We start from the raw sequence: 461373 nt of genomic DNA on the forward strand, positions 1-461373 counted from the left end.
TGTCCCGGAAGAGTAGCGAATATGACCTCATAGCCGTAGATACCCCGTGGATGCCGAAAATCATTCAATATCTGGAACCGATAACTCCTTACATCCAACAAACGGCATCGACCACGGGAATTGACGATTTCATCGCGAAATTATTTTTGGACACGTCGGTCTATGACAAGGACATGCCGCAAAGGGCGCCACTTGCAATGGATACAGTCAATCTGGATCGCATAACGGCAGCAGGTTTCGATGTTTGGAGCTTGCCGATCCAGTCGAACGTGCTCACCGTCAGCTACCGAAAAGATTTATTCGAGAATGAGGCCAATCGGGTCGCATTCAAGAAAAGGTTTCATCGTGAACTCAACATCCCTTCCACTCTGGACGAATATGAGGACATTGCCAAGTTCTTTACCCGCGATAACAATCAAGATGGGTTGATTGATATGTACGGCACGACTTTGATGGCCGGTAAGCATGAAGCCAATTTTGTCGATTTCAAATCGTTTCTACACATTTTCGGTGGGAAGCTGTTCAATGAGAACCTCGATCCCGTATTCAATTCCGAAAGTGGAGTAAAGGCGCTGGAGACTTACGGAAGCTGGATACTCAAGGACAAAGTGACCTCGCCAGACGTTCTTTCCTATACGTGGGATGAGGTCGAAATCGCTTTTGGTTTTGGACAAGCTGCCATGGGAATGAACGTCCATGATATGAAGCTCCATCCGAATGTGTACGGAGGGCAGGTCGGTTATTTCATGCTTCCCGGCGTGGAGCACGGCGGTACACTAGTGCGCGGACCCCATTTCGGCTCGTGGGGATTAGCTATCAACAAATATTCGGAGCATAAGGAAGAAGCCTATCAATTGGCAAATTATTTGACTAGCGCAGACGTACAGCGCGATTACTTGCGGTTTCGGCAGCACGTGACCCGGAAGTCGGCTTATGCGGCTGCCAAGACTGTACCTGAAGAGTCTGTACGCGAGTATTACGAGGTGCTCGGCCGATCCTTGAACATTGGTGTAGGAAGGCCGCGGATCAAGAATTACGACCAAATATCGGAGACCGTCCAAACGGCTGTGCAGCAGTATTTGACTGGAAAGAAAAATGCAAGGACGGCACTTGATGACGCAGCTGCTAAGGTTGGTAAATTAATGAAAGAAAGTGGCTATTAATGACGGGAAAGATGTTTTGTCTTGACCAATCGGAGGGCTGTGCGATTTAAACATCGCACGGCTCTTCTTTATATTCGGGAGATAACACCACTAAAAAATTCCCCCCTGCAGGTTAAATTCATCATCTTCTTCGCTAATCAGGTTTGCCCTATACTCAAGTTAATCGATTGTTCGTCTGATGCGAATGAATCGATCAACAACTTATAAAGAGTAAGGGGTCTGAATATGAAGAGAAGATTAACATCATCGCTCGCTTTGCTGCTTGTATGCGGCATGACGCTTGTCGGCTGCGGAAACACCGGAAAGAACATGGCGGCAGCGCCGAAGATTCATGAGGGCTACACGGCATTCGGACCGCTGACGATCAATCCGAATATCCCCGATCTGCCGGTTCAAGACATTGGGCCAAACGGCGAGAAAGCGGTATCGGCAAAGAGCCTGCAGCTCTCTGAAGATGAGTTGAAGAAGATCAAGGACGGGAAGTTTAAGGCTGCGATCGTCATGCATTATTCCGGTACCGACTATATGACAGCTGCTGTAGGCGCAATGGAAAATACGTTCGAGAAAATGGGTATTGAAGTTGTCGCGGTAACAGATGCCCAGTTTAAGGCTGAAAAGCAGGTAAACGACATTGAAACGGTTTTGGCGAAAAAACCAGATATTATGATCTCTGTACCTGTCGATGCTGTATCCACCGCAAGCGCATACAAGAAAGCCGTCGATCAAGGTGTGAAGCTGGTGTTCATGGATGGTGCGGCGCAAGGGCTTATCCCTGGCAAGGATTATATCAGTATAGTATCCGGCGACAACTACGGTAACGGTGCGTTAGCCGCAGATATTATGGCGGAGAAGCTAGGCGGGAAGGGCAAGGTCGGCATCGTGTTTCATGATGTGAACTTTTTCGTGACAAAGAACCGTTCCGATGCTTTCGAAGCACGTATTAAAGAAAAGTATCCAGATATTGAAATTGTTGCAAAAGGCGGTATTACTGATCCGAACAAAGGCGAGGAAGTCGCATCGGCTATGCTGACAAGAAACCCGGATATTAACGGTATATTCGCCCCTTGGGACGTTCCGGCAGAGGGCGTTATGGCGGCTGCAAGAACGGCGGGGCGGAGCGATCTGATTGTTACTACAGTCGACCTTGGTACTAACGTAGCATTATCGATCGCTTCCGACGGCATCGTTCGTGGTCTTGGCGCACAGCTTCCGTATGACCAAGGCGTAGCGCAAGCCATTCTGTCCGGATATGCTCTGCTTGGTAAGGAAGCCCCTGCCTATGTCGCATCGCCAGCTATCAAAGTAACCAAAGAAAATGTGCTGGAAAACTGGAAGCTGATCTATGGCTCAGACGCACCGACAAGTGTACAGGATGCAATGAAGAAATAAACATCCCAATTTACGGAGGCTGCTCATTGGCGGCCTCCAAATAAAGAAGGTGAGTGCAGTGGAACAACCCATTCTCGAAATGAAAAATATCTCTAAAGCATTTAATGGCATTAAAGTTCTGAATGATGTTAGCTTTTCGGTGAAACAAGGCGAGGTTCATGCGCTAATGGGCGGGAACGGAGCCGGCAAGTCGACGCTCATGAAGATTCTTACAGGCGTCTACACGGCCGACAAAGGAGACATCGTGATCGAAGGAAAGCCGGTTAGCATTAAAAGCTACGAAGATGCAAGAGCGAATAAAATATCGATGATTTTTCAGGAGTTTAGTTTAATTCCGACACTAACCGTTTCCCAGAATATTTATCTAACCCGTGAAGCCAAAACCTCTTTGGGGCTGCTCGATGACAAAGACAATGCGCGCAAGACCGAAAAGCTGCTCAAAGAACTAGGTGTTGATATAAAACCGTCAGATGTTGTACAGGAGCTCGGAGTCGGATATTGGCAAATGACCGAAATCGCAAAGGCCTTGTCGCAGGAAGCGAAGGTTCTCATCATGGACGAGCCGACCTCATCACTTACGAAGACGGAGACGGAAGTGCTGTTTAAATTCATTAATCAGCTTAAGGCAAAGGGTTACGCGATCATTTATATTTCCCACCGCATGGATGAAATTTTTCAGATCTGTGACCGCATTACTATTTTGCGGGATGGCCGTAAAATCACGACAGAAATTATCAAGGAAACGACGCTTGATTCGGTCATTCAGCATATCGTTGGCGCGGAGTTCGACAAAGCGTTTGAGTGGGTCGAACGCGACTATGCTACCGATGTGCCGCCCGTATTCGAGATTCGGAACGTCACAGCGGGAACGAAGGTTGACAATGTCAGCCTGAAAATCCAGCCCGGTGAAATCATCGGTGTGGCTGGACTCATGGGGAGCGGACGAACAGAGCTGCTGCGTACGATCTTCGGCATTGATCCGATGGACAGCGGCGAAGTTTATGTAAACGGGAAGAAGCAGAAGATTCGAAGCGCAAGGCAAGCGATCGATGCGGGGATTGCCTTAATTCCGGAAGACCGTCGGATGCAGGGACTAGTTTTGCAGCACAGTATCCGTGATAACATGATCCTCCCGATTCTCTCCAAAGTGAAAAAAGGGATGCTGGTCGACAACAAGAAATCCAATGAGATCAGCAAGCGTCTCGTTGAAAGGCTAAACATCAAGACCGACAACATTTTTAAGCAAAGCGGCCTGTTATCCGGCGGTAATCAGCAGAAGATCGTACTGGCCAAGTGGCTTGCCGCGGAACCGGACGTTCTGCTGCTGGACGAACCGACGATCGGCGTCGATATTGGCGCCAAAATTGAAATTATCGATATTGTCCGCGAAATGGCCGCAAACGGCAAAGCGATACTCGTTGTATCTTCAGAGCTCCCGGAGCTTCTCGCACTAAGCGATCGCGTGCTCGTCATGCACGATGGCAGGATCAAACGGGAGATGAAGCGCAAGGATATTCAATCAGAGGAGGAGCTGCAATATGCAATCCAGGGATATTAATGTAACCAAACCGACCCTGACCGGATCGATAAAAGGCTTTCAATGGCGGAACTACATCGTTTATCTGGCCTTCATCGGTGTCTTTATTTATTTCTCAGCTACGTTGTTCGATGACGGATTTCTGACATCGGGTAATTTGCTCAATATCGTGCGGCAAACGGCGACTATTTCATTGATGGGCCTTGCGATGACTTTTGTTATTAGTACGGGTGAAATCGATCTGTCGGTGGGCTCGATCGCCGCTTTATCCTCACTAACGGGCGCGCTTGCCCTTCAATCAGGCTTCGGAATTATCGGCGCACTTGTTGCCGGCGTCGGCACGGGGCTTGCGATCGGTCTTATAAACGGCATGCTCATAACAAAGGCGGCTATTCCTTCCTTTTTAGTAACGTTAGGTTCGATGGGTGCCGTAAAGGGCATGGCGATGTGGATCACGGACACGGCGCCGATTCCGATCATTAATAATCATTTTAATTTCATATTCGGCTCAGGCGATATCGGCCCAATTCCAGTGCTGCTATTATGGGTCGTTGTGTTCACCATCTTCTCGCATGTACTCTTGCGCAAAACTTCGTTCGGCAGACAGACGCTCGCAACCGGCGGTAATGAGAATGCGGCTAAGTTCTCCGGCGTGAAGACTGCGCGCATCAAGCTTCTGGTGTTCCTTGGCACGGGTGTGATGGCTGGTTTGGCAGGACTTCTCTATGCCGGACGTATGAATGCTGGCCGCTTCTCTTTCGGCGAAGGCGATGAGCTGTCCGTCATCGCAGCCGTCATTCTCGGCGGCACCAGCTTGTTCGGAGGTGTCGGAACGATTATCGGGACCGTAGTAGGTGCGCTTATGATCGGTACAATTAACAACGGTCTCATTATCATGGGCCTGGATGTCAGTCAACAAATGATGATCAAGGGTCTCATTATCATCTTGGCCGTCGTATTCGGCAAGAAAGCGGTCAAAAAATGAAAATTAAAATCAAAGCAGGTATTATCGGTACCGGTTTTATTGGACCGGCCCACATCGAAGCCGTACGCAGGCTGGAATTCGTAGAAGTTATAGCTTTGGCCCAGAACGGTGAAGAGAGCGCCAGGATCAAAGCGGAGCAGCTTGGCGTGCCGCTTGCCTACGGTGATTACAAGGATTTGCTCCGCAATCCTGACATTGAAGTCGTACACAACTGTACGCCAAATCATCTGCATAATCAGATCAATCGGGAAATCATAGAGGCAGGCAAGCATGTACTGTCCGAGAAGCCACTAGCCATGTCGAGCTCCGAATCTGCGGAACTGCTGGCACTGGCACGTAAGCATGGGGTCGTTCACGGCGTTAATTTTAACTACCGGCAATATCCAATGATGAAGCAACTGGCCGAAATGGTGAAGCAGGAGGAATTCGGCAGGATCAATGCGGTACACGGCAGCTATCTGCAGGACTGGCTGCTATATGAAACGGATTACAATTGGCGGTTAGATGACAAAACTGGCGGCAGGTCGCGGGCTATCGCGGATATCGGTTCCCATTGGTGCGACACCGTTCAATATGTGACAGGCAAGAAAATCAAGCAAGTATTCGCCGATCTATGGACGGTGCATCCAATACGTAAGAAGCCCGTATCCCAAGCGATCACTTTCGGCGTAAACAAGGGAGAGCAGATTTCGAAATACGAAGATATTTCTGTCCATACGGAGGATTATGCATCGGTCCTTATTCGCTTTGATGATGGAAGCAAGGGAGCCTTTACAGTATCCCAGGTTAGCGCCGGTCGGAAGAATGCGCTTAGCTTTGAATTGAATGGCAGCCGCAAATCCGCCTATTGGAAGCAGGAGGAGCCGGCTAGTTTATGGATAGGCCATCGTGATCGCTTCAACGAGGTGCTGATGGCAGATCCGGCTTTGTTCCTCGAAGAAGCCAGACCTTCCATTCATCACCCTGGCGGGCATACGGAAGGCTGGCCCGATTCGGTGAAGAACATGATGCTGCAATATTACACATTTATTCGGGAAGGCAAAGACCCGCTAAAGGACAAGGCGAACTTCGCGACCTTCGAAGACGGACATCTATCAATGTGTATTATGGAAGCGATTCTTAAGAGCCATAAAGACGAGTGCTGGGTTCAAGTTCAACAATAACGGAGGGAACAGAGATGACGATGAAAGCGGTTGTTTTTCCAGGTGATAAGCAAGTGGAAGTGAAAGAAGTGCCAATTCCAATTCCGGGCAGCGGCGAGGTTCTCATTAAGATGAAGGCATCGGCAATTTGCCGCAGCGACATGAGCCTCTACTACGGCAGCAACCCCGTCGTAGGCGGAGAATCAACGAAATCTGGCTGCATCCATCCTGGTCACGAGCCAGCCGGAGAAATTACACAGACGGGAGACGGGGTTACACGCTTCAAGATCGGCGATCGCGTTGCCGTTTACTTGGCGATCGGCTGCGGCGAGTGCGAGCATTGCAAGAGCGGCTATAAGATGTTTTGTCCGGAATGGAAATGCATCGGCTTCGATACACATGGCGGTGATGCGGATTACGTCGTAGTTCCAGAAGAGAACTGCATGCGTATTCCGGATGAGATGAGCTACCTCGTCGCGGCGGTTTCCACCGATGCGGTCGGTACGCTTTACCACGCACAGAAGCGAATGAACATTAACGGCAGAGACACACTCGTTATTTTCGGTCTAGGGCCGATGGGTGGAGCGGGTGTCATGATTGCTAAGGGCTTAGGCGCAACTGTCATAGCGATCGACATGCTGGATGAACGTCTTGAATTGGCCAAGGAGCTGGGGGCGGATCACGTCATTAATAGCAAAGAAAATGTGCTCGAACGCATTATGGAAATTACGAAAGGCCGCGGGGCGGATGCGGCGATAGATTGCTCCGGCAGTCCGCTTGCTCAAAACACAGCATTGAACTGTCTGCGTGCGCACGGACGTGCAGCTTTTATCGGCGAAGGCCGGGAGCTGACGATCAATCCAAGCAATCAGCTGATCCGCAAGCAAATCACGGTAATGGGCTCTTGGTACTTCCCGATTTTCGAGTACGACGAAATTACACGCTTCATTATCGAGCGTAATCTGCCTGTCGAGAAACTCGTTTCGCATACGTTTAAGCTGGATGAAGCTGCGACCGCATTCCGGATGTTCGATGAGAGATTAACGGAGAAGGCCGTGTTTATCTGGGACTAATACTAATCCGTCCATGTATGATATAAAATCGAGAGGTTGTGTTCAGTGTGAAAGGGATTTCGTTTAATACATGGGTGTACAGCAGCTTTCCGGTTTGGGTACCTTCTTACCCGTTAGAAGAAGTCATTCATCGTCTTGCTTCATTTGGCTACGACGGCATCGAAATCGGCTGCGCTAGCCCGCATGCATGGCCCGATCATGTGTCCGTACAGCGCCGCAAAGAGATTCTCCAGCTGCTGAAGAAGGAAAAGCTGAGTGTTTCATCGCTGCTGCCAGCTCCGGGAGGCGGTCCTGGCCATAATCCAAGCTCGCCGATTGCTGAAGAAAGAGCGTATACGGTTAATCACTACAAAGAAGTGCTGCGTTTGGCTCATGATTGGGAATGTCCGACCGTCATTTACTTGGCGGGCTGGGCCGTATACGGAACCTCGAAGAAGCAGGCATGGGACTACAGTCTAGAAGCGCTCGTCGATGTGGCGCAATACGCGAAGGAGCTTGGCATTACTATAGTCGTTGAACCGACGCCGACTGACAGCAACCTCATCGAATCTGCGGATGACGCACTTCTCCTTAGCGAGCAGTCTGGTCAGGATAACGTTAAGCTCATGTTTGATACGTTCCATGCATTGTACCGCAATGAAGTTGCGAGCGATTATGTGTACCGCATGGCCGATAAGCTTCATCATATTCATCTCTCCGATAGCGACCGGCTTCCGCCAGGTCATGGACGCTGCGACTTCGATGGCGTACTCCGCGCATTGAAGGACGTCGGCTACAAAGGCTATCTTACGTCGGAAATCGGGTTCCATTCGCGTCAATCCGATCCAGACTGGTACGCGAAGCAGAACATTGCCTTCTTGCAGTCCAAACTGGTCGAACTGGATTGGAAGAAAGAGCAATAAGCCATGCCAGCCAGTTGCCGAAATACCACTTGTAATTGGATGTAATGTTTGGCAACAAGAAATAGAAAATGAAATCTATCAATATGGTTTAGAGTTTACTATCTATGAAAAGGAACGAGATCGTTTAGCGCCACTATTGAATAAACTGGACATGCAGATTAAAACAAGCCCTCTTGTTCCCAATTGTAGATTAGTTAAGATGGATAAAATCAATTATTTAAAAAAATATTGTATCTAAAAAGTTACCATATATGGAGTCCCCAAACACGACATATTTATAATAGCTATAAGCTAACGGAATTCGATATCTTCGTAACCACCGGGAAAACAGAATACACCTTGGAAGTGTAAAACGAAGGAATGTATGGGCATTGACCCGTTAAGTTGTGGGAGGGTGAACCTTCATGGATCATGTGGAGTATGCGTGCAGTAGAGACAGTCTTGGAAATATTTCCTGAGTGTTCCTCTATTTCCGCATGCCCAGCATACCACTTTAACCGGCATCAACAGCGTCGCTACCTGAGATGGATTTGATCCAAGGTAACGAAATCCTGCGAATGAGTGAGTATATGTGAGATATACCCATAAAATTTAGGGATGGGTAACGATACTTCAGTACCACCTTATAGAATCCGCATTTATTGCGGGTTCTTTTTTTAATGATTAGATTATTCAAGAGTAAAACAGGGAGCATAGTTACACAGCGAGATTTCTTTCCTGAAATTATGAAAACAAGAGTAACTTTCTTACGAATGGGTAAAAATGGAGTATGTCCAATACAGTCATAACTAGGAGAGTGATTTATGAAGGCAGTTACATTTCAGGGAGTAAAAGATATCCAGGTGAAGCAGGTTGAGGATCCGACAATCAAGAAGAAGGATGATATTATTGTCCGTATCACTTCCACTGCTATTTGTGGGTCTGATCTACATATATATCAGGGTGCGTTACCCACTCACAAAGATTATGTAATCGGTCATGAGCCTATGGGTATAGTAGAAGAAGTTGGTTCGGAAGTGACTAAAGTGAAAAAGGGCGACCGCGTCGTCTTGCCGTTTAACATTTCATGTGGGACTTGTCAATATTGTTTACATGATCAAGAAAGCCAGTGTGATAACTCTAATTTAAATCCTGCTATAGACACAGGTGGTTATTTTGGTTTTACCGAACGATACGGAAATTATCCTGGTGGACAAGCAGAGTACCTTCATGTACCTTACGGGAATTTCATGCCGTTCGTAATTCCTGAGTCCTGTGAGCTTGAAGATGAAGCTTTGCTCTTCATGTCAGATGTTCTGCCGACGGCTTATTGGAGCGTGGAAAATTCTGGCGTAAAGAAAGGGGATACCGTTGTCGTTCTCGGTTGCGGTCCAATCGGCTTAATGACGCAGAAATTTGCATGGATGAAGGGTGCTAAAAGAGTAATTGCGATAGATAATCTTACTTATCGTTTAAATCGTGCCAAACAAATGAACAATGTTGAAACGTATAACTTTGAAGAGCATGATGATATAGGTGATTATATCAAAGAAATCACACAAGGCGGAGCGGAAGTTGTCATTGATGCTGTTGGCATGGACGGCAAAAAGTCCGTTATAGAAGCCATTGAACAGAAGTTGAAGCTGCAAGGCGGCACACTCAGCGCAATTCAAATCGCTCTCAAGGCAGTCAGGAAATTCGGTACGATCCAGCTTACTGGGGTTTACGGTTCATTATATAACATGTTCCCACTCGGCAATATTTTTGAACGAAACATTACGTTGAAAATGGGGCAAGCACCAGTTATCCACTATATGCCGCTTCTTTTTGAAAAGATTACAGCAGGAGAATTTGATCCCACGGAGATCATTTCACATCGTATTCCTCTAGATAAGGCAAGCGATGCATATAAAATATTCAATGACCGTGAGGATGAGTGCATCAAGGTGGTACTAAAACCATAATTATTGTGTGTAATTAGTATTTCGATTGTTTAAAAAATCACCGATCGATGTAATTGATCGGTGATTTTTTTAAATCGTTAATCTTGATTTAACATGAATAATAAGATCCGCGTGCTGTATGAATTTTTTATTTTAAGGATATATGTACTTGTCCATCAAAGCTGATAAGATAATGTTCAAGAAAAATGAAAAATTAGATTGAGAAAAACGTTTATTTATAATCAACGTAACGGTGGACAACATTACTAGTATGATTTTGTTAATGGACCAATTTGGGCGAATCCTTATTTCAACAATAATGGACAAGCTATGTCTAGAGACTATTACAAGGGGACAGGATTTCAATTATCGGTGCATAATCAAACTCTTATCGATACAATAATTGAGGGTCTAATATTGCTTACTTTCGTAAATGTAAAGTAATTCTAAACAGGATGGGTGTTATAAGCTGGAGAAATGATTAAAGTGTTATCTTTATCTGAAGAGGAAGCTATTGGAAGGTTAAATAGGCACTGGAGCCAAAATGAAAATCCTTTTGATGACGGCCATTTGTTTTTTACCTACCAAGAGATATAATCTATATTTTTTAGTGCAATTAAATCATTTTGTGCGCATGTGAGTATAACAACTCTATGTGGCTTATTTTTTTATAAAAGTTTTTACTCAATCCATATAGATGTATCGATATTTCCTCAAACAGTCTTTGAAGAAATACACAGACTCTAAACATGTATTTCAACAAGCTGTCTCCCATCTCCAATGTTAGAGTCTGAAAATGTTAATAGAATGATGATTGTAATGCGGACCACCCTTCGGGGTGGTTTTTTTGTGATAAAGAACTCATAACAGCCTTGTTATTATGAAGGCATATCGAAAGTTCATTAATATTTACTCTTAATGCAGCCGATTTCAAACTGGGAAAAACAGAAGCTAAAACAGATGCTATTTACTAGCCACACTATTGGAATTTTAAAATAAATGGAGAAACATTCTATCGAACTGGAATCGTCGACAAAACAGTACATTACGGTGATGACTATGTTTTACTCCTTATAAAAAAGCTATGTTAAATCCAAATGTTGAATCCGACCAGATAAAAACCGCCTTTGTAAAAAAGGTCGGCTACTCAACTAATGGGTAGCCTCCTACACGATTCTTACCCACACAAAAGCCTTAATGTGCTGCACTTTTCTGCCCTTATTTTCGTCCCTAGCCACTACAATACACAAATTCACAAATCCAGCATTGACAGTGATGGGGTCCTTTATTATACTTTCATTACACACGGTGTGCAGTAAGTGATCTTGGTGTAATGCGAAATGAAAATGAGAGGATGGCAAGCACGGATGATAACATCACAGAAGCCAGCTTCCCGCCCCTGGGTAAAGTGGATTTTAATTCCGGTCTATCTGCTAATGATATATCCGCTTAAATTACGAAGGTGGCTTTACCGCTATCAGCCAGAACCTGTGGAGCAGCGTTATGGCGAACCAGGGCTGCATCGTAGCAGAAGTGTGGTAATTAAGGCAGAGGATGGGAATCCGCAATACAAAATCTATTGCCCGGAGGAGATGGACGAAGCTTGTCCTGTTATTGTTTGGGGCAATGGCTCGGATGCTCAGCCTGAGAATTATGATGCGCTGCTGCTTCATTTGGCGACGTGGGGCTTTGTTGTAATCGACAGCTATTGCCGTCATACGGGTACAGGCCGGGAAGTTGCAGATACGGTGCGTTATACCCTGCAGGAGAATGCTAATCCTGCAAGCCCTTTTTATCGCAAGCTGCTGATCGATCGCATTGGTGCAGTGGGTCATTCCCAAGGCGCCACAGGGGTTCTGAATGCAGGGAATTATCTGGATGAGCCGCTTCAGACGGTGGTTACGATTGCGCTGCCTGCTCAGATGTGGTGTGAACCCAAGGATATTTATGAGATCGAAACGCAAACTGCTGCATTATTTTTCATGGCGGGAACGCATGACTTTATGATCTCGCCAAAATCCTCCAATCGGAGTGCCTACGCTGCGGTTCGATCAGGCCAAGCAGCTGTTATGGCGATGACGAGGGCGGCACATCATCTAGAGAGCATGGGGCAGGGCGGCATGCATAGAGGTTATTTGACCGCATGGCTGCGTTATCGGTTGGCTGATGATTCAGATGCAGCGGCAGCTTTTTCTGGAGAGCATCCGGAGCTGTACCGCAATAAAGGCTGGAGCGGTGTCCATTCACAAGGACTGAAGGCTGTTAATTATGAGAGAAGAGGGGAATTAGCATGCAAAGGCTGAAGCGAACATTCTTTTTTATTGTTGCAGTGGCAGTCCTTTCCATTGTCTTTGTCAGCCGTAAGGTTTTCAAAAGACCAAGCCAAAAGAATAGCTTCCGTGATACGAAACCGGGCAAGTGGAACAAGGTAAAGCTTAGCAAGCAGACAATGGCCACTGATGGTTCAACGTTTTGCTTGTATACCCGCAAAGGCAGCAGCCGAAATTTGATGGTCTATTTCTGCGGGGGCGGGGCCTGCTGGGATGCAGAGACAGCGAAGATCCCGTTGTCCCTGCGTTCTTATCTCAAGTACGGGCAATTTGGCTATTATTTCGCCCGAATTCCGTTCTATATCTTTAATATGCACCGTGGGATCTTCGATCAACGTCCAGACAACCCGTTCTCCGAGTGGAATGTCGTCTTCATTCCTTATGTCTCTGCTGACTTTCATACCGGCAACGCTGCAGTTACTTACAGCGATGAGAAGGGAAAGAAGGTGCGGCATATCCGTCATAATGGCAGGAATAATGTGGAGGAAGCGCTGCAATGGGTGTATGCTAATTTCGACACACCGGAAAAGCTTCTGATTACAGGCTCCAGTGCTGGTGGGTTTGGTTCAGCCTTCTATGCCAGTGACATTGCGAGCCATTATGCGGATGCAGAAATCTATCATCTCTCTGACAGCTCCTTTCTTGCTACCGAGCAATGGCCGAGTATTGTAAACAAGCAGTGGAATACTGATTTCACACGCCAGTTCGCATTTCCGATGGAGACAGATATGATTGGGGCGGCGTTCCGCCACAATGCGAAGGCCATGCCTGCTCATGCTGTGCTCATGCATGCTTGTACGATTAATGACAAGGTGCTCACCTCATTCCAGAACCGTCTTAATGGCAAAGGAGACGATATTGACCCGCAAAGTTTGGAGGCATGGAGCCAGCAGTTTCGAGCGGCTACCCGCCAGCTTGACGAACAACTGCCTAATTTTTATTATTTTCTTACAGAATACGGCTATGATAAGGAGAATCACACGACTCCGCATACGCTGCTGCCGATGCAAGCTTTCTATGAGGCAGAGGAGGAAGGGCAGAAATTAGTGGCATGGATGGATAGCATTATTCACAAGCAAGAACGCAGCTCTCGAGGCACACGCTTCCTGCATAACGATGCAGAAGCGAGCCCGAGTGCTGCCGAAGAGCTTAGCACTACAGGATAGGGGAGCACATGATGAAGCTTAGAGAGAAACAACTGCAGCTTACCAGAGAAATGATTAAAGAGGCGGCGCTGGCCGCCTTTTGCGAGAAGGGGATTGAGGGTGCGGATTTGGTACTCGTTGCTACCCGCTCAGGCGCGTCCAGACGTACCTTGTACCATCATTTTAAGGATAAGGAGGAACTGGCCACAGAAGTGTATGTAGATAATCTGAAGCACATGTTCGGACGCTTGCTGGTGGAGTTCGATTTTAAATCACCGCGTGCTTCAATTGAAGCTATTCTCGACAAGTATTTGTGGTTAAGAGAGCACCAGCCAGATCTTCTCTATTATGATTCGCTCTTTAGTGTGTATTACGCGAGTATGGGCAAGAATCCGGCGGAACTGGAGGCATTCAAGGAGCTGATCAGCGAGGAGACACGCTTGTCGATGAGTGCTTTTGCCACTGAGCGCGCAGCCGAAATTCCTAATGATGAGAAGTTGGCTTGGATCGAACGGACGCGAATGATTACACATTTGTACTTCATTTATTTACAAAAGTCTGTCTTGATTTGCCGGCAGAACGGTGACGCAACCAAGGCAGAAGAGCTGGAGCAGAATGCGCGTTATAAGGATTTTCTGCTTAGCCTATGGGAAAGGCAATGAATACACAGCGCAGAAGCAAGCTTCGAAATACGATGCGATTCAAACTCATTGTGGGCGTAGCCGCTATTTTGGTTCCGCTCATTGTGCTGCTCAATTTCAACCAATATTATGCCGCTCAAGTAGTACGTAAGCAAGTCGCTGAGAGCAATCAGAGCTTTATCACCCTCTATATGAATCAAATTGATGGGCTGCTCGATGAAATCGACAGCTTCTTAATTAACATGGTGGCTTCTGATCCAAACCTGCTGCTGCTCGACCGAAGGCAGCCAGAAGCAGAGACGGCACTGCTAAAGGTACAATTGTCCAAGCAGCTATGGAACGAAAACTCCCGTAATGGAGCAGTGGACGGTTTTTTTATTTATAGCACACTAGATGCAAGCTTCATAGAAGCATTCAGTCCACGCCCATCTTATATGGAAAGAGTAGCAGTATCCGATGAGGTTACCCGTAAGCTGAATGCGTCCCCCACACAGTCTGAGCTTGGGGGGCGTGACTGGCTTGTACAACAGATCGATGGCAGCTACTATATTCTCCGCTTGATTCAGGCAGCTCCCAATACTTATGTTGGCGCCTGGGTCAAGGCGGACACACTTCTCATTCCGTTTAACCTGATTAATTTAGGCGAGAGCGGTTTTTCGCTATTTTCTACTGAAGCTGGAGAGCCTATGCTGCATGCTGAAGTGGTTCGCGAAAAACAAATTGATTTAAGCTTTGCCTCTGGTGGATATAGCTTATCAGGTGGTCCGGAACGTTATCTCACGGTAGGTGAACGATCTCGGCATGGTGGTTTCCGACTGGTTGCGCTTATACCGGAGCAAGATATTTTGAAAGGTTTTTTCAATCTCTGGAGCTGGAATAGATTTGTCTCTGTGGGTTCTATATTGCTGATTCCCTTGAGTTTGGGGCTGCTTCGCAAGATGATTTTGCTCCCGATCAGAAGACTGCTATCTGCCATGAATCGAATCGGTGAAGGGCATATGCAAGGGATTCCAGAAGCTAAAGCCTCAACCGAAGAATTTCGCGTCGTTAACGATCATTTTAACCAAATGCTTTCCCACATTAGAGAGCTAAAAATCCATGTTTATGAGGAACAATTAAGCAAACAGCAGGCGGAGCTTAGGCAGCTGCAGACAACGATTAATCCACATTTTTATTTGAACTCCCTCAACATGCTGCACAGTTTGGCTGCTGTACGCAATTATGAATTAATCCAGGAGATGTCGCGTTGTCTCTCGGACTATTTCCGTTACATTTTCCGTAGTCATGTCTCACTCGTCTCACTCGGGGATGAACTGATGCATATGCGCAATTATATACGTATTCAGGAGCTGCGGTTTCCAGATCAGCTGAGCAGTGAAATTGAGGTTCCATCTTATCTACTGAACTTCGCTATACCCCCGCTTGTGATTCAAACCTTTGTGGAGAATGCCATCAAGCACGCCTTTACGCTGGAAGCGCCATTCCGGCTCTCGATTCATGGAAAGCTGGAATCAGATGGTCAGCTGCCTCGCATTCTACTAGTTATTGAGGATACCGGAGAAGGATTTACCCCAGAGCTGCTGCAGCTCTTAAATGAGAAGAGGAACTTGGAGCGGGAGGACGGGAGCAGGCATGGCATCTGGAATGCATGGCGCAGACTGGAGCTATTGTATGGCGGAAAAGCCGACCTTACCTTTCGTAATCTTCATTCAGGCGGGGCTCGAGTCGAAGTTCGTTTACCCATGAAGTCATTCCCGGAAGGAGAGGAGGGCACGCCATGCTGAACGTGCTAATCGTAGATGATGAGATTCATTTTGTGAAAGCGGTTAAAAAAATGGTGGACTGGCTGCAGCTTGGTATTTCCAACGTTTATGTTGCTTACAATCCGACTGCGGCGGAGCGGATTTTTGAGGTACAGGAGATTCATATTCTGCTATGCGATATTGAAATGCCGCAGCGGAGCGGACTAGAGCTGCTGAAGTGGATGCGGGAGAAGGGAATTCGCACCGTTCCTGTGCTGATGACCTGCCATGCGGATTTTCATTACGCCCAAGAAGCCGTACGTCTGGGCTGCTCCAATTATTTGTTGAAGCCGCTGACCAAGGAGGAGCTGGAAGCAGCACTTTGCAAGGCGGCAGACGCTGTGAAGCGCGAGCAAGAACTGGCGGATGCGCAGCGGGTTAAGAACTGGTGGTCGCGGCAGCAGGATATAAATCGCGAGCGCTTCTGGCTGGATGTTCTGAATGAAACCATTCCGGCAGTGAGTGGGATTTTTGCAGAGGAAGCGGAGACAAGGCAAGTATCTCTCCCTGCGGACTCATTGGTTCTGCCAGTGTTAATGATCATACGTGGTTGGCAGCAGGACTTCTTGGTCAGAGATCGGAAGCTGCTGGAATATGGGCTCAAGAACGCAGGCAAAGAGATGCTGGGAAGGTTTACGTTAGGCAGTGTCGTTGTACCTGCCGGGAATGACGCTTGGTTGCTTATTATGCCTATGGAACAGGAACAGCTAGAGAACGGACTTGCCATCATGTGTAACCGTTTGATTGAGTTTTGTCGTATCCATTTATACTGTGAATTGTATTGCTATGGGGGACGGCCAGTACAAGGACATGAACTCCCTGCTCTGCTGGCTCAATTACACAATTTAGACAGAGACAATGTGACCGGAATCCATTATGTAGCTCTGAATGAGGCAAAGTGTCTTGCAGCAGCGCCTCCAGCTCTGCCAGATATGAGTGGCTGGGCAGCGATGATGAGGCAAGGCGTGAAGGAGAGACTGCTGGAAGAAGCGAGAGCTTGCATCCATGGACTGCGGGATCATACGGGAATAGATGGCGATTATTTGCGTGCGCTGAAGGAGAATTTTTTGCAAATGGCCCATGCAGTCCTGCAGCAGCAAGGGGTTCAGGCACATCTCATGTTCTGTGATGGGGAAAGCTTGCGTCTGGCGGAAGCAGCTTCCCGTTCGCTTACCGATCTGGAGCGCTGGCTTGCCCATGTCATTATGAAGGCTATGAATACCACACATCCGTCCTCGATTAGCGATGTGATTGAACGGGCGACACGCTATATTGTATCCAATCTGGATCAGAATCTGTCCAGAGAAACGACAGCGAACCACGTATACTTGCACCCGGACTATTTGACCCGCTTATTTAAAAAAGAGCTGTGCTGTACGATTCCAGAGTATATTTTGCATGAGAGAATCAAGTTGGCTAGTCAGCTGCTTATTCATTCTGAGCTTCCTGTAAGCGCCGTGGCGATGGCTACGGGCTATTCAAACTTTTCTCATTTTGCAAAGTTGTTCAAGAATCAGTCAGGCTTAAGCCCAATCGAGTTTCGCCAGCACGGACGAGGTGCCTCCCTTGCAAAGTCGAAATGACGTCAGTTAAAGGTCGAATCTGAAGCAGAGGATGCGGTCCTCTTCCCGCTATAATGGCAAGAGAAAGCCAAATGATCAAGCCAGGGGGAAAACAAAATGCGCAAGAAGACATGGTTATTCGCAAGTCTAGTGAGTCTATCGCTGCTCATATCCGCATGTGGTTCGAACGGAAATTCAGGCGGATTGGCGAAAGATCCGGTTAACAGCCCCGGAACAACAGGCGAGGAATCATCGCAAAAGATCGATGAATTGAATGTCGCATTTCTCAGTGTAACCGGCACGCCACCGGATATGAAGGCAGTAGAAGATGAGATTAACAAGATTACAAAGGAAAAAATCAATGTAGCGGTTAATCTAATGCCAATCAATTACGGCGCTTATGCCCAGCAGGTTAACTTAATGCTGACAAGCAATGAGAAGTTAGATCTGATTGTCGTCGGATCACCGTTTGGATTTAGCTCCCAAGTGTCCAGAGGACAGTTGTTGTGGCTCGATGAGCTGCTGGAGAAGAATGGGGAAAATATTCGCAAGGTGCTTGACCCGGACTACTTGAACGCCAGTAAGGTTGATGGAAAGGTTTACGGCGTCACGCCTGTGAGAGACTTGGCAACAGCCAACGGATTTACAATGCGCAAGGATCTTGCAGATAAGCATGGAATCGACGCGAGTGCGATTAAAACACTGGATGATGTAGAAGCAGCGCTCAAAATCATTAAAGATAATGAACCAGACATTACGCCACTAATTCCTAGCGGAGCAGGCTTCTCCTTTTTGACCAGCTACAGCTGGCATGATGGTCTTAGCAACGGGATGGGTGTGCTTCCAGGCTACGATAATGGTCTGAAGCTTGTTAATAGCATCGAGTCTCCTGAATATGCTGCGCTCCTGAAACGGATGAGGAACTGGTATGAAGCAGGTTATACGTTGAAAGATTCAGCAACCAACAAGTCGAGTCAAATCGAATTAATGAAGGCTGATAGAGCTTTTGGTTATCTCTCTAAGCTGAAACCGGGATTTGATGCACAGGAGTCCAGATCCATTGGCAAGGAAATGATTAGTGCAACCTTGTCTAATCCTGTATCCATGACAGATCATGTGCTGAACATTATGTGGGGGATTCCGCGTCAAGCTAAGAATCCGGTGGCATCTATGAAGTTTCTGGATCTGATGTATGGGGATGCTGAGCTTGTTAATCTACTGGATTGGGGTATTGAAGGCAAGCATTATGTCAAAGTGTCCGATAATGTCATCAAATACCCAGAAGGCGTCACGATGCTGACGAACGGCTACAATTTAAATATGAGCTGGCTGTTTGGCAACCAGTTCCTCTCTTATGTATTTGAGGGTGAAGACCCGGATATTTGGCAGAAGATGAAGGATTTCAATGAGCAGGCGGTTAAATCCAAGGCGATGGGCTTTACGATGAATCCAGAGTCCGTAAAAACAGAAATAGCGGCAGTATCTAACGTCATCGCGCAATATTATCTTGTTCTGGAAACAGGTTCTGTGGACCCGGATAAGGTTTTGCCGCAATTTATTGAGAAGCTGAAGGCTGCAGGAATCGATAAGGTTATTGCGGATAAGCAGCGCCAGCTGGATGAATGGGCGAAAGCAGAGGGTGTGCAATGAGTCGTAAACTTCATGAATTGCTAAGTGGTGAGGAACGGAATTATATTCTTCCGTTCTTCTGGCAGCGCGGAGAAGAAGAGGCGGTCATTCGTGAGGAGCTGGCTCGTATACGGGAAGCGGGCATCCATGCCGTATGTGTGGAGTCCCGTCCCCACCCTGATATGCTTGGTCCACAGTGGTGGAAGGATATGGATACCATTATGGATGAAGCCCGGAAGCATGGCATGCAAATTTGGGTCTTCGACGATGATCACTTTCCAACAGGACACGCAGCAGGAAAGGTGAAGGAGGCGCCGCTGGAACACCAGCGGCAGTTCCTCTCAGAGCGTCGAATGGATGCACGCGGTCCCGATCCTGAAGCTTCATTCTTGCTGCGCCCCTGGTCGGTACTAGATGGTGCAAGACCTGTCGGTGCTGCTGCAGCTAGGCGTGATCCAGTTACGGGCGAGCTGGATGGGGAGTTTATTGCAATAGATCTCGATGCTTCTGTGCAAGACGGGGTTCTTTATTGGCCCGTGCCGGAAGGCTACTGGACGATCTGCTTGTTCGTTGTCACCCGGGAAGGCGGGGATGATCGCCGCAAAGATTATTTGAACCCGATCGTTCCGGAATCGACGCAGATTCTGATCGATACAATTTACGAAGCCTATTACGCACGATACAAGGATGATTTTGGCGTCACATTCGCAGGTTTCTTCTCGGATGAGCCTGGCTTCTATAACAGCAAAGCATCGTACGATTATGCTTCGGGTCTTGGCGATGCCAAGATGGCTTTGCCGTGGCGCTTCGATTTGCTGGAGCTGCTGGAGGCAGAATACGGTCCGAACCTGCGGCAGCATCTGCCTCTGCTCTGGCATGAGGGAGGACCTCAGACGTTTGCTGTGCGCTACGCCTACATGAACGTAGTGAGCAAGCTGTACGCAGAGCACTTCAGCAGGCGGATTGGAGATTGGTGCCGAGAACGGGGCGTAGCCTATATCGGCCATCTAATGGAGGACAATAATGTACACGCCAGACTGGGCTGCGGAGCAGGGCATTTCTTCCGTGCGCTGGAGGGGCAGGACATGTCTGGTCTGGATGTCGTGCTATGGCAAATTGTACCCGGTTTTGATGAAATGTCATTCTCATGGATGGGCGGGAAGACAGACAGTGTCTTTTTCCATTACGGGATGACTAAACTAGCTGCTTCACTGGGACATATCGACCCTAGGAAGCAAGGCAGAACTTTTTGTGAAATCTTCGGCGCTTACGGCTGGGCGGAAGGGCTGAAGCTGATGAAGTGGCTGACCGACCATATGCTGGTTAGAGGCGTCAATCATTTTGTGCCGCATGCTTTTTCTCAGAAGGAGTTTCCTGACTGGGATTGCCCGCCGCACTTCTATGCCAGAGGGTATAATCCGCAGTTCAGGTATTACCGACTGCTTAATGACTATACGAACCGGGTATGCCACTTGTTGAATGACGGGGAGCATATTGCGAGTGCTGCTGTGCTATATCACGCTGAGGCTGAATGGTCCGGGGAATACATGCTGTTCCAAGAGCCGGTGAAGCAGTTGATGCAGAGCCAAATCGACTGCGATGTGCTGCCGATCGATATCCTGGTTTCTTCGGAAGTTATCGATGGGGAGCTAGCGGTGCACAAAGAACGCTACCGCTGTCTAATTGTACCTTATGCCGAAGCGCTGCCAATAGAATGGCTGGGTAAGCTTACTGAGCTCGCATCATCTGGTTTGTCTATTATCTTCATTGACGCATTGCCAGTAAGAGCGAGTCAATCTGTACCATGCGAGGAAGTGCTGAAGAAGCTGGCGGCTTACCCTCAGGTTACGATAACACCATTGAAGCTTCTGGCAGAGACCCTTATCGACCGAGGGATGAATGAGCTAGTACTCAGGGACAAACAGCCTTATCTACGAGCCTACCAATACCGTCATGATCAATTAGAAGTTCTCATGCTGTTCAATGAGAATCCAGATCAGCCGATTGAGACTGGCATTACGCTCCCAGGCTCTGGTGTATGGCTTCGTTATGACGCATTCACTAACAAGGTGGATCGCGTAGGGGCAGGAGAAAACTATCAGCTTGATTTGCGACTGAGCACTTATGAATCACTAATTTTGCTTCGTGTACCGGATGGAGAAGAGGGGAATCTACCGGCACCAATAGGCGAGTGGCAGCGTGCTCCACTTGGGACAGATCTGAGCCTGCATGCCAGTGCGGATCGTGCTTTATCCAGACGTTTGATTGAGCATGTACAGTGGAACATTTCCCTGGCTACAGCCAAAGAATATCCAGCGTTCACACCTTGGGGGACCATGAAGGAGCTGCGTAATATGAGCTCACGCGACCTGTTGCCGAGATTTTCTGGCACGATGAAGTATGAGTGTGTTGTAACTGGTGAAACAACTGACCCGATATGGCTGGATCTGGGGCAGGTTTATGAGACTGCACAGGTGTGGGTCAATGGTCAGGATGTGGGTGTGAAGCTGTGTGCGCCTTATGTATGGAATATCGCTCGCTATTGGAAGCAAGGAGAGAATGAAGTGACTATCGAGGTGACCAATACACTAGCGAAGAATCAGCAGGACTGGTTCTCCAAGTTCGTCCAACAGGAGCCCTCTGGCTTGCTGGGTCCAGTTAGCATTATTGGTTCATCCGCGATCAGCCAGGGAAGCGGGGAGTAATATGGAACAAACCTATCGGCCCCGCCGGAAGAGCAGTGTGCGAAAGTACTATGTACTGCTACTTATGATGATACCGGGGCTTGTCTACTTGCTCATCAACAATTATTTGCCGATGTTCGGGCTAATTATCGCCTTCAAGGATTACAATTTTGCGAAGGGACTACTCGGCAGTGACTGGGTTGGCCTGAGAAATTTTGAGTATTTATTCAAAACGCAGGATGCCTATATCATTACACGCAACACGATATTGTACAATTTTTGTTTCATTATTTTAAATACTGCTTTTGCACTGGGAATTGCAATCGCACTGAATGAAATTCGCAGCCGCTTTATGTCGCGGTTTTACCAGAGTGTGTTACTGTTGCCTCATTTGATATCGATGGTTATCGTGAGTTATTTGGCTTATTCCCTGCTCAGCATGGAGACTGGATTTATTAACAAAACCGTTCTTTCCAGTCTGGGGATAGAGGGTATTTCATGGTATAGCGAATCGCAATATTGGCCATTCATTTTGACGATTATCAGCTTATGGAAAGGCGCCGGGTTCTTATGCGTCATCTATCTGGCTGCGATCATCGGCATTGATCCGGAATATTATGAGGCAGCAAAACTAGACGGGGCTTCCAAATGGCAGCAAATTCGCTATATTACTCTCCCATTATTGTATCCGATTATCATCATGATGACCTTGCTTGCCATCGGCAAAATTTTCTATTCTGATTTCGGTCTATTTTATCAAGTTCCGCTCGGCTCTGGAGCCTTAAATGATACGACACAGGTTATCGATACCTATGTGTACAGGGCACTAATGAATTTAGGCGATATTGGAATGTCTTCGGCAGCGGGGCTATATCAGTCCGTAGTCGGCTTTATACTTGTACTGTTATCGAATTACGCGGTGCGCAAATTCAACAAGGACAGCGCATTGTTCTAAGGCTTGGGACTGGAGTGTAGAAGCATGAAAACGATCAACAAGGGAATATGGCTTCATATTCCGATGATGGCCCTGGCGGTGGCCTGCGTGCTGCCGTTCCTGCTGCTTGTTATCTCATCGATCTCCGATGAGAGTTCAATTCTGCGGCAGGGATATACCTTCTTTCCGGATCAATTGGGATTAGGCGCTTATAATTATCTGTGGAATCACTCGGAGCAGCTCGCTCGTGCTTATGGGGTCACGGTGTTTATTACACTCTTCGGCACGGCAGCAAGTCTGCTGATGACCTCGATGCTTGCTTACCCTATGTCCAGACAGGGAGTGCCTTTACGTAACGGAATTGCATTTTTTGTATTTTTCACGCTGCTATTCAACGGCGGACTTACACCAACCTACTTGGTCTATGTCCAATACTTCGATATTAAAAATACCATTTTGGCCTTGATCGTACCAGGCTTGCTCATGAATGGCTTTAATGTGCTCTTAATGCGGACATTCTTCATGACGACGATTCCCCCGGCATTAATCGAGGCTGCGCAAATCGACGGATCAGGAGAATTCAAAATATTCTGGAAAATCATTGTGCCGCTATCGATGCCGATCGTAGCTACAGTAGGTTTGATTCAGACGATTATTTACTGGAACGATTGGTTTAATGGGATGATCTACGTGACCGATTCCAGGCTGTTCAGCGTACAGAACATATTGAATCGAATGCTAACCGACATCCAGTTTCTGACGGAGAGCAAGTTTAGTGCTCAGCTAGGTGAGGCTGGAGCTAACTTGCCGAGTACGACGGTGAAGATGGCGATTGCTGTGATCGGTGTTCTGCCGATTATGGTGATGTATCCCTTTTTCCAAAAGTATCTTATCAAGGGGATTACGATTGGTGCAGTGAAGGGGTAAGGGTATGTAGGGTTAAGGTGGATGAATGAATGGAACAAGTGAAAATAAAGGAATGGTTTCCTCTCATGATGGTGGAATTTGATAATTTTTATAAGAGTAAAACCTACAAGTTCAGCACAGGATACTCCACTCTTATTCAAATCTTATAGTGCGCACATCATTACGGACCACCCTTCAGGGTGGTTTTTTTTGAGAAAAATAGTGGAGCTGTAACAATAGCTATGCTCTCTCCAGTAATTATGTTAGAAATAAGGTGGAGCAATGAGACACGTTAATCATCGGTGTGTTTTTCTAGTACAAATCTAATATTCTCTTACTGCTTTAGAAATTCCGATGTTACCCATAAGTTTCAAGAAGTAGGCATATGCTCCCGCAACGCCTGTCAAGCGAGAGATAACATGCTTTTTGAGATAAATAGGAAAGTTGGTGTTATGCTCAAAAGGTAATGCCTCTCAAAACAGATCATCCTTTTGGTTGATCTGTTTTTTTGGCTAATCAATTATGCATTGTGCAAGTGAAGGGAGGCAGTTATTAAATTGGGGTTTTCAGAAAGGTTTAGTCTAAATTTATTAGGATAATAAAGCAGCAGATCATTATGGTTAGCTGCTTCTATGTTTTTATTGCTATTTTTTTCGATCATTCCTTAAACTCCGATACTTTTTTGGTGTCTTATTATATTGTTTTTTAAAAGACTGAATGTAGTGATTAACATGATTGATACCCACTTTACTAGCTACTTCGGTTATTGTGTATTCTGTGGAGATTAATAACTCAGCACTTTTTTTGATTCGATACTTAATTAAATAATCATAAGGAGTCGTATGAAGTGTTTTCTTAAAACTTCGAGTGCACTCAGAAACACTAAGGTGTGCAGAATCAGCTATTTCTTGTAGAGATGGGCTATTAACATAGTTCTGATGGATATAACTAATCATCAATTGAATTCGTTCTTGCTGCTGTTTTACGAGTTTATTTGATTCAACGCTAGCCATAGAAATATTTGTTATCATGGTTAACCATAACTGTACAGTCATAATAGAAGCCTCGTATTCCCAGCCCCAGCATCCTTTTTCGTTAAATTTATCTTTTAATCTCCAGAGTATCTCCAACATAGTGCTTCGCCAATCTGTTTCAGGTCTTATTACTAGCGATAAAAATAATGAGTTTGTATAAGGGAGTACATATTTTTGTTCCATTTGGCTATCAGAATAAAAAGCAAGTAATTTCTCTGGGAAATTGAAGCTTACGTACTCACTATTTTTATCAACTTGAGTAGATACGTGTAATACTCCCTTATTTATAAAAATTCCATGTCCAGCTTTCAGCTCATGAGTTTCGCCATTGACTTGCATTAAAATCTTTCCTTCAGTTACCAATGTAAACTGAAGTTCTTCATGCCAGTGTAGTTCATTAAAGCCTCGTCCCTTAGGAATACAGCTTAAAGAAGTTACGGTATACATAGCATACGGAAAAGAAGTATCGGGATATTGATTGATCTCATGTAATTTGTTATCCAACTATAGTTCTCCCTTTCGAAAATGACGATATATCTATATTTTTTAGCGATATAATTACAGATTACCTTTAATTATGATGATATTATTATATACCGTTAGATCTTTTCAATTCTACAAGTGGAGGTACCGATGAAACGAAATAAATCAAATGCTGCATTCAATCCGTATTTTTTGCTATGTATCAGTATTCTTGCTATTGCCATATCATCAATTATGATTAAATCCTCAAATACTCCCCCGTCCGTTGCAGGAATGTACAGGTTATTTGTATCTGTATTGATCATGCTTCCTTTCGTGTCTTGGAAAAAGCTTAAATTACTACGATTAACGAAATATGATTGGCTTCTTGTTTTAAGTGCGGGTTTTTTTCTCGGATTACACTTTCTTTTTTGGATGGAGTCTTTATCTTATACTTCAGTAGCAAGCTCGATGGTTATTTTAACTTTACAACCTCTATTTGTAATGATTGGATCTTACTTCATGTTTAAAGAACGAGTAAATAAACTAATGGTTTTATGCATGATAACTGCAGTTTTGGGTTCTATTATTATTGCGTGGGGAGATATTGGCGCCTCAAGAGAAGCACTATTCGGAGATGCGCTTTCATTATTCGGGACTATCGCCATTTCTGCTTATATGCTAGCAGGACAAAAAGTTAGCCATAAAATACCCGCTAATCTATATAGCATTATTGTTTTTTTTATTGCTGGTAGCGTCTTGTTGATTTACAGCCTAATGAACCATTTTTCTTTAATAGCTTATAGTTCCTCTGACTGGATGTATTTCTTTTTACTTGCCTTAATTCCAACTATTTTCGGCCATTTTATATTTAATCTGTTACTAAAATCAATTGGTGCGACTACTGTTTCTGTCGGTGTTATCGGTGAACCTGTGCTTGCCATAATACTTGCATACATTATCTTAGGAGAAGCTGTAAGTTTTTTTCAAATCCTCGGAGGATTATTTACAATAGCGGGAATGGGATTTTATTTTTGGGCTAAGTATAAATGATCACCTATATATTTTAATAAACAGAAGGTAACAAGGTAATTGGCTACCTTCTGATTCTATCACCACATTAATCTGACCGTTGGATAAAAGAAGTGGTCGTTCATTATCGATTTGTAAACTAAACATCTCTTGAGTGTTTTTGATTGCGAGCTGCGTTGCTTATGAAATCAGTAACTTTAAACGGCTGTGAAGCCGATTCAGGACGTCGACATCCTATATGCTAATGGCTCATATATGCCTTTATCATGAATGAATTATGATATAATAAACTGTAATCGGAGAGTGCACAAGTACGGTAAATGTATATTGGGGGAGGGCGCCCGAATGGACAAGAATGCAGTTTATAAAACAAACAGCTTCTATTGGGATACCAAAGGAAATGACTTTTTAGGGGCAATCGTGCTTCCCCTTTATGGAGCATTTGTGTCGGAAGAAAAATGCCAACTTTTTGGTGATGTCTCTGGAAAAAAGATTTTGGAAATAGGCTGTGGAAATGGACAATCCTTGCAGTATCAGGGGGAACGCAAAGCATCTGAACTGTGGGGTATGGATATATCAGAAAAACAAATTGAAAAGGCAATGCAGCATTTGACGTCATGCGGTCTTTCAGCAAAATTGATCTGTTCTCCCATGGAAGAAGAATGTGGCATACCAGAGGATTATTTTGACTATGTTTATTCGATTTATGCCATAGGCTGGACCACCGACCTTGAGGGTACTTTTTGCCGGATCGCATCTTACTTAAAAAAAGACGGCGTATTTATTTTCAGTTGGTCTCATCCTATACATAAATGTGTTGTTGCAGAAAATAACACACTTGCTTTTAATAAGTGTTATTTCGATGAATCCTGGTACTCGGTACCTCTTAATTTAGCCGGAGAAGGTATGTTAACATTGTCGGACCGTAAACTATCAACCTATGTGAATGCGTTGGCAAAAGCAGGATTTGTCATTGAGCAAATGATTGAGCAAACTGATGATGAAATAATGCAATCGCGGGACGATAAAAGCAGTGAATTTACAAAAAAAGCAAAGATGCTTCCTTTAACTTTTGTAATCAAGGCAAGAAAACTATAAGAGTTCAAGTTCAAGCGTAGAAGATGCTACTTGGGTTTCACTAATGTGCACAAATAACTTGAAGACTCTCCCGACTAGAGCTAATATCCAACAAGCACAATGACCGGTAGGGTTTTTATTATGAACGGGTTACAACCACTTAGCTTATGGAATAGTGAACCCAATCTTTTCCTTTAACAGCATTCATTTTTTCAAAAAAGATCTGAGCGCGTTTATTATCAGAAGAAGTTATCCAAGTCATGGAAGCATAACCATGATTATGTGAGTAGTTTTGACATGCTGAAAAAAGCTGTGATTCTACATCAGTACCTCTAAATTGTTCAATCACAAAGAGGTCGTTCATAACGGTGATTTTATCTGCTTTCATCGTGCTGAAAGTAAAGAATAATGTAGCAAAACCCACTAACTCTCCATTTTTTTCGGCTACAAACTGCACGCCATTTTGCTGGTCAAAAAGAGTTTGTATAAGATTATGAATTTTTTCGACAGGTGGTTTAGGATTTTGATAAAAACCGACGATGTATTCATACATTAACACGGTCAAATTGTGTAAATCATTAGGTTCAGCGTTTCGAATTAGAAATGACATTAGATAGGCTCCTTTTTTAAATGCATTTAATAATAATACAGTGAAAAGTATATTTATACAAACTTAATAATGGATGTTGAGAGTGACCAAAATTGAGCTAAATGGTTGTACATTATTATTTCAATAATAATAAGGTTATTTTGTTTGAGGTTCTAGAATGACTGATGCTAAAAAATAAGAGGAGACACCTTGTCAGGTGTCTTTTTTGCATTCTCGGAATACAGGGAGGCTAGTAAGAGGTATTCACTGAAAATGGAAAATCTAAGAGGATGCCTTCTTTTAAGCTAACAGCTCATATTCTTTATTATAACTTATATATTATGTACTAAATTTAATATATAACTTTAAAAATATCCTAAGTATAATAAACACAAATATACAGTCTTGGTATTAAAAAAATAGAAAAAGGAGGTATTACAAATAGAACTGCATATTGATATTCGGATTTTAGGGCATGTTGAGCAGAGGTTCAATACCGCAGTAAAACAAAAACGATGAGAGTTTCTTTGGACTTTTGAGAAAGCGTTTTCTATCCTAAGCATGATGAATCAGTATCATGTGAGCAGTATGACGGCAAAAATGCTTTGATTACTGCGAATGTTGGAATGGCAACAATAACCTACAATGCTTTGAACCAGTTATCTTTATTAAGCAAAGTAGAAATGATAACCTTTGACGAAATCGGTCTACCAGATGTTCATTTCATTAAACAAAATTATAAAGAAATGGGCAGACATGTTGTGCATTCTTTAATTTCTCAAATCAATGGAAAAAGTGTAGTCAAACTTTAAATAATACAGAAGAGTGGGGAATCGTATGAGCAAAACTTTTGTGAATCCATTACTAGTGCATGGCGCGGATCCTTGGATGTATAAACACGTAGATGGAACCTATTATTTTATGGTTACAAGAAGGAATCGTCTAGATCTATGGAGATCAGACAATATTACGAATATCGCCAACGGTGACAAAAAAACAATCTGGATCCCGGAAGAGACCGGAATTAACAGTAATAATCTTTGGGCTCCTGAAATTCATTATATTAATAAAAAGTGGTATGTATATTATACGGCGAATGATGGGGGCGGGGACAGTACTCGTAAAATATTCGTCCTTGAGAATGAGGAAGATGACCCTTTTGAAGGAACCTGGACGGATAAAGGATTTATTAATACAGAATATGCAGGCTTGGACGGTACGGTATTTGAACATATGGGCCGTCTTTTTTTCCTATATGCGGGATATGGCCATTTTCCGGAGTATGGGTCTGCGATTTATATGGCAAAAATGATCAATCCTTGGACAATAGAAGGAGAAAACGTCCTGCTAAGTGCACCAACGGACGCTTGGGAAATGCAAGGTGGTATGGCGATTAATGAGGGCCCTGTCATTTTGAAAAATAACGGGAAGATTTTTCTTGTGTTCTCGGCTAGCACTTGTTGGTCTGATGACTATTCACTAGGTTTGCTGACGTGCTCTGAACAGGATGATTTGATGAATCCAAAATCTTGGATAAAAACCGAAAGTCCAGTATTCCAAAAGAGCTTGGAAAACGAAGTGTTCGGGCCTGGGCATAATAGTTTTGTTAAGTCACCTGATGGCAAGGAAGATTGGATAATCTACCACGCTATTTCAGTATCAGGCGCAGGAAGTGCGCATCGAAGTACTAGAGCACAAAAATTCGGATGGGATGAACAGGGTAAACCCGATTTCGGAATTCCGGTCCCAATCGATCAGCCAATTGATGTGCCTTCTGGCGAATAATGAAATCGACTCAAATTTAGATAGGGGAGAGATAAAATGATGCGTTTGGCGCTATTTGGAGATTTGCATTTTTTTGAAAACAAATTTGTGCAAGGAAATGAAGAACTGTTAAGGGCTAAAGAATGTTTCTATGAAAAATATTTGCAAAAGCTATTCGAAATCGAGGCAGATTTACACATCTCCCTTGGCGATTTGACTCACATGGGAACGGAGGAAGAATTTGAAAGCGTATATCAATATATTCGTAGCTCCGGTGTGTCGTTTCGACAAGTACTAGGGAATCACGATGCATATGAATTACCTAAAACAAAACTTCAATCTTTGATTGATCAACCATTAAACGATGTATTTGAAACAAGTGATGCCTTGTTCGTGTTTGTTGATTCGACTAGAGAAATGGACCCGCAGGATTATAGCGGTCATCTTAATCCGGAACAATTGGAATGGTTGGAAGCACAAATGCTCGTTTCTCCATCTAAGCCAATCTTGGTATTTGCCCATCATCCCCTATATAACACGACAACTGGGTCACTGGATGAGAAGATGCATATTGATCCTACGATTGATATGCGAGCCGTATTACAAAAAAGACAAGGAAACTGTTTTTACTTCAACGGCCACAATCACGTACACTCCATTGTAAAGGAAGGACAATGGAACTTTATTCAAACTGCTGCAGGCTTGTGTCATCCTTCCATACGCATCGTGGAAATCGCTAAGTCTGAAGTTCGTACCCGAATCGTAGCCATCGAGGATGAAGAATTAGTAAGAGCTGCGCAGGTTTTATATGAAAAATTACCTCTGTATCATCGGCCATTAAATGCATATGGGCAAAACGCAGATCGGGATCAAATCATGTTGTTTTAGTGGCACAAACTAAAAAGATCGCTCTGTAGTGGAGGCAAAGCAATGAATGATGCTCTGGCAGGCGCGGATTCGATTCTGCCAGTTAAGAAATATTAGAATTTGCTTGCAGTTTCTGCCGTTTACTTTGTCAGCCGGACGCCTATTCATAAATTCATAATAACGGAGGAAAAGACTTTGAAAATCAGAGGTGTAGCGCATAGGGGTTATCCGGTGAAATTGCCGGAAAACACATTATCTTCGTTTCAGGCGGCTATTGACTTGTCCTTTACCCACTTGGAGCTGGACGTCCATTTGTCTAAGGACGGTGTGACCGTGCTGATGCATGATTTTGCCATTGACCGTATGACGGACGGGCAAGGTTTGATCCGCGATTATACGTTGGAGGAATTGAAAAGGTTCCGTGTGAAGGAAATAGAAACGATCCCGACGCTGGAGGAAGCGATGAAGTTGCTTAAGGGTAACATTTCTGTGCTTATCGAATTAAAGCAAACCGGAGACCGGTATCCGGGGCTGGAAGAAGCGGTGCTGGATGTTATTCGCCGTACGGATACATTGGACCAATCGCGGATTATCAGCTTCGACCATTTTTCCATAGCACGAACTAGAGAACTTGATCCTAATATTGAATTGGGAATGATTTGCGGTGGCAGTATGCCTTACGTTTTCCCGTTTATGAAGGAGATCCGCTGTACGTATCTCGGGGTGCATAAACAATTTATGACGCCAAAATATGCGGAGATGATTGCGGAGCACGGCATTGAATCCGGCCCTTGGCCGATTGATTCGATTGAGGATATGGAGTTAATCGCAAAAAATTATCCGACATCTCTGATCACAACTGACAATCTGGAGCTTTGGGCGGATTTTTACCGCAAACATCCCGAATTACATATTTCTTAATAAGTCATTTAGAAGTACATGAATAACAACTTTAACTGTGTAAAGGATAACCTTTTTGATGAAGGTTGTCTTTTTTTTTAGGCTTAATAACTTGCACACGCTCTATTCACTGGTTCACTTTCATTCTTAAAAATTCACAGCCATTAAGGCTGTGGAATCTTAATTAATGTTGATTATTGAACAAGGGTTCCGTTCTAAGTAAATAGTTGCCTCTAACCTCTGCAGCCCAATTTGCAAAGACCTCTCTCCATTGAACACTGTTAAAGAAATCGTCAACGGAGGAGGAGGTTCGTAAATTACCGCGTACGGGAGGAAGCTCTCTTACAATGCTTACGGGTGAAAGTTTTTTCATGGGAAATTGCTGTGCTTTATCCTTAGTTGTTTTTGTATTGCTCAATTCTCACATCTCCAATGCCAAAGAATCATGATAATCAACGCTAGTCTATGCGCATTAGCCCATTTGTGTTACTGGACAATCACGAAGGGGAGAGGAGCGGAGATGACAGCGAAAAAAATTGTTGACCCAAAAGTAATTAGGTGCCATACTATATAGATGACGAACGATAAAAAAGTATTGATGGATAGTAACGCTGTTCCTTCACTTGTCCAAACGAAACGTCAGATTGAGCGCTACGGGTTGAACGTCGATGCGCAAGCTGTACTCGTCGCGTCTAGGCTGATGGCCGCTGGTGCCAAGCTTGAACATGCCGCGGAAATTCATTTTTCCAGATTCGGTTTGTCCACAGGCCGGTATCGTTTATTGGCGGATCTTGAAGATCACCAGGGTGAAGAGCTGCCCTCGCAATTAGCAGAGCATCTTGGCGTAACGCGTGCTACCGTCACGGGGCTTATAGACAATCTCGAACGGGACGGGTACGTATCCCGCCGAACCAGTTCGGCGGATGGGCGTCAGAAATCAGTTGTTTTAACTGAGTATGGAGCAAGTAAGCTTCGCGACATGGCTTCAGAGCACTTCGAGAGACTGGAAGCGATGGTCCGCTTGCTTACGGTCGAGGAGCGCAGTGTCTTTCTCGATTTGTTAGGTCGGGTGACGCAAGGCATGTCGGCATTGACCGACGAGCCGGGAGCATCTAAGGAAAATGGTAGCATACAGAAAGGGTAAAACGGGCTAGTCATGCTAGCCCTTATTTACCGCCATATAGTTAGGCGCCTAATTATATGGCGATATAAACAGTTGGAGCAAATCATGGAAGAAAGGTGTGACAACATGAGCAATGTGAAGCATTCGCACAAAACTGATCCTGCTAATAGCCTTGCATCGAAGGGCTCCGAATTGAAAGGTTTTGTGCTATGGCGCGAAGTACTGATGGCCTATGTTTCGCCCGCCGTCATGGCAGGCATCGGGGGACTGATCACAGGCGACAAGAGCCTTCAGATTGCTGCGTTAACCACAATTGGAGGAACGTCTGCGCTGATTGCATGGCTATTGGGGCTTTGGCTGCGCAAATGGGGGAGAAGTATACGATGGGTTGTCGGGCTGCCTCGTTTGCTAGTCGTTGTCATGTTCGCGATAATCTGCGCTTCGCTCGCCTTTTACGCCGCATGGTTGACGAACAAAATGCCGGATACAGTTCGTTTGATCGACTATTCGATTTGGTTTGATCGCATATGGATCGATTTTCCGTTATCCGGCACGATTGCAAGTACGATCATAACATGGCGTTGGCGCAAGGCGTTGGAAAAAAATGATACGTTAAACGGAGGAGATAGAAGATGATAGCAATTATTGGAGCAACAGGCACGATAGGGAGCGAACTTTTGAAACGTTTGGCCGATCTTGGAGTGCCCGCTCGGGCGCTTAGCAGAGAACCGGAGAAGCTGCGCAACCGGCTCGGAGATGCAGGTAAATCCACAATCGAGGTGGCAGGGGCAGATGCCGCCGATCCCGAATCGCTTCGCCGCGCGTTTGCCGGAGTGAAGCAGCTCTTCTTGACCATATCCAACAGCCCGAGACAGGTCGAGTTGGAATTGTCGATCATTCGCCTCGCTGCCGAAGCCGGAATCGAGCATATCGTAAAAATATCCAGTCCAGCCTTCGAAGAGCTCTCGCCCGTGGCAGTCGCCGGCTGGCATCGCGATATCGAGTCGTTTTTGGACGAATCCGGTATGACTCGCACGGTATTGCGTCCCTATGCGTTCATGCAAAATTTGCTGCGCCATGTTCCGACGATTACAGCTCAAGGTGCTTTCTTCGGCGTCATGGGCGATGCGCCTTGCAATTTCATCGATTGCCGGGATATAGCGGACGTTGCAGCAGAAGTTCTGACCAACCAGGAGGCCGCCGGACGTATTTATACGCTTACCGGACCCGAGATCTACAGCTATCCGCAGATCGCGGATAAGCTATCCGATTTGCTAGGCAAGACGATTCGCTACATAAATGTGGAGCCTCAAGCGATGCATCGCAATCTGACTGAGCAAGGGCGCATGCCCCCTTGGCTCGCAAACCACGTTGTAGAAATTCAGACGATGTCTACGTTGGTGCCGGAAAGGCCAACGGACGATGTCACGCGTTTGCTCGGCAGACAGCCCCGAACGCTGGACGGGTTTCTGCAAGAGAATGTGGAAATATTTCGGTAGACATCTGTAAATAGAGCGTTCTCCAAACCAAACCGTCTGAACCGGCTGTCACAGCCTTCAGGCGGTTTTTGTGATTAAAGTTATTCCAGGGAAAGGTTCTGCTTGAAATAGGTAAACCTCTTACGCCGCTCTATTGATGTAATCGATGCTGATAATATTATAAGGGCATCATTTATTGTCGAAGAAATATATGAGAGAATTATAAATACAACATTCTCGAAGTTTACATTAAAAACGACTTGATGCTAGGGAGCAGGTAGAGAACAATGATAAATCTAGATAAATTAGCAGAGATCTTTGCTGCTGGTACCTATGAAATAGAAGATGTCTATCGTTTAGTCATCCAGCCGAAAAGTATATTGCGTGAATTTACTACCGTTAGGCATGGGTTTCTTTTTATCATCCGTGGAGAAGGTAGATTATGTGTGAACGGAAAGGAATATCAATTACTTCCCGGATCAGTTTTTCATGCGGCTCCAGGTATGCAAATGACCTCGAAAGTTATAGGACAATCAGAGTTCGTGTATTATTCGCTTTTTTATAAAATAGATAAGTTAGATGATGTAAATTGGACTCATGAATGCGACTCTCATTTCAGGCTGGAACCGGGTGCAAATCCAAGAGTGATGGAATTACTAATCATGCTTCATCAGAATGTCCATGCATCTGGAGGGATTGAAAAACTTCGTGTCAAGGAGTTATTCTTAAGCATCTTACATCAAATTCTAATTGGTTGCAGGAATCGAGAGAATGCCAGTTCTCCTAGTAAAAGGGTAGTAGAGGAAGCCATTGCATACATTAACGGACATTATATGAATCCACTTGCACTCGACGAGTTAGCTGAACTGCATGCAATGAGTACAAAAAGCTTCTCATACTTCTTTCACAAATATACCGGGTTCCGTCCAATCGACTATGTTATTAATTATCGTATGGAAAGAGCTAGTGACCTACTCAAAGCAGGCAGTTTCTCCATCCACGATATTGCCGTTAGCGTAGGTTATACGAATCCTTTATATTTCAGCCGATTATTTAAAAAGAAATTTGGTGTGTCTCCATCCGCATACACACATAAATTAGATAATCATATATATTGATTTTCCGATATAGATTAAGCCTGCAACGGATGGTGATGAGCCTGAAGTGCAGGCTTTTTGTCATTTTTCTTACTCTTTCCTACCAGTTCCCACTGCAGCATTGTTTTGATATCACTTCATCATTAATCATCAAGCATCAAGCTTGATTTAGACAATTATGCATATGGAATTTGTGATTTGTGTATTTGAAATTGGTTCAGTCCTTGCTAAACTATGTTTTGACAATGAGAATCATTATTAGTAATTTATCTGATAGAGACTACATTTAATCGAAGTGTTATCTCGAAGCAAATTTATTTCCATAAGAAAGGTTGGTAGAAATGGCTGCAAATAAACAATTATTGATTGGATTGTCCTTGTCTGCAACTTGGATGAAAGGGGACGGTTGGCGGCGTGCAGATAGTGGAATAGAAAAAATGAATTCAATTGACTATTACATTGACTTGGCAAAGATGGCGGAGAAGTCAAAGCTCGATTTTCTGTTTAAGGCGGATTATCTTTATGTTAGCCCGCAGATGATCGGCGATTCTGCTAATTACGGAAGCCCTGACCCTACTATGATGTTTGCTGCAATTGCCCATGAGACGGAGAGGATCGGACTGGTTACAACGATTTCAACGACTTTTAATCCGCCTTATGTTGTTGCAAGGCAGCTTCAGTCGTTGCACTGGCTGAGCAATGGACGAGCCGGCTGGAATATTGTCACTTCTATTGAAGGTGCTGAGAACTTCGGCGATTCTCCAATGCCGTCACCGCAAGAAAGATATGCGAAGGCAGGGGAATTTACAGATGTCGTAAGGAAGCTCTGGGACAGTTTCCCGAGTGAAGCCATTGTTATTGACCGCGAATCAGGCGTATTTTCGGATAAGGATAAAGTGACCGCTATTCATCATAATGGTGATTTTTTCAGTGTAAAAGGACCGCTTACTTTACCTTCTCATGAATCTGGTTCCATTCCTTTGTTCCAAGCGGGCGCTTCAGATATTGGAAGAAATTTTGCCTCTTCCGTAGCCGATGCTATTTTTGCTGCAATGCCGGATATTGAATCGGGTGTAGAACTGCGCAATGATCTGAGAAGAAGAGCCACTGAACATGGGCGTGATCCGAACACCATCAAAGTTTTGCCTGGGTTATATTTTTTTCTGGCAGACTCTCGCGAAGAAGCGCATGAATTGCATAAGGCTGCGCATGCACATTTAAGTATGGAGCGCAGACATGCCTCTCTCAAATCGGTGCTGGGCTTAGATTTAAGCGGTCTTCCATTGGATTCTTGCGTAACTGCAGCTATGCTTCCTAATCCTAATCAGCCCGTCCGCAGTCGGACACATGCCGAGCTGCTGCGCCGGTTTATTACAAAGTATCAGCCTACAGTGGAAGAGGTATTGGCAAGGCCGGAGGTTGTTGGATCTGCCCATTGGGTATCTGTTGGTACGGTGGAGGATGTGCTGAACGATATTATTGAGAGGTTTGAGGGTGGAGCTATTGATGGATTTATCGCCCTTCCAGGCGGTTCAGAAAAATCTATGAACATATTTTTTGAGAAGCTGATGCCGGAGTTGGTTGAAAGAGGTTTGTTTAAAAGTGAATATATGGGGTTCACTTTGCGTGATCATTTAGGGATTTCATAAGGCATTATCAATCATTAATACAGAAAGATCATTTTTGGAAGGGGTTTAGGAGAAAAATGAATAAAAAGTTTATGTTAATGGGTTTATTTTCCTTATTGCTGCTTTTTTTGACTGCATGTGGAGGAGATAAAAAGAATGAACAGGAATCACCTCCACCTGCGAGTATCGAAGAAACGGCACAACCTAGTAAGGAAAATAAGGTGGAAAATACGGGCGAAAGCGATACAAGAACGATTGAGTATCTCGGTGAAAAATATATTGTCCCACAACATGTAGAACAAATTGTGATTACCGGCGCGATGGAAGCAATGGAAGATGCGGTAGTACTTGACGTGCATCCTGTAGGGGCAATCTCGATCGGAGGAAAGTTCCCGGAGATGTTTGCTTCGGTAACAGGTCAATCGGAATCCATAGGTGAAAAGATACAGCCGAATTTTGAGAAGATATTGCAATTGAAGCCAGACGTTATTTTAGGTTCAACCAAGTTTCAGGATGATGTGCTGGTAAAACTGCAAAAAATTGCTCCTACTATTTTAGTCTCGCACATTTCTACCAATTGGGAGTCCAATCTTAAGTTAATGGCAGAACTGACTGGCAAGCAAGCAGAGGCAGAAGCGGTATTGTCTAAATACCAAACAGATACGGAAGCCATCAAAGCATCGTTGAAGGAAAAGCTTCAAGGTAAAAAAGTAGCTGCTCTACGTATTCGCGGGGCACAAGTTTACGTTTATCCCAAAGATGTATTCCTTAATCCTGTCTTGTACACAGAAATTGGTCTAGAGGTTCCGGAGCAGGTGAACTTAGCGAAAACGCAGGAAGCGATCTCTGTCGAGCAGCTTGCAGAAATGAATCCGGATTATTTGTTCATGCAATTTTCTATGAGTGAAAATGAAGATGCGCAAAAGGCTTTTGAAGACTTGAAAAAGAATCCTATTATTCAAAATATTAATGCCTTTAAAAACAATCATGTATATGTCAATGTGGTGGACCCGCTTATGGAAGGAGGACCTGCTTACAGCCGCATTAAATTCCTAGAAAGTGTGCAGGAGCATCTGGATAAGTAATGGAATGGAGCAGAACGGAATGCGCTCGTTATTAAGCCGAAGAATTGTTCAGATTGTCCTATTTTTCATATTTTTAAGTGTGACCATCGAAGTATCTATTACTTATGGTTCGAAATCTATTAGTTATGGAACTGTGTGGAACGCGCTCTTTCATTTCGATTCCGAAAATATGGATCACCTAATCGTTCAAACCTCGCGTTTCCCGCGTGTGGTTGGTGCACTGTTGATTGGCGCATTCATGGCGGTTTCAGGGGCTTTAATGCAGGGAATGACTAGAAACTATCTTGCCTCTCCTTCCATTATGGGTGTGGCTGATGGCTCGGTATTTCTCATAACATTATGTATGATTTTTTTACCGGGGGCTTCTTCTATGACCCTGATTATGTTCTCGTTGATCGGCTCAGCGCTTGGTGCCACTCTAGTTTTTTCAATAGCTAGATTGATGCCCAGCGGGATGTCGCCTTTAACTTTGGCTATTTTAGGGACAATTATAGGTACTTTCTTGAGTGGAATATCACAAGCGTTATCAACGTATTATCAAGTCTCGCAAAACATTAGCTTTTGGTATAACGCAAGATTGCACCAAATGGATCCGACGATTATAAAATGGTCGATACCATTTGCGATTGTTGGGTTGGTGCTTGCTTTTGTCGTCACTCGTTCCATTACGGCGATTTCTCTTGGGGATGATGTTGCACAAGGATTGGGCATTAATCTCATTGTTATGAAAGCTTTGACGATGTTAAGCGTAGTGATTTTAACAGGAATCTCGGTTGCTATGGCTGGGTCAATCGCTTTTATCGGATTAATTATCCCTCATATTACGAGAATTATTGTCGGGCAGGATTATAGAAAAATAATTCCTTTGACAGCCGTGTTGGGTGCTTTCTTTTTAGCATGGTCTGATATCATCAGCCGCTTTCTAAATCATCCCTTCGAGACGCCAATTGGTGTAGTCACCGCCTTGTTTGGTGTTCCTTACTTTCTGTACTTAGTTAAGACGAGAGGGGGAAGGAGCACTTGAGTAAGCACGGTCAGCAAGCTCGATTTTTGTTTGTGTTGTTATCGGCTTTGGCACTTTCCATCGCGGTGATGTACATAAACTTAACGAATGGAACGTTTGATATCTCAGTAATGGATATTTTTAAGACAATACTTCGCGTTCAGACTGACAGAGATTACGACCTTGTCATTTTTGATTTTCGCCTGCCGCGGATTGTGATTGGAGCATTAGTTGGATTTGCGTTAGGAGTTGCTGGAGCTGTCCTTCAAGGGATTACAAGAAACCATCTGGCAGACCCGGGCATTCTTGGTATTCATTCAGCTGCTGGAATGGCGATTGTTCTGTTTATGTTTTTTATCCAAGGAACGGTGAGAGGCGCTGGCAGGCTTTCCGTTATGTCGATGCCGTTTATTGGTTGGTTTGGCGGTATGGCTGCGGCACTGCTATTATTGCTTTTTGCTCGGCATCGAGGTGTGCTTGATCCGCAGAGATTAATTTTAGTGGGAATTGCGTTAAGTTCTGGATTTGGAGCCATCACGCTGTATATTTCGTTAAAGATGGATCCTAAAGATTTTGAAATGGCCACGGTTTGGTTAGCTGGCAGCATTTATAATGCAACTTGGATGCAAATTGTAGCGTTATTGCCTTGGATCATTATTCTAATTCCAATCATTTGGTGGAGATCGCACACACTTAACTTATTGCATCTGGATGAGAATACCGTCTCTGGAATAGGTTTGAATAAAAATCGGGAAAGAATGATATTTCTTCTATGCTGTGTCGGGTTGGTGAGCGCATCTGTATCTGTATCAGGGAGTATTGGCTTTGTTGGCTTAATTGCTCCTCATATCGCTAGAAGGTTGGTTGGCCTTCGCTATAAATATGTTGTACCTATCTGCGGGGTAATTGGCATGTTGATGGTATTAGTTGGAGATTTTATCGGGAAGACGATTTTTTCGCCAGCTGAACTGCCTGCAGGAATTGTGATCTCTATTATCGGTGTACCTTATTTCGTTTATCTGCTATATAAAAAAAGACATTAATAAGTGAGGCGATTGAACGATGCATGAAGAGGAATTGTTTGATGTAACGATTATTGGCGGCGGTCCTGCTGGTTTGTTTGCAGCATTTTATAGCGGCTTGCGAGAAATGAAAACGAAAATCATTGAATTTCAGCCCTTTCTTGGCGGGAAGGTGCATGTCTATCCGGAAAAAATGATCTGGGACGTTGGAGGGTTAACGCCTGTTCCTGGCTCGCAGCTGATTGATCAAATGATCGCTCAAGGACTGACTTTTCAGCCGGAGGTAGTTCTTGGGGAAAAGGTCACGTCGATTGCCAAAGATGAAGGGGGTCACTTCGTTATCCACACGGCCTCTAACCAGACGCATTGCTCTAAGACAGTGATTTTGGCTATTGGTGGAGGAATTCTGAAGCCGATCAAATTGGAAATCGAGGGTGCAGAACGATTCGAGGTCACGAATCTGCATTATACTGTCAAATCGCTAGAGCGTTTTAAAGGAAAGACGGTTCTTATATCAGGCGGAGGTAATGCTGCCATTGACTGGGCGAACGAGTTGGCGCCGATTGCCAAGCAGGTGTATTTGGTCTATCGGAAAGATACGCTAAAAGGGCATGAAGCCGAAATATCACGTCTTGAGAACAGCTCCGTCGAGTGTTTGCTAAACACATCGATTGAAAAGCTAATCGCCGCCGCAAATCATGAAAGGATCGAGACCGTCGTACTGAATTGGAATGAGCATGGTGAATTGCTTGAGCTAGATGTAGATGAGGTAATCATCAATTACGGTTATGAGCGAGATAAGGAATTGCTTGCGAACAGCGATGTTAAGATTGAGCTCCATGAACATTGGATTTCTGGATCTCCGATGAGCGAAACATCGATGCCAGGCATCTATGCAGCAGGCGATATTTTACACCATGATGGAAAGCTGCATCTCATTGCGGGGGCGTTCCAGGACGCTGCGAACGCAGTTAATAAAGCGAAGCAGTACGTGACTCCGGATGCAAACGCGAATGGAATGGTATCCTCGCATAATGACCTGTTTAGGAAAAAAAACCGTGAACTGATGAAGAGCTTATATACGAAATAAAAGTCATTTTGTGAAGTGCGTTTGGTTCATAGTAAGTATTTGAGTGAGTAGGGGACGCGAACATTCGCGTCCCCTTACTTTATTCCATCCACATTCCTATATTCGTATACAACCTTGACCATATGAATATATTTTGTAGTAAGAAATTGGATCGAGAATGAAGGAGGAAATGGGTAAATGGAGGTTTATTCATCTGGTTCTATTTTACTTACAGGCAATACAACAAGAATACAAATGGTTGACGGCTTTATCGCTTTCATCCGTGAAGTAAATGAACTTCTACAAAAAGAAGTTGATCTGTCACCTGACAATCAATTAGTTACGAACATGATTAGACGCCTTTCACTTCAATTACGTTCCCACTACTTACCGGAGGAGGTACAGGCCGTTCTTAGCAACGAATATATTCGAATGAACCAACGAAATTTGCAGGATAAGTTGTCAGAAGCCGAATTTTTAGTAGAGTTAGGGGATTCTCTTCACATTAGCAAATCAGAGGATTCCGTCTTGGATAACGTTCGTAGGCTGTCTTACTGGAACATTTATATGGCCTTAGTTAGTGAGGAGCTGTCCACTCTTCGCCGGATTACTCGAGCGGATGATCAGAAAGAAAAGTCGCGTATTGTCTTTGTTGGAAGTGGGCCGATGCCGCTAAGTCCTATTATTTTGCATCTAATCGGGGATGTTGAGGTTCTTTGCCTAGAAATTGATCCTGTGGCCTATGATGCATCATGTTTATTGCTCGAGCGAATGGGAATAGGGAATAAAGTGACTGTTGTATTGGAGAATGGATCAGATTTTGATTATAGCTCTTATAGTAGAGTATTCGTGGCTAGTCTCGTTAGAGATAAGCTTGGCGTGCTGAATCAAATTAAACGTACATCCCCAGATTCTCTAGTAGCTGTTCGAACAGCTGAGGGAATGAAGCGAATCATGTATGAAGCGGTTGATGAATCGCAGTTGAAAAAGCAAGGGTGGCGGATTCTGACGCGAACTTGGCCTGAAGAAACGCTAGTTATTAATTCGACCTTGTTTCTTGAAAGAATGACTACTCCTGCCATACCTGGTTGACATCGTATCGTGTACATAACGTCAAAGCAATCGACATTATTGGCGAAGATTTTGAGGATCTGATTTGCATGAGGAGTTTGGGATAAGTCGAGCAGTCTATACTTTTACAGACTTTTTGAGTGTGAGCCACCCTTCGAGGTGGCTATTTTTATTGCTCATTTAGTGACCTATCGGCTAAAGGCTACGCTATAAATGAGGGATGGTGGACATGCTGATACGATCAGCTCACATTATTCTCTGCCGCAGTTAAAGCGTAAGTAATTTATTCGCTGAATTTACATAAAGACCATATAGAATTAATTAAAACATCGAAGTTCTTTTATATACTTTAATGGTTAGAAATAGCGAAATAAAAGGACTAGGTGGTAGATTTAATGTTAAAAAAACGTGATTTGCAGGAATGCCATTCACTGTATGACTTAATGATGGATCCTGCGGTTTTTCCTTACGTTCGTTATAATTGCCAATTTTATGAACAATTTTTATTCATAACCAAACAGTTGATCGTTGAAGAAGAACAGGAGACATGTATTTCTAGAACAATAATAAATGAGAATGGACATCCCATTGGTATCATTGATTTATATGATATTGTTAATAAAACAGGCTTCTTAGCCACATGGATTGGAACTCCTTATTTTGGAAAAGGTTATAACCAACGAGCGAAGGAATCTTTTTTTACTGAACTATTTCTTGAGCATAATATCGAAACGGTATTTTTGAAAGTCCGTAAACAAAATATTCGATCAAGGAAGGCGATAGAAAAACTACCGTATGCCAAATTAGCAAATGATATAAACCATCAAATATATAAATCGATAAATAAAGCGCAACAGATCTATGATTTATATAAAGTGGAGCGGTTAGACTTTTTAGATTGCAATAAAGTCATGCAACATGATATTGCTACGTAACAAACTGTGAAAAAATGTATTCAAGAATGATTTTGGACCGTATTTTGTACGACGAAAAGCTTCAATGAAACCAACTAATCTCTTGTCAACAATATTCTCTTAAACTAAGTTGGCATGGCAATATACTGAAAAATAGGAGAGAACCTTCTCAGCGACTGCTGAAAGGTTTTTCTTTTGTTTACTTGTTTTATTTGAGTAAAGCGGTTCTGTACTACTTTTACTGATATCAACAATACTCTTTAGAACTGCGTTCCCGCTTGGTTTAAATACATGTTCCCACTGGAAAGGTGTGATAATATAGTGTTATTTATGTGCCAAATACGGTTTTGAGATATAAACATAGTTCCGATCTTGGCTTAAGCGGACATGACATTTTAAGATACAAAGGTGGATTCTGCATGGTTGATTTTGAATGGTATAGAAGCTTTTGCACGATTTATAAGCATCAATCCGTTTCCGAAGCAGCAAAAACTCGCATGATGACGCAGCCGGCCATGAGTCAGCACTTAGCTGCTTTGGAAGCGGAGGTTGGAGAAACTTTATTTGTTCGATCGACTAGGAAAATCACTCCGACAGAGCGGGGGAAGGAGCTGTATTCCCAGCTCGCTCCGCTCATTGAATCGTTAGAGAATACGACGATGAACTTTAAATCAACTTCTTTGCCTACGCTGAGCGTAATCAAAATCGGAGCGGCGCATGAGTTTTTTAGTGAAAAAATACTGCCGCAGCTTCCTAACTACAATGTTTGTACCATTTCGCATTTTGGAACTGCTGAGCAATTGCTGGAGCTGCTGAAGGAAGATAAGCTAGATATCCTCATTATGTCCAAAAGGTTTCAAACGCCTGGTATCGAGTATTTGAAATTGATGGATGAGGAGTTTGTTATCGTCGCTCCAAGCGATTATGAAATTGTTGAATTTGATAATTTGAAGTTTGAAGAGCAATGGCTCTCAGAACAGAAATGGATCAGTTATGGCTTGGAACTGCCAATCATAAGAAGAATTTGGAGAGAGCATTTTAAGATGCGTCCTCAAATTAGACCTATTCATGTCATTCCTAATTTACATATGATCGTGAATGCGGTTGAGCTTGGAATGGGCTTAAGTGTCATCCCTACATACCTCTTGCAAGATTCGTTAACAGCAGATAAAACAAAAGTTATTTTTAAACATTTAAAAGTAAAAAACGAGCTATATCTCGCTTATCAGTTAAAGAATAAGCATTTGCCTCTAATTAATGAAATCATGTCAGCCATTAAGGAAAATATGAAAGATCAGCCCGTTTGATTTATAAAAATAATTATTAATGAACAGTTATTTCGTAATTTGTTTTATATATGAACTGAGCCTTAAAATAAAGAAGCAGCAAAACAAAAAAATAATGGAGGCTAAAAATCATGTCAAAAGAAGTGCTGATCGTTGTCACGAACCATTCCGATATTCATGAAGGAAAAAAGACCGGCATATGGCTTTCAGAGTTTGCCGAAGCATATATGGAGTTTACGGCTCAAGGATATAAAGTAACGGTCGCAAGCCCGCTTGGAGGAAACGGCCCAATTGATCCTGGTAGTGTTGATGCTAACACACCGCAAGAAATTTTGGATGCAAAGAAATATTTGGAGAACACTATAAAACTGGATGAAGTATCCACTGAAGGGTTCGATGCTATATTTTTGCCTGGCGGTCATGGAACGATGTACGACCTACCGCATGACGAAAACCTGAAGAGGCTGGTACGTGAGTTTTATGAACAAGATAAAATTGTAGCTGCTGTATGTCACGGTCCTGCGGGGCTGGTTGGTGTAACTTTGACGAATGGACAACCGCTTGTAGCGGGTAAAAGAGTCAACGCATTTACAGATCGGGAGGAAGCCCAAACGACGCTGGACAAACATCTGCCTTTCTTGCTGGAGAGCAAGCTTCGTGATCTGGGAGCAATATTTGTGGCAGCACCGAACTGGTCTACTCATTACGAAGTGGACGGCAACCTAATTACAGGCCAAAACCCGCAATCTACGCTTGCTGTAACGAAAGCCGTTATTGAAAAGTTATCTTAATTTAAGTGATACAACGTGATTGAGGAGGGATAGTTATGAAAGTGTTTGTTACAGGAGCTTCAGGCTATATTGGTGGATCGGTGGCCAAAGCTTTGCTTGAAACGGGGCATACCGTCTACGGTCTGGTTCGTAATCCCGATAAGGTAGAAGCATTAAGGGAAATCGGTATAGAGCCTATACTCGGAACGTTGGATGATACAGATACTTTAACGAAGTATGCCAAACTCAGCGACGCGGTTATTCATACAGCCGATTCTGATCATTTAGTGGCAGTTGAGACTTTTATTGCTGCGCTGCGCGGAAGTGGGAAACCATTTTTGCATACTTCGGGTTCAAGTGTGGTTGGGGATGATGCCCGCGGCGATACAGCGAGCGAACATATTTTTGACGAGGAAACGCCGTTTGTTCCTATGGATATTAGGGAAAATCGCGTAGCGATCAACAACCTTGTGCGCAGGTCTGGGATTGAGGATTGGGTGAGAGGCATCGTGATTGTCCCGTCGATGATCTATGGTGATGCATTAGCATTGCCTGTGGAAAGCGATCAATTGCCGCAAATAATTCGCAAGTCGCGTGAGCTGAAAGGTGGCGTTCACGTTGGTAAAGGCGTAAACCGCTGGTCCAATGTACACATCAAGGATTTGGTTCAGCTGTATGTGTTGGCACTTGAAAAAGCACCTTCCGCATCGTATTTCTTTGCCGAAAATGGGGAGGAATCGTACGGGGACATTGCCAAATCGGTCAGTGAGGCGCTAGGCTTTGGCGGCAAGACGATAAGCTGGTCCGCAGACGAGGCAATTGCAGAGCTTGGGGATTGGGCACGTTTTGCCATCGCTTCGAACAGCCGTGTACGTGCGGCTCACGCAAGAAATTTACTTGGATGGGTCCCCAAGGAAGAGTCACTGCTTAGCTGGATAAAAAACAATTTACAATAGTAAATCAGTAGAGAATTTTAAGAGCAGGAACAAGAGAAGAGCTCCCGTTAATCAGAACACTTCCATTCAATCGATGACAGAAGAAAAAGGTTAATGGGAGGGAATTGTACCATTGTTGTTGGATTTAATGCTGGGAGCGGGGGAATGGAAAATATTCTTTTGTACTCTTTTTGATGGTAAGCCACCTTTTTAGGTGGCTTTTTCTTTTTGAAAAACATAAAATTCTGCGCAACCGCTGTTTAGTAGCGTCAAATAGTATTGAAAAACCAAAAAAAACCAAAATCAATATTGACACGGTTCAACATCATGCTATAATCAAACCTGTGAGTGATAATCGTAATCATTACATTTAAATTGATCGTATATCGTAATTATTACATTTTATACTTTGGGAAACTCTACATATTAAAAGGAATACCAATAAAAAATCGGAGGGTTGAGGGTAGTTGTGATGAAACAGGAAATAGATTTTATTAAGTTTAATCCAACACAAAATATGACGATTTTAGTTAAATCGAATCATCCTATTGAGGAGTATAAGCATATTGCGACTAAAATGATGTCCTATGACAACGTGAATGCGGAGCAAGTAGGTTTTATCGAAAAATCAAATAAAGAAGAAGCGGATGCACATTTGATCATGGCTGGAGGTGAGTTTTGCGGGAATGCGTGCATGTCATTGGCAGCTTTTATTGCATCAGAAAAAGGGTTGGATCAGGATGCCTTGGCGGAATTACGATTAGAGGTATCAGGAACAGATAAATTAATCATGTGCCAGGTAAAAAAAATGGCAGATGAATATTTATGTCAAGTTGCTATGCCAGTTCCTAACGAGATAGAAAAGAGAACGATTAAACATGACGGTTGCGATCTGGATGTTATTCTAGTGAGTTACCAGGAGTTTACTCATATTGTGATAGAAGTAGAGCAATTTGATAAATGGAATAGAGATAAAGCGCAAAGATTAGCTAAATTATTTGGATCAACTTTAAAAGCAAACTTGGTTGGCATTTTATTGTATAAATCACACTCTGCTGAATTAGCTCCGCTGATTTATGTTCCGCATCTAGACAGTATGATCTGGGAAAGGGGATGCGGTTCAGGTACTGCTTCATTGGGCGCTTATCTAGCATGGAAAAATAAGAGAGGAGTTGTTGCACAAATAAAACAACCCGGTGGCACGATTAAAGTAATGGCAGATTGTTATAAAGAAGTACTTGTTAGTCTTAAAATTGAAGGATCTGTTGGAATTGTTGCGCAAGGCAAAGCTTTTATAGGAGTGTAGTGAATCTTTTTAGCAGGGGGAAAAGAATGAATAAGGTGGAAAGTTTTCAAAATAAATTGATTGAATTTTCAGATGAATTCGATCGTTTAGCAGGTCGATATGACCATACGATTAACAATAGCTCGGAGATGGAAATTTTAATAGATGAATATTCGAAATTCGTAACAAACAGCAGAAACCATGAAGCTTGGGATCTACTTGGACATCATGAATCCAATGATTATCTTCAACTTGTGGTGGATTTGAGAAGAAAATCAGCATTTTGCGTTGCGATTATGGAAAAATATCGTGCATTAAAGCTTCAAGAAGGAAGTGCTGAGATAACCGATTATTTCAAAAACATAGAATCGTGCATTGAAGAAGAATTTGGGAGCTTCCAACTATCCACGAATTCAAAAGTGTTATTAATAGGCTCAGGTGCATTTCCGATGACACCTATTTTGATTGCGAAGCGCACTGGAGCGGAGGTCGTTGGCTTAGATATTGATGATGAAGCTATTGAGCTTGGAAGGAGCGTTGTGGAGAAACTTAGCAGTGGCTTGAATATTCGATTAGAGAATAGGCTGGTGGAAAATCTTTACTTTACGAAAGAGGCGACCCATATCATTTTTAGCTCAACCGTTGAAAATAAATATGACATATTGGATCAACTATATTCATTGACCAATAAGCATGTCGTTGTGGCAATGAGATATGGAGAACAAATAAAATCATTATTCAATTTTCCATTGAAAGAGGTGAATGCTCAAAAATGGAAGTTGGTTGAACAGGTAAGGCGTCTAGATCATTTATTTGATATTGCATTGTACCAAAAAGCATAGTGTGCATTTTTGACGGGAAGGATGGCCTTTATGAGTGATTTCAAACATGTTTTGCTGTTAGGCACGGGACCAGCTACGATTCAACTCGCTGTGAATCTAAAAAAATGTTGGGATTGCCGTATAGCGATTGTAGGGAGAGAATCCGTACGTTCTGAGTCATTTTTTAATTCGCTTAAACAGAGCAAGCAACTTATACGTGTAAGCATTCAGAATGAGAAGCATCGTGCTATGGAGGGTGAATGTTTTGTTGATCACGTATTTAAAGGATACGAAACGATTCCTGGTGAGTGGGATACTCTTATATTTGCTGTCACAACGGATGCCTATATCGAAGTGTTGAAACAAATTGATCCTAAGCTTCTAAGGAAAGTAAAGTGTATGCTATTAATTTCACCGACGTTAGGCTCGAATAGTTTAATTCGTCATTATATGAATGATTATAATCCGAGTACGGAAGTTATTAGTTTTTCCACCTACTTTGGTGACACAAGATGGATGGACGGTAGACCCACAAATCATGTTCTAACGACAGCGGTCAAGAAAAAAGTTTTTATAGGCTCTACAAAGTACCCATCTACTAATGTTGAAGAACTTTGTAAAGCATACAAACAATTAGGTATTGCGATAAACATCATGGAATCGCCGATTGAAGCAGAAACAAGAAATATTTCGTTATACGTTCATCCGCCGCTCTTTATGAATGACGTTTCTTTAAGCACTATATTCGGGAATCAAGAAACCGTAAAGTATGTTTATAAAATTTATCCTGAAGGGCCAATTACACCATTACTCATTCGTGAGATGTTGGCCCATTGGAAAGAAATTATGAATATTATTAGTAAGTTACATCTAAAAGGTATCAATTTACTTAAATTTATGACGGATGACAATTATCCGGTAAGACTCGAAAGTTTATCACGTCACGATATAGATAATTTCCCCACGTTCGAAACGATTCATCAAGAGTATTTGTTGTATATCCGTTATACCTCGCTATTGATTGATCCTTTTTCTGAACCAGATAAGGATGGGAAATATTTCGACTTTTCTGCAGTCCCTATCAGAAAGATGTTCATCAATAGGGAAGGTGATTTGGATATTCCAAGAATGCCGAAGGAGGATTATTATCGTCTGAAAATCATTCAGGGAATTGCAAAATTTATAGATTCGAGCTGCCCTACCATCGATAAATTCATACATACCTATGAGAATAAATTGGAAGAAGTTGCCGAGTCCCATAAGGAAATTAGGTTATCTGCTGCATTTGCTGTTCAAAGCTTTGAAGAGGACTTGAACAGAATTTGCAATGAAATTGGGAAATATTTAAAAGCGTAAATGTTGATAGCATAATGAACTTATATATTTTAGGAGGCAATATTGTGAAAAAAGGATATTTTCTTGTTGTAGTTTTAGCCATGCTGATGCTATTAATTGTGCTGGCAGGCTGCAGCGGCGCCAAAGATGCGAAATCGGATTCAACAAATAAGGAAAAGAAAACAGAACTCGTGTATGCATCGGCCAAAGACATTAATGATATGAATCCGCATCTGTATGCAGGTTCAATGCCAGCACAAGGATTGGTGTACGAATCTTTAGTCGAAAACACAAAGGAGGGAATCATGCCTTTACTGGCTGAATCATGGGAAATTTCTAAAGATGGCAAAATATATACCTTTCATTTGAGGAAAGATGTGAAGTTTCATGATGGTGAACCTTTTAACGCAGAGGCTGTAAAGCAAAATATTGAAGCGGTACAACATAATAAAGAAAAGCATACTTGGATCAAGCTGTCGACAAAAATAGTAAGCGTTAAAGCGCTAGATGAATATACAGTTGAACTCACACTGTCTGAATCCTATTATCCAACCTTAGTTGAATTATCCATGACTAGGCCATACGTATTCATCTCCCCTAAAAACTTTATTGATGGAGAAACGAAAAATGGCGTTAACGGCTACAACGGTACAGGACCATATAAGCTTACGGACCATAAAACCGATGAGTATGCTTCGTTTGAAGCAAATGACGCATACTGGGGCGGCGCACCTGAAATTAAAAAAATTACTTCTAAAGTTCTCCCAGCTGGAGAGACGACATTCCTAGCTTTGCAAAAGGGTGAAGTGAATTTTGTATTCACTGACGATCGTGGTGCAGACAGTATCGATGTTGAAGCGATGGAACAACTAATCGAAACAGGCAACTATCAGCTTATTAGAAGTGAAGCGATGAACACAAAAATGATCGTGGCCAATAGCAGCAAATCCGATCATCCCGTAAGTGAAAAAGCTGTTCGAGAAGCCATCTGGCACTCTATTGATAGAGATACGATTAGTAAGGATATTTTTAACGGGACTGAATCAGCAGCCCATTCCCTATTTTCAGCTAACGTCAATTATGCGAATGTCGATTTTAAGAAACGAGACTATGATTTGGAAACAGCGAAGCAGCTATTGGAAGGTGCAGGATGGAAACTGGAGAAAGGCGCTGCTGCTAGAGTGAAGGAAAACAAAACATTAGCAATCCAATTATATTATGACAGCAATTCTTCTTCCCAAAAAACGCAGGCTGAATTTATTCAAAGCTCTTTGAAGGAGATAGGTGTTCAATTGGAGATTATCGGTGAGGAATCAACCTCAATCGCCAAAAGAAGATCAAACGGAGATTATGATTTATTATTCAATCAAACATGGGGACTAGCTTATGATCCGCAAAGCACCATCTCTGCTTTTACTTCTGAGAATGCTTATTTGCATACAACAAGCGGAATTGCGGAAGCAAGTGAGCTTTACAAGAAAATTGATGAGGTCATGGTATCCACGGATGAGGCTGCACGGCAATCGTTATATGCTGATATTATGAAAGTCGTTCATGACGAAGCTGTCTTTATTCCCATCTCGAATGGCAGTGTTACTATCGTGGCGCCAAAAGAGCTAAAAGATATCTCGTTTAAACAAACACAATTTGAGTTGCCATTCGAGCGAATGAGCTTTGAATAAAACGTGAAAAAATTAAAGGGGAGGATTACTCCCTTTTTTATTTTGAGTAAAGAAGGATAGAGTCATTTGATATTTTTGTAGAAAGGAGATTTTTATATGGCAAAATACATCATTAGAAGGCTATTTTTAGCATTCCCTCTTCTTTTAATTATTTCGTTTATAACGTTTGTACTCATTCATCTATCTCCCCAAGATCCGGCCCAATTGATATTGCAAGCGCAAGGCATACCCAATATAACTGATGATTTAATTGCTCAGATGAGAGAAGAACTTGGCTTGAACCAGCCATTTATCATTCGCTATATGCATTGGGTCGTTGCCTGCATGCAACTAGACTTTGGAGATTCGTATGTCACAGGAAAACCGATTTGGTCATTGGTAGGTCCAGCTTTACTGAATACGTTAAAGCTAACGCTAGTTTCATCTATTGTTGTTATTGTTTTGTCGATCCTATTGGGGGTGGTTAGTGCAATAAATGAAGGGAAAATGATAGATAAATCAGTAAGGGGCATCTCATTTTTATTAACATCCATGCCGTCATACTGGCTTGCAGCTATTTTAATTTGGTATATATCCGTTAAATTGGATTTGCTGCCTACGAGCGGAATGGATTCGTATAAAAGCTATATTTTGCCGGTCACTGTGATTGCGATAAGTTATGCGGGGATTTATTTTCGAAACGTCAGAAGCTCGATGATAAGCAATCTAAATGAAGACTATGTTCTATATGGCAGGGCATCCGGCTTGTCGGAGAAAAAAATTACGATGCATATATTAAGAAATTCCTTGCAGGTTGCCATTTCGATATTCGGTATGGCTATCCCGATTATATTAGGAGGCACCGTCGTTATTGAAAATGTTTTTGCATGGCCAGGATTAGGAAGCTTAAGTATACGATCGATTCTAAGCAGAGATTTCCCTGTGATTCAAGCCTATGTTCTCATATTGGCAGTCGCATTTGTATTGTTTAATACCGTTTCAGACATCGTAAATGCCGCTTTGAATCCTAAAATGAGGAAGGAGATCTAGATGAAACGATTAAAAAACATAAGCAAAGATAAATTAGGCAGCTTATCTTTAATCGTTATTGCTGCAACGCTTATTGTCGGATTATTTCCTTCTTTTTTTGCCCCGCACGATCCTAACGAAGTCAAGATGAGCGTAAGATATGCGACCTCGTCCTGGGAATACCTGCTCGGGAACGATCACTTGGGGAGATGTATTCTATCCCGATTAATTTATGGAATTCGTCCCAGTGTCTTGTGGGTATTGGCTGCATTAGCGATATCGATAGGGATAGGCGCTTTATTAGGTTTTATCGCGGGCTACTTTAGAGGAAAAGTAGATGCCTTTATTATGCGAATTTGTGATATCATGCTTTCTTTCCCGCTATACGTTATGACATTGGCGATAGTCGGCATTCTAGGCGTAGGTCTTGAAAACATTTTGATAGCGTTTGTAGTCATGAAATGGGCATGGTTTGCTCGGGTAATCAGAACGTCTGTGATGCAGTATTCCGAACTTAATTATGTCAAATTTTCCAAAGCATCTGGCATCAGCAATGCGAAAATTATTTATAAGCACATGATTCCGGTTACATTTGCGGACATAACAGTCATTTCGAGCAGCGCGATTGGTTCGATGATTTTGCAAATATCAGGGTTTTCGTTTCTAGGATTAGGCATTCAAGCGCCCAACGCGGAATGGGGAATGATGCTGAATGAAGCAAGGGAAGTTATGTTTACAAGACCTGAGCTCATGTTAGCCCCAGGCATAGCTATTATTATTATCGTTTCGGCATTTAATTTTTTGTCGGATGCCCTTCAGGTTGCACTCAATCCTCAGTTAATGACCTCTAATGCTAAGCTTCAAGAGAAACGAATCGTGACTAAAAACAGATTTCGCGAAAAAGAGGTGACAGATTAACGCCATGATTGTATTAGAGGTGAAAAACTTAAAAGTATGGGATATGAAAACGGATAAAGTCATCATTCATAACAGCTCATTCCAGTTAAAGCAAGGCAGCTGCCTCGCTATTGTAGGGGAAAGCGGGAGCGGCAAGTCTGTCACCTGCAGGTCGATTATGGGGTTAAATAAAGCCTGGCTGCGCCAATCTGGAGATATCGTATTTAAAGGTGAACATCTAAATCATCTTTCTGAACATGAAATGAGAAAAAAAAGGGGAAAGCAACTAGGTATGATTATGCAAAATGGGATGAGCGCATTCGATCCATCGTGTGTAATTGGCGTTCATTTGAAGGAAACCCTCTATGAACATTTTGGATGGAGTACGAACGAAATCGTTGAACAAATGAAAAAAGCTATGGCAAGTGTGATGTTAAACAATCCGATTGAAATGATGAATAAGTATCCACATCAGCTATCGGGGGGCATGCTGCAGCGAGTTATGATTGCGCTCGCATTAGTACTGGAGCCCGACATTATTATTGCAGATGAGCCAACAACGGGTCTGGATACCATTTCACAATTTGAAGTGGTTGAACAATTTATGCAATTGCGTGAGCGAATGGGCTGCTCGATGATCTTTATTTCTCATGACCTCGCTGTTGTAAAAAAAATGGCTGATGACGTTTTGGTCATGAAGGATGGAGAGATCGTCGAACAAGGGAGCATCCGAGCTGTTTTTTCAGAACCAGCGCATGAATATACTAGACATTTGTTGTCTACTAGATTGGCGCTGAGTAATCATTTTAAGCTGATCATGGGGGAGGGTTGAACCATGCTGAAAATTGATCATGTGGATAAATCATATGTAAAAGGCGGTTTTTTTTCGAAAAAGAGAAAAAAAGTGTTGAATGATATTAGTTTTGAATGTGGAGCGGGTGAATGTCTCGGTATTATTGGAGAAAGCGGCAGCGGAAAATCAACATTAGGGCGTTTGTTATTAGGCATTGAAAAGCCTGATCGAGGCAGCGTTTTATTTGATGGCAAGAGTGTAGCAGATAGAAAAGTGCGCTTTGGCAACATTAGCGCGGTATTTCAAGATTATAAGTCGTCCATTAACCCTTTTTTTACGGTTGAAGATGCCATTATGGAGCCAATAAAAAGTTATAAAAAAAAACATAGTATGGTTGATACGTTGTTAAATCAAGTTGGATTACATCCATCCTATAAAAAAAAGTATCCACATGAACTATCAGGTGGAGAGGTACAGAAGGTATGTATTGCAAGAGCCATCTCCACAGAACCAAAATGCATTGTGTTAGATGAAGCAATCAGCTCATTGGACGTATCAGTTCAAACCCAAGTGCTTGATTTATTAAAAGATTTAAAAAAAATGTACAACATGAGTTATGTATTTATCACACATGATATACAGGCTGCGGCCTATATTTGCGATAGAGTCCTTATTTTTAGAAATGGTCAAATTGAAGAAATAGTGAGAATCGAACAATTAAAAGACGTTAAGTCGGAATATGCGAAAAAATTGTTGCAGATGCATATCACTTTTTAGCTGGAAAAGTTCTGGAGAATCGAATAGTTGCATGCAGAAGTTAGGAGGAAGGAAAGTTGTGAGTGGAGCATTATCTTGGCCTTTTATACGATTATATATGCTGGCTCTTCTTTATTTCAGCGGCAATTCCATATTAAATGTCATGATACCTTTGCGCGGAGAGTCGCTCGGAGCCAGCAACACAACGATCGGTTTAATCATGGGTGCGTATTTGTTCACTACCATGTTCTTTCGACCGTGGGCAGGCCGAATTATTCAAATGCACGGTCCGATAAAAGTGCTGCGCATTATTCTTATCGTCAATGGTTTTGCTTTAATCCTCTATACGATTACGGGTTTAGAGGGTTATTTAATTGCCCGTATTTTACAAGGTGTTTCAACCGCTTTTTTCTCAATGGCATTGCAGATTGGCATCATTGATTCACTGCCAGAGAAGGATCGCTCCCAAGGCATTTCACTTTATTCTTTATTTACGTATATGCCGGGTATCCTTGGTCCTGTTCTGGCTTTGGGCATTTGGCAAACGGGGGATATGAATTATTTTACGATGGTCATGATTGCGATTGCGATATTTACTGGGGTGTTCGGCTATGGTACCAAAATGGATCAAGGAAGCGAACAGACTGCTGCAAAACAGACTGGGCAGTCAGAAAGTATGTTTAAATCATTCGGTCAGTTAGTAACTAACCCATTCTTGTTTAAGTGCAGCATATTGATGTTAGTAGCTTCAATGGTATTTGGAGCAGTTACCACCTTTATTCCTTTATACGCATCGGAATTAAAAAACGGCAATGCTGGAATCTATCTTATGCTTCAAGCGGCTACCGTTGTTTTGGCTCGTTTTGCTTTAAGAAAAAAGATTCCTTCGGACGGTAAATGGCATTCATCGTTTATGATGGGGAATATGCTCCTTTTGACATTGGCGGCGCAATGTGTGAGCTTTTCTATAACGGGAGGAACAATTTTTTTCTATTTGGGTTCGATTTTAATGGGAACGGCTCAGGCGCTCATCTATCCTACATTAACAACCTATTTAACTTTTGTTTTGCCGCAGAAGAGCCGCAATGTGTTAATCGGACTTTTTATTGCTATGGCTGATTTAGGGATTTCGCTGGGCGGCGTTATTATGGGGCCAATAGCTGATTTCACCTCATATTCTATGATGTATATGATTTGTGCTGGCTTAGGTGCGACGATGATCATCCTTGCATATGATCGAGGGAAAGTGTCATAAATTAAAAGATTGACCCTTTTGTGATCCGAGCAAAAGGGTTTTTGTTGTGTTTTATTTTAGTATTTTTTCGCGTCGTTTACGCGTTTTTTTTTTTCGTTTCTTACTGGTATCTGAACAAAAGTAAAATTCTATACTTTGTTATTATTCATGAGGCTTTCGGTTGCTTCCTCGCGGTGTTAATCTTCAATCTTGCATTTTGAATTCTCTTTACAGGGGAGTGCAGGTCTGCTAGAATAGCAAAATCCGATTGTTAACCTAAATTATTAATTTAAGGTTAACAATTAAAAATAATGGATGGTGATCATTTGTGATAACAGATATCGAACGGCTTGCTGCTATGAATAAGAACCACCTATGGCATCCTTTTACTCAAATGAAAGATTACAATAACGCTGATCCACTCATCATTGAACGCGGAGAAGGCATCATGCTATATGACGTCCAAGGACGCGCTTATTATGATGGTTTCTCATCCGTTTGGCTCAATGTACATGGACACAATGTGCCGGAGCTAAATCAGGCGATTACAGAACAGTTAGGGCGAGTAGCCCATTCCACACTTCTCGGTATGGCTAATGTTCCGGCAATTGAGCTTGCAGAAAAATTGGTGGAAATTACACCGGAAGGACTAAACAAAGTGTTTTACTCCGATTCAGGAGCAACCGGTGTCGAGATCGCGATCAAAATGGCGTTTCAATACTGGCATAACAAGGGGATACGAGGTAAGACGAAGTTTGTAACGATGAACCAAGCGTACCATGGCGATACAATTGGCGCGGTAAGCGTCGGTGCCATTCCTCTGTATCATGACACTTTTCGCCCCATGTTGTTTTCTTCTTACACTATCCCATATCCCTATGCATATCGTCATGCAGGCGGTGAGACGCAGGCAATGGAAGATACGTTAGCGGCATTGCGTCATTTGCTTGAGACTAAGTCGGATGAAATTGCGGCACTTATTGTGGAGCCAATTGTGCAAGGGGCTGGGGGGATCATCGTTATGCCTTCAGGCTGTTTACGCCAGATGGCTGCGCTGTGCCGCGAGTATGGCGTACTGCTCATTGCTGACGAGGTGGCGACTGGTTTCGGTCGGACAGGCGCGATGTTCGCTTGTCATCTCGAAGATGTTTCACCTGATTTGATGGTGATTGGCAAAGGGCTGACCGGTGGGTATTTGCCTGTAGCAGCGACACTTGCAACTGACGAGGTGTATGAAGCGTTTTATGCTGATTATGAAGAGCAGAAAACATTTTTCCACGGTCATTCCTATACTGGCAACCCGCTTGGCTGTGCCGTTGCTTTGGCAAGCTTAAAGCTGTTTGAAGAGCGCAATATGATCGAAGGAGTTAGAGCAAAGGCGTCATTTGTCCAGCAAAAGCTTACAGCGCTAAAGGATTGCCAGCATGTCGGTGAAATCCGGCAAAAGGGTCTAATGATTGGAATAGAGCTCGTTCGCGACAAGGTTTCGCGAGAGCCGTATGACTGGGCAGATCGAATTGGAGTTCGCACAACCTTGCGGGCAAGAGAGCTCGGAATGCTAACAAGGCCGCTTGGCAATGTGATCGTCTTTATTCCTCCCCTCTCGAGTAATGTTGCTGAACTGGATGCCATGACAAATATTTTGATGGAATCGATACTTCACATCACGGAAGGGGTATGAGTACTTTGAACATGTTTAACGAGGATACGATACGCGGATTATTTGTGACAGGTACAGATACAGCCGTCGGGAAGACGGTAATAACGGCAGCCATTACCGCTATGCTTCGTGCTGAAGGAATGAATGTTGGGGTCTGGAAGCCGATTCAAACCGGTGCGCGTCTTGGCAGCGGACTTACCGATGCTGAGCGGCTGATTAGAAGCACGGGAATCAACGAACGACCTGAAGCAGTTGCGCCATTTACATTTGAAGCTCCACTTACGCCAATGCTCGCAGCTAAGCAAGCAGGTAAGATACTTACGATGAAGGAGCTAATTGCCGCTGGTTTACCGCTCACAAAACAATACGAAGCACTGCTCATTGAAGGTGCTGGCGGCGTTGCCGTGCCACTGACCGATGGCAACCTCATGGTGGATCTCATTGCGGAACTCCGAATTCCTGCTCTAATAGTAGCCCGTTCCAGCCTCGGGACAATTAACCATACCCTTCTGACCGCTTCATTCCTTCAACATCGGGGAGTGCCTATTGTTGGCGTCATACTGAACGATGGTGAATTAGTGGAAACAGATGACGATCCGAGTGTTGCTACGAATGCACAACTAATTGAACAATACAGCGGCCTTAAGGTTCTCGGTCGGTTTCCTCGTTTGCATACCGAAGAGACTACACAGATGCTGATACATACCTTACAAAAATCGATACAATTCGCGCCTATTAGAGAGGCACTTGCAGTTAAACCTATGGGAGGATGATAGAGATGAAAACAATTAAAGTAGAGATGGATTGGCAATCGCTTGCCCAAAAAGCATTGCATGGAGAATGTTTAACGATAGATGAGGGGCTCGCTGTGCTTGAAGCTGCTGATGATGAGCTGCTACTGCTCATGCAAGCAGCGTTTACGGTGAGAAAACATTTTTACGGCAAAAAAGTGAAGCTGAATATGATCATTAACGCCAAAAGCGGCCTTTGCCCCGAGGATTGCGGCTATTGCTCGCAATCGATTGTTTCGACGGCCCCAGTTAAAAAATACTCCCTGCTTGATAAAGACACATTGCTTTCAGGTGCACGTGAAGCGATGGCGCGTAAAGCTGGAACCTATTGTATTGTTGCGTCCGGGAAAGGCCCAACAAACAGGGAGCTAGACCAAGTGGTGGCTGCAGTAAAAGAAATTCGTCAAACGATGCCTCTAAAAATTTGCGCATGTTTGGGTATTCTTGGGGATGATCAAGCTAGGCGACTTGCAGAAGCTGGCGTACATCGATACAACCACAACTTGAACACCAGTAAAGCCAACTACCCCTCCATTACGACGACCCATACTTACGATCAACGCGTTGAAACGGTGGAGAAGGTAAAGACATACGGAATGTCCCCCTGCTCTGGCGTCATTATCGGCATGGGTGAGACAAATCAGGAAATTGTCGAAATGGCATATGCTCTGCGCGAACTAGATGCGGATTCAATTCCGATCAATTTTCTGAATGCTATACCGGGAACACCACTAGAACACGCAGGCCGCACGCCATCGATGAAAGCGTTGAAGGTACTAGCGCTGTTTCGTTTTATATGTCCTTCTAAAGAAATCCGTGTGGCAGGCGGCCGAGAGGTCAACCTTCGTACGTTGCAGCCTTTATCTCTGTACGCCGCGAATTCACTTTTTGTAGGGGATTATTTAACGACAGCAGGCCAAGACATATCGGCTGATCATCAAATTATTGAGGATTTGGGCTTTGAGATTGAATTAAATGCCCTATAAGGCGGTGCCGACAATGGATTGGATGGAAAATGAACTAGAATTATTGGCTAATGCTTCGTTGGAGCGATCTTTGCGTGCAAGCGGCTCCGTCCTCGGATCACCTGGTTATACGATGCGCGGAGAACGAACGCTGCTCAATTTGTCCTCTAATGACTACCTCGGACTCGCCCAGCATCCTGCCATATTTGAAGTGATGCGTGAGACCCTGCTTACTGAAGGAGCTGGTTCAGGTGCTTCACGCCATGTGACAGGCAACCGATTACCTTATGGTTGTCTAGAAGAAGAACTAGCAGATTGGCAAAACTGTGAAGCAGCTTTAGTTTTTGCAAATGGTTATATGGCTAATTCTGGTGTTATTAGTGCACTTGTTGGCCGAGGAGATGTTGTTTTCAGCGATCAGTTGAACCACGCGAGTATTGTGGACGGCATTGTACTCAGCCGTGCGGAGCACGCCCGGTATCGCCATAACGACATGGAACATTTACGTACGCTATTAAATAAGTATCGTGATAAACGGCGTAAGCTGATCGTTACAGACGCTATTTTCTCTATGGATGGTGAAATGGCACCATTGCGTGAACTTGTTGCGCTCAAACGGGAGTACGGAGCGATGCTTATGGTGGATGAGGCACATACTGGGGGGATTTACGGAGGGCGAGGCGAAGGATTGTGCCATGAACTCGGATTGCAGCATGACATTGATGTTCATATGGGAACATTCAGTAAATCGTTCGGTATCTACGGCGCTTATATTTGTGGCAGCCGCTTGCTAATACGATGGCTGGTGAACAAGGCTAGACCGCTCCTATATTCCACTGCGCTGCCTCCTTCTATCGTTGCTGGTATTTCAAAGGCGTTAGTTTTGGTAAAAGAGGAACACTGGCGTCGAGAAAGGCTGTATGCAGCAAGCAAATTATTTCGTTCCTCACTTAGTGATGCGGGGTTTAACATCGGTTCCGGAAATTCCCAAATTGTACCCTTAATCGTAGGCTCTAACGATATGGCTTTACGCTTCAGCGGGGCTCTTGAAGAAGAGGGAATCACAGCGGTTGCTATCCGTCCACCTACTGTGCCTAATGGAACAGCGCGTATTCGCTTTTCCTTGTCAGCTGTTCATACAGATAAGGAATTATTAAATGCAGCCGCACGCATTCATTCAATCGGACTTCGACTAGGAGTGTTGAGTCTATGATAAGTAACGATCCAGTGAAACTTAAGCGACAGACAAGCGGCACTATTTTATGGTTATGCGGATGGAGTATGCCAGATGCGGTTTTCGACCGGATTCGTGAGTTTCTTCCGGATTTTCATCATGTTTCTGTTGATTACAGTGATGCCGGTTCTTCAGATAAAATGCTGCTCCTGACTGAAATGGCAGTAGACAACGCGATGGCTTCCCATAGTCCGTTATTAATCGGAGGTTGGTCTCTTGGCGGTTTACTCGCACTGAGACTCGCGGCCAAAGGACTCGCTGATGGTCTTGTGTTATTTGGAGCAACTGCTCGATTTACTCGAACAAAAGGTGAGTCTGATCTCGGATTTGCAGATATATATGTTAGGAAGATGATTACAGGGCTCAAACAGGACCGGCAAGGGATTGAATCAAGATTCCGAGAGCTCATGTTTTCGGATGCAGAAAGGGAAGACAAGCTAGACGAAAGCCTCCCCCCGATTGGCAGCTGGACAACCCCAGCGTTAATCGCAGGACTTCAAATTTTGCGAAGCGAGGAATGTTTGTCTCAACTGAAGAGCATCACTTGCCCGGTATTTATTGTGCACGGAACCGATGATTGTATTTGTCCTTACGGCGCTGCAGTGGAGCTTATGACCCAGCTGCCGAAAGCAAAGTTATTTACGATGCCAGCCTGCGGACATGCCTCTTTCTTGGGAAGGGAAGACCTAATAGCTAATGAACTGAGGAGATGGTGGCATGAGCAGCAGGATAAATGATATCCAGCGTCAATTTAACCGCAGTGCAAATTCGTATGACGCTCATGCTCATGTTCAGCGCATGATGTCAGATCAGCTTGAAAAAGCGTTCATAGGGTGGAAGAGCAAGCGCAGCATAGCCGCGCCCAACATTCTTGAGATCGGGTGCGGCACGGGGACATTGACTAAGATTCTAGTTAAAGAATGGCCTAGTGCAAGTATTAAAGCACTTGATATAGCTCCCGCCATGATCAAGCTGGCTGAACAACGTGTCTTATCAAATGAAGCGAACTGTGATGGCATCCTAAAAAATACTTCAGATCGTATAAGCTTTATACAGGCGGATGTTGAATTATGGGCAGCTGACGCTCAGGCATCCTCTTATGATCTCATCGTCTCCAACGCCTGTTTTCAGTGGCTGAGCAATCCAAGGGAAACACTTACTCACCTTCGGCGAATGCTTCGTCCTGGAGGCTTGCTCATATTCGCGACATTCGGGCCTGCTACATTTTGCGAGATGCATTATGCATTTAATGAAGCTTATCGGGCGAGTGCAGTCGAGCCGCAACGGCACGGACTTTGGTTTCTATCGACAAATGAATGGAGCAGCTTGCTCAAGCAATCTGGTTTTTCTAGTATCCAACCCGAAAGCTCCATCCAGACGGAAAAGTATGCTTCAGCAAGGGATTTTCTTCACTCGGTAAAAGCGATGGGAGCTAGCACTTCAGAGGCTAATACGATGCGAGGTCTCAGTTCGAGGCGGTTGTTTGCCAACATGTATAAGGAATACGAGGAGAAGTTCAGCATACAGGGAGGCGTTGCTGCCAGTTATGAACTTCTATTGATTCAAGCATTAGCAAATGAGTAAATAAGTAAAATCACTAAGCGTAATAAAAGCATCCCCGTTTAGAGCATGGTATTCCATGTTATAGACGGGGCTGCTTTTTTATGAGCTTTAGGTTTAAACCCATATTTCATCAAGGACGGGTTTATTATCTTTTTCCAATCTAGTTCTAGCGATTATTATTTATTTTTCAATAAATCCCTCCGAGCAAAATACTGGTCATTGGATAGTAGAGCATAGCTCAGAACCAATAAAAAAACTAAAACTAAAAATAATACCAACACAAAATGTAAGCATTTTCGGATAGGCAATGAAAAGGACAAAAATGTATAAAGTTTGTCATAAGGCCTGATTTTATAGGGTGATATGATGAAATTGTAAAAAATTCATGGCGCATCTTGTTTAAATTGGAGGGGATTCGTTTGAATAATATGCTTCTTGTGGATGAAGAGTCAGACATAGCAAAAGAAATGAAGATGAATGTAGAGCATTATGAATACGTTCGAATTTTGCTAGAGCATTATCGAACAAGTATGCCTGTGCTTCAGGAATCATTTCTAGCATCGCTGCTTACCCGAAAACTGACAAGCCAGCAAATTGAAGAAAAATCAATGAATTATGATATTCAGCTGCGCGGCTCTCAGTATGTTGTAGCTATCATCGCTCTTTATCCTACAGAAGATGCAAAAGGATACTCCTCTTCCTTGTTAAGACACTCACGTGGTGTGGATTATTTGATTCAAGCTGTTTTGAATAGAACGCGAGAAGTATGGGAAATCAATTCGCTTGGGAAAGTGTTTATTTATCAAGAAAGCATTGCTTTGCTGGCCATCGATAATGGGCAGCACAAGGAGCATTGGTTTTCGATTATGCAAGCAGCGCTTGCGGCAATTCTTGAGCGGATTGTGCAAGAGTTGAAGCTGAATATCACGATTGGCGTTGGCTCGCGCGTTACAGATATTGCCGATGTACATCATTCTTACCGGGAGACGCTTATTGCACTAGACTATCGTCTTGTTATGGGGTCCAAGAAGGTTATCTATTTTCACAATATTGAAGATTATGAGAGCGAACAACTTCGATTCGACGATCTGAAGGGGCAAGCTTTAAGGAACAGTTTGAAGATGGGGACGACCGAAGAGCTATCTGAAGCAGTTGATACGATATTCGATGAACTGTTTGAAAGTAAATTTGCTTTGCAGGATATTCAAATCTATTTATTTGAGGTATTGACGGTAATATTGCGTACAGCGAAAGAGGCTGATATTGATCTTGACGGTCTGTTAGGTACAAGTATTCAACTGCATGCGGAAATGTATAGATTGCCGGGTTTAAGAGAGGCAAAACGGTGGATTTATGATATATGCATTGAAATGAAGATGAAGATTTCCAGCCAGCGGAAGCATGTATATAAAGATATTGTCGAAGAAGCCATTCAGTACACGAAAGATCATTTTATGAATCCAGCTTTATCCATTCAAGAGGTTTGCTCATTCCTGCACATTAGTACAGGCTATTTCAGTCGTGTATTTAAAAAAGAAGTAAAACTAACCTATGGACAATATGTCATGCACATTCGGATAGAGGCTGTTAAGCAAATGCTTCGTTTAACAGAGCTTAAAGCTTCTGAGATTGCAGATCGCGTAGGGATAACCGATCCCAAATATTTAGGTTATTGCTTTAAGAAGCATGTCGGAATTTCGCTAACGGAGTATCGAAGTAGAATTACGGAAATCCCTAGTGAAACATGAGTGATTCATCGTTGCACACCATATCCGTTTTATAACAATAGATTAGAATTTCCAGACAAGACGTGAGAATTGTGGGTTCGAATAACAATCATTCTTCTACATAATAGGTCGAGAAGTTAAAAAATGAATTTGGGGGAATTTTGGATGAAAAAGAAATGGGTTCTTGCGTTACTGACAGGTATGATGTTGACGGCTGCAGCATGCAGCAACGATGGAGGAAATACTGATGGAGAAAAAAAGGAAAGCATACAGATCGGAGCAGCTATTTACAAATTTGATGATACCTTTATGACGGGTGTGCGCAATGCAATGCTGGAGTCAGCGAAGAATGAAGCGAAATTAGATGTTGTGGACAGCCAAAACTCGCAACCGACGCAAAATGAGAAGGTGGATTTATTTATTTCGAAAAAGTACGATGCGCTTATTATTAATCCAGTTGATCGTACAGCTGCGGGCGTCATAATCGATAAAGCGAAAGACGCCAATATGCCAGTCGTATTCTTGAATCGCGAGCCGATTGCAGAAGACATGGAAAAATGGGATAAGGTGTACTACGTCGGTGCTAAAGCAGAGGATTCAGGAACGATTTCGGGGCAATTAATTAGCGATTATTGGAAAGCAAACCCAAGCGCGGATAAGAACGGTGACGGCAAGCTGCAATACGTGATGTTAACTGGTGAGCCTGGGCATCAAGACGCGGAGCTTCGTACAAAGTATTCTGTTGAGGCTATTGTGGACGCAGGCATAGAGGTTGAAGAGCTTGCTAAAGATACAGCGATGTGGGACCGAGTCAAAGGACAAGAAAAAATGCAAGCATTTCTAGCATCAAATGGAGATAAAATCGAAGCAGTTCTTTCTAATAATGATGATATGGCGCTTGGCGCGATTGAAGCGTTGAAAGCATCGGGTTACTTCAAAGGTGATAAGTACATTCCGGTTGTTGGTGTAGATGCAACAGCTCCGGCTATTCAAGCCTTGAAGGACGGAACGATGCTGGGTACGGTACTGAATGACGCGAAAAACCAAGGAGCAGCATCTGTTGCGATTGCTACAGCTCTTTCCAAAGGCGAGACGCCAACAAAAGAAAATATTGGTTTTGAAATTACAGATAATAAATATGTATGGATTGCTTATAAGAAAATCACAAATGCGAACATAGCAGACGCGGAATAATGAAATAAAGATGAGGGACAGCGGTATCCCGCTGTTTCCTCTTAACTTATTCGTTGGTTCTTGACAGGAGGATATGAAATGGAGCAGCAATATGTTCTGGATATGCGAGGAATTTCAAAAGGCTTTCCAGGGGTACAAGCGCTCAGCAATGTTACGCTAAAAGTGAAGCCTGGAACTGTACATGCCCTTATGGGTGAAAACGGGGCAGGTAAATCAACGCTAATGAAGTGCTTATTCGGCATTTATAGGCCGGATGAAGGTGAGATTTTTATAAACGGTCGTAAAACAACGATTCATAACTCGAATGAGGCTCTAAAAAGCGGTATTTCCATGATTCATCAGGAGCTTCATCCTGTACCGCATCGTAATGTAATGGAAAATATTTGGCTTGGCCGGTTTCCGGAAATAGGTTTTGGTCCAATTAAGTTTATTCATGAAAAGAAAATGTACGAAGACACATTGCATTTATTCAAAGATCTTGAGGTCGATATAGATCCTCGAGTGCGAACGGGGACGCTGTCTGTTTCAAAAATTCAAACGCTGGAAATTGCGAAAGCGGTTTCTTTTCATTCGAAGCTTATTGTAATGGATGAGCCGACTTCCTCTTTGACTGGCAATGAGGTTGAACAGCTATTCAACATTATCAATAGTTTGCGGAAACGCGGTGTATCTATTATTTATATTTCTCACAAAATGGAAGAAATCTTGCGCATCTCTGATGAAGTGACGATCATGCGTGATGGTCATTATATTGGTACATGGCCTTCAAGTGAGCTAACGACAGACCTCATTATTACGAGAATGGTCGGTCGTGATTTGAAAGAACGCTTTCCTGAACGAACGAATGTGCCTGGCGGCACAATGATGAAGGTAGAAGGTCTATCGTCCTCTAATCCCAAGTCGTTTCAGAATATTAGCTTTGAGCTTAGGAAAGGGGAAATTCTCGGCTTAGGTGGCTTGGTTGGCGCTCAACGAACAGAGCTGATTGAAGCCTTATTTGGACTTCGGAGCGTTGTCTCCGGCAAAATCTCCATAAACGGGAAGCCAGTGAATTTAAAAACACCATCTGAAGCGAAAAAGAATAAAATTGCCCTTCTGACCGAAGAAAGGCGAGTAACGGGGATTTTTCCTGTGTTATCGGTTTATGAGAACACGATTATCGCGAATTTATCTCGTTACCAAAATAGGTTTGGGCTGTTGAATGAAAGAAAAGGACGAGTTGATGCAGCGGATAATGTTGAAAAGTTTGGAACAAAAACACCGTCTGTTCATCAACAAATTCGTTATTTATCAGGAGGAAATCAGCAAAAAGTACTCTTGGCAAGATGGCTGCTTACAGAACCAGATATATTGCTGCTGGATGAGCCTACTCGTGGTATTGATGTTGGCGCTAAATTTGAAATTTATACGATTATTACCGAGCTTGCAAAGCAAGGGAAAAGCATTATTATGATCTCCTCGGAAATGCCTGAGCTGCTTGGGATGTCTGACAGAATTATGGTCATGAGCGAAGGCAAATTGACAGGCATTGTAGAGGGTAAGTCAGTAACAGAGCAAGAAATTATGCGCCTAGCTGCGCAGCAACGTTCGGTCGTATCAGGGGGTAAACGTAATGAACACGCAATTACTGTTTAAAGTGAAAGACTATTTAATGCAACGAGCGATTTTTGTGGTGTTGATTATGATTGTTATTGGCATCGCAGTGGCAGATCCTAACTTTTTAGCCTTTTCTACGCTTAGAGATATATTGCAGCAGTCTTCGACTAAGCTAATTATTGCAATTGGCGCGGCATTTATTCTAATAACTGGCGGCACAGATTTGTCATCTGGACGAGTTGTTGGACTGACGGCAGTTATTTCGGCATCGATGCTGCAAATTGATACGTACGCCAACCGATTTTACCCGGACTTGCCGCAGCTTTGGGTGGTAGCTCCGATTTTAATAGGCATTGCAGTTGGTTTGCTTGTTGGATTAATAAACGGTTTTATCGTAGCAAAACTTCATGTACCACCCTTTATTGCAACGCTAGGAACAATGGTAGGAATCTACGGTATCAATAGCCTTTACTTCGATATGAAGCCGAATCAATCGCAGCCGATTGGCGGTCTTAGAGATGATTTTAAAGCGTGGGGTTCGGGATATATCGATCTTGGAGGCGGCTATACGATCCCGTATATTGTGCTTATTGCGCTCGCTGTAGCACTTATCTGTTGGGTTGTATTTAATAAGACTCGACTCGGCAAAAACATGTATGCAATTGGAGGAAACGTCCATGCGGCACATGTTTCCGGCATTAATGTCGCTCGAAATCTCATTTATATTTATGCTATTTCGGGAGCGTTGTATGGTCTTGCTGGTGTACTTGAAGCAGCTCGAACAGGCGGAGCTACGAATAACTACGGAAACATGTATGAATTAGATGCCATTGCGGCATGCGTAGTTGGCGGGGTGTCAACTGCCGGCGGGGTGGGCAAAATCCAAGGCGTAGCGGCAGGAGTATTAATCTTTGGTGTAATCAACTACGGATTAACGTATATCGGTGTTAGTCCCTATTATCAGTTAATTATTAAAGGACTCATTATAGTTGCAGCCGTCGCTTTTGATATTCGAAAATATATGGCGAAAAAATAATTTATATATTCAGCGTATTAAAAAGGGGGTGATGAATGTATTGCTTAATAGCAAGTACACGATGAATCAAAGGAATGTTTATCACTCACAGCCTTGGCGATTGCCATGGCTATTAAAGGCATACATTCCTTAATTGATTGGTGATTGCGTTTCACAAAAATTGACAGCGCAATCATTTTGAGGTAACCAGCTTTGTGAATCGTGTGGGGCAAGGTAATAGAGGATTTATAAAAAAACGTGTTACTTGAGGATGTTACTATTTTTGGGAGGGTTGAAATTGGGTATTAAAAAACACGCAAAAAAAATGATGGTGTCCTGCTTGGCATTTTCGCTAGTAGGATCGATGTTCGCTGGCTTGCCGAATGCTGTCTCGGCAGCACCAAGTGCAACTGAAATTAAGTTAAGTCCAGACAAGATGAAGAAATCATGGGATGGCTGGGGAACGTCATTAGTATGGTTTGCTAATGCAACTGGCGGCTGGGAAAACGAGCAAGCGAAAAATGATTTGGTGGATGCATTATATGGCAAAGAGGGACTTAATTATAATATTGCCCGCTACAACATTGGCGGTGGCGATGATCCGACTCATAATCATATGCGCGAAGGGGCCGATGTTCAAGGCTTTTCAACCGAAGAGGGTCATTTCGATATTAACCGCGATGAAAAACAGCGTTGGTGGTTGCAGGAAGCATTGAAACGTAAACCTGAATTAATTATGGAGGCATTTTCCAATTCCGCGCCATACTATATGACCCACAGCGGTTGTACTGCTGGTAATCATAATGCTTGGGAGAATAACTTAAAAGAAGATTATTATGATGATTTCGCGGAATATTTAGCAGAGGTAGTTAAGCACTATAAAGATGATTTTGGAATAGAGTTTAATACTCTTTCACCAATTAACGAGCCCAATACAAATTACTGGGGGGCATTCAATCGTCAGGAAGGTTCGCATTGGGATCCTTGGGCACAGTCATGGATTATTTGGGAAGCTCGACAAAAGCTGATTGAAAAAGGTTTGAATAATGTTGGCATTTCAGCAATGGAAGAATCCGTAATCGATACTTTCCTGGAAAATTGGAGCCATTATAATGATGATGCAAAAAACAGCATTTCTCAAATGAACGTTCATGCTTATGGAGGTTCAAAAAGATTTGAAGTGCGTCAGCTTGCTGAAAAGGAAAATAAAAAGCTATGGATGTCAGAAGTTGATTTAGGACCAAGCGGTATTGCTCATAATCATGATGATATCGAACCGGCATTAGCGCTGGCTGATCAAATTATGGTAGATATTAAATGGTTTGAACCTCAGGCATGGGTAATATGGCAAGCTATTGAAAGCGAGCAAAATATGCAATCAGACAAAGAGAATATGAACTGGGGTCTGATTCACGCAGATTTTGATACAGAACAATGGTGGTATACAAAAAAATATTACGCGATGGCGCAATTTAGTAAATTCATTCCGCAAGGCTCGAAATTTTTTGAGAATAGCGACGGTGATGGAAGGTCATTAACGGCTTATAACGAAGCGACTGGGGAAACGGTTATCGTTTACCGCAACCCGGATCAAGGCAGCAGACAAATGTCATTTGATCTTTCCAAGTTTGCAAAGCCGGGAAGCGAAGTATCCACTTATGTGACAACTTCAGAAAAAGATTTACAGGAAGGTAAATTAGAAGTTTTAGGAACTAAGCTTTATGCAAATGTAGAAGGAAAATCAATTACTACTTTTGTAATCAAAAATGCTCAGTACGTCGAAGGCCAAGATGCAGACGTTGCACAGATATTAAATGATTTAAAGGTAAGTATTGAACAGCATAAAGCAGCCTTGAATGAAGATGACCCGGATATTGCAGAGTTGGAAGCGCTAATTACAAAAGCTGACGACGCGCTTCAATCTGGCAGCAATGAACAAATATCTGATGCAATTGTTGAAATTAGCCTAAAATTCAAGGCTTTATTGTCTGAAGATGTTACAGGTGTTATACCACAACAAATGATGAGGGCATCGGCGACTAGCTCACAATCTGGAGAAGGCCCGGAGCTTACCATTGACGGTGATGTAAACACAAAATGGCATACGCCATGGGGCGATGATTACCAAGAAGCGCCGCACTCCGTTACGTATGAATTAGACAAGCTGTACAATGGCATAAACAAACTGGAGTATACGCCAAGACAAGACGAAAGTACGAATGGTACAGTTACTAAGTTTGAAATTGAAGCAAGTATTGACGGTGTGAATTATAACAAAATTGCAGAAGGAACATGGGATGCTGACAAAGCAATAAAAACAGCAACCTTTAATCCCGTCGAAGCGACTCATATTAAATTCACGGCATTAGCATCGCAAAGTGATGTTGGAAAACAGTTTGCATCTGCTGCTGAAATTAATTTGTACAGGGATTCAAATTTCAAACTAAATTCAGAGCAACTGGCTAAAGCAATAACGGATGCTGAACAATTTATTGCAACTTCGAATAAAGATGAAAATCTATTAGAACTATTGAAGCAGTATGTTGATGCTGGCAATGCATTATTGAAATCGGATTCATCCACGCAAGAAGAAATGAATCGTGCTGCTAATCAAATTAAGGATGAAATGATTAATTTGCAGAGAGATAGTTTCCAAGTTGAAGGAATCACAGTAAAGTACGCCCCAGAAGCACACTGGAGCACACCTGTAGAAAGCATGTTAGATGGTAATCGTGATACATTTTATGAAACGAATTGGGAAGACTGGGGCCGCAAATACCAAACTGGCGACTTTATCGTTCTTGACCTGAATAAAAGTAGAAAAGATATTAGTCAAATCCTCTACACACCAAGACAAGGTAAAGATAAAGAAAACGGTCGTATTAGACAATTCAAAATTTATACAAGCGATAAAGACCTGTCAAACGTTGAATTGACAGGTACGCAAAATGAGTTGGATCAACACTTTGAGTTGGCAGCAGTAGGCGGCCTTGATACAGGAAAAGATTATGATCAATCCGCTACTTTCACCTCAAAAACCGCACGTTACGTAGCTATTCAAGTTATCAAAACAGGCGGCAACAGCGCTACTTTATCGATAGGCGATTTGGCTGTATATCAAAAGTATGTAGGGGATATCGATACGAGTACGGTTCAAACTGCAAAAGAAAAGTTGGCCACACTTTACGAAGATATGGTTCCATATGTAAAAAATATTATGGACAATTATTTAAATGAACTTGAAGATACAGAAAATCTAACTTTAGAATCATTAGAACATTATAATTACTGGCTTAATGAATATTATAATTTCTATTCTAATCTTGGTCATGTAAGTACTATCAAAAATGGTGAAGTGTGGCTAGATACTGACGGTGTGCCGATTCAGGCGCATGGCGGAGGTATTATATATGACGAAAACACTAAAAAATACTATTGGTACGGAGAAGATAAAACGGAATCGAACATGGGTGCTGGTTATGTTCCGATGACAGGTGTACATGCTTACTCATCTACTGATCTTTATAATTGGAAAAATGAAGGCGTTGTATTGCCAGTATTTAATAATCCGTCTCTTGGTGATAGAACATACGATGGATTGACGGATGCTTCTAACATTCCAATGTATATTCATGAAGATGATGAATTGTATAAGGAATCGGGAGTAGGATTCGAATCTTGGCGACAAGAACAAAATTATGGGAAGCTTGATGATTGGAATTTCGTTCCGGAAAATGGAGTGGAAAAACGTTTTTATAATTTCGCTGGTAACATGAAATCACCAGTTCAAACACTTAAAAAACATAATACACGGGAACAAATTGCTGATTTGAATGCACTTTATAAAGATACTTCTATCGAAGAAAAACAAAGATTATACGGGCTGTTCAATTGGGATAAAGTTGTAGAACGACCAAAAGTTGTTTACAACGAGAAATATGATAATTATGTAATGTGGTGGCATCATGACGGTCCAATGTCGGGTAAATATTGGACAGCATCAGGTGGTGTAGCTGTAAGTAAATCTCCTATAGGTCCATTTAAAGTACTTGATATCGAAAGAATGCCAAATGATGGATGGGATCCTGACAAAAAGGGTGAAGGAGATGGTATGCTCCGTGATATGACCCTTTATGTAGATGATGATAAGGATAAAACAGCATATTTGGTCTATTCATCCGAAGGAAATGGGACTACCATCGTTCTAAAGCTGGATGATACTTATACACAACCAGCTCGTGATGAAAATGAAAATGCGATTTGGGCGAAAGCTCATAGCAACGGTAGAGAAGCGCCAACATTATTTAAACAAGATAATACGTATTATTCGATAACATCTGGTTTAACAGGCTGGAACCCAAATCCTGCTAAATATCATATTACAGGACATCCATTAACGTGGTGGTGGGAAGATAAAGGCGATCCATTCTGGGATGACTACAAAGGAACGACTCATGAGAGTCAAAGCACTTTCGTGCTGCCATACAGAGACAAAAATGGAAATATTGTAAAAGATAAATTTATCTTTATGGCGGATCGTTGGAATCCTGGAAACTTGAGTGACTCCAGATATATTTGGACCCCAATACACTTGGATAGTGAGAATAAACGCATTTCAATGAATTGGCTATCGGAATGGGATTATTCACAATTTGGAGATGCGCAAATAGAAAAGTACACAGTAACATTCAATAGTAATGGTGGTAGTGGTGTAGCTAGCATTAAAGCAAACTCAGATTCACCGATTTCTGAACCAGCAGCACCGAACAAGGAAGGTTACATTTTCATCGGTTGGTACAAGGATGAAACATTGAAGGAGCAATGGAATTTTGCAACGGATAAAGTAGCAGAACAAGATATCACGTTATATGCGAAATGGGAATCTAAATCTACGAATGTATTGGTAGAATCGATCAATCTGACTAGCACAAGTGGCAAAGCAGCAATAGAAGTGAAAGGCGGAAGCCTGAAGTTGACGGCTGAGCTGTTGCCAACGAACGCTTCCAACAAGAAGGTAGCTTGGACTGTCTATGAGACAGATGGCGTAACGGCAACGGACAAAGCAACGATCGATCAAAACGGGTTGTTGACTGCCGTGAAGGATGGCGCTGTAAAAGTAATCGCTACAGCAGCGGACGGTTCAAAGGTTCAAGGTGAGATCGTGATTGTCATCACGAATCAATCTGATGTCGAAGATATTTCAGTTACGTTTAATAGTAACGGCGGCAGCGAAGTGAAAACGACTAAAGCCAAACCGGGCACCGTACTTACGGAGCCAACAGCACCAACAAGAGCAGACTACGTGTTCATTGGCTGGTATAAAGACGAAGCTTTGAAGGAACAATGGAATTTTGCAACGGATAAAGCAGCAGAACAAGATATCACCTTATATGCGAAGTGGGAATCTGAATCTACAAATGTAAGGGTAGAATCGATCAGCCTGACTAGCGCAAGTGGCAAAGCGGTAATAGATGTGAAGGGCGGCAGCCTGAAGTTGACGGCAGAGTTGTTCCCAGTCAACGCTTCCAATAAGAAGGTAGCTTGGACTGTCTATGAGTCAGATGGCGTAACGATAACGGACAAAGCGACGATCGATCAAAACGGATTGTTGACTGCCGTGAAGGACGGCGCTGTAAAAGTAGTCGCAACTGCAACGGACGGATCAGAGGTTCGAGGTGAAAAAGCGATTGATATCACTAATCAAACTTCCAGCGGAGGAAACAACGGAGGTAGCGGCGGCGGTATTACAGAACCAGCACTCGAAAACCCAGCTTTATACGAGCCGAAGAAATCTGAGCTAACGATTGATTCCGCACTAAATAGCTTGACGGCTTCGCTTGATCGCAATCAACTTGCCAAAAAGGCAACGGAGTTTTTAAAAGCGGAACAAGCTGGTTCCATTCTAACGATTGATGTTCCTGGAAATCACAAGCGTTACGAAGTGCGAATTCCCTTGGACGCTTTGAGTGGATTAGCCGCAAACAAGCCGAATACGATCCTATCGATCCGCAGCAAGTTTGGAAGCTACGAATGGCCGGTGTCTATGTTAAACAGCAAGGATATGAAAGGCAAAGTAGATGCTGAAGCTGTGTTAATTGTAAGCATGGTAAAAGCGAACGAGGATAAGCTGCAGCAATTGGATGCAGCCCTATCCGGCAATGGAATGAAGCGTATAAGCGACATTATCGACTATAAAGCAACGCTTAAAACGAAAGATGCGGAATACGATAATCATTCCATCGGTTATACCGAGCGTACTTTAACCGTAGACAAAGTAATTCGCAATTTCAATGAAGCAACAGTCGTGTCGTATGACCCTGAAACGGGAGCCATTCGATTTGTACCGGCGGTGTTTACCGTTATGGATGGCAAAACTGAAGCAACAATCAAGCATTACTCGAATGGCATGTATGTCATCATTGAAGGCAATAAAACATTCGAAGATATGCGCGGACACTGGGCACAGAAGGATGTAGAAGCACTCGCTTCTAAGCTGATCGTAAATGGGAAAACGAATCATGTTTATGATCCGGAAGGGAAAGTGACACGTGCAGAATTTGCATCGCTGCTTGTAAGAAGCTTGGGCTTAAATAATATTGGCGCTGAGCAGGCATTTGACGATGTAGCAGCTGCGAAATGGTATGCCGCAGATGTAAGTATTGCGGTTCAGTACGGCTTGGTGCAAGGAGTAGGCAACAACAAGTTCAACCCTGATGCATTCATCACAAGAGAGCAAATGGCTGTTATGATTATGAAAGCTGTTCAGCTCGTTCAAGGTGATGCAAGTGCTGGATCGAATTCATCAAGCACTTCGTTAGCTGCATTTGCTGATCAAGACCAGCTATCGGGCTTTGCCCGTGAAGCGGTTCAATCGGTAATAGATGCAGGCATTATGAATGGCAAATCGGAAAGCACGATTGCGCCTAAAGATACAGCAAGCCGTGCTCAGACAGCAGTTATGCTGAAACGAGCATTGAGCTTTCTTAAGCTGATTAATTCCTAAAGGATGTAGAATGACTTATAGCCGGCCCACAAGTTGGGCCGGCTATAAGTTTTTTGTTAGCAATTATTATAAATGCGAGTATGCACTTTCAACATTATAGAACACGGAAGTATTGTGATCATGATAGCTGTGCAGGAGGACCAATTTGTATGCGAGGTTGTCGATAACGGAGATGGCATGGATATAGAGCAGCTACTTGCGCTAAAGAGGAATCGCCCATTTATCTCCGGCAATGACGACAGAATTAAATTAATGTACAGGGAGAAGATACTAAAATTAACATTCCATTAATTAACAAATAAAGAATGTGCTAATTAACCAAAGATTGTACTAGGCAAGTCATGAAAAGTGAAAAAATGATCCAATAATAGCACCAAAGCTAGCAAATATAATACAAAAGGAAACGAATACAAAGTGATAAGATGGATGCGTATATAGAAAACGCTTTCATCTTTTTTTTAGTATTCAAGGGGGATTATTTATTGAAGAAATTATTAATTGTTCTGCTTTCTAGTGTTATTCTCCAATCGATATTGAGGATCATGCGACCTGAAAATTGGTAAGTAGATTGCGAGAGAAGATTATGATTAGAAGTAAATATTTAAATAACTAGTCTACTGGAGGGAAATCAATTGAGTAAGAAGATTTCAACGTGTATAGGACTCATCTTTGTCCTTCTTTTTATAACGGTGTCTCCCGTTTTTGCAGATACTAACGATGGAAACACAGGAGCCCAAGTTGTAAATGATATTTACACGAATCAAAAAAATTATGTGGATCTCAGATTTGGCATGTTTATCCACTATAACATGGGAACCTATCACGATCAGGAATGGGTAACACCGGGACAAAATCCTCTTTCATTTAATCCTGAGCATGTGAATACGGACCAATGGGCGCAAGCCGCCAAATCTGCAGGCATAAAATATTCCGTTCTAACAACTAAGCACCATGACGGGTTTGCCCTGTGGCCAACCAAATATGGCGATTATAACGTAATGAACAGCTCCTACAAGAAAGATATCGTAAGGCAATATGTAGATTCTATGCGCGCTCAAGGAATTTTGCCGGGAATCTATTTCTCTATCTGGGATCGTCAAGAAGGTATCGCTAAAGGTTCTGTCAGCAGAGCGGATATCGAATTTATTAAAGGTCAACTAACGGAGTTGCTGACTAATTACGGTGAAATTCCGGTTTTGATTATCGACGGCTGGGCTTGGGAAATGGGTCATAACGAAGTTCCATACCAAGAAATTCGCGAATTAGTAAAGCGCTTACAGCCTAACATTCTTATAGTGGATCACAATGGACAAACGCAGCCATGGGAAGAGGACATCATTTATTTTGAAGAACCTAAGGGCGTTTGGGCACCTTTCAACAATACGATTGCTGCAAACCAGGGCATGCCGCTAGTTTCCAATCAATGGTTCTGGCACGATTGGATGACTAATACAGAGCCGGCAAGCGTAGAGAATATTGTGGAGGATCATCTAGGTTATTTGGAACCGCGTTATACAAACTTTTTGCTCAATATTTCACCGAACCCGGATGGAGAGCTGGATGATAACGTAGTAAAACGATTGGCAGAGATCGGACAAGCATGGTCGCCGAATGAATCTCGTCCTCCACTGCCGCAACAGCCAATCGTGATGGAGCATACGATCACAGCTAATTCAGCAACGGCTACAAGCGGGAATGCGAGTGGTGCTATTGATGGACTTATGGATTATGTAGGTACTACCGTTGAGAGCGTTTGGCAATCCAACACAACTCTGCCTCAATCCATTACACTGGATTTGGGCTACACGTACAACAACATTAATATGTTGAATTACTTGCCTTCGCAAAGTGTATCACAAGGTATGATTACTTCCTATACGTTATATGTGAGCGAAGACGGAACGAACTTCGCTTCAATTAAAAGCGGCACATGGGATGGGGACAATACGATGAAACGTGTGACCTTCCCATCGCACACAGCACGCTATTTCAAACTGGAAGTGAACTCGGCCGTTGGCGGCTTCGCTGCTGCAGGCGAGCTGGCAGTCGGCTCCTACACCAATGAAGTTCCAACTCGGACGGGAATTGACTCCTTTGATGTTAACACGTTGTATCGCTTCGTCAATAAAGCGACTGGCAAAGTATTAGGAGTTGGGAATTCGTTGACGAATGGAGCGGCTGTTGCTGGGCGAACCCAATCAGATGCGCTGGATCAGCAATGGGTTATTGATGATTTGGGTCTGGGCAAATATAAGATTGTCAATAAGCATAGCGGACAAGTTATGGATGTCCCAGGCGCCAGTAAATCACCTGGAAATCCAGTTATTCAATGGACAGATTCTGAAACTGCTGCAGATCCTACAGTCATAAACCAGCAGTGGGCCATCTCTAATGTTGGCAATGGCTACTTCAAAATTACTAGCGTAAACAGCGGCTTGGCATTGGAAAATAGCAATGGTTCTGACGCTGACGGAAATCCGGTTCTTCAAAACATGTATACTGGCAGCGACAGGCAGTTATGGAAAGTGGAAAGACTGCCATCTCTGATTAAAAATGTGAAAGTGAACGGAGTGCTGGTCAAAGGCCTTAATGCTGAGAATCGTTCGGCGACACTGACCGTTTTGAGAGAGAAAAACCTGGAAGTTCCAACAGTTACAGTGGACAAAGCATCTGAAGATGTACAGCTTGTAATTGACCCAGCCGACAGCTTGCCAGGCGCGACTACCATTACAGCCACTGCCGACGGAGGGGCGACACAGGAAGTCTACACGCTGAACTTCGAACTGGTGGATCGATATGCGAGCGACCTGGAATGGTTAAATGCATCCTCAGGCTGGTCAACCGTGAAGAAGGACAAGAGTCTAGACGGAAATGCGATTAGACTAATGGGCAGCAACGGAGCAATAACGTACGAGAAAGGTTTTGGTGTGCATGCCGAGTCGAGAATTATATTTGATATTTCCGATAAAAACTATGAGTCTTTCAATGCTCTTGTCGGGGTCGACCAAGAAATGACCAAATCGTCGTCTTACGCCGACGTGGAATTCAAGGTGCTTGTAGACGGTGCAGAAAAATTCGCAAGCGGCCAGATGAAGCTTACTGATGTAGCTAAACCGGTCGATGTCAATGTAGTCGGTTCAAGCATCGTGGAGCTGGTTGTTACTCAGAGCGATAGCGATAATAGCGAGGATCATGCAAGCTGGGCCAATGCGATGTTTAGAATTGCGAATGGCAAATCCGAACTGAAGGAAGAATTGCCTGAAGTGAACTATTTGAGCGACTTGGATTGGGTAAGTGCTGAGTCCGGCTGGAGTACGGTTAAGCGTGACAAGAGCATCGACGGCAATGCGATCGTATTGAAGAATGGGGACCAAGATCTCTCCTTTGGCAAAGGCCTTGGGACTCATGCCAATTCATCGATTAAGTATGATCTTACTGGAGCTGATTATGAGACCTTCTCCGCCTTTATCGGCGTAGATAAGGAAGTGAACGGCGGAAGCAACAACGGCTCGATACAGTTTAAAGTGTCGGTAGTGAAGAACGATGACACGATCGAATCGCTTTACTCCGGAGACGTGTTGCGTGAGTCGCAAAACGCGCAATTTGTAAAGGTGCATGTTAGAGGTTATAAGCAGCTGATACTGGAAGTGACCGATTCCGGCAATGGAAATAGCGAGGATCATGGGGATTGGGCGGATGCGAAACTGACTGTTGGAGCGTCAATGCCAATATTAACACAATCGATCACGGTTTCGAGTGCATCGGACAGCCTTGGCACCAAGGGAGGCACACTGCAATTAAGCGCTGCAGTATTGCCAGCTGACGCCACGAACAAAGTAGTCACATGGGCGGTGTATGAGGCAGATGGAACGACTGTAACAGATAAAGCAACAATAAGCGCAATCGGTTTGCTAACAGCTGTGAAGGATGGTGCGGTGAAAATTGTAGCGACTGCAGCAGATGGATCAGCAGTAACCGGAAGCAAGGTCATTACAATTAGCGGTCAAAGCAAAAGTGATGGCGGCAATGGCGGAGGCAATAATGGTGGAGGCGGCAGCACGACAGAGTCGAGTGTCGGAGATCCAGCAGTATATGAATCCAAAGGTAGCGAGCTTTCGGTTGATATAGCTGACAACACAGTGAAGGCGGAGCTAGATGCAGAAGCCTTTATGAAGAAAGTTCAAGCATTCGAACAAGCAGGAGACAACGCAGGCTCAGTACTGAGCATTAAGGTTTCTGGTTCATACGCAGGCTACGAGGTAATAATTCCAGCAGAAGCAGTGAATCGTTTGGCGGGAAGCAAGCCTAATGCTGTCATTAAAGTGACTAGTTCATTAGGAAGCTATGCATGGCAGGTTTCTGAGCTGACAGGGAAAGGCCTTGATCCAAACGGACAAGTGATTGTACGCATTGGACAAACAGACCCGGCAGTGCAGAAAGTTTTGGAAGAAAAGCTTGCTGGCAGCGATACAAGGATACGAGGTGCAGTTGTTGGCTATGAAGCGGGACTGAAAGAAAAGGGAGCGACAACGGAGCTGAAACCAACAGGTTATGTAGAGCGCACACTGATCGCAGATGGTGCAGTAAGCAATCCGAATGAAGCAACGGTAGTGAAATACGATCCGGCAACAGGCGAGCTTCGCTTTGTTCCAGCCGTATTTACGGTGAAGGATGGTAAGACGAGAGCAACGATCCAACATAACGAAAACGGCCTGTATGTAATTTTGGAAGGCAAGAAGACCTTCGCAGATATGCAGGGTCACTGGGCGCAGCAAGCGGTAGAAGCACTGGCATCTAAGCTGATTGTGAAAGGGAAAACAGAAACGGCATTTGATCCTAATGGTCAAGTGACGCGTGCAGAATTTGCGTCCTTGCTCGTGAGAAGCTTAGGTCTGTCGAGCAAAGGATCGGATCAAGCATTTACTGACGTAGCAGCAAGCAGCTGGTATGCAGCAGATGTAAACGCAGCGGTACAACACGGGTTAGTACAAGGAGTAGGCAACAACAAGTTCAACCCTGACGCATTCATCACTAGAGAGCAAATGGCTGTTATGATTATGAAAGCTGTTCAGCTTGTTCAAGGTGATACAAGCGCTGAATCGAATTCATCAAGCAATTCGTTAGCTGCATTTGCTGATCAAGACCAGCTATCGGGCTTTGCCCGTGAAGCGGTTCAAGCCGTAATAAATGCAGGTATTATGAATGGCAAATCGGAAACCGCGATTGCGCCTAAAGATACAGCAAGCCGTGCTCAGACGGCAGTCATGCTGAAGAGGGCATTGAGTTTTCTTCAGCTGATTAATCCGTAATTAATAAAGCATGACATATAGTCAGCTCACCATTTGAGCTGACTATGTGTTTTTAACCAAACGGATTAGATGAGACATTTCAATTTACAAACTGATTAGGATATATTGCTAATCAAGTAGTTATTCTCACAACCCTAATTGTAAACCGTATCAAAAGTTGCATCCAAGAAAATGAAGCTGATTTTGGAAATAACCTCCAGAACGATAAAGATTGTGTCTGCCTACAACTTTAGACACTCCTAGCAATTGTACTTATATACATTAAATTACCATTATTTTCATTAAATCTCACGTCTGATCTGGACAATTATACATGAAGCGAATACATGCATACATGGATGAATATGTGGAATTCCTCTACAATTATTACAATTGCCAAGAGTGGAGGAGGGTATTTAATTGAAAGGCCAAAGCTGAATCGATATTGTATGGTCTCTTCTCTAGGAATCATTTTGTTTTCTTTAGATTTATAGACAAATATACGCTTTACACTCTAGCAATTTTCAGGGCTTTTTAGATTGAAATCAAATCGTAGCGTATTAATTATAGGTTGAAAAGCTGCAAGGGGGCAGAAATGAAACCAATATATAAGATTATGATTGTAGATGACGAGATGCTTGTTAGGCAAGGAATCAAGCACCTTCTAGATTGGGAACAGGAGGGATACCGAATTGTCGCTGAGGCTTCGAATGGTCTTGAAGCTTTGGATTTGGTTGAGCAGGTCAACCCTCATGTCATTCTAACAGACATCGTAATGCCGGTTATGGACGGTGAGGAATTTGTTAAGCGGGTGAAGGAGAGGTACCCTCATATTGAAGTTATCGTTTTAAGCAGCTTCAGTGAGTACGGCTACGTTCGCTCCACATTTCAGAGCGGTGTAGCGGACTATATCCTAAAGCCGAAGTTAGAAGCCGAATACCTGTTATCGATCTTAAATAAAACAACTGCCAAAATGATTGGGACGCAGATGGGTGATCATGGAATTGATATGGAAGAAAAACAGCTTACACGAATAATCGAGAAGCTAATGAGCGGTTACGAGGCTTCGCAAGAGCCTGGGTTGGTGCATTCGAAATTTCCATATAGACGCTATGCATTTTTCGGAACGGACATGAACCATATTAAAGATTCTGACGATAAGGTGACTTTTGCAAGCCAAATAGATAGAGGGCTGCGTAATCTCAGCAAGGACAAAGCAGCCTATATGCAGCTGAAGTTTGACAACGATTCTATTCTTTTCTTAATCAATGTGAATCCAGAGCAATGGGTCGAAATGGTCATGGAGCTCAGGTGCCTCGTCGCAGAAATGACAGAAATTAAGAGCGGTACCCAATTCGTTCTTAGTCAAAGCTTCGAGGATTTTAGCCGTCTTGGTGAGATTTATCGGAGCAATTATTTGAAGCTTACAAGATATAGCTTTTACCTACCGACACGAAGCCTGATTGAAAATGATCATTTACCGGGGCTCTCGGATGCGTATCAAGAATATGACATGGCCGAATTATCAGAACAGCTGCGACGTAAGCAATTCCAGAAGGCGTTTATGAGCTTTCTGGAATTTGTGCAATTGTGGTCGAAGGACTATCGTACCGAAATTTTCGAATTCAAATCGTTTTTGGGTAACTTCATATTTAATGTGACGACAACACTTGGAAAAATGAAGTATGAGACCCCGGGTGGGGAAGACGCTAAATACGACTACTTCCGGAAAATTGATGAAGCTAGGAATGCCAAGGACGCAATTGCTATTGCTGAAGCATTCATACACGAGGCAGAACATGTGATTCGCAAGGCGAATTCACTATTTAATCCAAATATATCTAATCTACTTGAATATATTCATGAGCATTACGCTGATCCAATCACGCTGACCGGAGTGGCGAGGCAGTTTCATTTCAACGCTTCGTATCTGTCTAGTTTTTTCGCTACTCATAATGAGGAAGGTTTCAGTGAATACCTGAACAAAGTGCGGCTGGAAAAAGCGATGGAGCTTCTCTTGACGACGGGAGAATCGATATCCGAAATCAGTGCAAATGTAGGCTATTCGGACCAGAGTTATTTCACGAAGGTGTTTAAAAAGCATACCGGCATCTCGCCAAGCCAGTATCGGAAACAATACTCGGAGGAGATAAAGGAGTCATGATAAGAAATGCTGCATTAAAGCTGAAAAAGCAGGGCTTGTTCCTCAAGTTGTTTCTCGTCACGCTCATTAGCATCGTTACCGTATCGCTAATAACTCTAGCAATTACGATCAGCATGTCGGAAAAATTATTTTTTCAAACGTTCAGCATTACTAACAGCAAGCTGCTGAACCAGATGAAGACCAACCTTGAGTCCTACAACTACACGGTAGCTACTGGCGCAGCGATGATAGCTCAAAATGCCTCCATCCGAAACTATTTATCTGGCGAAGAGACGGATGCAGTATCACTTGCCACCGAAACATACCATATGACAGAAGGCATGAAGGCGATTCGGTCCAACTTTAGCGCTTATGACGTTGGGATTATGATCATAGGCGTAAATGGTCGGAGTTATTCAACAGATGCTTATTATTGGTCCACTTTCGCCGAGGAAATGAAAAATCACACCGTTATGAAAGCAACAAATGAGCAATCTGCGCAAACCCTGTATCAGCTCTATCCAGCTGGTGATAGCAAAGGCATAGCGAAAGAGCAAGTGCTTGTGGCTTCCAAAGCTTTATTTGATCAACAGACAAATAGTTTTTACGGCACCTTGTACGTCGCGATTCGTGATCGCAATTTCAGATCTTTTTATGCTAACTTTACGAGTGAAGGCAATGACGTGCTGTTGATAGATGATAATGGATTAATTGTGTCCAGCAATCGGAGCGAGCGGATTGGTATGATGGATAAGCCGTTATATACAGAAGTAGCAGCTCAGCAGCTTGGAGAAGAAGATGAAGGATCTGCCTACGTCATGGGTAATGAACGAATCGTGTTTTCTGAGTATTTGCCGGAGTTTGATTTTTATCTGGTAAATCTAATTGACAAGAAAGCCGTGACCGGGCAGATGGTGAATGCAGAAGCAGTGACGTTGACAATCATGGTCATCGTAGCGATTTCCCTTATTATCGTATTTTTAATTACCCGAAAAATGACGAAGTCCCTGCGTGTACTCGTTAAACAGATGTCAAATATTCCAACAAGTGGATTCGATAATCATATAGATATCGCTACTAGCAGTTATGAAGTTAAAGAGCTGGGCAACGCTTTTAATTATATGCTTGATGCACTGCATGATTATGTAGATCGGCTGTTGGAGACTCAAAAGCAAGTGCGTAACGCAGAGCTGGCCGCACTTCAAATGCAAATCAATCCGCACTTCCTATACAATACGCTGGCATCAATAAAGTTTTTGGTGCTCCAGGGTAATAAGGAAAAAGCAGCAGGTACAATTAATGCACTTATCTCTCTCCTGCAAAATACAGTTAGTGATGTAGAGTCCACTATTCCTGTTTGTCAAGAACTGGAGATAATGAAGCATTATGTCTATATCAATCATGTACGGTACAGTGAGAAGATACGCGTGAATTATTTTGTGGAGCCTGACAGCTTGGATTACCACATACCGAAGCTCATTCTCCAGCCTTTTATCGAAAACGCATTCTTTCACGGATTCAATATTAAAGAACAGGGAAGTATTTTGATCATGATAGCCGTGCAGGAGGACCAACTAGTATGCGAGGTCGTGGATAACGGAGACGGCATGGATATGGAGCAAAAGCAGCTGAAAGTGGAGCAGATACGTACGCCGAAGAGGAAACGCCAATTTTTCTCCGGCATCGGCATACGTAATGTTGACGACAGAATTAAATTAATGTACGGGGAGAATTATGGGATTAACATAACAAGCAAACGGGGAGAAGGTACTAATATCAAAATTAACATTCCATTAATTAATAAATAAAGAATGTGCTAAACAACTAAAGAATGTGCTAGAGACGTCATGAAAAGTGAATAAACGATCCAATAATAGCACCAAAGCTAACAAAGAAAATACAAAAGAACATGAACACAAAGTGTTAAGATGGATGCGTTATTGGAAAACGCTTTCATCTTTTTTTATTTTACAAGGGGGATTATTTATTGAAGAAATTAGTTTTCGCTTTGCTTGCTGGCGTTATTCTCTTGACGGCATGTTCGTCTGGTGGAACGAAAGGCAGCCTAACAAGCTCGGGCGATGAAGGCACTCCCAATTCGAAAGAGATTACAGTTTGGGCGTGGGACCCGGCGTTTAACATTGCCGCCATGGGTGTAGCAAAAGAAGCATATTCACGAGTTCATTCGGATGTCATGATCAACATCGTGGAAAACGCGCAGGCTGATATCGTTCAAAAGCTGAACACCGTGTTGAATTCAGGTTCTACGAAAGGTTTGCCTAACATCGTATTGATCGAGGATTATCGAGCACAGAGCTTTTTGCAAGCGTATCCGAATTCGTTTTATGAATTGACAGACGCCGTAAAAGTCGAAAATTTCGCTGATTATAAGATTGATCCAACCAGTGTTGATGGTAAACAGTACGGCGTACCATTTGATTCAGGTGTAACCGGAATGTATGTACGGACAGATTATTTGGAGCAAGCGGGCTATAGCTTAGCTGACATGGAGGAAATCGACTGGAAGCAGTATATCGAGATCGGTAAAGCTGTAATAGAGAAGACCGGCAAAAGCATGCTAACCCTTGACCCGAACGATCTTGGACTTATTCGCATGATGATGCAATCTGCGGGGCAATGGTATACGGCAGAGGATGGCAAGACTCCGATCATTGCAGACAACGCTGCTTTAAAAGAGGCGATTGAATTGTATAAAGAAATGCTGGATTCCGGCATTGCGAAGGTGATATCGGACTGGAGCCAATTTGTTAGTGCATTCAATCATGGTGAAGTCGCCAGCGTACCTACCGGTAACTGGATTACCCCTTCAATTAAAGCTGAAGCTTCCCAGTCACAAAAATGGGCAGTAGCTCCGCTTCCTAAGCTTGCAGTAACAAAAGGTTCCGTCCATGCATCAAGTCTTGGCGGCAGCTCTTGGTATGTAATGAATGTGGAGGGAAAAGAAGCTGCTGCCGAGTTTCTCATAAAGACATTTGCTTCCGATGCTGAACTCTATCAGTCTCTAAATACAAAGATTGGAGTCATTGGTACCCTAAAGGCTGCGGCAAGTGGAGAAGCTTATTCTGCAGCAGATGAATATTTTCAAGGCCAAAAAATCGTATCTGATTTCGCAAAATGGACTGCTAAGATTCCGACCGTCAACTATGGCATGAACACTTACGCCATAGAGGATATTATCGTTGTTGCACTGCAAGCTTATTTTGGAGGGAAAGATGTGGATACCGTTCTGAAGGATGCGCAGATGCAAGCTGATACTCAAATTAGCTGAATACACACAACTGTATATCATAGTTTCTCTCCACTGCCCCCAATTGTTAGACACCATCTAACAATTAGGGGGCAGTTTTTCTATGATCAGGTCTAAAGTTGATTCACGGGGAAGTTACGATCACCAAGCTTGTGCATGACTTGGTGTGCCACGTGCTACCTATTACCGATGGAGAGCAAAAAACGAAACTCGGCCATTGGACAGCATGGTTGAAGAGATTACAAGATTAATCACAAGCGCGTACAACGAATCATGCAATGTGAGCAGCTTCAATGTCGAGTCAGAGTCAAGAAACGAAAGCACACAGGGCAGCCTGCTCAAACGATCTATCACCAACTATTCTTAATTCTAATAAGAAATTACTTATATATAGAATCTTAATTTATACGCTTATTCATAAGCGGTTGCACAATGCTCATATCGGGAATTGTGTATCCAATAGGCATTAATTGAAGAATACGATTCCAGATGTTTTTTTGTTCAATATCATGGGCTGATGAGAATTTGGAATCGATCATCTGCTGTAAATTATGAGCAGTTAGCAATTCTGGTCTTGTCAGGTTAAAAAGTATTGATCTTCGACGTGCTTTTTTAAGCACTCGTTTAATTATCTTCTTTTTGCGAGTCTTCTTTTTCTGTTTTTTCGTTTTCTTATTTTTAATGCGATTTGATATCTTCTTCTTCGTAAGATGCGCCATTTACTTCTTCCTTTCTTTTTCTTCCGTTGAACAGGTTGAACAGGTTGAACAGGTTGTATAATTTGTGTAGGTTGTGTAGGTTGTATAGGTTGTATAGGTTGTATAGGTTGCAAACTTATTCCGTTATCGATTTCTGGATGCTTGCTTTTCGCGAGATTATACAAATCGACGACACGTTCAGTCATCGCATGCAATGACCAATGTTCCTCTCCCCATCTCTTTGCATGATTTGCCAGCTCAATCAGTGATGTTGAATCATCTTCATCTAAGGCTGATCTTAAGCAATGAAACAGCTGATCTCTATCTCCAGCATGAAATACAAGTCCAGTCGATGAGTGGGTTACCATTTCTGGAATACCACCAGCGTCTGAAGTGATGACTGGCTTGCCTGCAATTTGTGCTTCGATAATGACAAATGGCTGGTTATCCTGCATGCTGGGCAGGACGACAAAATCAGCTTGTCGAAGCAATTCAGGAACATCCTCGCGGTTTCCCATAAAGATAACGTGATCAGTAAGACCGAGATTATTGGCAGTTTGCGTTATTTCTTCACGAAGAAAACCATCTCCTACGAACCAACAAATCCAATCCGTACGTTCTTCCTTTAGTTTGGCTAGTGCATAGATGAGATGGATTTGACCTTTCACAACATCAAAGCGTGCAGGGCACATAAATACTTTCTTCTCAGCAGGTCTTGTAACATTTGATTCTCGATTCATGTTTTGAAGAAACTCGTCAATGTCAAAACCATAATGGCTGACTGTAATACTATGTTCTGGAACAGAAAATTCATTTACTAAAACATCTTTTAACCACTGCGAGGGCGAGATTGTTACATCACTGACGGTTGCACCCAAATTTTCACGTATGGCCGAATAGTGCCAAAGCGGGGTATTTGTGTCTTGTTCCAGTAATCCCATTTCTTTCAACTTAACAAACCACTCTTTGGTGAGACAGCCATGAATTGTTGTTACTAAAGGAGTTCTAGGAGATTTAACACGTGACAACGCATGTGCGCTAACAATGTCCTGTGCATGGATAATATCATAATCGGATAAGTCGAAGTACAAGGCAGCTGCTTCAATACAATACCGCTCAATTTCGGTGCTAGTTATCCATGGATCAGTTCCGGGCAAATAGTGATTCATATAGAGACTAGCCTGATCGGCAATAAGAGATGTTAGTTTGCTTTTATCAATGAATAAGCTTTTTCCTGGGACATGGAATCCCTGTCCATCCGGCGTCGGGGAGAATATATCTACGTGATGCCCTGCGAGCTGTAATCCTTTTGACAACTGATTGACATACGTATTTACGCCACCTGCATGAGGTAGAGACCAGCTGCAGGCGATTAGTATTCGCATTTGTTCCCCTCCGGTCAATTTGTCTGTCATTCCACTATCATATGAGTCTATTACAATAATGTTAACGTACATCCACCTATTTTTCTCTCGTATCATTACAGGCGATTGTCAAACAACAATTGCATCCAGTCGGTATAATTCAATATCCTCAAAATCTTATAAACTTCGTGACATTCTACTATTTCTGTAAAATATAGACTTTTATCTAATGCGAGTTTGATTAATTTTCGTATGATGCTAGAAGATTAGTCAAAGGAGTTGAGAGAGTGAAAGAGCATGCTACTAATTATAAAATTGGTATTATTGGGCTAGGGTACGTTGGATTGCCATTGGCTGAGTTGTTCCTTGAGAAAGGAAATACGGTTTATGGCATTGATACTGATGAACGAAAAATCAATATGTTAAACAAGCGTCAATCCTATTTATCTGACTATAAGAAAAACGAGATTCGAGATCTTTTCAGTAAAAATAGTTTTCATGTTGGGACTACCTTCAATGTCATCGAGAAAGTCGATGTCATAATCATTTGTGTGCCTACGCCGCTAGATGATCATGATCAACCTGATTTGAAATATGTGATTGGAGCTGCACAAAATTTGCTTCCACATTTGCGAAGAGGTCAACTCATTGTATTGGAAAGTTCTACGTACCCGGGAACTTGTGAGGAGCTGCTTAAGCCGATTTTGGAGTCCACTGGTCTCCTAGTAGGCAAAGAAATTTCGCTCGCATATTCACCAGAACGAATTGATCCCGGTTCGAAATGGGAATTGGAGCATATCCCCAAAGTTGTCGGAGGCGTAACGCCATCATGCACATCCTATGCCAAGGAAGTATATGAAGCAGTGTTTAAACGCATGGTCGTCGTGTCTTCACCGCGCGTTGCCGAAATGACGAAGCTGCTCGAGAACAGTCAGCGTTATTTGAATATCTCCTTTATGAACAGTCTGTTGAAGATATGCGAGGAGCTGGATATAAGCCTGTGGGAAGTGATCGAGGCAGCAGGTACAAAGCCATATGGTTTTATGAAATATTATCCAGGTCCTGGTGTTGGCGGACATTGTATACCGGTTGACCCATTATATTTGTTGTGGAAGTCGAGGGAACACCATATTGATTTGCCTTTTATTGAGCTTTGCCGTCAGGTAAATGAGGATATGCCTAGTTTAATAGTAGAACGGGTTGCAAAGACTTTGCGTCCTAAAGAGCTAAAGGAATGCAATGTACTTGTCATCGGGGTTACGTATAAGAAAGATATAAATGATCTGCGAGAGTCCATCGCGCTGCACATTATAGAGCAACTGCTAGAATCCGGAGTTAAGGTAGATTATTTTGACCCATATGTAAATGAATTGAAAATTGGCGAAACTGTGCTTCATGCAGTCCCGCTTACGGCACGAAATATGAGAAATATTGATTGTACATTAATTTTAACGGATCATTCGAATATTCCTTACGAGCTATTTGTGAAACACACACCTGTTGTCATAGATACACGCAATGCTACAAGCAAAGTCGCAGACCGTAAAAACGTCATCTTACTTTAAAAGGGGGGAGTTCAATGAAAATAGTAGTAACTGGTGGCGCAGGTTTTATCGGCTCACATTTAGTTGAGTGTTTGCTGGAGGAAGGCCACACCGTTTGGACAATAGATGATTTCTCGAATGGGCGGCCGGAATTTTTATCTCATCTCCAAAACCATAAACGTCACACACTTATCCAAGGCTCAGTAATGGATCGAGTGGTGATGAAGAAATTGATTGCCAAAGCTGATGTTGTTTACCACTTAGCGGCTGTTCTAGGCGTTAAAAATACGGTAGATGATCCCATTAAAGTTATAGAAGGCAACATTGACGGTACACGCAATGTACTTGAATTAGCATATCCGCGCCATGTCAAAGTCATTTTTGCTTCAACATCCGAAATATATGGAAAAAATGAGGAGCTGCCTTTTCACGAAATGTCCGGACGTATCTATGGTGCCCCCTCTGTTCATCGTTGGTGCTATGCAACGGCGAAGTCGCTGGATGAGCATATGTGCTTTGCTTATGCCCAAAAGGGACTTCCAGTTACCGTGCTTCGCTATTTCAACGCATACGGACCTAGGCAAACAAATTCGCAATATGGCGGTGTTGTAGCACAATTCATTAAGGCAGCCTTGAAGGGAGAGCTACTTGAGGTTTATGGAGATGGGTTTCAAAAACGTTGTTTCACTTATGTAGAGGATACGATCTCTGGTACTTTAGCAGCACTCAAGCCGGAAGCTAACGGACTTGCATTCAATATCGGTACGAACCGCTCTATCTCGATTAGGGAACTTGCAAACTTGATTGTTTCTCTTAGCAATTCGACATCTTCTATCGTGTCCAAAACGTATGATGAAGCTTATGGCGCGGGTTATGAGGATATACCGGCACGAGAGCCGGACTTAACAAGATCACAAACTTTGCTTGGCTATAGACCTTCCGTGAAGTTGGAAGAAGGACTTATGAGAACAATAGACTGGTATCGAAATCATATATGATTTTTGTTCCTTTTGGCTGAAAGAGGGGTGACGGATGAAAATTGCACTTGTTTCATATTGGTGTGTTCCATATACAGGTGGAGTATCCACTTATGTATTGGCACTCAGGAAAGGACTTGAAGATAGGGGGCATGAGGTCGATATCCTCTCTCATAACGAAACTGGGCAGCATTACCACGTTGTCGATAAAGGTAAGTCGATTGATAAGCAAGCTGTATTAACTCCGATCATGCAGTATATGGGTCTTCGGTTCAATGAGAAATCATTGAATTATGATTCTTGGTTGGCAGCAATGGACGGGGAACGAATCGCTTTCCGTCAAGCATTATCCGAATTTTCCTTAAAGGAATATGACCTGATTCATGCGCAAGATGTAATCTCTGCAATTGGAGTATCTGAAGTTAAGCCGCGAACTACACCTCTTATTGTAACCCTTCACGGGAAACTAGAAGCCGAATGGAGGCTTCAAGGTTATATTGCTGATGATACCCTATCTGAACAATGGGGAAATGCGCTCGATCATTATGGAAGCATGGTTGGTGATTGGAATATTTACCCTTCCAAATGGCTTAAACAACAATATGAATCAACTGGGCTCATGAATGATATACAAATGGATGTTATTCCATATGGATTCGATACGTTATCTTTCCTCCATAAATCTACTAATGGAATAATAACGACTAAACCAGAAGGGGTGAAGCTGTTGGTCTGTCCCGCGCGTCTAGATCAGGTGAAAGGCCATGATGTTTTATTCCATGCACTTTCATTGCTGTTAAAGAACCGTTCGGATTGGATATGTTGGTTAATCGGAGACGGACCGCTGCGGGAGAGTCTTGAACAAGTGATGTACCAGTATAATCTGGAGGGCCATGTCAAGTTTCTTGGACATCGAAACGATATGGCAGCTCTATTAAAGGAAGCGGATTACGTTGTAGTGCCAAGCATTCATGATAATTTTCCGTTCGTGGTCATGGAATCGCAAGCAATGGGGAAACCGATCATTGCTTCAGCAGTAGGAGGTATTCCAGAGATGATAACTCATGGCGAGAACGGTTTATTAGTGCCAGCTGGTCGAGCAGATTTGTTATGCAGCCAAATTCATAAACTATTCAATGATGACTCTCTTCGAAAACGTCTGGCTAATAAAGCCAGATCTTATGGACTCAAAAAATGGTCATTGGATACGATGTGCGATCGAACTTTACAGCTGTACGAAAAGGCGCTTCAAGTCAAGCGAGGTGAAGTAAATTGAAAATTTTACTTGCAACGTACTGGCTGATCCCCCATGTTGGAGGGGTTTGGGTCTATATTCAAGATTTAAAAGCAAGCTTGGAACGACTAGGTCATGAGGTGGATGTGTACGCTAGGCATCCGGATGAAAATAGCTATTATATGGCTAATACTGGTGAGCGGGTAGAGAAAGAGAGATTTAAACGGCTCGTCGAAGGCGAAATACGAGCGATCTACGCTCCATACCAGTCGCTAATTGATCCATGGATTGTTGAACAGGAAATTGAGTTCTGCTCTTATGCCCTTGCAGCATCTTATTTTGGACTTGGAAAATATGATTTGATTCATACTCAGGACGTCATTTCATCCCGAGCTCTATGGCAAATTAAACCGGAAGGGATACCATTAATAAGTACAATCCATGGATGTCTCTCAACTGACTACTGGGTATCGCTCGAAGGGAAATTGCCGTCCGATACGATTTGGAAGTATGCATGTGCTCGGGAGTATTATGGCGCAACCTCAAGCGATTTGACTATTGTTCCGACGAAATGGCTGCATGATATGCTCGTTGGATATATGGTGCCTTCCCAGCAAATGGAGGTTATCCCATATGGGATGAACGTGGAGCTATATTTGCAACGGATGAATGAACGCTCTACCTTTACGATACCGGATGCAGCGAATGTCATCATCTGTCCTGCGCGATTTGACAAAGTAAAAGGGCACAGCTGTTTACTAGATGCTCTGTATACTCTCAAACAAATAAGAAATGATTGGATATGTCTACTCGTTGGTGATGGAAATCTTCGGTCAGAGTTAGAGTCGAAAGCAAACCGCTTGGGCTTAGCTAGTCACGTCATTTTTACGGGCAGCAGAAATGATGTTCCATCATTGATTAAGCAGTCTGATATCGTCGTGCTCGCAAGCTTAAATGACAATCATCCGTTTACTGTCATGGAAGCGCAGATTGCACATAAGCCACTCGTTGTTTCCAATGCTGGCGGTATTCCGGAAATGGTGAAACACAATCATACGGGATTGGTTGCAAAAGCCGGGGACAGTGACGAATTGTCACACTGCTTGAATGCACTGCTGGATGATCATAAGCTTCGCAATAAGCTTGCAGCAAATGGTTACAAATGGGGCGTGAAACGATGGTCACTAACGACCATGGAGCAGCTAACCACACATCTTTATGAACAGCTTTTGAATAAACAGCGTATACGAAAAGTAACACATCCTCCGAAACATGCTGGAAGACATGGGGGATGGATAAGCTCTTCACTAAGAGAAATGTACAATATGTACATCCCTCAATCCTATTCAATTGTTGATGATCATATTGTTGGTTCCATTCTGTATCAAGGAAAATAAAAAAACTACTTGAAAGGAAAGATTTCATGGCCAACATACAAATCACCCCATCAGGTCCTCAACAAGAACCATCCATCGCTCTAAATTCACTGGATCAATCTACTGTCATTGTAACAACGAATGATCTGCGTTCGGGGAATAATATGACGACGATCTACCGGTCAATCAATGGCGGTGCATCATACACCGAGATGCTGAATCCCCCTCCAGCGGGGTTCGCGGCATCAGGTGATGGTGTAGCTGCGTACGGTTATCCTAATCTGTTCCTAGTTGCAGCGACAGCTTTGAATGTGAACCCTGTAAGGGACTCGTCCATTATCGTGTACCGCTCAACGAACAATGGCGCCTCCTTTTCAACCCCAATCATTGTAAACCAGGGGTTTGGCACCGCGGTATATAACGACAAGCCGTCAATACGCATAGATACGTCGAATGGCAGTCCGTATCTTGGTCAAGCGTATATTGCGTTTACACGTTATTTCAACAATTTTCAAAGCTCGGAAACTTTGATTTCGCGATCACTAGACCAAGGGATAACCTGGTCTACTCCCTTTCTATTAACAAACCAAGTTCAAGATGTTTCGAATTTTGGATCGAGTATCGCAATTGGTCCCGCAGGTGAAATTTATGTCGGATGGATGCAATATGGTCCAGGAACGCCGCAATTTCTTATGCGCAGATCAGATGATGGGGGAGTGACTTATGGTCCTATTATTACCATATCGACAGTCTCACTAGTTCCAACCCCTCTTCCTGTACCAACCTTTGGTTTTCGCGTCTTGACGATTGCTTATTTAGCCGTAGATATCTCGCCATTTAACGGAGAAGGCATCGTCTATGCTGCTTGGCAAGACAACCGTACAGGTTCTGCACATATATTTCTCTCGCGGTCGACTGACAAAGGTATTTCATGGTCAACGCCAATTCAAGTAGATGATAGCCCGGCAGGATCGCAAAATATTTTGCCCAATTTAACGGTATCGCGTGATAATGGCGGGGTGAAGGTGATGTACTATACGAACCGTGTAAGCAACTCGTTAATCGATGTGTTTTTAGCTGAATCAAACAATGCCGGTTCGTCGTTTGCGCCAAATCTTCGTGTGACAAGCGTCTCCTTCGATCCAAATGCGGACCCGTCATTAGGCACTCCAACACCATCGATTGGTGATTATAACGACCTAATTGTAAAAGCAACTGGCGCAGCACTCATTGTCTGGATGGACACACGGACGGGATCACAGAACATCTTCGAGGATATCTAAACAAAGAGCGAATTGATTTCCAGCCTAACGGAAATCAATTCGCCATACTGCTTAGTATAGAAACGGTAAAGGTATCGGACTATTGTGTTATAGAAGAACGGTACCGTCCAAATGAACTGGACCAATAATCGTAGCAACGTTTTGACCGATATGTTCAACAGTTAATGCGTATTGCTGGAATGTGCCAACGATAGCAGGAATAGCCGTCTCGGTGTGTTGGAAAGAAGTCGTGAAATCGAGCGGTACCCATGGTCCTTCACTTGCGGTTCCTAAAAATACGGAATCAGTCGTTTGGAAGACTACCGTCGCGGGGGCACTCGTTCCGCCGCGCCGAATGCGGAAGAGAAGCTTCGGTACGATATTCAGGACGAGTAATTGCGCCTCCCAGCCAATGGTTGTTTTTAACTCAATCCTGTTGTTTACACTAGTAACTTGAAGAAAGATAGATGTCAGCAGCACTTCCGAACCGGGAGAAATAGAAAGGGGGAGAGACCCTGTTCCAACGGGAACTTCTTGAAACTGGTAGTCATTAATGATTACAGCCATAGCTTTCACCTCCTTCCTATTTAGAAAAGTATGAATGGGGATATTTAAAAGCCAATCGTTGTACCCATTAAGGTAACCGGACCAACAACCGTAATCGTTCCGAGTCCATTGCTTTGTACAGTCAAAAAGTATTGTTGAAACGAACCGACAAGGCTTTGATCAGGCGATTCTACGTGATTTAAAGTTGTTGTTATGATGTTCGAGATCAACCCGCCTGTTCCTAAAAATTCCGAATCTGTTGTTTGATAGACCTCAGGGAATGCCACCGTAGAACCCCCGCGTCGGATGCGGAATGTGAGTTTGGGTACAATCGGAAGCAAAAGTAATTCAGCTTGCCAACCGACCGTAGCTTGCAATACTAATTTATTGCTTGTGCTCGTGACATTAAGAAATACGGATGTTAATAACGTTTCGGTACCGGCAGCCAGCAATAATGGTAATGACTGTGTGTTTTGCTTCACTTCTTGTGATGCAAAATCAACTAAAAATGCCATATTCTCAACTCCTTTTTATTAGTTAATTACCCGATAATTGATCCTAATAATGTAACGGGCCCATTAATCGTCGCTCCGCCCGTACCGCTCAGTTGTGCTGTTAAAAAGTATTGTTGATAGGTACCCGCAATTGTAGGGGTATCAGGAGAGTCGGAACGCTGAAGGGATGTAGTCAAGTCAGAAGTCAGTACCGGTATCAAGTTGCCAGCTCCGAGAAAAACGGAATCTGTAGTTTGAAAGATGAGGGTGCTAGCTGGTGTGAATCCACCGCGGCGGATACGGAAGATGACTTCAGGAACAAGGGGCAGCAGTGATAGTTGAGCCTCCCAGCCGACGGTAGCAGACAGTTCCACTTCCACATTTGCATTAGCGATATTAAGAAAGATAGAGGTCAGCAAAACTTCTGTTCCAGCTGGCAAATTAAGAGGAAGCGACATTTGTCCAATAGAAACTTCTTGTGATGCAAAATCAATCAATTGAGCCATTTACGCAGCTCCTTTCCTGTTCAATTGGATATTACATTATAGTAGATTCATAGATTCATATCGCGGACACGGATAGATTTACCCGTTTAAAGGTTTAATTTTTTTGGTTATTGGAGGAAAGAGAATGGATGACGAAATTACGAAGATGGAACGAATGTACGCGACGTCCTTCCAAGATGTCATGATGGATCATCATTATCGATATCATTTTGCATTGAACTACATTCGTCGTGGAGATTATATATTGGATGCGGCTTGCGGCTCAGGGTATGGCACTCATTACTTGGCTACAAACTCTGCTTGCATACTGACTGTCGGTGTGGATCGATCGGATCATGCATTAAATTGGGCGATTGATCATTTCTACTGCGACAAAACCGTTTATGTGAAAAGCGACTTATCTGGATTGTTTCGAGAAGAACTTCCTATCCAAAAGTTCGATGTTATTACCTGCTTCGAAACCGTCGAGCATATGAAGGATGATCGGTCATTCGTCCAGAAGCTTTATGATTCTCTTAATGTAAACGGCATTCTTCTTATCTCAGCACCAAATGAAAAGGTTATTCCGCATTTGAACAATCCGTACTTCCTAGGTGGTGTAAATCCTCATCACTATCGCCATTATCAACCTAATGAATTGTCCAGCTTGTTAACGGATTGTGGCTTTCGTATCCAACAGGTATGTACACAAGATAATGAGACGTATGAGCTTATTATAGGCCGTGATGATGGTTTTACAACGGTTCTTGTTGCCATGAAATGAAAAAAAAATAGGCGATCGCTCTCAGGCTGAATGCCGAGAAACGATCGCCGCTTTAGCCTATTATTTACGGTAATACTCATAAGTTTGTGTTAATCCTTCGATCAAGCTAACTTTCGGCCGCCAAGCCAATATTTGTTCAGCTTTCAAATTATCGAGGCAGCTGTCCATAATATCACCTGGCCGCTCTGGGCCATGTGCAACATCTATGGCTGAGCCGTGAATCATATTTAATCTATGCACTAAGTTATTAATCGAAGTAGGCAATGCTGTACTTATGTTGATCGTTTCTTGATTCCCTTGACGGCACGCAGCAATATTTGCTCTTACAACATCTTGCACAAAAATAAAATCGCGATTCTGATTGCCGCTGCCATGCACAAAAAGCGGAAGCCCCTTATGCAGGTTGCTCATAAATATGGCAATAACGCCACCTTCACCTTTTGCAGTTTGACGAGGACCATATACGTTGCTATAACGTAATATCGTGTAGTTAATGCCGTTCAATTCATGAAACAATCGAATATAGCACTCGCTTGCATGTTTAGATAAACCATAATAGGAAATCGGAGAAGGTAATGCATCCTCCGATGCGCGTTCTTTTTTTGAGACACCATATACGGCCGACGTTGAGGAGAATATGATTTTTCCGACGCCAGCTTGCTTGCAAACATGAATAAGCTGCACGGTACCAACGATATTTACGTTAGCGTCGAATGCAGGGTCGGCTATCGATCGTTGAACATCAACCTGAGCTGCCATATGAAACACAACATCAGGCTTAACTGTTTGAATGATTTGAGAAGATGAATCGCTGTTTATATCTTCAATATGCAATGTTGCTGCAGGATTTACATTTTTTATTGATCCAGTTGTAAGATTGTCGATAATGTGTACCTCAGCGCCACTATCGATAAGCATATCAGTAAGATGGGAACCAATAAAACCTGCACCTCCTGTAACCAAAGCTTTCATAACACAACTCCCCACTATGACGTTTTGATTCATCATATGCATAAAAAAGGGATTGGAATATGTATTCATACCCTAGGTTATAGCCAATTTGACAGCAGAAATAATAATGGAGCGGCATATAATGCGCCCCTCCACGTGGATGACAAACCTGCCGGTATTATGAACGTTGCTCCGGGTACCAAGATTCTAACTAATGCAAATAGCTTATTTAGGTTATAGGTTTGAAATAATATTTTGTATGTTGTTGATCATTCCTGTCCATACCGTAATCTGTCTGTCGGGATATGTGAATGCAACATCAATATAGTCTCCTAAAGACGGGCAAGGCTCCCCATAACTCGGATCCGCGTTAGGATCAAATGAAGTGTCTGATAAGCGGGTATTAACAGCAAAAGTGGCGCCTGCATCTCCTGAAGTTGTACCATAAACATCAAGCATACTGGAGTCGACGCGATTCGTGTAATACACAATTTGGATGAGTCCCGTACTACGAGAAACCGCAATATTCGGATAAAAATTTTGCGTACCAGTGGGGCTGTCATCCACTTGAATCGGTGTCGACCAAGTATTTCCTTGATCGGTTGACCTCGATAAGTAGATGTGCGAAAAGCCAGTCTGATAACCTTGCCAAACGGCGTATAGTATTCCTTGGCCGAGATTGGCCGAAATATCTACCGCAAGGAAGGCGCTGGTCAAGACGCGGAAAGCGAATCCGGGTACGGGAAGGGGACTTGGGACGAGGGAAATATTCGATACTACAACAATCGGATTAAAGGTCGCACCTCCATCATCGGATCGTCGAATGAGGAATTGAGGATTACCTGGTGCATACTGCGCCCATGCTACATAGACCTGTCCCGTTGGTCCTATTGCTACATTCGTGCCGAACACGGCGGTTCCTGTCGTTTGATCTGACAAAAGAATGGGAATCGACCACGTTTGTCCTAGATCGAGAGAACGTTGATAAAAAGTGCCTGAGGTGGCGAAATTGTCATAATATCGTGTAAAGCCAACATGTGCCAGACCGAGATAAGGACTTCCGTTAGAGTTATCGAGTTGAATGAAGGGTTTATCATTATATATTTGCTGTCCAAAGCCCTCACATGTAATAACCGGAGCGGAGAAAATAACTCCATTATCTGTAGAAGTATAGACGGTGATAGAAGAATCCATGACCGGATTCGTGTTCAGTGCGGTGCAGGCTATCATAAATGTATTGCGATAGCCATAGGTGCCTATAGCATTACCTTGGGTAGTAAAACCGACAGGTAGAGTCAGCGTCGGACTGGTTGGGTACGTAAACCCGCCATCCTGCGACACATATACATTGATTCTGGAAGTTCCTGTAGAAATGCTGCTAGATGTAACAATGACGGTTAAGTTGTTCAAAGTATTAACGGTAATGGAAGGCTCTTGCTGTGATTGCGTACCCATAGTAACCGGTATGTTCGTCAAATAGATGTCCTCCTCATGGTAGATTTTATAAATGGAGAAAAACAACTTGTCACCTACAAACTGTAGGAACAAGTTGTTTTCTTCTATTATTCTAGAACTTGCCCTGTAAGGTTTATCGGTCCGGTAATGGCCACGTTTCCGAGGCCAAAATAGGAAACGGTCAAAAAGTAGGGTACAGCGACACCAATTAACGTTGGATTTGGTACTTGCGTATGAGTGAAGGAAGTGTTAAATGATACCTGAGTTATAAAGCCCATGTTACCAGGAAATAGCTCGGAGTCCGTGGTTTGAAATACGATAGGATCTGTTGGGCTGAATCCTCCCGTACGAATACGAAAAGTTAGTTGGGGAGATACAGCCTGATTGAGAAGTTGTAACGCCCAACCGACATTTCCCCAGAATTGAAGCTGGTTCGTTGAGCTTGTGGCTGTTAACCATATTGACGTTAAATGAATCTCAACCCCCTGCGTTAGTCCTAGGGGCAACGATCCGCCGCCTGCGGGAACCTCCTGTGTAGCATATTGCAAAATACTTGGCATAGGTCTATTCCTCACTTTTTTCAGATTACATCGGTGACCCTGCTTTTAACCAAGAATCATGCCAGTTAAATTGACAGGACCAATAATTGATACATTTCCGATGCCAATTTGTTGAACAGTCAAATAATACTGTTGATAACTACCTACGATTGATGGGCTAGGATTCTCAGAATGATCAAATGAAGTATTAAAGTTGATAGGCATAATGAATTGTTGGAAGTCCGGTAAATACTGAGAATCTTGTATCTGAAAGACGATGGGGGAGCTCGATCCCGAACCTCCACGGCGAATTCGGAAGATGAGTTCAGGTATGATGGTTTGATTCAGCAGTTGTACTTCCCATCCTACGGTAGCAGATATTAATAAGTTGACGTTTGTGCTGGGAATATTGAGGAATATTGAAGTCAAGGCAAGTTCGGGGCCGGGGGTTAAATTTAAAGGGAGCGACCCTGAACCAATTGGAATTTCTTCCTTGTCGAAGTCAAGGATATTGAGCATTTAAATCACAACTCCTCTATTGTAGACTATGGTGATTTCATTGGCTGTATTCTTCAATTATCCTAATACAAACCCTGTTAAATTTACAGGACCGACAATGGAAGCATTGCCAACTCCTATATTCTGAACGGTTAAGAAATATTGTTGTGCTACTCCTATTACTGACATTGGTGGGAGCTCCGTGTGATTAAATGCTGTAGTCATTCCAATATTCATACTGATAGCCGTGTTTCCAATTAGCAAAGCAGAATCCGATGTTTGAAACACAATCGGAGAATTCGTTCCAAATCCGCCGCGCCGAATGCGGAAGACAAGCTCGGGAGCAATAGACGTAGTGGTGATTTGTGCTTGCCATCCAATGGTAGAGTACATGAAGATATACTGATTAGAGCCGGTGACACTAAGCCAAATTTCAGTTAGTGGTAGTTCGGAAGCCCCTGCATTTACAGCCAAGGGCAAAGACCCACCTCCGATAGGGACCTCTTCAAATTCAAAATCAAGGATATTTAACATGAGCGACATCTCCTTTATTATGATACTAGCCTTAATGACTTGTCCGATTATGATGATAGGTACAACAACCGTTACACCTTCACATTCAGACATCTCCTTTCAGTTGAAATCTACTACCATTCCAATATATTCAAACTATTTTGAAAGAAATGTACAAAAACCCCGATACAAAAGTACAATTTTCTGAGAGGAACATCCCTATGAGTTCACTTTTGTCATGTATTGGATATTCGAATGTTCTCTATTTAATAGAAGAATCTAAAAAATATGCTGAATTTGGACCGACTGATTATAGAAGACAATTTCGAAATCATAAGTGAAAATAAGGGTCAGTCTCGAAAGTAGATACAACTACTAACTTGTGGTCGGTGGATGATTGAATCGGAAAGTGAAATTGGAGAAATGATGGGAACGATAGATCAGAATAGTAAAATGGCTGTACAGGCATAGTCTCCTGTACAGCCATTTATTCATGGTGTTCAACATTATCATTCAGAGCAGGCAATCTCGCTAGAGAGCTTACTGCTTTTGAGACAGCCCCTTATTTAATAAAATTAGTATGCCTTACGAGAGCTAGACTTGATTTTGGAGGTACTCTCCTGATCTTTAAGCTGTGCAATCAGTTTATCACCTTCGACATCCAGGTTCGGCAGCAGGCGGTCTAACCATTTAGGCAGCCACCAAGCTTTATCGCCGAAGATTGCCATGACCGCCGGGACGAGTGGCATGCGGACGATAAAGGCGTCAATAAGGATACCGATCGCCAGTGCAAAACCAATCTGCTTGATCATGAAATCATGAGCGAAAATAAAGCCAGCGAAGACGTACACCATAATTATGGCTGCTGCTACAACTACGCGGCTGGCCTGATTGGCGTTTGTTAAAGGCGCAGCAGAGATGATCTAGAACGCGTGCAAGAAGCTGCTCAATATAAAACTATCATTCGCCGTGGATGCAAACGCTTCTGGAAAACGGTCAACAGGTACATTTTTCTGTCGAATATTCCGCACTGATGAAGCTCGCGGCATCCGCTGAAGGGAAGTCAGACAGTACTAGAAGTGAAATATATTTTACGCTCATTTCTATTTTCTTATCGTACGTGAATCGATGGAAGGTTCATGAGGAAATTGGCTGAAGTGATTTTTGAGCACAAATCATCGGATCATATAGTAGATGGATGTTGTAAGTCAAGTTCAGCGTCATATCCAGCACAATGTGGCAGGCGATCTTAGCTTGAATCGAATTGCCGAGGTGGCAGGCCATAATCCGTCTTATTTATCTAGGTTATATAAACGCATAACGGGTGAAGAACTATCCGATTTTATTACGGCGGTGAAAATAACGAAGACGAAGGAGTTGCTGGGGGAAAATAAATAGCTAAGTGAATATCAACTAGTTGTCCGAAATGTGCAAAAATAAGACTTTATCTTTCAAAGACTTGAAACGATTACTTTTTGTAAAATGAAACAATAAAACTTGTGAATGCAGGATCTGTCTGTCCGTCATACCAGCCCCATTTGTCTTAAGGAATCTCTAAGGGCTAAATAACTATTTGGAGGAAAGATCGGTGAGAATAAGAAGAAAAGCACTTATAACAACAGTAATGATGTCGCTTTTAGCGTTCCCCCTATAATGTATTAGCAGGAGACTCCATGCCGCCTACAGGCGATGCAGCATATGGCAAGAATAAGATTGGTAAAGCTCACCCATATATTTAATGAAAACCTGACCCTTTGCGGTCGGGTTTTTCCAATGATGGAACGCTTCTACGGGTTCAAACAATTGATTTTTTTCTGAGAATGGTAAGTACATCATGGATATCGATGCAAACGCTCGGCAGGAGGAAATGATATGTGGTTTCAAAAGAGAAGATTTACAATTTTTCCTAAGCTGCTCCTGGGCTTCTTGATCGCGATTTTGCCTGTGTACATGTTGGGCATTTATTTGAACAAGCAGGTGGCCAGCAGTTTGCGGGATCAAATTCTGCAATCCATGCAAACCAATGTGAAATTTTATTTGTCATCACTGACGAATGAAATTGTTAATATCGAAAATTTCAAACGTTCCTTACTGGTGGACGAGGATCTTATGGCTTTAAGCACAGTAGCTCCGGCCTTGACGGAAAACGAGCTGCGAGAAGCGATTTTGCGGTTGGAGAGAAAGGTGGCTCTTCTGCAGGATTCCAGCTCTTATATAGCGAGTGCAACTCTTTATATCCCGATGATTGATAAGCAAATAAAGTCCGGAAGCTACATCGAGGGCGTATCGATCAAAGAACTGGAAACGATTCGATTCAAGATGCAGCAGCAATTATCTCCATTAGTATGGCATGGCGACAAGCTGCTGATGGGCTCCTATTACCCGGAAAGCGTGATCAAAAACAGGGCTCCCGTCTTCTTGATCGAGATCGAGATCAATCAGCGGATGATCATGGATGATTTAAGCAGTATGTCCGATCAAGGAGGAGCTTACCTCTATTTCAAGCAGGAGGGTCGTGTTATTACTAATCACGGGTTGCCCAATACTTCCGATGAAATCGAAAGATTATTATCTCGGCAGTCAGGCGGTGAAGTTGAAAGCGTCATATTCGAGAACCAAGGAAAAAAATATTTGGTTTCGCTACGGCAATCGTCAGGATATGATTTTTCGCTAGGAATATACACGCCGGAAGACGTCATTATGCGCGACTTTGACAAATATAATGCGTTGTTCTGGATCTTGTTCGCTTTGTCCATCATTGTGATGGCGCTGTTCTCGTATTGGATTTTCAAAGCGATTCGGAATCCCGTTCGCAACCTGTTAAAGGCCTTCCGAAAAGTAGAGCAGGGCCAGCTAGCGGTTCGGGTCTCACAGAGGAGTAATGACGAATTTTCGGACCTGTCGGAACAGTTCAATAAGATGGTATCTAAGCTGCAATCCTTGATACAAGAAGTATATGAGCAACAAATTAGGAGTCAGCAGTCCGAACTAAGACAGCTGCAGTCGCAGATCAACCCGCATTTTCTGTATAACAGCTTTTTTATTTTGCATCAGCTGATCGAATTCGAGGATTTGGATAATGCAAGAAAGTTCGTACACTATCTTGGCAACTACTTTCAGTTTATTACGAGAGATGCAAAGTCAGAGCTGTCACTAGGGCAAGAGATGAAGCATGCTGAAGCGTACTTGAATATCCAGATGATGCGGTTCGGCAGCAGGATCAATGTTTCGTTGGAACCGATTCCCTCGAGGTGGGAGGAATTGCTGGTACCGCGTCTCATCGTGCAGCCTATCATTGAAAATGCCTACCAGCATGGACTGGAGTCCAGAATATCAGATGGTCATTTGCGAATAACGAATGAATTGCGGGACAACTTCCTTTGTATCTATTTTGAAGATAATGGCACCGCGCTTACGGAAGACGAGCTTATGCGGCTCAAGTTCAAGCTTCAGGATGCTTCAGAACTTGAAACGACGGGAGTTGTCAATGTGCACAGGCGGCTGCAGATCAAGTTTGGCCTATCGGCTGGGCTATACGTATTCCGAAGCGAGCTAGGCGGCTTAGGCGTTGCGATGAAAATACCTATCAAGATAGAGGAGGAGTAAGATGTACCGCTTATTAATCGTAGATGATGAGCCTTTTATTCTGCAGGGGCTTACGAAATTATGCAGCCGGTTGACGGAACCCGAATTGGAAATCTATTCGGCGGGTACGTCGCAGGAGGCGTTGATGTGGCTCGGAAGAGTAAAAATAGACATTGTGTTGTCGGATATTCGGATGCCAGGCATGAATGGTCTGGAGCTTCAGGGCGAGATTGTGAAGCAGTGGCCTAGGTGCAAAGTGATCTTCTTGACCGGTCACAGCGACTTTGCTTATATTCAGCAAGCGATTCGGCAAGGCAGCGCGGACTATATTCTAAAGACGGAAGGCAATGCCAAAATCGTGGAATGCATTCTCGCTGTTGCCAATCAGCTTGATCAAGAGCAATTAGTGGATATGCAGCTCATCGAGGCGAGCCGGCAAAGGAAGGTCGCGCTGCCGTATATTCAGAAGCAGTATTTGAACGAGCTGATACAAGGGGACGATAGGTCGCTGCATTCGCTTCGTGATAAATTCGAAGATCTGCAGATTCCTCTGGATGCTGGCGTTCCTTGCTTGCTCATGATTGTGCGCATCGATGATTGGGGACAACGGGAAAGCTTGATGGACAAAACACTGTTCCAATTTGCACTGGACAATATGACGAACGAATTATTATCTCCGCTCACGAAAGTAATCTCTATGAGTTATGACAAAAACAAAATGGTTTGGTTTATTCAGCCTTCCGAAACTCCAACTGATCAAGGCGCTTTCAAAAGAACATTCCTGTTCGTTCGCGAAATGTTGGAACAAATTCAACTGACATCGCTTAATTTGCTAAAGCTGCCTCTGTCTCTGGCGCTTGCGAACAGCTTCTCGGAATGGTATGACGTTCCGCACAAGTTCGAGCGGCTTAATCTGCTCTTCCATAGCGGACTTGGATTCGGAAGCGAGCTGATTTTGCTGGAGCCTGAATTTATGCCCCAAACTAAGAACAGTAGCGCCGAGATGCGTCTTACTTCGGTGCATTTTAATAAAATTTCCTATTTGAAGTCCTGCATGGAGAACGGACAGGAGGAAGCAACAATTGAAACGCTGGAGGAGCTGCTTGCTTTCGCGTCGCATTCAGGAGCTTTCCCAAGCGCTGTGCAGATGGAGCTATACTATTTGCTTGTCGCAGTATTCCTGCCTCATGGCTTGCTGCATTCGAGTAATGACGCTCACACCGATCAGGATTTGGGACGGTTTACGCAGTTCGAAAGATACCGTTCCTGGCATCAAATTTGCGAAGAATTCACATCTTACGCCAAAAATATTTTTGAATGGCAGCATGCCGGCATGGTCGTTCAAGAGCATGAACTCATACAGAAAATCCAGCATTACGTAGCGAGCCATCTTTCTGGGGATTTATCGCTGTCGAGAATTGGCGAGGTGGTGGGGCATAACCCTTCCTATCTCTCCAGGTTGTACAAAAAACTGACGGGTAAAGGTTTGTCCAGTTATATCAACGAAATTAGGCTGGAGAAAGCGAAGCGCATGCTGGAACAAGATGGTTACAAGGTGCATGAGATTGCATCCGAGCTCGGTTTCTTGTCTTCCCAGTATTTCCATCGTTTTTTCAAAAAAGCGACGCATCTAACGCCGCAGGAATACCGCGAACTGAAGAGGGATTCAAACGTGTAAATAAAAGATACAAATGTCACGAATGGAAACTAGTTAGCGTACTCGCTTTACTTTTATAATGAAGCCGTAGCAAAGAAAACTAACTAGAAAAGGGTGTTCATGATGAAGAGAAAAGGTCAATTTAGTATCATTCTCGCAAACATCTTGGTATGTTCCGTTGTGCTGGCAGGCTGCGGCAGCAAAGACAACGGCATCGAACAAAGCGGGAGTGCTAATTCTGGAAATCAAGGGACAGGAGAAGCTGTTATTGAACCGCTTGGCAAATATGATCCTCCTATTGATGTCACGGCGGCGAAATTTATCACGCAAGACGTGGTATATCCGGAAGGTCAATCGGAGTCGAAAAACGCCTGGGAAGATCTCTATAAAGAAATGGGTATTAATCTAAAATACGATTGGATTGTAAAAGGCACAGACGCACAATATTTCCAGAAGCTTAACCTATCCATCGCTTCCGGCGAAATACCCGATCTCATGATGGTTAACTCCTCTCAATTAAAGCAATTGGTCGAATCGGATATGTTGGAGGATCTGACTTCGGTTTATGAGAAATATGCAACTCCAGCTGTAAAAAGCGTTTTCGAGCAGGACAAGCAGGCTTTGCAATCCGTTACTTTCGACGGTAAATTATATGCAATTCCGAAGACGGAGCCGATGATCGGCGCGCAAACACCGTTGCTATGGCTGCGTACGGATTGGTTGACGAAGCTGGGTCTTACCGAGCCGAAAACTTGGGAAGAAGTATTGCAAATTTCGAATGCCTTCACGACCAAAGATCCTGACGGCAATGGCAAAGCGGATACATTCGGCATCGCGCTAAGCAAAGATATCATTAACGGATATCCTTCCCTGAATGGATTCCTGAATGCTTACGGCGCATATCCTCGGATCTGGAAAAAAGATGCATCAGGCAACTTGGTGTACGGAAGCATCCAACCAGAAGTCAAATCAGCGCTTGCCAAGCTTGCGGAACTGTACAAGAACGGCGAACTGGATAAGGAATTTGGCGTAAAAGACGGCTCGAAAGTTGCGGAATCGCTGGTCGGCGACCGTATAGGGATGTTGTTTGGACCAAGCTGGGCTTCACAATGGCCGCTTCAAGATAACAAAAAGAAAAACGGTGCCGCAGAGTGGAGAGCGTTTCCGATCCCGTCCGTCGATGGCGGTAATGCCACCGTGCAAATGCCGTTTGGCGCTTCATTCTACTATGTAGTCAAGAAGGATATGAAACATCCTGAAATTGCGGTCAAGATGGCAAATCTCTTCATGGAGAAGCTGTATGGAGAAACTGCAGATTATTTGAAATATGGAGTAGACAGCAGCGGTATAACGGTTGCCAAATATTCGATGGTGGATTTGTTTGCGCCGGATAAGGATATCAACCGTTCGGTGAACGTAGCGGAAGCGATCAAGATCGGAGACCCGTCCAAGCTGAACCCGGAAGAGAAATCAACCTACGATAAAATCAAGGCATTTGAAGGCGGAGACTTGAATTTCTACGGTGAAATGTACCAGAACGGTCCAGAAGGAGCGATGATGGTGCTGAAGAAGCTGTCGGATGAAGGCAAAGTGATCGCTGAAGGATACGGCGGAGCTCCTACCGATACGATGGGTGAGAAAAAAGCTACATTGGAGAAGATGGAGACTGAAATCTTCACGAAAATCGTTTACGGCGCTGCTTCGATCGATCAATTCGATAAGTTCGTTGAGGATTGGAAAGCTCTTGGCGGCGATCAAATTACACAAGAAGTCAATGAATGGAACGCTTCACAGAAATAATCCAAGTGTGAGGGGTAAGATACTTATGGCTTGCCCCTTTTCTTCTATACAGACAAATTGAGATTCGAAATAAGGAAGTGGACATCTTGCACACAAATAAGGGACTCAGGCAGCTTCCGTTGCACTTGATGTTAATACCGGGCATCGTGATCGTATTGATCTATTGCTATTTTCCTATGGTCGGGGTATTGATGGCGTTCCAAAAGTATATTCCGTCAAAAGGTTTGATCGATTCCAAATGGGTAGAATTTAGAAATTTCGAATATTTGTTTCAAATGCCCGATTTCGGGCAGGTTCTCTGGAATACGGTTTATATCGCTGTTCTTAAGATGGTGTTTGGGCTTCTTGTACCGATTACAATCGCTATTTTGCTAAATGAGGTTGGCAAAATGTATGTGAAGAGATGGGTTCAAACGCTAATTTACCTTCCTCACTTTTTATCATGGGTTATTCTGGGCGGCGTATTCATCGATATTTTGTCACCGTCCAACGGATTGCTGAATCAGTTTTTAGGCATCTTCTCAATTAAACCTATTTTTTTCCTAGGAGATAATACTTGGTTTCCGATAACCTTGATCGTTTCGGATATTTGGAAGGAATTCGGATTCAGTACGATTGTTTATTTAGCGGCACTGACAACGATTAATCCTAGTTTGTACGAAGCAGCTATGATCGATGGCGCGGGCAGATGGAAGCAAACATGGAATATTACCCTTCCAGGTATGATGCCGGTTATCATTTTGATGGCGACATTAAGTTTAGGAAATGTATTAAATGCAGGGTTTGACCAAGTATTTAATTTATATAGTCCGCTAGTTTACGAGAGTGGAGATATTCTGGATACGCTAATTTATCGAATTGGGTTAATGGATATGCAGTACGGTGTAGCTACCGCACTTGGCTTGTTCAAATCAATTATTTCTTTTGCGCTTGTATCTATCTCGTATTGGCTGGCATACAAAATTGCTGATTACCGCATTTTTTAGGAAAGGAGAGAACCGATTTGGTAGAAGGTAAATCATTTGGACGAAGCTTATTTCACACACTCAATTATGTCATTCTTATTGGAATCGCATTATCTTGTCTGATACCACTTATTCATATTTTGGCGGTATCCCTAAGCTCAAATGTAGCAGCAAGCGCTGGGATCGTAAAGCTATGGCCTCAGGAAATGACTTTCAAAGCCTATGAATTCGTGTTATCCAAGAGTGAGTTTCTTACTTCGTTATGGATTACGGTGGAGAGGGTTGTTCTAGGCACAGTCATCAGCATGGTTTTAACCATTCTTATTGCTTATCCGCTGTCCAAAACCGGCAAGGAGCTGAAATTCAGGACGGGTTACGCGTGGTTCTTCGTCTTTACGATCTTGTTCAGCGGGGGATTGATTCCTTGGTATATGACGATTCGCGCGACCGGGCTGCTCGATTCCATATGGGCATTAGTTATTCCTGGAGCTGTCCCTGTATTCAATGTCATTTTATTATTGAATTTTTTTAGAGGGCTGCCCAAAGAACTGGAAGAAGCGGCATTTGTAGATGGCGCGACACACTGGACTACGCTATGGCGTATATTTGTGCCGCTGTCGATGCCTTCCATTGCTACGATTATGCTGTTCACGATCGTTATGCATTGGAATTCCTGGTTTGATGGACTTGTGGTCATGAATTCGCAGCATAACTATCCGCTGTCGAGTTATCTGCAAACCGTTATCGTTCAATCGAGCTTGACCAACATGTCCGCGGAGCAGCTGGCGAATTTAGCCTCCGTGTCGGACCGAACAGTAAAAGCCGCGCAAATTTTCGTAGGTGCGCTGCCGATTCTTGCTTTTTATCCATTCCTGCAGAAGTATTTCGTGAAAGGTATGGTTTTGGGCGGGGTAAAAGAATAATTAAAGGAGCGATTGCTAATGGAGACTGGAACTAAACCTTGGACAATTTACGTGATTCATCACTCGCATACTGATGTGGGGTACACGGAGAGACAAGAGAAGATCAAACAATATCACGTCGATTTTATACGGCAGGCACTTCATATTTTCCGCGAAATTCAAGCTGGACGTCGCCCTGAATGGAATGGATTTAAATGGGTCTGCGAAACGTTTTGGCCAATTGAGGCGTTCCTCGAAAAGGCTGCAGAGCAGGAAAAGTTGGAGTTTGCTGAAGCGGTAAGACGCGGAGATATCGGACTTTCAGGCACTTATCTTAATATGAGCGAGCTTGTCGGCAAAGATCTGCTTGAAGCGATGATTAATCGTGTTCGTACTTACGGAGAATCGATTGGAATGCCGGTGAAGTCTGCCATGACAGCTGATATTACGGGCTTTAGCTGGGGGTATGGCGAGGTGCTGCTCAATGCGGGTATTCAAAACTTGATCACCTGCATCCATACTCATCATTCGATGTATCCACTATGGAAGAAGCAGCAGCCTTTCTGGTGGGAGATGCCAAATGGCGAAAGGCTTCTGACATGGAACGGGGAGCATTACGTCTTCGGCAACGACTTGGGATTAATTCCAGGTATCGGTGGCTCTTATACAATTAAGGATGAATTCGATACGACCAAGGGCATTACGTTCGAGATTGCGGAAGCACGTATTCCGAGGTATTTGGAACGGTTGCGTGCGGACGGTTATCCGTTCCCATTCGCACCTGTTATGATGTCCGGGCTACCGACGGACAACAGTTCTCCGAATGCCCAGCTTATGGATTTCGTGAACCAGTGGAACAGCAAGCATAGCGAAAAAATCAAAATCGTACCGTGTACATTGGATGAATTTTTTGACGCGGTACGTGGTCATGCAGAACAGCATCCCGACGATATTCCAGTATTCCGGGGCGATTGGCCAGATTGGTGGACGGATGGCGTTGGTTCAACGCCGAAGCATGTGCAAGTATTCCGAGAGGCGCAGCGCGTCCATCGGAAAGTGAAGCAGCTTGATCCAAACGGAGAGATTGTGACTGCTGAGGCGATGAGAGCGATGGAATACGAGCTGACGTTGTTCGCCGAGCATACTTGGGGCTACCATTCCTCTGTGACAGAGCCTTGGAATCCCTTCGTGCAGGAGCTGGGTGTCCGCAAGGAGGCGTTTGCCGCCAATGCGAGCACGCTCGCACATCGTGCATTGTATGATATTTTGGAACATAAAGGGGATGCGCTGCTCGCGCCAGACCGGCCGATGCGGTTCAAGCTGCACAACCCTAATCCTTTTGCACAAGAAGACGTTGCCCATCTGATTATGGAAGGTTGGCACTATGACCTGATCAAGGACGGATTCGAAGCACGTGTCGATGGAAGTGGAGAGGTATATCCTGCCCAGCTAAGAGTTGCGCCGAGGGGTGTTATCGTTAGCATACCAGTGACACTTCAACCCGGAGAAGAGAAAATATTGATGATTCATCCTGTCCAGAATGGTCAAGTAAAGACAGCATACACGACGGATTACGTAGGGTCTGACAGGATGATGGATATCGACGTATCGCATGTAGAGAAAACTTTCCACTTCACCTCGACTTATTTGGAAACGCCATTTGTCCGGATGGAATGGAAGAAGGGCGATGGGATTACATCTTGGATCGACAAGCGTACTGGGGCGGAAATGCTGCGCTCTGACCGCAATCACCATGCCTTCTCGCCGGTATATGACATAACCCGTGCTTCCAGCGTTAAGGATATGTATGAAGTTAGACGCAAGATGGGCCGCAACCGTAAAGGAGCCGATGCGATTGTCTCGACAGGGGTACTGACGAGTGCGGAAGTAATTGCGCAGGGTGATGTGTACGGTACAGTTCAGTTGACGTTCGAGGTGGCGGGATGTTCCCATTATTCATTGTTAGTTACGGCATATACAGACAGACCTCGCGTGGATGTGGCTGTACGTATGCATAAGGACAGCATATGGGATCCGGAGAATCTGTATATTTCCTTGCCTTTCGGAGGTCCCATTATGGACGGCGAGCAGGAGTTGTGGATGGATAAAATGGATTCGCTAGCTCGTCCGCGCAAGGATCAATTGCCGGGAAGTCTGGCCGATTATTATTGCATCGGGGAAGGCGTCGCTTACGTGGGAAGTCAAGGTGGCGTGTCAATAGCGATGCCGGATACACCGCTTATTCAACTAGGTAAGCTTGAACACGGCTTCCGATTACTGAACGGGGACGAGAAGCTGGAGCAGGATCCAGGTCATCTCTATTCATGGGCAATGAACAATTATTGGGAAACTAACTTTACGGCAACGCTAGGCGGCTTCTATGAATTCCGATATTTTGTCGCATGGGGCGAAGCGCTCAATAAGCCTGAATCAGCGATGACCACTTGCGGCAGCATGAATGCGGGTATCTTGGCATGGAGATCGAAATGATGAAAGTGAAAAAGTATTTAGATGCTTCAATATCGACGGAAAAGCGGGTCCATGATCTGCTGGGCCGCATGACGCTAGAGGAAAAAATCGGCCAGCTTATCCAACCCTTTGGCTGGCAGGTATACGAACGAACGGAAGACGGAATAGAGCTGACGGAAACATTCCGTGCCTATATCGAAAGGGGGAGCGTCGGCTCACTCTACGGCGTTTTGCGAGCTGATCCTTGGACAGGTGTAACGCTGGAGTCGGGATTATCGCCCCGCGAAGGGGCGGAAGTTATTAATCTGATTCAAAAATACGCGATTGAGCATACAAGGCTTGGTATTCCAATCTTGTTCGGGGAGGAATGCTCCCATGGGCATATGGCCATCGGTGCAACGGTATTCCCAGTGCCGCTTGCGATGGGCAGCAGCTGGAATATACCGCTGTATCTAGAAGTATGCCGCGCGATTGCAGCAGAGACGAGGGTACAAGGGGGAACGGTCACTTATTCCCCTGTCCTCGACGTCGTCCGCGATTCTAGATGGGGACGGACGGAAGAGACATTCGGCGAGGATCCGTATCTTATCGGAGAGATGGCGGTAGCGGCAGTCGAAGGATTGCAAGGGGAGTCCATCGCTTCTGATGATACCGTTATCGCAACACTCAAGCATTTCGCCGGCTACGGCAGCTCCGAAGGAGGACGCAATGCGGCGCCCGCTCGAATCGGCGCGAGGGAGCTTCTCGAAAAGGATTTGTTGCCATTCGAGCGAGCGGTGCAGGCCGGTGCGCTGTCGATCATGACGGCATACAACGAAATTGATGGCGTGCCATGCACGTCAAATCATGAGCTGCTTACCCGAACTTTGAGAGAAAAGTGGGGATTCGAAGGATTCGTCATTACCGATTGCGGAGCGATCAATATGCTTTGCGGCGGCCACCAAGTAGTAGAAAGTGAAGAGGATGCGGCATGCGCGGCGCTGCTTGCGGGCGTCGATATGGAAATGTCCGGTGACAGCTTCGGCAAGCATTTACTGCATGCCGTACACAATCAAAAGGTCTCTATAGACGATATTGATCTTGCAGTGCGCCGCATCCTTCACCAGAAATTTGAGCTAGGCTTGTTCGAGCGACCATACGCGAGCCCAGACAGGGCCTCGGAGGTTATCGGCCAAGAAAGCCACATCAAGTTGGCGGGAAGGATGGCGCAAGAAAGCATAATCCTGCTCAAAAACCACAATCAGGTGCTGCCATTGTCAACAAACTTGAGCAAAATCGCGGTCATCGGACCTAACGCGAACAACATTTATAATCAATTGGGTGATTATACATCGCCGCAGGAGCGCTCCGGAATTGTGACGGTGCTGGATGGCATTCAGCGGAAATGCGTTGGCCAAAGCGAGGTCATGTATGCGCCGGGCTGCCGCATTAAAGATCCGTCGAAGGAAGGATTCGAGCACGCATTCCAAATCGCGCAGGCTGCAGAAGCGATCATAGCCGTAGTTGGCGGTTCCAGCGCAAGGGACTTCGGCGAAGGAACGATAGATTTGAAGACGGGTGCTGCGATTATTACCGATCAGTCAAGCTTAAGCGATATGGATTGCGGGGAAGGATTTGACAGAGCGGAACTGAGTTTGTCAGGCGTTCAATTGGAATTGCTGAAAGAGCTTCACAAGACAGGCAAACCGCTTATCGTCGTCTATATCAACGGACGGCCGATCGTAGAACCGTGGATCGACGAACACGCCGATGCGATTCTAGAGGCTTGGTATCCCGGACAGGAAGGCGGGAATGCAATCGCGGACGTTCTATTCGGCGATTACAACCCGTCCGGTAGGCTCACAATATCGATTCCAAAGCACTCGGGACAGCTTCCGATTTATTACAATACGAAGCGGACCAAAGGCAAGCGGTATGTGGAGACAGACTTAGAGCCTAGATATCCATTCGGTTATGGCCTTAGCTACACGTCTTTCCAGTATGACGGCATCAAGCTAAGCAAATCTAATATAAAGCCGGATGAGAGCTGCACCGTAAGCGTTGACGTCACGAATATCGGCGGAATGGCGGGACAGGAGGTCGTTCAGCTTTATGTAACGGATGTTGTCAGTTCCGTAACGAGGCCAGCTTTGGAATTGAAGGGCTTCCTGAAAATTCAATTGGAGCCTGGCGAATCGACGACCGTCCAGTTTACGATCGCAAAGGAACAATTGCAATACGTAGGAAGGGACTATCGCCGCATCGTCGAACCGGGTCAGTTCCGTATCCAAATAGGCGGCCACGCGGAGTCGCTCCTTGGGGTCGACTTGCATGTACTTCCACCCGAATAAGTATGGAGAGAGGATGAAACAACACTATGAAAAACCATCGATTGCCACAAATTGATATCCCCGAGCTGAAGCTGCCGCCTTCCATCGTAAAGGCGATGGAGGAAGCGGAGAAGCTGCTCGCTCATCGGCCGAAGCTTAACCGATTATTTCAGAACTGCTTCCCAAATACGCTGGAGACGACAACAAAGCTGCTGGAGGATGGGACTACCTTTGTCCTAACAGGAGACATCCCCGCTATGTGGTTGCGGGATTCCGTGGAGCAAGTGATGCATTATGTCCCGTTTGCCAAGGAAGACCCCGAGCTGCAGCGTATTCTGGAGGGAGTCATTAATCGTCATATGTTCTATATTAGCATTGATCCTTATGCTAACGCATTTAACGAAACCGCCAATGACTGGCATTGGAACTCCGGAGACGAAACGGAAAGTTCGCCTTGGGTATGGGAACGCAAATTCGAACTCGATTCCATGTGCTTCTCTTTCCGTCTAGCCTATCATTATTGGAAGGAAACAGGCCGGACGGGCATATTCAATGAGCAATTCAAAGCTTCTTTGCTGGCGATGCTGGACGTTTGGCAGATCGAGCAGCAGCATGGTGAGCTTTCGACGTACAGGTTCCAGCGTCATAATGGAATCATGATCGATACGCTGCGGAGGCAAGGGCGCGGTATGCTGGTCAACGAGACTGGCATGATCTGGTCAGGATTCCGTCCAAGCGACGATGCTTGCGATTTCCATTTCAACATTCCGTCTAATATGTTCGCCGCTGTAACCCTTCGCGACATGGGCGAAATCGTCCGTTACGTATACCGAGATGAGAAGCTTGCGGCTCGCATGGCTGTAATGGAAGAAGAAATCCGGCATGCTATTGAATTGTACGGTATCGTGGAACATCCGAAGTACGGACGCATGTACGCATTCGAGACAGACGGCTTCGGCAATCACGTCCTGATGGATGACGCGGGTACGCCAAGTCTGATATCTGCGCCTTATATCGGCTTCGCGGATGCAAACGATCCTATCTATTTGAACACGCGGGCTTTCATTTTGAGTGAAGATAATCCTTACTATTACAAAGGCGAGAGCCTTAGCGGTATTGGCAGCCCTCATACACCGCCGGACTTCGTGTGGCATCTCGCTTATTCAATGCAAGGTTTGACCGCCGTGGATCCGGATGAAATCAGGGAAATGATCGATATCATGGAGGCGACGGATGCTGACACCGGCTTTATGCATGAAGGCTTCCACAAGGATGATCCTACCAACTTCACGAGGGATTGGTTTGCTTGGTCAAACAGTCAGTTTGCCCATTTGGTATGGAAGGCTTTGCAACAAGGCATTATTTAGAACAGTAGTCAGTTCATTTAAACGTACAGCCCTTTTTATCAAACATATGGCGGCGATTATTGAAGGAGGTATGATCCATGTTTAATAAATATCCTATAAATCCAGTCAGGCAGCCATTCTCGGAACAGCCAATCTCAAAAGGGTACGAAGCCTTGTCGGAGCTATTAAAAGCGAGCTTGGACGAGAAGACGGACACCCCACCGCTTATTATCGTGGACGGAACGCACGGCGCTGACTTCCAGTCATTCATACGGCATGCTGCTTCTGCGATCGAAAAGCAAGGATGGAGCTTGAACGTTCAAAGCACGGCAGGTTACTTGAAATCCGGCGAAACGCTGCGTGAGAAATTCGACCGCAACATCACAGAAAATAGAGCATTCGGTTACGTGACTGAAGATGAAATCGAGGCTTATTTCGTATTAGACGCAAGAGAAACGCTCGCGAACCGATTGAAAGCACAAAATGGGAGAACGGCGTTTATCGTGTTCGGCCCAGGCGCTTATTGGCTTGCGGGAGAGCGGAGCGGCACTGTCTTATTTCTGGATGTTTCTAGGGAATATCAACAAATTCAGCATAAAAAGCAACTGCTCAATTTCGGTATGTCATGGAACCGCGATTCCGTCGAAAAGTATAAAATTAGTTATTTCGTGGAATGGCCGATACTGGAAACGTACCGTAAACGTATTTTCCAGAACATCGATCTCTACTTGGACATGAACAAGCCGGAAGAGCCTGTATTCTTGACCATCTCTGACCTTGAAGCAATGATCCGAAGCGTGGCCCAAAGTCCGCTTCGCGTCAAGCCGTTTTTCGCCCCTGGTATTTGGGGTGGACAATATTTGAAAGACATGGCCGACCTTCCTAAGGAGTGGGTGAACTGTGCATGGAGCTTCGAGCCGATCGCACCAGAGAATTCTATTCTGATTGGATATGGAGGCGACGTGATCGAAGTACCGTTCCTGATCGTCATGGCCCTTGAATATAAAGCTATCATGGGCGAACGACCGGTGTCGTTGTTCGGCGATTATTTTCCTGTAAGGTTCGATTATCTTGATACGATGAACGGGGACAAACTATCTTGCCAAGTGCATCCGAAGCAGGACTACGTGCGTGAACATTTCAACGAGTTTATGACACAGCAGGAATCTTATTACATCATGGAACAGAAAAAGGATGCCAAGGTTTACCTCGGCCTTACGGAGGGAACGGAGAGAGAGAATTTCCAAAACGCCGTCTTGCAGGCACAGGAAACAGGCGTACCGATGGAATTCACTGAATATGTCAACGAATTTGATTCAAACAAAGGGGATTTGTTCCTCATTCCGCCGGGAACCGTTCATGCTTCAGGCATCGATAATCTTGTGCTTGAAGTCTCATCTACGACTTGGTGGTTTACGTTCAAGCTATACGATTATTTGCGTAAGGACCTAGATGGCAAACCGCGTCCGATCAACGCGGATCACGGCTTCCGTAATATCGATTACGACAAAACGACATCATGGGTTAAGCAAAACCTCATCCCTGAGCCGCAGTTGCTGCAGAGCCAAGGCGGCAACGAAGAGTATTTGCTCGGTCAACGAGACGATCTACTGTTTTACGTAAGACGGATCCATCTGCAGACGGAATGGCTAGACCAGACGGACGGCGAGTTTGTTATGTACAATCTTGTGGAGGGAGATAGCGTACGCATCGTATCCATTGCGGATGAATCAATATTCGTCGAGTTGAACTACGCAGAATCTTATATTTTACCTTCCGTATTCGGTGCATACAAAATCGTAAACTTGACGGAAACGCCGTGCAAACTGATTAAAGCGGGAGTATCTCCGGAATGGAACGTGAGCCTGATTGAACGCTGATCTCATATTTGCTTTGGATGTGGGTGGAACCTATGTCAAGGGATGCGTAGTAGAACGCGGGGAAGTAAAGGAAGGCACGATCTCTCATTATGCTGCAAATGCCAAGGGATCGGAAGAAGTCATCATTGGCGGATTGGCAGCTATCCTATTAGACTTGCTTGAGAAATACAAGCGGTTTCCGCATTCATTCTCACCCGAAGCCATCGGCATCGGCATGTCCTTTCCTGGACCATTTGATTATGAAAACGGCGTGAGCTGGATTCGTGAACTGGATAAATTCGAATCGCTTTACGGTGTAAACGTGAAAGAAAAGCTCATGCAAGCATTGCGTGCAAACAGCTTCGGGAAGAATACAGATTTCTTGGACATCCGGTTCCAGAATGATGGCAGATTGTTTGGTTTGGGAACCGGCAAGCTCTATCCAAATGAGCGAATACTGGCTATTACGCTTGGGACCGGCATTGGTTCAGCTTTTATTGATTGCAGAACTCTTGTCACCGAAGGTGATCACGTACCGCCAGATGGCTATTTATATAACTTGCCTCATCAAGGCGTGGCTGCGGATGAATGCTTTTCACGGAGAGGAATTCTTAAGCTATTCCGGGATGCCGGCTGTCTGAATGATGGCATGGATGTGAAGGATCTTGCGGAGCTTGCCCGGAAGGGCGAGAATCGCATGAGCGAGCTGTTCCGGGCATTCGGGGATGAATTGGGGCAATTTCTACTGCCATTCCTAATAGATTTTAAGGCTGACCGTCTCATGATCGGAGGCCAGATCGCCAAAAGCTTCGATTTGTTCGGAGAAGGACTTATTCGTATGCTCTCACCACTCGGTATTAAAGTCGAAGCCCTCGACAATGCGCTGCACCATACCTTTATCGGTGCTTCCTGTATGTTCGACGCAGAACCACATGGGACTTCATAAAAGGACTCCTTACTAGTGGAGCCGTATAAGAAGACCGTGATTGGAGAAAGGAGCGGGAGCAATCGCTTTTCGCTAATCCTTATTATAAATAATAAAACAATATCGGTGGCTTTTATGTTAACAACGACGATAGAATGAAATAGAGAGATACAAATGTATGTTATATTATAAAGCGAAAGGTCTAGGATAGGACACTCCACTCTAATCCAAACCTTATAGTGCTCATCATAAGTATGGACCATCCTTCGGGATGGTTTTTTTTGAGAATGAATGGGATTTGTCAACACAAGGCTACATTATAATAGAAAAAAGCCAGGTTGGCGTGATGACTAAAACTATCTTTTAAGGAATAGTCAGTTTATAAGAATCATTAATGGGGGGTCATTATGAAAAAAATTGCACTTATTGGTTCTGGAGGTTCAGGCAAATCAACGTTGGCTAGCAAGCTGAGCAGAATATTATCGATTAAAGTTCATCATTTGGATTCAATTTTTTGGAAACCGGGTTGGATTAGCACGTCTAAAAACGAGCAAAAAGTTGTTCAAGAGGAGCTCATCAGTCATGATAGTTGGATTATTGATGGTAATTATGGAGGCACTTTAGATATTAGGTTACAAGCGGCTGATACAATCATATTTGTTGACCTATCAAGATGGATCTGCATTGTTCGCGTGTTGAAGAGAAGGTTCCAGTACCGCAACAAGAAGAGAATGGATATGGCAGAAGGTTGCGAAGAAAGGGTCAGTTTGGAATTTTTGAAATGGGTCTGGGAATACCCAGACAAACAAAAGCCGAAGATAACAGAAAAACTGCAAAGGTTATCGAATGAAAAGAAAATAATCATTTTAAAGTCACGGAAAGACGTACGAGAATTTGTAGCAAAACTTGAATAAAACATTGATGAGCAGGCGCTGCGGCGGCCTGCTCATTTTATTAAGTTAATAGACAGTCATGCGTAATAAGAATTGTATAATTGGTCTAGTAGATTCCAATATGTGGTATTATAATTTGGGAAGTGCTTATACATACGATTATTGAATGGTGAGTCCGAATTTGGTAACAATCGAGAGTTTATGTCAAACGGATAACTTTTTACTAGTTTCAAGGTTAGGGGGAAAAACTAATGGCTTTTTTATTTGCTATATTGGCTTTTTTATTTATGTTGTTTTTCTCAAGTACATTCCGTGCTCTTATTAATAAAGAAAACAGTACTCAATTGACTATTATTACATCATTACTTTTTGGGGGGCTATTTTGGGTATGTCTACTAATTTGGTCTTAATAGAGTTTTTGAACTAACGGGATTGAAGTTGATTCTACGTTTAAAGGAGAAATGAAACGTGACCAAACTAAATATGGATTTTCTATTGAAAGCTATTGAGCAGAAAGACAAGGAATTAAAGCAAGCAGAAAAGGAGGCATTTTCCTCAGAAATCACTGATCCAAAATTCAAAGAGCAATACAATAAACTTGAAAAAATAAGGCAGGAAGTAATGGATTTAAATTTACAGGTAAGCAATTTAAGTAGTTTAAGAATATAAAGATCAACGATTGCACAGATAACAAAAGGAGGAAAGTAAAGTCTTGATTATTACAAGAAAAGCCGGAATTTCCTGCAATATATGTAAGTGAGGTGCGAAAGCGTTTCAGACTTTTAGGAGGTAGGTTTCTATGATTACGGGCTTAAAACGTGATGTAATCGCTATTATTCTAACCGTGTTCATTATTGGTGGAATCGCCTTTAAAACCTATATGCCCGACGCATTCGCAAGCAAACCCGCACCGACTTTATCACTTGAAGAGGCAAGCGAGCGCCTAGAGCGAATTATTTCAAATGACGGAACGTTTATAACCCGCTTCGATAGCCACGCCCTTGAACCTGTCGTATATGAGGCGTTAGCACACACGGTAAATGATTACGGGGCTTCGAATGATATGTTATTTGTAGCAGAATTAGTGGAGAAATATAATGACGATGGGATCGTGGAGAATTTACGCGAAGCGTTAGTGATTGTAAACGATATAAAAGAGAGAAATTTATAAATAAGACCCAGCTACCTTATGCTGGGTTTTCGTTTTATTAGGGTATTGGTCACGAAATCTCACGCGAGTATTAGAACCTAGAGGCGGCAGTAAAACTATTTATTCCCTATCTACAGAAGTATATAGGAGTTTATTTAAAGAGAAAGACTATAACATGATTGACCACATGGAGAGCAACAACTCCATGTGGTTTTTTTGATAAAAGCGATTTCAAACTTTGCTCATCATGTTTTATTTGCATTAAACGCATTTATTAACACTTAGGATACTTTTCTGATAAGCCTCAAGAGTCGAGAAGTGCTAATTGTAAGAAATGGATTAACCTTTCCCCAAAACCGTTGTAACTTAAACTTATTATCTAAGTAAATCTGCAACTCCGGGGCTATGCTCATTTGGCATATCAGGAAGCTCTGGAACTGGAAACCCCTGAGGAGGAGGAGTTACAGATAGTGTGCCACTATTCCTGCTTGGGCTTTCACCTTGAAAAATATTAGAAATTAATGTTTCATCTAAGCGGAAATTAAATTGCATGTTGTGATAGCCCATATCTACGAACTTTCTGCACTCAGGATATTTGTTGATATCATAGTTCGGTACTGGAAACACTTTACCCCAATCCACGCCCAGTGTTTCAAGTGCTTTGGCAAAAGCGTTCTGATGCGCATTATCACGGACAATGAGAAATCCTAACGTTTCTCTGAATGTTTGATTTGAGCTCATCTCATAGATCCGTGTTTTCTGCAGAACACCAGTAGACTCAAGTACGACATTGTTTAACATGTCTGCAACAAGATTGCCATGACTATAAACCCACGATGCATTCCATGGATTTCCGCCCGCATCTATAGGTAAAGAACTTTTAGCTCCCATAATATAGTGGTGGGGGTTTCCGTGTTTAACCGCCTCGTCAATCGGAGCTTTATCAATTCCAGCATCTCCGGGATTATTTAGTCCAGATTCATTAAGTAGTTGATTGATCGTACTCTGAACGAGCTCGACATGAGCAATTTCTTCTAAAAAAACCCCTCTCAATAGATCGCGAAATTGTTTATCTTTTCCTCTGAAATTAGAGCTTTGGAAAAAATATTGCATCATGGTTCGCATTTCACCGAATTGGCCGCCTAACGCTTCCTGAAGAACTTTTGCAGCTGCTGGATCTGGTTTATCTGGTTTAATTACATTGATTAGTTCTTCTTTGTAATAGTACAAAACAATCACTCCTTTATAGTTGCTAAACAACCTGAACACGTTGATTATGATCTCACAGTTAATGTTTCATTATGCAAATTCTGAAAAGGATTGTGGAAATCATATCAATTTCAAAGAAGTGAATGGTTTATACAATTGTCCTCGTCCGATTATGTTAAATTAAGATAACATTGCTTGTTTGTTGGATTGAAATTTTAAAAAATAAGTGATTCATAATTATGAAAATGCCTCAGTTTCGGATAAATGGATCAACCGACTCATTATTGATGGTTGCTGGTTATTATGGCTATTTTCTTGTTAAACTAATAGGCAGTTTAGTGCAGCTTATTACGTTCATTTTGACACTTTACCGAACTTAAGACTATTCTTATGAGTACTTAAGATTCGTTGTATTTGGCAAAAGGCAGGCATCAAATCACAACCAATATTAATGAATATATAAAAATAGATAGAGGAGGTCCTTATGTTTGAAGTCTCATACTGCTGACCGTATTAAAATCCCGCCAGGATTTTGGATAGGACTACGTCAATTAGGAATGGCCCCTCATGACGTAGCTCGTAAAGCACGATTGCCGCTCACTATTGTTACTGAACCAGTAGTCACCGCCGCTCAATATTTCGCGATCTGGCAGGCTTATTCCGATCTCATTGGCGACACTGCGGATGGAATTATCAAGCTTGCGACCATCTATGAAACAGCGCAATATCCACCGACCGTCTTAGCTACTTACTACGCTCGCGACTATCGTGACGCTTTAAACCGAATGGCTCGGTACAAACAAATGTGCCCACCCGAAAGCCTGCGTATTACTGAGGAGGGAGAGCATTGTACAATCGAACTGGAATGGCTGCATACGGAACAAGCAGGCCCGCCGCTACTGGTGGGGATCACTTTGGCATTCCTTCTGGAGTTAGGGCGCCGGGGAACAGGTCAACCGCTTAAAGCGCGGGTTGTCGAATTTTCACAATCAATGGGCGATGTACAAGCTCTTGAAGCTTATTTTGGCTGCCCCATCCGAATGGATGCAAAATGTAACCGTTTGACGCTGCATCGAAGCGATTTGGATCGTCCTTTTGTCACGTACAACGAAGAGTTGCTGGAGATTCTGACTCCTGTTTTAGACCGATCCCTCTATGAACAGCATAGCAGCCGCTCTATTACTGAAATGGCCAAATGGATTCTAAAACGCAGCCTTACTGGAGGGCGTCCCGATATTCGAATTGTCGCGAAGGAACTCGGTATGAGCAATCGTACCTTGCAGCGCCGGCTTACCAACGAAAACACGAGTTTCAAGCATGTTTTAACACAAGCTAGACATGAGCAGGCACTAGAGTACTTGGCAGATCCCTCGCTTGATATTAAGGAAGTCGCTTTTTTGATTGGATATGAAGACCAAAATTCATTCTACCGTGCCTTCCGACTTTGGGAAGGTGAGACTCCTACAAATTGGCGTACGGAACATTTAGGTACAAACCCGTTAGCAGAATGACGGCTAGAATTGTCGATTATATAGAATTCCCAACCATATAAATTTATTGAGAGCTAGTCTTTATTGCGTTTTTTTATTTGGCGTGTTAAACGAGTACATTGGCGCGATATGCTAGTTACTATCCCATTCAGACAAGGTAATATTATCACTATCCTCATTACAAGACTGTTTTAATCATGACTATTAATCAGCTTGTCGTGAATGAATAAGTAAATGAAAAGGGAGAAATTTAATATGGATATGGGATTGAAAAATAAAACAGCTTTAGTTACAGGATCAACGAAGGGTATAGGTAAAGCAATTGCTATTGAACTTGCTAAAGAAGGTGTCCATGTACTCATTAATGGCCGAAATTACGAAGATGTGGAACAAACTGTAAATGAAATCAAATCAGATTTCCCGGCTACTTCACCTCAAAATGCTACAGCCGATATTGTGGATATTGTGCAAAGAGAAGCTTTATTCGAAAAATACCCCAATATTGATATATTAGTAAATAGTATGGGCATCTATGAAATGATGAAATATGAAGACGTTGACGATGAGATTTGGGAAAAATACTTCCGTACGAACGTTCTTGCAGCAAATGGATTATCTAAATTTTATTTACCTAAAATGTTGAAAAATGATTACGGCCGCATTATCTTTATTGCGAGTGAGGAAGCAATTATGCCTTCAGGACAAATGCCTCAGTATTGCATGACAAAATCAATGCTATTATCATTGTCCAAAAGTTTATCCAAATTAACAGTTGGAACAGAAGTTACAGTCAATACGATCCTGCCAGGACCAACACTCTCTGAAAATGTGCATCAAATCATTGAGGGCATATACTCAAATGAAGATATGACTTTTTCAGAAAAAGAGAAAGATTTTATGACTACAAACCTGCCTCAATCTGAAATACAGCGATTTATCAAACCTATTGAAATAGGTAGACTAGTTGCATTTGTATGCAGTCCTTATGCATCCGCATTTAAAGGTTCTCCAATCCGTATGGATGGGGGAATGGTACCGACTATTTTTTAATCTGTTTACGATTTGAATGATTGATTCTAATTTCATTTGGAATTGATGGAATAAAACGTTAGAATTATTTTGAGAAGATATGGTAAATACTCTTTCTTCAGAAGGTTTATAAAATAGAGAGGAGAATGAGAGATGGATCAATCTATAAGTAAACGGCATGCCTCGCTAAGAGAGGCTGAAAGCAAGGCGGAACAATTATTCAAGGCGATCGAAGATCAAGGAATTATTCGTCCTGATGTGACTGAAAAGCAAATAAATCGTGAAATCTATCAATTGGCATTCGAGATGTTTGGTATCAAGAAATACTGGCATAAACGAATCGTGCGAGCTGGCAAAAACACGTTGTTTCCATATAGAGAAAACCCGCCTGATCTGATTGTTTCCAAAGATGATATTATATTTCTGGATTTCGGCCCAATTTTTGAAGATTGGGAAGCTGATTTCGGAAGAACCTTCGTCCTAGGAGATGATCCAGCAAAAATAAAACTGAAAAATGATATTGTTGAGGCCTGGGATGAAGGGAAGGCCTATTTTCAGTCTCAATCTGCGATTACAGGCAGTGAACTTTATACCTATGTGAGTCATTTAGCTTTAAAATACGGATGGGAGTTTGGAGGGCCGCATGCGGGTCACCTTATTGGTGAATTCCCTCATGAAGTAATACAGGGAGAATCCGTTGAAAACTATATTCATCCTGATAATCATATTCCTATGAGAAATCCGGATTCGAATGGTAAGCCTCGCGATTGGATTTTGGAAATTCATTTTGTGGACAGGAAGCTGGAAATTGGCGGTTTTATTGAGCAATTATTAACCGTTGATTAACTGTAGGTATGGAAAATATAGTTGAAACTACAGAGTAACTACAAAGGCTGCCGAGCATATCGGCAGCCTTTTGTTGGTAACTTGGTGATCTTTCTTTTCAAGGATTTGTTTAGAAATCAGCTGTAAACATATTTTTTAAGATGTGTAGGTTCTTCCAAGGCCAAGTTGTGTAAGCAACTGCCTATAGGCAATTGAAGTGCGATCAGCTGGAATATGGGCTTCGGCCATCAAATCGAGTGGTAGATCTTCTGGTGTTTGGGATTCAACCATTTCTCGATCTTCCTGAAAAACTTGCAAATTAAATTTAATCGTATCTTCAATCGGAAGATCTTTATCAAAATTCCGTGAGATTGGACAAAATAAACGAGTGTAACGTGCTGAGACTGGAGTTGCACAGTTCAAAATCATGAGCTTGCCGTCATTTGGGAAATGTACAGTTAGTGAGGCCGCGAAAGGTGCAAATACACGAAACGCGCGAAGCCACATGAATCCTTCAGGAGCGGGATTATCTTGGCCTTTACCGTAATTGCTGACGGTGCTCCAATAGTCTGCCTGAAGCTGATTCCCGTCGCGCGTTACTTTGTATTGTGGGACTTCTGTGTTATTGCGGTCTCCGAACGTCTCCGTATGCACGTATGCAAAATGTGAAACATCTAAAAATCCTTCCATTTGGCGTCCTGCCGAACCGGCAATATCAAAGCTTGGAGGTAATATATTAATAAAATCCGGATCGTCCCACCCAGAGAACGGCGGAATTTGTTCGTCTACAGCGGCTAAAGATGTCCAGATCAGCCCATATCTCTCAATAACCGGATACATGATTAATTTGAGTTTGGGCGATATTTTGGAGTCAGAATGGGCTGGAACGGCAGTGCATATCCCTTCGCAGTTATATCGAAAACCATGGTAAGGACATACGATTTCATCGTTTTCAATCCAACCCTTGCTCAGAGGTGCTCCACGGTGAAAGCAGAGATCACGAGCAATTACGACTTTGCCGTGGCTGCTGCGGTAACAAACGAGCTTTACATCAAGCAGCTTCACAGCAACTGGTTTATTTGTTACTTCTTCAGCAATGGCCACAGGATACCAGAACTGAGAAAGAACATTCCAATCATTTAGAGTAAATGTACAATCACGAGGGTATTGCAATGCGGATTCAACATGCGAGTTTGACTTATTCATACACAATCGCTCCTTTAGAATGAATGATTAGGCTAAACGCAATAAAACCCCAGGCTGAAGAGGCGCGTAGTGAAATAGATCTAATTTTTCTGAAATGAAAAAATTAGAGTATCTTCACTAACGGCCTCTTGTAGCCTGGGGCAATTTACGGTTGCCTGGTCGAGACGCTCACACCAATTTATGAGCTTATACAAGAGAAGTTCATGTTAGATTACTTAACATGAACTATGTGTTTATTTTATTCCGGAAGAAGCTTTTTGTCAATTCTGTTATTTAAGGAGTTATTCTAAGCAGAGCCATTCCAATTTATGTACAGCCTAAAAGGTCGCCAACAAAATCGTTTGAATAGCTGTCTTGCATTCCTAACCCTTTAATACCAATGGATTTATTATAATAAATGGCTCTATATTAGCAAAAAGATAAACCTGTAAAGCGGCGTCATGAAAGCTTTATTGCGCATTTCTTTTGGGAAATGACGTTTTATTATAGATAGAATGTCACATTAACCAAGGGTTGATTACCCCGTCAACTCGCCATATGCTTATCTTACACTCATGTTAGGAGGGATCATTATGGAATTATCAATTATGTCTTTTAATCTTCGTATCCATGTCGCTGAGGATGGGAAAAATGCTTGGCCTAACCGTGTCGAAGCGGCTGCAGAAGCGATTAAAGCGTATGGAGCTGCCGTTATATGCACGCAAGAAGGAAGCTTGCCTATGCTTGAGAGCTTGAATGCGCTGCTTCCCGAATATGAATGGATCGGGGAGGGCAGGCTCGGCGGCGAAGAGGGTGAGTTTTGCGCGATTTTCTTCCAGAAAGATAGGCTGAAGCCAATCGAAAGAGGCACATTCGGATTGTCCGAACGGCCGGATCAGCTTGGCTTTCAAAGCTGGAACACCGCTTGTCCGCGCATTTGCACTTGGGTGAGGCTGGGGCAAATCGACGGGCAGGAATATTTGATTCTGAATACACATCTGGATCACATAAGCGAGGAAGCAAGAATAAATGGAGCTATGCTCATCTTGGATAAGATGAATATTACCAGTGGAGCATCGGCGATTCTAACAGGTGATTTCAATTGTGAACCGGAAACCAAAACGATTCAAACTCTGATCCAAGCAGGGTTGCGTCATACATACACCAATCCTAATGTACATCCGGGCCGCACTTATCATGGTTTTGAGGGCGGCGAAGAAGGTGAACCGATCGATTATATATTCGTTACGCCGAATATTCGGATCGTGTCAGCGAATGTCGACAAGGGCAAGTACGATGGCAAATACCCATCAGATCATTATCCAATTACTGCTACTCTGCAGGTATAGCACACGAACAATTAAAGAGTGGATGGACGGGAAACAGCCCAAATCCATTCTTTTTTTATATCGCTCGCTAGGAAATCATCAGTTGAAATAGAAGACTGGCATAGTTTTACGGGTGGTGTTATATTTGCTGACAGATAGAGATGTAAAAAAATTCAAGTAGTAGATTGATGATTCGTCATTAAGTTATTTTAGGGCACTTATTAAACGCTTCGTTAAGCCTGAGAAAAATCTGTTGAGAAAAAGATGGAAATCTTGTAGTGTAAATAATACCATTTATCCAGCTACCAAATAATGAGTGGTTATTCAAAACTAATATCGATACCAGCGCATAGGAGGTGAAGTGGGACACGATGGATCTCCAATATGATCCGACTGTATGGCAAATTAGTTTATTTGAGATGACGCTACGACTATTATTGGCTTTAGTACTTGGCGGTTTGATTGGTCTAGAACGTGAGCTTGGCGGACATTCCGCGGGTTTCCGGACGCACATTTTGGTTTGTCTTGGTTCGGCAGTCATTGTATTGTTATCCATGTATGGATTTTCTGATTTCGCCGCAGAACCGAATGTTCGTTTAGATCCAGCTCGGTTGGCAGCTCAAGTAATCAGTGGCGTCGGTTTTCTCGGCGCGGGTACCATTATGCGAAATGGGTTTGGTGTTTCCGGATTGACTACGGCAGCCTCATTGTGGGTATCGGCAGCAATTGGACTTTCTGCAGGTGCAGGATTTTACTACGGCGCTGTCATAGCGACCTTCTTGGTGGTGGTGAGTTTGTTTTTATTGAACAAGGTTGAGAAACTTTTCTCCAGAACGAAAAAAGTACGCGAGTTGTTAATAAAAATGGATAAAACATCAGCTGGTCTTAATCTTGTTTTGATGCACTTGAATCAAAGCGGACTGCAAATCAGCAAGCTCACGATAAACAACGACGAAGAGGAGGAGCGGCTAAGTGATCGGCATTTAACGATTCGCATTCAGTTGAAATTAAAGAAAATAAAAAACTATGAGGTATCTATCGCAGCGTTAGCTCATATGGATGGGGTAGTAAGCTTAGAAACGGAAGGCGTCTCGGCCTAATTTGAAAGCGGAATCATTTTAATTTTAGAAAGAGGAGACATGGCATGCATAACACGATGGTAGCAGCCCATACGGGATGTGGTGTTTATCCAGATAACACAATGGCATCATTTGAAGAAGGCATTAAATTCGGTGCAGATATCGTAGAAGTCGATGTGCGCATAACCCAAGATGGTATTGCTATCCTTTTGCATGATGATTCACCTTATCTTCACTCACACACCTTCGAACAGTTGAATAATCCGGATATACGGCCGCTGCTCGATCCGATTTATAAAGATCATGAAATTGCGACGTTGGAACAAGTGCTTCAACTTTCGGCTTCGCTAGGAATCAAATTGAATTTGGATATAAAAACGGTAGATGCTATTGAACCGACGGTTAGGCTAATTCACCAGTTTGAAGCGCAAAATCGGGTTTTCATTACGGGATGTTCCGATAACATTACGATAAGATACCCGGATATTCAAGTCATGCTGAATACACCGGACGATTTGTCTTTGGAACAAATGGAGCGATATGGCGACTTCGCGGAGGCTGTTTGCAGGGAAGCTAAGCAAGCTGGATACGCAGGGCTCAATATGAATGGCTTTACTTGTCTTCCGCCTATCGTAATTCGAGCGCACGCTTTAGGTTTAAAGGTATGGGTTTATACAGTGAACTTTCGCTCAGCAATGGAATGGTTTCTGAGGATGAAAGTTGACGCCATTACTACCCGTGCACCCATAGATCTAATCGCACTAAAAAAAGAATGAAATTAACTGTAGCCAAGTGAAAAAAAGTTTGGTATAATCCGTTCATGGTAAGCGCTTACTTAAAGAGGCGCACTTTATTTTAATCTTCATGGTATCGCTTCCAGAAAAAGCAGTTTCAGATTAATACGCTCATAGTCAACATGGAAGAAGGTGAATTTTGTTGCAGCTCTTGATACCAATGAGTGAATGAATCTTAACAAAATATTTACCTATAGATAACAAATAATGGTTTAATAAACAAGTTTTTGTTAATACAATCGGTTTAGGATGCAAAATTATTATTCGGATAAGAGGGTGATTGGTTAAAATTTATGTATTTGAAATTTTATATGGTATCGCTTCCAGACAGTAATCAGAAAGAAGGTGACTTTCAACTTATGAAGCAAATGACCGTACCAATGAAACGGAAAAACAGTGGCATCGCTTTATGGAGAAAAATGTTGGCTCACAAATATTTATATTTCATGTTGTTGCCATGTGTTGTATTCTTCATCATTTTCAACTATATTCCGATGGCCGGCTTGTTGTTAGCCTTCAAGGAATACAAGTTCAATGAGGGCATCTTAGGAAGCCCATGGGTTGGCCTTGATTATTTCAAGCAATTTTTTAATTCCTATCAAAGCGGAGAGTTGATTAAAAACACACTCATCATAAGTTGTATGAAATTGTTTCTATACTTGCCGTTTCCGATTATTCTTGCACTTATGTTTAATGAAGTTCGCTCAAAATGGTTCAAAAATGTTTCTCAGAGCTTGCTGTATTTGCCGCACTTCCTCTCGTGGGTTGTCGTCATCGGCTTAGTTCAACGTATACTCGCTCCCGATACTGGCTTGTTGAATCAGGTAATCACGAATATGGGCGGCGACGGAAGTACATTTTTTATGATGGATTCGGATTACTTCTACCAGATTATGTTCGGAAGCCATGTATGGAAGTCTATTGGTTGGGATTCGATCATCTATGTCGCAGCGATCTCAGGAATTAATCCCGAAATGTACGAAGCGGCTAAAATTGATGGGGCAAGCAAATTCCGAGAGGTTTGGAATATTACGCTGCCGTCCATCACACCGACAATTGTAATCCTCTTTATATTGTCTCTGGGCAGTATATTATCCGCTGGGTTCGACCAGATTTATTTGCTCAAAACACCGGGTAATGCACCGCTCTCTGATATTTTGGACACTTACATTATCCGAGTTGGCTTGCAAGGCGGTCAGTACGGATACGCGACAGCCGTGGGCATGCTGCAAGGATTAATTGGATTGATCTTGGTTGTATTCGCAAACCGAGTTTCCCGAAAGGTTTCTGAAACATCCTTATGGTAGCTTTGTTCTGATAACGTTACCATAGTTGCTATGCGAAAAGGTTTGCATGACCATCCACTTGGTGGGAGACGTCTTCTGGCGTGTTTCATAAAATCATTTTAGAAAAGGGGAACAATCGCATGAGTAAGAAATGGGCAAAGTATTTCGCAATACCTTTGGTGACAGCGCTTCTGATCGCCGGCTGCTCGAATGGCAACAAGAACAATAATGAAACACCTGCTCCTGGCGGCACAGATGGGGTTTCACCTACAACGGAAGGGAAACCGGCTACATGGATTGCTGACCGTAAAATCAAAGGTCTTGTATTCATGGGGACCGACGATTACACAGAAGATATGAACCCGGAAATTAAAGCGAAGATAAAGGAGCAAACGGGGATCGACTTTGAAATTGAAATCATGAAAGCCGAAAAATCCATCGATGGCTTGATTGCAGGCATCGCTGCAAACGACTTGCCGGATTTCGTTGCTTTCTACCTCAATAACAGTGGTAGACCGGAAATGCCCGTTGTCTTGAAAGCGGCACGCGAAGGTATGTTCACTGATTTGACTCCGCTTATGAAAGATACGAAAGTGTACAGCAAATATTTGCAAGATGACTATTTGCCGCTTGATACGAAATACGGCGTAATGTTCCGTCCTGAGTTTAACGGCTCTTCTTACTTCGTTCATATGAATATCAATCGACAAGGCGGTTATCTATCTAACAAATACGTAGGCGGCGCTTATATCCGTAAAGATATTGCTGACTCACTAGGAATCGACCCGCGCACAATCAAGACGTCGGATGAAGTGTATGAGCTGGCTAAGAAAATTAAAGCGGGTAACTTCAAAGACAACAATGGCAGTCCAGTAATTCCAATCGGTCCATCTTTTTGGGGTGGTAAAGATGTTTCAGCTGCTTTCAAGGATCTGCAGTGGGGCGAAGACGACCAACGCATCAAAAAATCGAAAGACGGTCAAATCCTTCATGAAGCAGAAACCGAATATCCGATGAAAAAAGTAGAGTATTTCCAAAAGCTGCTTAAAGAAAAACTTATTCATCCCGAGTACTTTACAATTGACGAAAGCCGCGCAACAGAGGGCGCTTTGAATGGCTCATGGGCGATTATCGGTGATGCCCACAACTATCAAGAGTTCAACCAAGATATGCATTACCTCCCGCTTGGACCAATTAACAACGTAGACGGCCCTTACCAAATGCAGGTTAGCTTTAAGTCCGGCTACAGCGCTTGGGCGATCCCGACTACTACGAAAAACCCGCAAGAGATTGTTAAATTTGCGGACTACTTAGCTAGTAAGGAAGGAAAACTTATTTGGAAATACGGTTTGGAGGGCCGCGATTATACGCTCGGCGCAGACGGTTTTCCACTTGTGAAACAAGAAGTGTTGGATCTGAAAGCAACAGATCCGAACGAAGCGAAAAAGCTCGGATTCCAAGGCGTCGGCAACTCATGGGGCGATATTCTAGGCGGCACGGACACCGATAACTTGGCTGATTTCGGGGAAATGCAGTATGGCGACAAATTGAAAAAAGAAGACAATAACGGTGCTCTAAAACTAATCGAATATTGGAACTTTGAGGAAAAGTACAAAAATGCGAAGATCGTTGACAGCTACGTACCTACTGCGTTCCTCGGTGAATTCGACAGATCTTCAGAACTTAAAGCGGCTTTGGATGCTTACAATGAAACTTTGATCCGCGCTTATTACGGCAAGAGTCTTGATGAAGCTAAGAAAATGTTGGAAAGCAACTTGAAACAATTGAAATCAGCAGGATTGGACGATTATTTGAAGCTTCTCGCAGAAAAAGATGCCGATCCAAAAACGGACGTAAACCTGAACGATTAGAGAATAGGTTCAACATTTAGAAGCAGAAAATTAGTGGAAGAGGTAAGGCGATTTTATCCGCAGCTGGGTAAAAACGCCTTTCCTTCAACGGAGGAGGGAGAAAGTGGGAAACGAATTTTATAAGCTCAGCACGGGTGAAAGAATTTTCAGAGTCATTAACTACTTGCTTCTAATCGCGCTGTGTTTATCGATCATTCTACCTTTTTTTAATATTTTTGCACTTGCTTTTAATCCCGGTAAAGACGCGGAAAGAGGCGGCATTTACTTCTGGCCGAGGATTTGGTCCTTGGAAAACTTCCAAAAAGCGTTTGAAACGTCCAATATTACAACTGCTTTTGGGATTTCAGTCTTCCGAACGGTCGTAGGAACGATCTCAAGTGTTTTTCTGACTGCAGCAGCAGCTTATGCATTAAAGAGCAAAACGTTGCCTGGCGGGAAATACATCATGATGATCATTTTCTTCACCATGTTGTTTGGAGGGGGAATCATTCCCTATTACATGCTGCTTAAGTCCATTCATTTGACGAATAATATTTGGGTTTACGTCATTCCAAGCTTATATAGCGTATGGAACATCATCATAATGCGAACATTTTTTCAACAAATTCATCCGAGTTTGGAAGAATCGGCGCGAATTGATGGGTATAACGACTTTTCGATCTTCTTGCGCGTTATTATGCCGCTCAGTCGGCCGGTTATAGCGGTTATTGGCTTGTTTAACGCCGTTGGCCATTGGAACGATTGGTTCACTGGTGCATTTTATATTCGAAAATCGTCTTTGCGCCCGCTGTCCACGCTTCTACAAGAAATGTTGATGAGTGCGGAAGCGATGCGGGATACGCTCAATCAGGCTGCCGGACTTAGATACGATTTGATCGAAAAAATGCAGGTTACAGGAAACTCGCTTAAAATGGCAACGATCATTATCGTCGTCACGCCGATTATTCTTATCTATCCATTTGTGCAGCGCTATTTTACCAAGGGCATTATGATCGGATCGATTAAAGAGTAAATCAGCCTAGGAGAGGATGGGGGAAAAATGAAAATAGTGAATTCATACGTAGAGTCGGGGACTTGGTTTAAAGGAAGCTTTCATAATCACACGACGAACAGCGATGGTTGGTTTTCGCTCGAAACGGTTTACAAAATGTACGGTGGATACGATTTTCTCGGTATTTCTGACCACGATAAAATTACGAAACACGAAGGCAAAAGAGAGATACCGAATGTTTTCGAAGCCATAGAAGTCAGCAGTCGGCAAACACATATGCTGCTCGTGAAACCGCCGCAAATGATTATGGAAAACTACAGCAATGCATTTACGATTGAGAACTATCAACGCTTTGTGGATCTAACAACGACGAATGATGGATTTGCAGTGCTCGTGCATCCGAATCGGTATTTCTCGAATTTTTGGGAACTAGAAGATATGTTTAAGATGGAACGTTATCTTGGGGTTGAAGTCTATAACGGGGACGGCAATCCGGAGTACGATATCGCGTTCGACAAGTGGGATGCTCTTCTATCCGCCGGTCGTAAATTGTGGGGTTTCGGAAATGACGACTCGCATGTATATGGACAAGAAAAGCGCGCTTGGAACGTGGTCAGAGCAAAGGCAAATACGAACGATGCTATCATTGATGCGATCAAAGAAGGCAACTTTTATGTATCAACGGGGTATGGGTTTGATGCGATCAGAGTAGAAGGCAACAAGGTTGTTGTTGATCTTCGTTCTAATGATATGCTTGATAAAATGTACAAATACGTCACGTTTTTCGGTAAAGACGGACAGGTGCTTAAAGAAACAACAGGACGAATCAAGCAAGCTGAATATGAGTGTAATGGAGACGAAAAATACGTCCGTATAGCCGTTTATTTGGAAGGCGGGTATTCCGCTTTTTCTCAGCCGTTATTTATTGAAGATTAATCAGGTTTTAGGTCGAGGAGGAGTTATGGTGGAGCACAGCAAGTTAAGATTCCGATCAGACGGGACATTTACGATCATTCAATTTACCGATATGCATATCAAGAATGGAATTGAACCTGATAAGGATGTTCAAACGTTAGCTGTTATTCAGCAGCTGATTGCGTCGCAAAAGCCCGATTTGATCGTCCTTACTGGCGATGTCATATCCAGCTATGATACAGAGGATCAAGAAGCAGCATTTCGCCGTGCGATTGCGGATGTTGTCCAGTCTGGCATTCCGTTCGCTGTCATTTATGGCAATCACGACACAGAGAAAGGTATTACGCGTCAACGATTGAATGAAGTTTTAAAGGAATATAGTAATAACTTATCTGAGGATGGTCCTAAGGACATCCATGGAGTGGGGAATTATGCACTGACTGTTGCGGGTTCTGCGAGTGAAGAAGATACGGCTGTTCTGTACTTTTTTGATTCCGGGGATTCAGCACCAGAATCCGTTGGTGGATATGAATGGATACATCCAGATCAGGTTCACTGGTATTGCAGCGAATCGAATAAGCTTGCTCAGAAGAATGGCAGCGCATTGCCTGGACTCGCTTTTTTCCATATTCCAATTCCAGAATATGAGCAAGTCTGGCAGGAAGGCAAATGTATAGGCAATAAAGGCGAGGAGGTCTGCTGTCCGAAATTGAACAGCGGTTTATTCACGGCAATGCTGGAGCAGGGTGATGTCATGGGGACTTTTGCCGGACATGATCATGATAATGATTACGTAGGAGAGCTTCATGGCATCCGATTGTGTTATGGACGTGCCACGGGCTTCAACACATACGGAGAGCTTGATCGTGGAGCAAGAATCATTACGTTATTCGAAGGAAAACGGGAGTTCGATACAAGGATAGAAATAGCGAAATTGAACTAAGTTGATGAGGATTAGTCTCTCAGCTGAATGATACTTAAGAATAAATGATGAGAAAGTTTGTCGAAGTTGAAGTATATCTTATATAATTCTAATATATGAACGAAATATACTTCCACGAAGGGTGAATAATGTGCAACCAAAAATCAAAGATGTGGCCCGGGTAGCAGGAGTTTCGGTTACGACTGTGTCCAGAGTGCTAAATGGCGAGAGGTATGTGAAAGACGATCTCAAGGAAAAGGTGAATCAAGCCATCGATCAATTGGGATACGCTCCAAGCCATATCGCCCGAAGCTTGGTACGCAACAAAACGAATCTCATTGGGGTAATTGTGCCAGACCTTACCTCAAGCTTCTATTCGACAATTTTAAGCAGCATCGAAGAAGCGGCTAGCACTAATGATTATAACCTTTTGGTATGCAATATCATCGAGGATATAGATAAAGAATTAAAGTATATCAATGTGTTTCAGGAAATGCGGGTAGAAGGTATCATTATTATGCATGAGAAAATTAATGAGGAAATCCGTGCTTTGATTCATAAGATGAACATTCCCGTTATTTTTTCTAGTGTTAAACCGATGGACCAGGAGTTCGCTTCTGTAATTATTGATGACTACAAAGCTGCTTACGATGCGACAAAATATTTGATTGAGCTTGGCCATGAGGAAATCGGGTTTATCGGCGGCGACATGCGCGATATTACATCGGGACAAAACCGTTATAGCGGATATCGAAATGCATTGTCAGACCATTCCATTAAAATCATATATGAAAATATCCGGTTCGGTGATTATAAAGTGAAAAGTGGATACGAGCAAATGAAGGATATTCTTCGCAATAAACAAACGCCTACGGCTGTATTTGCCGTAAGTGATGATATGGCTGTTGGAGCGATGAACTGCATTTGGGATCATAACCTTCGAGTTCCAGAGGATATTTCCATTATGGGCTTTGACGGAAGTCAACTGACCGAGCTTGCCCGTCCGAGGTTAACCTCAATGGAGCAGCCTATTCAAGACATGGGCAAAGTGACGATGGCAGCGCTGTTGAAACAGATTACGAATAAGGAAACGTCAAACGAGGATATTATCTTGGAGCATAAACTAGTTGTCCGTGAAAGCTGTATAAGAAGAGATTCATAAGGATTAAAGAGCACAGCACATCAGTGCATATCGGAAATAGATGGAGATGAGGCACCATTGAAAAATTACGATGTCATCGTGATTGGAGACGCGAATATTGATTTAGTTGTTGAGGGCTGCAACGAGCTGCCAGCACCCGGACAAGAGGTATTTGTTCGAAATATGACCATCCACGTCGGCGGAGGGGCAGCTTTGTTTAGTTTGGCAACAGCCAAGCTAGGTTTGAAGGTTGCCTTTAACGGGGTTCTAGGTGACGACGGATTTGGTCAGCTTATAAAAGATCAATTTTCTCGATATGGAATCGATACCAGATATATTAAAAAGAGCAGCAGCAATACAGGAATTTCCATTGCAATTAATCCGGAAAATGATCGTTCATTTATTACGTATGCAGGGTCAAACGCCGAGCTAAGCTTGCAGCAGCTTGACATGAATAGTGTTTTATTAGGACGTCATGTTCATTTGACTTGTTATAAGGGAAGCCGCAATCATGCTGAATTTTTGGAAACCGTAAAAAAACTTAAAGCACTAGGCGTAACGACCTCTATTGATATGGGGTGGGATGACACTGGGGAATGGTATCCTGGCATTTTTGAATTAATGAAGGATATCGACGTTTTTTTCATGAACGAAACCGAAGCTATACACTATACCGGTTGTACAACGGTAGAAGAAAGTCTTGAAGTTCTTTCTAAACACAGCAGCCATATCGTGCTCAAATTGGGTTCGAAAGGTGCGGTGACATCAGTAGGCGGGCAGCAGTCCTATCGTTCGAGCTTCTCCGTCCAAGTCGTCGACACGACTGGAGCGGGTGATTCTTTTAATGCCGGTTATATTTATGGATATTTGGCAGGGAAAAATCCAGAGGAATGTTTGATATATGGAAATGCTTGCGGCGCACTGTCTGTAAGTGAATATGGTGGAAATACAGGGACGACAAACATAGAGCTGCTAGAGAAATTTATCGCAGATCGAATTGGAGAAACAAAAGAAACGCTGGAAACCACACTATGAATCTAATGATTCATAGTGATGGTTTATGTATGAGACTATAAGCAGGTTTTAGGAGAGTGGACATCATACAAGTCGAGAAACTGAACGCAAATCTCGTAAAGCTGAAAACTCGTGTGTCGGATGGGCAATGGGGCAAACGCATCGTTGCGGAATTGGAATATGCGAATCGCGTCTCAAAGGTGATGGGAGGTCAGTATGATGATCTGATCGATCCCGTTGTTATCGATCTGCTGAATACATTAGATCAAGAAGGCATCATCGGGGAGCAAACGGTTCGCAGTGCAGAGCAGCGGTTGTCTGAAATGGCAGCAGCAGCGAAGTCGTACCATTTGATTTGTGCTGCTCATGCCCACTTGGATATGAATTTTCTTTGGGGCTGGGATGAGACGGTGTCCGCGACTCTTAACACGTTCCGAACAATGCTGGATCTGCTGCAGGAGTATCCTGATTTTCGCTTTTCCCATTCTCAAGCAGCAGCCTATCATATTGTTGAAACCTATGATCCTGAAATGCTAGAAGAAATAAAAGTCCGTGTACAAGAAGGACGATGGGAAGTAACGGCATCAACTTGGGTTGAAGCGGATAAGAACATGCCAAACGGTGAAAGTATGACTCGGCAGTTCTTATATGCCAAAAACTATCTTACACAGTTGTTCGGATTGCAGTTGGATGATTTGCAAATCGATTTTGAGCCGGACACTTTCGGTCATGCGCTTAATGTGCCGGAAACATTGCATCACGCGGGCATCAAATATTATTACTATTGCCGCGGTCATAACCATGAGGGACATCACCTCTATCGCTGGATGGCGCCCTCAGGGAGATCGGTAATCGCATATAAAGAGCCCCATTGGTACGATTCCCGCATTGAGGGTGAAATGGTGCTTACGGTGCCGGAGTTTTGTGAGAAAACAGGCTTGAATACGATGATGAAAGTATATGGGGTAGGTGATCATGGCGGCGGTCCGACGCGGCGTGACATAGAGCGCATACTTGATATGAAGGAATGGCCGATTTTTCCGACCATTCGCTTCGGAAAGTACGCAGAATACTTCGCGTTAACAGAGCAAATAGCCGATCAACTTCCGATTGTGCAAAACGAGCTGAACTTTATTTTTACAGGGTGTTACAGCTCGGAAGCACGTTTGAAACAAGCGAACCGAGTTTCGGAAAACCTGCTGTATGAAGCGGAAGCATTGTCTAGTGTGTCCGCGCTTTGGACTTCGTCCAAGTATTATGGCAAGCAATTAGAAGACGCTTGGAGAAAAACTTTATTTAATCAATTTCATGATATTTTGCCGGGAACAGGCATTCCAGAAACGCGTGATCATGCACTTGGAGCGTTTCAAGAAATATCGGCCATGGCTAATAGCAAACGAAGCGCTGCTATGCGCAGTCTTGCTGCGCGCATCGATACCTCACGTTTTCTTGTTGAGGGCGAGGATTTGAAAGAAAGCTTTTCCGAAGGAGCAGGCGCTGGAGTCGGTGTCAGCATAAAGCATCAGTTTCGAACGGGTGAAAGTGACCGCGGACGCGGGAAAACACGGATATTTAATGTGTTCAACAGTGCTCCAACCGCACGTAAAGAATTAGCCGAGATTACCATTTGGGATTGGGATGGAAATATCCAAAGCATCGGTTTCGAAGATGACGAAGGAAATCCGCTTGATTTTCAATTTGTGGATCGTGGATTTGCCGAGCATTGGGGGCACTTTTTCTTGCGTGTATTATTGCCTGTAAAAGTTCCAGCATTAGGATACAGCACCTATATCATGACGGAAAAAGCAGGAGATATGGCAGCTCTTACGGCAAATGATTTCTATCTCACGGGTCAAAACCTTCCGCCTGTGGAACTGTATACGTTTGTGCTCGAGAACGAGCTGTTAAAGGCAGTTCTTGATGTGCGAAAGCTTACGATTATTTCATTAATCAATAAAGAGAATGGACAGCAGCTTATCGATAGCAGCCGACCCGCAGGCGTATTCCGATTCATCGAGGAGGATACTTTTCAAGGAGGTGGCAATGCATGGCTGGTAGGTCGATACCGCAAAATTGAAGAGCTCACTGAAGGCATCAAAATCGAAAGCAGTGAGTTAGGCAGCAAGCTGCTGAGGCAATCCATTACGTTCAGCGTCCCGTTTCGAAGATCGAAATTGCAAGTTACGGTATCTCTGGATCAGGGCAGCAGCAGGCTCGATTACAATGTGGAATGTGATTGGCATGAGTACGGGAATGAAAAGGAATTTACGCCGCAGTTACAGTTTTATGCGCCTTTTGGTTATGAAAGCGATTCCTATCGATACAATATGGCTTTCGGTACGATTGAACGACCTTCACTCGACTTAGACGTACCTGCCAACAGTTGGGCTCTCGGGGTTCCTTCGAACCATGAGAAGAGTAGAGCAATTATGCTTCTATCGGATTGTAAATATGGTTTCCGAGGTACGGATCGAGCACTTTCCGTCACACTGCTGCGGGGCTCTTATGGCCCGGATGCTTATCCGAATACAGGGGTTCATCGCATTCGTTTAAGTATTTGTGTAGTTGATGCTTCTAAAAACCAGCAATTGATTGAACAATCCTCCCATTATCATCTTCCGCTGCAGTACATCTCAGCGGCTGCGAGTAATGGAGATTGGCCGACAACACAAAGCTTCTTGCAATTAATTGAAGGTACGATTGCCATATCTGCGATCAAGATGCCTGAGGACAATCAAGCTGTTAATCGTTTGATTATTCGCGTGTATGAAACCGAAGGAAACACATCCTCGGTAAAGCTGGAGTTATGCCGCAAGGTGAGCAAATCTTATTTTGTCGATACGTTAGAACGTCCTCTAGTTGAAGGGGAAGTATTCATTAATGAATCACAAATAGGTTTTGAGGTTATGGCTTTTGGCGTCGCGAGCCTATGTATTGAATTTGAACAATAAGGAGGGTTGTCCTGTGAGTATCGATCAGCAAGCAGAAAAGAATACACAAACCTTAATTTATCCGGTTTATGAACATAATGTAGAACGGATTCTGGATCTGCCGCGAGTCCGGCATCTGTTCGATGTGTCGGTATTGAGACCACATATGGGCGCCAAAGATGCAATAACGTGGTTCTATGGTCGTCTAGGACAACCGGATGTTGTTATCGTAGGTATGGGTAATGCCTCGCTAATTCACCCTGTTCGGATTAGGGAAGCAGCCGGCAACACGGGAAGAGCAGCAGCCAAAGAGAAATGTGGTCGTGTGCATGTTTCTTTTCAAGCGTTGTGGGATGCCAATATAGCATCCGATCAAGAAGCAGAAGCAATCTCGGCATGGGTGGAAGGTTGGAAACTGGGTACGTATTCCTTCGATAAATATAAGACGAAGTCAGATAAGCTGGAAATCCCGATCCTTTCTTTCGATGGACAGACCGGTTTGGAGATCCAGGAGGCTATTCGCCAAGGGGAAATTCATGCTGAAGGTACGATCTGGGCGCGCGATCTTGCGAATGAACCAGCCAACTATTTGCGCCCGTTAGTACTAACGGACAAAGTGATGGAGCGTTTTGCCGGAACTGGTGTGGAGATTAATGTCTATACTGGCGAGGAGTTGGAGAAGCAAGGTTTTGCCGGCGTAATAGCGGTTGGTAAAGGAAGTGCATATTCGCCTGCATTTATCGAACTTCGATATTGTACGGATGCGTCAAAACCGCTTACAGCTCTAATTGGCAAAGGAATTACGTTCGACACCGGGGGAATCAGCCTTAAAAAAGATTACGATATTAGCAGTATGAGGATGGATATGGCCGGAGCGGCAGGTGTGCTTGGAGCGCTGGATATCGTCGTTAAGAGCGGTGCGTCCGCCAACATAGCGGTGTTGGTGCCGACTGCAGAGAACGTTATATCAGGGAACAGCTTGCTGCCAAGCGATGTGATAAGATACGCGAACGGCCTTACTGTTCAAGTAGGCAATACCGATTCGGAAGGCCGACTCATACTCGCTGATGCGTTGATCCATGCTCATCGAATAGGGGCAGTGGAAGCGATCGATATGGCGACGTTAACTTACGCTGTCGTCGGCGCACTAGGAACGAAGATTGCAGGTATACTCGGCGACGACGAGTTAGTGGGGTTGTGTAAAAATGCAGGTGAGCCGTTTGGCGAGAAAGTATGGCAGCTGCCACTCCTAGATGAATACGAATCGTATCTGGATAGCACATATGCCGATGTCTGCAATATTAGCAGCGGTGATGGCGGAGGTGCGATTTCAGCGGCACTGTTCTTACGCAAGTTTGTCCATCCTTCATTGAAATGGGCACATATCGACATGAATGGTCCAAAAGATTCATCCTCCGCGAGTGGCCAGCAGGCTATCGGTGCGACTGGTTTCGGCGCGAGAATGTTGGCTTCGTTTGTGATGTCGAGATAAAAAGGAGGGTAATCCTCCTCTTTATTTATATTTTGTAAACGCAAACAAATACATATATAACATTAAACAACAGGTGGGTGAGCGTTGAATTTATTATTCTATCAAATGAATGTAGGAGGTTATTTATGTTACTTATGAGAAATAAGAGATTGGTTAGCATGATTTTGGTTATGAGTTTGTGGATTAGCTGTATCAGTATCGGTTTTCCTCATGCTATTGCTTATGCTGATGATAGCAGTCAACCTACGACGATTTCCGGTTTAGTTGGTGAATGGAAATTTGATGAAGTGTCGAAGGATGGCATATCTCCGGACACGTTGAAGCGGAACAATGCTATCCTTACCGATGCTGCAATAGGAAGCGGCAAGGTAGGAAGAGCTTTATTGTTAAATGGTTATCTTAGTTACGCGACTGTACCGAATCAGAATTTAATAAATACAGGCAGCGATTTCTCCATGAGCCTGCTTGTCAATTTCAATTCAACCTATACAAACAGAGACGTTGTTATTGTTCAGCAGCAAGGTGAGGGCGGAGAAACACTGCTATCACGCAGAGCAGATGGTAGATTACAATCCTCTCTTGGCGGAAAAACGACTATCGGAGCAACATTAATTGAGCCTAAAAAGTGGTACCATGTTGCCATTAGCAGAGAGGGTGACCAGGTTAAGCTTTATGTCAATGGTGCGTTCGAAGCTGCTACGGACGATACGTTATTAGTATCGAATAGTGGTGATTTTCGGATTGGAGCTGACCGAGAGCCGGAAGTGACAAATGCGTGGCCGGGGCTCATCGACGAATTCAAAATTTATGACAAGGCGCTGACAGATGAGGAAATGAAACAGGTTCCGGGTTTTAATTGGCCTATTATTTCGTTAAACGGTCATTCGGAATTGAGTTTATCTTTGAACGATACCTATGTGGAGAGCGGAGCACAAGCATTCGATTCAAAGGACGGAGATATTACGGCCGATATTCAAACGACTGGTCTTGTCGATACGAGTAAAGGCGGCATCTACAAGGTGAACTATACAGTAACTAACCAAGCAGGAGATTCGGTTACCAAAGTGAGGACTGTAACTGTTATTCCACCAAAAACGTTATCTCGCGCGAGCAGAGTTTTAATTGATAAGGGGCTGCAAATGCAGACGTGGATGACAACGGATCAATCAGGTCGGAAATACGCTAATGCAGAGGAATGGAAAAACAGTCATTTTACTACGGCTACCTATTACGAATATCCGGGCTATAACCAAACGTTCCATAACCAGGTGCCAGAAGCACAATGGTCGTTTGTAAAAGGGGCATTCGGAGATGGCTTGGGAGGCGGCCCGAAAGAAAAAGATATGACGGGATTTCTGAGTGATGCGCAAAAAGCTAATGTAGATAAGCTGATTACGATATCATTTGGAGATGAAGAAAACTACAACAATGCGATCTTGAAAACCTTTACGGATTGGTTCAAGCTAAGCCACAAACTTTATCCGGATGTCCTCGCTCACAGCAACCAACAATCGCGTCAATGGCAAAGGGACGATTATGAAACGTACATTCGTACGGCCGAACCTGACCTGCTCACTTTCGACGATTATTTATTCTCAACGAGAGGCTCGGACAACAATCTATTTACAACAATCGTCAATAACATTAATGACCAAAGAACGATTGCACTGAAAGGATATGACGGAACCGGGCAAAGTCCGATCGCTTTCGGGCAATATTTGCTTGGCTTTAAGACAGGTGAGATTCCTGCAGATGTAGGTCCATATATTATAACTGAATCTCAAATATATGGCGTTCCGTTCGCCACATTGACGATGGGCGGCAAATGGCTCAGCATGTTCCGCTGGGAGTATGACAGCAACACTTTCTTGTTTTTTGACAAGGACGGTAAACCTACAAAGCAATATGAGCAATATGCCGAAATGGCAAGGCAAATAAACAACCTTGGACCGCATCTTGTACGGCTCAATAGCACAGATGTCTCTATTTTGCCGGGGCAGCATAAGGATTCAAACGGAAGAATCGTTAAAAACCTAACACCTAGAGAAACACCAATATTTGATAAGAATACTCAGCTAAAGCATCCTTATTTAAGGAGCGTAGTTTCGAAAAACTCCAGCGTTCAAGGTGGACTTAATGGCGATGTAATGCTTGGTTTTTTTGAACCTCTGCCAGATACAGAGTCGTTTTTCAACTCCACAGACATGGAATATTTTATGGTTATGAATGGACTGACATTAGGTAACGGCAAAACGGTGGATCAGCACGGAGAGGGTGCAGATACGGAACAGACGATTACGGTGCAATTAAATCTAGCAAAATACAATAAGGATGCGATTAAGAGAGTAAGTAGACTTACAGGAGATCTGGAACCTGTTGAATTGACGCCAATTGGCGGAAACCTCTATCAACTAGAAGTCGTCCTTAACGGGGGAGTAGCGGATTTATTCCAATTGGATAAAACAAAAGTAAATCTTGACTACATTGCTGCGAATGCTATAAGCCTTCCAGAGACACTTACAATGGATGTAGGAGATACGGAAGCAATAGAAGCGGTTGTTTTACCAGCAGGAGCGACCGAGAAGAGTGTTAATTGGTACACATCGAATGAGCAGATCGCGACAGTAGACAACAATGGAAAAGTAACTGCAATAGCTGGAGGGAAAGCAGTTATTACGGCAATTAGTGTTGATGGCAACAAAAAGGCAACCACTAGCATCACGGTTACTAGTGACGTTGTTCCTGTAACTGGCATTAAGGTTTCCCCCTCAACCGGAACGCTCTATACGAATGATACGATGAAGCTGACTGCTGAGATCTTACCAAGCAATGCAACGAACAAAGCATATGAATGGTTCAGCAGCAACGCTGATGTAGCTGCCGTGGATCAGAGCGGTAAGGTATTTGCGAAATTACCGGGCTCTGCTGAGATTTCGGCCAGAACATTAGACGGAGGATTTGTCGCTAAAAGTACAATAACGGTGTTGGATGCAAACAGCGAAGCGTCATTGTCGGAGTTAGTCGTTAGTGGAGGAAAAGAGAACATTGTTTTTCATAGCGAAATCTACGATTATACAACAAGGGTTAATACAAAAGTAGATGCCATTACGATTCAGCCACGGCTGAAAAACAAAAAAGGCACGATGACAGTTAACGATATTCCTGTCGTCAGCGGACAGAAGATTACAGCGAAGCTGCCGATGGGCAATAGTAAGATCGTATTCGTTACCAAAGCAGCGGATGGCATGACAACAAAAACCTATACGCTAACGGTAAAACGAAACAAGAATGTAGCGCTTGAAGCTACGGTTGTAAGTGCGACATATTTGAATAAAGATGGAGAGCCAGCTAACTTAATTAGAAATGATTACGATAACTCAAGTGAGCATTCTCCGCTCAAGTTTGCTGACGGGGATGAGGAGACGTATTTCCAAAGTGCTGCTATTACAAACCTGAACCCAAAAGGTGAGTTTAATCCTGCGCATCGGATTATGCTGCAATGGGACGACGATAATCTTCAAGATTTTAATAAACTAGTTCTTGTCGTCAATAATGCACAGCAGCAAGGTATAACCGTCATCGATACTGAAACTTCTGTAAATGGCACCACATGGCAGGAGCTTAATGCTAAAGCCTATAAACCGACATGGCAGACAGATAGTCCAGACATTTACGAGAGTGTAACCATTGATCTTCCCAATTATAAGGAATATTACGGTGAAGGTTATAAAGGGTTGAAAGGCATTTATTTGCTGCTATGGGCAGCGAATTTAAATGCCGATCATAAATATGCGATCAGCGAGTTTGAGCTTTACAATGAGCAGGAGGCAGCAGAGCCTGTTGAACTGACTTTAGGCGAAATACCTGGCACTGATCCTGAGAATTCCGTAATTGCTGATTGGGTATTTTCCCAAGCAAATGTGCAGCCCGGAACATCTATCGAAGCAGGCAATTTGGTTATAAAAGATAGGAGCGGCATGGGCAATGATCTTAAAATGGCCGTTGCTGGAACTCCGGGAGACAATAGGCTGTCATTTACTGAAGACGGTGCTCTTGATTTTGCAAATGATAAAAAAGATGGCCAATATTTGACGACAGTAGCAGGCGCACCAATCAATAGGGAAAGCTTCGATAAAGGTTTTACGATTGAGGCAGAGTTTAAGCTTGGCTCCAGAATTAATAACTGGATGGGAATTTTGACCCGTCAAGGGAATAACACTTTTGATCCAGGGGAACAGGAGCCGCTATCAACGCTCTCCATTTCAAGCATTCGCGAAGTTCAATGGGCAAGTACGCATGGGAACTCGAGCTCGAACGAGATCCAATCGAACTGGTCGAACTCACTTTCAGCTATTAAAGCTTGGGCACAGTCAGATGGCTATACACACGTTGCAATTGTGAATGATGGCTCAAAGACTCGATTATTCCTAAATGGTGTAGAATCCATTCGCAATCCTGAAACGGACGAAATCATAAATGGAATCGCAGCCGAAGCGGGCATGGGGTGGAATGTCGGAGCTTATGAGTGGGATAAAGCGCCAAGCAGTCTCTTTTTAGGGAAAATCAAACATATCAGGGTCTCCAGTAAAGCTTTGGAGAATGACCAATTCATTAAAACGGAGTTCAATTATAAGGTAGATTACGGGACTAATAATGATCTTCCGATGTTTGCACAAGATACGTATACGTTTGCGATCATTCCAGATCCACAGTATGTGGTGCAATCCAAACCGGAAATTCTTGAGAAGCAGCTACAGTTTATTGCAGACAATTATGTTAGCAAGAATATTGCGATGACTGTAAATGTTGGCGACACGACACAAAGCAGTGCAGCCAAGGAATGGGCTTCTGCCGATAAGGCCTATAAGATTTTAGATCAAGCTAATGTGCCTTATATTGTTACTCGCGGCAATCACGATTTGAATGGCTCTGGCTATCTGGATACCATGGGCCCCAATAGATTTGCTGGCACGGAACATTTCAAGGGCGCTTCGCCTTCGGGATTAAGCACCTACTCGATCATTACAGCCGGCAGCTACAAGTATATGTTCCTTGCGGTAGACTCAGTGGGGAACAATTCGAGTAATACAAAAGAAAGAGACTGGGCCAAAACGGTGCTTAATGAGAACCCGAAAATGCCAACCGTCATCTTCTCGCATAATATTATGACGATCGATGGGAATGGCCAAGTAAGCGAAGGCGGTCAGGGCAGCTTATTTTGGCGAGACCTTGTCGAGAACTATGATCAAGTATTCATGATGGTAGGCGGACATATTAGCGGTGCTGGTCTGAATGTGAAGAAGAAGGCTAATGGAAATGAAGTCTTGCAAGTGTTAACTGACTATCAATCGGATATCGCTGGCGGCAACGGTTGGACATCTTTTTTTGAATTTGATGAAAAGTCAAAGGAGATTCGTGTGAAGACGTTCTCGCCATATGTTGATAGCATTCCGGTAGGGGAGCGTTCATACCTGGACACGAAATTCTTGATTGGTCCCGGAGATATGTACAACATTCCCTTTGATTTCAGCAGCAGATTTCGTTTTGCAAAAAATGATGTCGTTGATGTCGTCACTCCCGACGTGACAAACGACAAAGGTTTAATTAACTTAGTGCCTAAAGTTGATGCTAGAACGGGAGAAGCAAAGGCCGTGGTTGAAGAGCGAGACTGGAACAAAGCGCTTAGCACATCTTCAGCTGATGATGATGGTGTGAAAACGGTTAAAGTCGAGGTGCAGAAAGCGGATAAAGCAAAAGCGTATGTCGTTGAGCTTCCGAAAGCAGCACTCCATTCTGATCTAGCGACGCATTTGATCGAGATAACGACTGCAATTGGAACAATAACGATACCTGCCAATATGCTAAGCGGACAGGATTTGTCCGGAGCGAAGACGGTTGCGCTAGTTATTGCGAGCGTAGATAAAACATCGCTTGATCCAGCTTTACAGGAACAGATTGGCGATAGACCAATTATTGAGGTTGATGTGTATATCGATGGAGCTAAGGTTGCTTGGAGCAATCCACACGCTCGAGTGAAAATTTCAGTTCCATATACAGCATCGGATGCCGAGTTAGCCGATTCGGAGCATATTGTAGCAGGGTACATTAATAACATTGGTAAAGTGATCACAGTACCGAACAGCAAATATGAGCCAATTACAAAAACGGTTGCTTTTACGACAACTCATTTCAGCAAATATGCGGTCATGTTTGTTCATAAAACATTCGATGATCTCGAGAACGTGAAATGGGCTAAAAAGCAAATCGAAGTGCTGGCATCCAAAGGAATTATTAATGGCACGTCTGTAACAAAATACAATCCTTCAGCCACTATAACAAGAGCGGACTTTATCGTCCTGCTTGTTAAGGCGCTTGAATTAACAGCTCCAATCGATACGAATTTCGACGACGTCAGTTTTTCTTCCTATTATTATAATGAAGTGATGATCGCCAAAAAGCTTGGCATTACTAATGGCAGCGGAGACAATAAATTTAATCCGCTTCAACCGATTACGAGACAGGACGCGTTCGTTCTACTCCACAAATCGATGAAGGCTGCCGGTATGAAGCTGAACGAAGGCACGTCAGCTGGGCTGGATCGTTTTAACGACAAAGCAAAAGTTGCGAGCTATGCGATGGAAAGCTTGACGGCGTTGATTGAAAATGGAATTCTCAAAGGAAATGGGAATTCCATTCTTCCGCTGGCTCCACTTTCTAGAGCAGAATCGGCTGTAATCTTGTATAACATGATCAATAAATAATGAATGGGGGAGTGCCGCTCGAGCTCAACAGGGCGGCTTTTCCTTTTTTGCAAGGACTGAATATGCACAGTACTTCATGTTTAATGAAAGGGTTTTCAACATTTTCGGATTAGTTGAGGAAAGTAATTTTTAGAGGCTATTGTAAAACGGGGTAGAATCTATTATACTGACTTCAATTACCGTATGGTAGCGATTCCAGAAAACATGATTGTCCTTTTATGGTATCGCTACCATACAGATTGTTGAACAAAAATGATGAGCTGTTTAAAACGTTTTGTTGGAGACATTTTCGAACTTCGATTGATGCCTCTATTGAAAGAGGAAGAACAGAATAAGTGCAGCATGAAAGGAGTGTTCATATGGAAATGATGGAGATGCAAGGTGTGAACAAGCCGATGTCCCGGTTGATTATGGGAACGGGAGACCTGAGAGTATTGGACGATGCAAAACGGTTGATGCTTGATGCTTACATTGAAGCAGGCGGCAATATGTTTGATACTGCCCATCAGTACAGAGGAAAAGAGAAGATTTTGGGACAATGGCTGGCGGAGAAGAAGATCAGGGAAAAAGTAGTCATTATGAACAAAGGCGCTCACCACGATGATGGGAGTCCAGGTCCACGGGTGAATCCGCAAGCCATCCGAAAGGATCTGGACGAAAGCTTGGAGAGGTTGGGAACAGATTATATCGATCTATATGCGCTTCATAGAGATGATCCGACCGTCGAGGTTGGGCCAATCATGGAAGTGCTAAATGAGCAGCTTGAAACGAAGAAGGTTCGAGCGATTGGCGCATCGAATTGGTCGCATCAGCGCATACAGGAAGCGAACGAATACGCGGCGGCGCATCAGCTAGTAGGTTTTACGTTTAGCAGTACGAACCTGAGTCTTGCCAAAGCGAAAGAGCCGAGGTGGGAGGGCTGTGTGTCTGCTGATGAGGAAACCTGCAATTGGCATGAGCGCAACCAACTACCGCTATTGTCATGGTCTTCGCAGGCAGGCGGGTTTTTCTCAGGCCATTTTACACCAGACAATCTCTCTGATTCGGAAATGGTGAGAGTGTATTACAACGACAACAACTGGGAGCGATACCGACGAGCGGTGAAGCTAGCGGAGCTGAAACAGGTAACGCCGATTCAAATCTCATTATCTTATGTTCTTCATCAACCTTTCCCAACATGTGCAATCATCGGACCTCGAAATCTTGATGAGCTTCATGATTCGGTTATGGCTATGAATCTACCATTAACTGCTGGGGAAGTCGAATGGCTGGATTTGAAAAAGGAGGAGATTGCGGAATGATCAAACATCAATTGGCGGCTCAGCTCTACACTTTGAGAAACGAAGTTAAGAAGGATTTTCCAGCGGTGCTGAAGCAATTGAGTGAAATGGGATGGGCGGCCGTTCAAATCGATGGGCTGCACGGATATGAAGCACGAGAAATTGCTGCGGTGATGAAGGAACTCGGATTACGTACCGCTGGCATGCATGTAGGGCTGGAACGAATGAAGTTTGATTTAGATGCTGTGCTGGAAGAGGCTCGCTTATTCGATACGAAAGACTTTATCTGTCACTCCCTGCCGGATGGGCTGCAAAATCCAGAAGGGTATGAAAGCGTTAAGAAAGACTTGCTTGAAGTTGCTGCTAAAGTTAAGGGTACGAAATATCGCGTTGGCTATCATAATCATGATTTTGAATTTCATACATCCATAGATGGTAAATTTGCACTGGAGTACTTGCTTGATGATCCAGCCATTTACGCTGAGATTGATACGTACTGGGTTCGCAAAGCTGGGCAAGATCCTCTGTCCTTCATTCAGAACTACGCGAATCGTATGCCGATTCTTCATTTGAAGGACATGACTGCGGACAGCAGAGAGACTTTTGCTGAAATCGGATCAGGAGTTATTGATTTTTCTCCAATCCTGCAATGGGGATTGCGAAGCGGCGTTGAGTGGTTTGCGGTAGAGCAGGATTACTGCACAGGAAGTCCGTTGGACAGTCTGGCTGCTAGCCTGGAATACTTATTGAAATTGGAAAAAACGCTCGTTTAACCTTGAAGCCCGCATCTGAATAACCGGAACAGCGGGCTTTTCCTTATCCAATCTATAATGAATCGAGGTTTTGCTGATGAAAACGATTCGCCTTACTATGGCGCAGGCTTTGCTGCGATTTTTGGATCAACAGTATTTGTCTGTAGACGGAGAAGAGATAAAGTTCGTTCGTGGTGTTATGGGTATCTTCGGACATGGTAACGTCACAGGTATCGGCGAAGCTCTAGAGCGAGAAACTACTGAGTTATTGTTCGTGCAGGGCAAGAACGAACAAGGTATGGTTCACGCGGCTACAGCTTACGCTAAACAGAAGAACCGTCGTCAGATCTTTGCCTGCACGACTTCAATCGGCCCAGGAGCACTTAATATGATGACTGGCGCCGCAACCGCAACGGTTAACCGCATACCTGTGCTGCTTCTGCCAGGCGATAACTTTGCTTCCCGACAGCCTGACCCCGTACTGCAGCAATTGGAGGTTCCGAGTGACTACTCCATATCGGCAAACGATCCGTTCAAGGCAGTCAGCAAGTTTTGGGATCGCATCGTCCGCCCGGAACAGCTGATGTCGTCGCTTCTACAAGCGATGCGTGTGCTGACTGATCCAGTCGACACCGGAGCGGTTACGATAGCGCTGCCGCAGGACGTTCAAACAGAGGCTTATGATTATCCAGTACGCTTCTTTGAGAAGCGAATCCATTTCCTGCAGCGCCGTCCAGCGGAGCAGGATGCCATTTTACGTGCCGCAGATTTGATCATGCGCAAGAAGAAACCTTTGATCATCGCAGGGGGAGGCGTTCACTATGCGGATGCGACGAAAGAGCTTCTTGCATTTGCAGAAGCATTCGGCATTCCGATAGCTGAGACGCAGTCGGGCAAAAGCGCGGTGCCGTGGAATCACCCGCTTGGCCTCGGCGGAGTTGGTACAACCGGCACACTGGCGGCGAACCGGGTAGCTGCCGAAGCAGACTTGATCATCGGCGTCGGTACACGGTTTTCTGATTTCACGACCGCATCCAAATCGGCTTTTCGCAACTCCGATGCTGCATTTCTGAACTTGAATGTTAGTTCATTTGATTCGGTTAAGATGGAAGCGGATTCGATCACAGCAGACGCAAAGTTGGCGATTGTCGCACTGCAGTTGGAATTAACGAATCGCAGATTCAGATCCAGCTATGCTGACGGTTATATTCAAGAGTTGAAAGCGGAGTGGGACAGTGAAGTTGATCGTCTCTACGCCTTGGAGAGCGCCAATGGGTTAACCCAGACTAGAGCACTCGGTATCATTAATGGATTCATCGAATCGAAGGATGTTGTCGTTGGTGCCGCTGGAAGCCTTCCGGGCGATTTGCACCGTGTCTGGCGTGTAACTGAACCGAACACTTATCACTTGGAATATGGTTTTTCCTGCATGGGGTATGAAATAAGCGGTGCTTTTGGCGTCGCGCTAGCGGAACCGGATCGTGAAGTGTATGCGTTAGTTGGTGATGGGAGCTACCTCATGCTGCACTCTGAGCTGATTACGGCAATCCAAGAGGGCGTGAAGCTGACCATTTTACTATTCGACAACAACGGGTTTCAATGCATTCATAACTTGCAGCGCGGTCACGGCAGCGACGGCTTCGGCAATGAATTCCGCTTCCGATCCAAAGAGACGGGAAGGTTAGATGGACCGTTTATGCCTATTGATTTCTCTTTGCTTGCCCGCGGCTTAGGCGCTGCCTCATATAAAGCTGCCTCAGCGAAAGAACTGGAGCAAGCGCTGCACGACGCGAAAGCGGAACAAGGACCTGTGCTGGTGGAAATTAAGGTGCTACCGGGAACGAATACGGATGGTTATGACTCATGGTGGAATGTCGGTGTACCTGAGGTGTCTGTGAGCGACAAAGTGAGGAAGGCGCATGAGCAGATGCAGCAAAACATCAGTGCGGCGCGCCCTTATTAATTGGGAAGAAGGGATATGATGGATACGATTACTTTTGCAGGCGATAAGGATTTGGATTTTGTAGCAATCGGCCGCCTATGCATTGATTTGAATGCCAACGAAATCAATCGTCCTATGGAAGAAACGATGACTTTCACCAAATATGTGGGCGGTTCACCGGCCAACATCTGCATCGGTATGTCGCGATTGGGCATGAAAACAGCGTTTATCGGCAAGATTGCTGATGATCAGATGGGCCGATTCATTGATCAATACTTGCGAAATAACGGCATAGACACTTCAGGTATCACAACGGATCAGACCGGAGCGGTTACCGGACTTGCTTTTACAGAAATCAAAAGCCCAGAGGATTGCAGCATACTGATGTACCGCAGCAATGTGGCAGATTTGTTGCTCGCGCCTGAAGAAGTTAACGAATCGTTGATCAAGCGAAGCAAAGTGCTGCTCGTATCCGGTACGGCGCTGGCACAGAGTCCATCCCGCGAGGCGGTGCTTCTTGCGCTTCGTTACGCACGTAAACACGGTACGAAGGTGATATTCGATATCGATTATCGGCCATATTCGTGGGCATCTCCCGAGGAAACGGCCATATATTATCATTTGGCAGCGGAGAAAAGCGATATTATTATTGGCACGCGCGAGGAATTCGATATGCTGGAGCGGTTCGACGGCAACACCGAACGCAGCGACGAAGTAACTGCGGCGCAATGGTTCGGTTACCACGCCGAGATCGTCGTCATTAAGCACGGCAAAGAAGGATCGATTGCTTATGGCAAAAACGGCAGCTCACAGCGGGGTTCTATTTTCCCGGCTAAGGTTATCAAGACATTCGGAGCCGGCGACTCGTATGCAGCAGGATTTATCTATGGACTTATGCAGGGATGGGATATCAGCCGCAGTATGACATTCGGGAGCGCGTCAGCTTCCATTGTTATTTCCAGTCATAGCTGCTCGGACGCCATGCCGACAGTGGAGCAGATTGAACAATATATGCTTTCTTCCAAACAAGCGTAGTTGGAGAGGAGAACGACAATGATGACCCAAATGCAAGCACTTATACCTTTATCGAATTTTATTGGAGGCGAATGGATCGCCTCGACTTCAGGCAAGACGGAACCCGTATTCAATCCAGCAACCGAAGAAATTTTGGCTTATGTTCCGCTGTCGTCTAAGGATGAAGTTGATCAAGCTGTCCGAAATGCGAAAGAAGCGTTTAAAACATGGAGTAAAACGCCGGTACCACGCCGTGCTCGAATTCTTTTCAAATACCAACAGTTGTTAGTTGAACATTGGGAAGAGCTTGCGCAGATCATTACCTTGGAAAACGGGAAAAACTATCAAGATGCTCACGGGGAAGTGATGCGCGGGATTGAATGTGTTGAATTCGCTGCAGGGGCGCCAACGCTCATGATGGGAAAACAGCTTCCAGACATCGCTACAAATGTGGAGTCGGGTATGTTCCGATATCCGATTGGGGTTGTGGGCGGAATTACACCGTTTAACTTCCCAATGATGGTACCCTGCTGGATGTTCCCGCTTGCAATTGCTTGCGGCAATACGTTTGTCCTGAAGCCCTCCGAGCGGACGCCGCTTCTTGCGAATCGTCTGGTGGCGCTATTTAAAGAAGCGGGTTTGCCGGATGGCGTGCTGAATCTTGTACATGGCTCACATGATGTCGTAAATGGTCTGATTGAGCACCCGGACGTCATTGCGATTTCGTTTGTTGGCTCCCAGCCCGTCGCGGAATATGTGTATAAAACCGCAACTGCGCAAGGGAAACGGGTTCAGGCGCTTGCCGGCGCGAAGAACCATACCATCGTCATGCCGGATGCCGATATGGACGGAGCGGTGACTCAAATCATCAACGCGGCATTTGGCTCTGCGGGCGAGCGCTGTATGGCATGCGCTGTCGTCGTTTCCGTTGGGAAAGCGTCTGAAACGTTGATTGATAAATTGGTCGCGGCAGCTGATAAGCTAATCATTGGTAATGGCATGGATAAAGATGTTTTTCTAGGGCCGGTCATCCGCGGTCCGCACAAGGAACGTACGCTGGGCTATATTGCGACAGGTACAGAAGAGGGAGCGGTACTGCTCCGTGATGGACGTACGGATGCGGCATCAAATGGTGAAGGGTATTTCGTCGGCCCGACAATTTTTGATCATGTGACGAGTGAGATGAAGATTTGGAAGGACGAAATATTTGCTCCCGTTATGTCGATTGTCCGCGTGGATACGCTGGAAGAGGCGATTGAACTTGCCAATCGTTCAGAACTAGCAAATGGAGCGTGCATTTTCACTCAAAATGGCAGTCATGTTCGTCAATTCCGTGAAACGATCGACGCTGGTATGCTGGGTGTGAATTTGGGCGTACCTGCCCCAATGGCATTTTTCCCTTTCTCTGGCTGGAAGAAATCATTCTACGGTGACTTGCATGCTAACGGTTCAGACGGTGTCGAGTTTTTTACGAGGAAGAAAATGGTCACTTCCCGCTGGTAAGCGGCTCGTTAGCAGGAGGATCGGTTGATTCTGATCCTCCTGTTAAAATGTATGGACAATGGATCAAAATACCCGAGGGGAGGCATTTGAAAATGAGTGAACTGATTGTAAAACCGAACCAAACTCCGGATCAGGAAGGTAATACCCTTCGGATTACTCCAGAATCTGCAGGGTGGGATTATGTTGGTTTTGAAGTGTTTACGCTAGATGCCGGACAATCACTTAGCCGTCTGACAGAGGAGCGGGAAGCTTGCGTTGTCCTACTTAGAGGAAAGGCTGACGTTTCTACAGAGAAGTCAGAATGGAAGAGCATCGGCCGCCGGATGAATGTTTTTGAGAAAATTCCTCCTTATTCCGTGTATGTTCCATCTGAGGATAAGTTCACGATTACCGCATTAACAGACCTGCAAATTGCTGTATGCTGGGCTCCAGGCAGCGGTACGCACGCAGCAAGATTGATCGAACCTGGTCATGTTGGGGTTGAAAATCGTGGTGAAGGCAGTACGCAGCGGCTCGTTCATAATATTTTGCCAGAAACCGCAGATGCAGACAGTCTGCTCGTCGTAGAAGTGTTTACGCCTGCCGGTCATTGGTCCAGTTTCCCGCCGCACAAGCATGACCGTGATTTTTTGCCTGAGGAATCATTGCTGGAAGAAACCTATTATTATCAAGTTCAGCCAGAGCAAGGATTTGCGGTACAGCGTGTCTATACTGACGATCGTTCGTTGGACGAGACGTTGACTGTAGGCAACGGTGAAGTTGTGCTTGTACCTAAGGGCTACCATCCTGTATCTGCTCCTCCAGGTTATGATGTATATTATTTGAACGTAATGGCGGGGCCTGTTCGTATTTGGAAGTTTTATAACGATCCGGATCACGCTTGGCTGATGCCGAAGCCACGATAAGATCTATATAACGAGGATTAAAATGCTACAATTGAAAGAGAGCAATGTCATTTGTAATGATGGCATTGCTCTCTTTTTAATTTCGATTACTCAAAACTTGACATCCCATTCTGTAACTAATATTATTACAGTAAGTCAAAAAAGAATAGAGGACATAAAGCATGAAATGCAAAATTAATCGAAATGCAGCAACCGTTTTAAAAAAGATGTTGAGCAGTAATGAATCGGAAGGGAAGATGATTCGTGTTTTTATAACTCAGAATCATGGAGATCATGGTCATTATGATATAAAGCTGGATACACCTACTGAACATGATGAAATTGTAAAAACAGACAAAGACATTGAAATTGTATTAGATAAACGTGAACCGCTATTAGACGGGGTTTGGATTCAATATTTTTATGTGCCGGAAGAAGGTTTCTTCATAACGAACCCTTCTACAGGTTTTCTTGAGAAATAAGGTTTAAAATATTGATGGTCAACAGGGAGGATGCAAAAATGCATCCTCTTTAAGCATTTATAGAGAGTACATGATAGGATAATGATATTGTCCGATTGCTTGAAACCCTACAGATGGACAAAGTCCGGTAATGGAGTTCTGACGACTGCATAAAACGAAAATGCAGGATAGTTTAACTTCTTCGCGAATATTTAATATCAATTAATTAATCATTATGGAATCTAAAAGCAACTGGCCATTTATCTAAGTAAGGGGAAAAAAATCGACCTTATCAAGGACCAGAATGTAAGAGATGAAAGACTTCTCTGAAAGATAACTTATTATTTTTAGGAGGGCACAACATGGAAGTTTTTGAAGAGTATTTAGCAACTATCGTTAACCTAGAACATCGGAGCCGAGCGGAAGAAGTTTTAACTTGGGTAACTAAGAAATTTCCGAATTTAAAGCCGAAAATCGCCTGGAAGCAGCCTATGTTTACCGATCACGACACATTTATTATTGGCTTTAGCGTAGCCAAACAACATATGGCTGTTGCCCCTGAAAAAGCAGGCATTAATCGTTTTTCTGAGGAGATTGTGCAATCAGGTTATGACAACACCAAGGAGTTAATACGTATCCCGTGGGCTAGTCCGGTCGATTTCTTATTACTTGAGAAAATAATCGAGTTTAATATTTTGGATAAGGCAGACTGTTCGACTTTTTGGCGGTAGTATAAAACCTAACATGAAAATTAGCTTATTCGCACTCGGGATATTCAGGGCTATCCAAACTGAAGTGAAATATATTTACTAATTGGAAAACCAGTGAGCAAGAGCGTAGGCACAAATGTGCTTACGCTTTTTTTCATGTTTCAACGGGAATATAGAAATAGGAGGAAGTAATTGTCTAAGTTAAGGTATAATATGGTAGAAAACAACTTTGTTGTAAATTCATACGTAGTGGGAGTATTGGAGGGGAGCAAAGATCAAGAAGAAAAATTGGATTGTTTTATCAGTTATCTGTTTTCTCTTAGGATTGTTAGCTTGGTGGACTGATATTTTATTTGATCATATGTACAAATTGTGGTTGCTTACCTTTCTAATAAATCCTATAGGATTTTTATTTGGGCTGCTTGGAAGAAGTAAATGGGGAATGATCTCCAATGCACTAATGACCATCAGTGTTTTTATTTTTATGTTTATTGGATACTTAATTGCTGCCCTTTTTGGAGGACAGCCGTGAAATTAAAGTAATCATTTCGAAACCATTGATTTATAAAAAGGGAGGTATTGTATGAAGAGAAAGCATTTAATTTTCTTTATTTTGATCACTTCTTTATTATTTTCAGGTAATTTATCAGCAACTTCATGGGCAAATGAATTTGTTGTTTGGCATGGTTATGTTTATGTAATAAGTGATGAGTACGTAACAGATATACATAAAAAGATTGGGCATGTCACTGTATATTCAGATATGGAAACCTATACTGGCAATTACTCTAACTCATATAAGAAGGGCACTAAATATTATTCAATTAAAGGTATTAGTACAGATGAAGCGATCGCAGTTCAACATAAAGATGGGAAGTTTATAAAAGCAAACCGAGATGGAAAATTCAAAGGAGAGAATACTGATTACTCAGGTTTAGTGAGAAATGTGATTATTATTTGTCTGTTAGCCATTTTGGTTATCTTTCTCGTTAGAAACAGAAATAAGAAGCGGACTTAACTCGTATAGGCACTCTAGTATGTAGATTGTAAAAGTCAAATACGAGAGATTATAAAGGAAACAAATGCCAACCAGATGTTCTTGGTTGGCATTTGTTTTTTTACTAGCACGTGGCTGAAATCTGAGCTGCTTTTTGGACGGAAAAAGCAGCATTTACAACCTCAGGAACTTATGATAAATTGAAATTAGTTTCACATTATGAAATGGTGTTTCATACAATGAAACAAAATACTCATTTTATAAAAGGAGAAACAGCAATGGGAGAATCAATAAAAGATCAAGTACAGAAGCAATTTGGAAAAAATGCTGCAAAATATGTAACAAGCAGCCGCCATGCCAAAGGCGAAGATTTGGCTTTTCTTGTTTCATCATCCCAAGCCAACAAAGAGATGGAGGTACTTGACGTTGCAACAGGAGGCGGGCATGTGGCCAATGCGCTTGCACCGCTCGTCCGTCATGTGATTGCTTATGATCTGACAGAACAGATGTTAGAGAAGGCTGCGGAATTTATTCATGGAAATGGACATTCTAACGTCGACTTCGTACAGGGGGATGCCGAGCTGCTCCCATTTGCCGATGCATCCTTTGACTTGGTAGCTTGCCGAATTGCAGCGCATCATTTTCCGAATGTGCCTGTTTTCGCTTCAGAAGCATTTCGCGTCATTAAGCCGGGCGGCAAGCTGCTTCTAATTGACAATGTTGCTCCTGAGAATGAAGCGTTTGATGAATTTTACAATCAGGTTGAAAAGCAAAGGGACCCTAGCCATGTTCGTGCCTGGAAAAAGTCTGAATGGATTAACCTGCTGGAGAATAGCGGGTTTCGCCTTGACATCATGGTTCGTTTCCCCAAACCGTTTAAATTCCAAGATTGGTGTGAACGGTCAGATCTTCCCGAAGCGGAGCAGGCTTTACTTGAAACAAAAATGCTGCAAACCCCAAAGGAGATGAAGGATTTTTTCTTTATCCAAACTGATGAATCGGGCAGACTTACCTCATTTAGCGGAGAATCTGTATATATTCAAGCGGTCCGTTCATAAATATTTCTTAAGTAAACGTCCCGATGTAAATAGAAAAGGGCTGCTCTCAAGTCAAGTAGGTTTAACTACGATTTGAGGCAGCCTTTTTATTTGAACGGTGTTTGAACGCACATACGCTATGAACAGCTATTATTGCTGCATATTTGCTGAATAAACATCTTTCCAGCGTTGGTTCTTTAAAATTTCAGCGTCTTTGCCCATAAAGGCGGTCATAGCTTGTGAATCATTCATTAACTGATATCTCATCCATGCGGTCAGATATCCTCTATGTTGACCGCCATCTTGTTCAATCGCCGTATGTGCCGCTCCTTTAGCCATCGCCATCATTGCCTGAATATGTGGATTTGCCTTACTAATCTCCACCTTGTTGGAGGATGAAGGAGAGATAATAAAATCACGCGTTCCACTCATCACAAAAAAAGGTACCTTTATCGCGGATGTGTCATAAACATCCTCTGGATCACAATATTTCAGCTTCGGGAGCGCAATTGAGACAACCGTCTTGATGAGATCGCCATGTTCAAAGTTGGTGTGGGCGTTTATTACACCTGTGGAGCCTTGAGAATGACCTGCAGCGCCTATTTGATCTTTTTGAATTCGTTGATAGAACGGGCTGCCGGGCATATCGTTTTGTGCTAACATATAATCAATGGACGCAACAATTTCTTTTCCCGTTCCAGTTGTTGTGCTAAAAGTATCAATAACTACAAATCCCCAGCTAGCTAAGTGATGAAAAAGTTCATCGTATTGCTCAGGCAGCGCTCCTGTTCCGTTGCCCCAAGCAATGAGCGGATGAATTGATCCTTCTGAAATCGGGGAGTAGACTTTATATAGCTTTTCTCCTTGCTCATCTAAGACCTCCTGTGTTTCTACTTCAAATTCACCAGATGACGCATATTTCTCTTCCACGCTGCCCGTCTTAAAAGCAGCAGAAACGGAGTTTACCAGCAGAAAGGACACCGTAGAGAACGCAATCATCATAATTAAAACAATACCGGTCGTCCATAATAGCCATTTGCTTCTGAGAACTCTCTTAATTTGTGGCATACAAACTCCTCTCGCTATGACTAACGTGTACGTTATCCGAAATATCAGGTATAATGCCGGATGATCATGATGATGAGCCTTATTAGTTTTCATAGTTGTTTAGTAGTTTTATTATACTCTATGCTTATCGGCAATGTTAATTTTCACATCAAACCGTTCGCAGTTCATATTAAGCTAGGGAGGTTGGACTAGAATGCTATACGATTTAAAAGCTGATGCCAATAAGTCAACTATTGTGGGCATGTTATTTTCCGCTGTAAAAGAGAATAACCAACGGCTGCAACTAATTACTCGTGGCAAGTCACAAGAAGAAGTAGATTACAAGGGACCTGATCACAATTTTAATAGTACTGCTCAGTTAATCAAACACATCATGTATGTTGATCTGAATTGGGTTTATAGATTAAAGGGTCAAACACTTCCACAGTCATTAAAGGAATTATATGGCCCTATGATAGATGAAAACAATAGACTTCCAATGGTTAAAGGGATATCTTTGAACACGTTAATGTCCAAATATGATGATGTATTAAAAATGTTAAATGATTCATGTGCACAATTAACAGATGCTGATCTAGATAAAGTTGTTACATTTGGACATGAAAATGAAAAGCATGCAACGATACGTTGGGGCTTATGGCATATGGCTGACCATAGCCGCTATCATCAAGCTCATATTAATTTGCTTAGGAAATGGTATGGTGACAATTCGCTGTCTAAATAAGGGGAGAACTACAGCTATCATTTTTTTTGCACTGTAAAGATAAAAAAGAGCAAACGCTGCAGCAGCGTTTGCTCTTTTTGTTGATATAGCCCTACCTCACACTATTCAATTTTATCGAGAGATCTGTTTTTGGCGATATCTAAAACAAAATCCCCTAAATCATCATAACTCATTTGATTTAACTTCTCTTTGAGTGCTTCCGAAATCGTCTCTTTTTCAAATATTCCTTTAATAATATCAATGACCAATTCAACCCTAGCCTGATGCCGTTCCTTCGTATCCATGCGCATTCCTATATTCTCCTGTTCTCGATAGGCGTTCTTCATTATCGGCAAAACCTAAAGTGTAAACTGATGACTGCCTATTTTCTTAGTGGCTGTACGCGTCTTGAACCAAGCCGAATTGGTAATTATCGGATTAAAGAAAAACAACGCATTGCCAGTAGGATCATTCCCTTTTACAGCAGCTTTAGCGGCTTTGAATGCCGTTTGGTTTGGAATAAGCCAGTACTGTCCGTCTTTTACGGCAGAGAACGCATTGGGCTCCATAATGACTTCTTTTACTGTGTTCGGGAATTTTGAAGACTGAAGTCGATTCATGACAACCGCCCCAACCGCCACTTGACCTTTATACTCTTCTCCTCTAGCCTCGGCATAGATGACACGTGCGAGCATGGAAAGTTCCTTTTTGTTGACCGACAATTTTTTGAGCTTCGCCCAAGTTTTTGGACCTACAACGCCGTCACCCTGGAGACCGTTCTTTTTTTGAAAGACTTGAACCGCAGTGCGGGTAGCCTTTCCAAAACTGTTATCGATGGGCAAATTGTAAAAACCCATTGTTTGAAGCCGAAACTGCAGATCTGTAATGTCCTGTCCCTTGCTGCCAAGTTTCAACACGGGTGAAGCCTCAACTTTGTGATTGGATACGGTTGCGGTAACTAGTACGAGTAGGACAAATAGAGTCAAAAATCTGTTCATGATGAATAAATCCCTCCTGATGCGAATGATAGGTAATGATTGGATGGCATTGAGCGTTTATTCTAGCACAGCATGAATAGGATAATCTTGTTAAGATTTTCTCATTTACATGCCCCCCTGAAATCAATAAAACGCGACGAAACCTTATAAAAGCAATACATAAGGAGTGAATAACGATGGTGAATAATTACAAACGCTTCATTCAAAATCAATTCGAAAAAGCGAAGTCTACCGCTTCCGAGCTTATTTCTTCAAGGAATGAAGAAGAAGAAAAAGCTATTATAGAACTCAATCCACAACATTATGTTGAGCTGAAAGCAATCGCCGATAAGCAGCATACGACCGTGCAAGCGATTATCGATGGCATCATAGTCCAATACTTGGCAAGCGCTCCATACGAAATAGCCCCGATCACGTTAGGCCAGAAGGAAGATAACCCGCTTTTGTATTTGGATGGTATTTGCAAATTAGAGGATTAAGGAGTGCTGACAGATGGATAACCACTTGAATGTTCAAGATACAATATTTTTGGATGAAACAGCTTTTGCTGCATTGATGAACCCAGAGGATCCTCATTATGTGAAAGCTCGTTCCCTGTTTTTGGATTTGCATGATCTTGAACGTAATTATGTAACGACCAACTCTATTTTATTTGATCTTCACGAATGGCTTCGCAATGAATACAGCTATCAGCAGGCAGAATATTTTCTAAATGCGATTGATAAGGCAGTCAGTAAAGGCAAGCTGGCGGTCATCTCCAGCGGCCCTGAGTTTGAGGGGGAATCGCGTAGATTGCTTATCAACAGGCCTGAGCTCCGATTCTCTCTCAGCGAAGCATTAACCGCTGTGACTATGTCCTATTATCAGGTGAAACGTATCTTTACTTTCAATCACAATTACATGATGCTAGCCAATTTGGATAAGGATATTCGGATCATTCCGTCCAATTAATAAGCAATTAATACAGCCTTATTGGTAAACATCGTATTAGACTTTTTTAGTATTGATGCAGCAATTGTAAAAACGCCAAAAAGCAGCTCTTCCTCGTTAGAGGAGGGGCTGCTTTTGGTCTTTCTAATGTGAATTGCTTAAGTCGAACTGCGAACGACCAAATGTGTAGGTAAAATAACCTTCTTCGGCAGCAAGCTATTCCCATTCATTCGTTCTAATAATAAGTCAACAGCGACCATCCCAATTTCCTCGGTTGGCACATCAATGGTAGATAGAGGCGGATTGGAGTATTTGGATACTTCAATGTTGGATAGGCCGATAACAGCTACTTCATCAGGCACAGAGATCCCGTTGTTATATAAGCTGTTAAGGGTTGCCATAGCCATCAAATCACTGGCTGCAAAGAAGGCGGTAGGCAAGTTGTTTGTTTGGCATAAATGATTGACTTTATCGATACAGACAACCTCATCCCACATGCAATCAATAAGCCATTCGGGATTTACATTCATTCCAGCAGCATGCATGGTGGAATAGTACCCTTGATAGCGCCGGCTTTCCTTTAAGTTGCTTTTTAAGCCGCTTCCACCTATATAGCCAATATTCGTATGTCCTTTTTCAATAAGATGGCTCACGGCTAGAGAAGCAACATTGTAATGGTCATAACCTACATTATCAATATCCCAGCGTTCTGTATCGATGCCAACAATATGAGGTACCTGCTTGCGAACATATTCATATGTTTCGCTATTTAAGGATTCCATTAGGATAAGCCCTGTAATCGATTCACTAAACGTGTTAAACAAAATCTTCTTATCATCTAATTCAGGACCCGTCCGAATAAAGGCAATATTATAACCTGATTGAAGCAATCTCTTTTCTACACCGGATAATATAGACATGAAATACGGATCGTTATACTTGTTTTTTGTCACACTTAATACGCACCCTATTTTGATTTGAGCTTTGTTTGCCGAATGATCCTTCGTTGCTGCTTGATGCTTGGGGCTATCAGTAATTTTATAGTTAAGCTGTGTAACGGCCTGCCAGACTCTTTCTCGTGTTTCATCTGTGATTTTATACTTCGTATCATGATTTAAAACTCTAGATACGGTAGCCGTGGACACATTCGCTAATTTAGCAACATCCCTAATCGTACTCATAGCTATGCATAGTCTCCTTTTGAAAATGCTAATGATCGTTATATTACGTTGTGATTCGTCATTAGCGCTTTTATGTTTTGTTACGTGAAAATTACGTCCATACCTATTTATCTGTATGTATGCCTACTAATCTATATAGTAACATACGAATGATGCGTAGTCTCACATTAAATTTTATTTGAGAACGATGTAATTTCCTCTTGCAGGATTGGTTAGAAATGTTATAATTGCACCATAAGATTACTAAACAATCACGCATATATAACGTAACACACAACGTAACAAAATAGCAAATGTTGTTTATTTAATGAGAATACCTCGTTAGGAGATGATGAGACATGAATAAAGCGATGACCGTGTACCCGGTAATCGTGGATAGCTTACTAAGCAATCCTGGCATTGGTTTTACTTCAGCACCTGGTTTAATGGATGACATCGGTGATGTGTTTGACAATAGAGGGGAAAAGAAAGAGAAATATAAATTTACGCAAGACAGCAGGACATACAATCATCCGGATAGCAAAGTCTATTTCTGCAGTGCTCGCTGGAGGGATATAGAAATTGCAAAAGGTGTTTTCAGGTGGGAAGTGCTTGAGGAAAAGCTGGAGTATGCCAAATCCATGGGATGTACTGCGGTGGTACGTTGTTCGCCATATGCACTAAGTGAAGAAGATGATATACCGGAATGGTTTCGAGCGGAAAGTCCGGAGGAGCCCGATTTTCCTTTTTGGAGAGTAGATCCTGAGACAACGAGGTATGTGGAGTATTGGTCTGATTTTATAAAAGCTTTTGCAAAGAAGTATGACGGGCATCCCGTAATAAGCTCTATTGATTTGACAATTGTAGGAGCATGGGGGGAAGGCGGGGGCACAGAGTTTTTAGAGCCAGAGGCCATTCAATGTATTACAGATGCTTATTTGGATGGTTTTAAAATAACACCTTTGCAAGCGCTTTTACATGATCCGCTTTCAATGAAGATTATAACGGATCGCAAAGCCAAAGTAGGCTTTCGTGTCGATTGTCTCGGTGACATGGGCGGTTTTCATGGCAAACGATGGTCTCATATGACCGATTTCTACCCTCAGAATATACAGAACTTTAAAATGGAAAATGCTTGGGAGAAAGCTCCAATTTTATTTGAAGCATGCTGGCATATGAATGACTGGTATATTCAGGGCTGGGATATTGATTACATTATTCAAGAAACGCTCAAATGGCATATTTCTTCCTTCAACAACAAAGGGACAATCGTACCGGAGCCTTGGAAAGATCATGTGAAGCAGTGGCTAAACAAGATGGGCTACCGCTTTGAATTAAGAAAGTTCACTTATGATGCTGAAGTTGAGGCAGGCGGGAATCTAGATATTGCTGCTTTGTGGGCTAATGTCGGAGTTGCACCAATTTATAATCGCTATCCGCTTGTTTTGAAGCTAACAAGCAATAAACAGACTTATACACTTTATAGCAGAGAAGATATAAGAGAATGGCTGCCGGATGAAGATATTGCTTGGGAAGAGAGTTTCTCGATTCCGAGCGATGTGCCAGCAGGAGAGTATCATTTAGAAATTGGCATAGAAACAGGTGTACATGAGATTGGAAATGTTAAGCTGGCGATTGACGGAAATAAGGACGGTTATTACGAGATGGGAAAACTTTTAATAAAAGGGGATCAGTAACGAATGTCGATACGGTTGGATTTTAAAACGGCTGCTGCGTACTGCAATTTTGATTATCTACCCGAAGGTTTAGAAGACAAATATAAAAGCTACGAACCGAGTAACAAGACTATACTCATTCCACGTAAGTTTTTAAATGATATTTTTGAGCAATATCAACTTCCCGAGCATACCAAACAGTGGCTGGTTGGCGGAATTGAAGCGATAGAAAAGGATGAAATATTATTTCTATTCACAGCCTTTTTAGTAGATGACATGTGCTCGTTGCGCAATCGCTGTGATGAAGATTTTTATACGAATATGACTCCGGGATGTATGAAGCAATATGGTGATTTGTATTCCTTTCTTTTGCTGCTTGCTTGTGTAGTCCCTTCTATGGAAATGGTGGAAAAACGCGGGATTCCTAAACCATATTACGAGAATATCCCTCATCAGCCACTTAAAGCTCAGTTGGATAAATTAGTTGCATACGGTGATTCTAAAGTCCGTGACTTTCCGTGGGATATGAATTTTTATACATGTTCAATATTTCGATTAGATCGATTTCTCTTTATACCTTATCAATTTGAAGATCCTTTTACGATGTATCGTCATGTTCAAACGGAAGAGGTTATTGCACTTCGACATGCGGGAGAAGAGTTTCGCAGCGATGGGCAAAGGAATGGAATCAATGGTGTATTTGATCCTGGGGGACATTTCACTTCGAAATGGGAGGAGAATGATGATCACATTATCGCTAATCGGATTAATCCAATGGGCTACGTTGAAAGAGAACCAACTTCTATAGCAAAGAAGGAATGGGAACCGGCTCTTCAGCGAGGAGATACCCTTTTAGCGCTGCATATTCCATCTGGACCTGGCTATACACCCGAAAGGCTGAAACATTCGATGTCACTCGCAATTGAATTATATGCTAATTATTTTCCGGAGTTAAATATAAAAGGCTTCTGGAGCGCAAGCTGGCTTTATGATACGAGATTATCACTAATATTGGACAATGAAAAAAGCAATATCGTATTGGTTCAAAGGCAGTTTTATAATTATCCCACATTTGAAGGGGACAGCATGCTGCGTTATGAAGCCTTTGGAGATCGGGAGGCAGATCCTGTCCAGAACGATGTGAAGTACAAAACCTCGTTGCAAAGAGCTGCTGCAGCTTATATGAAGACGGGAGCGCGATTTAACACTTTAAGCATGATTGTTTTGAAGGAAGAAATCGAACAGATTGGAAATATGCCCTATATTTCAGATGTGGATATTGATCAATTCTTTAATACCGTTGACTGCCATTTACAGAGGAGGTAATGGGATGGGTAAATATTCGCTTGAAAACTACGAGAAGTATAAAACCGTAAAATTCCGGCCTTATCCATTACCGAGTAATGACGCTCAATCAAGAAATGGTGCTTTCCAATATGTTTCTTATTCATGGAATGAACTAGAGCCAACTAGAGGGGAATACAAACTCGAACAGCTGAAGACAGCACTTAAATCAGCAAGAAATCCAATACTTTGGATCAAACCGGACTTACCTTTATGGGTGAAAGGTCATGTTGATGAATGTTTTGCTGCTTTTATAAGAAAAGTTGGGAGTTATATAGATTCAGATAGTCGACTTGAAGGAGTTGTAATATCGACTCTCGCTGACGGTAAGGAAGAATGGAATGCCTATATGGATTCTTTTGAATTCACGACGCTTCTTGCTGATCTGCACAATGCAAGACTAATTCAATACTTAAGGGAACATGGCCGTGGGTTTGGATTGATCGTTAATTGCAGTGAAGATAACTGGATAACATGCTGTGAAGCATTTGCCAAACAGAAGCTGCAGCAGGTATGGAAGAGTTATCCGGTCGTCCTGCATTTTACCGATAATGTATGCGGTCCTAATTGTAGGCGTGAGGCGCATCGATGGCATGCAAGCCTTTCTAATTTGGAAATAGAGCTTGGGTATGACCTTACTCTAGGAAGATTGACATATCCAGAGAACGTTTCTTGCGGGGGCAGCTTGCCGCTTCGATTCTGGTTTGTTAACACAGGGACTTCAAAAATTTACCGTGAATTTCGTTTGTGGGTGAAATTAGTGCAAGGGGATGTATCGTATGAAATTCCCATCCATGCTGCAACGGAGTCATGGTTAACGGGGGATCTTGTCCATAACGAGATTATACAATTGCCGGATATGCCGCCGGGAAATTATACATTAAGCTTTGGCTTGTTTTTCGAAGACCGAACATTCATCAATCTGAATATACAAAGCAACGTGCAGGACGGTTATTACGAGGCAGGTACTGTGAACGTTGAAATCACAAGTGAAGATCCTCTTTTGAATATATGGGATACCTATTATCCCGAAGGATATTATCCATTGGAAGATCCTAAATTGCCGGAATAGTAATAGAGTGCATCTTGGATAAAAACTCATACGCTGGGGGTAGTTGATTTGAAACTTGCATTAATCGGAGCAGGGCAAAGAGGCATGATTTATTCAGAATACGCAAGCAAAACAGTAGAAATTGTTGCGGTAGTTGAACCAAATGACAATAGAAGAAAGGTAGCAGCCGATCAGTTCGGCATCCCTCGGGAGAATCAATTTCAATCTGTAGATGAATTTTATCGATTGGGAAAAATTTGCGACGCTCTTATTATTTCTTCGATGGACAGAGACCATTATACGCAAACGATGGAAGCGCTTGATCTTGGTTATGACATTCTGTTGGAAAAACCAATTTCGCCAAGTCCGGAGGAATGTTTAAGAATACAACAAAAAGCAAATGAAAAAGGTCGCAAAGTTATCGTTTGTCATGTGCTCCGATATACAAATTTCTTCGCAGAAATAAAAAAAATTATTGATAGCAATGAGCTGGGAAAGATCATAACCATTCAGCATAATGAAAACGTCGGAAATTATCATATGGCTCATTCTTTTGTAAGGGGGAATTGGAGAAACAGCGACCTAGCGAGCCCAATTATTATGCAGAAATCGTGTCATGATATGGATATATTGGCATGGCTTGTGGACAGTGATGCGAAGCGGATTTCTTCCTATGGGGACCTGACTTATTTTAAAGAAGAGAATGCACCAGCTAATAGCGCTGATCGATGCCTAGACTGTAAAGTTGCCGCAGATTGCCGCTTCGATGCCAGAAAGGCTTATCTTCCTATCAGAGGACAATGGCCGGCTACAACAATTTCAGTGGATCAGACTGAAGAGGGATTATTGAAGGCTTTGGAAACAAGCCCTTATGGACGTTGTGTTTATCGGTCTGATAATAATGTTTGTGACCATCAAGCATCCATTATTGAGTTCAAAAATGGCGTAACGGTCACCTTTAATTTAAGCGGTTTTACCAATAAGATGTATCGTACGCTTAAAATTATGTGCGAGCATGGAGAAATTAGAGGTGATGACAGCTTAAATATCATTGAAGTAACGCGGTTCACATCCAATATGTCTGAACAATATGAGCACACCGTGATCCGGCCAGCTGCCATGAATGGCGGACATAATGGCGGGGATACAGGACTGATGATCGATTTCTTGGACAATTTAGAAAATGAGGACAGCAACAGCAGATCTTCCATTGATAGATCAGTAGAAAGTCACATTATGGCCTATGCAGCTGAGAGAGCAAGGGTTACAGGTACAGTAATTGATATCGATCATTTAAAGGAAGAGCTGCAAGAAACATTACGCGATAGCCGTTCGATAACGATGCAAAGGTAGTGATGTAATGAGTTCAGTTGTGAAAGGTTTCTTATATGAGATAAAGAAAAACAGAATATTGTATCTCATGTGCGTGCCTGCGCTTGTTGTATTAATCATGTTCAGCTACATCCCTTTTGCAGGAATATGGATGGCATTTACCGACTTTAATGTAGTTGACGGCATATTTGGCAGTAAATTTGTTGGTCTTGATAACTTCACTTACTTTTTCTCTAAAAATAGCATGGGCTGGAAGGTTACCTATAACACCTTATACATTAACTTTTTCAGCCTCATTTTAGGCATTATTGTTCCAGTCAGTATCGCTGTTTTCTTAAACGAGATACGCAATAAATCGTTTAAGCGGATTGCTCAAAGCATGATGTTTTTTCCCTATTTTATATCGTGGGTTGTAGTAGGCGCTATTCTTTATGGGATCTTCTCAACGGATGTAGGTGTTGCCAACAATATTTTGGAATTTTTTGGGGCAGATCCGATTAGATGGTATTCAGAACCGAAGTATTGGAAATGGATCATTATTCTATCGAGTGTTTGGAAGTGGAGCGGGTATAGCTCGATTCTTTACATGGCTGCAATGGCTAACTTTGATGGGAGCTTGTATGAAGCAGCGAAAGTAGATGGCGCGAATAAGCTGCAGCGCATTGTTTTCTTAACGATTCCTATGTTAAAACCAACGATTATTGTCTTAACTTTACTAAGCGTTGGACGGATCTTTTATGGTGACTTTGGTATGATATACGGCATTGTCGGCAATAACCCGGTACTTATTGACGAGGTTACCGTCATCGATACTTATGTTTACCAGTCTATGCGTACGTTGGGCTTTTCTTATTCGACTGCAATCGGATTATTTCAGTCTCTAATGGGATTAATTCTAATCTCTGCAGCTAACAAATCGGCTAAGAAAATAAACGATGGAGAGGGTCTATTTTAATAATGGAAACTAATCGATTGCTTGGAGATAAACTCGTAAAGAGCTTGGCGTACTGTTTTATTGGCTTATTTGCACTCGTTTGTTTATACCCGCTTGTATTGACCTTAAGTGTTTCCTTCTCATCTGAGCAGGCCATTGTCAAAAATGGTTATTCGATTATCCCGCTGAGTCCAAGTTTGGATACGTATAAATATATCTATGTGAATAGTGGCATGAAGATATTGAAGTCTTATGGCGTAACCATCTTTGTAACTGTAATTGGTACGGTAAGCGCATTGCTGATTACAAGTATGATTGCATTCTCGATATCCGTAAAAAAGCTAAGATATCGCAATATTATCGCATTCATTAGCAACTTTACGATTATTTTCTCGGCCGGCTTGATTCCGTGGTATATGGTTAGCGTGAATTATTACGGTTTGAAAAATAGTATTTTAGCATTAATCCTTCCTTCTATTTTTAGCGTATGGAATATGTTTTTGCTGCGAACGTATTTTTCTAGCATTTCACCGTCTTTATACGAAGCAGCGGAGATGGATGGAGCTAATTATTTTACCATTTATTTGAAAGTAGCTCTTCCTTTAAGCAAGACTGCTCTGCTCACAGTGGGATTAATGTATGCGCTGAATTATTGGAATGATTGGTGGAATGCACTCATCTTCATCAACGATAAGGATCTATTTCCGCTGCAATACTATCTCTACAACATTCTATCGAATGTAAATGCGATCAGCTCCGGCCGTATTCCCTCTGGGGCTTCCGGTAACATAACGCTGCCAGCAGAAACCGTAAAGATGGCAATTACCGTAATTACAATTGGTCCTATTATTTTCCTATTTCCTTTTATTCAAAAGTATTTCGTTCATGGCATTATGGCGGGCGCAGTAAAGGAATAAGCGATACATGGTTTGTAGCCTATCTAGGCCTAACATACATTAACCATTAAATAGGGAGGGTTATCAATGAAATCCAGTAAAATGCTTATCTTTTTGGTTTTAATGCTAGTTTCTACTTCAATTCTTGCAGCGTGTAGCAACAAGGAAGAGGTTGGAGGAAAGGGGAAGCTCGAAACACTCACCATCTTGTACCCGGGGGACGAAAGTGATCGTATGACTGAATTTCTTGGAAATGAATTTTCAGAGAAAATGGCAGCCGATCTCGGATTAAAGTTGAAAGTTATTTTTGTGCCATGGGCTCAGTACTGGGAGCAAAAAGATATTATGCTCGCTGCAAATGAACCGATTGATCTTTATTGGGATGGTCTTCCCGACCTTTCTACCATTGTGAATAAGAAGCAAAGCATGCCGTTGGATGATCTAATTAAGCAGTATGGCCAGGATATGCTCAAAGTGCTGCCGATGGAACAGTTTCAGGGTGCGGTAATTGACGGCAAAATTCATGGTATTCCATCGGCGTATGCTCCGTCATCAGCCATGTATCAACTGGTTGCTGTTCGTCAGGATATACTAGAGGCTGTTGGGATGAACGAAATAAAAACAGCTGAAGATTTAAAAGAGTTTGCAACCAAAGCGAAGAAACAGTTCCCGGAAATGAAAGGGCCAGCTGATATTGTCTTTAAACCTCTAACCAGATATTTTACAGAAGAGCAGTATAACTTTATTGCAGTAGAAGATTTAATCGTATTTGGCGAAGACAGCAAAAAAGCACATAGCTATTATGAATCAGAAGCTTTCCAAAAAGTAGCGAAATTTAACCGCAGTATGTATGATGCAGGACTTTATTCAGAGGATCTGACTATCAAATACAATGAACGGGATTCTCGCATGCAGACAGGTCTATACTTATGGGTTGAAGGCTCGTTAGGCAAAGAAATGGAAATTATAGATGCAATAAAAGCAAATGCACCTGATGCTAGAGTGAAAACTTATCTATTGGCACCTGAGAAACCTCGTTATATTACTGCAACAGGAGGTGAAGTTCTTGGCGTTCCGGTAACGGCTCCTAATCCAGAGGGTGCGATAAAATTTGTGAATTGGATTTATAAATCCAAAGAAAATTATCAATTAGCGCTCTACGGCGTTGAAGGCAAGGATTACGAGATTGTAGATGGAAGAATCAAAAAGCTGACTGCAAATGAGTTTTTCTATGAATGGATGTTTAGAAACCAGAATTATCAATTGTTTGGACCGGACGTAGCACAAGAATCTATTGATCATTATAAAACGTGGGATGACGAGGCAGTAACTTCCGCTTCACTCGGCTTCCGATTTAATAATGAGAAAGTAAAATTGATTGAGACTGCCCTAAAAGAAGTAGCAGGCAAGGACTTAGCGGCTATACGCTCAGGCTTTGTTGATTTTGAAACGGAATATCCGAAAGCGATTAAGAAGCTAAAAGCAGCAGGGATTGATGAATACGTAGCTGAGATTCAGCGCCAGTTGGATGAGTTTTTGGCTAGTAAATAAACTGATATTATATTTTAAATTCATAGCATTGGCATAGGAGTAAAAGTAAGTGATGTGAAACCCCGACCTTAAAAGAGGTCGGGGTTTTTGCATTGTTTTGAGTAACGCCTATGCAGGATGTAGTACTATAGAAATAGGAACCATTCTTTCCTTTTGAGGGGTATATTTAATGAAGAAAAGTAAGCAAATTAGGGATTTAATATATGTGAGCGGGGAGCATGAGAAGAATTATTTTTGCTCCTATGGAATCGAATTTCATGAATTTATGAACTGTGTACATCATAGGCCGGAGAACTTTATACTTCTTAAACATGATTTTCATAACGTACAGACGAATCGGCATTCTAGACTTCATTATGTTTTGAAGCAAGGATTGGATGAATTAATTGAAGAAAACGTGTATGACTATGGAGATTTTTGTTGGGTAGATTTCTCCAAAGAAGAGGAATTAAATGCTTTAAGCAACAATCAAATCGCTGAATTATTGTTTTTTGGCCAAATGGGTGAGCCATTGCATCATATACCAAAGCTGAGGTTTGCTTATTTTGCACATGATGATGGCTGGTTTAACAAGCTTTATGTTACAGATTTATATGATTATGAAGTTCTTTTAGCTAAAGTGATTACTTTTAAGCTTCATAAACTAATCGGTAGGCAGGTTCAAGAAATTCCAAAGGACATATCATCGGTACTTTTAGAATGGACAAGAGATGGATTATTGATTGACTTGTCAAAAATTCAAAAAAGTAAAACTGAATTAAGAATACCGGTAACCTTTATTGGTCATGACATTGATATGGACAGCGTATACGATTTTAGAAAAAAAATTAGGGATTACAAGGTTTGGTTAGTTTATTCAAAAAAGGTATGGAAGCTTATTAAAGAAGATTAAAACGAACGTTTGCGTTATGGGGAAGTATCATCCCTGTCATTTGAGCGCGATTGTTGATATTTCTGATGGGTTATTCCTATCCACAGGTAGCCTGAAAATCAGACATCGTGGATCTTATTATATTGATTAATGTATGTCATTATATTTCTAGGGGGGATTGGATGTTTACTGAATTCAATTTGACGGATGACAGCCCTGCCTATACCCAAGTAAAAGAATACATGAAAAGATTAATTACTTTAGGTGTATTGCAAGCGAATCAGAAGCTCCCGTCCACGCGCGAACTCAGTTCTATGCTGAATGTCAGTAGAAATACGGTAGTTAGTGCATACGCAGATTTGAAAGACGAAGGTTTTGTGTATGTAGATAAAGGAAAAGGGAGCTTTGTTGCTCAAAAATTCGGTGAGGCAGCAACTGACCCTTCATGGCAGCTTGATTGGAAGCAAAATATTAGTAAACAAACGAAGATTGCTGAAGAAATGGATCTTAGCAAGCACGGGATACGTTCGAGCACAGGAGAAATCAATTTTACAAGTATCGCACCGGATGGGAAACTGTTTGATCTCGATAATGTCAAACGAGCATTTTTAGATCGGATGTCCATAGAGGGTGAAATCATCTTAAACTATGGATATGCACAAGGCTACAAGCCTTTAATGGAATATTTACTTCGATATATGGAGAATAAAGGGGTAAATCTAGAGGGTAAGGATATTCTGATTACGAACGGTTTTACAGAAGGATTAGATCTCATTTTATCGGCTTTAATTAAGAAAAATGGTCGTGTCCTTTGCGAGAATCCTACCCATCATGCGGCAATTAAACTGTTTAAGATGCATGGATTTGATTTTGAGGGTATCAAAATGGAGCAAGACGGAATTAATCTTGTGGAGCTGGAGAGAGCATTGTCAGAAGGATCCTTTGATTTAACCTATCTTGTACCTTCTTATCATAATCCAACGGGTATTGTGATGTCTCCCCATAAACGAATGGAAGTCATCAAGCTGCTCCATAAATATCAAGTCCCGCTTATTGAAGATGGGTTCAACGAGGAGCTAAGGTTTTCAGGAGACCACATTGCCCCTTTACTTGCATGTAATGGAAATGGAAATAGTGTCATCTATCTGGGCAGTTTTTCGAAAATCCTTTTCCCCGGCCTCCGGGTTGGATGGGTCTTGGCTGAGAAAGAGCTCATTTATTATCTGGAAAGTGTAAAGCGTGCGCGAAGCATCCACACCTCCACGTTAGATCAATCCTTACTTTATCAATATCTTCATAATGGCAACTTCGAGAAGTATTTGAAGAAAGCCAAATCTGAATATAAACGAAAATGTGAATTAGTCATTCGGTGCTGTAAAGCGTTTATTCCGTTAAAACGCCTTTCAGGCGACGGAGGGCTTCATGTTTTTATTGAATTCGAAGATAACTTTGATACCAATGTCTTATTAGAATACTGTCGCCACAAAGGAGTCATATTTACTCCGGGCAACATTTTTTTTACAGATAATAAAGGTCATCATACGATGCGGCTTGGTTTCTCACGAGTAGCAGATGAGGACATCATAAAAGGGATTCAAATTATAGGTGATACGGCTAAACAAATGATGAAGGAGAGACAGCTATGAGAGTTGGAGTGATAATGGGGGGTATTTCATCAGAAAAAGAAGTATCCCTTATGACTGGACGAGAAATGATTGCTAATTTGGATAGAGAAAAATATGAGTTGTATCCGATTGAAATCAATCGAAAAGATGAACTCATTGAAAAAGTGAAAAATATTGATGTAGCTCTGCTTGCGCTTCATGGGAAGTATGGAGAGGATGGAACGATTCAAGGGGCGCTTGAAACACTTGGCGTTCCTTATACGGGGTGCGGTGTTTTATCGAGCAGCTTGAGCATGGATAAAAATATATCCAAAAAGCTTTTTCGTCATGACGGCATCGATACTCCTGACTGGATTCATTTGAATAGTGCAGATGAATTATGTGTTGAAGATGTCGAACGACTGGGTTATCCGGTTATCGTGAAGCCAAATTCAGGCGGATCGAGTTTAGGAGTCAAAATAATAAAAAACAAAGAAACGTTAGTTGATGAGATATTAGAAACCTTTCGATGGGATAATGAAGTGTTGATCGAGCAATATATCGAAGGCGAGGAAATAACCTGCTCCATTTTAAACGGTAAACTTCTTCCTATCATCGCTATTCGGTCTCAATCCGAATTTTTTGATTATTCTTCCAAGTATGATGACGGTGGAGCCGATGAACAAGTGATTCAGCTGCCTCCTGAGATTTTTGAACGGGTTCGTGCTTCTGCACTAGGCTGTTACAAAACATTAAAATGCAGCGTTTACGCCCGAATCGACATGATGATTAAAGATGGAATTCCTTATGTAATGGAAGTAAACACATTGCCTGGCTTGACGAAAAATAGCCTTCTACCCAAAAGCGCCAAAGCTGCGGGCATTTCATTCAGCCAACTGTTGGATCAGATTATTGAATATTCATTAATGGAAAGAAAGAATGGGTTACTATAGATTAAAATGAACGAGGCTGCCGGTTTGAAACGGCAGCCTCGTACTATAATTGAGCAGTTAACTTCAATGATTTGTGTTAAAGTGGGAATGATCATGTATTTTATAAAGGGAGAGGAAGAAATGTCACTATCACTTATCTTTGATATGGACGGAACATTATTTCAAACAAATAAAATTTTAGAAATATCACTTGAAGATGCATTTAATCAGTTAAGGTCAATAAATGAATGGGACAGCGCAACGCCTATTGATAAATACCGCGAAATTATGGGTATACCTTTACCGAAGGTTTGGGAAACTCTCTTGCCCAACCATTCCAAAGAAATAAGGGAACAAACGGACTTATACTTTCTAGAACGATTAATTGAAAACATTAGAAGCGGGAATGGTGCTTTATATCCTAATGTAAAAGAAGTTTTTAGTTATCTAAAAGACAATGGATTTTCAATATACATAGCTAGCAATGGTTTAACGGATTATTTAAAAGCAATCGTTAGTTATTATCATTTGGATACCTGGGTTACTGAAACCTTTAGTATTCAACAAATTGAATCGCTGAATAAATCAGATTTAGTTCAAAGCATTATTGAGAAATACGGTATTACCAACGCAGCTGTAGTAGGAGATCGTCTATCGGATATAAATGCAGCCAAAGATAATGGTTTAGTTGCCATTGGATGTAACTTTGATTTTGCACAAGAAGACGAACTCTCTCAGGCAGATATCGTCATTGATGACTTAATTGAGTTAAAAACAATAGTGTCACAGTTGAAAAAATAGGTGCTAGTAAAAAATATAGTTACATATGAGTGCTTGATAAATTGATTTGTCTTTATCTGTCATGTCTTTTGAATGACTCTACTAGGAATTTACGCTCATTTTCGCGTTCTAGAAAATAGATTAGAAGGATTTTCCTCCATTGCTGTCGAAATTCGTAGAATAAGTATTTGAAATGGAGGAAAGTTAGCTTTGAGATTAAGAAATCAACTATTGGGTGGAACGATCATTCTTTCTTTATTAGCAGGGGGATCCGATTCTGCCTATGCGTCAATTCAGAACTTGTCGGCAGGAAAAAAGCTAAGTCAGGGAGTACAACAGTACGCTCAAACCGTTCAAAAGAAAGAAACAATCGCTAAAATTGTGGATACTACCAATTTGCGCAAAGGACCGGGACTGGAATATGAGATTGTTGCCAAAGCGAAGGCTGGCACTTCTTATCCAATCGTTGGATCGAAAGGGGAATGGTACAAAGTAACTCTTTCCAGCGGTAACACGGCTTATGTTGCAAATTGGGTAGTGGAGACGGTTGAGAGTAGTGGCAGCCAACCTACTTCAAATAATGGACAAAACCAGGAAAATACCAACAAGCCGAGTGGTGGTCAAGATAAGGAAGCTATAGTAAATATCGTAGATACTACTAATTTGCGCAAAGGCCCTGGTTTAGATTATGAGATTGTTGCCAAGGCGAGAGCGGGAGAAACCTTTCCTGTCGTCGGATTAGAAGGAGATTGGTATAAAGTATCGCTGCCTAGTGGAGGAACCGCTTACGTTGCTAATTGGGTTGTGAACACGGGGAGTAACAAACAAAGCGGCAGTAAAGTGTATATCTATCATACGCATAATAGGGAGTCCTGGAGAAATGTATTAGGTAATTCAAAAGGGACCTCCGTCGACGATGCCAAAGTGAACATTACGCTTGTAGGCAAGAAGCTTGCTGAGAGTCTTCAGAAAAAAGGGATAGCCTCCATTGTTGAACAGACCGACTTTACTGAAAGATTGAATGAACAGAAATTAAGCTACACAAAAGCCTACGTTGAATCGCGTAAAGCAGTCGACAAGGCGATGAAGGCTAATTCATCACTATCCTATTTCTTCGATATTCACCGTGACGCTGATGTTCCGCGCAACAAAACAACGGTTGTCATTAATGGTAAAACGTATGCGCGCATTATGTTCGTCATTGGAGACGCTAATCCTGCACATAAGGAAAACAAAAAGTTCGCCGAAGCGTTAAACGCTCTATTGAACAAGAAGTATCCTGGCATATCGAGGGGAGTTCTTATGAAAAGCGCCCACCAGGGGAATGCCGAGTACAACCAGTCCGTCTCTAATGGAAGCCTGCTTCTGGAATTTGGGGGAGTAAATAATACGCTGGAAGAAAATCTCCAAACTGCAGAGGCTTTCGCTGACGTGTTTGCGGAGTATTATAAATCAATTAAATAAAGTAAAAAAAGCAGGGGAAGTTTCCTTGCTTTTTTTGTTCCATGCTCGCATTCAGTTGTTTATCATAATGTTAAGGGTCATATAAAAAATAAAAAAACCGATTTTTACATCGGCCTTGTAGACATTGTTTTTTTAAACGAAAAATGAATTTGCTGTTCTGTGAATAATGCTTCCATCTGACATACGAACGGAATCATCGTTATATCCTGTTATGGTTGAAGCTGGTCTAATCTGCATGCCGTTTTGCATTGGTTTGATTATTGCTTTTTGAGCAATGGCAACTTCAAAATCTTTGTTCGTAATTAGTCTTTGACCTTCTTGAAGTGTAATTTTTGCTTGCATGTAAACACGTCCTCTACGGTTCTATTTTTTTGTATTCTAAGGACAAATAATACACTAATAACTTTATACAAAGCAATGGAAGTGAATGCAAATGAGAAAAAATATTTCAGAATATGTTGTAAAATATACAAAAAAGTGAATTTTAATCTCAATACGTGATAGTATACCCCAACGAATCCTCAATCATAATTTTGTCAATCTAATGGGTTCAATAATTCTTCTACAATTCCCGATGCATGAATTTGGGATTATATGTGAAAAAAGGCAAACCAGATGATCCGGTTTGCCTTTTTTGTAAATCAAATTAGCGAAAATTGAATCAATATGCTCGACGAGGTTTAGCCTTAATGTTAGCAGCGCTCTCCTGGCTCTTCAGTTCAGCTAGAAGCTTATCACCTTCGACATCCAGGTTCGGCAGCATGCGGTCTAGCCATTTCGGCAGCCACCAAGCTTTGTCGCCAAAGACAGCCATGACAGCTGGTACAAGCGCCATGCGAACGAAGAAAGCGTCAATAAGAATGCCGATTGCGAGTGCAAAACCGATCTGCTTGATCATAATATCATGTGCGAAAATAAAGCCTGCAAACACGGACACCATAATCACGGCAGCGGCTACTACTACACGGCTGGCTTGATTGTAGCCGTGAACGACACTCTCTGTTCCGTGATGACCATGTACGTAAGACTCGCGCATGGAGCTGACGAGGAACACCTGATAATCCATTGCCAGCCCGTAAAGAATGCCGGTAACCATAATTGGCATAAAGCTGAGCAGCGGACCTCCGGTATCAAAGCCGAAGAGGGAGTGAAGCCATCCCCATTGGTATACGGCCGTAGTAATCCCGAATGTAGCGAGCACACTGAGAAGGAATCCAACCGTAGCTTTGAGTGGAACGATGATTGAGCGAAACACGAGCAGCAGAATAATAAGCGATAGAATGACGATAATGCCGACGTAGAGAGGGAACACCTCAGCCAGCTTTGATGACATATCGATGTTAATTGCTGTGAACCCAGTAACGCCAACCGTGACATCATACGTTAGCGCCATGCTGGAATCAGAAGCTCGAATCTCACGAACTAGGTTTTTGGTTTCTGCATCCGTTGGACCTGTTTTGGGGATGAGGCTAATAATCGCCATATCTCCGGTTTTGTTTACGCCCATAGGTGTCACAAGCGAAACATTCTGATGCTTCCCTAGATCCTGCACTAGACCATTCAGCAATTCCGGCGTCACTTTGTCCGATGCGCCATTTGGCTTTGCTACTAGGAGCAACGGGCCATTGAAGCCTTCGCCAAAACCGTTTGAAATGGCGTCATAGCTCTGCCTTGATGGTGTATCTAAGTTAGCCGTGGCACCTGAAGGGATGCCCATTTCCATTTTTGCGACTGGTAGTGCTGCTGCGCCAAGAATGACAATAACAGCAATAATAACTAGCCAGCGTCCTTTCGCTACAGCCGTTACCCAGCGGTGTGCAAACCCTTGAGCAGTTTTATTCGTTTGGGTGCTGCTCTTTGTACGTGCTTTTGCCGAGCAGATGCGTTCACCAAGCAAACCTAGCAGAGCCGGCAGTAGAGTTAAAGCAACCAGAACATTGACGAGGACAGCCAACGCAGCAACAAGCGCCATGGCAGACAAGAAGCCAATTCCGATGACAAGCATGCCGCACAAAGCAATAATAACGGTCAAGCCAGCGAAAAACACTGCACTTCCGGCAGTGCCGACTGCTCTGCTGGCTGCTTCCCGCGCACTTAATCCCTGATCAAGAATCATGCGGCGCTGACGATTTACGATAAACAGCGAGTAGTCAATTCCGACGGCAAGCCCAACCATAAGCGCTAGAACAGGAGTGAGATCAGTCATATGGATGAATTTTGAGAAGGCGTATGCACCTCCTACGCTAATTCCTACTCCCATTAAGGCAGTTAGAAGAGGCAAGCCAGCTGCAACAACCGAACCAAGTGTCATGAATAGCACAACGGCAGCTACGGCAATACCGATAGCTTCTGTTGATCCAATGGAAGGTTTAGTTGACAGCGAGTCGCTTGGCAATGCTTGAATACCCGTTTGTTCAACAGACATGGCGGCATCAATGACGGAATCGGGTACCGATTCAGGAAGCGACATTTGCTGAACGGTGAATTGGAATTGGAATAGGGCAACGCTGCCGTCAGAGGCAAGCATCACGCCAGGTACCGGAACACCGTTGACCATTAGAGGGCCGAAGGGAGGTAATTCACCTGTGGTTGCTTGCGCTGTTCCATCCCCTTGTTGAGGTGCACTCCCTTGAGCGTTTTCTGCAGCTGAAGCGCCGGCTTTAGCTGCCAATTCAGCAGCATTAATAACATATTCAAGGTTATAAACATCATTAACAGCTTTAGTGATGGCACTCAAACGCTCTGGTGTATCTAGACGTTCGTCTTTGGGGGCCGTAAACACGATGCTGGCTTGTCCACCTGAAGCTTCTGGCAGTTCCGCTGACAATTGATCTAATACCTTCTGTGATTCCGTTCCCTCAATTTTCATATCGGACGTTACATGGATTCCATTGACCCCGAGTATAGCGAGCACAACTCCGAGAATAGCGATCCAGCTAATAATGAAATACCATGGCTTGGTATAGGCTGACTTGCCCAATCTGTACAGAAAAGTTGACATCTGTTAATGATTCTCCTTTGCATGTAGAAATAACGTGAGGCAGTGTACTAAAATCCGTTTCGCAAGTAACCAAACATGGTATCTAAATACTGATCGAACGTTACGGCCTCTGGGGTTTCGTCGGCTGATTGACCTGGTAACAGCACACTCAGGCTGCCATCCAGTATGGGAAGCATGGCTCCATAAACAGCTCCGGCGAGGAGATGGGTATACCCATCGGGATATCGTTCATGGGAAAACTCATCTAAAGTTTCCTGAGCCATAATTTGCAAACGGCGCAGTCCGCTTAAAATGTAAGGCTCAAGCGTAGGGTGCTGCCTCGAAAATGATACAAGCTGTCGCAGTTTTCCAATATGTTCTCCTGTCAGATGCAGCTTCATCAACTGGTGAAGAATGTCGAGTGGGGACATGTCCTCGTTTAAGCTTTTGATCCAATTCCCAATTTCGTCGGCGCCTTTAAAGATGAGAGCTGCCGAAGCTATCGCTTCCTCTTTACAGGAGTAGTGGTTGGCAAACGTTCTTCTGGAGTAACCGGCGCGCTGCACGACATCTTCGACGACGAAACCATCCATTCCCCTTTCCAGAGCAAGAGCGAAAGCTGCATCGGCAAGCGCATTCGCGGTTGCTTCTCTTTTGATATCGCGTAGGCTTTGTTTATTCATCATGTAACGCTTAAGCGTTCACCCCTTTTAAATAGAATGGAAGCTTTTTCAAAAATAATCCCTGCTTATATTATTGCCCAATGGGCAATGATGCACAATGAGCAAGTTGTTACGAATTTGTGGCGTTGAGCTAAACGATTTGAGCGAGAGCTTACAAATACGAAAGTGTAAAACATTGAAAATAATTAAAACAACAAGCATTTATTGTTTTGCGATAAATTTATATTGACTTACATAGATATTGACGATATTATTTTCATAGTTAGCTAAGAAGAGGGTTTTTATGAGACAGAAAGGATTATCAGCGTGGTTAAAATTAGCTTCTATCCCAATTTTTTTGGGAATCATTTGTCTAGTTATCGGAATGATGGGTAAATCTGAAGTAGCTCCAGATGGTACGCTAATAGAACCATTGTTCTTTTTAATTCCATTAAGTTATCTATTATTTTTAAGTGGAATTATTTTATTATTGTTGCTCGCTGTCATTTCTATGATCAAAAAAATAAACATAATTTATAGAACAATAAAATAAAATAAAAAACAATTTCCTGAGTAGAAAAGGAAATTGTTTTTTTATTTAACATGGCAGGAGCTCTATCTCGTAGGACAGTTGTTGAACGTTGACACTGTCGTGAAATGTTATCCTTTGGTCATGGTGAGGAGAGAAACAAATTGAAATCAATGTTACAACTACTGCATTTTGGCTACCATCAGGCGATGAGCTGCATATTTCCAATTGCGATTTTTGGAACATTAGCTCTTTCTAACATCGTAGAAATACCTTTCATTCATCGTTATGATGCCATTCTACTTGTGCTGCTTGGCGTGCAATATCTCATGTATCGCAGCGGATTAGAGACACGTGATGAAATCAAAGTAATCTGTATATTTCACATCATTGGTTTGCTGCTTGAGATCTATAAGGTCAGGATGGGCTCTTGGTCATACCCGGAGCTAGGGTTTACAAAGTTGCTTGGTGTCCCGCTCTATAGCGGATTTATGTATGCAAGTGTTGCAAGCTTTATGTGTCAGGTTTGGCGGAGACTACGAATGGACATGACGGGCTGGCCTGGGCTTGTACCATCGGCGCTGCTTGGAGGAGCCATCTATTTCAACTTTTTCACACATCATTTTATTCCTGATTTTCGCTGGTGGCTGACGGCGCTTGTATTTATTGTATTCTGGAAAACATGGATCATATTTAGGGTCAGAGCTATAACTTATCGAATGCCTTTAACCCTTTCATTTATTATTGTAGGTTTTTTTATTTGGTTAGCTGAAAATATTGCCACATTTTTTAATGCTTGGAAATATCCTGATCAGAATCAAACCTGGCAGCTGGTCAGTTTCAGTAAGATTAGCTCATGGTTCCTTCTGGCAATCATTAGTGTCATTATCGTCGCCCAGCTGAAACATGTAAAAGCGGAACGGACAAAAAACGATTCATCATTCAGCTAGGATTCATGTTCCTCTGGAAGACCGCCAATTGCTTGGAGAATGACCATACTTTCGTTTAAACAGCTTAGAGAAATGAAACTCGTCATAAAATTGCAGCTGGGATGAAATTTCCTTCACTGACAGGCTTGTTGTTTCCAGCGATACTTTGGCCGATTCTAGCTTTAAATTTTGCATATACTCGCTGGGTGATTGGCCTGTTAATGCGCGGAAGCGCGAAAAAAAGGACGTTCGCGACAAGCCGCTGCGTTCGATGAGTTCTTCGACCCGAATACCCTTATCCATATTCCGATGGATATAGATTAATATATTGTTGAGTTCGGTTTGGCGCGAGGTCTGACCTGACTCAAGCTCTCTAGCAAAGAGTACCAATAATTGTTGCAGGAAGATATTCGAAGAATAAGCGTAGCCGAAGGATTCTGCAATCAAAGTATCAATGATACGCTCGCACAGCAGTACTGCCTCTGCAACTTTTCCTGTTGATTCGACCTTGCTTACAGGGAGCTGCAGATTTCGAATGGCGTCCAGGGAATTGAAATCAAGATAATAAAATTTCCAGTTATTATCCTGACACTTGTATTCGGAGGGAATTCCCTCCTGAACGAAAAAGAAAGTGCCTGCTTGCAGCTCATAGCGGTCATTCCCTTGGGATAGGATGCCCTTACCTTCATAAGTAATAAAAAGACCGGGAACGACGAATCCTTCACTGGTTATAATGTTGTATGCATCGTCAGCCTGCACTTTCCAAATCGAATTAAATTGAGGGAAGCTGATAGGTTCTTTTCCAAGGATATAAGGAATATTCATGTAGGTCATATTAATCAACTCCATTCCATTGTTCTAATATACATTTAATTTCATAAATTACCGTGAATTCTATGTATAATATGTACAATTATACATGATGTGAATACATGTATCCATGGATGCATAGATGATTTTCCTCTACACTTAGAACAAATACCGAGTAGAGGAGTGTAATTGAAATGAAGCTTAAAGTTGGAAGCCGTGAATTAGAAATGGATGGAAAAGAGCTCACAGAGCTCAGAAGCTCAAATGATATTTTTCATGATGTTCAGGCGCTGCGCGATCGGATGGAGGAAGACGGTTATTTACTGATCCGCGGGTTTCATGATCGCGATAAGGTGATGCAGGCTCGAACAAATATTTTGGAAAAGATGAAACAGATGGGAAAGCTAGATCGGGATACGCAATTAGAAGATGGCGTAATGGCAGATGGAAGCAAAACGATTTTTTTTGGAGGAACAAACGAGGATCTACCTGCACTGCTTAATGTTTTGAATGGGGAGCACATCATGCGTTTCTTCGACGAATTTCTCGGAGAACAGTCACTGACTTATCATTACAAGTGGCTTCGTGCGGTAGGCAAAGGTGATTTTACAGGAGCGCACTACGACATTGTTTACATGGGAAGAGGTACCCCGAATGTCTATACCGTATGGTCTCCTCTTGGAGATGTTTCGTATGAAATGGGGGGACTGGCGATTTGCCTCGGCTCGCATCGATTTGAAAAGCTGAAGCAATCGTATGGTTCCAAAGATTCGGATCGTGATGGTTTGGGACATTACACGGATGATCCGCTTGTTATTACAGAGAAGTTCGGTGGTCAGTGGGCGACAACTCAGTTTCAGGCAGGCGATGTACTCATTTTTGGCATGTTTTTAATGCACTGCTCACTGGAGAATACAACCAATCAATACCGAATTAGTGTGGATGCGAGATACCAATCAGCCTTCGAAAAGGTTGACGAAAGATGGAGCGGCAAAAAGCCGAAGGGTCATTTTAAATAATTGTACTAGCCACCCATTGCGGTGGCTATTTTATTGATTGGAAGTGAAGCGTCTACTTAGAAAAGATGATTGACTAAAGTATTAATTAGTTTTATGATTTGTAACAAAATTCAAATCCGTGAAATTACTTCCATAATTAACTTCTACAAACAAAAAAATACCGATTAGACTAGAAAGGGCGGTCTGCAGCATGCTTAAATTGATGAGAAACAAGTATATTGTTGTTTTGATTGTTTTCGTAAGTTTCATCATATTTTGGATCTATAAGCCGATAGAGACTACTCGTATCACAGTTGGCACGATTGAAAGCAAGGAGAGTAAAGGCGGAAATCATTTTATAAATATTATATATGCTGACCAAACTCGTACGGATAAAATTAAAGTTCCATTAACAACTTGGAATCTAATAAAGGCAGATAATAAATATTTTTTCGTTTATAAATTCGATTTAATACGCAAGCCTTATTTAGTAGATATTAGAGAGCACTGAAGTTAATGTACTGACGAGCTTAGCAAGATGATGTACGCCGTTCGTTTATAACGATTATACATTCCTCTCCAGCAATGTCCCCAGTTGTTCTGCTAAGACATGATGGGGGACAGGCATTTCATTCATGAACCACCATTCCACTACTCCAACAAAAGAGGAAGCGACAAACCTCACAAGAAGATCTTCATTTAACCCCTCATTTTTTCCTTTCGTTACATCGATCTCATTTTTAAATTCTTCGATAAGAAATGCAAGAAATCGCCCGTGAAAGTAAGGAGCGCCTTTACTCGCCAACATCATGGAAAAAAATGAATAATGACGTTCAAAATATTCAGTCCAGATTAGTGTCGATTCGGTAAAATCCAATTCCGCAGCCGCTCTGCACGTTACCCTTAGCACATCAATATGTTCTTCAATGAGTTTATCCAGCAGATCATATTTATCCAAATAATGAAGATAGATGGTCCCGCGGCTCACATTCGCCCTGTCGGAAAGATCCTGAATTGTAATATCATCAAAATTTTTTTCTGACATCAGATCTATAACCGCTTTTTTTAACGCATCCTGCGTTTTTTGTATTCTTCGATCTACTTTAGCCAATTTCAGGTCACCAAGCTTTCGTAAATAATTAACAAATATACAGAAGTTGTTCATTAATTAACAAATCGCGTTCATTTAACAATTGCAGATGGTTTACATCTGCTTATAATTATAGACAAGTGTTCATTAATGAATCAATGATTATTATTACGTCATTGTAATTGGCCATACATTTTTACTCCGAAGCAAGTGGGATTTATGTATTGACTTGGAGTTCACTCCATGGATTAAGCTTCTTTATATCATCTGTATTTCCTGTTTATTGTTCATCAGTAAAAATCAAAACCTTTTTGCACCTAAGGAGGAATGAAATATGGAACGCCTATGGACGAAGTCGTTTATTCTCATGACTATAGGTAACCTGTTCTTATTTAATGCATTTTATATGCTGTATCCGACGCTTCCGTTGTTCATCAAACAACTGGGAGGCAATGAATCGCAGGTCGGTCTGGCGATGGGTGCGTTTATGTTGTCTGCTGTTATTTTACGGCCGCTTGTTGGCGGGCTGCTAGACCGGTTCGGCAGGCGTCCGTTTATCATTTGGGGACTGATTCTCTTCATCTTGGCAATGTATATGTATAACTGGGTTGGGGGAATTGCTGTTTTGTTGGGGCTCAGAATATTGCATGGCATGAGCTGGGCAGTATCTACAACCGCTACGATGACGGCGATTACAGACATGATCCCGTCCACCCGGCGTGGTGAGGGAATGGGGTGGTTTAGCACATCCATGACACTGGCTATGGCAATCGGCCCAATGTTCGGCATCTGGGTTGCTCAAAATCGATCATACAACGATTTGTTTTTAATCGCTGTGGTCCTCTCTGCAGGAGCACTGCTCCTAATGTTAGGTGCAAAAATGCCTTTCCAGCCAAAAGCTGACACGAGAAAAATTGAATTATTCGAAAAATCGGTTTTGCCCGTTGCGGCCTCGGTCTTTTTTCTCTTTATTGCTTATGGCGGCATTACAACCTTTGTTCCGCTCTTCGCTGAGTCGATTCAGGTTAATTCCGGAGCGTTTTTTCTAGCATTTGCTGCAACGCTTGCCCTAAGCCGTCCCATTTCGGGAAAACTATCTGATCGGTATGGAGAAATTTTTGTCATTGTTCCGGCACTTATAATTACGATTATTGCATTGATAGTATTGAGCCTCTCGAGCGGATTGATGGGCGTACTCCTGTCGGCGATTTTATATGGTATTGGCTTCGGTTCCGCGCAGCCAGCTCTTCAAGCAGCTACGATCCGTTTGGCTCACCCGAATCGTATAGGAGTCGCGAACGCCTCCATCTCAACTGCTAATGACCTTGGTATTGGGTTAGGCGCGATCATGTTAGGCTCTGTCTCTCAGTATGCAAGCTATAAAGTGTTGTTCGTCGTCAGTGCTTTGTCTGTCGCGATTTCCTTGATTCTTTTTACTCTTTTTGCGAAACGCTTGTTACAAAAGAAACCGTCTCTTCATGCAGAATCGCTTCCATTCGAATCAAGCTAATCTTATGAAAGTTTCATGGAATTTGCTAATTTAAGTTTGATCTTCAACTGCATTTCTTATAAGATTATATTGAGAATCGTTTTCATTTAAAAGTTGAAAAGGACAGTGTCTTATGCGACATCAATTTAAATTAGCAGATGTTCATGAATATATAGATCTTTTATCGGAAGGAATGGATCGTAAGCTTTCTTTCTCAAGCTGGGAACAGCGTCTGGATTTACCGGAAAGTGTGGGACGCGGTTTTATTTCACGCATGAAGATTAGACCGGGCATGGAAATTTTGGTTGAAGATTTGTTTTTACGCGAAAACTTGAAGCTGTATATTGAACAAGAATGCCAAGTTCTTGGTCTTGCATATCAGCTTAGCGGAGAGGTTTACTGTGAGTGGAACGGTACGCCGATAGCCATCTCAAATTCCCCGGGGAATACGGTATTCTTCACAGACCATACGAAGGTTTATCATGAGACAAGCTCTAATTCCAAAAGCTATGGGATTAAAGTAAGACTTCGGCCAGAGGAACTGAGCTTCTATTTTGAGGAAAAAGAAGAACGGGAGCGGCTTGTTCGATTATTGAATTACTATAAAAATACGGTTCATAATTATGCCATTTCCCCTGAAATTGCAAAAATTGTTTCTGATATGTTGTTATGCACTTATCAAGGACCACTTAAGCGTTTATATATGGAAAGTAAAGCTTTGGAGCTTATTTTGTTATTTGTACACGAACATGGAGGAGTAAGCACTTCTCTGAATGCTACAAGATTACAGGGCAGGAATGATTTAGAAAAGCTGCATATGGCTCGGCAAGTTATCGTCAATCATTTGGAGCATCCGCGCTCCATCCATGAATTATCCAAAATAGTAGGGCTGAGCACGACAAAACTAAAGAAGGGTTTTCGTGAATTATTCGGAATGACGATATTTGAGCTTGTTCGAGAGCAGCGGCTTATAAAAGGGGCCTGGCTTATGGAAACGAACCAAATGAAGGTGTGCGAAGCAGCCATAGCCGTTGGATACAGCAATCCGAGCAACTTTGCTACCGCATTTCGGAAACATTATGGCTGTAATCCCAGTGATTTTTTGCAACAGGCAAAACAAACCTATAATTAAGCTTTCCACAAAAATTCGATCTTGGCCGTTTGTAGGCTGAGGTCGTTTTTTTATTTGGTCTTCAGCAGGTGAAAAAAAATCCTCAGCAGGTAGATAGCGAGATTATCGTTTGTGATAATTATTTACAGGAAGAGGAGTGAGAGATGATTATGAAAAAGTACTTTGTCGTTATTTTCATCACAGTTCTAACGGCTATGATTTCGATCGCAACATTTAATCCCATTCTTGGGCCGCTTGCACGGAGCTTGGGCTTAACGGAAATCGAATCGGGCAGCTTGGTTACTATTACGGGAATATGCTGGATCTTAGGTAGCTTTGTATGGGGGAGATGGGCTCGAATAGGCAGAAAGCTTATTATGATTTCGGCCTTGCTGGGGTATGCAGTTATGGTTACGGCGTTTGCATGGGTCGCAGATGCAGCGCAAAGGGAGAGCTTATCAACTGAGCTGCTTTTCTGGGTTTTTCTGGGTCTTCGTGCGTTTGCCGGCTTTTTTTTCGGGGCGATTCCAGCGATGGCGCAGAGCTATTTAATGGAATGGACGACAGCGGACAATCGAGCCAAAGGGATGGCTTTATTCGGAGGAGCCAATGGACTTGGCTTTGTAGTTGGACCGGCTATAGGAGCAGCTTTAACATCCGTAGGGCTAACAGCTCCTATCTATGTCTCTGCAGGATTATTACTGATTGTAATTGTTGTATTCATGATAATCATTCCAGGCAATCAGACCGTTTCCATACAAAATAGTGCTGCGAAGCTGTCTCCGATTGATTCTCGAATTCGTTTGTACATTACGATAGGGTTGATTTTGTCCACTGTAATGATTATGTTGCAGGTGACCAGCGGATTCTACATTCAGGATCGGCTTTCTGTTTCTGTACAAGAGGCAACACGAATGACGGGATTAGGGCTCTCCACTGCAGGACTGTTTGTCGTTGCTGCACAAGTACTGATTGGTCGTTTCTTGAAATGGCAGCCAAGTCAGCTTATGAGCGTTGGTTTAAGTGCTCTTGGAGCAGGATTTCTATTGTTTTTGCTTCTCCCGCACTACTATGAGCTTGCTTTTGCTAGCTTCGGTATCGGCATCGGATTTGTAATGCCTGGTTATACGACTGCCGCTTCTCTTGCCGTTAATGAGAAGGAACAAGCACCCGTTGCATCCATCGTCGCTGCGGTTCAAGGCGTGGGATCGTTTGTTGGTCCGATTTTGGGAACCCTCTTATATTCACTTCAAATGAATCTTTCGTATATTTTATGTTTTATTCTGATCGTATCGTTTATTCCTATTATGGCGAAGAAAGCATGGTCGGTGCGTACACGAGGTGTATAACAGGAGATGGTTTTACTTCTAAATTTTTTATAAAAAATTTCTTCTTCAGCTATGTGAGTTTAGATTAAATATACAGAAAATAAAAACTGTGATAATCGCGGAAAGGCAGTCAAGATTTATTGACTGCCTTTTTTGTGTTAATCATTAAATACATAACTTTGTATATGTTGTGTAGTCTTTAACACATTTTGAAGTGACAGAAGTACAAAATTTATAGACTATGAGTAGTCGGTCATTAATGGGCATTACACTTTTCAGAAATTTATCTAGAAACATTTGAAACCTGCTTTTTCTATGAAAGGACTTTCGATATATGATGAATTGGCATTCATATTCAAAGGGAGGTTTAATAATGAATAGAAAGAAGCTTTATCCAAGCTGGAAAAATGGAATCGCTGGAAGTGTTCATGATTGCAAATTGAAAGTTCTATTATTTTCCTATACAATAACAATGAGAACAATTCTCAATAAATACACTTATATAAGGGTATATTGCTATAAAAGCAAAAAGTTTTACATTTTGATCGTTGCGAGAGTAAAGAGAGGATTTGAATCAAGCAAATGAACATTAATGACCATATCCAATTATGGGATCAGGCAATTGTAAGGGTTTTAGATGTTAGACAAAACACGTTAGAGCAAGGAAAATGCTTAAAAAAGTATACATTGCCCACCAGCACCTTTGTTTATATTGTTCGCGGCAGAGGTCGGCTTTGGCTGGATGGAGATGTCCATTTTGCCGACAGGTTTTATGTGCTGCACGGAGGGAAAGGAGCTTGCTTGGAGATCGAAGCAGAAACGGCAATTGAATACTTTCTGATTCTATATAAGGCAGTATTGCCGCAAAACTGTCTTTATGATTTTAAATTACTGATGCAAAGTGATAATCCATTTGAGAAGGCATACAGCTATACGCCATATGACGGGCTGGCACTTTTGGAATATGTGCAAATGATGCATAGAGATTGGATTCAAGCAAATAAGCTGGACATGCTGCAGGTTAGAGGGGTATTTTATCAATTCGTACATAGGCTGTTTCGTCAAATGCTGCAAAGCTCTGAGGCGATTAGTCAAAATAATCTAGCAGAGCAAGTATTGCGCTTTTTATCCGATAGATATCAAGAGCCGAAATCAATGGAATCATTATCTTTGGAGCTCAATTATAGTCCACAGTATCTTACGCGCAAATTTAAAGAGCAGACAGGATTCAGTCCGATTGAATATGTCATTAAATTGAGAATAGAGAAAGCACAATTTTTATTGCTTACGACAGATGCTACTTTACAAGAAATCGCATTGAATGTGGGATATTCAGATTTGTTCTATTTCAATCGTATTTTCAAAAAATATGCTGGTATTGCACCTGGAAAATTTCGAAATAAACATCTGTCCGATCAAGGTCAGGGTTCTAATCATACAAAAAAAGCGTTAAAAAACTCCATTGTTAATCAAACCTCTCAAAACTATATTTATAATGAGAATGAAAAACATTCTCAATTCATAGGAGAAGAGGATTACACAATGAACAAAGGCTCCAAAACGGTAATGCTGTCTACATTATGGCTCTGTTTTGCTATTATGGTTAGTGCGTGCTCAGCAGCAACTAACACCCCGAGAAACGCGAGCTCGGGCAATACGACAGGAACAGAGAAAACATCAGACAATCAGTCTGCCAATAGTTCTACAACTGCTGCGCAGTTAAATGAAACAAAAATAGTATCTACCCATTTTGGTGATGTGGAAGTTCCAATTAATCCAAAGCGAGTTGCATCTATTGACTATTTGGGCACTGTAATTGCTCTTGGCGTTGAACCGATCGGTTCCAATAATGTGCTGCTGAATAGCCCGTATTTAAAGGGACATTTGGAAGGTGTGGAAGATGTCGGTGATTCAATAGAGAAGCTCCTTTCTATAGAACCGGATATTATTATTACACATACGACCAAGCCAGAGGCTTATGAGAAATATAGTGAGATTGCACCGACGGTGTCTATCGCCTCTAATACCTTCAATAGTGTTCATGAAGAATTAACCTATTTTGGAGAAGTATTAGGCAAAGAAAACGAGGCGGCTGAATGGTTGAAACAATATGATCTCCATACAGCTGAAGCGAAGGAGAAAATTGCAGGGCTTTTACCAGAAGGTTCTACATTTTCTGTATTCCAGGAGTATGATGGACAAGTTTTCGCATTCGGCCCCAAATCAGGTCGTGGAGGCAGAAATATTTATCAGATGCTGGGCCTTGCTGCTCCAACTGCAATCCCTGAAAATATATTAGCTAATACTTATTCGAAAATATCAATAGAGAAACTTCCGGAGTATGCAGGGGACTACATCGTCCTAACGACCGAGTCATCGCTGGAAGAGCTCAAAAAAGATCCGATATGGGGTTCTCTGGAAGCGGTACGTGAAGAACGAATTTTCCTTTGGAATGAAGAACGTTCATGGTATCGTGATCCTATCGCTCTCCTCGCACAAACGAAGGAGCTGGCGGACTGGATTGTTGGTCTGGCGAAGCTTAAGTAATTTAGGTATAGGAAATACGTGTGGGTTTGGCAATAGAAAAAGTCATTATTTTGTACGGTTATCATTGTTGATCATATGAATCGGCTATTTTTCATGATACGATATAGAAGCACTAATGCTCATCTTCAAGATGTGGATTAATAGAAGGATTTATTGGGAAAAAGCTGCATCATATGCGTTTTAGAGATGCGATATTAAGTGAGTTTATATAAAATATCAGGTATCGACAATTTAGGTGAAAACTGCCTAGTTGTCGATATTTTTACAATATTAAGATCGTAATAGCGGTAAATTGCTAATAAGGGATGTGGCTCTATGGCGGGTAATATATTATACATTCCCTATACTGTTATTATGATTTTAGCTTTTATTGTTTGCGTAGTAATAATCGGAATAAAAAAAGGCAAGGGATCAACTAAAAAATTTTTAGCTTATACGATACCAATTATTGCTTTATTCCAAATTTACTTCTGGAATTTAGAATTTAACAATTATATTCATAGTTACTTATTTCCAAGTAAAATCTATGAGTGTGAATCCTATATGGAAGACCAAATTAATATTTCTATTCCACTTCCGAAAAGAACTGTGTTTCATGGGAAATCCGATGGCTGTTCTCCTTTTTACTCAACTTATGTTGATGACAAAGAATTTTACTCCTTTTACGAGAAAGAATTGAAAAGCTTACAATACAATGGGGAAATTGACAGCTATAGCTATATTGAGCAGGATGAAAATCAACAGTCAATTAATAAAGGGTTTTTAGTAGAACTAATCACTGGATCGGATATTGACATTTTTTTAAGTGGTAATATAGGTTCTAATAAAAGGTCAATATCCATTGATTACAATCCGAAAAATTAGAGTTCTCAATTTTATTTATAGTTAACGTCAGCTATGCTAAAGCCGTCCTTTCATTGTGATGTATTAAAAAGGAACTAAAAAGCTTTAAACATTAATAAAGCAATTGTCAAGAAGATATAAATTAACGACATAAAACCGCTAATAAGAAATTGTTCCGTAAAAATAGATAGAAAAAAGGTCAAGCATGGTGAAAAACCGACATGCTTGACCTTTTTTTCTTCCATAAGCTGCTATTTCACTAGCTCCAAAAACTTGCTTGCCGCATTGGATAATGGCATATTGTGCATGATCATAAAGCCTACTTGGGAAGGAGGCATTTGAATATCCAATTGAATCTCAAAGAGAGAACCTTCTTCCAATTCTTTGGCAATAAATTCTTTAGTCACATAAGAAATACCGAGGCCTTTCCGCGCGAATTCGATGAGTAAATCAACGCTTCCTACCTCAATTTCAGGCTTGATTTGATGCCCATAATTTTGGAATAGTTCGGTAATCGCCATTCGTACACGACTGTTTCGAGAGAACAGGATAATTGGATATTGAAGCAGCACTTCTAGTGAAAGCACTTTGTCCTTAAGCTCAGCATAACGTGCTCCTGCTACAAAACAATCCTGCAGCTGAATACCCTTCATAACCTCTAGCTGAGAATCGACGATGGGCATACGAACGACGCCCAAATCGATTTTGCCTTCCTTCAGAAAAGCGATGGTTTCCGGTGTCGTTCCATGATTCAGATGCAGCTTGATACCGGGATATTTTTCGTGATAGGTTTCCAAATAAGGCAGCAAATAATGCTTGAACAACGAATCGCTCCCACCGATCCGCAGCTCACCGCTGTCCAAATTTTTAAGCGCCGCCATCTTTTCTTCGGCTAGCGAGATGAGAATTTGAGATTTCTCAATATAGGAATAAAGGATTTCACCCTCTTGCGTCAGAGCAACACCCTTTGAATTCCGGTAAAACAAAATGATGCCTAAGCTGTCTTCCAGCTGTTTGATGGCATGACTAACGCTCGGCTGCGTGATATACAACGATTTTGCGGCTTGGGATAAGCTTCCCTTCTTCGCCGTCCAGTAAAAAACTTTGTATAGCTCATAATTGATCATAGACAGTATCTATAGCTCCTGTGAAAAATATGAATTACTTGTATAGGTCATATTCGTATTATAGTGGAATTAGGAAATAGAAACCAGTACTAACTACAAAGCACTGCTGGAAGGAGAAAGAACATGGAGGCTACCACGTTTGTTTTGTTTGGAGCGACAGGGGATTTAGCAAAAAGAAAAATTTACCCTGCTTTGTATAATTTATTTATTGATCAAAAGCTGCCGGAGTTCTTCTCCGTGGTCGGCCTCGGTAGAAGAGAGCTATCCGATAAAACCTTTCAGGACAATGTCGAACAATCTCTTCGTATGTTTTCCAGGCGTGAAGCAAATGATCCCGAATTGATTCAAAAATTCTTGCGAGCATTCCGCTATAGTGTATTGGATGTTGGCCGCAAAGAAGATTACCATAAGCTTCTTCATCTGATTGAGAAACGGGAAGAAGAGCTGCGCATTGCACCAAATCGCTTGTTTTACTTGTCGGTTGGACCTGAATTTTTTGAACCGATTGCAGCTAACATTCACGAGAGCGGGCTTGGTTCTGCAAATGGTTGGAAGAGGCTTGTAATCGAGAAGCCATTTGGTCATGATTTGCAGTCTGCTCGGGAATTGAATGAAAACCTGAGCAAATCGTTTGCGGAAGAAGAAGTTTTCCGCATTGATCATTATCTTGGCAAGCCGATGGTTCAGAAGCTTGAGGTTCTGCAGCAAAGCAATCCAGTCCTTCAAGCACTTTGGGACAAACGCTACATTGCCAACGTTCAAATTACGGCAAACGAAATTGTAGGCGTGGAAGAAAGAGCTGGCTATTATGATCATGTTGGTGCAATCAGAGACATGTTCCAGAACCATATGCTTCAATTGCTCATGATGTTGACCATTCACCTCCCGAACAACAGCACTTCAGAAAATGTCCGTTTCAAAAAGAAGCTGGTCATGGAATCGCTGGAGCTGCTGCAAAAAGAGGATGTCAACTCCCAAGTGATAAGGGGACAATATGGAGAAGGAGTGATCCAAGGGAAATCGGTAGTCGGTTATACCGCCGAACCAAACATTGCTGCATACTCCATGAACGACACCTTTATTGCGGCTAAACTTCAAATCGATGATTACTTCTGGCGGGGCGTTCCTTTCTATATCCGTACAGGCAAAAGAATGAAGGACAAATCGACAAGAATTGTGATCGAGTTCAAGGAACCAATAAAGCAGGCTGCAGCAAACGATGATAGTAAAATGCCTAATCTGCTTGTATTTGAGATCAGTCCCGATGAGAGCATCAGATTGCAATTAAATACGAGAGACCCTCAGCACAAGGGCGAATTCAAGCCCATGAATATCGATTTTCATGCGACGAGAGACAATGTGCCTGAAGCTTATGAGAATTTGATTCACGATGCTTTGCACGGCGACTCTACATTTTTCGCGCATTGGGACGAAGTCGAATTGTCATGGAAATGGGTTCAACCCATTTTGGAAGCCTATGAAGAAAACTTAGTTCCATTGCATCGTTATGCCGCTGGCACATACGGACCGGCTGAGTCTGATATGCTGCTCGCACAAGACGGCTTCCATTGGTGGTTCGATGAGAAGACCGAACAAGAAATCGAAACCATAAAAGGAGAACAATATGCTTAATACAAAAACAATTGAACAACTATCTATTGATACAATTCGTACACTGTCTATCGATGCTATAAACGCTGCAAATTCCGGACATCCGGGGCTTCCAATGGGAGCGGCGCCTATGGCGTACTCACTTTGGGGCAACCATCTTAATCACAACCCGAGCCATTCAAAATGGTTCAACCGTGACCGTTTCGTCTTATCAGCGGGTCATGGCTCGGCTTTGCTTTACAGCCTGCTGCATTTATCCGGCTATAACGTATCGCTCGAGGACTTGAAGCAGTTCCGTAAGCTAAACAGCAAAACGCCTGGACATCCTGAATATGGCCATACAGATGGCGTTGATGCAACAACAGGGCCACTGGGACAAGGACTTGCGATGGCTGTAGGTATGGCAATGGCCGAAGCTCACCTAGCATCAAAATTTAATCAAAACGGATACCCGGTTGTTGATCATTACACGTATGCACTTGTCGGAGACGGCTGCTTAATGGAAGGAATTTCTTACGAGGCGATGTCTATGGCTGGACATATGAAGCTCGATAAACTCGTTGTATTGTATGATTCCAACGATATTTCCTTGGACGGCGACCTCAATCTTTCTTTCGGAGAAAACATGCAGAAGAGAGCCGAATCTGCTAACTGGCAGTATTTGCGAGTGGAAGATGGCAATGATATCGAACAAATTACGAAAGCGATTGAAGCAGCGAAGAGCAATGAAGAGCAGCCGACCATTATCGAAGTTCGTACGGTAATCGGATACGGAAGCAAGGCAGCGGGAACGAATAAAGTACACGGCAATCCGCTAGGCAAAGAAGAGGCAAAAGCGACAAAAGCGGTTTACGGTTGGGATCATGAGGAAGAATTTACCGTTCCAGCAGAAGTTCAAGCTCACTTTGCACAGTTGAAACAAAAAGGCGAAGCAAAAGAAGCAGCGTGGAATCAGCTAATGGCTGCTTATAAAGAACAGCATCCAGCGCTTGGTACGGAACTTGAGCAAGTCATTGAAGGTTCTGTTGTCATCGATGCTGCAGATCTTCTTACTTTTGATGCTTCCAAAACCGTTTCTACACGTGTAGCGAGCGGTCAAGCGATCAATCATTACCTTAAAACGGTGCCTTCAATTTTTGGCGGAAGCGCAGACTTGTCGCATTCAACGATGACCGATATTAACGGTGAAAAAACCTTTGCTGTTGAATCTTATGCAGGACGTAATATTTACTTCGGCGTTCGCGAGCATGCTATGGGCGCTGCTGGTAATGGTATGGCACTGCACGGCGGCGTAAAACCGTTTGTAAGTACATTCTTCGTGTTCAGCGACTATCTGCGTCCGTCCATTCGTTTGGCTGCACTGCAGAAGCTTCCTGTCATTTACGTATTTACACATGATTCCATCGCTGTTGGCGAAGATGGACCTACTCATGAGCCCGTTGAGCATTTGACCGCATTGCGCACGATTCCTGGGCTTACAGTCATCCGTCCGACTGATGCCAATGAAACGGCTAATGCTTGGGCATATGCTTTGCAGCAAAATGAAGGACCAGTAGCGTTAGTACTAAGCAGACAAAACTTGCCTATATATGAAGAAACTAAAGGCAATATCGCTGCGGTTGCCAGCGGCGGTTATGTTCTAACAGAGACGAACGACAAGCCTGACATTATTCTGATTGGTACTGGTTCTGAGGTTTCCTTGGCAGTTGGCGCAAAAGCTGAACTTGAGAAGGAAAATATTTCAGTTCGTGTAGTAGCTATGCCAAGCCGTGAATTGTTCAACCGTCAATCGGCAGAATATAAGCAATCAGTGCTGCCTGCATCTGTTACGAAACGTTTAGCTATTGAAGCTGGCATTTCGTTAGGCTGGGATAGTTACACAGGACCAAGCGGCAGCGTATTGTCCATCGATACGTTTGGCGCTTCTGGACCAGGTGGTGAAGTTTTAGAGTTTTTCGGATTTTCGGTAGATAATGTGGTTCGAATGGCAAAAGAATTACGTTAAGCAACGCATGAAGACAATAAAAATTTAATAAAAAAAACGGAGGTTTTAATTATGAAATTTTTCATCGACACTGCGAATTTGGTAGATATCAAAAAAGCTTATAAAATCGGTGTATTGTCTGGTGTTACAACGAATCCATCTTTGGTTGCCAAAGAAGGCGTGAAATTCGAAGACCGCATAGCAGAAATTCTCCGCGAAGTGCCTGAGGTTGAATCGGTATCAGCAGAAGTAACGCCTGATGCAGAAACTGCTGAAGAAATGATCGCGCAGGCAAATGAACTGATCAAAATCAACAACAATGATAAAAACATTACCATTAAGCTTCCGATGACGCTAGCTGGTCTAGAAGCTTGCCGTTATTTGACCAAAAAAGGCGTGAAAACAAACGTCACATTGATTTTCACTGTAAACCAAGCGCTTTTGGCTGCTCGCGCTGGAGCGACTTACGTTTCTCCATTCCTCGGTCGTTTGGATGATATTTCGGAAGATGGCGTTCTGCTCGTCACGAAGATTGCTGAATTGTTCCGCACGCACAATCTGGATGCCCAAATCATCGCTGCATCTGTTCGCCACCCGGATCATGTTACTCGTGTAGCGATGGCTGGAGCACATATAGCAACGATTCCGTTCTCTGTAATCGAACAAATCTCCAAACATCCTCTAACGGATCAAGGCATGGAGAAGTTCGCAGCTGACTGGAAGAAAACGGCGCAGCAATAAGCTGCGTTTTCCAAACGTTAATCCATAAATGTTTATCTACAACAGGATAGTAATGACAGGGAGGCAGTTATCATGAAAAAACAACAAATTGGCGTGGTTGGTTTGGCCGTAATGGGTAAAAACCTAGCCTTGAATATAGAAAGCAAAGGTTTCTCGGTTGCTGTGTATAATCGTTCAGCAGAGAAAACAAATGAACTATTGGCGGAGGCACAAGGAAAAGATTTTGTCGGCGCATTCAGTGTGGAAGAATTCGTACAATCACTGGAATCGCCGCGTAAAATTCTTATCATGGTGAAAGCGGGTCAACCGACAGATGATACGATCAATCAGTTGGTGCCGTATCTGGATCAAGGAGATATTCTAATTGATGGCGGAAACGCCTATTTTCCAGATACACAGCGTAGAAACAAAGAACTTCAAGCATTAGGCTTCCGCTTTATCGGAGCCGGCGTTTCTGGCGGCGAAGAGGGTGCGCTTAACGGACCAGCCATCATGCCAGGCGGACAAAGAGACGCATACGAGCTTGTAGAGCCAATTTTGACAGCTATTTCAGCAAAAGTGAATGGTGATCCGTGCAGCACTTATATCGGTGCTGACGGCGCTGGGCACTATGTCAAAATGGTACACAACGGCATCGAATACGGCGATATGCAGCTCATCGGCGAAGCGTACCACCTGCTTAAAGATGTGTTGAACCTGAACACTAGCCAGCTTCATGACATTTTCACGGAATGGAACAATGGCGAGCTGGATAGTTATTTGATCGAGATAACGGCTGATATTTTCAAGAAAATTGATCCGGAAACAGGCAAACCAATGGTAGATGTCATTCTCGATTCAGCAGGACAAAAGGGTACTGGCAAGTGGACTAGCCAAAGTGCATTGGATTTGGGTGTGCCATTGTCGATCATTACGGAATCCGTGTTCGCACGCTTTATCTCCGCTATGAAAGAAGAACGTGTGGCTGCCAGCAAAAAATTAAACGGCCCAGCGGTATCCAGCTACGACGGTGATCCGCAGGAATTTATTGAAGCTGTTCGCAAAGCGCTGTACACAAGCAAAATCGCTTCCTATGCGCAAGGATTTGCCCAAATGAGAGCTGCTTCTGACGCTTATAACTGGGATTTGAAATATGGCAGCATTGCGATGATCTTCCGTGGAGGATGTATTATTCGTGCAAGGTTTTTGCAAAATATTAAGGATGCCTATGACCGCAACCCAGCTCTGAACAACCTATTGATGGATGAATACTTCAGCAATATTGTTGAGAACTATCAAGAGGCTTGGAGAAAAGTCATTTCCATCGCCGTAACTAGAGGTATTCCGGTACCAGCATTCGCTTCTGCATTAGCGTATTATGACAGCTATCGTACAGAAAGACTTCCTGCTAATTTGCTGCAAGCGCAACGGGATTATTTTGGAGCACATACGTTCCAGCGCCTTGATAAAGAAGGAAGCTTCCACTTTCAATGGATGGACAATAACGAATAACGTTTAAAACCAACACAAACTCCTAGCAGATAATCATGAATTCATTTTTCATGTTATCTGTGTAGGAGTTTTTTTGTTTCAGATGGCGTATGGAGACAGTGATTTTGGAGCGCGAAGGATAACAGTTGTTTTTGACAGAAGGAAAATTATACAATGGAAGTAAGGAACTGCTTGAAGTAGCCATCCTCATATTGTAAATGAAGGGAAGAGTGCCGATGAACACACGAATGAAACAACTTGAGGATCGACTTTCCAACCAGCAACATAAGGATTTATTTCTGCAAACGATGCACACGCTGAAAGCGATTGACGATCTTGCTGATCAGCACAGACGCTTTCAATCCATGCAGGCCATTAGCGGCGTCAAAATCATAGGTACGGAAGAGGCTTTGTTTTACGAAACGCTGACACAGGTTAAAGAAGAAATTGTGTCTACGCTTGAGAAAACGGTGAAGGACCTGGAGCACAAAGGTGATAAAAACTATACTAAAAACTTCAAGGACGGCGTGGAGTAACCCATGCGCAGCCCCAAAAAAGTTGAGTAGAAGGAAAACTTCCGCTCAACTTTTTTGCGTTCATGGGAGGATACAAGCGTACAGTTTCTATTTTCTTTGTAAAAGGAACGATCTGTTATGCGCAACTTTCAATCCTATTACACGTCTGTAAATTATGGGATTATTTTGAAAACATAAAATTAGAAAGAAATCTAACCTATGTAAGATCATTAATCACGAATAGGAGACAAGATGAAGCCAAAACGGTCGAGAATACTTATTTACTCTGTATGTGTATTTCTTCTCCTAGTTTATTTTGGAAATAGAAGCGGATATGTTTTTAGTGAAAGTAAAGCACTGAAAGAAGCATATGCTCGTGCAGACGGAGAAGCGGTATATCAGCAAGCATTCGGGAAGGATAAACTAGTTATATGGAAAATGGATGATCTGGATTATGTTAAGCTCGTTACGAAGAAATGGGGATTTCTATATCGCGTATCCGAGACCTCTTCATTAGCGCCAAGCGCTAACGAACCGAATACGATTCAACGAACATGGTCAGCTCAATTGAATGCCAACAAAATGTACGATATTATTTTTGCATTTTCTACGGTTAACCCAGAGATAAAGCGAGTCATTATTAGCAATGATAATTTTAGCAATGTTGAAGTGGACAATTTGGAATTTATTAAGAGCGACTCAACGGTATATATTGAATTACCTGTACGAAATGGGTATGCAGTTTCTTATCAAGAAATAAATCCTAAGGACAATAGGGGATTTGTTTTTCGGGGCATGGATAACAATGGTCATTTGATCGCAGCAACTAGATAGCAATAAAAGGCTGCCATCGGCAGCCTTTTATTCATGGAACCATTGCATCATAATCGTTCAAGTCATTATTTTTTTAAGTGATAAGGTACTGTAGTGACGATCACATTTCTTCGATATAACAAGTGAGCACGAATCAATAAACTGGATTGGTTATGCAGCATATTGTGCCAACCTTTCTTTGGAATAAACTGCGGGATGATGACAGTAACTTTGTAATTTGATTCACTCGCCTTGCGCTGAACGGTATCAATAAATTTAGTTAATGGTTGAATGATGCTTCGATAAGGCGAATGTAAAGTAACGAGTCGCACATCAGGCTGCCACATTTTCCATTTCTCTTCGAAAGTGAATTCATCCTCTCTTTCAAATGGAATATGAACGGCAATGATCTGGTGAGCAGATAGCGATTTGGCGTAATTCAATGAGTTCTCGACCACATGCGTAATACCAGCTACAGGAAGTATGATGACATTCCCCTCAATAGGAATAGCAGCCTCAGAGGTCGTAATTCGCAGTTGATCGGCTACAGATTCATAATGTTTTCTAATTCGGTGAAAGAGCAAAATGATAAGAGGTAGAAAAACTAATACGGACCACACCTGTGCGAATTTGGTTAAAAAGAACATCATGGTGACGATAAAGCTTATAACCGCACCTGTTGAGTTAATGATTAGCTTAGATATCCAGCCTTGCGGTTTTTCACGAATCCATTTTACCATCATACCCGTCTGCGAGAGGGTAAAGGGGATAAATACACCTACGGCATAAAGTGGGATGAGATGCTCAGTTCGGCCTTCAAATGCTATAATCAACAGGATTGAGAAAACGCCTAGAATAATAATGCCGTTGGAATAACCTAATCTGTCTCCTCTAATGGTAAACATTCGAGGGATGAATTTATCTTTGGCTAAGTTGACTGCCAGCAAGGGGAAAGCAGAATATCCCGTATTAGCAGCAAGGATCAGAATTAATGCGGTTGTTCCTTGAATAAAATAATACATAAAGTTCCGACCAAACGTATGTTCAGCAATGTCTGAAACAACGGTGACTTCTTCCCTCGGACTAATTCCATAGTAATAAGCTAAAAATACGATTCCAGAAAATAATATGGCAAGCAGCGATCCCATCGCAATTAACGTTTTGGAAGCATTATTTGGAGACGGGCTTTTAAAGTTGGGTATTGCGTTCGAGATAGCTTCAACACCAGTTAAAGCAGAACTTCCGGAGGAAAAAGCTTTCAGCAGCAGAAACAAACTGATTCCCGCCACTGGCGTTCCAATAGGTGTATGTAATTCTGGCGAGACATTGCCTAATAGAATGTTGTAAATGCCTACAATGATTAAAATGAATAAGGCTAAAACAAATAAATAAACCGGATAGGCTAATATTGAAGCGGACTCCGTTACTCCCCTTAAATTCAAGATGGTTATAAATAATACAAAAATAATCGCAATGATCACATTATAAGGATGCAAGCTTGGGAAAGCAGATGTAATGGCATCTGTTCCGGCAGATACACTTACCGCTACCGTTAAGATATAGTCAACTAACAGTGAGCCTCCGGCTACTAACCCAGAGTATACACCTAGATTTTTTTTGGATACAACATAAGCTCCTCCGCCATGAGGATATGCAAAAATAATCTGCCTATAGGATAAAATAAGTGCTAATAATAAAATCAATACACCAATGGCAATCGGTATGGAATACCAAAAAGCGGCGGCACTAACGGTGATTAAGACTAACAATATTTGCTCAGGACCATATGCCACAGAAGATAAGGCATCTGAAGAAAGAATGGCAAGTGCTTTTGTTTTATTCAGTTTTTGTTCGCCTAATTCCGTTGATTTTAATGGTCGTCCGATTAAAAACCTTTTTAATGAAGAGAACATTCGTTAGCCTCACCTCGCTTAATTTATTGTGTGTATATTACCCTGCAAATGAAATAATTAAACTTTATGAAATAAAACTGGAGCGACTTAACAAACCCATAATCATTCCTTCCCTTTTGAGCTTCAAAAACGTAGTATGGTACTTACTATTACATGGAATTTGTTCTTGGTTTAAATAATGATGAGTTGGCCAAATTTATTCTCCACAATGAATCAAAAACAAATGAAATGGGATTTGATTTCATTTGATGTAAACAAGGGGGGATATCGCTAACATTTACATTTTGTATTTTGAGGGGGATACATAATGATCGATGATCGCTTACTCGAATTGGAAAAAGAATTGGATTTGATAATAAAACAAATTATTTTTGATCTGCGGCCGAAGAAGAGGATAGATGAAGAACTATTCAATAAGCTTTATGAAAAATTAGGCTGTTATACAGCTTTGATAAAAGGATCAACTGTAATCAGCCGAACCGTGTCAGGGAAATTATTTTATTTATTCAGCACCATGATTGTTGAAGCTAAATATATGAAATTTGATAATAAAATAATGGGAAAGATATTTCGTCTAAGAATTTATATGTTGAATGTTTACGATGAGAATATTTTAGGATAAATCAGTAGCGAAGGTCATTTTGGAGGCTCAAGTGGTCGGAAGTATGGGATTGAGTACGAAGGAGTGATTTAATGGGTGGTCAAATTGGATTAGTAGGCATACTACTCGTTTTTGCTAGTTTATTTTTAAGAAAATGGATAGTTGGAACCGCAAAAAAAGAAACTTCAGATAAGGGTAAAAAAGTGAGTATGTGGGGAATGATCGTAGCAGCAAGCGTAGCAACAGCAATTATTATTTTTATTGATTTAGAAGGAAATGCTCTGAAATGGTTTTGTATGTTGTTCATTTTTATCATTGCGGGCTTTCAATCATTTGTAGATTGGAAGTTTCTAAAAGGATCAAAAGAATATATAGTTACACTTCTCGTTTTAGTTATTGGTGTAACTTTATCTTATTTCATCGTCTAGTGTTTTTGATCGGCTTGGCTTTTAGTGTTGATGTACAAGTTGAAATACGCGAGGAGCACCTGACGCTATTAGTGTTTAATTGAAGAAACTGCGATTTCATCACGATATTTCAATAAGGCTATGTATGAGCTTGAATGACTCACCACATCTTTTATGAAAGTTATCGACATATGCAAAAACTTTTGAGGAGAGAAATACGTTGCTGCATATGACGGATGAATCCTTCGCTGGAGGTTCTGTGTGCATGCGAACTTGAGCTGCTGCGTATAGGGTAAACAGAGGCTCCCAGTCGTAGTTTACTACTTAGAAAGCCTAGATGCATGAAAAGTGAAATCTCAAGATATTTTTTTTGCTTGAATAGGCTTTTGTGTTTTATCATTTGTCTGACCGTCAGCGCATATCATCCGATGCCCAATTCACTAACGAACTGTATCAACCTTATTATGCATAAAATTACTCTTCTAAAGTTTTAACGAACCGTAACGTCGTTATTTCATGCTGTATAGGGTGTTAGGCGTGATTTTCCACGAAATAACGATTGTGGAGTTCGTTAAATAATAAATTCACTACAAAAGGTCTATATAAGAGCTGCTGGGTTCGTAAGCGATTTATCCATTAATAATGACAGCAGTGGACAAAGGTTTTTGAGCGTCTAAATTTTAGGCTGCTTTCGTGAATTTGGATAAATGACAGTACATAATGAGTTTCAAAAGTACAAATATCGCTTCAATTCAAGTCAAAAGTTAAATAGGGGCTGTCCCAAACGTAGATAAATCTACTTTTGAGGTAGCCTTTTCTGTTTTGGCTAGAAAAGTGAAAACGAAATGAGTCAATGATTGTTTTGTGAAAGACAATAAAGCTACATCATTATCAAAATGCAGCTTTCCTTTTAAGTTAATGTTTATGGAATAAGGACTGACTGTTCTACTTTTGCGACTTCCGCTTCTTCGTATTTTTCTTAATAAGTGCCGGTAATGTCATATTGCTAATAGAGATTGTTTCAACTCATACACGTAGATGAGCAAGGACAATTGAAGAGGAATAGAATTGTTATTCCTGTAGGAATGAAAAGAGGACAGCGAAAATGCTTCAATGTGGCTATTTATCGTAAACTTTATTACAAAGATATGACTTTATCCAGCAATAGCTCTATCGAGTCATGCGTAAGCAAGTAAGTATAAAAGAAAATGATATTAAAGCAATCGATGCTTTTGAAGCTTTTAAAGCTATCAAAGCTATCCAAGCTCACTAGTACAACCTTCATGTGAATCACCGAGCCCGACTCGGCGGATAAACCTATGAAGGGGATTTATCAAAATGTAATGTTACCACGACAAAAATGAGAGGAGGCAAACCTAGAATGGGTAGTTTAAAACAGTGTTCAGTAGGTGCTGTGATTGTTTTCGTCTTGTTATTGTCTGCTTGCGGCGGGGGAACAACAGGAGAAGCGCCAAATAAGGACAACAGCGGTGAAGGTACAGAGAGCAGCGAGGCGGTGGCACTTTATAAGAAAAGGTGTATTTCTTGTCATGGCACGGAGCTGCAGGGAAGAGCCGGCCCTAATTTGCAGCAGGTCGGGGCCAAGCTGACAGAAGAGGAAATAGTGGATGTTGTTTCCAATGGTCGTAAGGGTATGCCAAAGTTCGAGAGCAGCTTAACGACGGAACAGATTCAAAGCTTGGCTGCATGGCTGGCTGAACATAAATAACTTCCAAAGAACCATTAATCAATAGATTCAGCCTATAACAAAGAAAAACAAGGGTCTACTCCACAAGTCAAAGTGACTTATAGAGTAGACCCTTTATTCATCTCTTAACATAGAGTTTCTAAACACTTTTTTTCTTTCGAGTGTTTATTTATATTTATCTAGATAAGTGGATGACCATTTCCTCGCCCAAGCGACAAGTTTTTTTGAATGGGCTGCTTCGCACCAACGAGCAGGAGAGCGGTCACCGTATAATCCAATTGTTTTTTATTAAGTTTTTTGTTGCAGCATCAAATGTGGTGTATGCTTACGAAATGACATCCTCATGAGGTGTTGATATATATGATTTCGCCATCTTATCCTGAATTACGTTGTCTTCTTGAACAAGCTTTGCTCCATTCAGCATGAGATATAAGCCGCCTGACAGAAATAATCCTCCTAAAATAATCCAATACAGCATGTTTCATTTCTCCTTTCTGAATCTATTTCGTTAGTCCTATCATTATAAAAGGAAATGGTGCCTGAAAATAATAGCTCGAAGTAGTCATTTCCTTGCTAAATGTGTCCGATATGTTTCGTTCATGTGAGCAATGTACCAATCAATTTCAGTGTAGGAGTTAGTATTGAATTTAACTATTATCAATTTTACTTAATGGGAGGATAGCTAAGCTGAATGTAGAATAGAGTAGCTATGAATTCCAGCGAGGGGTGGCGTCAATAAAAAGAAGAATTCAATTGATTTAGGTAAACGCTTTCAATGCTAAGGCAGTTGTTAAGCCACTACGAATTTTTTGTCATCATTTAATGAAACTATCGCAAACGGTTAATGGAAAAGGGTGAAGGCATGTTCAGGAAAATGATTGTTATCCTGTTATTATTTTTTACTGCAACCGCATGTCAGGGGCGTTACTCACAAAGTGAATATGACGTGATCCATTCCATTAAATCGAATTCAACCTCAGAGAAACAGGAAGATCATCGAAAGTACACCATCGGCATCGTACCAAAAGTGATGGGGATTTCTTATTTTAATGTCGCAGAAGAAGGTGCGATGGAAGCAGCTAATGATTTAGACGTTAATGTCATTTATGAAGGGCCACCAATTGCAGATGCATCAAAGCAGATTAATGTGATTAGACATCTTATCAATTTGTCGGTAGATGCGATTGCAGTTTCTGCAAACGATCCAGAAAAGCTGCTGCCCATCATTCTGGAAGCCAAAAGCAAGGGGATCAAGGTCATTACGTGGGATGCAGATACGAATCCAGAAGGCAGAGATTTTTTTGTCAACATGGTCGATACAGAGACATTAGGCCGCCATTTATTGGATACGCTTGCATGGAACACCGAGGAAACTGGCGAATACGCAATTATGACAGGAGCTTTCTCTGCTTCTAATCATAATGAATGGCTGAAATGGATCAAACATCAGCAGAGTGAGTTTTATCCCAAAATGAAGCTGATTGATATTGTAGAGACGGAAGATGATCCGCAAAAGGCTTATGAGAAAGCAAAACAACTGTTAGCCAAGTACCCGAATCTTGCAGGCATTATCGGCAATTCTTCTGTAGGGCCACCAGCTGCCGCACAAGCTGTAAGAGAAGCTGGTAAGACAGGTCAGGTCAAAGTTGTCGGTCTCTCCACGCCGAATTTGATGCGCGATTATTTAAAGGACGGCTCTGCACAAATGTCGACACTTTGGAGCCCCAAAAAACTTGGATATTTAACTGTTGTGCTTGCAAAAAATCTACTCGAAGGCAAGCTGCCGTATGATGGTCAAGACATTTATAATGTCGGCACTATTAGGGTGAACGGGGATACGGTCATTATGGGAGAACCGATCGATTTTACAGCAGAGAATGTGGATCAATATGATTTTTAAATTTCCAGAGCAACTGCGCTTCAGAAACTATCGGCTCAGCTCCAAGCTAATATTAGTTTATTTACTGCTAAGCGTTATCCCCATGTCGCTGCTCGGTACTTTTTCTTATTTGCAGTACACAAAATCAATTGAAGAACAAATTGGTGAATATATGCCCCGTTTTCTGTATCAAGCAAATGCGAATATTACGAAGCATATGGAGGATTTTGCAGAGCTGCATACGTTAATGTTCAACTCTGACAATATGATCGCTATTTTGCGTCGCGACTCCTATCAGAGCCGTTCACAGCTGAATCAGGACCAATTCGAGGTAAACAATTATTTAGCACGTACTTATTTAAATACGGGGAACCCCGATGTTATGGGTGTTTTCATATTTTCGAAAAACAGGTTTTTTTACAGTGCGAGGTCAAAGTTCACAGGTCTTAATGCGGATAATGCTTTTATCCCTTATGGCCAGGATCTTGATTTACGGGGAAAAGCGAAAATTATTCTTCCTAGCCAAATCAATCTGACATTCGAGAATAACGAACCCTATGTACTGATCATGAAACAGATGAATGATGTGGATAACCGCAAAAGCCTGGCGACGATGCTGGTTGCGGTGAAGCTCTCTTTTATTGACAACATATTGCGGGAGTTTGAACAAAATAATACAGCGGATTTATGGCTGATGAACCGTGAGGGCGAAATAATCTTTCATACAGATGAGGAGAAAATAGGAGATTTTGATCAAGAAATAAATCGATATCCCATTCTTAACGGCAGCTTTCGAAAAGGGTCAGGGAAAAAAGCGGTGATCGTCAGCCTTAGCGAATCGAATGATTTTGATTGGATACTAGCTCATAGCATACCGCTAAAATATTTAACAGAGCGTACAGATTTGGTGATGAATGTGACCATCTTTGTATTTATTTGCTTTGTCCTTATTACTTCGATCATTTCGATTTTCTTCGCAATGAATGTAACGCGGCCGATCAAGAAGCTTTCCCGTCTAATGAAGGATGTAGAAATGGGCAGGTTTCAGGTGGACCTTAAGGTCGAAAGCAATGATGAGATTGGAGCACTCGCGCGCAGCTTTAATTCGATGGTAGCTACGATTCATGAGCTGATCGAAACGAATTTTGATATCAAAATTAGACAGAAGGAAGCAGAGCTGTACGCCCTGCAGTCTCAGATCAATCCGCACTTCATGTACAATACGCTGGAGACCATTAACATGGCGGTAGAGGACGGCAGATCGGAAATGGTTGTCGAGATGGTTACACTGCTTGGCCGTATGCTTCGTTTTTCGGTTAGCAACAAAAACAAATTTGTAGCGATTGCGGATGAAGTCCAGCATATTAGTAATTATTTGACCATTCAGAAATATCGATTCAATGATCGGCTGTTGTTTGAGATCGATAAAAAAACGGACATCGAATCCTTTTATACACCCAAATTTATTTTGCAGCCGGTTATTGAGAATGCCATTAAATATGGTCTTGAAACCCGTAAAGCACTTGATATTCGGCTAAGCATTAGTCGTGAATTTGGTGCGCGTTCAGGTGAGGAAGATATCGTTTTTCGCATATGGGACAACGGTCCGGGTATCGATCATGATCGATTGGAGAAGCTCGAGAGGTCACTCAGATCGGAGACACTAGCCCACAAGGATTCTGGGTTTGGGCTAAGCAATGTAAACGCTAGAATTATGATTATGTTAGGCCAGCAGTATGGGTTGCAGCTTCATAGCATTTTTGGCAAGGGAACAGAGGTTATTATCCGTATTCCTGTCATCACCCTAAACGATGTGGCAGAAAAATCGAAAAGCAAGGAGGAGTAAGCATGCACAAGGCGATCAGAACATTGATTGTAGATGATGAAGAAATGATTCGAAACGGCATTGCTAGACTCATACGCTCTTGCGGTGAGGGGTGGGAAATCGTTGCGACGCTGTCTGATGGCAAAGAAGCAATGGATTATTTGCATCAGTCACAAGGAGCAGTAGATTTGCTTATTACGGATGTGAAGATGCCTGTGATGGATGGTCTAACGTTAATAAGCGAGGGCAAACGCCATTACTCCTTCTTCCCGCTCGTAATTAGTGGTTATGATGAATTTCAATATATTCAGACAGCGCTTCGAGAAGGAGCTGTTGATTATTTTTTAAAGCCGATTGACCGGGAACAGTTTAAGAATCGAATGGCAGAAATCAAGGTGAAAATCGAAAGCGGACGGTTTCAGCATATGAAATGGAATGAGATGGAACGAAAATCAGAGGAGCTAAAAACATCGCAGCAAGTGCAACTGTTAAGCTATGTCACTTCGGCAGGGCTCGATATTTCGCGGCTGGGATATTGGGTGGATGAGTTTCCGAAAGGCCGGTACGTCCTTCAATATGTAGGCCTTGATGCTCTTCCTGTAAAGACAAGAAGTTATACCCCAAAAGACTGGGAAGCTTATGTTTATGTGCTTGAGAATATCATCAAAGAAATGGTAGAGAAATGTTCGAATGAATCAGAAATCATAGGATGGTGCTGGAGAGGGGACGATTCGAATTTTTGGATATTGCTGCATCTTTCCGAGGCTTATGGCGAAAACAACGGTTTATTAGAAAAAACATCGATCGAGCTGTCTGGTCAAATTCGTTCAGCGATTCAGTCCTACACGCCATTTACAGTTTCGGTTTCATGCGGCAGCTCGATTGAGGATTTATATTTGCTGCCAGAAGCAAAGGATCAAGCCTTATCATTAATGTATTATCGTTTATTATATGGCGGCAATCAGTTGTTTGGCCGAGATGGCATTCAATTCAAGACGGAGAGTTCTTCAGACCAAATGGATAATGAGCTTGTACATATTGCGCAGAGAATGAAGCAGGCAGTCGAACAAGTAAATGAGCAAGCAGCGGTTCAGTTTACGAAGGAGTTTTTTGCTCGTCTTGAAAAAATGGATTCGCCAGCCGCGATTCAACGAGCAATAATGAACGCATTTATTCTTATCCATTCGGTCGGCGTTGAAATGAAAGTGAATACGCCTATGTTAGATTCGCTCGAGAGCCGACTTCAAACGATTAAACGGGCGATAAATCTTAATGAGCTCAAAGTGGAACTCGATCAGCAGATCGCTCAGCTTGTTCTGGAAATGAAGCGAATGCGTCAAAGCGGCAGCATGAAGCCGATAGAGCAGGCCAAAGCTTGGATCATAGCTAATCTACAAGAAGACTTAACGATTAAGCGTATAGCTGAGCAAGTTTATATGAATCCCTCTTATTTCTGCCGACATTTCAAGACGCAAACAGGCGAAACGATTCTCGATTACATCACGGGTCTTAGAATGGAGAAAGCAAGGGAGCTGCTCATTGATTCACAATTAAAGCTCTACGATATAAGCGTTCAGGTTGGTTATCAGGATGTGAAGTATTTCAGCAAGCTATTCAAGCAATGGTCTGGGGAGACGCCATCTAAATATCGAGAACAGAAGTTTTCGAAATGATAGTCAGTATAGTAGAGAACCCAAAGGGTAGGCCTAGCGCCTGCCTTTTTATTTTGTTCACAAACAGCGATACAATGTGGATTCCATATACAAAGCGAATACACTCCCCCATAAGTAACGAATGTCTCCTTCTTCACGATCTGCAATTTCGGTAAGGTAGAGCTAGAAGGAAGCAAGAAGCAGCAGCATGTAGAGAACAGCGAAGGATGGAGGGTGATTCGGCAATGGCCGAGTACATTTTGGAGCTAGAGGGAATTACAAAAACTTTTCCAGGCGTCAAGGCGCTTGATAATGTCTATTTTAAGCTAAAGCCCGGTGAGATTCATGCGTTGATGGGCGAAAATGGAGCGGGGAAATCAACCTTTATTAAGGTGATTACCGGTGTCCACCCAGCAGATGTCGGCGAGATCCTCTTTGATGGACAACGCGTGGATTTTAAAAATCCTACGGATGCGAAGCGGATGGGTATTGCAGCCATTTATCAGCATGTTACTTGTTATCCTGACTTAAGCGTCACAGAAAATATATTTATGGGGCATGAGAAAATTCAAAAAGGGACTAAGCGGATTCTTTGGAACGAAATGCATAAGGAGGCCGATAAGCTTCTGAAGGAGCTTGGCGCAGCATTCAGCCCCAAAACGCAAATGGGAGCATTAAGTGTAGCGGAGCAGCAAATCGTCGAAATTGCGAAAGCGCTTTCTGTTGATGCGAAGATCATTATTATGGATGAACCAACAGCTGCTCTTACCAATAGGGAAAGCGAAGACTTATACCGGATTACAGAGCGTTTGCGTGACAAGGGAACAGCTATTATTTTTATCTCACATCGCTTCGAGGATATGTATCGACTGGCCAGCAAGGTGACCGTATTCCGGGATTCCAGATACATCGGAACTTGGAATGTGGATGAAATATCGAACCAAGATCTAATTATTGCGATGGTAGGTCGTGAAATTACGCAATTGTTTCCAAAGAAGGAAGCGCAGATTGGGGAAGAATTGCTTCGGGTTGAAGGTCTGGGCAGAACCGGCTACTTTGCTGATATTTCTTTTGCGCTGCGAAGAGGGGAAATTTTAGGGTTGACTGGGCTCGTTGGGGCAGGACGGACTGAGGTTTGCCAAAGCATCTTCGGCATTGAGCGAAGCGATAAAGGGAAGGTGTTCTTCAAGGGGCAGGAAGTGAACATCCGAAAACCGATCGATGCGATGCGTATGGGGATTGGCTACTTGCCGGAGGATAGGCAGAAGCAGGGGCTCGTTCTACAGTGGAGCATCGGTAGAAATATTACATTATCATCGCTTGAGAAGATTTCAAGCAAAGGTGTTCTTAACACCGATAAGGAAGCGAGCATCGCTAAGCAGTTAGCTGAGAAGGTAAATGTTAAAGCAAAAAGCATATTTGATTTGGCCAGCTCGCTCTCAGGCGGCAACCAGCAGAAGGTTGTATTTGCAAAGCTGCTGACTGCTGATGTGGATGTCATCATTTTGGATGAACCAACCAAAGGTGTGGATGTTGGCGCCAAATCTGCCATTTATGAAATGATTAGCGATTTGGCATGTCAAGGGTATGGAATTCTGATGGTATCGTCCGAGATGCCTGAAATGATTGGGATGTGTGATCGGGTAGCCGTCATGCGCGAGGGCCGGATAACGGCTTTTCTGGATCGCGATTCGATCTCGCAGGAAGCGATACTTCAAGCATCAATGGCTGACGATCGCCCTCTTATACAACAACATTAAAGGTGGGCATGACACATGCAGGAGAGAGAACTCAGTACGAACGGTATAACCGCAGCTTCGCTTAGAGCTACAAGGCCAACGCTTAGCGCTAAGATCGCCAAATTCAGAGAGCTAGGACTACTCGGATTTATTGTTTTGCTTTCCATTGGCGTTCAGCTTCGCAACCCCAGCTTTTTGACCTTGGAAAATATAAACGATATGGTAACGAACACCGCAATATTAAGCATATTGGCTGTGGGGATGATGCTCGTTATCGTTACCCGCGGAATTGACCTTTCCATTGGTGCAACATTGGCTCTTTCAGGCATGATCGCGGCACAGACGGTCAGTGCATTTCCAGAAATTCCAGCTGTCGTCGCCCTTCTGATCGGCACTCTAACGGGACTTGTCAGCGGTGTGATCATTGGTTTTCTGGTTTCCAAAATCGGTATCCTGCCCATCATAGCCACACTTGGGATGATGAACGTGTTCCGCGGGTTTACTTATCTAACTAGTGGAGGCAAATGGGTTAGTGCACATCAAATGCCTACAAGTTTCAAAGTGATGGCAACGGGAACAACGCTCGGAATCAATAATCTTATCTTTATTGCAATCCTCATTTATTTCGTCGCTTATTATTTCGTTAATCATACCCGTACGGGCAGACAAATTTATGCTGTTGGAAGCAATCCAGATTCGGCAGTAATAAGCGGCATTAAGGTAGACAAAATTTTATGGCTCGTATATTCCATTATGGGCGGTCTATCCGGCTTAGCGGGGGTGCTATGGGTATCCAAATTTGCATCAGCGCAAGGTGATACGGCATCGGGTTATGAGCTCAGCGTAATTGCTGCGTGTGTACTAGGCGGTGTGAGCATTGCAGGCGGTTCTGGCAAAATATCGGGCATCATCCTTGGCTCTATTTTGCTAGGTATTTTGAATAATGCACTTCCTTTGATTAACGTATCGCCCTTTTGGCAGAACGGCATTCAAGGCGCAATTATTTTGATCGCGGTCCTTATTAATGCAATCGTCAAGCGGGGCGTTGATCGCAACAATCTTATGAGGAGGAAAATCTAACGCTATGGAGCCGAGAATTGTTACGAATAAGCAGGATTTTTCCTTCAAACGGTTTTTCCTTCAGTGGGAATGGATGTTGGTTGTATTGTTTCTTGCCATAACCGTCATGAATATGAATCTATCAGAGTTTTATTGGGATTACGATAATTTGCGAGATGCAACAATGGGTTTTCTGGATAAAGCATTTATCGTGCTCCCTATGGTGTTCATCATCATCCTCGCAGATATCGATATATCCGTCGCATCGATTGTGGCTCTATCGTCTGTTATTATGGCGGACTTATTCAATAATGGTGTCCCTATTGTGCTAGCTATGGTCATTTGTTTGGCAGTGGGCACCCTTTGCGGATGGATTAACGGCATCCTCATTGTGAAGTACAAGGAATTGTCCGCGGTCATCATTACTTTGGCAACGATGATTATATATCGGGGAATCGCCTACATTATTTTGGAGGATCAAGCAGCAGGATCTTTTCCAGAGTGGTTTAGCTATTTGGGCTGGGGGTACGTGGGACCGATTCCGTTTATCTTGATCGTTTTTGCGGTATTTGCCATAGTGTTTAGCTTACTGCTGCACAAAACCGTGTTCGGCCGGCAATTGTACGCGATGGGGAATAACATCAATGCGGCACGCTTCTCAGGCGTGAATGTCGATCGTGTAAAAGTAATCGTCTTTACGCTTGCAGGACTGATGTCCGCTGTGACTGCTTTGTTTCTAACTTCCCGTATGGGAAGCACGCGTCCTAATATTGCGATGGGGTATGAACTCGATGTCATTGCCATGGTTGTTCTTGGCGGCATTAGCACGGCTGGAGGAAAAGGAAGAATGGTAGGAGCCATACTAGCGGTCTTCCTCATAGGTTTCCTTCGTTATGGTTTAGGATTAGTCAACGTACAAGCGCAAATTCTGCTCATTATTATAGGCTTGCTGCTTATATTCGCCGTCGCTGTTCCGAGGCTTAAAGTAGGTCGGAGTCGTACGAAGAAAACTTAAGTTGGTGCAATACAGTCGATCGGCTGTTTTGTATATAAAGGATTGGACAAAAAAAGGGAGGAAAAACAATGAAAAGAAACAAGGTGTTATCCGTATGCTTAACTGTTTTGCTTACGATCTCGATGTTAACCGCATGCGGAGGAGGCAACAGCGGCAGCAATTCCAAAAATACGGGTAGCAACAAGAGCGAAGTTACAGAGAAAAACAAGGGAAATGACACAACGGACAGCACGAAAAAGAAGAAATATGCCATTATCTTTAAAAACACGGGCAATCCATACGGTGAGAAGCAAATGGAAGGCTACAAAAATGCTGTTGAAGAGCTCGGATATGAAGCGATTTTGAAGGCGCCTGATCAGCCGACAGCAGAAGCACAAATTCAAATGATTGAAGAGCTTATCTCGCAAAAGGTGGACGTGATCGCGATTGCGGCAAATGATCCGGATGCGCTCCAGCCGGCGCTGAAGAAGGCGATGAATCAAGGAATTAAAGTCCTTTCTTTAGATTCAGCGGTAAACGCAGCCAGTCGAATGGTTCATGTAAATCAAGCAGATCCTGAGCGTATCGGCCGCACACTAATTCAAGGCGTATCGGAAATGATTGGCGGCGAAGGCGAAATTGCGATCCTGAGCGCGACATCGCAAGCGACCAACCAAAACACTTGGATCGAATGGATGAAGAAAGAGCTGGAGGATTCGAAATACAGTAAAATCAAGCTCGTTAAAGTGGCTTATGGTGATGATTTGCGTGATAAAAGCGTGTCTGAGACAGAGGCGCTCTTGAAATCTTATCCGGATCTGAAAGGTATTATTGCACCGACGACAGTAGGAATCGCGGCTGCGGGCAAGGTTTTAACGGATAAGGGTCTCACTGGAAAAGTGCAATTGACCGGTCTTGGCCTGCCAAGTGAAATGGCGGAATATATCGTGAGCGGCGTATGTCAGTGGATGTATTTGTGGAATCCGATTGATGTTGGTTACTTGTCCGGTTATGCAGCAGATGCATTAGTGAATGGCAAGATTACAGGTGCGGTTGGGGATAAACTGACAGCTGGCAAACTAGGTGAGAAAGAAGTCGTGAAAGATGGTGAAGGCACGCAAATTATGCTTGGCGATCCCTTCAAATTCGATTCCTCTAACATCGCTGAATGGAAGGATGTTTATTAAAACAACCTTTCATCATTACACATAATCGAAGAATGAGAAGATTGGCCGGGTAGTCGTTGAAGGACCTGCAGCAAGCAGGATATCCTTTTTTGTACTCCCGGCTATTTTTTTATGGATTTATGCTTAGTTTTCCAAATTGAAAGCGATACCATTGTGATGAAAAAGGGAGTGTTTTGGCAAATGAGTAGTTTGTTCAGGAAGAAGCTGCTTGGTTTATTTTTAGCAACTGTTCTTGTCATTGCTTTATTACAGCCAGTAGTCGCATTCGGAGCAGAAGGAACGGTCCAAATGACTGCATACGACTTGCATACAGAGTATAGCCATAACCCAATCGGAATCGATAACACCAAGCCGAGACTCAGCTGGTTCCTTGAAGCAACAGAGAGAGCACAAATGCAAACTGCCTATCAAATCATTGTCGCTTCAGAAGGGAGCCGTTTGGCTGGCAATGAAGGAGACATATGGGATTCTGGCAAAATCATGTCCAGCGATTCCAACAATGTGGAATACAAAGGAGAAGCTTTACAATCTGGAAAACGTTATTTCTGGAAAGTGAAGGTTTGGGATAACAATGATCACGCTTCAGCATGGAGTGAACCGGGCTCGTGGGAAATGGGATTGCTCGCGCCAGCTGATTGGCAAGCCAAGTGGATTGCCGCCTCCACACCTGCGACCGTGCCGTCTAGCTATTCCATCGAGCTGGATTTTACAATATTAAATGATGGGGCTGCCATTTTGTTTGGCGGACCTAATGCCTCCAATAATTTTTTCTGGCAGTTTAATGTAAAAGAAAAAGCGTATGCCCAGTTTCGGCCACACACGAATGTCGGCGGTACGAAGCTTATGAAGGAATTAGATATTTCACGGGTCATTCCGAATGACAAGCAATTGAATGTTGCTTATCATCTGAAAATTGAAGTGAATGGCAAAGAAATCAAAACCTATATCAACAATGAGTTAATCGACACGATGAAAAATGACAATATTTCGTTCGGTCCTATTGGATTCCGCCAGCATAAAGACGCAAGGACGAATGAGCGCGCCTTGTTCGACAATATCATCATTAAGGATGAACACGGCAAGGAGTTGTTTCAAGCAAATTTTGATGATAAGGAAGCAGCAAGCTTTGAAGGGGGGCAATTAACGGAAGATGGAAAACTTCTCGTAGAGAACGGCACCTTTTATCAGAAAGTCGAGAGTAGAAGCTCACCTATGTTGAGGAAAGATTTTGAAATAGCGAAGCCAGTGCGTAAAGCGACTGTTTACTCGACGGCGCTTGGACTTTATGAGCTCAGCCTAAATGGGACACGGGTAGGCAGCGATTACTTTAATCCAGGATGGACGGATTACAATAAGCGTTTGCAGTATCAGACCTATGATGTAACCGACATGCTCCTTGAAGGAGGAAATGCGGTAGGGGCAATGCTGGGTGACGGCTGGTACGCGGGAAATGTGGCACATGTTGGTCCAAATCAGTACGGAACAGAGCTGTCGTTTTTATTCCAATTAAAAATTGAATACGAGGATGGCACAAGTGAAACGGTAATGACCGATACTTCTTGGCATTCAACGACTTCGGGACCCGTTCGCTATTCCGACATTCTAATGGGAGAGACATATGACGCTCGCAAAGAAATGGATAAATGGAACCGTTCGAATTATGACACTTCATCATGGAACGGTGTAAAAGAGGTCAGCCATTTCCGCGGGAAGCTGGTTGCACAGGTAGGCCCTACCGTCAAGGCGACGGAAGAATTGAAGCCGATCTCAGTGAAGCAGCCAAGTGCCGGCACTTACATTTTTGATATGGGACAGAACATGGTTGGCTGGGCAAGGTTAAAAGTCGAAGGCACTGCCGGAACGAAAGTGAAGCTGCGGTTTGCCGAGATGCTGAATGATGATGGGACGCTTTACACGGAGAACTTGCGTACAGCTAAACAAACAGATGAATATGTCCTAAAAGGAAGCGGGCTTGAGCAATATGAACCGCATTTCACATTCCACGGTTTCCGTTACGTAGAAGTGACCGGATATCCGGGTGAACCTGCTTTAGATAGCATAACGGGGATTGTTGTTCACACCGATACACCGAAGACCGGGACATTTGAAACCTCAAATCCGATGGTCAATCAGCTTTACAGCAACATCACATGGGGACAACGCGGAAATTTTTTAAGCGTTCCAACAGACTGTCCGCAGCGTAATGAACGAATGGGCTGGACAGGAGACGCGCAGGTGTTCGTTCGTACTGCTACCTATAACATGGAAGTTCCAGGGTTTTACGAGAAGTATATGCGGGATGTTGTTGATGCTCAGGGGGCAAATGGAGCGTTCCCGGACGTTGCGCCAAATGTTAGCGGGATGGGTAACGGAAGCAACGGCTGGGGAGATGCAGGCGTTATTATCCCATGGACATTGTATTTAGCTTATAACGACACTTCCGTTATCAAAGAGCATTATGATGCGATGGCGAAATGGATCGAGTTTCTCAAAACGAACAGCAACAAGCTCATTCGGTCAGCCGGTGGTTACGGAGACTGGTTGAGCGTGAATGAAACCACACCAACGGATGTGGTGAATACGGCCTATTTTGCATACAGCACGAATTTGTTGTCCAAAATGGCAGCGATTATTGGGAAAACAGACGATGCGGAGAAATATAGTCAATTATTTAAAGATATTAAAGCTGCTTTTAACACCGCGTTTGTTGGTTTGGACGGACAGATCAAAGGCAATACGCAAGCAGGTTATGTGTTTGCACTGCACATGGATTTATTGGATGGAGATATCAAGAAGAAAGCTGCTGAGCATCTAGTTAACAATATTAAGAGTAAAAACTGGCATCTGTCGACTGGTTTTCTTGGTGTAGGTTATTTGCTGCCGGTACTTACAGAAGCGGGCTATACAGAGGTTGCTTATCGCTTGTTGACGAACGATACGTACCCCTCATGGGGATACAGCATCAAAAATGGCGCAACGACCATTTGGGAGAGATGGAATTCCTATACACAGGAGAATGGATTCGGTGACGCAGGAATGAACTCTTTTAACCATTATTCGCTTGGCTCCGTTGGAGAATGGATGTTCCGCTATGCGGCAGGAATCGAGGCAGATCCTGAGCAGCCCGGATTCAAACATATTATCATTCAGCCTACACCTGGAGGTGAGTTTAGCCATGTGAATGGAGAATACAAGTCTATTTATGGCTTGATCAAGAGCCGCTGGGATCAGGAAGGCTCAGCCTTCAAGCTGAATGTGACGATTCCAGTTAATACAACAGCGACTGTATACATTCCAGCGGTAGATAAAGCATCCGTGAGCGAAGGCGGACAGCTTGCTGAAGAAGCCGTTGGTGTCAAGTTTTTGCGAATGGAAGGGGACAAAGCGGTCTATTCGGTCGGATCTGGAGCATACTCGTTCGCAAGTACAATGGCTGATTCCAACTTAAAGCTGGAAAGCATCAACTTAAGCAGCAAAGCAACGAAGCTGCAGCAAGGTGAACAAACTCAGCTCACATTAAGCGGAAGTATGGATAATGGTCTGGAAGCCGATTTCACTAACGCTGAGATCAAGTATGAGAGCAGCAACACTAATGTGATCAAGGTTGCTGATAACGGAATCGCAGCTGCAGTTGGACCCGGCTCCGCAGAAATTACAGCAACTGTAAAATCAGGAGAAGTTGTGCTTACTTCCTCTATTAAGTTGATCGTAGTTACCGGGGCGAATCTGGCGTTAGGCAAAAAGGCAACCGCACGCGAAACGTTGGAGATTTCGCCAGAGTGGGGGGCAGCAGGGCTCACGGACGGCAATTTAGCGCGAAAATATTCATCAACAGGATCTCCTTCGCAATCTCAGGAAAACAACCCGCTTTGGGTAGAGATTGATCTGGGTGCCAATCAAGATCTGAATAGTGTGGTGTTGTATCCAAGAACGGACTCCAGTACAAAAGATTCACGAACCGCTTCCTACCCTATCGATTTCCTTATTCAGGTTAAGGCTGATGGAGGAGATTATATAGAAGTAAAGAGGATGACTGGAGAGCCGAACCCGTTGATGCTGCCACAGCTGTATACGTTTGAAAACCAAACCGCTAGATATGTGAGGCTGTCGGTCAATAAGCTTGGGGATATGGCATCAGACGATATTTACTATAGGCTCCAATTAGCTGAGCTGGAGGTATTTAACAATCAAGCTGGTTTGCCCGTTACTGGCATAAGCTTGGATCGTACTTCGCTTGAAATGAAGGATGGAGAAAGCATCGAAATTGCTGCGACAGTGTTTCCGGCAAATGCTGCAAATAAGCGGGTACATTTTGAGTCAAATCTCGAGAACATTATCATCACGAACGTTCATTATGATGAAGCAAGTGATACTACCAAAGCAACTGTAACAGCAACCAATAAGGGAGCAGATCAAGTAAATGGCGTCATAACTGCGACGACAGAAGATGGCAGCAAGACGGCTTCGCTAAATGTTACGGTAACCGCAGCTTCCGCAGAAAAAGATATGGCTGTTTTATCAGGAAGTGACACTGTTGTAGCAGGACAGGGAACGGAGTGGACGGTCGGTGCAGAAAATGTTAGCTCAAGCTTCACAGCACTAGATGTTATTGTTCATTATGACCCGCAGAAATTCGAATTCCAGACGGTTGGGGAAAGTACTTACCTCTCGCTGGACCCATCGGTCATTCAGTCGTTGAAACCGAATTTCGAAGTGTTTGGAACGGCGGTTAAACCCGAGCTTGGCCAGATCCGGATCATCATGGTCACTTCAGGCCAGCAGCAAGCGGGTATTGACGGTGGCAATCTGTTCCGCCTCCACGGGAAGGTGAAACCGAGTGCGTCAGCAGGCAATACAACGGTATCGCTGTCTGATTTCCAAGTATCGGATAGTGGCAAGGGAACAATGATGAATGTATCGCGAGCTGTGCTCTCGATGGAAGTGCTCCTCGCTGACAAAACAGCGCTGAATACGGCAATCGAACAAGCGCAGGCGTTACATGATGCCGCAATGGAAGGCACGCAGCCGGGCCAGTATCCAACGGGTTCTAAGGCGGCATTGCATGCAGCAATCAACAGTGCGATTGATGTGAAGAATGATCCGAATGCGACTGTTACGCAAGTCATCGCAGCGCTTAACGGCTTGAATGCAGCAGTAAAAGTATTTAACGAATCGGTGATCCCATCAGCACCTGGTGACAGGACGGAGTTAAACCGATTGATTGCAGAAGCACAATTAAAACATGACAGGGCAATCGAAGGTACAAAGGTCGGCAAGTACGCTGCGGGATCAAAAGCGCTGCTGCTGGCAGCCATTAACACAGCCAAGAATGTAGGAAGCAGCCAGTGGCAAATAGATGAGGCTGTAACGATACTAAACAAAGTTCTTCAAGTTTTCAAAGCGAAGATTGTGACACTGATCGAGGGACAAACGAAGGTTACGATTCGAGATCTGTCGATCATAGCGAATTTCTATGGTGTCACCTCCAAAGATCCAAACTGGTTTGAAATTGAGAAAGCAGATGTAATCGGCGCAAATGTAATCGACATTCGTGTATTAGCTTCCATTGCGCAAATGATTCTTGAAGAGTGGAGCTTGGAATAGACATACGAATTTCGAATAGGAGGCAGGCACACTAACCTGCCTCATAAACTCTGCTATGAAAGGATTCATGCGATATGTCGAATGCAAAACGAATGACGATAGTATTCACAATTTTAATCAGTATGTTCAGTTTAATGCCTATTTCGGCAATGGCGGATAAGGCCGCTGCTTCTTTTGAACTAAAGATTACTAGTCAAGAAGCCAAAACTGAAATTTCAGTAGTGGGAAAAAACTTAACCGATGTATTTGCCTATGATATTTCGATGAAATACGATTCCACTCGATTGAAGTTTGTTGGAGCACGTACTGCTTTGACAGGTTTTTCTGTCGATCCGATCGTAAAGAAGGGGACCATTCGGTTTGCCCATACGAAGACAGGCAATTCAGCTGGCGAGACAGGGGACAAAGAGTTGGTAGTGTTGAAATTTGAGCGAATGGCTGAGGGGAATGCTGAGGTCAGCCTTCAAGCTGTGCAGCTTGTTAATTCGAAATTGGAGATGAATGAACTGAAACCTGTGCTGCAGGTAACTGTAGCTGGAAAATCTATTACTGTGGATTGGAAAGATATTAAAGGACATTGGGCGGAAAGTTCGATTAGGGAAGCGGCTGAGCTCGGTTTTGTTACGGGATATGCCGATGGAACATTCCTTCCTAACCGCGCAGTAACGCGTGCGGAGTTCTCAGCTATGATGGTTCGGGCGCTTCATCTAGAACCTGGAGCTGATAGTAAACTTGCCTTCAACGATAGCGATCGAATAGCTGCGTGGGCGAAACCGTATATCGCAACAGCGGTTAAGGCAGGTCTATTAAAAGGTTATGATGACGGAAGCTTCCGCGCAGACCAGTTAATTAATCGGACAGAAATGGTTGCTGTCGTCATGAGGGCTCTTGATCTAAAAGCAGACCAAAATACGAAGCTGCAGTTTGCGGATGCGTTAGAAATTCCTGTTTGGGCGACTGGTTACGTAGCTGCAGCTGTGGAGACAGGAATAATTAAAGGGCGAAATGGCAATCGGTTTGCACCTCAAGAGCATGCTACTCGGGCGGAGTCGGTAGTCGTCATCCATGCAATGCTGAAGCAAAAATAGAACGATAAACAATAACAAAGGAAAGTCGAGGGGAAAAAAAGTATGAGGAAAACCATGAGTCTTCTATTAGCTTTGGTGATTGGCTTCACATTATGCTTGCCTATGACTAGTACGGCGTATGGCGAAGCGGGTGGAACGGGAGCAATAATGGCGGTAACCGATTTAACGACGGAGTACACGAACAATCCGATCGGAATTGATGTGGTGAAGCCGAGGATGAGTTGGAAGCTTCAGTCCGATAAACGTGGACAGCTTCAAACAGCATACGCCATTCAGGTAGCCAGCACCAAACAGAAATTGCTGGATAATCAACCGGATGTGTGGAATACCGATAAAGTTGATACGAATCAATCGGTAAATGTCGTTTATGACGGCAAACCTCTGGAGTCCGGCAAACGTTACTTTTGGAGAGTAAAAGTATGGGACTTGAACAATGAGAAGGCATCAGAATGGAGTGATCCTGCTTGGTGGGAAATGGGTCTTCTCCATGATTCGGATTGGCAAGCAGAATGGATCGGTATGAGCGACGCGAACAATATGACAACAGAAGGTCTTAAATGGGTTTGGTTTCCGGAAGGGAATCCGGCTTCAAATGCTCCTGCAGGAGATCGCTATTTTCGCAAAACCATTCAATTGCCGTTAGACCGGACAATAACACAAGGGAAATTTTTATTAACTGCGGATGATGGGTTCGTGCTATATGTGAACGGGAAGCGAATGGGCAGTTCTATCAAAGCGGTCGATTCATGGAAAGAAGGCAAAATTGTAGATGTCTCAAGTGCACTCATTCCTGGAGCTAATACGATTGCAATCCAAACATCAAACGATGGCGGACCTGCTGGTCTGCTTGGCAGCTTGAAAGTGGTATTCGAGGAAGGAACACCTCTTCAATTGAATATGGATCAAGGTTTGAAAGCAGCCAAGGTAAAGATGGAGGGATGGGAGAAATCAGATTTTGATGACAGCAGCTGGTCAGCTGCGATGATCGTCGCGTCCTATGGGGAGTCGCCGTGGGGGAAAAATGTAAAAATTACAGCTTCGCCTCCTTACATTCGCAAAGGTTTCTCTTTAGAGAAGTCCATTGCAAAAGCAAGACTTTACTCCAGCGCTCTCGGAATATATGAACCTAGCATTAACGGCAAACGTGTAGGCGGAGATTTATTTACGCCAGGATGGACAGATTACACCAAGCATATTCAATACCAGACCTATGACGTAACTGATTTGCTTCAAAACGGTGACAACGTCATTGGCGCTATATTGGCAGAGGGATGGTATTCCGGACATGTCGGTTTTATTGGTCCGAACATTTATGGCGATAGCAACTATTTGTTCATGCAATTAAATCTTGAGTACACAGACGGTTCAACTGAAACGATTGGAACGGATCAATCATGGAAATTTGCAGCAGGGGCAATTGTATCTTCTAGTATTTTGATGGGAGAGACCTATGATGCAACGAAGGAATTAGACGGATGGGATACACCTGCCTTCGATGCAACGAGCTGGGATTCGGTTCAAAAATTAGAGAAAGAAGTGACTGGGAAGCTAGTCGCTCAGGATGGCCCAACGGTTCAATTAATTGAAGAAATGAAGCCGATTAAGATGACAGAGCCGGAACCTGGCAAATATGTGTTTGATTTAGGACAGAACATGGTCGGAACCGTAAGGCTAAAAGTAAGCGGTGAAGCGGGTCAAACGGTTACTCTTCGACATGCAGAGGTATTAAACCCGGACGGGACCTTCTATACAGCAAACTTGCGCGCGGCAAAAGCAACGGACCGATATACCTTGAAGGGCGGCGGAGATGAAGTATATGAGCCGAAGTTTACGTTTCATGGTTTCCGTTATGTGGAGGTAACGGGTTATCCCGGCGTGCCGAGTATGGATGCCGTTACAGGGCTGGTCATGCATACAGCAGCACCGTTTAGCGGCAAGTTAGAAACTTCTAGTGCGATGTTGAATCAACTGCAAAGCAATATTACTTGGGGACAGCGAGGCAATTTCTTGGAGGTTCCTACCGATACGCCTGCCCGTGACGAGCGTTTGGGTTGGACCGGTGACATCAATGTCTTTATTGGAGCTGCTGCTTTTAATATGGACGTGGCAAAGTTTATAGGAAGCAAATGGATGAGAGATTTGAGAGATGGACAATCAATTAACGGTGCTTTTCCCGATGTAGCGCCTAATGTTCTCGGAGAAAGAGGCAATGCCGGCTGGGGGGATGCTGGCGTTACCGTTCCGTATACCATTTGGCAGCGTTACGGAGATATTCGTGTTATTGAAGAAAATTATGATGAAATGGTTCACTGGATCGAATATATGAGAAAAAATAGCTCTGGACTTATTCGTCCGTCTTCCATGTATGGTGATTGGCTGGATGTGAATGATCCAACGCCAGGCGATTTAATTTCTACCGCTTATTTTGCGTACAGTACAAAACTGGTATCCGAAATGGCGCATGCCATCGGCCGTCAAGAGGATGCCGACAAGTACGAGCAGCTTTATGAGCAAGTGAAAGCAGCGTTTATTAAAGCCTATGTTAGCGAAGATGGAAAAGTTAAAGGAAATAGCCAAACGGGATACGTGTTAGCTTTGTACATGGATTTGGTTCCCGAATCGAAACGTCAAGCTGCCGCGGATCATTTGGTAGAGCTGATTAAAGCGCGCGACTGGCATTTATCAACCGGTTTTCTTGGCACGAGAGATTTATTGCCGGTATTGAGCGAAACGGGACATTTGGATGTTGCTTACCGATTGCTCAACAATGACACCTATCCTTCATGGGGATATCAGATCAAAAATGGTGCGACTACGATGTGGGAGCGCTGGGATTCTATTAAGCCGGATGGCAGTTTCCAAGATATTGGCATGAACTCCTTTAACCATTACGCTTATGGAGCAGTCGGAGATTGGATGTATCAAAATATTGCCGGCATTCAACAGGACCCTGCAAGTCCGGGTTATAAGCATATTTTGATTAAACCTCGACCTGGTGGAGATTTGACTAGCGCCAAAGGATCGTACAATTCTGTTTACGGCATGATTGTAAGCGATTGGAAAAAAGAAGGGGATATTTTTAGCCAGCATGTCACGATTCCAGCAAATACAACGGCTACGGTCTATATCCCTGCTGACAGCAAGTGGGCAGTAACAGAAAGCGGCCAATTTGCATTGTCGGTGGAAGGGGTACAATTTGTTGGTATGGAGGAAGGAAATGCGGTATTCACAGTAGGTTCGGGTGATTATCAGTTTGTAGTTGATCCTATTATTGGAGATTTAGGCAGTGCCCTTGATGAGGCGGACAAATTTCAAAATGAAGTAATAAGCTATTCCAATAATGGAGAGCTCACCAGCGAACAAACCCAGGCACTTTCAGGTAAAGGCGAGGCGCTTGCTAGCCGAATTGAAGCAAGTATTGAGGCGTACAAAGCCGGTGATGATGCTCTCTTTATCGAGCAAGTTCATCATGCTTTATATGAAACAGACGGTTTACAGCAATGGTTGCATGAACAAAGCGATGCTGGGTCAATAAACGATGCTATTGTTAAAAAATTAGCAAATCTCATTTCAAACGCAACAACGTTTTTGTCAGCCATTAGCAATGAAAAGCTAGGAATAAAGTGGTTAATTAGCCCTTCCGAGGTATCCGTACTGCCCGGAAACACATTTACAGTTGAAGTGAAAGCAACTAACGATGGCGATGCGAGCATTAATGATGTGCGTTATACTCTCCAGAAACCCGAAGGATGGGAAGTCACTTCGATAGGAGATAACCAAACGGCTGTCATTAAACCAGGTGAAACGTTTGCTGCTGCATTCCGTGTGAAAGTGTCGGAGCAACAAAAACCCACTAGCCTATTTAATATAGTTGGCAGCGGAAGCTACAAAATAAATGATGCAACAGTGGAAGTGCCTTTGAAGACGACAATAAAGATCGATTCGCCAATCATTATCAAAGCATTAAAGGCAGAACCAGCAACAATCGAGCCTAGCGGTACAGCAACGGTTAATACAACCATTCAAAATAAAGGAAGCTTTTCCGTTGAAGGATCTATAGAGCTCAGTGCTCCTTTAAACTGGACGGTTTCCCCTGCACGCCAAGTCTATAGCCTTAAAGCCGGTGAAGAAAAGAATATTAGTTTTGAGGTAAAATCACCGCTTCTTGCAGTTGAAACGGCTGCTGAGCTGCATGTGATTGCTTCGTTTAATGGAGCTGAAGCAGCCAAGAGCAGTACGGCCATTCAAGTGCGTTATAAAAACCCGCCGCTAGACTTCTACGATCATGTAGACGTTGGCGAACAAGGCTCTGAACAAAAACATAATGTAAAGTTTTCCGCTCAGTCCGGTGCAAATGTGGAGGAGGGATTAACGAGAAGGTATGTTAATCATGGAGACGCAAATGGTTATTTCCAATTTGATATGACCGTTGAGCCAGGCAAACCTTTCATCATTAGGGCAATCGAAACGTATGATCGGGCACAATTGAAAGATTATTATGTGTTGGTAAACGGAACGAAAGTGCTCAGCCGCGTGAATGAAAAAGATAGCCGAGGTATTGTAACCTATCAATTTGTTGTTGATGATATCTCTTTAACAAAAGATGGCAAGGTGACTGTTCGGTTCCAAGAAGATGAGGAAGGACGCAATTATGATCCTTCGATTGCCGACGTTTGGACGATGCCGCTGAACGCAGAATATGTCTCATTACAGGATATTCCTGCTAGAGTGGCTGGAGATTCCATAACGATAGCGGGGTATACGACGCTCGATAAAGTGGAGGTAAAGGTACTAGGGCCGGATCAAGCAATGTTGTTCAATAAAGAATTGCCTGGCGGTGTATTTAGCGAATCCTACTTAATAGAAAAAGATGCGTCTTCGGGAACTTATACAGTGGTTGCAGGCAATGGAACGACGCAAGCAACCAAGCGTTTCGAAGTAAGCGCAAATATCCCTGTTACTGAACTAAAGCTGGATCGTTCTTCCATCGAATTGAAGGATGGTGAAAGCATTGAAATTTCTGCTATCGTCTTTCCGGCGAATGCAACAAACAAAAATGTGCATTTTGTCTCTAATCATGAGAACATCGTAGTCACGAATGTTCATTATGATGAGGCTAGTGCAGTAACCAAAGCAACCGTTACGGCAACCAATAAGGGAGCGGAAGCATTAACGGGTCTCATAACGGCGATGACGGAAGATGGTGCAAAAACAGCTGCACTGAATGTCAAAATAACCGCATTTGCTTCAGAAAAAGATATGGCCACACTGTCAGGTCCTGCAATGGTATTAGCAGAGCAGGAGGCAGAGTGGACGATTGGAACGGACAATATAAGTTCAAATTTCACGGCTCTTGATGTTATTTTTCATTATGATCCGCAGAAGTTTGAATTCCAGACAGTGAAAGAAGGCGTATCTCAAGCGTTAGATCCGTCAGCCATTCAATCGTTGAAGCCGAATTTCGCTGTATTCGGGAGTGCGGTTAAACCCGAGCTTGGCCAAATTCGAATCATTATGGCAACCACGGGTGAGCAGCAAGACGGCATCGACGGTGGTCCTTTGTTCAGCCTCCACGGTAAGGTGAAGGCAGGTGCGAAGGCAGGCAGCACGACCGTCTCGTTGTCTGATTTCGAAGTATCATTGAATGGCAAAGGAACGATAATGAATGTGTCCCAAGCTTCGTTATTGATCGAAGTGAATCTTGCTGATAAAACGGCGTTGAATACAGCAATCCAGCAAGCGGAATCCGCTCATGATGCTGCGGTGGAAGGAACTTTGCCTGGTCAGTATCCAATCGGAGCTAAAGCAGCATTGCAAGCAGCGATCCTCAGCGCGACAGCCGTCAAGAATGATGCGAATGCGACAGGTGAGGAAGTTGCTGGTGCGCTTAATGCTTTGAATGCGGCTATGAAACGGTTTGCCGACTCGGTCATTCCATCGATTCCTGTGGACAGAACCGTATTGAACGCTGCGATTGCAGCAGCACAATCGAAACATGACAGGGCGATTGAAGGGACTAAGGTTGGGAAGTATGCTGCAGGATCAAAAGCGGCGCTTCAAGCAGCCATCAATACAGCCAAAAACGCTGGCAACAGCCAGTGGCAGGTGGATGAAGCTGTAACGTTGCTAAACAAAGCTGTTCAAGTATTCACAGCGAAGATCGTGACATTAATCGAGGGACAAACGAAGGTTACGATTCGAGATCTATCGATTATTGCGAAGTTCTACGGTGTAACCTCAGCAGATCCGAACTGGTCCGAAATTGAGAAAGCGGATGTGCTAGGCATACATGCAATTGACATTCGTACTTTAGCGGCAGTTGCCCAAATGATCCTCGACGAGTGGCGCATAGAATAGCATTTTTGTAATAGATTATGAAAAATAATGGTTATGCTTAAAGTTAAGACACAGGTTCAAAGATCAAGGAAAAGAGCAGGTTATCGAAAAGATAACCCGCTCTTTTTTCGCATTCCATTTGTATTCCAGAGCTTAACTCTGAGCTAACGTTAATGACATTGCTCAGTTCAACTGCTCTTTCTTATTCAAAATAAGAATCGTTCATGACCGCCTTAGGCCTCACTTGATGAAGCTGCTCCATTGGCGTGCGTTCCGTAACGCACTTATAGGTTCACAGAATTCTTATTGATCTTTTGGAGCAAAGTAACCAATAGCTCTATCTCTTCTGCTGATAATCCTTCGGCAAGCGTGTTATTTATTTCCGCAAGAATCGCTTGGAGCACCGGAGCAAACTCAACTGCCTTCGATGTCGGGTAGAGCAGGGAAGAGCGGCGGTCCTTAGGATCAACTCTCCGCTCGATATATCCGGACTCCTCCAGCTGCTTTACTGAACGAGCCGTTGTTGCCTTATCAAATTTCAACTCATTGGTCATTTGGTCCTGTGTAATGCCAGGTTGTTTCAGAATCAGCTTAAGGAAGCTTGGCTGCCCGCCGCTACCGATACCATAGGGCAAAAGCTCACCCGCGAGCTTTTTTTGATTCTGGCGATGAAGCTGAGAGATCAGCTTGGCGATCGGTTCATGGTTCGATTTCATCATGCGCACCTCTTTAAATAAATTTCTAAACGTCGATTAACCTTTCTTCAAACACTACATGAAATTGGTTGCGTACGCAACTACATTGTAGTACACTGGGTGTACTATTTGGTTGCGTTCGCAACTATATATCAATAAAGAGGCATGAGGTGCTAGTTATGAGTACAATCGGTGCAACCTATCAAGAGGATGAGGCGATCCAGAAAAAACGCTGGATGATCCTGATCGTATTAAATTTATTCACTTTTATGGCGACGCTTGATGGCAGCATTGTCAATATCGCTTTGCCTGTGCTGGTCAAGCAGCTGCATTTGCCGCTAGCGCAGGTAGAGTGGGTGACGACCATCTATTTAATGTCGATTTGTTCGGCCATACTTTTCTTTGGAAAGCTAGGGGATATTGCAGGCAAAATAAAAATTTTCAAAATTGGCATGGTCGTTTTCATTTTTGGATCACTGCTTTGCGGACTAAGCTCATCCCTAACCTTCCTCATCGCTTCACGGGTTATACAGGCGATTGGGGCTTCGATGACTATGGCAAACAGCCAGGGCATTGTCACCGATATTTTCCCGTCCACAGAGAGGGGTAAAGCGATTGGGCTGATCGGTACCTTTGTTTCGTTAGGCAGTATTGCGGGACCTAGCTTAGGCGGCATTATTGTCTCGACCTTAGGCTGGGAATATATTTTCTGGGTGAACGTTCCGATCGGACTGATTGCCATTATCCTCGGATGGAAGGTATTGCCTACGGACTTTATCAAGGTAAAATCTAAAATCGATATTCCCGGCAGTCTTTTGTTCGCCGTGTTCATTATCGCGCTGTTTGCTGGACTGCTGCTTGGTCAGCAATTAGGGTATGGAGACAGCCTGATTATTTTATCACTGATCGTAGCAGGTGCTGCTTTCATCGCTTTTATAGGAGTGGAGCTTCGCATTTCTCATCCGCTGTTGCAGCTTTCGCTATTTAAAAATTCATTGTTTTCACTCAGTATTGTTTGCGGCTTTCTTGTGTTTGTAGCTAACTTCTGCTTTAACATTATTGCACCTTTCTATGCGCAGAATATGCTGGAGCTGTCCCCCTTCTATGCAGGGTTCCTGCTTATGTTATTCCCGATCTGTATGGTCGTCATCTCTCCGATAAGTGGTGCTTTATCGGATAAGATTGGCTCTGAAGCACTCACCTTCGCTGGGCTAATCGTGATGGTCATTGCACAATTTGGGCTAGCCCGCCTGCATGACGGCAGCTCTGTTGTGCTCGTGGGCGTATGGATCGCTATGCTCGGCATCGGCAGCGGTTTATTTCAGCCGCCAAACAATTCTTTAATCATGTCCAAGGTTCCACGCACACAGCTCGGTTCTGCCGGCAGTGTCAACTCACTGGTCCGCAACGTGGGCATGGTTGTCGGCATTACCCTTGCCACTACTATTTTATTTCACGAAATGAGCAGCAAAGCCGGATACCGGGTAACCGACTTGATTCCAGGCCAACCTGCTATTTTCCTATCCGGCATGCATGTCGTATTCATGACGTCATCGGCCATTTGCTTAGCATGTGCAATTCTGACAGGCTGGCGACTCGTCATTATGAAAAAAGTAAAAAGAGCAACCGCCTAAAACCGCATGACTCTAAGTATTTTTTCACGTTCTTGACTGCGCAGTCAAGAACGTGGTAAGGTTAACTCATGAGCAGACCAAGAGAATTTGATGTCGATCGTGTTTTGCACCAGTCCATGGAAGTGTTCTGGTCCAAAGGGTTTAAGTCCACCTCTTATGAGGATCTAACCCGTATGACGGGAGTCAAGAAGCAAAGCTTATACTGTGTATTTCATGACAAGAGAGCCTTGTTCCTGAAGGCTTTAGCACATTATCGTGATCAGAGCATTTCGTTACTGAAAGAGCTGGAGGAGCAGAACATTTCTCCACTGGAGAAGCTCGACTCATTACGCAGATCTCTTCTAAACGATGAAGCCATGTGCCGAGGATGCTTAATGGTGAATTCGTCTCTGGAGTTCGGAAAAGAGGACGAGCAGGTCACTCGCGAAATCGAGCTCATGTTCCTTGAAGCCGAACAGGTCCTAGAGAAAATCATGAGCAGCGGTCAGCAGCTGCAATTGATCACCTCCCGTTTTTCCAGCAAAGAGCTTGCAGCTTATTTGAACAACGCTATTTCAGGCGCTAGAATTTTAGAGAAATCAGGCGCAGCTCGGGAACAAATCGAGGCGGTCTTGCGTACATCTTTTGCAATGATTTTGCCTTGATTTTTTTTGCCAAGATTTTGACCGATGAGTCAAGAATATGAAATAAATTCAGGTGATAAACAAACACTACAACCTTAAGGAGGTGGTGGGCAGGCAATTCCCTTTGGTTGAACATTCACATTTAAATCGCGATGATTGCTGCAGGCGACTGCCTGTTATATTACGTAACATTATAAAATTAATTTTGGAGGCTATCATGAACTATACTCAAACCGTAGCACCGCTGTTTAAACCTTTCAAGCTAGGAAATTTGGAATTAGCTAATCGGATCGTCATGGCACCGATGACCCGTCAATTTTCACCTAACGGCGTGCCAGGTGCAAATGTAGCTTCCTACTATCGTCACAGAGCAGAGAACGGTGTAGGACTGATTGTGACTGAAGGAACCATTATCAATCACCCGGATGCATCCAACCAGCAAAACATTCCCCATTTTTACGGCGAAGCAGCCTTAAATGGCTGGGCAAACGTGGTGACTGAGGTACATGAAGCAGGCGGAAAGATTATTCCGCAAATTTGGCATATGGGTGCACGCGGACATGTAGGCGATTATACGGAAGCTGAAATTGCTGAAATCGTCCAAGCGTTCGCACATTCAGCGCTGGAAGCCAAGCGGATTGGATTCGATGGCATTGAGCTGCACGGCGCGCATGGATATTTAATTGATCAATTCCTTTGGGAGAAGACTAACCCGCGCACGGATCGTTATGGCGGGGACATGCTGGCACGCACTACCTTTGCGGTAGAGGTTGTCAAAGCTTGTCGCTTGGCAGTCGGAGCAGAATTCCCCATCGTGCTGCGATTATCCCAATGGAAATCGAATGAATATACAGCAAAATTAGCAGAAACCCCGGAACTGCTGGAACAGTTCCTAGCCCCGCTCGTTGAAGCAGGCGTAGATATATTCCATTGTTCCACACGCCGTTTCTGGGAGCCTGAATTTGAAGGCTCTGATCTTAATTTTGCCGGATGGGTCAAAAAGCTTACAGGAAAACCAACGATTACCGTTGGATCTGTTGGTCTTGATGGCGACTTCATTAGCCTTTTCCAAGAAGGAAAAGGTGCCGCTAACGTCGGGCTTGAAGGATTGATTCAAAGGCTCGAGCGTGAAGAGTTCGACATGGTGGCTATTGGACGCGCACTACTGGTTGATCCGGCTTGGGCAGCCAAAATTCGGGACGGCCGGACAGACGAGCTGATTCCATTTACTTCAGAGGCATTAAAATCACTAAATTAAGTCAGGATATTAATCGCTCTTTCAGGTGGAAATATTAGGTGAGTAAGCATGCTGCGCAATGCAGCATGCTTTTTTACATTTCATTTAAATCGTGCATACATATTACGGGTCTATTGATGTGAAATGGGATGAAGCTCCAGATTCATGCATAATTAGGCGCGTCTAGGGTAATTATACCAAATGAAATATTGTCCGGAAAATGGAGGTGAATAACAGTGGAAGTATCCTTTTCTAGACTTCAAATCATTTTTTTATTGTTGTTATCGCTCGGAATCTCGAATCATGTACTAATCATTCCGCATCTGTTAAAAGCAGCGGGACGCGATGCCTGGATTAGCATTCTGCTCGCTTATGTTGGATTGATTGTTTGGAGCCTGATCTTATATTGGATTTTAAAATCGATGAGTACTTTATCGTTTCAAAGCTGGATTGAAGGCCGAATCGGAAAAATCGGTTTTAATGTCATTGGCGGTGGATTCGCTCTATATTTAATCGTAGCCGGCATGATGATTGTTTTTGATACAACAAAAAACGTCAATATTTATTTCCTCCCGAGAACAGCGAGTGCTATCGTTATCCTCAGCTTTATTTTCTTGGCTTACTGCGCCGCTAGAGGGGGACTCAAAACCATCGTTTATATGTCTACAGTATTATTGCCTGTCGTTTGGATATTGGGAATCGGCGTAGCTATTATGACAAAGAACAGCAAAGATTACGGCATGCTGCAACCCATTTTAACTGAAGGAATAGGTCCAGACCTGAGAGGAATAGTGGTCGTTTTTGGCGGGAGCATAGACCTCATGGTGCTGCTTCTATTACAGCATAAATTGAAGAAACCTTTAAATTATAGCACCGTTTTTGTGCTGCTTACCTTATTAGTGGGATTGATCATGGGACCTACAATAGGATCTTTAGCTTCTTTTGGTCCGATCCAAGCTGAAAATTTTCGGTTTCCCGCTTTTGAGCAGTGGAGGCTGGTGATGATCGGAAGACATATTTCGCATGTAGACTTTTTTGCAGCTTTTCAATTAATGGCCGGAAGTATCGTGAGAACGGCCCTTATCATCTATTTTTTAGCTCAACTTATTGGACGTGGTTCTGAGAAATATTCAAAAACGATTATGATTTGCATAACAGTTGTCATTTCTATACCTTCGCTATTAATGATTAGTGATATTAGCATGCAGGCGTTCATTCAGCGCTACTTCTATACCTATTCACTTTGGTTTGGAGTAGCCATAACGGCGATACTCTTTATGATCACCTATATGCCACATCGAAGAGAGGAAGCCCAATGAATCAGTTGCTTGAGGAATCAAAGCTTTTTGTTGATTTGGAAACTAGCCTGCACAGTAGAAGCCTAAGAAAGAGCCAATTGATAGATGTATTCTCCAATTACTCAGATGTACAATTTCCCGCATTGCCGCAACTGGAGATGCAGGATAAGCTGACGGCATTTTATTGTGAAGGAATGGTCGATAAAACGGAGTTGAACATCTATTTCACCCGCATGTGCCAGTATATAAACGCCATGTTAAGCGGTACGGATGAAGTAGAGGTTCAAGTGGACGAATTACCTTTATTCGCAATAAAAACGACAGCTGAAGATATGGTGTCTCATTTATTTTGCGGCAGCTTGATTATATATTGTGAAGGAGCAGTGGACTTTTGGGTTGTTCACATTTCTAAGATTCCACAGCGGTCGTTGCAGGAATCGAATACGGAAATTTCAATTAAGGGGCCCAAAGACGCCTTCACGGAAGATTTGTTTACGAATATCTCACTCATTCGGAAACGGATGCAAACGGGATTGCTGTTCAGTGAGCAGTTCGTCATTGGGAACATTAGCAAAACCGAAGTATCTTTGCTTTATCTTAGTCACAAAGCAAACCCTGAAATGATAGCCGAAGCACGTAAACGATTGAATAACATTGATTTGGAAAGTGTGGTAAGCAGTGGGCAGTTGGAGCAATGGTTATCGGATCGAACCTTCTCGCTGTTTCCATTAATTGATTATATTGGTCGTCCTGATTTTGTTATCGAAACACTTCTTCGGGGGAGATTTATCATTGTTGTAGACGGATCACCCATGGTACTGATCGGACCGAGCAACTTTTTTGAGTTATTAAAATCACCTGAGGATGTCCACTTCCCCTATTTTTATGTCATGTTTCAAAGAGCCCTTCGCATTATAGGGCTCATACTAAGTATTTTTTTACCTGGCTTCTGGATTGCTATCGCGACCGTAAATCTGGACCAAATCCCTTTTTCCTTATTATCAACAGTAGTTATATCTCGTGAAGGTGTTCCTATGCCTTCTTTCCTTGAAGCATTGCTGCTGTTATTTCAATTTGAATTGCTTAGAGAAGCGGGCGTTCGGCTGCCTAAAGCTGTTGGACAAACCATCGGTATTGTCGGCGGTTTAATTATTGGAGACTCGTTAATAAAGGCTGGGCTTGCTTCACCCACATTGCTTGTTGTTATTGCAATTTCGGTGGTAGCTACATTTAGTTTGGTCAATCAGTCGCTGTCAGGAACAGTCAGCCTGCTCAGACTTTTTATTTTGCTAATTTCCTCTATGCTTGGCATTTACGGTTTCTTTCTGTGCATGTTTCTGATTCTGATCTATTTATGCAGGCTCGATTCGTTTGGGCTTTCCTATCTAGAACCGATATCCTCCTTGCGAATGAAAGACTGGTTATCTGCGTTGCTTGCTGATCCGTTCAGAAGGTCACGTTTCTCTTCGGCGATGTTAAACAAAAGGAAAAGGTGAGAGAAATGATGCGTAATTTTCGATTGACTTTTGTTCTGATAGTCCTCTCGCTATGTATCTCAGGCTGTGCTTCGGATGTTAAGGATATTGAGAAATTGAATTATGCATCGGCAATTGGCGTGGATTATAAGGATGGAAAATATCACGGTTATATCCAGTTTGTTGATTTTCAATCGATCGCTAAATCGACTGAAGGAAAGAAGCAAACAGCGAAAATTTGGGTGGGCGAGGGGGTAGGAAGCTCTTTTGAAGAGTCCTTCTTTGCTCTATATCAAACCGCACAAGAACGAATTTATTGGGGGCATTTGACTTCTGTTATCGTGAGCGAAGCGGCTTTCAAAAGAGGATTTGGAGAAATCTACGATAGTATTGTTCGATATTATGAATTTCGTTTAACACCTTGGGTATTCGGGACAAGAGAATCGGTAAAGGATATTCTAAGCACAGGTGGTTTTCTAGGACAGTCTCCGCTGAGCACCATTCTCCATGAACCGGAAGGAATTTATGCTCAAAGCTCTACTATAAAACCGATTAAGCTCCACCGATTAATCGGAGAGATATATGAACCTGGCTATACTTCTTGTATTCCAGTGCTAGCTTTAAACAACAAGCAATGGAAGGAAAAAAACCAAGACGAGCCCAAACTGATGATTGATGGGGCTATATTTCTCAAAAACGAAGCTTATCAAAGCTATATCCCATTAAAAAAGCTGTCCGGACTGCGCTGGATGCAACAGGGTACAATTCGTGCAGGTGTATCTGTACCTAAAAATACGCAGGAAACCGTTCAAATTGTTGTTGAAAATCCTAAAACCAAGCTGAAGCTTGTAAGCGCGGAAGGAAAACCTAAATATAATATTGAGATAAAAGCGAAAGCTTATATCGTAAGCCAGACCAAGAACAGCTTTCTTGGGCTGCAGCAATTAACTGACGAGACGAAAAAAACGATCGATCAAGAAATTGTTGAGTTATTCCGTACGGGAAAAGAGATGAAGACAGATGTCTTAAATCTTGAACATGATTTATATCGACACCATTACCGTCAGTGGAAAGCCAACTCTCCGGCAGGGGAACTGCTGTTAAAAGAAAATCCAATTAATGGAGTCAAAATTGACTTGAATATTGTGCATTCGAGTTCTGAGAAGTATTCTGTTACAAACCATAAAGACCCTTCGAAATAATACAAAGCGATCTGTGTTTATTTCAAATAACCAAACTGCCGTGAAATTTCTTTAGCCGTTTTTAAGACTTTATTCGTATAGGAAATGATTCGATTTTCATCCATACGATGTATGGAGCTAATTAAAGTAAGTGCGGAAATAACCTGACCGTTCGAGTCTCGAATTGGAGATGAAATGGAAACTAAGTTTTCGTTGAATTCTCCAATTACGACGCAATAATCCTGTTTCCGAATACGTTTCAGTTCCTCTTTCAACAGGGAGGGGTCGGTAATTGTTTTTGAAGTAAACTTGCTAAGTGGTTGGTTCAACATTTTGTTCATACTTAGCTCATTTTGAAAGGCTAAAAGCATTTTTCCGGAACTCGTGCAATGAAGCGGATTTCTATCTCCCACGAAAGAACCTATGTCTTCTTTACTTGAACCCTCCCTTTGATAAATATAAGCTACTTCATTTTCCTCCAATACAGCTATTCGGAGTGCTTCGGAGGTTTCTTGCGCCAGACGCTCAATGAAGGGGCTTGCTGCTTCAGCTAAATCCTCAAAGGACATAACCATAACATGATATAACGATACGATGCGTTGGCCAAGTCTATATTTATGAGAAACTGGATCTTGAAAAACAAAACCTTCGCTAAGCAAGGTGGACAGCAGGCGGCTGGTAGTGCTTTTACCTAGTCCTAATTCTTTGGCGAGCTCCGTTAATCTTTTATCAGGTGTTTTCTCAGTAAACAATTTTAATAATCGTAGTGCGTTTTTAACAGAAGAGAGCGTCTGAGGATTTGTATTCGGCACGAGTTGAAACCCCATTTTCCGGTTTATATTTTAATTTTATAATTCCGTATACAGGAACAATTACATTGTTTGCGTCGACTTTGCCTATTATTATACATACATAAGAGCTCTTATCCAATCACGTTTGTTGAAGGAGGAATAGTTGACAAGCGGAATATTTAAATTTTGCAATCAGACTCAATTAAGTTTTGATAACGCTTACATTTTTACGTGTGGAACGAACGTCTGAATGATCTGGTTGATAAAATTAAACAGATGTGTAAACAAGAAAAGGGAGCTGAACAAATCATGGTTATAGATGAAGAGTACAAAAAATTAGTTTCTTTGATGAAAGAACGAGTTGAGGTCAATAAGCATAAAGGGCTTGATATTGTCATTAAAAAAATTCCGGATTCCGATGTAGAAGGGGATTTGGACCCAAGGGTGATGAATGTTACTTTGGATATGCTGAAGGCGATGGCTTCCGGACCTAAGATGGATTTTGGTTCACTCGCTGCAGACAACATCGGTCAAATCAGAGCTATGATGGGATGGCCAAACGTAGATGTTACCGTTACCGAAATAGAAACGGAACATAAAACGATTGATGGCAAAGACGGTCCGATTCCAATCCGTATCTATTCGCCGCAAAAGAGCGGGCCTATGCCAGCAATTGTGTTTTTCCATGGTGGAGGCTTTATCGGAGGTTCTGTAGATAGTGTTGAAAACCCGTGCAAGTGTTTGGCAGAAAAAGCAGGGGCCGTTGTGGTGAACGTGGACTACCGCTTAGCGCCGGAGAATCCTTATCCTGCCGGACTTACCGATTGTTTTGATGCGGTCAAATGGGTATATGAGCATGCAGCTGAAATTAATGTCAACCCGGAACAAATCGGAGTGGCAGGCGACAGTGCAGGCGGGAATTTGTCAGCCGTGTGCTCTCTGATGGATAGGGATTTAGGAACCGGTATGATTAAATATCAGGCGCTGCTCTACCCTACGGTTAGCATGAGCGGCGTTGCTGCCGATGATTTTGAATGGAATATGGAAGAGTATACCGTTAAACATAACCACGAACTTATTCAGGGAATCATACGAGCATTAGGCAGTTCTACGGGGCTTGAGCACATTTATTTGGATGGAAATACTAAAGTAACCGATCCTTATGTATCACCGTTGTTAGCAGACGATTTGAGCGGTTTGCCAGCAACACTTATTATTGAAGCGGAATATGATTATCTGAGATTGGAAGGCGAGGCTTATGCTAGAAAATTAATCAGATCAGGTGTCAAGACGAAGATGATCAGATACAACGGTGTAGACCATGCTTTTATGGACAAAATAGGGCTATATCCGCAAGCGGAAGATTGTATGAACGAAATTGCAAAAGGATTAAAAGAATTGTTTGCTTGACCAATGATGCTGTGACCTTGTGTAGAGGCTGTTTCAAAAGTAGAACTACTTACTTTTGATGCAGCTTTTTTTTGTTTTGTGAACAGATGATTATCCACTATAGATGACTCTTTCGAGTCATTTGGTTAAAAGTATACGTTGTTAAAATAAGAGAAGTACTTTTAGGAGAGTAGGTGAACCATTGCGAAAAATAATTATAGCAGCGGGGTTATTGTGTTTCATTCTAGTTTGCTTAGCAGCTTGCTCTGCTTCGGCTCCAGTGACAAACGACCCTGCAGCCATTGAGGTGGACTTGAGGACAGATCCTGACAAGCCAGTATCAGGCTCGCCGATAGAACTTATGGCAGATTTCACGGGAGCTGAGCTTACCGATTCCTCAGGGATGACATTTGAAGTCCGCGTGAAAGAGGAACCTGTGTTTATTGAGGCAAAAAAGAAAGGACAAAATGTATTTAGCGGCACGTACACATTTCGAGAGCCGGGTACATACGAGGTGTACATGCATCTGTATACCGACGATATCCATGTGACGAAAAAGAAGCAGGTAGAGGTGCAATGAGAGCAGCATTACAGAAATTAATGTTTGGTTTAATTGTGGCAATGCTGACAATTTTGATTGGGACAAGCAGTGTAAAGGCTGAAGCAACGGCGAAATCTTTGCAGATGTTGATTAATGAGGCCCAGGTAGGCGATATTCTGCTGCTTTCTTCAGGAACATATGAAGGGCCCATAATTATTGATAAACCGTTACAACTGGCAGCAGAGTCTGGCGCAGAGGTTACGATTAAAAATACATCTGAAAAATCAGCCATACAAATAAAGGCTAATAACGTTTCGATCACTGGAATTAACATTTTGGATGAGACGATTAAGAGAGACCCTACCATTTTAGTGCAAGCGAATGGCGTTTTACTGGATGGCTTGCAAATACACACCGGCTCCTTTGGTATCAAGATGAGGAAAGCAAATAACGGTGAAGTTCGAAACACAAGAATTGATTGGGTTGGCGTAGCTCAGAATCGTCCATTGAAACTATCTGACAAAGGAAATGGAATAGATCTGTATGAATCGAATGGAAATAACTTCAATGGAAATACGATTTCTTCTATGCACGATGGTATTTATATGGAGAACAGCGATGATAATGTAATCGAAAATAATCATTTTGAGCTGCTGCGCTATGGTGTGCATTGCATGTATACAAAAGGGACGGTCATTCGCAATAATTACGGCAATCTGAACATTACTGGAGCAATGATTATGGCTGTTCGCGATGTCGAGGTTTCTGGAAACCGATTCAATAAACAAAGTGAAAATGTTAATTCCCAAGGTATTTTATTGTTTGACGCACATGATACATCAATCATAGGCAATCATGTCGAGGGAAACCGCGTCGGGCTTTATGTAGAACAATCCACGCAAAACAAAATAGAAGACAATGATGTTATCGGTAATTTTATTGGGATACAGCTGCTTGATGCTGAAAATAATGTGATCACTAAAAATCAGTTTGTAGGTAATGTGGCAAGCGCAGAGGCAAAAAATAGTATTGGCAATGCGCTAGACGGTAACTACTGGGATTCCTTCCAAGGCATTGATACGGATGGCGATGGCAGAAGCGAAATAGCCTATGCATTAAATCCTTTTTTTCAAAGTCTTATTAAAGCGAAGCCAGGTTTTCAATTGTTTTTTCAGTCGCCAGGAATGATCTTTCTCGAAGATCTCTATCAGTCGGATAGACAGCTCTGGTCAACAGATTTTTCTCCGTTGATGCGGCCAAATGGGGAACTGAATGCTATATTACCGACCCAGACGCTGCTGCATTCTGCATTAGTTGGCGCTGGACTTTTGATTTTGGTGTTTTTTATCATTTATATGGGGGTAAGAAAAAGATGAAAACGGGACGATTAGGTGCAGCACTTTTTTTACTTGTTATTTTGATGCTGGCAAGCGCTTGTGGAGCCATGGAATACAAGCCGCAAGCAATTAACGAAGAAACGGATAAATGCGTCATCTGCAATATGGCGGTAAAGGATGATCCTTACGCAACCCAAATCATCACGACGGACGGTCAGTCTTTAAAATTTGATGACATCGGATGTATGAATAAGTGGAAAGTTGAGAACGGAACCGAAACATTAGGTGCAGAGTTTGTTAGAGATCATAATAGCGGAGATTGGGTTAAATATGAGAAAGCTTATTATGCTTACGATGCTGAGTATATTACCCCGATGGCTTATGGAGTTATTGCCTTTGAGGATAAAGCGTCTGCGCAAGCTTACATCGATGAGCAAGGTATGGGACAGCTCCTTAGCTCGGATGAGCTTGCTCATCATAAATGGGAAGTTAACCGGGAAATGATGAATATGGAAGACATGGAGAAGCACAATGAAAGCATGCATTCCGATGGAAGCAAAGATGAGATGGACATGGGCCATGAGACGGAAGGTAACCCGTCGTGATTCAGACGCTTTATATTTCAATAAGGGAATTGAAGTTAGGGTTTCGCAATCCGTGGGCCTATTCTTTTATGGGTCTTTTTGCATTATTTATGCTCTGCCTGCTCTTAATTAACGCGCAAGGCTATGTTCAGGGCTATTCTGGCATTACCGGAACAACGCTTAATCTAGTCTTATATTTATTGCCATTGATGTCCTTGCTGCTCGGCTCGTTTTCTTTGACCGCAGAGAAGGAGGACGGAAGCTGGGAGTTATTATCGACTTATCCTATCAGCACCTGGTCATTTATGCTCGGAAAATACTTAGGGCTTGCAGTTGTGCTGCTAGTTATCGTGTTTGTAGGTTTTGGCGCTGCGGGTCTTCTTGGTTTAGCCGCTGGATCAGGCTTTGGATTGCAGACATATGTGCAGCTGCTATCCTTTTCCGCCAGCATTGCTTTGTTTTTTCTTGCCATTGCTCTGCTCATAGGTACACTCGCGAAAAATCGCTGGCAAGCTTTAACGATTGGTGTAGCCATTTGGTTTTTTGCTATTATCGGCTGGCCGCCATTGCTTATTTCCGTCCTTGGCTTCATGCCATATCCCGTTATTAAGCCAGCAGTTACTGTACTCACTTTTGTTAATCCGGCAGAGCTTTCCAGGCTTTTTACAGTAGTGAAGCTTGGCGGGGGAGCCATATTAGGTCCGGAATATTATGAATGGATCAAATGGATCAAGCAGCCTGCGGGGAGTATAGGTTTCGCTTTTACAGCTGTTCTATGGATAGGATGCGTGATCACATCTGCACAGTTCATTTGGGAGAGGAGGCGATCACGTGCCTGATCCTTTAGTGAAGCTTGAAGGCGTCAAGAAATCAATAAAGAAACAAGTCGTCATTAATGCGCTTGATTTGAACGTGGAACGAGGTCAAGTTTTGGCTTTGTGCGGAGGAAATGGCGCAGGCAAAAGTACGATTTTAAGGATGATCGCAGGTATATCACAGCCTGACAGCGGTATTATTGCTGTTCAAGGCTTGCGCTGGAAAGATGATCGCAAGCGTTATGCTGAGCTTATAGGTTACATGCCGGATGATTTTCGGTTTGGTACTGGTTTAACAGCTTGTGAAACACTTGCGTTTTGGGCATCGCTGCGAGGGGTATCAAAACTAAGAGTACAGGAAGTGCTGGAGGAGGTAGGCCTTGCGGATACTGGGAAAAAATCAGTATCCTCCTTCTCGAAAGGAATGCGACAACGTGTATTGTTTGCACAGGCTTTATTGGCCAAGCCGCCCATTGTATTGATGGATGAGCCTACAAATGGTCTCGATCCTTACTGGATTGAAACCTTCGTACGTATGGTGAAAGAAATCGCAGCGAATGGCCAAACAGTTATTTTTTCAACCCATCAGCTTCATGTGGCAGAGGCTCTTGCAGACCGAATTGCTCTGTTAAGAGGCGGTCATATTGAGCTTGAAGGCTCTTCTGTACAGATTCGGGAGCAATTAGGCGCGAGAGGACTTCAGGATGCATTCGCAGAGTGGTTTGGATTAACGGGCAGCCTTAACGGATTTTAATTATTCCCTCATACACAAAACAAATCCCCCGACCTGTTTAGGCGGGGGATTTGTTGCATCTATTCTTTAATGATGATGTCCGCTCTCCACAGGTGCAGGTTCACCAGAATGTTGTGCGCTCTCCAGCATTGCTAGCTTTTCAATCGCGTCCTTGCCAATCGCAAAGCGCTTGGCCGGCATAACCTGATCGTTTGCAAAATGAATGCGAGATTGGACAACATAAAGGCCTTCCTTGGCAATTGAATGCGTGACACTATATACGCCAGGCGACAATTGTTCTGCTTGTATGGTCACGGCGGAAGACTGGTCGTCTTCCTGCCAGATGATGAATTGTGCTTGATCTGCGTTTATCATCGGCTTACCGCTCTTAAGGACTTCTACAGAGAAATGGTTTGGTTTTTCAATTTCGAGGTTCTCAGGCAAAAGAAGATTAACAGTTAGATGAGGCGGTAGACCGCTCTCGTCAACTTCAGCAGATTTGGCAGTGCAGCTACATAACAATACGACAAGAAGAAGCGGCAATGCCGACTTATACAAACGGCGGATGGTTACATTCATAAGTACATTCTCCTTAAGCTTAGACCGAGAACCAGTGCCGTAGCGACTTTATTCTGCGGAGGATGAATAAATCGAGGATAAGAACTACAAGAATCGATAAGCCAACTAAGAGCATTAAAGCGCCGCAAGCCAACATGATGATCAGTACGCCAATCGTTATTTTTCTGCTCTTTGGTTTGGCTGGAGCGCCAAGTTTGCCTTCAGGCTTACGCTTGCGCCACATGACATAAGAGCTTATGGCTACCAGGATAAGTCCCATACAGGCAATTAATCCAAGCAGCTGATTGGCTAAGCCAAATAGGGTGCCTTCATGAAAAGCGATGCCATATGAAATCGCTTTGGCCATCATTCCATAATCTGCAAAGCGTACATCTGTCAGCACTGCTCCGCTATATTGATCGATGTGAAGCGTTGCATCCTTACCCGGTGTGGGATGTGATGTGGATACAGTAAAAACACCGCTCTCTCCCATAGGGATTGTAATCGTGTAGGGTTTCAGAACATGACGCTGTTCAGCAATAGCTTCCATTTCATTTATGCTTAAAGGTACATAACCCCCTAGTACAGAAGCAGGAACGGGTAAACTTTCTGCTGCCCAAGGCAAATCCTCGGCAATATCTTTGGCGACCGTAACGGATTCAGGTTTTGCGCCGAAGATGGAAGCAAAGGGTGGCGTATTCGTGTTTGTTGAATTAGCCAGCTTATCGATTTGTCCACCCATAATCCCAGACCATGGCAGTCCTCCAGCTATAATGACTAACAAAACGAGGGATATCCAAAATGCAGGAACCGCATGCAAATCTCTCCAGAAAATACGGCTTCCGGGTTTACTGAGCCTTGGAAGAATAGTTCCCCATATGGCAGATTTATTGCGTGGCCACCAAAGGAATAAACCGGTCAATATCATGATGATCGCCCAGCATGCTGCAAGCTCTACAAGCCGGTTGGCAAAGGTACCTCCTATAACTAGCTCGCTGTGCATTTTTTTGAAAAAAGCGGAAAATGTTTTGTCACTGTTCATCATGCCAAGTACATTACCAGTGTAAGGATCCACGTACATCGTTGTGGAGGTTCCATTCCGGCTTACCGACATTTTGTAGCTTGATTTAGGATCATCGTCGAGCGTAATCGACGATACTATAGTACCTGGATAAGCTTTTGTTGTTTTCTCAATAATTCCTTCAGGCGGCATCTTGGTTGTTCCAACTTCACGAACAGTAAGCATATCTTTGTACAAATATCCCTCGATTTGCGGTTTGAATAAATAAACGGAACCGCTGAATGCTAAAACAATCAAGAAGGGTGCAAAAATAATGCCTGCGTAAAAATGCCATCTCCACACAGACTGATGAATGGCTTGGCTTATTCCTGTTGACGCACGTTTTTTCATCCCGGGTTCAGATGTGTTTAATTTTTCAACTGGCATATTGCTCATAAAACGTTACCCCGTTCCTGTAATAATAAAATCTCATTTATTATAACGTCATGAAGGATAATATCGGATGACTCAATAGAGCTATCATTTCAAATATTTCAAATCTAAAAAAGGTGTAAATATCACAATAGTATACTTTTAGATACCCTGTTCCTCGAAAGTACGTACTTCCATTACCTATTTAAAAGAGTAATAATAGGTTTATAACAAAAAGTAATTAACTTAAATTAAATAAGAGAGAGGTTGATATAGAGTGGAAAAATATCGTATTGATCAAAGCAAAGGAATAGAATTTGGGCTTTACTCTCTAGGGGATCATTTGCCCAACCCGCATACGGGTGAGCGGATCTCTGCACAGCAGCGCATTAAAGAAATCATTGAAGCGGCCAAATTATCTGAACAAGCAGGTCTTGATGTGTTCAGCGTTGGTGAAAGTCATCAGGAATACTTTGTATCCCAAGCCCACGCAGTTATTCTTAGCGCTATCGCTCAGGCAACAGATAAAATTAAAATATCAAGCTCAGCATCGATTATAAGCACTTCCGATCCCGTTCGTGTTTATGAAGACTTTGCGACGATCGATTTGATATCGAATGGACGAGCAGAAATCGTGGCTGGCAGGGCATCACGAATCGGATTGTTTCAATTGCTTGGGTATGATCTTCGTGATTATGAAGAGCTGTATGAAGAGAAATTCGAGCTGCTAAATGTAATCAATAATCAGGAGACTGTTACTTGGAATGGACAATTTCGCGCTCCTCTTAACGATGCGAAAATATTGCCGCGGCCGTTAAACGGCTCTTTACCGATATGGCGTGCAGTAGGCGGATCGCCAGCTAGTGCGATAAAAGCTGGAATGGCAGGGGTGCCAATGATGCTGGCGACATTAGCGGGTCCGTCATCAAGCTTTAAATTATCAGTTGACGCCTACCGAAGAGCTGCTGAACAAAGTGGTTTTGACCCAGCAACGCTGCCAGTTGCAACCACTAGCTTGTTTTATGTAGCGGAAACCTCACAGCAAGCGATGAAGGAAGCTTACCCTCATGTTAACAAAGGTATGGAATTTTCTAACGGACGCGGTTTTCCGAAGCAGCATTTTGCTCAAGGTGCCGATACCCGCAATGCTTTGATGGTCGGAAGTCCTCAAGAAATTATTGAAAAAATACTATATCAATATGAGCTATTTGGTCACCAGCGTTTTCTCGCTCAAATCGAATTTGGCGGAGTATCATTTGAAAAAATCATGGAGATGATTGAAACCATTGGCACTGTTATTTTACCCGCAATAAAAAAATATACAGCAGCGAAATAATAGGAGGGATTCATTATGAAAATCGTTGGTTTGTCGGGATCAATCGTGGGCTCAAAAACAAGAACAGCAATGAATTACACTTTGGAATCGGTCAAAAAGCAATACCCTGATGCGGAAGTGACGTTAATTGATTTGGCCGATTATACGATTCAATTCAGCGATGGTCGTAATTACTTGGAATATGAAGGTGATACGGGCTACGTTACGAAAACCATTATGGATGCAGATGCCGTTATTATTGGGACACCCGTCTTTCAAGCTTCCATTCCAGCTACTTTAAAAAATATTTTTGATTTGCTGCCCGTTAATGCTTTTCGCGATAAAATTGTGAGTATGCTTGTTACAGCTGGGTCATCCAAGCACTATTTAATTGCAGAACAACAATTGAAGCCAATTTTAGCTTATATGAAAGCTCAGATCGTGCAAACCTATGTGTTTATTGAAGAGAAGGACTTTCAGAGGAAAGAAATTGCGAATGACGATGTTATTTTTCGAATTGAGCGTTTGGTGGAGGATACCGTTGTATTGACCGACACATTTACCAAGATTCGTGAACAGAAAGAAGAAAAGTACGATTTTTAAGACAGCTGCTTGAAAACGTTGCAGTCGCGCTGTGCCATAGAGTAAAAAGATGAACTGCAGAGTTCATCTTTTTTACTTAAAGGCTAGTTTGATTCTTTTTTTGCATTTTATACAAGGTGTGCTTAGTGCCCCATTCGTGCATAATATCGAGAACAGGTTCTATGCTCTTGCCGTATTCCGTTATGGAATATTCTACTTTTGGCGGTACTTGAGCATATACTTTTCGAGAGATGATGTCCTCTTCTTCGAGCTCACGCAGCTGTTGGGTTAACATTTTCTGCGTTATTCCTGGTAGATTTCGTTTCAACTCACTGAATCTGTTGGTGCCCGAATGCATAAGATGCAACAAAATGAGGGGCTTCCATTTGCCTACTAAAATACTGAGGGCATCATCTACATTACATAACTCGGGCTGCTTGTCCATTTCGTTTCGTTCCACCTTACAATATTTTTTTGTATGCTATAGTACATGTAAGCATGTACTTACTATGATTGATTTCATTATTCATATTAGCATCATAAAGTGTGATTAGAAAGCCGTCATTGAAGTGTGTGCTTTTGCAGCCAAAAACCTCCATACGAATGGAGGTTATTTTGCGTTTATAATTAAGAGCATCTAGTTTCCAAACCGTAGTGTAAATGATATTATCCTAATGGTTGTACAATAAAATCAGGACTTTCAGTATCATCACATTTGTATGGTCTGAATACGCTGCAAGTGTTCACTTTTACTATTGGAGGCTTTATTTGTGAAAAAAAATGTTGACTCGGAGTGGGCAGAATCCCACTTTCCATTATATACGGCTGATAGTATTGATTCGATTTATAGTACGACGAATCGCCCAATGTATGAAATAAACGAGAGCTTAACGGTGCTGATTGCAATTGTTAGCGGCAAAGGCAGCCTTCGGATCAAGGATCAGCTCTATGAGCTGATGGAAGGCAGCGTTATCCTTGTACCAGCGAACACAGATGCAGTACTGAGTGCAAATATGATGCATCCTCTTCATATGTACAAGCTTGCTATAAATACCCGTGAGCAGGCGAATTCTCAGTCAACAGGTACAATGATGAGAAAGAGTGAGGCAGCATCAAATTCAAGCGTTCATTTTTTTCCAAATGAACCTGCAATTGCAGCATCTGTAGAGGAGCTATATATTCACCGATTGCCAGGAAATGAAATCCGCCATGTACAAAATCAAATTGTGTTTCATCAAATTATTCTCCAATTGCTGGAGGGGCAAGAGGCTAAGTTTGCTTCAAGCGAAAAACCATCTATGGAACGCAGCATTGCTTATTTAGAGAGCCACTTTAGTGAAAAAATAACGCGTGAGCAATTAGCAGAAATTGCAGGTGTAAGTCGGTCTCACTACTCCATTCTCTTTAAACAGTTAACCGGGTTTTCGCCTAGCGATTACTTATCGCGCCTTCGTGTGCATCGTGCCAAGGAGCTATTGATTAGCGGTTCGGGCACGCTAAGGGAAATTGCTCTTAAGGTTGGCTACAAGGATGAATTTTATCTCAGCCGACGTTTTAAACAGGAAACAGGGGCAGCACCTTCGGTTTACAACCGAGGCACTTTCCAGAGAGTGGCTGTATTGCTGACACCTTATGCGAGCCATTTGCTCTTACTTGGTTTGGAGCCGGCGGTAATCATCTCAGACAGCAGTGAATATTTGAATACGTCCGGACTTCAATCGCCTCAAACCATGTTGTTTATAAACGCTGACTGTTCGGCAGAACAAGTGAAATCGTTATTGCTCGAAAACAACATTGAGCTGATTATTGCGGCAAATCAGCATTTGGATGAGTATGGGCTGAATGCAGAACAATTACGGGCAGTTGCGCCTATTGTGGAAATATCGTGGATGGAACTAGGCTGGAAAGAGCATCTTCGTCTTATCGCTCAAGTTATACAGAGAAGAGATCGAGCAGAGCAGTGGCTAACAGAGTATCAGAGAGAGGAACAGCACGCGCGTTCCTTGGTTCAGCAAAGCAGAGCCGAGCAAGAAATAATAACGATTCTCGTCATTAAGCCTGAACATTTGCTCGTTTATGGAGCGCGCAATGTCGGATGTGTGATTTATCAATCGCTCGGATTACAGCCTCCTGCACGGATTAAAGAGGATATGGAGAAGCTTGGCGATAAATTTCATTCCATTCCGATTAAGATATCGGAGCTTGCACAATATGCTGGGGATCGAATATTAGTTATTGTTTTTCCTGATGCGAAAGGATCAACTGCTCATTCAGATGTAATATTCAAATCTAATTATTGGAGTCAGCTTCCTGCCGTACAGCATGGTAATGTACATCTGCTCAGCCATGATGAATGGATTCCCTACAATCCCGTTTCAATTCGTTTGCAGCTTCAACGCGCTGTATCTTTATTCACAAGCAACTAATAGTCCAAGTTAATTTCCCAACAAAAAGGCATGGATCAGAGCATTATGCATCCCTATAATAACGTTATGGTAATGAAAATGATAATTATTTTCAATACCTAAACATGATAGCAAAAGAAAAGGGAGAGAGTCATCTTATGAAAAAGCTTTTTGTTCCGTTCGTTCTATCTTTAGTTCTTATTCTGAGCGCTTGCGGCGGCAATCAAAACAATAATGCAAGCAGCACGCCTGAAGTATCATCCACGGATGCACCGAAAGATGAGGCGTCACCATCAACAACCTCAGATTCGGGCACGTTTACTTATCAATCAGAAAATGGCCCTGTGGAAGTTCCGACCAATCCACAGCGCGTCATTGTAATTACAAGGTTCTTAACTGGTAACGTTATGGCGTTAGGCGTGCCGCTTGTCGGCGTGGATGAAATGTCCAAGGATAACCCAAACTTTAAAGAAAAGCTAGCGAATACAGAAGCAGTTACAGATGAAAGTCTTGAGAAAATTATCGAGCTGAATCCAGATCTTATTATTGGACTATCCGATATTAAAAACATTGACAAGCTTAAGCAAATTGCTCCTACAGTTACTTATACTTACGGCAAAGTAGATTTCTTAACGCAACAAATTGAAATTGGGAAGCTGTTGAATAAAGAGCAGGAAGCTAAAAATTGGGTCGATGATTTTAACGCGCGTACGAAAAAAGTTGGCGAAGAAATCAAAGCAAAAATTGGTGTGGATGCGACAGTTTCGGTTATCGAAACTTTCAATAAGCAGCTTTATGTTTATGGTGACAATTTCGGCCGCGGAACGGAAATCCTCTATCAACAATTCGGGCTAGGCATGCCTGAGAAAGTTAAAGAAGCGACGAAAGCAGAAGGATTTTTCGCAGTTTCAACGGAAGTTCTGAAGGACTTCAGTGGGGATTATGTCATTTTCAGCAAAAATGCAGATGAAGACAATACGTTCCAAGACACAGAGACGTACAAAAATATTGCTGCTGTCAAAAACCAACACGTTTTTGAAGCTGATGCCAAAGCGTTCTACTTTAATGACCCGCTTAGCATGGAATATCAATTAGAATTTTTCATTCAAAGTTTTTTAGGAAAATAAAGTAAAGAAGAGAGTCCAATGAAAAGTAAACGACAATCTGTTTTAATTTCATATAAGCTCATAGGCTGCTTACTCATGCTTGTTCTGAGCTTCTTTCTATCCATGAAATTCGGAGCAGCGGATACGACATTTCGAGAGCTGTGGCTGGCTATCACGACCAACGTGAAGGACGATAATATTCTCGTCCTTCGCGAGATCCGGCTGCCTCGTGCGATAGCAGCGATATTGATCGGAGCTGCTTTCGCCGTATCCGGCGCTATCATGCAAGGGGTCACACGCAATCCACTTGCAGATCCAGGCTTGCTAGGTCTTACTTCCGGCGCCAACATGGCGCTCGCACTTGCTTTCGTGTTCATACCGGGGCTAAATTATTTCGGTATCATGATCGCTTGTTTCCTCGGAGCTGCTCTTGGAGCAGCGTTGGTCATGGCTCTTGGCGCAACTCGGCGTGGAAGATTGTCTCCGATGCGAATTATTCTTGCTGGAGCAGCCGTTTCAGCTTTTTTGTACGCGATCTCAGATGGCGTCAGCATCTTTTTCAAAATTTCCAAGGATGTAACGATGTGGACTGCTGGAGGATTGATCGGAACAACTTGGTGGCAGCTTCAAGCCATTGCGCCGGTCATTCTTATTGGCATTGCGGCAGCTTTGATTCTCTCGAACCAAGTAGGCATACTGAGTCTGAGTGATGAGGTAGCGATGGGGCTTGGACAAAAGCTGATGATGATCAAAGCGATTTTGTTCGTTCTAGTTATTGTACTTACTGGCGCTTCGGTTGCGCTTGTTGGCAATATGGCCTTTGTAGGTTTGATGATTCCGCATATTGTGCGCAGGTTCGTAGGTACCGATTATCGGCATGTCATGACCTTCTCCGCTTTTGCAGGAGCAATCTTCATGCTGCTTGCTGATATGCTGAGCCGGACGATTAACGCACCTTATGAGACGCCTGTAGCAGCAATAGTTGCTATGCTGGGTTTGCCTTTCTTCTTATTTGTTGTGCGTAAAGGAGGGAAAGCATTCTCATGACTTTGACAGCTCTCATACGCAAACAACGCTTGATCCTGCTAGCCAGTTTTGTACTGATTGTTGTTACGGCTATCATCAGCATGGGTGTAGGGTACTCTAAGCTGTCGTTTGACAGACTGCTTCCTGTGCTGCTTGGCCATGGCACCTTCAAAGAGGATTTTGTCTTGTTCTCCGTACGTTTGCCGCGGATTTTGATCACCTTGCTGTCGGGTATGGCTCTTGCACTGGCTGGTTCAATATTGCAAAGCGTCACACGCAACGATCTCGCAGATCCTGGAATAATCGGCATCAATTCTGGAGCAGGCGTGGCGATCGCGATATTTTTTCTCTACGTCCCGATCGATGTAGGAACATTCGTTTATATTTTGCCGTTAGTCGCTTTCGTTGGCGCATTGCTCACAGCGGCTCTAATCTATTTTTTCTCGTACAGCCGAACGCGCGGGCTTGACCCCATTCGCCTGGTACTAGTCGGTGTCGGTTTCTCGATGGCGCTGTCGGGGATAATGATCGTCATTATTTCCTCAGCAGAACGCTCGAAGGTCGATTTTATCGCAAAATGGATTGCAGGTAATATATGGGGGGCGGATTGGCCGTTCATCTGGGCTTTGCTTCCGTGGCTGTGCTTACTCATTCCGTTCACCTTGTATAAGTCACATCGGCTCAATCTACTTTCATTGAACGAAGAAACAGCGGTTGGTGTCGGTCTAAAGCTTGAACGGGAACGTCTCGTGTTGATTTTAATCGCTGTTGCCGCATCTGCATCAGCTGTATCTGTTACGGGAGGAATCGCATTTGTTGGATTGATGGCTCCGCATATTGCGAAAGCATTGGTTGGCCCACGCAATCAGCTGTTCATTCCTGTTGCTGTTTTGCTCGGCGGATTACTGCTGTTGGTGGCGGACACGATTGGCCGCAATATTGTCGATCCTGACGGTATACCTGCCGGTATCATGGTTTCATTGATCGGCGGCCCGTATTTTGTTTATTTACTGCTCAAAAAATAACAGTGTTCTAGCTTCATGGAAAGATTATTTGAAGAGAGCATTGCACCATTTTGGGCAAAAAACAGCATCTCGAGGACTTGTGTTAAACGGAGCACAGTTACTCAAATGTGTAATTTTTTCTACTTTTCAAAAATTATTGTTTACGTTAGAACAGATTTTTGATAATATAATCGCAACATTCAAATGCGATGAAGAGATGAGTAAATAAATGAATTCTTTCACAGAGAGCTCCGTTAGCTGAAAAGGAGTAAGAGTTCCTTATTGAACAAAGACTTAGAGCAGCACATCGGAACCGAGTTATGGGGATGGTGTGACAGGAGCTCCTGTTACAGAGCTAGAGTATAAGCATGCGCTTGCATAGCCGTACTTGAAGAGGTTGATATGGCGACATATTGACGAATCTGGGGTGGTACCACGAGCATAATAATCTCGTCCCTAAGACTTACCATAGTCTTGGGGGTGGGATTTTTTTTATTGGTGCAAAGATTGCTCAGCGTACATTGTATATAAGGTATAACAATTTAAATATTCGAATCGTTAGTTACAAAATGATTAAGATATATAGAAAGGATTGAATATCTAATGACACAAAAATTAAAAGTAGGTATTGTTGGAGGAACAGGCATGGTGGGCCAGCGCTTTGTTGACCTGCTGGATCAGCATCCTTGGTTTGAGGTTACAGCTATTGCAGCTAGCGCAAGCTCGGCAGGTAAAACTTATGAGCAGTCGGTACTAGGCAGATGGAAGCTCACCAGCCCTATTCCTGAAGCTGTAAAAAATATTGTCGTTCTGGATGCTTCGAAAGTAGAGGAAGTTGCTAATCAGGTCGATTTTGTTTTTTGTGCAGTGGATATGAAAAAAGATGAAATCAAAGCGTTGGAAGAAGCTTATGCAAAAACAGGCACGCCTGTTGTATCCAACAATTCAGCTCACCGCTGGACGCCTGATATTCCAATGGTCATTCCAGAGATTAATCCTGGTCATTTGGAAGTCATTGCAGCACAAAGAAAGCGCCTTGGAACAGAAACTGGATTTATTGCTGTTAAGCCCAACTGTTCCATCCAGAGCTATGTACCTGCACTTCATGCACTGCTTGATTTCAAACCACAAGTTGTCATTGCATCGACGTATCAGGCGATATCTGGAGCAGGCAAAAACTTTACCGATTGGCCTGAAATGTTAGACAACGTCATCCCATATATTGGCGGCGAGGAAGAAAAGAGCGAGCAGGAGCCTCTACGTATTTGGGGCAGTATCGAAAACAATGAAATCGTAAAAGCGAACGCACCTTTAATTTCAACACAGTGTATCCGCGTTCCCGTATTGGACGGACATTTGGCAACTGTGTTTGTATCATTTGAAAACAAACCTTCGAAAGAAGAAATTCTCGATCGTTGGCAGCAATTCAAAGGTCGTCCTCAGGAGCTTGGTTTGCCAAGCGCACCGAAACAGTTTATTACGTATTTCGAGGAAGAGAACAGACCGCAAACGAGACTAGATCGTGATATTGAACAGGGCATGGGCGTTTCAGCCGGAAGATTGCGTGAAGACTCTGTATACGATTATAAATTTGTAGGACTATCTCATAATACAATACGTGGAGCTGCGGGCGGTGCTGTGCTGATTGCCGAGCTTCTTAAAGCAGAAGGCTACATTCAAGCAAAGTAGAACAATGCATAAGCTTTATAAAATGATTAACAGGTTGATTATGATTAAAGACCATCCTTCGGGATGGTCTTTTTTTATATAACGAGTTGTGTTTTAATTAGCTGCTTTCAACGCCATTAGATTTACAGTAAGTTAATATGTATTTGAGATGGTGAAAACAATTCGTGCCTATAATTGTGGTATGTAGACTGTTTGTTACCGATTCGTTTTGTTTTGTTGAACAATTAAATGCTTTGAACAAGGAGTGATTGGATTGAAACGGATAGCGATTGATATGGATGAGGTAATGGCGGATACTGCGGGTGCACATTTGGAATGGTACAACAGGGATTTTAACGATAACCTGCTGATTACGGATTTGCATGGAACAACCTTGTCGCAATTGAGGCCTCAACTAAAAAAAGAAATAGACCGTTGTTTTGACAATGAAGTTTTTTTTCGTGAACTAAAAGTTATTGAACATAGCCAAGAAGTCATACGCGAGCTCAGTCAATTTTATGAGATTTATATTACGACTGCAGCGATGGAGGTTCCGGCATCATTTAAAGCCAAGTACGAGTGGTTACTCGAGCACTTTAGTTTTCTAAACAATATGAATTTTGTGTTTTGCGGAAATAAGAGTGTCATTCACGCTGATTATTTGATTGATGACAATGTAAAGCAGCTTGAACGCTTTCGAGGGCAAGGCATTCTTTACGATGCTCCGCACAATATTCATAAGACCGGGTATGTTCGGGTGCATAACTGGGGTGAAGTAAGGGACTATTTCATGGACAAGGAACGACAAACAGACGATCTTAATGTAGAGAAGGATGGATGAGCACTATGGAGCAAGGACGTGTCATGCACATTCCGCAGCGGCAGCAGCCTGTAAATGTGTTGACTCATTGGATATTTGATTCCGTGAACACATTGTCTGGTTCGATTGAGGATAGGAATTTGGTCCTAAACGATGTAAGCGGCAGCGGGAATTATATTAAGATGATTACGACGCAGGATGTTTTGGAGCAGCCTGATAAGGTTCTGCTTGGATGGATGGCAGGAAGACGTGACGAAGCGGGATTAACATTTCAAAATGATCGATGCAATAAAGGTAGCGGTAGTTATTTTCAAACAGTGGAGAATGCTCCCATTAACTTTGACCGATTAGAACATGGATACACGATTGAAGCAATCGTTCAATTGCCTGAGCCATTTCATGAGGATAAACATAGCTGGATGGGTGTGCTTACGAGACAGGGCAGGGGCGTTGACATCGGCAACTCGGGAGAAAATGAGCTGCTCGCGACATTGTCTGTTTCGAACTGCAAGGAATACCAATGGATATGTCATCCAACGAATCGGTTATCCTCGGTAACGAGCTGGTCGCGTTATTTGAATCCAGGACAATGGCATCATATCGCCATTGTGAACGATAGGGAACAAACGCTCATGTATGTGAACGGAATTTGTGATTACAGCAGTCCTTCCAAATCAATTGTCGGCGTTTCTGGCGTTGAAGGCAAAGGATGGAATATTGGAGCTTCGGAGTGGGGCGGTCAATTGGATCAATTATTTTCCGGAACCATTCGAGAAATCCGTATTGCTAATGAGCCTCTGGATAGAGCAGATTGGTTGCAAAACATTAGTCCAGAGCAAGTTCTTCAAGGCACGAATGAGCATGTTTCACTTTTGCAGCAGGAAACCAATTACAATTTCGCTTTTATTCCAGATGCTCAGAAGCTGGTCTACTTAAATCCGGAAATGTTTGAAGCACAGGTTGATTGGATTGTGAATAATGAGTTGAACAGTAAAATTGCAATGACTGCCTATGTAGGTGATATTGTTGATCATAGTGACGCCTTAGAGGAGTGGGAACGCTCTTCCAGTGCAATCTCTGCTATGGATCAGTCACGTACTCCGTATTTGATGACAGCTGGAAATCATGACTATAATGAGGAAGATACTTATTTGAATTATTTTGGCCCAGAACGTTTTCTCAGCAAAGATTATTATAAGGGCAGTTCACCATCAAGATATAGTTCATTTGGCATTGTACAGGCTGGAAGCTATCATTATTTATGGTTAATGGTAGATATGCAGCATCTTATAAAGGACTTGGAATGGTGTAAAATCGTGCTTGAAGAGCATAGCGATATGCCAACTATTCTTGTTTCGCATGATATTTTGTATACAACGGGTGATAGTCACAATTTAATTTCACATGAATCGGAAAACGGGAAAATCATATGGGATGAGCTGGTTGCACCCTATAATCAAGTATTCATGACAGCTAATGGGCATTATAACGGCAATTTTCATCAAATTAGGCAAAATAATTCAGGTCACGAGGTTATACAGCTGCTAATCAATTATCAAGACAGCTACCGCGGCGGCAACGGCTGGATGAGATTGGCTCAATTTAACGAGAACGACAATCATATTTGTTTTCATACCTATTCACCTTGGGTGGACATGTTAGGGCAAAGCGAAGCTTTGACCTATCCGGATTATCGCTATTTAACAGGAAAATATGATTCGTTTACCATTTCATTTGATTTTAAAAAACGGTTTTCCTTTGTGAATAATAGCTTAAGGCTAGAAAAGGAGTGATCTTTGAATGTCTCTTTTATCAGAAGATCGAAAGCAGTATATTCTCGTTCAGCTGGATACCTTCGGGAAGGTGCAGGTCATTTCGTTAGCAGAACAGCTTCAGGTTTCTCTTGAAACGATTAGACGTGATCTGTTTGTGCTGGAGGAGGAAGGAAAACTTAAACGTGTATATGGCGGAGCTGTAAAGGTGCAATATGAGAAAGGCGAGCCGCCCTATCAGCAGCGTCAAATTCTCAATCTTGAAGCTAAACAGGTGATTGGGCAGCGAGCGGTAGATCTGATCAATGACGGGAACACGATTTATATGGATACCGGAACAACGATTCATGAAATGGCAAGAGCTCTGCGAGGCAAAAAAAGGATAACGGTTATTACCAACTCCTTAACGGTAGCGAATCTTCTAACGGAATCATTAACGCAAGGATTGTTTAACGGACGAGTCATTATTTTGGGAGGCGAAATCTCGCCAGAGCAGCAGTCAGTCAGCGGTCATATATCACAGGAAATACTTAAAAACTTTTACGTGGACAGAGCTTTTGTTTCCGTAGGCGGTATTTCAATCGAGACAGGAATTAGCGATTACGATATGAATGATTCCGTCATTTCAAGAATGATTATATTGAAGGCGAAGGAAGTGATCGTGTTAGCCGATCACAGCAAGATTAGTATACAGGCATTTTGCCATATTGCACCTCTAGAAGCGATTGATGTTGTCGTATGTGAGAAGGATCATCCTGAAGCATGGGCACAAGAGCTGGAAATAAAAGGAATTACTTGGATTAACGCAAGTCAAATGAATTAAGCGAGAAGAATCGGACGCAGCTCCGGTTCTTCTTTTTTATTTTGCGAAAATGATTAGCTTCAAATAATAGGAACGGCTGGATTTTCGGCCTGAAATCGAACAATCATACAACAAACAACAACATCGGGCTTAATGATACCTTATTATTACGAAAATACCACGATAACAATCTTTAACTACACTATAAATATCACAACAACAGTAATAAGAGCTTCATTAATTACTCATTAGAGAAATTTTGAAATTAGAAGAATAGGAGAATGGTTTATGACTTGTCGAGCGTTTCCGCTCATTTGCGCCCATACAGGGAGCGGTGCTGCACCGGATAACACAAGGGCTTCCTTTCTGGAGAGCATAGCTATGCGTGCAGACGTAGCAGAAGTTGATCTTAGGGTGACAGAGGACGGTAAGGTGATATTGCTGCATGACCATAGCCCGCTGCTTGCCGAATTGACATTGGAGCAATTGAATCGGCCGGAAAACCGCGTAAAGCTCAGCCAAGTTTACGAAAGCCACACCATTACTACACTCGATGAAGTTCTAGGCTTGGCAAGAGAATACGGCATAAAGCTCAATTTGGATATCAAAACAAAAGCGGTAATTGAACCTGCGATTAGGAGCATCAGGAATTTTGAAATGGAGGAGCTTGTATTCATTACGGGTTGCTCGGACGATATCACGAACCGCCACCGGGGAATTAAGGTTCTTTATAACACGCCGGATGTACTTACTGAACAAGAGGAGCTCGACTATATCGGATGGGCGCGAATCGTTTGCGAATGGGCAAATGTGGGCGGTTATTACGGCTTAAACCTAAATTACCGGACTTGCCGCAGCGAATTGGTGGAATACGCACATAGGCTGGGTTTGGCAGTGTGGGTCTATACCGTTGATGATAGGGAATCTCTTATCGAGATGATTCATTTAGGTGTCGACGAAATAACGACAAACGAGGTTAATCTGCTGAAACAATTAAAGCTGGAAACAGGTTAATCGTATGGTTTACCCCAAAAATGATAACGAAGGGAGAAGCCCTCATTGCAAACCAAAGTGGCTTTAGTTCCAGCTGGAAATCGAAAAAAACAGCGTTTTGTATATTTATTGAAAAAAATATGGTTATACCGCTATTTGTATTTCATGCTTCTGCCTTGTCTAGCGTCCTTCATTATTTTTTCCTATATCCCAATGGGCGGATTGCTCCTGGCGTTTAAGGAATTCAAATTTAATCAAACCATACTTGAGAGTCCGTGGGTCGGCTTCGAATATTTCGCAAAGTTTTTCAACGATGTTCAAAGTATGACGCTGATCAAAAACACACTCATCATCAGCTCAATGAAGCTATTTCTCGGTTTGCCGTTCCCGATTTTACTTGCGCTAATGTTCAATGAAATTAAAAACCGTGCTTTTAAAAATATCGCCCAGAGTATTTCGTATTTACCGCATTTTATGTCATGGGTCATCATTATTGGTTTAGTACAAAGAACATTGGCGCCGGATACTGGCTTGCTTAATGAAGCGATCACCTATTTTGGGGGAGACGGCAGCACTTTCTTTATGAATGAGGCCAAATATTTTTATCAAATCATGTTCGGCAGCCACATATGGAAAACAATCGGCTGGGATTCGATTATCTATTTGGCAGCTATCGCTGGAATTAATCAAGACATGTATGAAGCGGCCAAAATTGACGGGGCAAGCAAATGGGCGGAAATATGGCATATCACCCTTCCGTCGATTCGTTCGACCATTCTCATCGTGTTTATTCTATCGCTTGGAAGCATTTTGTCAGCGGGATTCGACCAGCTATATTTGCTCAAGATGCCAGGAAACAGTGATCTGGTAGATATTCTGGATACGTATGTGATCCGCGTGGGCTTGCAGCAAGGCCAATACGGATATGCGACGGCAGTCGGTATGATGCAAGGTGTTATCGCTTTGATTCTAGTTGTCACTGCCAATCGTTTCGCACGAAAAGTGTCCGGCACATCGGTTTGGTAATTTGTTCGATAGAAGCATTTTTCCTTGAAGAGAGACGCTTAACCGCGTTTTTCCATATAAATTAAAAAGAGAAGGTAGGAATGGAGATATCATGTTTAAGAACAAAAATTGGGCAAGACTGTTGACGGTTCCGATTATAGCTTCCTTGTTAATTACAGGCTGTGCGGCCAAAGAAACAAATTCAACAAATTCAGGGAACAAGCAGGAAGGCGTCAAAGATAACAAAGATAAACCTGCGACTTGGATTGCCGATCGCAAAATTAAAGGATTAATCTTTATGGGGGCAGACGATTATACGGAAGAGATGAACCCGGAAGTATTAAAACAAATTAAAGAGAAAACGGGAATTGATTATCAAATTAATATAATGCCGGCCAATCGTTCGCTCGACGGCTTAATTGCTGGACTAGCTTCGGGTGACTTGCCTGACTTTATCGGATTTTATTTGAATCATAGCGGTCGACCAGAAATGCCGGTTGTACTAAAAGCTGCTCGCGAAGGCATGTTCACAGATCTGACTCCGTTTATGAAGGATACGAAAGTATACAGCAAGTATCTAGAAGATGGCTATCTGCCGCTTGATACAAAAAACGGCGTCATGTTCCGTCCAGAGTTTAACGGCTCTGCCTACTTCATGCACATGAATATTTCGAGAGAAACAGGCTATGAAACGCGGAAAATGTTAGGCGGACCATTTATTCGCAAGGATATTGCCGAAGCGCTTAATATCGATCCAAAAACGATTACAACTTCCGAGAAGTTGTATGAGGCGGCACAAAAAATTAAAGCTGGAAATTTCAAAGACAACAATGGAAAAGACATTGCCAGCGTTATTGGCCCAAGATACTGGGGTGGAACAGAAGTTAAAGCGTTGTATAGTGACTTGACTGTAAATGTGAACCAAACCTTTGTACGGAATAAGGAAGGTAAAATTGTACACGAGAGTCAAACGGAGTACCCGCTCAAGCGTGTAGCGTTTGTTCAAAAGCTGCTGAAAGAAAAACTAATGAATCCTGAGTTTTATACGATGGAAGAAAATCGTGCAACAGAAGGTATTTTGAACGGCTCCTTTGCGATCATTGCTGATATGCATAACTACCTTGAATTTAATAAGGACATGCATTACTTGCCGATTGGTCCGTTAAATGAAGCGGACAAGCCTTACCAAATGAAGCTGAGCTATAAAACAGCTGGCGGCGCTTGGGCAATTCCTTCTTCAACCAAAAATCCCGAAGATATCGTCAAATTCGCTGACTTCTTGGCGAGCCGCGAAGGCAAGCTGCTCTGGCAATACGGAATTGAAGGAAGAGACTACACACTTGATGATAAGGGCAATCCGATTGTGAAAAATGAAGTATTGGAATTGAAAGATAAAGATTCGAAAGCCGCGAAAGCGCTTGGGTTTGCGGGCGTAGGCAACTATTGGGGCGAAATTCTTGGCAATACAGACGTTGATCGTATAGCGGATTTTGGTGAAACGGAATACGGTAATGCTGCCAAACCTAATATCAATGAGGGACCGCTCAAGATTGCTGAGTATTGGGAGTGGGATAAAAAAAGAGCGAATGCAATAATCTCAGATACGTATGCTCCAACGGCTTTCCTTGGCGAGTTTGCGAAGGAAACGGAATTAAAAGCTGCACTTGATAATTATGACGAGAGCCTCAAACGTGCTTATTATGCTAAAAGCCAGGATCAAGTAACGAAAATATTGGAGTCAGCATCTGAACAATTAAAGGCTGCAGGCTTGGATGATTACTTAGCATTGCTTGAGAAAAAAGATAGCGATCCAAATACAAAAGTAGAACTATAACATTCATTAAAGCTGCTGGTGGTCTGTTTCATTCGTACATGAAATGTATTGCGATGAGACGGACCACTAACGCTAAGGACATGCTTCCGAGGCTGTTTTGCTTCGCAAATGTTGAAGGAGTGCAAATAACGTGGATAAACCATTTTATAAGATTTCTACAGGAGAAAAATTAATTCAGATTGCCATCTATGTATTGATCATTCTTTTATGTTTATCTATCATTCTTCCGTTTCTGAACATCTTTGCTTTGTCGTTTAATTCAGGCAAAGATGCGGAAAGAGGAGGCATCTATTTGTGGCCGAGATTATGGTCTATTGAAAACTATAAGGAAGTTTTCTCATCCTCCAATATTGTAAGTGCATTCGGCATTTCGATGTTCCGAACGATTGTCGGGACATTAGCGAGCGTCTTTTTGACGGCGATGGCAGCTTACGCATTAAAGAGAAAAGCGATGCCAGGCGTTCGGTTTTTTACCATGCTTATTTTTTTCACCATGTTGTTTAGCGGCGGCATCATTCCATACTATTTGTTGTTGAAAGACTTGCATTTGACGAATACAATCTGGGTTTATATCATTCCGGGCTTGTATAGTGCGTGGAATTTAATAATCATGCGGACTTTCTTCCAAGAGATCAGTCCAAGCCTCGAAGAATCTGCAAGAATTGATGGATATAATGATTTTTCAATTTTCATGAAGGTGATCATGCCGCTCAGCAGGCCGGTTGTGGCTGTCATCGCGTTATTTAACGCAGTGGGGCATTGGAATGATTGGTTTACAGGTGCCTTCTATGTTCGAGAGAGCAATCTGCGTCCTTTATCGACATTGCTGCAGGAAATGCTGACCCGGGCAGATGCGCTTCGAAATACGCTCGAGCAAGCGGCTGGTTCGACGCAATATGAAATGCTGGACAAAATTCAGGTGACAGGAAACTCGCTGAAAATGGCGACGATTATTATCGTCATCACACCGATTATTATGATTTATCCATTTATTCAGAAGTATTTTGCCAAAGGCGTTATGATCGGTTCGGTCAAAGAATAAGGCAGGAACGGAGGAACATAGTGAATGACACAAATAATCATTTCAAATCCTTATGATAAACAAGAGGGCATGTGGCTGAAAGGGAGCTTCCATAATCATACGACAAATAGTGCTTGCGGCTCTCAAACGCTTGAGACGGTTTACCGGATGTATGGGCAATACGATTTCCTCGGCATTTCCGACCACGATTTCATTACCGTTCATGAAGGGAAACGTTCAATCAAGACCGTATTCGAAGCGATGGAGGTTAGCAGTCCGCAAAGGCATATGCTTCTCATTAACCCTCCGCGATCGATGATGGACAGCTATTCCAACGAGTTTTCGGTAGAACGGTATCAGCAGTATTCTGACCTTTGCACGAAGCAAGGGGGAATGAGCGTACTCGTTCATCCGAATCGTTATTATTCGCAGTATTGGCCGATTGAAGATATGCTCGCGATGTGGGACTATACCGGAATCGAGATCGTAAATGGCGAAGGAAATCCAGCGTTCGACATTGCGTTCGACAAATGGGATGCGCTGCTCTCAGCTGGGCGAAAAGTATGGGGGTTTGGCGGAGACGATTTTCATGTGTATGGGCAAGAGAAACGAACTTGGAATATGGTGCTTGCTGAGCAAAACACCAATGAGAGTATTACTGCAGCGATGAAATCCGGAAGCTTCTATGTTTCCACAGGCTATGGGTTTGAGTCGATTCATGCAGCCGATGGGACGATCGAGTTTAAGCTGCTTGCGAGTGAAGGATTGGACCGGATGTACAAATATGCAACTTTGTTCGGCAAAGACGGAAATGTATTATACGAGACTTCCGGTCGTTTCAATAGCGTTAGTTACAAGTGTCGTGGTGATGAAGGTTACGTAAGGGCGGCAGTTTATTTGGAAGGCGGTTTTGGCGCATTCTCTCAACCCCTATTTGTTGGATAGGGTGTACTCTCATACATGATAACAGTAGTCTGACGATAACAGCAGGGTAGTACATGAACAGGAAGAATGTGAATTTGAATGAGTAAACTGGTTGATCCGCGTCAAAAGAGCATCATATCGATAACATGGCCTATCTTTATTGAAGCTTTATTTGGGATGCTGATTGGAACGGTCGATACGATGATGCTAAGCAGCTACTCTGATGGAGCAGTGGCAGCGGTTGGGATAGCTAATCAGATTTTAGTTGTAGTGGGCTTGATGTTTGGATTTGTTACAGTCGGTACAAGCGTTATTCTCAATAAATGGCTCGGCGCAGGCAACTTGCATGGCGCTGATCGAATAGGGAGAACGGCGCTTACTTTGAATGTTATGCTCGGTTTAATAGCTAGCGTAGGATTGATTGTCTATGCCGACGTGTTTTTAGCGCTTTTTAAAGTGCCCGAGGATGTGATGGCAGAAGGAGTCAGCTATTTATCGATTGTTGGCAGCTCCGTCTTCATCACAGCAATAAGCATGACGTTAGGTACTATTTTACGATGCCGCGGTATTGTGAAAGAAATGATGCTCATCGCTTTGGGTATAAATGTGCTGCATATTACTTTAAACTATCTGGTGCTGATGGAGCCCTTCGGCTTACCTAATTTAGGTGTAGAAGGAGTAGCAGCATCCACGTGGATAACCCGTGCCATAGGGATGATCGCTTATTTGATTTTATGTATTCGAAGCTTGGAGTATAAGGTTGGCTTGATTAGTCCATTTAAGTTTCAAAGAAAAAATATTGGCCTTATATTTAAACTTGGTATTCCTTCGGCAGGTGAGCATGTTTCTTATAATCTTTCACAGGTTGTAATCACATATCTAGTCACGCTGATCGGTACGACAGCGTTAACGACAAAAATTTATTCGCAGAGCATAACTTCTTTTGTTTTTGTTTTTTCAATGGCAATTGGTCAAGGAACGCAAATTATTGTTGGACATCTGATTGGAGCCCATCAGAAGGATGATGCTTATCGATCCAGTATTCAAAGTTTGAAGCTGGCGTTCGTCATTTCGCTTGCGCTTGGTATTTGCATCTATAGCTTCTCAGGTCTATTGCTCAGCCTCTTTACTAATGATGCAGAAATTATATTGTTAGGCAAGCAGCTCATGTTGTTATCGATTATGCTGGAGCCGGCTCGGGCTTGCAATATGGTGCTTATCAGTTGTCTAAATGCGGCTGGAGATGTGAAATTCCCAGTTGCTGCCGGGTTAGTATCCATGTGGGGGATTAGTGTGCCGCTGGCATACGTGTTTGGGATCGTGTTCGACATGGGGTTGGAAGGAATATGGCTGGCCTTTTCAATCGATGAATGGATAAGAGCTTTACTGATGCTCTACAGATGGAGGAGACGCTCTTGGCAGAAGGTCGATATTTTGGCGAAACTTGCTTAGCTAGAAAGAGTAACTGTATGAAAATACGGATACTCTTTTTTTGTGTTTAAACCGTTATATTTTGAAATTGTGATTGCAAATTCATCTTTTTTAATGACAAAAAAATCAGCACTCTTGACAAAAATCATGTAGTGAATAGCTAAATAAATAATAATAATGAAGAAAAATGAAAGTATTCTAATAAACCAATTGCAGGATTATGGTAAAAATAATCGAATTTAACGATACTATAAGGTTTATTGACATGCCGAGTTCTGTATATCGGAAACGGGGGAACCACCCAGGGTGAATTGCTTAATGTATTTTTTTAAGCATAGGGATCTTCAACCGAACCCATAAGCTAACCTCGTAGGCACCGAAGGGAGAAGTTGTTTTGAAGAAGGGTTTTATTTTATTGTTATCCTGCTTGCTGCTGCTTGCTGGAGGAGGAAGCGTGCTTGCAGATAAGTCGGACAAGTCAGTGCTTACGGATTCCATAAGCGAGGTTGTTGGAACTCCTTATAAATGGGGAGGCACAACGAGCAAAGGGTTTGACTGCTCGGGTTTTATTCTACATATTTTTAATCAATTTGCTGTAAAGCTGCCTAGAACATCGCAATCGCAATCAGACACAGGCTCAGAGGTTAATAAAGATGAACTGCGCGAGGGTGATCTTGTGTTCTTCAACACAAGCGGCAAAGGCGTTTCTCATGCGGGCATTTACATTGGGGATGGGAAATTTGCTCATTCTTCTACAAGCAAAGGGGTTACGATTACAAATCTTAACGATTCTTATTACGCAAAACGTTATGTAACAGCAAGGCGTGTCGTTTCGGAAGATACATTTGCTGCGATGATGGAGTCTAAATAACGTTTAATGATTTTACAAACCACCTTACGAGGTGGTTTTTTTTATGCAACCATTTATTAAGTATTTGTTAAAGGGTTGTACGCCAATTATTCGCAAGCTTACAATGTAAATAACATGAGTAATGGAATGAGGCTATAGGATTGAAAAGAGGAACAATCGCATCTTTAGTAGAGGTACTAGCTGTATCCACTAAACTAGGGCTTACCTCATTTGGGGGTCCAATAGCCCATCTGGGTTATTTTCACAATGAGTATATTCGTCGCCGTAAATGGATGGATGAACGAAGTTATGCAGACCTCGTTGCTTTATGTCAGTTTCTACCCGGACCTGCCAGCAGTCAAGTTGGGATTGGTATAGGGATAGTTAGGGCTGGGTTATTGGGCGGACTAGTGGCTTGGTTAGGGTTCACACTGCCATCGATCATTGCATTAGTGGCCTTTGCTTTTCTGCTGCAAGGATTTGATCTTGGAAACACAGGCTGGATTCATGGATTGAAAATTGTAGCGGTGGCCATCGTTGCTCATGCTATTCTAGGGATGGGGCAGAAACTAACACCGGATCGGAATAGAGCTACGATAGCAGTCATCGCTGCTGCGGTAACGTTATATTGGCAAGCGGCCTATAGTCAGGTGATCATTATTGCTGCAGCTGGACTGATCGGGGTATGGTTATATCGTATGAAAACAGTCGAGGGAACTCCTGATTTGAACATTCGGATTAGCCGTTCCCTTGCGGTCTCCTGCCTCGTTATATTTCTCACGCTTCTAATTATGTTGCCATTTCTAAGGCAATGGGGAAATATGGAATGGATTGCGATGTTCGATAGCTATTATCGTGCAGGCTCATTGGTGTTTGGAGGCGGACATGTTGTTCTGCCGCTTCTTGAGAACGAAGTTGTCTTTACCGGGTGGGTTAATGAATCGGATTTTTTAGCAGGTTATAGCGCTGCGCAGGCTGTGCCTGGACCACTTTTTACATTCGCTAGTTATCTTGGTACTCTCTCTGGTGGATTAACTGGAGCCATTGTTGCAACAACTGCAATTTTTTTGCCGGCATTTCTTCTCGTTGCTGGAACATTGCCGTTTTGGAATGTGTTGCGAAATAACTCAAAAATCCAAGGTGCATTAATTGGCATTAACGCCGCTGTAGTTGGCATATTGCTTGCTGCACTGTATGATCCGCTTTGGACTAGCGCCATCGTAGAGTCCGGTGATTTTATGCTGGCTGCCATATTGTTTATTATGCTTGTATTTTGGAAGCTTCCACCTTGGATGATTGTTGTGGCCGGTGCATTAGGCGGAATGGCCCTTGAACTTATTTAATAATCAAACAATTGATAAAAACCTCTAATCCGCGATAACGGATTAGAGGTTTTTTTATATGAATTGAATCTACCTACATGACGGATTTTGCAGCAATGCTCAATTGCTCTTTGATGAGGTCAGCGGTGAGTTGTCCGGATAAAGTGACCATTGGGACGCCACCACCGGGGTGCGTAGATCCGCCAACGAAATATAGATTATCGAGCAGCTTGCTTTTGCTTGGGATTTTGAAGCCGCCGTTAAGCTTGCGGTCCGTTACAATGCCGTAGATGGAACCGCCATTAGAACCATAAAGCTGCTGGATATCATCTGGAGTGAAGGTATATTCAAACTCAATATGCTGTTTCAGTTCCGTTAGTCCCATACGTTCGAGCTTATTCAGAACTAGGTCTCTGTAAGTCGCCTTCTGTGACTCGAAGCTTTCTCCAGCTCTGAGCGGCGGCACATGAGTAAGCACAAATAGATTTTCTTTGCCCTGCGGGGCCTGTCCAGGATCGGTTTTGCTTGAAACCCCTATGTATACAGTTGGGTCGTCTGTAGGTTTGCCTTCGACAAATATATCGTTGAACTCTTTGTCTGGATCTTCAGAGAAGAAGAAATTATGGTGAAGAAGCTGATCATACACTTTATCCACGCCAAGAAGCAGCACAAGCCCTGATACAGTAGGCTCGTATTTAGCTAAATCCTTTACGCGGTCAGCCGATTTCGGATGATGCTGCAGCAGTGTCTGATGCGCTGGAATAGCCTCAAGATTAGACACAATCAGATCAGCTTCTATTACGCAGCCATCTTCTAAAGTTACCCCTGTTGCGGTTTGGCCGACTGTATTTATTTGAGCAACTGGAGCTGAAGTGCGAACCTCTACACCGAGCTCATCAAGCAGCTTAAGCATACCCTCCGCAATACGGTACATACCGCCTTCTACATAATAGATGCCAAGCCCCATTTGTACATAGATTAATTGTGACAGCACAGCGGGAGCAGCATAAGGCGAGGAACCGATATACATGATGAAAAAATCGAACAATTGACGCAAATGTTTGTCCTTCAGAAAGCGGTTTGTCGTCTGATGCATCGTCTTCATCGGGTCCATCGCTAACAATTCCTTCATACTGTGGTGACGCCGCAGGTCGCTCAGGCCACTAAGGCTCTTGTTATAAAAGCTTTTTGTGTTGAGCTGATACATTTGCTGACAATAATCCAAATAAGAGAGGAATTGTTGCGCATCAACCGGTGAGATTTGTTCGAATTGCTTGATTAGGTCAGGGAAGTCACCTGTTATATCAAGTGTTACCCCATCATCGAAAAAAGTTCTCCACTGAGGTTCAACACGGACCAGCTTCATATAGTCCTCTAGATTGCGGCCTGCACTTTCAAACAGCTGCTCCAGCACCCAAGGCATCGTCAGAATAGAAGGGCCCGTATCGAAAGTGTAGCCTTGCCCTGATCTTACGTTTAATTTGCCGCCTACGCGTTCATTTTTTTCTAATATGGTCACTTGATGCCCATCTACAGAGAGGCGAATAGCAGCTGATAGTCCGCCGAGACCGCCTCCAACGACAATAATCTTTTTGCTCATAGGAGCACTTCCTCTCAACATTGGTCATTTAGCCGAAACGATGCAGATGACAAACTATATACACAATCGTATAATCGTTGTAGAACTAACGTAAAAGGTTAATGCAATAAGTAGAATACGGGATTTGCATTTAACCATCACTTTTTCACTTTCAGTATTAACAAATTTTACCTATAACATGCAGCATTTGCAGGATCAAATCTTCGGATAGCTCCTGCTATTTCGTCGTTAAACGACGAGAATGAGGCTATAAAAAAAGCGAATAATGGCTCATATAGTTTGAATGCCATCATTTTCACCAAAGATAGGGCTGTGGTTGTAAGTTTGTATAACCATTATCAACTGTCAAGTTGAATGACCTAATCAGCCTGGTGAAAGGTGGTACACAACTTTGGGGAAAATGAGCTGTTTGTATAAGAAAACATGGAATAACGAGTCATATAAGGAATTTTGGTACCTATTGGACAGAGGAATAGATCTATGATTGGAAATGTTGTGCTGTTGCTTGGCGGACTTATTTGTGGTGCATGGCTACTGAACAAAATCCGACCATTAGAAGAGGATTTGGTGCCTTTCACAAAGAACGATAGAAAGAGTCTCCTAAGCATTTCAGTTATCATTCCAGCTAGAAATGAAGAGAGAAACCTGACACAGTTATTGCCATCAATTAAGGGGCAACAACTCGCTCCATTTGAAGTGATTGTAGTAGATGACGGATCAACTGATCGTACAGCAGCCATCGCCGAATCATTTGGTGCAATAGTTGTAAATCCGGGCGAGCTGCCGGATGGTTGGCTTGGTAAAAGCTGGGCGTGCTGGAAAGGCGCGCAGGCAGCAAGCGGTCATTTACTTATTTTCCTTGATGCAGATACTTGTTTAGAGGATGCTGGGTTGGCGGTGCTGGCTGAGGCCCATTCAAAGCAGAACGGGCTGCTTTCGATCCAGCCTTACCACAAGATGAAGCGGCCCTATGAATGGTTGTCAGCTTTCTTCAACATCATCGTCTTAGCTGCGGTTGGAGCACCTCAAACTGCTGTCGCAACAAAGAAGAAAGCTGTAGGCGCTTTCGGTCCTTGTATAGTCTGTACCCGAGAATCATATTTTCAAACAGGTGGGCACGAGGCTGTTCGTGAGCGTATTCTCGAAAATTACAGCTTAGGCCTTCTATTTGCTGAGCAACAAACGGTTCGAAATTGTAGCGGAAATGGCGTTATTGCTTTCCGAATGTACCCGGAAGGCATTCGGCAATTGTGTGCAGGCTGGAGTAAAAGCTTCGCATCAGGTGCATCTTCTACGACACCGCTGCGTTTACTAGCTATAATCTGGTGGCTGACTGGTTCGATTACGGTTGTTACACAATGGACGAATCCTCAAATTTGGCGATCAAGCGACCAAATAACGATAGGAATCATCAGCTACCTCGCTTACGTTTTGCTAATAAATATACAGTTAAGTCGAGCTGGAAATTTTGGTTTCCAGACGGCTTTTCTGTTTCCTATTCCGCTTCTCTTTTTTATGGGGATCTTCGCTAGTTCAACGCTGCAAACCTTTTTTCGCCGCAAGGTCACATGGAAAGGTCGCTCGATTTCAACTATGAAGGGAAGCGGGCGAAAGTGAGAATTTTTGAATTTTCACCGTTTTGGACATTGGTTGTAAATATTTTTGCATGGCTGCTTGTTCATATGGGCGTGTCCTATTTGTTTTTGAAAATGCCTGATGCTTGGTTCAGTCGCACGGCTGATCGCATGAAGCCTCAGGCAAAGAAGCGCAGAGAAGAAATGGTTTATGAACGATTGTTATTCATTCGCGTTTGGAAAGACAAACTGCCAGACGGAGGAAGCTTGTTTCAAGGAGGCTTTGCCAAGAAAAAATTAGCTGTCCTTGAGAAAGCTTACTTGCAGACCTTTATACTTGAAACGCGGCGCGGAGAGTGGACTCACATCATATCAATGCTGCCTGCGCCGCTATTTTTCCTATGGAACGAAAGCATTTATGGCTGGATCATGATCGTTTATGCCATTGTCGCCAATGTCCCATTTATCATTGTACAGCGCTATAACCGTTTTCGGCTGCAGCGCATTTTTTGGAAACTGAAGGAAAAGAGTGAAATGTAATGATGTACACAATCAGACAAGCTTCAACACTGCTAGGTATTCCTGCGGTTACGATTCGTGCTTGGGAAACAAGATATGAAGCGATTAAGCCCATTCGCACAGAAACAGGCTATCGCCTCTTTGATGATAAAAATATGGAGGATTTACGCTTCCTCAAAAACCAGACGGATGAGAAAGGTGTAACGATTTCGCAAGCTGTTAGACTGCTAAAGGAGCAGCAGCTTTTGCGCGAGCGCATGTTGGAAGCGAAGACAGATACCCAAGCTAAAGTTGGGGCTGAAGAGGCTCATCAAGAGATGGTAGAGCGCTTGTATAACACGCTTTGCAACTTTCGTACGGAACAAGCAAAAACGATGGTGGATTTAGGGTTTTCCATGTATGGCTATGACATTATGATCTATCAAATCTTATTTTCAGTAATGATTAAAGCCGGCACGGAGTGGGAAGAAGGCAGAGCTTCTGTCGCGCAGGAGCATTTCATTACACAGTTCGTGATTCAGCGTTGTCTTAGTTTTTTTCAGCTTTTTCCGATTGATAATCGAGTGCCCCGCATGCTTGCTTTATGTCCATCCGGAGAACATCATCAAGCAGGACTCCTTTTATTTTCTTTATTTTTACGTAAAAAAGGAGCAGACGTGCTGTATCTTGGACCAGATACTCCGGAGGATGGCATTGCAGAGTTGATTAAGTCGCAGCAAATTCGAGTCTTGTGTATATCGTTAACTGACGCAAATTTAATGGATCCCACTTTTGCTTTTATAAACCGTTTATTGGTTCATCATGTTGATCTGGAGATTGTTTTAGGTGGACAAGGTTTCCAAGGCGTACCAGAACCTTATTCAGATTGGGTGCTTCCGAATGGCAATCAAGAAGAATGGGAAAGATGGTTTAAAGATAAGGTTTTAGGGTTAAGTTTCCAATTCTAATGAATAAATTAACTTTACAGACTATTATCGAGTATGTATTATGTTTGTATAATGTTTGTATAGTTAATTCGTTTTTTTTGGAAAGGGGAATTGGTATGGACAAGGGAGTCGTGGCCGTTATTGGAGCAGGCCCTGGCGGTTTAGCAGCTGCCATGGAGCTGGCTGGCCGAGGTTACCGAGTTACCGTCTATGAGAAGCAGCCCTATATAGGTGGGAGGACCTCCAGGCTTCAGCTGGGTGAGTATTTTTTTGATCGAGGACCTACGTTTTTCATGATGCCGCACCTGCTTGAAGAAATGTTTCAATCTGTAAATCGCTCCTTGTACGACTATGTTGAGCTCATTGCGCTTGATCCGCTATATAGGCTGCAATTCGGCGATGTTGCATTTTCACCAACACGGGACGAGAAGCAGATGGTTGAGAGGATCGAGGAGCTATTTCCCGGCAACGGTAAAGGTTATCTTCAATTTATGAAGGAGGAGGGGGAGAAATATAACAAGGTTTCCCCGCTGCTGCAGCGGCCTTTCAGCAAGCTAAGCGACTATATTTCTCGGGATGTGTTTCAAGCGCTGCCGCGGCTGAATGCGATAGGAAGTGTGTATGACAGACTTTCACATTATTTTACAGATGAAAGGCTGAAATATGCGTTTACTTTCCAAGCGAAATATTTAGGCATGTCGCCATGGGAATGCCCAGGTACATTTACAATTCTCGCATATTTGGAACATAAATTTGGTCTTTTTCATCCAGTGGGAGGCGTTAACCGCATCTGCGAGGCAATGGCTGAAGTGATTCGTGAGTACGATGGCGAGATTGTTACCTCCTGCGGTGTTCAAAGAGTGCTGAGCCAGAGCGGAAAAGCAGTGGGCCTGCTTTTGGAAAATGGAGAAAAAATAGAAGCGGATCATATCATCATCAATGCTGATTTTGCAACCGCTATGAACCACTTGTTTGAACCGGGTGAGCTTAAGAAATACAGTCCGGCAAAGCTTGCCAAGAAGAAATATTCTTGCTCTACTTATATGCTCTACCTCGGAGTAAATCGTGAAATACATATGCCGCACCATAACATTTTATTTGCCAACAACTATCGCCAAAACGTACATGAAATCATGACAAAAAAGATGCTGTCTTCAGACGCATCTATTTATATACATAATCCTGGTCTTAACGATCCAACGCTCGCTCCTCAAGGGAAAACCGCTTTATACGCACTTATGCCGGTACCGAATCTGACTGCGAATGTCAGTTGGGAGGAGCAGCGGACACTCGTTAGAGAAAAGATGATCGAGCGTATGGAGCAGGAGCCAGAGTTAGCAGGTTTCTCAGCTGACATCGAGGAGGAAGCCATCATCACGCCATTAGATTGGCGAAATGATCATCATGTTTATGAAGGAGCAACGTTTAATCTAGCACATTCACTGGATCAAATGATGAAACTTCGTCCTCATAACCGCTTTGAAGAGCTCGCTAATTGTTGGCTTGTAGGGGGAGGAACTCACCCTGGCAGCGGCTTGCCGACGATCTTCGAATCAGCGCGCATCAGTACCCGTCTACTTATGGCGCAGGATGAAAGTGAACGTATACGGGTTGGCGGAGCTTCAGTAGTCATCCACCCACAGAAGGAGGCCATTCGGTGGGAGTAGCTTTTGTCGGTGGTGGAATAGGCAGTTTAACAGCAGCTCTGATGCTTAGCAAGCGAGGCAAGCAGGTTACCATCTATGAAAGAGGCACTCGGCTTGGCGGTAGATTAGCTTATCAGCAAGGCGGAGGCTATCGGATCGATCAGGGTCCTACAATTGTGCTCTTGCCCGAAATGCTGCTTAGTATTTTGGAGGAAGCGGGAATCGAGCGATCACGCATACCGCTGCTCGAATGCGATCCGCTTTACCGTATTCATTATGCAGACGGCACCGTATTTCACAAATGGCGGAATCAGCAGCGTCAGATCGAAGAGCTTGAGCGAATGTTTCCAGAGGAAGTCGATGGCTTTCGGCGTTATATGGCGGACATGGAAGTGGCTTTTAAACAAGGAAAAGAAGCTTTTCTGGAACGTCCATTTTTGCGAAAACGAGAGTTTTATACTTTTCGAAACTTAACTTTATTAACGAAGCTTAAAGCCTACAAAAGCGTGCGTTCCTTTGCAGGACGATACTTCCGAAGTGAGAAGCTGCTTGATGCGTTCTCTTTACAAACCTTATACATAGGCGGCGCTCCTTTTCAATCTCCGGGATTGTATACGTTATTGCCCTTCGCTGAACATGCGTATGGCATTTGGTATGTAAAAGGAGGTTATGCCGGAATCGTTTCCATCTTGGAAGAGGAGCTTAGGAGTAGAGGAGTTCAAATCAAGACAGAAACTCAGATTGAGCAATTGGTACTTGAAAATGGACGCTGCATTGGCGTGATAGACGAAGGCGGCAGGGAAACGCTGCATGATACGATTGTGTATAACGGTGATTTTCCACATCTGGCTTCATTGATGCCTAAGAACACTGTTCCAATGAAAGCCTATAAGCCGTCTTCTGGAACAATCTTGATCTATTTAGGCCTAAACAAACAGTGGGATCAGGCTTCCGTTCACCAGTTTTTTTTACCTGACAATTTACAGAGCGGATTAAAACAAATTTTTCAAAACAATCAGCTTCCGAAAGATCCATCCTTTTATATATTTTATCCGTCAGCTATGGATGTTGATGCAGCACCTCCGGGTGAGAGCGTCATGTATATGCTGATTCCCGCTCCGCCACACGGCTCCGTAGCATGGGAGGATGAAGTGCCCGCGTTAGTCGAGCATGTAATTGATGAAGCTGAGAAGAGGGGCTTTCCCGGCTTGAGAGCTGCGATTCAATGGAAGGAAATAAGGACGCCGCAGGACGCGGAGTCGGATGGTCTCTATCATGGTGGCAGCTTCGGCATTGCGCCAACATTTGGACAGTCGGCAGTGTTCCGTCCTCAAATCGTGCCATATCCGATAAAAGGTTTGTTTGCTGTAGGGGCATCGGTGCATCCAGGCGGTGGAATACCGATTGTTATGCAAGGTGCAAGGCTGCTAGCCAACTATTTGTTAAAGGAGTAACCATATGGAACCCACTGTCTGTTTGGCGCAATGTGAAGCGATGATTCAGAAAGGATCATCATCGTTCTACAAAGCTTTTCGTTATTTGCCTAGCCCAAGGCGCGAAGCCGTTTACGTTATTTATGCTTTCTGCCGCATGATAGACGATGCAGTAGATGAGCCGCAACGTTCTCCCTATACCATTGATGAGCTTGAACAACATTTTTACCGTTTGGATCAGGCAGCGGATCATTTCATATGGCCTTCTTTACGGTGGCTGTTTGATACTTTTCCGCTCAGTAAAAAACCTTTTTTCAGACAAATGGAGGGACAGCGCCGGGATTTATCTTTCACCCACTATGAGACGATGGAGCAGTTGGAGGACTACTGCTACTTGGTTGCCGGAACAGTTGGTGAGATGCTTCTGCCTGTCTTGCATGATCAGCCAGATATTCAAGTAATAGAAGCGGGAATATGGCTTGGCAAAGCCATGCAAATAGTAAACATTGTTCGCGACGTTGGCGAAGATCAGAGCAGAGGGCGTCGATACCTTCCGCTTGAGCTGCTCGCTCGTCATGACTATACCGAAAGTGACTTCAATATGGGCGTTGTCGATGAACGATTTCAACATCTTGTGCAAGAGCTGGACACACTTTCACGCAGTTGGTTCGCACGAGGCTTGCGCGGGCTTGAAACGTATCCTGCCAGCAGCGCTTTTTCAGTTGAGCTGGCCGCAAGTTTCTATGCTGCGATTTTGGATGAAGTAAAGGCTGCAAACTACGAAGTCTATAAGAAGCGAGCTATCGTCAGCTCATTAAATAAATTAAAGCTTTATACGAATATAAAAATGAAATATACGCTCGTATCAGAGGTTAATGACAGCAATGCGGTATCGCTATGATCCGCTACCTATTTATTTTTTGGTATTGCATCGGGCTAATCCTCATGCTGACCATTGGCGTTCCCACATGGCTTTCCTTTTCCAATGGTTTGTTTCTCGTTTTTTTTGCCCTGTATGCCATTCATATTGAAGGCATGATGGGCGAAGAGCGCCGTCGCAGCTGGAGTAGGATCATGCTCGTTGGAGTACTTACGTTTGCTGTTGAATGGCTTGGTGTGACGATGGGATGGCCGTTTGGAGACTACCAGTACACATCTTTACTTGGCATCTCGCTTGGCGGAGTACCCCTCGCCATATTTTGTGCGTGGATCGGTGTCATTGTCACTGTGATGCGAATGACTGCCTTCTCGAATCGATGGACGCGTGCGCTTCATACCGGCTTATGGACGGTTGTTTTTGACCTCGTACTCGATCCAGTGGCTTTCGCTAGGCAGTTCTGGATTTGGCATGAGCCTGGTGATTTCTACGGGATACCGGCAGCAAACTTCATCAGTTGGTTCGTTATATCAGCAGCTGTTTCATTTCTGTTTCCTTTGAGAGAAGTATCGGCGAACGTTCGAATCGAGGCTGTTAGACTCACGCAAATGATGCTGCTTATGTTTGGTCTCTTAGGGGCAAAAGAAGGTTTAATGATGCCGTTCATCATCGCATTGGCAGCTATCGTTGTGGCGGAAGGAGCGGGACGGATTGATCGCAGCGGGCTCAAGCAAGTGGTTTAAACGAGTATTCGCGCAATACAATGAAAACTATTTGTTAAGACGGCATTTTCACGCGTTTCAGCTGAGCGGTGAGATCGATCCAGCTCCGCAAGGTCAGCCTGTGCTCTATCTTATGAATCATAGCTCTTGGTGGGATGGAATGGTTGTATATCATGCGATCGCAAACGCTTCAGCGCGTGAACACTATATGATGATGGATGAAGAGCAAATGAAGCGGTATCGATTTTTTCGCAAAATAGGAGCTTTCTCGATTGATAAGAAGTCAAGCCGAGCGATCGTTGCTTCCCTTCGATATAGTGAGAATTTATTAAATCAAGGATATGGAGTTTGGTTATTTCCACAAGGAGATATCGAGCATCTGGAGCGAAGACCTTTAAGATTTCAAACCGGCGCAGGCTATTTATTGGAACGCTGTCCGGAAACGATTGTTCAGCCCGTAACCGCATATTATTCGCTAGGACTTCATCAAAAGGCAGAAGTCAGTCTCCAATTCGGTAAACCTATCCACAGAGTATGGCAGCAGCTGGGACGAAAAACCATTACGAGAATGCTTGAATCGGCTTTGGAGGATCAACTGAATGAACACCGCCTTGCAGTAATAGCAGCAGCTCGCGGGGAGACAGCCGAGTATCGATCAATGCTGAAGGCGAAACGGTCAACGAATGAGGTTTTTGATGCTTGGATGAACGGGGTGACAAGGTGGAAATCTTTTTTTGGACGGTAGCTGCAGCCCTGATGCTGCAGCTATTATTTGTGTTATGGAATCTCTCGCAGATGCCTTCTCTGGGAGGCAGCGGCAAAGGACGAGTTTGGCTGTCAGGAGGGGCAGTGTCCATTCAATCTGATGCTCCACATGCTCACGGAAATACAACTAGACCACGGCTGTCGGTTCTTATTCCAGCGCGTAATGAAGCGGATAACATCACCGCATGTATACAATCGGTGCTGCTGGAGCCTTCCATATTTATCGAGGTGCTGGTGCTGGATGATCGTTCCACAGACGGAACAGCAGAAGCTGCGCGGCTCGCAGCAGCAGGCGACAGCCGTGTTCGCGTTTTGCCTGGTGATGTGCTGCCGTTCGGCTGGCTTGGCAAGTCGCACGCATGTCATCAACTCGCAGAAGCGGCGCGCGGCGAATGGTGGTTATTCCTCGACGCCGATGCGCGGCTTGAGCCGGGTGCGCTCGCGGATGCGCTTGACACCGCGCTAGCGCAAGGTCAAGGGCTCGTGACCGGTTTCCCTAAGCAGGAAACTGGAACATGGATGGAGAAGCTCATCGTCCCGATGATGAGCTTCTCCATTGCCTGCCATCTGCCGATACGACTTGTTCGGCAATCGCCAGATCCAAAGTTCGTCGCCGCACACGGCGCTTTTCTGATGATTTCAGCAGAAAGCTACTGGGCGACAGGCGGCCATGCTGGTTTCAAAGGTCATCTCGTCGATGATATGCAGCTTGCTGGTGCTGTTAAAAAAGCCGGGCTTCCCGTCACTTTAGCCTACGTTTGCCCCCAAATTTCGATGCGTATGTATCAGAACGCTGCAGGGGTTTGGAACGGCTATAAGAAAAATATATTTGCAGGTATAGGTCGCAGCAGCTTATTGCTTGGAATTATGTTGTTTATGTACACCCTGCTTTATATACTGCCTCCGTTAATGATGATCATTTGTTTAGCTGGGCTTCTCTTGCATGCCTATCCGGAAGGATGGCTTACAACTGTTTTATTGCCAAGCTCGCTCTGCTATCTGCTAGGCGTTTGTCTGAAGAGGATCATTGATAGGAAAAGTGGACAGCCTTGGTACTTATCCTTCTGTTTACCGGCAAGTATATTTCTGCTGTCAGCGATTGCCTTGGCCTCGTGGCGGGCGAGCTTAAATGGCACTGGTTATGAATGGAAAGGGAGGAGGTATTCGTGAAGCAAGTCATTGTCATTGGCGGAGGTTTAGGCGGATTATCTGCAGCGATTCGATTGGCATATGCGGGTCATCACGTCACTGTGCTTGAACAACAGGCATCACTCGGCGGAAAGCTTCAGCGCATTGAGCTTGGCGGTTATCGCTTCGATCGTGGACCAAGCACGATTACCATGCCTCATGTATTTCAGCAGGTATTCGAGAGCGTTGGACGCCGGATGGAAGACTACGTTACCTTTTATCCGCTGATCCCAGGCACGCGGAATCATTTTGCAGACGGAACGACGGTTGATTTATGCTCTGATTTCAGCGTGATGGAATCGCAGATTGCTGCTTATAGTCCAGAGGATGCGAGGCAGTATCGCTCATTCATGAAAGAGGCTGCTGCCTTATATCAACAAGCTGATCAGCTCTTCATGAATCGGCTGCTGCTGTCATGGAAGGATAAAGCAGACGTAAGGCTGCTTGCGGGTTTGCTGCGGATTCGTCCATGGTTGACATTGGAACGGCTGCTTCGCCGTTACTTTAGGCATCCGCATACACTTGCACTCTTTGGACGATATGCGACCTATGTTGGATCAGCGCCTCGGACGGCTCCGTCTATTTTTGCAATGCTTGCTCATTTGGAGCTGCAATTAGGCATTTATGGAGTGAGGGGCGGCACTTACCAGATTGTGGAGGCATTCGGCCTCCTTGCTCAGGAGCTAGGTGTAACGATTCATACGTCCGAGAGAGTTCAACAGATTACATCTGCGAATGGTCGCATCACAGGTGTTGTTACGAGCAAGGCGGACTATAAAGCTGATATCATCATCGCAAATGGTGATGTGCTGGCTATTTGCAAAAACCTGCTGGAAGAATCAAAACGACCAAGCATGAGCAATGCCAAAATCTCATCGTATGAGCCATCGTTATCAGGTTTTGTTTCCCTCATTGGCAGTAAGAAGACTTATAGCCAGCTGCTTCATCACACTGTGTTTTTCCCAGAACACTATGGCAGTGAGTTTGACGACATCTTCCAGCAAAGAAGAGCAGCTCATGATCCTGCTATTTATATTTGCCATTCAGGTTATTCAGAGGATGGGATGGCCCCTGCTGGAGGCAGCAACCTGTTTATCCTGACTAACGCTCCATACACTTCTCCGGAGTTAAAATGGGAGCAAGAAGCCGAATCGTATCAGAAACGCATTTTAACGAAACTTGAAACGTATGGCTTGACTGGTTTAATCGATGATTTAGAGATCTCAGCAGTGTTTACCCCAGACCATTTGCAAATGCAGACATCGGCATACCGTGGAGCTATTTATGGCATTTCTTCCAATACAGCTCGGCAAACCTTTGCTAGACCGTCCAATCAAGCCGATCTTAAGGGATTATGGTTTGTCGGAGGAACGACGCATCCAGGCGGGGGAACACCGATGGTGACCCTGTCCGGGCAGCTTGTAGCAGAGGCTATACTTTCATCGTAAATATAGATCTTAATAAAAAACGCGTCCAATTCCAGAAGGAAGAGACGCGTTTTTTATTGAGATTATTCCCTAGGCGAAGTCTGGCCTTTAGCACCCCATACAAATAGGAACACAACTGCGATGACTATTATGAGAAGGGGGGCAATCATAATTAAAGAAAATTCCAATATTGTACACCTGCTTTCGTTTACGGTATTTATTTGCCTTTGACGTATTTTGTGTTAAATAAAAACAGACGCATCAGCAAGTATAGTGAAGGGATCAGAAGCAGCAAGCCGAGTACAAATGCTACGATTAGCGCTATAGCCATCGAATCATTTGTGAAATTATCGTGTATGGTCAAATAGGGATACAGAATGTAAGGCAGATGAGCTGAGCCGTATCCATAAAACGCGAAAGCAAACTGCAAAATGACGAAGATAAACGATAATCCAAGTCGCTGGCGCTTCCACACCAAGTAAACGGCTAACATAAAAAAGAGAAAGGATAAAGCGAACATCCATGATCTGTCCAGCATTTTCTCATAGTGCTCACGATTATGGTCATGGATAGCGAAGAAAACAAGAAGGCTGCTAAGTATTGTCGGTAAGCTCCATACGAGCGCGTATGTTCGAACGATCTTAAATGCAGGAGCATCGCCCGCTTTATGAGCATAGAAGCTTAAGAACATAGCCGATATGTACAGCACGCTTACAAGGGCGAGCAGAACAACGGACCAGGAATAGCTGCTTCTAAACAGTTCGTTAACGAGAAATATTACTTTTCCGTCGTCTGTAACCTTGATGTATCCTCCTTCTGAGATCGTTAGTACCGTTGATAAGGCAGCTGGAATAAGCAAGCCGCTAGCCCCGTACATGAGTGTATAGATTTTCCGACTTCGTGAGCCGTAATGATTAAAAGCATAATAAGCTCCGCGAATGGCAAGCAGCACGATGGCAATGCTTCCTGGAATAAGCAAGGCAGTTCCATAATAATAGGCGGTATCCGGAAAAAATCCGATAAACCCGACAAAAAAGAACACGAGAAAAACATTGGTGACCTCCCATACTGGGGACAAATACCGATCAATGATGGAATGGATCAGATGCCTCGTTCCAGTAATGGAGCTGTAATAGCTGAAAAAACCGGCGCCAAAATCAATAGAAGCGATAATGAGGTAGCCAAACAGAAAAGTCCAGAGCACGGTAATACCAATGACTTCATAACTCATAATGGATCATGAGCCTCCTTCTCGTAGGCAGCTATTTCATCTTCAGCGTGATTATTTCGGAACATTTTTATTAGAACTCTTACAGAAGAAATGCCAAGCACAAGATAAAGCAGGGCAAATAGCAAAAGCATTAAATCGACATGATCGGATGTCGTTGCTCCTTCCGCAGTACGCATAATGCCTCTTAAGATCCACGGCTGCCGGCCAACCTCTGAGAAAATCCAACCATGCTCAATGGTGAGTATCGCTACTGGAGCGGCAATAACAACGGCGCAAAGAAGCCAGCGGCGGTATGTATTCCCTTTTTTTCGAACCATTTCAATAATAAATAGGAGTGAGACCAGCACCATAAAGGCTACATAAGCCATCTTAATGTCAAAGAGATAATGAATCCATAGAGGCGGATGCTCATCCTCAGGAAATTCATTTAATCCAGTAACCTCAGCAAACGGATTGCTGTGAGCGAGGATGCTTAGGCCAAACGGGATTTTTAGTCCGTATTTCACTTCGTTGTCTTCGGTAAGGATACCTCCGAGTATAAGCGGCGCTTTGCCCATCGTTTCAAAATGCCACTCCGTTGCAGCTAGCTTCTCAGGCTGATATTTTGCAAGATATTTTCCTGACAAATCGCCAATAAGCGCAGTAGAAATCATAAATACAAAAGCACAAACCATTGTGAGCTTTAAAGCTTTCTTATAATAAATATGTTTTTTTCCTTTAAGCAGCGACCAAGCCGTAATGGCAGCGAGTATGAATGCGCAGGTTAAGTAAGCTGAAGAGAGCACATGTGCTACCTTAGTCGGCATGGCCGGGCTAAGCATTGCTGCGATAGGATTAACGTCCGCGATTTCACCGTTAACTAAAGTGAATCCAACCGGGTAATTCATAAATGCGTTCACGATCGTAATGAAGAAAGCTGAAGCTGAAGAACCAATAACGACGGGAATCAACAGCCAAAAATGCGTCATCCTACTTTTAAAGCGATCCCAAGTATAGAGGTAAATACCGAGAAAGATGGCTTCAAAAAAGAATGCAAAGGTTTCAAGGAAAAGAGGCAGGGAGATAGATTGTCCAGCAACTCTCATAAAGCTTGGCCACAGCAGACTTAGCTGAAGACCAATTGCTGTTCCTGTCACGACGCCGACTGCAACGGTGATTACATAGCCGCGAGCCCAGCGCCTTGCAAGCAGCAGGTAATGAAAGTCATTCCGTTTAATGCCGATCCATTCGGCTAGTGCTATCATGAGCGGGATGCCGACACCTATCGTGGCATAGATGATGTGGAAGCCAAGGGTGAGAGAGGTTAGTATACGACTGAATACAACGGGATCATAGCCGTTAAGCAGCATGGGATTCACTCCTTAGATGATTGATTCTTGTTTGAACTAGCTCATAAATTTACGGATGATCGACAGCAGCATGAGCAGCGTTACAACCGCACATAACATAATTAATTTTTTTTCCTGTTGTTTTGAACGATTTTGTTTATTTTCTTTCATGGTTTCACTCGCTTTCAAACTATGTGATGTATTTCACAATGAACAAATGATTACAGCTTCCAATTGGGCTTAAATCAGTATGCCCTTTATGAAGTGAAAATAATATGACTCGATAGAGCTATATGGAGCGTGAAATGTAACGAATCGATGAACACTGCTGGAGTAAGTGAGGGAAATTAATATAGGCCGTCCAATCGTCTAAATGACTTGTTGGACAGCCTATTTTCAAGCTTTAGTTTTTTAAAAACTGTTTTCGAAACGCATAAACTCCTAATAAAATCAAAGGAAGAATGAGTCCGTATGTCGAGACATAAGGTATCCATGCTCCTTTGTTGAATTCACTTCCATGAAGGACATTAGGATGTAAAATGAGGGAAAACACGACCATGATCATCCCTAAAGGTAACGTTAGTGAGCGATAGTCTTTTAAATTCAACGTTTGTGCAAGACCAATTACAGCTGCGTAAAAATACAGTGATGTTCTAAAAAAAATTGTGACAAACCATATGCCAGCCATTATAGCTTCAATACGTATAAAATTTCCTGTGTTTATTTTTTTGGCTAGCGCAAAACTTGGATACATATGTCTTCCTGTTGTATCAGGACCGAGAACTAGAACAGTCAAAGCGATAATAATAATTAAAATGATTCCCCCTATAAATGTTCCTATCAAAAAAGCTTTTTGAGCTTTTTTAGGTTGATTCACTGAAACAGGGAAAATCATTAAAAAAACAACAGGGGATAGAGAGAAAATACTTGTGAAGATTAAGGTAGATCGAATTATCGGTTTTATTCCAGTATCAAATACAGGTTGAATGTTGTGATAGTCGATTTGCGGCGAAATGAAAATGACTAAAATGATAAATAATAAAACGAACCAAGGGAAAAAAAACTCCGCTGTCCGTGCTAGATTTTCAAGACCAAGACGAACTCCCATGATGACTACGCAAGCAAAAAGAATATGAATAGCTTGCGCTGGTGTGTCGGCCATGATCTGTGTTGTTATAAAATCCGCCATATAATACAAAAGATCTGCCGCTGTAATGAATGCAAAAAAAATAAAGGTAATAGAAACGGCCTTGCCCAGCCAGCGTCCGAGAAGTTTATCATTTTTTTCAACTAAGGTCATATCTGGATAAATATTGCCTACGGCATTGTACAATAATACGAGTAACATCCCTAATCCCACGCCAAGAACAGCCGCGATCCAAGCGTCTTGTTTGACGATTTCAGCTAATGTTGATGGAATAATTAAGACAGCAGTACCGACGGAATACAATATGACTAACACTGTAAATTGACGCACATTTATTTTGATGTCTCTTACCATTTTTGGCCTCTTTCTATGTTATCCGCGCTATATTATTTAGTCCGTAAAAACCATTCCCCATTAGCTTTGACAAAAGCATTGTAGCATCTTCTAATTGTTGCCTTTTACTCAGTTGGATAAACACTGGCCTTAGACACTCTCCCCATTCAATGAATGTATGAATCAACGGAGTTTGGTTAACAAATGTAAAAGATCTTTTCACAAAACTCACCCTATTTCAGAGCAGAGAGGAATATAGACAAATGGGGTTTTTCAATAATCAATCCAAAAACGATATGGAGCTTCCTGCAAGCAAACGAATAGATTCCAATAAAGCTGCCCAAGAAAAAAGGTTGAATTTAAGCCTTGATGATAATATTCAATATGTAAAAAATATGCTAGGTCATAGCAGCGATATTGTGATCAGAGAAATTCAGATTGGAGCGGGAGAGAAGTTTAAAGCTGGAATATTTTATACAGATGGTTTAACGGATCTGCAATCTGTCCAGAAATTCATCATCGAATCGTTAATGCCAAGCATCCCTAATACGGAGCTTAACCCAAACGTATCTAGTCCAGATAAGATCCTTCAAGTTGTGAAGGATCAAATTCTAACGGTCGGAGCTATTAAGGATGTTTCTGAATTTGGTTCTTTGACAACTGCTTTGTTGTCTGGAGATGTCATTCTTTTATTGGACGGATGTACCCAGGGGTTCATCATCGGCATGAGAGGGTGGAAAGACCGTGCAGTCACCGAATCCACAACAGAGACTGTCATTCGGGGACCAAAAGAAGGTTTTACAGAATGTATTCGCACCAATACGGCGTTAATTCGCCGCAAAATAAAAGATTCTAATTTATGGCTTACAACGAAGTCCATTGGCAGAGTAACAAAAACCGATGTATCGATCATGTATATCAAAGGAATTGCAAATGACAAGATAGTAGAAGAAGTGCATCGTCGTCTCGATCGGATTGATATTGATAGCATATTGGAGAGCGGCTACATTGAGGAATTAATTCAGGAAAAAACCTATACTCCTTTTCCTACGTTATATCATTCGGAACGTCCGGATGTTATAGCAGCTGAGCTTTTGGAAGGAAAAGTAGCCATTTTGGTTGATGGAACGCCGATTGTCTTGGTCGTCCCTGCATTGTTTATCTCGTTTATACAGGCTGCTGAGGATTATTATACACGCGCGGACATTAGCACACTTATTCGTATGCTTCGTTTTCTTTGTATTTTCATTTCTCTGTTAGGTCCGTCCCTTTATATTGCTATCACTACATTTCATCAGGAAATGTTGCCTACGCAGCTGTTGATCGGCTTGGCTGCTCAACGAGAAGGGGTACCTTTTACAGCGTTCATCGAGGCCGTCATGATGGAGGTAACGTTTGAAATTTTACGGGAAGCTGGCTTAAGAATGCCAAAGGCGATTGCACAGGCCGTCTCCATTGTCGGAACATTGGTAATTGGAACAGCGGCTGTTGAGGCAGGGATTATATCTGCTGCCATGGTGATCGTTGTCGCACTAACGGGGATTGCCAGCTTTGTGCTTCCCGCCTTCGACATGTCCATGACCTTTAGAATGCTTCGTTTTCCTTTGATGATACTTGCAGCTTCTTTTGGGTTGTTCGGCATTATTGTAGGGATTTTTGCACTCGTTCTTCACTTGTGCAGTTTGCGTTCATTTGGAGTTCCCTATCTGAGTCCGTTTGCACCATTTAATCTTGAGGAGCAAAAGGATACCATTTTCCGATTTCCCCGCTGGGCAATGCTAACGCGGCCTAGATTGATCAATAAAAACAACATCGTTCGCGAACAAAGTAATCATTCTGAACCGACGCGTGATAATGCAGGTGGATAATCGATGAAGCGTAAAAGAAGTTTACTCTGTTTAATTGTCATCTCGCTCCTATTTGTCACAGGTTGTTGGAAAGGCCGAGAGTTGAATGAGCTGGCAATCGCCGTAGCTTTGGGAATAGACAAGGTCGGAAATCAATATAAGGTTTCCGTTCAAGTCGTCGAGCCGACTGAAGTTGCAGGGAAGAAGGGCGGCGACAAGACACCCGTCACAACATATCAAATCACGGCAAATACCATTTTCGAAGCGATACGCAAAATGACTACTGTTAACCCACGTAAGATTTATCCTTCCCATCTGCGCATTGTGGTTCTTGGCGAATCCTTAGCTAAGGAAGGTATAGGTCAGGCGTTAGATCTCTTATCTAGAGATGAAGAAATTCGTACTGATTTCTTTATTGTTGTATCAAAGCATACGACTGCCGAGAATACGCTAAAAGTATTAACAAAGCTGGAAACGATCCCCGCTGTGAGTCTGTTCTCTACCCTTCAGACTTCGGAGAAGCAATGGGCTCCAACAACAACGGTTACATTGGATCAGCTTATTACTACACTCGTGAGCGAAGGAAGAGATCCTGTATTAACAGGTCTTGTCGTTTTGGGGGACGAGGAAGTAGGGCAAGAAAAGAGAAATATGGAAAAGGTTCTGACCCCAACTACATTGCAATATTCGGGACTAGCGGTATTTAAGAAGGATAAGTTGATTGGTTGGCTAAATGAAACTGAAAGCAAAGCATACAACTATATTAGCGATGAAATTAAAAGCACGGTTGGTTATGTTACTTGCCCACAAGGCGGCAAAATTACGTTCGAGGTCATTCGGTCTAAGACGAAGGTCAAAGGCAGCGTAAAGGATGGACAACCTCAGATCGATATCGAAGTACGATTAGAAATTAATATAGGGGAAGTACAATGTTCGATAGATTTGTTGGAGACGAAAAATATTGCTGAAGTAGAAAGGCTAGCAAACAGCAAAGTGGAAGGTTTCATTGACGCGGCAGTAAAAAAAGTGCAGAAGAAATACAAAGTTGATATTTTTGGATTTGGGGATGTTATTCATCGATCGAATCCTAAAGAATGGAGGAAGCTCAAAAAAAATTGGGATCACACGTTTGAGACGATGCCAGTAAATGTGAAGGTAAATCATAAGATTCGACATTTAGGTACGGTGTCTAATTCCTTTCTGGAAGAGATGAGGAAAGAGGAGTGAAGATGCACATATGGTACCTATCATAGTGATCCTTGTAGCGGTCGCTTTAATTATCGCCATTGATGTTCCTGCGCTATTAAGAGGAAAATCCAAAAAAGAATTATGGATATTTTCCATTCTTCTGCTGTTTGGAACCTTAATAGGTATTGCTGAAGCTTTACATATTGGACTCCCCAACCCTTTGGATGGGATTATCTACATTTATAATCCTGTTTCACACTTATTGGATGCATGGTTAAAATAAAGCTGTCTAAAATAGAGCGTTGTCAGTTAGCCACGTCACAAGGACGTGGCCTTTTGCTGTTATGATTATTAAAAATGAATTATTTAATTTTAAACAAGTAAACCTTCAATATAAAAAGCTTTACCCTTTTATCGTTAAAATAGGTTCAACTTCTGCAACAATTTGTGCCATGCCGTGTTCTTCATGTGATTCGATGATCGCATTGATATCCTTGTAAGCATATGGAGCCTCTTTCTTCAACTCTTCTTCCCATTTCTTGAGTATATCCTGTCTGGATTTAATATCGTTACGGTTCGGATCAATAGGTGTAACAATATTAAACTTGGAAATAAACTCGCGAAACAAAGCATCATCTACTTTTACTGAATCTCCTCTTGAAAGGCTTCGACCAGCACCATGACTAGCGCTGAATAAGCTCTCACGATTGCCAAGTCCTGCAAGGATGTAGCTTTTCGCTCCCATGGAACCAGGTATAAAGACCGGCTCACCCGTAAATTGAAAAGGGGTGTTGGCCATTTGTTCAGCTGACTTTGCTGTACAAGAGCCTTTGCGATGGATAAAACCTTCGCTGCCATCAATCGTTTCTTCCCATACAAAGTTGTGAGGGGCATCGTAAAGCAATTTATACTCAAAATCCTTTAAGCTTCTGGACAAAGACTTTTGAAGCATAAGCCCTAGAAATAAGCGATTAGCAAAAGCGAAGTTTGCTGCGTTATGAAGGAGGTTCCAATAACGATTCCATTGATATTCATAATGTTCGGAATGAGGCAGGACATAGATCCCATTGCTTGGATGCTTAAGAGAGGCAGGGTAAATTTCTTTCAGCATTTGTTTGATGTTCAGACCTGCGTGATGTCCGATAGATACAGAGCCTGTATGAATCATAACGACGATTTGGCCAGCTTTGATATTCCATTCCTTTGCCAAAGCATGATTGCGTATATTCACTACTTTCTGAATTTCTACAAAATGATTGCCGCCGCCGATTGATCCAATCTGACTATCATAGGACAAATCATCGCTGCCTAAATAACTGTCCAGTCCATCTACTTTATCCGTAATAAATGAACCAAATCGATTTACCTTTAAAAGGTCGTCCTCTTGCTGCTTCGCATCATAAAATTCCCACAAACCATTGCACTTAATCGATTTCTGTGTCTCGAGAATACCCATTAATCCTTCTTTGAGAATAGCTTCACGCTGCACCCTTGTCATTGGAATATGGCGTCCGCCTTCAAAGAAAATATGACGAATATCGAATTGGATTTGTTTAAGATTCGACCGGATATCATCTTCCTTCAGCGATGTCGTGTATAACCGCATGCCGCAATTAATGTCATTGCCTACAGCTTGAGGGATAACAAATCCTTTGGTGAAGATAGTTGTACCAATCGGAATGCCGCTGCCTTTGTGGAAATCGGGAGTGATCGCTACCTCTTCAATTTTTGCATTTTCGTTCGTAAAATAACCGCTAGTGTGCTGTTTCAGGGTTTCTACAGATTCATTTACGGTGAGGAGCTGATCAAGTTCTGCTAAAGCATTTTTTTCAAGCTTAAGTTTGTCGTTTATGAAAAAACGGACAGGGATATTATTGCTATTGTTAATTTTCAAATAGGACCATCCTTTTGATTTATAGGTAGATTTTTAACATTTGTAATATTGAAGTATTCGATATAGATGCATAACATCGGCATTCATCCTTTCCTAGCTCATGATTTCAATATATCATTTCAAAATTTGAAAAGCATTGCCTAATTCGGGCTTTAGTGCAACAAATGGTTAGAGAAATGCGTTTTATCGATAAATGCTAAAAAAGGAGTGTTTGTTAAATGATGAGAAAATTAATAAAATTGACCATTGCGGGTGTAATGATGTTTTCCATAACAGCTGTCAGTTATGCTGCACCAAAAAAAAGTACACCCGTTATTTTGAAAATGAACAATTATTATGTAGCATATACCTATCCAAAGGAACCTTATGTGGATAAACAGAATCGATTGATTTTACCATTAAGATCTGTAAGTGAGTTGCTGGGTGCTGCAGTTTCTTATAATAATCAAACGAAAACAGCCGAAATTAAAGAAGGGGAGAACATTGTTCAAATTCAGGCAGGCAATAAGACTGCAAAGGTTAATGGTCAAAATGTAGAGATGGACACTAAAGCAGTAGTGGAAAAAGGTTTTCTGCTCGTTCCAGCTCGTATACTTTTTGATTCCTTCTCTTTTAAAGTCACGAATGAAAATAATGTGATTACTTTGAATGACGAACGATTATTAAAGCAAGGAAAACTGAAGTACCTTTCTGACGATGACCGAGTAGGGATAGCAAGAACAGCAGACCCCAATGCGTTCCAGCCAATAGAAATTTCATATAATGTCTTTGTGAAAAATAAAGTATCGCTAATCGATCTAACTGTAACTGCCAAAAATAGTACTGGGAAAGATATACCTGAGGGACAAGAGGATCTGCATACCATCGTATATTTTGAACACTCATCCGTCATGGATGCAGATGATTCTACAGTGGATATAAAGGATAGGCCAAGACCAGCTGTTAAAAAGGATGCCATCATCAAAAAACAATTAAACGCAGGCGGAGGCACGATCATTCAGCCAAACGAGTTACAGTACATACTCATCGCTGGCAGGACGTTTAAACCGTTAAATGAAAGATAAGGAAAGGATTAACGTTGATCCATCCATAAAAAGTGAAGCTTGACTTTCCATCTTGACATCATTATTAATTTAGTAAATAATTTAAAAATAAATTGGAAAAAGCTTATGGGGGCTCATAATGGTATGAGTAATGACGATAACTTTCAAGGAACGAATATCGATCACTTAACGAAGGAACTTGCACTCGTATTCGGACAATTGAAGCGTGTCGGTCATGTGTTTAGTCCTTCTAAGGAGCTCCGGCAGAGCGAATCAAACTTGCTTGTTTACTTGACGTATTTATGTCCGCCGGGTTCTAATGGCATCAAAGTTTCCGGTCTAAGCAAACAGTTGAAAATAACCTCAGCTGCTGTGACGCATGTTATACAATCTCTTGAACAGAACGGGTATATTACTCGTACGATGGATGCAAGTGATCGACGATCCATTCTTGTTACAGCAACGGAAGCTGGACATGAATTTGTTGGAGCAAGGGAGACAGAGCTATTTGAACGTTTTCAGCACTTGCGAGAACATCTAGGTGCAGATGACACCGAGCAACTCATCCGAATATTAGCTAAATCCATAAAATTTCTGAATACTTATGAAGATAGCGCAGCATCCAAACGATAATCCGGTAACGGACTATCGTTTTATTTTTGCCATAGCTTGGTAAGAGCCTTTCTCCATTTCTTTGACGATCGAGTTGGCAGAGGGGCTCCATTGCAGCTGTTGTTCAGCACGCAAACCAGATATTCTTTGGTTAATGCTCGCTCCCCAAGCAGCAGGGCCCAAAACATGAACAGCTTCTTCATAACTACACGATTCAATTTCAGCGACGCCGGCAATTTTGCCTATAGCTATCATGAGATCTTTGGTCGTAATGAGTTCCCTGGAAGCTGCGTTAAATAACGATCCAGTAGATGCAAATGAATAAGCGCATGCATAAAGGTTAGCCAAGTCATCTACATCAATGGTTGACCACGCGTTAAGTCCATCACCAACGTATTTGGCGAATTGAGTAAGCTTCGTTCTTTGAATAGTTGCCCCAACTAAACCGCCTCCACGTCCGTAAACGAGAGCTGGTCGAATGACGACTGTACAAATGTTTCTCTCAGCAGCTGTTAGCACTTTTTGCTCCTGAATTGCTTTCCATTGCAGGAATGGCAGAGGCTTTACAGGCGAATCCTCATCAACGACATCATGATGCGTATCGTTATAGATTAACGTTCCGCTCGTATATACGAATGTTTTGCCAGTGCCCTCCAAACCCTCTAACATGGCATCAACTGCAAGAACATCTAGTTTTTCCATGTCAGAATTATGCGAAATAGCAGTATGAATGACACCATCAGCAGCATGAGTACATTCCGCCAGCAAAATCAGATCAGCAAGATCGCCTATTACAGGGGAGATGCCTAATTTTATTAATTGCTCAGCTTTTTCTTGTGTCCGAACTAATCCGGAAACTTGATAACCATGGGATAGGAATTGTTGAGCTACTGCGAAGCCAACATACCCAGTAACTCCTGTAATGAATACTTTCAATAAAAGACCTCCTCAAATTAATTAATTTACTAACTAATGTATTAATTTTATTATTTAGCGGTTTTACTATTTTGTCAATACTTTCATAAAAAAGGTAATTCAATTCATGAGGGCTGCAGCTGAAAGAGCGTGTGTAGGCTTTTTTTGAGTATGTAAGCAAGGACTAGATACAGAATGAAAAAAAGAAGACCCACATAATGGGTCTTCTGGAGAGGCTTAAGTGTATTCAGCATTTTGAATGCGTGAGAGCAGCAGTAAGCCCTTCAATTATTATTTATTAGTAACCTCCACCGAAAATACCGCAGCTGCAAGAGATAATCACCAACAAAATAAACAGTACCAGAATAAAACCAATACTATTATTAGCACCACCAACGAATCCTGACATTAAACATCCACCTCCTTGCGACTTGAATACATTGTAAGGTATGCATTGCAAAAGCTTAGTGACTGGATATTTGTCATGGGGTGACATATGCCCAGTATCATTAGCCTATAATAGGGGATTAGAGGTTTTGTATAAGAAAGACCGTTCAGGATACTCTGCAGTCTGTAGGACAAGTGAATAAGTCGTATCCAGTAGCTAATGATTAGTAGTTGTTACCACCGAAAATTCCGCAACTGCAAGAGATAATCACGAGCAAAATGAAGAGTACAAGAATAAAACCAATATTATTATTTACACCGCCAACTGATCCTGACATAAAAAATTCACCTCCTTGTATTATCTTATAGAGCAAGTTAGTCAAAGCTATAGCTATAAGACAGGATAATGGGTAGAGAGAGTATGTTTATCCATCTCATAGAACGAGCAAAGTGGTGAAAATAGGATTAGTAGCCTCCGCAACAGCCGCCGTAACCTCTGTCGCTCACTCTGTCATTTCTTTTTTCGTTGACACTTTCAACTCGATTTTCATTTCTTCTTTCATTGCGGCCCAATACGCCACAGCTACAAGCAACAATGACTAATAGGATGAAAAGAACCAAGATCGTACCGATATTATGAGACATTATTTAAAAACCTCCTCTTATTTAACTACTATATAACGTATGATTGACTCTCATTTTTTGATTGTGTGTTTGTTACATAGACATAGTTTCAATGTCATTAGACTAGTAAATGAAAATAGAGCAAATAATCTAATGGAAGCTTGTTAAGATGGAACTAATATACGACTAGTATCTGCCACCAAAAATACCGCAGCTGCAAGAAATAATGACTAACAAAATAAACAACACGAGAATAAAACCAATGTTATTGTGAGTACCGCCAACTGATCCTGACATAAGAAATTCACCTCCTTGCTGCTGTTTAGAAAGTAAGTTATACATGGATGCCGTATAGTTATTGGTTGTTTGGCAGGGAAATACAAATTATCCATGTCTCAAGCGAAATTGAGGGATTAATAGCCTACTCCACAACCACCGCTGTAACCTCTGTCGCTTACTCTATTGTTTTCATTGCTGCGTACATAGTTGTCTTCTTCTCTGTCATCGTTTCTCTCATTACGGCCGAAAACACCGCAGCTGCAAGCGACAATAACCAATAGAATGAAAAGAACGAGGATAATTCCGATATTATGAGCCATTATTTAAAAACCTCCTCTTATTTGACTGCTCTATAAGATATGTTTGTATCTATTTAAGTGTTTGTGTGTTTGTTACAGAGGCATAGTTTCTATGTCAAGTGACTAGTAGAAGGAAATAGAAAGGGGAGGGAAATGACAAAAAAGTAAAAGTACATATGCGGTTAGAAGTATGAATACGATAGAAAAAACCCATCAATGATTCAAATAATGGCGTCGTTTTGACATCCACTATACAACTGAATCAGATCATGGGTTTTCGCTGCTTGCAGCTTTGCATATTTTTTTATTGGAGTGTCGTTTTGCAAAAACGACGAGCCGTTCTGAGTATTCTTGATTTTTACGATTGAATTTACCAGTGCATGTAATTAAATTTAAACGAGACTCATCCGCGGGACCAAAAATTTTCGAAAGGGGAGCCTCGGATGTTTTGAATATTTCAATCGATTCCACTATAAAATCGATGGTGCAGTCCTCTTTACTTTTTATTGAAATCATGTCACCTAATTTTATGTTCTTTAATCTGTAAAATACGGCTGGTCCTGTATGGCTGTCAACATGTCCATCTATAACTGAATTGCCGACCATGCCAGGAAGAATGCCATTAGATAATAGCCCTACCCTTTTGGTGCTTGATGGAACATCCATTTGGCCGTTTTCTGTTATGCCTACTGGATCTATGATCGCATCGATTTCTAAAGCGGGAATGGATAATTTAATGGGTACGATTCCCTCTAATTTTACTTTAGAAATTTTATTCGAAATGATTGGATTATCATTTGTAGGTGGTGGACTCGACATGGTTTCTGCTTTTACAATGGGTTCATTATAATCAGATTTTGTTATTGTTATTTGAGGCTTATTACTATGATCTTGATCATTTGAGTAGCTGCAGGCTGTACTCCCGGCAAAAATAGCTGCAGTTATCATTTGCAATATGAACTTTTTCAAAGTTAGAAAAAGAGGGGAAAGTAGGTCCCCTCGTTTTTTACTGTTTATTCAGCTTGTTCGCTGGCGCCGCCGAAGCCGGTTTTCGGCATTTTAGTAATCTCTTTTGCTCTTAAGTTTTTTGATTTCAAGGTTTTTGCTTTCATGCTTTTTGCGTGAAGACTTTTTTCATGCGCTTTTTTAGTGTGAATACTCTTTGCATGAAGGCTTTTAGCATGCATTTTATGTTTCTTTTTTGCTTCCATTTTTTTCACATGCATATTATGCTTTTTCTTTTCTTCCACTTTCTTCATATGCATTTCTTTTTCAGATACAGGAGCAGCAGCGTACACAGCAGAGCTTGCACTAAAGATTAAACATGCTGAGAAAACGGCGATAATTGTTTTTTTCATAACTGTTATTACCTCCAAATTGTTGTTTATATTATTGTGCCTTGTCATGTTCTCCTTTGGAGCCAATAATCATGAATGTGAACCTTTTCCATCCTAAAGAAAGCGATTTATATTGCAAGAACTCTTTAAGGCGAGTAGAATAAAACTTTATTTCCAATACATAGTTATGGATCAGCTTGCGTTCAAAACCTATAATTGCGCATCCACATTTGTAAAAATATTGTATTTTATCCTTTTGTCGAAAGAGGCAGGAATTTGCCCTCGAAACACGAATTATATGTATATTCGTGTTTTTTGAATTAATTATGATAAACACCGCAACTTTTCGTTCCCGGGACGGTACAATGATATATAGCGGTCCGGGAATAATCCGCAGGTGGAGGAGGTTCGCCTGTCATGACTGATTCCCAGTTGATACGAGAGATAAAGGATGGCAATGTCGAGCTGTACTCCGAGCTTATGCGGCGCTACCAACGAAAAATTTTAGCGTTTATTTATCACATGCTGAAGAGTGCAAAGCTCGAGCTTATGGCCGAAGACTTGTGTTCTGAGACGTTCTATAAAGCCTACCGCAGCCTTCATTCGTTTCGCGAATTGGATGCTTCTTTTTCGACGTGGTTATATACAATTGCGCGAAATACAGTACTTAGCGAGCTTCGCAAGCAAAAATCAGCGCATGTATCGCTTGATGAATCGGGATTCGAGCCTGTCGCAGCTCTTGATGCGGTTCCAGAGCAGCATGTGCTAAGAAATGAACGTATGGCGATGGTGCGAGAAGCGATAAACAACTTGCCAGAAAAACAACGCTCAGCGCTTATTCTTCGGGAATATGACCAGCTGGACTATCAAGAAATTGCTAATATTTTAGGACAAACGGTCAGTTCTGTTAAATCACTGCTATTCCGAGCAAGAGCAAGCGTAAAAACGCAGCTGGAGCCGTATTTCGGACAATCGCCGCTGATGGAGGAATTCGAAGGGATGAATACGAGATGAATTGCAACGATGCGCAAGACAAATTCGGCGAATATTGGGATTTAGCTGATCACGATGAAGTGCGGATAGCAATAGACACTCATTTGCTTGAGTGCAAGACATGTGCGGAGCAGTTTGAGCTGTGGGAAGAGAGCGAGGATATCATTCGTTTCTTATCGGAGGAAGATGAGAGCCTCGGTCCTATGGAGCATGTGAATCGTAATGTGATGGATCGCATTTACGCTGAGGAATCTTGGTTAATGCCTGTTCCGCACAAAAGCTATCAGTTTTCGAAATCGTTTCGCCGTAATATCGCGCTGATCGTTGCAGCTTGCATGGCTTTGTTTGCAAGTGCATTCTTTGTATTCATATTTGATAATGATGGCGGTGTTTCACAAGCTGAAATCGCCGAGCTAAGCGGATTGATGGACACAGCAAATGCGTCTGGCGATGGTGTAATTACAGCAGGATTTTATGCAGAGGTTCCGGTTGCCAGCATTAGCGAGCCATTCGTTCTAAAGGTTATGCCGGCCTTCCCGCAATATTATGTTGCATTGTCCTTGCTTGGACTTATTATGACGCTGCTAATTTTGAACTGGCTTTCTAGAACACGAAGCTAATGTTGATGTATGATAAAGCTCCCTAGGGAGCTTTTGTTATGTCTACTATATAAAGGAGCTGAATACGGCTTGTTAATTGGATTAGTGCGCCACGGTAAGACGGACTGGAATGAACAAGGAAAGATTCAAGGACAAACGGATATTCCGTTGAATGAAGTAGGTATTGTGCAAGCCAAAGCATTGGCAGAGCGATTAAGCCGTGAAGACCAGATATGGGATGCTGTTATATCGAGTGATCTGCAGCGGGCTCATGCGACTGCACAGATTATCGCTTCGAAGTTAAATATTCCTTTGCTTGAAAGTGAGCCGCGCTTGAGAGAGAGGTATTTTGGCGAGGTTGAAGGCACGAGGGAGCAGGAGCGTCACGAACGATGGGGAACGAATTGGCGAGAAGTTGCTGAAGGTGTAGAGTCTAATGCTGAGGTCAGAGCAAGAGGCTTGAGCGCAATTAATGAATGGAAGCTGAAGTATCCAAAGCGCAACTTGCTTGTCGTTTCTCATGGCAGCTTTTTGGCTCAAATCATGGAAGAGATATGTTCGGATCTTGAGGATCAATATATATCCAACTTGTCTTACTCTATCCTGGAGCTGCGAGATGAGAAATGGCATCCGCAGCTCTATAATTGCACGATACATTTAAATGAAGCATAGGAATCGCATACGAGCTTCGCCTTTATTTTTTAAAGGCGAAGCTTTTTTTGTATAAACTCCTTGTAATCTAGGTTATAAAACAATAGATATTTTCCCATAATGATATCAACTGACGCTTATTCATTACACAATACCCTTACGAAGCGGGGCGCCTGAGTGATAAGGCGGCTTCTGTAGAAAGGAGAGAGCTATGAATTTATCGGATATGCTAGGGTACGCTGATATTCAACAACTTAGCAGAATTGCAGATGTTTACCGTTGCGAATGCAATGGGCATTCCAAAAACGATTTGATCCAATCCATTCTCTCTACCGTAAGTCGAAATGATGTTTTTGAAGCGCAAATAAGCAGCATGAAGTTGGAAGATTTACGATTCCTAAACTCTTTGCTATTCGAAGCAAGAAACTCCTTTAGTTTAGAGGATTTGCTCGCTCGGGTGCAGCACAGCAGATTTGGAGAAGAGATCATCAAACCGGAGTTAGACCCGCCGAAAAAAACAAAACGCAGCAAAAAAAAGACAGAAGCAGTCGAAAAGCAGCTTAGCCCGCGAGAAATGATAGCTAAATTCAAGCATCACGGATGGTTGTTCAATGGCTTCAGCGGCCCAAGCAGATATCTCTTTCAGGTTCCAAACGATTTGAAGACGCGCTTCCGCGATACGCTTGCGAGGAGGTTTGCCGCCGATCTGCAGTATACGGATGAGCCGCCTATTTACCGGGATGAGCAAATGCTTATTCACGACGATATAACTCATCTGCTTCATTACACGTACCACAATGAAATCCAGCTAACAGCTGATGGTTCGATGTACAAGCGATTTACGCTGCAGCTGCTTGATCGTTTTGGCGTGCAAGAGGAGTTGCCTGCTAAAGGAGCATGGCGTTTTGGATATGGCAGACATTTTAACCAATATCCGAATCGTTTCTCATTCGTATACGATTACTGTTATCACGCAAAGTATATTAATGAAAATCAGACGCTTTTGACAGTCACGGGTCCAGGTGAAGAGCGCATGAACAGCAGGCCTTCAAGCGAAGCAGAGCAAATCTACCGATATTGGCTCAAGCTTTACAAGGGGCCAATTACACATTTACTGTCGCTCGTGCATTGGATTAACACCCTCGCTGTGGAATGGGTTACGGTTGAGTCACTTAGAACGGTACTTGTTCCGTTCATTAAGCCTTACTTTTACGATGATGCAAATACGATTTTGGAACAGAGAATTATGGCTATGATGGTTCATTTGGGGCTGCTTCGTCTTGGAGAGCATCCGATTTATGGGGCTGTAGTCCGTATGACCAAGGCAGGACGAGCTGTAGTTGCTGGTGTCAGCCTTGAGGAATCAGGTTCAATAGTGGTTCATTGATTTTGGGAATCGCGCTCTTGGAGTAAGATCAAATATAAGCTACAGTATAAGAATACGACAGAAATGGCTTGTTATATTTGATCGCTTGGAGAGGACTGAAGAAAAATGTTGATCCCATACAAAGGCGTAATGCCAAAGATTCATGAAGATGTATACATAGCTGAAGGTGCAAAAATAATTGGTGACGTAACGATTGCTGAAAAAAGCACCGTTTGGTTTAATGCAGTACTGCGAGGGGATCTTGCACCTATACAAATCGGTCATAGCTGCAATATTCAAGATGGAGTCGTCGGTCACTTGAATGTGAATCAACCTTTGATTCTAGATGATGAGGTGTCTATCGGCCATGCCGCTATAATACACGGCTGTACGATAGGCAGAGGCACATTAATTGGAATGGGGGCAATCGTACTTAACGGCGCAGACATTGGTGAATATGCTTTAATAGGAGCCGGTTCGATTGTTACAGAGAACAAAAAAATACCATCCTATACTCTATCTATCGGATCACCCGCCAAAGTCGTAAGAGAGTTAACAGAGGACGATTTACTGCGTATGAAAAAAACGATGGAGAGCTACGTGACAAAGGGAATAGAATATAGGATCTCTTAACGCCGGTTTGGAGGTGTATCCTATGGACAAAATGAAAGTAACGTATGAAGCCATGCTAGGTTTGGCCGCAGAGTTTGTGCTTGACGAAGCGGTATTGAAATTTCAAACCAACCAAATTTATACGGCAATTGACAAAGCATTGGCCGCTGGTGACGAGGATACGTTTTACCGTCTCGCAAAACAGCTAAATGCTTTAAAAAAATAACGCGTATCGTCTTTTTTGTTAAAATGACGATTGAGCGAGGAAGCTTCCCAATTAAATGCGAACGAATCTGTTCCGTTTTGACACAGGGAGGCTTTTTTCTGTACATTTGGTTTGGCAATGAGAGGAAATGGAGTTAACATAGAAGCAGTGATGTTGATATAGGCTGCAATTATGTTAAGGAGTGAGAATGTAAACGATGAAATTTAGTGAAATAACGAAAGAGCAATGGGATGAATTAAGTCCATATTTGGATACTTGCCTGCTTCCTGTGACTGGAATGCCGAATGCAGCAAAGCCGTATGAGGCAACAGAATGGCTTGAGCAGCTTAGGGACATAATGGATTTAATTGAAATCCCTTTTAAAGGGAGAGTGGTCACTTATCCTGCATGGCATTACATCTCCGACAGCGAGCGTCTCTCAGAGCATTTAAATGAGTGGTGTGCTGCGGCGAAGCGCGGCGGGTTTCGTTATGTTATTGCGGTAACTGCAAATAATCAATTGATTGCCGAGTGTCCAGAAGTGGATTTATGGTTTGGTCCGAATCAAGATGGTGAGATTCCGCAGCAATCTGATGTTTCTAATGCGATACGGAGTTTATGGAGTGGACAGACTACATGAATTTCATAAAATTGTCGTATAATATAGTTAGATTTCGGGGAAAACAAATGCCAGACAAGGTCAAATGTGACAAAATGATAACAAATTATTGAACGATAATTTGATAAACGTTCAAATATGAAGCCATATTCTTGACGCTCCCAAGCACCTAGGCTATTATAAGTTATGTCCTAGTTCGTCATGTGTTTTTGCCCTGCGGCAAGACGCGAGATATGGTTGGCAAAGGGGGTTAGAACAGAAGATGAGTAACCATGAACAACACGAGACCGCGCATCGACCGGTTCAGCGCAAAGAAATGTCCCGGCGTCAATTTTTGTCATATACGCTTGGCGGCACAACTGCATTTATGATGGGCGGCGCGGTATTACCAATGGTTCGTTTCGCAGTGGATCCACTCCTTGAGAAAAAAGGCGAGGGTACATACGTAAAAGTTGTGGAAGAGAGCAAAATTACGACCGAACCGCAAGAATTCAAATTTAAAATTCATCAGATCGACGGTTGGTATGTAAGTGACCCAGAGCTTGCAGCTTGGATTTCGAAGGATGCGAACGGCAAGATCTTTGCACTTTCACCAGTATGCAAACACTTAGGTTGTACGATCGGATGGAACACAAAAGGTCAAAATGAATACGATTGTCCTTGTCACGATGCGCGCTACACGAAAGACGGGAAAAACATTACAGTTGCCCCGAACCCATTGGATGAGTACGAAGTGAAGCTTGAAGACGGCTTCGTGTACTTGGGTCCAGTAATGCCGAATACAAGAATGAAATAAGGAGGTCGTATGACAGATGTTTAAAAGTGTTTACAACTGGATCGACGAGCGTCTTGACATTACGCCTCTGTGGAGAGATGTGGCTGACCATGAAGTGCCTGAGCACGTTAACCCAGCGCATCATTTTTCCGCATTCGTATATTGTTTCGGCGGCTTGACATTTTTTATTACCGTAATTCAAATTTTGTCAGGTATGTTCCTGACGCTGTATTATGTGCCGGACATTATCAACGCATATGCAAGCGTTGATTACCTGCAGCACAAGGTTGCATTCGGACAAATCGTTCGAGGCATGCACCACTTTGGGGCAAGCTTAGTTATTGTTATGATGTTCTTACATACCCTTCGAGTGTTTTTTACCGGTTCTTACAAGGCGCCGAGGGAAATGAACTGGGTTGTCGGAATGCTGATTTTCTTCATCATGTTAGGCCTAGGATTCACAGGTTACCTGCTTCCTTGGGATAACAAAGCTTACTACGCAACAAAAGTTGGTGTCCAAATTGCTGAATCCGTACCGGTAATCGGACCGTATCTCGCTTCATTCCTTTACGGCGGCGATATCGTAGGCGCACAAACACTAACTCGCTTCTTCGCGATCCATGTATTCTTCTTACCTGGCGCTTTGATTGCAATGTTGGCAGCGCACTTTATCATGATTCGGAAACAAGGTATTTCGGGACCACTTTAAGCGAAGGGAGGCATACTTATGGCGCATGGTCATAATTCGAACGAGAAGGTTGTCTATGTAGGCGACTCGCGTGTTAAGAAAAACAACCATCCGAACATTCCTCCGGACTACACGTCTTTTCCAGGTAAATCGGAAGCGTTTATTCCAAACTTCCTGCTTAAGGAATGGATGGTCGGCTGTGTCGTTTTGGTTGGTTTTCTTGTATGGGTTATTGCTGAGCCAGCACCACTAGGTTATCCAGCAGATCCAACGAATGCGGCATTTATACCGATGCCGGACTGGTACTTTTTGTTCTTGTATCAATTTTTGAAATACCCATATGTTTCGCAAGATTACATCTTGCTCGGAACAGTAGGTATTCCCGGAGTCATGTTTGGCGCATTGTTGTTAGCACCATTCCTCGACACTGGCAAGGAACGCCGCTTCTACCGTCGTCCGATTGCATCTTCATTGATGGGGCTAACACTTGTAGCTTGCGTTTACTTGACAGTTGTTTCTTGGGATCACTACCAGCATCAGCTTGAAATTAACGGACAAGTACCGGAACATATTGAGCGTGAAGAGAAGGCGCGTGAGGCTGCACTAGCAGGCCAAGAACGTCCGAACTACACGAAACCAGCAGTAGAAGCATCACTTGTTGATGCGAATGATCCAGCAATGAAAATTGCTGAGCAAGCAAAATGTATCAGCTGTCATGCAGCTGACCTAAAGGGCCAAGGATCTGTTCCTAGCTTGGTTGGCGTTGGTGACGTTTTGTCGAAAGAGCAGCTTGTAGAAGTAGTTACGAATGGTCGTAACGGCATGCCAGCTTTCGCTGATACTTTATCTGCCGAAGAAATTGATCAGCTGACGACTTGGCTGTCCAAACAAAAAGCGGCAACAGAATAAATCATCGAAAAAAACCTGATCGTATTACACGGTCAGGTTTTTCTTCGAATATAAGTCCTTTTTAATGATAAAGCGAAGGAGAAGTGATTCATCATGCTCGCTATTTTTTGGAGCCGTGAATTTTTACTAAGCCGACCATTTTTATGGTTGCTTTTTATTGTTAATTTTTTTGGAACGGTTTATGGTTACATCTGGTACGAGTCACAATTAGCAGCAACACTAGAGACCCACCCCGTATGGCAAATTGTTTTTGTACCCGATTCACCTACAGCAAGTCTGTTTTTTACGATTGCTCTACTTTATTTTTTGTTTCCGCCTAAGCGTTCAAACGGCCTTGTAACAGTTTTGCGGTACATCATTGAAGGTTTGGCTGTTGTATGCTCAGTCAAATACGGCATTTGGGCTGTATCGATGATTGTAGCGGGAGCATGGCAGGGGTCTGAGCTGAACTGGCAGCACTATATGCTTATGGCTTCTCATCTTGGTATGGCGTTTGAGGCATTGCTTTTTTTCAGATTTATGAAAGCAGGAGCTGTCTCGCTTATTGTAGCTACAGGATGGCTTCTTCTAAATGACACAGTAGATTATACCTATGGTATATTTCCATACCTTGCCGATCAATTGTACGATGATTTGGATGCGGTTCGCGCATTTACCTACGGTTTATCCTTCTTTAGTTTGGCAACTGGATTACTCGTATGGCGTTTTAGAAAGAAGGTATAACGATGGACATCCCTTCATAAGTTGTATTATGGGGGGATGTCCATGAAGATACGTTTTATTATTCCATTCGTCGTATGTATCGTCATGACGATAGGTTATGCTAATTTAGTCTGGGGCAGCGGAGCTAGTCTTCAAGCTTTTGCGTCCCGGCTGACGCCAGATCCAAGTAAACAGGTTCAACGGATGGATAATATTGCAAGCTCATTATATGAAGCGGCTTATACAAATAATCGACAAGCAGCTTATCAATATGTCCAACAGCTTCAGCAATTGGTTGATGGAGAACTTAAATATGCAGCTGGTAATGCCGAAGGGTGGCAAGCTGTTGAACGAGATGCCAATACAATTGAGAAAACGCTCGTTAAAGGCTCACTTGGGACAAGCTGGTTTGTAGAGGCAGCCCGAATTAAATTAACTGCTGATGCTCTTGCAAGGCCTAATAACGCCTTGTGGCTGCAATATGAGAAAATCATGCTGGATGATATTTCGCGTGTGGAAAAAGCTTGGAAGCGCCAAACTGATGATGGAGCTATAGCAGCACGAGCTGTAATGATAAGCTTGGAAAAACATGCAGATCGTATTAAACCTGCTGTCAGTATGATGTACGGGAGCAAGCATGAAACAGAGTTGATGGAGCGAATTCAGTATACGAATCGACTGCTAGAAGCGTCTCGCAAAGATAAAAATAATGTTGCCAGCATTAATCGATCCATGCTGGAGCTAAAGGATACACTCACTCGAATGTTTAATCAGAATCAATTAGAAGCGGATGTTCCCGTTGTTGCAGCAGTGCCTATTTCGAATCCCTTGCGCTGGACGCTTTTATTAGGCGCATTTATTTCAGCCATTCTTACTTATATAGGCTGGAGAAAATATAAAGAAAATCCTTTTGGAGTCAAGCCTATTTCCTAATGGGTAGATGATAGATCATAAATAATATGTAAATGCATTGTTTTTTTGAAGCAATGATTAGATTAAAGACATGAAAGTCGATATTGCGCACATTCATTTTTAGCAGCCAAATTAGCTGCTGTTGAATGATGCAATAGACGACTTTTTTGCTATCTAAAGAAAGCAATTTAAAAACATTGATTTTATTTGCGTCTTTAAGTTAACATATGAATGTATAGCTATCGACAGAAAGGAAATGTACAGATGTCGGAAAAAACGTTATCAGATATTCAGCGAGAAGTTGATGATTATATTTCTCAATTTAAAGAAGGTTATTTCAGTCCTCTTGCTTTGATGGCTAGAATGTCCGAAGAAGTGGGCGAGCTTGCTCGTGAAGTAAACCATTTCTACGGCGAAAAACCTAAAAAAGCCGATGAAGCGGATAATTCCGTTGAAATGGAGCTTGGTGATATTTTATTTATTCTTTCTTGCTTCGCTAATTCCCTCAATATAGATTTAACCGAAGCGCATAATAAGGTTATGCATAAATTCACTACTCGCGACGCGAATCGGTGGACGAAGAAAATAACCGAACAGTAAACAAGCTCCATACATATGCTGTACCATCAACCTGTGTACAAGGAGGATGGGCGGATGGATGGAGAGAGCTGCATGAAAAAGGCTTATGAATTCATCTTTAATAGTGATTTCGAGCAAGCGATATATTGGTTTGAGAAAGCCATTGAGGTTGAACCGGAAAATGCATTCTATTATCATACATGCGCCGTATCTTGCGCACGAAGCGGTAAATGGACAAAAGCGAAGCAGCATGCAGAATCAGCCGTTAGGCTTGCGCCCGAGCTTGCGGAGTATAGATATCATCTTCAAACCGTAGAAGCCGGAATTTTGCAAGCGGAGGCTAATTTTTTGCTGGCCAAAGTACCGCCTGAGCTCCATGAGGCAGCACCGTTACTTGAGAGAGCAGCACTGCTTGACCCCTTAAGCTTCGATGCATTTTATACGCTTGGCGTTTTGTATGCATCGCTTAGCCAATACGATAAAGCAGTCATTAATGCGAGGGAAGCAATGAGGCTTGATCCCAGCCATTCGGCAGCGAGAAGGCTATTTGCTGACGTTAACCGTAAGAGGCGTATGCTGCGATTTCAACTGGATGCAAAAAGAAAAAGGAACAGGTGATAAAGTTGACGACACAAAAAATACGCGTGGCAGTAGCTGGTGCAAGTGGAAGAATGGGACGCGAAGTTGTAAAAATGGTGCTGGAGGACGAGTCGCTTCAATTGGTGGCGGCCGTCGCTCCATCTGCTGGTCCTGTAGATGCGGGTATATTTGCAGGGAAAGCAGATACTGGAGTTATAGTTAGTGCAACACTTGAGGAAGCACTTCAAGGTGCTCAAGCCGATGTACTCGTTGATTTCACCATTCCTCTGATGGCATATGGCCATACGAAAACGGCAATTGAATTTGGAGTGCGTCCTATTATGGGGACAACGGGTTTTACGCCTGAACAGATCGTGGAGCTGGACGAGCTTTGCCTCGAAAAAGGAATCGGCGGTTTAATCGCCCCTAACTTCTCCATCGGAGCGATTCTGATGATGAAGTTCGCTGCAGAAGCATCAAAATATTTGCCCCATGTTGAAATTATTGAATATCATGGAGATCAAAAGCTGGATGCGCCTTCGGGCACTTCCATAAAAACAGCGGAGTTGATCTCGCAAGTGCGTAAAGAGTTTCGTCAGGGCAACCCGAATGAGGAAGAAGTCATTGAAGGTGCGCGCGGCGGCTATTACAACGGATTCCGTATACATAGCGTTAGACTTCCTGGTGTATTTGCTCAACAAGAGGTTGTGTTTGGCGGCCATGGACAAACGCTCAAAATTCGTCATGATTCCTATGATCGCGCAGGATATATGCCTGGTGTAAACGTGGCTGTGAAGAAGGTAATGACATACAGCGGTTTAATTTACGGATTTGAACATATTATGGATTAGATTATTAGGCAGCAGGAGAGGGGAACCGCATGTTGAATATTGCATTTATTGCGCATGATCGGAAGAAGGAAGAAATCGTTAATTTCGTAATCGCTTATGAGAAAGTATTTGTACCGCATAAGCTATACTCTACTGGCACGACGGGAACACGAATAATGGAACAAACAAACTTGTCCATTCATCGGTTCATGTCAGGCCCGCTCGGCGGCGATCAACAAATCGGTGCGATGGTTGCCAAAAATGAAATGGATTTAATTATCTTCTTGCGCGACCCATTAATGGCGCAACCTCATGAGCCGGATATTATTGCTTTGCTGCGTTTATGCGATGTACAAGGCATACCGGTTGCTACTAACGTAGCGTCTGCTGAACTGCTGGTTAAAGCACTTGAACGTGGTGATTTTGCATGGCGAGAGCTTGTCCATAAATATAAACCAGGTATTGAATAATGACGACAGAACTCGATATTCTCGTTTTTGGCGCTCATGCGGATGATGCTGAAATTGGAATGGGCGGTACCATCGCCAAACATGTACAAGCTGGCTATAAGGTCGGCATATGTGATTTAACGATGGCAGAGATGTCTTCAAACGGAACGGTCGAGCTGAGGAAACAAGAAGCGGATCAAGCATCCAAAGTGCTAGGACTGCAGGCTCGTACTAATTTGGGTTTGCCTGATCGAGGTTTGGAGCCTTCACGCGATCAAATCGAACGTATTGTAGCAGAAATTCGTTATTTTAAGCCGCGGGTTGTATTTGCCCCTTACTGGGTAGATCGTCATCCCGATCATGTGGCTTGCAGTAGATTAATTGAAGAAGCTGTGTTTAACGCCAAGCTGCGCCGCTATATGCCGGAGCTGCCTGCCGTACAAGTATCACAGCTTATTTATTACTATATAAATGATGTGGATCAAGTATCGTTAACCGTTGATATTAGTGATTTTCAAGCAACCAAAAGAAATGCGCTGCTTGCTTACCGTTCACAATTCGATGCGGCAGCAGGCTCCGACCGAGTGGCCACGCCATTAACGAATCATTACATAGAACGAGTAGAAGCACGTGATTCATTGCTTGGACAAGCAAGAGGCTGGGCATATGCAGAGGGATTCGCAATTAAGCGTCCTCACGCCATACAATATTTTTGACAATTCGTACAGCTCTTGTGTAATACAATAGTTATACGTAACGAACACAGGAGGTGCGACAACAGTGGCGAGAAAATTAAAGATTGGTATAACCTGTTATCCTACCTTGGGCGGATCGGGCGTAGTTGCAACCGAACTAGGTAAATTACTGGCAGAACGTGGTCATGAAATTCATTTTATTACACACAGTATTCCTTTTCGATTGGGACACTTTAATAAAAATATTTTTTATCATGAGGTAGAAGTTAATGATTATTATGTGTTTCGTTACCCGCCTTATGATCTAGCTTTAGCAAGCAAAATGGCACAGGTAGCAAAAATGCAGCAGCTTGACTTGCTTCATGTCCATTATGCGGTGCCTCATGCGGTTTGCGCCTATTTGGCGAAGCAGATGAATGGCGATGGCTTAAAAACGGTCACAACGCTGCATGGCACGGACATAACAGTGCTGGCTCAGGATGAATCGTTAAAAGATTTAATTCGTCTTGCGATCCATCAAAGTGACGCTGTAACTGCCGTTTCAAAGGATCTGATTCAAGAGACTAGACAGCTGCTTGATATTACGACACCAATCGATTTAACCTATAATTTTGTTGATAAACGTGTTTATTATCCACGCGATGCGGTTTCCTTGCGAGCTGATTATGCGGCTCCGAATGAGAAAATTTTGATGCATATTTCTAATTTCCGTCCGGTCAAACGGGTTGGGGATGTAGTTGAAATATTTGCTCGCGTTTCCGAGAAGGTTCCTTCGAAACTTCTCTTAGTTGGTGAAGGACCTGAGCTCTCAAAAATTCAATGTCGCATTCGCCAGCTTGGCCTTGAAGACCGTGTCCATTTTCTGGGCAAGCAAGAGGATGTTGCACAAGTCATTTCAATGGCAGATGTGCTGTTGCTTCCATCAGAGAAAGAAAGCTTCGGGCTTGTTGCGCTTGAGGCAATGGCTTGCGGCGTTCCAACTATTGGTTCTAACGCTGGTGGTATTCCTGAGCTTGTTACTCATGGAGAAACTGGATTTTTGTCAGAGATCGGCGATGTCGAAGATATGGCTAAAAATACGGAGAGGCTGCTTACGAATGAGAAGCTGCATGAGCAGTTTAAGCAGGCTTGTATGTTTAGAGCAAGAAACGAGTTTTGTAATGACGTAATTACAACACAATATGAGCAGATCTATTATCGGGTACTCGGCATAGAGGCAGATTTGCCAATCGCTGTTTGCAGCGATAGCTAATCATTTCCCCTGCAAGAAGAGGTGTATGACATGCAGCTTTCATTATCAACACCGATCATAGCTGCATTGCCTATCATTGAGCGGCTTCGAGAGCATCATTTCGAAGCCGTTTTTGTGGGAGGCGCAGTTCGTGATACGTATTTAGATATACCAATCAAAGACGTTGATATCGCTACATCTGCTCGTCCAGAGCAGGTGCTTGAGCTGTTTGAGCGATGCATACCAACGGGCTTGCAGCATGGCACGATAACGGTTATACAAGACAACATCACATATGAAGTAACGACTTTTAGGCAAGAATCCGCATATGAGGATCATCGCAAGCCAGAAAGTGTCCTTTATATTACCGAACTTGACGGTGATTTGCTGCGCCGTGATTTTACGATGAACGCGATGGCGCTTTATAGCGATGGCACGCTTTATGATCCATATGGCGGAATTTATGATTTGCAGTCCAAGAGGCTCCGCTCTGTAGGCGATCCGAACGCACGTTTTCAAGAGGATGCGCTTCGTATGTTAAGAGCGGTCAGATTTATTGGCGTCTACGGGCTCACTCCTTCGCTGCGAACATGGAAAGCAGTCATTCGTTATCGCGAGCTGTTAAAGTATATTGCGATGGAGCGTGTTCAGGTCGAGCTAGATAAAATGGTAGCTGGAGCTGCTCCGCAAAGAGCGCTGCATTTTGTTGCCGCAAGCGGACTTTTGTTTCATTTGAAGGAGTCCTTCCATGAAGAAACATTGATATCGCTGAAAGAGATGGGACACGGAGACCAAGCACAAACGATTTATTCTCGCTTGCATGAGCTGACAGCTGTTGATTCTCGCTGGGCGGCACTAGCAATAGGGTTGCAGTTATCTGTCGAGGCAGCGCAGCAGGCGATGCAAGCGTTGAAATTTTCAAATATGCGCAGTAAGACCATAAATTCAATTGTAGCGATACATAATGAAATGCTAGTTGTCTCGACGCAAACTAATGAGCGTGAACTTCACTCGAGCTGGTTAGGCATTGTCATTCGTTATGGAAAAGGGATTTGCGGCGAATGGATTCATGTTATGCGAACACTAGAGAAGCAGGAGCTAGCCTTCACTGCTGCGTTTCTAAGACGTTTGGAGAACTGGATTGATTTAATGACCGTTTCATCACTTAAGCAGCTTAAAGTGACCGGCAAGGATCTAACAAATCATTTGCATCGAGAGGCTGGACCATGGATTAGTGAAACGTTAAGCAGATTACTATTGCTAGCAGCACTTGGTGAGATTGAGAATGAACGAAATGTTTTGCTTGAGCAAGCGTCGCTCGAGCGATGATCAATAACATTCACAGCAGATTGTTTTGCATTATTTTAGGAGGCACGCGCAGATGAATCAGGAGCTCTTGCTTCAATTGTTTATAGACAAACCAGGTGAATACGTGTCAGGAGAAAACATTAGCCAAGAGCTCGGCGTCAGCAGAACGGCGATATGGAAGCATATTCGAAAGCTTGAAGCGGCAGGTTATCAATTTGAAGCTTCAAGGCGGCTTGGTTATCGACTTCTAAGCATACCGGACATGCTGTCTGTAGAGAAACTTGAAAATCAGCTGCAAGGCAACATATTTGGACAGCATATTCATTATTTTGAAACGGTGGAATCCACTCAAAATCTTGCTCGTGCTGCAGCAGAAGAAGGCGCCTTGGAGGGTACCTTATTTGTTGCTGAGCAGCAGGTTAAAGGCCGCGGCCGCATGGGACGAGGATGGATTTCGCCGCGCGGCAAAGGCATTTGGATGAGCATGGTGCTGCGTCCTTCCGTACCGATTCATTTTGCACCGCAGCTTACCTTATTGACAGCGGTAGCGTTATGCCGCAGCCTGAGACGTTTAACTGGGCTTCAGATTGGAATTAAATGGCCCAATGATTTGCTAATTGAAGGTAAAAAAATTAGCGGTATTTTGCTTGAATCAGCAGCAGAAGACGAAAGACTTCGATATGTTATTGCAGGGATAGGCATTAGCGTAAATCTAGAAGAAGCTGATTACCCAGTGGAATTGCTGGAGAAAGCAACATCACTTCGCATCAGCGGTCAGCAGAAATGGTCAAGAGAAGAAGTTATTGCTGATTTTCTGAAGGAATGGGAGCAGTTGTATTTCCTCTATCAGGAGCAAGGTTTTAGCCCGATTGTAACGTTATGGGAAGCTTTGTCCGTATCTTTGGGCAAAACGGTGCGCCTTACAACCCCTCAAGGCGATTTGGTTGGAATTCCGATTGGACTAGAAGAGAGCGGCGCTATTCGCATTCAACTGGAGGACGGCTCCATTAAGCCTGTTTTCTCTGCAGAGATGGGCGAACCTCTATAACGCATTACAAGTCGTTTACGTAATGAAAAAAGTTTGGTAAACTAAAGTCATCGGGCGGTATTCTAAGGAAGCTGCACTGATGATAAAAAATACGATGTAAATGGTTGGGAATGCACACTCTGCTCTGAGCCGTAGGGACCGAGACAGAAGGAAGCACAACAAGCAAACGTTTCCTTTTCAGTTTGGGGACCTTTTTGGCAGCGGCTAAAAGGTTTTTTTGTGTTTATCCTATCATTGAACGGGAGGATGAAAGCTGATGAGGAAACGACTGACGATTACAAAAATTAAGAAGATGAAGCAGGACCGCAATGCGATTTCCGTTTTAACAGCTTACGATTATCCTTCAGCCAAGCTTGCTGAAGAAGCTGGAATTGATGTCATTTTGGTTGGAGATTCACTCGGGAACGTTGTACTTGGATATGAGACTACCATCCCGGTAACCATTGATGACATTGTTTATCATACAAGAGCAGTTGCTAGGGGTGCCCAGCAAACGTTTATCGTTGCTGATATGCCCTTCATGACTTATGGCATTGGACGTGAAGCAACACTGCGCAATGCTGCGAAAATTATGCAAGAAGGCGGTGCTCAGGCTGTAAAGCTGGAGGGTGGCGTTGAAATTGCATCTGATGTTTCCGCGCTTGTAAAAGCAGGCATCCCTGTTATGGGGCATATCGGCCTGACGCCACAATCGGTTCATCAGCTTGGCGGGTACAAAGTTCAAGGTAAATTAGATGCCGAAGTGGAGCAGCTAGTCAAAGATGCGAAGGCGCTGGAAGAAGCAGGTGCTTTCAGTATCGTTCTTGAACTAGTAACTGAACCAATCGCTACAATGATCAGCGAAATGCTTTCCATTCCGATTATCGGAATTGGCGCAGGACGCGGTTGCGATGGCCAAGTGCTTGTATATCATGATATTTTGCAATATTCATCTCCTTATTTTGAGAAAAAATTCGTAAAAACCTATGCAGATATTGGAACAACCATTAGAAATGCGATTCAATCTTATGTAGACGATGTGAAAACAGGCCAGTTTCCTGCAGAAGAGCATGTATTTAATGCACAACCTGCCCATATTCCTTCTTTGTATGGCGGCTCCTCTGAGAGCAGCAATCTTAACATAGCTGAAAATAAGGACCTCGTGAATAAGGAGGTCAAATTGAAATGATCATTTGCCGCACGAAAGCTGAGCTAAAGCAGCAATTATCTGCTGTGCGCAAGGAAAATAAAAGCATTGGTTTTGTGCCAACTATGGGTTATTTGCATGAAGGTCACGCTTCCTTAATGCGCCAAGCACATGCCGAAAATGATACCGCAGTGCTTAGCATATTTGTTAATCCATTGCAATTCGGGCCTAATGAAGATTTGGATCGGTATCCGCGAGATGAGAAGCGCGATTTTGCGCTTGCAGAAGAATGCGGTATCGACATCGTGTTTATTCCTTCCGTTCAAGAAATGTATCCGAATAAGCCGCTGACAATGGTTATTGTCAATCAGGTAACGGATCGTTTATGCGGCGCTTCCAGACCTGGTCATTTTGACGGGGTGGGAACGGTAGTTAGCAAGCTGTTTCATTTGGTTGCTCCTGATCGTGCTTATTTTGGCATGAAGGATGCTCAGCAGGTTGCTGTCATTCAGCAAATGGTTGGAGATCTTAATTTTCCAGTGGAAATCGTGCCAAGTCCAATCGTTCGAGAACCAGATGGTCTTGCTTTAAGCTCAAGAAACGTTTTTCTTAATGCGGAGCAGCGTGAGCAGGCAGTCGTATTGTCCAAAACGCTGCAGCAGGCTTCCGACTGGATGAATGAACCTGATATGACGGCTGAGCGGCTGGAGGCTAAAGTGAAGCTGCAATTGGTGAAAGCGAGTGAAGCTGTAATTGATTATGTGGAACTGCTTCACTATCCATCCCTGCAGGTGCTGGATGCAAAAGTTTTATTAAATACGATTCAGCAACCGCTAATTTTGGCATTAGCTGTTAAGTTTGGCGCAACAAGGCTTATAGATAATCGGATATTACAGATAGCGGAGGTGAACCAGCATGTTCAGAACGATGATGAAATCCAAGTTGCACCGGGCAACAGTAACGGAAGCGAACCTGAATTATGTCGGTAGCATTACAATAGATGAAGATTTGATGGATGCGGCTAACATATGGGAAAATGAAAAGGTTCAAATCGTTAACAATAATAATGGTGCTCGCTTTGAGACTTATGTCATAACAGGTGAACGCGGATCTGGCGTAATTTGCTTGAATGGCGCAGCCGCTAGACAAGTTCAACCAGGCGACCAGGTTATTATCATTTCTTATGCGATGATGACTGACGCTGATGCTAAAGCACACAAACCGATTGTAACGATTTTGGATGCGAACAATCGTCCCTTGACTATTTTAAACGAAGAGCTGCACGCGACAATCCTGTAATTTGATCTTTCACTACGTTAATCCCTGTATTATGTAACGAATGGGATGCTGTATGAAAAGCGGCGTTGAAACAAAAAATGAACATAACACTCCTTAATTCTTTGGCGAAGGCGGGATGCGGTATGTTCCAGCATATGTTTTCATCCATGAACGAAATGCTTGATCAAATTATTGAACAGTACGATGGTGCAGGTGCAAGTGAAAAGCAGCAGTTCGAACAGCAAATGCTTGAGCTCAAAAAAGTAAGTGACACGTTTATTGAACAATGGCTTGAATTTGAAGAGAAGTTTTCTGAGTTCAAGGAGCAGCAAGGTGATCAAGCAGCAGCATCGCAAATTCAGGAAAAAGCCTCAGAAGAGGTGGTTCAATCAAGTATGCCTGTAAGTATCGCAGTCAGCAGTCCAGCTTCAGATTTTGAAATTTCGGACGAGCTGGCTGCGGTCATCTCCAAAGGACAGGGCTACTACAAGTTATTTATGTTTTCGCAAGCAGCAGTGCAATTTCAAGCGGCTATTTTACAATCGCCGGAATGTAATTTGGCTAGACTGTTTTTGGGCATGACTCAGATGCACCTCCAGAACTGGAGTGAAGCTCAGCGGCATTTTCAATTGCTGATTGTATTGACGGACTTCCCCAAATGGCTTGCAATGGGCTATAATGCGCTAGGATGCATTCAAGCGGTGCAAATGAATTTGGCACAAGCAGAGCAATTATTTATGAAAGCTTATGAGGTCTGTCCCAGCTTCAAGGATCCGTTAAACAATTTGAAATCATGTCAAGAAACACCCAAGCACTTATCGTTATATTTCGGAAGCACGGAGCTGTGCTGTTTGTGAGAGGATCGGGGAATAAATGAAATTTGCAGTATTGGATTTAGAAACGACGGGACACAGCTCGGATGATGATATTTTGCAGGTTGGGCTAGTCATCGTTTCAGAGGAGCTTGAAATTATCGATACGTATAGCTCCTTTGTTCGACCTAATATCCCGATACCGGCCTTCATCACACAATTAACAGGCATAGATGAAACGGTCGTTGCGGATGCCCCAACTCTCAAAGAGGTTATTGCAGGGCTGGTTCCGTTATTGGATGATGCCGTTTTGGTCGCTCATAACGTTGGCTTTGACGCCGGTTTTTTGAACCAGGCATTAGCACGATGCGGTCGGCGACCTTTTGCAGGACGCAGGCTGGATACCATTGAATTATTACGAATTTTATATCCTACTATTAATACGTATCAGCTTGGAGCTGTTTCTGAGCTCTTTGGAATACCTCATGATCAACATCACCGCGCGGACAGCGATGCAAATGCAACTGCGCTATTGCTAATTGAAACGGTAAAAAAGCTTCGCAAATTGCCGCTGCTTACTTTGCAGCGGCTTTCCACGCTTGTAGATGACGGCAGCGATTTGAGCTGGTTTATTAAGCATACTGGGCAGCAGATGGAATATAGTACCGTATTTGAATCGAATGAATATGACTATTTTAATCAATTTGCATTGAAGGTTCGCGAATGGAGCGATGAACAGCCTCCGCGCTCAGGCGGTACAAGCGTGCTGCCATTAACGGATGTTTCATTTGACAATTATTTAGCTGATGTAAGACAACGCTTCGAACAGAAATTTGAGAATTATGAGGAAAGAGAAGCGCAGGTAGCCATGTTTCAAGAGGTGTACAGCGCTCTAAATCAGAATCAGCATCTACTTATAGAAGCAGGTACAGGAACAGGGAAGTCGCTTGGTTATTTAATTCCTGCGCTTTATTATGGCATTCAGAACGGCAAAAAAGTTGTCGTTAGCACACATACAATCAATTTGCAGGAGCAGCTTCGTCAACGCGATTTGCCATTGCTTGAGGAAATACTGCCATTTGAGTTTAGAGCTTCGATCTTTAAAGGCAGAGGGAATTATTTATGCTTGCGCAAATTTGAAGGTAAAATCAACACAAAAGATCTTGTATCGCCGATTGAGGATACGGTTACAGCTGCTCAAATGGTCGTATGGCTTGGAGAAACGGAAACTGGCGATCAGGAAGAGCTTAACTTCGGCAATAAGGGAGCTGAGTTTTGGTCTACGGTAGCGAGTGATACGGATTCATGTTTAAATCGAGCTTGTCCTTGGTTCAAAAGATGTTTTTATCATCGCGCGAAGCATGAAGCAAACATTGCTGATGTTACGATAACGAATCATTCCATGTTATTTACGGATGTTCAAGCAGATCATCGATTATTGCCTTCCTATACTCATCTCATTATTGATGAAGCACATCATGTGGAAGAGGTAGCCGGCAAGCATCTAGGTATGCAAATTAACTACTTCTCTTTGACGCAGGCTGTTCTTCGGCTTTATAAAGATGCGCGCTCCGGATTATTGCCTGGGCTTCGCCAGAAGCTTATGTATGAGGACGACGCACATCAAGCTTCCTGGTTAGAGACGATTGATACCGTTATTCCTATTTTCCAAGAGATTAAGGAGCACTGGGATAAGCTGTTTGAAATGTTTTATAGCTTTACGTCAACTTCATCGGATGGACCAACCGAGAATGGTCAGTCGGTATGCCGGCTTAAGAAAAACGAGCTTCCTGCAGGCTGGGAGGACGGCGTTACGGTTGAAGGAAATATCCACACTGAACTTAACCGAGTCATTCGAACTGTCGATAAGATGGTTACCGATATTAAAGACCGTGTTGACGATTCCGGTGTTCAAGCGATAATAACGGATTTAAATGGAGCGGTACGCGATTTGTCTCGACTTAAGGATGAGCTTAGAACGTTTATCACCTTAGAGCTTGCGGAATCCGTATTTTGGATCGAGGCAAGCAGTGTATACCGTTACAGATCTGTACAGCTATACGGTGTCCCAGTAGATGTAAGCGCTCAGCTGCAAAAATATTTTTTTGATGTCAAAGAGAGTATCGTATTAACCTCTGCGACGTTATCTGTGCAAAAATCTTTTCAATACGCGGAGGAGCAGCTTGGGTTAACTGGATACGAACAGCAGGGCAGGCTTAAAACCGTTCAATTGCCATCACCGTTTAATTACCGGGAACAGGCATTAGTTGTCATTCCACGCAACTTTCCAGTACTCAAGGGAGCAGCTGTAGATGACACCTACTTGGATATGCTTGTAAAATCGCTTTCCGATGCTGCAAAGGAAACGAAGGGCAGAATGCTTGTACTGTTCACGTCCTATCGCATGCTAAGGCAGGTTTACGAGCCGCTTAAAGAGCTTTTAAGCGTTGCAGGTATTCAAGTGCTCGGACAAGGAATAGACAGCGGCAACCGCACGAAGCTTACAAGACGTTTCCGTCAAACGCCAGAGTCCGTTTTACTCGGCACGAGCAGCTTCTGGGAAGGTGTAGATATACCCGGAGAAGCTCTGATTTGCCTTGCCATCGTTCGTTTGCCATTCCAACCGCCTAATCACCCCTTAGTGGAGGCAAAAGCCGAGATGCTGCAGCGGCAGAAACAAAATCCTTTTATGAAATTGTCGATACCCCAAGCCGTCATTCGCTTTAAACAAGGCTTTGGGCGCCTAGTGAGGACTTCACAAGACAAAGGGATTGTAATCATATATGATACAAGAGTAATTGACACTTACTACGGTAAACACTTTTTATATTCACTGCCAGGACCAAAAATCGAAACGATGCATATGGATCAAATGGTCGTGCGAATGAGAGAATGGTTAACGGATGAAAATGCAGCATTGCCGCAGGAAAATCAAGCTGTGTCTAGCGAAGAGGAGGAAAAACGATGAAGCAGACGAAAATATCGGAGGCTGTCGTCAGAAGGCTTCCCGTTTATTTGCAAGTACTAAATGAAATGCTTAATCGTGAGATTCAGACCATTTCTTCGCAGGATTTAGGCACAAAGCTTGATTTAAATCCTGCTCAGATTCGTAAAGATCTCGCTTATTTCGGAGAGTTTGGACGGAAAGGCGTAGGCTACGATGTTGTATATTTAATTGAGAAGATACGTCAAATTTTAAAGGTTGATCAGACGATAAAGGTTGCGTTGGTTGGAGCGGGCAATCTAGGTCATGCCTTATGCAATTACAATAAATACTCCAAGGATAATATGCAAATTACCGCCGTGTTCGATGTACATCCGAGCAAAATCGGAACGAGCATTAATAATTTGATTGTAATGCCGATGAGCGAGCTTGCTGCAACGGTTGCAGAGCAAAATATTCGGATCGGCATCATTACCGTTCCAGCATTTGAAGCACAAAATGTAGCTAATCAATTTGTCGAAGCAGGCATAGAAGGAATATTGAATTTTGCCCCTGCTATTCTACGAGTACCGGATGAAATGCGAATACATAATGCTGATTTCACAAGGGAATTGCTTAGCTTAGCCTATTATTTAGCCAAAGAGGGAGAGACGCAGGATGAGTCAGATTTGGATTGAAAATGGTTTGTTTATAACGATGGATGATGAAAATCCATCATTTAGAGGACATATGGTCGTAACCGATGATCGGATTAGTTATATAGGTACAACTGTTCCTGAGCAGCTTTCTGACACGGTGCAAAAAATAGACGGCAGCAAGCTTGCTTTTATGCCAGGTCTTATTAATACTCACGGACATGCGGCGATGAGCTTGCTTCGCGGATATTCCGATGATCAAAATTTGCAGGTATGGCTGGAACAGAAAATGTGGCCAATGGAAGGCAAATATGTTGATCAAGATACACGTGCAGGAAGTGCTCTGGCGATCGTTGAAATGCTGAAATCAGGTACAACAGCTTTTGTTGATATGTATGATCGCATGGATCAAGTTGCTCAAATGGTTGAGCAAAGCGGTATCCGCGGTGTTTTGACAAGAGGAGTTATCGGACTATGCCCTCCTGATGTACAAGAAGCAAAGCTTGCTGAAGCAATTGCTTTTGCTCGTGATTGGAACGGGAAAGCCGATGGACGTATCACTACAATGATTTCTCCGCACGCGCCTTATACATGTCCACCAGCGTATATTGAACGATTTGTACAAGCGGCTCATGATTTTGATTTGCCTTTGCATACGCATATGTCGGAGACGATAGCGGAAGTAGAACAAAACGTGCGTGATTATGGACTTCGTCCGGTCGAACATTTGGATCGGTTAGGCTTCTTCTCACGTCCTGCACTTGTTGCGCATGCCGTGCATCTGAATGATGCGGAGATCGAGCTGCTTGCTGCTAAAGGAGTTGCGGTTTCACATAATCCTGTAAGCAATCTTAAGCTTGCTAGCGGCATTGCACGCGTTCCTGATTTGATTCGCGCAGGTGTTACAGTATCGCTTGGAACAGATAGTGTGGCAAGCAACAACAATCTTGATTTATTTGAGGAAATTCGATTCGCGGCTTTGCTTCATAAAGGTGTATCTGGAGATCCTACTGCTATCCCTGCTCTGGAAGCGTTGAAGCTTGGTACTGTGAATGGGGCAAAATCCATTTGGCAAGAGAAGAGCCTTGGTAGCCTAAAAGCAGGCATGAAGGCAGATTTCATCGCTATTGATATTGAACAGCCGCATTTCTACCCTCAGACGGATATCGTATCACATTTGGTCTACTCAGGTTCAGGCCGCGATGTGCGGCATGTATGGATTGATGGAAGACAAGTATTGAAAAACGGCGAATGCACTTGGCTTGATGAGGAGAAAATTCGTTACGAGGCACAAGCGAGCTTTGATCGCTTGCTGCAAGCTTAATGCGAGCAACAGCAAGGAAACGCAAGCCGTTTATGACACTTAAGCGATGGTTGTTGTTAATTACAGCATTCCTCTTGCTGCTTTTAACCGTTTCCTTTATCTATTTCCGTGAAGTTCAGTCGCCTGAGTGGACAGCAATTAGTGCGGCGAAGGAACAAGCGACTAAAGCAGCTGATCTTACGGAGATAGAAAAGGTACATCATCATATATGGCAAAAAAACAGTTGGGTCGTTGAAGGCATTAATCAACAGGATGAACATGTATACGTATGGCTGACTGAGAAGCAGCAGCCAGTTATCATGAAAGCGTCGGAAGGCATTTCTGAGAAGTCACTCAAAGATGATTTCATCAGCAAGAGGCCATTGGCAGAAATAAAGAGAATTCAGCCAGGTCTGCTTGATGACAAAACGGTGTGGGAAATCTATTATAATGACGGTGAAAAGCCTGATCATTACCGATATGATTTTTACCGCTTTGATGACGGTGCATTCATTGATTCTTATACATTACCAGCAAAAACGGGGCCGTAAGGCTCCGTTTCCTTTTATTGATGGACGATTCTTGCATAATTTCATGATATACTTTCGTATAGCGGAGTTGATATACGGAGTGTTCATAAATATATTGCAGGAGGGATTTTCATAATGATGAGACCACGTGTGATTCCAATCGTGATTACTGCTGCAATTTCCGCTTCCGTTTTATTCGGAGGCTGGGCTGTATATAATCAAGTGGCTGTAGCAGCTCCATTAGAGAAAGTAACAAAAGGCATTCAAGGTATTGTTTCTTCAGAAAAGCCTGTTATGGATCGCAATAAAGTAGCTATTTCTCTTGAATTAACGCCAGATGCAAATCTCCGGGACATCTATGAAAGTATTGCAGCTAACGGAAAAGATGTAGTTGGCAACCGTAAGCTTGAGCTTAATATAGAAGAAAAATCGAATAAGCAGCTTGAAGATCTGTGGTATGCTTCGATGTTTGAAGTTGCAGAGGCGATGGAGCGCAAAACCTACTCCCATATTCCAGATGCGATGAAAGAAGCTGCAAAATCCATGAAAGATGTCACCGTGACAACTGAAATGGATGATACGAATGTGTATATTACGATTAAAAATAGTGAAGCGGTGAAATATATCGTCCTGCCACGCACGCCTAACCAATTGGAGGCATGGTAATATGATGAAATATGGCAAAGAAATTGCGATAGGCTTACTTCCTGTACTTATTGCTTTTTTTATATATATTGGACAAAATGTTGTTCCCATCGTATTGCTGGGCGTGTTAGGCTTTGCCGTAGTTTATGCAGCACGAGGCAGAGGCAAGCTGACCGCGTTGTCTAGCCAGAAGCGGCGTTCTGAAGAGAAAATGACACCACTTACCTTTGAGGAAATTGGAGGTCAGGAGCGTGCCAAGCAGGAGCTTGTAGAAGCGCTTGATTTTCTCGTTCATCAAGAACAAATTGCTAAGCTTGGCATTCGTCCGTTAAAAGGCATCCTGCTTTCAGGCCCTCCAGGAACAGGAAAGACGCTGCTTGCTAAAGCAGCTGCTCAGTATACAGATTCGATTTACTTGGCTGCATCCGGCAGTGAGTTTGTTGAAATGTATGTCGGTGTAGGTGCAGGACGTATTCGCGACCTGTTCAAAGAGGCGCGTACAAAAGCGAATAAAGCGAAAAAAAGCAGTGCTGTTATTTTTATTGATGAGATTGAAGTTATTGGCGGTAAACGAGATGGCGGTCAGCAGCGCGAGTATGATCAAACCTTAAATCAGCTATTAACCGAGATGGATGGTATTTATGCAAATGAATCACCGCGTATTTTGTTAATTGCGGCTACTAACCGTAAGGAAATGCTCGATAGCGCTTTGCTCCGTCCAGGCCGTTTTGACAGGCACATCGGTGTTGAACTTCCTGATAAAAAGGGCAGATTGCATATTTTGAACATCCATGCAAAAAATAAACCTATCCGATCAGGCGTGAACTTAGAACGCATTGCAAGTGAATCCTTTGGTTTCTCAGGTGCGCAGCTAGAGAGCGTCATGAATGAAGCGGCGATTTATGCGATGCGCGAGAGCAGTGAAACCATCGCTGAACAGCATTTATCGATGGCTATTGATAAGGTTATGATGGGTGAAAAAACGGATCGTGAGGCATCAAAAGAAGAGCGTGAACGGATTGCGCTTCATGAGCTCGGACATGCAATTATGGCAGAACTAATGCGTCCAGGCAGCGTGTCACAGGTTGCTTTGTCTCCGCGCGGTCAAGCGTTAGGTTATGTTCGTCACAATCCGCAGCAGGATCAATATTTGTACACAAAACAGTTCCTTAACGGTCAAATTATGATTGCATTAGGCGGAGCCGCCGCTGAGGAAATGTTTTATGGTGATCGGAGCACTGGATCAAGAGGTGACTTCGAACAATCGATGAATATCGTCAAAACGTTAGTGGAATCGGGATTGACTGATCTTGGCATTATTGATTCTTCGATGATGACAAAAGATGGATGGGCAAGCATCAATCGAACCATTTTGGATAAGCTGATGCTGCAAACAAAAGGTCTGCTTGAGTCGAATAGAGAAGTGTTTATCAAGTCTCTTGAGACACTTCTGCGTGAGGAAACATTGAGCGGAGATGAGTTTAGAAAGCTCTTTTCTTCCAATACAGCAGCATGAAGCGTTTACAATATTACAATTTGAAGGCGGAGTTGTCGTCCGCCTTCTTTTTTTGATGAAATTCGTTATAATAAGATTGAACTATCTTTGCAGAGGAAACTTCTATTATGTTTTAAGAAGAATTCTCCCCACACTAAAGGAGCTAATACATTGCATATCAAAACAGTTGGAGTTGTAGGAGTAGGCACGATGGGTCAAGGGATCGCGGAAATGCTTGCCTCCAAAGGATTGGATGTTATCATTATCGAGCGTTCGGACGATCGCCTAGATTATGGTAAACAAATGATTGAAGTAAGCTTGGATAAACAAATCGAGAAGTGGGCGCTCACGAATTCCGAGAAGAAGCTGATTATGAATAGAATAGAGGCGACAACAAGCTACGAGAAGTTAGCGGATTGTGAGCTTGTTATTGAAACGATAACTGAAGATTTGGAATTGAAAAAAGCTGTATTTGAACAAATTGATCAAATTTGCGGTCCAAATGTTATTTTAGCGAGCAATACATCTACTCTAAGCTTAACCGAGCTAGCCAGCTTTACGAAGCAGCCGAGCCGCGTAATTGGCATGCATTTTATTTATCCAGTATTCAAAATTGATCTGGTGGAAATTGTTCGTGGCCTTAAGACATCAGAGGAAACATTTCTACGTACGAAACATTTTGTGGAAGAGGTTATTCATAAAAAAGGAGTTATGGTATTTGAATCTCCTGGTTTCGTAACTACACGACTCATTTGCTTATTTATTAACGAAGCCTTGCATGTACTCGAGGAAGGGGTCGCTTCGGCTGAGGATATTGACAGCGCAATGCGTATCGGCTATTCCTTCCAGCATGGACCTTTTGAGATGTGTGATCGTTTTGGTCTTGATTCCGTGTTGGCAGCCCTTGAGAGAATGTTCCGCGAGTATGGCGAGCTGAAATACCGTCCTTCGATCGTGCTGAAAAAAATGGTGCGCGCTGGACATCTCGGAGCCAAATCAGGAATCGGCTTCTTCAAATATGATACGGATGGGGATCGGATTTAAATGAAAGTACTCGTAATTAATGCAGGAAGTTCCTCTTTAAAATATCAGCTTTACAACATGCGTGACGAATCAGTTCTGGCAAGCGGACGCGTGGAACGTATCGGAATGGATTCTTCGATTGTTACTCATGAACCAGTTGATAAGCCCGAGGTTCGTAAAGTTAGTGAAATATTGGATCATGTTGCTGCTGTTAAGCAGGTTATCAATATGCTTACCAACCCGGAGTTCGGAGCGATCGCTAATCTGAACGAAATCGAAGCTGTAGGCCATCGTATCGTTCATGGCGGCGAGGCATTTAGCAGTTCAGTGCTTGTAACACAAGAGGTCAAGCTCGAGATTCGTCGATTGTTTGATTTGGCGCCGCTTCATAACCCAGCGCATATGATGGGTATTTTGGCAGTAGAAACAAATTTGCCTGATGTACCTCAAGCGGTAGTATTCGATACGGCATTCCATCAAAGCATGCCGAATACATCGTATTTATATCCAATTCCTACTGTGCTATACCGTCGTCACAAGGTTCGCAGATATGGTTTTCATGGAACGTCTCATTCCTATGTGAGCGCTCATGCAGCAGAGTATTTGCAAAAACCATTGGAATCAATCAAAATGATTACTTGCCACATCGGAAACGGTGCAAGCTGTACAGCCATTTTGAACGGCAAGTCCTTTGATACAAGTATGGGAATGACCCCGCTTGAAGGTCTTATGATGGGTACCCGGAGCGGAGATATTGATCCAGCTATCGTGCCATTTGTTATGAATAAAGAGGAATTGACTTTAAATGAAGTTAATTCTATGCTGAACAAACATAGCGGTATGCTGGCGATTTCCGGTATTAGCAGCGATATGCGCGAGGTAACAGAGGCGATGCTTGAAGGCGACAAAAACGCAAAGCTTGCTTTTGATATGTATGCTTATCGAGTTAGAAAATATATTGGCGCATATGCCGCGGCGATGAACGGTGTAGATACGATTGTGTTCACTGCTGGAGTTGGTGAAAATTCTGTCGCTCTGCGCAAAGCGATATGCGAGGGCATTTCATTCTTGGGTGTTGAGCTAGATGAAGAGCGCAATTCAGAGCGCCGCAAAGATATTCGTGAGATTACGACGGACAGCTCTCGCATTAAAGTTTTAGTTGTTCCAACGAATGAGGAGCTCCTCATCGCAAGAGACACGTATAACTTAGTTAAGCAAAAGGATACGTCTGCACAGGCGTAGTCGTATAGGAGGCAGCTGGCAGTGAACAACGAGATATGGAAAGCTTACTCGCATGGTATGGCTGCTGCGCTGCAGGAAGGCGGCGTTTATGTATCGGCGATGCTGCTGCGAACTTACCGCCAGCTGGAGCTGTCGGATACAGAAGCGATGCTGCTTTTGCAAATCATGGTCTATATGGAAGCGGACATGAATGATTTCCCGACGCCAGAACAATTGGCTGAGCGGATGGGCCTGAGTGTTAGAGAAGTTGGACAATCCCTTGGCCGGCTGATGAAAGAAGATTTTCTTACGATTGACGAGTACGTTGACAGTTCTACGGGGATGCAGTCAGAGCGTTATAACTGGACAGGCTGGCTGCTTAAGGCGGCTGCGTTAACTGCGGAGCAGAAGCGTGAATCGCGGAAGGCAGAGCGTCAGCCAGTCAAGCAGCAAGCGGCGCCATCATCGGACTTATTCAGTGTATTCGAGCAAGAGTTTGGACGCTTATTATCTCCAATAGAATGCGAGACAATTTCAGGCTGGCTTGATCATGATCGATATACAGACGAAATTATTCGTTTTGCTCTAAAAGAAGCCGTCTTTGCGGGCAAGCTTAGCTTGCGTTATATTGATCGGATACTTATCGAGTGGAGCCGCAATCGAGTAACGAATGCAGACGAGGCTCGTGCACATGCGCAAAAATTTCGTGGAGGAAGAGGCTAAGCCATGCGGCTTAGCTCTTTTTTTATGTAAAAGGGCCACATTATTATACATAGCTAAGGTTTGATCGCGTAGAGTAATCCAACATATGGGGTAAGCCGGTTGATGACAGTGGAATAACCACGTTTGTTGAACCAGTTCACATGTTCGGATACAGAGGAAAGATGCCAGTTAGGCGGTATGACAAGCTTTGTTTCTATCTCTTCAGAAAGAACTTTATCATCATCAACCACGACCTCATCCATTAACCCCGTAATCACAAGCCGTCCCCCATTGATTAAAACGCGGTCCATTTCTTCTAGTGCCAGAAGCTGTTGTGAACGATTCAAGTGATGCATAGCAAAGCTGCAGCCTATAAAAGAATAACGGGATGGCGCGAGAGGCAGTGCGAGCAAATTGCCTTGTTTTGCATCAATGGCAGGAAGCCTTTCTCTTATGATCGAGAGCATTTCAGTCGATTGCTCGACAACGGTAAGCTTCGTGCCGGCCGCAGCTAGCATGCTGGAGAGATTGCCGCTGCCTGCACCTATTTCTAGGCCAAGCTCATCAAACCGCGGATCAAGCCATTCAACGGTTCGTAGCAGTGCCATATTATATTGTTCCTCCGTAAGAACACCGCTAAGTGTAATGATAGGTGCCTTATATCCGTGCTGAATCGCTATCTCATCGTAATTCCACTGATCGCTCCAAGAGGCTCGCGATAGCCGATTTTGTTTAATTTCTTCAGCGGCCAGCTCTGCTTGTGTCAGCTCAGCTGCTCCTTTTCTGTTCCATGCTGAAATCGTTTCATCAAGCGCTTGCAGCGCTTTTGTTGCTGTGATCCACTGCTCATACAGCAATGCACGAGCGCCATCCACACTTCGAATAAAAGCGTCCGGCTCATTGATCACGTTTAGAGCATCCTGTATTGCAGATACGGATAAGCCCAATTCTCTTAGCGATATGATCCAGCGGAGCCGAATGACGTCCTCAATGGAATAGTCGCGATATTTATTCTCTATTGCTTTATATGGACGAATTAGACCTTTTTCTTCATAAAAACGCAGTGTACGCGGCGTGACACCGAGTTGTTTTGCTGCTTCATGCACCTTCAATATTGTCACCTCCTCTTGCCATTATGAACGTTTACGTTACGTTAAAGTCAATATAGTAGACTTCGTTTTTCATGTTATATGGGGATTTTAACATGATTGTTATAGACAATATTTTGTTCCTAGTTTACTAATATAAGCAGATAAATATGGTAAATCATTTAAAAAATAGTTTATAGTTAGGTTACGATAAAAGTGATTCGACTTATTTCCGCTGAAGCATTAACTACAAGGAGGATATTTATGTCAGATAAACATTTATTTGTGTTTGGCGGTGGAGCACCGTTCAATGAAAGCTTAGCAAAAAAATTTGGTGCCTGGGCATCAAAAGGGTTAAGCAAAGTTGTTATCTTATTTATTGAGCAAGAAGGTTGGCAAGAATACATGACGAAATATACCGATCAAATAGGTTTGCATGATGTTGATCAGTTTGTGTATTTCGCCTTGGATGCATCACCATCAACCGATTTAGTGGAACAGCTTCAATCAGCTACAGGAGTGATTATAAGCGGCGGTGATACCGAGCTTTATCGAGATTATATCGTGGAAACAAAGCTCGGCACAATAATAAAAGCATTATACACAGAAGGCGTGCCAGTTGCAGGTTTTTCGGCTGGTGCCTTAATCAGTCCTACTGTATGTGTAATTCCGCCCATCGACAACAGAGCGAATGAACACCTTTTCCTCAAAGGTCTTGGATTAATAAATCATTGCGTCATTAGTGTACATTTTTCAAAATGGGATGAGGAAAAGAACTTATTGGCTGCACTTTCCAAAACCAACTTGTCAACGGGTTATGGGATAGATGATGCTTCAGGCATTTATTTTAAAAACGAACGGATATCAGAGACGGCGGGGCAGATTTATTTTTACTATGGAAAAGAGTGAATGTACTTACAACGAAGGAGGAAGATTGTTATTTCAAACAGCAAATCAATGATAGCAGCAAGCTTTATTCTTGGAGTATCTTTTATAGTGGGCTGTATGTTTTTGGAGAAAAACGAAGTGCCAAATAAAGAGGAGTCCGATATCACGATAAGCGTGGAAAAACCTTTGCTAACGATAGAAGAGGCAGCAAATTATTTGCGTTTATCGGAAAACGAAATTAAACAAATCATTCATACAGAGCAAATTCAGCTGACTACAGCAGGGTCCTTTTCTGGCGTTATGTTCCCCTACATAAAAGTTGGTGAGAAATTTTATATTAGCAAAAATGAGTTAATGGTTTGGATTAATGAAACGTCGAGGGAAAGACGGGAGTATACTGCTGGAACGGTTATCCAATAACAGTTGATCGGAAGGGAAGAGCGAGGATTGCCTATCGTTAAGGCGGAGTAATCATTTTGATAATCATATTTTTAGGTGGGTTATAATCTAGCTGGAAAATCTCCAGGTAATCAGAGCTGTGAAACATATAAAGAGCTGATTACCGGGAGAAAATCCTTCTAAACAATGTAACGATCAAGCTGGAAAATGCTTAAGCTTTACCACGCTGCAGCAATTCCAAACGATATACGTATTCAAAAATAAATTCAAATGCTTCAAGGTGGCGTTTTGCCTCAAATGCATTTGCTCCCCAAGCGTAAATGCCATGCTTGCGCAGCAAGATGCCAGGTATGTTTTTCACGATACGCTCCGTTATTTCTGGTACGATAGAAGGGATATGTGCAAAGTTGGAAACGATTGGAATATCAATGTGTGCTTCCTCGTCCCAAATGTTAAACCCTTTGATCAGCTCAACGCCATCTACCGGCACAGACTTACGATCCCAGAAATACTCTGAGATTACGCTGTTAAATACGGTATGCACGTGAAAAATAGCGCCAGCCCCAGTTAATTTGTAAATTTCACAATGGATCAGAGTTTCAGCGGATGGTTTTAAGCGTGTTGTTTCGCATGGCTTGCCATCTTGATCAACAAACAAATAATCCTCTGGTGTATGAATTGTTTTGTCCTTACCGCTTGCCGTAATAGCGAATTGAAATTCATCGGGGTTATAGTCGCCTACACGGATCGATAAATTGCCGCTGGTGCCAGGGAACCAGCCGCGTGAAGCGAACAGCTCCTTAACGTCGCGAAGTTCAGATAAAGCGCGCTGTTTGTCTTCTAAAGCAATTTGCTCAAAACTCATTTCGTTGACTTCCTTTCAGCATTCATAGTGTTGATAATATCGTGGAATGTTTCGTATTCGTGATGCGGCAGTCCGAGCTCCTTGCACTTCACCGTAAGGTGGGAGCGGGAATAGACGATATCAGCCAGCTTAGCACCTTCAAAGTCGGTTACGCTGTCGCCAATAATGATGCGCTCGTATTGCTCTTCAGGGAAACGACGCATAATGGTTGTTTTACACATGCCGCAGTTGTTGGTGCAATGAGCATCACACGGATTTGGCCACAAAATCTCAATTTGCTCACCGCTGAAATCACTGCCATTGCAATAAATATGATCTTTTGGTATGTCGAAAGCTTCAAGAATAGGATAAACAAAAAAGTCAATGCCGCCGCTTGTTACATAAAAATCAATCTGCTGCTCTTTGCAATAGTTTAGAAATTCAGCGAAGCCTTCACGAATGCGTACATTGGAAATACTGAAATCGATAACTTCTTTCTGCATAGAAGCAGGAAGGAGGCGGAACATTTGTCCAACGCCATCCATAATTGATATCTCTTGCGCAATCGTGCGCTCTGCAATGTTTTCCCAGCCTGCTGGATTAAAATGTTTAATAATTGCGATAATGTTGTCATTAACGGTAATCGTTCCATCAAAATCACAAAACACGATGCGTTTCTTAGTTGTATTCATTTCAGTCATTATTCTTTGATCCCCCATGCTTCAATTGCTGCCAACAGCGCTTCATTGCCCGGTTGCTCTGCGGCATTTCGAAGAGGTACTCCATTTAGTGTAGCAGTAATCGCTTGACGGAATGCTTGTCCGCCAGCTGCAGTTCCCATGGCATGACCATGAATACCCCCGCCAGCATTTACAACTACGTCGGTACCGAAATCTTTTAGAATTAGAGGCACCAGTCCAGGATGAATGCCCGCCGATGGTACAGGGAAGCTCGTTCTCAGTCCGTGAAGCGGTGCAAGCAAAGCTTCCTTAACCGCTAAATTCTCTTCTTTTGGCATAACAACCGAGCCGTAAGGTGAAGGGAAGAGCACAAGATCGGCACCTGCAAGACGCATTAACTTCCCAAGTAGAAGAGAAGCGCTAATGCCATAATGAGGCGATGGGTACATCGCTCCAGCCATTGCAGGGTGAGCTGCTATAGGGATATTAATGGATTTGTCACTGCTAAGCTCATGAAGCACATCATAGCCATAAGCAAGAACGTTAAATAGAAGCGCGTTGGCACCGGCGTCAATCGCTTTTCGAGCATTCGCAGCAAGAGCTGAGGTAGGCCCTGTCAAGTTAACGGCGTAAAGCAGCTTTTGGCCGGTCTCTGCTTCAGCGCGACGCGCAGCATCCATACAAGCTTCGACACGTTTCTCAAGAGGGGTAAGTGGATTCTCAAATAGGATTTCATCATCCTTTATTAAGTCCACACCGCCAAGCGCTTGCTTATAGAACTGATCTTGAAGATTGGCTAGGTCATATCCGACAACCGATTTGAAAATACTCATTAGCAGCGGACGATCATGTACGCCAAGCAAATCGCGAACACCGTTTAGTCCAAACTTAGGACCAGGGAAAGCAGATGCAAAATCTTCGGAAACGTCGAGATCCATAAGCTTGATTTTGCCGTCCATGGACAGCTTGCCGAATACAGTTACTAGCAAAGCAGGGAGGTCTCGGCTAAAGTTGATGTCTGGGTAAGCAATTCGAATGTCGGCATAGCGCTCACCGGGAACAGCATTTTCGGGCTCATGGACAGTAACGGACAATACTTTTCCAAGATGCTTTTCCATATTCGCCTTTTGCGCTTCAGGAAGCTCAGTCCAGCTGCCGACGGTTAAGCCAACAGCAATCGAAAGAGCCTTTTTATTGAAATCCGCACGATCATCATAAGAACGATACGTTGCAATACAAACTCCAATCATTCGTTAATGCTCCTCTCGATAGCTTCTCCAAGCTCGCCTGCACGTTCTGCTGAGCGGTGGATAGCTTTCTTGATTGTTTCTGAAAAATGATTTTCGGCCATCAGCTCAAGAGCTGCCTGCGTCGTCCCATTTGGCGATGTAACCTTGCGGCGAAGCTCTGCTGGTTCTTCGCCGGTATGACGAACCATTTCCGCTGCGCCAAGAACCGTCTGAACGACAAGCTCCTTTGCTGCTGTCTCTGAAAAGCCTAGTTGGATTGCGGTATCGATCATCGACTCCATAAAGTAATAGACATAAGCTGGTCCGCTGCCAGATACGCCTGTGACTGCTTGCTGAAGTGATTCGTCTACAATTGCATTTATGCCAACAGAGCTGAAGATTGCTTCAGTAAGAGCTTTTTGCGAAGTGGTCACAATATCTGAATAACTAATTCCAGTTGCTCCAAGCCCAATGGTGCTGGATGTGTTCGGCATCGCGCGTACGACGGAAGCCTGCCCACCAAGCAGCTGCTCGATTGCTTTGATCGATAACCCGGCAATGACCGATATAATAAGCTGTTTAGAGGAAATGAACGGCTTAATGGATGCGATCGCTTCAGCAGCATCCTTAGGTTTCATGGCTAGAAAAATAATGTCTGCCTCTTTTAAATAAGCTTCATTAGAGGAGCCTTGCACGATGGTTTGTATACCGTACAGCTCATTTAGCTCAGAGAGCCGATCTTTATTTTGTCGATTGAGCATTGAAATCTGATTAGGTGAAATGAGTTTTTTGTTAATTAGACCTCGTGCAATGGCTTCCGCCATCGATCCGGCACCATAGAAGCAAATTTGCTGACTTGCAATTGCAGTTTGTGTAAGCTGTGTCATGAAGTATTCCTCCGTTGTTCCATTGATATTGGACTGAATTTGTCTTGTTAGCCCCGTATTTGTCCAGTTCCATAAACAAGATATTTAGTAGACGTCAATGCAGGCAATCCCATTGGACCGCGCGCATGAAGCTTTTGTGTACTTATGCCGATTTCAGCTCCGAACCCGAATTCAAATCCGTCGGTAAAGCGAGTAGAGGCGTTATGATAAACGGCAGCCGCATCAACATCTTGAATAAATCGCTCAGCGTTTTCGGAGTTTTCGGTCACAATACATTCGGAATGTTTTGTACTGAAACGGCGAATATGCGCAAGCGCGGCGTCAAGATCTGAAACGACGCGGATATTCATAATGTAGTCATTGTATTCTGTACTATAGTCCTCATCAGTTGCTGGTTTGATGCCTGTGAGCAGGGAAGCCGTTCTTTCGCAGCCACGGAGCTCAACGCCTGCTTGAACAAAACGATCAGCTAGCGCGGATAAATGCTGCTCTGCAAAAGCTTCGTGAACGAGTAATGTTTCCATGGAATTGCAAACCGATGGCCGTTGTACTTTAGCGTTAAAGGCAATCTCGACAGCCATCGTATATTCAGCGCTGGCATCTATGAAGGTATGGCAAATACCAGCTCCTGTTTCGATGACCGGTACAGTGGCATTTTCAACGACATTTCGAATAAGCGATGCGCCTCCACGAGGAATGACAACATCAAGCAAGCCATTAAGCTTTAGCATTTCGTTAACCGAGGCACGATTTGATTCCTCTATTAACTGAATGGCATCAGCTGGCATTGCCGTATTTGAAAGAGCATTTTTTAATACCTCTACGATTTTGCGATTTGACTCGATAGCAGCTGATCCTCCGCGAAGCACGACACAGTTGCCAGTTTTCAAACATAAGCCAGCCGCATCGACTGTAACATTTGGACGAGCTTCATAGATCATGCCAATTACGCCGATTGGAACTCTGATCTTATTTACTTTTAGTCCGTTAGGACGATCGAAATGCTCAAGCAGCTCACCAACAGGGTCCGGGAGCTCAACAATTTGTCTAAGTCCTTCAGCAATGGATGCTACACGATCTTTATTTAAAGCAAGGCGATCGAGCATGGAAGCGCTTGTGCCTTGCTCGCGACCTCGTTGCAGGTCAAGCTCATTCGCAGTAATAATTGCGTTAGTCTCGGCGATTAATGCATCAGCCATACGAGATAGAGCCGTATTTTTTTGTTCTGTGGACAAACGATTCATAATGGCAGTTGCATCTTGAGCTAAAGTTGCTTTTGTTCTCACTTCACTGATCATAGCGGAATCCCCCTTATTATTTTAATGTAATCCATTCGTCTCGATGAATAAATTCGATACGGGATACATCGACTCTACGTTTAACTTCTTCAGTAGTGAGGCCGGCCACAGCTTGAATTTGCCATGCTGCATAATTGACAACGCCTCTGCCAATGGTTTGGCCTTGCGGATTAATGACTTCGACGACATCTCCGGAATGGAAATCGCCTTGAATTTCTTTAACGCCGGCAGGGAGGAGGCTTTTGCCGCCTTCCAGCAAGGCTTGAACAGCGCCTTCATCTACAAAAACCTTGCCTAGCGGCATAGAGTGAAAGCCAAGCCATTGTTTCTTCATCGGAAGGCTGTTCAGCTTCGTATCGAAATATGTACCGCGGCCATTGCCTTCCACAGCTAGCTTCAGATCGCCTTCTTGCTGCACCTTACCGATAAAAGCATGTACGCCGCCCCGCATGGCGATGCGTGCTGCTTCGATTTTGGAACGCATGCCGCCTGTTCCGACGGAAGAGCCAGCTCCGCCTGCGAGCTTCATAATATCTTCAGATATTTGATCGACGCGCTCGATCTTGACCGCTTGCGGATTTTTACGAGGGTCCTCTGTGTATAAGCCGTCCATATCGGTAATGATGATCAGCTGTGAAGCTTTCGTCATCGCAGCGACAAGCGCTGATAAGCTGTCGTTATCTCCGAATTTAGGAACAAGCTCGTCGGTTGCCACTGTATCGTTTTCGTTAATAATCGGAATGATGCCAAGCCGCAGAAGCTCTTCGATTGTCATAAGGGCATTTTGAATACGGCGTCGATTGGAGAAATCCGCACGAGTAAGCAAAATTTGTGCAGCTACTATACCGTAACCGCTGAAGGCTTCCTGATAAGCTTGCATAAGCAGCGCTTGCCCTACGGCAGCGGCTGCTTGTTTTTCATGAACGATTTTTGGCTTTGCAGCATAACCGATTTGACGAAAGCCAGCTGCAACAGCACCTGAAGTTACGAGCATCACGCCATTTCCTTTTTTATGCAAGGAAGCGAGCTCTGATGCGAAATATTGAATACGCTCGCGGTTTAGTCCGCCTTCTTCCGAGGTAAGCGAGCTGCTGCCAATCTTTACGACAATACGTTCCGTCATCATTAATCCCATCCTATGCTTGTTTGGTGACAACAAAAAAGACTTTCGTCCATAAAGGACGAAAGTCTTTGCTTCCGCGGTACCACCTTTGTTGATAATCCTTAGATAGAATTATCCAGCTTAAGCCTATAACAGAAGGCGCTGTCCGGTTCATAGCCGGCCGCTCGGAGGTAGGTTCAGCAAGCGGCCTTCGGTAAATTCTTGCAGCCCATGGAATTTACTCTCTGATCGCGACCCATCTTGCTTAATTGTCCCGTCATCACGTTTCATGTTCAATTCCTACAAGCATATCACGATCCCATGCTGCTGTAAAGCAAGGTAAATGGCGGATATATTCTAAAATAAATTTAGTTTTCCAATCCGTTCAACCGCTTCTTGCAGGCGTTCTTCACTTGTAAGAAGACCAAGCCGAACAAAGCCTTCACCATGGGTACCAAACCCTACGCCTGGAGCGACAACAACATCAGCCTCATAAAGCAGAAGGTCCGCAAAAGATTCTGATGTATAGCCTTCAGGTACAGGCAGCCAGCAGAAAAAAGATCCTCCTGGTCGAGCGGCTTTCCAACCAATTTGGTCAAGGGCAGTAAATAGGGCATTGCGACGGCTTTCGTACATTGCTGTAAGTTCAGCGACGCATTGCTGCGGTCCCGTCAGTGCAAGTGCTGCTGCTTCCTGAATGCCGCCGAATAGGCTGCAATAATAATGATCTTGGATTAAATTGATTAGCTTGACGATTTGAGCATTTCCGATCGCAAAGCCAACACGCCAGCCAGCCATGTTATAGGTTTTGGACAGCGTATAAAACTCAACGCCTACTTCTTTGGCGCCTGGCGTCTGCAAGTAGCTGATCGGTTGATTATCATCGAAGCCAATTGCGCCATAAGCGAAATCACTTGCAACAACGATGCCGTGCTTTTTTGCGTATTCCACAGTTTGTGTATAAAATTCCGCATTAGCAACAGCACCTGTTGGATTGTTCGGATAATTCATGAACATTAGCTTTGCGCGCTCGGCTATTTCTGGACTTATGGCGTTATAGTCTGGCAAATAGCTGTTTTGTTCTGTTAACGGCATAAATGACATCTCGGCACCTGCAAGCGCCACTCCAGACCAATAGTCAGGATAACCAGGGTCCGGCACGAGACAGACATCGCCGGGATTAAGCAGGCATTGGCTAATTTCGACAAGGCCAGTTTTTCCTCCGAAGAGGATAGCGACTTCAGTAGTGGGATCTATATCTACGTTATAATCCTCTTTGTACCGCTTCGCCACGGCTTCCTTTAGAAAAGGGTAGCCGCTAAAGGGTGGATATTTATGGTACAACGGATTAGCTGCAGCTTCCTGTAGCTTCGCAACAATATGGGGAGGAGTCGGTTGATCCGGATTGCCTTGTCCCAAATTGATGACATCGCGTCCTTTGGCCGTTTGAGCATTTGCTTTGGCGACCAGCTTGGCAAAAAATTGCGTCGGAAGTACATTCATCCGTTCCGCAGGTTGAATAAGGTGTTGACCGATTTGTGTTTCCATACCTCACACTCCACATGACAAAATCGCTATCTATTTAGGCAATAGCTTTAATGTAGCATGAATAGCGGGAGATGAGAAGCGGCTGGTTATGCAGCCGGAATGCCTACCCTGTCAATAAAGGGTTTAATATCGGCTTTGAACAGGAATAAAAAAGGTCTGCGCTTCTCATCGAACACGAGCAAGAGAGGAGGCTTATCCTTACAATAAAAGAGAAAAAGATCATCGGATGAAACGGAAACGTCATTTGCTTTGATGGTAACGGCCTTCTCAAGAGGTACACGATACACATAGCTGCAGCTTGAATCATTTGTCATTTGTGGAGCAAGACCAGTGATGGAACCAACCCATGAAGAAGCCATCTCTTGATATTTGGCGTCATTTGGGATTGTCTTTGTTACTTTGCCGGCGGCTACATCGAATACTTGAACTGGCTTAAGCCCTGTTTCTGGGTTAGGAGCGCCGCTAAGTGCTTGATGAGCAGAAGCGAAGTTGGCAAACAGGAAAATCGAGCAGCAAGCAAGAAGCATTGCAGCTATTCGTTTTGGAAGCATAACAGACATTCTCCTTTATGTTCTTAAAGTAGTAAATCCCTCGTTGTTACGTTTCCCATCTTGACACAGAACCATGACAGGGTATCATTAGGTGAAAAAAGGATCAACAGGAGGAACGGCATATGAGTAAACCATTGCGGCTTGCATTGCTGCAAATGCATATAGAAGCAGGAAATCCAGAAGCTAACTTCACGAAGCTGGCGAGCATGCTTGAAGAAGCGGTGAGTCAAACGAATAAACCGGATGTCATTATGTTTCCGGAAATGTGGAACACAGGTTACGCTTTAACTGAAATAAAAACGATTGCAGATCGTGAAGGTGAACGCACTCGTGCTTTTTTATCTGATTTCAGCAAGAAGCACAACGTTCATATTATTGGAGGTTCAATCGCGGAACTTAAGGAAGATAAAGTGCTGAATACAATGTATGCATTTGATCGTTCAGGCCATGTTGTATCCGATTATTCAAAAATTCATTTATTCCGTCTAATGGATGAAGAGAAATATTTGGCTGCGGGAGATAAGCTTGGGAAGCTTGAGATAGAAGGGACAAAAGCAGGCATGATGATTTGTTATGACATCCGTTTCCCTGAGCTAGCTCGCAAGCTTGCGCTTGATGGAGCCAAATTGCTATTCGTTCCAGCAGAATGGCCGCATCCTAGACTTCATCATTGGCGTACTTTGCTTACGGCACGCGCAATTGAAAACCAAATGTTCGTGATCGCGTGCAACCGGATGGGCTCGAGCGGTGACACTAATTTCTTTGGTCACTCGCTCGTGCTTGATCCTTGGGGAGAGACGATAGCAGAAGCGGGCGAAGAGGAAACGATTATATACGCAGACATCGATTTGGATTTAGTTGATGCTGTTCGCACAAAAATTCCTGTTTTTGAAGATCGCAGACCTTCTATTTATGAAGCTTAATTACCGATAACTGCTTATTGTCATATTGAGTGTACGGATAAATGCTTCAGCAGCTTTGGATAAATATCTGCCTTTGCGGCTTGCCACGACTAACGTTCTTGTAGGCTTGGACGACAATGGAAGGTAAACAGGCATAAAATCAGAGCCTTTGACTCGCGTCAGCATTTGCGGGACAAAGGCTATTCCCATTCCGCCTGCCACTAAGGATTGTATGGTTTCCATATTGCTGCTCTCGAATACAATTTGCGGAGTGAAACCTGATTGCTCACACAGTTCGACTGTAATTTGCCGAAAGCCTTGTCCGCGCTTAAGTCCAATAAATGGCTCTTTATCAAGTTCAGAAATCGAGATTGAGCCTTCTCTTAGTGCAAGAGGGTGCTGTGGAGGGACGGCTAAGCAGATTTCTTCCTCCAAGAATGGTTCCCATGCGAGAGAGTTGTCAATGAGCGGCAGCGAGAGCAGACTTAAATCGGTACCGCCGCTCGCGGTAAGCTGCTCAAGCTTTGCAGTCGTTTCTTCAACAAGAACGACTTCAATCTGCGGATATTGCTCACCGAATACTGGCAAAACAAGCGGCAGTATATGTGAGCCTGTTAGCGGTAATGTACCGACAACAAGTCGTCCGCGCCGCATTTGCGCCATATCGTCCATTTCCTGTTTTAACTGCTCAACAGCGTCAAGAATTGCTTGTGATTTATGAACGAATACTTGTCCAGCTTGCGTTAGTTCTACAGAATTTGTTGTTCGCCGGAACAGAAGTACGCCGATTTCTTGTTCAAGCTTGGAGAGCTGCTGACTAAGCGAGGGCTGAGCGATATGAAGTTTTTCCGCTGCTCTTGAAAAGTTTTTCTCTGAGGCGATTTGAATAACATAATTTAATTGTCTCAATTCCATATAAATTTTCCTCTCAATTGTTTATTATGTAAGGAATCTACTATTATAGTTATTACCTATAGACGTTATAGATATTATATCTTGGATCAATGAAGAAAGAAATGTTATAGTAGTTTCAGTTAAGAAAAGCAGAAGATTCAATGAAACGGTGGGGTGAACATAATGACGAAAAAGACAATGTTTGAAAAGATCTGGGATAATCACGTCATTAATCAAGAAGAAGGCAAGCCAAGCGTCATTTATATCGATTTGCAGCTTGTACATGAAGTAACATCTCCGCAAGCGTTTGAAGGCTTGCGTCTATCAGGCCGCAAAGTACGTCGTCCTGATCTTACTTTCGCAACGATGGATCACAACGTACCAACGAAAGATCGCTTCAACATTACAGATCCAATTTCCAAACAACAAATTGACACGCTTACACAAAACTGTAAAGACTTCGGCGTAACGTTGTTTGATCTTGACAGCATTGACCAAGGTGTCGTTCACGTAATGGGTCCTGAGCTGGGTCTAACACATCCAGGTAAAACAATCGTTTGTGGAGACAGCCACACATCTACTCACGGTGCTTTCGGCGCATTGGCGTTCGGTATTGGTACAAGTGAGGTTGAGCACGTTATGGCTACTCAATGCTTGCAGCAATCGAAAGCAAAAACGCTTGAGGTTCGCTTTAACGGCACTCGCAAGCCAGGCGTAACAGCAAAGGATTTGATTCTTGGCGTTATTGCTCAGTACGGAACAGATTTCGCAACTGGTTATGTTATTGAGTTTACTGGCGAAGCCATCACAAGCTTGACTATGGAAGAGCGGATGACAGTTTGTAATATGTCAATCGAAGCAGGCGCACGCGCTGGCCTCATCGCTCCAGATGAAACAACATTCAACTATCTTCGCGGCCGTCAATATGCGCCAGCTAATTACGAAGAAGCAGTTGAAGCTTGGAAACAGCTTACAACGGATGAAGGTGCAGAGTATGACACAGTCGTACACTTCGACGTTGACGCTCTAATCCCGCAAGTGACTTGGGGAACTAGCCCAGGCATGGGTACTAACATCACAGCTAAAGTTCCTTTCCCTGCTGATCTTCCAACGGAGAACGAGCGTAAAGCTGCTGAAGCAGCACTTGAATATATGGATCTTAAGCCTGGAACACCAATGAACGAAATCCCAATTGACTATGTATTCATCGGTTCATGTACAAATGGCCGTATCGAAGATTTGCGTGCAGCAGCTGAAATCGCTAGAGGCTATAAAGTTAGCGATCGTGTAACGGCTATCGTCGTACCAGGTTCAGGCCGCGTAAAAATTCAAGCCGAAAAAGAAGGTTTGGACAAAATCTTCACTGAAGCGGGCTTTGAATGGCGTGATGCTGGCTGCTCGATGTGTCTTGCAATGAACCCTGACGTATTGAAACCGGGTGAGCGTTGTGCATCAACGTCTAACCGTAACTTCGAGGGACGTCAAGGCCGCGGCGGACGCACGCATCTTGTATCGCCTGCGATGGCAGTTGCAGCAGCAGTAAAAGGTCATTTCACAGATGTACGCGATTGGGAAATTAAATCCGTAGTGTAGAACGAATTGAACGCGAGAGGGGTATATAAGATATGGAACCGTTTAAACAACTTACAGGCATCGTAGCCCCGGTCGACCGGGTCAATGTCGACACTGATGCAATTATACCGAAACAATTTTTGAAGCGTATTGAGCGCAGCGGCTTTGGCCAATTTCTATTCTTCGAATGGCGTTTTCACGAAAATGGTGATGTGAACGTTGAATTTGAACCAAACAAGCCGCGTTACGAGGGCGCATCTGTACTCGTTTCCCGTGCCAACTTTGGCTGCGGCTCATCCCGTGAGCATGCTCCTTGGGCAATTCTTGATTATGGATACAAAGTTATTATCGCTCCGTCTTATGCGGATATTTTCTATAACAACTGTTTCAAAAACGGTATTTTGCCTATCAAGCTTAGCGAAGAGCAAGTGGAAGAGCTATTTAAGCGTACAGCGAAGCATGACGGCTACAAGCTTACTGTTGATTTGGAAAACAAACAGCTTTCGGATGAGTATGGTCTAACGATCGCATTTGATCTTGATGAGCACCGTCGTCAATTTTTGCTGCAAGGTCTTGACGATATCGGTCTGACTCTTCAACATGAAGACAAAATTACAGCTTATGAGCAAAAACATATTGCTCGTCTTGTGTAATTAAAACGAAATGAAGAGGACGAATCAGCCACTCTGGATGATTCGTCCTCTTTTTTCCTTTAAACGCAACTTTTTCTGACAAGCTGCGTCTATATTTGCGTCTGTTAAAGTCGAATGCACTCATTCGATGCGGGCAATTTCAGTCATCGAGGTGGGAAATGAAAAGATTTGTATCCGTATTAATGTTTATGTCGATTTTTTTCACGATGTTCTCCGCAGTAGGACAAGCTGCAGAGGTCGTACCCAAGCTTTTCTTGAATGGTCAGCAATTGAAATCTGATGTTAATCCGCAAATCATTAATAATGCAACCGTTGTACCTGTGCGGACGGTATCAGAAGGATTAGGCTACCTGATTGATTGGGATAACACGACCAAAACAGCGACAGTAACACATGCCAATAATGTCATAAAGCTAAAGCTGAATGACAATATGGCAGTAGTCAATGACAAAAAGGTTAAAATGGACACGTCAGTTTCTATCATTAAAGGCTACACTTTAGTTCCACTTCGCTTTATTGGTGAACAGTTTGGATTGGATTTTGAATGGAAAGCTGTTGAGAAAGAAGTACATATGTACGAGCAGAACAAAGAACCAACAGATCCGACAGAACCTATTGATCCAGACCCGAATCTTCCTGTGGAAGCAGCAGGCCAGATAACAGACATTTATTACTCTGGCGGAAGCAGCATGACCCTTAATTATGAAGGCACAGTTAAGGCCAACAAGCCAATGCTGCTCGAGAACCCAAAGCGCATTGTGTTCGATTTTCCGAATACTAACTATTCATCAAACTTATCTTCACAGTTTTTGAATGGACAAGTTGAGGTTAATGTAACAGACAGCACTTATTTGCAAGGTTATCGTTATTCCTTATTTTCGAACACACCAGCTACCGCTCGCTTAGTCATTCTTATTGGCGATAATACCGGTTATGTGATGACTGAGGAAGCAGGAAAAATTCAGTTTAGCCTAATGTCTGCTGCAGACGTTCCTGGTACTCCGCCGATTACAGATCCAGTAACTCCTCCATCATCCAAAGTCTACAACGTTGTTCTTGATGCGGGACATGGCGGCTCAGACCCGGGTGCAGCGAGTGTATTGAAGAAACCGGAGAAAGAATTTACGCTTAGTATCGCACTTAAGATGAAGGCGTTGCTTGACAAAGAAAGCAAAATTAAAGTTCATTTAACTAGAACGGGGGATACATACCCGACTCTAGATGATCGCGTCAAGTTTGCAGAAAGCATAAAAGCCGATTTATTTATGTCTATTCATGCCAATAGTGGTGTAAGCTCCGCAACAGGAACTGAAACCTACTATTATCGTGATAACAGCAAAGCGTTTGCTAGTGTTATTCACAAGCATCTAATTGCGGCAACCGGTCTTAAAGACCGCGGCGTCAAGAAAGAAGCTTATAAAGTGATCAAACAAACGACGATGCCAGCCGTACTAATCGAAGCAGGCTTCCTATCCAACGCAAACGATGCAAAAATGTTATTTGATGATGCGGCGCAAAACAAAATAGCTGCTGAACTGGTTGCAGGCATCAAAGAGTACTTAAATGTAAAATAGAAAGCAGGTGTTCAGTGTTATGAAAACTTTCAAAGCACGCGGGCTGCTTGCTGTCATTATATTATCCGCTGCGCTTGCAGGATGCGGAGTTCAGGATAAGCAGGGAAATCAACCAGGCAGCACGGTATCGCCTACAATTTCACCTTCGCCTTCTCCTGAGCCAACTCCCGTATTAAACGAACTAGATGCTATTATTTATTTAACCGATGCTGAACTAACTGAAACAGTAGAGCATCCAGTCAAGCTAACCTATGAAACGGATATTGATCTGGTCAAAGCAGCAATTGCTGAACTGCAAAAAGATGCTGACGAGAATAAATTATCTTTATGGAAACGGATTGAGGTTAAATCCGTACAACTATCAGACGGGCTTGTTACACTGGATATTCATTTGCCTGATGAAGCGCGGCTTGGCGCGCCAGGCGAGACGTTTGTCATTCAGACGCTTCAAAAAACATTGTTTCAATTCGATGCTGTAAAATCAATCAATCTGCTTGTCGATGGACAAAAGGTTGAAACGCTAATGGGTCATGTCGAGCTCGAATATCCAATGAACAAGCAATAAGCAAAAATTATGAATGGCTTCGTTCCATCCTAGCAATAGGTTGGCGAAGCCGTTCTGCATGAGTTATTACATACTAATCAGGGGGAATATCTACTTATGACAATGCAATTTGCGAGCAAAAAGATTTTGATTGGAGCGCTAGCGTTTTCTCTAGTTGCAGGAAGCGGGGTAATCATTCCTGCTTCATATGCCTCAGCAGCCTCCGGATATACAACACCATTTACCGATGTAAGCAGTGGTCATTGGGCAGAGAAGCATATTGCTAAGCTTGCATTGCAAGGAATTATTGAAGGAAATAAGACATCAAGCGGAGCTGCTATATTCCGTCCGAAAGAAAATGTGAGTCAGCAAGAGGCTGTGCTTATGGCTCTTCGATTCGCAGGATTGGATAAAAAAGCAGATAAAGATGCAATTATCGGTTTTCCTAATTCTTTTTCCGTAAGCACATATTTTAAGCCGTATGTAACGTTAGCTTTCCAAGAAGGCCTGCTTGATCAGGTGGAAGAGTTCGGAATCGCAGCTAAAGATCCTAAAATCGCTTGGGGGACTAAGCCAGCTACCCGTGAATGGGTAACGAAGCTTATGGTTCGTGCCATTCAGCAAGAGGAAGAAGCGGTACGTTTGCAAAATACAGCCTCGACTTTCGCGGATGCAGCGCAAATCACTTCTATTTATAAGGGTTATGTGAATGCCGCTTCCAAGCTTGAGCTTGTAAAGGGTGTAACGGCAGACAAATTTGTTCCTAAAGCGAATGTGGATCGTGCGAGTCTGGCTACGATGTTCAGCCGTGCGGAGAAGCTGTTCCCGGTTGCATATGAAGGTCAAGTAAACGGGATTGCAACTAAAATAACAGATACTCAAATTACTGTTTACAGCGACAAGAAGGAAATCAACTATAGCATCAATTCAGATACTTTATTTTATCACTACAATACAGAAACACCGATTACGAGACAGCAGCTTCTTGAATACGGAGATGTAACGGTCATTGCGAAGGATGGAAAGGCGCTTTACGTTGAAGTGAAAGGCGATAAAACTTACACTAAAACGACGTCTGGAACGTTGGATCGTGTTATCGCAGATGAGAAGAAGTTATATGTATGGATTAACAATAAGCCTGTTGAATTTTTCTATAATGATTCAGTAGTCGTCGTTGATACGGATGGCAAACCGCTAGCATTAACCTCAATTAAGAGAGACAGCCAAATAAGCATCGTACAAGATAGCTTCCGCGATGCGCCGGCAACACTAAAAATTATTGCATCGACGCAGGCGTCGGCAACGAGTGTTAAAGGTACATTCTACGGTTCGACAGGTGATTTGATCACTGTCATGGAGGGTACAACACTTGTATCTAAATTGATGGCAGATACGGTTTCCGTTGAAATTGAAGGCATTAATGGAGCAACAATCGGCGATTTAATTAAAGAAGCAGATCAAGTAGAGCTTACGCTTAATGATGCAGATAAAGTAACAAAAGTGAAAGTAGTTAACCGCAATGTGAAAGTCGTTGCTGGTGCGCAGGTCGCCGCTTTTGTTTACGATAAAAAGTTATTGACCATTCTTGATGCAAATGGTAACAACGCCCAAGCGCTTTATTTTACGGATAAAACTCGAATTGAATACAGCGGCAACGTTATTTCATTAGCTTCTGCTAATAGCTTACTAACCGTGAACAGAAAAATTGTTATCAGCTATACAGGAAATTCGATCGTATCCCTGCAATTTTTAACTAAATATACAGGTACTTTATTATCAATGAATTCACAAAGCAACTTGATGAACATTAAATTGGAGAACGGCGCTACATTGTCGCTTCCATATAATACTGCATACGTTGAGCATGCTGCCATAGCAAATGCAGCTTACAGCGATCTGAAGGCAGGCGATCAACTTACGCTTGATTTGAGCAGCAACCAAGATCGTGTTGCAACGATTAGAGTCCATACAAATGCTCAATATGATGTGATGTCTGTAGACGTAATCAACAAAAAAATTCGTGTTAAAAATGCAATGACATCCGCATTTGATCTAAATGTGCTAGGTACAGAATTGGTTAACGAAGCTGGAGCGAAGCTTGCGATTGAACAGATTACTCCGGGCTCTATTATTACTGTTAACTACTTAGGAAAAGAAGCCGTTCGTGCACGCACTATTTCTGTTACTTATGGCAAGGTACAATCCATATCAGCAAACAGTGTCACTATTGTAGACCTTGTAGGTCAAACTGTTGCTTATAATGGAGATGCTGGGTTCGTTATCGTAAAAGGAGCCACGCAAGGAACAGCAACGAGCCTGCTTACTGTGGGTGACTATGTTGAGGTTCAGAAGCTTGAAGGCAACAAAACGCAACTGACGGTAGCTGTTGGGGAGAGCCGGGTATTTACGAACTTCAATGCGACTGCATCACAAGTGTGGACGGAAAAAACAACAGATGCGGATAACCGGAATTATTTTAATGTAAACAGCCAGACCAAATACATTTTAAATGGAAATTCGGTTTCAGTTACAGCTTTCAAGTCAGGCGACACGATTACAATCTATGGCTTTAGAAACTATGCAATTGCAATCGTTAAGTAGCTTTTTAACGAAATTTTCATCAATTATAGGCTGAGATATTCATTTTTTGTGAAAAAACTGCCCTTAGGGGCAGTTTTTTTATAGAATATGCTTGTTTACGGTTGCGAAGCGTGACAAATTTCGCTACACTTTGAACGATAGTGTTTGATTAGGGGAGAGGACGATGGTTGCGAAACAAAAAATGCGTCATGTGCTAGACATTATTGCGGACATGTTTCCAGATGCACACTGTGAGCTTAATCACAGCAATCCGTTTGAGCTTACAATAGCAGTACTGCTGTCTGCGCAATGTACGGATGAGACGGTCAATAAGGTGACGGTGAACTTATTTCAAAAGTATAAGTGCCCCGAGGATTATTTGAGCGTACCGCTGGAAGAACTAGAGCAGGACATTCGCCGCATCGGCTTGTTTCGAAGTAAAGCATCAAATATACAAAAGCTTTGCCGTATTGTCATAGATAAATATGACGGGAAAGTGCCTGAAAGCCATGAAGGTCTGACCGAGCTGCCAGGTGTAGGGCGGAAGACGGCTAACGTCGTCATGTCTAATGCATTTGGTGTGCCTGCCATCGCTGTTGATACGCATGTGGATCGTGTAACGAAGCGACTGGGATTCGCTAAGGCCGAAGACAGTGTCCTAGAGGTAGAGAAGAAGCTGATGAAACTCGTTCCGCGCGAGGAGTGGACATTAACCCACCACAGACTCATCTTTTTCGGCCGCTATCACTGTAAAGCGCAAAGCCCGCAGTGTCCAATTTGTCCGCTGCTTGATTTGTGCAAAGAAGGTAAACAACGTATGAAGCCAGGTTTTAAAACCAAAAATAAGAGTATAAAACCTAAAATAGCCAGTGAAGGATGATGAACATGAACTGTATTTCCGTGTACACAAACAATTTTGAGCTTTTTTCTGATATTTATGAGCAAGTGCTTGAGTCTCCGCCAGAGGAGCACGAGGATATCCTTGTAGAAGGCATTACAGTTAGCGGCTCAGGCGACGTGCCTGATCAATACATCGAGCGTATGCGCATTAAACCTGAGGTTGTTGTGATGAGAGATAAAGAGCGCAACATTATGATCTTGCAACATGGCAACGTATTTGAAATTTGTTTGCCGTCTGAAGAAGAGCAAGCCGTTTAAGGAGAAGCAAATGACAGAAACAACCGTGCAAAGCATAGCAGGAGCTATATCCGAAGCAGCTGGTTTAATGTCAGCTGCAGGAGATACATTACATGCCAAGCAAGCACAGGAGCTAAACAGTAAGCTGACCGATGGTCGGCTTACTGTCGCTTTTTGTGGACATTTTTCAGCTGGCAAATCAACTCTCATTAATCGTTTATGCGGAACTAAGCTGCTTCCTTCAAGTCCAATTCCAACAAGCGCGAACGTTGTGTCTATTCGCGGCGGGGATCGTGCTTATGCAGCTGTTGAAACCGTAAAGAATGGTGTGGCTTCCAAAGCGGAAGTTCCGATCGACCAGCTTGACCGCTATTGTGTCGATGGCGAGCAATTTACTTCTGTATCGATCGTATATCCGTCCGAGCTTTTAGGAGATCATACCGTGCTTCTCGATACGCCTGGCATTGATTCAACTGATGATGCACACCGGATGGCAACCGAATCCGCGCTGCATCTTGCAGACGTCGTTTTTTATGTCATGGATTATAATCATGTGCAGTCTGAAATCAATTTTTCTTTTGCGAAGCAATTGAAGGATTGGGGAAAGCCCTTATATTTTATTGTGAATCAGATTGATAAGCATCGTGATCGCGAGCTTTCTTTCGCAAGCTATCGTCAAAGCGTTGAGGATGCGTTTCACGCTTGGCACTTGGAGCCGGCGGGGATCGTTTATTTGTCGTTGCGCGAGCCAGAACATCCTCATCAAGAGTGGGAGCAACTGCTTGAGCTGCTAGATAAACTACAAACGATCCGCAAACCGCTTTGTGTGTACAGTGTAGAAGCGTCATTGCGCCATGTAGCTGATGGACATATGAAATGGAGCGAGCAGCAAGCGGAGCCTGAGCGTGAACGGCTTCTTGCTGAGGCAGGCGGTGTTGAGGCTGTTGCCCTTGTCACAACACAGATGGATCAGCTGAAACAGAAGATCAGGCAAGTTTCGGAGCAGAAAGAGGTTTACCGGGCGCAGCTTCGCAAAGAGCTGCAAACGCTTCTGGATAATGCGAATATTACGCCAGCGGGACTGCGTGATTTGGCTCAAACGTTTCTGGAGAGCCGTAAGCCTGGTTTTAAAGCGGGGCTGCTTTTTGCGGCAGCTAAGACTGCTGCTGAGCAGGAACGGCGCTTGCTGGCGTTCAGCGAGGAATTAAACAGTTTAATTAGCGCTTCGATCGACTGGCATGTGAAGCATCTGCTGCGTACGGAAGCAGAGCGTATAACATACGATGGCGAGCTGCTGGAATCGGAGCTCGCGCGGAACTTGGCTTGGCTGCCGGATTCGGAGTGGCTTATTGCGAGGGTGAAACCTGGCGCCGTCATCAGCAACGAATATACGATGACGTTCAGCCGCGATCTAGCCGCGGATGTGAAGGCCGTTTATCGCCAGCGCGCGCTTGAGATTATCGATGCGCTGGCAGACCATGCAGCGGCGGTAGGCGAAGCTGCCGCCGCTGAGGCAGAGTCACAGCTTGCTGCACTTCGCGCGCAGGCTGGTGCACTTCATGCGCTTACGGCGCTGGCGAAGCGCGCCGAGGAGCATAAGGCGCGGCTAACTGCCGCGCTGCCTGAGGCGCCGGCAAGGCCGGCATTGCCAGCACCGCGCGCAGCTGTGGCTGGCGGGGGCACTGCCGCGCAAGCTGGCAGCGACGCTGCTGAAGCGCGGGGTGTGCTTGCGAGCGAGAGCGGGCGAAGCGCGCAAGCGGGGCAGCATCATGCGGCAGCAGGGCGAAGCGCCCTAGCTGGCGGAGCAGCTTTGGCGCAGCAGCACAGCGCTGCAGCGCGCTTAGCCAGCGCCGCGGAGCTGCTGGCGCCGCATGCTGCGCTTGCGGCTGCTGCGCAAGCGATGAGCGATAAGGCGAAGCGGCTGCAAGACAGCCGCTTCACCATCGCATTATTCGGCGCCTTCAGCGCCGGCAAATCATCGCTTGCGAACGCGCTGATCGGAGAACCGGTGCTGCCGGTTTCTCCTAATCCGACGACGGCAGCGATCAACCGACTCGTGCCCCCTACGGCGGAGCACGGTCATGGTACAGCGCGCATTGTCATGAAGACGCGCGCTGCCATTATCGATGATGTGCGCTATTCCCTAGCGCTCCTCGGTGAAAAAGAGCAGCAGTCTGATGACGCTGCTCTCATGCTGGCGATCGATCGCCTATCTCCGGATTCCATCGGAGCTGGCGGTCGCCCGCATTTCAGCTTCCTGCGCGCAGCCCGCGCAGGCTGGGCAGAGCATGAACCGCTGCTCGGTCAGCAGTTGTCGGTCGATCAAGCGGAATACGAAAAGTACGTTGCTGAGGAATCTCGTTCCTGCTTCGTGAGTGAAATTGAGCTGCATTATGACTGCGCATTGACGGCGCAGGGTATCGTGCTCGTTGACACGCCAGGAGCGGATTCTGTAAATGCTAGACATACGGGCGTAGCCTTCAATTATATTAAAAACGCCGATGCAGTTTTGTTTGTCACGTATTACAATCACGCCTTCTCGCAAGCTGATCGTCAGTTTCTGATGCAGCTTGGCAGGGTGAAGGATCAGTTTGAGCTTGATAAAATGTTTTTCCTTGTTAACGCAGCCGATTTGGCGGCAGATCAGGAGGAGCTTACAGGAGTGCTAAAGCATGTAGAGACGAATTTGCTGCAGCATGCAATTCGCTCTCCTCGCTTATTCCCTGTATCGAGTTTGCAGGCGCTGGACGGTAAACTAGATGGAAATGCAGAGCTGCTGCAACGCTCCGGCATTGAAGCTTTCGAGCAATCATTTCTTTCCTTTATTCAGAACGATCTCGGACGGCTAGCTATTGATGCCGCTGAGCAGGACTTGAAACGAGCGGCAGCGACAGTTGCCGGCTGGCTTCAAAGCGCAGAGGGCGATGCAGCTGGGCGTGAAGCTGAGCTTGTTGCGCTGCTGCAAGCGGTGAATGAAGCGAAGATCGATATATCAGCGCTTCAAACCGGAACGATCCCTGAGCAGCTAAAGCAGGAGCTTAGTGAGCTATTGTATTATGTCGTTCAGCGTATCCAATACCGTTTTGGTGAGTTTTATAACTTAGCCTTTAATCCGGCCTCCTTGCAGGATGATGGACGTGACTTGCGCAAAGCCATTTGGACATCTTGGCTGGAGCTGCAGCGGCTCGTCCAGCTGGAGCTGTCACAGGAGATGCTGGCAACCTCGCTTCGTATGGAGCGAGGCATTCATACGCAGCTGCAAAAGCAATATATTCATACTGCGCAGCGTTTAGAAAATTCAATTTCCGCGTATAGTGCTGTTCCTTATGCGCCAGCTGCTTTGCCAACGCCAGATGAGCCGACCGCTTGGGAAGCGGATAACGTTGATGCGAAGCTGCTTTGGAGCCGTTTCAAATCACCGCGTCAATTTTTTGAAGGCGAAGGCAAATCGATTCTTCGCAAAGAGCTTGAAGCGCTGCTTGCTCCTTCATTAAATGGATGGATGTCCGAGCAAACGCTCTTGTGGACATCGCTTTACGAGCAAATTTGGCAGAAAGCGGCTGATCAAGCTGGTAAACAGCTGCAAGACGATATGCTTGCCTATGAAAGCGGCAAACGAATCTCGTTGTCCGGCAGTGCGGACACGGCTGAGCTGAAGCAGCTGTATAATCAATTGATTCATATCTAATTGTCAATGAATACGGATTGTTCTATCGCATTAACAGCTGAATGCTTTTGCGAGCGTGTAAAACGCTTGCAAAAGCTTTTTTTTATTTAGTGTGTTTTTGTGCAAAAATTGAGTAATAGGCACATATTTGTCATGATTTGCGACCAATTGGGAGTATTAACCGTTTCCAATTTAGATAACGAGTCAATAAGCGGTTTATAACAGGTATATGCATATTTATACTGTTTGCTCGCATTTGATGATGCTGATAATATTCATTCATGCTTACAAAATAGATACGGGGAGATGGATTTACTTGGACGTACTAAGGCAGTTGAAAGCATTTTATTGGGCGGAACGAAAGTTTATGTTCACCTCGATATTTTGCTTAATGTGCGCTACGGCGCTCGGACTTGTCTATCCGAATTTACTGCGATACTTGATTGATGATGTCATCACGCCGAAAAAATTCGAGTTAGTGCCGACGCTTGCTTTTACAGTAGTCGGAGTCATTATCATTAAAGGATGCATGCAGTATTTACATGGTTTTTTTGGTGCACGGCTTGGTAACAAAGTGGCATTCCACATGCGGAATGCACTGTACGACAAGCTGCAGACGCTGTCATTTCAATATTATGACAAAGCGAAAACAGGCGATTTGATGTCACGTTTAACAGCTGATTTAGAGGCGATTCGCAACTTTATCGGTTTCGGCTTTGCACAAATCTTGAATATGGTGTTGATGATCTTGTTCGGCGGCGCAATGATGCTCTCTATTCATTGGCAGCTAACATTGATTACATTAGTAACGATACCGCTGCTAGGCTTCGCAGCCATTCGGTTTGAACGCAATATTCATCCAGCGTTCCGCGAAATGCGCCAAGCGATGAGTAATTTAACGACAGCGGTTCAAGAGAATATTACGGGCGTACGCACGGTTAAATCATTTGCACGTGAATCGCATGAGGTATCGAAATTTTCCATACGCAGTGAAGCCTATCAAACGAATCAGGTTGGCGCAGCAAAGATTTGGGCGAAATTTTTCCCTGTAATGGAGCTTGTTGCGAACTTAAGCGCAGTAATCCTGCTTGTAACAGGCGGTATTCTTGTCATTAACGGATCACTGCAGCTCGGTGAATTTGTCGCATTTTTCAGCTTGATTTGGTACATTATCGGTCCGATGTGGGGCCTAGGGTTCCATATTAACAACTACACGCAGTTCAAAGCTTCAGGCGAGCGTGTACTAGGACTGCTGAATGAACATGTTCATGTGAAAAATATTGAGCACGCGATTGAGGTTAGCAGCGGTACCGTAAAAGGTCATGTACGCTTCGATCATGTTACGTTCAGTTATCCTGACAAAACGCCGGCGGTAACCGATTTGGTCATTGATGCGCCAGCAGGCTCTGTCATTGGGTTTCTTGGTGCGACAGGCTCAGGGAAATCAACGATTATTCAATTGTTAATGAGAGCCTATAATGTAAAAACAGGTTCAATTACGCTAGACGGGATTGATATTAAAAATTTGGATGTCGCAAGTCTTCGTTCATTAATAGCTCCCGTGTTTCAAGAAACGTTCTTATTCTCGGCATCGATTCGCGATAATATCGCTTATGGCGTGAAGGATGTAACACCAGAGCAGATCGAGCACGCAGCTAAGCTGGCTAAAGCGCATGACTTCATTTTGGAGCTGCCGCTAGGCTACGATACGATCGTCGGCGAAAGAGGAATGGGCTTGTCCGGTGGACAAAAACAGCGGATTGCCATTGCTAGAGCACTCATAAAAAATCCTAGAATTTTAATTTTGGATGACGCAACAAGCGCGGTAGATATGGAAACCGAGCATGAAATTCAAGCGGGCTTCAAGGAGCTGATGGCTGGCCGCACGACCTTTATTATTGCACATCGGATTTCTTCGCTTAGACATGCCGATGAAATCATCGTATTAGACAAGGGCCATGTCGTTCAGCGTGGTAAACACGCAGAGTTGATTAAGCAGCAAGGACCATACCGCGACACCTACAACATTCAATATGCTGACTATCCGCTTGATGATGCTGCTATAGCTGCGCAAGCGAATGAGCGGAAAGGGAGTACCGTATAATGAGTACGAGTGCCAAAGCAAAAGCTAGCAATAAAAATGAACGTTTCATATACCAAGATGATGAGCTGATTGAAAAGCCCTTTAACTGGGGTCAATTGCGCCGCCTATTCGGATATATGAAGCCTTACACCAAACAATTAATGCCCGTCATCGTTATGATGATTCTTGGTACGTTGACACGCCTAGGCGTGCCGGCGCTTGTCATTTTGGCAATTGACGAAGCGATTGCTCCTGAGCAAGGTGAAACAAGTGTACCAAAGTTGATTACTATTGCAAGCATTATGCTGGTCTTATATGTTATTCAATGGGCATCGAATACGTACCGAATCAAATATACGAATATCATTGGGCAAAAAGTTATTTATGATCTCAGAAATCATTTATTCCAGCATATTCAAAAGCTAAGCTTCCGTTTTTACGACAAGCGCCCAGCAGGCTCAGTACTCGTTCGTGTCACGAATGACGTAAATGCACTGCAGGATTTGTTTACAAACGGTGTCGTCAACTTATTGATGGACTGTGTGCAATTGTTCGGTATCGTCATTATTTTGCTCGTATGGAACTTTAAGCTTGGCCTTGCGGTCATGATAACCGTACCGTTAATGTTCATTGTATCGACGACTCTGCGCAAAAAGATTCGTTTTGCATGGCAGGATGTGCGCATTAAGCAGTCCCGTATTAACTCTCATTTAAATGAAAGTATTCAAGGGATGAAGGTAACGCAAGCGTACGTGCAAGAGAAAGACAATATGAGCTTCTTCGATCATATGAATACGATCAACAATAAATCATGGAACCGAGCGTCATCCCTTAACCAAACGTTCGGCCCTGTAATCGAGATCACTTCAGCAATCGGTACTTTTATTCTATTCTGGTATGGCTCCCACCTCATTCAAATAGGTGCGATTACCGTTGGATTGCTTGTTGGTTATGCCAACTATATCGGCAACTTCTGGGACCCGATCAACCGACTAGGACAAATGTACTCCCAGCTGCTTATTGCGATGGCTTCATCAGAACGGATTTTTGAATTTATTGATGAAGAACCAACTGTAGCTGAACTAAAGGTTGCAAAGCCGCTTCCGAAAATTGTTGGCGCTGTAAAGTTCGACCATATCGTGTTCGAATACGAGAAGGGAAGGCCAGCACTCAAGGGCATCACCATCGATGTAAAAGCAGGACAATCGATAGCGCTCGTAGGGCATACTGGTTCAGGAAAAAGTACAATCATCAACCTATTATGCCGTTTCTATGATCCGGTTGAAGGCCGTGTCCTCATTGACGGCATTGATATTCGTGATGTGACGATCGAAAGCCTGCGCTCACAGGTTGGCATCGTGCTCCAGGATACGTTTATTTTTGCAGGCACGATTCGTGACAATATCCGTTATGGCCGCTTGGATGCAACCGATGCAGAGATCGTAACAGCAGCTCAAGCCGTTAACGCGCATGATTTCATCATGGGGCTACCCGATGGCTATGATACGCAGGTTGAGGAGCGAGGCAACGTGCTTTCCATGGGTCAGCGTCAGCTGTTATCGTTCGCTAGAGCATTGCTAGCTGATCCGCAAATTCTAATATTGGATGAAGCAACAGCCAGCATTGACACTGAAACGGAGCTGAAAATTCAAGAAGCTCTTAAAATTCTTCTAGCAGGCCGCACATCCTTTATGATTGCACATCGATTGTCGACGATTCGTCACGCGGATGAAATTATCGTGCTTGACCACGGTGAAATCGTTGAACAAGGCAATCACGAAGCGTTGCTTGCAAAGCGCGGCGTGTACAACGGCTTGATCGAAGCACAGTACCGTTTTCTTTAAAACGTGAGCTCAATTCATTTCAGCAAATGCATATAAAATAGTTGATTTTTAAGCTTAGAACCTCCACAATGGAAGAAAAAACGAACCGAAACGCTAGTCTCTGCCTTTAGGTCAGAGCTGACGATTCGATTTGCTTCCAGGAGGTTCTTTTTCTTTATGTATGGATCACCCTTAACAACGAATGCTCGCAAGTTGCTCCTGCTAGGCTCTGGTGAGCTTGGTAAAGAGGTCGTGCTGGAGGCTCAGCGGCTTGGCATTGAGACCATTGCTGTGGATCGCTATGATCAAGCACCAGCTATGCAGGTTGCGCATCGCAGTTATACAACGGATATGCTGGATGGGGCTGAGCTTCGCCGAATTATTGAGAAGGAACAGCCTGACTATATTGTTCCGGAAATTGAAGCAATAGCTACAGAAACGCTGCTTGAACTTGAGAAGGAAGGACATCGTGTTATTCCTACAGCACGCGCGGCTTGGCTGACGATGGACCGCGAAGGCATTCGCCGCTTAGCTGCTGAGACATTGGAGCTGCCTACCGCGCCATATCGATTTGCAGACACGTTTGAAGAGCTTTCTCTTGCGGCCGAAACGCTTGGTTTCCCATGCGTCATCAAACCAATTATGAGCTCCTCAGGCAAAGGACAAAGTGTTTGCCGATCTGAAGCGGAGCTTGAAGCATGCTGGAGCTATGCGATGGAAGGTGGACGTGCGAAGAAGCAGCGTGTTATCGTGGAGGGCTTTGTAACATTTGAATCTGAAATTACATTGCTTACCATACGATCAGTTTCGGGTACAAGCTATTGTCCGCCAATTGGTCATGTGCAGAAGGATGGCGATTACATCGAGTCCTGGCAGCCGCATGATATGACTGAGGCTCAAATTGCTCAAGCGGAGTCCATTGCGCAACGCATCACCGATGAGCTGGGCGGTTTTGGTATTTACGGAGTGGAGCTATTCATTACAAAGGATGGCGTCTTGTTTAGTGAAGTATCGCCGCGTCCACATGATACAGGTATGGTAACGATGGCGACTCAGGATCTTTCAGAATTTGCCCTTCATGTTAGAGCTATTCTAGGATTTCCAATTCCAACAATTCGGTTGCTGTCACATGGTGCATCACATACGTTGAAAGCAGACCGTGAATCTACCGATTTCCGCATTGGCGGTATTGAAGAGGCTTTGTCGGTTCCTAATACACAGGTTCGTGTTTTTGGAAAACCAGAAACGAAGGTTGGACGAAGAATGGCCGTTGCGCTGAGCACTGCTCCTGATGTAGAACAAGCACGAGATTTAGCTCGTAAAGCTGCAGAAGCTCTTTACGTATCGTATAATAACGAATAGAAAGTTTATTTTAAGGCAGGTGCAGCAGCTATGGGTAAAAAACAGAAGAAAATAACGTCTTCAGCTCCTAGATCATCATCAAAAAATGCTCCGAAAAATGAGTCGGAAAACGGCTTGACGCTCAAGGATTTATTAAGCAATGAGGTGCTTGGCAAGCTAAAAGCACAAGCGGATGATATGAAGCAGGCTGAAGCATCACGCAAGGAAGAGATTCGCAAACAGGAAGAAGAAAAGAAGAAGCAGGAGCAAAAGCGTTTGGAAAACGATTTCTCTTATTTGCTTGAGAATAGCGACCCTAACTGGTCGAAGCATAAGTAATAGGAAGAAAGTCGCAGTTCGCATTGTTCTCAAAAAAGCACCTTAGGGTGCTTTTTTTGTTCGGAATATCCCTAATACACTAATTTCAAAACTTTTGATACAATCTTATTTTTTATGATTTTCTTTTGTTTCAAAATGCATGCAAGGTTTGCCAGATGAGCGAAAAACCATTATGCTCGGCAGTACGCTTGTTTTAAATCCAAAGGCTCTGCAGCCTTTAGGTGCACTTGGCTCCCATGTAATAAAATAATGTTTGCATTTCAAACAATCAATGCGTTCATTCGTATTCATTCAGCTACCTCGAATATGATTTTGGGTGTGGATTTGAATCGTAAACCATATTACGAAGGTTGAACATTAAAGTCAATCCTAATCGATTAATTTGGCAAGGCTGTGCCTCACAATCGTCTTTTTTAATACAAATTGTTATCATTCATACATAAATCTAATGATTCTGCAAAACATGCTAACAACAGTTATTATAGCGGTTTGTGTGCATTCCATTTTATTTCGAAGGATTTAGCTAATGTCATTGCAGTAAATTCTCCATGTACGACAAGCGTATAACGCAATGTTTCGTGGTCGAAGCTGGTAGAAATGCTCAAACCGTGGATATACACGAATAAATTAAGCGTTTTATTGATAATGAGTTGTAGAAATTGTGGAACAAAAAAAGTTTTTTTGTTATTGTGTTAATTATGCTTGCGCTTATTCCGATTATTACATACGCTGAGCTGTAGGTTATGAATAAGTAGTGCTGCTGTTGAAACAAGACAGGAAACTATAGAACACCTCACAACAAAACGTTGGAAGGTTCTGTTAAGCAAGGATAGTGTGTTATCCTTATATGTATCTCTTATGACCATTAACAAAATAAGGCTTGAAGATCGTGCAATTGCACTAATCGTTTTTTTTGGAGACTTTACGAAACATGACAAATTGAATTAAAATAGCTTGAAGATACGGAAACGTGATTATAGATAGGGGGACGCTCATGTCTGAGCAAACAGATCTCTTCGCAAATACAGCGGCCGCAGACCGAAATTATGAGGCCGATGATATACAGGTGCTTGAAGGGTTAACAGCAGTTCGTAAAAGACCGGGCATGTACATAGGAAGTACAAGCAGTTCGGGTTTGCATCATCTCGTTTGGGAAATTGTCGATAATGCAGTCGATGAGCATTTGGCTAAATTTTGTTCGGCCATTGAAGTGACGCTGCACAAGAACGGAGCAGTAACGGTACACGATAACGGGCGTGGTATTCCTACCGGCATGCATAAGACCGGTATTCCTACTCCGCAAGTCGTATTTACGATTTTGCATGCGGGAGGTAAATTTGGCGGCGGCGGATATAAGAAATCCGGCGGTCTACACGGCGTTGGCGCATCCGTTACAAATGCTTTGTCAGAATGGCTTGAGGTTGATATTTACCGAGACGGCAAAATTCACAGACAACGCTTTGAATATTGGATCGATGAAGCGGGACGTGAACATGTTGGTGAGCCCGTACGCGGACTTGAGATTATTGGCACTACGAATCGGACAGGCACTAAGGTTACTTTTAAGCCGGATGGCCGCGTGTTCCAGAATGGCACAACATTAAGTTATGATACGCTGGCTGAGCGTTTGCAAGAGATTGCTTTTCTAAACTCTGGATTAAAGGTAACAATTAAAGACGACCGCAGCGGCAAGCAAGATGTGTTTCATTATGAAGGCGGAGCTCGTCAATTCGTTCAGTTTTTGAATGAAGAAAAGACTGTGCTGCACGATGTTATTCATTTTGCTAGTGAGCGCGATGATATTGAGGTGGAGGTAGCCCTCCAATACAATGACGGATACACGGAGACGATTGCTTCCTTCGTCAATTCCATTCCGACACGCGGCGGCGGTACGCATGAAACCGGTTTTAAAACCGCATATACTCGCGTCATGAACGACTATGCCCGTAAAGCTGCGATGCTTAAGGAGAAAGACAAAAACCTTGAAGGCAACGATTTGCGCGAAGGCATGATGGTCGTTATTAATATCAAAATGTCTGAGGTTGAGTTTGTCGGACAAACAAAAGACCAGCTCGGAAGCTCATCTGCACGAAGCGCTGTTGACGCAATCGTCTCGGAGAAGATGCAGGTGTTTCTTGAGGAAAACCCTCAAATCGCACAAATGCTGTTAAAGAAATCACTTCAAGCCTCGAAAGCGAGAGAAGCAGCACGCAAAGCACGTGAGGAAATCCGCAGCGGCAAGAAGCGGAGCGAGAGCTCAAATCTAAATGGCAAACTAACTCCTGCACAGTCAAAAGATATTACTCGCACGGAATTGTTTATTGTGGAAGGGGATTCAGCTGGCGGTTCAGCTAAGCAGGGCCGTGACTCGAAATATCAAGCGCTGCTGCCGCTTAAGGGAAAACCGATGAATCCGGAGAAAGCCAAGCTCATCGATATTTTGAAAAACGACGAGTACAAGGCCATCATTTCTGCAATAGGGGCAGGTGTGGGTTCTGAGTTTGTCGCTGAGGAATGCAACTATAATAAAATTATTATTATGACTGATGCGGATACAGACGGTGCTCATATCCAAGTGCTTCTTCTTACTTTTTTCTACCGTTATATGAAGCCGTTAATCGATTTGGGACGCGTTTATATCGCTCAGCCTCCGCTTTACAAAATTACACGTAAATCAGGCAAGCTGGAAACGATTCGTTATGCGTGGACAGATGAGCAGCTTCAAAACTATTTGAAGGAATACGGTAAAAATTATGAGCTTCAGCGTTATAAAGGGCTTGGTGAGATGAATCCTGATCAATTGTGGGAAACGACGATGGATCCAGAGAAAAGAACGCTTCTTCAGGTACAAATCGAGGATGCAGCCAAAGCAGAACGCAGAGTATCAACGCTTATGGGAGATAAGGTAGATCCGCGTAAACGTTGGATTGTTGAGAATGTCGATTTTATGGAATATGAGGAATAGGGGGATTTCTGCATGAGTATGCTGGAACAGTTTTTACCGGCGTTTTTGGAGGAAGTGGTAGGCGACCGCTTCGGACGCTATTCAAAGTATATAATTCAGGACCGTGCCATTCCTGACGTTCGCGATGGTTTGAAGCCCGTGCAGCGTCGTATTCTATATGCGATGTATGATTCAGGAAATACACCGGACAAGCAATACCGCAAATCAGCTAAAACAGTCGGTGACGTTATGGGTAACTACCATCCACATGGTGACTCATCGATTTATGAGGGCATGGTACGGATGGCACAGCCTTGGAAAATGGGACATCCGCTCGTTGATGGACACGGAAACTGGGGTTCTCAGGATGATGATCCAGCTGCAGCTATGCGTTATACGGAAGCGCGTCTATCGCCAATTGCGATGGAGCTGCTTCGTGACATAGAGAAAAGAACGGTACAATTCAAGGATAATTTCGATAATACAACGAAGGAGCCGGTTGTGCTGCCGTCGCGGTACCCCAACTTGCTCGTAAACGGGACCAGCGGCATCTCTGCCGGCTTTGCCACGGAAATCCCGCCTCATAACCTGCGTGAGGTTATTGATGCGTGTATCGCCCTTATGGGAAGCCCAGAGCTGACGCAAGAAGAACTTATGACCTATGTAAAAGGTCCGGATTTCCCTACTGGCGGCATTATTATGGGCGAAGAAGGCATTCGAGACGCTTATGCTACAGGTAAAGGTCGCATTTACATTCGTGCTAAGACGGCTATCGAGGATGTGCGCGGAGGCAAGCAGCAGCTTGTCATTACTGAAATTCCATATCAGGTCGTTAAGTCACGGTTGGTTACCGCGATGGAAAACATTCGGCTAGAGAAGAAGGTCGAAGGCATTGCAGAGGTGCGTGATGAGAGCGGACGCAATGGTCTGCGCATCGTCATTGAGTTTAAGAAGGATGCCGATGCACAAGGTATTCTGGCTTATTTGTTCAAGAAAACGGATCTGCAGGTAGCTTACAGCTTCAATATGGTCGCAATCGTGAACAAAACACCGATGCAGCTTGGTCTTAAACAAATATTATCGGCATATATCGATCACCAGAAGGAAGTAGTAACTTTCCGCACGAAATATGATCTTGAGAAGGCGGAAGATCGCGCTCATGTTGTAGAAGGACTTGTCAAAGCGCTCAACATATTAGACGAAGTTATAGCGACGATCAAAGCATCCAAAAATCGCGGGGATGCACAAGACAACTTGGTTGCGAAGTTCGATTTCTCCGCTCGTCAAGCAGATGCCATCCTTACTTTACAGCTTTATCGCTTAACGAACTTGGAAATTACGACGCTTGAGAAAGAGCTTAAGGAAGCGATGAAGAAGATTGCTTACTTGAAATCGATCTTGGCTAGCGAGAAGAAGCTGATTGGTGTTATTAGGGATGAACTGCTTGAGATTCAAACCAAATATGGCATTGATCGCCGTTCTGTTCTGCGCGGTGAGATCGAAGAGCTGAAAGTTAACCTCGAAGTTCTTGTTACACCAGAGGATGTTCTAGTTACATTAAGCCAGGATGGTTATGTAAAACGGACAAGCATGCTCTCGTTTACGAGATCCGGAGGCGAGCTGCAAAACGCAGGCGTCAAGGAAGGCGACTTCGTAAGAGAGTTGCTTGAAGTCAATACGATTGACAATTTGCTGCTCTTTACGCGCAAAGGTCAATATTATTTGCTGCCGGTCCATCAGATTCCAGAATTCAAATGGAAAGATACCGGAACAGCGATAGTGAATGTTGTACCTATTCCGAAGGATGATTCGATCGTAAGCGTCATTCCAATTAAAGATATTTTGGCATCTACAGCATCACTTGTTTTCATAACGAAACGTGGCCAAGTCAAGCGTACGGAGCTTAAGGAATACGCAACTACAAGATCCACTGCGGTTGCAGCCTGCAAGGTTTCAGAGGGCGATGAAGTCATTCGTGTTGTTTTGAGTGATGGTTCGAAGCAAATCATGCTTATTACTAAGCAGGGAATGAGTATTCGGTTTACAGAGTCCGAAGTCAATTCAATGGGCAGAGTTGCAACAGGCGTAAGAGGTATCCAGCTTAAGGATGGAGACGAGCTTGTCACCGCGGAATGGGTTGCTGAGGATGAAGGCGAATTACTCGTCATTACCGATATCGGTTACGCCAAACGTACTTTGCTGCTGGATTATCCAATTCAGGGCAGAGGCGGCAAGGGTGTTCAAACGTTCGAATTTAAAGAAGGCAAACGAGTGCGTCCAAACGGTTCGTCACTGATTGGGGCTTATTATTGCAAGGCAGCCAAAGAGATCGTAGCGATTACCTCATCAGGAGCGAAGCTTTCTGCTACATCGGAGAAAGCACCAATTGAAGATCGCAAATCGATAGGCAAGCTCATATTCCCAGTAGAGAAAACCGACGTTATTACGAGCACGCTTGCCCGTTCCATAACAGACACTAATCAAAAGGTCGATTAGGCGGATCAAACCGTTCAATGACTTCCAAAATAGCTTCAAGCATGACCCACAATGGTACCAGCTCATCCGGGCGGTCCAGCCATTGTGGGTCTTTTATAATGCCATAATTTTTAATTTTTTGAATGATTACAGCTTTTCTTTCTTCCACTGGGTGCACGCTCCTTACTGTTTAAGCATGAATAGACATAGCGCTGGGCTTTCGCCTTATTGTATGTCTAACGCTGTCATAATGTTCAACAATATATCGATTAATAGCGCAAATTATTAATTGGGTTAATCTTTTATTCGACAATAAAGACTGCTATAATAAATAGCAAATAGATGGAAATTGACAGAGAGCGAGTGTGGGAGTATGGTGTCTGGAGAATTTACTCGATTATGGACGAAGCTTTCGCGTGAATGGAAAAATAACTTGGAACAATCGCTTGCTCCTTTGACAGAAGGGCAGCTGAATGTATTAGAGCTGATGCTTCAGCACCAACCGATGAAGCCATCTGATCTGCTCCAATATTTAGCGACTACGCCTGCTGCAATTACAACACTGTTGGATCGAATGGAAAGAAATGAGCTCATTGAACGTACAAGAGATGATCATGATCGAAGAATTGTTTGGGTTTCTGTATCGGAGAAGGGCAAAGCGGAGGCGGAGCGCGGTACAACGATTCGGACTCAAATGATCGAACAATCGCTGGACCGCATTTCCTCTCATAACCAGCAGCTGCTGGTTTACTTGTTGGGCAAAGTAGCAAATTTGTAATCTGATTTCGCTATTCAACGCTTATTTCATAGAATCGAGCCGATTGCGCAGCATATCGTAATTTTTTTGGAGCACCTCGTAGTCGGCTTGCGTTAGCAAGGTATCATTTGAAGCAGCTAATGTTTCTTCGATTGGCAAGATGCGATATCGAAAGGAACGATCAGGCTTGTAGCGATGCACCCATGTCGGAATGGATTCAACATCAGTGATAGTAACTGTGCCTTCTGTCATATTTTTACGAACATTAACTTTAAAAATAACTCCGTAATCCTTCGATTCGCCCCGCTGATTAGAAATAAAATTTCCCATAGAATAAATAATAAGTCCTTTTTTTACATGACCATTCTCATCGGTTGTTTCAAGCACTTCATAGGGCTGGACAACATGGGGATGCGAACCGGCAATAATATCTGCACCCGCAGCGACAAGCGAACGAGCGAGACGTTTTTGTTCTTCGTTCGGTATAATCTGATATTCAGTTCCGAAATGCAGAGAAACGGTAATAAAGTCAGCACCTGCTTCACGCAGCCGTATGATGTCTGCTTTAATTTTCTCTTCATCAATAAGCGAAACGAGGTAAGGTTTGCCTTCAGGAATTGGAATGCCATTTGTTCCATAGGTGTAAGCTAACAATCCCATCACGATGCCATTTTTCTCGGATAGGACAGCTTGGTCTGCTTCTTCTTGTGATGCGGCTGTTCCCTTGCTTGGAAGACCAAGCTTCTTTAAATTCTCGAGAGTGCGAAACACACCTGACTCGCCTTTATCAAGTGAATGATTGTTGGCATTTGTTATTAAGTTAAATCCAGCATCCTTGATCGCTTCTCCAAGTTCGGTTGGCGCATTAAACGTTGGGTATCCAGTATAGCCATATTCCACACCAGCAATTGGTGTTTCTAGGTTGGCAATAACCCAATCACCTTGCTCCAAAATCGGTTTAACCTCTGCAAAAAACGGCTTGAAGTTATATCGATTCGTCTTCTTGTCAAAAGCTCCGGGCAGCTGGGGCGTATGCATCATGATGTCGCCTACGGCCATCCATACGGCATCGGCAAAAACAGGCTCTGGTGGTGCTGTCGGTTCAGGAGATGGTGAAGGGGTTACGACTGCTTGCTCAGTAGGAGTGGGGTCAATTGAAGCTGTAGGAAGCGAGCTGGCAGGTGCAGAAGCCCTCTCGTAAATGGAGGGCATTAAAAATATAACCAGTAAGCCAAGTAAACTTAGTAATAATAGTATAGAATTTGTTTTTCGGTGCCTTTTACGGCGCATTAGTATTTCGTCCTTCCTTGTTACGTATTGCTTAGCATACTGGAGGCGTCTTCTAGCTGCGAACTAGTCCACCAATTCCAAACATCAGAGCCGGTTGGAACAGAACGAAAACTCATCCATTCCTTTGTTATAGGATGAGGGACTGAAACCGAGGTTGACCATAACGCAATTTCGGATATGCCGCTTGTTGGTTTCGCGCCGTATTTCAGGTCACCTACGAGCGGACAGCCGATATGAGCAAGCTGTGCACGGATTTGATGAGGCCTTCCGGTATGCAGCTTCACCGCAATCAATGAATAACGGCCAGATACAGCTGCTACCTCGTAATCCAAAATCGCTTCTTTAGCCTCATTCATGGGTTTGTTATAGACGGTTACTTGATTTTGTTTGCTGTTCTTTACAATATAATGAGTTAAACGCGCTTGAGTTTGTTTTGGCGTACCTTGTACAACACAAACATAAGTTTTGCCAAAATGTCTACTGCGAACCGATTCGGATAATCTGGACGCAGCTTTTGAGGTTTTGGCAAAAATCATAACGCCGCCAACCATACGGTCAAGACGGTGAACGAGGCCGAGAAAGACGTTTCCCGGCTTGTTGTATCGTTCCTTTATATCCTGCTTAAGCAGGGTAAGCATATCTGCATCGCCGGTGTCATCCTCTTGTGAGAGGACGCCAGGCGGTTTAACGACAGCTATTACATGATTGTCCTCGAACAGAACCTTGATCGTCATTACTTAGACTCCCAACGTCCCAGTATTCCGCACGGCAAATTAAGGCCGGATTTCGTAATCGGCAATCCGATTTCTCCACAGTTGATCTCGCCACCATACTTGGCATTCATTGTCATATGCAGCAGGTTGTGCAGAACAGATTGCGATAATCCAGTTGTATAGGAGTTGATGAGTAGGAACAATGGATTGTCAGACAAAATCGATGTACAGGATTGTAAGAAAGGAAACAAATTTTCTTCGAGCTTCCATGTTTCACCATTCGTGCCACGTCCATAAGAAGGTGGATCCATTATAATCGCATCATACTGCTTGCCACGGCGTTGTTCGCGTTGAACGAATTTGAACACGTCATCCGTAATATAGCGAATTGGAGCGGACTCAAGTCCAGACAGCTGGGCGTTATCTTTTGCCCATTGGACCATACCCTTAGCTGCGTCAACGTGGCATACCTCAGCACCTGCTGCTGCGGCTGCAACGGTGGCACCGCCCGAATAGGCAAAGAGATTCAAGACACGAATAGGACGTCCTGCATTACGGATTTTGTCCATCATCCAGCTCCAGTTAACGGCTTGCTCAGGAAATAATCCTGTATGCTTGAAGTTTGTCGGCTTGATATGGAAGTTTAGTTCGCCATAAGAAATTGTCCAGCGCTCAGGCAATGATTCGCTCATCGACCATTGACCGCCACCGGAATTGCTTCTATGGTAATGGCCATCGGCATTTTTCCAAAGACCTGTTTCATTTGTGATCGGCCAAATAATTTGTGGATCTGGACGGCGGAGTGTATAATTGCCCCAACGTTCGAGCTTATCTCCGTCTCCTGTATCTATAACCTCGTAGTCTACCCATTTATCTGCTATGTACATGTTATTCGTAACCCTTCCTTGACCTTGTTTTTGTAATATAATAATGTCAACGATAATTATATCGAAGCTAACACAATGAAGCAATGAAAGCGACGCATTTAGAGGCTGGTATTTATTCGTAAGTTATGAAAATGGCTGTTTATTACAGCAAATAAGTAAATGCTGTTGCTGACAGAGCAAAAATCAGTGTAAAAAAGAGCATAATTTAGTAAATCTACAATAATAGAGGAGTAACAATATCATGATGAGTTTTGAGTGCGAGTGCGGAAATAAAACAGTAATGTTTGCTACGGGAGATCGGGACGAGCAGGGCAGAGAGTATATTGAAATCGAGGACGATGAGAGGCTTACTATTAAAGTTGGCGATAAAAGCGTATTATTTCGTTGTTCATTTTGCGGCTATACATACCGACTGGAACAAATTTGATTTTCTTTAGAAATTTTATAGGGGCTGCATATTGAAAACATTTATGGTTCGGAGTATGATAAACGTGAGTCAAGTTGTATGTACAAGTGAATCGTCATACCAGTGATAACTAGCACTAATGTCCGTACAAGTTGAGAAGAGGCGTTATCTCTAAAATTACGTTTATTACTCGGTGAATGCTTACATAGCTGTTTTGCATTCGCAAAACTTAAAGTGAATGCTTACATAGCTGTTTTGCATTCGCAAAACTTAAAGTGAATGCTTACGGAGCTGTTTTGCATTCGCAAAACTTGAGGAGGAACCATTCCATGTTACAAGTTAAGCCTTATCAATTTTGGTTTGTTACCGGCAGCCAGCACTTGTACGGACCAGAAACATTAGAAGAGGTTGCACAGCATTCACGTATTATTGCTGCTGCATTGAATGATGATTCTGTTATTTCATCCGAAATTGTATTTAAACCTGTAGTAACAACTCCAGAAGAAATCTTTAAGCTTTGCTTAGAAGCGAAAGCGGATGAGAACTGTGCAGGCATCATCACTTGGATGCATACCTTCTCACCGGCAAAAATGTGGATTCATGGTTTGTCTGAGCTGCGTAAGCCATTACTTCATCTCCATACTCAATTCAATCGTGATATTCCTTGGGAAACGATTGATATGGACTTTATGAATACGAATCAATCCGCGCATGGCGACCGTGAATACGGACATATTTTTTCCCGTCTAGGACTTGAGCGCAAAGTCGTTACAGGTCACTGGGAGGATGGCGTTACTCGTTCGCGTATTGCTAGCTGGATGGGCACTGCAATTGCAGTAAACGAAGGCCGTCATCTTAAAGTAGCTCGCTTTGGTGACAACATGCGTCAAGTTTCGGTTACGGAAGGCGACAAAGTTGAAGCACAAATCAAGTTTGGCTGGTCGATTAATGGTTATGGCATAGGTGATCTTGTTGCTCGTATGAATGAGGTTTCAGATTCAGAAGTGAAGCAGCTGCTTGAGGAATATAACGAGCAGTACGATATCTCGTCCGAGACACGGAGCAATGCGGCTTCATGGGCTTCCATTGGCGAGCAGGCTCGCATTGAGCTTGGTCTTAAAGCATTTTTACAAGAAGGCGGCTTCTCTGCATTTACAACTTCATTTGAAGATTTGCATGGCATGAAGCAGCTTCCAGGTCTTGCGGTGCAACGATTGATGGAGCAAGGATACGGCTTCGGCGGCGAGGGCGACTGGAAAACATCTGCGCTTACTCGCATGATGAAGCTGATTGCCAATAATAAAGGAACTTCATTCATGGAGGACTATACGTATCATCTTGAAGAAGGCAACGAGCTTGTACTTGGTTCACATATGCTTGAAATATGTCCTACAATCGCAGATAGCCGTCCGAAAATCGAAGTTCATCCGCTTGGCATCGGCGGCAAAGCGGATCCAGCACGGATTGTATTCGATGGACGCGCTGGTGCTGCGCTTAATGCTTCGCTCATCGATTTAGGCAATCGTTTCCGCTTGATCATTAACCAAGTGGATGCAGTAAAACCTACCCATGAAATGCCGAAGCTTCCAGTAGCTCGAGTGTTGTGGAAACCAGAACCATCGCTTCGAGATGCAGCCGAGAGCTGGATTTACGCTGGCGGAGCTCATCACACCGTATTCTCATACGTCGTAACGACTGAGCAGCTTGTAGACTGGGCGGATCAAGTTGGCATTGAAACCGTAGTAATCGATAAGCATTCGACGGTTCGCAGTGTTCGCAACGAGCTTCGTTGGAACGATCTCAGCTATCGTATTCGTTAATCATCCTATCATCTGATTGCTTCTTAATAGAGAAGACTGCTGCTTAAAACCATACAAGGTTAAGCAGCAGTCTTTTTCTCTATTTATAGGGTGTTTTAAAGTTATGGTTTAATAGCTTTTACTCTAATTCGCACATAATCCACATACCATGTATCATCATGGAATAAATCATTTCTTACTCTTGCGGCTATTTTAGCGTATAGTAACTTTTTATCTTCTTCCGATACATTAGCGAAAAATTGATTTGCGAAACCAGATAACCAGTGACTTAGTCCTTCTTCACCGTCTTCCATCTTCGTAGGCCGATCAAAAAGAACGGCATAAGTTACTCGAAAGCCTTGTTGTTCAAGTAGATGGCTATATTCTGAAATGCACGGAAAGAACCAAGGGTTTAACTTTTCTGCATCAATAGCATAATCCTCATCAAGCACATCTGTTGTTGCTTTTACTATTCGATTAACATTTCCTTTGCCGCCAAACTCAGCAACAAATCTGCCTCCGCTGTTTAGCACATTCCACACATTTTCAACCACTTGTTTCGCATTTTTCATCCAATGCAATGCCGCATTAGAGAATACAGCATCAAATGTTTCATCTAACTGAAACTGTTCAGCATTTCCAGTGAAAAAATGAATGGTTGGATATTTCACTCGTGCTTTTTCAATCATTTCCGCAGAAAAATCCATGCCTATAACTGTTGCTCCTGTTTTCGATATATCATAGGCCAAATCTCCAGTGCCACACCCTACATCTAATATTTTCTCGCCTGGGGCAGGACTTAATAATTCAACAACTTCCTTCCCATACTCAGATACAAAACCCAGTTTGTTGTCATATAATTCGGTTTTCCAAAATTGGCCGGAAGGCATAATATCATCCCCTAACTATTGGTAATCATATTCTCACACAAAGATTGTATATAAGTGAAATATATTATTCCTATCTACTTTATAGTTTTAAACTATAAAATTGGATCAGAAAAAAGCTTTACTCCTGTAGGTTAGAAGCAAAGCTCATGGTATACCTCAAATATGAATGGGTTTATTCTGATTTTTCTTTTTGAATTTTTGCAGGGTTATTGATTTTGTAAGGAACAGGGTGCTTAGTAAGCTTTTTAGCGACTATTTTTCCTTCAAAATGAAGGATATCGCCGATTTCCAGCTCAAGTTTTTTGAGGGTAGCACTATGGCTGGACCACGCATCGCCGATTTCCATAGCAGGATCTTGAATGGCTACTGCGTTGTATATAACAACCTCGTCATCTGTGTCAGAAAAATTGTTAGGTACAGTCGTAAATTCTTTTACTGTTGCAACCATCTTGATCTTATCTTCAGGGAGCTGCAGTTTTGGTGCCTTTTCTTTTTTGGTTTTTTCCTTTGGAGCAGCTGCTGCTTTAGGTTCTTTATGTACTTCTTCAACGGAATCAGGCGCTGGTATCGTCTCCGAAATCGCTGCTGCATCATTATTTTGTGATGTGTCTAGCAGAACGTCAATTTTATCAGCTTCAATCTCTTGTACAGGTGCAATCTCTTCAACTGTATTGGAAGTCTTCTGGCCATAACTAGAAGCTTGCATTTCCTTTAAGTAGGAGGGGTGAATACAATGCTTTTGTTCATTTTCAAACGAAATGACAGCAGTCATTTTATCCACATAACCAATAATAGTGCATTCGAGATTCACGCCGTTTCCTTTATAGAAAAATACTTTTGTTTTGGCAGCCTTCTCAGAAAGCAAACCCCATTCCTTGCATTTTTCTATTTGCTCTGCTTCGTTTTCGAAGCCAATGTACGATATCGGTTCAATAATGAATGGATGTCCCATGTAATCTCCGCCTTTTTGGTATTATCATCATCTATTTTATCATTTTTTTGACATGTTAGTCGTTACTTGCTGACGATTAATAAAATTTTAGTCGTTTATTTAAATCAGATGGGGAGGGGAGAAAAATAAGCCACCTGAATAGGAACATTTTAACAATGTTTATTTGACAATGAGAATCGTTATCGATATAGTTAAATGGTAGTTTTTAAAATGATATAGGAGGGATTACTGTGTTCATTCAATTGAGATCAATTGTAGTGGAAAAGGGAAATTCACAGCAAGTTGTCGACAATTTTGGGCAAGAGGGCTATATTGATGGCAAGGAAGGTCTTATCGATATTAATATTATGGTGAATAGAAAAGCAAAAGAAACGGAAGAAGTTGTTATTATGATCCGTTGGGAGTCTGATGAGGCTTGGAAAAATTGGGAGAAAGATCCCGTCCATATTGCTGGCCATCGGAACAAAAAAGATGAGCAGCGTCCTTCATATATCGTTGATTCATCGGTAAATATGTATGATGTAAAAAAAATCAAACCAGGTACTTTTGGCAAATAAACAGAAAGCGACTTACCCTTGGTGGGCAATGTCGCTTTTTTTATTTATTCATTTTTGGGAATCTGGAATGTTACCGTGGTTCCAAAATTATGTTTGCTTGCAATGACAAGTCCATGACTATATAACTGTTTTAATCGGCGATCCGTATTCAATAAATCTATTCCTCGTTGTTCGTTATACTTCTCATCCAACAGTTGCCCCAATTCTTCTTCGTCCATTCCTATTCCATCATCTGCAATCGATATTTCGATAACGTGGCTGTGGTTTTTTTATTTGAATACAGAGCATTCCTTCTTGAAAGCGCATTAATATGCCACTCTAGCTCATGTACAATAGATACAAATTGATTCGTATTTAAGAAATCATAACTAATACGCAATTAACTTCTGAACGCATCAATTAGCTTTTGTATTTTGGAAGTTTCCATATCGCTTAAGACGAGTAGGATACCCTTCCACAGTTTTTATAGAAGCAGAAGAATTTGTATTCAATCCTGATAGAGAAGCTATGAATGTATAATGCCAAACTCATATGATGCATATAGTAATGAACAAGCTGCATCCCGTGAGGAGGTTTGGAATGAAATCCAGCATTTCGGGAAAAGTGATGATCATTTACGGAAGCACATTTCTGCTGATTATTGTTTTAACCTTTTGGTTGTCCTACCGGGGTACGGTTGGTCCGCTTGAGGCCGATCTGACCAATACGAATCTCGCACTACTCAAGCAAGTTGACCAAAAGATTGAAGTGGCGTTCCGTCAAACCGAGAAAGATTTACTCGCGCTTATGGAAGAGCTCGAATTCGTCTACTTCATGCTGGATAGTTACAATGACGATGCCCAAAAATACAGCAACTATTATGTGATTACGACAAAATTAAAAAACTTTATTAACGCCAATCCCACTTTCTCATCCATTTTCGTTTACTCTGCTGTAAACGGCGATATTTTGACCGAAAAGGCTTATATGAATGATATTTCATCGGTAGACAACTGGCTGGCTGATAATATGGACATGCCGGGTTATTTCAAGTGGATGACGACTCATCCGGTGTGGGATGGAACGACAACACAAAACGTTGTCACACTGGTGCGCTCCTACCCAACGCTCAGCAGTCCCGGTTATCGCAACGGTATCGTTGCCGTTAACATTAACGAGGTTGTTCTCTACGATATGATTAAATCGGTCTATGAGGAAAGCTCGGCTGGCCATTTGTTTATATTCGATGCAGATGGAAAAGTCGTCAGCCACGATGACAAAACGCTCCTTTACCAAAATTTAAAGCAATTGCCCTATATGAAAAATGTACTCGCAGCAGAAGGCAGCGGCTCCCTATCAGTCAAGCTGAACGGCGAACCGCAAACCGTATTTTACAGAACTTCCGCCTATACGGGTTGGAAAATGGTCAGCATCATGCCGGAATCACAAATTTACGAGCCGCTTCAGATTACCCGCAATCTTTTATTTATATTAGCTGGCGTAATGATCGTTCTAGCGCTAATTGTATTGTTCTACGTCAATCGATTAACTTTCAAGCCGCTTGATCGACTGGTCAGCAAGCTATCAGGCACCTACCAACCGGATAAGAAGCGCGGATTTGATACGGCGGGGTTCACTTATTTGGAGACGGTCTTTGAGCAAATGATGGAGGATCGGGAGCATTTGGAGAAGCATGTGCGGGATTCCAAATCCGTGCTCAAATGGAGATTGATTATGGATATGCTGACCGGCTACCGAACGGACTACCAAGCTTTGCGGCATCACTTTGAATTTACAGGCATTAAACTCTATTCAGAGCGCTACCTTGTATGTACAGCAGAAATAGGCAAGCCAGAAGGCTGCTTAAGCCCGCGTGATGAAACGTTGTATACGTATGTGTTTTGCAACGTGGCGGAGGAGATGATGGGCAAAGAGGATGCTGGAGTCGCAATCGATTTAGGCGGCGGACGAGCGGCGCTTGTCTTTAGCTTCGCAGAAGGCGAAGCAGAACAAAACCAGTTGCGCGCGCTCGCAATTTTGGAATGGATACTTGAGGTAATTAAAAAGCAATTCGGCTTAGTCGCCACGGTGGGCGTTGGCAGAGGAGTCAAGGAACTCGGCGATATTCAAAGCTCCTACGGCGAGTCGCGAAAGGCGCTCCGCTACAAGATGCTTTTTGGCAGCCATTCCGTCATTTCAATCGAGGATTTGCAACCGCCGGACAGTCAAGACTATTACCGTTTGAACCGGAAGGCAACTCGAATTATGGAGGCGCTCAAGCAGACGGAAACGGATAAAATAAAGGAGGATGTGCATCAAGCCTTCGAGAAGGCGGTGGAACTAGGCTTGCCTCCTGACCTCATCCGCCAGTTTTCGTTCGATTTAATCGTGAAGGCGCTGCAGGTTGCGGATGCAATCGGAATCGGTCCTGAGGAGTCGATGGGCAACTTGGACAGCATTTATGAGAAGATAGAGCACAGTGAGGATTGGAAGCAAGCAGAGTCCCTCGTCCTCGCTGTTCTTGAGGAGCTGGCTGCTAAGCTTACGAGCAAACGAAGCCTGAGAGGGAAAAATGACACGATTGAGCGGATGCTTACCTACATTCAAGCCCATTACCACGAAAATGATTTGTCGCTCGATCGGCTCGCTGAACAGTTTCATTTGAGCCCAACCTATATTAGCAAGCAGTTTAAAGAATATACCGAACGAAATTTTATCGACTATCTAATCGAAATTCGAATTGACGCCTCGAAAGCACTGCTTGCTAATAAGGATAAAAAGGTGAACGACATCGCCGAAGCGATTGGATATATGAATACCCGCAGCTTCCTGCGGACGTTTAAAAAATTTACAGGGATGACACCGACAGAGTTCCGCGAGCAAGCCATCAGCAAACAACCAGGGCAAGACACAGAGCGAACGTAAGACCGGTGGCACACTTCCAAAGCGGAGGCGTTGCCCCGGTTTTTTCATTGTAATATAAGAATTTATAAGTTTGTCAGCTTATAGAGAGCTTATATTTCTCCATCAAATATACTTCAACATCCAGAGGATGCTGAAGGCGTTTTTGCTTGTAATGGCGGGATTTCTTCCGTTTCACAGCAAAAGAATGAACCTGTTCAAGAAAGGTGACTGGGCCTTTTCACAATAAAAGACACCTGGCACAGAACATGTCTATATTCAGCTTCCCGAGCTTTGTGTACGATCGAATTGTAGACGGAACATAAAGGGGGGGAGGACGATTTGGATACGCCTTAAGCGGGATCGTCACTTATATTTGATGCTTCTGCCTGTCATCTTGTTTTATGTCATCTTTAAATACGCACCGATGGCGGGCGAGATTATCGCATTCAAAAATTACCGGTTTATTGATGGAATATGGGGAAGCGAATGGGCTGGTTTTCATCATTTTCAAATGCTGTTCGCAAGCTTGGATTTTTGGAGAATTCTTAGAAATACGCTGCTGCTGAACATCTATAGTCTCGTATTTGGTTTTCCGGTACCTATCCTCCTTGCCCTGATGCTTAACGAGGTGCGCAGAGAATGGTACAAAAGGACGATCCAGAATCTGTTGTATTTGCCTCACTTCATTTCTTGGGTTGTGCTAGGCGGAATCGTTATTGCGATCCTATCGCCGAGCACAGGCATTGTGAATCTGATTTTAAAACAATTTGGCATCGAGCCCGTTTATTTTATGGCGGATTCGACTTGGTGGCCTGTTGTGTATACGTTATCAGGTATTTGGCGCGAAGCGGGATGGGGCACGATTCTCTATCTAGCAGCGATGGCTTCAATTGATCCCCAGCTTTATGAAGCAGCCAAAATCGACGGTGCAAACAAGCTGCGGCAAATTTGGCATATTACACTTCCCGGCATTCGCAGCACGATTGCCATCTTATTGATCCTTCGAATGGGGCATATGATGGATGTTGGCCTTGAACAAACGCTGGTGCTTCAAAACCAATCCGTACTGGATGTCGCGGATGTCATCAGCACCTACGTATACCGGGTCGGCTTGCAAAATATGAATTACAGCTACACGACAGCGCTTGGGTTATTCCAATCCTTGATTGGGTTCATTTTAGTCGTAGGCGTTAACGGGCTCATCCGAAAGTTCGGCGAAAGGGGGTTATGGTAACGGTGAAAAGGAATGCTGCCGCAGCCTCTGTACTGTCTTCGATTAGCAAAATCATCCTTTATACGTTTCTTGGCCTCTCGTCCTTAATCGCCCTGTTCCCGCTTTGGTACGAGGTGGCGGCATCCTTTAGCAGCAGCCGGGCAATTACAGCCGGAGAAGTGATGCTATGGCCAATTGAATTCAACCTGCATGCTTACGATCGGCTTTTTGATGACGGACAAATTTTGATCGGCCTGCGCAATACGGTCTTGATCACGGTTGTTGGCACCGCATTGAACATGATTTTGACGATACTGGCTGCATATCCTCTTTCAAGACGCCGCTTGATGGGGCGAAGCGGGCTGCTAATGTTCGTTACGTTCACGATGTTATTCGTTTCTGGGATCATTCCGAGCTTCATTCTCGTCAAGACGCTGGGCTTAATGGATACTTATTGGGCATTATGGCTGCCAGGGCTGATCAGCACGTATAACATGTTCGTGATGAAAACGTTCATGGAAGGGCTGCCGGATGAAATTGAAGAGTCGGCTGCGATAGACGGAGCTGGAGATTGGCGGGTTTTAATGCAGATTATGCTTCCGCTTTGCAAACCGATTATCGCCTCCTTATCGCTGTTCTATGCCGTTGGCTGGTGGAACTCTTATTTCAGCGTTCTTCTTTATATAACAAAAACGACTTCCCAATCCTTGATGGTGAAGCTGTACCAGATGATTAATCAAGTGGATGCAAGCCTGCTTAACAATACTGGCGGAAGCGAGGGTGCGGGGCAAATCTTGTTAACGCCCGAGGGCATTAAAGCTGCGGCTATCGTCATTGCGGTCACGCCGATTCTGTGCGTATATCCGTTTCTTCAGAAACATTTTGTAAAAGGTGTATTGATCGGTTCGGTTAAAGGCTAATAATGAAAAGGGGATGATGTATTTGATGAAATTGAACAAAATCCGTAACTTGATCATGATGGCTAGCTTAATTGTTGTACTGCTGGCTGGTTGCACAGGGAAATCCGAGCCGATAAAACCTTCTGCACCGCCGAATAAGACCGATGCGCCAGCGCCAGTGGTTGAGCAAAAGAAAGAGATCAGCGTATCGATCCTTGACCGGGGCGAAGTGGCAACGGAGGAAGGCAGTTACGAAAACAACCGCTGGACGAAGTGGATCAAAGAGAATGCTCCTGCAAAGGTCAAATGGGTACCCGTGCCGCGCACACAGGTGCAGCAAAAATTAAACACGCTGATCGCATCGGGTACGGCGCCGGATCTCATATGGGAATATGACCGCAGCTATATTAGCCAGCTCGCTGCACAAGGCGCGATTCAGCCGATTGACGAATATATCGAAAAATACAGCACAACGTACAAAGCTTATTTGGCTAAGCATCCAGAGCTTAAACCTTTCCTAACGATTAATGGAAAAATGTATGCGATTGCAAGCGCACGTGGACAAGAAACGATAGCCAATCATGGCATTATGATTCGTCAGGATTGGTTGGATAAGCTGGGCTTGAAAGCTCCGACAACTGTTGAAGAATTAATTGAGGTTGCACGCAAGTTCAAAGAGGGCGATCCGGACGGCAACGGCACGGCGGATACGGTTCCAATCACTTTTAATTACAACGGTGTGCAAATTTTAAGAGCCCTTTTCTTCAATAACGAGAACCAATGGTATCTGGAAGATGGCAAGCTCACTTTCAGCCGGATACTGGATCGGTATACCGATTCGCTTGCTTTGCAGAAGCAGCTTTTTGACGAAGGGTTAATCGATAAGGAATACATTACGGATACGAATTTTCAGCGCTCGCTGCAGCTATGGACGACGGGCAAGTCTGGTATATATCTTGGCTCATGGTCGATGGGTGCAGAGTTTGTTGATTTGAAGAAAAATGTGCCGGATGCAAAAGTTGTGCCTTTGGAGCCTGTCGCTTCGAAGTACGGAAAAAACGGCCTTTACCAGGAAGTGCCGGCTAATATGTATATCGCTTTTAATACCAATATGAAAGAGGACAAAATTGAAGCAGGCGTCAAATTTTTGGACTGGATGCTGGAGAAGGGCTGGGAGCCGCTCAGAATCGGAGAGAAGGACGTTCATTATAAGCTCGTTGGCGAGGTTCCGCAGAAGACCGACGCTGATAAGTTCAAGAAGGAAGTGTTTTATGCAAGAGAGTATGCGATCTTGAACGAATGGGATCCGAAGCCGGAATGGTATGCGGTGATGGCGGCACAGGATCCGATTTCTCAAGAGCAGGCCGTGCTTAAAGCTGCAGGTCTTGAGATTGCGATGAAAAATAAATACAGACGGGACATTGCCTATAATCCTGATCTGCCTGAGGTCAGCCAACTGATTGCTACCTTCGCTCCGATTGCACAGCAAATTGAAGCCAAGATCGTAACTGGAGGAGGCGCGCTTACGCCGCAGGCTGGAATGGAGGATATTCGCAAGGAATGGAAGCGTTTGGGCGGTGAAAATGTAGAGAAGCTAGTGCAGGAGTGGTATGAAACGAACAAAGAGCATCTGAAGTAGAGGGGAAGGCCCTTCCCGAATGTGGTCATTACTTTTTCGGGAAGGGTTAATCGCCGATCCGAGTAGCAAAGGATGGATGGAAAATGATGACCATGAAAAAAGTTTTTTCATTATTCCTCGTCTTTGCATTGATCATGACGGCATCTGGTACGCTTGGCAAAAAAGAACATGCAGCGGCTGCAGAAGCGGTGGTCGCAGAGCTGCAAGCTGGCGATTATGAGAGCTCCGACGAAGTATGGGACTTCCTGCTGGGCGCTGAATTTCCCGGGGCGCAAGGAAGCTTTACAAGAGATCAGTCTGTATTCAAAACAGGTCTTTCTGCGGCCAAGGTGACTGGCGATTTTAACGGCGGCGGCTCTTACGTTGCACTGGAGCGGTATTTGACGAAACGAATAGTTCCGGCGGATGCGGTAAGCTTATCCTTTTGGGTGAAAACTGCGGATGCTGCATCGATTTATATTGTACTAATGGACGGAACGAACCAAAACCACTCGCAAAGGTTGGTGCTTCAGCCGACAACGGATTGGCAGAAGGTTACCGTAAATGCTTTTAATGCCGGCAGCGAATATACGCACTGGGGAGGCGCCAATGACGGAGCCTTTCATCCATCACTTAAGAAGATGACGATCAAGGTAGCACGGGCGGGACTGCGCACGGGGCTTAAGAGCGGCTCGGTATGGTTCGACGATCTCCGAATCAAGGTGACCGTACCTGACCTAGCCATCGCTCAAACGCAGGTTGGCAACGTATTTGCTGGTGCAAGCAAAGGCACTTTTGATGTATTAACAACGGGGGATACCGTCACATGGCAAACCTATGATGCTTGGGGTGAGCCCGGTTTAACTGGAAGCTCGCCGGTTACCGGAGGAAAGATCAGGCTTGAGGTGCCGGTACAATCAGATGGCTATTATCGTTTAAAACTATCAGCTTATCAAGCGGGGACTTTGATTAAAACAACAGAGACGACATTCGCAGCTGTGCCAACGTTTGATTTGACAGCGGTGACGGCATCACCGTTTGGCGTACAGACGCATTTTGCACATAGCTGGAACCGCGAGATGCTTCCTTTGGTCAAGTATGCAGGAGCCAAAAGCGTGAGGGATGCGATGTTTTGGTCTGAGATCGAGCTAAAAAAAGGCATCTACACCTATAACCCCAAATTTACACTCTATATGGAGGGGCTACTGGAGAACAGCATCGATCCGCTGATGACCTTCGCTTTTTCCAATCAATTTTATGATAATTTCCAAACGCCTTATTCAGCAGAAGCTCACGCCGCCTATGCGAATTATACGAAATCCGTACTGAACCGATTCGGCGGCCAAATCAAATGGGGAGAGATGTGGAACGAGTTCAACCTGCCCGGATTTGGAGGGAATGGGCCGGCTGCATCACAGCCCGATGTATACTTCAACCTAATGAAAGCAGGTTATGAGGCTGCCAAATCGGTGCGCCCTGATCTGAATGTGCTTGGAGGCGCGACCGCAGGCATTCCAGCCGAGTGGCTTGAAGATTTGTTCCAGCTCGGCGGGTTAAACTACATGGACACCTTATCCGTACATCCTTACCGTTATCCTGACAAGCCGGAGGGACTCCTTAACGAGGTAACCTCGTTAAATCAACTGGTGAAAACCTATAACAACGGACAGACGAAACCCATCTGGTTCTCGGAAATTGGATGGCCGACGCAGCTTGACCCACGCGGGGTGGATGAGAAGACGCAGGCTGCCTATTTGATTCGCACCTATGTACTTGGCATGGCAGCAGGAGTGGAGAAAATCTTCTGGTACGATCTGATGGACGACGGAACGGATAAAAAATATAACGAGCATAACTTCGGTATTATTCATAATGGCGGTGATCCGCTCGGCGCGTATACGCCAAAACCGGGTTATGTGGCGTTAGCGACGGTAGCGCGGCAGTTGACTGGCGCAAGCTTAACCGGTCAGGAGATTACAAACGGCATCTATCGCTATAAATTTAAGAAGGACCAGAAATCGATTCATGTGCTTTGGTCAGGGACGGATACCGAAACCGATCTGACTTTGAAAACAAATGGACCGCTGGTCGTAACGGACATGATGGGCCGTTCAGCTACCTATACGCCGAAGGACGGGGAAATTTACATTACGGCTTCAAGCGAACCTCTATTCATCCAAGGGAAAATCGATAAAGTCATGCAAGGAAGCAAATATAGGCTGAAGAGCGAACCATCCTTTACTGGTGATCCTATCAGCGTAACGTTATCCGTATACAAAGCATCATCTTGGAATCCGCCAAGCGCCCGCATTCAATTGCAAGGAGCAGTTCAAAATATACAGGCTTCTTCGGTCGGTACCTATCCTGCCGTATTTCAAGGAATAGGTGAGCCTGGCAGCTACACAGCAACGGCGGAGCTTGTCGTTGGCGGCAAAAAAATCGGCGCCTTAAAAAATACAGTGGTGATCAAGCAATCGGAGGAGCTTTCTGTCAAACATGTGCTGAAGGAGGGCAGCAACTTCCTGAGAGTTCGAATCGATAATACAAAGCCGGTTGATAGGCGGTTGACACAGATCGATTGGCAGGTGGGTGCGAATACCGAATCAGAAACTTATAATACGGTGCTGCCTGGTTTTACGGATTATACAATTGATCTTCCAATTCCTGCACTGATAGAGGGAACTTTAACGCCTCACCAGCTTACCGTCAATTTGGATGATGGCACCGTATTGTCTTCTTCAGGCAACTTGAGCAATATCGCTATCGCAAGTATGACGCCCATCATTAACCGCACGGTGCAGGTGGATGGGTCGATGGACGATGTAACCGATCTCCCTGGCATCGACCTATTTGAGGAAGGCCATTCAAGAGTGGTGCCGCATAATGGGCCGGAGGATTTGAGCGGTAAGCTATGGGTTACGTATGATAATGACCATCTCTATCTGTCGGCAAAGATCCATGACGATCTATTCTCGCAAACCAAATCAGGAGATGCGATTTGGAGCGGAGACAGCATTCAATTCGCTATTTCTTTGGGAACGCCGGGAGAGGCGGCGGAATGGTATGAATACGGAATGGCGCTGACACCAAACGGACCGGAATTATATCGGTGGATGGCGATGAGTGGTGTATTGACCGGACCGGTTACAAATCGCCAGCTCCAGATTACGAGAGATGAAACAAACAAGGATACGATCTACCGGCTCGCATTGCCTTGGACGGAATTGTCGCCGATTATTCCGAGTGACGGGATTCTAAGCTTCTCCGCTCTTGTGAATGAGAATGACGGCAATGGACGCAAAGGATGGCTGGAGTGGGGCGGAGGCATCGGGTCCAATAAACAGTCTAAACTATTTAAGCCTATGTTGATCGGCGGCGCTGGTTCAGCAAGCGTTAGCGGTGTGACGCTTGACAGGAGCCTACTTGAGATGACTGCGGGTGACCCTGCAGTTGCACTTCTTGCCGCGGTGACGCCAGAGAATGCTGCGAGTAAAGAGGTAACGTGGACAACAAGCGATCCGAATGTTGCGACAGTAAATGCAGGGGAAGTTACGCCTGTCGGAGTGGGTACGGCAACGATAACGGTAACGACGATGGATGGTTTATTTACAGCCAGCTGCATCGTTACAGTCACATCTGCTCCAGTCGTTGATCCGGAGGTGGAGACACCGATGCCTACTGAAATCGTGGAGCCTGGGTCAACAGAAACGCCAGAACCTAGTGAAACGGTAGTGCCAGTACCTAGTGAAACGCCAGAGCCGGGAAAGCCTGAAATAGCTCCGAATCCAGTGACTCCGGAGCCAACGACTAAAGCGCAAGAGAACGGAGCTTAATAGATACACGTTGAAAGGCAGGAGATGAGCAGTTCGCCTTAATGGCGGTCTGCTCACTGTCACTACAATGGCGACAGAGGTCAGGGGCTAGCCGCCCCTCCTACTCGATTTGATGCCGAATGTTAGACACTGTCGATAACCATCTTTTTGAGCGGTACCATCGATTCTTCCGGGACATAAAATTTGAATTTATTGTCGCTGATTTGTCCAAGCAGTTGACGGCGGATCGGATCTGCATCCATTAATAGATGTTCGTCTGCCTGATGATAGTCAATTGGACGCATCCAGATCGGGCTATAGCCGAGAAAGAGCTGCCTTCTCGTAAATTCGGATTGATTGATCGATCCGGCATGCCATAAATTTTGTGCGAAAATGAATACATCACCCGGCTTTCCGCACACTTGTACCTCGCCATCCAATTGCTGGCGCACATCCTTGTGGTTCGGATTATAGGGCTGCCTGTGGCTGCCCGGAATAATCTTTGTATTGCCGCGGTTCGGCTGTGTCATATCGCTCAAAATGTAACAGACTTTTATATAATAAGTAGCTGTTAAGCCTGCAATAACCGGAAACTGTGGATGAGGGCCGTCTTGATGCCAATCGATAAAGCTATGGGAAGCCGTCTTTATATCATTTGGATTTGGTTTTCTCACGGTCAGATGAGAAATATGCAGCTGAATATTATGTCCAAGCAAATTAACGATTAAGGGAAGGATTTCTTCGTGATCGATCAATGAGGCAATTTCAGTATGCCGAGAGACGCTGTTATAAATATTATGAGCAAACGTATCTTCCTCCTCTGCAAGGACCTCATCGATAGCTGCATTCAGGAGTGATACCTTTTCCTGTGAAAGTATATCGGGTAAAACCAAGTATCCTTGTTCATGAAAACGGCTCATTAATTCTGGAATATTTAGCGAAGCTGTACGCATTAGCCTCTCCTCCTTCTTGTAATTAATTTAATTATATGCGACAAATTTTCGTTGTATAATGTATAGATCAATCAACTTTCTTGTAAATAATTTCATAAAAGGAATGATGGGATTGGACAAGCCTAGGTTTCGCGAGCCCGAGCTGATTTACCATGTGTTTGTGAAGGATGCTGCGCATTTTCAGAAGACAGAGGATACTTACGATCACTGGGCTTTATTCATTGTTGAAGAAGGCGGCTTTGAGTATAGAATGGGAAATTCGAGGAGCGAGAGAGCTGTAAAAGGGGAGATGGTGCTTTGTCCACCCCATATGACCTTTTACCGCAAAACAGATGGCTTGTCATTTCACCTCATCGGGTTTCAGTGGCGGAATGCAGATAGCGCTGCCGGGGAGGACAACACCACTTTGCCCCCTACAGGAAAGCTTATTCTACTCAACAAAAAAAGAATGAGTTCTACACTTTCTTTGCTTCGCGAAGCTCGTTATGTGAAGGATAATCTGGTGCTAGAATACAAGAAACATCTGTTAAGGGATTTGATGTATGTCTATCAGATCGAAAGCATGAATCGTAAAACAAATTATTTATATAGCGAGAACCAGGTCTTGCAGCGCGTGGTACATATGCTTGAGCAGCAAGCGGAGGAGGGCGTTTCCTTGAAGGCGATCGCGATGGAGCTCGGCCTCAGCCAAGTGCAATTGACCAGACTGTTTAAGCAGGAATTTCAAACGACACCAAGTTCTTACGCCGCCAATCTAAGAATGGATAAGGTTAAGCTTATGCTAGTCAATTCTTCATTTACGCTTGCGCAAATAGCGGAGCAATGCGGGTTTACGGATGAGCATCATTTGAGCAAAAGCTTCAAGAAATCGTTTGGCATGAACCCGTCCTCTTATCGGAAAGCTTATACGATTTGAGCGAATCTATTTCGACAATATATTCCATATAAATTTCCTATAGGAGTATAAATAAAAAATAACCGCTGGTTTTAACCAACGGTTACCGGACAAGCTGGTATTAATAACAATAATAACGCTCCCAAATTTTGAATGAATCGTCCTTATGCTTATCCCACCAACAGATATCTTCCCACCAATCATCATTGTCGAACCAATCATCATTGTCGAACCAGTCAAACCAGCCTTTCTTGTCCCAATCTTTGTCGTTCTTATTTTTGCTTGGTTGGTTTGAATGATTATTGTTATTATTATTCTTGTTGTTGTTTTGCTTGTTATTATTGCTGTTGTTGCTGCTGTTATTTGTACTTTTCGTAATGGAGAACACAGACAAGATACTTGATAAAAAACCTTTCTTTTCATCGTATGGTTCTTTACTGGATGCAGCAAATGCGGAAGCAGGATACATACAGATGGTGATCAGCAACGTAAGTGATAAGATTTTTTTGAATTTGGACATGACATCAACACCTCCCGTCCCCGCTCTAATGGCGAACTTAATGTTCGTTATAAAGAATTTTATAATAATTATATCCTTTTGTAAACGAACAAATTGAAGAAAATGGATAGTTTGGAGGAGGACTTTAGCCATAGTTTCGTAGATAATAGAGTGAAGAATACTAGTTAAATCGAAATGGAGCGGGATGCATGTTATTGTCGAAGGGTCAAAAGGTAGATATCACTAGAGGACGCGAACTTACATCTGTGAGAGTTCAATTTGGTTGGACGACTAGAGAAACATCGATGAGCATCGATGCTGCTGCTTTTCTATTATCTGATCGAAATATCTGCGAGAGAGATGAACATTTTATATTTTATGGTAATCCACAAGCACAGGATGGATCTATTTCGCATGATGTGACAGAGAAGAGCGGTGACAAGGAAGCAATCACGATACACTTGAAGCGGCTGAGTGAAAATACGGAAAAAATAGCTTTTACAGTGACCATTCATGAGGGCGAACGGTTTGGACATTTTATGCAAAACGTATCGCATTTATATATTCGACTAGTAAATGGAAGTACAGATGAAGAGTTGTTCCGATTTGATTATGGCTTGGCGTTTACAAAGGAAACGGCCGTAGTCGTCGGTGAATTGTATAGATATAACGGTGAGTGGAAGTTTAACGCAATAGGGAGCGGTTTTTACGGAGGGCTTGAAGCGTTATGTACAAGCTACGGTCTAGAGATTGAGAGGGAAGAAGCAGAGGTAGCCGCTTCTGCAGCCGAAATGACTTTATCATCCATTGATTTGCGGAAAAAGATCGTCCAAATTACGTTGGAGAAGAAAAAATTAACGAGTGTTGCGGCTAGAGTAGGCATTGTACTTGATATTTCAGGTTCTATGCAGTCATTATACAGAAATGGTACCGTACAGGAGGTAGTGGAACGAATTCTCGCGGTTGCCAGTAAATTTGATGATAATGGGATGCTCGATGTCTGGGTTTATGATACTCATTTTAGCCGATTGCCTTCTGTTTCAGAAAAAGATTTTGATCAATACGTCCAACGTAAAATTTTGGATAATAACCATATTCATAAGTTTGGGCGCAACAATGAACCTCCAGTTATGGAAGATGTCATTCGTAAATATACGGTGGAAGAGGAAGCGGCCACGCCGGTATTTATTATATTCATTAACGATGGCGGCGTCGTCAAACCAATTAAAAAGGTCATAACTGCCGCAGCGGTTCAGCCGATTTTCTGGCAGTTCGTTGGCATTGGTCATTCCGATTTTGAAGTGTTGAAGCAGCTAGACACCATGGAAGGTCGGATTGTCGATAACGCAAACTTTATACATTTGGATGATATAGCAGCTGTATCGGATGAATTATTGTATGATCAGCTGTTAAACGAATTTCCGAGCTGGTTGGAAGCTGCAAAAGCGAAGAGGATCGTTAGACCAAATTAATTAGCATTTTTTATTTACAGTAACGACAATGGAAATCAAAGCCACCAGCTCAATAGGTCTGGTGGCTTTTGTTTATTTACTTATGGAAATAACTCGATTATCGGGATCCCAATCAATTTTACGATCAAGGCCTTCAATAACAAAACGCAAGGGAACCATGGTCATCGTATCAATAATCATTGGAGGGTAGTCTAATGTTATCGGCTTGCCATCGATAAATGCTTCTTTCTCTCTAATGGTGAGATTCAGTGTATGGTTAGCATCCGATATGGTCATTTTCCCTTTTACGTATTCCACTTTTGCACCTAGTTCATTAAATGTACTGCGAAGCGGAACGAAAGTAACGCCTTTGTAAATATAGGGATTAGAAGTGAGCGTTATCGTCTTTCCGTCGAGCTTAACGGTGATGGCTTTCTTCACTTGGCGCAGCTTTGAAACCATTTCACTTGAAGGAATATTCATTTGATTGTAATAGTCCATAATGGTTTCACTGCCTGTTCCATATCCGAATGGCACTTTAGACCATAGAGTTCCGTCTGCCTTCAAAATAATAAAAGAATCTTGATTAAGTGAATGGATCGCAAATTGTTTCACATTTGAAATGCCTGCAATGGGTGATGGATCAACTAGATCCTTGGAATTATTATATAAACCCCATAACGTTCCATCGGAATGAAGTGCTGCGCAGCTAAATGTTCCACAGCTTATATCAGAAGCCGATGTTATAAGTTTATTTAGTTTTAAACCTTTGTTTATTTCCCAAACCGTACCATCTGTACCGAGTATAATCGATTTTTCCCATGTGGCAGAAACTTTTTTAGCATAAATGCCAGGTAGCTTAAATGGGCTCATCAAATCTCCTGTATCGCTGCCCCATCCATTGTAATGACCCCAAATCCATGTTTCTCCTTTCGCATTAATTGCTGCTGAAAGGAAGCTTCCTGCGTGGACGGAGACAATATCTTTTAGTCCTGCAACTTGCTTTGGAATATTTTGTTCACTGACGCGTTTGCGATAATCTTCAGGCTTATAGGCGCTAATGTCCATGCGACCCAATTGACCCAACCCGCCGTTCCCCCATGTCCATACCGTGCCATCTGATTTTAATGCTAGATTATGGTCTTCTTTCGCAGCAATGTCGATGACATCTGAAAGACCATTAACCATTTTGGGTTTTGTTACAATAGCTTGTGCGTTTGTATCATAGGTATCAAAACCGCTTACGCCATCACCGTTCCCGCCCCAAAACCAAACGGTACCGTCTCTTTTGAGTGCGAGGCTGTAAAAGCCTGTGACTTGAACTTTAGTAACGTCACTAAATACAGGTACCGCAGCTGATTTGAAACCAATTGTTCCATCTCCCAGTTGTCCAGCAAAGTTATTGCCCCATGCCCATACCATTCCTTGGTTGTCTAACGCTATTGCTACGTTACCAGCCATTTCGACCTGAGTAAATCCTGCAAGCGAATTGGAACTGCTTTCTGCAGCTTTTAAATTGCTGAGAGGTGTTAGTGATAATGCTAATAAAACAGCAAGGCATACTTTCGTGAAAATACGTTTTTTCAAAGGTTAGCACTCCTTATTAAGCATTTAGGCTACTACAATTGTTTGAATGGGTATTAAATTGGTTCGAATGTATAGATGCCGATGATGTATGTTACATTCTAAACGAGAAATTTCCATTTTTTGTTTCACTTTTTTTTGAAACTTTTGGCCGCGCATAAAAAAATAACTATCGAATAAATAATTGCCAACTTGTTATATAAGTCATTCAAGAAGAAGAGTACTATTGTAAGGAGAATGAAATAGGAAAGGCGGTTTTGTTGATCATGTCATTTGGCGTTTTTTTGGAGAAAGGTCCTTTAGCTTGGGAAATTATTCAGCAAGAAGACGGAAGAGGCAAGCTTGCGTTATCGGGCACTTGGGAAGTGGACCGTGCAGTGTTCATTGGTCCATTTCAGGTGTTTGCAAGAGTGGTTCATGAGCATAACGGTAGAGATGTATTAAGCTGGACACCATGTGAAATGGTGGGTGAGAATGGATGGCGAGTGACCTTACATGTTCCGACTGGTGGTTTATACCGGTTGGAAACTTGCTTGCAGCATGATCAGAATGCGCTACTTGGTTCAGGAGCGATTCGCGGAGATATGATCCATCATATCGGTGTCGGAGATTTATGGATCATAGCCGGTCAAAGCAATGCGGCAGGTTATGGAAGAGGAACGGTAGAAGATAGTCCGATTCTAGGGGTTCATTTGCTAAGAAATAACGGATTGTGGGATCTTGCAACGCATCCGTTCAACGATTCCACGGCAACGATCCATGAGGTGAATATGGAGTGGGTAAATCCAGCACATAGTCCGTGGCTGCATTTTGGCAAGTTGTTGCAAAATGAGCTCCATTATCCTATTGGTTTCGTACAAACGGCTCTTGGCGGTTCTGCGCTTCGTGCTTGGAATCCTGATGAAGAAGGTCATCTTTTTCGAAATATGATCGAAACGGTGCAGCGCTGCGGCGGCAAAGTGGCTGGCGTGGTATGGAACCAAGGCAGTTCCGACTGCAATTCTGAAAGCGCCGATACTTACTTGGAGCGTTTTACAAAGGTTGTTCAATATTGGCGTAAGGAATTGAACATAGCTGAGCTTCCCTTTGTAACGGTCCAGCTTAACCGCTTCACCAATATTCAAGAAGACAAAGAGCATCACGACAAACAATGGGGGAAGGTACGCGAAGCACAGCGGCAAGCTGCATTATCCATACCCTCGGTTTCTGTCATACCTTCACTTGATTGTCCGATGTCTGACGATATTCACAACAGTCCTGCAGGAAATTTAATAATTGGGAGCCGTGCGGCGAATATAGCATTGCAAGTGGTTTATGGTTTACAGCGGCAGGCGTACCCGCCTAATTTGGAATATGCCATTTACATACAGGAACATGAATCGGATTCACATGCCATTAAGCTGCGCTTTAAGCATGTATCGGAACGACTATTTGCGATAAATCCACAAGCGGATTTGTTTGGTATAGAGGACGAAGAGGGTGCTATTCTATTGAACGGCTGGACAATTATATCGAGCAATGAAGTGTTGCTTAAATTAACGAGAAAGCCTAGCGGCAAACTTAGTGTTCACGGTGCATATCAGACGAATCCGGCATCTCAGATGCTGATTGATACGGGGACTTATTTGCCGATGCTGGCTTTTTACAATGTGGAAGCGGTTGCTGAAATATAAACGTTTTTTTTAGATTACCGTGTAAGAGAGCGGTTGGAATAGAAATAGATGCTTATAAATCTGTAGTCCAATGAGCAAGGACTGTTGACCATGCAGGTAATGCTGAGGTTAGCAGTCTTTTTTTATAATGACGTGTATATCAATTCTAGACACAAAGATGATAATCAGAGCCATTGTTGAAGAAGGATCGGCGCAGTAATATACAAGTATAGCAAGACAACTGCAAGCAGCGTCAATCACACTCGAATAATGGAGAGGGGATTATCATTATGCTTACAACACAAAGCGAACTTTTAAAGCCGCTATCTAACGAACAACTGGAGCAATATCATAAAGACGGATTTATTATCATCAAAAAAGGCTGCAGCGCGGATTTAATCGATGCCTTTAATAGACATATTTATGAAATGCGTTCTACGCCACTAGATGAAACGCCGGATTGGGCACGCACCTCCGAGAAGGCACGCTATTCTACTCGGCTGTTCAACCCGCACCAGCATGACAGCTTCTCGCGACAAGTGATGAAGCTTCCGATCGTTAGGGGGGCTCTAGCTCAGCTGATGGAGAAGGAGGCCGTTTGCGTACAAAGTATGTTTTTCTATAAAGAGCCGGGTTCACCTGGTCAAGCTGCGCATCAGGACTACTACTATATTAAAAACGATCCAATGACAATGGTTGCCGCTTGGATTGCGATGGAAGAGCAGGTAGATGTGCAAAACGGCTGCTTATGGGTTATTCCTGGCACGCATAAGCTTGGGCTTTTGCCGCATGGCAAGGTGAAAAATGTCGATGAGCATGAAGAATGGACGGACGAGACAGAGGGCATCGATTTAAATCAACAGATTCCTGTTATTATGGAAAAAGGAGATATTCTTTTCTTCCATGAGCTATTAATTCATTCCTCTAACCGTAATCGGAGCACTGACCGCTGGCGTCGTTCTTATGTTTGTCATTATATTCGTGAGGACTCAGCAGTTACATTGCGTGAAGATCTGCGCGAGAAATATTCGTTGATTTAATGGCTAATACTGTAACGTTCAACCGAATCAGATCGGCTTACGCTGGCACAGTTATTTATCCGGCTAACGGTCGTTATGGCCCTCGCGTACAAGAGGATATACAGCTCGTACTGCTGCATTCGGGCGAGATGAGCATTGAGATCGATGATGAAGTTCATGAGATCACACCTGGGTCTGTCGTGCTGCTAAAGCCGGGGCACCATGAACAGTTTATATTCTCGAGCAAGGGTGAAACCTGGCATCGCTGGATATCTATTCATATTGAGGACTTATCGGAGGCGGAAAAAGATTACTTCGAGGAACTGCCGCTATATCAGCGCATCTCGGAGGAGATGAATCGATTAACAGATTTAATGCTCTCTGTGCAATATGCTCATCCATCCGAAAGTGATCTGCTTCGCAGCTTGGGTATGTCGGCGATCCTGTTATATGTCTCTGAAATGTCGCGGACTCGAGCACTTGAGGAAATTCATCCGTCTATTCTAACGGCAAAAAGTCTGATTCATAGTACTTACCACGAGGAGATAACTTTGACTATGCTCGCTGAGCATGCAGGTGTCTCGCCAGAACATCTTGTTCGATTGTTTCGAATTGGCGAAAAAACGACCCCGATTAAATACCTGTGGCATTATCGGGTGTTAAAGGCTGTTGAATATTTAACCCATACTGGTTTGTCCATTACTGAGATTGCAATAAGATGCGGTTTCAAATCAACCTTCCATTTTGCAAGGATGGTTAAAAAGAAGATGGGGAAGACACCAACCGAAGTAAGACAGTTCTCATGGAAAGGCAATCCAATAGACAAAGCATAAAAAGTTCGCAGTGAATACCCTGCGAACTATTTTCTTATTTCTTTTGAAGCTCTGCTTCTATAAAACGAATCCATTCGCGCGAAGCGAAGGATAAGTACTTGTCTTTGCGCCATATCATCGATAATTGCCATGGGATTACAGGCTGAACAACGGAAACCGAAGCAAAACGTTTTTTGTCCAGCTGTCGGCATATGCCCTCAGGCAATAGCGTTACACCGTATTTAGCTGCAATCATTTCCGTCATGAAATCCCATTGCGAGCTCTCAAACACGATTTTGGGCTCGAAGCCTGCTGCTTCACAATGTTCTTTGATTAAATGATGGATCGTAAAATCTTTGCGAAACATAATAAATGGCTCTGATTCTAGCTGCTTCATCTCGATCATGCATTGACCAGCAAGCTTGTGTTCAGCATGAACAACAAGGCGTAAATTCTCGTTGATGCAGGGAAGGACATGATACCGTTCCACATCCTTAACGGGAAGAATGACCATACTAAAATCCAGTTCTCCATGGAGAATATCTTGTTCCAAGCTTTTTCCGCCCTGTTCAATGACATGCAATCGAATTTGAGGATAATGAGACAAAAATTTCTCAATAATGAGCGGTAAAAAATATCCGCCTACCATGGGAGGAATGCCTAAGCGCAGCGTTCCTTTTTTCAATTTTACAACTTCCTCAAGTTCACTCGACATATCCTCGAAGGATTGTATAATTTGTTTCGCTGAACGGAGAATCGATATGCCGGCATCCGTCAATTCGATCTGCTTGGAGGAGCGATCTATCAGCTGTGCACCAAGATCTTCTTCAAGCAACCGTACCATTTTTGATAATGAGGGCTGGGTTACATGCAGCTTGCGTGCGGCTTGTGTGAAGCTGCCCGCTTCAGCAACCGCGACAAAATAATTTAAATGTTTAAGATCCATTTATATTGCTCCTTCAGCTTTAGAGCAGGAATCATTCGATAATCTGCTTTATGATCACCTATAGTGAAAAGGAATGAAAACTATGCGATATATGTATTTTACCTATATATAAGATGGGTGTAAACTTAGCGTTATCGAAAAATTTTATGAAGAAAAAAGGTGTTACCATGAACGTATTAGAAAAATTAGCTGTACCTTTATCATCAAGACCAGCATCAGCATCACTAACCATTAAGGAATCGATTGTTCTGCCGCCAGATACCAATCATCACGGAACGATTTTTGGTGGAAAGCTTATGGCATATATAGATGATGTGGCTACGATAGCCGCAACGAAGCATGCTCGTCGTCCCGTCGTTACGGCTTCTACGGACTCCGTCGATTTTCTTCATCCAGTAAGAAAAGGCGATGCAGTAAGCTTATCGGCTTTCGTTACTTGGTCACATAAAACGTCTATGGAGGTGTTTGTCCGAGTAGTGACGGAGGATTTGCTTACAGGGGGTCGCAAGGTGTGCGCTACCTCATTCCTGACGTTTGTTGCATTAGGTGATGACGATAAACCAACGGTTGTGCCTGGCGTATTAGCCGAATCAGATGAAGAGCGGCTATTGTTCTCTACTGCGCCTGATAGGAAAGAGGCAAGACGTATACGAAGACAAGAGAGCAAGCATTTTGCCAACTACATGGGAACAGATTATGCTTTTAAAGAAGCGCAATCCAAATCAGTTCCGCAGCATTCTATTAATAAAGGTTACGAATCTGCTTGGGGCTCGGACTGGTAAATGCATAATTAATATTACAAGGCTACTGTAAATTATTACAGCAGTTTTTCTTTTTCTTGGGTGATAAATTGTTTTGAAAATAGGGATAACCTGTTGCCGCATATCCTATAACGAGCAAACATTCGTTCAAAGGAGCATGCGATGCATAATGCAGGGACTTTATTTTTTAAGCTGATCATTCATCTTTTTTCGCTTCTTTTTATATTTCCCGCAATTTTGTTCTCCATTCTGGTGTTATGCTTGACGGATAATGTGAAATCCGGAATGGTTATGCTTATTTCTGCGTTGATTTTTCATATTATTGTGAAAATTAGCGGCTACTCGCATTCTTTATCACAAGGAGATCATGAATATCGGTTAGACAGGCGAGAAACCGAAATATTTAGCGAGTGGACATATGAAAAAGAATCGCCGCCACCTCTTGTGGACATTTATCGTGAAATTGATTGTTGGAATGGGGAAACTGAGGCATTATACCGCATGATTCGAAATCGTGAACAAGGTATTTACTCGGAGGATCGTACTGAACGATGCGCAGAATGCAAGCAGAATAAGTGCGGAAATAGGCATGAAGATTAGAATGGGCAAAGCAGTGAAATGGATGATCAGAAAATATTACCAGCCATATTAATAAATATTAATGACGTTATGCCCCTGAATTCATATAAGATATGCGAAAGATATGTAAACAGGGAGGTTATATGATCATGGAAAAGAAACGCTGCTTATTCTGTTCTGAGATCGTACCCATCGAACAAAAAGGTGAGTATGAGCGCTATTTGGGCTGCAACTGCGCACCGGGAAGTTATTACAGTTTATTAAGAGATAGTTACCTTGCTATTAATTCATTGTCCTATCCTATAAAAAATAAACGTTTTCCCATTATATCGGGGTACATTCGAGAACAATTAGATTGTGGTGAAAAGATTACTCTTACAATTGATGACTTGGAAACGATTGAAAAAGCACCACATATTCCGCTTTCAATTGAAGATAAAGAAGCACGGCTTCTTCAATATTTATATCGGCATTCCGATGATCCTGGACAACCGATCGTCATTCAGCCGCTCTCGCAAAATTTTAATTTAACTTATTCACCAAACCTGCAAGAGCTCGTGTACATTGTGGAGAAACTAAGGGAAGCTCAACTAATTGTTAGAGAAGGGATTACTTTCAAGCTTACGGAGAAGGGATGGAACGAAGCGGCAGCAAGAGCAGGGGGAAGGAAGTTGAAAACCTGCGGTGTACTGCTCCCAGACAATCAGCCATTGCAAGCGGAATGGTTTGAGCATGTATTTCCCAAATTAGAGCAGTTTGGTTATTTGCCGTTTATGTTTCAACAATCAGATACTGGCGGCCATGAAAACCATTCCATAACGAAGCTAGCTGAAAGCAAGCTTATCATTGCGGATATTACAAGCCATTCACCGGAGGTATATTTTGCAGCTGGGTATGCGCTTGGCGCAAATGTTGAGGTCGTGTGGACGATGAATAGCACACAGGAGGACGAGCTGTGCGTTCAGCCGGCGTCCATTAGGCCAATGATATGGGATGATGCAGGGGACCTTGCTGCGCTGCTTCAACAGCGGCTGAGCTTTAAAAAATAATCTATAGAATCAATACACAAAACACACGCTTAAAAAGGTGTGTTTTGTGTTATTTATGTTATTCTACGTCTAGCTGCACATCGTGGCAGGTTTTAAGGCGGCATTAAAAGCAGCTCGATTTTCCCATAAGAATGAGTGAATTTGGCTAGACTCATCAAAGAAATACTCCTGCTCATCCATGTAATCTTCACCTAATCCATGTACGCTGAATCGATCCTCACTGTTATTCATTAGAGTCCACTGTCCTCCGCGTTTGCGATCTGCGAATACAAAATAAAATTTTTGACCGGTTGCATCCCACTGGGCTAGTTGCTTGAAGTTTTCTAAAATAAATGCAATATCATTTTTCTTTTTGATCAACATGGTTCATCTCCTCTTTCTTTATAAAAATAATTGTCATATTAGCGTGTATGCTTGCATAAGAACAAGACAAGAATATACGATTTTATCAAAAAAGTATGTCAAACGGTAGGAACGATTTATAGGATTGTTTGACGAATAATGGCGTACTTGATATATGGGAAAATCAGTTATACTATAAATGTCAAATAACATCAGCAGTTGAAAGAAAGGATGTTTATAAATGAGCATTTATTTTGCGCTTTTACGAGGAATTAATGTAGGCGGCAATAACATGATAAAAATGGCTGAGCTTAAACGAATGTTTGAGGAGCTTGGCTTTGCACGTGTGCAGACGTATATTAACAGCGGGAATGTCATTTTCGAATCAAATGAGAATGCAAACAACCTTGAAGAGAAAATTGAGAAGCAAATTAGTGAAGTGTTTGGATTTAATATTGCTGTAATACTGAGGACGGCGGATGAACTTGTAAGCATTATTGATAAATCACCATTCAATGCAGCTGAGCTAACCGAAGGTCAGAGTATACATCTCACTTTATTAAAAGAGGCGCCTACACAAGAACATATTAATAATTTGCCTGATGTAGACGTAGGCAATGACGAATATTACATAAGTGGTAAAGAGATTTATGTGCTTTATCGAAACAGTATTCTTGATTCCAAGCTGCCCAAAAAATTTCAAAGTTTAATGCCAGCTACAGCTCGAAACTGGAAAACAATTATGAAGCTTGATGCGATGGCAAAAGCATTAAAATAAGTACAGTGTTAGAACGAAAAAAAGGATAGGGCACTATTCTTATAAAAAGAATAGACCCCAATCCTTTTTAACATTAATGTTTATTAACCGTTAGCTGCTTCATCTTCAACGTTCAGTTGCCACAAGATGCCAAGCTTGTCCTTTACTTGGCCGTAGCATTTGCTCCAGAACGTTTCTTGGAGTTCCATTAGGACAGTACCGTTTTCCTTCAGCTTATGAAAAAGCGATGTTACTTCATCTTTATCTTTGCTGACGATCGAAAGGCTTATATTGTTTCCTTCAATAAAGGGCATTCCAGGGAATACATCAGAAAACATAACATTGCTGCCTAAAATGTTTAAGCGAGCGTGCATGACTAAGTTTTTTGCTTCCTCAGGAAGGGGATATTCTGGGTTTGGTGGAATATCGCTGAAAGTAGTGAAATTTGTAATTTCAGACCCAAACACTTGCGCATAATATTCGACCGCTTCACGACAATTCCCATTGAAATTCAAATAAACATCAACTGCCATTTTATTCACTCCTTCATGATTATTGGCTCATTATTGCACCAATATTTTCATTCCAATTGTATCATTAGATGGTCTGGAATCAAATTTTTTTTGGAAATTTAAGATGTTATTTTGAAAAGATTAGGCAGGATAACAAATAGAAAAACAATAAGAATAATGATACTGCTTATCCGGCTCATTAGTATGTAAGCATCGCTAGGTTCTGAAGTTCCTTTAACCATCCAGCCGTATCTCATGTGCCAACCGAACTTAGGGAAGAAGATATTAAGGAATGCAATGATGACAAAGAGGATAGCAAATAATACCACAAGGATCAGCCCCTTATTTGTGTATTCGCGATTAAATGAAGTAATTAAGAAAGTTAAAAATAGATAATCGGTATTTCTTTTATTGTACATGATAAAAGGCTAAAGCAGACTAATAAAATGGAATAAATTCCTTATTGTTATTGATTTATGTAATGGAAAAAAGGAAGACCACAAGGCCCACGAAATGGTCCTTGTGGATAATATAAACGTCTATTACCGATACGGGTTAGACCTTCTTTTTAGTATCCTTTACCATAACCAGCGCCAACTCCGCCAACGCCACCGTACCCACCGTATCCGCCAACACCGCCAAATCCGCAACTGCAAGCGATAATCACCAAGAGAATAAAGAGGACTAAGATGATTCCTAAGCTCGAGAAAGCTCCACCAACGTGACCAGACATTTTTCAATGCACCTCCTTACGTTTTGTGTACTGTGTAATTTATGCTGGATGGGTATTTGTTGATTGGGTGTTTGTTACGTAGTCAAATGATTCATGTCATTAGCCTAGTTATAGGTTAGACAGAAGCGAAAAAGAAGTATGGATGTCGTTGGGATGACAAACTTGAACATGAAAATGCATTACTTTATAATGTGCTTAATAGAAATACAATTCATAATATGATGTTTAAGCCGCATAAGTGGCTGAAGGAGTGAGTGATATGAGTACTGCAAATCGTGGAGTTAATATCGGACCTCCTAGATTTAAAATAGCGGTTCATTCCATTGTCTGGTTAGCGCAAAGCGGCAGCATTTTATCAAGTGCGATGATTGCGAATCAGGTGAATTCGCATGCAACTTTTATGAGAAGAGTCATGCAAGCATTAGCGGCAGCCGGCATTGTGGAGTCAAAGGGCGGAAGAGAAGGCGGATATATTTTAAGGAAAACGGCGAATGAAATTACATTAGGCGACATTTACGCGGCAGTAAATACATGTTCAGCGGAACCAGAAGGTGATGGCAAATGTGGAGAAACAGGCCATAAACTGGACGTAGAGCTGGAAAAAATTCTGTTTGAAGCTGAGCAAAAAACGATTGATTACCTTCGACAGTATACTATTAATGATGTGATGGAGCGTGTAGATTTTTTTGTCGTTTAATTTTTTCAACAAAGTACTAGTCAAACGTTTTGAAACGAATTATAATGTGCTTAAATGAGTTGCAGTTAACACTGCACTTTTATTTTTGTATTATATGTGCTTATGACAAGCACAGTTAACCTTGAAGATTATGGGGGTATGACCTAAATCGGAAATAACACAGTAAGTAATAAATATTTGAAAAGTTTAGTCTGTTTTATAATGTGCCTTCATAGGTTGCATTAAACGAGAAAAAAAGGAGAGTCTACAATGGAAATATTAGCGTTGGTATTGCAGGGACTATTGGGTTTGATGTTTTTGATGGCTGGATTCGGTAAAGTATCGGGGTCGAAGATGCATGTTGACGGCTTTAAACAATGGGGATTGCCGCAATGGTTCCGAGTTGTAACGGGTGTCGTTGAATTAATAGCTGCCATTGCTTTAATTATTGGATACTGGGAGCACAGTTGGGCTGCGGCTGGCGCGTTACTGCTTGGCGTTACAGCTATCGGAGGTACATTAACTCATGTACGTGTAAAAGATTCTTTCAAACAAACTTTCCCAATCATTCTCGTAGGTGTCTTATCTTTTGTACTATTTTTTATCCGACTATCCGATTTATCTGATTTTCCTGGGTTTAACTAAGCTGTATTAGAGTAAACATAATTTCGTAATCTTCATATCTATTAAAGTAAGGAGCCATCACAAGTGATGGCTCCTTTGCTATTCATTAGTGTTTTAGTATGCTGACCAACCGCCATCTGCGGTAACTACAGTGCCGTTGATAAAGCTAGAATCATCAGAAGCTAGAAATAAAGCAACGCTCGCAATTTGTTTCGGATCTGCCGCTTCTCCGCGCTGTAAGGACATACCAGCCATAGCTTGTTCGATACCAAATGGATCAGCATGTGTCATACCAGCACCAATGTTTGTTGCAACAGCACCAGGCGCGATAGCATTACATCGAATGCCAAGCTTACCATATTGGAATCCTACATTTTTGGTTATACCAACAACAGCATGCTTGGAAGCCGTGTAAGCAATGCCTGCGCGTGAACCAAATAGACCGCCGACAGAGGCTGTGTTAATAATGACGCCATGGCCTTGCTTCGTCATGAGGGGAATAGCTTTGCGAATAGCTCTCATAGGACCAGTCACGTTAATGTCCATTACTCTGTTCCACATTTCATCGGTAACGGATTCTGCTGGCAGCATTTGATCCATAATACCTGCATTGTTTACTAATATATCAAGTTTGCCAAAACCATTTACTGCAGTGTCAATCATTCGGGCAATGTCTTCTTCCTTCGTAACGTTTGTAACGACGCCTTTGGCTTGTCCACCAGATGAATTAATTTCCTCAACAACAGAAGTTACTGCCGCTTCATTAATATCTGCTACAACTACTTGAGCACCTTCTTGTGCGAATAATAAAGCCATTTCCTTGCCCATACCTGACGCTGCACCTGTGATTACGGCTGTTTTTCCTTGTAATTTCATTTGTATCATCCTCTCGACTAGGCAGATAGGTTCTTTCTTTATTTGACGACGTCCTGTCGTATATACTTAGGATAACAAGTTAAGTGATTATTACTATGACATTTCGAGTCAAAATGTCGTTTAAGGAATAAATTAGTTCAACAAGCATGTGAATGAACGAGGGGCTGAGCAAATGACAAAAGTGTACAATACCTTAGATGTACGTGGTGTCCGCACCCGCACATTTCTCAAAGAAGCGCTGTTATCACTGATGGCTGTCAAAAGCTATAACCAAATAAAAATTAAAGAAGTAACAGAAATAGCGGGTGTAAACCGCGTGACCTACTATGATCATTTCTCAACGAAAGATGAGCTCCTTATGGAGCTTATTGAAGACGTGCTAACTGAATACGCCGATATTATTGAAGGCGTTACAGAATTTCCGGCGTCGAAGCGACCATCCATTGAATATATGAAGACGATCAGATTATCCGTTGGACATATAAAAAAGCATTCCGATTTCTATAGCATCATGCTGCTTGGAAATGGCGTTCTTAACTTTTCGGATCGACTACATGATCAAATGTTTGAATCTTTGCTTCAATTAGTCCGACGGATGGGGCAGCAGAATCCGGAAATTGAATCAGACCTGCTTGTAAACTGGATTGTTGGAGGGGCTATAGGAATATATAAATACTGGCTGCAAAATGGGATGCGGCAAACCGAGGAAGAAATTTCGCGTCAAATGCTGAAAATAACGATGGCTTCTAGTCAGGTTTTCAATTTGCGTACATATGTCATTCCATAAGGCAATTTAAAAAGCTGCCTCTAATTAGTATGGCAGCTTATAAGTGTATATTATTTATTTAGAATGCTATCTACCCATAAGTAACAGCTTTCTAATTGTTGATCGCTAATACGATCAGACCTGTGCTCGAACATGATCCTTACTTTATTATTTTCTTCTCTAATAATGTTCAAATAATCTTCTATCGGTGCCCATCCCTCATCGGGGCTGAGTTCGGGGAGTGCCGGATGGTGTCTATTTTGAATGGTATCGGTAATTTGCATGTTTGACAAATGAATCGAAGCAGCATATTTCGTATACTTTCTAAATATTTTTCTTGCATCTAACGAAGGATCTATACACTCTTGATGAAATAGTCTTGCCGTATCTAGGCAAAGCTTAATTTTCGGGTATTTTATAAGCAAATTTTCCAAGAAATCCGTATCATAGATATACTTATTTAGTGCGTCAAACTCCAGTAATGGGGTGAAATGATATTGCTCGCTTTTTGCCGTAAGCCAGTTAAAAAGGTATTCGCTTTTTTCAACGAATTGCTCAAAAGAATAATTGCTTTCTAAAATGTATTCCGTGCTATTCGTAAATTTCCATGTATCCCAGTTGACGCTGTCATCCAATAGGACTGGTTTTGGATAATGGAACAAAATATAATCAAGTGGCGCTGTTGCTAAATAATTCAACTCTTCTTCGATATTGTTGAATGCGTCAGTTCTAATCTCATCATCTAAGGATAAAATTAATGCATCTCTTAGTCTTGAAGCATTAGCTCGCATTGGAAAATGAACTCCGATATGAAACCCTCTTTTTTTTGCTTCTTCAACAAGCTTTAAGTAATCTTCATGGGTATGGAACAAACATGCTTCAATACCGTAAAAACTATCTCTAAAATCCTTTTCATATTTACGGTCATCGAATCCTCCGTATTGCCCGATCATAAATTGTTTGATGAAAATCTCCTCCTCTTCCATAGACGTCATTACAATTCGACAGAAAACCCCATTTTCCTGTTATAGAAGTCATATTTCTTTCTTTAATATGGAATTGCCTACTTTTGTTTAACGAGAAACAGCCCAATAACGATAATCACTAAGCCAACCCAATTTTTCCAATTGGGAAATTCTTTTAGAAACAAGTACCCCATAATTAACGAAATTAATATTTCCAAACACTTAGCGGCTACTAAAGTAAAGCTAAGATTCCCGGAAGATTTGAGACCATACTTTACACCATATCCAATAGACAAATTAGCCATTAAAAAGAAGGGTAACATTAGCAATTGAAACTTTAAAGTTGACCAAAATTGGGGCTCGATATGTTTCCCTTGATAAGAAAAAATAAAATTAACTACAAACAATCCTCCAAATAAAAGCCCGAAGCTATACAAGTAAGTCATAAGAACCTCCAACTGTTGATGTTAAATTCGTTTGTTTCTTTATGAATTGCATGTAAAAAAATCTTTGATCGCTTTCGTCGATTAATGTTTCCTGAAGCCAACTTTTTTATCCATGACAAAGATTTAATCTGACAGAATACTTGAAAAATCGAGCTGTTTAAAATAATTATCATAAATAATCAACGATATCATTTTCTTTGCAGGAGGTAAGAACTGTTTAACTGAGGTGTCAAATATTAAGTTAAAGGTTAGCACACGCAAAGGAGTCAACAGCGCTCAAGAAATACATAGATTGGATAAGGATGCTAGAATCGAGACACTGATCTCCCGTTCGGCTGAGTTTAATTCGCCAGACAATTTGAAGAAGGAAATTGAAACGGTAATCATCGATTTTGGCACATTCCTCAAGGAGGGTTTTAAGAAAGATCGTAAGCGTGAGCTCGCCGCATTTCTTGCCAATCTTGCACATGAAACTGGCGGAGGCTGGGCTACAGCACCTGGCGGTGAACTGAAATGGGGACTGTTCTGGAATGAAAATATTGCTGGAAGAACGGGTGTAAATGAATCCGCTTTCGTGGATGAAGCAAGCAGTACTCTATATCCGGGTGTAACGGGCAACCGTTATTATGGACGCGGACCGATCATGTTGAGTTGGAATTTCAACTACGGCTTGTTCAGCTCTATTATTTATGGAGACAAAAACGTACTTCTTAGCAATCCAGAAATCGTCGCAGCGGATGGTAAGGTTGGTTTCATGACTGCTATTTTATTTTGGATGACACCGCAGGCGCCTAAGCCTTCAGCTCATGATGTTATCGTGAACAAATGGAAGCCATCGAAAGAGGATATTGCAAAAGGTTTAAAGCAGCCAGGATTTGGCGTTACCATCATGGTCCTTAATGGATTGGAAGCGAATTTGGGAGAGACGGAAGGCAGCTCAGTCAAACGTCGTGCTGGCCACTATCGTGATATAACAAGCAGCATGGGGATTGATATCAAAGGCGAGAAAATTGATACATTAGGGATGAAGCCGTTTTAACAAGGACTTTCATCGAAATGAAGAGAAAGCATCGTTTTAAGTGATGCTTTCTTTTTTTGTTATAGGCGTTTTATTATTTTCATCCAGTTTAACTTGTAAATGAAATAATCGAAAGGGATAACATACTACGCATTATGTGCAAATTTCTCTGTTTCAGAAGGAGTAAGCAAATGGTCAATGACACAATATAGAAAGAAAAGAGATAAAAAGATTGACACAATATACGGTAGGGGGGTATAGTGTGTTTATGAAGAAGAGCATACAAATATTAAGCGTAGGTATTTTCAATACGAAGATAAAAATAAATCATTCACATAAAGGAGATATGAACAATGAAAAATGTAACATTGAATGTTGAAGGAATGTCTTGTAATCACTGTGTTAATTCGATCGAGGGAGCATTAAAGACGATAGGTGCACAAGGAAAAGTGGATCTGGCGAGTGAATCGGTTCAAGTTGTGTTCGACGAAAGTAAGCTAACACTTGAAACGATCAAGGAAACCATAGAAGAACAAGGGTATGAAGTTCATTAATCGAGAAAAAAAGAGGTGATCATCATGGAAGCGACTAGCTCAGATACGAAGCAAACTTCTCTGCAAATTATTGGGATGACTTGTGCAGCTTGCGCGAATAGGATTGAGAAAGGATTAAATAAGCTTGAAGGTGTTTCGGAAGCGAATGTAAATTTTGCAATGGAACGTGCTACCGTTATTTATGATCCAAGCAAAACAAACATTGCAAATATGGAACAAAGCATACAGAAGCTTGGGTACAGCACGGCGAAGGAAAGCGTTGATTTGCAGTTAGTTGGGATGACTTGCGCAGCTTGTGCACTTAAAATCGAGAAAGCATTAAATAAACTGCCTGGCATCACGAATGCTACCGTTAATTTCGCAATAGAGACTGCTCATGTAGAATTCAATCCTTCAGATGTAACTTTGTCAGATATGCAAAAACGAGTCGAGAAACTCGGGTACAAAGCAGTGCCAAAACAAGAGGTTGGCGATCCGGCTGAGCATCGTCAAAAAGAAATTAAACAACAAAAACGCAAGCTTCTCATATCTGCCATCTTGTCGCTGCCGCTGCTTTGGTCCATGGTGACTCATTTTTCATTTACATCATGGATTTGGATGCCAGAAATTTTTATGAATCCTTGGTTTCAGCTTGCACTTGCAACTCCGGTTCAATTTTATGTCGGAAAACATTTTTATGTTGGAGCTTACAAAGCACTTCGCAACAAAAGTGCCAATATGGATGTTCTGGTAGCTCTAGGCACGTCAGCCGCTTACTTTTATAGCCTATACCTGACAATAGATTGGGCAACGATGTCTGGAAATATGCACCACAGTCCATCCATGTATTATGAAACAAGCGCAGTTTTAATTACTCTCGTTATTCTCGGTAAACTATTTGAAGGTTTGGCGAAAGGGCGTACTTCTGAAGCAATCAAGACACTAATGGGATTACAAGCCAAGACAGCTTTAGTTGTTCGTAATGGGCAAGAGCTAATAATTCCTGTCGAGGAAGTGCTTACTGGAGACGTTGTGCTGGTAAAACCGGGTGAGAAGGTTCCGGTGGATGGTGAAGTCATCGAAGGTACTTCAGCGGTGGATGAGTCCATGCTGACTGGTGAGAGTATTCCAGTAGATAAAAAAATTGGGGACCATGTAATCGGAGCGACGATTAACAAAAATGGTCGGTTGAAAGTGAAAGCAACAAAGGTCGGCAAAGAAACGGCTTTAGCGCAAATTATCAAAGTGGTAGAAGAAGCGCAGGGTTCAAAAGCGCCAATACAGCGTGTTGCTGATGTTATCTCTGGTATCTTTGTACCAATCGTTGTTGGAATCGCACTTGCAGCTTTTGTTGTATGGTACGTTTGGATAAGACCTGGTGACTTCGCTAATGCTTTAGAGATCGCGATTGCGATTCTTGTCATCGCATGTCCATGTGCTCTTGGTCTTGCAACACCTACGTCAATAATGGCAGGTTCTGGTCGTGCTGCAGAGCTTGGAGTTCTCTTTAAAGGCGGCGAACATCTCGAATCAACGCATAAAATTGATGCGATTATTTTGGATAAAACAGGAACGGTGACCAAAGGCAAGCCCGAATTAACGGATGTATTTGTGGAGTCGATGGATGAAGAAGCTTTCTTGCGTCTCGTCGGCGCAGCTGAGAAAAATTCAGAGCATCCGCTTGCGGAAGCAATTGTATCCGGCATATTGGCTAAAGATATTGAGCTTCCAAACGCTGATGAATTTGAAGCGATTCCAGGGTATGGCATTCGGGCAATTGTGGATGGCAAAGAGATATTAGCCGGTACTCGGAAATTGATGGGAAAATATAATATTCAAGCGGAGCATGCTTATGAACAAATGTCCATCCTAGAGCAAGCAGGAAAAACTACGATGCTGTTCGCGATTGATGGACAATATGCAGGCATGGTAGCCGTTGCTGACACCATTAAGGAGACGTCAAAAGAAGCCGTTTCTCGTTTGAAGCAAATGGGGATTCAAGTCGTTATGATTACTGGTGACAATGAACGTACTGCCCAAGCTATCGCACGGCAAGTTGGCATTGATCATGTGCTGGCAGAAGTACTTCCAGAAGGCAAAGCTGAAGAAGTGAAGAAATTACAAGCACAAGGCAAAAAAGTAGCGATGGTTGGTGATGGGATAAATGATGCACCGGCCTTAGCAATGGCGGATATTGGAATGGCAATTGGTACAGGTACAGATGTTGCGATGGAGGCTGCTGATATTACACTAATGCGCGGTGATCTGAATAGCATCCCTGATGCCATCTTTATGAGCCGCAAAACGATGGGCAATATTAGACAAAATCTATTTTGGGCGCTGGCTTACAACTCGTTGGGTATACCTATTGCAGCAATCGGATTGTTAGCCCCATGGGTCGCAGGCGCTGCTATGGCACTTAGCTCCGTATCCGTTGTGTTAAATGCACTTCGTTTACAGCGGATGAAAGTATAACTAGCAAAAAATTCGATATTAATCAAAGAATCTTTATTAAAATTGGTTCTTAAAAAAGGTCGCCATCGGCAACCTTTTTTTTGTATCTATGTTTTTACTCTAATGATGGGAATGGTTCAATCGGATTCGTGAAATCATATGAGCAGAAGGAGAGGGCATAGTGGATAAGAAAACGATCGTTTCAGCGATAACAAAATCAAAAGGCAGGAAAAGCCTTTACCATTTTACACGCGTAAGGAACTTGCCTGCAATTGTACATCATAATGCACTTTGGTCGAGCAAGCATCTTTATCCATTCCATATCGGCGAGCGGCGATCAGAGGTCAAAGAAGTTAAATATTTCGAACATACGGTTGTCATTAATGCACATCTAAGGATTGTTGAGAGTATGATGGATGCGAATTGTACACATGAACAATTTCGGGCTTATCTTGATCAACATGTATTCTTTTGGCCCACATTAAAGGATTGTCGCAAAATGTTGGATACATACAAACGAAGAGAACCGGATGAAGCATTTATTATTTTACAGTTCGAAGCATTTCCATTATTGATGGATCATTATTCGGCCGTTAAATTGTCCAAATACGATTCGGGGAGTTCACCAAGATTTCCAAAGAGCTGCAAGTACAAGAAAAGTTTAGAGATGTTTCTTTCGTTAGATGATTTCCAGAAAAAACGGAATAGCACTGTTCCAGTGAAAGCTTCTGAAATACATGAGTTGCTGTTCAAGGACCAAGTTATAAATCTTTATCAATATGTACAGGTCATTTATGCTGATCATGATAATGGATTACCTGAGAACTGGAGAAAACTTGTGAAGCCGTTAGAAAGTTTCTCGCAGCGTTTATGATACTTCAATTACATATGAGGTCATTTCTTTTATTTTTGCTTGTTTAAAGGCGCTGCAATACACATAAATGCAAGTTTCAGGTGGCCAGCTACAAAGAGCAGTTATTTGCAGGGCTCTTATTAATCAGCCTGATATTCTCTTTGGCGACGAGCCAACTGGCGCTCTGCACTCCAAAGCTGATGGTGAAATCATGGGAATTTTAACGAATACTAATCAGTCGGGAACAACGCTGCTGTTGGCAACACATGATGCGAAAATTGCTGCCAAAGCAGAGCGTGTTCTTTTTATGCTGGATGGCAGCATCGTTGCTCAACAAAATCTTGGCAAATATCATAACGATAATAAGGAGTTAAAGGAGAGAGAAGAACAGCTTTCTACATGGCTTTTAAAAATGGGATTTTAAATTTTTTAGCAGGGTTTGTTAAAAAATCATTCCTAAGGACACTAACGCTCAGTTGGTGTTTTTTTGTGTTGTATTATTCCTTTTTGTTTGCTTGATCAAATGATGATCTAGCCAATTCAACAAGAGAATAATTTGTTCTCGTCCACTGTTTCAAGGCACTCAGTGGCTCGAGCAAAGACTCGCCCAGCTTGGTGAGCGAATACTCAACGATTGGTGGAACAGACGGAGTCATATCTCGCTGAACCAAACCGTCACGTTCCAATTGCCGCAAGGTTTGTGTTAGCATTTTTTTGGAAATTCCATCAATTCGTTTGCTAATTTCTCCGTATCGAATAATACCGTCTTCCAATGCATAAATGACCAATGCTGACCATTTGTTTGCAATGATTTCAAGTACTTTGCTGTATGAGCATTCAGATATTGAAATGTCGGGTTGAACGGTTTTAAGTGAGGATGATGCTTTCATTTTAGGACCTCCTTATGCACTTTTTGGTTCATTGGAAACTTTAAAGTGCCTTCTTACTTTATTTTAGTTTGTATATTATTGTATGTCTATATAATCCATAAAGGAGAGAATATTATGAAAGTATACGAAATTAACGGTGAATTTGGAATTGATCGATTGAAGGCATCCGACCGCCCAATACCAGTGCCCCGTTCAAATGAAGTTCTTATCAAAATGCATGCGGTTTCTTTAAACGCTAGAGATTTGGGCGTCATTGATGGGTTTTATAACCCCAATTTAAGTACGTCATTAATTCCAGTATCAGATGGAGTAGGTGAAGTTGTGTCTCTGGGAGAAAACTCGAACAAATTCAAAATTGGGGATAGAGTAAGTGGAATTTTCACTCAAAGCTGGATTACTGGTGAGCCGACACAACAAAACTGGGTAAGTACACTAGGCAGTCCGTTGAATGGACTGCTCGCGGAATTTGTTGTGCTTCCAGAAGAAGGGTTAGTTCATGTACCTGAACGATTGACGGATATAGAAGCGGCAACCCTGCCTTGTGCAGGCGTGACAGCATGGCATGCTCTCATTGAGGAAGGCAAGATTAAAGCGGGCGATACCGTTGTCGTACAGGGGACAGGTGGCGTCTCCTTGTTCGCACTTCAATTCGCAAAACTGTATGGAGCAACTGTTATTGTAACATCAAGCAGTGACGAGAAGCTTAATAGAGCGAAGGAAATTGGCGCGGATTTCGGCATTAACTATAAGCAAACACCCGAATGGGATAAGGCTGTACTTGCACTGACGGAGGGACGTGGAGCAGACCATATCGTTGATCTTGGCGGATCAGCTACGTTAAACAGATCGATCTCAGCACTCCGTGTAGGTGGGCATATCAGCTTAATCGGCGGTTTATCGGGGTTTCGTGTAGAAGGATTTGACATTATCCCTGCAATTGTTAGAAAAGCGCGCCTGCAAGCGATCAACGTAGGCAGCCGGGACATGTTTGAAGCGATGAATTTTGCTATTGAACATAGCAGGTTTCATCCCATAGTTGATTCAGTGTATCCTTTTGAACGTGCGGTAGATGCTCTTCAGTACTTGATGAAGGGGTCATACTTTGGGAAAGTTGTTATTTCATTTAAACAGTAATTACATTATTTTTAAGTTGAACATGATTCTTATTAAACAATCTCATATCCAACAATTCCCCGTTCGATGAGGGAATAAACACAAAAAGCCCATAAAATGGGCTTTTTGTGTTCATGCTATTTAAGAAAATACTCACTGTCTGAATAGATGGAAGGCATTAAGCATTCTGATTAGTAGCCACAGCCGCCGCCAAAGATGCCGCAACTACAAGCTATAATCACCAACAAAATGAACAGAACCAGGATAATACCAATACTGTGATTAGCACCACCAACAAATCCACCCATCAAACATTCACCTCCAATGTTTAAAGTACACTGTAGTTTATGTGCGTATGGTACGGTATGATTGGACGTTTGTTCTGTAAGGATGTTTGCCCAATAAGCTGTTTGTAAGTAAAGAGAAAGCCCATGGCATGGACTTTCTCTTTTTTACTATGAGATGTTATAGGTTAAATGAGCATACATTGTGGCAGGTGCTGTTAAGGTTTTATTCATTCGACGTATGACAGAACAGGGTTTGTTATCTAGACAGTTTTTGTCCTAAGCGCGGTCACGACAGTGAGTAGCGATAATAACCAACAAAATGAACAGAACTAGAATAAAACCGATATTTTCCATCAAACATTCACCCCCTGTGTTTTGACTACACTATAAATTATGTATTGATAGAGCGAAGTGATTGGATGGTTGTACTGGTATGATAATAGCCTTATAGAATACAAACATAGCAGCTCATATTATTTTCGGTGTTTTAGATAAAAAATCGTTTAGGCGAGCAAAGACATCGACATCACAAAGTTTTATATTAATAGTGAAAGCATTTACAGAGGAGTGATTTCGATGGAAAATACAAAAGTCATGTTCGTGAGCCCCTTACAAGTTGAGACGGTTAAAGAGAATTACACTCTAAAAAAATTAAATGAGAATGAAATATTTGTACAATTGATATATTCCCTCATTAGCCCAGGAACTGAACTAGCAATGTTAACAGGTAAAGAAGAATGGGCTAAGCTTCCGCTATGTCCGGGATATGCGAGCGTAAGCAAAGTAATGGAGACAGGTGAGGGCATTAAAGATTTGAAGCCAGGTGATATCGTGTTTCATTATGGACAACATAGCAAATATCAAGTTGTTAACACGAATGAGCTATGTATTCAAGTTCCTGAAAATCTGGATTTAAAATGGGTGCCATTTACCCGCATGGCTACAGTCGCCTTCACTTCGGTACGTGTATCTGAAATTGAAATTGGTGACTTTGTAAGTGTGACTGGGCTTGGATTAGTCGGTAATTTGGCTGCTCAGCTAGCTCGGCTTCAGGGAGCTACGGTTATTGGGGTCGATTTATCGAAAGAAAGAATACGGACTGCAGAGGCATGCAGCGTGGATTACACGATTGATGGTGGAGTAGAAGATACAAAGCAACGGATATCAATGTTAACCAAGGGTGCTGGTGTATCCACACATATTGAGGCAACTGGCGTACCTGCGGTCGGAGTTGACAGTCTGAAGTGGATTGCTAAGCTTGGTGAAATCATTTTCTTGGGAAGTCCTCGCGGAGAGTACAACACAGATGTTACTGATATATTAAACTATTGTCATCTTTATGGGCGAGGCTGTATTACGTTTAAGGGCGCGCATGAGTGGCGTTACCCGGTTGAACCTAATGAGTTTGTTAAACACTCTTTAGTTAGAAATTCAAAAATTGTATTTGAGCTTATGAAACAAAAAAGGCTGCAGATCGAACCATTAATAAGTCATGTGATTAAGCCGGAGCAAGCACAAGAAGCGTACGAGGGACTAAGAGTCAATAAAGATCAGTATAATGGTGTATTGTTTGACTGGTCTTAAGCGGATAACAACTGAATGATCTATTCTAGCGGATTAACAGATTTAATTATGAGTAATTTTAATATGCTTCATTTATAATGGGAGGAGGGTGAATAGACGCGTTACGATAGCAGGGGTGAAAGTTATGGATGAGTTTTGGATGAACAGCATATCGCCTTTCGTAAGGGCGGTGAGAGTGATGACCACTTCATCCTTAGCCGGTGAATGGATGGATCACGATCATGTATTTACCTATATTGAACAAGGCGAAGCTGAGTTTTTCTTGCGCGGTGTTAAATATAATGCTCAAGAAGGCGATGTGCTGTTGATGCATCCCTTTATGCCTCACATTATTCGATCGATCTCCGATCAACCATTAATTCAATATATTTTTCATTTTGATCTATATTATGATGCGGAAAGAAGTTTGTTGGATTTCACAACAGCTTCCAAAATTCATAATACTTACACTGTGGATAAGGAAATGCAGTTAACTTCCATTGTTCCCATTTCACACATACAGTTGGCAGACAGGATAGAGCTGAAAAAGAAGTTTTTGCAGCTTCACAAACATTTTCAGGAGAAAAGAGCTGGACATTTTTTATTAACAAAATCAATCTGCTTGGAGCTGTTATATTTATTTTTTAAAAATCAAACGGATCGCAATGAAGGGAAATGGACTAAAGGCTGGGCATTCATTGAAAGAGCAATCCATTTTATCCATGACAGTTATCAAGATCCTTGTTTAAATAATGTTTCTATAAGTAAATATGTCGGGGTGTCTACGAATCATTTGTCTCATTTGTTTAAGCAGCAGCTTGGGATATCCCTTCATAAATATGTAACGCATATTAGAATTGAGCATGCAAAATTACTGATCATGGAAGGGAAGTATACCGTGACAGAAATTTCTGAAAATGTAGGTTACTCCAGCATTTATTTATTTAGTCGTTCATTTAAAGCTGCTGTAGGCATAACACCCAGCGGCTTCGCGGGTGCACAGACTAAAGTCATACAATTGTGAGAAATGCCGCCAGATCACTGGCGGCATTTCTGCTTTGTGCTGTATTCAATTGTTATGGGAAGACAATTTGTTGTTATTTTTTAATTTTAAGTCCTAAAGCTTGCATGAGTTTATGAAATACATCTGTATTTTCGTAGATTCCTGTAAACAACTCAGCATTTGGACCCATAGCTGTAATCGGAATATCTACGGCAGTATGGCCTGATGTTGTCCAATCCACAACAAAGTTAAATTTGCTGTTAGCAACGGCGAAAGGACCATCTTCTTTGGAAATTCCGTCGCCGGACTCATCATCGGCATTCACTTCTTCGATGGAGAAACCGCCAGTTTCATGATCGGCTAATACGAGGACAAGTGTATTCGGGTTTTTCTTGGCAAAATCTTTGGCGACCTGAACGGATTTATCCAATTCTTGACCGGCTTTGATTGTCATTTTGGCATTGTTTTGGTGAGCAAACTCATCCGTTCCTTCTTCCTCAACCATTAGGAAAAAGCCTTTATTATTTGTAGCGAGTGTATCTATCGCTTTTTTAGTCATCTCTGCTAGAGAAACAACGGGGTTATAAATATCGCCTTCGCCTTCAGGCTTTTGTTGGAACATTTCTTCATTAGCGAACAGACCAAGCAGCTTGCCTTTTTTCACTTTTTGCATTTCTGTTTTGCTTGAAACGTAACTGTATCCTAATTGTTTTGCTTTATTTACAAGATTTCCTTGTGTTCCTTTGCTTTTTTCAGAAGGATCTTCGCTCGGCTCATCTGGGAATTTACCAGGCTCTCCAGCTGGGTACCAGAAATCTTCGCCTCCACCGAGAATGACGTCAACTTTGCTTTGTGTCAATAGCTGCAAAGCGATCTCACTTTGTTTAGAACGATCATCTACATGTGCGCCGAAAGCAGCTCCCGTAGCGTCAGTTACCTGACTTGTTGTTACAATTCCAGTTGATTTTCCAGATTCCTTGGCGTATTCCATGATCGTTTTTACTTTTACTTTATTGGCATCCATTCCAATTGCACCATTGTACGTTTTCACACCGCTGGCATATGCCGTAGCTGATGAAGCTGAATCGGTTACAGGAACAGTAGAGCTCGTATGCAGCAAACCTACGTAAGGCATTGAATCCATAGCGAGGTTGCCTTTTAAGCCGACGGTAGCAAGGCGGATAGCATCACGTTGAGCCATTCCCATCCCATCACCAATAAACAAAATGACATTTTTCGTTTTTGTAGAAGCAGCTTCAACTTGATTAGGCGATTGTGTACTGATAATGCTCGTAATCAGAAGGGCAGTAGCTGCTGTACCTACAATCGCGGCCTTAATTCCGTTCTGTTTAACAAATTTCATAAATTCCCTCCTAAAGTAAGTTTACTATTTTATAGTAGAGTAATTACATTAAGAGAGTGTTTTCTTCATTTCTTGTTATTGTAAAAGATGGTTTCTCAATCTCCGCTCATTCAGATAACATTACCTTTAATCATGGTCCATTCTACTTGGAAATGTTCATTCAACAAAACAAGATCGGCATCTAATCCTGTTTTGATTGTACCTGTATTATGATCCATACCTAATATTCGTGCAGGAGTTGTTGAGGCCATTTGAATAGCGTCCAGCAAGGAAATACCGGTTTCGGTCGTGAAGCGGAGTGCTTCATTCATCGTAACTACACTAGAGGCTAATGTTCCATCCGCTAGCTGCGCAACGCCATTGGTTACTGTTACTTGATGGCCGCCAAAGAGATAGCTGCCATCTCCTAAACCCATGGCTTGTAATGCATCTGTGATCAGTACCATGTTTTCGGGTCCTTTCATGCGATGCATCAAACGAACAATAGCAGGATGGAGGTGGACGCCATCGACAATGGCTTGAATACTCACATGATCTGCTTCAAAAGCAGCAGCGACGAGCCCGGGATCCCGATGATGAATCGGACGCATGCCATTAAAGCAATGTGTAACATGGCTAGCTCCAGCATCAAATGCTAACTTAGCTTCCTCATACGATGCATCGGAATGTGCGACAGCAATGATAACTCCCATTTCTTTCAAATAAGTGAGGAGTTCCATTCCACCGGGTAATTCTGGGGCTATCGTTACCATTTTAATAAGTCCATCTGCTTCTTCGAAGATTCGCTTCATCTCACCAAGATGCGGATGACGTAAATACTTTTCATTTTGCATCCCTTTACGCTTCGGATTCAGATAAGGTCCCTCTAAATGAAGTCCAGCAATTTTGGCGCCGACCTCAATCCCAACGACTCGTTTAACACTACGAATCATAGCTAATAATTCATCCATTGTTGAGCTTACTGATGTAGCAAGAAACGAGGTGCAGCCCGTTGCAGCACAAGCCCGAGAAACCTCTTGAATACTCGTTTCTGTTCCGTCCATCATATCGAACCCGTTAGCTCCATGTATATGCACATCGATCATGCCAGGGATTAACCATTGCCCGTTCCCATCTATAAGCTCATATTCCTCATCTGGAAGGGGCAAAAGGGGAGTATGATTATTTTCTATTTTTTCGATGATTCCATTTCTAATCCAGACGGTACTAGCTGGCAAAATAGCATCAGGCTGAACGATTTGAACGTTATGCACTATTTTATTATTCATCTTTATTTTCCTCCTCGAGTTTGTTGTTTATCTCAGAGCAAATAACTGTTATGTTTTTCTGATCAAGTATTTCTTCTATTTCACTAGGCACTTCTTGATCGGTAATTAAAATATCAATATAGTCAAAATCTAAACGATAAACCGACTTGGTTTTAAACTTCGTAAAATCAGCTACAGCGATAACCTGGTCTGATCTGCGTGCCATCTCTTTTTTGATATGAGCATCCTCTTCAAACGGGTAGTAGAGACCATCTGATTGAATCGCCGCGGCGCCAATAAACACTTTATCAGCTCTCATTTCACGAAGCTTTTCAATGACGGAGGGACCATACAGCAAGCGGTTCTTCACGTGTAAATAACCTCCGAGTACATAAACCTGCAGATCATCCCGATCAGAGAGAATTCTTACGATGTCTATGGACTGAGTAATAGCTGTAATATTTTTCGCGGAGATTTGCTCGGCTACTGCCTGCACCGTTGTAGAAACGTCTAATATGACCGTCTCATGATCATGTATGAGCTTTGCTGCCACCAAACCAATATTGATTTTGCTATCTGTTTCATCTATTAGCCGTTCCTGATAGGAAGCAAGCTCCTTCTGTAATTGAGGAGAGGCTACTCCACCATGTGTCCGATTGACTACACCTTCTTGCACTAATTTAACGATATCTCTCCGAGCTGTATCCCTTGATACACCGAGATGGGTACAAATATCCATGACACTCATCGTTTGATGTTCTTTTAAATATTCGAGTATTTTCAATAATCTCTGCTCTTGATAGATGATGAACACCTCCTTGTAAGTAAGTTTAACGCATTTTTTAAGTAAATGAAAGTATTTTTTAAGTAATTTAAAGTAATAAATAAGTAAGTTGAAGTAACTTGTAGGATATGAGGATTGAAAAAGGAAGGTCAGTGTCGGTGGGAACCTTGTTCACGATCGTTCAAGAGCTGATTTCAACAGGGAGTTATTTTTATTCCAACTCTGTTTGTGATGAATCATTATATGAAGTTCCATGGCGTTATTTGGTCCATTGTCATCGCTAATGAACTGCTCTTTGTACTTCGTAATAATAAGTTGACGATAGCGCCGGAAATGGGCTTATTTGAGGGCTGAAACGTAAACGGTAGGAACAAGAACGGAATTAAGAGCATTGAGGACATTGTCAAAACTGATTCGTAAGCCAAGTATTGTCTGAGGTCATTTTTGTGGAGATTAGAACCTATTTTTAAAGATTGTATATAATGGGGTATACGTCCACAAGGAGTGAAATAAATGAACAGTAAGGAACAAATTGATGAGGCGAGAATAACACTTATTGGCAGATTACGTTAGGTGGATCCGTTCTTTTCTTTATTGGTTCACTGATTGTAGCAATTATTGGATACCAAGCCTACGTAGATTTACTTATTCCTCAATGAATGTATATATAAAAATATAAGGAATATATAGGTTCTTTTCATGGCAGCAAAAAAAGGGAAAAGCACAAAATTTACGCATAGTTTCCTAATATCCTTAACGAGCTCATGTCATACGACATGGGTTTTTCATTTTTGCTGATTTCTTCCAAAAATTTCATGATTATTTTCTATTTTTTATGATATTATACAGGGGACAAGATCGTTTGAAAGAATGAAGAAAAAATAGCAAAAAGGAGAGGGAATTGATATCTAGATATGATAAATCAATTATTAATTCATCTAATTATCATATGTTTTCCGATCTTTATCCAACAATTTTTTTATTCTCGAAATAAATTAATTAATAGAATTTCTTATCAAGTTCTAAATGGATTTGTGTTTGGAGCATCCTCTATCCTTTGTATGGCTTATCCTATTTATGTGATGGGCAACTTTCATGGCGATTTAAGAAGTATTCCTTTAATTGTTCTGATCATTTATAGCTACGAGTACATTTTACCTGGCATTATTGCCCTTGCTGCTGCCATCATATACTGCTTGTGTATGGGAGGGGATGATGTCTTCCTTTCTACAGCAACATTATTGCTAAGTGTGGGGCCGTGTTTCTTCTTTTTAAAGTCATTGCGTAAAAAACAAGCTGCCAGACGCATGCTGATTTGTATGAACTTATCGATTTATTCCGTAATTGTGTTCATTTTATCTTTTTTTGTCTATCTCGAGATTAACTCCTACACAAACGAGATTCATTCAGACTGTATTTTTATCATTTCGATTTTAGCTGCAGCATCATTTATTGGAATGGGTGTCTCTATATTACTGAAAGAGCATTTTATTGAAACGGCATATTTGAAAAATGAGCTGGAGCGTAGTGAAAAATTGAAAATCGTAAGTCAAATTGCTGCTTCCGTTGCTCACGAGGTGCGAAATCCTCTGACGGTAGTGAAAGGATTTTTACAGCTATTGAAGGAATCTGTCGATGATAAAAAAAAGGATTATTTGAATATTGCATTATCTGAATTGGATAGAGCAGAGTATATTATTTCTGATTATTTGAATCTTGCTAAGCCGCAAGCCGATCAGCTGGAAGTAATCGAGATTTCCGAATTTCTGGTACATACATTGGAAATTATGAATTCTTATGGGTTAATTCAAAATGTGCAAATCCACTTAAACTGTAATCAAACGGATCTTTATATAAGGGCAGACAAACCGAAACTGACTCAAGTGATATTAAATCTAATTAAAAATGGGGTAGAAGCGATCCCAGATAAAGGTGAAGTGACTGTCAATGCCTATTACTACAAAGAGGAAATTTGTATAGAGATTATTGATACTGGAAAGGGCATATCCAGAGAGGAATTAGAGCAATTAGGTACCGTTTTTTTTACGACAAAGGAAACGGGGACAGGCTTAGGCATTTTGGTTACCTTTCGGATTGTCGAAGCATTAAAGGGGAAAATTGCTTTTCAAAGCGAGCTCGGAATGGGGACGAAGGTATTGCTGAAATTTCCTGCCGTAGATCAATTGAAATAAGTCTTTAAATGAATAATAGCCCCATTCTCCATAGGAGAGTGGGGCTATTCATGTTATTTATTGCGAAGCATCATCGTCCACAAATCAGAGCTTTCATAACCGAGGCGCCAAGCTGCAACGCCAGCCAAATCGTAAGTTTTGGCTATATCGATACGAGCTTTGACCGTGTTTTCGGTTTCAGCCCAGAATAAATAGGTGAAGCCGTCTTTGGTATACTTATATTTCATCTGTCCAGATTCCGGGTCCATCTCACCTTGAGCGTTCGTATCTGCAATAAGCTTAGGAATTTCTTTCATAAAGATGGCACGGTTGCTGACTAGCTTATTCGTGCTGTCAAGCTTCCATTCGCGTACGTAAAAAGGAATGCCAAGCATAAGCTTGTTACGCGGAATGCCATAGCTCAAAAATTGCTTAACGCCTTCTTCAACCCAGTTGAGGCCAGCAACAGAACCAGGCACCTCGCTTCCTTTCCAATGCTCATCATAAGCCATAATGATAATTGTATCCACGACCGCCGAAAGAGCGGTATGGTCATAAGCGGTTCTATCATTCCAGCTTAAGCTGCCGCGTGGCAAATCGATAGATATTTGCATACCTTTGTCATGCACAGCTTTAGCAAGTGCTGTAACAAAGGCGGTATAGGCAGCCCGATCCGTTCCAGCGACCTCTTCGAAATCAAGATTGATGCCTGCAACACCGAGCTGTGTAAGCTTCGCTATAAGCGTCTTAATGAATGCTTGCTGGGCGGTATTGTTCTTTAAAAACTCCGTCGTCATTTTTTTGTTAAATTGATTGTGAACAAGCGGCATTACCTTAATTCCTTGTTCTTTGAAAGTGTCTACGACTACTTGATCTGAAGTGTCGATCATTGAGCCATCCGCAGCGGAGAGCTCAAACCAAGTAGGGGAGTCAATCGACAATCCTTGCGTATTAGCGACATGGCTGATAATCGTTGCGCTTGTTGCGCTGCCATTCCATCCCATATAAACTAGGCTTTTGGTATTGCTGAAAATTTTACGACCTTCGCTCGTTTGAACAGTGCTGTTCGCAAAACCCTTCGCATACGCAATTGCACCAGTCTTTGTATTAAAGGCTCTTAATTTTTTGTCGCCTTGATAAACGGCTAAATAAGGAATACCGGACCAATATACTTTCTCGTTGAAGGTAACCTCTGCATTTGGTGTTTTTTTCGCAAGCTGTACAGCCCCATCTAAGCTAATAGAAGAGCCTACCACGGCACCATTTTGTTTTACTAAATAAGCGGGTACATTCGAATGAACGATCTTACTCGTTGCTGTATTTAATACCTGACTGCCAGAAATGGAATATGAGGCATTCATAGCATCGAGAAGGTAGGAATAAAGCGGTAACTCTTCTACAGGTGCCCCATCCACAGTAATTTGATAGACGGGTGCAGCAGCGCGCTGCGCTTTAGTTTGTGCAGCTGTCTGATTTCCCCAAACCCATTTGTTCGTTGTTAAATCGATTACATGGGCATTGCCCCATTTTTTGGCTTCCTGCTTAGCGGCAGCAAGTGTAAGGAAGGACCAATTGTCACGAGTGTTATCGCCTTGATAAAGCTTGAACTTGGAGTAAGATTGATAACTCCAGCCAATGTTTTCAAGATCACGGATATGTACGTTTGTAAGGTTTTTAGCAACAGATAATGCTTGATTGTAAGTGCTAAACTCCCATTTTGGGAGAGTTTGACCGTTCTGATAAACCTTGTAACGAGGGAAGTTATCCCATACCCAAGCACGATCAGCAATTTTCTCGACATGACTGTAACCGAATTTCCCGGCATAGGAAATCGCTTGCGCCTCCGTAGTGAACTCACGGAGCACTTGGTCATTTTGATAAACACGGAATTTTGTCATTTGATTTGCTGCAGCATCTGCAATGCCTGCCGTTGCTGTCATGATTGTTTGGCAAAAGAAAAGCAAAAGCAAGGCTGTACTCATTTTTTTTCTCATAGATTTGTCATATACACTCCTCTCTAGTCTAATGTTTAGACGCAGGGAGGACGAGGATGTTGCTGGAAATCTATTAATATTTCTCTAGTAATTATTGGGAGAGCATATTTCGGCACAAAAAAAAGCATCCGCTAGCTGCTTATACATAAGATAATGCAAGCTATTGGATGCTTTTTTTATGCTAATCGGAAATGTCTGCCCAAAATTCTTCATCCGCATCGAGCGTAATGTTGGAGCGGAAAACGCGCCGATTATATTGTGTGAACATATATTGCTCGATAGCCTCGAGGATATTCGCTTCAATGATGTACTGGCTGCGGCCCTTCACCCAAACCTCGGCCGTATACCCATACTCTTCTTCCCATGAGAGCTGCACTTCCACATCGGTAGGGTTAACTCCCCGTCGTTCAGACATATGAAGGCAGATAGCGTTTATAATCTCATCTGTATAGATGCGCACGATTAGTAGGGTCTCCGTTGATCTGGCGGGTTACGCTTGCTGCGCAGATATACGAATGCTACACGTATGAGCATGATGATGGCGAAGATAGCCATTAAATTAATCATTAGACCAAGAATATTACCGAATGCGCCCATGCCCGCGAACAAACCGCCGAACATCAAGCCTGCCAATCCGCCAATCATTAGGCCTTTCATTAAGCCGCCGCCGCTAAAAAATCCAGGTTTTGTAGCGCCAGTTGTTGCTCCAGCTTTCTTGCCTGGGTTCGATTGATTAACGTTATCCGATTTCTTAGGGTTTTGCGTAACGCTTTGTTTCGGAGATTTCATTCCGCCTCGTGGTTTTGCATCGGCATACTGTCCGAAACCTAGTGTGATGAATAGTGTGAGTGCCAGCATGACCATGAATCCCTTTTTCATCTGTGTGTTCTCCTCCTGATATCTTTAATACATTCTTTACAAACATAGATAATATACGCCTAATAGACATGATGGTTTCATTTATTTCTATAGGATTGGTTTAAATGTATGAAAGTATAAGCGACATATGCTAATATTTTTATTATAAATGAAACGATGAATTCGATTGGAACAAGTCATTTGGAGGTTTTTATGATTTCTTTTCCGAAAGCGTATATTGCTTATTTAGTGGAGTTCCATGCATCCAGAGATTATTTCGAATGTCACGAGCTTCTGGAGGAGTACTGGAAAGAGAATCCCGGTGATCGATTTGCAGATACTTGGGTTGGACTTATTCAGCTGGCTGTTGGCCTCTATCACGAGCGCAGAGGCAATGTTCGCGGTGCAGTCAAAATGCTAATGCAAGCAGATCGCAGACTGTCTGCAGCACCGCTTGATGAGCTTGGTTTAGGTAAGAACAGCTTGCAGATGCAATTAAGTGCAAGATTGATTTATTTGCAGGCAGAGGATGTAACTCCCTATACAGATATTAATTTGCAAATTGTAAACGAAGACGTCATTTTATTGTGTAAGCAGATGTGTGATCAAAGAGGATTGATTTGGGGAGCTACGAGTCCATTAGATGATGATGCAATCATTCACAGGCATTCAAAGAGAGACAGATCCGATGTGATAGCAGCAAGACTTGCAGCTTATGAAGTAAAAAAACGGGAACGTAGCGGTATGATTGATTAACCGCTGTGTTCCCGTTTTATTTGTTTACAATTGAGGCGTTGCAGCGTCTACAAGCTCTAGTTCACCAGTTTCGGAATCAATAATCAATCCATGTACTAAAATATTAGCAGGCAGCAGGGGGTGATTGCGGATGATGCTTACACTGTTTAGAACACTGTCTCTGACGTTGTCGAAGCCAGTCAGCCAGCGCATCAGATTAAGACCTGAATGCTTCAAGGTTGTAATCGTCTCATTGGAGACGCCTCGCTCTTCCATATGCTGAATGATGTGTTCAGGGTTGAGACCAGTCATCCCGCAATTGCTATGGCCAACGACAAATACTTCGTCAGCTTGCAGCTCATATAAGGCGACAAGGACACTACGCATAATATTGCCAAAAGGCTGGGTTACGATAGCCCCAGCGTTTTTAATGATTTTGGCATCGCCATTTTTGAGATTCATAGCTTTGGGCAGCATTTCTGTCAACCTTGTATCCATACAAGTAACGATGACCATTCTTTTGTTTGGATATTTGCTCGTGGAATATTTCTCGTATTTCCGGTTCTCAACAAATTCTTTATTGTAATTTAAAATTTCATCAATTTTGTTCATGCTGCTCCTCCGCTTAGAAAACGAAGGTTTACCGTATAGATTTGGCTGTCGCTCTTGAGACTAAAGCTGCTTCGTTCCTCATTGTAATCAACACGCAGCTGGGGTTCATAATATATTTCATGGCGAGGTTCATAATAGAAGGGCAAAGGATCGCCTTGTGCGAGTTTGTCGTCCACCGTGGGCTCACTAATCAACTGAAGGGCAGGAACGCCGCTAACGACACAACCGCATCCTTCTGTATCATGAAGCAGTTTTAATTGGTTTTTCCCCTCTTTTAAATAAGGAGTTAACCGATCAGTAGCTGCTTTGGAAAAAATGATATGCATATGGTTTCCTCTCTTTCTATCTCTTGCACTGGATGTCTTGCAGGTTTAAGATGATTATAAGGATTGGAATAAGTAAGATCAAGTAAAGATCCCATGAATCATAATCAATGTAAAAACGAAGCAGGAAGGTGGAACAATGATGTCTACAAAACATACGGAAGCTCTGCAAAGTTTCAGAGAAACCATTCGCAAAATTTCGAGCTATGAGGAAGCACTCGGGGTTCTATATTGGGATTTGCGCACAGGCGCTCCGCGCAAAGGAATGGATAATCGCTCAGAGGTCATTGGCGCGTTATCCGGCGACCATTTTAAGCTGGCAACATCACCTGAACTAGGAGAAAATCTGTCCATACTGGAGGATCGTTCAGTATACTCAGAGCTCAGTGAAATCGATCAGCGTTTAGTTGCGGAAACTCGCAAGGAGTATGATCGCAGCATCAAAATACCACCGAAGCTCTATCAAGAATATGTGGTGTTATCCTCGCAATCCGAAAGCAAATGGGAAGAAGCGAAGGAAAACAATGATTATGCAAGCTTCCAGCCCTATTTGGAGAAGGTCATTTCCTATACGAATCAATTTATTGATCTTTGGGGACCGAAAGAGACTCGTTATGATACGCTTCTCGATCAATATGAACCGGGCATGACCGTTGCTGAACTTGACCGAGTGTTTGGCGGTTTACGCGAGCAGCTCGTACCACTAGCAGCAGCGATCGCAAACTCGCCGCATCAGCCAGATACTTCATTTCTGAAGCAAAACTATGATAAATCGTCTCAAAAAGCATTTAGTCTATACATATTGGAGCAAATGGGCTACAACTTTGAAGCAGGCAGGCTCGATGAGAGCGCTCATCCATTCGCTACAGGACTTAATCCCGGAGATGTTCGAATTACGACAAGATATTTGGAGGACGATGTAACAAGCGCATTGTTCGGTACAATTCATGAAGGCGGTCATGCGCTGTATGAGCAAAATATTATGGAAGAGCTTATCGGCACAACGCTTTGCACCGGAACTTCCATGGGCATTCACGAATCGCAATCCCGCTTCTGGGAAAATGTTATTGGCCGGAGCAGACCTTTCTGGAATCGTTATTTCGGCGAGCTTCAACAACGGTTTCCTGGTCAGCTTGATGTGAGCGTTGATCAATTTTATCGTGGGAATAATGTTGTGCAGCCATCGTTAGTTAGAATAGAAGCCGATGAGCTGACTTATAATCTGCATATCATTATCCGCTATGAGATTGAGAAGCTTATATTTAATGGCGGTGCGAAAGCTGCAGATCTCCCAGCTATCTGGAATGAAAAATACAAAGAGTATTTAGGCGTGACTCCGCAAAATGATGCAGAAGGCGTTCTCCAAGATGTTCACTGGTCAGGTGGAGCTTTTGGTTATTTCCCTTCCTATTCACTTGGCAATATGTATGCAGCACAAATCGCAGATACGATGGAGCGTGATCTGCAAGGTTTCTGGGGCAGTGTAGAAAAAGGGAATTTACTGCCGATTAAGCAATGGCTTAGCGAGCGCATTTACAAATACGGCAAGCTGAGAACGCCATCTGAGCTTATCCAGAGCGTTACTGGCAAACCGCTTGATCCACAGCATTTGGTTGCTTATTTAACGAAAAAATATACTGACATCTACAAGCTGTAATAAGCAGCTAAATTTAATAACAAGATGAGAAGGCTGTCCAATCGTCCAATGACGATAAAGGGCAGCCTTCTTTTTGTGCATGTATTCACCGCCCTTCGCTAAAGCGCATAGGCTGAAGTACATTTATTAAACGCATAGTTGCAGAAGGGACTCAAAAATGAAAAAACGAATGGTATTGACGATGCTGCTCGCCTCAGTGCTAGTCATGACAAGTGTACTTGCTGGATGCGGTAAAGGCGATTCAGGCAATGTGAAGATTCGTATCGGCGAAGTAACGCGCTCATTATTTTATGCACCAGAATACGTAGCTGTCGCGAAAGGCTTCTTTAAAGAGGAAGGGCTCGATGTGGAATTAACGACTACACCGGGCGGTGACAAAACGATGACGGCATTGCTCTCGAATGCGATCGACGTTGCATTGGTTGGATCGGAAACTTCCATTTATGTGTATCAGCAGGGGACGGATGATCCGATTATTAACTTTGCCCAATTGACTCAAACCGATGGTACTTTCCTTGTAGCTAGAGAGGCTGATGCAAACTTCGATTGGAATAATTTAAAAGGAAAAGTATTCCTTGGCCAAAGAAAAGGCGGAATGCCGCAGATGGCGGGGGAGTTTGCGTTAAAGAAGCTTGGCATCGATCCGAAAGCGGATTTGGAGCTGATTCAAAACGTTGATTTTGCAAACATACCTGCAGCCTTCGCATCGGGTACTGGCGATTATGTCCAGCTATTTGAACCGACAGCCTCGATTTTTGAGAAGGAAGGCAAGGGGCATGTGGTAGCGTCGTTCGGTGAGGAAAGCGGTCACCTTCCTTACACGGTGTTTATGGCTAAGAAAAGCTATATCAACAAAAACAAAAAAGCTATTCAATCGTTCACGAACGCAGTTCATAAAGCGCAGCTCTGGGTTCAGGACAACAATGCAGAAGCAATTGCCGAAGTTGTGCTGCCATATTTTGAAAATGTGGATCGCGATATTCTTATCAGCTCCATTGACCGTTACAAAAAACAAGGCTCCTTCGCTACAGATCCGATCATTGATGAAGGGGAATGGAACAACCTTCTTGACGTTATTACGAGCGCGGGAGAACTTCAGAAGCGTACCGAGCATAGTGAAATTGTAGATACTAGCTTTGCCGAAAAAGCAATTGAAGCAGTGAAATAACTGCCGGCATGAAATGGAGGCTTAGGCATGATGGATGTACCCGTGCTTGAGCTGCAGCAATTATCACATGTATATGTGAATGAAAAAGGAGCCTCCCTCGCGGTCGAACAAATTGAGCTGACAGTTAACCGCGGGGAGTTTATCAGCTTGGTTGGTCCTAGCGGCTGCGGCAAGACGACGGTGCTTAGTCTGTTAGCCGGCTTGTTTCCACCGACTAAGGGGCAAGTACTGCTAAATGGTGAGCGGGTTGTGGGACCTTCGCCCAAGGTAGGCTACATGCTGCAGCAAGATTATTTATTTCCATGGCGTTCTATCAAAGAAAATGCCGCAATTGGACTTGAAATAAGCGGACGCAAATCAGAAAAGGCGCTTCAAGCGGTAGATGAGCTGTTAGTTGAGCTTGGACTGCCGGAATCCGGGCGCAAATACCCTCATGAGCTATCAGGCGGGATGAGGCAGCGAGTCGCACTTGCAAGAACTTTAGCTACAGAGCCGGAAGTGCTTCTGCTCGATGAGCCTTTCTCAGCACTTGATCTTCATATCAAGCTCCAACTCGAGGACTTGGTTCATCAGACTTTGAAGAGACTTGGCAAAACAGCGGTTCTTGTCACACATGATCTGGCAGAAGCTGCTGCAATGAGTGACCGTGTTATCGTGCTAGGCAGAAACCCCGGACATATTCGATGTGAAGTGGAAATACCGGAAGAGATTCGTCAAGCAACCCCGATGGCGGCTCGCAAGCTCCCAGACTTTCAACAATTGTTTGATCGCTTATGGGAGGAGCTTGATGAGGACGACATGGAAGGGGGTGGAAATGGTGGATGAACGAAGCGGGCGGGATATATTGTATAAGGACAAAACAGGTAAAGCTGCTGTATCGGGTATTCAAGAGGATCGCCTGACTTGGATGGGCGAGCTGCACACTCGGTTCAAAGAACACAAACGGCGTATTACAGCTGCGGTCATCACAACACAGTTTGTGCTGCTGCTCCTGTTTATTGGTCTATGGGAAGCAGCTGGGCGCAAAAATTGGATTGATCCCTTGCTGTTCAGCTATCCCTCTAAGATGTTTCTACAGCTTTGGAAGACGATGGTGGACGGCTCCATATGGCCCCATGTTGGCATGACCGTGACAGAAACCGTCGTAGGTTTCTTGCTCGGTACGATTTTAGGCACTGCGATTGCCGCATTGCTATGGTGGTTCCCATTTCTATCTCGTGTATTCGATCCTTATTTGGTCGTACTCAATAGTATGCCAAAAGTGGCGCTTGGACCTATTTTTATCGTTGGGCTTGGACCAGGCTTTATGTCGATCGTTGCCATTACGCTATCGATCACTGTCATTATTACGATTTTGAACATTTATAATCGATTTCGTGAGATTGACACCGGTTATATTAAGGTCGTAAGGCTGTTTGGTGCTTCTAGACTGCAATTATTCAAGCTAGTCATTTTGCCGGGTTCCTTTCCTGTCATTATTTCAACGTTGAAAGTTAATGTCGGGCTAGCGTGGATCGGCGTCATCGTTGGTGAGTTTCTCGTGGCAAAGCTAGGTTTAGGTTATTTAATCATATATGGCTTCCAAGTCTTCAATTTCACACTAGTGCTATCAAGCTTAATTGTGATTGCTGTAGTCGCTACGGTTATGTATCAATTAGTTGCAATGCTGGAGAGAAAGTTGACTGAGGGTTGGCGCGAGCGGTAGGATGTAGAAATAAATCCTACTTAACGCGAGGTTATTTCATGGGCATTCGTATTATTAAAACGGCGTTGGCCGCCATTGCAGCCATTTATACCGCAGTCTATCTCGGATTGGAGCCGCCGCTTGGCGCCGGCATTCTTGCCATACTTGGCGTTGAAGTGACGAGGATGAAAGGGATTAAGAGCGCATTTGTGCGATTTATCGCTTCTGTGCTCGGACTTTTTTTTGCTTCGCTTATCTTTACTGTATTTGGTTTTCACATTTGGGCAGTTGCTATATTCATTCTCATTACTTTTCCAATATTGTCGCGCTTCCAATTGAAGGATGGCATCGTTACAAGCTCGGTTATCGTATTCCACCTTTTCAATCGGGCAGAGGTGACAACCGACATTATTGGAAACGAAATTATGCTCTTATTTGCAGGTTTGGGATGGGCAACCATCGTGAACATCATTTATATGCCTAAGGATGAGCATCAACTTAGCTTCTTTCGTTCTTCAATTGAGCAAAACTTTGCCGTCATCTTTCAAGAAATGTCGCTGACGCTGCGCGATCCATCGCATATATGGAATGGCGGCGAAATTTTGGAAGCCTATAACGCGATTGAGGAAGGAGCCCAGCGCTCCGTTCGCAATCGCGAAAATCGGCTTTGGGGCCAAGAGCAATATTGGTCCACTTATTTTGAAATGAGACGTCAGCAGCTCGAATCCATCCAGCAAATGATGGTTAAGCTTGCTTTCGTATATGAAAAGTTTCCTCAAGCGATTATGATCGCAGATTTGTTTGATCAGCTGTCTAGCGATGTGAAATCAGATGTTTATAAAGGCAGCGTTGGAGAGCGGCTGCTAGAGCTGTCTCGATTATTTCAAGCGATGGAGCTGCCAAAAACAAGAGACGAGTTCGAGGTTCGCGCTTCGCTGCTCATGCTTTTAAGAGAACTTGAACGGTATTTAGGCATCGCGAAGCGATTAAAAAAAAGAAAAGTCATGACGTCCGAACTTCGACCATAGAATGTAAAGGGAAAAATTCGTTGCGAGGCAAGCGTAAATAGCTGTGGCGACATTCGTAGACATAGCTATTGTACCGCCTAGAAATTCAAATGCGATTATGGCGTAATAATGTAATTGCATGAATTTCTGGCGTATGCGGCTGTGGCGGCATTCGTAGACATAGCTATCGTATCACGTTGAAATACGAGTGGCTTATAGGTTTTAAGCTATAACCGCTTGAATTTCTAGCGTAAACGGCTGTGGCGACATTGGCAAACCTAACTATCGTTTTGCGCACATATGCGAGCGTGATTGTAGAGATAAAAGCTATAATCGCATGCATATCAATCGCAAGCAGTTCTGCAAGCCATTTCGGCACAGCATACGTTTAGCTGAGAAATATAAGCATCGTTATAAGTGTGGCACTTATGTATTCTTATATTTCAAGCGTAACGGCTATTTCCGGGCGTCAGGCGGCTCTAGCATCCGTTCCGCAGTGATCTATATGGATCGCTATAAGTATAAAACTTATATAATCTTATATTTCGAGAAAATAAACAGTCACCCTAGACGAATGTCCTGCATACACTTTAAATGAATGATTGTATGGAGGAGGTTAAATCAATGACTATTGCAGATAAACAGCTACAATACAGAGAAATAATTACGAAAGCTGTCTGCGGCAAAGGTCGTAAGTTTTCCACTGTAACCCATACCGTAACGCCGCCTCATAATCCAACCAGTATTCTGGGAGCATGGATCATCAACCATCAGTATGAAGCGGTTCGTTCGGGCGACGGCATTGAGGTAATTGGTACTTACGATATCAACATTTGGTATTCGTACAGCAAAAACTCGCAAACAGACGTAGCTAAGGAATCCGTGCATTACGTCGAGCATGTCAATCTATCCTATGTAGACCCGAAACATCGGCCTTCTACGGTGGAAGTGTCAGCCGAGGTAGTTCAGGAGCCAAACTGTATCGAAGCGAATATTTCTTCGAATGGTTCAGGCGTCGTGATTCGTGTAGAGCGTGAGTTTTCGGTAGAGCTAGTCGCCGAGACTAAGGTTTGTGTAGCGGTTCTTCCAGGCGGTTGCGACGACCTGGACGGCAAGGATTTGGAGTTCAGCCTCGGCGATAATGATTATGAGGATTTGGATCCAGATCTGCTGGACGATGAGTTGTAAGCAAGCCGGGAAGCTTTGCTGTCAAGGTATCATATGCTGCGCGAGCGGCAAATTCGAGGGCGAAAGCCCTCTTTTTTTTTGAAATTATAAAAAAAGCGAAAATTTATGTATACATCCCTAGTTTAAAGGCGGGAAAGCAATGGCTTCGACGTGGATATGGCGGGGCAGCTACGATCGGCTGGAGAAAATTACATACGATGCCAACGAGCAGCATACCTCAGGCGAGCGCAATGGGCAGCCGCTGCATGCCGAGCACTGGTCAGCAGTGAGAGCAGGGGATGCTGTGCTCGCATGGTCAGACGCCCGCACAATCGATTGCAGCCGTTTCACAGGGAAGTGGATTCTTAATGTCAACGGTCAAATTGCCACAAATCTGCTTGATTCGGAGAAACAGCGCATTTGGCGCCGAGCTGGCTTGTGCGGCGGTCCTGCTATTCAGAGTGAACGATTGTACCGCATCAGCGTCGTCCATTTGGAGCCCGTCGAAATGCTGCGAATTGATGCATCGGGGAAAGTGATGCCGTATAAGACATTGCTGCCACTCAGCGGCGGTTGGCCTGATGATCCAGCGCTGCGAAGAGTGGCGCGTACCGCTGTAGCGGCACTATATGCACTTGGCCTCGATATTGGCGAGGCCGAGGTGTGGCTTGGCGGGGACGGGCGAACAGCCGTCCGTGATGCTTGGCCGAAGCTGAGGGACACGAGGCTGGAGGCTGCTTCGCTAAGGCGATTCGCCGCGTGGCATGCCGCGGCGAGAGCGGAGACTGTGGATCGGCAGCTGCTTATTGGCGCCGATCCGGAGTTTGTGCTTGTGACGCCAGCGGGGAAGATCGCGTCGGCGTCACGGTTTTTTGGAGCTGGCGTCGGCGGGGCAGCCGGTGCCGACGCCTTGCTCGTAGGGCGACGGCTGCTGTATCCCGTCGCCGAGCTGCGGCCCGAGCCGGCCGATAGCCCGGCCGCGCTTGCCGCGAATGTGCGGCGGCTGCTGCTGCGCGCCGCCGATCGCATCAGCGACCCGGCGCTGCGCTGGGCCGCTGGAGCTATGCCCGTGCCGGGGCTTGCGCTCGGCGGGCACATTCATCTTAGCGGAGCGCCGCTGACGAGTCGCTTGCTCCGCTTGCTGGACAGCTACGCGGCATTCCCGCTCGCACTTGTCGAGGACCCCGCAGGGCGGGCCCGCCGTCCAAGGTATGGAACCCTTGGAGACTTCCGTCTGCAGCCGCATGGCGGGTTCGAATACCGCACGCTGCCGAGCTGGCTTGTATCGCCTGCGGCAGCCAAAGCCTCCTTCGCGCTCGCGCTTATATGCGCCCGCGAAGAACAAAATCTATCCTACATGCCGTCCCTACAGGAGCGTTATGTAGCAGCATATTATTCCGGCGATCGCGCAGAACTAGCGTTCTGCTTGGATGGCCTCGTTTCAGCACTCACGGCTACAGCAAGCTACTCTGAGCTCGCACCATACATCGAGCCATTGTTTGATGCCGCAAGAAAAGGCAAGACCTGGGATGAAAGCACAGATATACGTGTCAAATGGAGACTGCGATTAAGAAGGTAGACGTAGTGAAGTTGCATCTATAAGTCGCTTTAGTTTGAGTTGTTGCTTCTGAGTGTGTTAATTAACTCGTCGGTACACGCTGCACTTGTCTTTTATTATGTGTTATTTACTGTTACTACAAGAAGAGGTGCGAAAGGGGAGTTGAGCTCCATATTGAACAGAATATGGAGCGAATGTGTCGGCTTGCGATAACATTGGTATGTTCCTAACGGACATACGATCCGCTATTTTGGAGAATCGAGCACAAATTTGAATCTAACGGACATACATTCCGCTATTTGAGCAAAAGGGAGCAAAAAACTAGCTCCAGGAGCCAAATAAGGGATTCTATGTCCGTTAGCAATGCGTAAACAGGCAAAATGAGCATAATAACGGATCTGATGTCCGTTAACCTTTCTGCCAAGATACCTCACACCTCTTAAGGACATACGATCCGCTAATTTCGATAATCAAGCACATATTTAAACCTAACGGACATACATTCCGCTATTTGTGCAAGAGTGAGCTAAAAACTAGCTCATGGAGCCAAATAAGGGATTCTATGTCCGTTAGCAATGCGTAAACAGGCAAAATGAGCATAATAGCGTATCTGATGTCCGTTAGCTCATCGCAAAAGTCACCTCAAACCTTCTAACAGACATACATTCCGCTAGTTGAGCAAAAGTGAGCTAAAAACGGACTAATGGAGTCAAATAAGGGCTTCTATGTCCGTTAGTAATGCGTAAACTGGCAAAATGAGCATAATAGCGTATCTGACGTCCGTTAGCTCATCGCAAAAGTCACCGCAAACCTCCTAACGGACATACGATCCGCTAATTTCGATAATCAAGCACATATTTGAGCCTAACGGACATATATTCCGCTATTTGCGCAAAAGAGAGCTAAAAACTAGCTCATGGAGCCAAATAAGGGATTCTATGTCCGTTAGCAAAGCGTAAACAGGCAAAATGAGCATAATAACGGATCTGATGTCCGTTAGTAATGTGTAAACAGCCAAATTGAGCATAATTGCGTATCTGATGTCCGTTAACCTTTCTGCCAAGCTACCTCACACCTTTTACGGACATACGATCCGCTATTTTGGAGAATCGAGCACAAATTTGAATCTAACGGACATACATTCCGCTATTTGCGCAAAAGAGAGCAAAAAACTAGCTCCAGGAGCCAAATAAGGGATTCTATGTCCGTTAGTAAAGTGTAAACAGGCAAAATGAGCATAATAACGGATCTGATGTCCGTTAGCTCATCGCAAAAGTCACCACACACCACCTAACGGACATATTATCCGTTATTTTGAAGAACCGGGCACATATTTGAACCTAACGGACATACATTCCGCTATTTGAGCAAAAGGGAACTATAAACTAGCTCACAGAGCTAAACAAGGGCTTCTATGTCCGTTAGTAATGCGTATAAAGGCAAAATGAGCATAATAGCGTATCTAGTGTCCGTTAAACCTACTCCTTTCTCCCACCTCATAAGTTACCTCATCTCTATACAGTTACAAATTTTTATCATTCCGCTCCGAAGTCAGCTAACAAATACAATGCTACTAGTAACCATCAACAAACCCCGCTCCCATGAAGTCTCACTTTTAAATAGTTCCAGCAGTTAACCCCCACAACCCCCACCAACCCCGTAACCCCACAAAACAAACAAAACCACCCACAAGCCGTTTCACTTATGGCGCACATCTGTTCCGCTTGTTATAATGAATATCTACTGTTTACTGCATGGGCGCAAAAGGATTAAATCATCGCACGCATGTAATTAACGATATTAATTATTTGAACATATACGGAGCAGCATGCTGCCTACGTTTTTGAGGAGGATCGGAATGGCTGGATATACTCCAATGATTTTGCAATACCTAGCTATAAAAGAAGAGGCGAAAGACGCTTTTTTATTTTTTCGATTAGGCGATTTTTATGAAATGTTTTTTGATGATGCAATAGCCGCTTCGCGCGAGCTGGAAATTACGCTGACAGGCCGAGAGGGCGGCGGCGAGCAAAAAATACCGATGTGCGGTGTACCCTATCATTCCGCTGAAAATTATATTAGCAGACTAGTGGACAAAGGCTACAAGGTAGCCATATGCGAGCAGGTCGAAGATCCAGCAGCGGCAAAAGGAGTTGTCCGCCGCGAAATTGTTCGGATCATTACACCCGGTACCGTTATGGAATCGAAGGCGCTTGACGGAAATACGAATAACTTTATTGCTGCGATCGTTCGCTCCCAAGGCTTGTTCGGGCTTTCGGCTTGTGATTTATCGACAGGTGAGCTTTATGTAACCTCTTTCCAAGAGCATGTCGAAGCGCTGATTGATGAAATAAATGTTTATCAGCCATCGGAGCTGGTCGGGGACAAGGAATTGCTTGATCGTGTTCAGGCTGCAGCCGTGTGGAATAAGCAGCTGCTGCTAACGGCCCGCGAGCCCATGGATGCAAACAAGCTTGCTGAGCAGTTCGGAGAGCAGGAGCTTGCCAAAATATCTGGAGCACGGCTGTTGGCGGTAAGTGTACTTACGGGTTATTTGGACGAGACGCAAAAACGCTCGCTTGGTCATGTACGTTCGATAACGAGCTATGAGCCGAATCAGTATATGATTTTGGATCACTATACACGTAGAAATTTGGAGCTAACCGAGACGGTCCGCGATCGCAACAAGAAGGGCTCGCTTTTATGGCTGCTTGATCGTACACAAACGTCAATGGGAGCGCGGCTTCTGCGCCGCTGGATCGACAAACCGTTATTAAACAGCGCTGCCGTTGAAGCTCGTTTGGATGCAGTGGAGACCTTATACCTTAATTTAATTTTGAGAGATGACATACGCTCAGAGCTTCAGCCTATTTACGATCTTGAACGGCTTGTCGGCAGAGTAGCTTTTGGCAGCGCAAATGGGCGCGATTTAAATGCACTTCGCAGCTCGCTTCGCCGCATTCCGCAGTTGACTGCTTTGTGTGAACAGTCTGGCTCAGAAGTCCTCAAAGCACTTGTAGACGGAACAGACAATTGCTCCGATTTAGCTGATCTGATTGAAACCGTGTTAGTCGACGATCCTCCAGTTACCATTAGAGAAGGCGGACTGATCCGAGCTGGCTATGATGACTATTTGGATCAGCTGCGCGAGGCAAGCACGAACGGGAAAAAATGGCTGGCTGAGCTCGAGCGTCAAGAGCGCGAGGCAACAGGCATTAAAAATTTAAAAATCGGCTATAACCGCATTTTTGGCTATTACTTAGAAGTTTCTAAAGCAAATTTATCAAGCTTGCCTGAAGGCAGATATGAGCGCAAGCAAACTTTGGCTAATGCAGAGCGATTTGTAACTCCTGAGCTCAAAGAGAAGGAGCGGTTGATTCTCGAAGCAGAGGATAAAATGGTCGATCTGGAGTATGAGCGTTTCATCGAGCTGCGTGATCATTTATCGCAACACCTTCATCGGCTGCAGAAGGCCGCTGCCATTATCGCTGAGCTTGATGTTTACCAATCGCTGGCGACGGTCAGTGCTGAACGTCGGTTTTCACGTCCGCGCGTGACTGAGAATTATGATCTGCACATAGAGGATGGAAAACATCCAGTCGTAGAGGCGATGATGGATGGTACGCCATTTATTTCTAATGGTACTGCGCTCCATAAGGACGAGCAGTGGATGCTCCTGATCACAGGGCCTAATATGGCTGGTAAAAGCACATACATGCGCCAAGTCGCACTCATTTGCATCATGGCTCAGATGGGCTGTTTTGTTCCTGCTAAGTCAGCGGTTATTCCGTTAATTGATCGCATTTTTACACGAATCGGTGCGGCTGACGATCTTATCGGCGGGCAAAGCACCTTCATGGTTGAGATGAAGGATATCCAGCTAATGACGGAGAAAGCAACGGCGAACAGCCTTGTTATCATTGATGAGCTGGGCAGAGGCACCTCAACGGGTGAAGGAATGGCAATCGCACAAGCGGTTATTGAGTACGTCCACCATCATATTGGATGCAAAGCACTGGTATCCACGCATTTCCATGAGCTGGCGCATCTCGAGGAATCTTTGCCATCTTTGACTAACGCACGTATGGCGGTTGAGGAAAGCGGCGATAATGTAACGTTTCTACGAAAGCTGATTCCAGGTGCCGCAAGCACTAGCTACGGAATTTACTGTGCACAGCTTGCTGGATTGCCGCAATCGATCATTGGACGAGCGTATGAGCTGCTAGATGAGACAATAGCGCATGAAGCTCCAAAAGCAACAGCTGGCAATGAAAGTGCTGTTTCTAGCAATCGTTTCACTTACCCAGTACCGGAGGACTCTTCAGTGTTTTCCAATACTAGCACTCGCAATGAGCGAGTTAAGGAAACTAGTGCAATGGTACAGCTATCGATTTTTGATGAGCCAGCAGCTGCTGTGGAAGCAGAGCCCGTGCGGAAGAAAGCGAATCCGAAAGCGGAGCAGCTTGCGGATCAATTGCGCAAGCTCGATTTGTTTAATTTGACGCCAATGCAAGCTATGCAGTGGCTTAACGATATGAAATCGAAATTAAATGACTAGTTTCGTGAAAGGGGGAACAGCAACGTCATGGCAAAAATTAATATATTGGACGAGCAGCTAGCCAACCAAATAGCCGCAGGAGAAGTGGTAGAGCGGCCTGCTTCAGTCGTCAAAGAGCTTGTTGAGAATGCGGTAGACGCTGGCAGTACAACTGTCGATATTATGATTGAAGAGGGCGGCTTATCGCTTATAAAGGTCATCGACAACGGCTACGGCATAGAGGCAGCCGATATCGTAACTGCATTTCAGCGACATGCGACGAGCAAAATCTCTACAGCAAGCGACTTGTTCCGTATTGCGAGCCTCGGCTTTCGCGGAGAAGCGCTGCCGAGTATTGCAGCTGTTTCGAGGCTGCAGTGCACCTCTTCGGAAACGTCGACAGGACTTGCTCGCCGGATTGTGATAGAGGGCGGCAAGGTTACCATAGATGAACCAGCAAATGCGCCGCAGGGCACGGAAATGACCGTGCGGGATTTATTTTACAATACACCTGCGCGCCTTAAATATATGAAGGCAATTCAGACGGAGCTTGGACATATTTCCGACTATATTAACCGCATCGCACTTGCTCATCCGGGCATTGCATTTACGTTCAAGCATAACGGAAATGTACTGCTTCGTACGCTAGGAACCGGCGATCGACTTCAGGTTATTGCGGCCGTTTATGGCTCAAATACGGCGAAGGTGATGCTCAAGATCGAAGCAGAAACTTCAGATTACGAACTAAGCGGTTATATCTCGAAGCCGGAACTCACGCGTGCGAATCGAAATGGGATTACTGCAATCGTTAATGGACGTTACATTCGCAGTCATACGATTAATCAATCTTTGCTGCAGGCTTATCATACGCTGCTGCCGATCAATCGCTTTCCGCTTGCGATATTAGAAATAGGAATGCATCCAAGCTTGCTCGACGTAAACGTTCATCCATCCAAAATGGAAGTAAGGTTCAGTAAAGAACCAGAGCTTCGTACGATGATAGAGGATGCGATTAAAGCGGTGTTAGGTCGCCAGCGGCATATACCCGGCCCAGAATCAAGCAATAAGCTGGAGCGTTCAAAACCGTTGTTCGTTCAAGACGCGATTTCTTTCCATCGCCCTGAGCCTATGGCGGAATCGTTTAAGCCTTACCAACCAACAGCGACAAACAAGACGTCATCGACGCCTTATAAGCCGCCGGTTATTGATCGGGAATATGTTCCTAGGAATGCGGCAGAGAAGCTATATGCTCCTCCTCCAACGTTTCCTATTGACAACTTTACAGTCCGTGAAGCTCCTGCGCATATAGATCTAGAATCTCAAGATTCGGATTCTAATCTAAAATCACTTGAAACAGCCTTAGACTCTGATTCGTTACAGAACGCTGCTCAAGAAGCCGCTGTGACCCTTGAATTCGCTGAGGCTCGAGCTTACCAGGCGGATGTGCCGCAAGAGAACCCTTTTGATCAGGCGCAGGCGCCAGTAGTTCAAGCCATGATCGCTGAGCTGCCATCAGAAGAAGAAACAGTTGAGGATCAACCATCCTTTCCTGAACTTCACTGGATTGGACAGCACCACGGCACCTACATCGTAGCGCAATCAGAGGATGGTCTTTATTTAATCGATCAGCATGCTGCGCATGAACGGATCAATTATGAATATTTCTTTCAAAAATTCGGAAATCCTGAGGCAGCTAGCCAACAATTGCTTGTTCCGTTGACGCTTGAATTTACAGCAGGAGAAGCGATGCAATTAAAGGACCTTATTCCTATGTTCTCGCAAGCAGGCGTGGAGCTGGAGTCCTTCGGTCCTCAAACGTTTCTCGTTCGTTCCTACCCGGAATGGATGCCTCAAGGAGAGGAGCAATCCTTGCTTGAGGAAATGGCAGAACTGCTCATCTCCGAGCGAAAAACGATTGATATTGGAAAGCTTAGGGAAAAGGCGGCCATTATGTGCGCATGCAAAGCCTCCATTAAAGCAAATGATCGAATGAACCGTGAGGAAGGCGAGACACTCTTGACAAGACTTGCAAGCTGCAAACAGCCCTATACTTGTCCGCATGGCCGTCCAATCATCGTGCATCTATCGACCTATCAGCTCGAAAAAATGTTCAAGCGGGTGATGTCTTGATTGTTACAACGACGGCTAAGCCTTCAGAACGAGCTTTGGAGCAAGCAAGCCGGCTTTCTGAAGAGCTAGCCGCTTCGCTCAAAACACGCGGCAACTTAACAGTTAACAAACTATTATCGTTAAGCAATGATAGTCAGTTAATCGTCGTAACCGAAGAAGAGGTTCGTTATTATGACGGACAATCAGAGACGCCGCTTTATTTTCACCCCAGCATGGCATATGTACGGGTAAAACGGCTGCGGCGCGGTGAAACTGATCCACTTATCCAGCTTTCGGGATGTTTGGAAGGGGATCAAATTATTGATTGCACAGCAGGCCTTGCTTCGGATTCCCTTGTGTTCTCATATGCCTCTGGTCCTAAAGGAGCTGTTACCGCTATTGAGAGCGAGCCCATCTTATGCGCTATCGTTCGAGAGGGTCTAGCTGGTTATGAAACAAGCCTTCCTGATGTGAATGAGGCAATGAGACGTATTGACATGAAGTGTATGAATCATTTGGAATACTTAAAAGGATTGCCTGACAATAGTGTAGATATCGTTTATTTTGACCCTATGTTCCGGAAACCGATTAACGAATCCAGCTCGATGGAGCCGCTTCGCGGCATTGCAAATATGGACGCTTTGTCGGATGAAGTGATTGAACAAGCGAAGCGTGTTGCTAGGAAAAGCGTAGTTCTAAAGGAGCATCAAGCTAGCGGTGAATTTGCAAGACTCGGATTTGAGCGCAAGCATGTGAATACTTCGAAAATTGCATATGGAGTGATAAAGCTTTGAGTGAAGAAATAAACAATACGCAGTTAGATCAAGAAGGGCTTCCGATTCGCAAGCAGCCTTTGCTAGTCCTCATTGGTCCTACAGCTGTAGGCAAGACACGAATGAGCTTAGATATTGCAAAAGCATGGAATGCGGAGATTATCTCGGGCGATTCCATGCAGGTTTATCGCGGCATGGATATTGGTACTGCCAAAATCGGACTTGAAGAGCGTGAAGGCATTCCTCATCACCTTATCGACATTTGTGAGCCGGATGAAGCGTATTCCGCTGCTGATTTTCAAGCTGGAGCAACGAAAGCGATCGCGGAAATATCGGAGCGAGGAAAGCTGCCGTTTATCGTTGGAGGTACTGGCTTATATGTGGAGTCCGTTTGTTATCAGTTTCAGTTTGCTGAAATTGGTTCGGATGCTGCATTCCGGCAAGAGCAAGAGCATTATGCGGCTGAATTTGGCGCAGAAGCTTTGCATGCGCGCTTAGCTGCTATCGACCCTCAAGCAGGGCAGAGATTGCATCCAAATGACATGCGCCGCGTCATCCGTGCGCTGGAAGTTTTTCACATGACTGGACAAACCTTCTCTGATCAGCAGGCGGGTCAAACTAAGGTATCTCCATATGAGCTTTGCATCATCGGTTTGACTATGGACCGTGCGGAGTTGTATCGTAGAATAGAGCTGCGGATAGATGAGATGATGAAGCTAGGTTTAGTAGATGAGGTGAGGCGCCTACTTGAGAGAGATTTGCCGCCTGCAGCGGTTGCTATGCAGGGTCTTGGCTACAAAGAGATTGCACAATATTTACAGGGAGAATGCTCATTGGAAGCAGCGGTAGAGCTACTGAAAAGAGATACGAGAAGGTTTGCAAAACGCCAGCTTTCCTGGTTCCGTCATATGAAAGACATTCATTGGATTGATATGGGGGAAAATTTTCACAACAATTTGCAATCTGTTCATGATATAATAGCAGGAAAGTTTCAAGTTAATCTTGAATATACTTCTAATCAATCTTTTTAAGACGGGGGTAACGTCCAATGAACAAATCGATCAATATTCAAGATACGTTCCTGAATCAGCTTCGCAAAGACAACATACCGGTTACGGTTTTTTTAATGAATGGCTTCCAAATTCGGGGCGTTATTAAAGCGTTCGATAATTTTACGATTATCATCGACAGCGAAGGTCGTCAACAAATGGTATACAAACATGCTATTTCGACGTTCACCCCGCAGCGGAATGTTTCTCTTATGCAGCAAGATCATAACAGTTCCGATTCATAGGCTTAATCAGTTAGTGAAACTTTCTTATAACGTGTCTCGTTTAACTAGATAGCGGCAGGCAAGAGCAACCCCGCTCCAAGCTGGGTTGCTCTTTTCATTTTGTGGTAAAACTAGATTAGACAGACAATTGAACAACAGGAGGGGAGTCGGCTATGGCTGAACGACCAAGCAAAACAACTGCACCTAAAACTTCTAAACAAAAGAAGAAAAAGAAGATATCAGGAAAGAAATGGTTTTATGGATTATTTTTCACCGCTATAATCGCCATCGTATGCGGCTTGATTGGATACTTGCTTATCGTGCTGAACGGTGAACGAGTTCTAACTGAAAATGCGAACAAGCTGACTATGGGTGAAGCATCCATCATTTATGATGTGAATGGGAATGAAATTTCACGATTGTCCGATCCAAATGAAAATCGTGAGATCGCTGAATTTTCGGAAATTCCAAAGCAATTGCTTGATGCTATTGTTGCAACAGAAGACCAACGTTTCTATGAACATTCAGGAATCGATTTTTTTGCTATCGGACGTGCTGTTGTGAAGGACGTTATCGCACGCAGCGCTGTTGAGGGAGCGAGTACGATTACCCAGCAGCTTGCCAAAAACGTATTTCTAACCGCGGATAAGACGTTTTTCCGTAAAGCAACGGAAGCCTCTATTGCGGTAGCGCTTGAGCACAAAATGACCAAGCAGGAAATCTTAACGATGTATTTGAATAGAATATTTTTTGGCAAGAGAGTACATGGCGTTAAGGAAGCAGCCAAGTATTATTTTGACACTGATCTTGATAAGCTGGAGCTTTGGCAGATTGCTACTATTGCCGCTATGCCGAAAGCGCCGAACCGCTACAACCCAATCAATCATCCTGAGGATTCGATGAACAGGAGAGCAGTCGTGCTTAAGCTTATGTACGATCAAGGCTTGATTACGGCAGCAGAGATGGAAGAAGCGAAAGCGGTCGTGTATGAAATTCCTAAAAATCATGAAGAAAGAAATACCGAAAAGTATCCAGCATTTATTGATTATGTGGTTGAAGAAGCGATGGAGAAGACTGGGAAATCCGAGGAAGAGCTTCGGATCGGCGGTTTCCGGATTTATACGTCGCTTAACCCGCAAGCTCAGGATACGATGGATACACAGTTTAACGATGATGACAACTTTGAGAAGAGCAAGGATGACCAACAGGTGCAAGGCGCAATGATCATTATTGATCACCGCGATGGCACGATTCAAGCCTTAACAGGCGGAAGAGATTACGTGAAAAAGGGACTTAACCGGGTAGAGGTTCCTCGCCAGCCAGGTTCAGCTTTCAAACCGATTATCTCTTATGGGCCTGCTCTTGAAACGGGCAAGTATTATCCATGGACTGTACTTGCAAATGACAAGAAATGTTACGGCAGCTATTGCCCAACGGATAGATGGGGAGCAACTGCAGTAACGATGCAACAGGCGATTAAGGATTCTCGAAATCTTGCCTCCGTTTGGATGCTGAATCAAGTAGGCTTGAAGCAAGGCTTTGCTTTTTCAAGCAAGCTTGGCATCGAGCTTGAGAAAGATGATCGTAATTTAACAGCTGCACTTGGGGGCTTGTCCAAAGGTGCAACGCCTATGCAAATGGCAACAGCTTATAGCGTATTTGCGAACGGCGGCAAATCTGTTGATCCTCATGCGATTTCGAAGATTGAAGGCAAAAATAATTATAAGTACGAATATAAAGCTCCACCTTCCAAGCAGCTCATGTCTGAGAGCACTGCCTATTATTTGACCGAGATGATGCAGACGGTCGTACAAAAGGGCGGTACGGGTACAAGAGCAGCAATTGATCGTCCATTGGCTGGGAAAACGGGTACTACTCAGCATGGTATTCCAGGCTACAAAGGCTCGGGTATCCGGGATGCTTGGTTTGTTGGCTACACGCCGGAGTGGACAGCAGCGGTATGGATGGGATACGATAAGACAAATGTGGAACATATCCTTAAGACAGGCAGTAGTCAAGCTGCTTCCATGTTCTCCAAGGTTATGAAACCTGCAATGAAGGATGTCGCGAAGTCAAGCTTTAAGAAACCGCAAGGCATTAAAGAAAATAAACCGCCGGCAACGATAACAAATTTTAAAGCAGTATTTATTCCAGAAGAAATGAAGGTTCAATTGTCGTGGGATCCGTATCAGGATGGAAAGGTCACTTATCAAGTTTACCGGAAGGAAGCTTCAGAAAGTGACTTCATCCGCTTCGTAGACTCGCTCACTTCCACAGGGGTTGATGATATGAGTGCATTCCCGGGAATGACCTATGAATATTATGTTGTGGCTTATGATGCTGAGCAGGATTTGGAAAGTGCTCCATCTCAAAAAGTTAAGATCAGCATTCCGGAAACAGAAGTGAATCCGGATGTGCCAATGGAGCCGAATCCAGATGAGCCGGGCGGAGTGGAGCCCACACCTCCAGTAGAAGGCGGTGATGGAGAACCGACGCTGCCTCCAACTGATGGTACAGATCCAGGAACAACTGAACCGCCAGGATCAGGAAACGGAACGGGTGAACCAACACCAACGCCAACTCCAAACACTGGCACAAATACAAACAACAGCAACAATGCTCTAGGAAATACTGAAACCGGCGGCAATACGTAAGAAACGGGTGGTTAGCAATGGCGAATAGAAAGAGAGCACCATTCTTGTATCTAATCATTGTTGTCGCAGCAGTTATGGTTATAGCTGGCTGCGGCAAGGATGGTTCAGGAAGGGATAGTGCTTCAGCTTCAGCCAAGTTGATGAACTGGGACAAGATGCCTGATATGCAGATTGATCTCGACAAGTCGTACTTAGCAAAGTTTAAAACGACTAAAGGCGATTTTACAGTCAAGCTGTTTACGGAAGACGCGCCGGTAACGGTGAACAATTTTGTTTTTCTCGCTCGAGAGGGCTTTTATGATGGATTAACTTTTCACCGTATTATTGAATCTTTCATGATTCAAGGCGGAGATCCAAAAGGAAATGGATACGGTACTCCAGGTTATTCGATTCCAGATGAACTAAGTTCGGAAATGAAATACGAAGAAGGAATTGTTGCGATGGCAAATGCAAGCAAGCCTAATTCGGGTGGCAGCCAATTTTTTATTTGCACGGGACCTGATGCTGCAAATTTAAACCGCGAGCCTAATTATACGATTTTCGGCAAGGTTGAGAATGGCATGGATGTTGTAAAAGCCATTTCGAAGACACCTTTGAAAAACAACTTGCCAACTGAAAATATCGTCATTGATTCGATTGAAATCGTTGAGCAATAAGAGGAATACCGCCTTTCGGGGCGGTATTCTTTTTATTTTATCGCAAAGAGCTTGGTTTATTTTGGCTGTCGGCTGGAGATGGACGTTAAGTTATGGTAATCTTTTTTTATAGGTAAATTTCAACTGTCGTTGGTCGCAAAATGTTCGTTGTGTAAACAAAGCCAAGAAGAGCTGTGCAGGTTGCTTGCGAGCTTTTCCCAAATGAACGGAAGGGTACGTTCCGTATGAAGAGAAAATTTTCAGACCGAGCTAACTGGCGGCGTATCTTGCGTAAGAGCTATACGTGCCTAGCGCTGGACGGTGAAGAGTTCAAAGGTCTCGTGACGTTTTACCGGATTCATGAATTGCGTGAGCCGTTATGGAAGGAATATAACGGACGTAGATTATGTTTGGCAGATCGCGGATACTTGTGGATGCAGCATTTTCCAAGAGGCGAGCATTTTGTCGTCACGACGATGTTTGATGACAAGGGACGCGTCGTGCAATGGTATATCGATGTTTGCAAAACGCAAGGCTTAACCGATCAGCAGGTGCCTTGGTTCGATGATTTATATTTGGACGTGGTTGTGCTGCCTAGCGGCGAGGTATTTCTCATGGACGAGGATGAGCTGGAGGATGCCTTAAGGCAAGGTGATGTTAATGGCAAGGATGTTGCACTTGCACGCAAAACAGCAGGAAAATTACTATCGAGCATACGAAACGGACGGTTCCGGTATTTTACGCTGAGCCTTAAGCATCGCAAGAGCTTGCTTGCAAAAACCGGGGAATTAAGCGAATCATGAGGAAGGCAACCGTCTCAAGGAGCAGCCCGCGCAGAAGATCGAAGAAAAAGCGTCCGTGGCTGCTCTTGTTTCGTGTTGTTGCCTGGTTAATATGTGCAGGCGTGTTCTGGTGTGGATATTTACTGTGGTTAATTAATGGTTTCGATACGAATAAACCGCTTGTTCCATCTGATGCAGGCATCGTTCTTGGTGCTGCTTTGTGGAATGATGTGCCAAGTCCAGCACTGAAGGAACGGCTTGATCTTGCTTGGCAATTATACAAAGCGGGTACGGTAGACAAGCTTATTTTGACAGGTGGATTGGATAGCAACGGTTCAAAGAAAACAGAAGCCGAGGGTATGCGGGACTATCTTATAACAAAAGGTATTTCAGCTGACAAGCTGTTGCTAGAAAATAAGGCGACCAGCACGTACGAAAATCTTGAATTCAGCAAGAAGATCGCAGAGCAGCAAGGCCTGTCAACACTAATTGTCATCACCCATGATTATCATGCTGCAAGATCAACGGAGATAGCAAAAAAGCTTGATTTTGTTCAGTTTCAAGTCGCTGGTACAAAATCAAAGGTGCTAAATCCTGTCTATAATGAGTCGCGTGAAGTACTAGCTTTTACAAAGTGGAAGCTCGACTCTCTATTGCTTAGTCTCGGATTTCACTCTTCCGATTCGAAGCTGTAAATCTGCTAATATGCTGCTGCAAAGTAGAATAAACTTGTAGTGCGGTTAGCCGCTACAGCTTTCGAAGCAAAGGATAGGTGATGCCACAGATGAGTGGACACGTCAAATCGGGACCCGGCAATGGCACTGCAAGGCCTTCCCGTCAAATTAATGTGGTCCTAAGAACGCAAGAAACATTTCAGACTGGGGTCTCTGCTCCTGCTTTAGAGACAGAACCGCTGCCTGCAGTGAAGCCGCTGCCGGGCGTCGATCATTATGCAGACATTCAGAAAGAGCTTGAACCGATGATCGGCATGGACAATGTGAAATCTCTTGTGTACGAAATATATGCGTTGCTTTATATTAGCCGAATGCGTTCTGAAGCAGGATTATTTGGCGGCTCTCATGTGTATCATATGATTTTTAAGGGCAATCCAGGGACTGGAAAAACAACAATCGCCCGCATCGTCGCGAAGCTGTTTCAAAAGATGGGTGTACTTACCAAAGGACATTTGATTGAGGTGGAGCGAGCTGATCTTGTTGGCGAATATATTGGACATACTGCTCAGAAGACGCGAGATCTCGTTCGAAAAGCAATCGGCGGAGTGTTGTTTGTTGATGAAGCGTACAGTTTAGCTCGAGGCGGAGAAAAAGATTTTGGCAAGGAAGCGATCGATACGCTTGTAAAAGCAATGGAGGATCACAAAAATCATTTTGTGCTCATACTCGCGGGTTATCCTGCCGAAATCGACGATTTTTTGCTCACAAATCCAGGCTTGCCGTCACGTTTTCCAATCCAAATTGAGTTTCCAGATTATTCGGTTGATCAACTGATTCAGATTAGTGAGCTCATGGCTAAGGACCGTGATTATATATTGCAGCCTCAGACCATATTTAAACTAAGACAGCATTTAATGCAGGAAAAGCTAAACACCATGTTCTCGTTTAGCAATGCCAGGTATGTTAGAAATGTGATAGAGAAAGCGATCAGGTTTCAAGCCGTTCGTTTGCTTACGCAGTATGCCAGTTCCGTTCCCGCAAAGCAGGAATTAATGACGATTAGACCAGATGATTTAAAGTGGGACACGAAACCAATATGATTGCGTAGTTTAGAAGGAGTATGAGATGAGCGAGATAACATTCGATACGAATACGAACATGATTGAAAAAGCGATACTGATTAGCTTAGTTACGTCAAAAGACAAACGGAAAGGCGGAGACCCCGAGCTGTCGCTGCAGGAGCTTGTACAGCTGACGGAAACAGCAGGGGTTGAAGTGCTGACGACCATTACGCAAAACAAAGAAACTGTCGATTCCAAATGGTTTATCGGCAAAGGAAAAGTACAAGAGGTTAAGGCTCTAGCTGATGAACTGGGCGCTACAACGGCTATATTTGATCAAGAGTTGTCCGGCGCTCAGGTTCGCAATTTGGAAGAATCACTGGATTTGAAAATCGTTGACCGTACCCAGCTGATTTTGGATATTTTCGCAGGTCGTGCCAAAACGCGCGAAGGTATTATTCAGGTTGAGCTGGCGCAGCTCAGCTATCTTTTGCCACGTCTATCTGGACAAAGCAAAAACTTGTCACGACTTGGCGGAGGCATTGGTACACGCGGTCCAGGTGAAACGAAACTCGAGACGGATCGCCGTCATATTCGTGATCGGATTTTTGACCTGAAGACGGTGCTTGACGAGGTTGTCCGCCACCGTAAATTGCATCGCGAGCGTCGCAAAAAATCCGGCGCCATTCAAGTAGCTCTTGTTGGCTATACGAATGCCGGGAAATCGACGCTGCTTCGCGAGCTTACTCATGCAGATGTGTATGTAGAAAATCAATTGTTCGCAACGCTTGATCCCACCTCAAGAACACTTGAGCTGCCAAATGGCCGAGAAATTATACTTACAGATACGGTAGGTTTTATTCAAAACTTGCCGACAGATCTTGTAGCAGCATTTCGGGCGACGCTAGAAGAGGTATGCGAGGCTGATCTAGTGCTTCATGTCATCGACAGCAGCTCTCCAATGCGGGATGAGCAAATTGCAGTCGTTAACAAAATTTTAGGTGAGCTTGGCGCTGCGGATAAACCGTATGTTATGGTCTACAATAAGAAGGATATGTGTGTAAATAACGGTTCATTAGCAGATTTGCCGATTACTAGCGGCGACAATCTTGTCATCAGCGCCTACGATGCTGGTGATCTAGAGCTGTTGAAGCAAACCGTGCAGGATAAGCTCAGCGGCGACGTAGTAGTCTTTAACGTGCCAGCAGAGCGTGGAGATTTGATCGCACTTGCTTATCGAAGCGGAGAGGTCATCAATCAAGAAGTGAATGAAGAAAGCTTACGACTTACCGTTCATGTGAGTAAGCAGGAATACGAGCAGCACGGTCATCGTTTGAAACAATATATTGAGTAGGGTTTGCTTACGAAGTAGTTTTGCTGCGCAAAACTTAGGCTTATGCTTACGAAGCAGTTTTGCTACGCAAAACTTTAAGGAGAAGATATCATAATGAACAGGCAACATGTAAACCAAAGACTATGGGAGCACCTAGAGCAGCTAGCAGAGCAGTCCGAGGTGCTTGCCTCAGAAGCTTTTCGCAGCATTGACAAGATAGCTGAGCGGAATCAGTGGAAGGTCATAGAAGCGTTTCAACATCACAAAGTAAGCGATTTTCATTTTACCGGTTCAACGGGATATGGCTATAATGATCGCGGACGTGAAATACTTGATCTTGTTTACGCAGAGGTAATGGGAGCGGAAGCGGCTATTGTTAGGCCGCATTTCGTTTCTGGAACACATACAATCAGCTGTGCCTTATTCGGAGTGCTGCGCCCTGGGGATGAGCTCCTGTACGTTACGGGAAGACCTTACGATACGCTGCATAAAGTTATCGGGAAGCCTGGAGACGGCATGGGCTCCTTGCAGGATTGGGGCGTGAAATATTCTGAGGTAGCGCTCCTTGAGGATGGTGGATTGGACTGGGCTCAAATTGAGCAAGCGATCTCGGAAAAAACGAAGGTCATCGGTATCCAGCGCTCGCGTGGTTACGATTGGAGAGCTTCATTTACCGTTTCGGAGATTGAAACTATTGTAAATAGGGTAAAAGCAATAAAGCCGGACCTGATTGTTTTTGTGGACAATTGTTATGGTGAATTTACAGAGCTGCTCGAGCCTACTCAAGTTGGAGTAGATTTAATGGCAGGCTCGCTTATCAAAAACCCAGGCGGTGGCTTGGCTGAAACGGGTGGTTATATTGCCGGGAAAGCTTTTGCTGTCGATGCTGCTGCTTACCGCTTGACTGCTCCGGGCATCGGCGGCGAGGTAGGCGCGATGTTAGGCACGCTTCGCTCCATGTTCCAAGGTTTATTTTTAGCCCCTCATTTGGTCGGACAGGCTATCAAAGGAAGTGTGCTTGCTGCAGCTTTATTTGAAGAACTTGGCTTCGAAACAAAACCGAGATGGAATGAGCCGCGTACAGATCTCATCCAAGCGGTTCGTTTTGGACAAGCTGATCATTTAATCGCTTTTGTTCAGGGGATACAGCAGGCAGCTGCTGTTGATTCGCATGTCGTTCCCGAGCCTTGGGATATGCCTGGATATGAGAATGCTGTCATTATGGCGGCAGGAACCTTCATTCAAGGAGGCAGTTTAGAGCTATCAGCTGATGCTCCAATACGCGAACCTTACATTGCATATATGCAGGGTGGACTGACGTATGCTCACGCTAAATATGGTGTTTTAACCGCATTATATCGCCTTGTAGACAGTGGTTTAATTGTGATTAAACCTTACATAACTTGACACATTTGCGTTGTAACGGTTAGAATGAACATATAAAAGAGCGACTGGAAGGTTGATGCGACATGGCTGATGATATTCGCAGAAATATGGCCTTATTTCCCATCGGCATCGTTATGAAGCTGACGGATTTAACAGCCCGCCAAATCCGTTATTACGAGCAGCATGAACTAATCGTTCCTGCAAGAACAGCAGGCAATCAGCGGTTATTTTCATTTAATGACGTAGAACGGCTTTTGGAAATTAAATCGTTAATTGAGAAGGGCGTTAATATCGCCGGCATTAAGCAAGTAATGAATCCTGTATCCAAGGAATCTGATGATGCGACAATTGTCAGTGAGCAATCGGAAGTGAAGCGCCGTGAGCTATCCGATCAGCAGCTTCACCGACTGCTTAAACAGCAATTGCTGGAGAAGAGACCTGGACAAGCTTCGCTAATTCAAGGACAATTGACTCGTTTCTTAAATAAGCGCTAATTTAACATGATAACTATTGCTTCGCAAACTAAGGAGATGATTCTGTGAGTTACACTAAAGACGATATTAGACGTATAGCACAGGAACAAAATGTTCGATTTATTCGTTTGCAATTTACGGATTTGCTCGGAACAATTAAAAATGTTGAAATTCCTGTAAGCCAGCTTGAAAAAGCGTTGGATAACAAAATGATGTTCGATGGTTCTTCTATTGAAGGTTATGTACGAATTGAAGAATCAGATATGTATCTGTATCCTGATCTTGATACATGGGTTGTATTCCCATGGGTAACACAAGATCGTGTTGCTCGCTTGATCTGTGATATTTACATGCCAGACGGAACGCCATTCGCTGGAGATCCGCGCGGTATTTTGAAACGTGCATTGAAGGAAGCAGAAGATCTAGGATACACAGCAATGAACGTTGGTCCAGAACCGGAATTTTTCTTGTTCAAAACCGATGAGCGCGGCGAACCTACGACGGAGCTTAATGACCAAGGTGGTTACTTCGACTTAGCACCTATGGATATGGGTGAGAACTGTCGCCGTGAAATCGTTTTGACACTTGAAGAAATGGGCTTCGAGATTGAAGCATCCCATCATGAAGTGGCACCAGGACAGCACGAGATCGACTTTAAATATGCCGATGCCATTAAAGCGGCTGACCAAATTCAAACATTTAAGCTAGTCGTAAAAACAGTTGCTCGCGAGCATGGATTGCATGCATCATTTATGCCTAAACCGTTGTTTGGCGTGAACGGTTCGGGTATGCACTGTCACCAATCGTTGTTTAAAGGCGATACGAACGTGTTTTACGATGAGAAGGACAAGCTTGGCCTAAGTGCTGCTGCTCGTCACTACATGGCAGGAATCCTGCTTCATGCGCGTGCAATGGCTGCTATTACGAATCCAACAATTAACTCCTATAAACGTCTTGTGCCTGGTTATGAAGCGCCTTGTTATGTAGCATGGTCTGCAAGCAACCGCTCGCCAATGATCCGTATTCCTGCTTCGCGCGGTCTTAGCACACGTGTAGAAGTACGGAATCCAGATCCAGCTGCCAACCCGTATTTGGCACTTGCTGTAATGCTGAGAGCTGGTCTTGACGGCATTCAAAACAAGCTACCTTTACCAGCACCAACAGATCGGAACATCTATATTATGACAGAGGAAGAGCGTCAGGATGCAGGCATCCCGAGCTTACCGCTTGATTTGAAAGAAGCACTGGATGAAATGCTCAGAAGTGATATCATCTGCGATGCGCTGGGTGATCATGCTCTTGCACATTTCTACGAGCTTAAAGAAATCGAGTGGGATATGTACCGTACACAAGTTCACCAATGGGAACGCGATCAGTATTTGACGCTTTACTAAAATTCAAAAACCTCAACGCTGCTGGCGTTGAGGTTTCTTTTTTGCGTACAGTTATACAGCTAAAATAAAGCCTAATGAAGTGAAGGCACAGGCCTATGCCTATCATATGTCTACAAGTAACCTATATCATCGCTCAGCAACGTCTATGATGCGCTGAGTTTGGTTTTAGAGATTATCATAGCCATATTTAAGCAGTGGACTCAAAACGCGCCTAAAGAAAAATATACAGGTCTAAGAGCTACGGTCTAGTGCTTGTATAAAGATGATATATATATGCGTCATTTATAAAATAAACTTTTATAGGATCAGCCCAACACATGGATAATGTGTTCGTGGCTGTTTTTTTTAGGTTGACTAGAGCCAGTACCACATAGAGTTAGTACTATTCGAGTGGTAATATTGTTGTTATATTCATAACAGCTAATCGACCCAAACTAATAAACGAAATCGTTATATTTATTATAGACTCAAAAACGACCCTACTTTAACCTGGATAATCAACGATAAATGAGGTGAGCAGCATGACAGAAACTAGAATAGATGAAGAAACCAATAGCAGTATTTATGTGTTGCTTACGGACACAGGAACATGGTTTACTCGGATGATCAAATTATTTACTGGTGCACCCTATAATCACGCTTCGCTTGCACTGGATGTTAATCTGAAGAATATATACAGCTTTGGGCGTAAACGTGCAAACAACCCGTTAATCGCTGGATTTGTCAAAGAAAATGTCTATACTGGAACGTTTCGATATTTCCCTAATACGCGCTGTGTTCTTCTAAAGATTACTTTATCAGAAAAACAACATGCCGAATTGCTTCAATACATTCGTGAGTTTGAAAAAAATAAAGAAAATTACCGATACAATTTAATCGGATTGTTAGGTGTACTGCTTGAGCTTAATATTGAGCCAACAGATTCGTATTTCTGCTCCCAGTTTGTTGCTGAAGCCATGCGGAGCAGCGGTATAAACTTGTGGGAACGACCATCCGCGCAAGTGACACCTCATGATTTTCTTAAACATGAGCAAATGCAAATCGTGTATGAAGGTTTACTTTATGATTATCCGAAACTTGACCGCAAGAAGCTAATACGAATTTCTAATTTAAGAACATCAGCCATACTGTTAAGAAAACGTGTAATTTAACATCTCTCCATTTAAATAAAAAACTAATGGTTGGAAGGAGTCTGAAAAGCAAAAAGAAGATCCATCAAATGGATCTTCTTTTGCTAATATTAAGAATGGCTCAAATACGAATTAATATCCGAAGCCAAAGCCGCCGCAACTGCAAGCAATGATCACCAGTAGAATGAATAATACTAAGATGATTCCTAAGCTTGAGAAAGCTCCACCCACGTAACCGGACATTTTTCAATGCACCTCCTTACGAGTTGAATACACAGTATGTTATGCTTGTTAAATTCATAGTGATTGGGTGTTTGTCATTAGCTGATGAATTCATGATTTCGTATGAGATAGCTGGCTTTGAATTAACCAAAATGTATATGAAAATGACAGACACTATAATTGACTTGCACATTTTTTTATTATGCGAAAATATAGAAGATCTGGTGTTGGTAAACAAGCAGCAATGTTGGTTATACAAAAGCATAGCGGAGAGTGGGAGCTGTATCAGCTTGAACGAAATGTTCCCGCACAACAATTTTGGACCCATGCCATTGGAGAGCTCACTAATCAGAATTTTGTTGAAAGGTTTGAGAATGGCAGACGTTACTAAATCTTTAAGCAAAAAAGTTAATGTAATAGTCAAAGAAAAGGCTGAATCAACGATGCAAATACGTTGATTCAGCCTTGTCTTTATGTACATATAAGTTGGTATTAATGAATATCACGGAAAAGTCCAATGACTTTACCTAGAATCGTTACATTTTGAAGTAATATAGGCTGCATTGTGGAATTTTCCGGCTGCAAACGAATATGATTTTTCTCTTTGTAAAATGTTTTGACTGTTGCTTCATCGTCCTCAGTCATTGCAACTACGATCTCACCATTGTTTGCTGTTTGCTGTTGACGAACGATAACATAATCCCCGTCATGAATACCTGCTTCAATCATACTCTCGCCCATGACATTCAATATAAAAACACTGCTGTCACCAACAAAATGGGAAGGAAGCGGGAAATATTCTTCAATATTTTCTGTAGCAGTAATCGGCACACCAGCGGTTACTTTACCAACAATAGGTACTCTAGCTACGGAAAGCGGGATAATGCCATCAGAGCCTTCTTGATCCAAAATTTCAATAGCACGCGGTTTAGTAGGATCTCGGCGTATTAAACCTTTTTTCTCTAGACGGTCCAAATGACCGTGAACGGTTGAACTGGACAACAATCCAACAGCTTCGCCGATTTCTCGAACGGAGGGTGGATAGCCTTTCTCCCGAACTTCATTCTTAATAAATTCAAGAATTGAATGTTGTCGGTTAGAAATCTTCGACACTGCAATCACTCCATTAGTAGGTTTGCAAAAAATTATAACATAGAACTCGAGTTCGTACAAACATAAGTTCTTAAGTACAAAGGTTCGTATTTTTTCGTTGACACCAAACGTTTGTTCGTGTAATCTAAAAACAGAACAAACGTTTGGGGTGTTGATAAATGATAACCAGTCCAAGTTTTTATAGAACCATTCATAAACAAGATAAGAACAAAGCAAAAAAGGTCAACCGCTTGATTAGGCATTTCATAAAGCGTCATACTGTTAAACTCGTCGTTTGCACTGCTGTGTTTTTCTTATTGTTCACAAGCTTCCTACTTATGGGGACATACGCTTCGAGTAATACTCCCGAAGCCGCTTCCGCGGAAGAACAAATTATTAGGGTGCAATCAGGCGATACACTCTGGAATATTGCAAAACAAATTTCAGATGGCAGCCATGATATCAGATATATCGTATATTTGATTAAAGATCGGAATGATCTGCAATCAACAGTTATAAAGCCAGGACAGAAGTTAATTATTCCTAGCATTTAGCTTGATTTTCCATTACAATTCAATAGTTCATACAAAAAATTACTTTCTATTTAAAGTAGATGCAGGCCAATCTACTTCTTTAGAAAGTTTTTTTATGTTTACTGCAGGGTTAACCCTTGGTTTAGCCGTCTATTAAAGGGGACTGAAAGGAGATGCTATTTTGTTACGAGTTGAAGAGTTATCCCACTCATTTATGAATGGGCATGAAACAACCACTGTACTGCAAAAAATAAGCTTTCACGTACATAAGGGAGAAATGATTGCGTTGTTAGGGAGCTCCGGTTCCGGTAAATCTACTTTACTGAACTTAATGGCTGGCTTAATGAAGCCTACAGAAGGCCAAATCTTTATTGCGGACCATAATATTGTAACGATGAATGAAAACCGCTTGGCAGAGTTTAGACGGAAGCATATCGGATTTATTTTTCAAGCGTATGAGTTGATAGCCAACTTAACGGTTAGGGAAAATGTGGAGCTTCCGCTTGTATTTCAATCAATGCATCCTTCAATACGGAAGAAAAAAGCACTTTCGTTATTAGAGCAAGTGGGAATTCCTGATAAAGCAGAATTATTCCCATCGCAGCTCTCGGGAGGACAACAACAGCGTGTCAGTATTGCAAGATCATTGATAACAGAGCCATCGGTTATTTTTGCGGACGAGCCTACCGGTAATTTGGATACCAAAACAGAGGAAGAAATTATTATGATTTTGAAGCAGTTGAATAAAACGATGGATACTACCTTTATTATCGTAACCCATGAACGTGAGGTAGCAGCACAAACGGAAAAAATTATCACGCTGCGAGATGGTTATCTCGTAACGGATCAGGAAGCCGCACGAGAAAGTATGCTTGCGGGGGGAATTCAAATTGAGAATTAGTGATATTACAAGATTATCATGGGATCAGGTAAGGCGTAGAAAGGTTGTAACGGCATTATGCGCTGCGGGTATTTCTATTGGATGTGCTGCAATTATAATTGCACTCAGTATCGGTGAATCTGCTCAAGTTTACATTGAGAAACAAATGAATAGTTACTTGAAGATGGATGAAATAACGGTAACGGCGAGTACAGGAGCATACGCCGGCGGCGGAGCATCCACAGCAGATGAAGATTCTTTGCAGAAAGGCAAGTTAACAAAGCAGAAGCTTGACATTATGAGACAAATCGAGCATGTCAAAGCTGCTTCACCATATCAACAGCTTAACTATGTGGAGACGATGACGTTAGATGGACTTACTTCACAAATTCAAACTGAAATTATAGGTACAGATATTGAGATGCTTTCCGCTTTTGGAAATGACATCAATCAAGGAGAAGCAACGAATGTATTAGGGACCATCGTTCTTAACTATGGGGCGACAATGGGATTTATTGATGAAGAGTCGAAACGTAAAATTCGAGAGCAAATCGATGCCAATCCCTATGATGAAACGGTTTATCAGCAATTTGAGAAGTTAAATCGTGTACCAGGGGCTTTATATCAGAAGCAAATACAGCTTCGCTCCTCTTCACCTGATGGTCAAGTCGTGTTGAGCGGCCCCCTCCGGGTAATAGGTGTGCTCAAGAAGCCAGCTGGAGTCAGTGATGAGCAGTCGATGTATGACAAAAAAGGATATGTCTCATTAGAGACAGCGGAGCTCCTGAGGAAAGAACTGAAGCTAGGGAGTGATGAGCAGGAAGCTTATAACTCTATTATTGTAAAAGTAGATAACCAAGCAAAGATTGAACAAGTAGAGAAGCAGCTGCAGAAACTAGTCGTTACCACGCGAACAAATCTACAGCAGAAGGAACAGCTCGCAAATGAATTTAAAATTATTAAAGCTGCGGCACTTGGTATTGGTGTGTTTATTCTAATCATAGCTTCGATATCGATCGTAGTAGCGATGACGATGTCTACCTATCAGAGACGTAGACAAATTGGGATTATGAAGGTACTTGGTGCAAATTTGGCTCAAATCCGCAACATGTTCATCATAGAGGCAGCACTGCTCGGATTGCTTGGTGGATTGTTAGGTGTACTTTTCTCCTATTGGATTGTATGGGGTATAAATGCCCTCATTTATAACTTATCCGGCGAGAAGGACTCTGTTATTATTTTTATTCCATTTATAACGATTCCAATAGGCATGGCTTTTGCGCTTGCTACAGGTATACTATCGGGTATTTATCCAGCAATAAGCGCTTCACGTACGGATGCTTTAACAGCGATTAGACGCGATTAATTTATGGTTGAAGAAGGAGCTTACATATGAAAAGAAAAATAAAGTGGGGAATAATCGGTATTATTATTATTGGAATAAGTTTTGGACTATACAAGATAGGCAATCCTCCAAGGCAAACAGAATTCGTTTCTGATTCTCAACCAATTACATTCCAAGTGACGAACGAAACGATAGCCAATACGGTTGAAGTAAAGGGAAAATCATTGTATGAGCAGGAAACACTCATCTATGCACCTTATGGCTCCGAGGTTAAACAGTGGGCGGTAGAAGACGGGCAGCAGGTGAAAAAGGGTGATATATTGTTTAACCTGGATCAGACAGCCGTGCAAAACGATATTTTGCAAATGGAGGCAGTTCTGCGTAAGGGAAAGCTTGAGGCTGAGTTAAACGATTACCTCAATCAATTGAATGACGAATCAGCGGCGATGGAGTCAACGGAAGAGGCGCGAAAAAAAGTGCTCGTTGAAAGAGAAATCGCACGTTTATCCAAGGATGTTAATGAAGTAACAGCGAGCATTCAAGCCAAGGAACTGCAGCAAAAGAAAAAAATGCTTAATGAATCCAGCTTTCGTTCACCAGCAACGGGAATCTTTTTATTCGATAATCCTAACAAAAGGCCACAGGCATTGACCGTCAATGAGTATGTCGGCAAAGTCGTTGACTTGAATAAATTGCAATTTATCGCTTTAGTTGGCGAGCAGGATGTTTTTCGAATTAAAGCGGGCATGCCGGTCAAGGTAAAGATGAATGCGATGAAAGAGCTGAATCTTTCAGGCAAAGTGCTTAAAGTTTCTAAGTTTGCAAAAACGGGAACGGATCAAAACAATTTAAATCAAGCCGCACAATTTGAAGTCGTAATCGTGCTTGAGCCTAACGATTATTTAATTGCCGGCCTTAGCCTCAGCGGTGCTATTGAAACTGAACGCAAAGAAAATGCAATATCAGTGCCATCGATTGCGATTATTCGCGAGAAAGATAAACATTTCGTGATGCTCGATACAGGCAATGGACAATATGAGCGTAAAGAAATAAAGATTGGCCTCGAAACGCCAGAACAAACAGAAGTGCTTGAAGGATTGAAGCCAGGCGATCAAGTTGTTTTGCAATAACGAATGCTGCAGTCTGTCGTTACTTTATTCGAGATGAGCTCTGTTGCCTTGACAACTGATTGGTGGAAATGTAAAAGTAGAGAGTAGAGTTTTTTTCATCATGAGAGGAGTAGAGCAAGTAATGGAATTCGATAAAATTATAGAACGTATTAACGAGCTGGCTCGTAAAAATAAATCGGAAGGTTTATCCGATGAGGAAACGGTTGAGAGAGAAGAGCTTCGCAAGCAATACTTGACTGTTTTCAAAAGCAATTTCCGTCAACAGCTTGATAAGATTGAAATCGTTGATGACAAAGATAATGTTAAGCATTAATGAATGTACTGTGTAATCATTTAATATCCAAGATGGGGTGATTAGATGAATTTCAAACTATTAGGCAAAAGTGGACTAGCTGTTTCTGAGCTTTGTTTAGGCACCATGACATTCGGCAATACGACAAGTGAGGAAGATTCGATCGAGATGATCGATCGTTTTGTTGATCGCGGAGGCAATTTTCTCGATACGGCCGACGTTTATGTGAGCGGTCGTTCCGAGGAAATCGTCGGCAAAGCGATCAAAAACAAACGGTCTGACATCGTTCTTGCTACAAAAGTGCGAATGACTACATCCAGCAATATTAATGGTGTAGGCTTATCTCGCAAACATATTATGGACGGTGTAGAAGCTAGTCTTAAGCGGCTTCAGACAGATTATATCGATTTGTATCAAGTTCATGTATGGGATCATGCGACTCCGATAGAGGAAACGCTGCGCACACTGGATGACCTCGTTACTTCCGGTAAAGTTCGTTACATAGGATGTTCCAATTTTTTTGCTTGGCAGCTGATGAAATCACTAGCGTATAGCGATGCTAGCAGATATGTGCGTTTTGTATCGATTCAGCCTCAATACAGCTTAGTGAGCAGACAGATGGATCGTGAAATGCTGTCGCTTTGTTTAGAAGAGAAAGTCGGAATTATTCCTTGGGCTCCGATTGGCGGCGGTTTTCTAACTGGACGCTATACAAGGGAAGAGCCAAAGGAAGGGCGTCTAACTTCCAAAGTAGGCGAGAGCGCGTGGACTCTGCGGTCTAATGATAAAAACTTTGAAATTCTCGACGCATTGCTGGAAGCAGCGAAAGAGCTGGATAAATCACCTGCTCAGGTAGCTTTAAGATGGCTCATTCAGCGAGAAGGCATTACTTCACCGATTTTTGGTGCCAGCAAGCTGGAGCAATTTGAAGACAATATTGGCGCCATCGGCTGGGAAATGCCTAGTGAGGTTTGGAACCGTTTGGAGCAAATAAGCGCGCTTCCGGAAGATTACCCTAATCGTTTTATAGAAAAGTTTCGCAGACCGTTTGAATAAGGTATTTAATTAGGAGGAGAATTTGTTTGTCACGTTCCTGGGAGCGCAAAGTGCGCAAAAATATGGATGTCGTAAATAAGCAGCGCAAGAAGCAAGGAAATGGTCAAATCGTTTTTAATGCAGAGAAATCAGAAAAAATCGTAGGCCGCAATTTTATTGCGCCAATTCTTTTGATTTTGTTTATCGGCATGTATGTCATTTTGATGTCCAGCTCCTCTACATTTAAAATGGATACGATGTTTTGGATTACGGTAGGATGCTACATTTTGCTTGCGGCTTTGTTCTTTTTCCGCAGACCGTATATTACGATCGGCAAAGACTACATTCAATCACGTCGTCTAACGGGGGACAAGCGTATTCCAGCAGCATCGATCAAAGGCTTCAGCGTGCAAAAAGGTTATGTGGTCGTGGAGATGCAAAAAGGCGGAAACTGGGTGTTCTCTAAATTGACGAACCGTTTTCCAACCGATGAAATTGGCGAGAAGCTGAAATTATTTGCAAATGCTAATGGAATCGCTTTTCAGCAAAAATAAATAGGCAGGAGAGTTCGAACAACGATGGCTAAACAAGCAGTATTATTTGATCTGGATGACACATTGCTGTGGGATGACCGCAGCGTTAAGGAAGCTTTTGAAGCTACATGCCAAGCGGCAACAGCAGAATGCGGGGTTGATCCAAGTGAGCTTGAAGAATCCGTTCGCCGTGAGGCAAGAGCTCTCTACGAATCCTATGAAACGTTCTCGTTCACTAAGATGATCGGGATCAATCCTTTCGAAGGACTCTGGGCACCGTTTCTTGAAGGTGAACAGGAGGAATTCCGCAAGCTTGAGTCACTCGCTCCGGGTTATCGGAAAGCAGCTTGGACACAAGGCTTGAAAGCACTTGGCGTTGATAACGAGAAACTAGGTGCGAAGCTGGCTGAGCAATTCCCGGCTGAGCGCCGCCTGCGTCCTATCGTATATGAAGAAACGTTCCGCGTTCTAGATGCACTCAAAGGAAAATACAAGCTGCTTTTGCTTACGAACGGCTCGCCTGATTTGCAGCGTGAGAAGCTTGCTGGCGTACCGGAACTTGTGCCATACTTCGATCATATTATAATCTCGGGTGAATTTGGAGAAGGAAAGCCGGCAGCATCGATATTCAAGCATGCGCTTGAGCGTCTTGGCGTAGAGACGGATCATGGGATCATGGTTGGAGATAAGCTGACAACGGATATTCTTGGCGCAAATACGATTGGTATGACATCAGTTTGGATTAACCGTCACGGCGTTGTTCGCAATGACGAGATTGTCCCATCATATGAAATTAAACATTTGGAAGAGCTTCTTCCTTTGCTTGAAGTTTAAACTTGCAACAAAAAAGCCCCTCGTGGACAGCTTGTGCTGCTGAAGAGGGGCTTGCATTATTTTTGATTTAATATTAGGCCTGATTAGCAGCGAACTTGTCGTCAGCAAACGGATGAGCGATCCAGCCCTCTGTTTCAATGAAGAGACGAACGGCTACGATTTGGCGGTTATCCATTAGCGTGAAGAAATGCGGTTTGTATTCCGGAACGGAAATGACATCGCCAGCTTCAAGCTCAACGTCGAAATAACCAACATCATCAGTACCTTTTATAATAAAGATGCCGCGTCCTGCTGTAATCGCACGAACTTCATCTTCTGTATGCGTGTGTACATTTTCAAACTTTTTGAGCAGCTCGTCTAAGTTAGGCGTAGCATCGGACAAAGCGATAATATCCCAAGTTTGATATCCACGACGCTGTGCCAAATCTTTAATTTCTTCGTCATATGTCGCTAAAATTTGCTGCTTCTCTTCATCGGAGAGAACGAATTTTTGCTGTAAATCTTCTGCTAACTTGCTTGGATTCCAATGCTCGTAAAGCACCTCTTGCTGTTCTAGAAATGCACGAACAGCCTCTTCCCCTTGAATCCGTTCTTCTGTATTGCGAATTCTAATTTCAGCCATGAACATTCCCTCTTTTCCTATAGAGATTAAATGATATAATGATTATAAAACAAATCAAATGGATTGTCGATGGATTACCTTTTCACCACACAGGTATTCTGATAAACTATGTGTTAATGATTTTTGGGAAGGGTGTAGTATTTTGTCAAAACCGACCATACAACAAATGCTTCAGGAGCGCATACTTATTTTGGACGGCGCAATGGGCACGATGATTCAACAAGCTGGATTAACTGAAGATGATTTTGGTGGAGCGGAGCTGGACGGTTGTAATGAAATACTCGTACTGACACGTCCTGACGTTATACAGTCTATTCATGAGCAGTACCTTGAGGCTGGCGCAGATATTTTGGAAACCAATACATTTGGTGCGACGAGCGTTGTACTCGATGATTATGATATTCCTGAAAAAGCGAGAGAGATCAATCTAGCAGCTGCAAAATTAGCGCGTGATGCATGTGATAAGTACAGCACGCCAGACAAGCCTCGTTACGTTGCTGGCGCACTTGGACCAACGACGAAAACCTTGTCCGTAACCGGAGGGGTAACTTTCGATGAGCTCGTCGAGAGCTATTATGAGCAAGCGCTTGCTTTAATCGAAGCTGATGTGGATGCATTATTGCTTGAAACCTCACAGGATACGCTTAATGTCAAAGCAGGCAGCATCGGTATTCGCAATGCCTTTGACAAACTTGGCAAAGAGCTGCCGATTATGATTTCGGGTACGATTGAGCCGATGGGAACGACGCTCGCTGGTCAAACCATCGAATCGTTCTACATTTCGTTAGAGCATTTGAAACCGATCTCCATCGGGCTCAACTGTGCGACAGGCCCTGAGTTTATGCGGGATCACCTGCGGACACTGAGTGAAATCGCAAACGCTGCAATTAGCTGTTATCCAAATGCAGGCTTGCCGGATGAGAACGGGCATTATCATGAATCTCCAGAGTCGCTGGCTAAGAAAATGTCAGCATTCGCTGAACAGGGCTGGTTGAACATTGCCGGCGGCTGCTGCGGAACGACACCTGACCATATACGAGTGATGGCTGAAACCATGGCGAAGTATGCTCCGCGCACGAAGATGGGCGAGCATCCAGATGCGGTTTCAGGTATAGAGACGGTATTTATTGAACCGGAGAATCGCCCGATCATGATCGGGGAACGAACAAACATATCCGGTTCGCGCAAGTTTAAACGACTGCTTAAGGAAGAGAAGTTTGATGAGGCTTCTGAGATTGCGCGTGCACAGGTGAAGGGCGGCGCCCATGTCATCGACATCAACTTGCAGGATACCGATATTGATGAAGCGTATGCGGTACATCAATTTTTGCCGCAAGTCGTAAAGAAAATAAAAGCACCGCTTATGCTGGATTCGACTTATGATCATATTATTGAGCTGGGTCTGAAATATTCGCAAGGTAAAGCGATTATTAACTCCATTAACTTGGAGGATGGAGAATCCAAGTTTGAGAAGATTTTGCCATTAATCCATCGTTATGGAGCAGCAGTTGTTATGATTCTAATTGATGAACGCGGCCAAGCGGTAACGCGTGAAGCGAAGATGGAAGTTGCGGAACGTTCCTACAATCTTCTAACTCAGAAATATAAGATGAATCCGGAAGATATTATTTTTGATCCAAATATGTTCCCTGTTGGCTCGGGTGATCCGCAATATATCGGTTCAGCTGTTGAGACGCTGGAAGGAATTCGGATGATCAAGGAGAAGTTCCCGCGTGCCAAAACGATCTTAGGTCTGAGCAACATTTCTTTCGGTTTGCCAGATTCAGGTAGGGAAGTACTCAATTCGGTTTACTTGTACCATGCGACAAAAGCTGGGTTAGATTATGCCATAGTTAATACTGAGAAACTGGAGCGTTATGCATCGATCCCTGATGAAGAGCGTCAACTAGCTGAAGAGCTAATTTATAACACGACGGACGAGTCGCTTGCTGCGTTCGTTGCCGCATTCCGTGATAAGAAGGTAGAGAAGAAAGAAAAAATTTCGAATCTATCGCTTGAGGAACGTTTAGGCTCCTACGTAGTCGAAGGTACAAAAGAGGGGCTTATCCCGGATCTGGATGAAGCACTGAAGAAATATACGGCGATGGAAGTCATAAACGGGCCGCTAATGCGCGGGATGGAGGAAGTTGGCCGTTTGTTCAATGGCAATGAGCTCATCGTTGCAGAGGTGCTTCAAAGCGCTGAGGTAATGAAAGCTTCGGTAACTTACCTTGAATCATTTATGGAAAAAAATGAATCCTCCGTCAAAGGTAAAATTATTTTGGCGACCGTTAAAGGCGATGTTCATGACATCGGTAAAAACCTAGTCGAAATTATTTTATCAAATAACGGTTACAAAATTATAAATCTAGGCATTAAGGTACCGCCTGAGCAATTAATTGAAGCTTATCGCAATGAGAAAGCCGATGCCATCGGTTTGTCTGGTTTGCTCGTTAAATCCGCACAGCAAATGGTTATTACGGCGCAGGATTTGCGTACAGCCGGCATTGATGCACCGATTCTTGTTGGCGGCGCGGCGCTGACACGGAAATTTACGAAAACGAGAATTGGCCCAGAATATGATGGACTTGTTCTATACGCAAAGGACGCAATGGACGGACTTGATATCGCCAACAAGCTGATGGACCCTGAGCATCGATCACGGCTTGAAGATGAAATGGCCGCCTTTAAAGCGTCTGGCGGAGTATACGAAGAAGAGAAGAAACCATTGCCACAATTGACGCGGGCTGTTCGTTCCAAAATTTCACCGGATGCGCCAGTATTTACGCCGCCGGATTTGGATCGGCATATTCTGCGTGATGTACCGCTTCCTCACGTCATACCTTATGTCAACATGCAGATGCTGCTTGGTCATCACCTCGGACTAAAAGGCAATGTTGATCAATTATTGAAGGATGGCAATGAAAAAGCAGTGCAGCTTAAAGCTACCGTTGATGAAATATTGCAAAAAGGAACAACCGATGGCATTATAAAAACCCACGGTATGTACCGTTTCTTCCCAGCGCAGTCTTCAGGCAATGATATAATTATTTACAACCCAGTGGACCCGCGTCAGGAAATTAAGCGGTTTTCCTTCCCCCGTCAACAGGTGGAGCCTTACCTATGCTTATCTGACTTCTTGAAATCAGTGGAAAGCGGCGTTATGGATTATGTTGGTTTCCTAGTCGTAACCGCTGGACACGGCATTCGTGAAATTGCGAATGAATGGAAGGATAACGGCGATTATTTGCGCTCGCATGCACTTCAGTCCGTAGCTCTTGAGGTTGCAGAAGGAATGGCAGAACGTGTCCACCATATTATGCGTGATATCTGTGGTTATCCAGATCCTGCAGAGATGACGATGAAGCAGCGTCATGGCGCTCGTTATCAAGGCATTCGTGTATCGTTCGGATACCCGGCATGTCCAAACCTGGAGGATCAGGAGCCATTGTTCGATTTGATGAGACCTCAAGATATTGGCGTCGAATTGACTGAAGGCTGCATGATGGAGCCAGAGGCATCCGTATCTGCAATGGTATTCGCTCATCCAGAAGCACAATATTTTAATGTTGAGAAGCTATAGCGTATAATAACAAAGAGCCCTTGAGCGTTCGTAATAACGAGCTTGAGAGGGCTCTTCGTTTCAATTCCAGAAGTCGAGGCCGCAGGGGTGGATAATAATATGAATATGTGGTTTTTGGGAACGGGCGCAGGAAGACCTTCGAAGTATCGCAATGTAACAGCCGTGGCGCTGCAGCTTCCTGAGCCAACGTGCAGTTTACTGTTATTCGATGCTGGAGAGGCAACGCAGCATCAGCTTATGAGAACACCGCTTAAACTGAATAAGATTGAATACATATTTATTACACATCTGCATGGTGATCACATTTATGGGCTGCCTGGCTTGCTCAGCAGTCGCTCTTTCGATGGCGGAATCACACCTGTACTGCTTTTTGGTCCTGTTGGGATTAGGAGCTATATTGAGACAACCTTTGCGATTAGTGCTACGCAGCTCGATTATGAGCTCATTATCCACGAATTAACGGGAAATGAAGGTGTTGTTTTTGAGGATAATCGATTTAAGGTTGAAGTAGCGCCGCTTGAGCATCGAGTGACTTGCTTCGGCTATCGCGTAACTGAACAAAATCAGCCCGGCAAGCTGCTCGTCCACAAGCTGAAGGAGTATGGGATTGAAGCAGGTCCGCTATACGGGGCGTTAAAAAGAGGGCAGTCGGTTACATCTCCGAGCGGATTGCTCATTCACACTGAGGATGTTACCGGCCCTGCTTATATCGGGAGAGTAATCACAGTGCTTGGTGATACGAAGCCATGTGATAATGCGATAACCTTAGCGAAAGATGCTGATCTGCTCGTTCACGAAGCGACCTTTGCTGCAGGCATGGAAGAGAAAGCACATGAGTTTGGACATTGTACGACGGCGGAGGCGGCAGAAACAGCTGTTAAAGCAAACGCCAAGCAGCTGGTGATGACCCATTTTAGCGGACGTTATAGCAATGAGGATCTTGTACAGCTTGAAGAAGAGGCTGGCGTACACTTCTCACCTGTCACAGCAGCAACAGATTTTCTACATATCGAAATAAAACGTGCGACTCATATAGAATAAAAAAAGCAAAAACGTGAGGATTTCCTCGCGTTTTTGCTTTATTTGTTATCTTTGCCAAAGTGAAAGGATAGAAATACTGAAGCTAATACGATGATGACAACAATACCGAAAAAAATGAACATTTGGTAAGGGTTTGGAATAAAAGACGAGACAATCATCAGCAATCCGCCAACCACATAAAACTTGGAAGCTGCTCGATGTGTTTTTTTCCAAACGTCTTCACTGCCAAGCGTATTAACGGTCTTAATGCCAATATAGCTGTTTGGTTGAAAATGCGGCATATACAAGCCTGCCACTGTGAAAATAATACCAATGATAGTGATGATGACTTTGGTGATATCAATAATGAGTCCGTAACCAGATGCAATGGTAACACCGTGAAGCACGAGCAAGCTGATCAAGACTACATTTTGAACCGTGTGAAGATTAGGCTTTTGATTTTGGGAAGCATGTTTTTTTGGAAGGATAACAATTAAGATGACCATAAAAGCTGGTAAAAGCAGCAAGGTAAATGCTTTATGCGCCAATCCATCGAATTCAATGTTCATATCCCAGTAAATTGCCATTTGCTCGGGTAAATCAGGATAGGTTACGATGCTCGCGACTAATGCAATGGCAACAATAATCCAAGAGAAGATACTTGCTTTCATTTCTCTACAATCCCTTCGGATTCGCTCTGTTGAAAGGAATTCATCCAGTCCATTAAGTCATGGAAGACAGCTGTGTTAAGTGAATAATAAATATGCTGGCCTTGCCGTTCATCGGATACAAGGTCTGCTTGCTTTAACAAGCTAAGATGATGAGAGATGCTGGGCTTAGTCATTTGAAAATGGTCGGCTATTTCTCCAGCAGTTAAGTCACGTTCTCGCAATAGTTCTAAAATTTTTCTGCGAGTAGGGTCAGATAGTGCCTTAAAGGCTAAATTGATTGACATGCAAGCTGTCCTTTCCAGCTGACTTTTGAAGTCGTTAGATATTTAAACAACCATCTAATTATAATATAAATTTACTATATTGGTTTTTGTTTCGTGTGTCAATTTGATAGGTGCGACGTCAACAAGTTTATGGCAAGTTAACAGTTTTTCTTTGGCACTATATATCCAGAACTAAAGACTAGTAAAGGGAACAGATATTCGCTAATATATAGGGTATAGTGAGGTGCTAAGAAATGATAAAAAAGAAATCACTTTCAGAAATGATCCAAAATTTAAGAGCCAATGAAAATATTATAAATTGGACTGAAATAGAGCCTCAAGAGGCAAAAACAAAATCTCTGCCAGAAAGCGTCGATCCAAGAATTAAATCGGCTTTCGCAAAAAGAGGAATAGAGCAGTTATATACACATCAGCACTCAGCCTACGAAACGATACGTAAAGGTGAAAATATAGTCGCTGTAACTCCGACCGCTTCTGGAAAAACGCTTTGTTATAACCTTCCAGTGTTACAAGCGATAGCGGAAGACGACGGCAGTCGAGCTTTATATTTATTCCCAACGAAAGCTCTTGCGCAAGATCAAAAAAGTGAATTAACTGAAATGATAAACGAAATGGGAATTGATATTAAAAGCTTTACCTATGACGGCGACACTTCGCCTGCTATTCGAACGATTGTAAGAAATGTAGGACATATCGTCATCACGAACCCCGATATGCTGCATTCCGCTATCCTTCCGCATCATACAAAATGGGTAAGTTTATTTAGCAATCTTAAATATATCGTTATTGACGAGCTTCATACGTATAGAGGCGTATTCGGAAGTCATGTAGCGAATGTCATTCGAAGGCTCAAACGCATATGCAAGTTTTATGGTAGCGATCCACTGTTTATTTGTACATCTGCCACAATAGCCAACCCTAAGGAACTAGCAGAACAATTGACAGGGAATCCTATGCGATTAATTGATGATAACGGCGCTCCAAGAGGACGGAAACATTTTGTTTTTTATAACCCGCCGATTGTAAATAAACCGCTCAATATACGAAAAAGCTCTACTGTAGAGGTTAATCAGTTAGCGAAGGAATTTTTGACGAACAAAATACAGACGATTGTTTTTGCTCGCAGCCGGGTAAGAGTAGAAATTATTTTAAGCCATATACAGGAACTGGTTAAAAATGAAATCGGCACTAAATCCATACGAGGTTATCGTGGCGGCTACTTGCCAAATCAAAGACGTGAAATTGAAAGAGGATTAAGAAATGGCGAAATATTAGGCGTGGTCAGCACAAATGCTTTAGAACTAGGTGTAGACATTGGACAGCTGCAGGTCTGTATTATGACAGGTTATCCAGGAAGCGTTGCAAGTACATGGCAGCAAGCTGGACGAGCTGGAAGACGACATGGGGAAGCACTTGTATTAATGGTAGCAAGCAATACGCCTATTGACCAGTATATTGTTCAAAACCCCGAATACTTCTTTGATCGATCCCCAGAATCCGCTAGAATCAATCCGGAAAACTTGCTCATTCTAGTTGATCACGTTCGTTGTGCCGCCTATGAGCTGCCATTTAAAAAGGGAGAACAATTCGGTTCAATAGAAATAGTAGACATATTGGAGTATCTTGTAGAAGAACGGGTACTCACTCAAGCAGCTGATACGTTTTATTGGGCTAATCTGGCTTTCCCAGCTAGTGAAGTAAGTCTGCGTTCTGCCGCACAGGAAAATGTAGTTATCATCGACCAGTCAGAAACTGCGAACGTGAAAATCATAGGGGAAATGGACCGTTTTAGCGCTATGACTCTTTTGCATGATGAAGCCATTTATTTACATGAAGGTGTACAATTCCAAGTTGAAAAGCTGGACTGGGAGCATAAAAAGGCTTATGTTCGAAAAGTCGATGTAGAGTATTATACAGACGCGAATCTAGCGGTAAAACTTAAAGTATTAGCAGAGGATAGGATTGAGAGCAAGCGATTTTCATCCATAATATATGGAGATGTAGTAGTGAATTTTCTCGCAACGCTGTTTAAGAAAATTCGATTGTCGAGTTTTGAAAATATCGGATACGGCCAAGTAAATCTACCGGAAGATGAATTGCATACCAGCGCGACCTGGATAGAA

At 43.2% G+C, this 461373-nt stretch carries 393 protein-coding genes, 3 pseudogenes, 2 riboswitches and 1 other annotated feature (2 of these 399 running past the window's edge); of the genes and pseudogenes, 310 read left to right on the plus strand and 86 right to left on the minus strand.

The genetic code is table 11. The features are described 5' to 3' along the window. The 17 genes from BK120_RS00235 to BK120_RS00315 all read left to right on the plus strand — a co-directional run. Positions 1 to 1163 carry the 3' portion of an ABC transporter substrate-binding protein gene (locus BK120_RS00235; protein WP_076265475.1) on the plus strand. It extends 259 nt beyond the left edge of the window, so only the last 1163 of its 1422 coding nucleotides appear in the window; its start codon lies off the left edge, out of view; it ends in the stop codon at positions 1161 to 1163. Between the two features lie 225 nt (positions 1164 to 1388). Then, a complete protein-coding gene (locus BK120_RS00240) occupies positions 1389 to 2552 on the plus strand; it encodes a substrate-binding domain-containing protein (protein WP_076265476.1) in 1164 nt (387 codons plus the stop codon). A gap of 58 nt (positions 2553 to 2610) precedes the next feature. Further along, positions 2611 to 4110: a sugar ABC transporter ATP-binding protein gene (locus BK120_RS00245; RefSeq protein ID WP_179089711.1), complete on the plus strand. Its 1500-nt coding sequence runs from the start codon at positions 2611 to 2613 to the stop codon at positions 4108 to 4110. Further along, a complete protein-coding gene (locus BK120_RS00250; protein WP_076265477.1) occupies positions 4091 to 5074 on the plus strand; it encodes an ABC transporter permease in 984 nt (327 codons plus the stop codon). The genes BK120_RS00245 and BK120_RS00250 overlap by 20 nt, the downstream gene beginning before the upstream one ends. Then, positions 5071 to 6237, plus strand: a complete 1167-nt coding sequence (locus tag BK120_RS00255; protein WP_076265478.1) for a Gfo/Idh/MocA family protein — start codon at positions 5071 to 5073, stop codon at positions 6235 to 6237. Before BK120_RS00250 ends, BK120_RS00255 begins: the two co-directional genes overlap by 4 nt. 14 nt (positions 6238 to 6251) lie before the next feature. After that, positions 6252 to 7289 carry a zinc-dependent alcohol dehydrogenase family protein gene (locus BK120_RS00260; RefSeq protein ID WP_083681443.1) on the plus strand — a complete coding sequence of 346 codons (1038 nt, stop codon included), beginning with the start codon at positions 6252 to 6254 and terminating at the stop codon, positions 7287 to 7289. 47 nt (positions 7290 to 7336) lie between these two features. Further along, a complete protein-coding gene (locus BK120_RS00265; RefSeq protein ID WP_076265479.1) occupies positions 7337 to 8191 on the plus strand; it encodes a sugar phosphate isomerase/epimerase family protein in 855 nt (284 codons plus the stop codon). Between the two features lie 803 nt (positions 8192 to 8994). After that, the gene (locus BK120_RS00270) at positions 8995 to 10134 is read left to right on the plus strand and encodes a zinc-dependent alcohol dehydrogenase (protein ID WP_076265480.1); all 1140 of its coding nucleotides are present in this window, start codon (positions 8995 to 8997) and stop codon (positions 10132 to 10134) included. Positions 10135 to 11480: 1346 nt separating this feature from the next. Beyond that, positions 11481 to 12416: a poly(ethylene terephthalate) hydrolase family protein gene (locus BK120_RS00275; protein WP_076265481.1), complete on the plus strand. Its 936-nt coding sequence runs from the start codon at positions 11481 to 11483 to the stop codon at positions 12414 to 12416. Further along, positions 12404 to 13609, plus strand: coding sequence for a pectin acetylesterase-family hydrolase (locus BK120_RS00280; RefSeq protein ID WP_076265482.1), 1206 nt, complete (start codon positions 12404 to 12406; stop codon positions 13607 to 13609). The genes BK120_RS00275 and BK120_RS00280 overlap by 13 nt, the downstream gene beginning before the upstream one ends. An 8-nt stretch (positions 13610 to 13617) precedes the next feature. After that, positions 13618 to 14250, plus strand: a complete 633-nt coding sequence (locus BK120_RS00285; protein WP_083681445.1) for a TetR/AcrR family transcriptional regulator — start codon at positions 13618 to 13620, stop codon at positions 14248 to 14250. Beyond that, on the plus strand, positions 14247 to 16013 hold the full coding sequence (locus BK120_RS00290; RefSeq protein WP_076266072.1) for a sensor histidine kinase: 1767 nt from the start codon (positions 14247 to 14249) through the stop codon (positions 16011 to 16013). The genes BK120_RS00285 and BK120_RS00290 overlap by 4 nt, the downstream gene beginning before the upstream one ends. Then, positions 16007 to 17614 carry a response regulator transcription factor gene (locus BK120_RS00295; protein ID WP_076265484.1) on the plus strand — a complete coding sequence of 536 codons (1608 nt, stop codon included), beginning with the start codon at positions 16007 to 16009 and terminating at the stop codon, positions 17612 to 17614. The genes BK120_RS00290 and BK120_RS00295 overlap by 7 nt, the downstream gene beginning before the upstream one ends. Positions 17615 to 17710: 96 nt before the next feature. Beyond that, positions 17711 to 19243: an ABC transporter substrate-binding protein gene (locus BK120_RS00300; protein WP_076265485.1), complete on the plus strand. Its 1533-nt coding sequence runs from the start codon at positions 17711 to 17713 to the stop codon at positions 19241 to 19243. Continuing rightward, positions 19240 to 21927 (plus strand): glycosylhydrolase-like jelly roll fold domain-containing protein, encoded by a 2688-nt coding sequence (locus BK120_RS00305; protein ID WP_076265486.1) that lies wholly within the window; start codon positions 19240 to 19242, stop codon positions 21925 to 21927. The genes BK120_RS00300 and BK120_RS00305 overlap by 4 nt, the downstream gene beginning before the upstream one ends. A gap of 1 nt (position 21928) precedes the next feature. Continuing rightward, complete coding sequence (locus BK120_RS00310; RefSeq protein ID WP_076265487.1) at positions 21929 to 22861, plus strand: ABC transporter permease; 933 nt, start codon at positions 21929 to 21931, stop codon at positions 22859 to 22861. A 24-nt stretch (positions 22862 to 22885) separates the two neighbouring features. Further along, the gene (locus BK120_RS00315) at positions 22886 to 23767 is read left to right on the plus strand and encodes a carbohydrate ABC transporter permease (protein WP_076265488.1); all 882 of its coding nucleotides are present in this window, start codon (positions 22886 to 22888) and stop codon (positions 23765 to 23767) included. Between the two features lie 623 nt (positions 23768 to 24390). On the opposite strand, the gene BK120_RS00320 is transcribed toward BK120_RS00315, so the two are convergent. Next, positions 24391 to 25284, minus strand: a complete 894-nt coding sequence (locus BK120_RS00320) for an AraC family transcriptional regulator (protein ID WP_076265489.1) — start codon at positions 25282 to 25284, stop codon at positions 24391 to 24393. 129 nt (positions 25285 to 25413) lie between these two features. On the opposite strand from BK120_RS00320, the gene BK120_RS00325 reads away from it, so the two are divergent. Next, complete coding sequence (locus tag BK120_RS00325) at positions 25414 to 26295, plus strand: DMT family transporter (RefSeq protein WP_076265490.1); 882 nt, start codon at positions 25414 to 25416, stop codon at positions 26293 to 26295. 324 nt (positions 26296 to 26619) lie between these two features. Beyond that, positions 26620 to 27372: a class I SAM-dependent methyltransferase gene (locus tag BK120_RS00330; protein WP_256710743.1), complete on the plus strand. Its 753-nt coding sequence runs from the start codon at positions 26620 to 26622 to the stop codon at positions 27370 to 27372. 139 nt (positions 27373 to 27511) lie between these two features. Here BK120_RS00330 and BK120_RS00335 read toward each other — a convergent pair whose 3' ends face one another. Continuing rightward, a complete protein-coding gene (locus BK120_RS00335) occupies positions 27512 to 27961 on the minus strand; it encodes a GNAT family N-acetyltransferase (protein WP_076265492.1) in 450 nt (149 codons plus the stop codon). An 816-nt stretch (positions 27962 to 28777) separates the two neighbouring features. Between BK120_RS00335 and BK120_RS00340 the strand changes: the two genes are divergently transcribed. The 3 genes from BK120_RS00340 (at position 28778) to BK120_RS00350 (ending at position 31492) form a co-directional block, all read left to right on the plus strand. Then, a complete protein-coding gene (locus BK120_RS00340; RefSeq protein WP_076265493.1) occupies positions 28778 to 29725 on the plus strand; it encodes a glycoside hydrolase family 43 protein in 948 nt (315 codons plus the stop codon). 36 nt (positions 29726 to 29761) lie between these two features. Beyond that, entirely contained in the window at positions 29762 to 30592 is an 831-nt protein-coding gene (locus tag BK120_RS00345; protein WP_083681449.1) for a metallophosphoesterase family protein, read from the plus strand. A gap of 174 nt (positions 30593 to 30766) precedes the next feature. After that, a complete protein-coding gene (locus tag BK120_RS00350) occupies positions 30767 to 31492 on the plus strand; it encodes a glycerophosphodiester phosphodiesterase (RefSeq protein WP_076265494.1) in 726 nt (241 codons plus the stop codon). Positions 31493 to 31655: 163 nt separating this feature from the next. Here the strand turns inward: BK120_RS00350 and BK120_RS00355 are convergent, their stop codons facing one another. Then, positions 31656 to 31889 (minus strand): hypothetical protein, encoded by a 234-nt coding sequence (locus tag BK120_RS00355; RefSeq protein WP_076265495.1) that lies wholly within the window; start codon positions 31887 to 31889, stop codon positions 31656 to 31658. 156 nt (positions 31890 to 32045) lie between these two features. On the opposite strand from BK120_RS00355, the gene BK120_RS00360 reads away from it, so the two are divergent. The 38 genes from BK120_RS00360 to BK120_RS00545 all read left to right on the plus strand — a co-directional run bounded on the left by BK120_RS00360 (position 32046) and on the right by BK120_RS00545 (position 85231). Further along, on the plus strand, positions 32046 to 32615 hold the full coding sequence (locus tag BK120_RS00360; protein ID WP_076265496.1) for a MarR family winged helix-turn-helix transcriptional regulator: 570 nt from the start codon (positions 32046 to 32048) through the stop codon (positions 32613 to 32615). An 84-nt stretch (positions 32616 to 32699) separates the two neighbouring features. After that, positions 32700 to 33230 (plus strand): hypothetical protein, encoded by a 531-nt coding sequence (locus BK120_RS00365; protein ID WP_256710744.1) that lies wholly within the window; start codon positions 32700 to 32702, stop codon positions 33228 to 33230. Then, on the plus strand, positions 33227 to 34093 hold the full coding sequence (locus BK120_RS00370) for an SDR family oxidoreductase (protein ID WP_076265497.1): 867 nt from the start codon (positions 33227 to 33229) through the stop codon (positions 34091 to 34093). Before BK120_RS00365 ends, BK120_RS00370 begins: the two co-directional genes overlap by 4 nt. Before the next feature lie 266 nt (positions 34094 to 34359). Next, positions 34360 to 35190: an AraC family transcriptional regulator gene (locus BK120_RS00375; protein ID WP_076265498.1), complete on the plus strand. Its 831-nt coding sequence runs from the start codon at positions 34360 to 34362 to the stop codon at positions 35188 to 35190. Positions 35191 to 35510: 320 nt separating this feature from the next. Further along, positions 35511 to 36818 carry an NtaA/DmoA family FMN-dependent monooxygenase gene (locus BK120_RS00380; RefSeq protein ID WP_076265499.1) on the plus strand — a complete coding sequence of 436 codons (1308 nt, stop codon included), beginning with the start codon at positions 35511 to 35513 and terminating at the stop codon, positions 36816 to 36818. Between the two features lie 56 nt (positions 36819 to 36874). Then, entirely contained in the window at positions 36875 to 37882 is a 1008-nt protein-coding gene (locus BK120_RS00385; RefSeq protein WP_076265500.1) for an ABC transporter substrate-binding protein, read from the plus strand. Between the two features lie 19 nt (positions 37883 to 37901). Further along, complete coding sequence (locus BK120_RS00390) at positions 37902 to 38906, plus strand: FecCD family ABC transporter permease (RefSeq protein WP_076266075.1); 1005 nt, start codon at positions 37902 to 37904, stop codon at positions 38904 to 38906. Continuing rightward, positions 38903 to 39928, plus strand: coding sequence for a FecCD family ABC transporter permease (locus BK120_RS00395; RefSeq protein ID WP_076265501.1), 1026 nt, complete (start codon positions 38903 to 38905; stop codon positions 39926 to 39928). The genes BK120_RS00390 and BK120_RS00395 overlap by 4 nt, the downstream gene beginning before the upstream one ends. A gap of 19 nt (positions 39929 to 39947) precedes the next feature. Next, on the plus strand, positions 39948 to 40997 hold the full coding sequence (locus BK120_RS00400; RefSeq protein WP_076265502.1) for an NAD(P)/FAD-dependent oxidoreductase: 1050 nt from the start codon (positions 39948 to 39950) through the stop codon (positions 40995 to 40997). Between the two features lie 177 nt (positions 40998 to 41174). Next, positions 41175 to 42068, plus strand: a complete 894-nt coding sequence (locus BK120_RS00405) for a nicotianamine synthase family protein (protein ID WP_076265503.1) — start codon at positions 41175 to 41177, stop codon at positions 42066 to 42068. Between the two features lie 374 nt (positions 42069 to 42442). Next, on the plus strand, positions 42443 to 42982 hold the full coding sequence (locus BK120_RS00410) for a GNAT family N-acetyltransferase (protein WP_076265504.1): 540 nt from the start codon (positions 42443 to 42445) through the stop codon (positions 42980 to 42982). A gap of 398 nt (positions 42983 to 43380) precedes the next feature. After that, on the plus strand, positions 43381 to 44268 hold the full coding sequence (locus BK120_RS00415; RefSeq protein ID WP_076265505.1) for a LysR family transcriptional regulator: 888 nt from the start codon (positions 43381 to 43383) through the stop codon (positions 44266 to 44268). 110 nt (positions 44269 to 44378) lie between these two features. Then, positions 44379 to 45038 (plus strand): type 1 glutamine amidotransferase domain-containing protein, encoded by a 660-nt coding sequence (locus tag BK120_RS00420; RefSeq protein ID WP_076265506.1) that lies wholly within the window; start codon positions 44379 to 44381, stop codon positions 45036 to 45038. 35 nt (positions 45039 to 45073) lie between these two features. Next, positions 45074 to 45973, plus strand: coding sequence for an NAD-dependent epimerase/dehydratase family protein (locus tag BK120_RS00425; RefSeq protein ID WP_076265507.1), 900 nt, complete (start codon positions 45074 to 45076; stop codon positions 45971 to 45973). Positions 45974 to 46424: 451 nt separating this feature from the next. Continuing rightward, the gene (locus BK120_RS00430) at positions 46425 to 47258 is read left to right on the plus strand and encodes a histidine racemase CntK family protein (RefSeq protein ID WP_076265508.1); all 834 of its coding nucleotides are present in this window, start codon (positions 46425 to 46427) and stop codon (positions 47256 to 47258) included. A gap of 26 nt (positions 47259 to 47284) precedes the next feature. Continuing rightward, positions 47285 to 48079, plus strand: coding sequence for a class I SAM-dependent methyltransferase (locus tag BK120_RS00435; protein ID WP_076265509.1), 795 nt, complete (start codon positions 47285 to 47287; stop codon positions 48077 to 48079). 30 nt (positions 48080 to 48109) lie between these two features. Then, entirely contained in the window at positions 48110 to 49414 is a 1305-nt protein-coding gene (locus BK120_RS00440) for an opine metallophore biosynthesis dehydrogenase (protein ID WP_076265510.1), read from the plus strand. 44 nt (positions 49415 to 49458) lie between these two features. Beyond that, on the plus strand, positions 49459 to 51075 hold the full coding sequence (gene cntA, locus BK120_RS00445; protein ID WP_483874401.1) for a staphylopine-dependent metal ABC transporter substrate-binding lipoprotein: 1617 nt from the start codon (positions 49459 to 49461) through the stop codon (positions 51073 to 51075). Between the two features lie 96 nt (positions 51076 to 51171). Next, positions 51172 to 52104: a nickel/cobalt ABC transporter permease gene (gene opp1B / locus BK120_RS00450; RefSeq protein WP_076265512.1), complete on the plus strand. Its 933-nt coding sequence runs from the start codon at positions 51172 to 51174 to the stop codon at positions 52102 to 52104. Continuing rightward, positions 52105 to 53001 (plus strand): staphylopine uptake ABC transporter permease subunit CntC, encoded by an 897-nt coding sequence (cntC, locus tag BK120_RS00455; protein WP_076265513.1) that lies wholly within the window; start codon positions 52105 to 52107, stop codon positions 52999 to 53001. A gap of 4 nt (positions 53002 to 53005) precedes the next feature. Then, entirely contained in the window at positions 53006 to 53812 is an 807-nt protein-coding gene (gene cntD, locus BK120_RS00460) for a staphylopine uptake ABC transporter ATP-binding protein CntD (RefSeq protein ID WP_076265514.1), read from the plus strand. Positions 53813 to 53815: 3 nt separating this feature from the next. Beyond that, complete coding sequence (locus tag BK120_RS00465) at positions 53816 to 54550, plus strand: ABC transporter ATP-binding protein (RefSeq protein WP_076265515.1); 735 nt, start codon at positions 53816 to 53818, stop codon at positions 54548 to 54550. Positions 54551 to 54608: 58 nt separating this feature from the next. Next, positions 54609 to 55784, plus strand: a complete 1176-nt coding sequence (cntE, locus tag BK120_RS00470) for a staphylopine family metallophore export MFS transporter CntE (RefSeq protein ID WP_076265516.1) — start codon at positions 54609 to 54611, stop codon at positions 55782 to 55784. Between the two features lie 337 nt (positions 55785 to 56121). Further along, positions 56122 to 57444 (plus strand): adenosylmethionine--8-amino-7-oxononanoate transaminase, encoded by a 1323-nt coding sequence (gene bioA, locus BK120_RS00475; RefSeq protein ID WP_218639578.1) that lies wholly within the window; start codon positions 56122 to 56124, stop codon positions 57442 to 57444. Between the two features lie 11 nt (positions 57445 to 57455). Then, positions 57456 to 58196, plus strand: coding sequence for a dethiobiotin synthase (gene bioD / locus BK120_RS00480; protein WP_076266076.1), 741 nt, complete (start codon positions 57456 to 57458; stop codon positions 58194 to 58196). 5 nt (positions 58197 to 58201) lie between these two features. Next, positions 58202 to 59200 (plus strand): biotin synthase BioB, encoded by a 999-nt coding sequence (gene bioB, locus BK120_RS00485; RefSeq protein WP_076265518.1) that lies wholly within the window; start codon positions 58202 to 58204, stop codon positions 59198 to 59200. 13 nt (positions 59201 to 59213) lie between these two features. Then, the gene (gene bioF, locus BK120_RS00490) at positions 59214 to 60392 is read left to right on the plus strand and encodes an 8-amino-7-oxononanoate synthase (protein ID WP_179089712.1); all 1179 of its coding nucleotides are present in this window, start codon (positions 59214 to 59216) and stop codon (positions 60390 to 60392) included. After that, positions 60389 to 61150: an alpha/beta fold hydrolase gene (locus BK120_RS00495; RefSeq protein WP_076265520.1), complete on the plus strand. Its 762-nt coding sequence runs from the start codon at positions 60389 to 60391 to the stop codon at positions 61148 to 61150. The genes bioF and BK120_RS00495 overlap by 4 nt, the downstream gene beginning before the upstream one ends. Continuing rightward, complete coding sequence (bioC, locus tag BK120_RS00500; protein ID WP_076265521.1) at positions 61131 to 61997, plus strand: malonyl-ACP O-methyltransferase BioC; 867 nt, start codon at positions 61131 to 61133, stop codon at positions 61995 to 61997. Before BK120_RS00495 ends, bioC begins: the two co-directional genes overlap by 20 nt. A 407-nt stretch (positions 61998 to 62404) precedes the next feature. Beyond that, positions 62405 to 63724 carry a helix-turn-helix domain-containing protein gene (locus BK120_RS00505; protein ID WP_256710776.1) on the plus strand — a complete coding sequence of 440 codons (1320 nt, stop codon included), beginning with the start codon at positions 62405 to 62407 and terminating at the stop codon, positions 63722 to 63724. Positions 63725 to 63868: 144 nt separating this feature from the next. Next, positions 63869 to 64897 carry a galactose ABC transporter substrate-binding protein gene (locus tag BK120_RS00510; protein ID WP_076265523.1) on the plus strand — a complete coding sequence of 343 codons (1029 nt, stop codon included), beginning with the start codon at positions 63869 to 63871 and terminating at the stop codon, positions 64895 to 64897. 78 nt (positions 64898 to 64975) lie between these two features. Then, positions 64976 to 66532: a sugar ABC transporter ATP-binding protein gene (locus BK120_RS00515; protein WP_076265524.1), complete on the plus strand. Its 1557-nt coding sequence runs from the start codon at positions 64976 to 64978 to the stop codon at positions 66530 to 66532. Next, positions 66510 to 67529 carry a galactose/methyl galactoside ABC transporter permease MglC gene (mglC, locus tag BK120_RS00520; RefSeq protein WP_076265525.1) on the plus strand — a complete coding sequence of 340 codons (1020 nt, stop codon included), beginning with the start codon at positions 66510 to 66512 and terminating at the stop codon, positions 67527 to 67529. Before BK120_RS00515 ends, mglC begins: the two co-directional genes overlap by 23 nt. A 277-nt stretch (positions 67530 to 67806) precedes the next feature. Then, the gene (locus BK120_RS00525) at positions 67807 to 74511 is read left to right on the plus strand and encodes an InlB B-repeat-containing protein (protein ID WP_076265526.1); all 6705 of its coding nucleotides are present in this window, start codon (positions 67807 to 67809) and stop codon (positions 74509 to 74511) included. Positions 74512 to 75143: 632 nt separating this feature from the next. Further along, complete coding sequence (locus BK120_RS00530; protein ID WP_076265527.1) at positions 75144 to 79820, plus strand: NPCBM/NEW2 domain-containing protein; 4677 nt, start codon at positions 75144 to 75146, stop codon at positions 79818 to 79820. 574 nt (positions 79821 to 80394) lie between these two features. Further along, entirely contained in the window at positions 80395 to 81963 is a 1569-nt protein-coding gene (locus BK120_RS00535; RefSeq protein WP_076265528.1) for a response regulator transcription factor, read from the plus strand. Continuing rightward, positions 81960 to 83750, plus strand: a complete 1791-nt coding sequence (locus BK120_RS00540) for a cache domain-containing sensor histidine kinase (RefSeq protein WP_076265529.1) — start codon at positions 81960 to 81962, stop codon at positions 83748 to 83750. Before BK120_RS00535 ends, BK120_RS00540 begins: the two co-directional genes overlap by 4 nt. 179 nt (positions 83751 to 83929) lie before the next feature. Then, a complete protein-coding gene (locus BK120_RS00545; RefSeq protein ID WP_076265530.1) occupies positions 83930 to 85231 on the plus strand; it encodes an ABC transporter substrate-binding protein in 1302 nt (433 codons plus the stop codon). A 607-nt stretch (positions 85232 to 85838) separates the two neighbouring features. On the opposite strand, the gene BK120_RS00555 is transcribed toward BK120_RS00545, so the two are convergent. Next, positions 85839 to 87293 (minus strand): glycosyltransferase family 4 protein, encoded by a 1455-nt coding sequence (locus tag BK120_RS00555; RefSeq protein WP_076265532.1) that lies wholly within the window; start codon positions 87291 to 87293, stop codon positions 85839 to 85841. A 266-nt stretch (positions 87294 to 87559) separates the two neighbouring features. Here BK120_RS00555 and BK120_RS00560 point away from each other — a divergent pair, with 266 nt between their 5' ends. Genes BK120_RS00560 through BK120_RS00580 form a run of 5 tightly spaced genes read left to right on the plus strand, consistent with a single transcriptional unit; the run spans position 87560 to position 93686 of the window. Then, a complete protein-coding gene (locus BK120_RS00560; RefSeq protein WP_076265533.1) occupies positions 87560 to 88837 on the plus strand; it encodes a nucleotide sugar dehydrogenase in 1278 nt (425 codons plus the stop codon). 14 nt (positions 88838 to 88851) lie between these two features. Further along, positions 88852 to 89814, plus strand: coding sequence for an NAD-dependent epimerase/dehydratase family protein (locus tag BK120_RS00565; protein ID WP_076265534.1), 963 nt, complete (start codon positions 88852 to 88854; stop codon positions 89812 to 89814). A 34-nt stretch (positions 89815 to 89848) separates the two neighbouring features. Then, positions 89849 to 91069 carry a glycosyltransferase family 4 protein gene (locus BK120_RS00570; protein WP_076265535.1) on the plus strand — a complete coding sequence of 407 codons (1221 nt, stop codon included), beginning with the start codon at positions 89849 to 89851 and terminating at the stop codon, positions 91067 to 91069. Then, the gene (locus tag BK120_RS00575; RefSeq protein ID WP_076265536.1) at positions 91066 to 92424 is read left to right on the plus strand and encodes a glycosyltransferase family 4 protein; all 1359 of its coding nucleotides are present in this window, start codon (positions 91066 to 91068) and stop codon (positions 92422 to 92424) included. The genes BK120_RS00570 and BK120_RS00575 overlap by 4 nt, the downstream gene beginning before the upstream one ends. 26 nt (positions 92425 to 92450) lie before the next feature. Continuing rightward, a complete protein-coding gene (locus BK120_RS00580; RefSeq protein WP_076265537.1) occupies positions 92451 to 93686 on the plus strand; it encodes a sialidase family protein in 1236 nt (411 codons plus the stop codon). Between the two features lie 87 nt (positions 93687 to 93773). On the opposite strand, the gene BK120_RS00585 is transcribed toward BK120_RS00580, so the two are convergent. The 3 genes from BK120_RS00585 to BK120_RS00595 are packed head-to-tail and all read right to left on the minus strand — an operon-like array spanning position 93774 to position 95211. Next, on the minus strand, positions 93774 to 94232 hold the full coding sequence (locus tag BK120_RS00585; protein WP_076265538.1) for a hypothetical protein: 459 nt from the start codon (positions 94230 to 94232) through the stop codon (positions 93774 to 93776). Between the two features lie 44 nt (positions 94233 to 94276). Further along, the gene (locus BK120_RS00590) at positions 94277 to 94726 is read right to left on the minus strand and encodes a hypothetical protein (protein ID WP_076265539.1); all 450 of its coding nucleotides are present in this window, start codon (positions 94724 to 94726) and stop codon (positions 94277 to 94279) included. 26 nt (positions 94727 to 94752) lie between these two features. Next, on the minus strand, positions 94753 to 95211 hold the full coding sequence (locus BK120_RS00595; protein ID WP_076265540.1) for a hypothetical protein: 459 nt from the start codon (positions 95209 to 95211) through the stop codon (positions 94753 to 94755). Positions 95212 to 95335: 124 nt separating this feature from the next. Between BK120_RS00595 and BK120_RS00600 the strand changes: the two genes are divergently transcribed. Beyond that, positions 95336 to 95974: a class I SAM-dependent methyltransferase gene (locus BK120_RS00600; protein ID WP_076265541.1), complete on the plus strand. Its 639-nt coding sequence runs from the start codon at positions 95336 to 95338 to the stop codon at positions 95972 to 95974. Positions 95975 to 96034: 60 nt separating this feature from the next. On the opposite strand, the gene BK120_RS00605 is transcribed toward BK120_RS00600, so the two are convergent. The 6 genes from BK120_RS00605 to BK120_RS00630 form a co-directional block, all read right to left on the minus strand. After that, positions 96035 to 96946 carry an NAD-dependent epimerase/dehydratase family protein gene (locus BK120_RS00605; RefSeq protein ID WP_076265542.1) on the minus strand — a complete coding sequence of 304 codons (912 nt, stop codon included), beginning with the start codon at positions 96944 to 96946 and terminating at the stop codon, positions 96035 to 96037. 213 nt (positions 96947 to 97159) lie between these two features. After that, positions 97160 to 98401 (minus strand): sialidase family protein, encoded by a 1242-nt coding sequence (locus tag BK120_RS00610; protein WP_083681453.1) that lies wholly within the window; start codon positions 98399 to 98401, stop codon positions 97160 to 97162. Positions 98402 to 98487: 86 nt separating this feature from the next. Then, positions 98488 to 98940 (minus strand): hypothetical protein, encoded by a 453-nt coding sequence (locus BK120_RS00615; RefSeq protein ID WP_076265543.1) that lies wholly within the window; start codon positions 98938 to 98940, stop codon positions 98488 to 98490. Between the two features lie 45 nt (positions 98941 to 98985). Continuing rightward, entirely contained in the window at positions 98986 to 99438 is a 453-nt protein-coding gene (locus tag BK120_RS00620; protein WP_076265544.1) for a hypothetical protein, read from the minus strand. A gap of 57 nt (positions 99439 to 99495) precedes the next feature. Beyond that, positions 99496 to 99951 (minus strand): hypothetical protein, encoded by a 456-nt coding sequence (locus BK120_RS00625; protein ID WP_076265545.1) that lies wholly within the window; start codon positions 99949 to 99951, stop codon positions 99496 to 99498. Positions 99952 to 100505: 554 nt separating this feature from the next. Next, complete coding sequence (locus BK120_RS00630; RefSeq protein WP_305953863.1) at positions 100506 to 100853, minus strand: MMPL family transporter; 348 nt, start codon at positions 100851 to 100853, stop codon at positions 100506 to 100508. A 271-nt stretch (positions 100854 to 101124) separates the two neighbouring features. Here BK120_RS00630 and BK120_RS00640 point away from each other — a divergent pair, with 271 nt between their 5' ends. The 14 genes from BK120_RS00640 to BK120_RS00705 all read left to right on the plus strand — a co-directional run bounded on the left by BK120_RS00640 (position 101125) and on the right by BK120_RS00705 (position 119811). Further along, a complete protein-coding gene (locus BK120_RS00640) occupies positions 101125 to 101328 on the plus strand; it encodes an AraC family transcriptional regulator (protein ID WP_076265548.1) in 204 nt (67 codons plus the stop codon). Positions 101329 to 101802: 474 nt separating this feature from the next. Continuing rightward, complete coding sequence (locus BK120_RS00645; protein WP_076265549.1) at positions 101803 to 103536, plus strand: sensor histidine kinase; 1734 nt, start codon at positions 101803 to 101805, stop codon at positions 103534 to 103536. 1 nt (position 103537) lies between these two features. Continuing rightward, positions 103538 to 105193 (plus strand): response regulator, encoded by a 1656-nt coding sequence (locus BK120_RS00650; RefSeq protein WP_076265550.1) that lies wholly within the window; start codon positions 103538 to 103540, stop codon positions 105191 to 105193. 99 nt (positions 105194 to 105292) lie between these two features. Further along, positions 105293 to 106972 (plus strand): extracellular solute-binding protein, encoded by a 1680-nt coding sequence (locus tag BK120_RS00655; protein WP_083681455.1) that lies wholly within the window; start codon positions 105293 to 105295, stop codon positions 106970 to 106972. A gap of 128 nt (positions 106973 to 107100) precedes the next feature. Continuing rightward, positions 107101 to 107958 (plus strand): ABC transporter permease, encoded by an 858-nt coding sequence (locus tag BK120_RS00660; protein WP_083681565.1) that lies wholly within the window; start codon positions 107101 to 107103, stop codon positions 107956 to 107958. A 17-nt stretch (positions 107959 to 107975) separates the two neighbouring features. After that, on the plus strand, positions 107976 to 108860 hold the full coding sequence (locus BK120_RS00665) for a carbohydrate ABC transporter permease (protein WP_076265553.1): 885 nt from the start codon (positions 107976 to 107978) through the stop codon (positions 108858 to 108860). A gap of 18 nt (positions 108861 to 108878) precedes the next feature. Then, positions 108879 to 111329 (plus strand): glycoside hydrolase family 38 N-terminal domain-containing protein, encoded by a 2451-nt coding sequence (locus tag BK120_RS00670; protein ID WP_076265554.1) that lies wholly within the window; start codon positions 108879 to 108881, stop codon positions 111327 to 111329. Further along, positions 111329 to 113638 carry a glycoside hydrolase family 3 N-terminal domain-containing protein gene (locus tag BK120_RS00675; protein ID WP_076265555.1) on the plus strand — a complete coding sequence of 770 codons (2310 nt, stop codon included), beginning with the start codon at positions 111329 to 111331 and terminating at the stop codon, positions 113636 to 113638. Before BK120_RS00670 ends, BK120_RS00675 begins: the two co-directional genes overlap by 1 nt. Positions 113639 to 113664: 26 nt before the next feature. After that, the gene (locus BK120_RS00680) at positions 113665 to 114984 is read left to right on the plus strand and encodes a glycoside hydrolase family 125 protein (protein WP_076265556.1); all 1320 of its coding nucleotides are present in this window, start codon (positions 113665 to 113667) and stop codon (positions 114982 to 114984) included. Positions 114985 to 115061: 77 nt separating this feature from the next. Further along, complete coding sequence (locus tag BK120_RS00685; protein WP_076265557.1) at positions 115062 to 116843, plus strand: class I mannose-6-phosphate isomerase; 1782 nt, start codon at positions 115062 to 115064, stop codon at positions 116841 to 116843. Continuing rightward, positions 116833 to 117768 (plus strand): ROK family protein, encoded by a 936-nt coding sequence (locus tag BK120_RS00690; protein WP_083681457.1) that lies wholly within the window; start codon positions 116833 to 116835, stop codon positions 117766 to 117768. The genes BK120_RS00685 and BK120_RS00690 overlap by 11 nt, the downstream gene beginning before the upstream one ends. Positions 117769 to 118154: 386 nt before the next feature. Continuing rightward, entirely contained in the window at positions 118155 to 118661 is a 507-nt protein-coding gene (locus BK120_RS00695; RefSeq protein WP_076265558.1) for a DNA topology modulation protein, read from the plus strand. A gap of 447 nt (positions 118662 to 119108) precedes the next feature. Further along, a complete protein-coding gene (locus BK120_RS00700) occupies positions 119109 to 119309 on the plus strand; it encodes a hypothetical protein (RefSeq protein ID WP_076265559.1) in 201 nt (66 codons plus the stop codon). A 130-nt stretch (positions 119310 to 119439) separates the two neighbouring features. Next, positions 119440 to 119811: a hypothetical protein gene (locus tag BK120_RS00705; RefSeq protein ID WP_076265560.1), complete on the plus strand. Its 372-nt coding sequence runs from the start codon at positions 119440 to 119442 to the stop codon at positions 119809 to 119811. A 354-nt stretch (positions 119812 to 120165) separates the two neighbouring features. Here BK120_RS00705 and BK120_RS00710 read toward each other — a convergent pair whose 3' ends face one another. Further along, positions 120166 to 121020 (minus strand): manganese catalase family protein, encoded by an 855-nt coding sequence (locus BK120_RS00710; RefSeq protein WP_372238943.1) that lies wholly within the window; start codon positions 121018 to 121020, stop codon positions 120166 to 120168. A gap of 467 nt (positions 121021 to 121487) precedes the next feature. On the opposite strand from BK120_RS00710, the gene BK120_RS00715 reads away from it, so the two are divergent. The 3 genes from BK120_RS00715 to BK120_RS00725 all read left to right on the plus strand — a co-directional run bounded on the left by BK120_RS00715 (position 121488) and on the right by BK120_RS00725 (position 124364). Beyond that, entirely contained in the window at positions 121488 to 122510 is a 1023-nt protein-coding gene (locus tag BK120_RS00715) for an AraC family transcriptional regulator (RefSeq protein ID WP_076265561.1), read from the plus strand. 234 nt (positions 122511 to 122744) lie between these two features. Continuing rightward, positions 122745 to 123539 (plus strand): SDR family NAD(P)-dependent oxidoreductase, encoded by a 795-nt coding sequence (locus BK120_RS00720; protein WP_076265562.1) that lies wholly within the window; start codon positions 122745 to 122747, stop codon positions 123537 to 123539. Positions 123540 to 123671: 132 nt separating this feature from the next. Then, positions 123672 to 124364, plus strand: coding sequence for a M24 family metallopeptidase (locus tag BK120_RS00725; RefSeq protein ID WP_076265563.1), 693 nt, complete (start codon positions 123672 to 123674; stop codon positions 124362 to 124364). A gap of 135 nt (positions 124365 to 124499) precedes the next feature. Here the strand turns inward: BK120_RS00725 and BK120_RS00730 are convergent, their stop codons facing one another. Beyond that, on the minus strand, positions 124500 to 125549 hold the full coding sequence (locus BK120_RS00730) for an aromatic ring-hydroxylating oxygenase subunit alpha (RefSeq protein ID WP_076265564.1): 1050 nt from the start codon (positions 125547 to 125549) through the stop codon (positions 124500 to 124502). 111 nt (positions 125550 to 125660) lie between these two features. Continuing rightward, a riboswitch (purine riboswitch) is annotated at positions 125661 to 125763 on the minus strand. A 358-nt stretch (positions 125764 to 126121) separates the two neighbouring features. On the opposite strand from BK120_RS00730, the gene BK120_RS00735 reads away from it, so the two are divergent. The 23 genes from BK120_RS00735 (at position 126122) to BK120_RS00850 (ending at position 158653) form a co-directional block, all read left to right on the plus strand. After that, the gene (locus BK120_RS00735; RefSeq protein WP_076265565.1) at positions 126122 to 126877 is read left to right on the plus strand and encodes an endonuclease/exonuclease/phosphatase family protein; all 756 of its coding nucleotides are present in this window, start codon (positions 126122 to 126124) and stop codon (positions 126875 to 126877) included. Positions 126878 to 127227: 350 nt separating this feature from the next. Beyond that, complete coding sequence (locus tag BK120_RS00740) at positions 127228 to 127956, plus strand: MgtC/SapB family protein (RefSeq protein WP_076265566.1); 729 nt, start codon at positions 127228 to 127230, stop codon at positions 127954 to 127956. A 44-nt stretch (positions 127957 to 128000) separates the two neighbouring features. Beyond that, a complete protein-coding gene (locus BK120_RS00745) occupies positions 128001 to 128711 on the plus strand; it encodes a glycerophosphodiester phosphodiesterase (protein WP_076265567.1) in 711 nt (236 codons plus the stop codon). Positions 128712 to 129088: 377 nt separating this feature from the next. Beyond that, complete coding sequence (locus BK120_RS00750; protein ID WP_076266080.1) at positions 129089 to 130036, plus strand: ABC transporter permease; 948 nt, start codon at positions 129089 to 129091, stop codon at positions 130034 to 130036. A 119-nt stretch (positions 130037 to 130155) separates the two neighbouring features. Further along, positions 130156 to 131886 carry an extracellular solute-binding protein gene (locus BK120_RS00755; RefSeq protein WP_076265568.1) on the plus strand — a complete coding sequence of 577 codons (1731 nt, stop codon included), beginning with the start codon at positions 130156 to 130158 and terminating at the stop codon, positions 131884 to 131886. A gap of 103 nt (positions 131887 to 131989) precedes the next feature. After that, positions 131990 to 132898, plus strand: a complete 909-nt coding sequence (locus tag BK120_RS00760) for a carbohydrate ABC transporter permease (RefSeq protein ID WP_076265569.1) — start codon at positions 131990 to 131992, stop codon at positions 132896 to 132898. A 27-nt stretch (positions 132899 to 132925) separates the two neighbouring features. Next, positions 132926 to 133813, plus strand: a complete 888-nt coding sequence (locus BK120_RS00765; RefSeq protein WP_076265570.1) for a CehA/McbA family metallohydrolase domain-containing protein — start codon at positions 132926 to 132928, stop codon at positions 133811 to 133813. 25 nt (positions 133814 to 133838) lie between these two features. After that, positions 133839 to 134735: a metallophosphoesterase family protein gene (locus BK120_RS00770; RefSeq protein ID WP_076265571.1), complete on the plus strand. Its 897-nt coding sequence runs from the start codon at positions 133839 to 133841 to the stop codon at positions 134733 to 134735. Between the two features lie 130 nt (positions 134736 to 134865). After that, positions 134866 to 135876 carry a LacI family DNA-binding transcriptional regulator gene (locus tag BK120_RS00775; protein ID WP_076265572.1) on the plus strand — a complete coding sequence of 337 codons (1011 nt, stop codon included), beginning with the start codon at positions 134866 to 134868 and terminating at the stop codon, positions 135874 to 135876. Positions 135877 to 135933: 57 nt separating this feature from the next. Next, positions 135934 to 136890, plus strand: coding sequence for a carbohydrate kinase family protein (locus BK120_RS00780; RefSeq protein ID WP_076265573.1), 957 nt, complete (start codon positions 135934 to 135936; stop codon positions 136888 to 136890). Between the two features lie 56 nt (positions 136891 to 136946). Then, positions 136947 to 139820 carry an alpha-mannosidase gene (locus BK120_RS00785; protein WP_256710746.1) on the plus strand — a complete coding sequence of 958 codons (2874 nt, stop codon included), beginning with the start codon at positions 136947 to 136949 and terminating at the stop codon, positions 139818 to 139820. A gap of 13 nt (positions 139821 to 139833) precedes the next feature. Next, complete coding sequence (locus BK120_RS00790; protein ID WP_076265574.1) at positions 139834 to 141291, plus strand: leucyl aminopeptidase family protein; 1458 nt, start codon at positions 139834 to 139836, stop codon at positions 141289 to 141291. Between the two features lie 125 nt (positions 141292 to 141416). Further along, on the plus strand, positions 141417 to 148052 hold the full coding sequence (locus BK120_RS00795) for a LamG-like jellyroll fold domain-containing protein (RefSeq protein WP_076265575.1): 6636 nt from the start codon (positions 141417 to 141419) through the stop codon (positions 148050 to 148052). A 359-nt stretch (positions 148053 to 148411) separates the two neighbouring features. Next, complete coding sequence (locus tag BK120_RS00800; protein ID WP_076265576.1) at positions 148412 to 149353, plus strand: aldo/keto reductase; 942 nt, start codon at positions 148412 to 148414, stop codon at positions 149351 to 149353. Then, positions 149350 to 150105 (plus strand): sugar phosphate isomerase/epimerase family protein, encoded by a 756-nt coding sequence (locus BK120_RS00805; protein WP_256710747.1) that lies wholly within the window; start codon positions 149350 to 149352, stop codon positions 150103 to 150105. The genes BK120_RS00800 and BK120_RS00805 overlap by 4 nt, the downstream gene beginning before the upstream one ends. 76 nt (positions 150106 to 150181) lie before the next feature. Beyond that, complete coding sequence (iolD, locus tag BK120_RS00810; RefSeq protein WP_076265577.1) at positions 150182 to 152047, plus strand: 3D-(3,5/4)-trihydroxycyclohexane-1,2-dione acylhydrolase (decyclizing); 1866 nt, start codon at positions 150182 to 150184, stop codon at positions 152045 to 152047. Between the two features lie 18 nt (positions 152048 to 152065). Beyond that, positions 152066 to 153061, plus strand: a complete 996-nt coding sequence (gene iolC / locus BK120_RS00815; RefSeq protein WP_076265578.1) for a 5-dehydro-2-deoxygluconokinase — start codon at positions 152066 to 152068, stop codon at positions 153059 to 153061. Positions 153062 to 153079: 18 nt separating this feature from the next. Further along, positions 153080 to 154543 carry a CoA-acylating methylmalonate-semialdehyde dehydrogenase gene (locus tag BK120_RS00820; protein WP_372238944.1) on the plus strand — a complete coding sequence of 488 codons (1464 nt, stop codon included), beginning with the start codon at positions 153080 to 153082 and terminating at the stop codon, positions 154541 to 154543. 92 nt (positions 154544 to 154635) lie between these two features. Next, the gene (gene iolB / locus BK120_RS00825; protein ID WP_076265579.1) at positions 154636 to 155448 is read left to right on the plus strand and encodes a 5-deoxy-glucuronate isomerase; all 813 of its coding nucleotides are present in this window, start codon (positions 154636 to 154638) and stop codon (positions 155446 to 155448) included. A 161-nt stretch (positions 155449 to 155609) separates the two neighbouring features. Continuing rightward, positions 155610 to 155909 carry a heme biosynthesis protein HemY gene (locus BK120_RS00830; protein WP_076265580.1) on the plus strand — a complete coding sequence of 100 codons (300 nt, stop codon included), beginning with the start codon at positions 155610 to 155612 and terminating at the stop codon, positions 155907 to 155909. Positions 155910 to 156250: 341 nt separating this feature from the next. Beyond that, on the plus strand, positions 156251 to 156619 hold the full coding sequence (locus BK120_RS00835) for an iron chaperone (RefSeq protein WP_076265581.1): 369 nt from the start codon (positions 156251 to 156253) through the stop codon (positions 156617 to 156619). Positions 156620 to 157181: 562 nt separating this feature from the next. After that, positions 157182 to 157616 carry a hypothetical protein gene (locus tag BK120_RS35810; protein WP_076265583.1) on the plus strand — a complete coding sequence of 145 codons (435 nt, stop codon included), beginning with the start codon at positions 157182 to 157184 and terminating at the stop codon, positions 157614 to 157616. 257 nt (positions 157617 to 157873) lie between these two features. Continuing rightward, positions 157874 to 158653, plus strand: coding sequence for a class I SAM-dependent methyltransferase (locus tag BK120_RS00850; protein ID WP_076265584.1), 780 nt, complete (start codon positions 157874 to 157876; stop codon positions 158651 to 158653). Positions 158654 to 158782: 129 nt separating this feature from the next. On the opposite strand, the gene BK120_RS00855 is transcribed toward BK120_RS00850, so the two are convergent. Next, positions 158783 to 159700, minus strand: a complete 918-nt coding sequence (locus tag BK120_RS00855; RefSeq protein ID WP_076265585.1) for a poly(ethylene terephthalate) hydrolase family protein — start codon at positions 159698 to 159700, stop codon at positions 158783 to 158785. Positions 159701 to 159893: 193 nt separating this feature from the next. Here BK120_RS00855 and BK120_RS00860 point away from each other — a divergent pair, with 193 nt between their 5' ends. Beyond that, on the plus strand, positions 159894 to 160424 hold the full coding sequence (locus tag BK120_RS00860; RefSeq protein ID WP_076265586.1) for a DinB family protein: 531 nt from the start codon (positions 159894 to 159896) through the stop codon (positions 160422 to 160424). Positions 160425 to 160525: 101 nt separating this feature from the next. On the opposite strand, the gene BK120_RS00865 is transcribed toward BK120_RS00860, so the two are convergent. Together BK120_RS00865 and BK120_RS00870 are read right to left on the minus strand one after the other, a co-directional pair. Next, complete coding sequence (locus BK120_RS00865; protein ID WP_076265587.1) at positions 160526 to 160714, minus strand: hypothetical protein; 189 nt, start codon at positions 160712 to 160714, stop codon at positions 160526 to 160528. A gap of 48 nt (positions 160715 to 160762) precedes the next feature. Beyond that, positions 160763 to 161401: a cell wall hydrolase gene (locus BK120_RS00870; RefSeq protein ID WP_076265588.1), complete on the minus strand. Its 639-nt coding sequence runs from the start codon at positions 161399 to 161401 to the stop codon at positions 160763 to 160765. Between the two features lie 176 nt (positions 161402 to 161577). On the opposite strand from BK120_RS00870, the gene BK120_RS00875 reads away from it, so the two are divergent. Next, entirely contained in the window at positions 161578 to 161880 is a 303-nt protein-coding gene (locus tag BK120_RS00875) for a hypothetical protein (protein ID WP_083681459.1), read from the plus strand. 13 nt (positions 161881 to 161893) lie between these two features. Further along, positions 161894 to 162352, plus strand: coding sequence for a hypothetical protein (locus BK120_RS00880; RefSeq protein WP_076265589.1), 459 nt, complete (start codon positions 161894 to 161896; stop codon positions 162350 to 162352). Positions 162353 to 162489: 137 nt separating this feature from the next. Here the strand turns inward: BK120_RS00880 and BK120_RS00885 are convergent, their stop codons facing one another. Further along, on the minus strand, positions 162490 to 163512 hold the full coding sequence (locus BK120_RS00885) for a LacI family DNA-binding transcriptional regulator (RefSeq protein ID WP_076265590.1): 1023 nt from the start codon (positions 163510 to 163512) through the stop codon (positions 162490 to 162492). Between the two features lie 338 nt (positions 163513 to 163850). Between BK120_RS00885 and BK120_RS00890 the strand changes: the two genes are divergently transcribed. The 12 genes from BK120_RS00890 to spoIIP all read left to right on the plus strand — a co-directional run bounded on the left by BK120_RS00890 (position 163851) and on the right by spoIIP (position 177926). Continuing rightward, positions 163851 to 165188: a DUF4832 domain-containing protein gene (locus BK120_RS00890; RefSeq protein ID WP_076265591.1), complete on the plus strand. Its 1338-nt coding sequence runs from the start codon at positions 163851 to 163853 to the stop codon at positions 165186 to 165188. 3 nt (positions 165189 to 165191) lie between these two features. Beyond that, complete coding sequence (locus tag BK120_RS00895) at positions 165192 to 166493, plus strand: hypothetical protein (protein WP_076265592.1); 1302 nt, start codon at positions 165192 to 165194, stop codon at positions 166491 to 166493. A 4-nt stretch (positions 166494 to 166497) separates the two neighbouring features. Then, a complete protein-coding gene (locus BK120_RS00900) occupies positions 166498 to 167583 on the plus strand; it encodes a DUF4832 domain-containing protein (RefSeq protein ID WP_076265593.1) in 1086 nt (361 codons plus the stop codon). Positions 167584 to 167631: 48 nt separating this feature from the next. After that, positions 167632 to 168915 carry a Gfo/Idh/MocA family protein gene (locus BK120_RS00905; RefSeq protein WP_076265594.1) on the plus strand — a complete coding sequence of 428 codons (1284 nt, stop codon included), beginning with the start codon at positions 167632 to 167634 and terminating at the stop codon, positions 168913 to 168915. A 7-nt stretch (positions 168916 to 168922) separates the two neighbouring features. Then, a complete protein-coding gene (locus BK120_RS00910; protein ID WP_076265595.1) occupies positions 168923 to 169849 on the plus strand; it encodes an ABC transporter permease in 927 nt (308 codons plus the stop codon). Between the two features lie 2 nt (positions 169850 to 169851). Then, positions 169852 to 170745 (plus strand): carbohydrate ABC transporter permease, encoded by an 894-nt coding sequence (locus BK120_RS00915; RefSeq protein WP_076265596.1) that lies wholly within the window; start codon positions 169852 to 169854, stop codon positions 170743 to 170745. 66 nt (positions 170746 to 170811) lie between these two features. Beyond that, entirely contained in the window at positions 170812 to 172275 is a 1464-nt protein-coding gene (locus tag BK120_RS00920) for an ABC transporter substrate-binding protein (RefSeq protein WP_076265597.1), read from the plus strand. A 169-nt stretch (positions 172276 to 172444) separates the two neighbouring features. Next, complete coding sequence (locus tag BK120_RS00925) at positions 172445 to 173167, plus strand: hypothetical protein (protein WP_076265598.1); 723 nt, start codon at positions 172445 to 172447, stop codon at positions 173165 to 173167. Positions 173168 to 173328: 161 nt separating this feature from the next. Then, the gene (gene pdxR, locus BK120_RS00930) at positions 173329 to 174792 is read left to right on the plus strand and encodes a MocR-like pyridoxine biosynthesis transcription factor PdxR (RefSeq protein ID WP_076265599.1); all 1464 of its coding nucleotides are present in this window, start codon (positions 173329 to 173331) and stop codon (positions 174790 to 174792) included. Further along, positions 174789 to 175703, plus strand: a complete 915-nt coding sequence (locus BK120_RS00935) for a D-alanine--D-alanine ligase (protein ID WP_076265600.1) — start codon at positions 174789 to 174791, stop codon at positions 175701 to 175703. The genes pdxR and BK120_RS00935 overlap by 4 nt, the downstream gene beginning before the upstream one ends. An 87-nt stretch (positions 175704 to 175790) precedes the next feature. Next, on the plus strand, positions 175791 to 176483 hold the full coding sequence (locus tag BK120_RS00940; protein WP_083681567.1) for an HAD family hydrolase: 693 nt from the start codon (positions 175791 to 175793) through the stop codon (positions 176481 to 176483). A 189-nt stretch (positions 176484 to 176672) separates the two neighbouring features. Further along, positions 176673 to 177926, plus strand: coding sequence for a stage II sporulation protein P (spoIIP, locus tag BK120_RS00945; protein WP_076265601.1), 1254 nt, complete (start codon positions 176673 to 176675; stop codon positions 177924 to 177926). A gap of 132 nt (positions 177927 to 178058) precedes the next feature. On the opposite strand, the gene BK120_RS00950 is transcribed toward spoIIP, so the two are convergent. From BK120_RS00950 to BK120_RS00960, 3 genes are all read right to left on the minus strand, one after another. After that, positions 178059 to 178268 (minus strand): hypothetical protein, encoded by a 210-nt coding sequence (locus tag BK120_RS00950; RefSeq protein WP_076265602.1) that lies wholly within the window; start codon positions 178266 to 178268, stop codon positions 178059 to 178061. Positions 178269 to 178587: 319 nt separating this feature from the next. Then, on the minus strand, positions 178588 to 180927 hold the full coding sequence (locus BK120_RS00955) for an MMPL family transporter (protein WP_076265603.1): 2340 nt from the start codon (positions 180925 to 180927) through the stop codon (positions 178588 to 178590). Positions 180928 to 180974: 47 nt separating this feature from the next. Beyond that, the gene (locus BK120_RS00960) at positions 180975 to 181589 is read right to left on the minus strand and encodes a TetR/AcrR family transcriptional regulator (protein WP_076266086.1); all 615 of its coding nucleotides are present in this window, start codon (positions 181587 to 181589) and stop codon (positions 180975 to 180977) included. Positions 181590 to 181872: 283 nt separating this feature from the next. On the opposite strand from BK120_RS00960, the gene BK120_RS00965 reads away from it, so the two are divergent. Then, positions 181873 to 182121, plus strand: a complete 249-nt coding sequence (locus tag BK120_RS00965) for a DUF3955 domain-containing protein (RefSeq protein ID WP_076265604.1) — start codon at positions 181873 to 181875, stop codon at positions 182119 to 182121. A gap of 149 nt (positions 182122 to 182270) precedes the next feature. Then, the gene (locus tag BK120_RS00970) at positions 182271 to 183047 is read left to right on the plus strand and encodes a DUF817 domain-containing protein (protein ID WP_076266087.1); all 777 of its coding nucleotides are present in this window, start codon (positions 182271 to 182273) and stop codon (positions 183045 to 183047) included. 3 nt (positions 183048 to 183050) lie between these two features. Here BK120_RS00970 and BK120_RS00975 read toward each other — a convergent pair whose 3' ends face one another. Further along, positions 183051 to 183860, minus strand: a complete 810-nt coding sequence (locus BK120_RS00975) for an AraC family transcriptional regulator (protein ID WP_076265605.1) — start codon at positions 183858 to 183860, stop codon at positions 183051 to 183053. 170 nt (positions 183861 to 184030) lie between these two features. Between BK120_RS00975 and BK120_RS00980 the strand changes: the two genes are divergently transcribed. Then, positions 184031 to 184855 (plus strand): phytanoyl-CoA dioxygenase family protein, encoded by an 825-nt coding sequence (locus BK120_RS00980; RefSeq protein ID WP_076265606.1) that lies wholly within the window; start codon positions 184031 to 184033, stop codon positions 184853 to 184855. Between the two features lie 190 nt (positions 184856 to 185045). After that, positions 185046 to 185345 carry a hypothetical protein gene (locus BK120_RS00985; protein WP_076265607.1) on the plus strand — a complete coding sequence of 100 codons (300 nt, stop codon included), beginning with the start codon at positions 185046 to 185048 and terminating at the stop codon, positions 185343 to 185345. Positions 185346 to 185399: 54 nt separating this feature from the next. Here BK120_RS00985 and BK120_RS00990 read toward each other — a convergent pair whose 3' ends face one another. Further along, the gene (locus BK120_RS00990) at positions 185400 to 185945 is read right to left on the minus strand and encodes a TetR/AcrR family transcriptional regulator (protein WP_076265608.1); all 546 of its coding nucleotides are present in this window, start codon (positions 185943 to 185945) and stop codon (positions 185400 to 185402) included. Between the two features lie 313 nt (positions 185946 to 186258). Here BK120_RS00990 and BK120_RS00995 point away from each other — a divergent pair, with 313 nt between their 5' ends. The 5 genes from BK120_RS00995 to BK120_RS01020 all read left to right on the plus strand — a co-directional run bounded on the left by BK120_RS00995 (position 186259) and on the right by BK120_RS01020 (position 193263). Beyond that, on the plus strand, positions 186259 to 187434 hold the full coding sequence (locus BK120_RS00995) for an MFS transporter (protein WP_076265609.1): 1176 nt from the start codon (positions 186259 to 186261) through the stop codon (positions 187432 to 187434). A gap of 112 nt (positions 187435 to 187546) precedes the next feature. Further along, positions 187547 to 188545, plus strand: coding sequence for a helix-turn-helix domain-containing protein (locus BK120_RS01000; RefSeq protein WP_076265610.1), 999 nt, complete (start codon positions 187547 to 187549; stop codon positions 188543 to 188545). A gap of 143 nt (positions 188546 to 188688) precedes the next feature. Beyond that, the gene (locus BK120_RS01005; RefSeq protein ID WP_256710748.1) at positions 188689 to 189873 is read left to right on the plus strand and encodes an MFS transporter; all 1185 of its coding nucleotides are present in this window, start codon (positions 188689 to 188691) and stop codon (positions 189871 to 189873) included. Between the two features lie 561 nt (positions 189874 to 190434). Continuing rightward, positions 190435 to 192399: an AraC family transcriptional regulator gene (locus BK120_RS01015; RefSeq protein ID WP_076265612.1), complete on the plus strand. Its 1965-nt coding sequence runs from the start codon at positions 190435 to 190437 to the stop codon at positions 192397 to 192399. 315 nt (positions 192400 to 192714) lie between these two features. Next, a complete protein-coding gene (locus tag BK120_RS01020; RefSeq protein ID WP_076265613.1) occupies positions 192715 to 193263 on the plus strand; it encodes a hypothetical protein in 549 nt (182 codons plus the stop codon). Positions 193264 to 193493: 230 nt separating this feature from the next. Here the strand turns inward: BK120_RS01020 and BK120_RS01025 are convergent, their stop codons facing one another. Further along, entirely contained in the window at positions 193494 to 194369 is an 876-nt protein-coding gene (locus BK120_RS01025) for a LysR family transcriptional regulator (protein ID WP_076265614.1), read from the minus strand. A gap of 123 nt (positions 194370 to 194492) precedes the next feature. On the opposite strand from BK120_RS01025, the gene zwf reads away from it, so the two are divergent. The 6 genes from zwf (at position 194493) to BK120_RS01055 (ending at position 201524) form a co-directional block, all read left to right on the plus strand. After that, positions 194493 to 196001, plus strand: coding sequence for a glucose-6-phosphate dehydrogenase (zwf, locus tag BK120_RS01030; RefSeq protein ID WP_076265615.1), 1509 nt, complete (start codon positions 194493 to 194495; stop codon positions 195999 to 196001). Next, positions 195994 to 197985 carry a transketolase gene (tkt, locus tag BK120_RS01035; protein WP_076265616.1) on the plus strand — a complete coding sequence of 664 codons (1992 nt, stop codon included), beginning with the start codon at positions 195994 to 195996 and terminating at the stop codon, positions 197983 to 197985. The genes zwf and tkt overlap by 8 nt, the downstream gene beginning before the upstream one ends. A 51-nt stretch (positions 197986 to 198036) precedes the next feature. Continuing rightward, positions 198037 to 198705, plus strand: a complete 669-nt coding sequence (gene fsa / locus BK120_RS01040; protein ID WP_076265617.1) for a fructose-6-phosphate aldolase — start codon at positions 198037 to 198039, stop codon at positions 198703 to 198705. 72 nt (positions 198706 to 198777) lie between these two features. Next, complete coding sequence (gene gndA / locus BK120_RS01045; protein WP_076265618.1) at positions 198778 to 200196, plus strand: NADP-dependent phosphogluconate dehydrogenase; 1419 nt, start codon at positions 198778 to 198780, stop codon at positions 200194 to 200196. A gap of 215 nt (positions 200197 to 200411) precedes the next feature. Next, positions 200412 to 200711 carry a hypothetical protein gene (locus BK120_RS01050; protein WP_076265619.1) on the plus strand — a complete coding sequence of 100 codons (300 nt, stop codon included), beginning with the start codon at positions 200412 to 200414 and terminating at the stop codon, positions 200709 to 200711. Positions 200712 to 200942: 231 nt separating this feature from the next. Further along, positions 200943 to 201524 (plus strand): hypothetical protein, encoded by a 582-nt coding sequence (locus BK120_RS01055; RefSeq protein WP_076265620.1) that lies wholly within the window; start codon positions 200943 to 200945, stop codon positions 201522 to 201524. 65 nt (positions 201525 to 201589) lie between these two features. Here BK120_RS01055 and BK120_RS01060 read toward each other — a convergent pair whose 3' ends face one another. After that, positions 201590 to 203416: an APC family permease gene (locus BK120_RS01060; RefSeq protein ID WP_076265621.1), complete on the minus strand. Its 1827-nt coding sequence runs from the start codon at positions 203414 to 203416 to the stop codon at positions 201590 to 201592. 307 nt (positions 203417 to 203723) lie between these two features. Here BK120_RS01060 and BK120_RS01065 point away from each other — a divergent pair, with 307 nt between their 5' ends. The 3 genes from BK120_RS01065 to BK120_RS01075 all read left to right on the plus strand — a co-directional run bounded on the left by BK120_RS01065 (position 203724) and on the right by BK120_RS01075 (position 206153). Next, on the plus strand, positions 203724 to 204038 hold the full coding sequence (locus tag BK120_RS01065) for a hypothetical protein (RefSeq protein WP_076265622.1): 315 nt from the start codon (positions 203724 to 203726) through the stop codon (positions 204036 to 204038). Positions 204039 to 204109: 71 nt separating this feature from the next. Beyond that, complete coding sequence (locus BK120_RS01070) at positions 204110 to 204445, plus strand: DUF4181 domain-containing protein (RefSeq protein WP_076265623.1); 336 nt, start codon at positions 204110 to 204112, stop codon at positions 204443 to 204445. Positions 204446 to 205805: 1360 nt separating this feature from the next. After that, positions 205806 to 206153 (plus strand): c-type cytochrome, encoded by a 348-nt coding sequence (locus BK120_RS01075; protein ID WP_076265624.1) that lies wholly within the window; start codon positions 205806 to 205808, stop codon positions 206151 to 206153. Positions 206154 to 206457: 304 nt separating this feature from the next. Here the strand turns inward: BK120_RS01075 and BK120_RS35100 are convergent, their stop codons facing one another. Then, positions 206458 to 206610: a hypothetical protein gene (locus BK120_RS35100; protein ID WP_179089713.1), complete on the minus strand. Its 153-nt coding sequence runs from the start codon at positions 206608 to 206610 to the stop codon at positions 206458 to 206460. Positions 206611 to 206994: 384 nt separating this feature from the next. Here BK120_RS35100 and BK120_RS01080 point away from each other — a divergent pair, with 384 nt between their 5' ends. From BK120_RS01080 to BK120_RS35105, 10 genes are all read left to right on the plus strand, one after another. Further along, positions 206995 to 208032, plus strand: coding sequence for an autoinducer 2 ABC transporter substrate-binding protein (locus tag BK120_RS01080; protein WP_076265625.1), 1038 nt, complete (start codon positions 206995 to 206997; stop codon positions 208030 to 208032). Beyond that, complete coding sequence (locus BK120_RS01085) at positions 208022 to 209857, plus strand: cache domain-containing sensor histidine kinase (protein WP_076266089.1); 1836 nt, start codon at positions 208022 to 208024, stop codon at positions 209855 to 209857. The genes BK120_RS01080 and BK120_RS01085 overlap by 11 nt, the downstream gene beginning before the upstream one ends. Positions 209858 to 209859: 2 nt before the next feature. After that, the gene (locus BK120_RS01090; protein ID WP_076265626.1) at positions 209860 to 211509 is read left to right on the plus strand and encodes a response regulator transcription factor; all 1650 of its coding nucleotides are present in this window, start codon (positions 209860 to 209862) and stop codon (positions 211507 to 211509) included. Between the two features lie 224 nt (positions 211510 to 211733). Next, positions 211734 to 213248: a sugar ABC transporter ATP-binding protein gene (locus BK120_RS01095; RefSeq protein WP_076265627.1), complete on the plus strand. Its 1515-nt coding sequence runs from the start codon at positions 211734 to 211736 to the stop codon at positions 213246 to 213248. 15 nt (positions 213249 to 213263) lie between these two features. Then, entirely contained in the window at positions 213264 to 214307 is a 1044-nt protein-coding gene (locus BK120_RS01100) for an ABC transporter permease (protein WP_083681465.1), read from the plus strand. 4 nt (positions 214308 to 214311) lie between these two features. Beyond that, a complete protein-coding gene (locus BK120_RS01105; protein WP_076265628.1) occupies positions 214312 to 215301 on the plus strand; it encodes an ABC transporter permease in 990 nt (329 codons plus the stop codon). A gap of 68 nt (positions 215302 to 215369) precedes the next feature. After that, a complete protein-coding gene (gene rhaS / locus BK120_RS01110; protein ID WP_076265629.1) occupies positions 215370 to 216467 on the plus strand; it encodes a rhamnose ABC transporter substrate-binding protein in 1098 nt (365 codons plus the stop codon). Between the two features lie 180 nt (positions 216468 to 216647). Further along, positions 216648 to 222071: a family 78 glycoside hydrolase catalytic domain gene (locus tag BK120_RS01115; RefSeq protein ID WP_179089714.1), complete on the plus strand. Its 5424-nt coding sequence runs from the start codon at positions 216648 to 216650 to the stop codon at positions 222069 to 222071. A 74-nt stretch (positions 222072 to 222145) separates the two neighbouring features. Then, positions 222146 to 223159, plus strand: a complete 1014-nt coding sequence (locus tag BK120_RS01120; RefSeq protein ID WP_083681467.1) for an S-layer homology domain-containing protein — start codon at positions 222146 to 222148, stop codon at positions 223157 to 223159. Between the two features lie 42 nt (positions 223160 to 223201). Next, the gene (locus BK120_RS35105; protein WP_076265631.1) at positions 223202 to 229516 is read left to right on the plus strand and encodes a family 78 glycoside hydrolase catalytic domain; all 6315 of its coding nucleotides are present in this window, start codon (positions 223202 to 223204) and stop codon (positions 229514 to 229516) included. 263 nt (positions 229517 to 229779) lie between these two features. Here BK120_RS35105 and BK120_RS01130 read toward each other — a convergent pair whose 3' ends face one another. Beyond that, on the minus strand, positions 229780 to 230211 hold the full coding sequence (locus tag BK120_RS01130; protein ID WP_076265632.1) for a MarR family winged helix-turn-helix transcriptional regulator: 432 nt from the start codon (positions 230209 to 230211) through the stop codon (positions 229780 to 229782). Between the two features lie 158 nt (positions 230212 to 230369). On the opposite strand from BK120_RS01130, the gene BK120_RS01135 reads away from it, so the two are divergent. The 6 genes from BK120_RS01135 (at position 230370) to BK120_RS01160 (ending at position 237659) form a co-directional block, all read left to right on the plus strand. Next, positions 230370 to 231824 carry an MFS transporter gene (locus tag BK120_RS01135; RefSeq protein ID WP_076265633.1) on the plus strand — a complete coding sequence of 485 codons (1455 nt, stop codon included), beginning with the start codon at positions 230370 to 230372 and terminating at the stop codon, positions 231822 to 231824. A gap of 68 nt (positions 231825 to 231892) precedes the next feature. After that, positions 231893 to 232468, plus strand: coding sequence for a TetR/AcrR family transcriptional regulator (locus BK120_RS01140; RefSeq protein ID WP_076265634.1), 576 nt, complete (start codon positions 231893 to 231895; stop codon positions 232466 to 232468). Between the two features lie 196 nt (positions 232469 to 232664). Continuing rightward, complete coding sequence (locus BK120_RS01145) at positions 232665 to 233705, plus strand: NADH:flavin oxidoreductase (protein ID WP_179089715.1); 1041 nt, start codon at positions 232665 to 232667, stop codon at positions 233703 to 233705. Between the two features lie 215 nt (positions 233706 to 233920). Next, positions 233921 to 235003: an endospore germination permease gene (locus BK120_RS01150; RefSeq protein WP_076265635.1), complete on the plus strand. Its 1083-nt coding sequence runs from the start codon at positions 233921 to 233923 to the stop codon at positions 235001 to 235003. Next, on the plus strand, positions 235000 to 236478 hold the full coding sequence (locus tag BK120_RS01155) for a spore germination protein (protein ID WP_076265636.1): 1479 nt from the start codon (positions 235000 to 235002) through the stop codon (positions 236476 to 236478). The genes BK120_RS01150 and BK120_RS01155 overlap by 4 nt, the downstream gene beginning before the upstream one ends. 5 nt (positions 236479 to 236483) lie before the next feature. After that, positions 236484 to 237659, plus strand: a complete 1176-nt coding sequence (locus BK120_RS01160) for a Ger(x)C family spore germination protein (protein WP_083681469.1) — start codon at positions 236484 to 236486, stop codon at positions 237657 to 237659. Positions 237660 to 237676: 17 nt separating this feature from the next. Here the strand turns inward: BK120_RS01160 and BK120_RS01165 are convergent, their stop codons facing one another. After that, positions 237677 to 238450 carry an IclR family transcriptional regulator gene (locus tag BK120_RS01165; RefSeq protein WP_179089716.1) on the minus strand — a complete coding sequence of 258 codons (774 nt, stop codon included), beginning with the start codon at positions 238448 to 238450 and terminating at the stop codon, positions 237677 to 237679. Between the two features lie 288 nt (positions 238451 to 238738). Here BK120_RS01165 and BK120_RS01170 point away from each other — a divergent pair, with 288 nt between their 5' ends. The 6 genes from BK120_RS01170 (at position 238739) to BK120_RS01195 (ending at position 243849) form a co-directional block, all read left to right on the plus strand. Continuing rightward, positions 238739 to 239839: an alpha/beta hydrolase gene (locus tag BK120_RS01170; RefSeq protein WP_179089717.1), complete on the plus strand. Its 1101-nt coding sequence runs from the start codon at positions 238739 to 238741 to the stop codon at positions 239837 to 239839. A 181-nt stretch (positions 239840 to 240020) separates the two neighbouring features. After that, the gene (locus BK120_RS01175; protein WP_076265639.1) at positions 240021 to 240398 is read left to right on the plus strand and encodes a hypothetical protein; all 378 of its coding nucleotides are present in this window, start codon (positions 240021 to 240023) and stop codon (positions 240396 to 240398) included. Continuing rightward, positions 240395 to 241735: a right-handed parallel beta-helix repeat-containing protein gene (locus BK120_RS01180; RefSeq protein WP_076265640.1), complete on the plus strand. Its 1341-nt coding sequence runs from the start codon at positions 240395 to 240397 to the stop codon at positions 241733 to 241735. Before BK120_RS01175 ends, BK120_RS01180 begins: the two co-directional genes overlap by 4 nt. Continuing rightward, on the plus strand, positions 241732 to 242301 hold the full coding sequence (locus tag BK120_RS01185; protein WP_076265641.1) for a nitrous oxide reductase accessory protein NosL: 570 nt from the start codon (positions 241732 to 241734) through the stop codon (positions 242299 to 242301). The genes BK120_RS01180 and BK120_RS01185 overlap by 4 nt, the downstream gene beginning before the upstream one ends. Then, on the plus strand, positions 242298 to 243119 hold the full coding sequence (locus tag BK120_RS01190) for an ABC transporter permease (RefSeq protein ID WP_076265642.1): 822 nt from the start codon (positions 242298 to 242300) through the stop codon (positions 243117 to 243119). The genes BK120_RS01185 and BK120_RS01190 overlap by 4 nt, the downstream gene beginning before the upstream one ends. Next, positions 243112 to 243849 (plus strand): ABC transporter ATP-binding protein, encoded by a 738-nt coding sequence (locus tag BK120_RS01195; RefSeq protein ID WP_076265643.1) that lies wholly within the window; start codon positions 243112 to 243114, stop codon positions 243847 to 243849. Before BK120_RS01190 ends, BK120_RS01195 begins: the two co-directional genes overlap by 8 nt. Before the next feature lie 66 nt (positions 243850 to 243915). Here BK120_RS01195 and BK120_RS01200 read toward each other — a convergent pair whose 3' ends face one another. After that, positions 243916 to 244407 (minus strand): FixH family protein, encoded by a 492-nt coding sequence (locus BK120_RS01200; RefSeq protein WP_076265644.1) that lies wholly within the window; start codon positions 244405 to 244407, stop codon positions 243916 to 243918. Between the two features lie 19 nt (positions 244408 to 244426). Beyond that, positions 244427 to 245842 carry a PepSY-associated TM helix domain-containing protein gene (locus tag BK120_RS01205; protein WP_083681471.1) on the minus strand — a complete coding sequence of 472 codons (1416 nt, stop codon included), beginning with the start codon at positions 245840 to 245842 and terminating at the stop codon, positions 244427 to 244429. 253 nt (positions 245843 to 246095) lie between these two features. Here BK120_RS01205 and BK120_RS01210 point away from each other — a divergent pair, with 253 nt between their 5' ends. Next, complete coding sequence (locus BK120_RS01210; RefSeq protein ID WP_076265645.1) at positions 246096 to 247154, plus strand: LLM class flavin-dependent oxidoreductase; 1059 nt, start codon at positions 246096 to 246098, stop codon at positions 247152 to 247154. Between the two features lie 15 nt (positions 247155 to 247169). Continuing rightward, positions 247170 to 247736 carry an NADPH-dependent FMN reductase gene (locus tag BK120_RS01215; RefSeq protein WP_076265646.1) on the plus strand — a complete coding sequence of 189 codons (567 nt, stop codon included), beginning with the start codon at positions 247170 to 247172 and terminating at the stop codon, positions 247734 to 247736. A 76-nt stretch (positions 247737 to 247812) separates the two neighbouring features. On the opposite strand, the gene BK120_RS01220 is transcribed toward BK120_RS01215, so the two are convergent. Next, on the minus strand, positions 247813 to 248160 hold the full coding sequence (locus tag BK120_RS01220) for a winged helix-turn-helix transcriptional regulator (RefSeq protein WP_076265647.1): 348 nt from the start codon (positions 248158 to 248160) through the stop codon (positions 247813 to 247815). A gap of 325 nt (positions 248161 to 248485) precedes the next feature. Here BK120_RS01220 and BK120_RS01225 point away from each other — a divergent pair, with 325 nt between their 5' ends. The 16 genes from BK120_RS01225 (at position 248486) to BK120_RS01300 (ending at position 267719) form a co-directional block, all read left to right on the plus strand. After that, the gene (locus BK120_RS01225) at positions 248486 to 250141 is read left to right on the plus strand and encodes a helix-turn-helix domain-containing protein (RefSeq protein WP_076265648.1); all 1656 of its coding nucleotides are present in this window, start codon (positions 248486 to 248488) and stop codon (positions 250139 to 250141) included. Between the two features lie 137 nt (positions 250142 to 250278). Next, positions 250279 to 251247, plus strand: a complete 969-nt coding sequence (locus tag BK120_RS01230) for an iron-hydroxamate ABC transporter substrate-binding protein (protein ID WP_076265649.1) — start codon at positions 250279 to 250281, stop codon at positions 251245 to 251247. Positions 251248 to 251265: 18 nt separating this feature from the next. After that, positions 251266 to 252273: a FecCD family ABC transporter permease gene (locus BK120_RS01235; RefSeq protein WP_076265650.1), complete on the plus strand. Its 1008-nt coding sequence runs from the start codon at positions 251266 to 251268 to the stop codon at positions 252271 to 252273. After that, a complete protein-coding gene (locus BK120_RS01240) occupies positions 252270 to 253277 on the plus strand; it encodes a FecCD family ABC transporter permease (protein WP_076265651.1) in 1008 nt (335 codons plus the stop codon). The genes BK120_RS01235 and BK120_RS01240 overlap by 4 nt, the downstream gene beginning before the upstream one ends. Positions 253278 to 253456: 179 nt before the next feature. Continuing rightward, positions 253457 to 253717: a binding site (T-box leader), on the plus strand. Between the two features lie 142 nt (positions 253718 to 253859). After that, positions 253860 to 254945 carry an aspartate-semialdehyde dehydrogenase gene (gene asd / locus BK120_RS01245; protein ID WP_076265652.1) on the plus strand — a complete coding sequence of 362 codons (1086 nt, stop codon included), beginning with the start codon at positions 253860 to 253862 and terminating at the stop codon, positions 254943 to 254945. Positions 254946 to 255198: 253 nt separating this feature from the next. Next, positions 255199 to 255765 (plus strand): 5' nucleotidase, NT5C type, encoded by a 567-nt coding sequence (locus BK120_RS01250; protein ID WP_083681473.1) that lies wholly within the window; start codon positions 255199 to 255201, stop codon positions 255763 to 255765. A gap of 5 nt (positions 255766 to 255770) precedes the next feature. Next, complete coding sequence (locus BK120_RS01255; protein WP_076265653.1) at positions 255771 to 257537, plus strand: LamG-like jellyroll fold domain-containing protein; 1767 nt, start codon at positions 255771 to 255773, stop codon at positions 257535 to 257537. Positions 257538 to 257544: 7 nt separating this feature from the next. Beyond that, on the plus strand, positions 257545 to 258339 hold the full coding sequence (locus BK120_RS01260) for a DeoR/GlpR family DNA-binding transcription regulator (protein WP_076265654.1): 795 nt from the start codon (positions 257545 to 257547) through the stop codon (positions 258337 to 258339). A 267-nt stretch (positions 258340 to 258606) separates the two neighbouring features. Then, positions 258607 to 259332 carry a glycerophosphodiester phosphodiesterase gene (locus tag BK120_RS01265; protein ID WP_076265655.1) on the plus strand — a complete coding sequence of 242 codons (726 nt, stop codon included), beginning with the start codon at positions 258607 to 258609 and terminating at the stop codon, positions 259330 to 259332. A 45-nt stretch (positions 259333 to 259377) separates the two neighbouring features. After that, positions 259378 to 260337, plus strand: coding sequence for an ABC transporter permease (locus BK120_RS01270; protein WP_372238945.1), 960 nt, complete (start codon positions 259378 to 259380; stop codon positions 260335 to 260337). Between the two features lie 91 nt (positions 260338 to 260428). Beyond that, the gene (locus BK120_RS01275) at positions 260429 to 262150 is read left to right on the plus strand and encodes an extracellular solute-binding protein (RefSeq protein ID WP_076265656.1); all 1722 of its coding nucleotides are present in this window, start codon (positions 260429 to 260431) and stop codon (positions 262148 to 262150) included. 130 nt (positions 262151 to 262280) lie between these two features. Then, a complete protein-coding gene (locus tag BK120_RS01280; protein ID WP_372238946.1) occupies positions 262281 to 263192 on the plus strand; it encodes a carbohydrate ABC transporter permease in 912 nt (303 codons plus the stop codon). A gap of 24 nt (positions 263193 to 263216) precedes the next feature. Next, positions 263217 to 264116 carry a CehA/McbA family metallohydrolase domain-containing protein gene (locus tag BK120_RS01285; RefSeq protein ID WP_256710749.1) on the plus strand — a complete coding sequence of 300 codons (900 nt, stop codon included), beginning with the start codon at positions 263217 to 263219 and terminating at the stop codon, positions 264114 to 264116. A gap of 78 nt (positions 264117 to 264194) precedes the next feature. Further along, positions 264195 to 265547, plus strand: coding sequence for an MATE family efflux transporter (locus tag BK120_RS01290; protein WP_076265657.1), 1353 nt, complete (start codon positions 264195 to 264197; stop codon positions 265545 to 265547). Positions 265548 to 265782: 235 nt separating this feature from the next. Further along, positions 265783 to 265917, plus strand: a riboswitch (cyclic di-AMP (ydaO/yuaA leader). A 3-nt stretch (positions 265918 to 265920) separates the two neighbouring features. After that, positions 265921 to 266397 (plus strand): C40 family peptidase, encoded by a 477-nt coding sequence (locus tag BK120_RS01295; protein ID WP_076265658.1) that lies wholly within the window; start codon positions 265921 to 265923, stop codon positions 266395 to 266397. Positions 266398 to 266537: 140 nt separating this feature from the next. After that, positions 266538 to 267719, plus strand: a complete 1182-nt coding sequence (locus BK120_RS01300; RefSeq protein ID WP_256710750.1) for a chromate transporter — start codon at positions 266538 to 266540, stop codon at positions 267717 to 267719. 73 nt (positions 267720 to 267792) lie between these two features. On the opposite strand, the gene BK120_RS01305 is transcribed toward BK120_RS01300, so the two are convergent. Continuing rightward, complete coding sequence (locus BK120_RS01305) at positions 267793 to 269298, minus strand: phytoene desaturase family protein (RefSeq protein WP_076265660.1); 1506 nt, start codon at positions 269296 to 269298, stop codon at positions 267793 to 267795. 480 nt (positions 269299 to 269778) lie between these two features. On the opposite strand from BK120_RS01305, the gene BK120_RS01310 reads away from it, so the two are divergent. From BK120_RS01310 to BK120_RS01355, 10 genes are all read left to right on the plus strand, one after another. Continuing rightward, complete coding sequence (locus BK120_RS01310; RefSeq protein WP_076265661.1) at positions 269779 to 270915, plus strand: glycosyltransferase; 1137 nt, start codon at positions 269779 to 269781, stop codon at positions 270913 to 270915. Beyond that, a complete protein-coding gene (locus BK120_RS01315) occupies positions 270912 to 271412 on the plus strand; it encodes a glycosyl-4,4'-diaponeurosporenoate acyltransferase CrtO family protein (protein WP_076265662.1) in 501 nt (166 codons plus the stop codon). The genes BK120_RS01310 and BK120_RS01315 overlap by 4 nt, the downstream gene beginning before the upstream one ends. Continuing rightward, positions 271412 to 272338 carry a MerR family transcriptional regulator gene (locus BK120_RS01320; protein ID WP_083681475.1) on the plus strand — a complete coding sequence of 309 codons (927 nt, stop codon included), beginning with the start codon at positions 271412 to 271414 and terminating at the stop codon, positions 272336 to 272338. Before BK120_RS01315 ends, BK120_RS01320 begins: the two co-directional genes overlap by 1 nt. A gap of 95 nt (positions 272339 to 272433) precedes the next feature. Then, positions 272434 to 273984: a phytoene desaturase family protein gene (locus tag BK120_RS01325; RefSeq protein ID WP_076265663.1), complete on the plus strand. Its 1551-nt coding sequence runs from the start codon at positions 272434 to 272436 to the stop codon at positions 273982 to 273984. Further along, on the plus strand, positions 273975 to 275417 hold the full coding sequence (locus BK120_RS01330; protein WP_076265664.1) for a phytoene desaturase family protein: 1443 nt from the start codon (positions 273975 to 273977) through the stop codon (positions 275415 to 275417). Before BK120_RS01325 ends, BK120_RS01330 begins: the two co-directional genes overlap by 10 nt. 4 nt (positions 275418 to 275421) lie before the next feature. Then, entirely contained in the window at positions 275422 to 276297 is an 876-nt protein-coding gene (locus tag BK120_RS01335; protein ID WP_076265665.1) for a phytoene/squalene synthase family protein, read from the plus strand. Next, entirely contained in the window at positions 276294 to 277016 is a 723-nt protein-coding gene (locus BK120_RS01340) for a carotenoid biosynthesis protein (RefSeq protein WP_076265666.1), read from the plus strand. The genes BK120_RS01335 and BK120_RS01340 overlap by 4 nt, the downstream gene beginning before the upstream one ends. Beyond that, complete coding sequence (locus BK120_RS01345; protein ID WP_076265667.1) at positions 276985 to 277740, plus strand: lysophospholipid acyltransferase family protein; 756 nt, start codon at positions 276985 to 276987, stop codon at positions 277738 to 277740. Before BK120_RS01340 ends, BK120_RS01345 begins: the two co-directional genes overlap by 32 nt. Next, positions 277695 to 278930 carry a glycosyltransferase family 2 protein gene (locus BK120_RS01350; RefSeq protein WP_256710751.1) on the plus strand — a complete coding sequence of 412 codons (1236 nt, stop codon included), beginning with the start codon at positions 277695 to 277697 and terminating at the stop codon, positions 278928 to 278930. Before BK120_RS01345 ends, BK120_RS01350 begins: the two co-directional genes overlap by 46 nt. Then, entirely contained in the window at positions 278927 to 280396 is a 1470-nt protein-coding gene (locus tag BK120_RS01355; protein WP_076265669.1) for a phytoene desaturase family protein, read from the plus strand. Before BK120_RS01350 ends, BK120_RS01355 begins: the two co-directional genes overlap by 4 nt. A 62-nt stretch (positions 280397 to 280458) precedes the next feature. Here BK120_RS01355 and cydS read toward each other — a convergent pair whose 3' ends face one another. The 4 genes from cydS to BK120_RS01370 form a co-directional block, all read right to left on the minus strand. Further along, the gene (cydS, locus tag BK120_RS36350; RefSeq protein ID WP_483874402.1) at positions 280459 to 280563 is read right to left on the minus strand and encodes a cytochrome bd oxidase small subunit CydS family protein; all 105 of its coding nucleotides are present in this window, start codon (positions 280561 to 280563) and stop codon (positions 280459 to 280461) included. Positions 280564 to 280592: 29 nt separating this feature from the next. After that, a complete protein-coding gene (locus BK120_RS01360; protein WP_076265670.1) occupies positions 280593 to 281606 on the minus strand; it encodes a cytochrome d ubiquinol oxidase subunit II in 1014 nt (337 codons plus the stop codon). Then, entirely contained in the window at positions 281603 to 282955 is a 1353-nt protein-coding gene (locus BK120_RS01365) for a cytochrome ubiquinol oxidase subunit I (protein ID WP_076265671.1), read from the minus strand. Before BK120_RS01365 ends, BK120_RS01360 begins: the two co-directional genes overlap by 4 nt. A gap of 382 nt (positions 282956 to 283337) precedes the next feature. Beyond that, complete coding sequence (locus BK120_RS01370) at positions 283338 to 284435, minus strand: GerAB/ArcD/ProY family transporter (protein WP_076265672.1); 1098 nt, start codon at positions 284433 to 284435, stop codon at positions 283338 to 283340. Between the two features lie 242 nt (positions 284436 to 284677). Here BK120_RS01370 and BK120_RS01375 point away from each other — a divergent pair, with 242 nt between their 5' ends. The 3 genes from BK120_RS01375 to BK120_RS01385 are packed head-to-tail and all read left to right on the plus strand — an operon-like array spanning position 284678 to position 287732. Further along, on the plus strand, positions 284678 to 286282 hold the full coding sequence (locus BK120_RS01375; protein WP_076265673.1) for a spore germination protein: 1605 nt from the start codon (positions 284678 to 284680) through the stop codon (positions 286280 to 286282). A gap of 3 nt (positions 286283 to 286285) precedes the next feature. After that, entirely contained in the window at positions 286286 to 287488 is a 1203-nt protein-coding gene (locus BK120_RS01380; protein ID WP_076265674.1) for a Ger(x)C family spore germination protein, read from the plus strand. Positions 287489 to 287498: 10 nt separating this feature from the next. Beyond that, complete coding sequence (locus tag BK120_RS01385) at positions 287499 to 287732, plus strand: hypothetical protein (protein WP_076265675.1); 234 nt, start codon at positions 287499 to 287501, stop codon at positions 287730 to 287732. A gap of 120 nt (positions 287733 to 287852) precedes the next feature. Here the strand turns inward: BK120_RS01385 and BK120_RS01390 are convergent, their stop codons facing one another. Next, the gene (locus tag BK120_RS01390) at positions 287853 to 289343 is read right to left on the minus strand and encodes an RtcB family protein (protein WP_179089719.1); all 1491 of its coding nucleotides are present in this window, start codon (positions 289341 to 289343) and stop codon (positions 287853 to 287855) included. 218 nt (positions 289344 to 289561) lie between these two features. Here BK120_RS01390 and BK120_RS01395 point away from each other — a divergent pair, with 218 nt between their 5' ends. Both BK120_RS01395 and BK120_RS01400 read left to right on the plus strand, forming a co-directional pair. Continuing rightward, entirely contained in the window at positions 289562 to 290407 is an 846-nt protein-coding gene (locus tag BK120_RS01395) for a copper amine oxidase N-terminal domain-containing protein (protein WP_076265676.1), read from the plus strand. A 123-nt stretch (positions 290408 to 290530) separates the two neighbouring features. After that, complete coding sequence (locus tag BK120_RS01400; RefSeq protein ID WP_076265677.1) at positions 290531 to 291019, plus strand: MarR family winged helix-turn-helix transcriptional regulator; 489 nt, start codon at positions 290531 to 290533, stop codon at positions 291017 to 291019. A gap of 12 nt (positions 291020 to 291031) precedes the next feature. On the opposite strand, the gene BK120_RS01405 is transcribed toward BK120_RS01400, so the two are convergent. From BK120_RS01405 to BK120_RS01425, 6 genes are all read right to left on the minus strand, one after another. Continuing rightward, a complete protein-coding gene (locus tag BK120_RS01405; RefSeq protein WP_076265678.1) occupies positions 291032 to 291934 on the minus strand; it encodes an NAD-dependent epimerase/dehydratase family protein in 903 nt (300 codons plus the stop codon). A 277-nt stretch (positions 291935 to 292211) separates the two neighbouring features. After that, positions 292212 to 292322 (minus strand): sporulation protein YjcZ, encoded by a 111-nt coding sequence (locus tag BK120_RS34470; protein ID WP_082360686.1) that lies wholly within the window; start codon positions 292320 to 292322, stop codon positions 292212 to 292214. Positions 292323 to 293110: 788 nt separating this feature from the next. Continuing rightward, complete coding sequence (locus BK120_RS34480; protein ID WP_083681479.1) at positions 293111 to 293221, minus strand: sporulation protein YjcZ; 111 nt, start codon at positions 293219 to 293221, stop codon at positions 293111 to 293113. 116 nt (positions 293222 to 293337) lie between these two features. Then, positions 293338 to 293523 (minus strand): hypothetical protein, encoded by a 186-nt coding sequence (locus BK120_RS01415; protein WP_076265680.1) that lies wholly within the window; start codon positions 293521 to 293523, stop codon positions 293338 to 293340. A gap of 246 nt (positions 293524 to 293769) precedes the next feature. Continuing rightward, positions 293770 to 294450: a class F sortase gene (locus BK120_RS01420; RefSeq protein WP_144376661.1), complete on the minus strand. Its 681-nt coding sequence runs from the start codon at positions 294448 to 294450 to the stop codon at positions 293770 to 293772. Positions 294451 to 294515: 65 nt separating this feature from the next. Then, a complete protein-coding gene (locus BK120_RS01425; protein ID WP_076265682.1) occupies positions 294516 to 294860 on the minus strand; it encodes a hypothetical protein in 345 nt (114 codons plus the stop codon). Positions 294861 to 295256: 396 nt separating this feature from the next. Here BK120_RS01425 and BK120_RS01430 point away from each other — a divergent pair, with 396 nt between their 5' ends. The 33 genes from BK120_RS01430 to BK120_RS01590 all read left to right on the plus strand — a co-directional run bounded on the left by BK120_RS01430 (position 295257) and on the right by BK120_RS01590 (position 324324). Then, the gene (locus BK120_RS01430) at positions 295257 to 295853 is read left to right on the plus strand and encodes an RNA polymerase sigma factor (RefSeq protein WP_076265683.1); all 597 of its coding nucleotides are present in this window, start codon (positions 295257 to 295259) and stop codon (positions 295851 to 295853) included. Then, the gene (locus BK120_RS01435) at positions 295850 to 296452 is read left to right on the plus strand and encodes an anti-sigma factor family protein (protein WP_076265684.1); all 603 of its coding nucleotides are present in this window, start codon (positions 295850 to 295852) and stop codon (positions 296450 to 296452) included. The genes BK120_RS01430 and BK120_RS01435 overlap by 4 nt, the downstream gene beginning before the upstream one ends. 69 nt (positions 296453 to 296521) lie before the next feature. Further along, positions 296522 to 297103, plus strand: coding sequence for a histidine phosphatase family protein (locus tag BK120_RS01440; protein WP_179089720.1), 582 nt, complete (start codon positions 296522 to 296524; stop codon positions 297101 to 297103). Positions 297104 to 297293: 190 nt separating this feature from the next. Continuing rightward, positions 297294 to 298469, plus strand: coding sequence for a hypothetical protein (locus BK120_RS01445; RefSeq protein ID WP_076265686.1), 1176 nt, complete (start codon positions 297294 to 297296; stop codon positions 298467 to 298469). 105 nt (positions 298470 to 298574) lie between these two features. Continuing rightward, positions 298575 to 299081 carry a gamma carbonic anhydrase family protein gene (locus tag BK120_RS01450; RefSeq protein ID WP_076265687.1) on the plus strand — a complete coding sequence of 169 codons (507 nt, stop codon included), beginning with the start codon at positions 298575 to 298577 and terminating at the stop codon, positions 299079 to 299081. A gap of 22 nt (positions 299082 to 299103) precedes the next feature. Then, the gene (locus BK120_RS01455) at positions 299104 to 299286 is read left to right on the plus strand and encodes an IDEAL domain-containing protein (protein ID WP_076265688.1); all 183 of its coding nucleotides are present in this window, start codon (positions 299104 to 299106) and stop codon (positions 299284 to 299286) included. A gap of 196 nt (positions 299287 to 299482) precedes the next feature. Next, positions 299483 to 299905, plus strand: a complete 423-nt coding sequence (locus BK120_RS01460) for a DUF2487 family protein (RefSeq protein WP_076265689.1) — start codon at positions 299483 to 299485, stop codon at positions 299903 to 299905. 241 nt (positions 299906 to 300146) lie between these two features. Next, on the plus strand, positions 300147 to 300680 hold the full coding sequence (locus tag BK120_RS01465) for a Rieske (2Fe-2S) protein (protein WP_076265690.1): 534 nt from the start codon (positions 300147 to 300149) through the stop codon (positions 300678 to 300680). Positions 300681 to 300696: 16 nt separating this feature from the next. Continuing rightward, positions 300697 to 301368 (plus strand): menaquinol-cytochrome c reductase cytochrome b subunit, encoded by a 672-nt coding sequence (gene qcrB, locus BK120_RS01470; protein WP_076265691.1) that lies wholly within the window; start codon positions 300697 to 300699, stop codon positions 301366 to 301368. Positions 301369 to 301386: 18 nt separating this feature from the next. Then, positions 301387 to 302256: a menaquinol-cytochrome c reductase cytochrome b/c subunit gene (locus BK120_RS01475; RefSeq protein WP_076265692.1), complete on the plus strand. Its 870-nt coding sequence runs from the start codon at positions 301387 to 301389 to the stop codon at positions 302254 to 302256. A gap of 90 nt (positions 302257 to 302346) precedes the next feature. Then, positions 302347 to 302979: a DUF1405 domain-containing protein gene (locus BK120_RS01480; protein ID WP_076265693.1), complete on the plus strand. Its 633-nt coding sequence runs from the start codon at positions 302347 to 302349 to the stop codon at positions 302977 to 302979. A 42-nt stretch (positions 302980 to 303021) separates the two neighbouring features. Continuing rightward, positions 303022 to 303891 carry a sporulation protein YpjB gene (locus BK120_RS01485; protein WP_076265694.1) on the plus strand — a complete coding sequence of 290 codons (870 nt, stop codon included), beginning with the start codon at positions 303022 to 303024 and terminating at the stop codon, positions 303889 to 303891. Positions 303892 to 304134: 243 nt separating this feature from the next. Then, positions 304135 to 304470 carry a nucleotide pyrophosphohydrolase gene (locus BK120_RS01490; protein WP_076265695.1) on the plus strand — a complete coding sequence of 112 codons (336 nt, stop codon included), beginning with the start codon at positions 304135 to 304137 and terminating at the stop codon, positions 304468 to 304470. A 54-nt stretch (positions 304471 to 304524) separates the two neighbouring features. Further along, the gene (locus tag BK120_RS01495) at positions 304525 to 305067 is read left to right on the plus strand and encodes a tetratricopeptide repeat protein (protein ID WP_076265696.1); all 543 of its coding nucleotides are present in this window, start codon (positions 304525 to 304527) and stop codon (positions 305065 to 305067) included. Between the two features lie 5 nt (positions 305068 to 305072). Further along, entirely contained in the window at positions 305073 to 305879 is an 807-nt protein-coding gene (gene dapB / locus BK120_RS01500; RefSeq protein ID WP_256710752.1) for a 4-hydroxy-tetrahydrodipicolinate reductase, read from the plus strand. A 29-nt stretch (positions 305880 to 305908) separates the two neighbouring features. Beyond that, a complete protein-coding gene (locus BK120_RS01505) occupies positions 305909 to 306328 on the plus strand; it encodes a methylglyoxal synthase (RefSeq protein ID WP_179089721.1) in 420 nt (139 codons plus the stop codon). Further along, positions 306328 to 307023: a bacillithiol biosynthesis deacetylase BshB1 gene (bshB1, locus tag BK120_RS01510; protein WP_076265697.1), complete on the plus strand. Its 696-nt coding sequence runs from the start codon at positions 306328 to 306330 to the stop codon at positions 307021 to 307023. Before BK120_RS01505 ends, bshB1 begins: the two co-directional genes overlap by 1 nt. A 64-nt stretch (positions 307024 to 307087) precedes the next feature. Next, entirely contained in the window at positions 307088 to 308254 is a 1167-nt protein-coding gene (gene bshA, locus BK120_RS01515) for an N-acetyl-alpha-D-glucosaminyl L-malate synthase BshA (protein ID WP_076265698.1), read from the plus strand. A gap of 30 nt (positions 308255 to 308284) precedes the next feature. After that, a complete protein-coding gene (locus tag BK120_RS01520; RefSeq protein ID WP_076265699.1) occupies positions 308285 to 309562 on the plus strand; it encodes a CCA tRNA nucleotidyltransferase in 1278 nt (425 codons plus the stop codon). 52 nt (positions 309563 to 309614) lie between these two features. After that, positions 309615 to 310589 carry a biotin--[acetyl-CoA-carboxylase] ligase gene (locus BK120_RS01525; RefSeq protein WP_076265700.1) on the plus strand — a complete coding sequence of 325 codons (975 nt, stop codon included), beginning with the start codon at positions 309615 to 309617 and terminating at the stop codon, positions 310587 to 310589. Between the two features lie 256 nt (positions 310590 to 310845). Continuing rightward, on the plus strand, positions 310846 to 311757 hold the full coding sequence (gene panB, locus BK120_RS01530; RefSeq protein WP_076265701.1) for a 3-methyl-2-oxobutanoate hydroxymethyltransferase: 912 nt from the start codon (positions 310846 to 310848) through the stop codon (positions 311755 to 311757). Continuing rightward, entirely contained in the window at positions 311754 to 312704 is a 951-nt protein-coding gene (gene panC, locus BK120_RS01535) for a pantoate--beta-alanine ligase (protein ID WP_076265702.1), read from the plus strand. The genes panB and panC overlap by 4 nt, the downstream gene beginning before the upstream one ends. Further along, the gene (panD, locus tag BK120_RS01540) at positions 312631 to 313014 is read left to right on the plus strand and encodes an aspartate 1-decarboxylase (RefSeq protein WP_076265703.1); all 384 of its coding nucleotides are present in this window, start codon (positions 312631 to 312633) and stop codon (positions 313012 to 313014) included. Before panC ends, panD begins: the two co-directional genes overlap by 74 nt. A 122-nt stretch (positions 313015 to 313136) precedes the next feature. Further along, positions 313137 to 313850 carry a hypothetical protein gene (locus BK120_RS01545; RefSeq protein ID WP_076265704.1) on the plus strand — a complete coding sequence of 238 codons (714 nt, stop codon included), beginning with the start codon at positions 313137 to 313139 and terminating at the stop codon, positions 313848 to 313850. A 16-nt stretch (positions 313851 to 313866) separates the two neighbouring features. Further along, entirely contained in the window at positions 313867 to 316773 is a 2907-nt protein-coding gene (gene dinG, locus BK120_RS01550; RefSeq protein ID WP_076265705.1) for an ATP-dependent DNA helicase DinG, read from the plus strand. Beyond that, complete coding sequence (locus tag BK120_RS01555) at positions 316770 to 317426, plus strand: redox-sensing transcriptional repressor Rex (protein ID WP_076265706.1); 657 nt, start codon at positions 316770 to 316772, stop codon at positions 317424 to 317426. Before dinG ends, BK120_RS01555 begins: the two co-directional genes overlap by 4 nt. After that, the gene (locus BK120_RS01560; protein ID WP_076265707.1) at positions 317407 to 318708 is read left to right on the plus strand and encodes an amidohydrolase; all 1302 of its coding nucleotides are present in this window, start codon (positions 317407 to 317409) and stop codon (positions 318706 to 318708) included. Before BK120_RS01555 ends, BK120_RS01560 begins: the two co-directional genes overlap by 20 nt. A gap of 32 nt (positions 318709 to 318740) precedes the next feature. Continuing rightward, entirely contained in the window at positions 318741 to 319238 is a 498-nt protein-coding gene (locus BK120_RS01565) for a cell wall elongation regulator TseB-like domain-containing protein (protein WP_144376662.1), read from the plus strand. Between the two features lie 114 nt (positions 319239 to 319352). After that, entirely contained in the window at positions 319353 to 319883 is a 531-nt protein-coding gene (locus BK120_RS01570) for a hypothetical protein (RefSeq protein ID WP_083681485.1), read from the plus strand. 1 nt (position 319884) lies between these two features. After that, positions 319885 to 321378, plus strand: coding sequence for an AAA family ATPase (locus BK120_RS01575; RefSeq protein ID WP_076265709.1), 1494 nt, complete (start codon positions 319885 to 319887; stop codon positions 321376 to 321378). Between the two features lie 87 nt (positions 321379 to 321465). After that, entirely contained in the window at positions 321466 to 322401 is a 936-nt protein-coding gene (locus tag BK120_RS01580; RefSeq protein ID WP_076265710.1) for a 3-hydroxyacyl-CoA dehydrogenase family protein, read from the plus strand. Beyond that, positions 322402 to 323622 carry an acetate kinase gene (locus BK120_RS01585; RefSeq protein ID WP_076265711.1) on the plus strand — a complete coding sequence of 407 codons (1221 nt, stop codon included), beginning with the start codon at positions 322402 to 322404 and terminating at the stop codon, positions 323620 to 323622. It begins immediately after the preceding gene. Between the two features lie 21 nt (positions 323623 to 323643). Next, complete coding sequence (locus tag BK120_RS01590) at positions 323644 to 324324, plus strand: DnaD domain protein (protein WP_076265712.1); 681 nt, start codon at positions 323644 to 323646, stop codon at positions 324322 to 324324. Positions 324325 to 324377: 53 nt separating this feature from the next. On the opposite strand, the gene BK120_RS01595 is transcribed toward BK120_RS01590, so the two are convergent. After that, the gene (locus BK120_RS01595; protein ID WP_256710780.1) at positions 324378 to 325409 is read right to left on the minus strand and encodes a MerR family transcriptional regulator; all 1032 of its coding nucleotides are present in this window, start codon (positions 325407 to 325409) and stop codon (positions 324378 to 324380) included. A gap of 246 nt (positions 325410 to 325655) precedes the next feature. Here BK120_RS01595 and BK120_RS01600 point away from each other — a divergent pair, with 246 nt between their 5' ends. Both BK120_RS01600 and BK120_RS01605 read left to right on the plus strand, forming a co-directional pair. After that, complete coding sequence (locus BK120_RS01600; protein WP_076265714.1) at positions 325656 to 326300, plus strand: Type 1 glutamine amidotransferase-like domain-containing protein; 645 nt, start codon at positions 325656 to 325658, stop codon at positions 326298 to 326300. 117 nt (positions 326301 to 326417) lie between these two features. Next, on the plus strand, positions 326418 to 326699 hold the full coding sequence (locus BK120_RS01605) for a helix-turn-helix domain-containing protein (RefSeq protein ID WP_179089722.1): 282 nt from the start codon (positions 326418 to 326420) through the stop codon (positions 326697 to 326699). Between the two features lie 190 nt (positions 326700 to 326889). Here BK120_RS01605 and mtnB read toward each other — a convergent pair whose 3' ends face one another. From mtnB to BK120_RS01645, 8 genes are all read right to left on the minus strand, one after another. After that, positions 326890 to 327543 carry a methylthioribulose 1-phosphate dehydratase gene (mtnB, locus tag BK120_RS01610; RefSeq protein ID WP_076265716.1) on the minus strand — a complete coding sequence of 218 codons (654 nt, stop codon included), beginning with the start codon at positions 327541 to 327543 and terminating at the stop codon, positions 326890 to 326892. Next, on the minus strand, positions 327540 to 328214 hold the full coding sequence (locus BK120_RS01615; protein ID WP_076266104.1) for a 2-hydroxy-3-keto-5-methylthiopentenyl-1-phosphate phosphatase: 675 nt from the start codon (positions 328212 to 328214) through the stop codon (positions 327540 to 327542). Before BK120_RS01615 ends, mtnB begins: the two co-directional genes overlap by 4 nt. 8 nt (positions 328215 to 328222) lie before the next feature. Then, entirely contained in the window at positions 328223 to 329452 is a 1230-nt protein-coding gene (locus BK120_RS01620; RefSeq protein ID WP_076265717.1) for a 2,3-diketo-5-methylthiopentyl-1-phosphate enolase, read from the minus strand. Then, on the minus strand, positions 329449 to 330318 hold the full coding sequence (proC, locus tag BK120_RS01625; protein ID WP_076265718.1) for a pyrroline-5-carboxylate reductase: 870 nt from the start codon (positions 330316 to 330318) through the stop codon (positions 329449 to 329451). The genes BK120_RS01620 and proC overlap by 4 nt, the downstream gene beginning before the upstream one ends. Before the next feature lie 47 nt (positions 330319 to 330365). Next, positions 330366 to 331616: a glutamate-5-semialdehyde dehydrogenase gene (locus tag BK120_RS01630; protein ID WP_076265719.1), complete on the minus strand. Its 1251-nt coding sequence runs from the start codon at positions 331614 to 331616 to the stop codon at positions 330366 to 330368. A 16-nt stretch (positions 331617 to 331632) separates the two neighbouring features. Beyond that, complete coding sequence (gene proB, locus BK120_RS01635) at positions 331633 to 332739, minus strand: glutamate 5-kinase (protein ID WP_218639580.1); 1107 nt, start codon at positions 332737 to 332739, stop codon at positions 331633 to 331635. A gap of 336 nt (positions 332740 to 333075) precedes the next feature. Continuing rightward, on the minus strand, positions 333076 to 334266 hold the full coding sequence (locus BK120_RS01640; RefSeq protein ID WP_076265721.1) for a pyridoxal phosphate-dependent aminotransferase: 1191 nt from the start codon (positions 334264 to 334266) through the stop codon (positions 333076 to 333078). Positions 334267 to 334352: 86 nt separating this feature from the next. Then, positions 334353 to 334817 (minus strand): hypothetical protein, encoded by a 465-nt coding sequence (locus BK120_RS01645; RefSeq protein WP_076265722.1) that lies wholly within the window; start codon positions 334815 to 334817, stop codon positions 334353 to 334355. 122 nt (positions 334818 to 334939) lie between these two features. Between BK120_RS01645 and BK120_RS01650 the strand changes: the two genes are divergently transcribed. After that, the gene (locus BK120_RS01650; protein ID WP_076265723.1) at positions 334940 to 335740 is read left to right on the plus strand and encodes a carbon-nitrogen family hydrolase; all 801 of its coding nucleotides are present in this window, start codon (positions 334940 to 334942) and stop codon (positions 335738 to 335740) included. On the opposite strand, the gene BK120_RS01655 is transcribed toward BK120_RS01650, so the two are convergent. Further along, positions 335741 to 336634, minus strand: a complete 894-nt coding sequence (locus tag BK120_RS01655) for a LysR family transcriptional regulator (protein ID WP_076265724.1) — start codon at positions 336632 to 336634, stop codon at positions 335741 to 335743. Positions 336635 to 336796: 162 nt separating this feature from the next. On the opposite strand from BK120_RS01655, the gene leuC reads away from it, so the two are divergent. From leuC to gyrA, 14 genes are all read left to right on the plus strand, one after another. After that, positions 336797 to 338206 (plus strand): 3-isopropylmalate dehydratase large subunit, encoded by a 1410-nt coding sequence (gene leuC / locus BK120_RS01660; protein WP_076265725.1) that lies wholly within the window; start codon positions 336797 to 336799, stop codon positions 338204 to 338206. 32 nt (positions 338207 to 338238) lie between these two features. Beyond that, a complete protein-coding gene (leuD, locus tag BK120_RS01665; protein WP_076265726.1) occupies positions 338239 to 338838 on the plus strand; it encodes a 3-isopropylmalate dehydratase small subunit in 600 nt (199 codons plus the stop codon). A 158-nt stretch (positions 338839 to 338996) separates the two neighbouring features. Beyond that, positions 338997 to 340412: an N-acetylmuramoyl-L-alanine amidase gene (locus tag BK120_RS01670; protein ID WP_076265727.1), complete on the plus strand. Its 1416-nt coding sequence runs from the start codon at positions 338997 to 338999 to the stop codon at positions 340410 to 340412. Positions 340413 to 340431: 19 nt separating this feature from the next. Beyond that, positions 340432 to 340977 carry a GerMN domain-containing protein gene (locus BK120_RS01675; RefSeq protein WP_076265728.1) on the plus strand — a complete coding sequence of 182 codons (546 nt, stop codon included), beginning with the start codon at positions 340432 to 340434 and terminating at the stop codon, positions 340975 to 340977. Between the two features lie 96 nt (positions 340978 to 341073). Then, on the plus strand, positions 341074 to 343557 hold the full coding sequence (locus BK120_RS01680) for an S-layer homology domain-containing protein (protein ID WP_076265729.1): 2484 nt from the start codon (positions 341074 to 341076) through the stop codon (positions 343555 to 343557). A 163-nt stretch (positions 343558 to 343720) separates the two neighbouring features. After that, positions 343721 to 344416 (plus strand): endonuclease III, encoded by a 696-nt coding sequence (gene nth, locus BK120_RS01685; RefSeq protein WP_076265730.1) that lies wholly within the window; start codon positions 343721 to 343723, stop codon positions 344414 to 344416. Between the two features lie 5 nt (positions 344417 to 344421). After that, positions 344422 to 344694 carry an NAD/NADP transhydrogenase alpha subunit gene (locus BK120_RS01690; protein ID WP_076265731.1) on the plus strand — a complete coding sequence of 91 codons (273 nt, stop codon included), beginning with the start codon at positions 344422 to 344424 and terminating at the stop codon, positions 344692 to 344694. 10 nt (positions 344695 to 344704) lie between these two features. After that, positions 344705 to 348361 (plus strand): dynamin family protein, encoded by a 3657-nt coding sequence (locus tag BK120_RS01695; RefSeq protein ID WP_076265732.1) that lies wholly within the window; start codon positions 344705 to 344707, stop codon positions 348359 to 348361. A gap of 295 nt (positions 348362 to 348656) precedes the next feature. Continuing rightward, the gene (locus BK120_RS01700; RefSeq protein WP_076265733.1) at positions 348657 to 350444 is read left to right on the plus strand and encodes an ABC transporter ATP-binding protein; all 1788 of its coding nucleotides are present in this window, start codon (positions 348657 to 348659) and stop codon (positions 350442 to 350444) included. After that, positions 350444 to 352267, plus strand: coding sequence for an ABC transporter ATP-binding protein (locus tag BK120_RS01705; protein ID WP_076265734.1), 1824 nt, complete (start codon positions 350444 to 350446; stop codon positions 352265 to 352267). Before BK120_RS01700 ends, BK120_RS01705 begins: the two co-directional genes overlap by 1 nt. A gap of 156 nt (positions 352268 to 352423) precedes the next feature. Next, positions 352424 to 353608, plus strand: coding sequence for a formate-dependent phosphoribosylglycinamide formyltransferase (gene purT, locus BK120_RS01710; RefSeq protein WP_076265735.1), 1185 nt, complete (start codon positions 352424 to 352426; stop codon positions 353606 to 353608). A gap of 30 nt (positions 353609 to 353638) precedes the next feature. Continuing rightward, positions 353639 to 353926, plus strand: a complete 288-nt coding sequence (locus BK120_RS01715; RefSeq protein WP_076265736.1) for a YqkE family protein — start codon at positions 353639 to 353641, stop codon at positions 353924 to 353926. 994 nt (positions 353927 to 354920) lie between these two features. Beyond that, the gene (gene parE, locus BK120_RS01725) at positions 354921 to 356891 is read left to right on the plus strand and encodes a DNA topoisomerase IV subunit B (RefSeq protein WP_076265738.1); all 1971 of its coding nucleotides are present in this window, start codon (positions 354921 to 354923) and stop codon (positions 356889 to 356891) included. A gap of 12 nt (positions 356892 to 356903) precedes the next feature. After that, on the plus strand, positions 356904 to 359366 hold the full coding sequence (gene gyrA / locus BK120_RS01730; protein ID WP_076265739.1) for a DNA gyrase subunit A: 2463 nt from the start codon (positions 356904 to 356906) through the stop codon (positions 359364 to 359366). On the opposite strand, the gene BK120_RS35110 is transcribed toward gyrA, so the two are convergent. Beyond that, a complete protein-coding gene (locus tag BK120_RS35110) occupies positions 359347 to 359514 on the minus strand; it encodes a hypothetical protein (protein WP_179089723.1) in 168 nt (55 codons plus the stop codon). The genes gyrA and BK120_RS35110 overlap by 20 nt on opposite strands. A gap of 204 nt (positions 359515 to 359718) precedes the next feature. Between BK120_RS35110 and BK120_RS01735 the strand changes: the two genes are divergently transcribed. Further along, the gene (locus BK120_RS01735) at positions 359719 to 360123 is read left to right on the plus strand and encodes a MarR family winged helix-turn-helix transcriptional regulator (protein ID WP_076265740.1); all 405 of its coding nucleotides are present in this window, start codon (positions 359719 to 359721) and stop codon (positions 360121 to 360123) included. Between the two features lie 21 nt (positions 360124 to 360144). Here BK120_RS01735 and BK120_RS01740 read toward each other — a convergent pair whose 3' ends face one another. After that, positions 360145 to 361143: a CapA family protein gene (locus BK120_RS01740; protein ID WP_256710753.1), complete on the minus strand. Its 999-nt coding sequence runs from the start codon at positions 361141 to 361143 to the stop codon at positions 360145 to 360147. Between BK120_RS01740 and BK120_RS35820 the strand changes: the two genes are divergently transcribed. After that, positions 361142 to 361303 carry a hypothetical protein gene (locus BK120_RS35820; RefSeq protein ID WP_256710754.1) on the plus strand — a complete coding sequence of 54 codons (162 nt, stop codon included), beginning with the start codon at positions 361142 to 361144 and terminating at the stop codon, positions 361301 to 361303. The genes BK120_RS01740 and BK120_RS35820 overlap by 2 nt on opposite strands. 109 nt (positions 361304 to 361412) lie before the next feature. Here BK120_RS35820 and BK120_RS01745 read toward each other — a convergent pair whose 3' ends face one another. After that, positions 361413 to 362126 (minus strand): RluA family pseudouridine synthase, encoded by a 714-nt coding sequence (locus tag BK120_RS01745; RefSeq protein ID WP_076265741.1) that lies wholly within the window; start codon positions 362124 to 362126, stop codon positions 361413 to 361415. After that, positions 362126 to 362992, minus strand: coding sequence for a class I SAM-dependent methyltransferase (locus tag BK120_RS01750; RefSeq protein WP_076265742.1), 867 nt, complete (start codon positions 362990 to 362992; stop codon positions 362126 to 362128). The genes BK120_RS01745 and BK120_RS01750 overlap by 1 nt, the downstream gene beginning before the upstream one ends. 241 nt (positions 362993 to 363233) lie before the next feature. On the opposite strand from BK120_RS01750, the gene BK120_RS01755 reads away from it, so the two are divergent. Continuing rightward, positions 363234 to 363419: a hypothetical protein gene (locus BK120_RS01755; protein WP_076265743.1), complete on the plus strand. Its 186-nt coding sequence runs from the start codon at positions 363234 to 363236 to the stop codon at positions 363417 to 363419. 308 nt (positions 363420 to 363727) lie between these two features. Continuing rightward, positions 363728 to 365218 carry an L-arabinose isomerase gene (gene araA / locus BK120_RS01760; protein WP_076265744.1) on the plus strand — a complete coding sequence of 497 codons (1491 nt, stop codon included), beginning with the start codon at positions 363728 to 363730 and terminating at the stop codon, positions 365216 to 365218. A gap of 101 nt (positions 365219 to 365319) precedes the next feature. Here the strand turns inward: araA and BK120_RS01765 are convergent, their stop codons facing one another. Together BK120_RS01765 and BK120_RS01770 are read right to left on the minus strand one after the other, a co-directional pair. Beyond that, positions 365320 to 366087 (minus strand): class I SAM-dependent methyltransferase, encoded by a 768-nt coding sequence (locus BK120_RS01765; protein WP_076265745.1) that lies wholly within the window; start codon positions 366085 to 366087, stop codon positions 365320 to 365322. A 172-nt stretch (positions 366088 to 366259) separates the two neighbouring features. Next, entirely contained in the window at positions 366260 to 367039 is a 780-nt protein-coding gene (locus tag BK120_RS01770) for a hypothetical protein (RefSeq protein WP_076265746.1), read from the minus strand. 230 nt (positions 367040 to 367269) lie between these two features. Here BK120_RS01770 and BK120_RS01775 point away from each other — a divergent pair, with 230 nt between their 5' ends. Then, a complete protein-coding gene (locus tag BK120_RS01775; protein WP_076265747.1) occupies positions 367270 to 367596 on the plus strand; it encodes an antibiotic biosynthesis monooxygenase in 327 nt (108 codons plus the stop codon). Between the two features lie 44 nt (positions 367597 to 367640). On the opposite strand, the gene BK120_RS01780 is transcribed toward BK120_RS01775, so the two are convergent. Further along, positions 367641 to 367847, minus strand: a complete 207-nt coding sequence (locus tag BK120_RS01780) for a sensor histidine kinase (RefSeq protein WP_305953864.1) — start codon at positions 367845 to 367847, stop codon at positions 367641 to 367643. Between the two features lie 328 nt (positions 367848 to 368175). On the opposite strand from BK120_RS01780, the gene BK120_RS01785 reads away from it, so the two are divergent. From BK120_RS01785 to BK120_RS01805, 5 genes are all read left to right on the plus strand, one after another. Continuing rightward, a complete protein-coding gene (locus BK120_RS01785) occupies positions 368176 to 370500 on the plus strand; it encodes a helix-turn-helix domain-containing protein (RefSeq protein WP_076265748.1) in 2325 nt (774 codons plus the stop codon). A gap of 355 nt (positions 370501 to 370855) precedes the next feature. Then, the gene (locus tag BK120_RS01790; RefSeq protein ID WP_076266106.1) at positions 370856 to 371713 is read left to right on the plus strand and encodes an ABC transporter permease; all 858 of its coding nucleotides are present in this window, start codon (positions 370856 to 370858) and stop codon (positions 371711 to 371713) included. 2 nt (positions 371714 to 371715) lie between these two features. Beyond that, positions 371716 to 372612, plus strand: a complete 897-nt coding sequence (locus BK120_RS01795) for a carbohydrate ABC transporter permease (protein ID WP_256710755.1) — start codon at positions 371716 to 371718, stop codon at positions 372610 to 372612. Between the two features lie 25 nt (positions 372613 to 372637). Then, positions 372638 to 374230, plus strand: coding sequence for an extracellular solute-binding protein (locus tag BK120_RS01800; RefSeq protein WP_076265750.1), 1593 nt, complete (start codon positions 372638 to 372640; stop codon positions 374228 to 374230). Positions 374231 to 374313: 83 nt separating this feature from the next. Next, positions 374314 to 378042 carry an Ig-like domain-containing protein gene (locus tag BK120_RS01805; protein ID WP_076265751.1) on the plus strand — a complete coding sequence of 1243 codons (3729 nt, stop codon included), beginning with the start codon at positions 374314 to 374316 and terminating at the stop codon, positions 378040 to 378042. A 122-nt stretch (positions 378043 to 378164) separates the two neighbouring features. Here the strand turns inward: BK120_RS01805 and BK120_RS01810 are convergent, their stop codons facing one another. Beyond that, complete coding sequence (locus tag BK120_RS01810) at positions 378165 to 378974, minus strand: phytanoyl-CoA dioxygenase family protein (RefSeq protein ID WP_076265752.1); 810 nt, start codon at positions 378972 to 378974, stop codon at positions 378165 to 378167. 106 nt (positions 378975 to 379080) lie between these two features. On the opposite strand from BK120_RS01810, the gene BK120_RS01815 reads away from it, so the two are divergent. Then, positions 379081 to 379890, plus strand: coding sequence for a helix-turn-helix domain-containing protein (locus BK120_RS01815; RefSeq protein WP_256710782.1), 810 nt, complete (start codon positions 379081 to 379083; stop codon positions 379888 to 379890). A gap of 100 nt (positions 379891 to 379990) precedes the next feature. Here BK120_RS01815 and BK120_RS35115 read toward each other — a convergent pair whose 3' ends face one another. Then, positions 379991 to 380389 carry a hypothetical protein gene (locus BK120_RS35115; RefSeq protein WP_076265753.1) on the minus strand — a complete coding sequence of 133 codons (399 nt, stop codon included), beginning with the start codon at positions 380387 to 380389 and terminating at the stop codon, positions 379991 to 379993. Between the two features lie 188 nt (positions 380390 to 380577). Here BK120_RS35115 and BK120_RS35825 point away from each other — a divergent pair. Continuing rightward, positions 380578 to 381096 (plus strand): annotated as a pseudogene (locus BK120_RS35825) (TerD family protein); the annotation flags it as partial. A 63-nt stretch (positions 381097 to 381159) separates the two neighbouring features. After that, positions 381160 to 381840 carry a vWA domain-containing protein gene (locus BK120_RS35830; protein WP_256710783.1) on the plus strand — a complete coding sequence of 227 codons (681 nt, stop codon included), beginning with the start codon at positions 381160 to 381162 and terminating at the stop codon, positions 381838 to 381840. A 72-nt stretch (positions 381841 to 381912) separates the two neighbouring features. Here BK120_RS35830 and BK120_RS01830 read toward each other — a convergent pair whose 3' ends face one another. Then, positions 381913 to 383406, minus strand: coding sequence for a stalk domain-containing protein (locus BK120_RS01830; RefSeq protein WP_076265755.1), 1494 nt, complete (start codon positions 383404 to 383406; stop codon positions 381913 to 381915). 263 nt (positions 383407 to 383669) lie between these two features. Here BK120_RS01830 and BK120_RS01835 point away from each other — a divergent pair, with 263 nt between their 5' ends. The 3 genes from BK120_RS01835 to BK120_RS01845 all read left to right on the plus strand — a co-directional run bounded on the left by BK120_RS01835 (position 383670) and on the right by BK120_RS01845 (position 386907). After that, positions 383670 to 385076 carry a sialate O-acetylesterase gene (locus BK120_RS01835; RefSeq protein WP_076265756.1) on the plus strand — a complete coding sequence of 469 codons (1407 nt, stop codon included), beginning with the start codon at positions 383670 to 383672 and terminating at the stop codon, positions 385074 to 385076. Positions 385077 to 385345: 269 nt separating this feature from the next. Beyond that, positions 385346 to 386095: a phytanoyl-CoA dioxygenase family protein gene (locus BK120_RS01840; protein WP_179089724.1), complete on the plus strand. Its 750-nt coding sequence runs from the start codon at positions 385346 to 385348 to the stop codon at positions 386093 to 386095. Next, on the plus strand, positions 386095 to 386907 hold the full coding sequence (locus tag BK120_RS01845) for a helix-turn-helix transcriptional regulator (protein WP_076265758.1): 813 nt from the start codon (positions 386095 to 386097) through the stop codon (positions 386905 to 386907). The genes BK120_RS01840 and BK120_RS01845 overlap by 1 nt, the downstream gene beginning before the upstream one ends. A gap of 34 nt (positions 386908 to 386941) precedes the next feature. Here the strand turns inward: BK120_RS01845 and BK120_RS01850 are convergent, their stop codons facing one another. Further along, positions 386942 to 387832 carry a LysR family transcriptional regulator gene (locus BK120_RS01850; protein ID WP_076265759.1) on the minus strand — a complete coding sequence of 297 codons (891 nt, stop codon included), beginning with the start codon at positions 387830 to 387832 and terminating at the stop codon, positions 386942 to 386944. A gap of 167 nt (positions 387833 to 387999) precedes the next feature. Between BK120_RS01850 and BK120_RS01855 the strand changes: the two genes are divergently transcribed. From BK120_RS01855 to BK120_RS01865, 3 genes are all read left to right on the plus strand, one after another. Then, on the plus strand, positions 388000 to 388614 hold the full coding sequence (locus tag BK120_RS01855) for an acyl-CoA thioesterase (RefSeq protein ID WP_076265760.1): 615 nt from the start codon (positions 388000 to 388002) through the stop codon (positions 388612 to 388614). Positions 388615 to 388755: 141 nt separating this feature from the next. Beyond that, complete coding sequence (locus BK120_RS01860) at positions 388756 to 389193, plus strand: hypothetical protein (RefSeq protein WP_076265761.1); 438 nt, start codon at positions 388756 to 388758, stop codon at positions 389191 to 389193. A gap of 128 nt (positions 389194 to 389321) precedes the next feature. Continuing rightward, a complete protein-coding gene (locus BK120_RS01865; protein WP_076265762.1) occupies positions 389322 to 390221 on the plus strand; it encodes a hypothetical protein in 900 nt (299 codons plus the stop codon). 69 nt (positions 390222 to 390290) lie between these two features. Here BK120_RS01865 and BK120_RS01870 read toward each other — a convergent pair whose 3' ends face one another. Then, positions 390291 to 390584 carry a hypothetical protein gene (locus BK120_RS01870; protein ID WP_076265763.1) on the minus strand — a complete coding sequence of 98 codons (294 nt, stop codon included), beginning with the start codon at positions 390582 to 390584 and terminating at the stop codon, positions 390291 to 390293. 220 nt (positions 390585 to 390804) lie between these two features. Here BK120_RS01870 and BK120_RS01875 point away from each other — a divergent pair, with 220 nt between their 5' ends. Continuing rightward, positions 390805 to 391341 (plus strand): DUF1697 domain-containing protein, encoded by a 537-nt coding sequence (locus BK120_RS01875; protein WP_076265764.1) that lies wholly within the window; start codon positions 390805 to 390807, stop codon positions 391339 to 391341. 83 nt (positions 391342 to 391424) lie between these two features. Here the strand turns inward: BK120_RS01875 and BK120_RS01880 are convergent, their stop codons facing one another. The 3 genes from BK120_RS01880 to BK120_RS35120 form a co-directional block, all read right to left on the minus strand. Further along, complete coding sequence (locus tag BK120_RS01880; protein ID WP_076265765.1) at positions 391425 to 391853, minus strand: VOC family protein; 429 nt, start codon at positions 391851 to 391853, stop codon at positions 391425 to 391427. A 98-nt stretch (positions 391854 to 391951) separates the two neighbouring features. Then, on the minus strand, positions 391952 to 392251 hold the full coding sequence (locus BK120_RS36355; RefSeq protein WP_372238947.1) for a DUF6199 family natural product biosynthesis protein: 300 nt from the start codon (positions 392249 to 392251) through the stop codon (positions 391952 to 391954). 149 nt (positions 392252 to 392400) lie between these two features. Next, positions 392401 to 392565, minus strand: coding sequence for a hypothetical protein (locus BK120_RS35120; RefSeq protein ID WP_179089725.1), 165 nt, complete (start codon positions 392563 to 392565; stop codon positions 392401 to 392403). 259 nt (positions 392566 to 392824) lie between these two features. On the opposite strand from BK120_RS35120, the gene BK120_RS01890 reads away from it, so the two are divergent. Further along, on the plus strand, positions 392825 to 393262 hold the full coding sequence (locus BK120_RS01890; protein ID WP_076265767.1) for an RrF2 family transcriptional regulator: 438 nt from the start codon (positions 392825 to 392827) through the stop codon (positions 393260 to 393262). A gap of 249 nt (positions 393263 to 393511) precedes the next feature. Then, positions 393512 to 393886: a DoxX family protein gene (locus tag BK120_RS01895; RefSeq protein WP_076265768.1), complete on the plus strand. Its 375-nt coding sequence runs from the start codon at positions 393512 to 393514 to the stop codon at positions 393884 to 393886. A 93-nt stretch (positions 393887 to 393979) separates the two neighbouring features. Here BK120_RS01895 and BK120_RS01900 read toward each other — a convergent pair whose 3' ends face one another. Continuing rightward, positions 393980 to 394741: an SDR family oxidoreductase gene (locus tag BK120_RS01900; RefSeq protein ID WP_076265769.1), complete on the minus strand. Its 762-nt coding sequence runs from the start codon at positions 394739 to 394741 to the stop codon at positions 393980 to 393982. A 172-nt stretch (positions 394742 to 394913) separates the two neighbouring features. Here BK120_RS01900 and BK120_RS01905 point away from each other — a divergent pair, with 172 nt between their 5' ends. Further along, on the plus strand, positions 394914 to 395528 hold the full coding sequence (locus BK120_RS01905) for a TetR/AcrR family transcriptional regulator (RefSeq protein ID WP_076265770.1): 615 nt from the start codon (positions 394914 to 394916) through the stop codon (positions 395526 to 395528). Between the two features lie 50 nt (positions 395529 to 395578). On the opposite strand, the gene BK120_RS01910 is transcribed toward BK120_RS01905, so the two are convergent. Together BK120_RS01910 and BK120_RS01915 are read right to left on the minus strand one after the other, a co-directional pair. After that, a complete protein-coding gene (locus tag BK120_RS01910) occupies positions 395579 to 396493 on the minus strand; it encodes a sugar phosphate isomerase/epimerase (RefSeq protein WP_256710756.1) in 915 nt (304 codons plus the stop codon). A gap of 77 nt (positions 396494 to 396570) precedes the next feature. Further along, positions 396571 to 396918 carry an EamA family transporter gene (locus BK120_RS01915; RefSeq protein WP_076265771.1) on the minus strand — a complete coding sequence of 116 codons (348 nt, stop codon included), beginning with the start codon at positions 396916 to 396918 and terminating at the stop codon, positions 396571 to 396573. Positions 396919 to 397135: 217 nt separating this feature from the next. On the opposite strand from BK120_RS01915, the pseudogene BK120_RS01920 reads away from it, so the two are divergent. From BK120_RS01920 to BK120_RS01940, 5 genes and pseudogenes are all read left to right on the plus strand, one after another. Then, positions 397136 to 397957, plus strand: a pseudogene (locus BK120_RS01920) (chitinase); the annotation flags it as partial. A gap of 332 nt (positions 397958 to 398289) precedes the next feature. Further along, on the plus strand, positions 398290 to 398490 hold the full coding sequence (locus tag BK120_RS01925; RefSeq protein WP_076265772.1) for a copper ion binding protein: 201 nt from the start codon (positions 398290 to 398292) through the stop codon (positions 398488 to 398490). A 24-nt stretch (positions 398491 to 398514) separates the two neighbouring features. Next, on the plus strand, positions 398515 to 400944 hold the full coding sequence (locus BK120_RS01930; protein WP_076265773.1) for a heavy metal translocating P-type ATPase: 2430 nt from the start codon (positions 398515 to 398517) through the stop codon (positions 400942 to 400944). Between the two features lie 160 nt (positions 400945 to 401104). After that, entirely contained in the window at positions 401105 to 401797 is a 693-nt protein-coding gene (locus BK120_RS01935; protein ID WP_076265774.1) for a DUF7002 family protein, read from the plus strand. Positions 401798 to 401867: 70 nt separating this feature from the next. Next, positions 401868 to 402200: pseudogene (locus tag BK120_RS01940) on the plus strand (ATP-binding cassette domain-containing protein); the annotation flags it as partial. A 73-nt stretch (positions 402201 to 402273) separates the two neighbouring features. Here BK120_RS01940 and BK120_RS01945 read toward each other — a convergent pair. Beyond that, on the minus strand, positions 402274 to 402666 hold the full coding sequence (locus tag BK120_RS01945) for a winged helix-turn-helix transcriptional regulator (RefSeq protein ID WP_076265776.1): 393 nt from the start codon (positions 402664 to 402666) through the stop codon (positions 402274 to 402276). A gap of 114 nt (positions 402667 to 402780) precedes the next feature. Between BK120_RS01945 and BK120_RS01950 the strand changes: the two genes are divergently transcribed. From BK120_RS01950 to BK120_RS01960, 3 genes are all read left to right on the plus strand, one after another. Then, entirely contained in the window at positions 402781 to 403800 is a 1020-nt protein-coding gene (locus tag BK120_RS01950) for a zinc-dependent alcohol dehydrogenase family protein (RefSeq protein ID WP_076265777.1), read from the plus strand. Between the two features lie 842 nt (positions 403801 to 404642). Continuing rightward, on the plus strand, positions 404643 to 405650 hold the full coding sequence (locus BK120_RS01955) for a zinc-dependent alcohol dehydrogenase (protein ID WP_076265778.1): 1008 nt from the start codon (positions 404643 to 404645) through the stop codon (positions 405648 to 405650). An 88-nt stretch (positions 405651 to 405738) separates the two neighbouring features. Further along, the gene (locus BK120_RS01960) at positions 405739 to 406653 is read left to right on the plus strand and encodes an AraC family transcriptional regulator (RefSeq protein ID WP_218639577.1); all 915 of its coding nucleotides are present in this window, start codon (positions 405739 to 405741) and stop codon (positions 406651 to 406653) included. 73 nt (positions 406654 to 406726) lie between these two features. Here the strand turns inward: BK120_RS01960 and BK120_RS01965 are convergent, their stop codons facing one another. The 3 genes from BK120_RS01965 to BK120_RS01975 all read right to left on the minus strand — a co-directional run bounded on the left by BK120_RS01965 (position 406727) and on the right by BK120_RS01975 (position 410026). Next, entirely contained in the window at positions 406727 to 407995 is a 1269-nt protein-coding gene (locus BK120_RS01965; RefSeq protein ID WP_076265780.1) for an alkaline phosphatase, read from the minus strand. A gap of 110 nt (positions 407996 to 408105) precedes the next feature. After that, positions 408106 to 409263, minus strand: a complete 1158-nt coding sequence (gene nagA / locus BK120_RS01970) for an N-acetylglucosamine-6-phosphate deacetylase (protein WP_076265781.1) — start codon at positions 409261 to 409263, stop codon at positions 408106 to 408108. Continuing rightward, positions 409256 to 410026 (minus strand): DeoR/GlpR family DNA-binding transcription regulator, encoded by a 771-nt coding sequence (locus BK120_RS01975; protein ID WP_256710758.1) that lies wholly within the window; start codon positions 410024 to 410026, stop codon positions 409256 to 409258. Before BK120_RS01975 ends, nagA begins: the two co-directional genes overlap by 8 nt. Before the next feature lie 1061 nt (positions 410027 to 411087). Here BK120_RS01975 and BK120_RS01980 point away from each other — a divergent pair. Further along, positions 411088 to 412218, plus strand: coding sequence for an ATP-binding protein (locus BK120_RS01980; RefSeq protein ID WP_256710759.1), 1131 nt, complete (start codon positions 411088 to 411090; stop codon positions 412216 to 412218). A gap of 53 nt (positions 412219 to 412271) precedes the next feature. On the opposite strand, the gene BK120_RS01985 is transcribed toward BK120_RS01980, so the two are convergent. From BK120_RS01985 to BK120_RS01995, 3 genes are all read right to left on the minus strand, one after another. Next, positions 412272 to 414179: a glycosyl hydrolase family 18 protein gene (locus BK120_RS01985; RefSeq protein ID WP_076266110.1), complete on the minus strand. Its 1908-nt coding sequence runs from the start codon at positions 414177 to 414179 to the stop codon at positions 412272 to 412274. A gap of 193 nt (positions 414180 to 414372) precedes the next feature. Continuing rightward, positions 414373 to 414651, minus strand: a complete 279-nt coding sequence (locus BK120_RS01990) for a YxcD family protein (protein WP_076265783.1) — start codon at positions 414649 to 414651, stop codon at positions 414373 to 414375. A gap of 2 nt (positions 414652 to 414653) precedes the next feature. Further along, the gene (locus BK120_RS01995) at positions 414654 to 415070 is read right to left on the minus strand and encodes a hypothetical protein (RefSeq protein WP_076265784.1); all 417 of its coding nucleotides are present in this window, start codon (positions 415068 to 415070) and stop codon (positions 414654 to 414656) included. 192 nt (positions 415071 to 415262) lie between these two features. Between BK120_RS01995 and BK120_RS02000 the strand changes: the two genes are divergently transcribed. After that, entirely contained in the window at positions 415263 to 415805 is a 543-nt protein-coding gene (locus BK120_RS02000; protein WP_076265785.1) for a DUF309 domain-containing protein, read from the plus strand. Between the two features lie 24 nt (positions 415806 to 415829). Here the strand turns inward: BK120_RS02000 and BK120_RS02005 are convergent, their stop codons facing one another. Both BK120_RS02005 and BK120_RS02010 read right to left on the minus strand, forming a co-directional pair. Then, on the minus strand, positions 415830 to 416396 hold the full coding sequence (locus tag BK120_RS02005; RefSeq protein WP_076265786.1) for a beta-class carbonic anhydrase: 567 nt from the start codon (positions 416394 to 416396) through the stop codon (positions 415830 to 415832). Continuing rightward, entirely contained in the window at positions 416393 to 416722 is a 330-nt protein-coding gene (locus BK120_RS02010; protein ID WP_076265787.1) for an iron-sulfur cluster biosynthesis family protein, read from the minus strand. The genes BK120_RS02005 and BK120_RS02010 overlap by 4 nt, the downstream gene beginning before the upstream one ends. Before the next feature lie 139 nt (positions 416723 to 416861). Between BK120_RS02010 and BK120_RS02015 the strand changes: the two genes are divergently transcribed. From BK120_RS02015 to BK120_RS02125, 22 genes are all read left to right on the plus strand, one after another. Next, positions 416862 to 418376, plus strand: a complete 1515-nt coding sequence (locus tag BK120_RS02015; protein ID WP_076265788.1) for a carboxypeptidase M32 — start codon at positions 416862 to 416864, stop codon at positions 418374 to 418376. Between the two features lie 157 nt (positions 418377 to 418533). After that, positions 418534 to 419544: an ABC transporter substrate-binding protein gene (locus tag BK120_RS02020; RefSeq protein ID WP_076265789.1), complete on the plus strand. Its 1011-nt coding sequence runs from the start codon at positions 418534 to 418536 to the stop codon at positions 419542 to 419544. Between the two features lie 27 nt (positions 419545 to 419571). Continuing rightward, positions 419572 to 420369 (plus strand): ABC transporter ATP-binding protein, encoded by a 798-nt coding sequence (locus BK120_RS02025; RefSeq protein ID WP_076265790.1) that lies wholly within the window; start codon positions 419572 to 419574, stop codon positions 420367 to 420369. An 82-nt stretch (positions 420370 to 420451) separates the two neighbouring features. After that, positions 420452 to 421249, plus strand: a complete 798-nt coding sequence (locus BK120_RS02030; RefSeq protein WP_076266111.1) for an ABC transporter permease — start codon at positions 420452 to 420454, stop codon at positions 421247 to 421249. A 38-nt stretch (positions 421250 to 421287) separates the two neighbouring features. Then, positions 421288 to 422256 carry an aromatic acid exporter family protein gene (locus BK120_RS02035; RefSeq protein ID WP_076265791.1) on the plus strand — a complete coding sequence of 323 codons (969 nt, stop codon included), beginning with the start codon at positions 421288 to 421290 and terminating at the stop codon, positions 422254 to 422256. A 603-nt stretch (positions 422257 to 422859) separates the two neighbouring features. Next, positions 422860 to 423423: an outer spore coat protein CotE gene (locus tag BK120_RS02040; RefSeq protein WP_076265792.1), complete on the plus strand. Its 564-nt coding sequence runs from the start codon at positions 422860 to 422862 to the stop codon at positions 423421 to 423423. Positions 423424 to 423562: 139 nt separating this feature from the next. Beyond that, positions 423563 to 424981: a putative amidoligase domain-containing protein gene (locus BK120_RS02045; protein WP_083681507.1), complete on the plus strand. Its 1419-nt coding sequence runs from the start codon at positions 423563 to 423565 to the stop codon at positions 424979 to 424981. 1837 nt (positions 424982 to 426818) lie between these two features. Beyond that, positions 426819 to 429518: a DNA mismatch repair protein MutS gene (gene mutS / locus BK120_RS02055; RefSeq protein WP_076265794.1), complete on the plus strand. Its 2700-nt coding sequence runs from the start codon at positions 426819 to 426821 to the stop codon at positions 429516 to 429518. 27 nt (positions 429519 to 429545) lie between these two features. Continuing rightward, positions 429546 to 431627 (plus strand): DNA mismatch repair endonuclease MutL, encoded by a 2082-nt coding sequence (mutL, locus tag BK120_RS02060; RefSeq protein ID WP_076265795.1) that lies wholly within the window; start codon positions 429546 to 429548, stop codon positions 431625 to 431627. After that, positions 431624 to 432400 carry a class I SAM-dependent methyltransferase gene (locus BK120_RS02065; protein WP_076265796.1) on the plus strand — a complete coding sequence of 259 codons (777 nt, stop codon included), beginning with the start codon at positions 431624 to 431626 and terminating at the stop codon, positions 432398 to 432400. The genes mutL and BK120_RS02065 overlap by 4 nt, the downstream gene beginning before the upstream one ends. Then, entirely contained in the window at positions 432397 to 433410 is a 1014-nt protein-coding gene (gene miaA / locus BK120_RS02070) for a tRNA (adenosine(37)-N6)-dimethylallyltransferase MiaA (protein WP_083681509.1), read from the plus strand. The genes BK120_RS02065 and miaA overlap by 4 nt, the downstream gene beginning before the upstream one ends. Before the next feature lie 17 nt (positions 433411 to 433427). Continuing rightward, a complete protein-coding gene (gene hfq / locus BK120_RS02075) occupies positions 433428 to 433673 on the plus strand; it encodes an RNA chaperone Hfq (RefSeq protein ID WP_076265797.1) in 246 nt (81 codons plus the stop codon). A 152-nt stretch (positions 433674 to 433825) separates the two neighbouring features. Beyond that, a complete protein-coding gene (locus tag BK120_RS02080; protein WP_076265798.1) occupies positions 433826 to 436306 on the plus strand; it encodes a PBP1A family penicillin-binding protein in 2481 nt (826 codons plus the stop codon). A gap of 17 nt (positions 436307 to 436323) precedes the next feature. Continuing rightward, positions 436324 to 436962 (plus strand): peptidylprolyl isomerase, encoded by a 639-nt coding sequence (locus tag BK120_RS02085; protein ID WP_076265799.1) that lies wholly within the window; start codon positions 436324 to 436326, stop codon positions 436960 to 436962. A 224-nt stretch (positions 436963 to 437186) separates the two neighbouring features. After that, entirely contained in the window at positions 437187 to 437744 is a 558-nt protein-coding gene (locus BK120_RS02090; protein ID WP_076265800.1) for a ribonuclease FAU-1 family protein, read from the plus strand. After that, positions 437741 to 438418 (plus strand): YdcF family protein, encoded by a 678-nt coding sequence (locus tag BK120_RS02095; protein WP_076265801.1) that lies wholly within the window; start codon positions 437741 to 437743, stop codon positions 438416 to 438418. The genes BK120_RS02090 and BK120_RS02095 overlap by 4 nt, the downstream gene beginning before the upstream one ends. A gap of 89 nt (positions 438419 to 438507) precedes the next feature. Beyond that, entirely contained in the window at positions 438508 to 439497 is a 990-nt protein-coding gene (locus BK120_RS02100; RefSeq protein WP_076265802.1) for an AAA family ATPase, read from the plus strand. Positions 439498 to 439522: 25 nt separating this feature from the next. Next, positions 439523 to 440812 (plus strand): GTPase HflX, encoded by a 1290-nt coding sequence (hflX, locus tag BK120_RS02105; protein WP_076265803.1) that lies wholly within the window; start codon positions 439523 to 439525, stop codon positions 440810 to 440812. A gap of 93 nt (positions 440813 to 440905) precedes the next feature. Then, positions 440906 to 442198 carry a methionine gamma-lyase family protein gene (locus BK120_RS02110; protein WP_076265804.1) on the plus strand — a complete coding sequence of 431 codons (1293 nt, stop codon included), beginning with the start codon at positions 440906 to 440908 and terminating at the stop codon, positions 442196 to 442198. A gap of 62 nt (positions 442199 to 442260) precedes the next feature. After that, positions 442261 to 442671: a MerR family transcriptional regulator gene (locus BK120_RS02115; protein WP_053376247.1), complete on the plus strand. Its 411-nt coding sequence runs from the start codon at positions 442261 to 442263 to the stop codon at positions 442669 to 442671. Positions 442672 to 442715: 44 nt separating this feature from the next. Continuing rightward, the gene (gene glnA / locus BK120_RS02120; RefSeq protein WP_076265805.1) at positions 442716 to 444044 is read left to right on the plus strand and encodes a type I glutamate--ammonia ligase; all 1329 of its coding nucleotides are present in this window, start codon (positions 442716 to 442718) and stop codon (positions 444042 to 444044) included. Positions 444045 to 444565: 521 nt separating this feature from the next. Then, complete coding sequence (locus BK120_RS02125) at positions 444566 to 445195, plus strand: C40 family peptidase (RefSeq protein WP_076265806.1); 630 nt, start codon at positions 444566 to 444568, stop codon at positions 445193 to 445195. Between the two features lie 111 nt (positions 445196 to 445306). On the opposite strand, the gene BK120_RS34490 is transcribed toward BK120_RS02125, so the two are convergent. Both BK120_RS34490 and lexA read right to left on the minus strand, forming a co-directional pair. Continuing rightward, positions 445307 to 445417 (minus strand): sporulation protein YjcZ, encoded by a 111-nt coding sequence (locus BK120_RS34490; protein WP_083681511.1) that lies wholly within the window; start codon positions 445415 to 445417, stop codon positions 445307 to 445309. 471 nt (positions 445418 to 445888) lie between these two features. Beyond that, complete coding sequence (lexA, locus tag BK120_RS02135) at positions 445889 to 446509, minus strand: transcriptional repressor LexA (protein WP_054024635.1); 621 nt, start codon at positions 446507 to 446509, stop codon at positions 445889 to 445891. A 158-nt stretch (positions 446510 to 446667) separates the two neighbouring features. Here lexA and yneA point away from each other — a divergent pair, with 158 nt between their 5' ends. The 8 genes from yneA (at position 446668) to BK120_RS02175 (ending at position 453070) form a co-directional block, all read left to right on the plus strand. Beyond that, a complete protein-coding gene (yneA, locus tag BK120_RS02140) occupies positions 446668 to 447042 on the plus strand; it encodes a cell division suppressor protein YneA (RefSeq protein WP_076265808.1) in 375 nt (124 codons plus the stop codon). Positions 447043 to 447202: 160 nt separating this feature from the next. Beyond that, complete coding sequence (locus BK120_RS02145; protein ID WP_076265809.1) at positions 447203 to 447922, plus strand: ABC transporter ATP-binding protein; 720 nt, start codon at positions 447203 to 447205, stop codon at positions 447920 to 447922. Continuing rightward, positions 447912 to 449267 carry an ABC transporter permease gene (locus tag BK120_RS02150; protein ID WP_076265810.1) on the plus strand — a complete coding sequence of 452 codons (1356 nt, stop codon included), beginning with the start codon at positions 447912 to 447914 and terminating at the stop codon, positions 449265 to 449267. Before BK120_RS02145 ends, BK120_RS02150 begins: the two co-directional genes overlap by 11 nt. Positions 449268 to 449293: 26 nt before the next feature. Further along, on the plus strand, positions 449294 to 450376 hold the full coding sequence (locus tag BK120_RS02155) for an efflux RND transporter periplasmic adaptor subunit (protein ID WP_076265811.1): 1083 nt from the start codon (positions 449294 to 449296) through the stop codon (positions 450374 to 450376). A gap of 121 nt (positions 450377 to 450497) precedes the next feature. Beyond that, positions 450498 to 450689, plus strand: coding sequence for a DUF896 domain-containing protein (locus BK120_RS02160; RefSeq protein WP_076265812.1), 192 nt, complete (start codon positions 450498 to 450500; stop codon positions 450687 to 450689). Positions 450690 to 450734: 45 nt separating this feature from the next. Continuing rightward, positions 450735 to 451724, plus strand: coding sequence for an aldo/keto reductase (locus tag BK120_RS02165; protein WP_076265813.1), 990 nt, complete (start codon positions 450735 to 450737; stop codon positions 451722 to 451724). A 26-nt stretch (positions 451725 to 451750) separates the two neighbouring features. Further along, a complete protein-coding gene (locus BK120_RS02170) occupies positions 451751 to 452257 on the plus strand; it encodes a hypothetical protein (protein WP_076265814.1) in 507 nt (168 codons plus the stop codon). Positions 452258 to 452281: 24 nt separating this feature from the next. Next, positions 452282 to 453070 carry an HAD family hydrolase gene (locus BK120_RS02175; protein ID WP_076265815.1) on the plus strand — a complete coding sequence of 263 codons (789 nt, stop codon included), beginning with the start codon at positions 452282 to 452284 and terminating at the stop codon, positions 453068 to 453070. 73 nt (positions 453071 to 453143) lie between these two features. Here the strand turns inward: BK120_RS02175 and BK120_RS02180 are convergent, their stop codons facing one another. Then, positions 453144 to 453692, minus strand: a complete 549-nt coding sequence (locus BK120_RS02180) for a 1,2-dihydroxy-3-keto-5-methylthiopentene dioxygenase (RefSeq protein WP_076265816.1) — start codon at positions 453690 to 453692, stop codon at positions 453144 to 453146. 166 nt (positions 453693 to 453858) lie between these two features. Between BK120_RS02180 and metH the strand changes: the two genes are divergently transcribed. After that, positions 453859 to 457275 (plus strand): methionine synthase, encoded by a 3417-nt coding sequence (metH, locus tag BK120_RS02185; protein ID WP_372238950.1) that lies wholly within the window; start codon positions 453859 to 453861, stop codon positions 457273 to 457275. A gap of 99 nt (positions 457276 to 457374) precedes the next feature. Beyond that, positions 457375 to 458316: a ribonuclease Z gene (rnz, locus tag BK120_RS02190; protein WP_076265818.1), complete on the plus strand. Its 942-nt coding sequence runs from the start codon at positions 457375 to 457377 to the stop codon at positions 458314 to 458316. 38 nt (positions 458317 to 458354) lie between these two features. Here rnz and BK120_RS02195 read toward each other — a convergent pair whose 3' ends face one another. Both BK120_RS02195 and BK120_RS02200 read right to left on the minus strand, forming a co-directional pair. Beyond that, positions 458355 to 458966: an SdpI family protein gene (locus tag BK120_RS02195; protein ID WP_076265819.1), complete on the minus strand. Its 612-nt coding sequence runs from the start codon at positions 458964 to 458966 to the stop codon at positions 458355 to 458357. After that, a complete protein-coding gene (locus BK120_RS02200) occupies positions 458963 to 459250 on the minus strand; it encodes an autorepressor SdpR family transcription factor (protein WP_076265820.1) in 288 nt (95 codons plus the stop codon). The genes BK120_RS02195 and BK120_RS02200 overlap by 4 nt, the downstream gene beginning before the upstream one ends. A gap of 236 nt (positions 459251 to 459486) precedes the next feature. On the opposite strand from BK120_RS02200, the gene BK120_RS02205 reads away from it, so the two are divergent. After that, positions 459487 to 461373 carry the 5' portion of a DEAD/DEAH box helicase gene (locus tag BK120_RS02205; protein ID WP_076266114.1) on the plus strand. 360 nt of this gene lie beyond the right edge of the window, so the window shows 1887 of its 2247 coding nt (coding positions 1-1887); its start codon is at positions 459487 to 459489; the stop codon falls past the right edge of the window.

The organism is Paenibacillus sp. FSL A5-0031, assembly GCF_001956295.1.
In the GTDB taxonomy this organism is placed as follows: Bacteria; Bacillota; Bacilli; order Paenibacillales; family Paenibacillaceae; genus Pristimantibacillus.

Bases quoted from the DNA above. Each gene is read 5' to 3' on its own strand.
- BK120_RS00240 (WP_076265476.1), top strand. From the start codon at position 1,389: ATGAAGAGAAGATTAACATCATCGCTCGCTTTGCTGCTTGTATGCGGC.
- BK120_RS00250 (WP_076265477.1), top strand. From the start codon at position 4,091: ATGCAATCCAGGGATATTAATGTAACCAAACCGACCCTGACCGGATCG.
- BK120_RS00255 (WP_076265478.1), top strand. From the start codon at position 5,071: ATGAAAATTAAAATCAAAGCAGGTATTATCGGTACCGGTTTTATTGGA.
- BK120_RS00260 (WP_083681443.1), top strand. From the start codon at position 6,252: ATGACGATGAAAGCGGTTGTTTTTCCAGGTGATAAGCAAGTGGAAGTG.
- BK120_RS00270 (WP_076265480.1), top strand. From the start codon at position 8,995: ATGAAGGCAGTTACATTTCAGGGAGTAAAAGATATCCAGGTGAAGCAG.
- BK120_RS00275 (WP_076265481.1), top strand. From the start codon at position 11,481: ATGATAACATCACAGAAGCCAGCTTCCCGCCCCTGGGTAAAGTGGATT.
- BK120_RS00280 (WP_076265482.1), top strand. From the start codon at position 12,404: ATGCAAAGGCTGAAGCGAACATTCTTTTTTATTGTTGCAGTGGCAGTC.
- BK120_RS00285 (WP_083681445.1), top strand. From the start codon at position 13,618: ATGATGAAGCTTAGAGAGAAACAACTGCAGCTTACCAGAGAAATGATT.
- BK120_RS00290 (WP_076266072.1), top strand. From the start codon at position 14,247: ATGAATACACAGCGCAGAAGCAAGCTTCGAAATACGATGCGATTCAAA.
- BK120_RS00295 (WP_076265484.1), top strand. From the start codon at position 16,007: ATGCTGAACGTGCTAATCGTAGATGATGAGATTCATTTTGTGAAAGCG.
- BK120_RS00300 (WP_076265485.1), top strand. From the start codon at position 17,711: ATGCGCAAGAAGACATGGTTATTCGCAAGTCTAGTGAGTCTATCGCTG.
- BK120_RS00305 (WP_076265486.1), top strand. From the start codon at position 19,240: ATGAGTCGTAAACTTCATGAATTGCTAAGTGGTGAGGAACGGAATTAT.
- BK120_RS00310 (WP_076265487.1), top strand. From the start codon at position 21,929: ATGGAACAAACCTATCGGCCCCGCCGGAAGAGCAGTGTGCGAAAGTAC.
- BK120_RS00315 (WP_076265488.1), top strand. From the start codon at position 22,886: ATGAAAACGATCAACAAGGGAATATGGCTTCATATTCCGATGATGGCC.
- BK120_RS00325 (WP_076265490.1), top strand. From the start codon at position 25,414: ATGAAACGAAATAAATCAAATGCTGCATTCAATCCGTATTTTTTGCTA.
- BK120_RS00330 (WP_256710743.1), top strand. From the start codon at position 26,620: ATGGACAAGAATGCAGTTTATAAAACAAACAGCTTCTATTGGGATACC.
- BK120_RS00335 (WP_076265492.1), bottom strand. From the start codon at position 27,961: ATGTCATTTCTAATTCGAAACGCTGAACCTAATGATTTACACAATTTG.
- BK120_RS00340 (WP_076265493.1), top strand. From the start codon at position 28,778: ATGAGCAAAACTTTTGTGAATCCATTACTAGTGCATGGCGCGGATCCT.
- BK120_RS00345 (WP_083681449.1), top strand. From the start codon at position 29,762: ATGATGCGTTTGGCGCTATTTGGAGATTTGCATTTTTTTGAAAACAAA.
- BK120_RS00360 (WP_076265496.1), top strand. From the start codon at position 32,046: ATGACGAACGATAAAAAAGTATTGATGGATAGTAACGCTGTTCCTTCA.
- BK120_RS00365 (WP_256710744.1), top strand. From the start codon at position 32,700: ATGGAAGAAAGGTGTGACAACATGAGCAATGTGAAGCATTCGCACAAA.
- BK120_RS00370 (WP_076265497.1), top strand. From the start codon at position 33,227: ATGATAGCAATTATTGGAGCAACAGGCACGATAGGGAGCGAACTTTTG.
- BK120_RS00375 (WP_076265498.1), top strand. From the start codon at position 34,360: ATGATAAATCTAGATAAATTAGCAGAGATCTTTGCTGCTGGTACCTAT.
- BK120_RS00380 (WP_076265499.1), top strand. From the start codon at position 35,511: ATGGCTGCAAATAAACAATTATTGATTGGATTGTCCTTGTCTGCAACT.
- BK120_RS00385 (WP_076265500.1), top strand. From the start codon at position 36,875: ATGAATAAAAAGTTTATGTTAATGGGTTTATTTTCCTTATTGCTGCTT.
- BK120_RS00390 (WP_076266075.1), top strand. From the start codon at position 37,902: ATGCGCTCGTTATTAAGCCGAAGAATTGTTCAGATTGTCCTATTTTTC.
- BK120_RS00400 (WP_076265502.1), top strand. From the start codon at position 39,948: ATGCATGAAGAGGAATTGTTTGATGTAACGATTATTGGCGGCGGTCCT.
- BK120_RS00405 (WP_076265503.1), top strand. From the start codon at position 41,175: ATGGAGGTTTATTCATCTGGTTCTATTTTACTTACAGGCAATACAACA.
- BK120_RS00410 (WP_076265504.1), top strand. From the start codon at position 42,443: ATGTTAAAAAAACGTGATTTGCAGGAATGCCATTCACTGTATGACTTA.
- BK120_RS00415 (WP_076265505.1), top strand. From the start codon at position 43,381: ATGGTTGATTTTGAATGGTATAGAAGCTTTTGCACGATTTATAAGCAT.
- BK120_RS00420 (WP_076265506.1), top strand. From the start codon at position 44,379: ATGTCAAAAGAAGTGCTGATCGTTGTCACGAACCATTCCGATATTCAT.
- BK120_RS00425 (WP_076265507.1), top strand. From the start codon at position 45,074: ATGAAAGTGTTTGTTACAGGAGCTTCAGGCTATATTGGTGGATCGGTG.
- BK120_RS00430 (WP_076265508.1), top strand. From the start codon at position 46,425: ATGAAACAGGAAATAGATTTTATTAAGTTTAATCCAACACAAAATATG.
- BK120_RS00435 (WP_076265509.1), top strand. From the start codon at position 47,285: ATGAATAAGGTGGAAAGTTTTCAAAATAAATTGATTGAATTTTCAGAT.
- BK120_RS00440 (WP_076265510.1), top strand. From the start codon at position 48,110: ATGAGTGATTTCAAACATGTTTTGCTGTTAGGCACGGGACCAGCTACG.
- opp1B (WP_076265512.1), top strand. From the start codon at position 51,172: ATGGCAAAATACATCATTAGAAGGCTATTTTTAGCATTCCCTCTTCTT.
- cntC (WP_076265513.1), top strand. From the start codon at position 52,105: ATGAAACGATTAAAAAACATAAGCAAAGATAAATTAGGCAGCTTATCT.
- cntD (WP_076265514.1), top strand. From the start codon at position 53,006: ATGATTGTATTAGAGGTGAAAAACTTAAAAGTATGGGATATGAAAACG.
- BK120_RS00465 (WP_076265515.1), top strand. From the start codon at position 53,816: ATGCTGAAAATTGATCATGTGGATAAATCATATGTAAAAGGCGGTTTT.
- bioA (WP_218639578.1), top strand. From the start codon at position 56,122: ATGAATAAGAACCACCTATGGCATCCTTTTACTCAAATGAAAGATTAC.
- bioD (WP_076266076.1), top strand. From the start codon at position 57,456: ATGTTTAACGAGGATACGATACGCGGATTATTTGTGACAGGTACAGAT.
- bioB (WP_076265518.1), top strand. From the start codon at position 58,202: ATGAAAACAATTAAAGTAGAGATGGATTGGCAATCGCTTGCCCAAAAA.
- bioF (WP_179089712.1), top strand. From the start codon at position 59,214: ATGGATTGGATGGAAAATGAACTAGAATTATTGGCTAATGCTTCGTTG.
- BK120_RS00495 (WP_076265520.1), top strand. From the start codon at position 60,389: ATGATAAGTAACGATCCAGTGAAACTTAAGCGACAGACAAGCGGCACT.
- bioC (WP_076265521.1), top strand. From the start codon at position 61,131: ATGAGCAGCAGGATAAATGATATCCAGCGTCAATTTAACCGCAGTGCA.
- BK120_RS00505 (WP_256710776.1), top strand. From the start codon at position 62,405: ATGCTTCTTGTGGATGAAGAGTCAGACATAGCAAAAGAAATGAAGATG.
- BK120_RS00510 (WP_076265523.1), top strand. From the start codon at position 63,869: ATGAAAAAGAAATGGGTTCTTGCGTTACTGACAGGTATGATGTTGACG.
- BK120_RS00515 (WP_076265524.1), top strand. From the start codon at position 64,976: ATGGAGCAGCAATATGTTCTGGATATGCGAGGAATTTCAAAAGGCTTT.
- mglC (WP_076265525.1), top strand. From the start codon at position 66,510: ATGAACACGCAATTACTGTTTAAAGTGAAAGACTATTTAATGCAACGA.
- BK120_RS00535 (WP_076265528.1), top strand. From the start codon at position 80,395: ATGAAACCAATATATAAGATTATGATTGTAGATGACGAGATGCTTGTT.
- BK120_RS00540 (WP_076265529.1), top strand. From the start codon at position 81,960: ATGATAAGAAATGCTGCATTAAAGCTGAAAAAGCAGGGCTTGTTCCTC.
- BK120_RS00555 (WP_076265532.1), bottom strand. From the start codon at position 87,293: ATGCGAATACTAATCGCCTGCAGCTGGTCTCTACCTCATGCAGGTGGC.
- BK120_RS00565 (WP_076265534.1), top strand. From the start codon at position 88,852: ATGAAAATAGTAGTAACTGGTGGCGCAGGTTTTATCGGCTCACATTTA.
- BK120_RS00570 (WP_076265535.1), top strand. From the start codon at position 89,849: ATGAAAATTGCACTTGTTTCATATTGGTGTGTTCCATATACAGGTGGA.
- BK120_RS00580 (WP_076265537.1), top strand. From the start codon at position 92,451: ATGGCCAACATACAAATCACCCCATCAGGTCCTCAACAAGAACCATCC.
- BK120_RS00585 (WP_076265538.1), bottom strand. From the start codon at position 94,232: ATGGCTGTAATCATTAATGACTACCAGTTTCAAGAAGTTCCCGTTGGA.
- BK120_RS00590 (WP_076265539.1), bottom strand. From the start codon at position 94,726: ATGGCATTTTTAGTTGATTTTGCATCACAAGAAGTGAAGCAAAACACA.
- BK120_RS00595 (WP_076265540.1), bottom strand. From the start codon at position 95,211: ATGGCTCAATTGATTGATTTTGCATCACAAGAAGTTTCTATTGGACAA.
- BK120_RS00600 (WP_076265541.1), top strand. From the start codon at position 95,336: ATGGATGACGAAATTACGAAGATGGAACGAATGTACGCGACGTCCTTC.
- BK120_RS00605 (WP_076265542.1), bottom strand. From the start codon at position 96,946: ATGAAAGCTTTGGTTACAGGAGGTGCAGGTTTTATTGGTTCCCATCTT.
- BK120_RS00615 (WP_076265543.1), bottom strand. From the start codon at position 98,940: ATGCCAAGTATTTTGCAATATGCTACACAGGAGGTTCCCGCAGGCGGC.
- BK120_RS00620 (WP_076265544.1), bottom strand. From the start codon at position 99,438: ATGCTCAATATCCTTGACTTCGACAAGGAAGAAATTCCAATTGGTTCA.
- BK120_RS00625 (WP_076265545.1), bottom strand. From the start codon at position 99,951: ATGTTAAATATCCTTGATTTTGAATTTGAAGAGGTCCCTATCGGAGGT.
- BK120_RS00640 (WP_076265548.1), top strand. From the start codon at position 101,125: ATGGATGTTGTAAGTCAAGTTCAGCGTCATATCCAGCACAATGTGGCA.
- BK120_RS00645 (WP_076265549.1), top strand. From the start codon at position 101,803: ATGTGGTTTCAAAAGAGAAGATTTACAATTTTTCCTAAGCTGCTCCTG.
- BK120_RS00650 (WP_076265550.1), top strand. From the start codon at position 103,538: ATGTACCGCTTATTAATCGTAGATGATGAGCCTTTTATTCTGCAGGGG.
- BK120_RS00655 (WP_083681455.1), top strand. From the start codon at position 105,293: ATGATGAAGAGAAAAGGTCAATTTAGTATCATTCTCGCAAACATCTTG.
- BK120_RS00660 (WP_083681565.1), top strand. From the start codon at position 107,101: ATGTTAATACCGGGCATCGTGATCGTATTGATCTATTGCTATTTTCCT.
- BK120_RS00670 (WP_076265554.1), top strand. From the start codon at position 108,879: ATGGAGACTGGAACTAAACCTTGGACAATTTACGTGATTCATCACTCG.
- BK120_RS00675 (WP_076265555.1), top strand. From the start codon at position 111,329: ATGAAAGTGAAAAAGTATTTAGATGCTTCAATATCGACGGAAAAGCGG.
- BK120_RS00680 (WP_076265556.1), top strand. From the start codon at position 113,665: ATGAAAAACCATCGATTGCCACAAATTGATATCCCCGAGCTGAAGCTG.
- BK120_RS00685 (WP_076265557.1), top strand. From the start codon at position 115,062: ATGTTTAATAAATATCCTATAAATCCAGTCAGGCAGCCATTCTCGGAA.
- BK120_RS00695 (WP_076265558.1), top strand. From the start codon at position 118,155: ATGAAAAAAATTGCACTTATTGGTTCTGGAGGTTCAGGCAAATCAACG.
- BK120_RS00705 (WP_076265560.1), top strand. From the start codon at position 119,440: ATGATTACGGGCTTAAAACGTGATGTAATCGCTATTATTCTAACCGTG.
- BK120_RS00720 (WP_076265562.1), top strand. From the start codon at position 122,745: ATGGATATGGGATTGAAAAATAAAACAGCTTTAGTTACAGGATCAACG.
- BK120_RS00725 (WP_076265563.1), top strand. From the start codon at position 123,672: ATGGATCAATCTATAAGTAAACGGCATGCCTCGCTAAGAGAGGCTGAA.
- BK120_RS00730 (WP_076265564.1), bottom strand. From the start codon at position 125,549: ATGAATAAGTCAAACTCGCATGTTGAATCCGCATTGCAATACCCTCGT.
- BK120_RS00735 (WP_076265565.1), top strand. From the start codon at position 126,122: ATGGAATTATCAATTATGTCTTTTAATCTTCGTATCCATGTCGCTGAG.
- BK120_RS00740 (WP_076265566.1), top strand. From the start codon at position 127,228: ATGGATCTCCAATATGATCCGACTGTATGGCAAATTAGTTTATTTGAG.
- BK120_RS00745 (WP_076265567.1), top strand. From the start codon at position 128,001: ATGCATAACACGATGGTAGCAGCCCATACGGGATGTGGTGTTTATCCA.
- BK120_RS00750 (WP_076266080.1), top strand. From the start codon at position 129,089: ATGAAGCAAATGACCGTACCAATGAAACGGAAAAACAGTGGCATCGCT.
- BK120_RS00755 (WP_076265568.1), top strand. From the start codon at position 130,156: ATGAGTAAGAAATGGGCAAAGTATTTCGCAATACCTTTGGTGACAGCG.
- BK120_RS00765 (WP_076265570.1), top strand. From the start codon at position 132,926: ATGAAAATAGTGAATTCATACGTAGAGTCGGGGACTTGGTTTAAAGGA.
- BK120_RS00770 (WP_076265571.1), top strand. From the start codon at position 133,839: ATGGTGGAGCACAGCAAGTTAAGATTCCGATCAGACGGGACATTTACG.
- BK120_RS00795 (WP_076265575.1), top strand. From the start codon at position 141,417: ATGTTACTTATGAGAAATAAGAGATTGGTTAGCATGATTTTGGTTATG.
- BK120_RS00800 (WP_076265576.1), top strand. From the start codon at position 148,412: ATGGAAATGATGGAGATGCAAGGTGTGAACAAGCCGATGTCCCGGTTG.
- BK120_RS00805 (WP_256710747.1), top strand. From the start codon at position 149,350: ATGATCAAACATCAATTGGCGGCTCAGCTCTACACTTTGAGAAACGAA.
- iolD (WP_076265577.1), top strand. From the start codon at position 150,182: ATGAAAACGATTCGCCTTACTATGGCGCAGGCTTTGCTGCGATTTTTG.
- iolC (WP_076265578.1), top strand. From the start codon at position 152,066: ATGGATACGATTACTTTTGCAGGCGATAAGGATTTGGATTTTGTAGCA.
- BK120_RS00820 (WP_372238944.1), top strand. From the start codon at position 153,080: ATGATGACCCAAATGCAAGCACTTATACCTTTATCGAATTTTATTGGA.
- iolB (WP_076265579.1), top strand. From the start codon at position 154,636: ATGAGTGAACTGATTGTAAAACCGAACCAAACTCCGGATCAGGAAGGT.
- BK120_RS00830 (WP_076265580.1), top strand. From the start codon at position 155,610: ATGAAATGCAAAATTAATCGAAATGCAGCAACCGTTTTAAAAAAGATG.
- BK120_RS00835 (WP_076265581.1), top strand. From the start codon at position 156,251: ATGGAAGTTTTTGAAGAGTATTTAGCAACTATCGTTAACCTAGAACAT.
- BK120_RS35810 (WP_076265583.1), top strand. From the start codon at position 157,182: ATGAAGAGAAAGCATTTAATTTTCTTTATTTTGATCACTTCTTTATTA.
- BK120_RS00850 (WP_076265584.1), top strand. From the start codon at position 157,874: ATGGGAGAATCAATAAAAGATCAAGTACAGAAGCAATTTGGAAAAAAT.
- BK120_RS00855 (WP_076265585.1), bottom strand. From the start codon at position 159,700: ATGCCACAAATTAAGAGAGTTCTCAGAAGCAAATGGCTATTATGGACG.
- BK120_RS00860 (WP_076265586.1), top strand. From the start codon at position 159,894: ATGCTATACGATTTAAAAGCTGATGCCAATAAGTCAACTATTGTGGGC.
- BK120_RS00865 (WP_076265587.1), bottom strand. From the start codon at position 160,714: ATGCGCATGGATACGAAGGAACGGCATCAGGCTAGGGTTGAATTGGTC.
- BK120_RS00870 (WP_076265588.1), bottom strand. From the start codon at position 161,401: ATGAACAGATTTTTGACTCTATTTGTCCTACTCGTACTAGTTACCGCA.
- BK120_RS00875 (WP_083681459.1), top strand. From the start codon at position 161,578: ATGGTGAATAATTACAAACGCTTCATTCAAAATCAATTCGAAAAAGCG.
- BK120_RS00880 (WP_076265589.1), top strand. From the start codon at position 161,894: ATGGATAACCACTTGAATGTTCAAGATACAATATTTTTGGATGAAACA.
- BK120_RS00885 (WP_076265590.1), bottom strand. From the start codon at position 163,512: ATGAGTACGATTAGGGATGTTGCTAAATTAGCGAATGTGTCCACGGCT.
- BK120_RS00890 (WP_076265591.1), top strand. From the start codon at position 163,851: ATGAATAAAGCGATGACCGTGTACCCGGTAATCGTGGATAGCTTACTA.
- BK120_RS00895 (WP_076265592.1), top strand. From the start codon at position 165,192: ATGTCGATACGGTTGGATTTTAAAACGGCTGCTGCGTACTGCAATTTT.
- BK120_RS00900 (WP_076265593.1), top strand. From the start codon at position 166,498: ATGGGTAAATATTCGCTTGAAAACTACGAGAAGTATAAAACCGTAAAA.
- BK120_RS00910 (WP_076265595.1), top strand. From the start codon at position 168,923: ATGAGTTCAGTTGTGAAAGGTTTCTTATATGAGATAAAGAAAAACAGA.
- BK120_RS00915 (WP_076265596.1), top strand. From the start codon at position 169,852: ATGGAAACTAATCGATTGCTTGGAGATAAACTCGTAAAGAGCTTGGCG.
- BK120_RS00920 (WP_076265597.1), top strand. From the start codon at position 170,812: ATGAAATCCAGTAAAATGCTTATCTTTTTGGTTTTAATGCTAGTTTCT.
- BK120_RS00925 (WP_076265598.1), top strand. From the start codon at position 172,445: ATGAAGAAAAGTAAGCAAATTAGGGATTTAATATATGTGAGCGGGGAG.
- pdxR (WP_076265599.1), top strand. From the start codon at position 173,329: ATGTTTACTGAATTCAATTTGACGGATGACAGCCCTGCCTATACCCAA.
- BK120_RS00935 (WP_076265600.1), top strand. From the start codon at position 174,789: ATGAGAGTTGGAGTGATAATGGGGGGTATTTCATCAGAAAAAGAAGTA.
- BK120_RS00940 (WP_083681567.1), top strand. From the start codon at position 175,791: ATGATCATGTATTTTATAAAGGGAGAGGAAGAAATGTCACTATCACTT.
- BK120_RS00950 (WP_076265602.1), bottom strand. From the start codon at position 178,268: ATGCAAGCAAAAATTACACTTCAAGAAGGTCAAAGACTAATTACGAAC.
- BK120_RS00955 (WP_076265603.1), bottom strand. From the start codon at position 180,927: ATGTCAACTTTTCTGTACAGATTGGGCAAGTCAGCCTATACCAAGCCA.
- BK120_RS00960 (WP_076266086.1), bottom strand. From the start codon at position 181,589: ATGAATAAACAAAGCCTACGCGATATCAAAAGAGAAGCAACCGCGAAT.
- BK120_RS00965 (WP_076265604.1), top strand. From the start codon at position 181,873: ATGAGACAGAAAGGATTATCAGCGTGGTTAAAATTAGCTTCTATCCCA.
- BK120_RS00970 (WP_076266087.1), top strand. From the start codon at position 182,271: ATGTTACAACTACTGCATTTTGGCTACCATCAGGCGATGAGCTGCATA.
- BK120_RS00975 (WP_076265605.1), bottom strand. From the start codon at position 183,860: ATGACCTACATGAATATTCCTTATATCCTTGGAAAAGAACCTATCAGC.
- BK120_RS00980 (WP_076265606.1), top strand. From the start codon at position 184,031: ATGAAGCTTAAAGTTGGAAGCCGTGAATTAGAAATGGATGGAAAAGAG.
- BK120_RS00985 (WP_076265607.1), top strand. From the start codon at position 185,046: ATGCTTAAATTGATGAGAAACAAGTATATTGTTGTTTTGATTGTTTTC.
- BK120_RS00995 (WP_076265609.1), top strand. From the start codon at position 186,259: ATGGAACGCCTATGGACGAAGTCGTTTATTCTCATGACTATAGGTAAC.
- BK120_RS01000 (WP_076265610.1), top strand. From the start codon at position 187,547: ATGCGACATCAATTTAAATTAGCAGATGTTCATGAATATATAGATCTT.
- BK120_RS01005 (WP_256710748.1), top strand. From the start codon at position 188,689: ATGATTATGAAAAAGTACTTTGTCGTTATTTTCATCACAGTTCTAACG.
- BK120_RS01015 (WP_076265612.1), top strand. From the start codon at position 190,435: ATGAACATTAATGACCATATCCAATTATGGGATCAGGCAATTGTAAGG.
- BK120_RS01020 (WP_076265613.1), top strand. From the start codon at position 192,715: ATGGCGGGTAATATATTATACATTCCCTATACTGTTATTATGATTTTA.
- BK120_RS01025 (WP_076265614.1), bottom strand. From the start codon at position 194,369: ATGATCAATTATGAGCTATACAAAGTTTTTTACTGGACGGCGAAGAAG.
- zwf (WP_076265615.1), top strand. From the start codon at position 194,493: ATGGAGGCTACCACGTTTGTTTTGTTTGGAGCGACAGGGGATTTAGCA.
- tkt (WP_076265616.1), top strand. From the start codon at position 195,994: ATGCTTAATACAAAAACAATTGAACAACTATCTATTGATACAATTCGT.
- fsa (WP_076265617.1), top strand. From the start codon at position 198,037: ATGAAATTTTTCATCGACACTGCGAATTTGGTAGATATCAAAAAAGCT.
- gndA (WP_076265618.1), top strand. From the start codon at position 198,778: ATGAAAAAACAACAAATTGGCGTGGTTGGTTTGGCCGTAATGGGTAAA.
- BK120_RS01050 (WP_076265619.1), top strand. From the start codon at position 200,412: ATGAACACACGAATGAAACAACTTGAGGATCGACTTTCCAACCAGCAA.
- BK120_RS01055 (WP_076265620.1), top strand. From the start codon at position 200,943: ATGAAGCCAAAACGGTCGAGAATACTTATTTACTCTGTATGTGTATTT.
- BK120_RS01060 (WP_076265621.1), bottom strand. From the start codon at position 203,416: ATGTTCTCTTCATTAAAAAGGTTTTTAATCGGACGACCATTAAAATCA.
- BK120_RS01065 (WP_076265622.1), top strand. From the start codon at position 203,724: ATGATCGATGATCGCTTACTCGAATTGGAAAAAGAATTGGATTTGATA.
- BK120_RS01070 (WP_076265623.1), top strand. From the start codon at position 204,110: ATGGGTGGTCAAATTGGATTAGTAGGCATACTACTCGTTTTTGCTAGT.
- BK120_RS01075 (WP_076265624.1), top strand. From the start codon at position 205,806: ATGGGTAGTTTAAAACAGTGTTCAGTAGGTGCTGTGATTGTTTTCGTC.
- BK120_RS35100 (WP_179089713.1), bottom strand. From the start codon at position 206,610: ATGCTGTATTGGATTATTTTAGGAGGATTATTTCTGTCAGGCGGCTTA.
- BK120_RS01080 (WP_076265625.1), top strand. From the start codon at position 206,995: ATGTTCAGGAAAATGATTGTTATCCTGTTATTATTTTTTACTGCAACC.
- BK120_RS01085 (WP_076266089.1), top strand. From the start codon at position 208,022: ATGATTTTTAAATTTCCAGAGCAACTGCGCTTCAGAAACTATCGGCTC.
- BK120_RS01090 (WP_076265626.1), top strand. From the start codon at position 209,860: ATGCACAAGGCGATCAGAACATTGATTGTAGATGATGAAGAAATGATT.
- BK120_RS01095 (WP_076265627.1), top strand. From the start codon at position 211,734: ATGGCCGAGTACATTTTGGAGCTAGAGGGAATTACAAAAACTTTTCCA.
- BK120_RS01100 (WP_083681465.1), top strand. From the start codon at position 213,264: ATGCAGGAGAGAGAACTCAGTACGAACGGTATAACCGCAGCTTCGCTT.
- BK120_RS01105 (WP_076265628.1), top strand. From the start codon at position 214,312: ATGGAGCCGAGAATTGTTACGAATAAGCAGGATTTTTCCTTCAAACGG.
- rhaS (WP_076265629.1), top strand. From the start codon at position 215,370: ATGAAAAGAAACAAGGTGTTATCCGTATGCTTAACTGTTTTGCTTACG.
- BK120_RS01115 (WP_179089714.1), top strand. From the start codon at position 216,648: ATGAGTAGTTTGTTCAGGAAGAAGCTGCTTGGTTTATTTTTAGCAACT.
- BK120_RS01120 (WP_083681467.1), top strand. From the start codon at position 222,146: ATGTCGAATGCAAAACGAATGACGATAGTATTCACAATTTTAATCAGT.
- BK120_RS35105 (WP_076265631.1), top strand. From the start codon at position 223,202: ATGAGGAAAACCATGAGTCTTCTATTAGCTTTGGTGATTGGCTTCACA.
- BK120_RS01130 (WP_076265632.1), bottom strand. From the start codon at position 230,211: ATGAAATCGAACCATGAACCGATCGCCAAGCTGATCTCTCAGCTTCAT.
- BK120_RS01135 (WP_076265633.1), top strand. From the start codon at position 230,370: ATGAGTACAATCGGTGCAACCTATCAAGAGGATGAGGCGATCCAGAAA.
- BK120_RS01140 (WP_076265634.1), top strand. From the start codon at position 231,893: ATGAGCAGACCAAGAGAATTTGATGTCGATCGTGTTTTGCACCAGTCC.
- BK120_RS01145 (WP_179089715.1), top strand. From the start codon at position 232,665: ATGAACTATACTCAAACCGTAGCACCGCTGTTTAAACCTTTCAAGCTA.
- BK120_RS01155 (WP_076265636.1), top strand. From the start codon at position 235,000: ATGAATCAGTTGCTTGAGGAATCAAAGCTTTTTGTTGATTTGGAAACT.
- BK120_RS01160 (WP_083681469.1), top strand. From the start codon at position 236,484: ATGATGCGTAATTTTCGATTGACTTTTGTTCTGATAGTCCTCTCGCTA.
- BK120_RS01170 (WP_179089717.1), top strand. From the start codon at position 238,739: ATGGTTATAGATGAAGAGTACAAAAAATTAGTTTCTTTGATGAAAGAA.
- BK120_RS01180 (WP_076265640.1), top strand. From the start codon at position 240,395: ATGAGAGCAGCATTACAGAAATTAATGTTTGGTTTAATTGTGGCAATG.
- BK120_RS01185 (WP_076265641.1), top strand. From the start codon at position 241,732: ATGAAAACGGGACGATTAGGTGCAGCACTTTTTTTACTTGTTATTTTG.
- BK120_RS01200 (WP_076265644.1), bottom strand. From the start codon at position 244,407: ATGAATGTAACCATCCGCCGTTTGTATAAGTCGGCATTGCCGCTTCTT.
- BK120_RS01205 (WP_083681471.1), bottom strand. From the start codon at position 245,842: ATGAGCAATATGCCAGTTGAAAAATTAAACACATCTGAACCCGGGATG.
- BK120_RS01215 (WP_076265646.1), top strand. From the start codon at position 247,170: ATGAAAATCGTTGGTTTGTCGGGATCAATCGTGGGCTCAAAAACAAGA.
- BK120_RS01220 (WP_076265647.1), bottom strand. From the start codon at position 248,160: ATGGACAAGCAGCCCGAGTTATGTAATGTAGATGATGCCCTCAGTATT.
- BK120_RS01230 (WP_076265649.1), top strand. From the start codon at position 250,279: ATGAAAAAGCTTTTTGTTCCGTTCGTTCTATCTTTAGTTCTTATTCTG.
- BK120_RS01235 (WP_076265650.1), top strand. From the start codon at position 251,266: ATGAAAAGTAAACGACAATCTGTTTTAATTTCATATAAGCTCATAGGC.
- BK120_RS01240 (WP_076265651.1), top strand. From the start codon at position 252,270: ATGACTTTGACAGCTCTCATACGCAAACAACGCTTGATCCTGCTAGCC.
- asd (WP_076265652.1), top strand. From the start codon at position 253,860: ATGACACAAAAATTAAAAGTAGGTATTGTTGGAGGAACAGGCATGGTG.
- BK120_RS01255 (WP_076265653.1), top strand. From the start codon at position 255,771: ATGGAGCAAGGACGTGTCATGCACATTCCGCAGCGGCAGCAGCCTGTA.
- BK120_RS01260 (WP_076265654.1), top strand. From the start codon at position 257,545: ATGTCTCTTTTATCAGAAGATCGAAAGCAGTATATTCTCGTTCAGCTG.
- BK120_RS01265 (WP_076265655.1), top strand. From the start codon at position 258,607: ATGACTTGTCGAGCGTTTCCGCTCATTTGCGCCCATACAGGGAGCGGT.
- BK120_RS01275 (WP_076265656.1), top strand. From the start codon at position 260,429: ATGTTTAAGAACAAAAATTGGGCAAGACTGTTGACGGTTCCGATTATA.
- BK120_RS01285 (WP_256710749.1), top strand. From the start codon at position 263,217: ATGACACAAATAATCATTTCAAATCCTTATGATAAACAAGAGGGCATG.
- BK120_RS01290 (WP_076265657.1), top strand. From the start codon at position 264,195: ATGAGTAAACTGGTTGATCCGCGTCAAAAGAGCATCATATCGATAACA.
- BK120_RS01305 (WP_076265660.1), bottom strand. From the start codon at position 269,298: ATGAGCAAAAAGATTATTGTCGTTGGAGGCGGTCTCGGCGGACTATCA.
- BK120_RS01310 (WP_076265661.1), top strand. From the start codon at position 269,779: ATGATTGGAAATGTTGTGCTGTTGCTTGGCGGACTTATTTGTGGTGCA.
- BK120_RS01320 (WP_083681475.1), top strand. From the start codon at position 271,412: ATGATGTACACAATCAGACAAGCTTCAACACTGCTAGGTATTCCTGCG.
- BK120_RS01325 (WP_076265663.1), top strand. From the start codon at position 272,434: ATGGACAAGGGAGTCGTGGCCGTTATTGGAGCAGGCCCTGGCGGTTTA.
- BK120_RS01335 (WP_076265665.1), top strand. From the start codon at position 275,422: ATGGAACCCACTGTCTGTTTGGCGCAATGTGAAGCGATGATTCAGAAA.
- BK120_RS01340 (WP_076265666.1), top strand. From the start codon at position 276,294: ATGATCCGCTACCTATTTATTTTTTGGTATTGCATCGGGCTAATCCTC.
- BK120_RS01360 (WP_076265670.1), bottom strand. From the start codon at position 281,606: ATGAGTTATGAAGTCATTGGTATTACCGTGCTCTGGACTTTTCTGTTT.
- BK120_RS01365 (WP_076265671.1), bottom strand. From the start codon at position 282,955: ATGCTGCTTAACGGCTATGATCCCGTTGTATTCAGTCGTATACTAACC.
- BK120_RS01370 (WP_076265672.1), bottom strand. From the start codon at position 284,435: ATGGTAAGAGACATCAAAATAAATGTGCGTCAATTTACAGTGTTAGTC.
- BK120_RS01375 (WP_076265673.1), top strand. From the start codon at position 284,678: ATGGGGTTTTTCAATAATCAATCCAAAAACGATATGGAGCTTCCTGCA.
- BK120_RS01380 (WP_076265674.1), top strand. From the start codon at position 286,286: ATGAAGCGTAAAAGAAGTTTACTCTGTTTAATTGTCATCTCGCTCCTA.
- BK120_RS01385 (WP_076265675.1), top strand. From the start codon at position 287,499: ATGGTACCTATCATAGTGATCCTTGTAGCGGTCGCTTTAATTATCGCC.
- BK120_RS01395 (WP_076265676.1), top strand. From the start codon at position 289,562: ATGATGAGAAAATTAATAAAATTGACCATTGCGGGTGTAATGATGTTT.
- BK120_RS01400 (WP_076265677.1), top strand. From the start codon at position 290,531: ATGAGTAATGACGATAACTTTCAAGGAACGAATATCGATCACTTAACG.
- BK120_RS34470 (WP_082360686.1), bottom strand. From the start codon at position 292,322: ATGTCAGGATTCGTTGGTGGTGCTAATAATAGTATTGGTTTTATTCTG.
- BK120_RS34480 (WP_083681479.1), bottom strand. From the start codon at position 293,221: ATGTCAGGATCAGTTGGCGGTACTCACAATAACATTGGTTTTATTCTC.
- BK120_RS01415 (WP_076265680.1), bottom strand. From the start codon at position 293,523: ATGGCTCATAATATCGGAATTATCCTCGTTCTTTTCATTCTATTGGTT.
- BK120_RS01420 (WP_144376661.1), bottom strand. From the start codon at position 294,450: ATGATAACTGCAGCTATTTTTGCCGGGAGTACAGCCTGCAGCTACTCA.
- BK120_RS01425 (WP_076265682.1), bottom strand. From the start codon at position 294,860: ATGAAAAAAACAATTATCGCCGTTTTCTCAGCATGTTTAATCTTTAGT.
- BK120_RS01430 (WP_076265683.1), top strand. From the start codon at position 295,257: ATGACTGATTCCCAGTTGATACGAGAGATAAAGGATGGCAATGTCGAG.
- BK120_RS01435 (WP_076265684.1), top strand. From the start codon at position 295,850: ATGAATTGCAACGATGCGCAAGACAAATTCGGCGAATATTGGGATTTA.
- BK120_RS01445 (WP_076265686.1), top strand. From the start codon at position 297,294: ATGAATTTATCGGATATGCTAGGGTACGCTGATATTCAACAACTTAGC.
- BK120_RS01450 (WP_076265687.1), top strand. From the start codon at position 298,575: ATGTTGATCCCATACAAAGGCGTAATGCCAAAGATTCATGAAGATGTA.
- BK120_RS01455 (WP_076265688.1), top strand. From the start codon at position 299,104: ATGGACAAAATGAAAGTAACGTATGAAGCCATGCTAGGTTTGGCCGCA.
- BK120_RS01460 (WP_076265689.1), top strand. From the start codon at position 299,483: ATGAAATTTAGTGAAATAACGAAAGAGCAATGGGATGAATTAAGTCCA.
- BK120_RS01465 (WP_076265690.1), top strand. From the start codon at position 300,147: ATGAGTAACCATGAACAACACGAGACCGCGCATCGACCGGTTCAGCGC.
- qcrB (WP_076265691.1), top strand. From the start codon at position 300,697: ATGTTTAAAAGTGTTTACAACTGGATCGACGAGCGTCTTGACATTACG.
- BK120_RS01475 (WP_076265692.1), top strand. From the start codon at position 301,387: ATGGCGCATGGTCATAATTCGAACGAGAAGGTTGTCTATGTAGGCGAC.
- BK120_RS01485 (WP_076265694.1), top strand. From the start codon at position 303,022: ATGAAGATACGTTTTATTATTCCATTCGTCGTATGTATCGTCATGACG.
- BK120_RS01490 (WP_076265695.1), top strand. From the start codon at position 304,135: ATGTCGGAAAAAACGTTATCAGATATTCAGCGAGAAGTTGATGATTAT.
- BK120_RS01495 (WP_076265696.1), top strand. From the start codon at position 304,525: ATGGATGGAGAGAGCTGCATGAAAAAGGCTTATGAATTCATCTTTAAT.
- BK120_RS01505 (WP_179089721.1), top strand. From the start codon at position 305,909: ATGTTGAATATTGCATTTATTGCGCATGATCGGAAGAAGGAAGAAATC.
- bshB1 (WP_076265697.1), top strand. From the start codon at position 306,328: ATGACGACAGAACTCGATATTCTCGTTTTTGGCGCTCATGCGGATGAT.
- BK120_RS01520 (WP_076265699.1), top strand. From the start codon at position 308,285: ATGCAGCTTTCATTATCAACACCGATCATAGCTGCATTGCCTATCATT.
- BK120_RS01525 (WP_076265700.1), top strand. From the start codon at position 309,615: ATGAATCAGGAGCTCTTGCTTCAATTGTTTATAGACAAACCAGGTGAA.
- panB (WP_076265701.1), top strand. From the start codon at position 310,846: ATGAGGAAACGACTGACGATTACAAAAATTAAGAAGATGAAGCAGGAC.
- panC (WP_076265702.1), top strand. From the start codon at position 311,754: ATGATCATTTGCCGCACGAAAGCTGAGCTAAAGCAGCAATTATCTGCT.
- panD (WP_076265703.1), top strand. From the start codon at position 312,631: ATGTTCAGAACGATGATGAAATCCAAGTTGCACCGGGCAACAGTAACG.
- BK120_RS01545 (WP_076265704.1), top strand. From the start codon at position 313,137: ATGTTCCAGCATATGTTTTCATCCATGAACGAAATGCTTGATCAAATT.
- dinG (WP_076265705.1), top strand. From the start codon at position 313,867: ATGAAATTTGCAGTATTGGATTTAGAAACGACGGGACACAGCTCGGAT.
- BK120_RS01555 (WP_076265706.1), top strand. From the start codon at position 316,770: ATGAAGCAGACGAAAATATCGGAGGCTGTCGTCAGAAGGCTTCCCGTT.
- BK120_RS01560 (WP_076265707.1), top strand. From the start codon at position 317,407: ATGAGTCAGATTTGGATTGAAAATGGTTTGTTTATAACGATGGATGAT.
- BK120_RS01565 (WP_144376662.1), top strand. From the start codon at position 318,741: ATGACACTTAAGCGATGGTTGTTGTTAATTACAGCATTCCTCTTGCTG.
- BK120_RS01570 (WP_083681485.1), top strand. From the start codon at position 319,353: ATGATGAGACCACGTGTGATTCCAATCGTGATTACTGCTGCAATTTCC.
- BK120_RS01575 (WP_076265709.1), top strand. From the start codon at position 319,885: ATGATGAAATATGGCAAAGAAATTGCGATAGGCTTACTTCCTGTACTT.
- BK120_RS01585 (WP_076265711.1), top strand. From the start codon at position 322,402: ATGAAAGTACTCGTAATTAATGCAGGAAGTTCCTCTTTAAAATATCAG.
- BK120_RS01600 (WP_076265714.1), top strand. From the start codon at position 325,656: ATGTCAGATAAACATTTATTTGTGTTTGGCGGTGGAGCACCGTTCAAT.
- mtnB (WP_076265716.1), bottom strand. From the start codon at position 327,543: ATGAGTTTTGAGCAAATTGCTTTAGAAGACAAACAGCGCGCTTTATCT.
- BK120_RS01615 (WP_076266104.1), bottom strand. From the start codon at position 328,214: ATGAATACAACTAAGAAACGCATCGTGTTTTGTGATTTTGATGGAACG.
- BK120_RS01620 (WP_076265717.1), bottom strand. From the start codon at position 329,452: ATGATTGGAGTTTGTATTGCAACGTATCGTTCTTATGATGATCGTGCG.
- proC (WP_076265718.1), bottom strand. From the start codon at position 330,318: ATGACACAGCTTACACAAACTGCAATTGCAAGTCAGCAAATTTGCTTC.
- BK120_RS01630 (WP_076265719.1), bottom strand. From the start codon at position 331,616: ATGATCAGTGAAGTGAGAACAAAAGCAACTTTAGCTCAAGATGCAACT.
- proB (WP_218639580.1), bottom strand. From the start codon at position 332,739: ATGACGGAACGTATTGTCGTAAAGATTGGCAGCAGCTCGCTTACCTCG.
- BK120_RS01640 (WP_076265721.1), bottom strand. From the start codon at position 334,266: ATGGAAACACAAATCGGTCAACACCTTATTCAACCTGCGGAACGGATG.
- BK120_RS01645 (WP_076265722.1), bottom strand. From the start codon at position 334,817: ATGCTTCCAAAACGAATAGCTGCAATGCTTCTTGCTTGCTGCTCGATT.
- BK120_RS01650 (WP_076265723.1), top strand. From the start codon at position 334,940: ATGAGTAAACCATTGCGGCTTGCATTGCTGCAAATGCATATAGAAGCA.
- BK120_RS01655 (WP_076265724.1), bottom strand. From the start codon at position 336,634: ATGGAATTGAGACAATTAAATTATGTTATTCAAATCGCCTCAGAGAAA.
- leuC (WP_076265725.1), top strand. From the start codon at position 336,797: ATGACGAAAAAGACAATGTTTGAAAAGATCTGGGATAATCACGTCATT.
- leuD (WP_076265726.1), top strand. From the start codon at position 338,239: ATGGAACCGTTTAAACAACTTACAGGCATCGTAGCCCCGGTCGACCGG.
- BK120_RS01670 (WP_076265727.1), top strand. From the start codon at position 338,997: ATGAAAAGATTTGTATCCGTATTAATGTTTATGTCGATTTTTTTCACG.
- BK120_RS01675 (WP_076265728.1), top strand. From the start codon at position 340,432: ATGAAAACTTTCAAAGCACGCGGGCTGCTTGCTGTCATTATATTATCC.
- BK120_RS01680 (WP_076265729.1), top strand. From the start codon at position 341,074: ATGACAATGCAATTTGCGAGCAAAAAGATTTTGATTGGAGCGCTAGCG.
- nth (WP_076265730.1), top strand. From the start codon at position 343,721: ATGGTTGCGAAACAAAAAATGCGTCATGTGCTAGACATTATTGCGGAC.
- BK120_RS01690 (WP_076265731.1), top strand. From the start codon at position 344,422: ATGAACTGTATTTCCGTGTACACAAACAATTTTGAGCTTTTTTCTGAT.
- BK120_RS01695 (WP_076265732.1), top strand. From the start codon at position 344,705: ATGACAGAAACAACCGTGCAAAGCATAGCAGGAGCTATATCCGAAGCA.
- BK120_RS01705 (WP_076265734.1), top strand. From the start codon at position 350,444: ATGAGTACGAGTGCCAAAGCAAAAGCTAGCAATAAAAATGAACGTTTC.
- purT (WP_076265735.1), top strand. From the start codon at position 352,424: ATGTATGGATCACCCTTAACAACGAATGCTCGCAAGTTGCTCCTGCTA.
- BK120_RS01715 (WP_076265736.1), top strand. From the start codon at position 353,639: ATGGGTAAAAAACAGAAGAAAATAACGTCTTCAGCTCCTAGATCATCA.
- parE (WP_076265738.1), top strand. From the start codon at position 354,921: ATGTCTGAGCAAACAGATCTCTTCGCAAATACAGCGGCCGCAGACCGA.
- gyrA (WP_076265739.1), top strand. From the start codon at position 356,904: ATGAGTATGCTGGAACAGTTTTTACCGGCGTTTTTGGAGGAAGTGGTA.
- BK120_RS01735 (WP_076265740.1), top strand. From the start codon at position 359,719: ATGGTGTCTGGAGAATTTACTCGATTATGGACGAAGCTTTCGCGTGAA.
- BK120_RS35820 (WP_256710754.1), top strand. From the start codon at position 361,142: ATGATGTCGCCTACGGCCATCCATACGGCATCGGCAAAAACAGGCTCT.
- BK120_RS01740 (WP_256710753.1), bottom strand. From the start codon at position 361,143: ATGATGCATACGCCCCAGCTGCCCGGAGCTTTTGACAAGAAGACGAAT.
- BK120_RS01745 (WP_076265741.1), bottom strand. From the start codon at position 362,126: ATGACGATCAAGGTTCTGTTCGAGGACAATCATGTAATAGCTGTCGTT.
- BK120_RS01750 (WP_076265742.1), bottom strand. From the start codon at position 362,992: ATGTACATAGCAGATAAATGGGTAGACTACGAGGTTATAGATACAGGA.
- BK120_RS01755 (WP_076265743.1), top strand. From the start codon at position 363,234: ATGATGAGTTTTGAGTGCGAGTGCGGAAATAAAACAGTAATGTTTGCT.
- araA (WP_076265744.1), top strand. From the start codon at position 363,728: ATGTTACAAGTTAAGCCTTATCAATTTTGGTTTGTTACCGGCAGCCAG.
- BK120_RS01765 (WP_076265745.1), bottom strand. From the start codon at position 366,087: ATGCCTTCCGGCCAATTTTGGAAAACCGAATTATATGACAACAAACTG.
- BK120_RS01770 (WP_076265746.1), bottom strand. From the start codon at position 367,039: ATGGGACATCCATTCATTATTGAACCGATATCGTACATTGGCTTCGAA.
- BK120_RS01785 (WP_076265748.1), top strand. From the start codon at position 368,176: ATGAAATCCAGCATTTCGGGAAAAGTGATGATCATTTACGGAAGCACA.
- BK120_RS01790 (WP_076266106.1), top strand. From the start codon at position 370,856: ATGCTTCTGCCTGTCATCTTGTTTTATGTCATCTTTAAATACGCACCG.
- BK120_RS01800 (WP_076265750.1), top strand. From the start codon at position 372,638: ATGAAATTGAACAAAATCCGTAACTTGATCATGATGGCTAGCTTAATT.
- BK120_RS01805 (WP_076265751.1), top strand. From the start codon at position 374,314: ATGATGACCATGAAAAAAGTTTTTTCATTATTCCTCGTCTTTGCATTG.
- BK120_RS01810 (WP_076265752.1), bottom strand. From the start codon at position 378,974: ATGCGTACAGCTTCGCTAAATATTCCAGAATTAATGAGCCGTTTTCAT.
- BK120_RS01815 (WP_256710782.1), top strand. From the start codon at position 379,081: ATGGGATTGGACAAGCCTAGGTTTCGCGAGCCCGAGCTGATTTACCAT.
- BK120_RS35115 (WP_076265753.1), bottom strand. From the start codon at position 380,389: ATGTCCAAATTCAAAAAAATCTTATCACTTACGTTGCTGATCACCATC.
- BK120_RS35830 (WP_256710783.1), top strand. From the start codon at position 381,160: ATGACTTTATCATCCATTGATTTGCGGAAAAAGATCGTCCAAATTACG.
- BK120_RS01835 (WP_076265756.1), top strand. From the start codon at position 383,670: ATGTCATTTGGCGTTTTTTTGGAGAAAGGTCCTTTAGCTTGGGAAATT.
- BK120_RS01840 (WP_179089724.1), top strand. From the start codon at position 385,346: ATGCTTACAACACAAAGCGAACTTTTAAAGCCGCTATCTAACGAACAA.
- BK120_RS01845 (WP_076265758.1), top strand. From the start codon at position 386,095: ATGGCTAATACTGTAACGTTCAACCGAATCAGATCGGCTTACGCTGGC.
- BK120_RS01850 (WP_076265759.1), bottom strand. From the start codon at position 387,832: ATGGATCTTAAACATTTAAATTATTTTGTCGCGGTTGCTGAAGCGGGC.
- BK120_RS01855 (WP_076265760.1), top strand. From the start codon at position 388,000: ATGAACGTATTAGAAAAATTAGCTGTACCTTTATCATCAAGACCAGCA.
- BK120_RS01860 (WP_076265761.1), top strand. From the start codon at position 388,756: ATGCATAATGCAGGGACTTTATTTTTTAAGCTGATCATTCATCTTTTT.
- BK120_RS01865 (WP_076265762.1), top strand. From the start codon at position 389,322: ATGGAAAAGAAACGCTGCTTATTCTGTTCTGAGATCGTACCCATCGAA.
- BK120_RS01870 (WP_076265763.1), bottom strand. From the start codon at position 390,584: ATGTTGATCAAAAAGAAAAATGATATTGCATTTATTTTAGAAAACTTC.
- BK120_RS01875 (WP_076265764.1), top strand. From the start codon at position 390,805: ATGAGCATTTATTTTGCGCTTTTACGAGGAATTAATGTAGGCGGCAAT.
- BK120_RS01880 (WP_076265765.1), bottom strand. From the start codon at position 391,853: ATGGCAGTTGATGTTTATTTGAATTTCAATGGGAATTGTCGTGAAGCG.
- BK120_RS36355 (WP_372238947.1), bottom strand. From the start codon at position 392,251: ATGTACAATAAAAGAAATACCGATTATCTATTTTTAACTTTCTTAATT.
- BK120_RS35120 (WP_179089725.1), bottom strand. From the start codon at position 392,565: ATGTCTGGTCACGTTGGTGGAGCTTTCTCGAGCTTAGGAATCATCTTA.
- BK120_RS01890 (WP_076265767.1), top strand. From the start codon at position 392,825: ATGAGTACTGCAAATCGTGGAGTTAATATCGGACCTCCTAGATTTAAA.
- BK120_RS01895 (WP_076265768.1), top strand. From the start codon at position 393,512: ATGGAAATATTAGCGTTGGTATTGCAGGGACTATTGGGTTTGATGTTT.
- BK120_RS01900 (WP_076265769.1), bottom strand. From the start codon at position 394,741: ATGAAATTACAAGGAAAAACAGCCGTAATCACAGGTGCAGCGTCAGGT.
- BK120_RS01905 (WP_076265770.1), top strand. From the start codon at position 394,914: ATGACAAAAGTGTACAATACCTTAGATGTACGTGGTGTCCGCACCCGC.
- BK120_RS01910 (WP_256710756.1), bottom strand. From the start codon at position 396,493: ATGGAAGAGGAGGAGATTTTCATCAAACAATTTATGATCGGGCAATAC.
- BK120_RS01915 (WP_076265771.1), bottom strand. From the start codon at position 396,918: ATGACTTACTTGTATAGCTTCGGGCTTTTATTTGGAGGATTGTTTGTA.
- BK120_RS01925 (WP_076265772.1), top strand. From the start codon at position 398,290: ATGAAAAATGTAACATTGAATGTTGAAGGAATGTCTTGTAATCACTGT.
- BK120_RS01930 (WP_076265773.1), top strand. From the start codon at position 398,515: ATGGAAGCGACTAGCTCAGATACGAAGCAAACTTCTCTGCAAATTATT.
- BK120_RS01945 (WP_076265776.1), bottom strand. From the start codon at position 402,666: ATGAAAGCATCATCCTCACTTAAAACCGTTCAACCCGACATTTCAATA.
- BK120_RS01950 (WP_076265777.1), top strand. From the start codon at position 402,781: ATGAAAGTATACGAAATTAACGGTGAATTTGGAATTGATCGATTGAAG.
- BK120_RS01955 (WP_076265778.1), top strand. From the start codon at position 404,643: ATGGAAAATACAAAAGTCATGTTCGTGAGCCCCTTACAAGTTGAGACG.
- BK120_RS01965 (WP_076265780.1), bottom strand. From the start codon at position 407,995: ATGAAATTTGTTAAACAGAACGGAATTAAGGCCGCGATTGTAGGTACA.
- nagA (WP_076265781.1), bottom strand. From the start codon at position 409,263: ATGAATAATAAAATAGTGCATAACGTTCAAATCGTTCAGCCTGATGCT.
- BK120_RS01980 (WP_256710759.1), top strand. From the start codon at position 411,088: ATGGCTTATCCTATTTATGTGATGGGCAACTTTCATGGCGATTTAAGA.
- BK120_RS01985 (WP_076266110.1), bottom strand. From the start codon at position 414,179: ATGAGTACAGCCTTGCTTTTGCTTTTCTTTTGCCAAACAATCATGACA.
- BK120_RS01995 (WP_076265784.1), bottom strand. From the start codon at position 415,070: ATGAAAAAGGGATTCATGGTCATGCTGGCACTCACACTATTCATCACA.
- BK120_RS02000 (WP_076265785.1), top strand. From the start codon at position 415,263: ATGATTTCTTTTCCGAAAGCGTATATTGCTTATTTAGTGGAGTTCCAT.
- BK120_RS02005 (WP_076265786.1), bottom strand. From the start codon at position 416,396: ATGAACAAAATTGATGAAATTTTAAATTACAATAAAGAATTTGTTGAG.
- BK120_RS02010 (WP_076265787.1), bottom strand. From the start codon at position 416,722: ATGCATATCATTTTTTCCAAAGCAGCTACTGATCGGTTAACTCCTTAT.
- BK120_RS02015 (WP_076265788.1), top strand. From the start codon at position 416,862: ATGTCTACAAAACATACGGAAGCTCTGCAAAGTTTCAGAGAAACCATT.
- BK120_RS02020 (WP_076265789.1), top strand. From the start codon at position 418,534: ATGAAAAAACGAATGGTATTGACGATGCTGCTCGCCTCAGTGCTAGTC.
- BK120_RS02025 (WP_076265790.1), top strand. From the start codon at position 419,572: ATGATGGATGTACCCGTGCTTGAGCTGCAGCAATTATCACATGTATAT.
- BK120_RS02030 (WP_076266111.1), top strand. From the start codon at position 420,452: ATGGGCGAGCTGCACACTCGGTTCAAAGAACACAAACGGCGTATTACA.
- BK120_RS02035 (WP_076265791.1), top strand. From the start codon at position 421,288: ATGGGCATTCGTATTATTAAAACGGCGTTGGCCGCCATTGCAGCCATT.
- BK120_RS02040 (WP_076265792.1), top strand. From the start codon at position 422,860: ATGACTATTGCAGATAAACAGCTACAATACAGAGAAATAATTACGAAA.
- BK120_RS02045 (WP_083681507.1), top strand. From the start codon at position 423,563: ATGGCTTCGACGTGGATATGGCGGGGCAGCTACGATCGGCTGGAGAAA.
- mutS (WP_076265794.1), top strand. From the start codon at position 426,819: ATGGCTGGATATACTCCAATGATTTTGCAATACCTAGCTATAAAAGAA.
- mutL (WP_076265795.1), top strand. From the start codon at position 429,546: ATGGCAAAAATTAATATATTGGACGAGCAGCTAGCCAACCAAATAGCC.
- hfq (WP_076265797.1), top strand. From the start codon at position 433,428: ATGAACAAATCGATCAATATTCAAGATACGTTCCTGAATCAGCTTCGC.
- BK120_RS02080 (WP_076265798.1), top strand. From the start codon at position 433,826: ATGGCTGAACGACCAAGCAAAACAACTGCACCTAAAACTTCTAAACAA.
- BK120_RS02085 (WP_076265799.1), top strand. From the start codon at position 436,324: ATGGCGAATAGAAAGAGAGCACCATTCTTGTATCTAATCATTGTTGTC.
- BK120_RS02090 (WP_076265800.1), top strand. From the start codon at position 437,187: ATGAAGAGAAAATTTTCAGACCGAGCTAACTGGCGGCGTATCTTGCGT.
- BK120_RS02095 (WP_076265801.1), top strand. From the start codon at position 437,741: ATGAGGAAGGCAACCGTCTCAAGGAGCAGCCCGCGCAGAAGATCGAAG.
- BK120_RS02100 (WP_076265802.1), top strand. From the start codon at position 438,508: ATGAGTGGACACGTCAAATCGGGACCCGGCAATGGCACTGCAAGGCCT.
- hflX (WP_076265803.1), top strand. From the start codon at position 439,523: ATGAGCGAGATAACATTCGATACGAATACGAACATGATTGAAAAAGCG.
- BK120_RS02110 (WP_076265804.1), top strand. From the start codon at position 440,906: ATGAACAGGCAACATGTAAACCAAAGACTATGGGAGCACCTAGAGCAG.
- BK120_RS02115 (WP_053376247.1), top strand. From the start codon at position 442,261: ATGGCTGATGATATTCGCAGAAATATGGCCTTATTTCCCATCGGCATC.
- BK120_RS02125 (WP_076265806.1), top strand. From the start codon at position 444,566: ATGACAGAAACTAGAATAGATGAAGAAACCAATAGCAGTATTTATGTG.
- BK120_RS34490 (WP_083681511.1), bottom strand. From the start codon at position 445,417: ATGTCCGGTTACGTGGGTGGAGCTTTCTCAAGCTTAGGAATCATCTTA.
- yneA (WP_076265808.1), top strand. From the start codon at position 446,668: ATGATAACCAGTCCAAGTTTTTATAGAACCATTCATAAACAAGATAAG.
- BK120_RS02155 (WP_076265811.1), top strand. From the start codon at position 449,294: ATGAAAAGAAAAATAAAGTGGGGAATAATCGGTATTATTATTATTGGA.
- BK120_RS02160 (WP_076265812.1), top strand. From the start codon at position 450,498: ATGGAATTCGATAAAATTATAGAACGTATTAACGAGCTGGCTCGTAAA.
- BK120_RS02165 (WP_076265813.1), top strand. From the start codon at position 450,735: ATGAATTTCAAACTATTAGGCAAAAGTGGACTAGCTGTTTCTGAGCTT.
- BK120_RS02175 (WP_076265815.1), top strand. From the start codon at position 452,282: ATGGCTAAACAAGCAGTATTATTTGATCTGGATGACACATTGCTGTGG.
- BK120_RS02180 (WP_076265816.1), bottom strand. From the start codon at position 453,692: ATGGCTGAAATTAGAATTCGCAATACAGAAGAACGGATTCAAGGGGAA.
- metH (WP_372238950.1), top strand. From the start codon at position 453,859: ATGCTTCAGGAGCGCATACTTATTTTGGACGGCGCAATGGGCACGATG.
- rnz (WP_076265818.1), top strand. From the start codon at position 457,375: ATGAATATGTGGTTTTTGGGAACGGGCGCAGGAAGACCTTCGAAGTAT.
- BK120_RS02195 (WP_076265819.1), bottom strand. From the start codon at position 458,966: ATGAAAGCAAGTATCTTCTCTTGGATTATTGTTGCCATTGCATTAGTC.
- BK120_RS02200 (WP_076265820.1), bottom strand. From the start codon at position 459,250: ATGTCAATCAATTTAGCCTTTAAGGCACTATCTGACCCTACTCGCAGA.